Source organism: Pseudomonas sp. MH9.2 (assembly GCF_034353875.1).
Classification (GTDB): Bacteria; Pseudomonadota; Gammaproteobacteria; order Pseudomonadales; family Pseudomonadaceae; genus Aquipseudomonas.
The window spans coordinates 343,680-805,052 of sequence record NZ_CP133784.1; the positions used below are offsets into that span (position 1 = coordinate 343,680).

The 461,373-nt window shown below is 57.0% G+C and carries 397 protein-coding genes, 4 tRNA genes and 12 pseudogenes (2 of these 413 running past the window's edge); 187 read left to right on the forward strand and 226 right to left on the reverse strand.

Going from position 1 to position 461,373, the window contains the following annotated elements; translation table 11 throughout:
- The 3 genes in view from zwf to RHM55_RS01595 are tightly spaced (at most 17 nt apart) and all read left to right on the forward strand, a layout consistent with a single transcriptional unit that may run on beyond the window.
- Nucleotides 1-1,287: the 3' portion of a glucose-6-phosphate dehydrogenase gene (zwf, locus tag RHM55_RS01585; protein WP_322179203.1), read on the forward strand. Its footprint begins 243 nt before the window's first position; the window shows 1,287 of its 1,530 coding nt (coding positions 244-1,530); its start codon lies beyond the left edge, outside the window; its stop codon occupies nt 1,285-1,287.
- Nucleotides 1,284-2,102 carry an HAD family hydrolase gene (locus RHM55_RS01590; protein WP_322179204.1) on the forward strand — a complete coding sequence of 273 codons (819 nt, stop codon included), beginning with the start codon at nt 1,284-1,286 and terminating at the stop codon, nt 2,100-2,102. The genes zwf and RHM55_RS01590 overlap by 4 nt, the downstream gene beginning before the upstream one ends.
- A 17-nt stretch (nt 2,103-2,119) precedes the next feature.
- Nucleotides 2,120-3,943, forward strand: coding sequence for a glycoside hydrolase family 15 protein (locus RHM55_RS01595; RefSeq protein WP_322179205.1), 1,824 nt, complete (start codon nt 2,120-2,122; stop codon nt 3,941-3,943).
- Here RHM55_RS01595 and nhaB read toward each other — a convergent pair.
- From nhaB to RHM55_RS01615, 4 genes are all read right to left on the reverse strand, one after another.
- Nucleotides 3,927-5,429 carry a sodium/proton antiporter NhaB gene (gene nhaB / locus RHM55_RS01600; protein ID WP_322179206.1) on the reverse strand — a complete coding sequence of 501 codons (1,503 nt, stop codon included), beginning with the start codon at nt 5,427-5,429 and terminating at the stop codon, nt 3,927-3,929. The genes RHM55_RS01595 and nhaB overlap by 17 nt on opposite strands.
- Nucleotides 5,430-5,526: 97 nt before the next feature.
- Nucleotides 5,527-6,207 (reverse strand): DNA oxidative demethylase AlkB, encoded by a 681-nt coding sequence (gene alkB / locus RHM55_RS01605; RefSeq protein WP_322179207.1) that lies wholly within the window; start codon nt 6,205-6,207, stop codon nt 5,527-5,529.
- A 47-nt stretch (nt 6,208-6,254) separates the two neighbouring features.
- The gene (locus tag RHM55_RS01610) at nt 6,255-6,434 is read right to left on the reverse strand and encodes a hypothetical protein (protein WP_322179208.1); all 180 of its coding nucleotides are present in this window, start codon (nt 6,432-6,434) and stop codon (nt 6,255-6,257) included.
- Between the two features lie 34 nt (nt 6,435-6,468).
- On the reverse strand, nt 6,469-6,774 hold the full coding sequence (locus RHM55_RS01615) for a DUF1883 domain-containing protein (protein ID WP_322179209.1): 306 nt from the start codon (nt 6,772-6,774) through the stop codon (nt 6,469-6,471).
- Between the two features lie 166 nt (nt 6,775-6,940).
- On the opposite strand from RHM55_RS01615, the gene RHM55_RS01620 reads away from it, so the two are divergent.
- Together RHM55_RS01620 and RHM55_RS01625 are read left to right on the forward strand one after the other, a co-directional pair.
- The gene (locus RHM55_RS01620) at nt 6,941-7,291 is read left to right on the forward strand and encodes a hypothetical protein (RefSeq protein WP_322179210.1); all 351 of its coding nucleotides are present in this window, start codon (nt 6,941-6,943) and stop codon (nt 7,289-7,291) included.
- A 51-nt stretch (nt 7,292-7,342) separates the two neighbouring features.
- Nucleotides 7,343-7,573 (forward strand): hypothetical protein, encoded by a 231-nt coding sequence (locus RHM55_RS01625; RefSeq protein WP_322179211.1) that lies wholly within the window; start codon nt 7,343-7,345, stop codon nt 7,571-7,573.
- Between the two features lie 61 nt (nt 7,574-7,634).
- Here the strand turns inward: RHM55_RS01625 and RHM55_RS01630 are convergent, their stop codons facing one another.
- A complete protein-coding gene (locus tag RHM55_RS01630; protein WP_322179212.1) occupies nt 7,635-7,916 on the reverse strand; it encodes a hypothetical protein in 282 nt (93 codons plus the stop codon).
- 131 nt (nt 7,917-8,047) lie between these two features.
- Complete coding sequence (locus RHM55_RS01635; protein WP_322179213.1) at nt 8,048-8,236, reverse strand: hypothetical protein; 189 nt, start codon at nt 8,234-8,236, stop codon at nt 8,048-8,050.
- A gap of 371 nt (nt 8,237-8,607) precedes the next feature.
- On the opposite strand from RHM55_RS01635, the gene galU reads away from it, so the two are divergent.
- From galU to RHM55_RS01650, 3 genes and pseudogenes are all read left to right on the forward strand, one after another.
- A complete protein-coding gene (gene galU / locus RHM55_RS01640) occupies nt 8,608-9,441 on the forward strand; it encodes a UTP--glucose-1-phosphate uridylyltransferase GalU (protein ID WP_219059733.1) in 834 nt (277 codons plus the stop codon).
- Nucleotides 9,442-9,569: 128 nt separating this feature from the next.
- A complete protein-coding gene (gorA, locus tag RHM55_RS01645; RefSeq protein ID WP_322179214.1) occupies nt 9,570-10,928 on the forward strand; it encodes a glutathione-disulfide reductase in 1,359 nt (452 codons plus the stop codon).
- A gap of 600 nt (nt 10,929-11,528) precedes the next feature.
- Nucleotides 11,529-12,797 (forward strand): annotated as a pseudogene (locus tag RHM55_RS01650) (ATP-binding protein); the annotation flags it as partial.
- Nucleotides 12,798-12,818: 21 nt separating this feature from the next.
- On the opposite strand, the gene RHM55_RS01655 reads toward RHM55_RS01650, so the two are convergent.
- Nucleotides 12,819-13,832 carry a DNA-binding protein gene (locus tag RHM55_RS01655; RefSeq protein WP_322179216.1) on the reverse strand — a complete coding sequence of 338 codons (1,014 nt, stop codon included), beginning with the start codon at nt 13,830-13,832 and terminating at the stop codon, nt 12,819-12,821.
- A 177-nt stretch (nt 13,833-14,009) separates the two neighbouring features.
- Here RHM55_RS01655 and RHM55_RS01660 point away from each other — a divergent pair, with 177 nt between their 5' ends.
- The 3 genes from RHM55_RS01660 (at nt 14,010) to ahpF (ending at nt 17,323) form a co-directional block, all read left to right on the forward strand.
- Nucleotides 14,010-14,969 (forward strand): site-specific integrase, encoded by a 960-nt coding sequence (locus RHM55_RS01660; protein WP_322179217.1) that lies wholly within the window; start codon nt 14,010-14,012, stop codon nt 14,967-14,969.
- 101 nt (nt 14,970-15,070) lie between these two features.
- On the forward strand, nt 15,071-15,634 hold the full coding sequence (ahpC, locus tag RHM55_RS01665) for an alkyl hydroperoxide reductase subunit C (protein ID WP_219059729.1): 564 nt from the start codon (nt 15,071-15,073) through the stop codon (nt 15,632-15,634).
- Nucleotides 15,635-15,760: 126 nt separating this feature from the next.
- Nucleotides 15,761-17,323 carry an alkyl hydroperoxide reductase subunit F gene (gene ahpF, locus RHM55_RS01670; protein WP_322179218.1) on the forward strand — a complete coding sequence of 521 codons (1,563 nt, stop codon included), beginning with the start codon at nt 15,761-15,763 and terminating at the stop codon, nt 17,321-17,323.
- A gap of 68 nt (nt 17,324-17,391) precedes the next feature.
- Here the strand turns inward: ahpF and gloA are convergent, their stop codons facing one another.
- Nucleotides 17,392-17,913 carry a lactoylglutathione lyase gene (gene gloA, locus RHM55_RS01675; protein ID WP_322179219.1) on the reverse strand — a complete coding sequence of 174 codons (522 nt, stop codon included), beginning with the start codon at nt 17,911-17,913 and terminating at the stop codon, nt 17,392-17,394.
- Nucleotides 17,914-18,066: 153 nt separating this feature from the next.
- On the opposite strand from gloA, the gene RHM55_RS01680 reads away from it, so the two are divergent.
- Nucleotides 18,067-18,618, forward strand: a complete 552-nt coding sequence (locus RHM55_RS01680; protein ID WP_322179220.1) for a DUF4946 domain-containing protein — start codon at nt 18,067-18,069, stop codon at nt 18,616-18,618.
- Between the two features lie 539 nt (nt 18,619-19,157).
- Here RHM55_RS01680 and RHM55_RS01685 read toward each other — a convergent pair.
- The 6 genes from RHM55_RS01685 to RHM55_RS01710 form a co-directional block, all read right to left on the reverse strand.
- The gene (locus tag RHM55_RS01685; RefSeq protein ID WP_322179221.1) at nt 19,158-19,520 is read right to left on the reverse strand and encodes a histone-like nucleoid-structuring protein, MvaT/MvaU family; all 363 of its coding nucleotides are present in this window, start codon (nt 19,518-19,520) and stop codon (nt 19,158-19,160) included.
- Nucleotides 19,521-19,894: 374 nt separating this feature from the next.
- Complete coding sequence (locus tag RHM55_RS01690) at nt 19,895-20,995, reverse strand: tetratricopeptide repeat protein (RefSeq protein WP_322179222.1); 1,101 nt, start codon at nt 20,993-20,995, stop codon at nt 19,895-19,897.
- 178 nt (nt 20,996-21,173) lie between these two features.
- Nucleotides 21,174-22,568, reverse strand: coding sequence for a TolC family protein (locus RHM55_RS01695; protein WP_322179223.1), 1,395 nt, complete (start codon nt 22,566-22,568; stop codon nt 21,174-21,176).
- A complete protein-coding gene (locus RHM55_RS01700) occupies nt 22,565-25,744 on the reverse strand; it encodes an efflux RND transporter permease subunit (protein WP_322179224.1) in 3,180 nt (1,059 codons plus the stop codon). The genes RHM55_RS01695 and RHM55_RS01700 overlap by 4 nt, the downstream gene beginning before the upstream one ends.
- 12 nt (nt 25,745-25,756) lie before the next feature.
- Complete coding sequence (gene mexE, locus RHM55_RS01705; protein WP_322179225.1) at nt 25,757-26,998, reverse strand: multidrug efflux RND transporter periplasmic adaptor subunit MexE; 1,242 nt, start codon at nt 26,996-26,998, stop codon at nt 25,757-25,759.
- Nucleotides 26,999-27,116: 118 nt separating this feature from the next.
- Complete coding sequence (locus tag RHM55_RS01710) at nt 27,117-28,034, reverse strand: LysR family transcriptional regulator (protein ID WP_322179226.1); 918 nt, start codon at nt 28,032-28,034, stop codon at nt 27,117-27,119.
- Nucleotides 28,035-28,508: 474 nt separating this feature from the next.
- Here RHM55_RS01710 and RHM55_RS01715 point away from each other — a divergent pair, with 474 nt between their 5' ends.
- The 5 genes from RHM55_RS01715 (at nt 28,509) to pgm (ending at nt 37,321) form a co-directional block, all read left to right on the forward strand.
- Nucleotides 28,509-29,531 carry a zinc-dependent alcohol dehydrogenase family protein gene (locus tag RHM55_RS01715; RefSeq protein ID WP_322179227.1) on the forward strand — a complete coding sequence of 341 codons (1,023 nt, stop codon included), beginning with the start codon at nt 28,509-28,511 and terminating at the stop codon, nt 29,529-29,531.
- A gap of 591 nt (nt 29,532-30,122) precedes the next feature.
- Nucleotides 30,123-31,619, forward strand: a complete 1,497-nt coding sequence (locus RHM55_RS01720; protein ID WP_322179228.1) for a hypothetical protein — start codon at nt 30,123-30,125, stop codon at nt 31,617-31,619.
- A 108-nt stretch (nt 31,620-31,727) separates the two neighbouring features.
- A complete protein-coding gene (locus tag RHM55_RS01725; protein ID WP_322179229.1) occupies nt 31,728-33,125 on the forward strand; it encodes a PLP-dependent aminotransferase family protein in 1,398 nt (465 codons plus the stop codon).
- Nucleotides 33,126-33,238: 113 nt separating this feature from the next.
- On the forward strand, nt 33,239-35,530 hold the full coding sequence (locus RHM55_RS01730) for an ATP-dependent DNA helicase (protein ID WP_322179230.1): 2,292 nt from the start codon (nt 33,239-33,241) through the stop codon (nt 35,528-35,530).
- Between the two features lie 144 nt (nt 35,531-35,674).
- Nucleotides 35,675-37,321: a phosphoglucomutase (alpha-D-glucose-1,6-bisphosphate-dependent) gene (gene pgm / locus RHM55_RS01735; protein WP_322179231.1), complete on the forward strand. Its 1,647-nt coding sequence runs from the start codon at nt 35,675-35,677 to the stop codon at nt 37,319-37,321.
- Nucleotides 37,322-37,449: 128 nt separating this feature from the next.
- Here the strand turns inward: pgm and RHM55_RS01740 are convergent, their stop codons facing one another.
- From RHM55_RS01740 to RHM55_RS01755, 4 genes are all read right to left on the reverse strand, one after another.
- On the reverse strand, nt 37,450-38,127 hold the full coding sequence (locus RHM55_RS01740) for an RES family NAD+ phosphorylase (RefSeq protein ID WP_322179232.1): 678 nt from the start codon (nt 38,125-38,127) through the stop codon (nt 37,450-37,452).
- Nucleotides 38,127-38,534 carry an MbcA/ParS/Xre antitoxin family protein gene (locus tag RHM55_RS01745; protein WP_322179233.1) on the reverse strand — a complete coding sequence of 136 codons (408 nt, stop codon included), beginning with the start codon at nt 38,532-38,534 and terminating at the stop codon, nt 38,127-38,129. The genes RHM55_RS01740 and RHM55_RS01745 overlap by 1 nt, the downstream gene beginning before the upstream one ends.
- Before the next feature lie 470 nt (nt 38,535-39,004).
- A complete protein-coding gene (locus RHM55_RS01750) occupies nt 39,005-41,056 on the reverse strand; it encodes a bifunctional DedA family/phosphatase PAP2 family protein (protein WP_322179234.1) in 2,052 nt (683 codons plus the stop codon).
- A gap of 266 nt (nt 41,057-41,322) precedes the next feature.
- On the reverse strand, nt 41,323-43,104 hold the full coding sequence (locus tag RHM55_RS01755; protein ID WP_322179235.1) for a SulP family inorganic anion transporter: 1,782 nt from the start codon (nt 43,102-43,104) through the stop codon (nt 41,323-41,325).
- Between the two features lie 615 nt (nt 43,105-43,719).
- Here RHM55_RS01755 and RHM55_RS01760 point away from each other — a divergent pair.
- From RHM55_RS01760 to otnI, 7 genes are all read left to right on the forward strand, one after another.
- Nucleotides 43,720-45,699 (forward strand): C1 family peptidase, encoded by a 1,980-nt coding sequence (locus RHM55_RS01760; protein ID WP_322179236.1) that lies wholly within the window; start codon nt 43,720-43,722, stop codon nt 45,697-45,699.
- Between the two features lie 275 nt (nt 45,700-45,974).
- Nucleotides 45,975-46,097: a hypothetical protein gene (locus tag RHM55_RS01765; RefSeq protein ID WP_322179237.1), complete on the forward strand. Its 123-nt coding sequence runs from the start codon at nt 45,975-45,977 to the stop codon at nt 46,095-46,097.
- A gap of 26 nt (nt 46,098-46,123) precedes the next feature.
- The gene (gene ltnD, locus RHM55_RS01770) at nt 46,124-47,029 is read left to right on the forward strand and encodes an L-threonate dehydrogenase (protein ID WP_322179238.1); all 906 of its coding nucleotides are present in this window, start codon (nt 46,124-46,126) and stop codon (nt 47,027-47,029) included.
- 10 nt (nt 47,030-47,039) lie between these two features.
- A complete protein-coding gene (otnK, locus tag RHM55_RS01775; RefSeq protein WP_322179239.1) occupies nt 47,040-48,332 on the forward strand; it encodes a 3-oxo-tetronate kinase in 1,293 nt (430 codons plus the stop codon).
- A complete protein-coding gene (locus RHM55_RS01780; RefSeq protein WP_322179240.1) occupies nt 48,329-48,967 on the forward strand; it encodes an aldolase in 639 nt (212 codons plus the stop codon). Before otnK ends, RHM55_RS01780 begins: the two co-directional genes overlap by 4 nt.
- 189 nt (nt 48,968-49,156) lie before the next feature.
- On the forward strand, nt 49,157-50,617 hold the full coding sequence (locus tag RHM55_RS01785; RefSeq protein WP_322179241.1) for an SLC13 family permease: 1,461 nt from the start codon (nt 49,157-49,159) through the stop codon (nt 50,615-50,617).
- A 21-nt stretch (nt 50,618-50,638) separates the two neighbouring features.
- Nucleotides 50,639-51,421: a 2-oxo-tetronate isomerase gene (gene otnI, locus RHM55_RS01790; protein WP_322179242.1), complete on the forward strand. Its 783-nt coding sequence runs from the start codon at nt 50,639-50,641 to the stop codon at nt 51,419-51,421.
- Nucleotides 51,422-51,432: 11 nt separating this feature from the next.
- Here the strand turns inward: otnI and RHM55_RS01795 are convergent, their stop codons facing one another.
- Nucleotides 51,433-52,251: a DeoR/GlpR family DNA-binding transcription regulator gene (locus RHM55_RS01795; protein ID WP_322179243.1), complete on the reverse strand. Its 819-nt coding sequence runs from the start codon at nt 52,249-52,251 to the stop codon at nt 51,433-51,435.
- Between the two features lie 199 nt (nt 52,252-52,450).
- Between RHM55_RS01795 and RHM55_RS01800 the strand changes: the two genes are divergently transcribed.
- The 5 genes from RHM55_RS01800 to RHM55_RS01820 all read left to right on the forward strand — a co-directional run bounded on the left by RHM55_RS01800 (nt 52,451) and on the right by RHM55_RS01820 (nt 55,200).
- On the forward strand, nt 52,451-53,350 hold the full coding sequence (locus tag RHM55_RS01800) for a polysaccharide deacetylase family protein (protein WP_322179244.1): 900 nt from the start codon (nt 52,451-52,453) through the stop codon (nt 53,348-53,350).
- Nucleotides 53,351-53,639: 289 nt separating this feature from the next.
- Nucleotides 53,640-53,713, forward strand: a tRNA-Cys gene (locus tag RHM55_RS01805).
- A gap of 138 nt (nt 53,714-53,851) precedes the next feature.
- Nucleotides 53,852-53,938 (forward strand) — tRNA-Leu (locus RHM55_RS01810).
- A 170-nt stretch (nt 53,939-54,108) separates the two neighbouring features.
- The gene (locus RHM55_RS01815) at nt 54,109-54,588 is read left to right on the forward strand and encodes a cupin domain-containing protein (protein WP_322179245.1); all 480 of its coding nucleotides are present in this window, start codon (nt 54,109-54,111) and stop codon (nt 54,586-54,588) included.
- A gap of 219 nt (nt 54,589-54,807) precedes the next feature.
- Nucleotides 54,808-55,200, forward strand: coding sequence for a helix-turn-helix transcriptional regulator (locus RHM55_RS01820; protein ID WP_322179246.1), 393 nt, complete (start codon nt 54,808-54,810; stop codon nt 55,198-55,200).
- Here the strand turns inward: RHM55_RS01820 and modC are convergent.
- From modC to RHM55_RS01860, 8 genes are all read right to left on the reverse strand, one after another.
- The gene (gene modC / locus RHM55_RS01825) at nt 55,175-56,263 is read right to left on the reverse strand and encodes a molybdenum ABC transporter ATP-binding protein (protein WP_322179247.1); all 1,089 of its coding nucleotides are present in this window, start codon (nt 56,261-56,263) and stop codon (nt 55,175-55,177) included. The two genes, RHM55_RS01820 and modC, sit on opposite strands and share 26 nt — an antisense overlap.
- 4 nt (nt 56,264-56,267) lie before the next feature.
- Nucleotides 56,268-56,948, reverse strand: coding sequence for a molybdate ABC transporter permease subunit (gene modB, locus RHM55_RS01830; RefSeq protein WP_322179248.1), 681 nt, complete (start codon nt 56,946-56,948; stop codon nt 56,268-56,270).
- Nucleotides 56,948-57,652 (reverse strand): molybdate ABC transporter substrate-binding protein, encoded by a 705-nt coding sequence (modA, locus tag RHM55_RS01835; protein ID WP_407074622.1) that lies wholly within the window; start codon nt 57,650-57,652, stop codon nt 56,948-56,950. The genes modB and modA overlap by 1 nt, the downstream gene beginning before the upstream one ends.
- 148 nt (nt 57,653-57,800) lie before the next feature.
- A complete protein-coding gene (locus tag RHM55_RS01840) occupies nt 57,801-58,877 on the reverse strand; it encodes a nitronate monooxygenase (protein ID WP_322179250.1) in 1,077 nt (358 codons plus the stop codon).
- A gap of 280 nt (nt 58,878-59,157) precedes the next feature.
- On the reverse strand, nt 59,158-60,243 hold the full coding sequence (gene ada, locus RHM55_RS01845; RefSeq protein WP_322179251.1) for a bifunctional DNA-binding transcriptional regulator/O6-methylguanine-DNA methyltransferase Ada: 1,086 nt from the start codon (nt 60,241-60,243) through the stop codon (nt 59,158-59,160).
- A 99-nt stretch (nt 60,244-60,342) separates the two neighbouring features.
- Nucleotides 60,343-61,218, reverse strand: a complete 876-nt coding sequence (gene copD / locus RHM55_RS01850) for a copper homeostasis membrane protein CopD (protein WP_322179252.1) — start codon at nt 61,216-61,218, stop codon at nt 60,343-60,345.
- Between the two features lie 4 nt (nt 61,219-61,222).
- Entirely contained in the window at nt 61,223-61,600 is a 378-nt protein-coding gene (copC, locus tag RHM55_RS01855) for a copper homeostasis periplasmic binding protein CopC (RefSeq protein WP_322179253.1), read from the reverse strand.
- A gap of 170 nt (nt 61,601-61,770) precedes the next feature.
- On the reverse strand, nt 61,771-62,328 hold the full coding sequence (locus tag RHM55_RS01860) for a cytochrome b (RefSeq protein WP_322179254.1): 558 nt from the start codon (nt 62,326-62,328) through the stop codon (nt 61,771-61,773).
- A 185-nt stretch (nt 62,329-62,513) separates the two neighbouring features.
- Between RHM55_RS01860 and RHM55_RS01865 the strand changes: the two genes are divergently transcribed.
- The 5 genes from RHM55_RS01865 to RHM55_RS01885 all read left to right on the forward strand — a co-directional run bounded on the left by RHM55_RS01865 (nt 62,514) and on the right by RHM55_RS01885 (nt 67,453).
- Complete coding sequence (locus tag RHM55_RS01865) at nt 62,514-63,119, forward strand: NADPH-dependent F420 reductase (protein ID WP_322179255.1); 606 nt, start codon at nt 62,514-62,516, stop codon at nt 63,117-63,119.
- Nucleotides 63,120-63,247: 128 nt separating this feature from the next.
- Complete coding sequence (locus RHM55_RS01870) at nt 63,248-64,165, forward strand: site-specific integrase (RefSeq protein WP_219061829.1); 918 nt, start codon at nt 63,248-63,250, stop codon at nt 64,163-64,165.
- Nucleotides 64,166-64,417: 252 nt separating this feature from the next.
- Nucleotides 64,418-64,723 carry a panthothenate synthetase gene (locus tag RHM55_RS01875; RefSeq protein ID WP_322182681.1) on the forward strand — a complete coding sequence of 102 codons (306 nt, stop codon included), beginning with the start codon at nt 64,418-64,420 and terminating at the stop codon, nt 64,721-64,723.
- A gap of 476 nt (nt 64,724-65,199) precedes the next feature.
- Entirely contained in the window at nt 65,200-66,537 is a 1,338-nt protein-coding gene (locus tag RHM55_RS01880) for an OprD family porin (RefSeq protein WP_322179256.1), read from the forward strand.
- 256 nt (nt 66,538-66,793) lie between these two features.
- On the forward strand, nt 66,794-67,453 hold the full coding sequence (locus tag RHM55_RS01885) for a hypothetical protein (protein ID WP_322179257.1): 660 nt from the start codon (nt 66,794-66,796) through the stop codon (nt 67,451-67,453).
- A 93-nt stretch (nt 67,454-67,546) separates the two neighbouring features.
- Here the strand turns inward: RHM55_RS01885 and RHM55_RS01890 are convergent, their stop codons facing one another.
- Nucleotides 67,547-68,092: a cysteine hydrolase family protein gene (locus RHM55_RS01890; RefSeq protein ID WP_322179258.1), complete on the reverse strand. Its 546-nt coding sequence runs from the start codon at nt 68,090-68,092 to the stop codon at nt 67,547-67,549.
- Between the two features lie 106 nt (nt 68,093-68,198).
- On the opposite strand from RHM55_RS01890, the gene RHM55_RS01895 reads away from it, so the two are divergent.
- The 9 genes from RHM55_RS01895 (at nt 68,199) to RHM55_RS01935 (ending at nt 77,797) form a co-directional block, all read left to right on the forward strand.
- A complete protein-coding gene (locus tag RHM55_RS01895) occupies nt 68,199-69,191 on the forward strand; it encodes a GlxA family transcriptional regulator (RefSeq protein ID WP_322179259.1) in 993 nt (330 codons plus the stop codon).
- Nucleotides 69,192-69,346: 155 nt separating this feature from the next.
- Nucleotides 69,347-71,158: an ABC transporter ATP-binding protein gene (locus RHM55_RS01900; RefSeq protein WP_322179260.1), complete on the forward strand. Its 1,812-nt coding sequence runs from the start codon at nt 69,347-69,349 to the stop codon at nt 71,156-71,158.
- Between the two features lie 145 nt (nt 71,159-71,303).
- Nucleotides 71,304-71,834: a DUF3833 domain-containing protein gene (locus tag RHM55_RS01905; protein WP_322179261.1), complete on the forward strand. Its 531-nt coding sequence runs from the start codon at nt 71,304-71,306 to the stop codon at nt 71,832-71,834.
- Between the two features lie 193 nt (nt 71,835-72,027).
- The gene (benA, locus tag RHM55_RS01910) at nt 72,028-73,392 is read left to right on the forward strand and encodes a benzoate 1,2-dioxygenase large subunit (RefSeq protein ID WP_322179262.1); all 1,365 of its coding nucleotides are present in this window, start codon (nt 72,028-72,030) and stop codon (nt 73,390-73,392) included.
- A complete protein-coding gene (gene benB / locus RHM55_RS01915) occupies nt 73,389-73,877 on the forward strand; it encodes a benzoate 1,2-dioxygenase small subunit (RefSeq protein WP_322179263.1) in 489 nt (162 codons plus the stop codon). The genes benA and benB overlap by 4 nt, the downstream gene beginning before the upstream one ends.
- A gap of 65 nt (nt 73,878-73,942) precedes the next feature.
- A complete protein-coding gene (gene benC, locus RHM55_RS01920; protein ID WP_322179264.1) occupies nt 73,943-74,956 on the forward strand; it encodes a benzoate 1,2-dioxygenase electron transfer component BenC in 1,014 nt (337 codons plus the stop codon).
- A gap of 34 nt (nt 74,957-74,990) precedes the next feature.
- Nucleotides 74,991-75,752, forward strand: coding sequence for a 1,6-dihydroxycyclohexa-2,4-diene-1-carboxylate dehydrogenase (locus RHM55_RS01925; protein WP_322179265.1), 762 nt, complete (start codon nt 74,991-74,993; stop codon nt 75,750-75,752).
- 69 nt (nt 75,753-75,821) lie between these two features.
- Nucleotides 75,822-76,757 carry a catechol 1,2-dioxygenase gene (gene catA / locus RHM55_RS01930; protein ID WP_322179266.1) on the forward strand — a complete coding sequence of 312 codons (936 nt, stop codon included), beginning with the start codon at nt 75,822-75,824 and terminating at the stop codon, nt 76,755-76,757.
- 155 nt (nt 76,758-76,912) lie between these two features.
- Entirely contained in the window at nt 76,913-77,797 is an 885-nt protein-coding gene (locus RHM55_RS01935; RefSeq protein WP_322179267.1) for a Dyp-type peroxidase, read from the forward strand.
- A 124-nt stretch (nt 77,798-77,921) separates the two neighbouring features.
- Here the strand turns inward: RHM55_RS01935 and ppk2 are convergent, their stop codons facing one another.
- Nucleotides 77,922-78,740 carry a polyphosphate kinase 2 gene (gene ppk2 / locus RHM55_RS01940; protein WP_322179268.1) on the reverse strand — a complete coding sequence of 273 codons (819 nt, stop codon included), beginning with the start codon at nt 78,738-78,740 and terminating at the stop codon, nt 77,922-77,924.
- A gap of 91 nt (nt 78,741-78,831) precedes the next feature.
- Nucleotides 78,832-80,022, reverse strand: coding sequence for a cation:proton antiporter (locus RHM55_RS01945; RefSeq protein WP_322179269.1), 1,191 nt, complete (start codon nt 80,020-80,022; stop codon nt 78,832-78,834).
- 442 nt (nt 80,023-80,464) lie between these two features.
- Here RHM55_RS01945 and RHM55_RS01950 point away from each other — a divergent pair, with 442 nt between their 5' ends.
- Nucleotides 80,465-82,141, forward strand: a complete 1,677-nt coding sequence (locus tag RHM55_RS01950) for a SulP family inorganic anion transporter (RefSeq protein WP_322182683.1) — start codon at nt 80,465-80,467, stop codon at nt 82,139-82,141.
- A gap of 63 nt (nt 82,142-82,204) precedes the next feature.
- Nucleotides 82,205-82,867: a VIT1/CCC1 transporter family protein gene (locus RHM55_RS01955; RefSeq protein ID WP_322179270.1), complete on the forward strand. Its 663-nt coding sequence runs from the start codon at nt 82,205-82,207 to the stop codon at nt 82,865-82,867.
- Nucleotides 82,868-82,946: 79 nt separating this feature from the next.
- Here the strand turns inward: RHM55_RS01955 and RHM55_RS01960 are convergent, their stop codons facing one another.
- Nucleotides 82,947-83,315: a DUF5064 family protein gene (locus RHM55_RS01960; protein WP_322179271.1), complete on the reverse strand. Its 369-nt coding sequence runs from the start codon at nt 83,313-83,315 to the stop codon at nt 82,947-82,949.
- Between the two features lie 272 nt (nt 83,316-83,587).
- Nucleotides 83,588-84,676 (reverse strand): NADH:flavin oxidoreductase/NADH oxidase, encoded by a 1,089-nt coding sequence (locus RHM55_RS01965; protein WP_322179272.1) that lies wholly within the window; start codon nt 84,674-84,676, stop codon nt 83,588-83,590.
- Nucleotides 84,677-84,763: 87 nt separating this feature from the next.
- Between RHM55_RS01965 and RHM55_RS01970 the strand changes: the two genes are divergently transcribed.
- Entirely contained in the window at nt 84,764-85,066 is a 303-nt protein-coding gene (locus tag RHM55_RS01970) for a helix-turn-helix domain-containing protein (RefSeq protein ID WP_322179273.1), read from the forward strand.
- Nucleotides 85,067-85,106: 40 nt separating this feature from the next.
- On the opposite strand, the gene RHM55_RS01975 is transcribed toward RHM55_RS01970, so the two are convergent.
- Together RHM55_RS01975 and RHM55_RS01980 are read right to left on the reverse strand one after the other, a co-directional pair.
- On the reverse strand, nt 85,107-85,997 hold the full coding sequence (locus RHM55_RS01975) for an ADP-polyphosphate phosphotransferase (protein WP_322179274.1): 891 nt from the start codon (nt 85,995-85,997) through the stop codon (nt 85,107-85,109).
- A gap of 110 nt (nt 85,998-86,107) precedes the next feature.
- Nucleotides 86,108-87,670 (reverse strand): glycosyltransferase family 39 protein, encoded by a 1,563-nt coding sequence (locus RHM55_RS01980; protein WP_322179275.1) that lies wholly within the window; start codon nt 87,668-87,670, stop codon nt 86,108-86,110.
- A gap of 321 nt (nt 87,671-87,991) precedes the next feature.
- Between RHM55_RS01980 and RHM55_RS01985 the strand changes: the two genes are divergently transcribed.
- From RHM55_RS01985 to RHM55_RS01995, 3 genes are all read left to right on the forward strand, one after another.
- Nucleotides 87,992-89,113, forward strand: a complete 1,122-nt coding sequence (locus tag RHM55_RS01985) for a DUF2817 domain-containing protein (protein ID WP_322179276.1) — start codon at nt 87,992-87,994, stop codon at nt 89,111-89,113.
- Nucleotides 89,114-89,425: 312 nt separating this feature from the next.
- Nucleotides 89,426-90,844 (forward strand): cytochrome C, encoded by a 1,419-nt coding sequence (locus tag RHM55_RS01990; protein ID WP_322179277.1) that lies wholly within the window; start codon nt 89,426-89,428, stop codon nt 90,842-90,844.
- 40 nt (nt 90,845-90,884) lie between these two features.
- On the forward strand, nt 90,885-91,529 hold the full coding sequence (locus RHM55_RS01995; protein WP_322179278.1) for a c-type cytochrome: 645 nt from the start codon (nt 90,885-90,887) through the stop codon (nt 91,527-91,529).
- 248 nt (nt 91,530-91,777) lie between these two features.
- Here RHM55_RS01995 and RHM55_RS02000 read toward each other — a convergent pair whose 3' ends face one another.
- Nucleotides 91,778-92,734: a LysR family transcriptional regulator gene (locus RHM55_RS02000; RefSeq protein WP_322182685.1), complete on the reverse strand. Its 957-nt coding sequence runs from the start codon at nt 92,732-92,734 to the stop codon at nt 91,778-91,780.
- A 161-nt stretch (nt 92,735-92,895) separates the two neighbouring features.
- Here RHM55_RS02000 and RHM55_RS02005 point away from each other — a divergent pair, with 161 nt between their 5' ends.
- From RHM55_RS02005 to RHM55_RS02015, 3 genes are read left to right on the forward strand one after another with little or no spacing between them, the layout of a single operon-like run.
- Nucleotides 92,896-94,221, forward strand: coding sequence for an MFS transporter (locus RHM55_RS02005; RefSeq protein ID WP_322179279.1), 1,326 nt, complete (start codon nt 92,896-92,898; stop codon nt 94,219-94,221).
- An 18-nt stretch (nt 94,222-94,239) separates the two neighbouring features.
- The gene (locus RHM55_RS02010; RefSeq protein ID WP_322179280.1) at nt 94,240-95,469 is read left to right on the forward strand and encodes a Zn-dependent hydrolase; all 1,230 of its coding nucleotides are present in this window, start codon (nt 94,240-94,242) and stop codon (nt 95,467-95,469) included.
- Between the two features lie 12 nt (nt 95,470-95,481).
- The gene (locus RHM55_RS02015) at nt 95,482-96,507 is read left to right on the forward strand and encodes a histone deacetylase family protein (protein WP_322179281.1); all 1,026 of its coding nucleotides are present in this window, start codon (nt 95,482-95,484) and stop codon (nt 96,505-96,507) included.
- A gap of 202 nt (nt 96,508-96,709) precedes the next feature.
- Here RHM55_RS02015 and RHM55_RS02020 read toward each other — a convergent pair whose 3' ends face one another.
- From RHM55_RS02020 to glaH, 3 genes are all read right to left on the reverse strand, one after another.
- Complete coding sequence (locus RHM55_RS02020; protein ID WP_322179282.1) at nt 96,710-98,086, reverse strand: aspartate aminotransferase family protein; 1,377 nt, start codon at nt 98,084-98,086, stop codon at nt 96,710-96,712.
- Between the two features lie 79 nt (nt 98,087-98,165).
- Nucleotides 98,166-99,425, reverse strand: a complete 1,260-nt coding sequence (gene lhgO / locus RHM55_RS02025; protein WP_322179283.1) for an L-2-hydroxyglutarate oxidase — start codon at nt 99,423-99,425, stop codon at nt 98,166-98,168.
- A gap of 89 nt (nt 99,426-99,514) precedes the next feature.
- Nucleotides 99,515-100,492 carry a glutarate dioxygenase GlaH gene (gene glaH / locus RHM55_RS02030; RefSeq protein ID WP_322179284.1) on the reverse strand — a complete coding sequence of 326 codons (978 nt, stop codon included), beginning with the start codon at nt 100,490-100,492 and terminating at the stop codon, nt 99,515-99,517.
- Nucleotides 100,493-100,686: 194 nt separating this feature from the next.
- Between glaH and csiR the strand changes: the two genes are divergently transcribed.
- From csiR to RHM55_RS02045, 3 genes and pseudogenes are all read left to right on the forward strand, one after another.
- Nucleotides 100,687-101,394: a DNA-binding transcriptional regulator CsiR gene (csiR, locus tag RHM55_RS02035; RefSeq protein ID WP_322179285.1), complete on the forward strand. Its 708-nt coding sequence runs from the start codon at nt 100,687-100,689 to the stop codon at nt 101,392-101,394.
- 354 nt (nt 101,395-101,748) lie between these two features.
- Nucleotides 101,749-102,381 (forward strand): hypothetical protein, encoded by a 633-nt coding sequence (locus tag RHM55_RS02040; RefSeq protein WP_322179286.1) that lies wholly within the window; start codon nt 101,749-101,751, stop codon nt 102,379-102,381.
- Nucleotides 102,382-102,880: 499 nt separating this feature from the next.
- Nucleotides 102,881-103,558, forward strand: a pseudogene (locus tag RHM55_RS02045) (methyl-accepting chemotaxis protein); the annotation flags it as partial.
- Between the two features lie 232 nt (nt 103,559-103,790).
- Here the strand turns inward: RHM55_RS02045 and RHM55_RS02050 are convergent.
- The 4 genes and pseudogenes from RHM55_RS02050 to RHM55_RS02065 form a co-directional block, all read right to left on the reverse strand.
- Nucleotides 103,791-104,093: a DUF1883 domain-containing protein gene (locus tag RHM55_RS02050; RefSeq protein ID WP_322179287.1), complete on the reverse strand. Its 303-nt coding sequence runs from the start codon at nt 104,091-104,093 to the stop codon at nt 103,791-103,793.
- Between the two features lie 149 nt (nt 104,094-104,242).
- A pseudogene (locus RHM55_RS02055) lies at nt 104,243-104,527 on the reverse strand (DUF4113 domain-containing protein); the annotation flags it as partial.
- 34 nt (nt 104,528-104,561) lie between these two features.
- Nucleotides 104,562-105,649, reverse strand: a protein-coding gene (locus RHM55_RS02060; RefSeq protein WP_322179288.1) for an IS3 family transposase whose coding sequence is annotated in 2 segments (ribosomal slippage) — nt 104,562-105,397 and nt 105,397-105,649 — 1,089 coding nt in all. Because the reading frame shifts where the segments join, the coding sequence is not laid out codon by codon here.
- 168 nt (nt 105,650-105,817) lie between these two features.
- Nucleotides 105,818-106,495, reverse strand: coding sequence for a dTMP kinase (locus RHM55_RS02065; protein WP_322179289.1), 678 nt, complete (start codon nt 106,493-106,495; stop codon nt 105,818-105,820).
- Between the two features lie 193 nt (nt 106,496-106,688).
- Here RHM55_RS02065 and RHM55_RS02070 point away from each other — a divergent pair.
- A pseudogene (locus RHM55_RS02070) lies at nt 106,689-106,880 on the forward strand (tyrosine-type recombinase/integrase); the annotation flags it as partial.
- A gap of 258 nt (nt 106,881-107,138) precedes the next feature.
- Here RHM55_RS02070 and RHM55_RS02075 read toward each other — a convergent pair.
- The 10 genes and pseudogenes from RHM55_RS02075 to RHM55_RS02120 all read right to left on the reverse strand — a co-directional run bounded on the left by RHM55_RS02075 (nt 107,139) and on the right by RHM55_RS02120 (nt 117,381).
- Nucleotides 107,139-107,378, reverse strand: a complete 240-nt coding sequence (locus tag RHM55_RS02075; protein WP_322179290.1) for a hypothetical protein — start codon at nt 107,376-107,378, stop codon at nt 107,139-107,141.
- A gap of 36 nt (nt 107,379-107,414) precedes the next feature.
- Nucleotides 107,415-107,589: pseudogene (locus tag RHM55_RS02080) on the reverse strand (IS630 family transposase); the annotation flags it as partial.
- Between the two features lie 472 nt (nt 107,590-108,061).
- Entirely contained in the window at nt 108,062-109,447 is a 1,386-nt protein-coding gene (locus tag RHM55_RS02085; protein WP_322179291.1) for an aspartate aminotransferase family protein, read from the reverse strand.
- 11 nt (nt 109,448-109,458) lie between these two features.
- The gene (locus RHM55_RS02090; RefSeq protein WP_322179292.1) at nt 109,459-110,931 is read right to left on the reverse strand and encodes an NAD-dependent succinate-semialdehyde dehydrogenase; all 1,473 of its coding nucleotides are present in this window, start codon (nt 110,929-110,931) and stop codon (nt 109,459-109,461) included.
- Nucleotides 110,932-111,076: 145 nt separating this feature from the next.
- Nucleotides 111,077-111,556: an Lrp/AsnC family transcriptional regulator gene (locus RHM55_RS02095; protein ID WP_322179293.1), complete on the reverse strand. Its 480-nt coding sequence runs from the start codon at nt 111,554-111,556 to the stop codon at nt 111,077-111,079.
- Nucleotides 111,557-111,592: 36 nt separating this feature from the next.
- Entirely contained in the window at nt 111,593-112,609 is a 1,017-nt protein-coding gene (doeB, locus tag RHM55_RS02100; protein WP_322179294.1) for a N(2)-acetyl-L-2,4-diaminobutanoate deacetylase DoeB, read from the reverse strand.
- A gap of 3 nt (nt 112,610-112,612) precedes the next feature.
- Complete coding sequence (doeA, locus tag RHM55_RS02105) at nt 112,613-113,803, reverse strand: ectoine hydrolase DoeA (RefSeq protein ID WP_322179295.1); 1,191 nt, start codon at nt 113,801-113,803, stop codon at nt 112,613-112,615.
- A 59-nt stretch (nt 113,804-113,862) separates the two neighbouring features.
- Nucleotides 113,863-114,855, reverse strand: a complete 993-nt coding sequence (eutC, locus tag RHM55_RS02110; protein ID WP_322179296.1) for an ectoine utilization protein EutC — start codon at nt 114,853-114,855, stop codon at nt 113,863-113,865.
- 40 nt (nt 114,856-114,895) lie between these two features.
- Nucleotides 114,896-115,867 (reverse strand): hydroxyectoine utilization dehydratase EutB, encoded by a 972-nt coding sequence (gene eutB / locus RHM55_RS02115; RefSeq protein WP_322179297.1) that lies wholly within the window; start codon nt 115,865-115,867, stop codon nt 114,896-114,898.
- Nucleotides 115,868-115,986: 119 nt separating this feature from the next.
- The gene (locus RHM55_RS02120; RefSeq protein ID WP_322179298.1) at nt 115,987-117,381 is read right to left on the reverse strand and encodes a PLP-dependent aminotransferase family protein; all 1,395 of its coding nucleotides are present in this window, start codon (nt 117,379-117,381) and stop codon (nt 115,987-115,989) included.
- 288 nt (nt 117,382-117,669) lie between these two features.
- Here RHM55_RS02120 and ehuB point away from each other — a divergent pair, with 288 nt between their 5' ends.
- From ehuB to RHM55_RS02145, 5 genes and pseudogenes are all read left to right on the forward strand, one after another.
- Nucleotides 117,670-118,530 carry an ectoine/hydroxyectoine ABC transporter substrate-binding protein EhuB gene (ehuB, locus tag RHM55_RS02125; protein WP_322179299.1) on the forward strand — a complete coding sequence of 287 codons (861 nt, stop codon included), beginning with the start codon at nt 117,670-117,672 and terminating at the stop codon, nt 118,528-118,530.
- An 82-nt stretch (nt 118,531-118,612) separates the two neighbouring features.
- Nucleotides 118,613-119,272: an ectoine/hydroxyectoine ABC transporter permease subunit EhuC gene (gene ehuC, locus RHM55_RS02130; RefSeq protein WP_322179300.1), complete on the forward strand. Its 660-nt coding sequence runs from the start codon at nt 118,613-118,615 to the stop codon at nt 119,270-119,272.
- Entirely contained in the window at nt 119,269-119,925 is a 657-nt protein-coding gene (ehuD, locus tag RHM55_RS02135; protein WP_322179301.1) for an ectoine/hydroxyectoine ABC transporter permease subunit EhuD, read from the forward strand. The genes ehuC and ehuD overlap by 4 nt, the downstream gene beginning before the upstream one ends.
- Nucleotides 119,926-120,002: 77 nt before the next feature.
- A complete protein-coding gene (gene ehuA / locus RHM55_RS02140) occupies nt 120,003-120,797 on the forward strand; it encodes an ectoine/hydroxyectoine ABC transporter ATP-binding protein EhuA (protein ID WP_322182687.1) in 795 nt (264 codons plus the stop codon).
- 407 nt (nt 120,798-121,204) lie between these two features.
- Nucleotides 121,205-121,612: pseudogene (locus tag RHM55_RS02145) on the forward strand (transposase); the annotation flags it as partial.
- 32 nt (nt 121,613-121,644) lie between these two features.
- Here the strand turns inward: RHM55_RS02145 and RHM55_RS02150 are convergent.
- A pseudogene (locus RHM55_RS02150) lies at nt 121,645-121,872 on the reverse strand (transposase); the annotation flags it as partial.
- An 83-nt stretch (nt 121,873-121,955) separates the two neighbouring features.
- A pseudogene (locus RHM55_RS02155) lies at nt 121,956-122,558 on the reverse strand (OprD family outer membrane porin); the annotation flags it as partial.
- Between the two features lie 624 nt (nt 122,559-123,182).
- Here RHM55_RS02155 and RHM55_RS02160 point away from each other — a divergent pair.
- A complete protein-coding gene (locus RHM55_RS02160; protein WP_322179302.1) occupies nt 123,183-124,526 on the forward strand; it encodes an OprD family outer membrane porin in 1,344 nt (447 codons plus the stop codon).
- A 271-nt stretch (nt 124,527-124,797) separates the two neighbouring features.
- Here the strand turns inward: RHM55_RS02160 and RHM55_RS02165 are convergent, their stop codons facing one another.
- From RHM55_RS02165 to RHM55_RS02175, 3 genes are all read right to left on the reverse strand, one after another.
- Nucleotides 124,798-124,962, reverse strand: coding sequence for a hypothetical protein (locus RHM55_RS02165; protein WP_322183154.1), 165 nt, complete (start codon nt 124,960-124,962; stop codon nt 124,798-124,800).
- Nucleotides 124,963-125,144: 182 nt separating this feature from the next.
- Nucleotides 125,145-126,110 (reverse strand): methyl-accepting chemotaxis protein, encoded by a 966-nt coding sequence (locus RHM55_RS02170; protein WP_322179303.1) that lies wholly within the window; start codon nt 126,108-126,110, stop codon nt 125,145-125,147.
- A 231-nt stretch (nt 126,111-126,341) separates the two neighbouring features.
- Nucleotides 126,342-127,343, reverse strand: a complete 1,002-nt coding sequence (locus RHM55_RS02175) for an AraC family transcriptional regulator (protein WP_322179304.1) — start codon at nt 127,341-127,343, stop codon at nt 126,342-126,344.
- 184 nt (nt 127,344-127,527) lie between these two features.
- On the opposite strand from RHM55_RS02175, the gene RHM55_RS02180 reads away from it, so the two are divergent.
- The 3 genes from RHM55_RS02180 to RHM55_RS02190 are packed head-to-tail and all read left to right on the forward strand — an operon-like array spanning nt 127,528 to nt 130,187.
- Nucleotides 127,528-128,709 carry an acetyl-CoA C-acyltransferase family protein gene (locus tag RHM55_RS02180; RefSeq protein WP_322179305.1) on the forward strand — a complete coding sequence of 394 codons (1,182 nt, stop codon included), beginning with the start codon at nt 127,528-127,530 and terminating at the stop codon, nt 128,707-128,709.
- A 10-nt stretch (nt 128,710-128,719) separates the two neighbouring features.
- Entirely contained in the window at nt 128,720-129,571 is an 852-nt protein-coding gene (locus tag RHM55_RS02185) for a 3-hydroxybutyryl-CoA dehydrogenase (protein WP_322179306.1), read from the forward strand.
- Complete coding sequence (locus RHM55_RS02190; protein WP_322179307.1) at nt 129,558-130,187, forward strand: TetR/AcrR family transcriptional regulator; 630 nt, start codon at nt 129,558-129,560, stop codon at nt 130,185-130,187. The genes RHM55_RS02185 and RHM55_RS02190 overlap by 14 nt, the downstream gene beginning before the upstream one ends.
- Here the strand turns inward: RHM55_RS02190 and RHM55_RS25780 are convergent.
- Nucleotides 130,073-130,324: a helix-turn-helix domain-containing protein gene (locus RHM55_RS25780; protein WP_369124881.1), complete on the reverse strand. Its 252-nt coding sequence runs from the start codon at nt 130,322-130,324 to the stop codon at nt 130,073-130,075. The genes RHM55_RS02190 and RHM55_RS25780 overlap by 115 nt on opposite strands.
- 535 nt (nt 130,325-130,859) lie before the next feature.
- Between RHM55_RS25780 and RHM55_RS25785 the strand changes: the two genes are divergently transcribed.
- Nucleotides 130,860-131,012, forward strand: a complete 153-nt coding sequence (locus tag RHM55_RS25785; RefSeq protein ID WP_416151998.1) for a DUF2061 domain-containing protein — start codon at nt 130,860-130,862, stop codon at nt 131,010-131,012.
- A gap of 130 nt (nt 131,013-131,142) precedes the next feature.
- On the opposite strand, the gene RHM55_RS02195 is transcribed toward RHM55_RS25785, so the two are convergent.
- The 23 genes from RHM55_RS02195 to RHM55_RS02305 all read right to left on the reverse strand — a co-directional run bounded on the left by RHM55_RS02195 (nt 131,143) and on the right by RHM55_RS02305 (nt 154,559).
- Nucleotides 131,143-131,301, reverse strand: a complete 159-nt coding sequence (locus tag RHM55_RS02195) for a hypothetical protein (protein WP_322179308.1) — start codon at nt 131,299-131,301, stop codon at nt 131,143-131,145.
- Nucleotides 131,302-131,336: 35 nt separating this feature from the next.
- Nucleotides 131,337-131,633, reverse strand: coding sequence for a 2Fe-2S iron-sulfur cluster-binding protein (locus RHM55_RS02200; protein WP_322179309.1), 297 nt, complete (start codon nt 131,631-131,633; stop codon nt 131,337-131,339).
- Between the two features lie 92 nt (nt 131,634-131,725).
- A complete protein-coding gene (locus RHM55_RS02205) occupies nt 131,726-132,154 on the reverse strand; it encodes a tautomerase family protein (protein WP_322179310.1) in 429 nt (142 codons plus the stop codon).
- A gap of 58 nt (nt 132,155-132,212) precedes the next feature.
- Nucleotides 132,213-132,968, reverse strand: coding sequence for an SDR family oxidoreductase (locus RHM55_RS02210; RefSeq protein ID WP_322179311.1), 756 nt, complete (start codon nt 132,966-132,968; stop codon nt 132,213-132,215).
- A 58-nt stretch (nt 132,969-133,026) separates the two neighbouring features.
- Nucleotides 133,027-134,082 (reverse strand): 4-hydroxy-2-oxovalerate aldolase, encoded by a 1,056-nt coding sequence (dmpG, locus tag RHM55_RS02215; RefSeq protein WP_322179312.1) that lies wholly within the window; start codon nt 134,080-134,082, stop codon nt 133,027-133,029.
- The gene (locus tag RHM55_RS02220) at nt 134,082-134,996 is read right to left on the reverse strand and encodes an acetaldehyde dehydrogenase (acetylating) (RefSeq protein WP_322179313.1); all 915 of its coding nucleotides are present in this window, start codon (nt 134,994-134,996) and stop codon (nt 134,082-134,084) included. Before RHM55_RS02220 ends, dmpG begins: the two co-directional genes overlap by 1 nt.
- Nucleotides 134,993-135,205, reverse strand: a complete 213-nt coding sequence (locus RHM55_RS02225) for a tautomerase family protein (RefSeq protein ID WP_322179314.1) — start codon at nt 135,203-135,205, stop codon at nt 134,993-134,995. Before RHM55_RS02225 ends, RHM55_RS02220 begins: the two co-directional genes overlap by 4 nt.
- A 24-nt stretch (nt 135,206-135,229) precedes the next feature.
- A complete protein-coding gene (dmpH, locus tag RHM55_RS02230) occupies nt 135,230-136,033 on the reverse strand; it encodes a 2-oxo-3-hexenedioate decarboxylase (RefSeq protein WP_322179315.1) in 804 nt (267 codons plus the stop codon).
- Complete coding sequence (gene dmpE, locus RHM55_RS02235; protein ID WP_322179316.1) at nt 136,030-136,827, reverse strand: 2-oxopent-4-enoate hydratase; 798 nt, start codon at nt 136,825-136,827, stop codon at nt 136,030-136,032. The genes dmpH and dmpE overlap by 4 nt, the downstream gene beginning before the upstream one ends.
- Before the next feature lie 7 nt (nt 136,828-136,834).
- Nucleotides 136,835-138,295 (reverse strand): 2-hydroxymuconic semialdehyde dehydrogenase, encoded by a 1,461-nt coding sequence (locus tag RHM55_RS02240; RefSeq protein WP_322182689.1) that lies wholly within the window; start codon nt 138,293-138,295, stop codon nt 136,835-136,837.
- Between the two features lie 214 nt (nt 138,296-138,509).
- Entirely contained in the window at nt 138,510-139,571 is a 1,062-nt protein-coding gene (locus RHM55_RS02245) for a phenol 2-monooxygenase domain-containing protein (protein WP_322179317.1), read from the reverse strand.
- 15 nt (nt 139,572-139,586) lie between these two features.
- Nucleotides 139,587-139,943, reverse strand: coding sequence for a phenol hydroxylase subunit P4 (locus tag RHM55_RS02250; protein WP_322179318.1), 357 nt, complete (start codon nt 139,941-139,943; stop codon nt 139,587-139,589).
- Nucleotides 139,944-140,007: 64 nt separating this feature from the next.
- Entirely contained in the window at nt 140,008-141,528 is a 1,521-nt protein-coding gene (locus RHM55_RS02255) for a YHS domain-containing protein (protein WP_322179319.1), read from the reverse strand.
- 15 nt (nt 141,529-141,543) lie between these two features.
- The gene (locus RHM55_RS02260) at nt 141,544-141,813 is read right to left on the reverse strand and encodes an MmoB/DmpM family protein (protein WP_322179320.1); all 270 of its coding nucleotides are present in this window, start codon (nt 141,811-141,813) and stop codon (nt 141,544-141,546) included.
- Between the two features lie 9 nt (nt 141,814-141,822).
- A complete protein-coding gene (locus RHM55_RS02265; RefSeq protein ID WP_322179321.1) occupies nt 141,823-142,815 on the reverse strand; it encodes an aromatic/alkene monooxygenase hydroxylase subunit beta in 993 nt (330 codons plus the stop codon).
- Between the two features lie 47 nt (nt 142,816-142,862).
- A complete protein-coding gene (locus RHM55_RS02270) occupies nt 142,863-143,156 on the reverse strand; it encodes a phenol hydroxylase subunit (protein ID WP_322179322.1) in 294 nt (97 codons plus the stop codon).
- A 10-nt stretch (nt 143,157-143,166) separates the two neighbouring features.
- Nucleotides 143,167-144,096 (reverse strand): catechol 2,3-dioxygenase, encoded by a 930-nt coding sequence (locus RHM55_RS02275; RefSeq protein ID WP_219061755.1) that lies wholly within the window; start codon nt 144,094-144,096, stop codon nt 143,167-143,169.
- 454 nt (nt 144,097-144,550) lie between these two features.
- A complete protein-coding gene (locus RHM55_RS02280) occupies nt 144,551-146,230 on the reverse strand; it encodes a sigma 54-interacting transcriptional regulator (RefSeq protein ID WP_322179323.1) in 1,680 nt (559 codons plus the stop codon).
- 122 nt (nt 146,231-146,352) lie between these two features.
- On the reverse strand, nt 146,353-147,840 hold the full coding sequence (locus RHM55_RS02285) for a methyl-accepting chemotaxis protein (protein WP_322179324.1): 1,488 nt from the start codon (nt 147,838-147,840) through the stop codon (nt 146,353-146,355).
- Nucleotides 147,841-147,863: 23 nt separating this feature from the next.
- Nucleotides 147,864-150,263 carry an efflux RND transporter permease subunit gene (locus RHM55_RS02290; protein ID WP_322179325.1) on the reverse strand — a complete coding sequence of 800 codons (2,400 nt, stop codon included), beginning with the start codon at nt 150,261-150,263 and terminating at the stop codon, nt 147,864-147,866.
- Entirely contained in the window at nt 150,263-151,276 is a 1,014-nt protein-coding gene (locus RHM55_RS02295; protein WP_322179326.1) for a WD40/YVTN/BNR-like repeat-containing protein, read from the reverse strand. The genes RHM55_RS02290 and RHM55_RS02295 overlap by 1 nt, the downstream gene beginning before the upstream one ends.
- Nucleotides 151,277-151,511: 235 nt before the next feature.
- A complete protein-coding gene (locus RHM55_RS02300) occupies nt 151,512-152,867 on the reverse strand; it encodes a DUF1329 domain-containing protein (protein WP_322179327.1) in 1,356 nt (451 codons plus the stop codon).
- 33 nt (nt 152,868-152,900) lie between these two features.
- Nucleotides 152,901-154,559 (reverse strand): DUF1302 domain-containing protein, encoded by a 1,659-nt coding sequence (locus RHM55_RS02305; protein ID WP_322216153.1) that lies wholly within the window; start codon nt 154,557-154,559, stop codon nt 152,901-152,903.
- Nucleotides 154,560-154,964: 405 nt separating this feature from the next.
- Between RHM55_RS02305 and RHM55_RS02310 the strand changes: the two genes are divergently transcribed.
- The gene (locus RHM55_RS02310) at nt 154,965-155,864 is read left to right on the forward strand and encodes a LysR substrate-binding domain-containing protein (RefSeq protein ID WP_322179328.1); all 900 of its coding nucleotides are present in this window, start codon (nt 154,965-154,967) and stop codon (nt 155,862-155,864) included.
- 29 nt (nt 155,865-155,893) lie between these two features.
- On the opposite strand, the gene RHM55_RS02315 is transcribed toward RHM55_RS02310, so the two are convergent.
- The 11 genes from RHM55_RS02315 to RHM55_RS02365 form a co-directional block, all read right to left on the reverse strand.
- Nucleotides 155,894-155,989: transfer RNA gene (locus RHM55_RS02315), tRNA-Sec, on the reverse strand.
- 12 nt (nt 155,990-156,001) lie between these two features.
- Nucleotides 156,002-157,915 carry a selenocysteine-specific translation elongation factor gene (selB, locus tag RHM55_RS02320; protein WP_322179329.1) on the reverse strand — a complete coding sequence of 638 codons (1,914 nt, stop codon included), beginning with the start codon at nt 157,913-157,915 and terminating at the stop codon, nt 156,002-156,004.
- The gene (gene selA / locus RHM55_RS02325; RefSeq protein ID WP_322179330.1) at nt 157,912-159,342 is read right to left on the reverse strand and encodes an L-seryl-tRNA(Sec) selenium transferase; all 1,431 of its coding nucleotides are present in this window, start codon (nt 159,340-159,342) and stop codon (nt 157,912-157,914) included. Before selA ends, selB begins: the two co-directional genes overlap by 4 nt.
- A gap of 67 nt (nt 159,343-159,409) precedes the next feature.
- On the reverse strand, nt 159,410-160,336 hold the full coding sequence (fdhE, locus tag RHM55_RS02330) for a formate dehydrogenase accessory protein FdhE (protein WP_322179331.1): 927 nt from the start codon (nt 160,334-160,336) through the stop codon (nt 159,410-159,412).
- Between the two features lie 4 nt (nt 160,337-160,340).
- A complete protein-coding gene (locus tag RHM55_RS02335) occupies nt 160,341-161,006 on the reverse strand; it encodes a formate dehydrogenase subunit gamma (protein WP_322179332.1) in 666 nt (221 codons plus the stop codon).
- Nucleotides 161,003-161,953, reverse strand: a complete 951-nt coding sequence (gene fdxH / locus RHM55_RS02340) for a formate dehydrogenase subunit beta (RefSeq protein ID WP_322179333.1) — start codon at nt 161,951-161,953, stop codon at nt 161,003-161,005. The genes RHM55_RS02335 and fdxH overlap by 4 nt, the downstream gene beginning before the upstream one ends.
- On the reverse strand, nt 161,954-165,019 hold the full coding sequence (gene fdnG / locus RHM55_RS02345) for a formate dehydrogenase-N subunit alpha (protein WP_322179334.1): 3,066 nt from the start codon (nt 165,017-165,019) through the stop codon (nt 161,954-161,956). It lies immediately after the preceding gene.
- A gap of 182 nt (nt 165,020-165,201) precedes the next feature.
- Nucleotides 165,202-165,750 carry a cupin domain-containing protein gene (locus RHM55_RS02350; RefSeq protein ID WP_322179335.1) on the reverse strand — a complete coding sequence of 183 codons (549 nt, stop codon included), beginning with the start codon at nt 165,748-165,750 and terminating at the stop codon, nt 165,202-165,204.
- 141 nt (nt 165,751-165,891) lie between these two features.
- Entirely contained in the window at nt 165,892-167,175 is a 1,284-nt protein-coding gene (locus tag RHM55_RS02355; RefSeq protein WP_322182693.1) for an FAD-binding oxidoreductase, read from the reverse strand.
- Between the two features lie 54 nt (nt 167,176-167,229).
- Entirely contained in the window at nt 167,230-168,720 is a 1,491-nt protein-coding gene (locus RHM55_RS02360) for an aldehyde dehydrogenase (protein WP_322179336.1), read from the reverse strand.
- A 34-nt stretch (nt 168,721-168,754) separates the two neighbouring features.
- Nucleotides 168,755-170,131 carry a glutamine synthetase family protein gene (locus tag RHM55_RS02365; RefSeq protein WP_322179337.1) on the reverse strand — a complete coding sequence of 459 codons (1,377 nt, stop codon included), beginning with the start codon at nt 170,129-170,131 and terminating at the stop codon, nt 168,755-168,757.
- Nucleotides 170,132-170,345: 214 nt separating this feature from the next.
- On the opposite strand from RHM55_RS02365, the gene RHM55_RS02370 reads away from it, so the two are divergent.
- The 4 genes from RHM55_RS02370 to RHM55_RS02385 all read left to right on the forward strand — a co-directional run bounded on the left by RHM55_RS02370 (nt 170,346) and on the right by RHM55_RS02385 (nt 174,264).
- A complete protein-coding gene (locus RHM55_RS02370) occupies nt 170,346-171,107 on the forward strand; it encodes a gamma-glutamyl-gamma-aminobutyrate hydrolase family protein (protein ID WP_322179338.1) in 762 nt (253 codons plus the stop codon).
- Nucleotides 171,108-171,341: 234 nt separating this feature from the next.
- Nucleotides 171,342-172,484, forward strand: coding sequence for a polyamine ABC transporter ATP-binding protein (gene potA, locus RHM55_RS02375; RefSeq protein WP_322179339.1), 1,143 nt, complete (start codon nt 171,342-171,344; stop codon nt 172,482-172,484).
- Nucleotides 172,485-172,501: 17 nt separating this feature from the next.
- On the forward strand, nt 172,502-173,383 hold the full coding sequence (locus RHM55_RS02380) for an ABC transporter permease subunit (protein WP_322182696.1): 882 nt from the start codon (nt 172,502-172,504) through the stop codon (nt 173,381-173,383).
- Nucleotides 173,380-174,264 carry an ABC transporter permease subunit gene (locus tag RHM55_RS02385; RefSeq protein ID WP_322179340.1) on the forward strand — a complete coding sequence of 295 codons (885 nt, stop codon included), beginning with the start codon at nt 173,380-173,382 and terminating at the stop codon, nt 174,262-174,264. Before RHM55_RS02380 ends, RHM55_RS02385 begins: the two co-directional genes overlap by 4 nt.
- A 161-nt stretch (nt 174,265-174,425) precedes the next feature.
- On the opposite strand, the gene RHM55_RS02390 is transcribed toward RHM55_RS02385, so the two are convergent.
- Nucleotides 174,426-175,208 carry a sulfite exporter TauE/SafE family protein gene (locus RHM55_RS02390; protein ID WP_322179341.1) on the reverse strand — a complete coding sequence of 261 codons (783 nt, stop codon included), beginning with the start codon at nt 175,206-175,208 and terminating at the stop codon, nt 174,426-174,428.
- Between the two features lie 192 nt (nt 175,209-175,400).
- On the reverse strand, nt 175,401-176,759 hold the full coding sequence (gene chrA / locus RHM55_RS02395) for a chromate efflux transporter (RefSeq protein ID WP_322179342.1): 1,359 nt from the start codon (nt 176,757-176,759) through the stop codon (nt 175,401-175,403).
- Nucleotides 176,760-177,100: 341 nt separating this feature from the next.
- Here chrA and RHM55_RS02400 point away from each other — a divergent pair, with 341 nt between their 5' ends.
- From RHM55_RS02400 to RHM55_RS02435, 8 genes are all read left to right on the forward strand, one after another.
- Nucleotides 177,101-177,775, forward strand: coding sequence for a DUF3313 domain-containing protein (locus tag RHM55_RS02400; protein ID WP_322179343.1), 675 nt, complete (start codon nt 177,101-177,103; stop codon nt 177,773-177,775).
- 309 nt (nt 177,776-178,084) lie between these two features.
- Nucleotides 178,085-179,215 carry an efflux RND transporter periplasmic adaptor subunit gene (locus RHM55_RS02405; protein WP_322179344.1) on the forward strand — a complete coding sequence of 377 codons (1,131 nt, stop codon included), beginning with the start codon at nt 178,085-178,087 and terminating at the stop codon, nt 179,213-179,215.
- A complete protein-coding gene (locus RHM55_RS02410) occupies nt 179,212-182,421 on the forward strand; it encodes a multidrug efflux RND transporter permease subunit (RefSeq protein ID WP_322179345.1) in 3,210 nt (1,069 codons plus the stop codon). The genes RHM55_RS02405 and RHM55_RS02410 overlap by 4 nt, the downstream gene beginning before the upstream one ends.
- A gap of 1 nt (nt 182,422) precedes the next feature.
- Complete coding sequence (locus RHM55_RS02415; protein ID WP_322179346.1) at nt 182,423-183,877, forward strand: efflux transporter outer membrane subunit; 1,455 nt, start codon at nt 182,423-182,425, stop codon at nt 183,875-183,877.
- On the forward strand, nt 183,874-184,488 hold the full coding sequence (locus RHM55_RS02420; RefSeq protein WP_322179347.1) for a paraquat-inducible protein A: 615 nt from the start codon (nt 183,874-183,876) through the stop codon (nt 184,486-184,488). Before RHM55_RS02415 ends, RHM55_RS02420 begins: the two co-directional genes overlap by 4 nt.
- Nucleotides 184,485-185,111, forward strand: coding sequence for a paraquat-inducible protein A (locus RHM55_RS02425; RefSeq protein ID WP_322179348.1), 627 nt, complete (start codon nt 184,485-184,487; stop codon nt 185,109-185,111). Before RHM55_RS02420 ends, RHM55_RS02425 begins: the two co-directional genes overlap by 4 nt.
- The gene (locus RHM55_RS02430) at nt 185,104-186,723 is read left to right on the forward strand and encodes an intermembrane transport protein PqiB (protein WP_322179349.1); all 1,620 of its coding nucleotides are present in this window, start codon (nt 185,104-185,106) and stop codon (nt 186,721-186,723) included. The genes RHM55_RS02425 and RHM55_RS02430 overlap by 8 nt, the downstream gene beginning before the upstream one ends.
- A complete protein-coding gene (locus RHM55_RS02435) occupies nt 186,720-187,313 on the forward strand; it encodes a PqiC family protein (RefSeq protein WP_322179350.1) in 594 nt (197 codons plus the stop codon). The genes RHM55_RS02430 and RHM55_RS02435 overlap by 4 nt, the downstream gene beginning before the upstream one ends.
- 47 nt (nt 187,314-187,360) lie before the next feature.
- Here the strand turns inward: RHM55_RS02435 and RHM55_RS02440 are convergent, their stop codons facing one another.
- From RHM55_RS02440 to RHM55_RS02475, 8 genes are all read right to left on the reverse strand, one after another.
- On the reverse strand, nt 187,361-188,266 hold the full coding sequence (locus RHM55_RS02440; protein WP_322179351.1) for an amino acid ABC transporter substrate-binding protein: 906 nt from the start codon (nt 188,264-188,266) through the stop codon (nt 187,361-187,363).
- 55 nt (nt 188,267-188,321) lie between these two features.
- Entirely contained in the window at nt 188,322-189,662 is a 1,341-nt protein-coding gene (gene potE, locus RHM55_RS02445) for a putrescine-ornithine antiporter (RefSeq protein ID WP_322179352.1), read from the reverse strand.
- Between the two features lie 61 nt (nt 189,663-189,723).
- Nucleotides 189,724-192,024, reverse strand: a complete 2,301-nt coding sequence (locus tag RHM55_RS02450) for an Orn/Lys/Arg decarboxylase N-terminal domain-containing protein (protein WP_322179353.1) — start codon at nt 192,022-192,024, stop codon at nt 189,724-189,726.
- A gap of 199 nt (nt 192,025-192,223) precedes the next feature.
- A complete protein-coding gene (locus RHM55_RS02455; RefSeq protein WP_322179354.1) occupies nt 192,224-195,334 on the reverse strand; it encodes an error-prone DNA polymerase in 3,111 nt (1,036 codons plus the stop codon).
- Nucleotides 195,331-196,746 (reverse strand): DNA polymerase Y family protein, encoded by a 1,416-nt coding sequence (locus tag RHM55_RS02460; RefSeq protein WP_322179355.1) that lies wholly within the window; start codon nt 196,744-196,746, stop codon nt 195,331-195,333. Before RHM55_RS02460 ends, RHM55_RS02455 begins: the two co-directional genes overlap by 4 nt.
- 7 nt (nt 196,747-196,753) lie before the next feature.
- Entirely contained in the window at nt 196,754-197,371 is a 618-nt protein-coding gene (imuA, locus tag RHM55_RS02465) for a translesion DNA synthesis-associated protein ImuA (protein ID WP_322179356.1), read from the reverse strand.
- The gene (lexA, locus tag RHM55_RS02470; protein ID WP_322179357.1) at nt 197,371-197,988 is read right to left on the reverse strand and encodes a transcriptional repressor LexA; all 618 of its coding nucleotides are present in this window, start codon (nt 197,986-197,988) and stop codon (nt 197,371-197,373) included. Before lexA ends, imuA begins: the two co-directional genes overlap by 1 nt.
- A 70-nt stretch (nt 197,989-198,058) precedes the next feature.
- Nucleotides 198,059-198,745 (reverse strand): hypothetical protein, encoded by a 687-nt coding sequence (locus RHM55_RS02475; RefSeq protein ID WP_322179358.1) that lies wholly within the window; start codon nt 198,743-198,745, stop codon nt 198,059-198,061.
- Nucleotides 198,746-199,160: 415 nt separating this feature from the next.
- On the opposite strand from RHM55_RS02475, the pseudogene RHM55_RS02480 reads away from it, so the two are divergent.
- From RHM55_RS02480 to RHM55_RS02505, 6 genes and pseudogenes are all read left to right on the forward strand, one after another.
- Nucleotides 199,161-199,451 (forward strand): annotated as a pseudogene (locus RHM55_RS02480) (ABC transporter ATP-binding protein); the annotation flags it as partial.
- A gap of 181 nt (nt 199,452-199,632) precedes the next feature.
- Nucleotides 199,633-200,634, forward strand: a complete 1,002-nt coding sequence (locus tag RHM55_RS02485) for a LacI family DNA-binding transcriptional regulator (protein ID WP_416151999.1) — start codon at nt 199,633-199,635, stop codon at nt 200,632-200,634.
- Between the two features lie 91 nt (nt 200,635-200,725).
- Nucleotides 200,726-201,508: an AP endonuclease gene (locus tag RHM55_RS02490; RefSeq protein WP_322179360.1), complete on the forward strand. Its 783-nt coding sequence runs from the start codon at nt 200,726-200,728 to the stop codon at nt 201,506-201,508.
- Nucleotides 201,501-202,466 (forward strand): sugar kinase, encoded by a 966-nt coding sequence (locus tag RHM55_RS02495; RefSeq protein ID WP_322179361.1) that lies wholly within the window; start codon nt 201,501-201,503, stop codon nt 202,464-202,466. The genes RHM55_RS02490 and RHM55_RS02495 overlap by 8 nt, the downstream gene beginning before the upstream one ends.
- A gap of 83 nt (nt 202,467-202,549) precedes the next feature.
- On the forward strand, nt 202,550-203,845 hold the full coding sequence (locus RHM55_RS02500) for an MFS transporter (RefSeq protein ID WP_322179362.1): 1,296 nt from the start codon (nt 202,550-202,552) through the stop codon (nt 203,843-203,845).
- 18 nt (nt 203,846-203,863) lie between these two features.
- Entirely contained in the window at nt 203,864-204,853 is a 990-nt protein-coding gene (locus RHM55_RS02505) for an NAD(P)-dependent oxidoreductase (protein WP_322179363.1), read from the forward strand.
- Between the two features lie 56 nt (nt 204,854-204,909).
- Here RHM55_RS02505 and RHM55_RS02510 read toward each other — a convergent pair whose 3' ends face one another.
- Nucleotides 204,910-206,535: a methyl-accepting chemotaxis protein gene (locus tag RHM55_RS02510; RefSeq protein ID WP_322179364.1), complete on the reverse strand. Its 1,626-nt coding sequence runs from the start codon at nt 206,533-206,535 to the stop codon at nt 204,910-204,912.
- 583 nt (nt 206,536-207,118) lie between these two features.
- Between RHM55_RS02510 and RHM55_RS02515 the strand changes: the two genes are divergently transcribed.
- The gene (locus RHM55_RS02515; protein ID WP_322182698.1) at nt 207,119-207,394 is read left to right on the forward strand and encodes a DUF1652 domain-containing protein; all 276 of its coding nucleotides are present in this window, start codon (nt 207,119-207,121) and stop codon (nt 207,392-207,394) included.
- On the opposite strand, the gene RHM55_RS02520 is transcribed toward RHM55_RS02515, so the two are convergent.
- On the reverse strand, nt 207,363-209,684 hold the full coding sequence (locus RHM55_RS02520) for a UvrD-helicase domain-containing protein (protein WP_322182700.1): 2,322 nt from the start codon (nt 209,682-209,684) through the stop codon (nt 207,363-207,365). The genes RHM55_RS02515 and RHM55_RS02520 overlap by 32 nt on opposite strands.
- A gap of 461 nt (nt 209,685-210,145) precedes the next feature.
- On the opposite strand from RHM55_RS02520, the gene RHM55_RS02525 reads away from it, so the two are divergent.
- Nucleotides 210,146-210,841, forward strand: a complete 696-nt coding sequence (locus RHM55_RS02525; protein WP_322179365.1) for a pirin family protein — start codon at nt 210,146-210,148, stop codon at nt 210,839-210,841.
- A 70-nt stretch (nt 210,842-210,911) separates the two neighbouring features.
- Here RHM55_RS02525 and RHM55_RS02530 read toward each other — a convergent pair.
- The 6 genes and pseudogenes from RHM55_RS02530 to RHM55_RS02555 all read right to left on the reverse strand — a co-directional run.
- A pseudogene (locus RHM55_RS02530) lies at nt 210,912-211,580 on the reverse strand (aliphatic amidase); the annotation flags it as partial.
- Nucleotides 211,581-211,594: 14 nt separating this feature from the next.
- Nucleotides 211,595-211,942, reverse strand: coding sequence for a zinc ribbon domain-containing protein (locus RHM55_RS02535; protein WP_322179366.1), 348 nt, complete (start codon nt 211,940-211,942; stop codon nt 211,595-211,597).
- Between the two features lie 37 nt (nt 211,943-211,979).
- A complete protein-coding gene (gene fmdA / locus RHM55_RS02540; protein WP_322179367.1) occupies nt 211,980-213,209 on the reverse strand; it encodes a formamidase in 1,230 nt (409 codons plus the stop codon).
- Between the two features lie 185 nt (nt 213,210-213,394).
- Complete coding sequence (gene urtE, locus RHM55_RS02545; protein WP_322179368.1) at nt 213,395-214,084, reverse strand: urea ABC transporter ATP-binding subunit UrtE; 690 nt, start codon at nt 214,082-214,084, stop codon at nt 213,395-213,397.
- A 10-nt stretch (nt 214,085-214,094) separates the two neighbouring features.
- Complete coding sequence (urtD, locus tag RHM55_RS02550; RefSeq protein WP_322179369.1) at nt 214,095-214,853, reverse strand: urea ABC transporter ATP-binding protein UrtD; 759 nt, start codon at nt 214,851-214,853, stop codon at nt 214,095-214,097.
- Nucleotides 214,850-215,383: pseudogene (locus RHM55_RS02555) on the reverse strand (ABC transporter permease subunit); the annotation flags it as partial. The pseudogene RHM55_RS02555 and the gene urtD, both read right to left, overlap by 4 nt.
- On the opposite strand from RHM55_RS02555, the gene RHM55_RS02560 reads away from it, so the two are divergent.
- The 7 genes from RHM55_RS02560 to RHM55_RS02590 all read left to right on the forward strand — a co-directional run bounded on the left by RHM55_RS02560 (nt 215,355) and on the right by RHM55_RS02590 (nt 221,382).
- Nucleotides 215,355-215,984, forward strand: a complete 630-nt coding sequence (locus tag RHM55_RS02560; RefSeq protein WP_322179370.1) for an FAD-dependent oxidoreductase — start codon at nt 215,355-215,357, stop codon at nt 215,982-215,984. The pseudogene RHM55_RS02555 and the gene RHM55_RS02560 sit on opposite strands and share 29 nt — an antisense overlap.
- Nucleotides 215,985-215,988: 4 nt before the next feature.
- The gene (locus RHM55_RS02565; protein WP_322179371.1) at nt 215,989-216,348 is read left to right on the forward strand and encodes a RidA family protein; all 360 of its coding nucleotides are present in this window, start codon (nt 215,989-215,991) and stop codon (nt 216,346-216,348) included.
- Between the two features lie 464 nt (nt 216,349-216,812).
- Nucleotides 216,813-217,778 carry an amino acid ABC transporter permease gene (locus RHM55_RS02570; protein ID WP_322179372.1) on the forward strand — a complete coding sequence of 322 codons (966 nt, stop codon included), beginning with the start codon at nt 216,813-216,815 and terminating at the stop codon, nt 217,776-217,778.
- A 15-nt stretch (nt 217,779-217,793) separates the two neighbouring features.
- Complete coding sequence (locus RHM55_RS02575) at nt 217,794-218,564, forward strand: amino acid ABC transporter ATP-binding protein (protein ID WP_322179373.1); 771 nt, start codon at nt 217,794-217,796, stop codon at nt 218,562-218,564.
- Nucleotides 218,565-218,666: 102 nt separating this feature from the next.
- On the forward strand, nt 218,667-219,506 hold the full coding sequence (locus tag RHM55_RS02580) for a transporter substrate-binding domain-containing protein (RefSeq protein WP_322179374.1): 840 nt from the start codon (nt 218,667-218,669) through the stop codon (nt 219,504-219,506).
- A gap of 74 nt (nt 219,507-219,580) precedes the next feature.
- Nucleotides 219,581-220,885, forward strand: a complete 1,305-nt coding sequence (locus RHM55_RS02585; RefSeq protein WP_322179375.1) for an FAD-binding oxidoreductase — start codon at nt 219,581-219,583, stop codon at nt 220,883-220,885.
- A gap of 26 nt (nt 220,886-220,911) precedes the next feature.
- Nucleotides 220,912-221,382 (forward strand): Lrp/AsnC family transcriptional regulator, encoded by a 471-nt coding sequence (locus tag RHM55_RS02590; RefSeq protein ID WP_322179376.1) that lies wholly within the window; start codon nt 220,912-220,914, stop codon nt 221,380-221,382.
- Between the two features lie 1,044 nt (nt 221,383-222,426).
- On the opposite strand, the gene RHM55_RS02595 is transcribed toward RHM55_RS02590, so the two are convergent.
- From RHM55_RS02595 to RHM55_RS02615, 5 genes are all read right to left on the reverse strand, one after another.
- A tRNA-Gly gene (locus RHM55_RS02595) sits at nt 222,427-222,502 on the reverse strand.
- A 63-nt stretch (nt 222,503-222,565) separates the two neighbouring features.
- Nucleotides 222,566-223,126, reverse strand: coding sequence for a CDP-diacylglycerol--glycerol-3-phosphate 3-phosphatidyltransferase (pgsA, locus tag RHM55_RS02600; protein ID WP_322179377.1), 561 nt, complete (start codon nt 223,124-223,126; stop codon nt 222,566-222,568).
- A gap of 32 nt (nt 223,127-223,158) precedes the next feature.
- On the reverse strand, nt 223,159-224,982 hold the full coding sequence (uvrC, locus tag RHM55_RS02605) for an excinuclease ABC subunit UvrC (protein ID WP_322182702.1): 1,824 nt from the start codon (nt 224,980-224,982) through the stop codon (nt 223,159-223,161).
- A gap of 1 nt (nt 224,983) precedes the next feature.
- Nucleotides 224,984-225,628 (reverse strand): UvrY/SirA/GacA family response regulator transcription factor, encoded by a 645-nt coding sequence (gene uvrY, locus RHM55_RS02610; protein ID WP_322179378.1) that lies wholly within the window; start codon nt 225,626-225,628, stop codon nt 224,984-224,986.
- A gap of 180 nt (nt 225,629-225,808) precedes the next feature.
- Nucleotides 225,809-226,174 (reverse strand): helix-turn-helix domain-containing protein, encoded by a 366-nt coding sequence (locus RHM55_RS02615; RefSeq protein WP_322179379.1) that lies wholly within the window; start codon nt 226,172-226,174, stop codon nt 225,809-225,811.
- 81 nt (nt 226,175-226,255) lie between these two features.
- Between RHM55_RS02615 and RHM55_RS02620 the strand changes: the two genes are divergently transcribed.
- Nucleotides 226,256-226,489 (forward strand): DNA-binding protein, encoded by a 234-nt coding sequence (locus RHM55_RS02620; RefSeq protein WP_322179380.1) that lies wholly within the window; start codon nt 226,256-226,258, stop codon nt 226,487-226,489.
- Between the two features lie 78 nt (nt 226,490-226,567).
- Here RHM55_RS02620 and RHM55_RS02625 read toward each other — a convergent pair whose 3' ends face one another.
- Nucleotides 226,568-227,014, reverse strand: coding sequence for a GNAT family N-acetyltransferase (locus RHM55_RS02625; RefSeq protein ID WP_322179381.1), 447 nt, complete (start codon nt 227,012-227,014; stop codon nt 226,568-226,570).
- Between the two features lie 699 nt (nt 227,015-227,713).
- Here RHM55_RS02625 and RHM55_RS02630 point away from each other — a divergent pair.
- The 11 genes from RHM55_RS02630 (at nt 227,714) to RHM55_RS02680 (ending at nt 242,073) form a co-directional block, all read left to right on the forward strand.
- Nucleotides 227,714-228,814: a 3-deoxy-7-phosphoheptulonate synthase gene (locus tag RHM55_RS02630; RefSeq protein WP_322179382.1), complete on the forward strand. Its 1,101-nt coding sequence runs from the start codon at nt 227,714-227,716 to the stop codon at nt 228,812-228,814.
- A 297-nt stretch (nt 228,815-229,111) separates the two neighbouring features.
- Entirely contained in the window at nt 229,112-229,993 is an 882-nt protein-coding gene (locus RHM55_RS02635; RefSeq protein WP_322179383.1) for a triacylglycerol lipase, read from the forward strand.
- A gap of 107 nt (nt 229,994-230,100) precedes the next feature.
- Nucleotides 230,101-230,382, forward strand: coding sequence for a peptidylprolyl isomerase (locus tag RHM55_RS02640; RefSeq protein WP_322179384.1), 282 nt, complete (start codon nt 230,101-230,103; stop codon nt 230,380-230,382).
- Nucleotides 230,383-230,672: 290 nt separating this feature from the next.
- Nucleotides 230,673-232,541, forward strand: coding sequence for an extracellular solute-binding protein (locus tag RHM55_RS02645; RefSeq protein WP_322179385.1), 1,869 nt, complete (start codon nt 230,673-230,675; stop codon nt 232,539-232,541).
- On the forward strand, nt 232,542-233,615 hold the full coding sequence (locus RHM55_RS02650; protein WP_322179386.1) for a microcin C ABC transporter permease YejB: 1,074 nt from the start codon (nt 232,542-232,544) through the stop codon (nt 233,613-233,615).
- Complete coding sequence (locus RHM55_RS02655; protein ID WP_322179387.1) at nt 233,615-234,637, forward strand: ABC transporter permease; 1,023 nt, start codon at nt 233,615-233,617, stop codon at nt 234,635-234,637. Before RHM55_RS02650 ends, RHM55_RS02655 begins: the two co-directional genes overlap by 1 nt.
- Entirely contained in the window at nt 234,615-236,243 is a 1,629-nt protein-coding gene (locus tag RHM55_RS02660) for an ABC transporter ATP-binding protein (RefSeq protein ID WP_322179388.1), read from the forward strand. The genes RHM55_RS02655 and RHM55_RS02660 overlap by 23 nt, the downstream gene beginning before the upstream one ends.
- 2 nt (nt 236,244-236,245) lie before the next feature.
- The gene (locus RHM55_RS02665; protein ID WP_322179389.1) at nt 236,246-237,661 is read left to right on the forward strand and encodes a sigma-54 interaction domain-containing protein; all 1,416 of its coding nucleotides are present in this window, start codon (nt 236,246-236,248) and stop codon (nt 237,659-237,661) included.
- A gap of 271 nt (nt 237,662-237,932) precedes the next feature.
- Nucleotides 237,933-239,324, forward strand: coding sequence for a GntP family permease (locus RHM55_RS02670; protein WP_322179390.1), 1,392 nt, complete (start codon nt 237,933-237,935; stop codon nt 239,322-239,324).
- 10 nt (nt 239,325-239,334) lie between these two features.
- Nucleotides 239,335-240,105: a 3-hydroxybutyrate dehydrogenase gene (locus RHM55_RS02675; protein WP_322179391.1), complete on the forward strand. Its 771-nt coding sequence runs from the start codon at nt 239,335-239,337 to the stop codon at nt 240,103-240,105.
- Between the two features lie 12 nt (nt 240,106-240,117).
- On the forward strand, nt 240,118-242,073 hold the full coding sequence (locus RHM55_RS02680; protein ID WP_322179392.1) for an acetoacetate--CoA ligase: 1,956 nt from the start codon (nt 240,118-240,120) through the stop codon (nt 242,071-242,073).
- A 12-nt stretch (nt 242,074-242,085) separates the two neighbouring features.
- Here RHM55_RS02680 and RHM55_RS02685 read toward each other — a convergent pair whose 3' ends face one another.
- Nucleotides 242,086-243,264, reverse strand: coding sequence for a PilT/PilU family type 4a pilus ATPase (locus tag RHM55_RS02685; RefSeq protein WP_322179393.1), 1,179 nt, complete (start codon nt 243,262-243,264; stop codon nt 242,086-242,088).
- A gap of 207 nt (nt 243,265-243,471) precedes the next feature.
- Here RHM55_RS02685 and RHM55_RS02690 point away from each other — a divergent pair, with 207 nt between their 5' ends.
- Nucleotides 243,472-243,747, forward strand: a complete 276-nt coding sequence (locus RHM55_RS02690; protein ID WP_322179394.1) for a peptidylprolyl isomerase — start codon at nt 243,472-243,474, stop codon at nt 243,745-243,747.
- Nucleotides 243,748-244,113: 366 nt separating this feature from the next.
- On the opposite strand, the gene lpxO is transcribed toward RHM55_RS02690, so the two are convergent.
- Complete coding sequence (gene lpxO, locus RHM55_RS02695) at nt 244,114-245,013, reverse strand: lipid A hydroxylase LpxO (RefSeq protein ID WP_322179395.1); 900 nt, start codon at nt 245,011-245,013, stop codon at nt 244,114-244,116.
- A gap of 550 nt (nt 245,014-245,563) precedes the next feature.
- On the opposite strand from lpxO, the pseudogene RHM55_RS02700 reads away from it, so the two are divergent.
- The 3 genes and pseudogenes from RHM55_RS02700 to RHM55_RS02710 form a co-directional block, all read left to right on the forward strand.
- A pseudogene (locus RHM55_RS02700) lies at nt 245,564-245,923 on the forward strand (site-specific integrase); the annotation flags it as partial.
- Between the two features lie 20 nt (nt 245,924-245,943).
- On the forward strand, nt 245,944-247,533 hold the full coding sequence (locus tag RHM55_RS02705; RefSeq protein ID WP_322179396.1) for an ABC-F family ATPase: 1,590 nt from the start codon (nt 245,944-245,946) through the stop codon (nt 247,531-247,533).
- A gap of 154 nt (nt 247,534-247,687) precedes the next feature.
- Nucleotides 247,688-248,905, forward strand: a complete 1,218-nt coding sequence (locus RHM55_RS02710; protein ID WP_322179397.1) for an MFS transporter — start codon at nt 247,688-247,690, stop codon at nt 248,903-248,905.
- Between the two features lie 42 nt (nt 248,906-248,947).
- Here RHM55_RS02710 and glgB read toward each other — a convergent pair whose 3' ends face one another.
- The 3 genes from glgB to RHM55_RS02725 are packed head-to-tail and all read right to left on the reverse strand — an operon-like array spanning nt 248,948 to nt 256,542.
- Nucleotides 248,948-251,176, reverse strand: coding sequence for a 1,4-alpha-glucan branching protein GlgB (gene glgB / locus RHM55_RS02715; protein WP_322179398.1), 2,229 nt, complete (start codon nt 251,174-251,176; stop codon nt 248,948-248,950).
- Nucleotides 251,176-254,499, reverse strand: coding sequence for a maltose alpha-D-glucosyltransferase (treS, locus tag RHM55_RS02720; protein WP_322179399.1), 3,324 nt, complete (start codon nt 254,497-254,499; stop codon nt 251,176-251,178). Before treS ends, glgB begins: the two co-directional genes overlap by 1 nt.
- A gap of 12 nt (nt 254,500-254,511) precedes the next feature.
- Nucleotides 254,512-256,542: an alpha-1,4-glucan--maltose-1-phosphate maltosyltransferase gene (locus RHM55_RS02725; RefSeq protein WP_322179400.1), complete on the reverse strand. Its 2,031-nt coding sequence runs from the start codon at nt 256,540-256,542 to the stop codon at nt 254,512-254,514.
- Nucleotides 256,543-257,026: 484 nt separating this feature from the next.
- Between RHM55_RS02725 and ccoG the strand changes: the two genes are divergently transcribed.
- The gene (gene ccoG / locus RHM55_RS02730) at nt 257,027-258,439 is read left to right on the forward strand and encodes a cytochrome c oxidase accessory protein CcoG (RefSeq protein ID WP_322179401.1); all 1,413 of its coding nucleotides are present in this window, start codon (nt 257,027-257,029) and stop codon (nt 258,437-258,439) included.
- Nucleotides 258,440-258,497: 58 nt separating this feature from the next.
- On the forward strand, nt 258,498-259,907 hold the full coding sequence (gene mapR, locus RHM55_RS02735; protein WP_322179402.1) for a GntR family transcriptional regulator MpaR: 1,410 nt from the start codon (nt 258,498-258,500) through the stop codon (nt 259,905-259,907).
- A gap of 26 nt (nt 259,908-259,933) precedes the next feature.
- Here mapR and RHM55_RS02740 read toward each other — a convergent pair whose 3' ends face one another.
- From RHM55_RS02740 to RHM55_RS02775, 8 genes are all read right to left on the reverse strand, one after another.
- Complete coding sequence (locus RHM55_RS02740; RefSeq protein ID WP_219060158.1) at nt 259,934-260,680, reverse strand: SDR family oxidoreductase; 747 nt, start codon at nt 260,678-260,680, stop codon at nt 259,934-259,936.
- Between the two features lie 80 nt (nt 260,681-260,760).
- Nucleotides 260,761-262,863 carry a putative bifunctional diguanylate cyclase/phosphodiesterase gene (locus RHM55_RS02745; RefSeq protein WP_322179403.1) on the reverse strand — a complete coding sequence of 701 codons (2,103 nt, stop codon included), beginning with the start codon at nt 262,861-262,863 and terminating at the stop codon, nt 260,761-260,763.
- A 180-nt stretch (nt 262,864-263,043) separates the two neighbouring features.
- The gene (locus tag RHM55_RS02750; protein ID WP_322179404.1) at nt 263,044-264,513 is read right to left on the reverse strand and encodes an efflux transporter outer membrane subunit; all 1,470 of its coding nucleotides are present in this window, start codon (nt 264,511-264,513) and stop codon (nt 263,044-263,046) included.
- Nucleotides 264,510-267,617 (reverse strand): efflux RND transporter permease subunit, encoded by a 3,108-nt coding sequence (locus tag RHM55_RS02755; RefSeq protein ID WP_322179405.1) that lies wholly within the window; start codon nt 267,615-267,617, stop codon nt 264,510-264,512. Before RHM55_RS02755 ends, RHM55_RS02750 begins: the two co-directional genes overlap by 4 nt.
- The gene (locus RHM55_RS02760) at nt 267,614-270,724 is read right to left on the reverse strand and encodes an MdtB/MuxB family multidrug efflux RND transporter permease subunit (RefSeq protein WP_322179406.1); all 3,111 of its coding nucleotides are present in this window, start codon (nt 270,722-270,724) and stop codon (nt 267,614-267,616) included. The genes RHM55_RS02755 and RHM55_RS02760 overlap by 4 nt, the downstream gene beginning before the upstream one ends.
- Nucleotides 270,721-272,025, reverse strand: coding sequence for an MdtA/MuxA family multidrug efflux RND transporter periplasmic adaptor subunit (locus RHM55_RS02765; protein WP_322179407.1), 1,305 nt, complete (start codon nt 272,023-272,025; stop codon nt 270,721-270,723). The genes RHM55_RS02760 and RHM55_RS02765 overlap by 4 nt, the downstream gene beginning before the upstream one ends.
- Before the next feature lie 161 nt (nt 272,026-272,186).
- Nucleotides 272,187-272,687, reverse strand: a complete 501-nt coding sequence (gene tpx, locus RHM55_RS02770) for a thiol peroxidase (protein WP_322179408.1) — start codon at nt 272,685-272,687, stop codon at nt 272,187-272,189.
- Nucleotides 272,688-272,752: 65 nt separating this feature from the next.
- Nucleotides 272,753-273,676 (reverse strand): LysR family transcriptional regulator, encoded by a 924-nt coding sequence (locus RHM55_RS02775; RefSeq protein WP_322179409.1) that lies wholly within the window; start codon nt 273,674-273,676, stop codon nt 272,753-272,755.
- 155 nt (nt 273,677-273,831) lie between these two features.
- On the opposite strand from RHM55_RS02775, the gene RHM55_RS02780 reads away from it, so the two are divergent.
- Nucleotides 273,832-274,827, forward strand: coding sequence for an aldo/keto reductase (locus RHM55_RS02780; RefSeq protein ID WP_322179410.1), 996 nt, complete (start codon nt 273,832-273,834; stop codon nt 274,825-274,827).
- A 59-nt stretch (nt 274,828-274,886) separates the two neighbouring features.
- Here the strand turns inward: RHM55_RS02780 and RHM55_RS02785 are convergent, their stop codons facing one another.
- The 3 genes from RHM55_RS02785 to RHM55_RS02795 all read right to left on the reverse strand — a co-directional run bounded on the left by RHM55_RS02785 (nt 274,887) and on the right by RHM55_RS02795 (nt 281,029).
- Entirely contained in the window at nt 274,887-278,558 is a 3,672-nt protein-coding gene (locus RHM55_RS02785; RefSeq protein ID WP_322179411.1) for a translocation/assembly module TamB domain-containing protein, read from the reverse strand.
- 14 nt (nt 278,559-278,572) lie between these two features.
- Nucleotides 278,573-280,312, reverse strand: a complete 1,740-nt coding sequence (locus tag RHM55_RS02790; RefSeq protein ID WP_322179412.1) for an autotransporter assembly complex family protein — start codon at nt 280,310-280,312, stop codon at nt 278,573-278,575.
- A gap of 66 nt (nt 280,313-280,378) precedes the next feature.
- Complete coding sequence (locus RHM55_RS02795; protein ID WP_219060168.1) at nt 280,379-281,029, reverse strand: GNAT family N-acetyltransferase; 651 nt, start codon at nt 281,027-281,029, stop codon at nt 280,379-280,381.
- Nucleotides 281,030-281,228: 199 nt separating this feature from the next.
- Between RHM55_RS02795 and xthA the strand changes: the two genes are divergently transcribed.
- Together xthA and RHM55_RS02805 are read left to right on the forward strand one after the other, a co-directional pair.
- Nucleotides 281,229-282,041 (forward strand): exodeoxyribonuclease III, encoded by an 813-nt coding sequence (xthA, locus tag RHM55_RS02800; protein ID WP_322179413.1) that lies wholly within the window; start codon nt 281,229-281,231, stop codon nt 282,039-282,041.
- A 99-nt stretch (nt 282,042-282,140) separates the two neighbouring features.
- Nucleotides 282,141-283,511 carry a phosphate ABC transporter substrate-binding/OmpA family protein gene (locus RHM55_RS02805; RefSeq protein ID WP_322179414.1) on the forward strand — a complete coding sequence of 457 codons (1,371 nt, stop codon included), beginning with the start codon at nt 282,141-282,143 and terminating at the stop codon, nt 283,509-283,511.
- A gap of 48 nt (nt 283,512-283,559) precedes the next feature.
- Here the strand turns inward: RHM55_RS02805 and RHM55_RS02810 are convergent, their stop codons facing one another.
- Nucleotides 283,560-284,792: an acyl-CoA dehydrogenase gene (locus tag RHM55_RS02810; RefSeq protein ID WP_322179415.1), complete on the reverse strand. Its 1,233-nt coding sequence runs from the start codon at nt 284,790-284,792 to the stop codon at nt 283,560-283,562.
- 161 nt (nt 284,793-284,953) lie between these two features.
- Between RHM55_RS02810 and RHM55_RS02815 the strand changes: the two genes are divergently transcribed.
- The 3 genes from RHM55_RS02815 (at nt 284,954) to RHM55_RS02825 (ending at nt 287,395) form a co-directional block, all read left to right on the forward strand.
- On the forward strand, nt 284,954-285,901 hold the full coding sequence (locus tag RHM55_RS02815) for a LysR family transcriptional regulator (protein ID WP_322179416.1): 948 nt from the start codon (nt 284,954-284,956) through the stop codon (nt 285,899-285,901).
- A gap of 166 nt (nt 285,902-286,067) precedes the next feature.
- Nucleotides 286,068-286,469: a MerR family transcriptional regulator gene (locus tag RHM55_RS02820; RefSeq protein WP_219060173.1), complete on the forward strand. Its 402-nt coding sequence runs from the start codon at nt 286,068-286,070 to the stop codon at nt 286,467-286,469.
- Nucleotides 286,470-286,495: 26 nt separating this feature from the next.
- Nucleotides 286,496-287,395: a hydroxymethylglutaryl-CoA lyase gene (locus RHM55_RS02825; protein WP_322179417.1), complete on the forward strand. Its 900-nt coding sequence runs from the start codon at nt 286,496-286,498 to the stop codon at nt 287,393-287,395.
- A 552-nt stretch (nt 287,396-287,947) separates the two neighbouring features.
- On the opposite strand, the gene RHM55_RS02830 is transcribed toward RHM55_RS02825, so the two are convergent.
- Nucleotides 287,948-289,627 (reverse strand): AMP-binding protein, encoded by a 1,680-nt coding sequence (locus tag RHM55_RS02830; RefSeq protein WP_322179418.1) that lies wholly within the window; start codon nt 289,625-289,627, stop codon nt 287,948-287,950.
- 271 nt (nt 289,628-289,898) lie between these two features.
- Between RHM55_RS02830 and RHM55_RS02835 the strand changes: the two genes are divergently transcribed.
- The 5 genes from RHM55_RS02835 to RHM55_RS02855 all read left to right on the forward strand — a co-directional run bounded on the left by RHM55_RS02835 (nt 289,899) and on the right by RHM55_RS02855 (nt 296,883).
- Nucleotides 289,899-291,062, forward strand: coding sequence for an isovaleryl-CoA dehydrogenase (locus RHM55_RS02835; protein WP_322179419.1), 1,164 nt, complete (start codon nt 289,899-289,901; stop codon nt 291,060-291,062).
- Nucleotides 291,063-291,088: 26 nt separating this feature from the next.
- Nucleotides 291,089-292,696: a carboxyl transferase domain-containing protein gene (locus RHM55_RS02840; RefSeq protein ID WP_322179420.1), complete on the forward strand. Its 1,608-nt coding sequence runs from the start codon at nt 291,089-291,091 to the stop codon at nt 292,694-292,696.
- A 24-nt stretch (nt 292,697-292,720) separates the two neighbouring features.
- Complete coding sequence (locus tag RHM55_RS02845) at nt 292,721-293,557, forward strand: gamma-carboxygeranoyl-CoA hydratase (RefSeq protein WP_322179421.1); 837 nt, start codon at nt 292,721-292,723, stop codon at nt 293,555-293,557.
- Nucleotides 293,554-295,527: an acetyl/propionyl/methylcrotonyl-CoA carboxylase subunit alpha gene (locus tag RHM55_RS02850; RefSeq protein ID WP_322179422.1), complete on the forward strand. Its 1,974-nt coding sequence runs from the start codon at nt 293,554-293,556 to the stop codon at nt 295,525-295,527. The genes RHM55_RS02845 and RHM55_RS02850 overlap by 4 nt, the downstream gene beginning before the upstream one ends.
- A 210-nt stretch (nt 295,528-295,737) precedes the next feature.
- A complete protein-coding gene (locus RHM55_RS02855; protein ID WP_416152000.1) occupies nt 295,738-296,883 on the forward strand; it encodes a M14-type cytosolic carboxypeptidase in 1,146 nt (381 codons plus the stop codon).
- 36 nt (nt 296,884-296,919) lie between these two features.
- On the opposite strand, the gene RHM55_RS02860 is transcribed toward RHM55_RS02855, so the two are convergent.
- Together RHM55_RS02860 and RHM55_RS02865 are read right to left on the reverse strand one after the other, a co-directional pair.
- A complete protein-coding gene (locus tag RHM55_RS02860) occupies nt 296,920-298,812 on the reverse strand; it encodes a propionyl-CoA synthetase (protein ID WP_322179423.1) in 1,893 nt (630 codons plus the stop codon).
- Nucleotides 298,813-298,917: 105 nt separating this feature from the next.
- The gene (locus RHM55_RS02865; protein WP_322179424.1) at nt 298,918-300,132 is read right to left on the reverse strand and encodes an MFS transporter; all 1,215 of its coding nucleotides are present in this window, start codon (nt 300,130-300,132) and stop codon (nt 298,918-298,920) included.
- Between the two features lie 105 nt (nt 300,133-300,237).
- Between RHM55_RS02865 and RHM55_RS02870 the strand changes: the two genes are divergently transcribed.
- Nucleotides 300,238-300,795 (forward strand): TetR/AcrR family transcriptional regulator, encoded by a 558-nt coding sequence (locus RHM55_RS02870; protein WP_322179425.1) that lies wholly within the window; start codon nt 300,238-300,240, stop codon nt 300,793-300,795.
- 2 nt (nt 300,796-300,797) lie between these two features.
- Nucleotides 300,798-302,108, forward strand: a complete 1,311-nt coding sequence (locus RHM55_RS02875) for a leucine-rich repeat-containing protein kinase family protein (protein WP_322179426.1) — start codon at nt 300,798-300,800, stop codon at nt 302,106-302,108.
- Between the two features lie 27 nt (nt 302,109-302,135).
- Here the strand turns inward: RHM55_RS02875 and RHM55_RS02880 are convergent, their stop codons facing one another.
- The 4 genes from RHM55_RS02880 to RHM55_RS02895 form a co-directional block, all read right to left on the reverse strand.
- A complete protein-coding gene (locus RHM55_RS02880) occupies nt 302,136-303,056 on the reverse strand; it encodes a LysR family transcriptional regulator (RefSeq protein WP_322179427.1) in 921 nt (306 codons plus the stop codon).
- A 114-nt stretch (nt 303,057-303,170) separates the two neighbouring features.
- Nucleotides 303,171-304,490, reverse strand: coding sequence for an OprD family porin (locus RHM55_RS02885; RefSeq protein WP_322179428.1), 1,320 nt, complete (start codon nt 304,488-304,490; stop codon nt 303,171-303,173).
- Between the two features lie 635 nt (nt 304,491-305,125).
- On the reverse strand, nt 305,126-306,166 hold the full coding sequence (locus RHM55_RS02890; RefSeq protein ID WP_322179429.1) for an Ldh family oxidoreductase: 1,041 nt from the start codon (nt 306,164-306,166) through the stop codon (nt 305,126-305,128).
- A 104-nt stretch (nt 306,167-306,270) separates the two neighbouring features.
- A complete protein-coding gene (locus tag RHM55_RS02895; RefSeq protein ID WP_219060186.1) occupies nt 306,271-306,459 on the reverse strand; it encodes a hypothetical protein in 189 nt (62 codons plus the stop codon).
- Between the two features lie 288 nt (nt 306,460-306,747).
- Between RHM55_RS02895 and RHM55_RS02900 the strand changes: the two genes are divergently transcribed.
- Together RHM55_RS02900 and RHM55_RS02905 are read left to right on the forward strand one after the other, a co-directional pair.
- A complete protein-coding gene (locus RHM55_RS02900; protein WP_322179430.1) occupies nt 306,748-308,556 on the forward strand; it encodes a monovalent cation:proton antiporter-2 (CPA2) family protein in 1,809 nt (602 codons plus the stop codon).
- Nucleotides 308,557-308,867: 311 nt separating this feature from the next.
- Nucleotides 308,868-309,074 (forward strand): hypothetical protein, encoded by a 207-nt coding sequence (locus RHM55_RS02905; protein WP_322179431.1) that lies wholly within the window; start codon nt 308,868-308,870, stop codon nt 309,072-309,074.
- 143 nt (nt 309,075-309,217) lie between these two features.
- Here RHM55_RS02905 and glp read toward each other — a convergent pair whose 3' ends face one another.
- Both glp and moaB read right to left on the reverse strand, forming a co-directional pair.
- Nucleotides 309,218-310,432 carry a gephyrin-like molybdotransferase Glp gene (gene glp / locus RHM55_RS02910; protein WP_322179432.1) on the reverse strand — a complete coding sequence of 405 codons (1,215 nt, stop codon included), beginning with the start codon at nt 310,430-310,432 and terminating at the stop codon, nt 309,218-309,220.
- 6 nt (nt 310,433-310,438) lie between these two features.
- Complete coding sequence (gene moaB, locus RHM55_RS02915) at nt 310,439-310,978, reverse strand: molybdenum cofactor biosynthesis protein B (protein WP_322179433.1); 540 nt, start codon at nt 310,976-310,978, stop codon at nt 310,439-310,441.
- A 175-nt stretch (nt 310,979-311,153) separates the two neighbouring features.
- Between moaB and RHM55_RS02920 the strand changes: the two genes are divergently transcribed.
- Nucleotides 311,154-311,378 carry a YgdI/YgdR family lipoprotein gene (locus RHM55_RS02920; RefSeq protein WP_322179434.1) on the forward strand — a complete coding sequence of 75 codons (225 nt, stop codon included), beginning with the start codon at nt 311,154-311,156 and terminating at the stop codon, nt 311,376-311,378.
- A 92-nt stretch (nt 311,379-311,470) separates the two neighbouring features.
- Here RHM55_RS02920 and RHM55_RS02925 read toward each other — a convergent pair whose 3' ends face one another.
- Nucleotides 311,471-312,361 carry a pseudouridine synthase gene (locus RHM55_RS02925; protein ID WP_322179435.1) on the reverse strand — a complete coding sequence of 297 codons (891 nt, stop codon included), beginning with the start codon at nt 312,359-312,361 and terminating at the stop codon, nt 311,471-311,473.
- Nucleotides 312,362-312,778: 417 nt separating this feature from the next.
- Here RHM55_RS02925 and RHM55_RS02930 point away from each other — a divergent pair, with 417 nt between their 5' ends.
- The 3 genes from RHM55_RS02930 to RHM55_RS02940 all read left to right on the forward strand — a co-directional run bounded on the left by RHM55_RS02930 (nt 312,779) and on the right by RHM55_RS02940 (nt 314,827).
- Nucleotides 312,779-313,399: a c-type cytochrome gene (locus RHM55_RS02930; RefSeq protein WP_322179436.1), complete on the forward strand. Its 621-nt coding sequence runs from the start codon at nt 312,779-312,781 to the stop codon at nt 313,397-313,399.
- Between the two features lie 22 nt (nt 313,400-313,421).
- The gene (locus RHM55_RS02935; protein WP_322179437.1) at nt 313,422-314,339 is read left to right on the forward strand and encodes a c-type cytochrome; all 918 of its coding nucleotides are present in this window, start codon (nt 313,422-313,424) and stop codon (nt 314,337-314,339) included.
- 167 nt (nt 314,340-314,506) lie between these two features.
- Nucleotides 314,507-314,827 (forward strand): hypothetical protein, encoded by a 321-nt coding sequence (locus RHM55_RS02940; RefSeq protein WP_322179438.1) that lies wholly within the window; start codon nt 314,507-314,509, stop codon nt 314,825-314,827.
- 231 nt (nt 314,828-315,058) lie between these two features.
- Here the strand turns inward: RHM55_RS02940 and RHM55_RS02945 are convergent, their stop codons facing one another.
- From RHM55_RS02945 to RHM55_RS02975, 8 genes are all read right to left on the reverse strand, one after another.
- Nucleotides 315,059-315,439 (reverse strand): rhodanese-like domain-containing protein, encoded by a 381-nt coding sequence (locus RHM55_RS02945; protein ID WP_322182706.1) that lies wholly within the window; start codon nt 315,437-315,439, stop codon nt 315,059-315,061.
- Between the two features lie 211 nt (nt 315,440-315,650).
- The gene (locus RHM55_RS02950) at nt 315,651-316,091 is read right to left on the reverse strand and encodes a group II truncated hemoglobin (RefSeq protein WP_322179439.1); all 441 of its coding nucleotides are present in this window, start codon (nt 316,089-316,091) and stop codon (nt 315,651-315,653) included.
- Nucleotides 316,092-316,102: 11 nt separating this feature from the next.
- Entirely contained in the window at nt 316,103-316,390 is a 288-nt protein-coding gene (locus tag RHM55_RS02955; protein ID WP_322179440.1) for a cyd operon YbgE family protein, read from the reverse strand.
- Nucleotides 316,387-316,509, reverse strand: coding sequence for a cytochrome bd-I oxidase subunit CydX (cydX, locus tag RHM55_RS02960; RefSeq protein WP_322179441.1), 123 nt, complete (start codon nt 316,507-316,509; stop codon nt 316,387-316,389). The genes RHM55_RS02955 and cydX overlap by 4 nt, the downstream gene beginning before the upstream one ends.
- A 22-nt stretch (nt 316,510-316,531) precedes the next feature.
- Nucleotides 316,532-317,668, reverse strand: a complete 1,137-nt coding sequence (gene cydB, locus RHM55_RS02965) for a cytochrome d ubiquinol oxidase subunit II (protein ID WP_322179442.1) — start codon at nt 317,666-317,668, stop codon at nt 316,532-316,534.
- Nucleotides 317,661-319,232 carry a cytochrome ubiquinol oxidase subunit I gene (locus RHM55_RS02970; RefSeq protein WP_322179443.1) on the reverse strand — a complete coding sequence of 524 codons (1,572 nt, stop codon included), beginning with the start codon at nt 319,230-319,232 and terminating at the stop codon, nt 317,661-317,663. Before RHM55_RS02970 ends, cydB begins: the two co-directional genes overlap by 8 nt.
- Nucleotides 319,229-319,567, reverse strand: coding sequence for a cytochrome oxidase putative small subunit CydP (cydP, locus tag RHM55_RS25790; RefSeq protein WP_416152001.1), 339 nt, complete (start codon nt 319,565-319,567; stop codon nt 319,229-319,231). Before cydP ends, RHM55_RS02970 begins: the two co-directional genes overlap by 4 nt.
- A gap of 4 nt (nt 319,568-319,571) precedes the next feature.
- On the reverse strand, nt 319,572-320,891 hold the full coding sequence (locus tag RHM55_RS02975) for a sigma-54 interaction domain-containing protein (protein ID WP_322179444.1): 1,320 nt from the start codon (nt 320,889-320,891) through the stop codon (nt 319,572-319,574).
- A 238-nt stretch (nt 320,892-321,129) separates the two neighbouring features.
- Between RHM55_RS02975 and RHM55_RS02980 the strand changes: the two genes are divergently transcribed.
- The gene (locus tag RHM55_RS02980) at nt 321,130-322,008 is read left to right on the forward strand and encodes an MBL fold metallo-hydrolase (RefSeq protein WP_322179445.1); all 879 of its coding nucleotides are present in this window, start codon (nt 321,130-321,132) and stop codon (nt 322,006-322,008) included.
- Nucleotides 322,009-322,147: 139 nt separating this feature from the next.
- Entirely contained in the window at nt 322,148-322,948 is an 801-nt protein-coding gene (locus RHM55_RS02985) for a sulfite exporter TauE/SafE family protein (protein WP_322179446.1), read from the forward strand.
- A gap of 72 nt (nt 322,949-323,020) precedes the next feature.
- Here RHM55_RS02985 and RHM55_RS02990 read toward each other — a convergent pair whose 3' ends face one another.
- Entirely contained in the window at nt 323,021-323,518 is a 498-nt protein-coding gene (locus tag RHM55_RS02990; RefSeq protein WP_322179447.1) for a PaaI family thioesterase, read from the reverse strand.
- A gap of 285 nt (nt 323,519-323,803) precedes the next feature.
- Here RHM55_RS02990 and RHM55_RS02995 point away from each other — a divergent pair, with 285 nt between their 5' ends.
- From RHM55_RS02995 to RHM55_RS03010, 4 genes are all read left to right on the forward strand, one after another.
- Entirely contained in the window at nt 323,804-324,130 is a 327-nt protein-coding gene (locus RHM55_RS02995) for a metalloregulator ArsR/SmtB family transcription factor (RefSeq protein WP_322179448.1), read from the forward strand.
- A 526-nt stretch (nt 324,131-324,656) separates the two neighbouring features.
- Nucleotides 324,657-325,091: a YeeE/YedE family protein gene (locus tag RHM55_RS03000; protein WP_322179449.1), complete on the forward strand. Its 435-nt coding sequence runs from the start codon at nt 324,657-324,659 to the stop codon at nt 325,089-325,091.
- A 2-nt stretch (nt 325,092-325,093) separates the two neighbouring features.
- Nucleotides 325,094-325,513 carry a DUF6691 family protein gene (locus RHM55_RS03005; RefSeq protein ID WP_322179450.1) on the forward strand — a complete coding sequence of 140 codons (420 nt, stop codon included), beginning with the start codon at nt 325,094-325,096 and terminating at the stop codon, nt 325,511-325,513.
- Between the two features lie 19 nt (nt 325,514-325,532).
- Complete coding sequence (locus tag RHM55_RS03010) at nt 325,533-325,973, forward strand: OsmC family protein (protein ID WP_322179451.1); 441 nt, start codon at nt 325,533-325,535, stop codon at nt 325,971-325,973.
- Between the two features lie 37 nt (nt 325,974-326,010).
- Here the strand turns inward: RHM55_RS03010 and RHM55_RS03015 are convergent, their stop codons facing one another.
- Nucleotides 326,011-326,247: a glutaredoxin family protein gene (locus RHM55_RS03015; protein WP_322179452.1), complete on the reverse strand. Its 237-nt coding sequence runs from the start codon at nt 326,245-326,247 to the stop codon at nt 326,011-326,013.
- A gap of 90 nt (nt 326,248-326,337) precedes the next feature.
- A complete protein-coding gene (locus tag RHM55_RS03020) occupies nt 326,338-327,546 on the reverse strand; it encodes an ammonium transporter (RefSeq protein ID WP_219060200.1) in 1,209 nt (402 codons plus the stop codon).
- 356 nt (nt 327,547-327,902) lie between these two features.
- Between RHM55_RS03020 and RHM55_RS03025 the strand changes: the two genes are divergently transcribed.
- The 10 genes from RHM55_RS03025 (at nt 327,903) to RHM55_RS03070 (ending at nt 340,602) form a co-directional block, all read left to right on the forward strand.
- The gene (locus tag RHM55_RS03025) at nt 327,903-328,217 is read left to right on the forward strand and encodes a YqjD family protein (RefSeq protein ID WP_322179453.1); all 315 of its coding nucleotides are present in this window, start codon (nt 327,903-327,905) and stop codon (nt 328,215-328,217) included.
- A gap of 5 nt (nt 328,218-328,222) precedes the next feature.
- On the forward strand, nt 328,223-328,609 hold the full coding sequence (locus tag RHM55_RS03030; RefSeq protein ID WP_322179454.1) for a phage holin family protein: 387 nt from the start codon (nt 328,223-328,225) through the stop codon (nt 328,607-328,609).
- Nucleotides 328,606-328,947, forward strand: a complete 342-nt coding sequence (locus RHM55_RS03035; protein ID WP_322179455.1) for a hypothetical protein — start codon at nt 328,606-328,608, stop codon at nt 328,945-328,947. The genes RHM55_RS03030 and RHM55_RS03035 overlap by 4 nt, the downstream gene beginning before the upstream one ends.
- A gap of 121 nt (nt 328,948-329,068) precedes the next feature.
- The gene (locus tag RHM55_RS03040) at nt 329,069-330,232 is read left to right on the forward strand and encodes an EAL domain-containing protein (protein ID WP_322179456.1); all 1,164 of its coding nucleotides are present in this window, start codon (nt 329,069-329,071) and stop codon (nt 330,230-330,232) included.
- Between the two features lie 81 nt (nt 330,233-330,313).
- Nucleotides 330,314-331,645, forward strand: a complete 1,332-nt coding sequence (locus RHM55_RS03045; RefSeq protein WP_322179457.1) for a deoxyguanosinetriphosphate triphosphohydrolase — start codon at nt 330,314-330,316, stop codon at nt 331,643-331,645.
- A 325-nt stretch (nt 331,646-331,970) separates the two neighbouring features.
- Nucleotides 331,971-332,375 carry a response regulator gene (locus tag RHM55_RS03050; RefSeq protein WP_322179458.1) on the forward strand — a complete coding sequence of 135 codons (405 nt, stop codon included), beginning with the start codon at nt 331,971-331,973 and terminating at the stop codon, nt 332,373-332,375.
- A gap of 307 nt (nt 332,376-332,682) precedes the next feature.
- Nucleotides 332,683-333,309: a response regulator transcription factor gene (locus RHM55_RS03055; protein WP_322179459.1), complete on the forward strand. Its 627-nt coding sequence runs from the start codon at nt 332,683-332,685 to the stop codon at nt 333,307-333,309.
- Between the two features lie 8 nt (nt 333,310-333,317).
- Complete coding sequence (locus RHM55_RS03060) at nt 333,318-336,953, forward strand: transporter substrate-binding domain-containing protein (protein ID WP_322179460.1); 3,636 nt, start codon at nt 333,318-333,320, stop codon at nt 336,951-336,953.
- 57 nt (nt 336,954-337,010) lie between these two features.
- The gene (locus tag RHM55_RS03065; protein WP_322179461.1) at nt 337,011-337,463 is read left to right on the forward strand and encodes a GNAT family N-acetyltransferase; all 453 of its coding nucleotides are present in this window, start codon (nt 337,011-337,013) and stop codon (nt 337,461-337,463) included.
- A gap of 184 nt (nt 337,464-337,647) precedes the next feature.
- Nucleotides 337,648-340,602 (forward strand): HD domain-containing phosphohydrolase, encoded by a 2,955-nt coding sequence (locus RHM55_RS03070; protein WP_322182708.1) that lies wholly within the window; start codon nt 337,648-337,650, stop codon nt 340,600-340,602.
- Between the two features lie 70 nt (nt 340,603-340,672).
- Here the strand turns inward: RHM55_RS03070 and RHM55_RS03075 are convergent, their stop codons facing one another.
- On the reverse strand, nt 340,673-341,017 hold the full coding sequence (locus RHM55_RS03075) for a YggL family protein (protein WP_219060210.1): 345 nt from the start codon (nt 341,015-341,017) through the stop codon (nt 340,673-340,675).
- Between the two features lie 338 nt (nt 341,018-341,355).
- Between RHM55_RS03075 and dacB the strand changes: the two genes are divergently transcribed.
- The gene (gene dacB / locus RHM55_RS03080) at nt 341,356-342,822 is read left to right on the forward strand and encodes a D-alanyl-D-alanine carboxypeptidase/D-alanyl-D-alanine-endopeptidase (protein WP_322179462.1); all 1,467 of its coding nucleotides are present in this window, start codon (nt 341,356-341,358) and stop codon (nt 342,820-342,822) included.
- A gap of 91 nt (nt 342,823-342,913) precedes the next feature.
- Here the strand turns inward: dacB and RHM55_RS03085 are convergent, their stop codons facing one another.
- The gene (locus RHM55_RS03085; RefSeq protein WP_322179463.1) at nt 342,914-345,274 is read right to left on the reverse strand and encodes a diguanylate cyclase; all 2,361 of its coding nucleotides are present in this window, start codon (nt 345,272-345,274) and stop codon (nt 342,914-342,916) included.
- 134 nt (nt 345,275-345,408) lie between these two features.
- On the reverse strand, nt 345,409-347,679 hold the full coding sequence (gene rlmKL, locus RHM55_RS03090; RefSeq protein ID WP_322179464.1) for a bifunctional 23S rRNA (guanine(2069)-N(7))-methyltransferase RlmK/23S rRNA (guanine(2445)-N(2))-methyltransferase RlmL: 2,271 nt from the start codon (nt 347,677-347,679) through the stop codon (nt 345,409-345,411).
- A 579-nt stretch (nt 347,680-348,258) separates the two neighbouring features.
- Between rlmKL and rmf the strand changes: the two genes are divergently transcribed.
- The gene (rmf, locus tag RHM55_RS03095) at nt 348,259-348,474 is read left to right on the forward strand and encodes a ribosome modulation factor (protein ID WP_080290409.1); all 216 of its coding nucleotides are present in this window, start codon (nt 348,259-348,261) and stop codon (nt 348,472-348,474) included.
- Nucleotides 348,475-348,587: 113 nt separating this feature from the next.
- Here rmf and RHM55_RS03100 read toward each other — a convergent pair whose 3' ends face one another.
- On the reverse strand, nt 348,588-349,622 hold the full coding sequence (locus RHM55_RS03100; RefSeq protein ID WP_322179465.1) for a quinone-dependent dihydroorotate dehydrogenase: 1,035 nt from the start codon (nt 349,620-349,622) through the stop codon (nt 348,588-348,590).
- Between the two features lie 219 nt (nt 349,623-349,841).
- Here RHM55_RS03100 and RHM55_RS03105 point away from each other — a divergent pair, with 219 nt between their 5' ends.
- From RHM55_RS03105 to cobA, 11 genes are all read left to right on the forward strand, one after another.
- Complete coding sequence (locus RHM55_RS03105; protein WP_322179466.1) at nt 349,842-350,981, forward strand: S-type pyocin domain-containing protein; 1,140 nt, start codon at nt 349,842-349,844, stop codon at nt 350,979-350,981.
- Between the two features lie 15 nt (nt 350,982-350,996).
- Entirely contained in the window at nt 350,997-351,236 is a 240-nt protein-coding gene (locus tag RHM55_RS03110) for a pyocin S6 family toxin immunity protein (RefSeq protein ID WP_322179467.1), read from the forward strand.
- 74 nt (nt 351,237-351,310) lie between these two features.
- Nucleotides 351,311-351,418, forward strand: coding sequence for a pyocin S6 family toxin immunity protein (locus RHM55_RS03115; protein ID WP_322182710.1), 108 nt, complete (start codon nt 351,311-351,313; stop codon nt 351,416-351,418).
- A 261-nt stretch (nt 351,419-351,679) separates the two neighbouring features.
- Nucleotides 351,680-352,891: a CmpA/NrtA family ABC transporter substrate-binding protein gene (locus RHM55_RS03120; RefSeq protein WP_322179468.1), complete on the forward strand. Its 1,212-nt coding sequence runs from the start codon at nt 351,680-351,682 to the stop codon at nt 352,889-352,891.
- 14 nt (nt 352,892-352,905) lie between these two features.
- Nucleotides 352,906-353,481 (forward strand): ANTAR domain-containing response regulator, encoded by a 576-nt coding sequence (locus RHM55_RS03125; protein ID WP_322179469.1) that lies wholly within the window; start codon nt 352,906-352,908, stop codon nt 353,479-353,481.
- Nucleotides 353,482-353,687: 206 nt separating this feature from the next.
- Nucleotides 353,688-354,899: a nitrate/nitrite transporter gene (locus RHM55_RS03130; protein ID WP_322179470.1), complete on the forward strand. Its 1,212-nt coding sequence runs from the start codon at nt 353,688-353,690 to the stop codon at nt 354,897-354,899.
- 8 nt (nt 354,900-354,907) lie between these two features.
- Nucleotides 354,908-356,566 carry a bifunctional protein-serine/threonine kinase/phosphatase gene (locus tag RHM55_RS03135; protein WP_322182712.1) on the forward strand — a complete coding sequence of 553 codons (1,659 nt, stop codon included), beginning with the start codon at nt 354,908-354,910 and terminating at the stop codon, nt 356,564-356,566.
- A gap of 291 nt (nt 356,567-356,857) precedes the next feature.
- Nucleotides 356,858-359,302, forward strand: a complete 2,445-nt coding sequence (gene nirB / locus RHM55_RS03140; RefSeq protein WP_322179471.1) for a nitrite reductase large subunit NirB — start codon at nt 356,858-356,860, stop codon at nt 359,300-359,302.
- Nucleotides 359,299-359,616 carry a nitrite reductase small subunit NirD gene (gene nirD, locus RHM55_RS03145; protein ID WP_322179472.1) on the forward strand — a complete coding sequence of 106 codons (318 nt, stop codon included), beginning with the start codon at nt 359,299-359,301 and terminating at the stop codon, nt 359,614-359,616. Before nirB ends, nirD begins: the two co-directional genes overlap by 4 nt.
- Complete coding sequence (locus RHM55_RS03150; RefSeq protein ID WP_322179473.1) at nt 359,616-362,345, forward strand: molybdopterin-dependent oxidoreductase; 2,730 nt, start codon at nt 359,616-359,618, stop codon at nt 362,343-362,345. The genes nirD and RHM55_RS03150 overlap by 1 nt, the downstream gene beginning before the upstream one ends.
- A 13-nt stretch (nt 362,346-362,358) precedes the next feature.
- On the forward strand, nt 362,359-363,117 hold the full coding sequence (cobA, locus tag RHM55_RS03155; protein WP_322179474.1) for a uroporphyrinogen-III C-methyltransferase: 759 nt from the start codon (nt 362,359-362,361) through the stop codon (nt 363,115-363,117).
- Nucleotides 363,118-363,206: 89 nt separating this feature from the next.
- Here the strand turns inward: cobA and RHM55_RS03160 are convergent, their stop codons facing one another.
- From RHM55_RS03160 to ppsA, 9 genes are all read right to left on the reverse strand, one after another.
- A complete protein-coding gene (locus tag RHM55_RS03160) occupies nt 363,207-364,187 on the reverse strand; it encodes an OmpA family protein (protein WP_322179475.1) in 981 nt (326 codons plus the stop codon).
- A 107-nt stretch (nt 364,188-364,294) separates the two neighbouring features.
- A complete protein-coding gene (sigX, locus tag RHM55_RS03165) occupies nt 364,295-364,885 on the reverse strand; it encodes an RNA polymerase sigma factor SigX (RefSeq protein ID WP_322179476.1) in 591 nt (196 codons plus the stop codon).
- A gap of 90 nt (nt 364,886-364,975) precedes the next feature.
- Nucleotides 364,976-365,800: a mechanosensitive ion channel family protein gene (locus RHM55_RS03170; protein ID WP_219060226.1), complete on the reverse strand. Its 825-nt coding sequence runs from the start codon at nt 365,798-365,800 to the stop codon at nt 364,976-364,978.
- A gap of 2 nt (nt 365,801-365,802) precedes the next feature.
- Nucleotides 365,803-366,051 carry a CrfX protein gene (locus RHM55_RS03175; RefSeq protein ID WP_322179477.1) on the reverse strand — a complete coding sequence of 83 codons (249 nt, stop codon included), beginning with the start codon at nt 366,049-366,051 and terminating at the stop codon, nt 365,803-365,805.
- Nucleotides 366,052-366,138: 87 nt separating this feature from the next.
- The gene (locus tag RHM55_RS03180) at nt 366,139-367,134 is read right to left on the reverse strand and encodes a zinc transporter ZntB (protein WP_322179478.1); all 996 of its coding nucleotides are present in this window, start codon (nt 367,132-367,134) and stop codon (nt 366,139-366,141) included.
- 12 nt (nt 367,135-367,146) lie between these two features.
- The gene (rraA, locus tag RHM55_RS03185; protein ID WP_219060230.1) at nt 367,147-367,635 is read right to left on the reverse strand and encodes a ribonuclease E activity regulator RraA; all 489 of its coding nucleotides are present in this window, start codon (nt 367,633-367,635) and stop codon (nt 367,147-367,149) included.
- A gap of 128 nt (nt 367,636-367,763) precedes the next feature.
- Nucleotides 367,764-368,063, reverse strand: coding sequence for a Rieske (2Fe-2S) protein (locus RHM55_RS03190; RefSeq protein ID WP_322179479.1), 300 nt, complete (start codon nt 368,061-368,063; stop codon nt 367,764-367,766).
- A gap of 124 nt (nt 368,064-368,187) precedes the next feature.
- Nucleotides 368,188-369,153 carry an alpha/beta fold hydrolase gene (locus RHM55_RS03195; protein ID WP_322179480.1) on the reverse strand — a complete coding sequence of 322 codons (966 nt, stop codon included), beginning with the start codon at nt 369,151-369,153 and terminating at the stop codon, nt 368,188-368,190.
- A 101-nt stretch (nt 369,154-369,254) separates the two neighbouring features.
- Nucleotides 369,255-371,630, reverse strand: coding sequence for a phosphoenolpyruvate synthase (gene ppsA / locus RHM55_RS03200; protein WP_322179481.1), 2,376 nt, complete (start codon nt 371,628-371,630; stop codon nt 369,255-369,257).
- 177 nt (nt 371,631-371,807) lie between these two features.
- On the opposite strand from ppsA, the gene RHM55_RS03205 reads away from it, so the two are divergent.
- Nucleotides 371,808-372,626 (forward strand): pyruvate, water dikinase regulatory protein, encoded by an 819-nt coding sequence (locus RHM55_RS03205; protein WP_322179482.1) that lies wholly within the window; start codon nt 371,808-371,810, stop codon nt 372,624-372,626.
- Nucleotides 372,627-372,782: 156 nt separating this feature from the next.
- Here RHM55_RS03205 and prpD read toward each other — a convergent pair whose 3' ends face one another.
- Nucleotides 372,783-374,267 (reverse strand): 2-methylcitrate dehydratase, encoded by a 1,485-nt coding sequence (prpD, locus tag RHM55_RS03210; RefSeq protein ID WP_322179483.1) that lies wholly within the window; start codon nt 374,265-374,267, stop codon nt 372,783-372,785.
- A 472-nt stretch (nt 374,268-374,739) separates the two neighbouring features.
- Here prpD and RHM55_RS03215 point away from each other — a divergent pair, with 472 nt between their 5' ends.
- From RHM55_RS03215 to pabB, 4 genes are all read left to right on the forward strand, one after another.
- Entirely contained in the window at nt 374,740-375,276 is a 537-nt protein-coding gene (locus tag RHM55_RS03215) for an ATP-dependent zinc protease (RefSeq protein WP_322179484.1), read from the forward strand.
- A 5-nt stretch (nt 375,277-375,281) separates the two neighbouring features.
- The gene (locus RHM55_RS03220; protein WP_322179485.1) at nt 375,282-376,817 is read left to right on the forward strand and encodes an inactive transglutaminase family protein; all 1,536 of its coding nucleotides are present in this window, start codon (nt 375,282-375,284) and stop codon (nt 376,815-376,817) included.
- Nucleotides 376,817-377,797 (forward strand): alpha-L-glutamate ligase-like protein, encoded by a 981-nt coding sequence (locus RHM55_RS03225; protein ID WP_322182714.1) that lies wholly within the window; start codon nt 376,817-376,819, stop codon nt 377,795-377,797. The genes RHM55_RS03220 and RHM55_RS03225 overlap by 1 nt, the downstream gene beginning before the upstream one ends.
- A 70-nt stretch (nt 377,798-377,867) precedes the next feature.
- A complete protein-coding gene (gene pabB, locus RHM55_RS03230; protein ID WP_322182717.1) occupies nt 377,868-379,211 on the forward strand; it encodes an aminodeoxychorismate synthase component I in 1,344 nt (447 codons plus the stop codon).
- 45 nt (nt 379,212-379,256) lie between these two features.
- Here the strand turns inward: pabB and thrH are convergent, their stop codons facing one another.
- Complete coding sequence (gene thrH, locus RHM55_RS03235) at nt 379,257-379,874, reverse strand: bifunctional phosphoserine phosphatase/homoserine phosphotransferase ThrH (RefSeq protein ID WP_322179486.1); 618 nt, start codon at nt 379,872-379,874, stop codon at nt 379,257-379,259.
- A 166-nt stretch (nt 379,875-380,040) separates the two neighbouring features.
- Between thrH and RHM55_RS03240 the strand changes: the two genes are divergently transcribed.
- Nucleotides 380,041-380,775: a phosphoadenylyl-sulfate reductase gene (locus RHM55_RS03240; protein WP_322179487.1), complete on the forward strand. Its 735-nt coding sequence runs from the start codon at nt 380,041-380,043 to the stop codon at nt 380,773-380,775.
- A 74-nt stretch (nt 380,776-380,849) separates the two neighbouring features.
- Here the strand turns inward: RHM55_RS03240 and cysB are convergent, their stop codons facing one another.
- The 5 genes from cysB to RHM55_RS03265 form a co-directional block, all read right to left on the reverse strand.
- The gene (cysB, locus tag RHM55_RS03245; RefSeq protein WP_219060251.1) at nt 380,850-381,824 is read right to left on the reverse strand and encodes an HTH-type transcriptional regulator CysB; all 975 of its coding nucleotides are present in this window, start codon (nt 381,822-381,824) and stop codon (nt 380,850-380,852) included.
- Nucleotides 381,825-381,960: 136 nt separating this feature from the next.
- Nucleotides 381,961-382,449, reverse strand: a complete 489-nt coding sequence (locus RHM55_RS03250; RefSeq protein ID WP_322179488.1) for a universal stress protein — start codon at nt 382,447-382,449, stop codon at nt 381,961-381,963.
- A gap of 95 nt (nt 382,450-382,544) precedes the next feature.
- Entirely contained in the window at nt 382,545-383,450 is a 906-nt protein-coding gene (locus tag RHM55_RS03255) for a 5'-nucleotidase (protein WP_322179489.1), read from the reverse strand.
- Between the two features lie 21 nt (nt 383,451-383,471).
- Nucleotides 383,472-384,425: a putative 2-dehydropantoate 2-reductase gene (locus RHM55_RS03260; protein ID WP_322179490.1), complete on the reverse strand. Its 954-nt coding sequence runs from the start codon at nt 384,423-384,425 to the stop codon at nt 383,472-383,474.
- Between the two features lie 15 nt (nt 384,426-384,440).
- Nucleotides 384,441-384,776 (reverse strand): thioredoxin family protein, encoded by a 336-nt coding sequence (locus RHM55_RS03265; RefSeq protein ID WP_322179491.1) that lies wholly within the window; start codon nt 384,774-384,776, stop codon nt 384,441-384,443.
- A gap of 275 nt (nt 384,777-385,051) precedes the next feature.
- Between RHM55_RS03265 and RHM55_RS03270 the strand changes: the two genes are divergently transcribed.
- Nucleotides 385,052-386,128, forward strand: a complete 1,077-nt coding sequence (locus RHM55_RS03270; RefSeq protein WP_322182719.1) for a 3-deoxy-7-phosphoheptulonate synthase — start codon at nt 385,052-385,054, stop codon at nt 386,126-386,128.
- Between the two features lie 65 nt (nt 386,129-386,193).
- Here RHM55_RS03270 and RHM55_RS03275 read toward each other — a convergent pair whose 3' ends face one another.
- Complete coding sequence (locus RHM55_RS03275; protein WP_322179492.1) at nt 386,194-386,475, reverse strand: GNAT family N-acetyltransferase; 282 nt, start codon at nt 386,473-386,475, stop codon at nt 386,194-386,196.
- 622 nt (nt 386,476-387,097) lie between these two features.
- Here RHM55_RS03275 and RHM55_RS03280 point away from each other — a divergent pair.
- Nucleotides 387,098-387,349, forward strand: a complete 252-nt coding sequence (locus RHM55_RS03280) for an Lpp/OprI family alanine-zipper lipoprotein (RefSeq protein WP_219060265.1) — start codon at nt 387,098-387,100, stop codon at nt 387,347-387,349.
- Nucleotides 387,350-387,488: 139 nt separating this feature from the next.
- On the opposite strand, the gene RHM55_RS03285 is transcribed toward RHM55_RS03280, so the two are convergent.
- The 3 genes from RHM55_RS03285 to RHM55_RS03295 all read right to left on the reverse strand — a co-directional run bounded on the left by RHM55_RS03285 (nt 387,489) and on the right by RHM55_RS03295 (nt 389,491).
- A complete protein-coding gene (locus RHM55_RS03285; RefSeq protein ID WP_322179493.1) occupies nt 387,489-388,451 on the reverse strand; it encodes a L,D-transpeptidase family protein in 963 nt (320 codons plus the stop codon).
- Nucleotides 388,452-388,536: 85 nt separating this feature from the next.
- Complete coding sequence (locus tag RHM55_RS03290) at nt 388,537-388,830, reverse strand: hypothetical protein (protein WP_219060268.1); 294 nt, start codon at nt 388,828-388,830, stop codon at nt 388,537-388,539.
- A gap of 55 nt (nt 388,831-388,885) precedes the next feature.
- Nucleotides 388,886-389,491 carry an arylesterase gene (locus RHM55_RS03295; RefSeq protein WP_322179494.1) on the reverse strand — a complete coding sequence of 202 codons (606 nt, stop codon included), beginning with the start codon at nt 389,489-389,491 and terminating at the stop codon, nt 388,886-388,888.
- A 10-nt stretch (nt 389,492-389,501) separates the two neighbouring features.
- Here RHM55_RS03295 and RHM55_RS03300 point away from each other — a divergent pair, with 10 nt between their 5' ends.
- Genes RHM55_RS03300 through greB form a run of 3 tightly spaced genes read left to right on the forward strand, consistent with a single transcriptional unit; the run spans nt 389,502 to nt 393,241 of the window.
- Nucleotides 389,502-390,185, forward strand: coding sequence for an ABC transporter ATP-binding protein (locus RHM55_RS03300; RefSeq protein WP_322179495.1), 684 nt, complete (start codon nt 389,502-389,504; stop codon nt 390,183-390,185).
- Entirely contained in the window at nt 390,185-392,707 is a 2,523-nt protein-coding gene (locus tag RHM55_RS03305) for an ABC transporter permease (RefSeq protein ID WP_322179496.1), read from the forward strand. Before RHM55_RS03300 ends, RHM55_RS03305 begins: the two co-directional genes overlap by 1 nt.
- Nucleotides 392,708-392,743: 36 nt before the next feature.
- Complete coding sequence (gene greB, locus RHM55_RS03310) at nt 392,744-393,241, forward strand: transcription elongation factor GreB (protein ID WP_322179497.1); 498 nt, start codon at nt 392,744-392,746, stop codon at nt 393,239-393,241.
- 46 nt (nt 393,242-393,287) lie between these two features.
- Here the strand turns inward: greB and RHM55_RS03315 are convergent, their stop codons facing one another.
- The 3 genes from RHM55_RS03315 to RHM55_RS03325 all read right to left on the reverse strand — a co-directional run bounded on the left by RHM55_RS03315 (nt 393,288) and on the right by RHM55_RS03325 (nt 395,827).
- Complete coding sequence (locus tag RHM55_RS03315; RefSeq protein WP_322179498.1) at nt 393,288-393,596, reverse strand: class I SAM-dependent methyltransferase; 309 nt, start codon at nt 393,594-393,596, stop codon at nt 393,288-393,290.
- 257 nt (nt 393,597-393,853) lie between these two features.
- Nucleotides 393,854-394,288 (reverse strand): DoxX family protein, encoded by a 435-nt coding sequence (locus RHM55_RS03320; protein WP_322179499.1) that lies wholly within the window; start codon nt 394,286-394,288, stop codon nt 393,854-393,856.
- Nucleotides 394,289-394,390: 102 nt separating this feature from the next.
- Nucleotides 394,391-395,827, reverse strand: coding sequence for a transglycosylase SLT domain-containing protein (locus tag RHM55_RS03325; RefSeq protein ID WP_322179500.1), 1,437 nt, complete (start codon nt 395,825-395,827; stop codon nt 394,391-394,393).
- Nucleotides 395,828-396,018: 191 nt separating this feature from the next.
- Here RHM55_RS03325 and RHM55_RS03330 point away from each other — a divergent pair, with 191 nt between their 5' ends.
- The 3 genes from RHM55_RS03330 (at nt 396,019) to RHM55_RS03340 (ending at nt 398,930) form a co-directional block, all read left to right on the forward strand.
- Nucleotides 396,019-396,852: a TatD family hydrolase gene (locus RHM55_RS03330; protein ID WP_322179501.1), complete on the forward strand. Its 834-nt coding sequence runs from the start codon at nt 396,019-396,021 to the stop codon at nt 396,850-396,852.
- Nucleotides 396,853-396,973: 121 nt separating this feature from the next.
- Nucleotides 396,974-398,455 carry a methyl-accepting chemotaxis protein gene (locus RHM55_RS03335; RefSeq protein WP_322179502.1) on the forward strand — a complete coding sequence of 494 codons (1,482 nt, stop codon included), beginning with the start codon at nt 396,974-396,976 and terminating at the stop codon, nt 398,453-398,455.
- A gap of 106 nt (nt 398,456-398,561) precedes the next feature.
- On the forward strand, nt 398,562-398,930 hold the full coding sequence (locus RHM55_RS03340; RefSeq protein WP_322179503.1) for an Mpo1-like protein: 369 nt from the start codon (nt 398,562-398,564) through the stop codon (nt 398,928-398,930).
- A gap of 20 nt (nt 398,931-398,950) precedes the next feature.
- On the opposite strand, the gene RHM55_RS03345 is transcribed toward RHM55_RS03340, so the two are convergent.
- The 6 genes from RHM55_RS03345 to RHM55_RS03370 all read right to left on the reverse strand — a co-directional run bounded on the left by RHM55_RS03345 (nt 398,951) and on the right by RHM55_RS03370 (nt 404,929).
- Nucleotides 398,951-399,748, reverse strand: coding sequence for a thioesterase family protein (locus RHM55_RS03345; protein WP_322179504.1), 798 nt, complete (start codon nt 399,746-399,748; stop codon nt 398,951-398,953).
- 105 nt (nt 399,749-399,853) lie between these two features.
- A complete protein-coding gene (locus RHM55_RS03350; protein ID WP_322179505.1) occupies nt 399,854-400,621 on the reverse strand; it encodes a CHAD domain-containing protein in 768 nt (255 codons plus the stop codon).
- A 1-nt stretch (nt 400,622) separates the two neighbouring features.
- Nucleotides 400,623-402,617 (reverse strand): DUF3488 and transglutaminase-like domain-containing protein, encoded by a 1,995-nt coding sequence (locus tag RHM55_RS03355; protein WP_322179506.1) that lies wholly within the window; start codon nt 402,615-402,617, stop codon nt 400,623-400,625.
- A complete protein-coding gene (locus RHM55_RS03360; protein ID WP_322179507.1) occupies nt 402,614-403,597 on the reverse strand; it encodes a DUF58 domain-containing protein in 984 nt (327 codons plus the stop codon). Before RHM55_RS03360 ends, RHM55_RS03355 begins: the two co-directional genes overlap by 4 nt.
- Nucleotides 403,567-404,484 (reverse strand): AAA family ATPase, encoded by a 918-nt coding sequence (locus tag RHM55_RS03365; protein WP_322179508.1) that lies wholly within the window; start codon nt 404,482-404,484, stop codon nt 403,567-403,569. Before RHM55_RS03365 ends, RHM55_RS03360 begins: the two co-directional genes overlap by 31 nt.
- A 163-nt stretch (nt 404,485-404,647) precedes the next feature.
- Complete coding sequence (locus tag RHM55_RS03370) at nt 404,648-404,929, reverse strand: hypothetical protein (protein ID WP_322179509.1); 282 nt, start codon at nt 404,927-404,929, stop codon at nt 404,648-404,650.
- Nucleotides 404,930-405,080: 151 nt separating this feature from the next.
- On the opposite strand from RHM55_RS03370, the gene RHM55_RS03375 reads away from it, so the two are divergent.
- Entirely contained in the window at nt 405,081-406,148 is a 1,068-nt protein-coding gene (locus RHM55_RS03375; protein WP_322179510.1) for a patatin-like phospholipase family protein, read from the forward strand.
- A gap of 47 nt (nt 406,149-406,195) precedes the next feature.
- Here the strand turns inward: RHM55_RS03375 and RHM55_RS03380 are convergent, their stop codons facing one another.
- The 6 genes from RHM55_RS03380 to kdpF are packed head-to-tail and all read right to left on the reverse strand — an operon-like array spanning nt 406,196 to nt 414,111.
- A complete protein-coding gene (locus RHM55_RS03380; protein WP_322179511.1) occupies nt 406,196-406,885 on the reverse strand; it encodes a response regulator in 690 nt (229 codons plus the stop codon).
- Between the two features lie 49 nt (nt 406,886-406,934).
- Nucleotides 406,935-409,592, reverse strand: coding sequence for a sensor histidine kinase KdpD (locus tag RHM55_RS03385; protein WP_322179512.1), 2,658 nt, complete (start codon nt 409,590-409,592; stop codon nt 406,935-406,937).
- Between the two features lie 13 nt (nt 409,593-409,605).
- The gene (kdpC, locus tag RHM55_RS03390; protein ID WP_322179513.1) at nt 409,606-410,166 is read right to left on the reverse strand and encodes a potassium-transporting ATPase subunit KdpC; all 561 of its coding nucleotides are present in this window, start codon (nt 410,164-410,166) and stop codon (nt 409,606-409,608) included.
- Nucleotides 410,167-410,226: 60 nt separating this feature from the next.
- Entirely contained in the window at nt 410,227-412,308 is a 2,082-nt protein-coding gene (kdpB, locus tag RHM55_RS03395; RefSeq protein WP_322179514.1) for a potassium-transporting ATPase subunit KdpB, read from the reverse strand.
- Nucleotides 412,309-412,318: 10 nt separating this feature from the next.
- Nucleotides 412,319-414,013 carry a potassium-transporting ATPase subunit KdpA gene (gene kdpA, locus RHM55_RS03400; protein WP_322179515.1) on the reverse strand — a complete coding sequence of 565 codons (1,695 nt, stop codon included), beginning with the start codon at nt 414,011-414,013 and terminating at the stop codon, nt 412,319-412,321.
- A gap of 8 nt (nt 414,014-414,021) precedes the next feature.
- Nucleotides 414,022-414,111 carry a K(+)-transporting ATPase subunit F gene (kdpF, locus tag RHM55_RS03405; protein ID WP_322179516.1) on the reverse strand — a complete coding sequence of 30 codons (90 nt, stop codon included), beginning with the start codon at nt 414,109-414,111 and terminating at the stop codon, nt 414,022-414,024.
- 337 nt (nt 414,112-414,448) lie between these two features.
- On the opposite strand from kdpF, the gene RHM55_RS03410 reads away from it, so the two are divergent.
- The 3 genes from RHM55_RS03410 to RHM55_RS03420 all read left to right on the forward strand — a co-directional run bounded on the left by RHM55_RS03410 (nt 414,449) and on the right by RHM55_RS03420 (nt 416,823).
- On the forward strand, nt 414,449-415,201 hold the full coding sequence (locus RHM55_RS03410; RefSeq protein ID WP_322179517.1) for a response regulator: 753 nt from the start codon (nt 414,449-414,451) through the stop codon (nt 415,199-415,201).
- A complete protein-coding gene (locus tag RHM55_RS03415) occupies nt 415,198-416,253 on the forward strand; it encodes a HAMP domain-containing sensor histidine kinase (RefSeq protein WP_322179518.1) in 1,056 nt (351 codons plus the stop codon). Before RHM55_RS03410 ends, RHM55_RS03415 begins: the two co-directional genes overlap by 4 nt.
- Nucleotides 416,254-416,379: 126 nt before the next feature.
- Nucleotides 416,380-416,823 carry an EF-hand domain-containing protein gene (locus RHM55_RS03420; RefSeq protein ID WP_322179519.1) on the forward strand — a complete coding sequence of 148 codons (444 nt, stop codon included), beginning with the start codon at nt 416,380-416,382 and terminating at the stop codon, nt 416,821-416,823.
- A gap of 64 nt (nt 416,824-416,887) precedes the next feature.
- On the opposite strand, the gene RHM55_RS03425 is transcribed toward RHM55_RS03420, so the two are convergent.
- From RHM55_RS03425 to RHM55_RS03465, 9 genes are all read right to left on the reverse strand, one after another.
- Nucleotides 416,888-417,949, reverse strand: a complete 1,062-nt coding sequence (locus RHM55_RS03425; protein WP_322179520.1) for an AI-2E family transporter — start codon at nt 417,947-417,949, stop codon at nt 416,888-416,890.
- A gap of 83 nt (nt 417,950-418,032) precedes the next feature.
- Complete coding sequence (locus RHM55_RS03430; protein WP_322179521.1) at nt 418,033-418,851, reverse strand: DUF4892 domain-containing protein; 819 nt, start codon at nt 418,849-418,851, stop codon at nt 418,033-418,035.
- Between the two features lie 127 nt (nt 418,852-418,978).
- Nucleotides 418,979-419,833 (reverse strand): alpha/beta hydrolase, encoded by an 855-nt coding sequence (locus RHM55_RS03435; RefSeq protein WP_322179522.1) that lies wholly within the window; start codon nt 419,831-419,833, stop codon nt 418,979-418,981.
- Nucleotides 419,830-420,639 (reverse strand): alpha/beta hydrolase, encoded by an 810-nt coding sequence (locus tag RHM55_RS03440; RefSeq protein WP_322179523.1) that lies wholly within the window; start codon nt 420,637-420,639, stop codon nt 419,830-419,832. Before RHM55_RS03440 ends, RHM55_RS03435 begins: the two co-directional genes overlap by 4 nt.
- A 117-nt stretch (nt 420,640-420,756) precedes the next feature.
- Nucleotides 420,757-421,200, reverse strand: coding sequence for a hotdog fold thioesterase (locus tag RHM55_RS03445; RefSeq protein ID WP_322179524.1), 444 nt, complete (start codon nt 421,198-421,200; stop codon nt 420,757-420,759).
- Nucleotides 421,201-421,251: 51 nt separating this feature from the next.
- Nucleotides 421,252-422,919 (reverse strand): AMP-binding protein, encoded by a 1,668-nt coding sequence (locus RHM55_RS03450; protein WP_322179525.1) that lies wholly within the window; start codon nt 422,917-422,919, stop codon nt 421,252-421,254.
- 137 nt (nt 422,920-423,056) lie between these two features.
- Nucleotides 423,057-423,512, reverse strand: coding sequence for a phosphohistidine phosphatase SixA (sixA, locus tag RHM55_RS03455; protein ID WP_322179526.1), 456 nt, complete (start codon nt 423,510-423,512; stop codon nt 423,057-423,059).
- Nucleotides 423,509-423,799 (reverse strand): DUF4389 domain-containing protein, encoded by a 291-nt coding sequence (locus RHM55_RS03460; RefSeq protein WP_416152011.1) that lies wholly within the window; start codon nt 423,797-423,799, stop codon nt 423,509-423,511. Before RHM55_RS03460 ends, sixA begins: the two co-directional genes overlap by 4 nt.
- Nucleotides 423,800-423,897: 98 nt before the next feature.
- Nucleotides 423,898-424,920: an NAD(P)H-dependent glycerol-3-phosphate dehydrogenase gene (locus RHM55_RS03465; RefSeq protein ID WP_219060825.1), complete on the reverse strand. Its 1,023-nt coding sequence runs from the start codon at nt 424,918-424,920 to the stop codon at nt 423,898-423,900.
- A 290-nt stretch (nt 424,921-425,210) separates the two neighbouring features.
- Here RHM55_RS03465 and RHM55_RS03470 point away from each other — a divergent pair, with 290 nt between their 5' ends.
- The 7 genes from RHM55_RS03470 to RHM55_RS03500 all read left to right on the forward strand — a co-directional run bounded on the left by RHM55_RS03470 (nt 425,211) and on the right by RHM55_RS03500 (nt 434,762).
- Entirely contained in the window at nt 425,211-427,142 is a 1,932-nt protein-coding gene (locus RHM55_RS03470) for a response regulator (protein WP_322179528.1), read from the forward strand.
- Between the two features lie 205 nt (nt 427,143-427,347).
- Entirely contained in the window at nt 427,348-427,863 is a 516-nt protein-coding gene (gene fabA, locus RHM55_RS03475) for a 3-hydroxyacyl-[acyl-carrier-protein] dehydratase FabA (RefSeq protein WP_219060823.1), read from the forward strand.
- A gap of 10 nt (nt 427,864-427,873) precedes the next feature.
- The gene (gene fabB / locus RHM55_RS03480; protein ID WP_322179529.1) at nt 427,874-429,094 is read left to right on the forward strand and encodes a beta-ketoacyl-ACP synthase I; all 1,221 of its coding nucleotides are present in this window, start codon (nt 427,874-427,876) and stop codon (nt 429,092-429,094) included.
- A gap of 96 nt (nt 429,095-429,190) precedes the next feature.
- Nucleotides 429,191-430,402, forward strand: coding sequence for a substrate-binding domain-containing protein (locus RHM55_RS03485; RefSeq protein ID WP_322179530.1), 1,212 nt, complete (start codon nt 429,191-429,193; stop codon nt 430,400-430,402).
- The gene (locus RHM55_RS03490; protein ID WP_322179531.1) at nt 430,390-433,374 is read left to right on the forward strand and encodes an EAL domain-containing protein; all 2,985 of its coding nucleotides are present in this window, start codon (nt 430,390-430,392) and stop codon (nt 433,372-433,374) included. The genes RHM55_RS03485 and RHM55_RS03490 overlap by 13 nt, the downstream gene beginning before the upstream one ends.
- A gap of 50 nt (nt 433,375-433,424) precedes the next feature.
- On the forward strand, nt 433,425-433,844 hold the full coding sequence (locus tag RHM55_RS03495; protein WP_322179532.1) for an OsmC family protein: 420 nt from the start codon (nt 433,425-433,427) through the stop codon (nt 433,842-433,844).
- Nucleotides 433,845-433,901: 57 nt separating this feature from the next.
- Nucleotides 433,902-434,762: a pirin family protein gene (locus RHM55_RS03500; RefSeq protein ID WP_322182721.1), complete on the forward strand. Its 861-nt coding sequence runs from the start codon at nt 433,902-433,904 to the stop codon at nt 434,760-434,762.
- A gap of 104 nt (nt 434,763-434,866) precedes the next feature.
- Here RHM55_RS03500 and RHM55_RS03505 read toward each other — a convergent pair whose 3' ends face one another.
- From RHM55_RS03505 to RHM55_RS03520, 4 genes are all read right to left on the reverse strand, one after another.
- Nucleotides 434,867-435,595, reverse strand: a complete 729-nt coding sequence (locus tag RHM55_RS03505) for a dienelactone hydrolase family protein (protein WP_322179533.1) — start codon at nt 435,593-435,595, stop codon at nt 434,867-434,869.
- 64 nt (nt 435,596-435,659) lie between these two features.
- Entirely contained in the window at nt 435,660-437,564 is a 1,905-nt protein-coding gene (gene htpG / locus RHM55_RS03510) for a molecular chaperone HtpG (RefSeq protein ID WP_322179535.1), read from the reverse strand.
- A gap of 103 nt (nt 437,565-437,667) precedes the next feature.
- Entirely contained in the window at nt 437,668-438,111 is a 444-nt protein-coding gene (locus RHM55_RS03515) for a PaaI family thioesterase (RefSeq protein WP_322179536.1), read from the reverse strand.
- Entirely contained in the window at nt 438,108-438,587 is a 480-nt protein-coding gene (locus RHM55_RS03520; protein WP_322179537.1) for a PaaI family thioesterase, read from the reverse strand. The genes RHM55_RS03515 and RHM55_RS03520 overlap by 4 nt, the downstream gene beginning before the upstream one ends.
- A 158-nt stretch (nt 438,588-438,745) precedes the next feature.
- Between RHM55_RS03520 and RHM55_RS03525 the strand changes: the two genes are divergently transcribed.
- Complete coding sequence (locus RHM55_RS03525) at nt 438,746-439,003, forward strand: hypothetical protein (protein ID WP_322179538.1); 258 nt, start codon at nt 438,746-438,748, stop codon at nt 439,001-439,003.
- 51 nt (nt 439,004-439,054) lie between these two features.
- Here RHM55_RS03525 and RHM55_RS03530 read toward each other — a convergent pair whose 3' ends face one another.
- The 12 genes from RHM55_RS03530 to sdhC all read right to left on the reverse strand — a co-directional run bounded on the left by RHM55_RS03530 (nt 439,055) and on the right by sdhC (nt 453,440).
- Nucleotides 439,055-439,444, reverse strand: a complete 390-nt coding sequence (locus tag RHM55_RS03530) for an MAPEG family protein (RefSeq protein ID WP_322179539.1) — start codon at nt 439,442-439,444, stop codon at nt 439,055-439,057.
- Nucleotides 439,441-440,184: a DUF599 domain-containing protein gene (locus RHM55_RS03535; protein ID WP_322179540.1), complete on the reverse strand. Its 744-nt coding sequence runs from the start codon at nt 440,182-440,184 to the stop codon at nt 439,441-439,443. Before RHM55_RS03535 ends, RHM55_RS03530 begins: the two co-directional genes overlap by 4 nt.
- Nucleotides 440,185-440,377: 193 nt before the next feature.
- Complete coding sequence (brnQ, locus tag RHM55_RS03540; RefSeq protein WP_322179541.1) at nt 440,378-441,691, reverse strand: branched-chain amino acid transport system II carrier protein; 1,314 nt, start codon at nt 441,689-441,691, stop codon at nt 440,378-440,380.
- A 316-nt stretch (nt 441,692-442,007) separates the two neighbouring features.
- Nucleotides 442,008-442,889: a succinate--CoA ligase subunit alpha gene (sucD, locus tag RHM55_RS03545; RefSeq protein ID WP_322179542.1), complete on the reverse strand. Its 882-nt coding sequence runs from the start codon at nt 442,887-442,889 to the stop codon at nt 442,008-442,010.
- Nucleotides 442,889-444,055, reverse strand: coding sequence for an ADP-forming succinate--CoA ligase subunit beta (gene sucC, locus RHM55_RS03550; RefSeq protein WP_322179543.1), 1,167 nt, complete (start codon nt 444,053-444,055; stop codon nt 442,889-442,891). Before sucC ends, sucD begins: the two co-directional genes overlap by 1 nt.
- Before the next feature lie 217 nt (nt 444,056-444,272).
- The gene (gene lpdA / locus RHM55_RS03555) at nt 444,273-445,709 is read right to left on the reverse strand and encodes a dihydrolipoyl dehydrogenase (protein ID WP_322179544.1); all 1,437 of its coding nucleotides are present in this window, start codon (nt 445,707-445,709) and stop codon (nt 444,273-444,275) included.
- Between the two features lie 124 nt (nt 445,710-445,833).
- Nucleotides 445,834-447,060 carry a 2-oxoglutarate dehydrogenase complex dihydrolipoyllysine-residue succinyltransferase gene (gene odhB, locus RHM55_RS03560; protein WP_322179545.1) on the reverse strand — a complete coding sequence of 409 codons (1,227 nt, stop codon included), beginning with the start codon at nt 447,058-447,060 and terminating at the stop codon, nt 445,834-445,836.
- A 42-nt stretch (nt 447,061-447,102) separates the two neighbouring features.
- Nucleotides 447,103-449,934: a 2-oxoglutarate dehydrogenase E1 component gene (locus tag RHM55_RS03565; protein WP_322179546.1), complete on the reverse strand. Its 2,832-nt coding sequence runs from the start codon at nt 449,932-449,934 to the stop codon at nt 447,103-447,105.
- Between the two features lie 277 nt (nt 449,935-450,211).
- Entirely contained in the window at nt 450,212-450,916 is a 705-nt protein-coding gene (locus tag RHM55_RS03570; RefSeq protein WP_219060805.1) for a succinate dehydrogenase iron-sulfur subunit, read from the reverse strand.
- A gap of 11 nt (nt 450,917-450,927) precedes the next feature.
- Nucleotides 450,928-452,700, reverse strand: coding sequence for a succinate dehydrogenase flavoprotein subunit (gene sdhA, locus RHM55_RS03575; RefSeq protein WP_219060804.1), 1,773 nt, complete (start codon nt 452,698-452,700; stop codon nt 450,928-450,930).
- Between the two features lie 3 nt (nt 452,701-452,703).
- Entirely contained in the window at nt 452,704-453,072 is a 369-nt protein-coding gene (gene sdhD / locus RHM55_RS03580; protein ID WP_219060803.1) for a succinate dehydrogenase, hydrophobic membrane anchor protein, read from the reverse strand.
- Nucleotides 453,066-453,440 carry a succinate dehydrogenase, cytochrome b556 subunit gene (gene sdhC / locus RHM55_RS03585; protein ID WP_322179547.1) on the reverse strand — a complete coding sequence of 125 codons (375 nt, stop codon included), beginning with the start codon at nt 453,438-453,440 and terminating at the stop codon, nt 453,066-453,068. The genes sdhD and sdhC overlap by 7 nt, the downstream gene beginning before the upstream one ends.
- A gap of 364 nt (nt 453,441-453,804) precedes the next feature.
- Here sdhC and gltA point away from each other — a divergent pair, with 364 nt between their 5' ends.
- Nucleotides 453,805-455,094, forward strand: coding sequence for a citrate synthase (gltA, locus tag RHM55_RS03590; RefSeq protein WP_322179548.1), 1,290 nt, complete (start codon nt 453,805-453,807; stop codon nt 455,092-455,094).
- A 107-nt stretch (nt 455,095-455,201) separates the two neighbouring features.
- Here gltA and RHM55_RS03595 read toward each other — a convergent pair whose 3' ends face one another.
- The 8 genes from RHM55_RS03595 to RHM55_RS03630 all read right to left on the reverse strand — a co-directional run.
- Nucleotides 455,202-455,807, reverse strand: coding sequence for an START domain-containing protein (locus RHM55_RS03595; RefSeq protein WP_322179549.1), 606 nt, complete (start codon nt 455,805-455,807; stop codon nt 455,202-455,204).
- A gap of 72 nt (nt 455,808-455,879) precedes the next feature.
- On the reverse strand, nt 455,880-456,137 hold the full coding sequence (locus RHM55_RS03600; protein ID WP_322179550.1) for a YkgJ family cysteine cluster protein: 258 nt from the start codon (nt 456,135-456,137) through the stop codon (nt 455,880-455,882).
- A 98-nt stretch (nt 456,138-456,235) separates the two neighbouring features.
- The gene (locus tag RHM55_RS03605) at nt 456,236-456,856 is read right to left on the reverse strand and encodes a translation initiation factor 2 (protein ID WP_322179551.1); all 621 of its coding nucleotides are present in this window, start codon (nt 456,854-456,856) and stop codon (nt 456,236-456,238) included.
- Nucleotides 456,857-456,964: 108 nt separating this feature from the next.
- Complete coding sequence (locus tag RHM55_RS03610; protein WP_322179552.1) at nt 456,965-458,404, reverse strand: PLP-dependent aminotransferase family protein; 1,440 nt, start codon at nt 458,402-458,404, stop codon at nt 456,965-456,967.
- Nucleotides 458,405-458,621: 217 nt separating this feature from the next.
- Nucleotides 458,622-459,404: an OmpA family protein gene (locus RHM55_RS03615; protein WP_407074636.1), complete on the reverse strand. Its 783-nt coding sequence runs from the start codon at nt 459,402-459,404 to the stop codon at nt 458,622-458,624.
- A 41-nt stretch (nt 459,405-459,445) separates the two neighbouring features.
- Nucleotides 459,446-459,799 (reverse strand): DUF4398 domain-containing protein, encoded by a 354-nt coding sequence (locus tag RHM55_RS03620; protein WP_322179554.1) that lies wholly within the window; start codon nt 459,797-459,799, stop codon nt 459,446-459,448.
- Between the two features lie 10 nt (nt 459,800-459,809).
- Nucleotides 459,810-460,634, reverse strand: coding sequence for a substrate-binding periplasmic protein (locus RHM55_RS03625; protein WP_322179555.1), 825 nt, complete (start codon nt 460,632-460,634; stop codon nt 459,810-459,812).
- A 123-nt stretch (nt 460,635-460,757) separates the two neighbouring features.
- On the reverse strand, nt 460,758-461,373 hold the 3' portion of the coding sequence (locus tag RHM55_RS03630) for an electron transfer flavoprotein subunit alpha/FixB family protein (protein WP_322179556.1). Its footprint extends 314 nt past the window's final position; 616 of the gene's 930 nt are visible here — the last part of the coding sequence; the start codon falls outside the window, past its right edge; it ends in the stop codon at nt 460,758-460,760.

Here is a 461,373-nt window from a genome sequence, read left to right on the forward strand (position 1 = left end):
GTCGCCGAGGGTGGGGCTGAGCCACTGGACCCGGAACTGTGGCGTCAACTCGCCTCGCGGATCAGCTACGTGCAGGGAGACTTCCTCGACGACTCCACCTATAGCGATATGGCCGAGAAGATCAAAGACACTAACACAGGGAATGCGGTGTTCTACCTGGCCACGGCACCCCGTTTTTTCAGCGAAGTCGCCAAGCGCCTGGGCTCGTCCGGGTTGCTGGAGGAGCCCGATGGTTATTTCAGGCGTGTGGTGATTGAAAAGCCATTTGGCTCCGATCTGCGTAGCGCTGAAGCCCTGAACGCCTGCCTGCTCAAGGTCATGACGGAAAAACAGATTTATCGAATCGATCACTACCTTGGCAAGGAAACGGTGCAGAACATTCTGGTCAGCCGTTTCTCCAACGGCTTATTCGAAGCCTTCTGGAATAACCACTACATCGACCACGTACAGATCACCGCTGCGGAAACCGTAGGCGTGGAAACCCGGGGCAGTTTTTACGAACATACCGGGGCGCTGCGGGACATGGTGCCCAATCACTTGTTCCAACTGTTGGCGATGATCGCCATGGAGCCACCGGCCGCCTTTGGTGCTGACGCGGTGCGTGGGGAAAAGGCCAAGGTCATCGGTGCGATTCGCCCATGGTCCGAGGAGGAGGCATTGGCTAATTCGGTGCGCGGTCAGTACACCGAAAGCACGATCGGCGACAAAAGCATTGCTGGCTACCGGGAAGAGCCCAACGTGGCAGCTGACAGCACTACGGAAACCTTTGTTGCCTTAAAAGTCATGATCGACAATTGGCGCTGGGTTGGCGTGCCATTCTATCTGCGTACAGGCAAACGCATGAGCGTCCGCGACACCGAAATAGCCATCTGCTTCAAGCCGGCGCCTTACGCACAATTTCGCGACACCGACATCGAAAGGCTCAAACCCAATTACCTGAAAATCCAGATTCAGCCTAACGAAGGCATGGGTTTCGATTTACTGGCGAAACGCCCGGGTCCGACGCTAGAACTGGAAAGCATCCGGCTTGGCTTTGCCTACAAGGATTTCTTCGAAATGCTGCCCTCCACAGGTTATGAAACGCTGATCTTTGATTGCCTTGCGGGGGATCAAACCTTGTTCCAGCGCGCCGACAACATTGAAAATGGCTGGCGTGCGGTGCAGCCGTTTCTGGATGCATGGAGCAAAAACAGCAACGTCGAGCTGTACAAGGCCGGTGAGGATGGGCCCTCTGGTGCCGATGACTTGTTGACCCGCGACGGACGTGAATGGCACAGCATCGGATGAACAGTCAACGACGACCCCTCATCCAGTTTGTGTTGTGCGATATCGACGGCACCTTGTTGCGCCCCGATCACAGTTTGAGCCCGGCAAATATCGAGGCCATCGGGCAATTACGAGCGGCTGGTATCCAGTTCACCCTGGCCAGCAGCCGTCCGCCCAGGGCGATGCGTCAGCAGGTTGAAGCATTGGGTATCGATCTGCCGACCGTGGCGTTCAACGGAGGTTTGATTACCCACCCCGATGGCCGTGTGATGTCGGCCCACCGCATTCCGCAGGCGGCAGCTATCGCCAGCCTGGCAATGTTTGCCGATCACGCGTGTGCCGTTTGGGTATTCGCCGACGATGAGTGGTTATTGCTCGATCCGAATGGCGCTTACGTTGATCACGAACGTCGTACGCTGGGCTACGACCCAATCCTCGTGCCCAGTTTCGAACCCTACCTGGACCGGATAGACAAAATCGTCGCCGCCAGTGCCGATCACGCGTTACTCAAACGTCTCGAAGCACAAGTGAATCCACACATCGCCGGGCTCGCGCTGGCCTCGCGCTCACAAGTGTATTACCTGGATGTCAACGCCGTGGCGGCGAACAAAGGCGCGGCGCTGGTGACATTGGCTGAGTATGTGGGTGTATCGCTGGCACACACGGCCGCCATCGGAGACGGGGGCAACGATGTCGCGATGTTTCATAAGGCGGGACTGTCGATTGCCATGGGCCAGGGCGAGGAAAGCGTGCGCAGCCAAGCTGACTACGTCACCGGCAGCAACTTGGAGGACGGCGTGGCGACGGCAATCAAACGCTACATTCTGCCAGCCTGAATTTTTGGATACCTACTATGGCCGCACTGATTGAAGACTATGCATTGCTCGGCAATTGCAGGACTGCTGCGCTAGTCACAAAGGACGGTTCGCTGGACTGGCTGTGCTTCCCTCGATTCGATGCGCCAGCCTGTTTCGCCGCTTTGCTGGGTGATAGCGATAACGGCCGCTGGAAAATCAGCCCGAAAGATCCGATCAAGCACACCGAAAGGCACTACCGCGAGGGCACGTTGATTCTCGAAACCTTGTTCGAGACCGACACCGGGCGCGCCATGCTGATCGACTTCATGCCCACGGAAACCGCCAGCAACGTGGTACGCATCGTGGTGGGACTGGAAGGGTGCGTGGGGTTCGAGCTGGACCTGTCCATACGTTTTGATTACGGCAGCAGTGTGCCGTGGGTTGAAATGCGCGATCCGCATACCCTGACGGCTGTTGCCGGGCCTGAAATGTTGGTGCTGCGCACGCCGACAGCATTGCATGCGCTGGATCACCGCACTGGCAGCGACTTTCTGGTCGAGGCTGGACAGCGCAAGGTGTTCGTCCTCAGTCATCAAGCGTCGAATCATCCAGTCCATACCGTTATCGACGGCGAAAAAGCGCTGAAAACAACTGAGCAATTCTGGCGGAAGTTTTCTGATCGATGCCCGGAGGTCGGCCAGTGGTCAGCTCAGGTCAAGCGTTCGCTGATCACCCTCAAAGCACTCACGTATGAGCCTACCGGCGGCATCGTCGCGGCGGTGACAACGTCACTGCCAGAGCAGTTGGGCGGAGAACGGAATTGGGATTACCGTTATTGCTGGCTGCGAGACGCAACAATGACCCTCCTGGCATTCATGAACCTGGGTTATTACGAAGAGGCCAGCGCATGGCGGGAATGGCTGTTGCGCTCCGTGGCCGGCAATCCGGAACAGATACAGATTATGTACGGCCTGGGCGGCGAACGGCGTCTGCCGGAATACGAGCTGCCTTGGCTCGGAGGCTACGAAAACTCACGTCCGGTGCGAATCGGCAACGCTGCGGCGACGCAAATGCAACTGGATGTGTATGGCGAGGTCGCCGATGCCATGACTCAGGCCAGTAAAGGTGGTTTGCCAAGGCCGCCACGCAGCACGGCCATCATCAAGGTGATCATGCCGTTTCTGGAAAATGTCTGGCACCTGCCTGACAAGGGCATATGGGAAATTCGTTCTGAGCCAAGGCACTTCACCCATTCCAAGGTCATGGCTTGGGTTGCCTTCGACCGCAACGCGCACTTCGCTGCCCAAGTGGCTGAAACCGAAGAGGACCACGCATTGGCGCGCCATTGCCGTGCGGTTGCCGATGAAATTCATGCGGACGTGTGCCTCAATGGCTTCGATCCGCAACTGGGCAGTTTTGTACAGACCTATGGTTCGACAGCGCTGGATGCCAGCCTGTTGCAGATCGCCTTGACCGGATTTTTGCCGGCAAATGACCCTCGGGTAATCGGCACCGTTGCCGCGATAGAAAAGGCCCTGATGCAAGAGGGTCTGCTGCTGCGCTACGACAGTGATCGGACGCAGGATGGGGTCTCCGGTAGCGAGGGGACCTTCCTGGTGTGTTCGTTCTGGCTTGCCGATGTATATGTGCTGCTGGGCCGTCATGCTGAGGCCCGCGCGTTGTTTGATCGATTGTGCGGCTTGTGCAATGACGTTGGGTTGCTGGCTGAGCAATATGACGTCTTGGGGAAGCGCATGCTCGGCAACTTCCCTCAGGCGTTCAGTCACATCGGCATTATCAACACGGCGCTGAACCTGCACCGCACGGCGTGCCCGGCCAAGGCACGAGCCAGCGGTTGTGCTGCTACAACCAATAGCTGACCGCGTACCAACCCAAAAGGCCCATGACCACGGTGTAGGGCAGGGCCATCCAGACCATGCGCCCGTAGGACAGGCGTATCAGGGGGGCAATCGCCGAAGTCAGCAGAAACAAAAACGCTGCCTGACCATTCGGTGTGGCAACGCTGGGCAGGTTGGTCCCGGTGTTGATTGCAATAGCCAGTGCCTCGAAGTGTTCACGGCTCATGTGCCCGGAAATAAACGCCTGCTTCACTTCGGTGATGTAAATGGTGGCAACGAACACGTTATCGCTGATAGCCGACAGCAGGCCATTGGCAATGAATAGCATGCCTGGCTGTTGCTCGGGCGGCAGGCTCAGCACCCAGTGGATCAGCGGCGTGAACAGTTGCTGATCGTGAATCACCGCGACGACAGCAAAGAACGTGACGAGCAGGGCCGTGAAGGGCATTGCATCCTTGAATGCCTCGCCGATGCGGCTGTCTTCGGTGATCCCGGTAAACGCCGTGATCAGCACAATTACCAGCAGGCCGATCAGTCCCACTTCGGCGATATGGAACGCCAGCCCGCCAATCAGAATCAGCGCTGACAGCCCCTGCACGATCAAGGCTGCGCGTTGGTCGTTGGTTCGTTCGGCATTATCTTGAGCTGCGTAGTCAGCCAGCACCTTGCGCACGCTGACGGGCAACAAGGCGCCGTAGCCGAACCAGCCCAGTTTTTCCAGCAACACACAGGTCACGAGTCCGGCCACCAACACTGGCAGTGAAACAGGTGCGACATACAGGAAAAACTGGCTGAAATTCCAGCCCATTTCATGCCCGATCAATAGATTCTGTGGCTCGCCAACCAGGGTGCAGACACCGCCGAGTGCCGTACCGACTGCGCCGTGCATTAACAAACTGCGCAGGAACGAGCGGAATTGGTCCAAGTCGGCATGGTGATCGGTGTGCAGGCTCTGATCATCGTTGAATGCAATCGGTTCGCGTGGATTGTTGCCCGAGGCGACCCGGTGATAGACCGAATAGAAGCCAACCCCAGCGCTGATGATGACTGCCGTCACGGTCAGCGCATCCAGAAATGCCGAGAGAAACGCTGACAAGAAGCAAAACATCAACGCGAGGATGCTTTTCGAGCGCACACCGAGCAAGAGACGGGAAAATAGGAACAACAACAGGTCTTTCATGAAGTAGATGCCTGCGACCATGAACATCAACAGCAGGATCACCGGGAAATTGTGCAGCAGTTCGTCATACAGTGCCTGCGGGCTGGTCATCTTCATCAGCAAGGCTTCGATCATCAATAACCCGCCGGGCAGCAGCGGGTAACACTTGAGCGCCATCGCCAAGGTGAAAATAAACTCACCCACCAGCAGCCATCCTGCTGCAACCGGGCCAGCCACCCACAGTAACAGTGGGTTGACGACCAAAAACAGCAGCAGACAAAGCTTGTACCAGCGCGGTGAATGTCCGAGAAAATTGTGCGCGAAGGCGCTGGCCAAAGAGCGGAGCATGGAAAGTCCTTGAGGTAAGACGTGCCGGCAAAGTGCCGTATGCGATGGTCAAGATCAAGCGCGGGGTTTAGTTACAGTCTTTCGGGGGCGGCGCGCTTTACCCGGCCTTGCGAAAGGTAAAGTTGATACGCTGTTCACCCAGCAGCGGATGCTCAGCGTGTTTGAGTGGCAAGACGCCATGGTAGCGCAGTCGGTCTTCTCCGCCCCACACCACCACGTCGCCATGAAACAGCGGGACGCGTTGGGCTTTGTCGCTACGCGCCATGCCGCCAAACAAGAACATGGCCGGGATGCCCAAGGACACCGAGACGACCGGCCACTCATAGTCGAGTTCGTTTTTGTCCTGATGCAAGGACATTTTTGCCCCAGGTGCATAGCGGTTGATCAGGCAGACATCGGGCACGAAGCCTGCAAATCCGGTCTTGCTCGCCGCCGCCTGGGCCAGTTGCATGAACACATCAGGCAAGCCTGGCCATGGGTTGCCGGAGCCTGGATCGATTGGGGTATAGCGGTAGCCGCTGCGGTCAGTGACCCAGCCGAGACTGCCGCAATTGCTCAAGGCCGCCGACATAGTGAAACCACCAGGGGTGACCATATGCCTGAAAGGGGCCTCGCTGAGAACACGCTCCAGCGCAGGCAATAGGTGTTCGCCCCGCGACAGAGCGAATCCCCTGAGGACAAACGAGCGCGGGCCGATGTGTTCAATGCAGGGCGCCGGCAGAGTGTCATCGGCGAACAAGTCAAGGGTGGCAGGCACCGAACGCTCACGTCGAATCATGGGAAGTCTCTGCTGATTCGTCTGTGTGCCCGTCGCTCAAGCGCGACTCAGAGCGCCTTACTGACTTTGACGTCGGTCACTTTATCGTCGCTGCCGTTGTGCATTTTTTCGAGAGTCGCCTTAGCTTCCTCGGAGGAGGCTGATTGCAGCTGAGCAAACTCAAACCGGCGTTCGCCGTTGAGTTTGTAGCTGATAGCGTATTTGGTGGTAGCGGTGGGAGTGCTCACAAGGGATTCCTTTTCTGACACGATTCAAGCGTTATCAGCTCAGCCGGGTTGCCGAACGACGAACAATCTTGATGGTGTGAGTGAACGACGGCTTGCGGCCACCGCCCGTATCGACTTTTCGCCCCGCGGTATCAATGGTGATGTTCCAGAAACCGGTGCTGGGTGCCACAATCTTCGCCGGGAATCTGTCGAAAGCACCGCCGTGGTAAGTGTGGCGGCCGCCGTTCTTGAAACTGCGGAAATTCGCGTCATTCATCAAGCGGATATTGCAGAGCTGGGAACACTCAATGACGACGATGTCGTCTTCGTTGAGATGCTCGCGCTGGTGTACAAATTTCATGGTGTCTCCGAAAAAGGCTTTTTCTGCAAAATCAAAACGATAGCATGAGCGCGCAGGCATTTAATCGCCGATACCCATTTTATTACGTTAATACTCGATAAAAAGTGCCTAAACCCGGATCTAATCGTTCTCAGGCTTGTCGTAGGATTCTAACTGGAGGGATTGTATGAAATTGGCAGTAGTTTTTTTGGCTCTCGCGATGACCGGCTGCGCGACTCTTGAAGAGATTGAGCATACCCCACCTACCATGAGCGTAATTTCCGGCAAGAGCCCGAAAGCCTATGCCGATTGCTTGGTGGGTAAGCTAGCCAATAGCCGCAAGCCGCCGTTGATCGAGGCAAACAATGATGGCTTGCGCGTCATCATTGCGCAAAAATTCAGCTCGGACCCCGCAGCAGTGGTGATGATCGAAAACCGTTCCAGTGGCAGCTCAATCAAGGTCTACGAACGTATCGCGAACATGCCGCTGCGGCCCATGGATGTCCAGAAAGCCGCCACAGATTGCATCTCCGGCTGAAGCCGGAAGCAGGTCTGACGGGGTGGAGAGTTTCGATTGTTTGAGGGATGTATGAAGCGAGAGTTGGTGACGCTGCGGCATGCAGAAGGGAATATTTCGACCACTCACATCATTCAGAATCCGGCCACTGCGGGGGAGTGGATCGTATTTTTCAAGACAAGCGCGGGCACAAGCTTTTTTCTGGTAGATGATGACGACGAAGTCGAGTCTTTCTACCAGTTGGACGAGTTGGTGGTAACCATCCGCGGGCTGGGTATCAAGTTTGCGGAAATTCACCTGTAAAAGCCCTGTCAGTTCAAAAAAACAGTCGACGGGGCATTTTCTGGTGGACGTGAAGTCAGTGCTACTTACAGGTCACGATTACGTTGCGGCTTTTGTAGTTGCCTACGTCGACGCCTAGCGTTTTGTCGCTTTCTTTAGGTTGCGCCGTCCCATTAGTCGCAACAATGTTGTAGCCCGTGCCTGCGCAGGAGGCGTCCGCTTTCTCGTAGCAACTGCTCCAAGACATGGCTTCTCCTGAACAGTCGATGCTCAGGCCCTGCTGGCCGTTGTTCAAGTAGGTATTAGACGCGGTCGCACAGCCGGTGAGCCCCAGTACAGCGATAACTGATAAAAGTTTGTTCATGGTTTCATGCTTCGTGATGAGCGCTATCGAGGAGTGTCTGCCATTTTTTCGACCGACTGATGGCGTAATAGTTGCACGCGAATCATGCGAGATTTACGTCCCGCACACATCGGCATCGCGACCATCGACGATCAGGGTTTAGGGTTGGAGCGGCGGCGCGGGGCTTTGGGTTGGTCTTGCAGGACTGCGGCGACTTCGATGGCTGCGCTTTCCGAGGCGAACGGACCCGCAATAGCTTCGCCAAGGGCATCAGACACCCACCATTGGCCGTCCTGCAATTTGTTGATCAGGTATCCATTAACGCTTTTCACTTCCGACATCATCAATCTCTTTGGATGTTCCAGGCCGTGCATGATAAAGCGCATGTCCACACGCTGCACTTTATTCCCGCACAACCAAGCGGGGTCAACTACGCTTGAGCGAGTCACGGCGCACCGTGTTCAAGGTGTAGGGGCCTTGGCTCAAGTGATTGAATGTGCGCCGTCCGGCAGACAGATTTCGATCATATATGTGATTTGAAGCGTGGACCAACAGTCTTTGAAGCGTGCAATATCTACGATGTTGCGGAACTATATGTGCTGAAATTCCTCTACCAAAGCAGCGGACGGCCAGTGACGGGGCATTGTAAGGTTGCCGCCGCCTGATTAGACTGCGCCGCAAACAGCCACAGCCTTTTTTATTAGGGACTTATATGATCAAGAAATGCTTGTTCCCAGCAGCCGGTTACGGCACTCGCTTTCTGCCAGCGACAAAAGCCATGCCCAAGGAAATGCTGCCGGTGGTCAACAAGCCACTGATCCAATACGGCGTGGAAGAAGCACTTGATGCAGGTCTGAATGAAATCTCCATCGTCACGGGTCGTGGCAAACGAGCTCTGGAAGACCACTTTGACATCAGCTATGAGCTGGAAAACCAGATCAAGGGTACCGACAAGGAAAAATACCTGGTCGGTATTCGTCGCCTGATCGACGAATGCAGCTTCTCCTACACGCGCCAGACCGAAATGAAAGGCCTAGGCCACGCAATCCTCAGTGGTCGCCCTTTGATCGGCAACGAAGCGTTTGCTGTCGTACTGGCCGATGACCTGTGTGTGAACCTTGAAGGTGAGGGCGTTCTGGCTCAGATGGTCAAGCTGCATAAGCACTATGGCTGCTCGATCATTGCGATTCAGGAAGTCGATCCACAGGAAACCAACAAGTATGGTGTGATCGCTGGTGATGAAATCAAGGACGGTCTCTACCGCGTCACTAACATGGTAGAAAAGCCGGCTCCTGAGGACGCACCGTCCAATCTCGCGATTATCGGCCGCTATATCCTGACCCCTGACATCTTCAAATTGATCGAAGAGACTCCGCCGGGCAAAGGCGGTGAAATCCAGATCACCGACGCCCTGATGAAACAGGCCGAGCAAGGCAACGTGCTGGCCTACAAGTTCAAGGGCAAGCGTTTTGACTGCGGTGGCGCTGAAGGCTACATCGAAGCGACCAACTTCTGCTTCGAGCACTTCTACAAGAAGGGCAGCTAAGCATCTGAGTTTCTTTCAGGCTTGCTTATAGGACAAAGCCACCTTCGGGTGGCTTTGTCGTTTCTGGCCAACAGCGCTGACCGACAATGCCGAAGCGGTTATGCTGTTGGCCTGCTAAGGAGACAGCAATGGCCTACGACTTCGACCTTTTTGTGATTGGTGCCGGTTCCGGCGGTGTACGAGCGGCACGTTTTGCCGCCGGTTTTGGTGCGCGCGTAGCGGTTGCGGAAAGCCGATACCTGGGTGGTACCTGTGTCAACGTGGGTTGTGTGCCGAAAAAATTGCTGGTCTACGGCGCTCACTATTCTGAAGATTTTGAGCAAGCCAAAGGCTTTGGCTGGTCGGTCGGTGAGGCCAGGTTCGATTGGCCGACCTTGATTGCCAACAAAGACCGTGAAATCCACCGCCTTAATGACATCTATCGCAACCTGCTGGTTAACAGTGGCGTGACTCTGCTTGAGGGGCACGCCAAGCTGCGCGATCCGCATCAGGTTGAAATCGGCGGTCAGATTTACAGCGCCGAACACATTTTGATCGCGACCGGCGGCTGGCCACAGGTCCCGGAATTCCCTGGAAGCGAACTCGCGATTACCTCTCAGGAGGCTTTTTTCCTCAAACAGCTGCCAAAACGTATCGTAGTGGTTGGCGGTGGCTATATCGCCGTGGAGTTTGCGTCGATCTTCAACGGTCTTGGCGCTGAGGTCACTCAGCTGTATCGCGGCGAATTATTCCTGCGCGGTTTCGATGGTGCCGTTCGGACGCATCTGCAGCAAGAACTGACCAAGCGCGGCATTGATCTGCAATTCAATTCCGATATCGCGCGAATCGACAAACAAGACGACGGTAGTTTGCAGTTGTCGCTCAAGGACGGTCGTCAATTGACCGCCGACTGCGTGTTTTACGCCACCGGGCGGCGGCCGATGCTGGATAATCTGGGGCTGGAAAATACCCGGATCAAGCTCGACAAGGCTGGCTATATCGAAGTCGACGAGCGCTATCAAAGCAGCGAACCGTCGATTCTGGCGATTGGCGACGTCATCGGTGGGGTGCAGCTGACGCCAGTCGCGCTGGCCGAAGGCATGGCGGTTGCTCGGCGCCTGTTCAAGCCTGAGCAGTATCGTCCGGTTGACTACACTCATATTCCAACGGCGGTTTTCAGTCTGCCGAACATTGGTACCGTGGGCCTGAGCGAGGAAGATGCCAGGAAAGCAGGGCACGAGGTTCAGATTTTTGAAAGCCGTTTCCGCCCAATGAAGCTGTCGCTCACCGACAATCAGGAGCGCACGCTGATGAAGCTGGTGGTCGACGTCAAAACGGATAAGGTGCTCGGTTGCCACATGGTCGGGCCAGATGCCGGCGAAATCATCCAGGGCTTGGCCATCGCGTTGAAAGCCGGCGCCACCAAACAGATATTCGATGAAACCATTGGTGTACACCCGACGGCAGCCGAGGAATTTGTCACGTTGCGTACGCCCGTCGCCAGCTAAGCTGGTTAAATATCGCCAGTCATCACTCGAGCTGCAGGATGAGGATTGAGCCATGCAGAAGAAATTTTCAGGACGTGGGTCAGTTTCTTGAGTAGCCACAACCTTTGGGGCGCTGTGCCCTGGAGCGAGGAGGCGCGGTTAGCTGCGCTTGCTCACTTCAACATCCTCGACACGTTACCAGAGCAGGCATTCGACGATATTGCCTGTCTCGCGGCCCAACTGTGCGAGGTGCCGATGGCGCAGATCAATCTGATCGATGCCGGGCGCCAGTGGCCAAAGGCTCAGGCCGGGCTGGCGTTGCCGGAAGTGCTCTTCGCAGATTCCATTTGCGTTCAGACGATTCGTCAGCCCGGCGTGATGATGGTCGCCGATCTGCGAGTGGATCCACGTTTCGCCGATAACCCTCTGGTCGCCAATGCCCCAAACCTGCGTTTTTATGCCGGGACCGCGCTACTCACCGCTGAAGGGCTGCCGCTGGGTACGCTCTGTGTCTACGATGTAGAGCCTCGACATCTTTCCGAGTCGAAGCTTGCCGCTCTGGTCGCCTTGGCACGACAGGTGGTCAGCCAGTTGGAGTTGCGTCGGGCTTTGTACGATCAGCAAGAAGCGCTGCGTGATCTCAATGAGGGTCTGGAGCGGCGGGTGGCAGAGCGCACCCTGGAAATGCTTCGGATCAACGAATTGCTTCAAGTCGAAATGAGAGAGCGTGAAAACGCTGAAGAGGCGTTGCGCCATGCACAAAAAATGGACGCTATCGGGCAACTGACTGGCGGTATTGCCCACGACTTCAACAACATGCTGACGGGCGTACTTGGCGCGCTTGAGTTGATTCAGCGACGCGTCGCCGCCGGGCGCGTAGGGGAAATCGGTCGCTATATTGATGCGGCGATGACCTCGGCCAACCGTGCGGCCTCGTTGACGCACCGACTACTGGCGTTTGCCCGGCGTCAGTCGCTGAACCCGAAGGCGGTGGACGTGAATCGGATGGTGATCTCCATGGAGGAGTTGCTGCGGCGCACGCTTGGCGAAAGTATCGTATTGCGCACTGACCTTCAGGCTCGCTTGTGGCAAGCCAACACCGACGAACATCAGTTGGAAAACGCCTTGTTGAACCTGGTGATCAATGCCCGCGACGCGATGCCTGGCGGTGGACAGCTGACGATCAGAACAGCCGTCGCGCGCATCGATATCCAGCAGGACACGCTGGCGCCCGGTGAGTACGTGCTGCTGAGCGTTGAGGACAGCGGTAGCGGAATGTCGGCCGAGGTGCTCGGTCGTGCCTTCGATCCCTTTTTTACCACCAAGCCGATCGGGCAGGGCACCGGGCTAGGGTTGTCCATGGTTTACGGGTTCATCAAGCAAACCGGTGGTCATGTGCACATCGACAGCGCCGAGGGGCAGGGTGCGCGTATTCATTTGTATTTGCCTTGCCATCTGGAGCGGGGTGAGCGGCATATCGCCGAACACGAAAACCCGAGCCCGCCGCGGGCGCTAAAGGGCGAGCGAGTGCTGGTGGTCGAGGGCGAGGTGGCAGTGCGCACGCTGGTGGTCGATGAATTGCGTGAGCTAGGTTACGCGACGCTTGAGGCTGGCGACGGTGAAGCCGCACTCATTGTGTTGCAAGGCCAGGAGCGTATTGATCTGCTGGTCAGTGATGTCGTGCTGCCAGGGCTTGACGGGCAACAACTGGCAGACACTGCCCGACAGCATCGTCCTGATCTGAGTGTGTTGTTCATGACGGGTTATGCGAGTAGTGCTGAAATGTGCGCGGGGTTTCTTGATCAAGGCATGGATATGTTGATCAAACCATTCAGCATCGATGAGCTGGCACTCAAAGTGCGCAAAATGATCGAGCGCGCACGACCTTGAGCGCGAGGGCCTGAGTGTTGATTACAGTTGCGGTGTTGGTGTTTCGGACACTTCGTTGATAGCTGAATGAGATGTGCGCAGGTTTTCCAGGGCTAACTCAGCCTTGATCAACTCGAGCTGAAGTGTTTGGTTTGACTGTTGTTGCTCGGTCAGAACCTGTTTTAGCAGATCACTTTCGCTCTGTGCTGCACTCAGGCGTTCTTGCAGTAATGCGCATTGAGTGTGCGTGTGTTGGTACTGCTCGCTCAGACGTGCCGATTGGTTCGTCGCCTTATTCAATTGCTCTTGCCGCGCGCTCAGCTCGCGCAGGGTGCTGCGGGTTTCGGCCAGCAAGCGCTCATTGTCACGGTTCAGTTGGGTGATCTCATCCTGGCGCATCATCGCGCTTTGTTGTGCCTGACGCAGCTCCATCTGCACCTGTTGCAACTGCCCCTCGTGACGACGCTGTTCCTGCTCACGCTGTTCCTTGACTGAGTTGCGATAGTGCTCAAGAGCGTCACGCGCATGCAGGTGTTTTTCCTCCAGCGACCGTATTTGTCCCTCCTTGTCCTGCACGCGAAGCTCAAGATCCTGATGGGCTTGAAAGAGGCGGGCGGTAGTTGTTTGCTCGGTATGCAGCAACTGGCGAGTGGCGTCCAGCGCTGCGTTTTGTACGCGAAGATCATCGCTTTGGGCGGTGAACTGGATTTGTAGCTCGCTCAGCTGGTGCTGTGCTGCCATCAATTCCTGTCGCAGTTCATCCTGTTTAGCTGTAAAGGCGTTTTGCGCCTGGTCGACAAGCGCTTGCGCCTGTTCCTGTAATCGCTGCGCCAGTCGACTCACCAGCTCAGTCAACTCGTCCCCGATCTCGGCCTGTGGCGCATTGCTGCGGGCATCAGTTTCGTCCAATTCCTTCAAATAACGGTGAATGGTCGTCTTCGAGCCGGTGTTACCCATTTCGATACGTACTGCGTCGATGCTCGGGTGCTCGCCGCGGGCAAGCAGCGCGGTGCGTGCCATTTGAACGACTGCCTTGTTTACACCGCCGCGTGCCATGTCGAACTCCTACGATTTCGTACTGTGGTATGTACTCTGTAATTACATACTATATTAATGTGAATTATGCTGCTGTATTTATAAAAATACACATGGGATATTAAGGTATTATCCAATCCGATCCGCAAAAAACGCGTTTCAACCGCGCTTTTCAGTACACAAACGGAATCTCCAACCATGAATAATCTCGATCGCTACTTATCAGCTGCGATCCGTGACAACACGCGGCGCAGCTACCGGGCGGCCATCGAGCATTTCGAAGTGACGTGGGGCGGGTTTCTGCCCGCGACCAGCGACAGCGTGGCGCGCTACCTGGTGGCGTATGCCGGCGTGCTGTCGATCAACACGCTGAAGTTGCGTTTGTCTGCATTGGCGCAATGGCACAACAGCCAAGGATTTGTAGACCCGACCAAAGCGCCCGTCGTACGAAAGGTGTTCAAGGGTATTCGCGCCCTGCATCCCGCTCAGGAGAAACAGGCTGAGCCACTGCAACTGCAACAGCTGGAACACGTGGTGGCGTGGCTCGATCAAGAAGCCGTACAGGCGCTGGCCGATAACAATCAGCCTGAGCTTTTGCGTTGTCGTCGCGATGCGGCGCTGATCCTGCTGGGATTCTGGCGAGGTTTTCGCAGCGACGAACTGTGTCGCCTGGACATCGAACATGTTCAAGCCGTCGCGGGCTCGGGGATCAGTCTGTACCTGCCACGCAGCAAAAGTGATCGGGACAATCTGGGCAAAACCTACCAGACTCCGGCACTTCAGCGTTTATGCCCGGTACAGGCCTACATCGAGTGGATCAATTGCGCAGCTCTGGTGCGCGGCCCGGTATTCAGAGCCATTGATCGCTGGGGCAATCTGGGCGAAGAGGGCTTGCACGCCAACAGCATCATTCCGTTGCTGCGTCAGGCGTTGGAGCGTGCGGGCATTCCCGCCGAGCAGTACACCAGTCACTCATTACGCCGGGGTTTTGCCACGTGGGCGCACCGCAGCGGTTGGGACCTGAAGTCGCTGATGAGCTATGTCGGCTGGAAAGACATGAAGTCGGCTTTGCGCTACATCGAAGCCACGCCATTCATGTCAATGAGTGGCGGCGCAGAGGCTCCAGTGATTTCTTCTATTAATAAACATCTCTTATAGTGAAAACCAATCAGCGGCATGAGGTTTGCCAATGAGCCCATGCAGCCGGTTGTGCGTAAGATCCGTCTCATAGATTTTTCCAACCACCAGGAGATTCATCGATGCCTATCATCAACAGCCAAGTCAAGCCATTCAAAGCCACTGCGTTCGCCAACAACGCATTCGTCGACGTCTCTGAAGCCGACCTGAAAGGCAAATGGTCTGTCGTATTCTTCTACCCAGCTGACTTCACCTTCGTTTGCCCTACCGAACTGGGCGATCTGGCTGATAACTATGCTGAGTTCAAGAAACTGGGCGTTGAAATCTACGGCGTGTCGACTGACACCCATTTCGCTCACAAAGCTTGGCACGACACGTCCGAGGTGATCAGCAAAGTCCAGTTCCCATTGATCGGCGACCCGACTCACGTGATCTCGCGTAACTTTGATGTGCTGATCGAAGAAGCAGGTCTGGCTGACCGTGGCACCTTCGTGATCAACCCTGAAGGTCAGATCAAAATCGTTGAACTCAACGATGGTGGCGTAGGCCGTGATGCTTCCGAGCTGCTGCGCAAGGTCAAAGCTGCTCAGTACGTTGCTGCTCACCCAGGCGAAGTTTGCCCTGCCAAATGGAAAGAAGGCGAAGCCACTCTGGCCCCGTCTCTTGATCTGGTCGGCAAGATCTAAGTCGACATGCATCGGCTGGGGGCCATGAGCTCTTAAGCACGTAATCCGCATCGCCCCCAAAAACGCCCGGGCGACCATCGCCTGGGCGTTGTTTTTTCTAGCGTACAAAAAAAGGAAGTCGCCCTCATGTTGGACGCCACTCTTAAAGCCCAGCTGAAGTCATACCTGGAGCGGGTTACCCTGCCGTTCGAGATCGTTGCATCCCTTGATGACGGCGCGAAATCCGAAGAAATGCTCGCGCTGCTCAAAGACGTCGTCAGTCTGACGCCGCACATCACCTTGCTCGACAGCGGGACTGATGCGCGCACGCCGTCGTTCTCGTTGAACCGCCCGGGAGCCGATATCAGCCTGCGCTTTGCCGGCATCCCAATGGGCCACGAATTCACCTCGCTGGTGTTGGCGCTGTTGCAAGTTGGCGGCCATCCGTCCAAAGCCAGCGCAGACGTTATCGAACAGATTCGCTCGCTCAAGGGCGAATTCAATTTTGAAACCTATTTTTCCCAGTCTTGCCAGAACTGCCCGGACGTCGTTCAAGCCTTGAACTTGATGGCCGTACTCAACCCTGGCATCCGTCACGTCGCCATCGACGGTGCATTGTTCCAGGCTGAAGTCACTGACCGGCAGATCATGTCCGTGCCGAGCGTTTACCTGAACGGTGAATTGTTTGGTCAGGGTCGCATGGGGCTGGAGGAAATTCTGGCCAAGATCGACACAAGCGCAGGTGATAGGCAAGCTGAAAAGCTCAATGCCAAAGACGCCTTTGATGTGCTGATAGTCGGTGGTGGCCCTGCCGGTGCGGCGGCTGCGGTCTACGCGGCACGCAAAGGCATTCGTACCGGTGTTGCGGCTGAGCGTTTTGGCGGTCAGGTGCTTGATACCATGGCCATCGAGAACTTCATCTCTGTTCAGCACACCGAGGGCCCTAAACTGGCCGTTGCGCTGGAAGAGCACGTCAAGCAATACGACGTCGACATTATGAACCTGCAGCGCGCGGATCAGCTGATTCCGGGCAAGGCCGGAGCGTTGCACGAAGTGAAGTTCGCCAGCGGCGCCTCGCTCAAATCCAGGACCGTTATTCTCGCGACTGGCGCAAGGTGGCGCGAAATGAACGTCCCCGGCGAGCAGCAATACCGCAACCGTGGCGTGGCGTACTGCCCACACTGCGATGGCCCGCTGTTCAAGGGTAAACGTGTCGCCGTGATTGGTGGTGGCAACTCGGGTGTAGAAGCAGCTATCGACCTGGCGGGTGTCGTCAGTCATGTCACCTTGCTGGAGTTTGATGTCCAGCTGCGCGCCGACGCAGTGTTGCAGCGCAAGCTCAACAGCCTGCCGAACGTCACGGTGATCACCAGCGCGCAGACCACGGAAGTGACGGGCGACGGCCAAAAGGTCAACGGCTTGCTCTACAAAAATCGCCAATCCGGCGAAACATTGACCATCGAGCTAGAAGGGATCTTCGTCCAGATCGGCTTGCTGCCTAACACTGACTGGCTCAAAGGCACCCTCGAGTTGTCACCGCGCGGCGAGATCGTTGTTGATTCACGTGGCGAAACCTCTATTCCCGGGATTTTCGCCGCCGGTGACGTCACCACCGCGCCCTACAAGCAGATCATCATCGCGCTGGGCGAAGGTGCCAAAGCATCGTTGAGTGCGTTCGATCACTTGATCCGTACTTCTGCACCGGAGTGATTCAGGCGCTTGCGATTAAGGAGCCTCCTGCATGCAGGGGGCTTTTTGATAACAATCGTACTTAGAGGTCAGAGCGGCGTCGGCTGAATGATTTCGACCCAATAGCCATCCGGGTCTTTGATGAAGGCCAGGCTGTTCATGCGGCCATCGGCCAGGCGCTTCTGAAACGGGACGCCCAGGCTTTCGAAGCGTACGCACGCCACGTGAACATCCGGGACTGAGAGGCAGATATGGCCGAAACCGCGCGGGTCGGTGTTGCCGTTGTGGTAGGTGAAGGCCGTGTCGTTCTCGGTACCGTGGTTGTGAGTCAGCTCCAGAATCCCGGGAATGGATTTCATCCACTGGTTGCGAGCGGCTTCACCTGCAGGGATCTGGGCTTTATCCACCAGCGCAAGGAAATACAGGCTGAATTCGGCTTCAGGGAAATCACGTTTTTCAACCAGGCTGAAGCCTAATACGCGGGTGTAGAAATCCAGGGAAGCCGTAATGTCCTTGACCCGCAGCATGGTGTGGTTGAACACAAAGCCCAGTGTCGCGACATCCGGGGTGGCGGTGACGCCGGCAAAGGTGTTCAGTTCGTGCAAGCTCATGGGTATCTCCCGTTAAAAAATCTGTAATCGCCAAATGATACGGGGCAGGGCAGTCGGTGCCAAACCCGGGCGGTGATAAAAAGACGGCAAAGCCTTGTCCGTTGGCGGTGACAGGCTCAAACTTTCCGGCTCATTGTCCTGGTAGTACCGATCATGATTTACCTGCAACGCAGATCATCCTTGATAAGCCTGTGCCTGCTGCTCGGTCTGAGCGGTGTGCATGCGGCCGATGTGATGATCACCTGGCCGAGCGGTTGGGAAGTAGAGCCTTTGCCCCCAGTCGCTGATGCGGCAGCTCAGCCGTCAGTGCAGATGAGACAACGCGCAGTGAAGAATGATCAGAATGGCGACCCGATCATGGTCATGGAGTTGACTCAATCGCGGCTTCAGCCGGGGCATGATGTCAACGTGCAGAGCGTATTGCTGGAAATGCGCAAATCAGTCCAGATCGACTTTGCCCGTGGTGGATTTCAGAGCGTTTGCAGCAAGATCCATAAAAGCACCCTGAGTGATCTTCCGGCGCTGGAAACCACCTGCACCATCACTCAGAACGGCGGGCACGTCATGACTCAGACCCTGGTCGCGGCCGCAAGCCACGACATGGCCTGGTCACTTTCCTACGCGGGCTCTGCCGATGGCTACGTCGCGAGCAAGGAGGAGGTGCAACGCATTAGGGACAGCCTGCACTTGGTGGTTGCGCCGTAAACGTAAAGGCGCGAGCCATCGCTGGCGCCAAATAACAGACAAAAAGAAACCCGCCGAAGCGGGTATTGGGGCGCTAATCCTTTAGCAGTGCTCATCCTGTAAGAATCGATGTGAAAAATGTGTGAAGTGAAAAGTCAGCCCGACTAGTGAGCGCGATGGTGCCGGGCGGGTGCGACTCCCACAATCGGGGTTGAGCTTCTCGGTGCATCGCAGGGCTGACCATTATTAGATGCGCGCAGATGCAGTATCGAATGGCCACTACATGAACTCTCTTCAAGTAAACTGTCTGTTATTATTTTGTTACATTGCCGACTTCTGCGACGAAAGAGAACAGTCAAGTCGAGACCTGAAGGAAAAGTCTGAAATACCTGTATGAATAGGCATCTGTATGAATATGTACCTGATTGAACTACTAGCGACACTCTTCGTGACTATTTTCCTGTCGGAAAGCTGAACCAGTGACTCATTGCCATAGCGGTGAAGTTGACAGGCAATAAAAAGCCCTGCACGGCAGGGCTTTTTAAGTTCGATGATTTGGATCAAGTGCGAAGCCATGAATCTACGGTATCGACACCGTATTGCTCTTTCCAGGCTTTCAGACCACGGTGATTACCACCTTTTGTTTCAATCAACTCACCTGTGTGCGGGTTCTGATAAACCTTCACGACACGTGCCCTGCGGCGTTTTGGACCTGTAGGCGCGACCTGAGACGACGAGCTGTTGGGGTCGAGGATGGCGACGATGTCGCGCAGGCTCTTGCCGTAGCTGCTCATCAAGCCCTGAAGCTTCTGTTCGAATTCGATCTCCTTCTTTAGTCCAGCGTCATTCTTCAAGGACTCCAGCTGTGCCAGCTGTTCTTGAAGGGCTTTTTCTGCTGCGCGAAACTCGGCGAGTCTAGACAAATATGTTACTCCGACAGTGTAGTTGGCTGTTCCCAGCCCGACAAAGCTATAAGCAAGAGCTTCTGGCCGACGCTTTCGTTCAATTCTCTACCACAACCCCTGAGCGAGTTCCTTCTGTGAAGAAACTAACGGCTTGCGGTCAGTCGCGCCCAAGTGAAAAAGGGTAGTTGATAACCCGTTGCGGGTAAATAATGCACTTTTTTTTCGAGTTAGAAAATAGTCTTTATGCAAATGATTATAGTGAGCGCGGAATTTCACTTTGCCGACGCCCTAATTCTTTGTGGTATCAGATGAAGGACCGTGTAAGTAATTTCCGATATTAGCCGCGCGTCGGAAAACCAGGAACATTGGCTTCCGGCGCGTATATCAGAGCACTAGAGGCCCTGTTGAAGCGCAGGGTCATCCGGGTTCTGCTGCTCCAGTTCTGCAAGCAATACCTGAACCTTTTGTAGTTGCCCACTTTCTTGCCAGTAACGAATCAGCAGGACCCGTGCTGCACGATTGGCGGGGTGACGCTGGACGATTTCTTCGAGCTGCTTCTGTGCCGCCTCCAGTTGATCGAGGTCGTGCAAGGCAACGGCCAGGTCATAGCGGTAGCCATTATTTTCCGGCTCAAGCTCCAGCGCTTTTGCCAACGCAAGCAGGGCGTATTCGCTTTGCCCGTGGTGCAGCAGCCATATACCCAATACGTGTTGCAGCGTCGCGGATTTGGGGTTGCGCTCTAGCTGTTGACCCAGCAGCTGCCGAGCCTTGTCAACCTGGCCCTGCTTATCGAATGCGGCAATCTGGGCCAGTCCGGCTTGCAGGTTATTCGGGTCCAGCACGATCGACTGTTCCAGCGCCTTCATGGCCGGAATCTGATCACCGCTGTGCAGATAAAGGGTGGCCAGTTGCAGTTGGCTCTGACTGGTCGGCGGCTGGTCAGCGAGGATGTGCTCATACTCTTCAACGACCTGCTCCAACGGGCCAAAGTACAGTCCCAACTCGTCGGGTGTCAGTCCCAGCAGGGCTTTCGCCGCACTGAAGCGTGTGGCCTGGTCGGTTTCATCGAGCAGAGGCCCCAGCAACACACTGCGCTGACTGCCGGAAACCAGCTTGACGATGGCATCAATCGCCGCCTGTCGGACCGTTAGCGCGCTGTGGTGTAAATCACCATTTGCCAGTTTCAATGCCTGTGGGCTCGGGTAGTTAGGCAACTCTACCAGCAAGTTGACGCGGCGGATGTCAGACAGGTCGGTACGTGACAACTGTTGATAAAGTACCCGAGCGGCTCCTGGCTTACCGTTGTGCGCTTGTTCCAGGGCTTGGGAGTAACCGTGCGGGGTAGCAAAGGTCGGCGGAGTGGAAGGAGGGCTGCGAAACAACAGGAAACCCGCGCCAAAAACTATGATTGATAGCGTGATCGTGTAACCGAGGCGCCACTGACGGCCGGTTTTTGGCTCAGTGGAGGAACCTTTAAAAGGCGGTTTTGGCATACCTGTATCCAGACCATGACGGCTTGCAGCTTCACGGAGTGACTGTCAGCTGTCAAATGACAATCATCCCGACATCCCCGACAGCGTGTTCGGAGGGAGCACAAAAAGCCCCGCGACCGTAAGGAGGCGAGGCTGAAAGGTTAACCGATGAAGTCCATCACTAGAGGAGTTACGGGTATCAGGCCTGTGGCTGCCAGCCACCACCCAACGCCTTGTAAATGGCAACAATTCCCCGATACATCTCGACCTCGGCCTGAGCCTGAGAATCTTCGGCGGCCAATCGCTCACGCTCGGCGTCGAGTAGCACAAGGAAGTCCACTGTGCCTTCGCGGTACTGAATAGACGCCAAGTCAGCAGCGGAACGACTCGCTTCGCTTTGACGCAACAGCGAGATCAGCCGTTGTTGCCGCTTACCATAGTCACTGAAGGCATTTTCCGACTCTTCCAGGGCCAGCAGCACCTGCTGTTCATAGGTGGCCAACGCGCCGTCGGCTTGAGCATCGGCGCCACGAATCCGTGCACGCACGCTGCCGAGGTCAAACGCGGCCCAGGTAATGCTTGGGCCAAGCGCCCAGGCTTGCGCGGCTGATGAGCCGAGTTGCGAACCGCGTGCGGCGGTGAAGCCCAGGAACCCACTGAGGCTGACGCGTGGGAACAGGTCTGCAGTCGCGACACCGATGCGCGCCGTCGCAGCCGCCAGTTGGCGCTCGGCACTGCGCACGTCGGGACGATGGCGCAGCAGCTCAGTCGGATCGCCGATGGGCAAGGCTTTGGCGATGGCCGGCAATTTAGCCGGGCTCAGGTCGATGGTCAGGGCCTCTGGACGCTCGCCCAACAGCGTGGCGATGCGATTGCGCTGGCGCACTTGTTCTGCTTGCAGTTGCGGCACAGTGGCCTCGACGGCCGCCAGTCGTGCATCGGACCGCACTACGTCGAGCTCATTGCCCACACCGGCTTCACGCAGGTTCACGGTAATGGTGCGCGAGTCCTCTTGGTTCTTCAGGTTGGCCCGAGCAATGCCTTCGCGCAGTTGTGCGCCGCGCAGTTGCCCGTAAGCATCGACCAACTCGGCAGTCATGGTGACCTGAAGTTGGTAAAGATTGGCTTCGGCCACCTCCTGATCGGCGGTGCTGGCTTCCAGTTCACGCTGGATCCGTCCGAACAGGTCGAGCTCCCAGGCCATGTCCAGTCCCAGGTCATAGCGCTCGGTGTTGACTCGTTGGGTCGTGGTCCCCGGTTGCTGACCTTTGCCCAGATCGCTGCTGACGCGGCTGGTGATCACCGGCATGGCATCGTTGCTGATGTCGTCGCGAATCGCACGGGCTGCGCGCAAACGGGCAAAGGCGACGCGCAATTCACGGTTGCCGGTCAATGACTGAGCCACTAGCTGGTTGAGAATAGGGTCATCGAACTGCTGCCACCAGACGGTTTCAAGGTGACTGCGGTCGTAGTGACCTTGTGCCGCTGATTCGACCTTGGCCGGTGCGGTGTCCGGGGTTTTATAGTCCGGGCCGACGGCGCAGGCCGCGAGGGCAAGGACCAGAAGGCTCGGGAGAAAGAGTTTTACGCTCATTGTTGCGCCTCCAGCGTCAGGGCCTTGTCAGCGTTGCGAGCCTGCTTGCGTCCCACATAGTTACGGATCAATACGTAGAACACCGGTGTCAGCAGCAGGCCGAAGAAGGTCACCCCGAGCATCCCGGAGAACACCGCCACGCCCATGGCATGACGCATCTCTGCACCGGCACCGCTGGACAAGACCAGAGGCACAACACCCATGATGAACGCGAAGGAGGTCATCAGGATTGGACGCAGACGCAGACGGCACGCTTCGAGTACCGCAGCCAGCGGGGTCATACCTTCATCTTGTTTGTCTTTGGCAAACTCGACGATCAGGATCGCGTTCTTACACGCCAGGCCCACCAATACGATCAAGCCAATCTGGGTGAAAATGTTGTTGTCGCTACCGGCAATGATCACCCCGACGATGGCTGACAGCAGCGTCATCGGTACGATCAGAATCACCGCCAGAGGCAGGCTCCAGCTTTCATACAGCGCGGCCAACACCAGGAACGCCAGCAGCACACAGAGCGGAAACACCAGCAGTGCAGTGTTGCCGGACAAAATCTGCTGATACGTCAGGTCAGTCCACTCGTAGGTCATGCCGTTGGGCAGTTCTTCCTTGAGCAGTTTTTCAACGGCGCTCTGCGCTTGCCCGGAGCTGTAGCCGGGCGCGGCTGCACCGTTGATTTCAGCCGTGATGAAGCCGTTATAGTGCATGACGCGATCAGGCCCTGAGGTATCGCTGACCTTGATGAACGTCGCCAGGGGGATCATTTCGCCCACGTTGTTGCGCACTTTCAGTTGACCGATCTGCTCAGCCTCCAGACGGAATTGTTGTTCAGCCTGAACGTTGACTTGATAGGTACGGCCAAAACGGTTGAAGTCGTTGGCATACAACGAACCCAGATAGACTTGCAGGGTGTCGAAGATGTCCGAGATAGCTACACCGTGGGTTTTAGCCTTTTCACGGTCGATAGCGGCATCGACCTGTGGCACGTTGACCGTGTAGCTGGTGAATAACCCGGCCAGTTCAGGCACGCCATGGCTCTTGTTGATGACGTTCTGGGTTTCTTTGTACAGCTCTTCGTAACCCAGGTTGCCACGGTCTTCGATTTGCAAGCGGAAGCCGCCAATAGTGCCGAGTCCCTGCACCGGTGGTGGCGGGAAGATCGCCATGTAGGCTTCCTGGATCACACCGAACTTACCGTTCAAGGCACCGGCAATCGCGCCCGCCGATTCGCTCTTGTCCTTGCGCTCGTCGAATGGCTTCAAGGTCACGAAGACGATGCCCGCGTTAGGGCTGTTGGTGAAGCCGTTGATCGACAGGCCAGGGAAGGCGACCGCACTTTCTACACCAGGCTGTTTGAGCGCGATGTCAGACATGCGTTTGATCACATCTTCGGTACGGTCCAGGCTTGACGCATCCGGCAGTTGAGCAAAGGCCACCAGATACTGTTTGTCTTGTGCAGGCACGAAACCGGTCGGCGTGTTGGCGAAGCCGAACCAGGTCATCACGATCAAACCCGCGTAGACAAACAAGGCGATGCCGCTGCCACGGATAACCCGGCCTACGGTTCCTACATAGCCACGGCTGGCTTTGTCGAAGAATCTGTTGAACGGCCGGAACAACCAGACACCGAACAATTTATCGAGAAATCTGGAAAAGGCATCCTTCGGCGCATCGTGGCTTCTAAGTAACACGGCGGCCAGGGCTGGCGACAAGGTCAAGGAGTTGAACGCGGAGATCACTGTAGAGATCGCAATCGTCAGGGCGAACTGTTTATAGAACTGCCCGGTCAACCCGGAGATGAATCCCGCCGGGATGAACACTGCGCACAACACCAGCGCGGTGGCGATGATCGGTCCGGTGACTTCACGCATGGCGCGTTTGGTCGCTTCGACCGGCGTCAGTCCCAGCTCGATATTACGTTCGACGTTCTCCACCACGACGATGGCATCGTCTACCACGATACCAATGGCCAGTACCAATCCGAACAGCGACAGCGCATTGAGCGAGAAACCGAACATGTGCATCACGGCAAAGGTGCCGATCAGTGAGACCGGAACAGCCACCAATGGAATGATCGAGGCGCGCCAGGTCTGCAGGAACAGGATCACCACGAGCACGACCAGGATCAGTGCTTCGAACAGCGTGTGGACCACTGCTTCGATGGAGCCGCGGACGAAGATCGTCGGGTCATAGACAATCGAGAAGTCCATGCCTTCCGGGAAGTTCTTCTTCAGTTCGGCCATTTTGGCGCGAACTTCGTTGGAGATATCGATGGCATTGGAGCCGGGGCGCTGGAAGATCGGGATAGCCACCGCAGGCTGGTTATTCAGCAGAGAACGTAATGCATACTGGCTGGAGCCAAGCTCGATCCGCGCAATGTCCTTGAGGCGAGTGATTTCCCCTCCGGCGCCGGAGCGGATAATGATGTTTTCGAACTCTTCCTCACTGACCAGGCGACCCTGAGTATTCACCGACATCTGGAAGCTGGTGGCACCCGGCGCAGGTGGCGAACCAAGGGACCCGGCAGCGACCTGACGGTTCTGTTCACGTATCGCAGCCACGACGTCGGTCGCGGTCAGGTTGCGTGAAGCGACCTTGTTCGGATCAAGCCAGACACGTAGCGAATAGTCGCCCATACCAAACAGTTGGACATCACCGACACCGCCCAGACGCGCCAATTCATCCTTGATATTGAGCAAGGCATAGTTGGACAGGTAGAGCATGTCGTAGCGTTTGTCCGGCGAGGTCAAGTGCACGACCATGGTCAGGTCGGGGGATGCCTTGTCCACGGTGATACCAATGCGCGTCACTTCTTCGGGCAGTTTGGGGGTGGTCCGGGTCACACGGTTTTGCACCTGCACCTGAGCGTTGTCCAGGTCAGTACCCAGGGCGAAGGTGATGGTCAGGGTGATTTTGCCGTCAGCGGTGGACTGCGAGGACATGTAAAGCATGTTCTCGACGCCGGTGATCGCCTGTTCCAGCGGTGCAGCCACGGTTTCACCGATGACCTTAGGGTTGGCACCCGGGAAGTTTGCACGCACCACGACGGTGGGGGGCACGACTTCCGGGTATTCACTGATCGGCAGCTGGAACAGTGAAATCGCGCCTGCGATCAGGATCAGCAGTGATAACACCGCTGCAAAGATCGGCCGCGTAATAAAGAATTGAGAGAAGTTCATTATGGTTATCCCTTAACCGCGCGGCGAAGCAGTGCTGGCAAGTTTGGCCGCAAGCTTGGGCTCGACGGGCTTCAGGTTGCTGGCTTCGAGTGCTTGACGTTGCTTGTGCAGGGCGGCTAGGGTTTCGGCGCTGGCCATCATGGCTGTTTCAGGGTCTACCGCTTGCCCCGGGCGAACCCGTTGCAGGCCCTTGACCACGATGGTGTCGTCTTTGCTCAGGCCGCTGCGCACAATGCGTAAACCTTCGAGTTTCGGACCGAGTTCCACGCTGCGGTAGGCCGGTTTATTGTCGGCGCCCATGACCAGCACGAATTTCTTGCCAAGATCAGTGCCGACTGCTTCGTCATTGATTAGCACGGCAGAGTAAGTACCGCTGCCTACCAGCTTGAGACGGGCGTACAAGCCCGGAGTGAATTGGCCGTCGGTGTTATCGAAAACCGCACGGCCTCGGATGGTCCCGGTTTTCGGGTTGACCTGATTGTCGACGAAATTCATCTGGCCCTGATGCGGGTTGTCGCTTTCGTTCGACAGACCGAGGAATACCGGCGTGCTTTGGCCGCGCTGGCCTTTGCGAGCAAGCTCGGTGTATTTCAGATAAACCCGCTCATCGGCATCGAAATACGCGTAAACCTTATCGGTGGACACCACGCTTGTCAGCGGCGTGACATCCGCAGTCACAATGTTGCCAGCGGTGATTTCGGCGCGGCTGACGCGGCCACTGATCGGCGAAGTTACGCGGGTAAAGCTCAGGTTCAACCGAGCCAGATCGAGTTGCGCCTGGATGGCATCGGCGCCGGCTTTCGCTTCTTGGGCGGCGCTGTTGCGCGAGTCGGCGAGTTCGGCGGAAATAGCATTGCTGGTCAGCAGGCGTTGGCCACGCTGGGCTTCATTGCCACTGCGTGTCAAATTGGCGCGAGCTTGTTGCAGTTGGGCTTCGAGGCGACGAACTTCAGCCTGGAAAGGACGAGGATCGATCTGGAATAGCAGGTCGCCTTTCTTGACCAACGCACCTTCAGTGAAAGCAACTTGATCAATCTGGCCAGAAACCCGTGGGCGGATTTCAACGGTTTCCGGCGCCTCAAGGCGCCCGGTGAATTCATCCCATTCATTGACGGGCTGTTCCAGTACCTTGGCCACGGTGACTTTTGCAGCTGCCGGAGCCACAGTCGCAGCGGGATCGCGACCACAGGCGCTGATCACGACCAAGGCCAGGGCCGCAAGAGGGTAGCGCACGTATTTGAATGACTGTGCCATGGGAATAATCCGTCAAATTGTTAAGTTGGCGGATTTTGTTCTGGCGGGTTGTATTGCACGAATCGAATGGGTTGAAGGTCAGTATCATTCAGAATGATATAGATCCGTCGATGAGGCTCTAGTTCAGGCTATCAGGGTCACCAAAGAACATCTGAATACGCGAACGCAGCCATCGTTCCCCTGGGTCATTGTCCTGGGAGCCACGCCACGCCATGTGCAGCTCAAAGCTACGCGTTTCAATCGGTACCTCTTCAGCGCGTACGCCTCCGGCGGCGGCCAGTACATCAGCGGCATAGTCCGGAACGGTCGCCACGATATCGGTACCGGCCAGCAGCGAGGCCAAGCCATTGAACTGTGGCACGGCCAGCACAACATGACGCTTGCGCCCGATTTTTTCCAGGTACTCGTCGATAAATCCGCTTAAATCACCCGAGAACGAGACCAGGGCATGAGGCCGTGTGCAGAAGTCATCCAGGCTGAGTGGGCCTGGTACCGTGTCCGCGCGCAACAACTTGGCCCGGCTAAGGCGCAGCACTTTTCGTTTGGCATTGGCGGGCAGATCCATGGTGTAGCTGACGCCAATGGAGATTTCGCCAGAAGCGAGCATCGCGGGCATCAGGATGTAGTTGACCCGTCGTACCACCAGCACAATGCCTGGGGCCTCGGAGCGCAGACGCTTGAGCAACGAAGGCAAGAGTGCGAACTCCGCGTCGTCGGACAAGCCGATGCGGAATACGGCTGTGCTGGTTGCAGGGTCGAATTCTGCCGCACGACTGACGGCCGTGGAGATCGAGTCGAGCGCGGGGGAGAGCAGCGCGAAAATGTCCACCGCGCGGGCAGTTGGTTCCATGCTGCGTCCGGTGCGCACGAACAAAGGATCATCGAACAGCCCGCGCAGACGTGAGAGCGCCGCACTGATCGCGGGTTGGCCCAGAAACAGTTTTTCTGCCGCACGAGTAACGCTCCGCTCATGCATCAATGTCTCGAAGACAATAAGGAGATTGAGGTCAACGCGACGCAGGTCATTGCGATTCATGAAAGATGATCTCGGGCCATTTGTCGATGCGAGAGGCCATGCCAGCACTCAGGTGTGCGGCCTATCCGCTCAAACACAGTGGCTCGGATAGGCAAACGCGACGTGAATAGTACGAGGAATCAGTAGCGTTCTGCAGTGATAAATTCAACGCCGGTACATTAATCATCAAAATCATAGTGGATCGCGATATAAAGCGGCTGCAAGACGCAAGAAGGCGTTACACCGGGCATTATCGGGTGCCCCGCGAAAGCACTTGTTCGGTCGACGTGTACGGGTGGGTTGCAATGTCGCGATTAGGTGCGAACAATGCCCCCCATAAAAGCTGATTTTTTTGTTTTCTGCAGCCAGATTTGCGCCACACCGGCGCAGCAGAATCAATGACATGCATGTCGACTATTAATAGCCACTGATAGTGTTCCCGGTAAAGCCCGGATAAAGTTCATGGCATTAAAGGTTCATAAGGCGAGGTTCGAAATGTCCCGCACGATCCGTTTTCATCAGTTTGGTCCAGCCGAGGTCCTCAAGCTTGAGGAGCACCCTGCTGCGCTGCCAGCACCCGGTGAGGTGCAAGTGCGCGTAGAAGCGATTGGTATCAGCTGGTATGACGTGCTCTGGCGGCAAAATCTGGCGCCATCGCACGCTCGGCTGCCCGCCGGCATGGGTCATGAAATGGCCGGTGTGGTGTCGGCAGTAGGCGAAGGGGTTGATGATTTGGCCGTGGGTGACAAGGTCGCCAGTTTTCCTGCGGTCAGTCCCAATGAATACCCGGTGTATGGCGAATTGATTGTGCTGCCACGCCTGGCCTTGACCCGTTATCCGGATGTGCTGAGCCCGATTGAAGCATGCGTTCATTACACGCCACTGCTGATGGCTTACTTTGCGTACATCGACCTGGCACACATCAAGCCAGGGCAGACCGCGCTGGTAACCGACGCCAGTCACTGTGCCGGTCCGGCATTCGTGCAATTGGGTAAAGCCCTGGGTGCAAAGGTCATTGCTGCGACCAAATCTGCTGAACAGCGTGATTACCTGCTGTCGCTGGGCGCGGACAAAGTCATCGTCACGGAGGAACAGGACCTGTTGATGTCCGTCAACAAGTACACCGACAACCGGGGTGCCGATGTGGTGCTCGATGGTTTGGGGGGGCCGCAGATGTCGATCCTCGGCGATGTTCTGGCTCCGCGTGGCAGCTTGGTACTTTACGGTTTACAGGGCGGGAATCAGACGCCATTCCCGGCGTGTGCAGCGTTCCAGAAAAACATTCAGTTCTTTGTACATTGCCTGGGCAACTTCACCGGCAAGCCGGAGCTGGGCATCACTCAGGACGAAGCCGCCGTGCAGCGGGCGTTGCGTGACATCAACCAGCTCACGGCTGATCGGGTTTTGCTGCCGCAGCCTACGCGGGTATTTCCCTTTGCCGAGGTTGTTCAGGCTCATCGTTACATGGACGGTTGTCCCATCGGCGGTCGTGCCGTGCTGCACATCGAACAGGTTTAAATACGGACGTTTATCAACGCCACTGTGCGGGCGCCTCTCAGAGAGTGGTTGCCCTTAAGCGTTCGAACGCGTCACTGGGTAAAAATTGAAGTCTTCCCGTGACGCAAGAGGGTTTTTTTTGTTGTACCTGCTGCACACCCGGTAACGAAGTAACTTCTTGTATCACTGTGCCGTACGTTTAATGCGCTACAACCCATCGTTATAAAATATATACACGCCGTTTAGTGTCGTTTAAATAACGCGCGTCAATCCTGCAACTGTAGATTCGACCTACAATGCACGCGTACTCAGTGGGCTCGGTAATTGCCGGTACATCACTGAAGTATTAAACACGTGTGTTTGTTATTTAGTCGCGTTTGTCAGCCTCTGAACTGCGCTGCTTTTTACTGCGTATCTGTACCTTGCAAACACCTTGGAGACATTGATAATACGTCGGTAATTATTGCTCAGGGAATGAGTCATGGTCGAACAACAATATTTTTCCAGCCCTTCATCGAATCAACGGCCTCAGGCCGACAGCTGGGCGGGCGTGCTTATCAGTCCACTCCGAGGGGCTGCCGATGTGGTTATTCGTCTGTCAGGTGCCGCGCTATGAGTTCTATCCATGAGCAGGCAATGAATTATGTTTACCAACAAGTATTGCAGCGCGTACTCAGTTACTTCACCCGCGCCGAGCGAACAGCGCTTCAGTTACTGATCCAGCGTTTGATCGTGGCGGCCGGGGGAATTGAACGCATCGGAAGTTTCAAAGTAATGATCGCGTTCGGCGGCGGTAAAGACAGCGCCTACACCGTTGCTTTTATGCGGGCTGCGCAATTGAGTATCGCGGGCAGGTCGCCAGCTACCTTCAACTTGCGAGTCGCCACCCTGCGCCACGCAGGTATAACGTCGGCCGTGATGGGTAATATCCATCGCAGTTATTCGGCGTTGTTTCTCTATGACGACCCGCGCGTAGAAGTGTTGATGGTCGATCAACAACAGATTCGACCCTTTCGCGTGGACTTGCCGTTTTCCACGGCGGGGCGTGAGTGCAACCGCTCGGACATGTTATTGACGGGGCATATGACCGCGGGTGACGCTCGTGCGACGTTCTGCAATAGCTGTTACTTGGGGCTGGGCGATTTTTTTGCGCGCGCGGCGTGTTGGGGTACGGGTATCGATGCGTTAGTCAGCGGAGACTCACGCAAAGAGCAAAAGCAATACGCGGCATGGGTCATGCGCCTTGCCGAAGGCTTGGAGGTCCCTGCCTCGGACTGGAGAAATCAGAGTTTCAATGGTGTGCTCAAGACGCTGAACAGTGTCGGTCATGCTTACTATCGCGAGCTGTATGAAGAAGGCGCCGAGCCTGCGGGTCGCCTCGTGGCGTACCCTAATAAATCCGTTGTCCCTGCATTCATTACTATCTTCGATCTGGTCAGTTGCAAAGCGGATGATCATTGGCCTTTGCTGACCGATTTCCTGGGGTTCCAGTTCGATGACCTTGCGTTCAGCTTCAGCGAATCCGATTGCGCCAATCCAATGCTGATGGCGCATATGCGTGGCTTGCAGGCTCACTATGTACGCGGTCGTAGCTACCAAGAAGGGATTGCCGAATACCTGGAGGTTGCAAAGGGGTTGATGTGCAAGAAGCAAATGCCCGAGCGCTTGATTGAACAGGCCATGGCGGCCTATGACGGCAATCAAAACATCGAAGGACGCCGTGCACTTGCATCGGCGCACGCACAGGAGGCATTCGGCCTGAATGACGCGCAGTTGGTGTGCCTGTTGTTCGCCCCGTTCGTGGATTCAGGTCGCGCCCTGGAAGCATTCCTGCGCCGTTGTCATCCGGGAATGCTGGTCGCGTTGCCTGACTTGCACAAAGCGTTAATGGGCCTGCAAGTCCCAGAGCAAGTCCTGCAATGGCTGATCGATATCAGTGGGTTGAGCAAAGTCGGCTTGCAAAGCCTTTACCGTAAAAAAAGGGTGGATTTCGGCGATCAGACATCGCTGATCGCCAGGGTCCGCGCCAGTGACCCCGATAAGCGCAGCATTGTGACGGTCGACCCGAAAACGGGCGAGGCCACGGCCGAAATAGTATCTGGGCGCTAAGCGTGATCCTCATGCCGGCAGCGACTCCCGGAGATTGACAGGCGGAAGTTGCTGCGGGCCCGCGCATGTTCTCTGGGGCGGCGATTACGCATAGACGGGGTACAGCTTATGAAAAACAGCGCTTCCAACTTTGCTTATCAGGCCGTGTATTGCTACCTCAACCAGCTGATTGGTGAGGTTAACAGCGGTTCCACGACCAAATTACCGTCATTGCGCGACCTGGCCAAGCGTTTGAAGGTGTCCATATCGACCGTTCAGTACGCCTATTGCTTGCTGGAAAAAGAGGGCCGGATCCGCTCCGTACCCAAATCTGGCTATTTTGCGTTGCCCTGTCTGATGCCATGTCCCAATGGACAACATGGCGAAGACCTCCTGGAAAAGCTTTACGCCAATGCTCGTCGTCCGGGTATGTTCGTGCTCAGCGATGATGAGCCGACGATGCTGTCATCGCTCGAAAATCCATTGCTGATGCTCGAACGCGAACTGATTCGTCATTACCCGCGTCAGCTCAACCTGCAGTTCCAGCCCTTTGGGGTACTGGAGTTACGCACGGCGCTGGCCGCACGTTACACCTCCTGTGCGCAGCATTGCTGGCACCCTGACAATGTCTATGTCGGGGCGGATTTGCGTGGGGTGCTGAAAATAGTCCTTGATGCACTGGGGCTTCGGGGCGGTACGGTGCTGGTGGAGTCGCCTTGCTCCTGGACTATCTTGCGCTTGCTGCAATCGTTCGATATCCGCGTGATCGAGATGCCACTAGACAATAGCGGTTGCGTGGACCTGCCTTGGTTCGACCAAACAATGCTTCAGGAGGACATTGGTCTGGCGGTCCTGCCGTCAGTGCCTTGTTCGACACAAGGCAGCTTGATGCAATTGGAAAACCGTCAACAGCTCGCCCGTCGACTGAACCTGAATGGCATTTGGGTTCTGGAAAACGACAGCCTCGGCGAACTCTGCTTCGAGCCGCCGGTGGGCCGATTGCGTGACTGGATCAACCCCGAGCGCTTGTTAGTGTTTTCCGCCTTCGACAAGATCATCGGACCTGAAGCACCTTATGGGTATTTGCTGTGCAAGCATTTCAGTGCTGAGTTGCAACGGCACTTTCTGGTGCGCTCCTTCTGCCTGCCACCCATTCGCCAAAAAGCCATTGCGCGGCTTTACAGCTCTGGACGCATCGATCAACACATCACCGGACTGCGGCGCCTGTTGGAGGATCGCATGCTGACCCTGGCCAGCCTGCTGCATGAGCGTGCGGGGGCCAGCTTGCGTTTTAACCTGCCCGGAGGCGGTGCTGCCATTTGGGCCGAATGCGTTCGGCCGGTGAACATGCGCCGCGTGTTTGACCGCCTGCTCAAGCGGCGGATTTTTATCGCGCCCGGTGAAATATTCAGCCTGCAGGGCTTGCATCAGCAAAACCTGCGGATCAGCTTCGCCTTCGATTGGAATCAGGACATTGGCACGGCGCTCAACACGCTGGACGACCTGTTGCGTCAGGAGAGGCTGTAGTCCCATAGCCGTCCGTGCCCGGCCACTGATCCAATTGTATTTGCCAGCGCCGGGCCATAGCTGGTATCTGTATGCCCATCCAGTACCGGTGCTAAAACGGCTTTTCCTCTCCAGTGACACTCGATCCTATCCATAACGCCAACGTTGATGACTCCAGCTATGGGGTGGCCGTGCGTGCCTTGTGCGAATTCACGGCCAAGGCGGGCGACCTCGATTTGCGTTTCACCCCGACGCCTACGGCACTGGAAGGCATGGCCGGACACCGCACGGTGGTTGCCCGACGCGGCGAGGCCTATCAAGCCGAAGTCCCACTCAGCGGTGACTACCTGCAACTCAAGGTTCGGGGCAGGGCGGACGGTTACGATCCGGTACTTAACCAACTTGAAGAAGTAAAAACCTACCGAGGCGACTTGAGTGCGATGCCGGCGAACCACCGGCAATTGCACTGGGCGCAAGCAAAAATCTATGGCTGGCTGCTCTGTCAGCAGATGAAGCTGGGCGAAGTCACGCTGGCGTTGGTCTATTTCAATATCGTCAGCGAGCAGGAAACGTTGTTTCGCGAACGCTATACGGCAAACGCGCTTCACGTTTTTTTCAACGAGCAATGTGCGATTTTTCTGCGCTGGGCCCAGCAGGAACTGGCTCACACCCATGCCCGCAATCAGGCCTTGGGCGCGCTGGCGTTCCCTCATCCGAGTTTTCGCACAGGCCAGCGAACGCTGGCAGAGTCGGTTTATAAAGCGGTCAGCACCGGCTGTTGTCTGATGGCTCAAGCGCCGACGGGTATCGGCAAAACGGTGGGCACACTGTTTCCAATGCTCAAGGCCGTCCCTGGGCAAAAACTCGACAAAGTGTTCTTCCTCACGGCCAAGACCCCAGGGCGCAAGCTGGCACTGGACGCCTTGAGTGTCATTCGCCGCAGCGCACCGGATCTGGCCCTGCGCGTGCTGGAAATGGTGGCCCGGGAAAAAGCCTGCGAACACCCTGACAAAGCGTGCAACGGCGACTCCTGCCCTCTGGCCAAGGGCTTCTATGATCGTTTACCGGCAGCACGCAACGCCGCAATGGACAAACCATGGCTCGATCAAGCCGGCGTGCGTGAAGTCGCCCGTCAACATCAGGTTTGCCCGTATTACTTGAGCCAGGAACTGGCGCGCTGGGCCGACGTGGTGATCGCTGATTACAACTATTACTTCGATCTCAGCGCCTTGCTGTTCGGCCTCAGCCAGTTCAACCAGTGGCGCGTGGCGGTGTTGGTGGACGAGGCGCACAACATGGTCGAGCGCACGCGGCAGATGTACAGCGCCAGCCTAGACCAGCAGAACCTGAACACCCTTCGCGACGGTGCACCTGAGGCGCTGAAGAAGTCCCTGCAACGGCTCAACCGCGAATGGAATGCGTTGCACAAGGATCAGGTGCTCGATTATCAAGCCTATCCCGTGACACCTGCGCGGTTTTTGCAAAGCTTGAATGTGTGTGTGACCGCGATTGGCGACTATTTCAATGAGCATCCCCACGCCGTCGATGGCGCATTGCAGAGTTTCTACTTTGAAGCGATCCAGTTCGCGCGGATCGCCGAGTTGTTTGATGAACATTTTGTGTTCGATATCAACAAGCGCGAACGGGGTGGAAAGCGCAGCCTGTCGCGGTTGAGCCTGCGCAACGTGGTGCCAGCCGGCTTCGTCCGCCCACGTCTGACGGCAGCGTGCAGCACCGTACTGTTTTCCGCGACCTTGAATCCCCGCCGTTACTACGCTGATCTGCTCGGTCTGCCAGGTAATACCGCGTGGGTCGATATCGAGTCGCCGTTCTCCCGGGAACAGCTGGACGTGCGCATCATCAGTCAGATATCTACCCGATTCACCCATCGACAGGCATCACTGGCACCTATCGTCGAATTGATGGCCTCGCAATTTCAGGCGCAACCCGGCAATTACTTGGCCTTCTTCAGCAGTTTCGACTATCTACAACAGGTCGCTGAGCTGCTGCATCAGCTGCATCCACAGGTTCCGTTGTGGCAGCAATCACGCGGCATGACTGAAAGCGAGCGGCAGGCGTTTCTCGATCAGTTCACCTTGAGCAGCCAGGGCATCGGATTTGCCGTGTTGGGTGGGGCTTTTGGCGAAGGCATCGACTTGCCGGGCGCTCGATTGATCGGTGCGTTTATCGCCACCCTGGGCCTGGCTCAATTGAATCCAGTGAATGAGCAGCTCAAACAACGAATGGCTGCGCTGTTCGGCGCCGGATACGACTACACCTATCTATATCCCGGCGTACAAAAAGTCGTACAAGCTGCGGGCCGGGTCATTCGAGGTCAGGATGATCGTGGGGTAGTGATGCTGATCGACGACCGTTTCGCCGAGCGCAAGGTGCAAAATTTGCTACCTGCCTGGTGGCAGCTGTAAAACGTTCAAGGCCTGACGGATAGATAGCTTAGCGTAGCGGTCAAACTGCCAGTAAACTGCCGCCTCATAGCTCCCCTGCATCTGTCGGGGTGTTGCACACAGAACTTGTTCTTTTTTGTCTTCTTCCCTCCATGGAGGTTTCGTATGAGTCTCAGTCCATTTGCTGGCAAACCAGCGCCAGCAGAACTCTTGGTTGATCTTCCGCGACTGGTAACGGCCTATTACACCGGCCAACCTGACGCATCGGTTTCCACCCAGCGCGTTTCGTTTGGCACGTCGGGTCACCGTGGCAGTTCTTTTGAGCTGAGCTTCAACGAATGGCATGTTCTGGCCATCAGTCAGGCTATCTGCCTGTACCGTCAGGTCAATGGCATTGACGGTCCGTTGTTCCTCGGCGCAGATACCCATGCCTTGTCGACACCGGCCAGTGTCACCGCGCTGGAAGTACTGGCGGCTAACGGCGTGCAGGTCATGATCGCCGAAAATGACGAATACACACCCACGCCGGCGATTTCCCACGCCATTATTTGCTACAACCGAGGCCGCACTTCCGGCCTGGCCGACGGTATCGTTATCACCCCGTCGCACAACCCGCCGGAAAGTGGTGGCTTTAAATATAACCCGCCCAATGGTGGCCCGGCAGATACCCACATCACCAAATGGATCGAGGCAAAAGCTAACGAGCTGTTGGCTGAGAAGGTGCTGGGCGTCACTCGTATGACCTATGAAAGGGCCTTGCGTGCAGACACCACCCACCGCCATGACTACCTCAATACGTATGTCGCTGACTTGAAAAACGTCATCGACATGGATGCTATTCGCGACGCAAATCTACGTCTGGGCGTTGACCCGCTGGGCGGAGCCGGGGTGCATTACTGGTCGGCGATCGGCGAGCATTACGGTCTGAACCTGGAAGTGGTCAATCAGCACGTCGACCCGACGTTCCGCTTCATGTGCGTGGATTGGGACGGTCGCATTCGGATGGACCCGTCTTCAAACTTCGCCATGCAGGGGTTGATCGGCCTTAAGGATCGCTTTCAAGTCGCATTCGCTTGCGACCCGGATCACGACCGTCACGGCATCGTCACCCCAACGGGTGGGCTGCTGGCACCGAACAATTATCTGGCGGTGTCCATCGATTACCTGTTTCAGAACCGTCCCCATTGGCGTGCCGATGCCGCCATTGGTAAAACCGTGGTCAGCAGCGGCATGATTGATCGCGTGGCCAAACGCCTGGGCCGACGCCTGTATGAAGTGCCAGTGGGCTTCAAATGGTTCGCCGATGGCCTGTTCGATGGCTCCCTGGGTTTTGGGGGCGAAGAAAGTGCTGGCGCCTCATTCCTGCGTCGGGACGGCAGTGTCTGGACCACCGACAAGGACGGCCTGATCCCGGCATTGCTCGCCGCCGAGATCACCGCCCGTAAAGGCCGCGACCCTAGCGAAATCTATCAGGACCTGACCCGGGAACTGGGCGAACCGTTCTCCACTCGCGTGGAAGCCAAGGCTAACCCTGAGCAAAAAGCGCTGCTGAGCAAGTTGTCGCCCGATCAGGTTAAATCCACAGAGTTGGCCGGTGAAACGATCCAGAGCATTCTCAGCCATGCACCAGGCAACGATCAGGCCATTGGCGGCTTGAAGGTCATGACCGAGAACGGCTGGTTCGCAGCACGTCCTTCGGGCACGGAAGACATTTACAAGATCTACGCTGAGAGCTTTATCGGTGAAGACCACCTCAAGCGTCTGGTGGCAGAAGCGCAGGTGTTGGTAGATGCGGCCATCGCACCGAGATGATTGGCAATTTATAAAGGAGGAGAGGGCGAGAGGAGGGTAGATCATGGCTGCCGCGCGGCGTTCTCAACATACGAATCAAAGGTCGATGTTCGAAGCGCGGTATAGACACCCCGGTCTCAAAGCGGCTATCACAACTGAGTAATTTCGAAGAAGTACCCGATTTTTTGACTTCTGGCTTCCCAAACGTAGCGGATGTGTTTGCCCTGCACCGGTATGGATACCGCTGGAGGGCGGAAAGCGGCTATGCACTCATGCCCATTGGCGCGAACGCTGTTGTACAGGAGCCCCCATGATTTCTCCTCACGGAGCTTTTTGGCAAATGCTTGTGCGGGGCTATAGTTGGCAGGATCAGGGTCATGCAGGTGAGCAAAGCCTGCGCGAATATCGTGCATCGGCTTGACGACCTTGTTCACGTAGGTGCGCATGGTCAGCTCGACATCCGGTTCATTGGTCGCAGCGAGGAATCGTTCCTGGTGGAAGCTGGTCTCGGCGATGGCTGCTCTTTGGCTGCTGGCCGCGTAGTAGATACCGAACGTTCCATCGGTGAACCGACTGATCTTTCCAATATGCGTGAACGCGGCCATAACAGGCGTTGAACCGTGTCCGGATACTCGGTCTTCAGGGGCTACCCGGCTGATAAGGCCCACTTCCTCGGCCAGTCGGTCATTGGTCAGAGACTCCAGTGCATACGACATTTGCAGCTCAGCAGGATCCAGGATGTCTTCGAAGAGGGTGATCGGCGGGAACGAACTGCTGATCACACGGTAAGCACTGTCCCACACGGGTATCTCCAACTTCTCAGCCATTATCCGCGGACCCCATCCAGATAACGGCGAACATCTGCAATATCGACCACACGACCGGCCAGCATGTATTTCAGCGCCGTCTGACCGTTGAAGGGGGCAGCCGTGTTCGGACTGTTGACCCAGGCATACACGCGGTCGCGGTTATTGCTGAATATGATGCTGAGCGCCTTGTGAATGCCCATCAGGTAAGAGATGCGCTCCAGCGTATCGTGCGGCAGCCGCACGCTTGGAATGCGTCGGTATTTGTAAAAGGTCGTGGTGCTGATCGACCCCAGCAATGCACGCTGCTGATCGACTGAGCAGTTCCAGTGTTCCATGAGACCGAAAAAAAACTTCAGCGCGACCCGCCCGGCCTCTGGGCTGTCAATGTCATGTGTAGCGCTATGGGCGTGGCTTGCCGTGACCATGAGGACTCTCCTGAGAGATAAATTACTAATCCCAGTGTATTACGCATACGAAAATAAACAAGCCATGTGTACGCATGCGTAAGCTATTGGCGGGCGACTGGATTGAATCAGTTAGCCAGATCACCCTCAAGGAGCATCTCAACGACTTCATCGTCCGCTGGGCGCAGAGATGCCAGATGATCGGATTGGAGCTTTAAGACCTTTCCACGTGTCATTTTCCAACGTGGTACTGGTGCCATATCCCAAAAGAGCTATCTCCTTATGGATAGTTCCCTTGTCGTCCGCTTGTAATACCGTTGGCGTCACTGTCAGTGACTCCCCGCAGGCTGGAGAGTGGCTGACCATAGTGCATGACCAGCGCCCGAGCACGGACCATGCTCCAGTAGTACGATTTAACGCCCCTGCGAGTACAGCTACCGTGCATGTCGCTCGGGAGGCGGCCGGGTGCAGATATACCCTGACAGTCACGCTCAGTCGGACATCGTTTTCTGTTTCTCACCGTGGCGCGCTAACAGGACCTGCCCATCCCAATCTGAATCTGCGGCTCCTTCGCTCCGGGGGATAAGTCGCCCTCCGTCAAGAGCGGCGGCTAGCGTGTTGCGCGGTGCATTCACATCGGACTGTGTCGACGTCAACGTGATGAGGGATAGTGGATGATAGAAACGCTCCTCCACAACTGAACCCATCCAGAGCGGTACGGTACGTCCGTTCGTGAGTTCGAAATCGACGACCCACATTCGAAGCACGAGGCGTGAACGGGTAAGTGCTCCATCACTATTTGGTCGAACGAGCGTCAGGCTGGGGAGGCGGCCACTCGCGAAAAGTGGAATAACCGGAAGGCCTGTTGGGTCGGCTGGGGCGGTAAGCCAGTTCAGGGCATCCACCGGTGTCCAGTCCGCCGAATTAAACCATCCGTTGCGCTGCAGGGCATCTTGCAAATCCTTCAGGCCTCCGGCCCACTGGAACGTCAGCGGCTCATTCGTCTCGCCAGTGAGATCGATACGCCGTGCCGGCAGTTGCTGCCAACCCGACGCCCACCAATCGGTGGCAGCCATATACGGAGTTCCCACCTTGACGGCGTAGCGGTCGCTGTCGGTCGCATGACTGTTATAGATATTGAGTCCTCCGGTAAGAATCAGAGCTGAACATCCGGCCGCGAGTAGGCTTCTTGGCTCAAGGCGCCTGGCTTGGCGTCGCAGGTAGGACAGTCCGAGCAGCGCGAGCCACGCGGATCCGAATGCCAGTCCCCCGAGCACGTCGGAAAGCCAATGCGCACCAAGGTAGAGGCGTGAGAATGCAATCAGAAACACCAGGGTTGCCGCGCCGAGAGCAACCACGAGACCCCATGCCGGGCGGACCTCGCGCGCGATGAGAAATGCGAGGAAACCGTAGAGCACGACATTGACCGTGCTATGGCCACTGGGGAAGGAAAATGTGCTCCATCCAGAGTAGAGAAGCTCACCGGGTCGAGTTCGATGCAGCGCAACTTTTATGACAGTGTTAAGAACCGAAGCGCCGGCAATCGCAACCAGCCAATAGGCTGCTGTACGCCAGGCGCGTTGCCACATCAGCCACAGCAACACAACAATCGTGACCGCTATCACAACCTTGGTGTCTCCGAGCTCTGTAACAGCGATCATCACCGCATCGCCTGGCACTGTACGAAGATCCTGAAGAGCGTGGTATATCGCGCTGTCTGCGAGCAGCAAGGGGTCACCGGTGACGACATCCTCAAGGATGCCAAGGAAGAGCCAGGCTGCTCCGACGAGAAATACAGCCGACAACGCGAGAGTCCGTGCTTCGGGTCGTGAAGGATCAAGTAAATGGGTGAGACTGCGGCTCAGTCGGGTGTCGTGAGTGCCAGCCCAGCGCTGCAGCCGCCCTAGTGCGTCGATGAAGAAAGGGACGCCGCGACGCACCGTAAAACGTACGATATGCAGGAGCGCCCAGCCCATTGCGAGTAGAACGACCAGCAGGATCGAGAGCGGCTTTGCGGCTGCACCGAGAATACTGAACGTTGCACCGAGGAGCACACCGGACAGAATATGCGACGGAGCCCAAGCGAGCGCCGAGGCAACATTGACGGCATAGAACCGACTGACCGCCATTCCCATCATGCCTGCGAGGAGTGGAATGAAGGCGCGGACGCCCGGAACGAAGCGCGCTAGAAACACACTTTTGGCGCCGTGACGCGTAAAAAATGCCTCGCTGCGTTCAATCAGTTCAGGATGCCGGTTCAACGGCCAGAAACCAAGAATCTCGCGCTGGTATCGATGCCCGAGCCAGAAGGAAAGACCATCGCCTGCTATGGCGCCTAAACTGGCGGCGACCAGCAATGGCCAGAGCAATAACACGCCACTCGGCACCAAGGCACTGAGCGCAAGGATCACGGCTGTGCCTGGAACGACGGCACCGATAATAGGGACTGATTCGGAAAGCGCCAGAAGAAACACCGCCAAGTAGGCGACATGCGGATGCGCCGTCAGGAACTCGATGACCGATGAGACCAAGGACGTCATCATTCGTAGGCTGCCTGTAGAGTGCCGGTGATGAAGCAACCAAGGTGCATATCTTCCCGATTGGCTGCGCAACCATTATGAAGCCGGTACCACGGCAGCGAAACTCCACGGCGAGTTTTTAAAGCGTACAAAATGCAGGGGCAACGTTGGTAAAACCAATAAATTGAGTGCAGTTGAGGTCACTAAACCATCCGTGCACCGGTTCCGACGCAGATCACATTCGCCAGAGGTGATCACCGGAAGGCTACGTTTCAGGATTGCCTCGTCGCTCAGCGATTTTCATCGTCCCAGTCCACCGGATGAGTCAACAGATAGCTGCTCACGGCGGCACCTACAGTCGGAAAAAACGCGTGCTCGCCAAGCCGTGCGAACAGCCCAAAACGCTTGAGCTTGTCCTTGACCGGGTCTTTCATTTCAGCAACGCACAACTCGATTTCAGCAGCGTGCAGGGTTTCGATCAATTCAGCCAGCATGTCGGCAGACGTCACGTCCACACTGGTGACCGGCTCCGCCGCAACGACCAACCAATACACGGGAGTAGGGGAGGCAGCCACCGCATCCAGCACTCGATCCTGGAACAGCTCGGCATTGGCGAAAAATAAGGGGGCGTCCCAGCGAAACAGAACCAGCCCTGGGATCAGGCGTGCGCCTGGATAGCGCTTGAGGTCATGGTAGCCCTGAACGCCCTTGACGCGTCCAAGAACCGCTGAATACGGACGCCAGCCATCCCACAGGAATTCGATGACGGCAATCACGATCGCAAGGCCAATGCCCTGAATCGCGCCGAACACGGCCACGCCAACCGTACAGACAATTGACAGCCAGAACTCCCAGCGCTGGATGCGATAAATTCGCTGCAGGTCGCTGATCTCGATCAAGCCAATGGCCGATGCAATTACCACAGCAGCCAATGCGCTGGTGGGTAGATGCTGCAGCATGTCTGGCGCCATCACCAGCAGCAAGGCCACGGCAAGCGCGCCGACGACGCCGGTCAGCTGGGATCTCGCGCCTGCCGCCTCGGCCACAGGCGTACGTGACGAACTGCTGGAGATGGGAAGGCCCTGAAAGAGTCCTGCGGCCAGGTTCGCGATGCCAAGCCCCACCATTTCCTGGTTCGGGTCGACATAGGTGCGGGTCCGCGCCGCATAGACACGCGAGAGTACGCTGGTGTCGGCGAACGAAATGAGGGCGACGGCGCAACCGCCGATCAGGACGGGGACGATATCGGTGGTTTTGATCCAGGGGATGGCGAACGCAGGCAGGCCTTGCGGAAGGGAGCCAAGGGTCAGCACGCCAGCGCGCGCGTCAAGGCCCAGCACGCCAACGACAACGGTCGCCCCTGCCACGGCGATCAGAATGCCAGGCAGGCGCTGGTTGCCCTTGAGCAGCAGGATTACTGCCAGTGTGACCGCACCGACCATGAACGTGGTCCAGTTGGTCTTTCCCTCCACCACCTCTGTGGCGATGGCCCACAGGTTTCTCAGCGGGCCGTCGGTTTCGATCGAAAAGCCAAAGAGTTTGGGCAGTTGGCTGATCAATACGGTCAGGGCTATTCCGTTCATATACCCGTAGCGGATTGGTTTGGAAAGAAGCTCGGTGACGAAGCCAAGACGCGCTACCCCGGCCAGGATGCATACCGTTCCCGACACGATTGCCATCATCCCCGCAAGGACGACCGCACGCTGTGGGTCGCCGCCGGAGAGTGGCAGGATGACGGCGAGGATGACTGCAACCAATGAGGAGTCTGGGCCCAGCACGAGTATCCGACTAGGCCCGAACAACGCGTAAGCGAGTAGCGGGACGATGGTCGCGTACAGGCCATAGATGCCGGGGAGGCCTGAAGCTTGCGCGTAGGCGATGCCGACAGGCACCAGCATTGTGGTCAGCACCAGTCCGGCCATGATGTCGTGCCGCAACCAGGCTATTTGGTATCCGCGCAGCGTGTTGAGCCCCGGGATCCAGCGACCCCAACCGGCCTGATCGCCCGCCTTCACTCGCAGTGCAATCCGCCCCGATTCCGGGAGGGGGGGCGAAGAATTAGAATCGCTCATAAAGCCGTGGCCCCCCAGGTGAGCAGCACTGATGCGTTGAAGTAAGGGCAATCGCGCTTTGAATTGCTGAAAAAAGCATAGCTGCTCGCGCAGCGTACGCTTCAAAGGCTTCGGTGAACATCTTGCGCGGGCAATGGAGGTCAAGCGTTGAATCGAGTTGTTTTCGATCAGCGCGACGCTCGCGATGGACGCATAACATTAAGCGTTGAAATCAGAAAGGTGTGTTGCCCGAACGGTTAAGTAGAGCCTCTGACTTGTTGCTTTTTGAGTGGTTTAAAGGGGCAGGAATCAGACCATCAATTGAGTTCAAGCTGTCCGCTAAAGGCGGCCCGCCACCGCATTGGCTATGCTTCGTCGAGATATCACACCTCGACGATTTCCCACATGGCTGGGGGGCGCAAAAGCGTCAGTAGTGCCAGTCGCAAATGCGGCAAAGGAGCACTCGAAATGGCATCTAGAACAGGTCGATCCAAAGGCAAAGAGGTCAGCAGTGCCGCTGAAGCACCAGCCACTGACGCTGCACAAAAAAAGGCGACAAAGAAGGTACAGAAAAGCGACGTCGGTAAAGCCACTCCAAAGTAAACCTCATCTGCTCGCACTTCCGGAGCGGCTCAGGTGCGCGTGTTGAATGTCAGGCCTGACGGGCTGGACTTCCGAGACAGCATGTATGTCCCCACCTTGGTGGAGGTTCCGATACGAAGGGAACTCAGCGACTACCAGAAGGCAGGTGTACCGATTCTGGACCAAGGGCGTGAGGGCGCCTGTACCGGATACGGTCTTGCGACAGTTGCGCACTATCTCTTTCGTACCCGTAAGTACCAATCTGACCAGACTCAGGTGAGCCCACAGATGTTCTACGACCTGGCCCGTCGCTACGATGAGTGGGCCGGTGTGGACTACGAAGGTTCAAGTTGCCGTGGCGCAATGAAGGGTTGGTACAAGCACGGCGTTTGTACGGCAGCGCAATGGCAGTCCAAAAGCAAGGTGCCGGCGCTGACCGAAAAACTTGCGCAAGAGGCGGCATTACGTCCGCTGGGCGCATATTTCCGTGTCAATCATACGGATATCGTGGCCATGCACGCTGCAATCGCCGAGGTCGGCGTGTTGTATGCTAGCGCCACTGTACATGCCGGATGGAGCGAGGTCAGTGCTGACGGCTATATCCAGCCGTCATCGGATATCCTCGGTGGCCATGCCTTCGCGATCGTGGCGTATGACCAGGACGGCTTCTGGGTTCAGAACTCCTGGGGGGAGGCTTGGGGCCTCGGAGGGTTCGGTCGCGTGCGTTATGACGACTGGCTCACTAACGGGTTGGATGTCTGGGTAGCGCGGCTTGGCGCCCCCATCAACGTGACAGCGGTGGCGCGTATTGCCAGCCCGACAATCGGTACTGCGGCGGTGTCTTCCAGTGAGACGCTCAGGGAAATTCGGCCGCATGTCATCAGCATCGGCAATGATGGCGCGCTCGACCCTCGCGGCGACATTGGCACCACGCTCGGCAGTGTGCGCGAAATTCTCGACGTGGACTTTCCACGAATCACCGAGAAGTGGAACAAAAAGCGCATCGTCGTCTATGCCCACGGCGGGCTCGTCAGCCAGGCCAGCGCGATTGAAACGGTCGCGGGCTATCGACAGACCCTGCTTGATGCAGAGTGCTATCCACTGGCATTTATCTGGAAAACCGACTATTGGACCACCCTGAGCAACATGCTGGCTGACGCAGCCCGGCGCCGGCGCCCCGAAGGCGTCCTGGACGCAACAAAGGACTTCATGCTCGATCGTTTGGACGATGCTCTGGAACCCATTGCGCGCCTGCTGACTGGCAAATCCGAGTGGGATGAAATGAAGAAAAACGCGCTGCTTGCCACCGTTAGTGCCGAGGGTGGTGCACGGGTGGTAGCCGAGGGGCTCGCGGTGCTTGCGAAACAGGGCGTAGACATCCATCTGGTGGGACACAGTGCCGGGAGCATTTTCCTCGCGCCGCTGGTGCAATACCTAGTGTCAAAGGGTGCCATGAATAGTGGTCCGATGGCAGGTAGCAAGGTGGACGGACTTGGAGCAACGGTTGCCAGTTGTCACCTGTGGGCGCCAGCCTGCACTGTGAAGCTGTTCCAAGAGACGTACCTGGAACCCATCCGTGATAAGCGCATTGGGCAGTTCGGCCTGTTTACCCTGACGGACCAGGCCGAACGCGATGACAATTGCGCGCATGTCTACAACAAGTCTCTCCTCTACCTGGTGTCCGATGCCTTCGAGGATCAGGTCCGCATCCCACTCATTCGTCCCGATGGTGAGCCGATTTTGGGCATGGAGAGTTTCATTCGAAGCGATCCGGCACTCAGCGGGCTGTTCCAGTCGGGAGCAAACGCTGATTGGGTGCGTGCGCCCAATGACCTGCCAAAGGGTAATCAAAGTGCCTCCCAGGCGCGGCATCATGGCGACTTCGACAATGATGAGGCCACCGTCCGGGCCACACTGGCTCGCATACTGGGTCAGCGCCAAACGCCCCAGTCCATGGCTATTCCGCAATCAACTTCCGAGCTGGCGCAGCGCCGGCGGCAGGTGGACCGGGCCAGCACAATCGGACGCCGGTAGCTGTCCACAGGCCTCTTGTGCCAGCGCGATTTCAAGGTGTTGAGTCTGAGGATACGTCTGGGCGCGCTTCCACACATCAATCAACTCTTTGGCAGGGATGCCTCACTCCAGATGCGTTGAGTGCAGTGCGGAACCAATACTCACGCATCTGCATTTCAGGCCAGAGTGTTAAAAAATGTTATTTTAAAAAATAACTTCACATAATCAGATCATTGATAGATTATCTGACCAGCCTTTACGACAACCTGAAAACAAGACAAAACAGGATTGCCTCGATGTTCGACAAGGACCCTATTCACGCGTTGAGCGACAGCATCGCGGGCAACGCTTACGCCCTCAATGCCCTGAATAATCTCTACAACGTGGCCTGCCGTCTGCGCCTTACTGGCGCGGAATAAGCCGCTGTTTCCCTTTGGAGTACCCCATGAATAACAAAAATGTCGGTGTGGTTGGTTTGGGCGCGATGGGCCTGGGCATTGCTCGTTCGTTGTTGCGTAGCGGTTTCAATGTGCATGCCTGTGATGTGCGCGCTTCAGTGACGGAGCAGTTTGCCAGCGAGGGCGGCGTAGCCTGCTCTTCGCCATCTCACATGGCCGCTGAGTGTGACGTGATCATTACCGTTGTGGTGAACGCTGACCAGACCGAGGCAGTATTGTTTGGAGAAGGAGGGGCCGTGGCCGCGCTGCGTCCTGGCAGTCTGGTGATCGGCTGTGCCACCGTGGCGCCGACCTATGCCGTGGATTTGGGACAGCGCCTGACTGAGAAGGGCCTGCTGTATCTGGATGCACCGATCTCCGGTGGGGCGGCCAAGGCTGCTGCGGGTGAGATGACCATGATGACCTCGGGCCCGGCGGATGCCTATGCCAAGGCCGAAGCGATTCTTCAGGGCATGGCCGGCAAAGTCTATCGCCTGGGTGACGTTCATGGTTTGGGCTCGAAGGTCAAGATCATCAACCAGCTCCTTGCCGGGGTGCATATCGCGGCCTCTGCCGAAGCCATGGCGTTGGGCTTGCGTGAAGGGGTCGATGCCGACGCACTTTACGAAGTGATCACCCACAGCGCTGGCAACTCCTGGATGTTCGAAAACCGCGTGCCGCACATTCTCAAGGCCGACTACACGCCGTTGTCGGCGGTGGATATTTTCGTCAAGGACCTGGGCCTGGTGCTGGATACCGCGCGGGCCAGCAAATTCCCGCTGCCGCTGTCGGCCACTGCTCACCAGATGTTCATGCAGGCTTCCAGTGCGGGCTTTGGTCGTGAGGACGACTCGGCGGTGATCAAGATATTCCCGGGTATCGAGCTGCCGACAGCCAAGCCTGAGCCTGTTTGAGGAATGCACCATGAACACATTCACTGCACGGCCATTGCTGGGCTGTATCGCCGACGACTTCACGGGTGCCACGGACCTTGCCAACATGCTGGTACGCGGCGGTATGCGCACCGTACAAAGCATCGGTATTCCGAGTGCTGACGTCACTACCGGGCTAGACGCCGATGCGATCGTCATTGCCCTGAAATCACGCACCATTCCCGTCTCCGAAGCGGTCGAGCAATCCCTTGCGGCGCTGGCGTGGTTACGTGAGCAAGGCTGCGAGCAGATTTTCTTCAAGTACTGCTCGACGTTCGACTCCACCGCAGCCGGCAATATCGGCCAAGTCAGCGAAGCGCTGCTGGCCGCGCTGGACAGCGACTTTACCCTGGCCTGTCCGGCGTTCCCGGAAAATGGTCGGACCGTTTTTCGCGGTCATTTGTTTGTACAGGATCAGTTGCTCAGCGAGTCCGGCATGCAGCATCACCCGTTGACGCCGATGACCGATGCCAATCTGGTTCGGGTTCTGCAATCGCAGACCGGCCTGAATGTCGGCCTGTTGCGCTACGACACTGTCTCTCAAGGGGTCGACCAGGTGCGTGCGCGCATCGCCGAATTGCGGGCCCAAGGTATCGGCATGGCAATCGCCGATGCCTTGTCGGATAAGGATTTGTACACCCTGGGTGCCGCCTGCGCCGATCTGCCGTTGTTGACTGGCGGTTCGGGATTGGCGTTGGGCTTGCCCGAGAACTTCCGCCGCGCCGGCAAACTGCGTGACTTTGACGCCTCGAAGCTGCCGGCGGTGTTGGGCGGTGAAGTGGTATTGGCCGGTAGCGCCTCCGTGGCCACCAATGGTCAAGTGGCAGCCTGGCTCGAAGCCGGTCGGCCAGCCCTGCGGATTGACCCATTGGCTTTGGCAGCTGGCGAACCCGTAGTGTCCCAGGCATTGGCCTTCGCCCGGAACAACGAGCAGACGGTATTGATCTACGCCACCAGTTCGCCGGAAGAGGTCAAAGTGGTGCAGCACCAACTGGGTGTCGAGCAGTCTGGCAGTCTGGTTGAGAACAGTTTCGGTGAAATTGCGCAGGGTTTGCGCCAGAGTGGCGTGCGCCGCTTTGTGATCGCAGGGGGAGAAACCTCGGGTGCCGTGGTTCAGGCGCTGGGTGTGCAGTTGCTGCAGATAGGCGCGCAGATTGATCCGGGTGTGCCGGCGACTGTCAGCAACACGGATGAACCACTGGCCCTGGCACTCAAATCGGGCAACTTCGGCAGCCGGGATTTCTTCAGCAAAGCCTTGACGCAACTGGCGGGAGGCGCGCAATGAGCAAGGAAAACGCATTGCGCGAAGAAATCTGCGAGGTTGGCCGTAGCCTTTATCAGCGCGGTTACACCGTCGGCAGCGCAGGCAATATCAGCGCCCGCCTGGAGGATGGCTGGTTGATAACGCCGACGGATGCCTGTCTTGGGCGCCTCGATCCAGCGACCATCGCCAAGGTCAATCTGGCTGGCGAATGGGTGTCCGGAGACAAACCTTCAAAGACTCTCGCGCTGCATCGCCAGGTCTACGACCGCAACCCGGGCGTCGGTGGCGTGGTGCATACCCACTCCACCCATTTGGTGGCGTTGACGCTGGCGGGTGTCTGGCATCCAGACGACATTTTGCCGCCCTTGACGCCATATCAGGTCATGAAAGTCGGGCACATCCCCTTGATTGGCTACCAGCGACCGGGCTCGCCGAAAGTCGCAGAGCAGGTCGCGCAGTTGGCCAATAGCGTTCGTGGCGTAATGCTCGAAAGGCTGGGTCCTGTGCTCTGGGAGAGTTCGGTATCCCGCGCAAGCTATGCCCTGGAAGAGCTTGAGGAAACTGCCCGGCTCTGGTTGATGAGCAATCCCAAGCCTGATCCGCTGGACCGGGCTGCGCTGGATGAGCTGCGAGAGATTTTTGGTGTGCACTGGTAGAACGCAGATTTAACACGGTAGATCGATAAAGCAGGCCCTGTCCCGGGGACTCGCAACGAGCCTCGAGGGCTCCGGCTGGCCTGACAAAACAATAACAATAGGAAATCCAAGCATGACTAACCTTCACTGCGGCATTTTCAGATTCAGTGGCAGAACCGTTTCGTTCACCCGGCGTGGGGGGCTTCTGAAATGAGCCCGCTATTCCTGATGATGACCGCCGGACTAGGGATAGCGCTGTTGTTATTCCTTGTGCTCAAGTACAAGTTCCAACCCTTCGTGGCGTTGATGCTGGTGAGCATTCTGGTGGCGTTGGTGGCCGGAGTGAAGCCGGCCGATCTGGTCGCTACCATCGAAGGCGGTATGGGCAAGACCCTGGGCCATATCGCGATCATCATTGCCTTGGGCGCGATGATTGGGCGGATCATTGAGCTTTCCGGCGGTGCCGAGGCGTTGGCCAAGACCCTGATCACGCGCTTCGGTAATCGACGTACGCCCCTGGCGCTGACGGTTGCCGGGTTTATGGTCGGGGTGCCGGTGTTCTTTGAAGTCGGCGTAATCATCTTGATGCCACTGGCCTATGGCGTTGCCCGCACTGCGCGTAAACCGCTGCTGGTGTTTGCGCTGCCGATGTGTGCGGCCTTGCTGACCGTCCATGCCTTCCTGCCGCCACATCCAGGCGCAGTTGCCGCTGCCAGCCAGTTGGGCGCCGATTTGGGTCGGGTGCTGATGTTCGGCCTGCCAATGACTGCGCTGCTGTGCTACATCGGTTATCGCGTAGCGGGGCGCATGACCCGTCGGGTGTACCCAATGACCGATGATATTCGTGCCGAAGTGTATGGTCCGCATGTCACCAACGAGGATCTGGCTGCTTGGTCCAATGGCAACGGCAAGAGCATTGAACGCGCCGCTGTGGCCGCGTCCCACATGGGCCTTGAAGAATCCACCAACAGCATTGTTTCCAAACTGCCACCAGCTCCACCACCAGGTTTCGGTTTGATTGTCAGTCTGATCTTGCTGCCGATTATTTTGATTTTGCTGGGTACGCTATCGACTTCGTTGCTCCCGCCCGAGTCGACCCTGCGCGGGATCATGACTGTGCTTGGCGCGCCGCTGGTGGCGCTGCTGCTGGACACTTTGTTGTGTGCCTGGCTGCTGGGATCGCGTCGTGGCTGGAGCCGCACTCAGGTGTCCGACGTGATCGGCTCGGCGTTGCCCGGTGTAGCGATGGTGATCTTGATTGCCGGTGCTGGCGGTGTATTCGGCAAGGTGCTGGTGGATACCGGCATCGGCGCAGTGGTCTCCGATATGTTACGCACCACCGGTCTGCCGGTGCTCGCTCTGGGCTTTCTACTGACCATGCTGTTGCGCGCGGTCCAGGGGTCGACCACGGTGGCCCTGGTGACCACTGCTGGTATCATCAGCCCACTGATTGCGACCCTCAATCTGACCCCGAACCACATGGCTCTGCTGTGCCTGGCCATGGGCGGTGGCGGGTTGGCAATGTCCCATATCAATGATGCCGGCTACTGGATTTTCACCAAACTGGCTGGGTTGAGTGTGGCCGACGGCCTGCGTACCTGGACCGTATTGACCACATTGCTCGGTACGCTGGGTTTCTGCATTACCTTGCTGATCTGGCCTTTTGTCTAACCCTCTATCCAAGGAGCTACCATGCCTCGTTTTGCTGCCAACCTCAGTATGCTCTACCCGGAACATGAGTTTCTGGATCGCTTCGCCGCTGCAGCCGCCGATGGTTTCGAAGCGGTGGAGTATCTGTTTCCCTACGATTACAGCGCTCAGGAACTCAAGCAGCGCTTGAGCGACAACGGCCTGGTGCAGGCGCTGTTTAATGCGCCGCCCGGCGATTGGGGGGCCGGCGAGCGGGGCACGGTGTCGTTGCCGGGCCGTGAAAGCGAATTTCGCAGTGGTTTTGATCGGGCGCTGGAATACGCCGCGGTGCTGGGTAACTCACAAATTCATGTCATGGCTGGCCTGCTGCCCTCCGAGAATGACCGGGCTCGGCATCACGCCATTTACCTGGAAAACCTGGCCTACGCGACCGCCCAGGCGGTCAAAGTCGGGGTCACGGTGTTGCTGGAGCCCATTAACACCCGAGACATGCCACGCTTTTTCCTTAACCGACAGGATCAGGCGCAAGCCATCTGCAAGGAAGTGGGCGCCAGTAACCTGAAGGTTCAGTTCGACTGTTACCACTGCCAGATTGTCGAAGGCGATTTGGCCAGCAAATTGCGACGGGATTTTAACGGTATTGGCCATATCCAGATCGCGGGCGTGCCGGACCGGCACGAGCCGGATCTGGGAGAGGTTAACTATCCCTATCTGTTCGAGTTGATCGATAAGTTGGGCTATGACGGTTGGGTAGGGTGCGAATACAGGCCGCGCGGCAACACGTCAGTCGGTTTGCAGTGGCTGCGGGACTGGAACGCTCGCTAACGCGCAAAGCCTTACACGCTGTCATCAGAAGGCAGCAGCAGTTCAACCCCCTGTTTGCGGATGCTGTCGGCTGCGGCAGGGGTCAGCGCGTCGTCACTGATGACAATGTCGAACTGCTCGATCCCGGCAATTTTGTACATGCTGAACGTGCCGTACTTCGAGCTGCTGGCCACCAGCACCACTTGCGAGGCCGATTGCATCGCGACTTGCTTGACCTCGACCTTCAGCGCCGAAGGCGTTGTGAGGCCGCGACGAAGATCCCACGAACTGGTCGATATGAAGGCGATATCGGTGACGATCTGGCGCAACGTGGCCACCGCCAAACCGCCTACGCATGAATGGTTGGAATGATCCAGCTGTCCGCCGGTATGAATGACGGTGACATGGAGCGCATCCATCAACGCCAGGACAATCCCGAAGTCGTTGGTCACCACGGTCATGCCGGACAGCGCCTTGATAAAAGGTACGATTTCCAGAGTGCTGGTTCCGGCATCCAAGTAAATCGTCATGTCGGGGTGCAGTAACCGTGCGGCCAGTTTTGCCATCGCCTGCTTCTGCGGCAATTCGACGACCGCTTTGAGTTGATGGCTAGGCTCGCTGTGCAACTGGCTGGCGATCCGCACGCCACCCGTGACCGAGTAAGCACGTCCTTCCTGTTCGAGCAGCGCGATATCGCGGCGTATGGTCATGTGCGAACAGTCGAACATTTCCATCAATTGATGAACACTCAGCACCTGATGCTTGCGTAACTGCCGTAGCATGAGCTCACGGCGCTGCTCAGGGATCATCGGTGCGCCGCTTTCGGCGGCGATGTCCTTTTGACTAGACATTCGAGCTCCAGAATGAAGAAAACCGCAGAAAAGAAGCGCGGAGCAAATATAGTAGCGAATCTACAGGCAAGGAACGACACGTTTGACTTTCCGAGCGAATGCGCCGGGATGCCAGTCATTTAATGGGCTTTGAATAACTTACCGCCATCTGTCTTCGCCCGACAGTCTTCACTGGCGTGGGACGCTCTAAGGTAGAAGCATGAAGCACATCGTCACCGTTTTATCAGCGCTTGCTATCGCTGTCGGCCTCCTTGGTTGTATCAGCGCCCCGATCGCAATGACGCCACAGACTGAGCAGCGTTTGCACGCACAAGCCCCTGTCCGTTTTTTGCTGACCTTTGATGACGGGCCAAGTGCGTCCAGTTTTTTTAATCCGACGCTCTCCGTTCTCGACGATCTTGCCCACAATCCAGTGCAGCCGGGCATCAAGGCAGTATTTTTTGTGCAGACCCGTGCGGCACGGGCGGGCGGCAGTGAATTGGGCCGAAAAATCATGCACCGTGAATATGACGAAGGTCACGTGCTGGGCTTCCATACCGCTACGCCGGGGCATACCAATCATCGTTCTCTCAGCCCGGAAGAGCTGGAACAGTCGCTAACGGAAGGCAGTGCAGACATCGCTGCGATCACCGGTGCACCACCCGTGTTGGTGCGCCCGCCATTCTGGAACTACGATAAGCGCACCTTCGCCGCTTACCAGCAGCATGGCATGCATGTGTTGCTGACCGATCTGAGCGCGAATGACGGCAAGATATGGGGCTACAATTTCAGCCTGCGCAGACGGTCCAGCATGCTGAGGCAGTTGTCCGAAGTACGCGAGCGGATTGCAGCAGGTGAGTTGCCAGCGGTCGATGGCGCTATTCCGGTGGTAGTGACGTTTCACGACCTCAATCGCTACACCGCTCGGCACGCGCAGGAATACCTGCAGATACTGATCGACAGTGCGCGCGAGACGGGTCTGACAACCGCAGCCAAGCCTTTTTACGATGATCGATCAGCGTTGCAGCATGCCGTCATGGCGCGCACCGTCAGGGACAGTTCTGAGCCTGTTCAGTTGCCTGGGTTCTGGAGCTGGTTCTGGGACAGTAATTCGCATTAGTTTCAGGGGTTTATGACGGTTGAAAAACCTCGCACATGTGATCGGCGCCTAGCGCGCGAAATGGCTGCTTTATCAACTGATTGTCGAGAGCCCGAGAGAGCAGGGTATGGAATTATTTTCTGCCAGCGATTGACATGCTATTCGAACAAGTCCAGAATTGCGTCCATTCCTGATGTGGGAATGTAAAAAAACCTATAGATTTCAAAGGGTTGGAAGCTAGATTAGATTCAAGTTTTCAGCTCATGTGTGTATGCGTTCAATGTCAGCTGTATCGACGTTGTACGTTTGGGGCCGAGTAGCAAAATGGTTATGCTGCGGATTGCAAATCCGCCTACGCCGGTTCGATTCCGACCTCGGCCTCCATCATAAACAAGCTCCGTAGATCCATGATTTACGGAGCTTTTTTATTGGTTTCGCGCGCAATATTTTGTCGCATTGACGGGACCAGTAAACTTGCTTCACTGGGTAGGGATGTATATATTCCCTGCACATCGCGCTACCGCCCGAATGGCGAAATTGGTAGACGCAAGGGACTTAAAATCCCTCGTTCGTAAGGACGTGCCGGTTCGACCCCGGCTTCGGGCACCATTTAAAATCAAGGGCTTACACGCGATATCGCATGTAGGCCCTTGTTTGTTTCTGGTCCGCAATTCACCTAGATATCCGATCACGCTTCAAGTGAGGAGCTTCTTGAGCCATATTGAGCCGCTGGATTTATTGGCTCAGGCAATCAGAACGTGAAACCGGGGGAGAGGTTGATGTCATCCATAAAAAGTCCAACTGCCATTATGGCGGCTGACGCTTCGAAACGGGCCAAGCCGAGCAGCTACCCTGAACCGTTCGCCTCGCTTATGTCGGGCAGGATCAAACATCCGCTGGGCGATATTTTCGGCATCAAGAACTTTGGTGTAAACCTGACTCGACTGTCACCGGGCGCGGTATCCGCGCTGCATCATTGCCATTCCCGGCAGGACGAGTTCATCTACGTCCTTGAGGGCGAACCCACGCTATTCACCCATGAGGGTGAAACCAGGCTGCGACCCGGTATGGTGGCCGGGTTTGCGGCAGGCGTGACGCCGCACCATCTTGAGAATCGCACTGAGTCCGACTGTGTGATTCTGGAGGTGGGGGATCGCGCATCAGGCGACACAGTGAGTTATCCCGATGATGATCTTGAGGTGGCGCTGCAAGCGGACGGCCAGTGGCTGTTTAATCATAAGGATGGCAGCCCCTACTAAATCATCGCCCTGCCAATGTTTTCGCCAAAAATGGCGCTGTCTTGCTCGGTTTAACATGGGCAACGGTCTCTGGTGTGTCATGAGCCACCAGCATGCCGACTTGGTCGCCCCCGGGCCAGCGTGCTGACCAGTCGTCGTTTCTGGTTAATCTCAAGCATTCTAATCTCCGATTTTTTTTGAGAAACTTTATGGGTCAATAACACAATGGTGGCCAGGCCAATGAATGAGATAGGCTTCAGGATCAGGCAAGAACGCAAACGGTTAGGGTATTCGCAACGGGAAATGGGGCTTCTGGGCGGCGTTGCTGTAAACGCGCAAGGCAAGTATGAAAGCGGCGAGCGTGTGCCTAAGGCCGATTATCTGGTCGCCTTGGCGAACGTGGGTGTCGATGTCTTGTATGTTCTGACTAACAAGCGCAACACAGGTGTCATTGTCGATAACACCTTGAACACAGTAGCGTACGCCGCGCCGCCTGACGCATTGTTCGTCGAGGTTCAGCACGCGGTTCGTCATTTCCTATTAAAAATTGAAGAGTTGTCGACCACCTACCAGGTCAACGGCAACGCCACTCAACCCTACTTGTGCGCTACGCCAACACCGCTACCGACTTGATCTGTGCCCATAGATGTTGGCCCGGGTACAGGCGCATTTGATCGCGGGAGTAACGGGTAATCCGCGCGAGCAATGGTGTGCCGGCCGCGTCGAGCCGAACCAGCACGTGCGCCCTGTTGTCGGCAGCAATTTCGCTGATCACGGTCACAGGCAATCGGTTGAGAATGCTGCTTTGCTCATCGGGTTGCAGGTTCAGGCTCACGTCCCTGGCTTGCACCTTAAAACGCAGGGTCTTGCCGACCGACAGGGGTGAATGCGCGACACGAACTATCAGGTCGCTGCCAGGCAGGTGCAACGTCAGCAACTGATAGTTGGGGTCATAAGCGCTGACGATGCCTTCGACCACTACGCCGGCATCGTCGCCTGTCGCCATCGGCAGGTCGAGGCGCGCCAAGGTTTCACCGATGGGACCGCTGGCCAAGGCTTTGCCCTCGCTTAACACGACTATGTGATCGGACAGCCGTGCAACTTCGTCCTGAGAGTGGCTGACATAGAGCATGGGGATTTCCAGCTCATCGTGAAGGCGCTCCAGGTACGGCAGGATTTCGCTCTTGCGTTGGGTGTCCAGCGCCGCCAGAGGTTCGTCGAGTAATAACAAGCGTGGGCTGGTCAGCAGGGCGCGAGCGATACCGACACGTTGTCGCTCGCCGCCGGACAGGTTGTCGGTGTGGCGCTCGAGCAGATGATCGATACCCAGCAATGTGCTGGCTTGATCCAGTTGTACCTTGCGCTGACTGCTCGCAACACGCCGCAGTCCGAATTCCAGGTTGCCCCTCACCGACAGATGCGGGAAGAGACTGGCCTCCTGAAACACATACCCCAGCGCACGTTTATGTGGCGGGAGGAAAATGCCTCGGGCGTTGTCCTGCCAGACTTCACCATTAATCTGAATGAAGCCCTGTCGCGCTTTCTCCAGCCCGGCGATACAGCGCAAGCAGGTGGTTTTTCCTGAGCCGGAGTGGCCATACAGCGCCGTCACACCATGGCCCGGCAATGCGAGGTCGACATCCAGATCAAAACCGGGATAGGCCACTTGCAGGCGCACCTGTATCTGCGAGGTCATCGGCTCAACTCCAGCTTGCTTTGGTTTTGCCGCTTGAGTACAGCGCCAGTAGAACCAGGAAAGAAAATACCAACATCACCCCGGCCAGCCAATGCGCTTGCAGGTATTCCATTGACTCGACGTGGTCGTAGATCTGCACGGAAACCACGCGGGTTTTTTCCGGGATATTGCCACCGATCATCAGTACCACGCCAAACTCGCCCACGGTATGGGCAAAACCGAGAATGGCGCCCGTTATAAAGCCGGGGCGGGCCAGTGGCAACATCACACTGAAGAAGGTGTCCCATGGGCCGGCGCGCAGGGTGGCTGCGACCTCCAGCGGTCGCTTGCCAATGGCGGCGAAGGCATTTTGCAGTGGCTGTACGACAAAGGGCATCGAGTAGATGACGGAGCCGATCACCAGACCGGGGAAGCTGAAGGTCAGCGTTCCAAGGCCGATACTCTGGGTGAAGTGACCGACCATGCCGTTAGGCCCCATCGCCAGCAGCAGGTAAAAGCCAATGACCGTTGGCGGCAGCACCAGCGGCAGAGCGACCACTGCAGCCACCGGGCCCTTGAGCCACGAACGGGTGTGCGCCAGCCATAAAGCGATGGGCGTACCGATAAGGAGCAGGATGACCGTGGTCAATGACGCCAGTTTCAGCGTCAGCCAGATGGCCGCGATATCGTCGCTGTTCAGTGGCATTAAAACTGATAACCGAACGACTTGATCACTACGGCCGCTTTTGGCCCTTTCAGGTATTCAAACAGCGCCTTGGCTGCAGCGTTGTCCTTGCCTTTGTTAAGGATGACGGCGTCTTGTTTGATTGGGTCATGCAGATTGGCCGGTACGATCCACGCCGAACCACGGGTGATCTGACCGTCCTTGTAGATCTGCGACAAAGCAACGAAACCCAGTTCAGCATTGCCGGTAGAGACAAACTGATACGCCTGAGTAATGTTCTGGCCAGTTACGATTTTGTCTTTGGTTGCGTCGGTGAGGTTGAGCTTGCTGAGCACTTGGGTCGCGGCAAGGCCGTAAGGTGCTGTTTTAGCATCGGCAATGGATAAATGCTGATACTGGTTGGCCTTGAGAACGGCGCCTTTATCGTCGACATAGTCTTCTTTGGCAGACCATAAGGCCAAGGTGCCGACAGCGTAGGTGAAGCGAGAGCCTGGGACAGTATCGCCTTCTTTTTCCAGCTTGGCCGGGGTGGCATCATCGGCAGAGAGGAGCACTTCGAACGGCGCGCCATTTTTTATCTGGCTATAGAACTGGCCTGTCGCACCGTAGGCAGCAATCAGTTTATGCCCCGTGTCTTTCTCGAAATCCTTGGCGATGGCCTGGATCGGTGCGGTGAAGTTGGCAGCAACGGCCACGTGTACTTCGTCGGCGAACGCTGCGCTCATGGTCAGCAGGGTACTGACAGCCGTTAGGGATTTGAGGATGACGCCAAGGTGTCCAGTGCGCATAAAGGCTTCCATAGTCTTTGTGGGTGGGGCGGGTGACTGCCTGACACCTTCCGCTATATAGCAGAGTATATAGCGGCTGATCATCTTAGCGCCTGGTCAATTGTTCCAGCGCTTGAGTGGCCAGTAGACGGGTCAATACGTCTGCCGACAATTCATGTTTCAGCCCGACCGCCTGACCGGCCCAGAGATTCATGAAGTCGCCACTGCCTTGCGGTTCGGATTTGGCGCGCAGGGGCATCAGCGCGCCGCCGGCCAGGGGGAAAGCGGGTGCGACATCACTGATCGGGCCCAGTTCGCGCATGATCCGGTTGACGATGCCCCGTGCTGGCCTGCCGGTGAAAATGTTGGTCAGTGCCGTCTGGCTTCCTTTGGCGCTACGCAGGGCCTGGTAGTGCGGTTTCGTCACCTTGGCTTCCGGGCAGAAGAGATAGGCGGTGCCCAGTTGGACAGCCGATGCCCCCAGCGCGAATGCCGCGACAATGCCGCGCGCATCGCCAATACCTCCTGCAGCAATCACCGGCACGCCGACGGCGTCTACTACCTGCGGCACCAACGCCAGGGTGCCGACCTGGGTGTCGAGGTCCTTACTGAGAAACATCCCTCGATGACCTCCGGCTTCGTAGCCCATGGCGATGATAGCGTCACAGCCGTTTTGCTCCAGCCAGACAGCCTCCTCGACGGTGGTGGCAGAAGAAATGATCTTGGCTCCGGTCGCCTTGACCCGATCCAGCAACGCTTGCTCTGGCAGACCGAAATGAAAACTGATGATCTCGGGTTTCAACGCTTCAATCAGCGCGCAACTGGCGTCATCGAAGGGCGCACGTGCGGACACTGGTGTGGGCGCTTCGAAGTCAGCGCCCAGCTCGGTGTAATAGTCTTTGAGCGTGTTTTTCCAGCGAGCCTCTCGGGTTGGGTCGACAGCGGGTGGTTGGTGGCAAAAGAAATTGAGGTTCAATGGACCGTTGGTATTTTGGCGGATCAATGCCACTTCTTCGCGTATCTGATCCAGAGTCAGCGCGGCGCAGGGCAGGGATGCCAGCCCCCCGGCGTTGGCGACGGCAATCGCCATGGCTGAGCCACTTGCCCCGGCCATAGGCGCTTGAAGGATGGGGAGTGTCACCCCGAAGAGATCAAGAATACGGCTATCAGGCCAAGTGCTCATGGTGGTTTCCTCCGAAATAGAACGACAGGCAGGCCGCTATTGAACGGGCAGGGGGCACCCTTTGCAACTGAGGTGTTTGGAATGAGCTACTTTTGGCCGTGAGGTGCTGCACCCGGGCCCGACAGATCGGTGGCGAACCGCGCCTTGGCGATCCTCCACACCAGGATCAAACGACCTCGCCAGCTGGAAGGGAAACCGGCCTGTATGTGCTTGAGTCGCTCGCCTTCGGACTGTCCGCGTAGCTCGTTGGAGATCAGCCAAAAGGAAGGCTCTAATTGCTTTATGGCTTTGCCTCGCGTTCCAGCAGTTGTCGTTTACGTTCCACTCCCCAGCGATAACCTGAAAGATTGCCGTCGCTGCGCACCACCCTATGACAGGGGATAGCGACGGCCAGCCAGTTAGCCCCGCAGGCCTGTGCAACGGCGCGAAAAGAGGTGGGTGCGCCAATCCGTTGAGCAATCTCGGCGTAACTGGCTGTGCTACCCACCGGGATTTCCCTGAGTGCCTTCCACACCCGTTCTTGAAACGCCGTACCGCGCAGGTCCAGTGGCAAATCAAGGCCGATGGCAGGCATTTCAATAAATCCAACGACCTTTGCAATCAGTTGCTCGAAATCGGCATCGCCACCCATCAGGTTGGCGTTGCTAAATTTGTCCTGCAGATTACGCACCAAGGTGTTCGGGTCATCACCCAGCAGAATGGCGCATACCCCGCGTTCGCTTTGCGCTACCAGAATCGAGCCCAGCGAGCATTCCCCAACCGCGAAGCGAATGTCGTTATTCACGCCGCCTGCGCGATAGTCGCTGGGTTTCATGCCAAGCATCGTGTCCGAGGCCTCGTAAAAGCGGCTGTTTGAATTGAAACCTGCCTCGTAAAGAGCGTTGGTGATCGATCCCGGGCGGCTCAAGTGCTCGCGCATTTTTCGTGCGCGATGGGCCCGTGCATACCCGTTGGGCGTCAGGCCGGTGATGGCCTTGAAGACCCGATGGAAGTGATAGGGACTCAAACCGACGTTGTCTGCCAGTTGATTCAGGCTGGGCAGGCGATCGGCCTGTTCGATTTGTCGGCAGGCCTCTGCTACCAGGATTACATGCTGCGCGAAGACGCTGGTCTGATCCGCTGCGGCCCGTTTGCTCGGGCGATAACCTGCGGCTTCTGCGTCTGTGGCATTGGCGAAAAACTCGACGTTCTCTGGCCGTGGCAGGCGCGACGAACTGCTTGCCCGACAGTACACGCCGGTGGTTTTCACCGCGTAAACGAATTGGTTGTCCGCCGTCGCATCCCTTGCCAACACCGCAGCCCAGCGGGGATCGTTTTCCGTGATCTGCTTATCCTGCTGTGATGTGCGTGGATTGACCGTACTCATGCGTGTGTACTCATCGTGAAGGCGATTACTGACAAGGTTATCGCGCAGGCAGGCAGGCGGCACTCCGAAGCTTGCGCTTGAACTCCCTGCTGACAGCCGTCAAACATTCAGCATTGGCGGCAATGTGCCCAATAAGGAAACAGCTGCAACGGCTGCTATGCCGAACAGGCATTCGAGGGCCACACTGGTGCGCAACAGGTTGAGCCGATCACTGTTGCTATTGAGCAGTAATCTATTGGTCAGTGCTAATAGCAGCATGCACAGCACGAGACACACCTTGATCATCAGGATCAGCCCAAACCCGGAAAATGCTGGCTCGGGCCAAACGGCGCCGCTCATTACCCTGACATTGATTAGCCCAGTGGTAATGATTGCAGCCACGAGACCATAACCGATGCCGCTGAAGCGCCGAAGCAAGTGCTGAGCGTTTCCGGCAGACGGTTGCGCCAGCAGCAATGACAGCAACAATATCCCTCCTAGCCAGGCGCCGACGCAGCATAGGTGAATCATCTGATTGAGAATCATCAGTCCACCGCTCAGGCCGTCGAACATCGCACCGTGCCCGACCGGTGCCAGTGTCGCCAATAGCAACGTACTCAGTGCCAGCCGCAGGTTGGGTGAAGAAAACCGTCGCGAGGCAAGGCTTATCAATAGCAGCGCGCTGAAGAGCAGATGCCCGCTCCAGACCTGACCGAAAAATGTATTGCGGAGCACCAGCATCAGGGTTGGCGGATCAAGTCCGTCCTGCCAGCTACCTGCCATGCTGCCGGCAATGAGCACAAGCCACAGCAAGCTGCTGGCCAATGCCACTGACGTCAGCGAGCGAAGCACCCATGTGAGCTTCGCGTCCAGCGTGGCTGTTGCTGCTTCAATCAGCAACGGTTTGAATAGCCATGTCCGAAACAGGCAGATACCGAACAGCAACAACACCACGGCAAAGTGCGCGAATCGGCACAGGATCAGTGCACTCGACATTGGGTTACGGGCTTACTTTGAAGGAGTATTCGCCCTCGCTTTTATGAGTGTCGACCGACACAGCGTGCCATTCCACCTTGTATTCGCCGGCAGCGATGGGCGTGGCAGGGGTGATAATCAAAACTTTCTTATTGTCGGGGTCAGTCGCAACGGTATTAACGATTACCGTTTTACCGACGTTCGTGGTGAGGCTGACTTTGGTGAACTTGTCCTCGACACCCTCGGAGAAATTCAGGCGCAGGTCCTTGGGTGCTGTGGTGGTGCTGTCGGCAGCCGGCTCTTCACTTTTCAGGTTGGCGTGGGCAAAGACGAAGGTGGCGCTAGCGACGGAGATAAGCAGGGCGAACGATGTCAGGACTTTCTTGAAAAGCGGGGCAAACATTAAAAATACCTTTTTCAGAGGGCTGGATCGTTAAGCAATGCGTGCTAATAAAACAGAAACGGGCGAACGACTCCAGACAAGAAATCCATGCAGACCTCGTCGCGGCCATCAGGCGATGGCGCTAGACCGCTAGCCGAGCACACGCGTGCGGATGAATTTATTCATCAGTCTTACAGGTTTTTTCGCCCGGCCGGCAGCATGCGGCGCAACGTCGAATCTTTCAGCAGATAGTGATGCCCAAGGGCGATGCAGGCATGCAGGCCGGAAAGGATAATGATGGCCCAGGCCACCGTCCCATGCAGGTCACCCAGCGTGCTGCTCAGCGCATGATCGATGATGAATGGAGCGGGCACCGAGAACAGGCCGAAAAAGCTGAAGGGTTCGTCTTGCGCCCAACGGAACCCAAAGCCCAGTACGACTTGTGCCAGCAACAACGCATAAAGGCCAAGGTGCGCGAGCGTCGCCAGCAGGTGAGTTGTTCTGGACGTGATCACGGGTAGACGATTGCCGCCGAACAAGCGCCAGGCAATCCGCGCGACGATCAGCACCGCCAGCGCAATCCCTAGTGAGATATGCACCGATTGCAGGCCTTTGCGCAGGGGCGTGCCTTTCTCAAGGATGTCCCATACCTGTGCGCTGGCGAACAAAAAAATCACCAAGGCTACCGTTAGCCAGTGGAAAGAACGGGTCAGTCGGTCATAGCGTTCAGCATTTGGAGTGGTATGCATGGTCAGCTCTCTGTAGTGATACGTACTTAACGTCCGAGGGTGAAGATTTATTTGAAGACTATATAGGTAATTTGTGATCAACCCGAATCGCATCCGCAGGCCCACGAATGGTTATTCCAGGACTATAATTTTTGGCGTGGGCCGGCGTTGTCCATGAGCCCATTGCCCAGTCGTGAGGTAAACCTATGAACATCGGGATGATTGGCGCTGCGACCGTGGGGGAAACGCTCGCGGCAGCGTTCATTCAAGCAGGGCATGACGTGGTGCTCAGTAATCGCCGAGGTCCTGGGAGTCTGGCGTCATTGATTCATAAGCTGGGATCCAAGGCAAAGGCGGGCACTCTGGAGCAGGCCGCTGCTTGCCCAATCGTCGTGCTGGCGATTCCCTGGTTCAACGTGGCAAGTGCCTTGCCGGCGCTGCCGAAGTGGGAAGGGCGCGTGCTGATCGATGCGACCAATACCTTTCTCCACTACTTTCCGGATTTCAGGGTTGCGGACCTGGGCGAAGACAGTGGCAGCGAAATTGTCGCCCGTCTCGCGCCGGACGCTAAAGTGATCAAGGCGTTCAATACGTTACCCATAGCGGGCTTTTTCCTTGATGCGCCGGCTGGTTACAGGCGCGTGGCGTTTCTGGCAGGTGACGATGCCCAGGCCAAGGCGTTGGTCAACGGGCTGATCGAGTCCATAGGGTTGGCGCCCATGGACCTTGGTGCACTCGCCAGTGGCGGCCGATTGATGCAACTGGGTGGAATATTCAACGGAGTCGAGTTATTAAAAGCCCGCGACCGATAATGGAAGTGCGTGCCAGGCTCCGGTTTTCAGGCATTAAGTAACGAAAGAATTTCCTTTTTCTTCAATTGGTTAGCAACAGACGTTGTGGTGTAGAGTGGTATTTTCCAGTCACTCAAGACAGGTTGTCCATGTCGCTGCCCGAGGTTCAGAATCCGTTGGCGCTTTACTTGGCGCGTCTGGCACCATCGAGCCAATTGACGATGAAATATGTGCTGCAGGATGCAGCGGATCGTCTGGGTTTCGTCGAGATGGACATCCACGAGGTGCCGTGGCATCAATTGCAGCCAGGCCATGTCATCGCCCTGGTCGCTGCGCTTCGCGAAGACGGCTATGCGCCCAATACCTCGTCGTTATACGTCAATGCCATTCGCGGCGTGACCAACGAAGCCTGGCGACAAAGCCTGATCAGCCATGAGCACTTGCTCAAGATGCGCTCGGTCAAACCCATGGCGGGGACGCGTCTGAGCAAGGGCAAAAATATTCGACGAACGCTGATTCGGGAACTTATGGACGTGTGTGCCGCCGACCCTCGTCCGCAAGGACGACGCGATGCAGCGATCATTGCCATTCTGTACGGATCAGGGATGCGAAAGTCCGAGTCGGTGAACCTGGACCTGGCGCAGATCGACTTTGCCGAACGCAGCCTGCAGGTCACGGGCAAGGGCAACAAACAACTGATCAAATACGCGCCGACCTGGGCATTCACAGTTCTCAATGATTGGCTGGAACTGCGCCGCTCATGCTTACCCGAAGGTCAGAGCGACGATGCCTTCCTGTTCAACCGCATCCGCCGTGGCAGCCACATCACCCGTGACCGGATCACCAAACATGCGATCTACTTCATTGCCAAGCAGCGCGGTCGGCAGATTGGCATGGACATCATGCCCCATGACTTTCGCCGCTCATTCATCACGCGAGTGATCGAAGAGCACGATCTGTCGATTGCGCAAAAACTGGCGCATCACACCAACATCTCGACCACCGCCAGCTATGACATGCGCGGCGAAAATGAGCGACGTCGGGCGATTGATCGGTTTGATCTTTAACCTCGGCAGCGTATCAGGTGCTTTGCAGGCCTAGGGGTATTGGGACCACGTCGGATGAACGTGCCTTTGATGGCTGCGTGTATTGTGAATCACTCTGTTTCATGACCGTCCGTAACCCCGCATGAGCGTCTGCTCAGGCTTCGCTACTCTTAAAATATAGACCGCTGGAACTGCTGAATGCACGTCAGGCGGCATGAGCGCCAGAAGCAAAAGTCTGGCGACGAGGACGCACGTTGAAAAGAGGAATGAATGATGAAGATGCTACTGACGGTCGAATTTCCTCATGAACCCTTCAATTCCCTCGTCAGAGCGGGGAAGGTGGGCGAGATTATTGGACGTATCCTGGAAAGCATCCATCCGGAGGTCGCTTATTTTACTGAGCAAGATGGAATGCGTGGCGGGATTTTTCTGGTCAACGTAAAAGACCCGTCCGACGTCCCCGGGTTTGCGGAACCCTTTTTTCTCAACTTCCAGGCTGACTGCAAGTTCCGCATCGCGATGAGCCCGCAGGACTTGCAAAAGTCTGGTCTGGAGGCGCTCGGGAAAACGTGGGCGTGAGAAACGGTCGGTGGGGTCGGTAACGTACGACCCCGATCCGGCCAAGTGCCCCGCAATTACGCATCTGCGAAAGCTTTATGTCAGGCACTGAACATCGCTGTATGAGCGACTGTTCAGCTTCACTAATGTTGGCGTCTACGATGTCCACTCGCATTTAAAGGCAACCCACGGTGAGGGGGGATACGGCCGTATTGTTCAATTATTACGTCAACGGATAATGACTATCACATGATCGGGGTTAAATAGCGGCCCGCAAAAATGTTAAAAGTTTGAGGGAAGGGGCAACCCCCTGAACCGAGAAGATAAAAATAGGGCTAAAAAGCCTGTTATTACCGGACGTGCAACTCCGGTCTCACTGTGTTAGCTGACCTGCCATCGCTCAATCCACTGTTTCATCCTTCGCCTGAACCCAGGGGAAACTCTATTGCTCAGGTATTGGATGACGGCGGACTTTATTTTGAATCAGGGGAAAATGAATGATGTGTGTGAAGTGGAATCTCGTGACCCTTGCGGTCTCGCTCGGGGTCAGTCAGTTAGTATCGGCCGCGCCGGTGACGGATCAGGCCGATGCCAAGGGATTTATTGAAGACAGCAGTCTCAATGTCCACCTCAAAAACTACTACTTCGACCACGATGGTAAGGATGGCGGTGCAACCAATAAGGACTGGACCCAAGGTGTACTGGCTAACTACAGTTCGGGGTTCACTCAGGGGACGGTTGGGTTTGGGGTAGAGGTGTTTGGTAATTGGGCCATCAAACTTGATGGTTCGGCGGACACTAACGGCACGGGCAACTTACCGGTGCGCCATGATGGATCCCTGGAAGATGAATACGGCACGGTGGGGGGCGCACTGAAAGTCCGGATTTCCAAGACCGAACTTCTTTGGGGCACCCTGCAGCCGACAGCACCTGTTTTCGCCGCGGGTGGCTCACGCTTGTTTCCGCAGACGGGCACCGGCTTCAATGTGCTGAGCAGCGAAATTGCTGGCCTTGATCTGGATGCCGGGCACTTCACCGGCGGGAACGGTCCGGTCACCACCAATGGCAGCCACGAACTGTTTGCCGCCTACGCTAACGTCGCTGCCGACAGCATTGATTATGTCGGTGGCAAATACGCGGTTTCGGACAGCCTGACCTTTAGCCTGTACGGCTCGGAACTCAAGGATATCTGGCGTCAGTACTACGGGAACGCCAACTATACGTTGCCGATCTCGGAGCTACAGTCAGTGAACTTTGATTTCAACATCTACCGTACCAATGACGAAGGACAGGCCAACGCCGGTAGCATTGACAACACCACCTGGTCGCTGGGCGCGGCTTACTCGTTCCTGAGCGCGCATACCGTCTCACTTTCCTATCAAAAAGTACGTGGCGATACTCCGTTCGACTACGTCTCGTTCGGTCAAAACGGACCTGGCGACACGTCGGACTCGATTAGCCTGGCCAACTCGATTCAGTATTCAGACTTCAACGGTCCGGGGGAAAAATCCTGGCAGGCGCGCTATGACCTGAACATGCTGACCTATGGGGTTCCGGGCCTGAGTTTCATGGTTCGTTATGCTCACGGTGACAACATCGACGGCACACACATGGCGGCTGATAGCCCTTATCGTACTTACAATGGCACCGGTTATGGCGCAGACGGTAAACACCATGAAACCAACCTTGAAGCCAAATACGTTGTTCAGACCGGTCCGGCTAAAAACCTGTCCCTACGGATGCGTCAGGCGTGGCATCGTGGTAATGCCGATCAAGCCGAGGGTAACGTTAACGAGTTTCGTTTGATCGCCGATTACCCGATCTCGATCTTCTAAACCGTCAATCACGACAGCGAGGCTCGACGCTACAATAGGCGAGCCGAGTTTTGCTCGACGGGGCTCATAGAGAGAGGCAGCCGTTTGCCGGTGACGGCAACGCGCTGCCTTTTTTGCCTTTAGATGTTCAGTACTGCCAGGGTTCCGAGCGCTAAACAGCGGTATTCAGGAGGAATTTTCTATCTGGCACGTGCCTTGCTGTATCTGATCCAAAAATGCATTCCAAAAAATGCGCCACTTCACGGGAGTCGTTGAAATGAGCACTATCACTGGTTTGGGCAGGTACGACCTTTCGATCCCAATACCAAGCGCTGTATCGACCACGTCCAACTCAGACAGCTTTCTGAGTCTTTTAGATTCTACGGTTCAAACGGAAAAGGTCGGCAGCAGCGCCTCGTCCAGTGCCAGTGCCTCTAGCCAGCAGCAAGATGAAGACCGCCAAGAAGCCTTCGCGAAAATGATGGTCAGTCTGCAAAACGCTAACTCGCTGGTGGCAACGCACACGGCATCTGACAACAGTAGCTCCGGTGTTGGACAGGTGGGTGCCAGTTCGCTGAACGCTTCAGTCGACGCAACAGCAGGGTCGTCCGCGACTAAAAGCGCGCTGGATGAATTCAAGGATTACATGGCCCTGACGCCGGCACAGAAGATGCGTTACAGCACCTTGAAAGGCATGGGACTCACCGAGGCTGATCTTAAGGCCATGCCTCCTGCAGAGCAGGCCAAGGTTGAGGCCAAAATAGCGGAAGTGCTCAAGAAACAGACTGAAATGCAGGCCAGCGCAAGCACCGGCACAGACTTCAGTTCGGGTTCAAGCGCCAGCGCTGGAAATCAGGGACAGTCGCTGGTGAACGCCGCGCTATTGAATATGACCCAGTCCCTCGATCAGGAAAAATCCAGGCTCGGTTTATCCTGAATCAGGTTTAAGGCTACAAAGCTTTGCACCTGATCTTTCAGGGGCAAAGCCTGATCTTCTGTCCTTCATTCATCGGTGAGCTACTTAGCGGTTTTAAGCCAGAAACTGCTCGGTCGACACCACTCTCGCGTAACCAAAGCCCAATGCGGACATGAACGCTGCATGCACATGGGCCGCGGGCACCGTCAGGCCGTTGAACTCCACGTCGCAGGAAGCGCAGGCATCATGGATTACCGTGGCTTTATAGCCAAGGTCGGCGGCGGCGCGGGTGATAGCGTCGATACACAGGTGGCTCATGCTGCCGACAATGACCAGGTCCTCGATGGCATGGCGTTCAAGCACTGTCGCAAGATTGGTTTCGAGAAACGAATTGACGTGGTGCTTGAGTATCACCTGCTCATCAGGCAGATTTTGCACCTTGGGATGCAGGTGCGCGCCTTCAGAACCAGGGGCAAAGAACGGTGCATCGTCACTGGTGAATTCGTGACGGATATACACCACCAAATCGCCCGCAGAACGGGCAGCGGCAATAATCCTCGCTGCATTGTCGGCGGCGGCGTCAACGCCACTCAGTGGCCACTTTCCTCCAGGGAAGTAGTCATTTTGAATATCGACTACGATAAGCGCTTGTTTGGACATGGGATGTTCCTCAATAGTGTGGCCTGTGTTCCGTGGGGTGAAGTATTGGCTCTGCAGCGCTGGCTGAGGATTGGCCGGAACGACAATATCGAGGGGTAAACTGACAATGGCGGGGCAAATCAATGTGGCCGAGATCGGCTTGCTGGTCTATCCAGGTGCGCAGATGGCTGCGGTGCATGGCCTGACCGACCTGTTCTCCGTGGCCAATCGCATCGTCCGTGAGCAGCCCATGGCCAATGTGCCGCTGCTGCGAATTTCTCATTGGAGCGCTACAGTGCCCGGGGCTCCCCTCGAGAGGATCTTCGACAGCCAGCCGGAACTTACCAGCCGACCCGTTGCAGTGCTGATCCCGCCGTCTCTGGACACACTGCCTTCGGCTGAGTGGTTGCAGACGCTGGCGGCCTGGATCACCCGGCAGCACAGCGCCGGGGCGGTTATTGGTTCAGTGTGCCTGGGTGTATTTGTACTGGCCGAAACCGGTCTGCTTACAGGCCGTACAGTCACCACCCACTGGACTCAAGCCAAAACCCTGGGCGAACGGTTTCCTCTGCTCAAGGTGGATGTCGAGAAGCCGATGATCGATGATGGCGACCTCATTACCACGGCGGGTCTGATGGCGTGGGCCGAACTGGGGTTGAGGGTGGTAGAGCGATTGTTGGGGCCGAGCATTGCCTCAGCTACGGCGCGCTTTCTAATGGTCGAGCACAGCGACAGCGCGAAGTGCGGTGGCAATTTTGCACCTATTCTTGGTCACGGTGATGCAGCAGTACTCAAGGTCCAGCACTGGTTACAAGCCAGCGGCGCAGTGGAGGTTTCACTGAGCACGATGGCCGCCGAGGCAGGCCTGGAGGCGCGAACATTCTTACGGCGTTTTCGCGCGGCGACGGGGCTCAAGCCCACGCAATACTGCCAGCACCTGCGGGTTGGAAAAGCTCGCGAAATGCTCGAATTCACCAACCGCACCGTCGACCACATCGCCTGGACCGTGGGATATCAGGATCCAGGCGCCTTTCGCCAGACCTTCAAGAAAATTACCGGGTTTTCGCCGAGGGATTATCGGGGACGCTTTGGTGTTGGCACGGCTGTCGGTAATGGTTGACTAGCAACGGCAACTCCCGCATGGCGCCTGTGCGCTGTTTAGCAAAGCTCAGTGATGAACGCGCCATGAAAGTGATATGTGGAGCGTGACTTGTCTGGAGCGGTCTGTTTCCATGCCAGACACCTCTCTATCTCCCTCCTGGAACCCAGCTCCACATGCCTGTCGTCAGTCGGTTCACCTCTTTTTTCGACCAGGCCCGACGCGCCCTGGAGCTGGTATGGAGCACGTCGAGAGGCTTGTTCCTGGGCCTTGTAGTGGCAACGCTGGTGGCCGGTGTTCTTCCTGCTCTGGCCGCATGGCTGGGGCAGCGGATTGTCGATGCGGTGGTCGCTGCCATGCAGTTGCATGCGGACCTCGGCAGCGCTCCGTTGTGGCCGGTATTGCGTTACGTGCTACTCGAAGCCGGAGTGCTCGCGTTACTCGCTGGCGCTCAACGTGCACTCTCGGTTCAGCAGTCGCTGTTGAGAGTACAGCTGGGGCAGAAGGTCAACACGTTGATCCTGGAAAAAGCACAGACGCTGTCGCTTATCCAGTTCGAGAATTCGGAGTTTTACGACAAGCTCGTTCGCGTACGCCGCGAGGCCTCCACGCGCCCCCTGGCATTGGTAACCAAGTCCCTTGGGCTGATTCAGAACCTGATCTCGCTCATCAGTTTTGCGGTGTTGCTGGTGCATTTTTCGCCTTGGGCGCTGGTGATCCTGGTGCTCGGCGCGTTGCCGGTGTTCTTCGCCGAAGCACATTTCTCCGGTGACGCGTTTCGCTTGTTCACCCGCCGTGCCCCCGAGAGCCGACAACAAGGCTACATCGAAGCACTGCTGTCTCAGGAAGCGCATATAAAAGAGGTCAAGTTGTTCGGCTTTGCGCCTCTTCTGCTGCAACGTTACAGAGACACGTTTGACCGGCTCTACGCCGAAGACCGCCGGCTGACCCTGCGGCGCGATGGCTGGGGTTTCCTCCTCGGACTGCTTGGTACCAGTGCGTTTTACCTGGCTTACGCCTGGGTGGTGGTCGATACGGTCAATGGCCGCATCAGCCTCGGACAAATGACGATGTATCTGGTGTTGTTCAAACAGGGGCAGACGGCGGTCAGCAGCAGCCTCAGTGCCATCAGTGGTCTTTATGAAGATGGCCTGTACCTGACCAATCTGTATGAGTATCTGGCTCAGCCGGTTGTTGTCGAAACCGGTACCCTCACTCAAGGCATCCTCCCGGGGGATGGCTTGCGTTGCGAGGGCGTCAGCTTTCGTTATCCAGATTCCAGTCGTGTCACGCTTGAGAATATCAATCTCCACCTTGCACCGGGACGTAGCGTGGCGCTGGTGGGTGAAAACGGCTCGGGCAAGACCACGTTGATCAAGCTGCTGACCCGTCTGTACCGGCCTGATGAGGGACGCATTCTGCTGGATGGCAGTGATCTTCAGGACTGGAACGAGGATGCGCTGCGCAGGCGTATCGGTGTCATTTTTCAGGACTACATCCGCTACCAGTTTCCTGTGGGCGATAACCTTGGGGTGGGTGATATTGAGGCGTTCAGTGATGAAACCCGATGGCGCGAAGCGGCAGCCCAGGGCATGGCAGCAGAATTCATTGAGCGTCTCGATCATGGCTATGCCACCCAGCTAGGTCGGTGGTTCGCGGGAGGGCAGGAACTGTCGGGAGGGCAATGGCAAAAGATCGCGTTGTCCCGAGCCTACATGCGCCGCAACGCCGATATTCTTATCCTCGACGAGCCTACGTCAGCCCTGGACGCGGCTGCAGAAGCCGCCGTGTTTGAACACTTCCGTGAGTACGCCAAGGGCCGTATGACGCTGCTGATTTCTCACCGTTTTTCCAGCGTGCGCAATGCGGATCACATCGTTGTATTGGATCAGGGCAGGGTGCTTGAGCGTGGCGATCACGCCAGCCTGATCGCCGCTGGCGGGCGCTATGCACACTTGTTCGACCTGCAAGCGCGTGGTTACCGGTAACGTAGGCTATTGTTCAAATACGCGCTAACTCTTGTACAAAATCATATTAACGTATAGGTTTTGTATAGGATTTGACTGCCCATGTGTCGACACCGACCACTGTCAGGTCCTTATGACCCTGATGTTGTGTCTGTGGAGATAGACCATGTTGAACAAACTCGTACTGCTGCTGTTCTGCATCTGCCTGGGAAGCTGCAGCGATATCGATGTGAACCGCTATAGCCAGGAAACCCCAAAACTTGAACTGCGCGATTTTTTCTCGGGGCGGGTAGACGCGTGGGGCATGTTCCAGAAGCGTTCGGGAGAGGTGATAAAACGGTTTCACGCCGTTATCAACAGCCACTCCGAGGGCGACCGGTTCATCATGCATGAAGACTTCACCTACAGCGACGGGACCAAGCAGACCCGGGTGTGGACACTGCACCCGGACGGTCCTGGACGGTGGCGCGGTACCGCAGGCGATGTTGTCGGCGAGGCAATCGGAGAGGTGGCTGGCAATGCACTGCATTGGCGGTACGTGCTGAGCTTGCCCGTGGACGGTAAGGTCTATCAGGTCAACTTCGATGACTGGATGTACTTGCTTGATGACGACACGATGGCCAATCGTTCCTCAATGACCAAGTTCGGCTTTGAACTGGGTCAGGTGACGTTATTTTTCCGTAAGCAAGCCAGCTGATGCCGGGGTTGAGTCGCGTGCCTTTCAACTGATAACAATCGTTCACGCGCGTGACTTCCATCAGGACCGCGCTCTTTGCAATCGTTTAGCCGTTTGACAGGAAACGGATAGCGATCTGCATGAATCGGATATCTCCAGTTTTTTCCCGGCCATAGACTCACTCCGTCAAATAAAAACAACGGAGGCTCTGGCCATGTCCATAAGCGTCGAGTATCTCAATTCCTTGCTTGAAGAAAACCGAGAAAAGGGTGTTTACCGCTGCAAGCGGGAAATGTTCACCGATACTCGCTTGTTCGATCTCGAGATGAAGCACATTTTCGAGGGCAACTGGTTGTACCTCGCTCATGAGAGCCAGATTCCGAACAAAAACGACTACATCACCCTGGAAATGGGTCGCCAGCCTGTTTTCATTGCCCGCAACAAAGACGGCGCGCTCAATGCATTTCTCAATGCATGCAGCCATCGCGGCGCTATGCTCTGCCGACACAAACGTGGCAACAAGGCGTCCTATACCTGTCCGTTCCACGGCTGGACTTTCAACAACTCCGGCAAGTTGCTCAAAGTCAAAGATCCGACCGATGCCGGCTACCCGTCGAGCTTTAACTGCGAAGGCTCTCACGACCTGACCAAAGTGGCGCGTTTCGAGTCCTATCGCGGATTCCTGTTCGGTAGCCTGAACCCTGATGTGGTCCCGCTGGTGGAGCATCTGGGTGAGTCGGCGAAGATCATCGACATGATCGTCGATCAGTCTCCGGACGGCCTGGAAGTGCTGCGCGGCTCCTCAAGCTATATCTATGAAGGCAACTGGAAGCTCACCGCCGAGAACGGCGCCGACGGTTATCACGTCAGCTCCGTGCACTGGAACTACGCGGCCACTCAGAATCAGCGCAAGGAACGCCAGGCTGGCGACAGCAATCCGACCATGAGCGCCGGTGGCTGGGCTAAGCGTGGCGGTGGTTTCTATTCCTTCGACAAGGGCCACATGTTGCTATGGACCCGTTGGGCTAATCCCGAGGATCGGCCTCTGTACGAGCGCCGCGATGAGCTGGCCCAGGACTTCGGCCAGGCCCGCGCAGACTGGATGATCGGTAACTCGCGCAACCTGTGCCTGTACCCCAACGTGTACCTGATGGACCAGTTCAGCTCGCAGATTCGCATCGCCCGGCCGATCTCGGTGGATCGCACTGAAATCACCATTTATTGCATCGCGCCCAAAGGCGAGAGCGACGAAGCGCGTGCGCGCCGGATTCGTCAGTACGAGGACTTCTTCAACGTCAGTGGCATGGCCACCCCGGATGATCTGGAAGAGTTTCGCTCCTGCCAGATGGGCTATCAGGGCAGTACCACAGCCTGGAACGACATGTCCCGTGGTGCCGAACACTGGGTCGAAGGCGCGGATGAAGCGGCCAAAGAAATTGATCTGCACCCATTGCTTAGCGGCGTGCGCACCGAGGACGAGGGGCTGTTCGTGCTGCAACACAAGTACTGGCAGGAAACCATGCTCAAGGCATTGGCAGCCGAGCAGTCGCAATTGATCTGCGTGGAGGGCGGGCAATGAGCCTTTCTTACGACGCAGTACGCGACTTCCTCTACCGCGAAGCGCGCTATCTGGATGACAAGGATTGGGATAACTGGCTGGAACTGTATGCCGCGAATGCGACGTTCTGGATGCCATCCTGGGACGATGACGACGAACTGACCGAAGACCCGCAAAAGGAAATCTCGCTGATCTGGTACGGCAGCCGCGAAGGGTTGGAGGACCGTGTTTTCCGGATCAAGACCGAGCGCTCCAGCGCCAGCATCCCGGATACCCGCACCTCTCACAACCTGAGCAATCTCGAGATCCTCGAACAAGGCGATGGCCTGTGCAAGGTGCGCTTCAACTGGCACACCCTGAGCTTTCGCTACAAGACCGTGGACAGCTATTTCGGTACCAGCTTCTACACCCTCGATGTGCGCGGCGACCAGCCTCTGATCAAGGCTAAAAAAGTCGTCCTGAAAAACGACTACGTCCGTCAGGTCATCGACATCTATCACCTGTGAACGAGCGGTCTGTCGCCATTGGGCTTGCACCCGACGCTTCAGCCCCTGGTCCAGCGAGGAACACCATGAGCCACAAAATTGCACTCAATTTCGAAGACGGCGTTACCCGTTTCATTGACGCCAACCCCAGTGAAACCGTCGCCGACGCTGCGTACCGGCAGGGGATCAATATTCCTCTGGACTGCCGCGACGGTGCTTGCGGTACCTGCAAGTGCTTCGCTGAATCCGGCGAGTACGACCTCGGCCAGGAATACATCGAAGATGCGCTCAGCGAAGAGGAAGCGGATCAGGGGTATGTGCTGACCTGTCAGATGCGCGCTCAAAGCGACTGTGTGGTGCGTGTGCCGGCATCTTCAGATGTTTGCAAAACACAGCAGGCGACTTACCAGGCGGCAATCAGCGAAGTCCGTCAGCTCTCTGACAGCACGATTTCGCTGTCTATTCAGGGCGAAGCCCTGAACCACCTGACCTTTCTGCCGGGCCAGTACGTCAACCTGCAAGTGCCGGGCAGTGAGCAGACCCGAGCCTATTCATTCAGCTCGCTGCAGAAAGACGGTCGCGTCAGCTTTTTGATCCGAAACGTGCCAGGCGGCTTGATGAGCAGCTTCCTTACGGAGCTGGCCAAGGTCGGTGACAGCATGAACCTGGCCGGTCCTCTGGGCAGTTTCTATCTGCGCACCATCAAACGCCCACTGCTGTTGCTGGCGGGCGGCACCGGGCTGGCGCCATTCACTGCGATGCTGGATACGATTGCGCAGAAGGGGAGCGAGCATCCATTGCACCTGATCTACGGCGTTACCAACGATTTCGATCTGGTGGAAATGGATCGCCTGAACGACTTCGCTGCGCGGATCCCGAACTTCACCTTCAGCGCCTGCGTGGCCAACCCCGCCAGCAGTCATCCGCACAAAGGCTACGTGACCCAGCACATCGCGCCCACGCACCTCAACGGCGGCGACGTCGATATCTACCTGTGTGGTCCGCCACCGATGGTCGAGGCGGTCAGCCAATACATTCGCGAACAGGGTATCGAGCCAGCGAACTTCTACTACGAGAAGTTCGCCGCCAGCGCCGCTTAACTGCCACTGACTGACGTGTATTTTCGAGGTTGCCATGAGCATGAGATTTAAAAATAAAGTCGCCCTGGTCACCGGGGCAGCGCAGGGCATTGGACGCCGCGTCGCCGAGCGTTTGCTCGAGGAAGGCGCGCAGGTGGTGGCGGTTGACCGTTCCGAACTGGTCAGGGAACTGCAAGGCGAGGCGCTGCTGGCGCTGACCGCTGACCTTGAACAGTACGCCGACTGCCAGCGAGTGATGGCTGCTGCTGTGGAGCGTTTTGGACGGCTGGACGTGCTGGTCAATAACGTCGGAGGCACCATTTGGGCCAAGCCATTCGAACATTACAAAGAAAGCGAGATCGAGGCCGAAGTACGCCGCTCGCTGTTTCCCACGCTGTGGTGCTGTCACGCCGCGTTGCCATACATGGTGGAGCAGGGCTGCGGCGCCATCGTCAACGTCTCATCGATCGCCACTCGCGGGATCAATCGCGCGCCTTACGGTGCAGCCAAGGGTGGTGTCAATGCACTCACCGCCTGCCTGGCGTTTGAGAACGCCGAGCGCGGCATCCGGGTCAACGCCACGGCGCCTGGTGGTACCGAAGCACCTCCGCGGCGTATTCCGCGCAACACCGCCGAGCAGAGCGAGCAGGAGAAGGTCTGGTATCAGCAAATCGTCGACCAGACTGTCGATAGCAGCCTGATGAAGCGCTACGGCAGTCTCGAAGAACAGGTCGGTGCAATCCTGTTCCTGGCCTCCGATGAAGCCTCCTACATCACCGGCATGACCCTGCCCGTAGGCGGCGGTGACCTCGGCTGAACCCCTGTCTCACAGCGCTAATGCACCACCAACAAGTAACCTGACAACAACATTAAGAGGTACATCTCCATGACCGTGAAAATTTCCCAGACCCCTGAGGTCCAGGCATTCTTTAAGGACGTCAGCGGGCTCGGCAACGACCAGGGCAGCCCTCGCTTGAAGCAACTGATGTTCCGCGTCCTCAATGAGGTAGCGAAGATTGTCGAGGATATGGAGGTGGGCGAAGACGAGTTCTGGACCCTGGTGGATTACCTCAACCGCCTGGGCGGTCGCAACGAAGCCGGGCTGCTGGTGGCCGGTTTGGGCATTGAGCATTTTCTTGACCTGCTGCAAGACGCGAAAGACGCGCAGGAAGGCCTCGTGGGCGGTACGCCGCGCACCATTGAAGGCCCGCTCTATGTCGCCGGCGCACCGCTGTATGACAGCGAGACGCGGATGGACGACGGCAGTGAGGACGAGGTCGCCACGCCGATGTTCCTTCAGGGTGTGGTGCGCGACGCCAATGGTCAGCCAGTCGCCGGCGCCGTTGTCGACCTCTGGCACGCCAACACTCAGGGTAACTACTCGTACTTCGATCAGAGCCAGAGCGAGTACAACCTGCGTCGACGTATCGTCACCGATGCCGAAGGCCGCTACCGCGCGCGCAGCATTGTGCCGTCAGGCTATGGTTGCAACCCCCAGGGTCCGACCCAGGAATGCCTCGACCAGCTTGGCCGTCACGGTCAACGTCCGGCGCATATTCATTTTTTCATCTCGGCACCGGGCCATCGTCACTTGACCACGCAGATCAACCTGTCTGGCGATAAGTACCTGTGGGACGACTTCGCTTACGCCACCCGTGATGGTCTGGTGGGTGAAATCCGTTTCGTCGAGGATCGCGCTGCGGCGAACGACCGAGGGGTGACGGGGTCATTCGCCGAGCTGGACTTCGACTTCCAGCTGCAAAAGGCAGCCAGCACCGATGCTGAACAACGCAGCCACCGCCCGCGCGCATTACAGGACTGAGGTGAAGGGCGCCGAGCTTCTCTCTCGGGAAGGTCAGATCGAGCTTGGTAGGTGTTCAGATCAATCAGGCTGTCCTGATTGATCTGAGGTGCAAACGTTCCAGAACGCGGTTGAAGGTGCCATTATCACCCGAGTAATTTTCTGGAGAGGTTTACATGAGTAACTACCAGCCTGGCATTCTTGCCAAGCCCGTGCCATTACAGGCGCGCCATTTGTTTTTTGCCCTTGAGTCCGTAGACGCCCTGCCAGCTGCGCTCAAAGAACTGGCGCAGCTGGCAGACGGCAAAAAAATGGTTGTCGGCTTTGGTGAGTCGCTTGTGCATGCGATAGGGGGTCAAGTTGAGGGCTTGCGTGTGTTCCCGGCATTGAGTGGCGTCGGGGTGGACAACCCCTCGACCCAGCACGCACTTTGGTGCTGGCTGCACGGTGAGGACCGGGGTGAATTGCTGCATCGCAGCCGCGCATTAGAGGCCGCATTGGCACCGGCCCTGCGCCTGGTGCAGATGACCGAAGCGTTCCGCTACAAGACCGGTCATGACCTGACCGGCTATGAAGATGGCACCGAAAACCCGGTAGACGAAGCGGCCATAGGGGCGGCGGTAGTAAACAATGACATCCCGGGGCTGCAAGGGGGTAGCTTCGCCGCCATCCAGCAGTGGCAGCACGACCTGGATGGTTTCGCCGCCATGCCGCAGGGGGAGCAAGACCACATCATGGGCCGCCGAAAAAGCGATAACGAAGAGCTGGAAGAGGCTCCGAAATCAGCACATGTAAAGCGCACCGCCCAAGAAAGTTTCACCCCTGAAGCCTTCGTTGTGCGTCGCTCTATGCCTTGGTCAGACGGCCTGCAGGCCGGTTTGGTATTCCTTGCCTTTGGTCACTCCCTCGACGCTTTCGAAGCCCAATTGCGACGCATGAGCGGACTCGATGACGGCATTGTTGACGCCCTCTATCGCTTTAGCCGCCCCCTTACCGGCGGCTACTACTGGTGTCCGCCGCTGAAGGATGATTGCCTTGATCTGAGTGCGCTCAGGGCATGATAGCCGCAGGTCAAGAATGTGACGTTGCCGCTGCTGATAGCTGCTGCAACGTCACACTGGATAAACACCCGTGAGCTTGCCCGCCATCAACTCAACTATGTGCTGATGGCGGGGCAACTCACGTTCAGAACAGCTCAGCGACATATTTGAACGGGTAATCGATCGTCTGGTAGTCGCCAATTTTGCGCTTGGGTAGTTTGACCTTTGGCTGCTTGACCTCCTTATAGGGGATTTGTGTCAGCACGTGAGTGAGCACGTTTAGACGAACACTTTTCTTGTCTTCCGAGCGGGCGACGAACCAGGGCGCCCATGGGGTGTCGGTGGCGACGAACATCTCGTCGCGTGCTCGTGTGTAGTCGTCCCAGCGGTTATAAGAGAGGACGTCCATGGGGGACAGTTTCCATACCTTGCGGCCATCTGTAATACGGTCTTTGAGGCGACGCTCCTGCTCTTGCGGACTGACTTCCAGCCAGTACTTGAGCAGGATGATTCCCGAGTGGATCAGTTGATTCTCGAACATGGGTGCCAGCTCTAAAAAATTAAGCACCTGGCTTTCATCGCAGAAACCCATGACCCGTTCGACACCCGCGCGGTTGTACCAGCTGCGGTCGAAGATCACCACTTCTCCGGCTGCGGGAAAGTGCGGCATGTAGCGCTGCAAGTACATCTGGCTTTTTTCCCGCTCGGTCGGCGCCGGCAATGCTACCACGCGAAAAATTCGCGGGCTGACACGCTCGGTCAGCGCCTTGATGGTGCCGCCCTTACCAGCACCGTCGCGACCTTCGAACACCACCACTACCTTGGCGCCGTTCGCCACCACCCATTGTTGCAACTTGACCAGCTCGATGTGCAGGGTCCTCAGTTGTGTTTCGTAGCCCTTGCGACTGAGCTTTTTTACCGGGTGTGTGTCTGGATCAAACAATGTCTGGTCATGTTTTTTCATCGGAGTTACCTAGCCTCCAGTTAGCTTGAAGAGGGCCTTGCCCCTCTCAGATCAGAAGGTATTGCTCGGAAAATGCTTTCCCGCAGTCGAATCAATGCTCACGGTGGACCAGCCGCGCAACCCACGGGTTGGCGCTCAACCCGTGCAGAAGAACACTGAGTAACACCGTGCAAATGGCGGTAGCGATCAGCGTATTACTCGCCAATAGAGGGTAGTCCATTATCATGACGGCAAAGACGATGGTGGCCAGGCCACGTGGGCCGAACCAGGCCATGAATAGGCGGGTTTCGATGTCGAAGCAGGCCCCCAGGAGGCTGATGAGCACGGGTAGCATGCGCACCACGGTCAAACTGAGCAGCGCGTAAAGCCAGATATCCAGGGTTAGGCTGCTCCAGGCTTTGGGGATGACCAATGCGCCAAACACGGCCCAAGTGATGACCGATAGCAGGCTGGCAAATTCTTCGCTGGCTTGAAGCAGCTGATGCTTTTGCTCCTTAAACAGGTAACCCGCGAGCAGCCCCCCGACGAAGGCGGCAATAAAGCCACTGCCGCCCAATGTTTGCGCAGTGGCAAAGCACAGAACGGCGAGGCCGGGGAGGGTAAGTTGTGACCACACGGGCATCTGCCACTGGTGCTTCCAGGAGAGCCGCTGCAACTGCCAGGCGACCATGGTCAGGGCGATCCCGGACAGCGCGCCAATGCCCAGTTCCTCGACAAGCAGCTTCGCCGCCAGAGAGAGAGGGGCCTGAGTCTGTTCTTCGACCAATAACGCCAGGAACATCAATAGCACCGGCACGCAGATCCCGTCATTCAAGCCGCTCTCTACGTTCAACCCTTCACGCACGGGAGCGGCAACCTTTGGGTTGCTCACAACCGCCTTGCCCAGCGCTGCGTCGGTAGGCGCCAACAGGGTTGCCAGAATGGCCAACTCTATCAGCGGCACCTGAGGGAATAGCCAGATACCCACCAGCCACCCACACAAGATGGTCAGGGGAAGGCCTATCAGCAGCAACCGTAACGGAAGCCCTTCATGGGCCCGCAGGACTTTGAGGTTAGCGTTGGCTGCATCACTGAACAGAACAATCGCCAGGGTCAACTCGGCCAAGGCTTTGAGGCCTTCCCGACCAATCCGGAGTTGCAGAATGTCTAGCACAGCAGGCCCGAGAATGAGACCTGCGAGCATAAACATCAGTGGACCATTGAGCAGGCTCGACTCGAACCGCCCAGCGAAAATGCTGTAGATCAAGAGGAAGGCCGTGAGCAGAGCGAGGTTCTGGTACATGGGGCCTGCCTGTCTGAAGGACGGTAGTTCCATTATGGTCGGCACCTGACTATCCGCAAATCGGTTGCAGAACTTCCTGCCGGTGCCGGTGACAGGCTCTCAAACAGGCTACATTTATAATTGCAAATATGTGGTGGCTGCGCGAACACGTGAAAGGGTGCTCGACTATCTGGGCTGACAGATAGCCACGTCATCGCTGCTGACGAAGTTGCAGGGGGCGGGGGAGTGAGTGTTTCGCGCTCCTCTTGCGGGTCGTAAATGCTCATACCGGTACCGGCAGGCGGTATGAGCACTTGTTGTAGGGCAAACAGCGAAACCAGCTGCGTACCATTGTGACTCCATGGAGATCAAACCACCGAATGTGGTGAGTCTTGGCCTGGAGTGTCTGATGAATCGACAAGACCTTGAACCGAACGACCCGCAACAAGACTCCAAGACCCAAATGGTCTCTCGGCATTCGAGGGGCAGTTTTCGTCAGTGGGTACCGGAGTGGATTCGCAACTACCGGCAGGGCTGGTTCAAAGGCGATGCCATTGCCGGCATGACGACGGCGGCGGTGGTCATACCAAAAGCACTGGCTTACGCCACTATTGCCGGACTCCCGGTACAAGTCGGGCTCTATACGGTGTTGGTGCCGATGGCGATTTATGCCTTACTCGGCTCTTCGCGCCCGCTCAGCGTGAGTACAACCACGACAATCGCCATCCTCGCAGGTTCTGCACTGGGTCAGATCAGCCCGACGGGCGACCCTGTTGTATTGATAGTGGGATCCGCCACGTTGGCAGTGCTGGTAGGCGCTTTCCTTGTCCTTGCGGGGGTATTGCGCCTTGGATTTGTAGCCAACTTCATCTCCGAGCCCGTGCTGGTTGGATTCAAGGCCGGCATTGGCATCGTCATCGTGCTTGACCAAGCGCCCAAGTTGTTAGGCATCCACATTGAAAAGGGCAACTTCCTCCATAACCTGATCGCCACGTTTTGGGGTATACCGCACGCTTCGCTGCCCACCGTTGCGGTGGGTATCTTGATGGTGCTGATCCTGGTCGCGATGAAGCGTTTCACCCCAAGCGCGCCCGCGCCACTGGTCGCGGTGGCCATCGGGATTGCAGGGGTGAGCCTGCTTGGCCTGGACCGCTTTGGCATTTCGTTAGTCGGCAATGTTCCAACCGGATTACCTGCCTTGACGTTGCCAGGATGGGAGTGGGTGACTCCTCTCTGGCCAGCAGCCATAGGGATCGCGCTGATGAGCTTTACCGAGACCATCGCTGCCGGACGTGCCTTCGCCCGAAGTGACGAGCCCACGCCTCAGCCCAATCGGGAACTAATCGCGACGGGCATAGCGAACATAGGCGGAGCCTTCCTGGGGGGCATGACGGCGGGAGGAGGAACCACGCAGACCGCGGTAAACCGGCTGGCGGGGGCTCATACGCAACTGGCAGGGCTGATTACAGCGGCGCTGGCACTGGGAACGTGCCTGCTGCTGGCGCCTTTCATTAGCCTGATGCCGAATGCCACGCTGGCGGCCGTGGTGATTGTCTATTCGGTGGGCCTTATCGAAGCCTCAGAGTTTCGCGACATTCTGGCGGTGCGCCGAACAGAGTTTATCTGGGCGCTCGCCGCCATGTTGGGGGTCATGCTGCTAGGAACATTGAAGGGCATTGTCGTTGCGATCATCGTGTCGCTCGTCGCCTTGGCCTATCAGGTTTCAGACCCCCCAGTTTATGCCTTGGTCCGAAAACCAGGCACCAACGTTTTCCGCCCGAAATCCGATGAGCATCCCGAGGATGAAAGCTTCGCCGGATTGCTGCTGGTGCGCTCAGAAGGCCGGATTTTCTTCGTGAATGCCCAGCGGGTTGGCCATAAGTTGCTGGCGTTGATTGCTGAGTCCAAACCGCGGGTCATTGCTCTCGACCTTAGCGGCGTGTTCGATTTGGAATACACCGCCCTGAAAATGCTGACCGAGGCCGAAAACCAAATGCGTGAACAGGGTGTAATGCTGTGGCTAGTGGGCATGAATCCAGGCGTGTTTGCCATGGTAAGAAATTCGCCGCTGGGGCGCTCGCTGGGCCCCACGCGAATGTTCTTCAATCTGGAGCAGGCTGTTGCGCATTTTCAGGTATAGCCGGCGGTTATAGGGATTCGAAGGTTTCGAACATCGTTAACGCATGGCCCGGAGGTGAGCCTCATGCACGACATCAAAGAACAGAAGCGGGCGCGCGTGCTCGATCCGATCGATCGTGTCTCGGAGGTGATCTTCGGTCTGCTGATGGCGATGACTTTTATTGGCTCGCTTAGCGTGGCAACGGCTGGTCAGGAGACGGTGCGCACGATGATGGTCACGGCACTCGGTTGCAATCTTGCCTGGGGCCTCGCGGATGCCGTCATGTACCTCGTACGCACGGTCACCGATCGCACGCGCAATCGGACGCTTTTCTTACGCCTGTGCAAAGAAACGAATGCAGCATCAGGGCAGGCACTCATTGCTGGAGCACTGCCTCCTCGTATCGCGGCGGCGGCGGGCAACGAGGGCCTTGAAATGATTCGTCGTCGGATGCTCGAGTTTTCGGACGCACCCATACCTCCACGTCTTCGCCTGGACGACTTCAAGGGTGCATTCGGCATTTTCCTTCTGGTGACTCTTGCAACATTTCCTGTGGTAGTGCCATTCATGCTGCTTCATCAAGTGACGGTTGCGATACGCGTCTCCAACATGGTCGCACTCGGGATGCTGTTTCTAGCCGGCTGGGCTCTTGCGCGATACGCGGGCGGAAGCCGCTGGCGCGGAGGTACGGTAATGGCGATCACCGGTACATTACTGATGTTGGCGATCATGGCGCTGGGAGGGTGATTCCATCAGCGCCAGTACGGAGGGCGTATAGCCGGACTGATCTTGGACTCACACATAAACTGCTCGGCCAGGACGACTCTTAAAGCCCGTCTTTCGCCAGGTTATCCAAGTTAATCGGTTCGCCGGGTTTGATGCCCAGTTTGTCGCGAATATCTTCGAACATCGCATCGTATTCGGCGTGGCTGCGCATGATAGGACTTTCGTTAGGGGGCAGACCGTGCTTGACCGCGACCTTGGCCAGCAGACTGGCGAAGTTGGAGGCGGTATCGCGGTGCATGTCGAACTCATCAACGAACTCTCGGCCCGACACCTGTCCGACCATTTTGAAGTGCATCAACGTGCCTTCCTTTGGGTCATGACGAACCTCGTAGAAAACGTCGATGTTGAATTTTGGTATGCCTGGCATTCCAGGAATACTGGCGCGATTGAGATGGCCTGGCGTGAACATACGATGACCCTGTTTAGTCTGACACTGTGAGTCCTGCTCATGCCCGCTGAATCAGACGACATGTTTCATGTGGGCTACACGGGAGGAGCTTACCGTGGATATAGACCTGCTGCTCCAGCACGTACACATCTCTGGATGTTCTCAAGCAAGACTAGCGGGCGCAGGACAGACTGCAAGGCGAGTAACGGAATCCAGCGGTAGCCCGTGACCACATGGGCACGGGCTGTATCGAAGGTTTAGTGGGCGCGTCTGCCCGCTAGCCAACGAATCTGTCAGTAGCGTTCCAGCCAGTGGGCATAAGGTGCCGGGAGCGTCCAGGACGCACGGTCAATGCCCAGTTCACGGGCGGCAAAATAGGTCCAGTGTGGGTTGGCCAGATGTGCGCGACCGACCATCACCAGGTCCAGTTGACCGTCCTTGAGCACTTTCTCTGCAATCGCCGGGGTGCCGAAGCCCCAAGCCGAAGAGACCGGAATGTCGGCTTCGCGACGCACGCGCTCGGCAATCGGGCCCATGAACGACGGCGCCCAGGGAATGTTGGTTTCAGGAATGGTGAAACCAATGCTGACGCTAAGCATATCCAGGCCGGCGGCTTTGAAGCGTCGGGTCAGCTCGATGGACTCCACCAGGGTTTGCTCGTCCCGACCGTCGTATTCGAGCACGCCGAAACGCGCGGTCAACGGCAGGTTTTCCGGCCAGACTTCGCGCACGGCTGCCAGTGTTTCCAGAAGGAAACGGCTACGGTTGTCAAAACTGCCACCGTAGGCGTCTTGACGATGATTTGAATGCTCGGAAAAGAAAGTCTGCGCCAGATAACCGTGAGCGAAGTGAAGTTCCAGCCATTCGAAGCCGGCTTCACGAGCGCGACGGGCGGCAGCGACAAAATCGTCACGCACACGAGCAATATCGTCCAGGGTCATGGCCTTGGGCTTTTTCGGCAGGTTGGCGCCGAACGCGATGGCGGACGGCGCGATGGTCTGCCAGCCACGGGTATCATCGTCAGCAATATGATCATCGCCTTCCCATGGACGGTTGGCGCTGGCTTTGCGCCCGGCGTGGGCGATCTGGATGCCCGGCACCGAACCTGCGGCCTTGATGGCCTGAACCACCGGTACAAACGCCTGTGCCAGCTCGTCGCTCCAGATCCCCGTGCAGCCTGGAGTAATGCGTCCTTCGGGAGCAACAGCGGTTGCTTCTACAATCACCAAACCGGCGCCGCCGCGCGCGATAGAGGCCAAGTGAACTTGATGCCATTCGTTGATCAAACCATCAATTGCCGAGTACTGGCACATGGGCGGGACCGCAATCCGGTTGCGCAGCGTGACATCCTTGAGTTTGAACGGTTGGAACAGCGCAGACATGGTCATACCTCTTAGCGAAGGAATATTCCGTAGTTCGATAGTATTCGAACAATAGCTCATGGGTAAACCCCTGTGTATGATTCACCCATGCGCGCATTCAAACATCCACCTGCCAGCGACTTTGTCCTCGAACGAGTGCTCTATGCCTTGAGCGATCCGGTTCGCCTGGAAATCGTCCGTCATCTTGGCCGTGTCGCCGAAGCGAGTTGCGGCGAGCTGGATGGCGGCAGGCCAAAGTCGAGCATGTCTCATCATTTTCGGGTGCTGCGCGATGCCGGTCTTGTTCACACTCAGAACGTCGGTACCCTGCACATGAACTCATTGCGCAGTGCTGACTTGAACAGTCGGTTTCCCGGGCTGATGACGGCAATCCTGACTCAACAGGATTGAGTTCATCCAGCCCCAAGAGGCAGTGAACGCACCGAGGATCTCACTTCGCGAGCCGCTGACGGATTGCCTGCAATTCCTTCTGACGGTTAGCATCCGTATTGGGGTAAGTCATATTGAGCCCCACGAGGGTATCGAGAATAATTTGCGAGACAAATAGCCTGGCGTTTTTCTTGTCATCCGCAGGAACGACATACCAAGGGGCATTGGTTGTGCTCGTGGCACTGATGCATTTTTCATAGGCACTCATGTAATCCTTCCAGAATTCCCGCTCCTCAATATCAGCGAGGCTGAATTTCCAGTTTTTTTCCGGCTCATCGATGCGTTCAAGGAAGCGTTTACGCTGTTCTTCTTTCGATAGATGGAGAAAAAACTTGATGATGCGAGTTCCGTTACTGAAAAGGTGCCGCTCCAACTCTGTGATCGAGCGATACCGGTCGTGCCAAATCGTCGTTTCATCGAGATTGGTTTCCGAAAGGCCTTCGCTGCTGAGGATTTCTGGATGTACACGCGTTATCAGCACCTCTTCATAGTAGGATCGGTTGAAAATGCCGATCCGCCCGCGCTCTGGCAGATCGCGGGTGGTGCGCCAAAGGAAGTCATGTTGCAACTCAGCCGCGCTGGGATGTTTGAAACTGAATACCTGACAGCCTTGCGGGTTGACACCTGACATCACGTGTTTGATGGCACCATCTTTTCCTGCGGTATCCATCGCCTGAAAGATCAGTAGCACGGCATAGCGATTAGACGCATAGAGCAGCTGTTGCAACGCACTCAATTGCGCAACGTGCTGACCCAAAAGTTGGCGATATTGCTCCGTCGTTTTATACACAGGCTTCACGTTCGTAGGCCATTTGCGAAGGCTGACCAATTCACCTTCCCGTACGTGAAAGTCTTTTGAATGTATTTTCATCTTGATCTTCCAGGGGGACATCGCTCCTCATAGCGTGTAGTGCCCCCTCTGTGGCCATCTTGACCATTATCAAGTTATGGCAAGACAAAACCGTCGCCGTCGATGATCATCTGTTAGTCATGACAGCACTCTCAATGCGGAGGAATGGAGTACAGGCGTACTTCAGTGTCTCCGACTTTCAACTCTGTCACCTTCGTCCAGTCGCTAGGTATGGAAGAAAAATCATCCGGTGGCTCGCTGTTGCTGATCAACCACACACGTGTCGAGTCGCCGGGTAACGTTTCAAGACTGTCCAGGTAAATTTTATCGGAATCCTGATCGACCAGCGTACCGAACCCGTAGCTGTTTGGTCGCCCCGAAGTACCATTGGCTAGTTTCGGTGTGTAGAGCAGTGGCTCAGACCCCGTCTTGTTGTAGTAGACATAACTGAAATACCAGAATAAATCGCTGACAACGATGCGGTCATTGGCAGCATAGTGCTCATTTACATAGCTAACCAGCTTGTCGAACTGTTCATCATCCACTTGGTAGTCGTTACTCAACCCGACCAGTTCTACCCCCAAGATACCCATGAGCATAGCGATTGCTACGTAACGGAAATGACGCTCAATTTGATCGATGGCGATTGCCAGAATCATGGGTAAACCCAGGGCAGAGAACATCAGATAACGCTCGACCAACAGTGGTGTTATCCACGAGATCAGAAACACAACCACCAAAGGTAGAAAGGTATAGGTCACCAATAAAACATGAAATTTATAGGGGCCTCGATCACGCAGGGCAACAGCACCGGCGACCAACGCCACCGCGAGTGGAAGTGAAAAATAGAGGGGCCATTTCAGGCTTAAACCATCCGTAAGGATCAAATACTGCCAGATAGTTGAGGGCAGAGAATAACGTGTAACCGGCAGTATCCAGCCGACGTCGCCACCCACCTTGAGTTGTTCAAGGTGCTGCAACTGGTCAATCAGGCCAGGAATCCAGGGGGCATATAGCAAGGCAATGAGACCGTTGGCGATCCACCATGCAGGGCGAGTGATGAGGCGGGGCTTTTCACCGCGCATAAAAAACAGGTAGGCCCAGTGTGAAAGTACACAAAGGCCCGTGAAGTAATGGGTGTAAAAACTGGCTGCCATTAACAGAGAATAAATGACGAGGTATCGATGACGGTCTGGATTTTTCACCCAATAGACGAGTGCTATGGTTGCGCCCATCAGCCAGAACCCCATGAGGGAGTACATCCGGACTTCCTGGCTATAACGCACTGCAATGGGCAGTAAGGCTAATAAAACGCCGGCCAGGATCGCCGCTCGCCGTGTTGCGATCAATTGAACCAGCCAGACACCAAGGGCTACCGTCAGAATGCCCGGTACGACGCTCATGGACCTGACCGAGAAGATACCGTTCCCGAATACCTCTATCCATAGGTGCAGGAGGAAGTAATAAAGAGGTGGATGTACATCGTGAGCGCTGTGAAACCAGATCAGCGCTGGTGAGTACTGGCTCATGAGCAAACTGGAGCCTTCATCGCACCAGATGGCTGATGCGGTTGAACCATAGACGCGCACCAGCGCCGCCAGTATCAGAATAGGTAACAACCAAAGCTCGCGAGCCCAGAAGGCAGTGCGTTCAATTTTCTGTGCAGCGCCAGGGTCGAGAACCCTGTCTATAAAATGATTTTTTTGAAATTTCATACTTTCTCCCGCGCCATGCAACCCCTGGCACGAAGCAATTTTCGATTGTTGGCGATCGTACGTGGATGCCGACCATTTCAGGAAAGTTCCCGACTATCTGAGTGATGGGAGGAGGGTAAGCACTAACCTTGATCTCGAACTTTTTTTTGATTCAGGATATCGACGTGGCTGACAGCCATATCGCTCGTATAAGCTTTGCGCGTAATGTATCCAATCACGTCATGTTTTTACATCGGTGTCTCGTTAAAGAAGACGGCCACCACCACTACGCATCGGGCGACTCGTGAAAGTCCGGTACTTGTTGATTGACATGAGGCAACCATGAGCACAGGTTTTCCATCGGCCCCCAGTTTCGTCAGCCAACGTGAACAGTTTCTGGCTGCGGCCAAGGCGGCGGGTGCAAGCCTGACCGAATACCGCCATCCATTGACCGGGCCCTCCGGCGAACCGCTGAGTACCGACGTTGCCGTGCTTGGAGATCCATATGCGAAACGGCTGCTGATTGCGCTCTGCGGCACGCACGGTATTGAAGGTTTCTATGGCTCGGACTGCCAGATCAAATGGCTGCAAGCGCTCACCGATAGAACCTTGCCCGACGATGTGGCAGTAGTGATGATCCACTTGATCAATCCCTGGGGCACGGCCTGGATGCGCCGTGTCAACGAAGACAATATCGACCTCAACCGCAACTATCTGAATTTCACACAAGCGCTGCCGGATAATCAACGGTACGAGGCGCTGCACGAGATCTATACCTGCACCCAACTGCAGGGGCCGAAGCGGGAGAGGGCCGACGCCCTGCTCAACGAGCGAATTAGTGAAGAGGGCTGGTCAGCGGTAATGTCGATTGTCGAGGCCGGCCAGTACGTACATCACGACGGTCTTTTCTATGGCGGCAAGGCACCTGGCTGGTCGAACAAAACCCTGCACAAGATCATACAAGAGCACTTCACTCACGCCCAAGTTGCCATGTGCTTTGACCTGCATACCGGCGCTGGAGACTACGGCCATCCCATGCTGATGACGATTGCTCAGTCTTCCTACCCGGCGCTGCACGATGCCCAGGCGGTATACGGCCCATGGCTGTATACCCTGCTCACTGGAGCTGAAAGCAAAAGTGATACAGGGGTGGCAGCCACAGCAACCGGTTACACCTCGCAGGCCATGATTGATGCATTGCCGCAGGTGCACTTAATGCCGTTCGTTATCGAATGTGGCACTTATCCGGGAGAGCAGGTCCACACTGTTTTGCGTAACGATCAGTGGTTGCACCTGCACGGAGACCTCACTGATCAGGTCGCCAGGAAAATCAAGCTGGAGTTGCTCGAGCAGTTCTACCCCGCTGACAGTGACTGGCAAGAGGTTGTCTGGCTACGCACCCGACAAATCTGGGAACGGGCATTGGCGGTACTGCCACGGATACAAGCTCCAACTCATCAGTAACCGCTCGGCCTATCGCGGCCGCAACGGCCCATCCCTGGGGCTGCGAAATAAGATAAATGCCTTATGGGGAAACGACAGCGAGGACGTTTGGCCTCACTGCATTGAGTTTCGTCAATAAAAGGCGCAACGCCACAAGAGAAAGTGTCTGGATCAAGCGTCCGGAGGCTGCTGAATATGATTTCAGCGATGGGTGTGCTTCGCGTTGCAGACTTAAACGGCGCAATTTCCGACGGAGCTTGTAAATGGCCAGCATCTGGCTAGGCTTCAGCCAGGGTTATGTCACTTGACAGCCTCTTTCCAGAGGGAATTGAAATGTATCTGAAGGACGGCGAAGCAGGCGGGAAGAAGGCGGTGGTATGGTCGTTTTTTTTCGGGTCACCGTTTTTTTTCAGACACCTTAGACGACCGGGAACCCTGTTAGGGGCACTATTGTTGTTGGTGCTCTGTCAGTCGGCCCAGGCCCTGCCTTCCTTTGCACGCCAAACAGGGCAAAGCTGCGTTGCCTGCCATGCGGGAGGGCAATTTCCTGAACTGACACCTTATGGGCGCCTGTTCAAGCTGACGGGTTACACCAACGGCGTACAAACCAACCCCTTGGCCGCCATGATCGTCGGCGACTTCACTTCAACGCGCAACAACAGCGACGGTGCGGGCAGCTCGATTTCCGCCAAAGACAAACAATTCATCATTGATTACGGAAGTGTGTTCCTGGGCGGAAAGATCACTGACGTCATTGGCGGCTTTGCCCAATTCACTTACAGCTCATATGACCATCAGGATGCCTCGGGTAATTGGGTAAGTCACCTAGGCTCGGACAACTTTGACCTGCGTTATGCGGACCGCCAAGTGGACGCCTCACGTGATGTCATCTGGGGTGTCACATTGAATAACAACCCCACAGTTCAGGATGTCTGGAACAGCACGCCTGCCTGGGGCTATCCGTATGTCAGTTCAGCCTTGGGCGCCTTTGGCGGGGTCCCGGCCTCGACGCTGATTGAAGGGGGGTTGGCTCAACAGGTGGCGGGTATCGGTGCCTATGTTTATTTGAACAAGTCGTTGTATCTGGAGCTGACCTCCTACCAGACAGCCAAAAATACGTGGGCCTTTCTAAGTTTGGGTAACAAGAAGGGCGACACCTACCATCCGTTGACGTACATGGATGGCTCAAGCCCTTATGCGAGGCTGGCCTATACCTACGAGTGGGGGCCCCAAAACGTGATGGTGGGCGCCTTTGCAATGAATGCCAAAATTCTTCCCATGGATGACTCCAATAATCCGATCTACGGCCAGGGCAGCACCGAATACCGGGATGTAGGCTTTGATGCCCAGTACCAGTACCTCCTTGATCCCCACGCTTTTACTGCACAGATACGGTATGTAAAGGAAGAAATAAGAGATGACACCCAGACGCTCTACGATGGACCGGCTTCCCTTCGATCATTCAAGTTGAAGGGCAGTTATGTGTACCGTGCCAAATATGGTGCGAGCCTGTCTTATAGCAATGTCAATGGCAGTTCGGATGCGACGGCGTACCCGAACAGTGCCAATTTTTCACCCGATACACAGATGTGGACGCCCGAGGTTTTCTGGTTACCGATGCAGAACCTGAGGGTCGGACTTCAATATAACTATTTCACCCGTTATTTGGGCGCAACGAATAACTATGACGGCAATGGTCGTGATGCCAGCGAAAACAACACCACTTATCTTTATATGTGGTACGCACTTTGATCTGTTGGGCGCAGGGGCGTAGACCATGGAGGCAACGGGCATGAAGGGTACTTTCAAACGACCACTTTCTTTTCTTGCCCTCTGCGTGATTACGCTCACGGGCTGCACAGGTACGAACGGGGAGACAGCGCAACAAACGTCGCCCATGTCCGGCATCGCCATGGCGGACAAGGTGTGCTCCATGTGCCATGGGCTGACGGGGGAATCCATCTCGCCGATGTTTCCCAAGTTGGCCGGTCAGCAAAAGGAGTACCTGAAGTTGCAGCTGACTGACTTCAAGGGCCATGCACGCAGCGATGAAACCGGGACTCAGTACATGTGGGGATTTACCCATTTGACAGAGACTCAGATCAGCGAACTGGCAGACTATTTTTCAAGTCAGAGTCCTATGAAGGCTGATGCTGATACGGCTGATGCACGCGGCGAATTAATCTTTCGCAAGGGCTTGCCTGAGTCTGGCGTCGCTCAGTGCAGTTCCTGCCACGGTGCTGACGGGCAGGGCAATGGTCAGTTTCCGCGCCTGGCGGGTCAGCACGCCTACTATATGATTCGCCAGATCAAGGTTTTCCAACAGACCGACCAGCGCCCCCGTGGCGCCCTGATGAAGCAGGTCACGCACTCACTGTCTGATGCAGATGCTGAATCTGTCGCTCATTACATTGCAACACTCGGGGCAAAAAAATAACGGCCTTTGCGGCACCTGTGATGATGTGCCGGTGCTGGTTACTCTGGTCGGTATTGCACTCTGGTTGAGACGCCGCTGGTTCGATGATTCAAACAACGATGCAGTTGCTCAGGACAACGAACCACAAGCCACGCAGTGGGGCAAAGTTTCTCGACAAGCCATGACAGATATAAAGCCTGCCCACTCAACGGCTCAGCATGCTGAGTCGTTGAGTGGGCAGGCTTGTAAATCACCTCTAAGGTTTTTAATCAATCGACTGCCAGTCGTGCCGTCAGACTGTCGATAAAAATCATCTCGGCGCGACTCATTTTCTGGTCTCGATTCCATAACAGGTGGATATCTACATCTGCGATGCCGTCGTGAGGCGGCAAACGCCACAGCAGACCGTTCTTCTCATCGTCAGCGACAACATGGACCGGCAGGCAGCCAAGGCCGAAGCCGGCGATCACAAGACGTCGCACTTCTTCCAGGCTTGGCGATGATGCAACGATGCGTCCGCTGAAACCTTGCTGGTCGCGAAAGATGGTCAGCGGCGAAAGCATCCCGCCAATCTGGTCGCTCGTGAAACTGACAAAATTTTCCGATTGCAGGTCGCCTTCTGCCAAACCTGCACGGCCAAACAGGGCGTGGTGTCGACCACAAAAAAACGCATAGCGCTGGCGCAGGAACAAATGTTGTTCGAGGCGAGGCTGCGGCCGGCGATTGAGACTCAAGCCCAGAGTTGCGGTTTTCTCCAGCAGCGCGCTGACGATGTCGGAGCTGCGCATGACTTCTATGTCTAGATCTACCCTCGGGTGCTGTCGATGGAATGCGGCCAAGAAGTCATCGAAACGTTCCGAGAAAATCCGGCTGATCATCAGCAGCCGCACCTTGCCTATTACCTCGTCACCCGGCTTTTGCAGGGCATTGCTCATCTGCGAGACCTGGCCGTACATCTCACCTGCAATGGCGAAGATCTCTTCACCGGCTTCGGTGAGAACAAAGCGTGGACCGCGTCGGGCGATGAGCTGGCAATCAAGTTGTTCCTCCAGCCGTTTGAGCGCCTGGCTGATGGCAGGCTGGGTCAAATGCAGACGGGCTGCGGCGCGGCTGATGCTCAGCTCCTGACCAATGACTCGAAAGGTGCGCAGCAGGTTCCAGTCCAGACGATCGTTGAGCAGTGGATGCACATTCCGGCGGAGCTTGGGGTTATCGGTATCTGGCATGACGGCGCTCAATAATAAACAGAATTTATAATTGAAATAATAAATAGAAAATTGACTAATCATAGCCCCAAGACGATAAATCACTTCAATCAAGCGCCATAAGAGCGCATGTGCGACACGCTTTCTCCTGCCAAAAAAACAAACCAAAAGGAGCCTGACCCATGAAGCCTTCCGCTTCGCCACAGCCGCGCCGTGCTGCGGCAGCCGCATTCATCGGCACCATGATTGAGTGGTACGACTTTTACATTTACGCCACCGCGGCAGCTCTGGTATTCGGCCAACTGTTCTTTCCTTCCGAAGACAAGCTTTTCAGTACCATGGCCGCGTTCGGCACCTTCGCCGTGGGTTTCTTCGCCCGTCCACTGGGTGGGGTGGTCTTCGGTCATATCGGTGATCGCATCGGTCGCAAGAAGTCTCTGATCATCACCTTGGTCATGATGGGCGTGGTGACGGTGTGCATCGGTCTGCTGCCGACTTATACGCAGGTTGGCGTTGCAGCACCGGTCCTGCTTATCCTGCTGCGTGTGGTCCAGGGCATCGCAGTCGGAGGTGAGTGGGGCGGCGCAGTGTTGATGGCTGGCGAGCATGCGCCCAAAGGTCGTCGCAATTTTTTCGCGTCGTTCGCTCAGCTAGGCAGCCCAGCGGGCCTGATTCTGTCGCTGCTGGCGTTCGGCGCGGTCACCCGGTTGTCTGAGGAAGACTTGATGAGCTGGGGCTGGCGCTTGCCGTTCCTCGCCAGCGCACTGCTGCTCGTGGTGGGGTTGGTGATACGTCTCGGTGTCAGTGAGTCTCCTGAATTCCTCGAGGATAGAGCGCGCGCAGACAGGGCTCGTGCCGTCTCTAACCGCAAGGAGCAGGCGCCGGTTCTAGAGGTGCTTAAAACCTCTTGGAGACCACTGTTACTGTGCATTGGCGCTAACACGCTGGGCATTGCAGGCGTGTACTTCACCAATACCTTCATGATTGCCTACACCACCCAACAGCTCAACTTGCCGCGTTCGTTGATTCTCGAATGCCTGTTCGTGGTAGCGATCATCCAGTTCTGCATTCAGCCTTTAGCGGCGTGGGTGGCCGAGAAGGTGGGCGCGACCCGTTTCTTGTGTGCCATGTGCCTGTTAGCGATGGCTTCGCCGTATCCGATGTTCATGTTGGTGAGCAGCGGCCAGGCGCCGCTGATCATCTTCGGTATTGCCCTGGCGGTAGTGTGCATGGCTTCGTTCTACGCAGTGATCGCTGGTTACGTCAGTGGTCTGTTCGAAACTCGAGTGCGTTACACGGCTATCTCCCTGGCCTATCAAGTGTGTGGCGCTCTGGCTGGCGGGTTGACGCCATTGATAGGCACCTGGCTTGCCCATGAGTACCTCGGCCAGTGGTGGCCTATGGCAGTGTTCTACAGTTCGATCGCAGGCGTATCTCTGTTCTGCGTGCTGGCACTTTCCCGCCGTCATGCCCATGCACATCGCCTTGAAATGGCTCATAGCGCCTGACACCGTTGGAGAATCTGTATGTTGAAAATCAATGGCGAGCGCCTATGGGCCAGCCTTATGGCCATGGCCGAAATTGGCGCAACGGCGCGGGGCGGGAGTTGCCGTCTGGCCCTGAGTGGCGAAGACAAGGTCGGTCGTGAACTATTCAGCGGTTGGTGCCTGGATGCAGGGCTGACCCTGAGTATTGACGGTATTGGCAACCTGTTTGCCCGACGTGCCGGTACTGACCCGCAGGCGGCTCCGGTAATGATGGGTAGCCATCTGGATACTCAGCCCGAAGGTGGGCGCTTCGATGGTGTCTATGGCGTGTTGGCTGGGTTGGAAGTGGTGCGGCGCCTGGATGATTTAGGGATTAAGACCCGAAAACCGCTTGAAATCGCGGTCTGGACCAATGAAGAGGGCGCACGTTTTACTCCCGCCATGCTCGGTTCTGCGGTGTTCACCGGAACGCTGGCGCTGGAAAAAGCGCTGAGCATCGAGGACAACGACGGTGTGACGGTAGCGCAGGCACTCAAGCGTACTGGATATGACGGTGAGCGTGCGCTAGGCGGGGCGGTGGACGCGTATTTTGAAGCTCACATCGAGCAGGGGCCAATCCTTGAAGACAACGCAAAAAGTATTGGCGTTGTGAGCGGCGGCCAGGCCATACGCTGGCTAGACGTATGCGTTGAGGGCATGGCGGCTCATGCGGGCACCACGCCGATGCCATTGCGCAAGGATGCCTTGTACGGCGCGGCGCAGATGATTCAGGCGCTGGAAGCGTTGGCCGGTGATTTCGCGCCCGAGGGGCTGACCACGGTCGGCCAGTTGAACATTGCAAAGTCGTCGCGCAATACCATCCCCGGGATGGTGAACTTCACGGTCGACCTTCGTCATCATCGCGATGCCGCCATTGAGGTGATGGAGCAACAGGTCCGTTCGCGCCTGCAAGACATTGCCGCCAAGCGCGGCTTGTCTCTTAGTGTCAATCCGCACTGGATCAGCCCAGCCACGCCATTCGATGCCGATTGCGTGGCCGCCGTGCAACAAGCCGTGGACGCTTTGGGCTATGCCCAGCAGCCTATCGTCAGTGGTGCCGGCCATGATGCCATTCACCTTGCGCGGTTCTGCCCGACGGCAATGATCTTTATTCCTTGCGTCGGCGGTTTGAGTCACAACGAAGCAGAAGATGTGTTGCCTGAAGATGTGCGTCGGGGTACTGACGTATTGCTCAACGCAGTACTGACCCGTGCTGGTCAGGTTGAATAAGGAAAGAGTCCGATGCGTAGTTTTTTTCACCCCGAACAACTTCTCCATTATCCGCGCAGCTATTACTCCCGTGGTCAGATGCGTACGCCTCAGGAAGTACCTGAGCGTGCTTGCAATCTGCTAAAAGCGGCACAGGCGCTGGGTTTCGATATTCAACAGCCGCAAGATTACGGCCTTGATCCATTATTGGCCGTCCACGGAGGCCATTACCTGGCTTTCTTGCAAGAGGCTCATCAACGCTGGAAAGAAGTGCCGGAAGATTGGGGCGAAGAGGTGATGTCTAATATCTTCGTTCGCGAACCCAATGCGTTGCGGGGGATTCTCGCCCAGGCTGCGCGTTACCTGGCCGATGGGAGTTGCCCGATCGGTGAGTTAACCTGGCGTTCGGCGTACTGGTCAGCGCAAAGCGCGGTAGCTGCGGCGAAGACCTTGCTCGAAGGTGCACCTGCCGCCTATGCGCTATGCCGCCCGCCGGGACATCACGCCCGAGCTGAGGCCGCCGGCGGTTTTTGTTATCTGAACAACGCGGCGATTGCTGCCCAGGCGTTGCGTGACGGTTTCCAGCGTGTGGCTGTGATGGATACCGACATGCATCACGGTCAGGGCATACAGGAAATCTTCTATGATCGTGACGACGTTTTGTATGTGTCGATTCATGGCGACCCGACCAATTTCTATCCCGGCGTAGCAGGCTTTTCAGATGAGCGTGGGGTTGCGGCTGGTGAGGGTTACAACCTCAATCTTCCGATGGCCCATGGGGCCAGCGAAGCGGATTTCTTCGGTAAGTTGGAGCTGGCACTGGCCGCGGTAAAAGCGTTTTCCGCCGACGCACTGGTGTTGTCATTGGGTTTCGACATTTATGAGCTGGACCCACAAAGCAAAGTGGCGGTCACTCGTGAAGGCTTTGCCCGTTTAGGCGAGTGCGTGCGTGACCTCGGTGTGCCATGCGTGATTGTGCAGGAAGGCGGTTATCACTTAGAAACACTGGAGAGCAACGCTAGAGCGTTTTTCGATAGCCCTGAGGCATGGCTGGGCTAGTTCCGAGAACTGCAGATTTCACGTAGCAACGTAAAAAAAGCATTTCCAACTCGCAGTGAGTGGTGAGAGCCAAGCCCTGCGAAAGTCAGGAACGGCAACGACTGAGTAGTCGGTGCTATTGCCCGGTCCGCAAAGCCGCTTACTTACTATAAGCGAGCGGCTTTTTTACATGCGAAGAACTCCCTCAGGGATCGCTGGCGACCTAGCGGCTAGCGTTGAACCAGCGTTGGGTATCCTCAAGCGAGCGGGCAAAACGCTCGAGGATCAAACGGATCTCGGATTCGCTGGAAATCAGCGGAGGGCAGAAGGCAATAGCATCGCCCATATTGCGAGTTATCATGCCGTGTTCCTGAGCGCGACCGGCCAGGTAGCGACCGAGCTTGCCTGTTACCTCGAATGGGGCTTTGCTTGCACGGTCGGCGACCAGCTCCACAGCGGCGATCAGACCTTGCCCACGCACTTCGCCCACCAACGGGTGATCGGCTAATTGGTTCAGCCCGTCCTGGAGGATCTTGCCCATGGCGGCGGCATGCTGCACCAGATTGTCTTCTTCAATGATCTTGATGTTTTCCAGTGCTACGGCGGCAGCGACCGGATGGCCTCCGGCGGTAAAACCGTGGCCCAGGGTGCCCAGGGCATGGCTCTGGTCTGCGATGCCTTGATACAACTCGTCATTGATCAGAATCGCCGAGATCGGCTGATAGGACGAGGAAAGCTGCTTTGACAGCACCATAACGTCCGGGCGAATACCGAAGGTCTCGCTGCCGAACATGTTGCCGGTACGGCCGAAGCCACAAATCACTTCGTCCGCAACAACCAGTACGTCGTACTTGCGGCAGACCGCCTGAATTTTATCCCAGTAGGTGCGCGGCGGAACAATCACTCCCCCCGCGCCCATCAGCGGTTCGCCGTAAAAAGCGGCGATAGTTTCCGGCCCTTCGCGAAGAATCAGATTTTCCAGCTCTGCGGCGAGGCGATCGGCGAACTGCTCCTGGCTCTCGCCGGCCAGCGCATGGCGATAGTGATGCGGGTTGCCTACATGGTAGAACCCTGGCAGCGGCACATCGAAGCCGCGCTGGTTGGCTGGCAGACCAGTAAGGCTGGCGCTGACGATGGTGATGCCGTGGTAACCATTGATGCGACTGATGAATTTCTTTTTGGCCGGTTTGCCCAAGGCGTTATTGCGATACCAGATCATTTTGACCACGGTGTCGTTGGCTTCAGAGCCTGAGTTGGTAAAAAACACCTTGCTCATCGGCACCGGCGCCAGCTCGATCAGTTTGTCTGCCAGTTCGATGCTGGGGGCGTGCGCCTTGTGGCCGAACAGGTGGTAGAAGGGCAGCTTGCGTAGTTGACTCTCTGCGGCCTTGATCAAGCGTTCGTTACTGAAACCCAGGGCTGCGCTCCACAGGCCGGACATGGCCTCAATGTAGGGTTTTCCCTGGTCGTCATAGACATAGATGCCCTCGCCACGCTCGATGATGAGCGGGCCGACTTCCTCGTGCACACGAGCATCGGTGTAGGGGTGAAGTTGGTGTTGTACGTCTTTTTCGGCAAGTGACAATTTATTATTGTTCATTGATTAGCACTCATGGGTACAGGAAAAAGTTTCGATGACACGATGGTGTCTCGGCGGCGCCCATCTTTGGCACCCAGCCTCAGGTTGCAGTGGATGCAGCCCGAACGGAGTTGTACGGTTTGACGAAACTGACGCCGGTGCTTGCTAACTGCTCGCGGACCTTGTCGACAATGTACGCACCGATCGGGATGGCCGACGTCGCTGCGGGCGATGGGGCGTTGCAAACGCTAACGCTACGGGCGGTGTTGATGAACAGGAAGTCGTCGATCAGCTTTCCGTCCAGCGAGACAGCCTGGGCGCGCACACCGGCCGGGTAGGCGGTGAGGTCGCTCTTGGCTATGGTTGGGCAATACTTCTGAACCTCTTTCAGGTAACCACCCTTGAACAGCGAGTTTTTCATCTCGATCAGGCCGGGGCGCAGGTTCTTCATCAGCACTTTGAGAATGCCCGGAGTGGTCAGGGTTTCGAACATATCGGACAGCGAGATATCGGTTTTGCGATAGCCTTCACGCTTCATCGCCAACACGGCGTTGGGGCCGACAGTGACGGTGCCGTCGATCATGCGGGTCAGGTGCACGCCGAGGAATGGCATGGACGGATCCGGGATCGGGTAGATCAAGTGGTTGACGATCTGGTTGTGTTGCTTGGGCAGCAAGTAGTACTCGCCACGGAACGGGCAGATGATGAAGTTCGGCTTGATCCCCAGCATGCGCACGACGCGGTCGGCCATCAGGCCCGAGCAGGTGATCAGGAAACGCCCGTGGTGCTCCTGATCGCCGGTGCGCACCACCACTTCATCGGGACGCTCGTCGATGGCAACCACTTCGCTGTTGTAGCGGATTTCGCCACCGGCGGCTTCGAATTCACGGCCCATGGCCACGGTGACTTGTGCGTAGTTCACGATGCCGCTGGACGGCACGAAGATACCGCCCAGACCGACGATGTTCGGCTCGCGCTCACTCAGTTCGGAGGCCGATAACCACTCACGCTTGAGGCCATTGGCTTCGGTACGGTCCCACAACGCGCTCATACGCTGCATTTCTAGCTCGTTGGTGGCCACCAGCAGCTTGCCGCACTCGTCGTAACGGATACTGTGCTTGTCGCAGAAGGCCTTGGTCGCCTTGTTACCTTCCAGGCAGAAACGTGCCTTCAGGCTGCCGGGTGTGTAGTAAACACCGGCATGGATCACGCCACTGTTATGGCCAGTCTGGTGCTTGGCCGGGCCGGACTCTTTTTCCAGCAGGAGGATCTTTGCATCCGGGTAAACCTGGGTCAGTTGCATGGCCGTGGACATGCCCACAATGCCGCCACCGATGATAATGAAGTCGTACGCAGCCATTAGCTTGCACCCACCTGAATTACGTTTTGATTTGAGGCATGACGAGGACCGCACGTGGTGGCCCTCGTCATTTCAGCTGTTGGCAAACCTTACTGGCCGCGCTGGTACATGGTTTTTTGGTAGCTGATGTAGCCACGCTGGCGCATCAGCTCACGACGCAGGCCCGGGTGGGCGGTGAAGCGGTCACGGCCGTGCAGCCAGAACATGTTGTTGACCAAGACGAAGCTACCGACCGGCACCGGTACCGATACCTTCTTCTGGCTGCCTTCCAGGGACTCGCTCATGGCGGTCAGCCAGATGCCTTCCTCGAAGTCCTTGGGCTGCACGAACTGGTCGATGTAACGCATGGTCGGGCGGCCTTCAGCGTCGTTGTCGAACACCGCATGGAACACGTCTTCACGCACGTTCTTGCTCGGTGGCGCGGTGAAGCGCATTTCACGGCGGGCCAGCGGGTGCGTGCAGTAGTGGCTCAGGTCTTCCCAGTCGTCCAGGTGCAGCAGCAGGGTATTGCCGCCTTCCATGTTCTGCTCGTCGATCTTCATCATAAGCACGTAGTCGGTGCGCTCTTGGACAAATGTGCCGTCGTTATGCAACTCCATCACACGGTGTGGCTGGCGCAGATAGCTGTCGGAATTGTCGGTGTTGACCACTGCGAAGCGCGCGTAGAACTGGCCGCTCATGGCATCAAAGTTGGAGCGACCAATCAGATGCGCCACTGCCGAAGAGAACTTGACCATGTCATCGGCCTGGGTCACGTCGCACAGGCCTTCAGGGGTGATCAGCATGCCGCCGGTGGCGCGATCCAGGATGGTGTTGATCAGAACCGGGCGCAGAGTACCTTCGCACAGATCGTCAAGGATCTGACCGACACGAAAGCGCAGGAACGACTTGTACTCCAGTGCCTGTACCGGCCACTCGGCAACAGCACTAACGAACGCGTCGACGGTTTCCTTGGCGAAGGTCAGCTCAAGAAGGCGAGGTGACTGCTTGGAAGGGGCGAGGGTGAAGCCCTTGCTTTCCGACGGCAGCGGCATCACAAGGTCCTGAATCTGAGTAAAGGCGTTCATGGCGGCTCCTGGCAAAGTGGGGTGAAAATCGCTTTCCCGTGTTGATCTGGGTCAAGCAGGAATGAAAATATCGCCATTAACATAAAATGTCTACGTTTTTAAAAAGAAGAGACAAAATACTTCATTGTCTAATATTTTTCGGTCAGTAGATGTTTAGGTATGATGGAGACTTTGACGAGTTGAGGAGCAGTACCTTGGATAGCCTCACCCCCAGGCAGAACTCTGTATTCAGCGGGTATGAGCGGCTTAAGCGGGACATCATCCGTGGAGTCTTCAAGCCTGGAGAGAAGCTCCTTATGAGCGGGCTGAAGGAACGTTATGACCTTGGTGTAGGCCCACTGCGAGAAGCTTTGTCACAACTGGTGGCTGAACACCTAGTGGTGGTAATCAGCCAGAAAGGTTACCGCGTAGCGCCCATGTCGCTGCAGGAAATGCAGGACATCTATGATGCCCGCGCCAACCTGGAAGCCATGATTGTCGGCCTGGCCATCGAACGCGGCGACGACGCCTGGGAGGCTCAGATACTCGCGCAGTCCCATACGCTATCTAAGGTAATGGACGTGAAAACCCGCGAGCAGGTGCTCGACGTCTGGGATGAGCGGCACAAGACTTTCCACAGTGCCATTGCGGCTGGCTGCGGCTCCAAGCATTTACTCCAGGCGCGTACCTACCTGTTTGACCAAGCCGAGCGCTACCGCCACCTGTGGCTGACACAAACGGTTTTTTCTGACGAAGCCCTGAAGCTCAAGCGCGAGGAACATGCCGCGCTGGTCGAAGCCATCCTCGCCCGCGATACCGTTCGTGCAACAGCAATGATGCGCAACCACCTGATGACTCCAGTGCCAATCATCGTCGAGGTTATGCAGCGCGGCGGTCTGGGCAAGGCTGCCGCTGCTCTTTGAGCTTGGCGCTCAGCGAGTCGGGCAGCATTTGGCGGTGGCGGGTTCTAAACACGAGGACCCTTTGGCAGCACTTGATTTGGACTACCAAGGCTAGAGCACTACATTAAATGCGAAAGGAACGCTCAAACAATGTAGGAACCTTTTCAGCTCATGCGCATGCTGAGTGCAGCATATTTCATTAGAGGAGGGCGCTCACAATTGAGCGCGTGGACAACCGTGGGGTGATAGTTTTATGCCGTCTGAATAATAGCTCATCTAAATGGTAATTTAGTTTAGTTATTCTTTTTGGTTATAGCCCCCGTGAGACGAACGAGGCTACAGTGCTTTTCGAGATCGAACCATACTGAGGACGCTATGACCATTCCTGTAACCATTGATAGCTGCACATGGAACTACTTTTTCGACAATCAGTATGATCTTTGTGTTGGGTTACCTCCTGAAAAATTCTCCTTGTTCATTACAAGGGAGGTCGAGTTAGAGCTGCTTCAGATACCGGACGACTCCCATGGTATTGATAAGCGGCCCTTGAAGGAGTACATCCGCAACAGCATCGATTGCCGCAAGGTTACGACCACTTATGTGTTCGGTTTCTCTGATTTAGACAATCCTGAGGAGCCTTCTCGTTATGGCGGTTTTGGCCAAGGCACCTTTGAATCGGAAGACGAGCAAGACTGGCGGCAGCGTGAAAAAACACAGCAATTTGTACAAGCGGGCTGCGCCGCCAAACAGCGAAAAAAAACAGTCCTGAGAAAAGACGAGGCTGATGTTTCTCTGGCGGTTGCGTCCTTGAATTCGATTCTGATCACAGTTGATGAAAAGAAAGATGCACGTCTAGGTAAGAAAGGACCAATCCATGATGCGGCTACCAACGGCGGTTTTGTTGTGTATGTCCAAGAGGTTCAGAGCAGTGGCCTGGGATTGGCGGATTTCATCCAAAAGCATTTTGTCGTTTCTGAAGGAATGCTATGGCCTGTAGAGGCCGTGTGATCTTGGTGGCTCTGCCGAGCCCCCAGCCTGTATAGGAGGGTTCGCATAATGTATATTATGTTAAATCACGTATTACTCTAAAGTTGCGCATAGGTGTCCAATATCACTAACCTCCGGTCACGTTTGCACAAAACCCCGTTCCTTGAAAAATCAGCAATTTGAAAGCTCATCCTCATCCCCTGTCTCACCTTCGCCTCTTGTTGCCGTGTCACTAATCGCCGGTTCGCCTTGCATCCCACGATCAGACTGGCCGGACCCCGATCTCTCTGCTACACATATAGGTACCACCCAAAGATTCTAGCTTGCCGGTTCCCCCTATGACGCGGCCGTTCATCGCATTTCCGATCTTCCCTCCGTATGACCATTGGCAACCCAACCGAGTAAAACGATTCCCGGTCAATGCTCACGTCTCAGCCCGTCTGAGCGAGGTTGACGAGTCGTGCCTTCCATTCATGAGCGCCTGGTACGCCGATCGTTATCTGAACTGGATTGCTCATAGTACGCATCCCAAGCAGCGGATGCGACGCGTCTCGCAGATGCTGAAGTTGAAAGCGGTAACCGTCTGGTTGCAGACACCACGCTAGCTATCGAGCAGCTGGCTACCTCACTGGTTGAAACCACCAACACCGTGGAACAGGTGTCCAAGCATAGCGAACAGATTGAAACGGTTATCGACGTGATCAATTCAATCGCCTCGCAAACTAACCTGTTGGCTTTGAACGCAGCCATCGAAGCAGCCCGGGCCGGTGAGCACGGTCGAGGGTTTGCGGTTGTGGCCGACGAGGTGCGCTCACTGGCTAACCGCACGCAGCAGTCGACGGAGGAAATTCGCGCAATGATAAGCACTTTGCAGAGCGGTACCGAAACGGCAGCACAAACCATGCGCAACAGCTGCGAACTGGTAAATCGGACAGTGGCGCAAACCCGCAACGCTCAGAGAGCGCTGTCCAAAATTAGCCAAGAAGTGGGCGCCATAAACCATATGAATACCCAAATCGCCAGCGCCTCTCTCCAGCAAAATGCTGTGGCCGAGGACGTAGCACAGAATATCACCCGCATCCACAGCTCAACCGTGCAGTCAGCACCTGGATCACGGGAAGTGGCAACGGCCAGCCAGGAGCTGGCGCAGCTAGCTGATCGCCTTACCCAGAAGGTGGCATTTTTCAGGGTGGCTTAGGGGGCACGCAGCATAAATAATCAATCGCCCCCACCCTTGGCACTAAACAACTTCAACCAGCCACCGTCTTCATGAGCCTCGTTACAGACCATGCAGTGCTCGAATAAGGCAGCAACCGGCGAGCGCCGGTTGCACCATTCACAAGGCTGTCAAGCTGTGTTGTCGATACGCTTACCGTTGATCATCAGTAAGCAGAAGCACGTCCCTAGCGACAAACTTCTGTGCGTTGCGATCATTGCAGCCGAGGGCTAGATCGCCGGACGATCTTGATCAAGTGCTTGACGTTTGGCTTACGGGTCACGCTAATTGCCCTGCTGGTTACGGTGTCTATTGTGATGTTCCAAAATCCACTGCTGGGCACGACGATCTTCGCTGGGAACTTGTCGAATGCGCCACCATGGTAGGTGTGGCGCCCTCCACTCTTGAAGCTGCGAAAATTGGCGTCGTTCATTAAACGTATGTTGCATGTATTCGAGCATTCGATGATCACCACGTCATCTTCGTTGAGTTGCTCGCGCTGGTGTATAAATTTCATGGAGACCCGTGGCGGTTAGAGGTGAAGCTAGACAATACCACGGCGGGTGTCGGGCGTAGCGGCTTCCAAGGCTGTTCGGTTGTGTGGGTTGGTGACGTCAGCACCGGACATATTGATCAAGCTCAAACGCTGATAGCGCCTTACAGGACTTATTTAGAGAAAACAGTCCAAAGCTGATCAACCCGCGTAGTGAAACTCTGACTCATCATCTCCCGCCGCATACCCCAGTCCGGATCCACAGGCACGCTCGCCAAGCGCATCGTCCCCCTACCCCACCTGCCATTTATAGCGTCCAATACGCCCATCACTTTCTCGGTCGCTTCGGGCTGGGAGATCGAAAAAAGGTCATCCGTGTATTCGCCTTTTTGGCAAAGGTTAAGCAGGAGCACCTCGGCCTTGCTGTATTTGAAACCGGGCCTGAAAACTCGGGGTAATCCCCCCATTTCTAATACTCACCAGAAATAGAGGTCAGGCCACCAGGGCCAACTTCTGTTTTGGAGTAATGCCGCCGAGGGCCATATTCGGGCGCTCGTGATTGTATGTCCAGATCCAGTTCGGACCGTAGTCCTGAACTTCAGCTATCGACTCAAACAGGTAATGTCCCAGCCAGTCATAGCGCACAGTACGGTTATAGCGCTCAACATAGGCATTCTGCTGCGGATTGCCCGGCTGAATAAAGTCAAGTCGGATGCCCCGTTTCTCGGCCCACTCAGCGAGCTTGGTGCTGACGAATTCTGGACCGCTATCGCTGCGGATCGCCTGCGGCTTTCCACGCCATTCAATGACCTGATCCAGTGCACGCACCACACGTTCAGCCGGTAGCGACAAATCAATCTCCATACCCAGGGCTTCGCGGTTGAAGTCGTCAATCAGATTAAAAATCCGAAAACTACGCCCATCGGCTAACTGATCGTGCATAAAATCCATCGACCAGCACTGGTTGGTGGCCTCAGGAACAGCTAGCGGTTTGGGCTTCTCGCGCACGACGCGCTTACGCGGCTTGATCCGCAGATTCAGCTCCAGTTCGCGGTAAATCCGGTACACCCGCTTATGGTTCCACCGATAGCCCTTCACGTTGCGCAGGTACAGAAAGCACAAGCCAAACCCCCAGTTACGCTGGTTATGCGTGAGCCGGATTAGTTGATCGGCGATCTCGGCGTTTTCAGACGACAATCGTGGCTGATAGCGATAGCACGTGATGCTGACCGAGAAGGCCAGGCACGCCAGCTTGATACTGCACCGACCTGAACAAACCGCTTCCTGCGCCATCTCTCGTCGCCGCGATGGCTTCACCACTTTTTTGCCATGACCTCCTGGATAATTTCGGCTTTGAGACGCTCTTCGGCATACATTTTTTTGAGGCGCCGGTTCTCCTCCTCCAGTTCGCGCAACCGAGCCATCAGCGACGCATCCATACCACCGAACTTGGTGCGCCACTTGTAGAAGGTGGCCGAACTGATACCGTGCTCGCGACACAGCTCTGGCACCGGGCTTCCAGCCTCGGCTTGCTTGAGGATGGCCATGATTTGACTGTCCGAAAAACGCGATGTCTTCACGCAAAATTTCCTTGTTCCGATTAGGAGAAAATTCTACTTCCGACGAGTACTTTTTTCAGGGGGGATTACCCCACCCCGGGCTGCTTCGGCTCAGATTTCGTTGACAGCCATCCAGATCAAAGCGCCAGCCGGCTACTGCTGCGGCGACAAATCAGCCCTTCGATCCTGCTAACGATCTATATCTACGGCTATCTCAACCGAATCAAGGCCGGCGCAGCGAACTTCGCCTACGGGGCATCGAAGGACTCTATAGATCTCAGAAATCACCTGCATCGTTGCGTCTTCGATCGTTCCTTCATTACGGCATAAAACCCAGCCGTGATCTGCAATCGCTCGCTCGAACGCCTTGGTGCAAGCGACATGTTCTTCCAGCTTATGAATCACAGTACTGCTCAGCCCACGCCGTCGTGCCGCTGCCCTCGCCCATGAAATATCAGGGGCAGTGACAACCCCAACATGGAGGTCTGGCACTCGCACGTTCCGATCAACGTTCAACTGTAGAATCTCTACAAACGGGACTATCCGGCGAAACGCGGCATCAGACGGGTACCAGCGATCGATCAAGATGATGCTGCCTGGTGGCTGTTTAGGCAGTACGTGCTGGGAAATCCAAGCACGGCTATCAGCAAAGCGCTCACAAACCCCCAACTCCAAATCCCGGGTGGGATTTCTGACGAGTTTGTTAACGAGGGCCATTGTTTCAGCCCTATAGGGATCGCTTTTTTTCTCGCAAAGTCGGATCACCTTTTTGTTGTCGGCCCTCAGTACTTTCGTAACGGCCTCCAAAAGCGTGGTTTTGCCGGCTCCCTTGGGCCCATCTAGAGAAACAAACAGCGGACGATTCATTCTTCACATAACGATTGATATACGGTTATTTTTGCCCTGTTCGTTCGCTGGAACCGCTTGGCGCGACTGCGCGAATCGAACGGAGGGACCTTATGAACAGACATTGATGATCACTCTAACTTAGTTTCTGGCTAACGGATCTCAAAATCCTGGGATACAGCCGCTTATGAACATCGGTCATCGCCCAGTTGTTAAATTGGCCGGGTTGGAGGGCGATTGGGTCGCGCACAGCCTGCGTTCGGGTTTTGTCACCGAGGCCGGGCGTCAAGGGGTGCCGCTCGGCGAGGTCATGGCCATGACCGAACACCGCAGCGTGACCACGGTGATGGGCTACTTTCAGGCGGGCACATTGCTCACTAGCCGGGCGACCGACCTGCTGGCCTAACCTTCTTCGGTTACAAATGCCCCACCGACGGTGACGACACTGTCGTTAGCTGAGGAGTAAATCAATTACTGCTCGAAACACTGGGATCTTGCCCGTGCGGCTCGTTCCCACGACTAGACGCCCGTCCGTTGATTCGAACGCTCGACCTGCTATGCATTCAATTGATACTGTTTGGCAATGAGCAACTATGTCATCTCGTGCAGTGCACCGCCAAAGCCCAGCGCATTGGTTAATAAGTACGGAAAGGAAGCCCAAATGTTATGCGTAAAACGACCGATCGAAGCGCCCGGATTTCTTCATTAGCCACAGGTGGAAGAAGAGCTGCGCAAGATTCTGAATTATCTGCGGCACGACGCCGACACACGTAGTCAGCGACGAGATTACCTCAACGAAGATCTCTTCTTCGGTCGTAAGCTGCGTCAGGAGCTTTCCCATGTGTTCAGGAACAAGTGCGACGGCTGTGAAACGCCGCTTGAGAACCACGGAAACATTCTTCATCTAACCACTTAACTAGCAGTGCACCTCACGCCGGTTAGCCGAAAGGTCATTGTGGGCCTCAATGAATTCACGGATAGCCGCTTTCAGTTCGGGCACCCAGGTAAAAGCACCACAGTGCCCTCCTTTCCAACTGCGCGAACCAGCCTTCCACGACGTTCAACCACGAAGCACTGGTTGCTGTGAAGTGCAGCTTAAAACGCGGGTATCTCTCCCACGGGCAAAACTGAAAACTGACGAGCGCGATCGATAGTAGAAATAACAACCCTACGTTTACTGTGCCTGATCGGCAGATACATGAAAAAGGTCGCAGGGCACGTTTCGCATTGGTTTGATATGAACGAGGGCTATGTGAAGGCAGAAGTGACTGTCATTTCGACTGGCGGCGCGGTCACTGCAAGTTGATCGGAGCTTCCTTAAGCGTGAATAACCTCCAATAAACTAAACAGTTATAAGCAAGCAGCTCAGCGCCGGAAGTTGCTGTGCAATACAAAAATCAGAAGAACCTGACAATGAGACAGGCCGGGATTGAGGCGAAAGAGTGATTTGATCTAGGTTCTGCGAGCGGTGTACTTGCTACACCGCTCGCAGACACGTCAGCGCCTACACCGGACTCAGTTTGATGCGCGACAATGCATCTTCTAAGACAGACCAGGGTCGCGTCCGACTAACACAGTTGACCTACCTTAACCCAATACTTCCCCCGCCACCTGATCTACTGCCTCTTTGGTGATCTGGACGATAAGTTCAGCGTCTTCCTGGGTCAGAATCAGCGGGGGGGCGAAGCCGAGAATGTCGCCGTGAGGCATGGCTCGGGCGATCATGCCGCGTTCCAGGCAGGCGGCCGAGACTTTCGGGCCGACTTTCAGCGCCGGATCGAAGGCTGTGCGCTGCTCACGATCGGCCATGAATTCAACGGCGGCGAGCATGCCATCCCCCCGCACTTCACCCACCAATGGATGACCTTCCAGGGTTTCGCGCAGGCGACGATTCAGGTATCCACCCACTACTTCGGCATTGGCGGTGAGGTTTTCACGTTCCAGAATATCGAGGTTGGCCAACGCTGCAGCGGCGCAGATCGGATGACCTGAATACGTCCAGCCATGGCCCATCGCACCCTCTTTCTCCGAGGCTTTTTCGATCACGTTCCAGACTTTCTCACCGATAATCACCGCCGACAGTGGCGCGTACGCGCTGGTCAACCCCTTGGCTGTGGTGATTAAGTCAGGCTTCATGTCATAACGCTGGCTCCCCATCTTCGAGCCCAAGCGACCGAACGCGCAGACCACTTCATCAGCGATCAACAGCACGTCGTATTTATTCAGCACAGCTTGAATTGCTGCCCAATAACCCGCAGGCGGAACGATGATGCCGCCTGTTCCCATCAACGGTTCGCCAATGAACGCAGCTATGGTGTCCTTGCCTTCGGCAAGGATCATTTTCTCCAGCTCATCCGCGCAATAGCGGACAAATGCGGTTTCATCCATGCCAGCCGGGGCCTTGCGATACCAGTGCGGGCAGACGGTGTGTTTGACGCCTTGCTCGGGCAGGTCGAAATGCTGATGGAACGCAGGCAATCCAGTCAGGCTACCGGTCATGATGCCCGAGCCGTGATAACCACGATCGCGGGAGATGATTTTCTTCTTCAGTGGTCGACCCAGCACGTTGTTGTAGTAACGCACCAGTTTGACCTGGGTTTCGTTAGCGTCGGAACCGGACAGCCCGTAATAGACCTTTTTCATACCTTCAGGAGCCCAGTCCATGATGCGGCTGGACAGCTCGATAATCGCTTCGGTGGAGTGCCCGACATAGGTGTGATAGTAGGCCAATTCCTTGGCCTGCTTGTAGATTGCGTCGGCAACTTCGGTGCGGCCATAGCCAATGTTCACGCAGTACAAACCGGCGAAGGCGTCCATGAATTCACGGCCTTCATGGTCACGAATGCGAATGCCAGAGGCGCTCTTGATGATGCGGCCCTTGAGTGCACCGCTGGCGTGGTCATGGGCATGGGTCGACGGGTGCATGAAGTGCGCACGGTCTTGTTCAAACAGATTGCTGAATTCCTGACTCATACGGGTTCTCCTCAGAACTGACCTTGATGGTGCAAGCAAAAATATTTGGTTTCGACGAAGGCTTCGAAGCCCTCACTGCCGCCTTCGCGCCCGAGACCCGAGGCTTTCATGCCACCAAAAGGGATCGGATGGCCGGTGAACTTGACGCCATTAACCGCGACCATGGCGTGGTCGAGTCGGCGGATCAGCGGATAAATCACGTCTAGCCGGTTCGAACAAATGTAGGCAGCTAAACCGTATTCGGTGTCATTGGCCATCTCGACCGCCTGATCCAAAGTGTCAAACGCCATCACCCCGGCGATCGGTGCAAAGTTTTCTTCCTGATAGATGCGCATCTGCGGGGTCACGTCAGCCAGCACGGTCGGTTGATAGAACAAACCACCGAGGGCGTGCACCTCACCACCCACCAGTCGGTGCGCGCCGTGTTGCAGCGCATCGTCGACTCGCTCGCAGGTAGCATTGAACGCGGCCCGGTGCATCAGCGGGCCGACATCAACTTGCTGTTCAACATCACCCAGCATCGCTGGGCCAACGCGCAACTCACGCACGGCCGCAGCAAACCGGGTCAAAAATTCCTGATAAATCGGCCGCTGCACCATGATCCGGTTAGCGGCGCAGCAATCCTGGCCGGATGTCTGAAACTTGGCTTCAACGGCGACTTTCACCGCCAACGCGAGATCGGCATCCGCACAGACAATGAACGGCGCATTACCGCCCAACTCCAGCGCGACCTTTTTTACGTCGGTTGCGGCAGCCTGCAACACCAGCTTGCCGACCCGGGTCGAGCCAGTAAAACTTACCGAACGCACTCTTGGGTCCTTGACCAGGGTTTCCATGGTCGTCTGCGGCTCGCCTAGCACCACATTGAAGACACCAGCCGGGAACCCCGCTTCTTCGGCCAATTGCGCCAGGGCAAAGGCTGAAAAAGGTGTTTCATGAGCTGGCTTGATAATCACCGTGCAACCGGCGGCCAACGCGGCAGCGGCTTTGCGAGTGATCATTGCAGACGGGAAGTTCCATGGGGTCAGCAACGCGCAGACGCCCACCGGCTCCTTAATGGTGCCCAAGTACGCGCCGGGGATATGGCTGGGAATGTTCTGGCCATACAGGCGTCGCGCTTCTTCGGCAAACCACGGGATGAAGCTCGCGGCGTAGGCAATCTCGCCGCGAGATTCAGCCAACGGCTTGCCCTGCTCTTCGCTGAGAATCCGCGCTAGATCTTCTTTATGTTCGAGAATCAGCTCGCCCCAACGGCGCAGAATCGCCCCTCGCGCCTCCAGGCTTTGTTCACGCCAAGAGGCAAAAGCACGCTGCGCGGCATCAATCGCCTGCAGCAGTTGCGGCTGATCTAGCAATGGCACATGGCCGATGAGTTTTTGATTGGCCGGGTTGTGCACGGCAATGCTGTCGCCGCTGTCACTGTGCACCCAATGACCGTCGATGTAACACAGGGCTTTGAACAACAGCGGATGTTTAGGGGTCATGGCCTTCTCTCCAAACCGTGAACGTGAAGCCATGCTAAGCCAGTCTGGCTCACATAATTTGCGGTTTACCGGGGTCAAGACCTGTGCTTTTTTCTAATTGAACGGGGGGAAACAGCGGTTTTTGCGGTGGCGGTTTTCAGCCCGTTCAGGGCTCCAGATCCAGCTCGGCAGGCAGCGCGCCACTGGTCTTGATGGTCTTGGTCACGATGTAGGTGAAATAGCGCTCGATGCCCAGGTCTTCGAGCAACAGCTGATCGATGAAACGCTGGTAAGTGTCGATGTCGGGCGCCTGAATCATCGCCATGTAATCGACGCCGCCACCGGTGGCGTAACAGAATGCCACTTCTGCCGCATCGCACATGCGTTGCTCAAAACGGCGCATGTCCTGCGCGGTGTGTCGGACCAGGGTAATTTCGACCATCACCTGTTGGCTCTTGAACACTGCGCCCCAATCGATCTGCGCCCGATAGCCTTTGACAAGCCCCGCGGCTTCCAGCTTGCGCACCCGCTCCCAGGCTGGCGTGACCGACAGGTTGATGGCTTCGGCCAGGCTCGATTTGGTGATGCGCCCGTCTTCGGCGAGGATTCGCAGAATCTTCAGGTCATAACGATCGAGCTTGTGCATGGCGAAGTTGTCCTCAGGGCCGGCAGTGGATGACCATCAGGCCACCACTTCAGCGATCACGGCAACTGTGTCGCCACACTGCACCAGACCGGGAAAGTGTCGGGCCGCCAGCAAGCCACTGCGGGCAGCGCGGTATTCCACGGGAGCGACACCAGTGCGTTTGATGTCGTGAACTCGAGCGATGACGTCACCTTTGCGCACCTTGTCGCCCAAATCGCGGCACATCTCCAGCAGGCCGTCATGCTCACTTGCGATGAAGCAATCAGCGTCCGGCATGTCGAGCATGATCGATTCCGTCACCGCCACTTCGCCGTCGAGGATGCCGGCGTGAATCAGCAGATTGCGCACGCCCCGCTCGGCAATCGCCGCGCTGCGAGCGCTGGACGAACCACCGCCCCCCAGCTCGGTGGTGACGAACACCTTGCCCAGTTGCTCGGCAGCGGTGTCGTACATGGCGCCGGCGTCCAGTTCCAGCATACGCATGCTGTACGGCGCACCGAACGCAAGCATCCCGGCTTCGCATCGGGCTTGCTGGGTTTTGTCCGGCAGCACATGACAGGCAGCGAACGGCAGGAAATCCAGGGTGCGACCACCGGAATGGATATCCAGTACGATGTCTGCCAACGGCAGCAAGGTGCAGCGGAAATAATCCGCGATCTTCTCGGTCACCGTACCATCCGGCTTGCCGGGAAAACTACGGTTGAGGTTGCCCTTGTCGATTGGCGAGGTGCGCCGACCGGCATGAAACGCCGGCGTGTTCATGAACGGGATAATGATCACCCGCCCCCTCACCTCTTCCGCCGTCAGCCGCTGGGCCAGTTTGCTCAACGCCACCGGGCCTTCGTATTCGTCGCCGTGATTGCCGCCGGTGAGCAGCGCCGTCGGCCCGCGACCGCGCTGGATAACGCTGACCGGGATCATCACCGCGCCCCAGGCAGAATCATCACGGGAATACGGCAGCTTGAGAAAACCGTGCTGCACGCCGTCGAGGGTGAAATCGACGGTGGTGCTGATCGGGTTTTTCGCGGATTGCAGACCAGACACATCGCTCATGGATCAATCCTTCACGAACAGTTGACGCGGAACCTGGCAGAAGGTCTCGACGCCGGTTTCGGTGATCAAAATGCTTTCGGTGATTTCCAGCCCCCAATCGTCCATCCACAGGCCTGGCATGAAGTGAAAGGTCATGCCAGGTTGCAACACGCTGGTATCGCCGGGGCGCAGGCTCATGGTGCGTTCGCCCCAGTCTGGCGGGTAGCTGATACCGATCGGGTAGCCGCAACGGCTGTCTTTGTGGATGCCAAATTTCTGCAGTACCTTGAAGAACGCGGCAGCAATATCGCCGGTGGTGTTACCCGGCTTGGCAGCCTCCAGACCTGCAGCGATGCCTTCGACCACGGCCTTTTCACCGTCGAGGAAATGCTGCGGCGGTTTGCCCAGGTAGATGGTGCGCGACAGCGGGCAGTGATAACGCTTGTAGCATCCGGCGATTTCAAAAAAAGTCCCGGCGCCTTTCTCGAATGGCGCGTCGTCCCAGGTCAGGTGCGGTGCGCTGGCATCGGCACCCGTGGGCAACAACGGTACGATGGCCGGGTAGTCGCCGCCATGACCGTCAGCACCGAGAATCCCGCTGCTGTAGATTTCGGCCACAAGTTCGTTCTTGCGCATGCCCGGTTCGATACGTTCGAGAATCCGTCCATGCATCTTCTCGACGATCCGCGCCGCGATGCGCATGTATGCGATTTCTTGCGGGGATTTGATCGCCCGCTGCCAGTTCACCAGACCGACTGCGTCAATCAAGGTCGCTTCGGAAAGATGCTTTTTCAGCGAAAGGTACGCGGCGGCGCTGAAGTAATAGTTATCCATCTCCACGCCAATGTTCAGTGAGCCCCAGCCACGCGGGACGATGACTTCCTGTGATAGGTAATCCATCGGGTGGCGTTCGCGGGACTGCACGTAATCGTCCGGGTAGCCGACGATATTGTCGTGCTGCATGAACACTGTGCGCTTGGCACCGTTGGCATCCTGACCCCTACCGAACCACACCGGTTCGCCGTCCAGCGCCAGGAGCACGCATTGGTGCACATAGAACGACCAACCGTCGTAACCGGTCAACCAGGACATATTCGACGGGTCGGTGACCAGCAACAGCTCAATGCCCTGCGCTTGCATGGCCGAGCGAACCTTGGCCAGACGCTGGGCGTACTCTTCCCGCTCGAAGGGGAGATTGACGACTATCTGAGACATGCACATGCCCTCTGATAAATGACGCACGGATGAATGAATGAAAAGTGGGTGCAACCGGATCAACTGCCGAACTGAAAACCTTTGCCTGCCTGACTTGCCCGTTCAAATGCCAGATTGGCGATGGCAGTGTCTTGGGCGCCGGTCCCGGTGAGGTCGCACAAAGTGATTTGCGTATCGTCGCTGCGACCCGGCGTTTGGCCGGCGATTACCTGCCCCAGCTCGGCCAGCGCAGATTCGTCGGGGATCAGCCCTGCGCTCAGGGCGTGGTGTAGCTCGCCGAGGACCCGGGTCTGGCTGAGTCGGTCGGCGACATAACGGTCAACCCGAGCCAGGACCAGGGGGGAGATTTCGTTTTTGTGTTCGGCATCGGAGCCCATGGCGGTGATGTGCAGGCCTGGGTGCAAGTGCCGGGGCTCGATCAATGGCTCGCGACTGGGCGTGCAGGTGATGGCGATGTCCACGCCCTCCATAGCGCTATCGATGTTCAAGCAGGGCGTCACCGACAAACCCGTACTGCGTGCCAGTTCGGCACTGAATTCCGCGGCTTTGCTCGCATTGCGCGCCCAGACCCGAACGTCATCGATAGGCCGCACCAGGCGCAACGCCTGCAATTGCAGCGCCGCCTGCTCTCCCGCGCCGATCAACGCCACACTGCGGCAGTCCTCGCGTGACAACCAACGCGCAGCAACCGCGCCGGCGGCGGCAGTGCGCACCGCTGTCAGGTAACCATTGTCCAGCAACAAGGCGTCAAGCAAACCGGTACGGGCCGACAGCAACATCATCATGCCGTTGAGACTCGGCAGACCAAGTTTAGGGTTGTCGAAAAAACCTGGGCTGACCTTGATCGCAAAGCGCTCCAGTCCCGGTAGGTAGGCGGTTTTCACATCCACCTCGCCATTATGTTCCGGGATGTCCAGACGCAGGATCGGCGGCATCGCCACTGCAGCGGTCGCCAGCAACGAAAAAGCTTGCTCCACGGCGTCGATACTTTGCAGGTTCAGGGCGACACAGGAGCGCAAATCCGCTTCGTTCAGTAAGGTAATTGCAGCCATCGGTGGACTCCTATTCTTATGGTTCTATGGATCCGCTGACTCAAGCGTCGGCCCCGGCCAATACGCGCAAATGCTGTTCGATGTCGACATTGCGGCCGCTGACCACCACCACAATCGGTCCATGGGGTTCGATCAGACCGTCGAGCAACGCGGCGATGCCCACAGCCGCCGCGCCCTCCACCACCTGCCGTTCTTCGCGGTAGGCGTGGCGAATGCCGTTGGCAATCGATGCTTCGCTCAACAGATGCACCTGGTCGCAGAGTTGGCGTGTCATGGCGAAGGTATAGCGATTGTCCAGGCCGATGCCGCCGCCCAGGGAATCGGCAAGGGTCGGCAGTTCTTCGGTTTCCACGGGCTGACCGGCTTCGAGGCTGGCGTGCATCGCCGCGCCGCGTTGCATGCTGATGCCGTACAAACGGATATTCGGGTTGACGCTTTTCAAGGCCAGGGCCACGCCGGCGAACAGGCCTCCACCGGACAGCGGCACCAGCACTTGAGCGACATCCGGCTGTTGTTCGAGGATCTCCAGGCCCAAAGTGCCCTGCCCGGCGATGATTGCCGGATGGTCGAACGGCGGCAGCAAGGCGGCGCCCTGCTCGATTGAAATACGTTCGGCTTCGCGTTGGGCGTCATCCTGGGACTGGCCGACGACGCGGACTTCAGCACCCAGTTCACGAATCGCCTGCACCTTGTTCGCAGGCACCAGATGCGACAGGCAGATGGTGGCTTTCACCCCAAGTTGCGATGCCGCATACGCCAGCGCTCGACCATGATTGCCGGTCGACGCGGCGACCACGCCACGCGTCTTGTCTTTTGCGCTGAGTTGAGCAACGGCATTGCTGGCGCCGCGCAATTTGAAGCTGCCGGTGATCTGCTGCGACTCCAGCTTGAGGTACACCGCAACGCCTATCAACCGCGATAGGCTGGGCGAATAGTCCAGCGGCGTGCGACAGATCAGCGTCTGAATGCGCTGACGAGCGAGGTAAATATCGTTTAGCTGCAACTCTGGCATGACCGCGTCCCGACCGTAGGTGTTGGGGGCAGTCTAAGAGGACTGAATTGGGTGGATGAATGTACTAGGGCAATTTACCCGAGAATCTTTTTTTGCCCTGTGCACCGCCGCGCACGAGTTCAGAAATCATGAATCTGCGGATACTGACCGAATATTTCACGCATGCCGATTAAGGCGTCGCGCATCTCTTCATCGCTGCACTCGGCACCGACACACACCCGAACGGCCCGTGGTCGTGGGATCCCGCGTACGATGAACGGGTCGGGCGAGGTAACGGCGATATGCTTGTGGCGCAGCGCCCGGACGAGGCTGTCGAGCTCCCAGTGGTGCGGAATGCTGATCCAGGCATTGAGCGCGTTGGGGTGCTGACCGAGCACATACTCCCCCAGGTGTTCACTGACCATTGCCTGCCGCGTATTGAGCAATTTGCGCTGCAGCCGTACCAGGGTGTCGGCGCGCCCGTCGCAGATCCAGCGCGCAGCGATTTCCGCCACCATCGGCGTCGCCATCCAGCTGTTGACCCGCAAGATACTTTCGGTGCGCAACGCCAGGCGTTTGGGCACCACCAGATAACCGATGCGCAACCCGGTCAGCACCGACTTGGTCATGCTGGTGCAATAGAACGACAGCTCAGGCAAGTAGTGACTGATGGGCGGCGGCCGTTGTTCATCCAGCAGCGGGCCATAGACGTCATCTTCGATGATGTGCACGCCGAACTTTCGGGCAATGTCGGCAATCTCGCGGCGACGCGCATCCGGCATCAAGGTGGTGGTCGGGTTATTCAGATTCGGTGTGCAGACCAGTGCGGTGATGCGCTCATTGCTGCACATGTCCTCGAAATGCTCGGGATTGATACCATACCGATCCATTTCCAGGCCTTTGAGGGTAAAACCCAGGACCTGTGAGTTACCGATCACGCCATGGTCAGTCACGCCTTCACAGAGCACCACATCGTCAGGCCCAGCCAACGATGCCAGGGCCAGGAATATTCCATGGGCTGCACCGTTGGTGATCAACAGGGAGTCACGCTCGACTTTCAGGCCTTGACGGCCAATCCAGTACACAGCGGCCTCGCGATGGGATTCGAAACCGGCAATCGGCCGACAGGCATGAATCCAGGGCTGTTCTTCTTCGGTGCTGAGTTCGGCACAGGTATCACGCCAGAAACGGCCATGCTCGGGAGTGATGATGATCCGCGCAATGGACAGGTCTACCAGCGCCCGCTCTGGGCTGTCGAGGATATAGTTGGCCACCCGGTCGCTCATGCGCCGCGAAACGAAACTGCCGCGCCCGACCTCGCAGCGCACCAGTCCCTGGCGCTCCAACTCCTTATAGGTGTTAGTCACCGTCTGCACACTGATGCCCATCGCGACGGCCACTTGTCGTTGCGGCGGCAGGCGTTGTTCATTGGCCAACACGCCTTGTTCAATGTCGCCGGCAATTGCCTTAACCAGGATTTTGTATTTGGACTCGCCGCTGCGGGCGAGATCCAGCGCTGCTTTCCACTTGTTCATCATCGCCCGAACCCGTTTGCGCCCTTGGGTTTACAGCATCCCGCGAGAAACTGAACAAAGCAATTGTCCTAGTGCAATGCAATGATGCACTGAGCTTTTGTATCCTCGGTCCATGGTCAAATCCGACTGTTTCGGCAACCCTAACAAAAGTACATCGACCTGTACTGAGCGGCTTCACCGCGCAATTGATCCAAAAAAGACGACCTCAGTACGCTTTGCTCTTGCAACACTGCCTCCTAACACAGAGCCGTCCTGCGACGGGTCCACAAGAAACAGGAGATTTTATCGATGAGCAATTTCTCTCTAAACGCTTCACCCCCTCTGCGGCAGCTGTTTGTGGCTTGTGCGGTGTTCGGCCTGGTGGCAAGCGCCCAAGCGGCAACCACCCTCGAGACCGTCAAACAGAACAGCAGCGTCCGCATTGGCTATGCCAATGAAACCCCCTTCGCCTATACCGAAACCAATGGCAACGTCACCGGCGAGTCGCCGGAGATCGCAAAAATCATCTTTGAAAAGATGGGAATCAAAAAGGTTGATGGTGTGCTGACCGAATGGGGCTCATTGATTCCTGGCCTGCGCGCAGGTCGCTTCGATGTCATCGCCGCGGGCATGTACATCACCCCCGAACGTTGCAAACAAGTGATCTTCACCGATCCGCAGTACCAACTGCCGGATGCGCTGTTGGTGGTCAAGGGCAACCCGAAGAACCTGCACAGCTATGAAGACATCGCCAAGAACCCGGACGTGAAAGTCGCGATCATGTCCGGTACGGTAAACATCAAGTACGCCCGGGAATCCGGGGTAAAGGACTCGCAAGTTCTGCAGGTGCCCGATACCACCGCGCAGCTGCAAGCCGTGCGTAACGGGCGTGCCGATACTGCGGTTGGCACCCAACTGACCATGAAAGGTTTGGCCAGCAAGGGCGGAGACAAAGTCGAAGCGATGACTGAGTTCAAAGACGACCCTGCGCACATCGGTTATGGCGCCCTGGCCTTCCGCCCGGAAGACAAGGATTTGCGCGATGCGGTCAACGGCGAGTTGCATAAGTGGCTGGGGTCCGAAGAGCATTTGAAAGCCGTCGCTCCCTTCGGTTTTGACAAATCCAACGTGACGACTAAAACGGCTGCCGAGCTTTGCGCTCAGCCCTGATCGAACAGGTATGAGTCGAGACGGGCATGGCGCTTTGGTGTCGTGCCTATTCCCCACACAATCCGGACCTTCAGGTTGAATCATGGGTGAATTACTACCGCTTTTAATACAAGGCGCCTGGGTAACTCTTCAGGTGACGTTCTTCGGCTCGCTGCTGGCCATCGCCGCAGCGATCCCGGCAGCAGTAGGCCGTATGTCGAAATTTTTACCGGTGAAATGGTTTTCCATCGCCTACATCGAACTGTTTCGTGGCACCTCGCTGCTCGTGCAGTTGTTCTGGCTGTTCTTTGTGTTGCCGTTGCCGCCCTTCAACATCGAAATGAGTCCCTACACCGTGGCCATTGTCGGCTTGGGCCTGCACATCGGTGCCTATGGTGCGGAAGTGATGCGAGGTGCCATCAGTTCGGTGGCCAAGGGGCAATACGAAGCCTCTACCGCGTTGAACTTCAGCGGCTTCAAGCGCTTTCGCCGCATCATTCTGCCGCAGGCGTTGCTGGCGGCGATTCCACCAGGTACTAACTTGCTGATCGAGCTGCTGAAAAACACCTCGCTAGTGTCGTTGATTACCTTGTCCGACCTGAGCTTTCGCGCCCGCCAGCTTGATCAGGCGACGTTCGAGACCTTACAAATCTTCAGTCTGGCGCTAGTGATGTATTTCATCATGGCACAGGCCATCAACTTCGGCATGCGCCGTATAGAGCGCCACCTGAGTCGCGGTCGTATGCGTGGAGGCCTGTCATGAATTTCTTCGACTGGAACTACGCCTGGCAGATCCTTCCGGACTTGTTGCGTGCTTCGCTCAATACCCTGGGCATCACCCTGATCGGCTTTCTGATCGCCATCGTCCTGGGGTTATTTCTTGCCATCGGCCGCCGTAGCCGCAGAATGTGGTTATCCTGGCCCGCCACCGCTGTGATCGAGTTCATCCGCAGCACGCCGCTGCTGATTCAGGTGTACTTCCTGTATTACGTACTCCCCAATTATGGGGTGAGCATGACCGCGATGCAGGTCGGCATCTTCGGTATCGGACTGCACTATGCTTGCTACATCGCCGAGGTCTACCGCGGCGGGCTGGATGCCGTGCCGCGCGCACAGTGGGAGGCCGTAACCGCCTTGAACATGGCGCCGTACGCGGCCTATCGCAACATCATTCTTCCCCAGGCACTGCGGCCGATTCTGCCGCCGCTGGGCAACTACCTGATCGCGATGCTCAAAGACACACCTGTGCTGTCGGCAATCACCGTGGTCGAAATCATGCAGCAAGCGAAAAACATCGGGTCCGAGAGTTTTCGTTACCTGGAGCCGATTACCATGGTCGGTCTGTTCTTCCTGGCTTTGAGCATTGTTCTGGCCTACCTGGTACGGCGCCTCGAAGTGCGCCTGGAGCTACGCTAATGACTACTACATCTCATGCAGCCTTCGCCCAACCCGGCAGCCTGCCGCCGCTGGCGCAATCCCATGAGGCCACCGCCATGCCTCTGCAGAATCTGGATAAGCCGATTGTCAGCTTCAAGGATGTGATCAAGCGCTACGGCAGCTTCACGGTGCTGGACAAACTCAATCTCGACGTTAAATGCGGTGAAAAGGTCGCGATCATCGGCCCCAGCGGCTCGGGTAAATCCACCTTGCTACGGGTATTGATGACCCTGGAAGGCATCGACGAAGGGCTGATCCAGGTCGACGATGAGTCCTTGACTCACATGACCAATCGCAACGGCGTCTTGGTACCGGCCAACGATCGGCATGTCCGTCGCGTACGCGGCAAGATAGGCATGGTGTTCCAGAGCTTCAACCTGTTCCCACACATGACCGCGCTACAGAACGTGATTGAGGCACCGGTGCAAGTGCTGGGTATGAAGTCCGCCGAAGCCCGAGAACGCGCTGCCGAGCTGCTGGAGCTGGTGGGACTGAAGGATAAATTCGGTCACTACCCTTCCCAACTCTCGGGCGGCCAGCAACAACGCGTGGCCATCGCCCGCGCCCTGGCCATGCGCCCAAAAGTCATGCTGTTCGACGAAGTCACCTCTGCGCTAGACCCGGAGTTGTGCGGCGAAGTGCTCAACGTGATCCGCAAGCTCGGCACCGAACACAACCTGACCATGCTCATGGTCACCCACCAAATGGGCTTCGCCCGGGAGTTCGCCGACCGCGTGTGCTTCTTCTACAAAGGCCAGATCCACGAACAAGGCACCCCGGCGCAAATTTTCGAAAACCCACAGCAAGAACGCACGTGCGCGTTTCTGAGTGCGGTCAAAGAGGCAAATTAGAAAAAGTACGTCGGAGAATTCATGCACATAAAAAGCCCGGAACAGCGAAGAGTTCACGCTATTCCAGGCTTTTTTCGATTAAGTCAGTCATCAAAAAATACCTGTCATACCAGTATGATTACCCAAAAACCCACCGGTGTGTACAAACGGTCATCGAACTGAATAAAAATATTAAGCTGTGAACTTTCCGAGGCTCGGGCAAAATCTCGAGCAACGAGCTAATACTCAATTACCTGCTTCTTGATGGGCTACTTTCTTATCGTTCATGATTGGAGACTCGCAGCGCGTGTGACACACGTCAGTGAAGTATTTTAAATCGATTACGATGAAGACTTAGGGATGGTCTGAAGAAGACTTCCAAATCTGGTGAAATACGCCTGTCCCACGAACTGAACGGTTGAGCCTTGATGAAGCAAATGTCTTTCGCTGATGCCGAGTACGCTGGCAAACGTAAGCAGACCCGCTACGAGCGTTTCCTGATTGAGATGGATCAGGTCGTGCCCTGGAAAGGCCTGATTGCGTTGATCAAACCGCATTATCCGAAGGGTGAAGGCAGTTGTCCGGCGTATCCGTTGATGGCCATACTGCGGGTTCCTCTGATGCAAAACTGGTCCGGCTACAGCGACCCGGCGATGTAAGAGTCCCTCTGCGAAACCACAATTATGCGCCAGTTTGCCGGACTGCATTTGGATCGGATTCCGGATGGAACCACAATCCCAAACTTCCGCCGGCTGTTGGAAAAACATGAGCTGGCCGGTGGAATTTTGCAGGTCATCAACGGCTATTTGGACGACCGAGGGGCAGTCTTGCGTCGGCATGTGGGTAAAATTGGGTTTCAGCGTCAACACTCGGAGCGGATACCGTAGCAGTAGCCCACGATCAGCAGGCGAATCATCAGCTCATGATCAATCGAAGGACGCCCAATCGGGCTGTAAAAATCGGCGAGGTAATGGCGCAGGTCGCTCAGATCGGGCCATCGATCAATGCTACGCAGGAGGTGATTTGCTGGGATGTGATCTTCAATGTTGAACGAGTAAAACAGCCGTTCCTGTCCACTCGACAATTGGCCCATCATGCTGCGAATCCTCCCGCCGGCCGATGTCCATATTTTGCCGCAGGCCAGGCAGGAGATCTACTTTTCAACAGAATCGATCCGAAGAAGTTGTAGGTGTAGTTGAAGAACAGACGGGTCTGATCCAGGTCAGCAGTCCCAGTGTTCCCAGCGTGGTAGGTGCCGTGGCGCAGGGTAGTGCCGAAGCCTTTCAATGGGCCGGTTTGCACCACATAGTCGACGCGCGTGTCGATTTCCGACTCGTGCTGATCGGGCCCATGGCCGTCGGCCGCTTTGATACCGTCGCCCCGCAGGTAGCTGATTGACGCCTTCAGGCCGGAAACGCCAAGACTGGCAAAGTTATAGCTGTACTGGCCGAAGTTGGTGTTCTCACCCGCTCGGGCGAAACTTCCGACGGTAGCGTCGTTGAAAAGGTAAAAACTATAACCGCCTTCGCCTTCGTTTCTACCGTACTTGTTAACCACGCTGGCGTCGTTGTTCCAGACGAAACCACCGTTGTCAGAGACCTGAGTTCGGCCCAGCATCAGCGATTGGTTACCCAAGGAGTAGGTGAACATCGAGCTCCAGGTGTTGTTGTCCACCTTGCCGGTGTTCTTCGCGTAACCACCGTTGTTGTTGAACGCGTAGCCAACCTCACCGTTGCGTCCGTCCGAGGTGCTGTTGAAATAGCGCAGATCGGTCTTGAACGAAATTACTGACCGCAAAACCGAGCACATGCCCAAGAGTCACCGCGAACACGCCGAATGGACACCGCAACGGCTAATCGGCAGGCTATCGATACATCGGCGCCTTAACGAAATGAATTACCCCGCATTTAGGAAACAGTGTTTATCACAAACCGGCCTACTCACTGTTTCAACACTGCCTTAGAATCCGCCGGCTTCACAGAAGCTATTCCAAGACCTGCTTTCGACAGCACCCAGGGAAACGCTGAAAAATTCTCCTTTCTGGAAAGCCATCGAGTTGAAAGCCGCGTATTTCTGGGTCTAATTTTTTTGCCAAAGCTTTTTCAGGCCATTCCTAGCGGAAAACCAGTCCATACAAGACGGCTGCAATTAGTTATACCGGGGTTAGAAATTAGCGTAAAAGTCGCGTTGATCGCAATGGTACTTGCCAGTCTATGATGCTGCCATTGCCAAGAGCGATCAGACCACGCAGGTAGACATTATTTCTATTCGGGCACTTATCTACCTGGTCACACCGTTTAACCACCGGATGAAAAATAACACCGCGCCAGTCCATTACTTACTGACAGATAGCACTGGCGCGTCACGCTTGTTAATAATTCATAATAAATACACTTTGGGGCAACTATGCACAGCAAATCACTGTCGGCCACGTTGGCGCTGACGAGCCTAACCGTGGGTCTTGGATTAACCTCCACCGCGCGGGCAGACTTTATCGAAGACAGTAAGTTATCACTGGGCATGCGTAACTTCTTTTTCAACGCGGATAACCACTCCGGTGGTGCAGATCAAAAAGAATGGGCGCAGGGGTTTAAGCTCGATTATATCTCGGGGTTTACCGAAGGCACTGTCGGTTTTGGCGTAGACCTTGAAGGCATGCTCGGGCTGCACCTCGACGGCGGCAAAGGCATGCACCCGGCGATCAATACCTTTACTCCGAGCAAAAGCGACGGTTCGGCGGAATCCACTTGGGCCAGTGCTGGTGCTACGGTCAAGGCACGCTTCTCCAAGTCTGAAATTCGCTATGGCAACACACTGACCCCAAATCTGCCCATCCTGGTGGCCAACGATGGGCGCCTGCAGCTGCAGACCTTCGAGGGCGGCATGATCACCTCCAAGGAAATCGATAACCTGACGCTGACGGGTGGCCAGATCGAAAGCGTCAAAGGCCGCGCCTCGACCAACAGCACCGGCTTGTCGGTGTCCGGCGCCACGCACGGCAGCAATAAATTCCGCTTTGCCGGTGGCGACTGGAAGGTCAACAAAGACCTAACCTTGCAGTACTACTACGCCAACCTGGAGAACTTCTACTCGCAGAACTTCTTGGGACTGGTGCATGTGCTACCGATCACCAACGACTCTTCGTTCAAGACCGATCTGCGCTATTTCAACAGCACCTCGGACGGACGCAACGGTGAGGTTGGCTACGCGTTCAACAACAACGGTGGTTACGCGAAGAACACCGGCAAGGTGGACAACAACACCTGGAGCTCGATGTTCACCTACTCCTTGGGTAACCAATCGCTGATGCTGGGCCGAACTCAGGTCTCTGACAACGGTGGTTTCGTCTGGAACAACGACGCCAGCGTGGTTAACAAGTACGGTAGAAACGAAGGCGAAGGCGGTTATAGTTTTTACCTTTTCAACGACGCTACCGTCGGAAGTTTCGCCCGAGCGGGTGAGAACACCAACTTCGGCCAGTACAGCTATAACTTTGCCAGTCTTGGCGTTTCCGGCCTGAAGGCGTCAATCAGCTACCTGCGGGGCGACGGTATCAAAGCGGCCGACGGCCATGGGCCCGATCAGCACGAGTCGGAAATCGACACGCGCGTCGACTATGTGGTGCAAACCGGCCCATTGAAAGGCTTCGGCACTACCCTGCGCCACGGCACCTACCACGCTGGGAACACTGGGACTGCTGACCTGGATCAGACCCGTCTGTTCTTCAACTACACCTACAATTTCTTCTGATCGATCGCGGCAGAGGTGGCAGCTACCTGAGCTAATGGTTGCCACCCAAGGATTACTTAGCGTTGATCACTAGCAAAAAAAACAGGATTATCGACATCAAAGTCTTTCAACCTTAAGTATTCAACCAGGTAGATGTCAGCAGGAATCCTGCCAGAGACCAGCCGCCACCCTCCTCGCTCTTTCGATATAAATACTCAGTGAAGCTGAGTATTTATATCCGTCATTGGCAAGAACTAAATTTCGATTTTACGCCCAGTTTACCGGCAGCCAATTAAGCCGAGGTACTGACCATCGAACCCGTGGTGGTGCTGCCTTCATCCTGCAATGCCTGCAACAACGCCGCCGTGGCGGTCTGCAACGACCCTGAGGTGGTCGCGGTTTTACTCGAAGGCGTCGAAAGGGTCTGGTTGATCGAAACAGAGGTGATGCTAACCATGAGACTTATCTTGTTTGGGTTTAGGTTAAATCCATCATCGACATCGTTTAGATGGACTTGAGATCGACTGTGTACTTGTTTGGTAAACAAACGGGTACACAGTCCTTTGCCCTACGCGCTCAGACGCGTCGTCACTTCATTCAAGTGCCCCGAACCGTGTGTCTTCAGGGAGCAGCACGGTTTCATGCGACTATCCGTTTCGCCTCCAATGACAATTCATGCAGGCTGGCCAATCGCTGCATGATGCGCTCGACCACTACTACCCGCGCTATTGCACCATTTTGAAGTTCACCCATTGAGTGCAACGCGACCTCGGCCTTTTCCAGGCCCAACCGCGTCGACCCCGCCAAGTGCTCGATACCCTGGCGCGCATTCTCGGCAGACTGTTCCAGGCCCGTGGCGATGTGTCGGATCTGCGCACTGGAATCGGCGGCCTGGCGAGACAGATTGCGCACCTCGTCTGCTACCACGGCGAAACCTCGACCATGACTACCCGCCCGTGCGGCCTCGATGGCCGCATTTAATGCCAGCAAATTGGTCTGTCGGGCAATGTCCTGAATGCTCCCGACAATGGCGCCAATTCGTACCGACTGACTGCTCAGCTCGTTGAACACCTGATCGAGACCCTGCATATAGAGATTCAGATCGCCGAGCACACTCGCCGATGACTGCATGCTTTGCGCACTCGACTTCACCCGTTCGCCAGCAGTCCGCGCCAACTGATCGGCGAAGCGCATGTCCTCCTCGGTTTGCAGTACTGCTTGGGTCAACTGCTCCAGGGTGGCCTGAACGTGTGCCCCCGGCCACACAGGGTTGGGTATCTGGGCCTGCGTTTGCACAACGGCCACCGGAGCACTGAGTACCGGAACCTCCAACTCGCGCTTTGGCGGTTCCTGTCGCACAACCGCAAGTTGCCGATGATAGAGCGCGGATGCGAGCAGCAACGCGAGGTTGATTCCGCCGGCCAGCAGCAGGCGCTCATTATCACCCCAGGCCAACACCACTGCGCCCACGCCTGCAACCATCAACAGCAAACCGGCCCATATTTTACGTGCCCTATGAGCAGCCATGCTGATCACAGCGGCGTTCAGGTGTAACTGAAGATCAGCAGGTTTTTCGATAACCTCATGTACGTCGATATTGCGCATGGCATCCGTCTCTCGTTGTTGTTTTTAGAACGGCGGACGAGAAGTCCATCGCTTTTGTTGAGGCCATGCGAGGCTATGGAGGCGAAACAAAACGCAATATCCGACCTGTGCAGATATCTATCCGTTTTGTGCAGAGGTGGCGTCATGGCGCCCAAGGAGCGCGGAAACTGACCCGGCGCAAGGGTCAGGCAAACGTTTTCAGCAGAAGGTTGACGTAATGGCTTTTAGACCTCACCGGCGACGACGAAAGGCTCCAGGGCTCTCCCCGGTCCATTGCTTGAACGCTCGATGGAACGCGCTGGGTTCCCGGAACCCCGCCTCCTGAGCGATTTCGGCGATGCTCATGGACGTCGTACGCAATCGTTCGAAGGCAATGGATCGACGCATTTCATCCTTGATCTGTTGGTAGGTAAACCCTTCACGCTCTAACGCACGCCGCAGGCTGCTGAGGTTAATCGCAAACTCTGCGGCAAGCTGTTCGAGCGTCGGCCAGTGATCGTAGCCGCAGGATTTCAAGCGTTGATGAATTCGGGCGCTGTATCCCTCTCTGTTACGAAAACGGATAAACACCGACTGCGGAGCGTTACGTAAAAAGGTGTACAGCGATTGTCGATCCTGAATGACCGGAAGCTTCAAGCATTCAGGATCCAGTTCGATTTCCGTGATATTCGCGTCAAACTCCACGTAAGCACCCCACAGCAAGTGCTCATCACCGTGTCCAGGCAACGAATGTTCGAATTGCACGCGACTGATGGGCATGCGCCTGCCTGCCAGCCAGCACATCAACCCAACGATCAGAACCATGAAGGTCTCAATCACGATGGCCCGCAAATGTTCATCCTTGCTGGTACAACGCATGACCACCACCCTGCGTTTACCGCGGGCCTGTACTTCGCATTCAATGTCACGCAGGAACAGTTTGAAGTAGTCCAGCGACTGCTTTAGCGCCTTCTCTACTGTAGGAACCTGGATCAATCCTCGGCAGATCAGGGCGAAACTGCCCAAGGGCATGCCATGGGAGTCCAAACCAAAAAACTCGTCGTCAAGCTCCTTCACCACGGCCAGCCAAAGCGCGGCGAAGTTTGTCGCGGCTACCCGTTCAGGCAGTTCATCCAGCGAGCGCTCCGCGAACCCTGCCTGCTCTAAAAGACGAGCGGTTTCCACTGACCGGCCACTAAATTGATAGAGCAGCGCCTTGGCGAAGTAGGAAGAAACGGAGTGTTTTTCGTTCATGGATACTGGGTTGCCTATGGCAAAAAATAGCAGTTTTGCTGAGCGGTTTTGGCATAGGCCCGGCGCCTGCTCGCCCCTTAGACTGTCCACCTGATTAGCAGTATCCCAGATGTCGGCTGCGGCGCCATTACCTGATTTCGGTAAGACCGCTTGAAAACCCGTCATCCCTACAAGGAATAACTCCATGAACACTCCTGATATTTACGTTGTCGGTGCCGCACGCACTGCAATCGGCACCTTTGGCGGATCGCTCAAAGATGTGCCGATGGCCGATCTGGCAACCACGGCCGTCAAGGCTGCCTTGCAACGCAGTGGTGTCGATCCGGCGCACGTCGAACATGTCGTGATGGGCAATGTCATTCCGACCGAGCCCCAGGATGCCTACATCTCCAGAGTCGCGGCGATGAACGCCGGCATCCCGAAGGAAACGCCCGCCTACAACGTCAACCGCCTGTGCGGTTCCGGTTTGCAAGCGATCATCTCGGCTGCACAAACCTTGCTGCTGGGCGACGCTGAAATCGCCATTGGCGCAGGAGTCGAGGCCATGAGCCGTGGCCTGTACATTCTGCCCGCCGCTCGATGGGGCGCTCGCATGGGCAACACCCAGGCCATTGACTACATGCTCGGCATTCTGCACGACCCCTTCCAGGGTTTTCACATGGGCATCACCGCCGAGAATATTGCCGAACGCCATGGCATCAGCCGCGAGATGCAGGATGCCCTGGCCATGGAGGACCAGACTCGGGCGTTTCGTGCCATCGAGGAGGGTCGCTTTATCGAGCAAATCGCTGCCGTTGAAATTCGAAGCCGCAAAGGCACCCAACTGTTCAATATCGACGAGCACCCTCGTGCTACCTCTCTGGAGCAACTGGCGCAAATGAAGCCGGCCTTTAAGAAGGATGGCTCGGTCACTGCTGGCAATGCATCCGGTCTGAATGACGGTGCCGCCGCGTTGGTGATGGCCACCGGTGCCGCAGTCAAAGCCAATAACCTGCGTCCCCTCGCCCGCCTGGTCGCTTATGCCCATGCGGGTGTCGAGCCAGAATTGATGGGCCTCGGTCCGATCCCCGCCACGCGTCTTGCGCTCAAGCGTGCGGGTCTGACTGTGGCTGATCTGGACGTTATCGAAGCCAATATCGCGTTCGCCGCGCAGGCGTGCGCTGTGACTCAGGAATTGAATCTGGATCCGGCCAAGGTCAACCCGAACGGTTCGGGCATTGCCCTTGGCCATCCGGTCGGGGCTACCGGCGCGATCATTGCGACCAAAGCTATCCACGAACTGCACCGCATCGGCGGGCGCTATGCGCTGGTGACCATGTGCATTGGTGGCGGCCAAGGCATCGCCGCCATTTTCGAACGCGTTTGAGGGGTTGTAAGTGAGTATTCAAAAACTAGCAGTCATTGGCGCAGGCACCATGGGCAACGGGATTGCCCAAGTGTGTGCACTTGCCGGAATAGACGTGACATTGATTGATATTTCCGATGAGGCGCTCGCAAAAGGTCTGTCGGCGCTGACTACGAATCTCGATCGCCAGCTGCGCAAAGAAACGATTACAGCAGCGGAGATGCAAGGTGCTCTCAACCGGATCTCTCTCAGCACCGACTACGTGGCGTTGAATGGAGCCGAGTTGGTCATTGAAGCGGCAACCGAGAATCTGGAGCTCAAAAAACGCATTCTCAAACGAATCGATGACACCGTGAGTGATGACTGCGTCATCGCAACTAACACGTCATCGCTGTCGATTACCGAATTGGCGGCAGTGGTCAAACACCCGGCTCGCTTCATTGGTCTGCACTTCTTCAACCCTGTACCGATGATGGCATTGCTGGAGGTCATCCGCGGTTTGCAAACGTCGGACATCACCCACGCCTTGGCGCTGAAACTCGCCGAACAGATTGGCAAGAGTGCAGTCACGGCTCGCAACAGCCCGGGCTTCGTGGTCAATCGCATTCTGTGTCCGATGATCAACGAAGCGATCTTCGTTTTGCAGGAAGGCCTGGCCAACGCCAAGGACATCGATACCGGCATGCAATTGGGCTGCAATCACCCTATCGGCCCGCTTGCGCTGGCTGATCTGATCGGCCTGGATACCATGCTGGCGATCATGGAGAGTTTCCATGATGGCTTCAATGACCCGAAATATCGTCCAGCGCAACTGCTCAAGGAAATGGTCGCGGCAGGTTATCTGGGCCGCAAAAGCGGGCGCGGTTTCCATGTCTATACCTGAGCGCTGTTCACGCTTCGCTCAGAGCCGTGACAAGGCACTGGATCTGTTCGCCAGAAAGGGATTCGGCCAGGTTGGCATGCGCGAGCTGGCAACCTATCTCGGGCTCACACCTGGCTCGCTTTACCATCATTATCCAAGCAAACAGCATTTGCTCCTCGACTTGATCGAGGAGCTTTACGAAGAACTGCTGACCACTGTACGTCTGATAGAGCAAAGCCCTGATGACGGGGTGAACACCTTGCAAGTCATTATCCGGGCACACCTGAATCTGTACCGGGAAATGCCGTTGCACTTTCGCCTGGCTGAACGCGACAGTTGTTGTCTGAACGAAGAACAACAACTGCGTGTCAGCCATTTACGCGAACAATATGAGCGCCAACTGCTCGTGGCACTGGGGTATAGAACACTGTTGACCCCGCATCGGCTTCAGGCCGCCGGGCACGCCATTGCCTCATTGCTCAGCAGCGCACCCTCCTGGTTGGTACAGCGCACCCTTGACGATCAGGACCGCGACGAACTGATGGAAGACTTGATGATGGGGGCGATTTGCTCGGTGCTCAGGTCACCGGCCTCCAGCAACGCGCGCGCCGTGTCGATGCGCAAGTTCTGCAAATAGGTTAGCGGCGACTGCTCAAGCACCCTATTGACGCGGCGTATCAAGGTTCGCTCGCTAACTGCCAACCTCTGTGCCAGATCTGTCATACGTACCTGTTCCGCCAGGTGATCCTGAAGCCACTTCTGTGCGCATTGCATGGCGATGGCCTTTCCCGCAAATTTGTTGAGCACGTGAACAGCTTGCAATAGAAACGTGGCATGTGCGCTTATCGCATACCAGACACTCCGACTCAGTCACCATCGGACGCATTTGCAGATTGACCTGCGGAAATCTCTCGCGGAAATGCCCCTCCAGCCACCAAGTGGTTGTCGCCATTTTGTTATCGAGCAACCCCGTACCAGCGAGCAGTTGGACAAGTTGCTGAAAGCGGATCTTGTGACCTTCAACTTCCCACGGCACTAAAAATGGCGGCATAAAAATACGGCTGAAGCGACAACCACCTTGCAAAACGCCGGGGGTGGGAGGGACACTGAATTAAATTTATGTCTGCCTCTCGAGCAGCGAGGCAGACATACCCGCAACCGCTTGTAGCTGACGCATGTGTGCTAAGTTGAAACTGTTTCTACTCAAAATCTCAACATGGCAGGGCTCACCATGCCTCGAAGCGTCCTTCTACGTAGGTCAATGGTAAAAGCAGTCACCTATCGCGTAATAATTATGTGCCTGGACTTCATGACAATTTTTATATTTACGGGGACGCTGCGGGTGGCTATCGGTTTCATGGTCGTCAGTAATTTATACACCACGTTTGCTTATATTTTTCATGAGCGTCTGTGGGCAAAAATCACCTGGGGAATTGAAGAGCATCAAGATCATACCGGCTAAACAACTCGTGCCGATGCCTTCTGAGGCGCTGTTTAGATCAAAAGCTAGTGTCCTGCGTGGTTAATTCGTTTATCTATTTTAATTATTCGAATACCTGTTTCTGGCAGGCTTAAATTAACGAACTACCCACTCAGGACACTAGCTTCAAGGTGCGCAGCAACAGACGTGCGAAGAAAAATTCTGCAGTGGCCAGTTTCCCGCCATAGAAAGCTTCGTCTTCGCTCAGTTTGGCGAGATCAAATGGCTGACTGACGTAATACGAAAAGGCGCGACCACCTTTTCCACTCAAGGAATGGTGATCTTTCGCCAAGCCACCGCCATGCGTTAAAACTGTTTTTTCATCTTTCCGACAACGTGCACACACAAGTCGCTCTGAGGCATTACACGGCAAGCCAACACCGTGCCGGCCGCCAGTTCTTCTACGCTGACATGTGCGCGACTCATGGTCTTTACCTCAAAGGCACCCTTGAGGATCTGAACCTTACAGATACCGCATCCACCGCCACGGCATCCCAATGGAATGCCACGACGGCCAAGACGAGCCATACCATGCAGAACCGACTCACGCTCATCACAGGCGTAATGCTCTCCGGTGTCTTCGATCAATACTTGATATTCCATGGCCCGTTCTCACGCAGTGGAAGTGACTATCGGCAAAAGTCCAAGAGCCTCTAAAGCCGCAGTGGCACACACCTCGTCTTGTTCTTCAGTACTCATCCGAGAACTTCAAGCTTTGCAGCCCGTGCACAGATTTCCTGTTCGCGTAAGACATCTGCGCCAATGCCGCCAATCGACCAGTCCTGTGGTTCAACCCGGATGCACCTGCCCCGCACAACGTTCCGATCAACTGCTAATATTTCGACCAGCAAGGAAGTAAATCCGGTCATTAGCTTCTGACGTTCGTCCAATGGGCGTCCTTCGAGCACGATGAACTCGAAGTACGGCGCATGCAGTCGATGGGTACTGACACAGTGCCCGGCAACAGCAAACTCATCTGCTGCATGCAAGGTGATTATCGCCCGCACCCGGTCCATCGGTGACAGCAAAACCTTGCTGTAAAGATGTGAGGCATCCTGGAGCAAACGCACTTTTTGCTCAGCCGAACAAGACCCTTCAACGAGATGAAAATTTACTACCGGCATTTTTGAGGCCTCATGCATATTCTTATATTTATTGTTTAATCACACGACCCAACGCACATCAGGGCAAGCCGCGACGTCGTCCAGAATCCAGCATCAACGTGGATCCGGTCATCGCGTCAGCCTCGGGGGCTAGCAACAAACTAACGGCCCAGGCCACTTGCTCCGGCGTCGTGAAGGCACCGATGGAGGATTCAAGACGCATCTCCTGCAGAACGGTTTCAGTGCTGACACCACGCTGCCTTCCCCGGTCGGCTGCCACTTTGTGCAAACGCTCCGTATCCGCAGGTCCCGGCGCAATAAGATGCGCCGTCACACCTCGCGAGCCATAAGCCAGACTGAGCTGACGTATCGCGTTCGCCAAGGCTGCGTTTGCTACTCCCGCTGAGGCCGCGTATGCCGTGGGTTCAAAACCGTAGTGTCCACCGATAGCGACGAGACGAGATCCTTTGACGAGACTCGCATCCACAGCACGGGTCAGGCGCAACAGACCGCCGACTTTAATATTGACCGCATCTGTCAGCGCAGACGTAGGGGCGTCAAGAACGCCGCCTACGACCGCCACGCCGGGGCCATGGACAATCATCCGCACCGGCCGATCCAGTACGTTTCGGATATGCGCAATGGACTCGTCGGCAGAAATGTCGGCAACACAAGGGATGACCCCAGGATGAATCCGGCTTAGCTCATCAATAGCCGCCGAGCTGCGGGCCACTGCGACGACGTCCAATCCGTTGGCGCACAGTCGCGCAACGATCTGTTTACCAAAGGCACCAGTTGCCCCCACCACCACCGCTAATTCATTACGTGAGTTCATCGTCCACCCGCCGTTAAGTTTCGGGTTCGGAGCATGCACCACATGCCCCGAAGCTTATTCAGGTGGGAAGAACTACTCCACGGTCCCTGGCCATGGTCATTGCCGTGTCGAAGATCATGTCCTCTTGGCCACCGATCATTTTCTTGCGGCCCAACTCGACCAGAATGTCGCGGGCCGGGACGCCAAATTGCAGGCTTGCACGCTTGGCATGCAGGAGGAATGTCGAGTAGACGCCTGCATAGCCGAGAGTCAGTGACTCGCGGTCAACCCGCACGATGTGCTCCATCATGGGTACGATGATGTCTTCTGCTACGTCCATCAGCTTGAACAGGTCCGTGCCGGTTTCGATGCCCATGCGTTCGCACACTGCGGCAAACACTTCCAGCGGCGTGTTGCCGGCACCGGCGCCCAAGCCAGCCACGGAACCATCAATGCGGCTAGCGCCCGCTTCGATGGCGGCGATGGAGTTGGCCACGCCCATGCCCAGGTTGTGATGGCCGTGGAAACCGATCTCGGTCTCTGGATTGAGTACCTCACGCAGGGCACCAATACGTGCTTTTACATCGTCAGGCAGCATGTAGCCTGCAGAGTCGGTGACATACACCGTCTGCGCGCCGTAGGACTCCATCAGCTTGCCCTGTCTGGCGATACCTGCAGCATCATTGAGGTGCGCCATCATCAAAAAGCCGGAGGTGTCCATCCCCAACTTGCGGGCATAGGCGATGTGCTGGGGCGAGGTGTCTGCCTCGGTGCAGTGGGTGGCCACATGCACGCTCCGCGCACCGCAGTCGAACGCCGAGTGCAGCTCCTTCATGGTGCCGAGCCCTGGAATGAGCAGGACCGATACTTTGGCCTGTTTCATCTTGGGTGCCACTGCGCTGATGTACTCCTCATTCGTATGAGGGGCAAAACCATGCTGCAGCGAATTGCCGCCCAAACCACCGCCATGGGTGACCTGAATGTAAGGCACGCCAGCGTCATCCAGCGCGGTAGCGACCTTGACCATCTGCTCGACACTGATCTGTTCACGCTTGGCATGCATGCCGTCGCGCAGGCACATGTCGTGCAGGATTACCTTGCGGCCCTTGAGGCTGGAACGGGGGGACTGACTCATTACGCGACCTCCGAAGCTTTAAGCTGAATCTTGCCGGCGAGCATTTCCTCGGCAAACATCTCTGCAGTGCGGGTAGCGGCTGCCGTCATGATGTCCAGATTGCCGGCATAGGTCGGCAGGTAGTCGCCGAGGCCTGCCACTTCCAGGAACACGGAGACTTTCTTGCCTTCAAAAACAGGCCCGTTGACCAGGCGGTAGCCCGGCACGTACTTCTGCACCTCGACGATCATTTGCAGAATCGACTCAGTGATTCGGGCTCTATCCGGCTCGTCATCCGTCAGGCAGTAGATGGTGTTGCGCATCATCATCGGTGGGTCGGCCGGGTTGATAATGGCCAACGCCTTGCCCTTGCGAGCGCCACCGACTTTCACAATGGCGCTTGAGGTGGTGTTGGTAAATTCATCCAGGTTGGCACGGGTGCCCGGGCCAATCGACTTGGACGCCAGGCTGGCGACGATCTCGGCATACTCGACGCTCTGAATACGCGAGACGGCATTGACGATTGGGATAGTGGCCTGGCCAGCGCAGGAGATCATGTTGACGTTCATCTCCAGCTTCTCCGCGTGCTCTCGCAGGTTCACCGGTGGCACGCACAGCGGGCCGATAGCCGCTGGGGTAAGGTCAATCATCAGCACACCGAGAGCGTTTAGCTTGCGGCTGTTTTCGGCATGTACATAGGCGCTGGTAGCGTCAAAGGCGATCTGAATGCCATCTTCAAGCACGTGCGGCAGAAGACCGTCCACGCCTTCATGGGTGGTTTTCAAACCCATGGCACGAGCGCGCACCAAACCCTCGGATTCGGGATCGATACCGACCATCCAGACGGGCTCAAGCACTGGGCTGCGCAAGATTTTGTAGATCAGGTCAGTGCCGATGTTGCCTGAGCCTATGAGTGCACACTTGATCTTCTTCATTGAGATTGTTCCTTATTCTTCGCAGCGCGCTGTGCCATGTTCATACCGGCCACGTAAAACTCGTCGCTACCGTGCTCGGTAATGAGGATGCGCACTGTTTCCGGAGCACACTCCAGACTGTTGCAAACCGCCGTGGTGACTGCGGCTGCAACGCGGCTTTTCTGCTCTGCGGTGCGGCCTTCGACCATGTGCATTTCGATAATTGGCATGCTTGATTCTCTTCGTTTTTGTCGTTATTCAACGAAACGCATCGACACGGTACCCAGCTCCTGAAAGCGAGCCACAATGCTGTCGCCTGGTTTCACCGCAAGGGCCTCGGTGATGCCACCACTCATCACGAAGCTGCCGGCCGGCAGTATCTCGCCCATCTCCGCCAGGATATTCACCAGCATGGCGATTGCTTCGGCCGGATGGCCCATGACTGCCGCAGAAGCACCCATAGCGACGATCTCGCCATTTTTCTCCATCACTACGCCAAGGGTCTTGAGGTCCAGATCATCGACATAACGTGCCCGTCCACCCCCGACAAAGCGCGCGGAAGAACCGTTGTCGGCGATCACACTGGCCAGGTCGAACTTGAATCCGGAAAATCGCGAATCAATGATTTCGACCGCAGGGAGGACATAGTCGGTCGCCGCCAAAACGTCCTGGGCGGTGCAACCAGGCCCCTGCAAGTCACTCTTCATAACAAAAGCCACTTCGCATTCAACCCGTGGATGCACCAGGTCTGAAGTGGAGATGGCCGAACTCTCGGGGCGGGCCATGCGATCGGTCAAAAAGCCGATCGAGGGCACGTTGACACCCATCTGCTGCATCTTGGCTTTTGACGTCAGCCCGGCTTTCCAGCCGACCAGCTTGTGGCCTTTTTCGATGAAGCGACGACGAAGCTCGCTCTGCACGGCATAACCATCGGCGATGGTCATGTTCGGGTATTCGTCGGTCAGCTTGGGAATGGCGTAGGCGCGGGTCTGCGCACCTTCAACCCGCTCGCACAGGCGAACGATGTCCTCACGCAACAGTGTCAGATTGCTGCTCATACTGCGCTCCTCCCGGAAAACTTGACGCGACAGCTACCAAGGCCGCCGACGGTACACACCAACTCATCCCCATCTGTCACCGGTACCAACGAAGACTGGGAACCCGAGAGAATCACCTCGCCTGCCTTGAATGGAATGCCCAATGCACCCAGGGTATTGGCCAGCCAGGCCACAGCATTCGCTGGTGAACCTTGCACCGCAGCACCGACGCCGGTAGAGAACAACTCGCCGTTCTTCTCCAGCACCATGCCTGCCAGGGTGATATCGAGCTTGCGCGGATCGCCCTTGGTTTTACCCAGGACGAATACGCCGCAAGAGGCATTGTCCGCAACGGTGTCCTGGATCTTGATCTGCCAGTCGGTAATGCGTGAATCGACGATCTCGAAACAAGGCACCACGTAGTCAGTCGCACGGATCACGTCCATCGCGGTGATGCCTGGCCCCTTGAGGTCATGCTTCAACACAAAGGCCAACTCGGCTTCGGCTTTCGGCTGAATCAACTGGCCGAGGTCAATGGTGTCGCCCTCTTGAAAAACCATGGCCGAAGTGAGCATGCCGAAGTCCGGCTGATAGACGCCGAGAAAGTCCTGTACAGGCTTGCTGGTCGCACCGATTTTCTTGCCGACGATGGTTTCACCCGCTGCCAGCCGCCGAGCGACGAAACGCTCCTGGATACGGTAAGCATCCTCAATGGTGATCTCCGGCTCACGGGTGAGCAGTGGCGCAACGGCGCGACGGGAGACGAAAGCTTGGTAAAGCTCATCGCCGTAATGCTCGATCTTTTGCTTGTCCATAAGGGCCTCAGAGTTTCACGCAGATATTTCGGGTTTCGGTGTAGAACTCCAGCGAATGCACGCCGCCTTCACGACCGATGCCCGACTGTTTGGAGCCGCCAAACGGGGTGCGCAAATCGCGCAGGAACCAGCTGTTGATCCAGGTGATGCCAACGTCGATACGCGCCGCCATGCGGTGGGCACGAGATAAATTAGAGGTCCAGATGGTGGTCGACAGGCCGTAATCGGTCGCGTTGGCTTTCTGCACGACTTCGTCCTCGCTGTCGAACGGCGAAATGTGGCAGCACGGCCCGAAAATTTCTTCCTGCACAACGGAAGCTGTTTCAGGCAGGCCGGTCCAGATAGTGGGTTGCACCCAGGCACCTTCGGCCAGATCCGCCGGCATATCAGGCACACCGCCGCCGGTCACCAGAGTGGCGCCCTCCTCCACAGCCTTACGGTAGTAAGACAGCACTTTCTGCTTGTGCTCCTGGCTGATCAGCGGGCCGTAGTTGGCATGATGATCATCGGGACGACCATATTTGACCGCCTCCGCCTTGACCTTAAGGGCCTGGACAAAACGCTCGAAAATCGGCCGCTCGACATACACCCGCTCGGTGCCCAGGCAGACTTGGCCCGAGTTGAGGAATACCGAGCGTGAGAAGCTCTCAACCGCCGCATCAAAGTCGGCATCGGCAAACACGATGCCGGCATTCTTGCCACCCAGTTCGAACGACACATCGCGCATGCCTTCGGAAGCGGCTTTCATGATGGCCGTGCCAGTGCGGGTCTCGCCGGTAAAGGTGATGGCATCGACGTGCGGGTGTTGGGTGACGAACTCGCCAGCGGAGTTGGGCCCGAATCCGTTCACTACGTTGTAGACACCCTTGGGGATACCCACTGCGCTCATCACTTCACCCAGCAGTGCCGCCGTTTGTGGCGACTCTTCGGACGGCTTGACCACCACGGTATTACCGCAGGCCAGCGCCGGACCTACTTTCCAGGTCATCAGCATGAACGGGGCATTCCACGGACAGACCACCCCGATCACCCCCTTGGGGCGGCGAATCGAGTAATTGAAGGCGCCGCGACCATCAGGCGTATCCATCTGGAAGGATTCGCTGGCGACGTTCTTGATCACGTCGGCGAACACTTTGAAGTTGGCCGCCCCGCGCGGGATGAACACGTGCTTCATGACGTGCTCAGGCTGACCGGTGTCGGACATCTCGGCCTCAACGAAGTCGTCGAAGCGGCGGGTGATTTCGTTAGCGACACCGTAGAGCAACTCAATGCGTTGATCCGTGGTAAGACCACCCCACTCGCCCTGTAGCGCATTACGTGCAGCGCTGACGGCGGCATCTACCTCGCCGCGTCCGGCTTCACTGATCGAGCAAATAACACTGTTATCGACCGGTGAACGCTTGTCGAAACGTTTGCCACTGGCAGCGCCGACGAACTCACCGGCGATGAAATTTTCAATCTGGCGTATGGAAGCTCCGGGGTGTTGTTCTGTATGACTACCCGCTGCACCTTCCCCAGGTCAGCGGGTATTAGTCCCTGAAACGAGTCTAGAAAAGCCAGGCAATACCGGCTAATACTTTGTTTTACCAATTCTGATACCTACAGGGTATTGACACTGAGGTAACAAAATCAGCCCACACAAGCTCCCTTGACTAACCTGTTGGGGGCGCTAGTCGGCGCGATCAGATAGCCTTGAACAAGGGACTGCGGACCTGCTGAGCATCCGCCGCCGATATAAACTTCTCGGTATAGATGTCGCGCTCAAACAGGCGTCCCTGCATCAGCGTACTGATGCAGGAGTCAATCATTAAAGGCGGGCCACACAGGTAAGCCTTGTGCCCCCTGAAGTCGTTATTGAAGTGCGCCTTGGCCGCGTCATGGACGAAGCCACGGGAGCCTTCCCAGCCAGAGTCCTCCGGCTCATGGGAGAGCGCAGGCACGTAGTTGAAGTTCGCGTATTGCTGAGCCATGGCGAGGAAATCGTCGTGGTAATACAGCTCGCTACGATGGCGTTGGCCATAAATGAGGGTGATCGGCAGTTCAAAACCTTCCGCCAGCGGATCCAGAATCATTGAGCGCGGGCTGGAAAGCCCGGAACCGCCGCCCATGAAAATTACCGGCATATGCGCCGATTTCTTCACAAAGAAGCGACCGTAGGGGCCGGTAATGCTCATGCGCTCGCCGACCTTCACCTGCTCGTGAACATAACCCGTACCACGACCGCCTGGCACGATACGAATATTCAGCTCAATTTCACCGCCATCCGTAGGTGCACTGGCAATCGAAAATGCCCGGCTGCCGATACCGTCAGGCAACTGCAGATTGATGTATTGACCGGCCTGGAAGTGCATTCCAGCCGGATCGTCGAGCTTGATCCACACGCCCTTGATGGTAGGCGTGAGGGTTTCGATGCGGCTGACCGTACCGGCGAAGTCGCGGACCGGCAGATTCTCGGCATCCGGGTCTTCATCGATTTCCGCCTCAATCACCAGGTCGCTCTCAGCGGTAGCGCAGCAGGCCAGGCACTTCTTCTCTTCGCGCTCAAAATCCATCAGGGCAAAGCTGGAGGCCTCGCCGTGTTCAATCTCGCCATCCACCACCTGAATCTTGCAAGTCGCACACAAGCCGTGGCAGCAGGCGTGTGGCAGGTAGATGCCGGCCCGCAGAGCCGCATCGAGAATGGTCTGACCTTCTTCGATCTCGATGGTCTGACCCAGTGGTTCAATCGTCAGTTCGTAACTCATAGCCCGTCCCCCTTCTCAGCTAACTGCGCAAATAGTGTTTAGGCCCGGCGTACTGAAACGCAGCTGATCTTTGTGGCCGATAGCATTGTCGGCCAGGCTGAGATTGAAGTCGGGCACCCAAGGCCGGTTGCCCTTGAGCCACTCGACAGTGCGCCAGTTAATCGCTGCGGTATCCGGGTCCGCTTGCAGCAGCGGCTCGAGAGCGACCTGAATCAACTCGGCGAAAGTAGTCTGCGGCGGCAGACAAAGCAGGAACGGGGCAGCAAAAAGCAGATGGTGATCCCAGCTGACGTACACCAGCTGTTTGCCGTTGAAATTCTCAACGCGATCACGGGCAACGCCTACGTACTCTTTAAGGGCGACTACAGGCATTTTGTTCTCCTTATTATTGTGTTGGGCGTGGCCGCTTCAACTAACGACCACCCCCTTTAGAGGCTTACTGGTTCGACGTCGCCAGACCACGCCACAGTTCGAAGTTGTGGCGGTCCTGGGAATCGGCAAAATCACCATTGTCCTGACCGTCTTTCAGCGAAACCCACTCCATCCAGGCAGCCAGATCACCATTGAGCGGCGCTTGGAAGAGTGCAGGCATGGGCAGCCATGCCTGGATATATTTCTCCGGCTCATTATTGAAAATTTCCAGGCAATGATCAGAGCAGAAGTGATACTTATCGCCTTTGTATTCAACTTCACGGTGGCAAGTAAGCGTCGGATCATTTGGCTCGGTAAATACCGTCGGCAACTGGCAGCACTGGCACAGTTTAGCCAGGCCATAGTTCTTGAACGGCGTACCTGCCGCCGCCAGCTTTTTGATGTGTTCCCAGCGTGGCCGGTAATACTTGTCGAACGTGGTGGGGTACTTGGCAGATAACCATTGCAGGTCCTCATCCGAGGGGATCCATGCATGAAAGGCAGTACCAAAGCTCCACTGGTAAAGACCCAACATGAACTGGTGAGACATGTGGTCGATGCCTGCTTCGGCGTCATCCCAGCTCTTCGGTGGACGAATACCGTAGCGCGCCAGGTCCTTGAACAGCGCACCGCCGTTCTCTGCACCGTAAATATCCCACGCCTCGCGCCACGACATGACGCGCTTGGGCAGCATGTAATCCATCATGGTGCTGACCAGGCCGAGAACCCGGAAGCCACGCCAGAACCACTTGTCGATCCAGCCCTGAACGATGGGCAGGTTGTCCGGATCCTGCTCGAGCATGAACTTGATGCATTCAAGCCCCAAGGTCATGTGCCGCGCTTCATCCGACTGGGCCGAGAAGCCGAAGGTCACCGTGGCCATGTCACCGTTGTAAGCTGCGCCGGACATGAACGGTACGAACAGCAGGTTGGTCAGCACGTATTCGAACGAGAAGCCGATGGCAATCATGAACTCAAACGGACCGGCCGACATCGCATCGTCAAAGAACGAGCGCGCCACAGACGTGTACCAGATGCGGTCACGCTGATCAGCAAACGCATGGAAGCCGTTGTAGAACTTGTTGTAATTGGACAGTGCGTGGACTTGCGTCTGGGCGTGGCGAATTTCATCAATGGCCTGCATCTGGCAGGCCACTTGCGTCCCCACACCGCGAAACTCACGGCCCACACGGGCAAACCCTTTATGCGCGGCGTACTCACCCGGACTGATGGCCTGCAGAAATATTTTCAAGGCCGACAGGTAGCGTGCATCGGTAATATTCAGATGGCCGTTATTCTGCGCATGGGCGTCGATAATCGCGTAAAACTTACGCTCTTTTTCCGCCTGATACTTCCAGTACGCATCCATGGTCAAGCGGAACGGATCTTCCCACTTGTTCCAGTCATGGATCTTCAGCCCTTCATAGGCAATGTAGGGAAAGAGTTCTTCCTCGGTGCGATAAGACGGTTCCCACGCCAGGTCGCGCGTCAACAACCGGTACTTTTCTTTCGCATTCATTTTTTTATTATTTGCTTTCATGTCCATGCTAAATATTCTCGCTTAGTTGCCCCAGGTAAGGGTCAAGGAGTCTTCGTCTTCAACGACGTTGCCGGAGAGCGTGATCAGGTTGATATTCAGCTCTTGCATATCAAAGCTGCGACCCATCTGTTCTTCAATGGTTTCTCGGCGAATGACCAAGCGGCCAGGCGCATTGATTTTGACCATCGCCGGTTCGCGATTGACCACGGCCTCGGGGTTATCTATTTCAATCGCCTCGATAATGGGGCGAGTCTCTTCATTGGTTTGCAATGCAATAAACACAGTCGACATAGAAACCTCTCAGACCACGACGCCGGTTTTTTCAAGGCGAGCCTTGAAGACGATCAATTGCTCAGCCATGACCTCATCGGCCTGGCCCGCAAAAACCTGCCCGATCACCGGCAGCAAGGCGGCTGCAGCGCGATCACGCCAAACGGCTGTCCAGGCCTGTAATTGCTCGCGGTTTTGCTCGGACTCAGCGGCCGCTACCTTCATGACCGCATCGACCCATTTGCGGGTCTCCTCAAACCAGTCGCTCATGAATTGAGTCAGCATGGCCACCGCCGAGCCGCCATTGGCCGCAAACCGGTCATCCACGATGCGCCCGTACACCAGCGGATAGAGCAAGCCATCCAGGGCCACGTTTTGCGCAACAAACAGCTCGAACGGATCGCGTACCGCCATGCAGTCCTCGGTATAACGACGCAGTGCTTGCCAGGCGTCTCCTTCCATCCAGGCGGCCTTGCCCTCTTCCAGGGCTTCGGTGCCACCCAGCAGCAGACCAATCCGCGACAGGTATTGAGCCGAACCCAGGTTATCCATCGCGTGGTACATACACGGCTGGGTAAACACCGTGCTGTAGCCGTAACCGCAGATAAAGGTGTTGTTGAGATTGGCGCCCCAGGCAGCGTGACGCAGCGGCACCAACAGATTGAGCGCGGAGCTGCGCAGATCGTCTGAAAGCATGTCGGCCAGGCCGCGGGTTTCAACGAAGTTGAAGTTCGCTTCGGTGTTCTCTTGCTGACGCGCGCGCGCCAGCGTGTAGGTGCTGTAGTAAAACTGGCGCGGGTCTTTCAAGGCGTACCAGTCGCGCATCACGATCTTGGTGATGCTGGCGTCGTAAAGCGCCTGCTCCGGGTCCCAGGTCGGCAGGTAGTGCAGATTTTCCTCAGGCTGGATGTCGTAGCTGCCTTCCTGATAGCGCGAAGAGGGCTTGTCGCCAAAACGACGGGCCAAGTGATCAAACGTCTGTCGCAATGGCTGGATGCTGACCGTGCGAAGATCTATATGCATGTGTATCTCCCACAAGCGTTTCACCTGAGGTGAAACGCCCAATTCGATTAGTTTTTGAAACGAACCTGTGTGGCGTCAGCGAGTCGCCAATCCCAATCAGCCGAAGCATCTTCCTCGTCCATAGCCGCAGTCGGCGCGGGCATCAACGCAACCTTGTTCGTGGCGCAGAACTCGGCGAATGCTTCATGAGTCAGGATCATTTCAACGAATAACCCTGGCTCGCCAATGGCGAAGTCGAACTCGACAAAGCGGCTCCCGCGATTGCCGGTAACCCGTACAAAACGCTTTTGCGTATCCAGGTCGGCCGGCTGCATTTCCAGTGACTCATCGGGCAAAGCCATAGATGTGCCCTCAGGTCACTACAGTCAGAAAGGTCTCGTGCAGTTTGCGCTGCGGGTAGTCGAGGCCTTGGGCGAAGTTGTCGTAGGTCCAAGACAGCGGCTCGTAATCTGGATAAGGGTGGTAGCCGCCCATGAAGGTTTCAAAACGATTGCCTGAGGGATCCCACGCATAGATGGTGCAGCCGCGGGTTACGCCATGACGGGTAGGGCCAATATCAACGTTCACTTCGTTCATCGACATGATGTCGCCGGCACGCAACACTTGCTCCCACGACTCGAGGAGGAATGAGCAGTGGTGCAGCTTGCCCTTCTCCGGATACTCGACGAAGGCGATGTCATGGACTTTGTGCGAGCAGGACAACCAGATGCCCATGTCGCTGTCGCCATCCGGGCTGAGTACGCGCTCAACCAGAAAGAAGCCCAAGACGTCGGTGAAGATCTTCTTCACTTCGGCGATATTCGGGCCATACAGCAAGCAATGGTCCAGCTGGATAGGGGCGATGCCATGTTCGCGCTGAGCATTCCACGGAGCCGGGTTGACTTGGGGAATGCCGTTACCTATACGGGTTTTCTCCGCATACAACTCGATCAGATGGCCGGATGGCAACTCGAAGCGCACGCGCTCGCCGGTTTCCAGCATTTCACCGGCTGGGATGCGTGTAGTGACCAAACCGTATGCTTGCAGGTCGGCATCAAGTTTTTCCAGAGTGGCCTTGTCCAACACCTTGAAGCCAAAGAAATCGATGCCAGCGGTGTCCGCCTCACGAATCACATAGCAGTTGTGATCACGCTCGTCCCAGCATTTAAAGTACACGCGCCCCTGGTCATCACGCCCGGTTTCCACCAGGCCCAGCACGTTGCGGTAAAAGTGGATGCCTTCTTCAAGGTTCAACACGCGCACCTGGGCATGCCCTGGACGCAATACACCTGTCATCGCCATTTGTTGTCTCCATTATTGGCTAGATGAGGTTGGCTCTACGCGTGCCCTTTCGGGCTAGCGACAAGCCGGACTTACAGTCTCGATCTAACTTTGCATAGAGGATGCCAATAACTTCAACTAATTGATTTATATGGTTTTTAATAGATAAACAAAAGAATAAGCCCCCCTCACAGGATGACGTTTCTGTCCATTCGCCACCCACGCCTTACAAAAACGTAAGGCCGCACATCAGCAAAACGCGATATCCCGAGCAAAACGATGTCCACCCACTGGCAAATGAGCCTGGAGTGACCGTTAGATGGGCAAAAAAAACACGTCGGGCGACGTGTTTGGCATAAGGCTTCTTAAAAAACAGGCATTCCTTCCGCCTTCACGGTCATGTCACAGGAATGCCTGGATTAAAGAGCACCTATGGATTGATAGGTGTCCGCTTTTGTCAGGCGCTATCCGGGGCCTATTCGATATCACCCAATACCTGTTTTACCCGATACGCCAACTGACGACGGGTTATGCCGAGTAGACGTGCCGCGTGGGTGAGGTTGCCATTGGCCCGCAAAACAGTGAGCTGCAAAAGACGAGCTTCATGTACCTGAAGATCGAAGCCCTCATCCAGTAAACTATCGTAAAGTTTATCTTTCCTGGCTTCATCCGCATTCCCCACCTTCCCCTGCCTGTCAATTACAGCACCGAGCGCAGTCACGGGAGCCATACCAGGGAACAGATGTTCCACCTCAATTTGTCCCCCTGAAGGAGCAAGCAAAACAGAACGCTCAACCAGGTTTTCAAGCTCACGGACATTGCCCGGCCAGTCATAGGCCATCAGCTCTTGCATCGCCAGATCGCTGATACCGTGAATAGTCTTGTGATAGAGCGGTGAGTATTTTTCGATAAGCACCGAGACCAGCACCGGAATATCCGACTTGCGCTTGCGCAGGGGGGGGATTTCTAATGGATAGGTCGCCAGGCGGTAGTAGAGGTCGGCGCGAAAACGACCATCGGCAATGGCTTGTTGCAGATTGACGTTGGTGGCGGCAACCAGCCGCACACTGACCTTGCGGGGCTTATCGTCGCCCAGTCGCTCGACTTCTCCGGTTTGCAGTACCCGCAAGAGTTTCACCTGGGCCGGAGGGGAAAGCTCACCCAGTTCATCAAGGAATAACGTGCCACCATCGGCTCGCTCGAACTTGCCGGGTCGTGAATTCTGCGCGCCGGTATAGGCTCCTTTCTGCACACCAAAAAGCTCTGATTCGATCAGGTCATTGGGAATCGCTGCACAGTTGATGGCTACAAACGGTTTATCTGCACGATCACTGTTTTCGTGCAGCCACTGGGCAAATACCTCTTTGCCGACCCCGGTTTCACCCAAGAGTAAAACCGTTATAGGACTGCTGGCTGCCTTACTGAGCAAACTGAAAGCAGCACTAAACGCTGGGGAGCTGCCCACCAGCTTGCCAGGCGGACGCTGTTCGCGCTGACGACCACGCACTTGCCACAGCTCCTCTTGCAACTGTTCAAAAGAAGTCTCCTTATCCTTTGGCTCCAGACAGTGTTCGAGGAAAGCGTCATCTCCCCAGTCTTCCACCGGTTTGCCAACCAGCACGCAGTTAGGGTCACCACAACACACGCATTTGGTTTCACGAAAAACAATGAAGCGCTTGAAGAATCGAGAGGTATAACCCGATGCATAGCCCGACAGGTGCCAGCAAGCAGCCTCATCGCCAGCACCGAATAATTGCAGATGCGATTCAGCTTCCCATGAGTTTTCACATTTCACTTCGCCGAAAAATGTCCCTTTTTCCCAGTCTATTTTTGCTTCGGTGATGGTTGATCGAACCAGACCTTCAAACGCGTGCAGCTCAGGGCCGATCTTGAAAACGTCAAAGTCGTCACCCTCGCCATAGAGCTTTTGCGCAAGGTCGGCATCATGCTGGCCAGCTGCAAAACCCATGCGAAACAAAAGTCCTTTGGCGCGCTTGGACCCAAGCGACTCAAACAACTCTTGGCGCAAGGCCCCGAAGGCCTTGGCGTGAAGCAGCAGCATGCGGTTTTCGTCGAGCCAGATCTGCCCGCTCTCGATATTAAAGCGCAGCCGTGAACGCAAATTGAAGCGTTCGGCAAGGGGTTGCTCGATCATGAACATTCCTAAAACGTAACGAAGCACGAGCCTTTCGATCTTGAGGACGGTAAAACTCACCAAAATCGATTGCGTTTTTTATTGTGCGTGCGATCTGAAGCGTTCGCTGCATGGGTCTTAGTTTATGCGGATAACGCGACACACGCCTCTTTGACTTTTAGGTAAGCGTTTCTGATCAAAGGAGTCGTGCGCTCACGTATCTGTTTCAGCTTCCCGCCTTGGGCAGCATTGAGCAGTTCATCACGAAGCACGCGATAGCCGTCCAAAGCTTCCCGCAAACGGGAGAAATGAGCTTTACGTGCTTCACCCCCTGCCCCTCCATCCAATTGCGCACGCCCCAGCAGATGATCGATTTCTGTGTCCAGAGAGCGTATCCGCTCTATATGCGGCAGCATCTGCGAGGTAGCGCGGGCATTCAAAACCATTATGTTGTGAGCACGAACTTCTTCGATTGCGTCAATCATGGAGGCCAGCGCATTACGACTGACATCTATTTTGTTCGCCAATACTTTCAGATCCACCAGACCCAACATCAATTGGCGTAAGCCCGCATTGCAGTCGTTGACCCGGTTATCCAGCTCGCTCGCCAAGCGGGCCACACCACCAGAGTCTTCCAGCAATTGCCCGGTCTTCTGCACTTCGACACTGGCACGCTGGGCAATCTCCTCCACCGCGCTAACGGTATTTTGCGCAGTACCTGCAATACCCTTCAGCACACCGCAAGCATCGTCGGCTTGTTTCACACCCTCGGTGGCTTCCTGGCGAGCCTGAGCCAGGCGCTGTTCAAGACGGTCAATACCGTCGCCGATCAGAGCGATGATTTCTCCGACGCCCAGTGTGGCGTCGCCTGTGCTCTCAGCCAGCTTGCGGACTTCATCAGCGACCACACTGAAACCCCGGCCTTGTTCACCCGCTCGGGCAGCCTCAATAGCGGCATTGAGCGCCAACAAATTAGTTTGCCCGGCGATGCTCCTGATAATGGCAACGATCTCGCTGATGCGTGCAATTTGATGACGAACACCATCAAACTCCTCACCCACTCCTGCCACCACATTGGCCAGATCGACCATCGCGGCGGCCACCTGCTGCACCTGCTCGCCACCACCAGACACCTGATTGCGAGCATCGGTAGTGGACGAGGCCAGTGCAATGGCCTCGCCCGACGTGGTCCGCGCGCGCTCAGCCATACCTTGGACTTCGACCATTGAGTTCACCGCCAACTCTGACTGCCGATCCGCCGTGCCAATGGCCTCGGTGAAACCCGAGACCAAGGTGCCTGCGGAAATCGTCAACTCCGAGGCCAGTACATTCATGCGCTGAACCGACTCGACCTTGTCTTGTAATACCACCAGCAAGCGCGCCATCGAATCCTGCATGCTTGTCGGTGCGGGCTGAGGATCTGCCAGCATCACAAGGGTGTTGTTCAGCGCAGCCGCGATCGCTCGTTCACGTCGCGAACTGCCACTTAGCAGCCCCCATGCAAGCAGCGCCGTCAAAATGGCCCAAAGCCAATGCAGTCCGCCTACGTCAAACCCTCCAAGCATTGCGCCAGTTGCCAGAAAAATGGTGTTGATCAGATCACGGCCATGACCGCTCCATATAGTGCTCATAGTCAATGCACCCTTCTCGCCGGTCAGATCGCAACGCCCTGTTTGGGCTTCAACAAAAAGTGGGCCAGCGCGGGTAACAAGATCAGCGCTCCGAGCATGTTCCAGACAAACATGAACGCCAGCAAAATACCCATGTCAGCCTGGAACTTGATCGGCGACCAGACCCACGTCGCGACCGCAATCCCCAAGGTGATACCGGTTAACACCACCACCTTGCCGGTAAAGATCAACGCCTTGTAGTAAGCCTCCGAGAGCGACATGCCCTCCTTCATCCGCGCCAGCGTCACGGTCATCACGTACAGCGCGTAATCCACGCCTATACCCACACCGAGGGCGATCACTGGCAGAGTGGCAACCTTGACGCCGATATTCAGCCACACCATCAACGCCTCACACAGTACGGAAGTAATCATCAGCGGCACCACCGCACAGACAACCGCACGCCATGAGCGAAAGGTAATGAACGCCAGCACGATCACCGCCGCGTAGACCAGGAACAGCATTTGAACGTTGGCCTTTTTCACCACGATATTGGTGGCGGCCTCAATGCCGGCGTTGCCCGCGGCATTGAGAAAGCGGATGTCATCGCTGTTGTATTTAGCCGCGAAGCCTTCGACCACGCCGACCACGCTTGTCAACGTATCGGCTTTATGGTCCTTGAGGTAGGCATACACCGTGAGCAAGTCGCAATTCTGGTTGAACATCTCACGCGGGGCGCGAGTAATAATGGCATTGAGCATGTCTTGCGAACGTGGCACTTCGAACCATTTGAGACTGCCTTCGTTCATCCCTGCGTTAGCCACCTTGGCGATACCTGCCAGCGAACTGATGGCCTCGACCCCAGGCAGTTTCTGCAATTCATGCGACAGCGCATCGACAGCCATCAGCGTGCTGTAGTGAGCACACGCGTATTGCGGTGTCTTGACCATGATGATGAACACATCACTGCTCGCCGCGTAGTTGTCCACCATAAAGGCGTTATCACGGTTGTAACGCGAATCCGCACGCAGCTCCGGTGCGCCAGGATCGGTATCGCCAATTTTCAGATGGGTGCTCACCATCAGACCGATGATGCCCAAAACCAGGCCCACTGCCACGGCCACGGTCGCCCAGAAGCGTCGGGTAAACAGGTCGAGGAACGCCCAGAACGGATGCTTCCTGTGCTGCGTGTCGTTGTTTTCCGACAGTTCTGCCTTGAGGCTGCGCTTCGCTGCCGCAGGGCTGACTCCCGTGTAAGAAAGCAGGATTGGCAGCAGCACAAGGTTGGTGAAAATCAGCACAGCGACGCCGATACTCGCCGTGATAGCAAGATCCCGTATGACCTGGATGTCTATCACCATCAACACAGCGAAACCGACCGCATCGGCCAGCAACGCGGTCATGCCCGCCAGGAACAAGCGTCGAAAGGTATAGCGCGCAGCCACCCATCGGTGCGTCCCACGACCGACGTCCTGCATGATGCCGTTCATCTTCTGCGCACCGTGGCTCATGCCAATAGCGAACACCAGAAAAGGCACCAGGATCGAGTAAGGATCAAGCTCGTAACCAAGCGTAGGTAAAAGACCCAGTAGCCATACCACCGCGACCATTGAACAGAACACCACCAGCAAGGTGCTACGCAGGCAGCGGGTGTACCAAAAAAGTACCGCAGTGCAGATGACGATGGCTGCGGCAAAGAACACCAGGACCTGTCTCAGGCCATCAATCAGGTCACCCACTACCTTGGCGAAGCCGGTAATGTGGATTGCAATTTTGTCCGACTCGTATTTGGTGCGCAATTGCTCAACACGCAGGGAGAGTGCGTGATAGTCAATCCGCTCGCCGGTTTCAGAGACTTTTTCCTGAAGGGGAACCAGCACGATGCTCGACTTATAGTTCGCCGCCACCAACTGGCCAACTTCACCTGAGCGCTCGACGTTTATTCGGACCTGCTCAAGGCTTGGCACAGACCCATCATAGTTATCGGGAATAACCGGCCCGCCGTCCAAACCTTCTTCGGTCACGCCTGTCCAGCGTACGGCTGGTGCCCACAGCGACTTCATATAAGGGCGGTCGACACCCGGCAGCAGGAAGACTTCATCACTAAGCTTGCGTACCGTTTCCAGATACTCAGCACTGAAAATATTACCGTCTTTGGCCTCCACCGCAATGCGTAGCGTGTTGCCCATGCCAGACAGCTGCTTGCGGTTTTCCAGGAAGTTGACAATGTAAGGATGACCCGTAGGGATCATCTTCTCGAATGCCGCATTGAGCGAGAGCCCACGCGCCTGATAACCCAGCAACAGCGTGATGAACAAACACAGTGCAACGATCACTATGCGGTTGTTGAACAACAACCGTTCACAAAGTGTTCCTGATTGTTTATCGAACGCCTGCAGGTCGCTTATGACAGCTTCCGAGGGAATAAGCTGCGCATGATTCATTATTGAACTCCCGAAACTAATGTACCCGGCTCAATCCGGGACAGCCCGCGCGCGCCGAAAATGATCAGAGCACCCTCCGCCGACTCGACTACACCGCTGAGCCCGGCTTGCGCTTGGGTTTTGAGAGCCACAAAACTGCGGCCGTCGTCAGTACTGCGTAACAGGCGTCCACTTTCGTCAGCGAGCAGCAAAGAACCGTCGTGCAGTCGTCTTGCGGCGGTAAGTGTCACCGATTGTTCCGGCGCCACCCGTTGCCAGTTGGCCCCGTGATCCGGACTGCGCCAGGCATTGCCGCGTAGACCGTAGGCCAGCAGCGTATCGCCCTCAAGATTCAGCACACCGAAGAAGGTGCCCTTGTAGGGTGTGGAGATCTCACTGAAATGGCTGCCTCCATCTATTGAGCGAAATAACACGCCTTGTTCACCGGCTATCAGCAATTCTTGATGATTGATCTGTACCTGATAAAGGTGCTTGCCACGTGGGTTAGGGATTCGTCCAACCAGCGATTGCCAGCTCTGGCCGCCGTCTGCAGTGGTGAGTGCTATGCCGTAAGCACCCACCACATAGCCATGCTGCTCATCACTAAACCGCACGCTCAAAAAAGGCTTGTCCGGACCATCGCTTATCAGGAACCCGGCACTACGCACCTCTGCGGCAGCGCCCTCTTGGCCCGCATCGGCGCGCTGGCGGGCATCGTCGAGAATCACCTGCGCGACTTTCTGGCCGTCAAGCTGACGCTGCCAGGTTTCGCCTGCATCGGTGCTGTGCAAGACCACACCGCTGTGCCCCACCGCCCAACCCTGGGTTGGTGTCGGGAAGTCCACGTCGGTCAGCAGCACACTTACCGGCACGCTCTTGGCTTGACGCCATGAATGCCCTGCGTCGTCGGAAAGCAGAACGCTACCGCGCTCGCCGACAGCGACCAGGCGCTGGCCTACCTGGGCCACGGCCAGTAACAAACCCTGCCGTGCCCGTGTGTTCTGTTGTGCAGGAAGGTCGAGCACATCGGGCACGACCGATTGTCCTGCTGCAACGCAAAGGCTGGCCAGGCAGGAAAGACAAAGTGTGGCGACGGCAAAGGCCGTCGACCTTTTGAGCGCATTTAACATGTGCATCTGACGTACTCGAATACATCTCTCTGCCCAGATCTCAGCGTCAAGCACTGCATGGATGAGGCAAAAAAATGATGAGAAGAGACTGTCGCCACTGTGCCTGCGGGGCTCAGTGGCGACACTGCAAGCGCGTGATTTAACGTACGCCTTCGGCACCTACCGAGTCGCCGGTAAAGTAGGTCTCGGGCTTGCGTCCGACCACATGGAAAGTGGCCTCGTTAAGTGATTGCGATGAACTCATGGTATTGGCCTGCAAGTTGAATACATGCGCGGGCTTGAGTTCCAGCATTGGCACTGATGGCAACACGAACGGCGTAATCTGAGTGGTACGCCACAGCTTGCCTTCACTGTCGTAGCCATCCATCAGCAACACCATCCAGGAGTCTTCGTCGAGGTAGTAACGACGCTTGGGCACCGCATGACGCTTGCCAGCGGCAACGGTCGCCTCCACTTCCCACACGCGGTGCAACTCCCAACGCACCTTGTCAGGATTCAAATGGTGCTTGCCGTACGCCTGATCCAGCGAATCGGTGACCACTTCATTGGTGTTGTAAGGTACGTACATCTCCCGCTTGCCCACCAACTTCCAGTCATAGCGGTCGACATGCCCCATCAAGCCCATAACTTCATCGAAGTAGTTCGCACCTGATGCCACGAAGTCAGGCGTGTCATACGCCACTGTCGGTGCTCGGCGCACACGCCGCTGGCCGACCAGGTACTGCCATGCCTGACGTGCCTGACTGACGTTGATGCTGTCACGAAACACCAGAGATTCCCCGGCCTTGAAGGGCGGTGCAATGGTGCTGAAACGCTGCAGGAAGTATTCGCCGCTCCATTTGTCTGCCGAACCATCTTTGTAGTAGTACGGGTATTGATTGGACTGGTCATTCATTGTCGCCATGGCCCGCGAGCCATCGGAAGTCAAAATGATGTTTTTGAAGTTGGAGACTTCAGTGGCTTCACTTTCGACGCGCAACAAGTGGTTCCAAATAGCCTCAACCCCTGATTTTGGAATCGGGAACGGCACGCCGCCATAGCAACCCTGCAAAGACATGCCATTGTCTTGAACCTTGCACTGGGTGGCATTTTTCATCGTATTGTCATAGACATACTGCGGCGCTGCCGCCGTACGATGAGTGGGGTAAACATCCAGGCGAAAAGTATCAGGGTACTTCTTCAGCAACGCTTGAGTGCCTTCGGACAATTTATCCGCGTACGGCCCCATATTCTGTGCAGTGATCTTTGTCTGCGGCTTCTCATCCGCAAACAACTTGACGGGGATATCACCGACTTTTTCACTGGACGCCGACAATCCCTTGACCCCGCTCCAGGCCGGGATACTGCCGTCCTTATTTGCCGACATCTCTCCGCCGAGCGGTGTCAGGCTGCTTTTAAGCTTCGCAGCTTCGTCTGCGCTCACGGCAGCGTGTGCCATCTGCGTGGTTATAAAACTGGCAACCAACGCCGCCCATAAAACGGTTTTCTTATACATTGTGGTACCCCTCAGGCGGGAAAAAATTCAAACTTAAAAAGTGCGTTGAACCGACAACGAAATGAAATCACGGTCGCCGTGGAAGTTCTGGTAGGAAAGTTCGGGAACGTTGGTGTCGTACTTGATAACTGAACCGGCAGGCCCGTAGTAATGCGTGTAGTTGAGGCTGGTCTGCCAGGTTTTCATGTAATCACCTTTCAACCCAACGGTGACGTTGCCACCATGTTCTGAGGGCATTAGCACACCATTGACTGCAGAACGGCCAGAAATCCCATAGCTCACACCGATCGGAGCCTGCAGGTCCAGCCCAGGGGCAACCTGAAAGTACTCGGGCGTAAAGATGAATTGCAGCGCGCTCGCGTCACGCGTTGCCGATGGGTCCAACTGATCTCGATTTTCAGTGACGCTCAAGAGTCGGTTAAAGGCAAGTTCACCGATAACGGATGCGCCATCCCAAAACGGCGTAGCCGCCAAAACATCAATCGCTGACAAATTGGCATGCAGAGTGCGGCCCACAGGGAAGGCCGCTTTGCTGTCGCCATTTGCCCCCAGGCTAGAGGGCACGATCACCGTATTCCCGGAGGCTACCAACGGCATGTTGCTACGGAAAGAAACCTCTCCAGCGACGTTGGCTTCACCGACCAGGGTACTGAAGCTAGCGCCTATCGTACGGATATTCTCGCCGAAGACCTCCTCGTAAGAGCCGGTATCGGGGTGAACATAAAACTGAGGCATCTTGTCGTGGAACTGCGCCGCGTAAATACCGTATTCCACATCGCCTGTACTAAATTTTAGCTGGACGCCGCCCTGCCCCGAATTCTTGGCATCAATATCACGACCCCGGGAGAACGAGACCCCCGGCCCCATGATCAGCGACTCGCCGCCGTTATCAATGAAGTCGGCAAAACTGAAGTAACTGCCTGCGGCGGGCAAACGGCTTTTGCGCCATTCCAACTGGTAATAGGCGCCAATGGACACGTTTGAATTGATCTGCAATTGCCCAGAGAGCTGATCAATGGGCCGAAGAATCTCCTTGAACTGAGAGTTGGGAACTGAAAGCGCCTTGATCAAGTCGAGCGACGTTTGTGCTGCCGCAATACCGTTACTGCCGAAGAACAGGCTTTCACCGTAGAGCTGGGTAAAACGGCCCGCTTTAACGTTGAGCTGCATATCCGCTGGGGTAAAACTACCGTAAACGAACGAGTCCAACATCTCAGCGTCACGCCCCTGTAGTTTCTGGGTCGCGTGAGTGAAATGGTCATAACTGGCAGAGCGGGAATTCACCAGCGCGCCATTCAACGCGCCTGGGTTGTCGTTGGAATGGTTATAGACATCGTCATACCAGGCGGCACCGCTGAGGCGCAGACCGAAGTTACGCTTGAATCGCAGATCGAATTCAGACAACAGATCAAGGCGGTCGGAAATCAACCCACGGTCAAAGTTTAGATCACCATCGTTGGTGTTGGCCTGAACACCGGTTGAGTTATTCGCGACCTTGGAGTCTGCACCGCGAACCCGCCATGCAGCGCTGTATTTGATTGTGTTATCCAATGACATCTGAATGTCAGGATTACCGGAATCGATCTGAAATGCATAGGTTGCACTGCTCATCGACAATCCAGCGAGTACGCCAAGTGCCAGTGCTGATCGATAGCGAAAGGAAGCATTTGGTTGATAGGTATTGTTACCCATATCGTCTCCTCGATTTTTTTTGTTTTTGTAATTTCGTGCTGACGCCGCGAACATTTGCTTCGCGCTTACCGACAGCCGATGTACACGAAACTATGGGTCTTGAGGGTTACCGTCCAATACCAAAAACCTGCCAACCTGATACCTATCAGGTATCGCTATGCACGTTATGGCTAGCCGTCGTGGAGGGTCTCCCGTTCAGGTGCGGGCTGCGGTGACACACGGGCATCAGGAGGATCAATGAATCAAGCATTGACGGAGCATGCTTGATGGTTCTTCCAGCGCGTTCAACCGGCCAACGCGATGGTGGCAAAATGTATTGGTTGAATGCGTGGAACTCCAATACCATGATCGCCTCCCCTCAGTGCCTCTCGCGTACTGAGCAATCACCCGAAAGGTTTACCGCACATGGATCTACGCCATATTCGCTACTTCATCGCTGTTGCGGAGGAACTGAATATGCGCCGGGCATCCATCCGTTTACACATCTCCCAGCCTCCGTTGACTCGACAGATCCAGCAGCTTGAAGATGAGTTGGGCGTACAGTTATTCATTCGCACACCACGCGGTATGGAACTGACTCAGGCCGGTGAGTTGTTCCTCGCTGAAGCTCGCAATATTCACTCAGTGGTCGAGCAGGCAACCGAACGTACGCAAAGAGCCGGTCAGGGGAAGCTGGGCAAGCTCGATATCGGCATCTTTGGCTCGGGCATTCTTGATACCATCCCTAAGTTGCTATTGGCATTCCGCAACACCCATCCAGACGTAAAAATTGTTTTGCACAACATGAATAAGGACGAACAAATTGAAGCCTTGCGTCAACGTCGAATCGACGCGGGCTTCAACCGATTTATCACGCCGTCGTCCGACATTTCCAATGAGCTCGTTATCACGGAAAAGCTGTTACTGGCAGTCAACGAAAATCATCCTCTGGCACGCGAAACTATCGTCCCGTTTCACTGCCTGGCCAATCATCCATTGATCCTGTTTCCCACGGGCTCGCGTCCAAACTTTGTCGATAAAGTCATGAGCATGTGTGAAAAAGCGGGGTTCATCCCACAGGTTGCGCAGGAGGTGGGCGATACCGTGACCGGAGTGGCCTTGGTGGCAAGTAACTTTGGCGTCTGCTTGGTGCCGGAGTCGGCCTCAGTGCTTGCTCTGCCGGGCGTGGTTTACCGGGCCCTGAGCGAGGAGCCCGATAACGCTCAAGTCGACTTGAGTTGCATTTACCGGACCGATGACCGTTCTCCGATTCTCAGTTCATTTCTAGAAATAGTTCGGGATTTTCGCACACGAAGAACGCCTTGATCTGAGGACTCCGTCTGTGCGGGGTGAAATGGCGGAAGGCAGCGGGAGTCGAACCTGCCCGGGAACGGATGCCGTCCCCAACCGGGTTTGAAGCCCGGCCGCGCCACCGGGCGCGATTGCCTTCCTTGAAATCAGTCTCACGAACTCTGTGCGAGTGCATTATCCGGACGGATACGGCGCTGGTCGCCGAGCCGTCGGGTCAAGCCAATACGGTCGAAGAACTCGAGAATCTGGATACTGCGCTTGCGGCCGATGCCCACTGCATCGCGAAATGCGGCTGCCGGTATCACTGGATTATCCGCGGACAGTTGCAACAGCATAGCTGCCAACTGGCGTACCGTGGCGTCAGTGTAAAACAGGTCGCGTACCACTTGATGGACCTGCCCCAACCGCGCCAATTTGCGCAGCAGCAAGCGCACGGCCGCTTCATCATGATGAGTCGCATTGGCCAGATCGCGGACCCAGGGCGAGTCGAAACCCGCCTGTTCGAACAGCGGCTTCAGCTGCAGCCACAGCACCTCGTCTTCTTCGCTCAGACGCACCTGGTGTTCGGGTAAATGCAACCAAGGGCCACTGGCGGCAATGGCGCCGCCGGCCAGCAATTCGTCGAGCAGGCTGATGAAGGTCGGTCGGTCCAGCGACATGCCTGCGAATCGACGCAAACGATCACGGTCCGGTCCCAATTGGTCGGGTTCCAGTTGATGAAAGCGCGCGAGTTGCTCCAGCACCCGGGCTTTCAGGGCCTGCCAATGGGCATCGCTGAACAATCGCGGCCCTTGGCGCGTGGCAATCACGAGGATATCGGCCGGTAGCTGCCACGTGGCGCGCAGGCGATTGAACTGGCGCTCAAGGCGTTGTGGGTCGAGCCCTGCGTCGCTATTGCCGAACAGCGTCGGCAAGACCTGTTCCAGGGTGTTGGTGTCGGCCAAGGCCTGTAGCTGTGCCAGCCGGGCCGGACTGCGCCGCTGGCGTGCCGGTGCAAATGGGTCGAGCACCCGCCCCCCGCCAAGGGTGCGTTGGGCGCTCTGGTCACGCAGGACCAGGTGATCACCCTGCACCGCCTGCAGTGGCGCATTCACCAACAATTGCGCGAACATTCGGTGCCCCGGCGCCAGGCTTTCACCCTCCAGTAATGCGACCCGAGCGGTGACATCTTGAGTGCCCAGGTGTACGTGCACCGGGCTGAAATGTGTAAAGGTACGCGTCTCGCTGGCAAGCAGTTGCATGTCGATGTCCAGACGCTGGGTGGGCGCATACAGCCACTCGGCCAGCAACCAGTCGCCACGATGGATCTGCTCCAGGGCCAGGCGCTCAGCGCTCAGGTTTAACGCCAACCGTTGCCCGGCCGATCCTTCGACGGCGGCCTGGTTCTGCGCATGCAGACCGCGCACCCGCACGGGCTTGCCGGATGCGCCCAGCAGCAACGTGTCGCCCACTGTTACCTGTCCGGCCAAGGCCGTCCCGGTCACCACGATGCCGGTACCGGCAACGCTAAAGGCACGATCGATGGCCAAGCGGAAACCGCCACAGGCAATGCGTTGCTGAATTTCGCGCTGTGCATCCAGCAATGCCTGACGCAGGGTCTCGATACCCTCCCCGGTCACGCTCGACAACACGATCTGCTGCGCCCCAGCATAGGGCCCGGGCGCGAGCAACGTTTCGACCTCGACCTGAACCGCCCGCACCCGTGCCGCGTTCACCCGGTCGCACTTACTGATCGCCACCAGCGCCCGAGGGATCCCCAGCAGCTCGATGATCGCCAAATGCTCGCGGGTCTGAGACATCACCCCATCATCCGCAGCCACCACCAGCAATACCAAGTCAATGCCCTGAATACCGGCGAGCATGTTGTGGATGAAGCGCTCATGACCGGGCACGTCAATAAAACCGGTAAGCGCCGCTCCGGGCTCCAGCACCGCGTAAATGAAACCCAGGTCGATGGTGATGCCACGCTCGCGCTCTTCCCGGCGGCGGTCACCTGACTGACCGGTCAAGGCCTTGAGCAAGGCGGTCTTGCCGTGATCGATGTGCCCTGCAGTGCCAACGATCACCCTGCCCGGCCCTGCCCTTGCAGTTGATCAAGCTGAGCCAACCAGGCCGTCTCATCGTCCAGCTGGCGCAGATCTAACCATAGGGCGTCGTCGTCGATGCGCCCGAGCACTGGAATGGGCAAGCCCCGCAATGTCGCCTCCAGCCCCTGCAACCAACGCCCGCGCAGCCGTTTAGGCGCGTGCGGTGTCAGGCACAATGCGGCGCTGGGCAGTCGGGCCACGGGCTGGCTGCCGCTGCCGATCATGCTCAGCGCTGGCAACGCCGCGACGCCCCAGTCGTCGCCCAACACGTGCGCCAGTAAAGGGCGCAAGCGTTCAGCCTGAGCGAAAATATCGGTCTGGGGACGGGTGAGCAGGCGCAAGGTAGGCAGGCGTTCAGCCAGTCGGTCGGGGTCGCGGTACAAACCCAGTACCGCTTCGAGGGCCGCCAGGGTCAGTTTGTCTACCCGCAACGCACGCTTGAGCGGGTTCTTCTTGATTCGTGCGATCAGGTCCTTGCGGCCTACGATCAAGCCGGCCTGGGGGCCTCCCAGCAACTTGTCGCCGCTGAAGGTCACTATATCGGCACCGTCGATCAGCGCCTGACGCACCGTGGGTTCCGCGGGCAGTCCCCAGCGGGTCAAGTCCAACAGACTGCCGCTGCCCAGATCTTCGAGCAATGGCAGGCCGTGACGGTGGGCGAGTTGCGCCAGTTCGGCGGTGGGCACCTGAGCGGTGAACCCCTGAATGCTGTAATTGCTGGTGTGCACGCGCATCAACAGACCACTACGAGGTCCAATGGCGGCTTCGTAGTCACGGGCATGGGTGCGGTTGGTGGTGCCCACTTCATGTAGCTTGACCCCGGCCCGGGCCATGATGTCGGGAATGCGAAATGCGCCGCCGATTTCGATCAACTCGCCACGGGAGATAATGCCTTCTTTGCGCGCGCCCAGACTGTTGAGCGCAAGCAAGACGGCGGCAGCGTTGTTGTTGACCACCGTCACCGCTTCCGCGCCGGTCAGTTCGCGAATCAGGCCTTCAATCAAGTCGTCGCGGTCACCGCGTTTGCCGGTTTGCAAGTCGAATTCCAGATTGAGCGGATAGCGCGCAGCCTGTTGCATGGCCTCAATGGCTTCCTCCGGCAACAGCGCCCGCCCGAGGTTGGTGTGCAGCACCGTACCGGTGAGATTGAACACCCGTCGCACCCGGCTGGCGTGCTGGTTTGCCAGGCGTTCGCCTACCCTCCCTGCCAATACCTGCGCCGTGAGTTCAACCGCATCAAGCTGACCCCGCTGAACCGATTCGCGCAGGTCATCAAGCAATTGTCGCAGGGTGGCGAGCAATGCATCGCGGCCATACCGTTCTGCCAGTGGCCGGCAGGCGGGGCTGCGCAGCAGACTGTCTATCGAGGGCAGGCGCAAGACGCTGGAGGCAGGATTGGAGGGCATTCAGGGCTCCGGGAATGACGCGGAAGTGGGTCCGTGTATACAGAAAGCCTGAGTGTAGCCGCTGTGTTCAACCTCCTCCCGGTGTGAGCATCAGGTTCGGCGCTTGGCGTTGGTAGCCATCCAGGTCCAGACGCATGTCCAGCGTCAGGCTGGTCAGGTCCGCCGAAAGCGCCTCGGCTTCTGCATCATTTTCCAGGTAAAGCAGTTTCAGGTAGCTGTTGCAGCCGGGACAGATTTCAGCCCGCAGGGGCGCCTGATTGGCTGCATAGCGGTCATCTTCGAAGCTGACATATTTCAGCCCCTTGCTCTGTTCGCAGTAGATGCATTTGACCCGCACCACATGCCATTCGCAGGCACATAACGAACACACCAGGTAGCGCAATCCGTTGTACTTGCCACGGTGGCGAATCACCCCCGCCATGGCTGGCGAACCGCAGGCCGGGCATTGGCCGAGACTGTCGCAGGGCTTCAGGTCCACGGTTGGCATGTGCAGCAACCAGTGACTCCAGGCGGCCTGCAAGGCTGCACCGAGAAACGGCACCAGCGCTGCGGGCACCCCCTCAAACTGACCGCTGAGCAATGCGATGGCCCACGCCCTGCGCTGCCCGGCACTGGCGTTGCGCAAGGTCGCGAGGGCATTTTGCACTGGCGGCTGGGGCGGTGCCTGATAACGCAGTAGCAAGGCGTCCAGATACGGCTGCCAACCGTCCTCGCGCACCAGACTGTCGGCGGCCAGCGGCGGCAAGCCGTGTTGCTGACATAAAAGCACGTGCTCGGGGTCTGGGATTATGGCTGACGGCGGTTGATCCATCAGGCTCTGCTGGACGCGGCAAAGAGAGGCTATCAGCATCAGATAGTCGGCCAGCGGATGCCCATGGCCCACCTGTTCCAGACGTTGGGCACGTAACGTGAACAGAGTGTGCGGTGGCAGGTACAGAAACGGCGGCGCACTGGCTGACGCTTCGATCTGTCCGGGCTCTAGTATCGTGCTCAAGAACTCATCCCTTTTTGGTTATCGGACGGTCGGGACGCTCAACACGGTTGTCATCGCGAGTTACCTCGCGGTACCAGAGCTCATGGTGTTTCTTTGCCCAGGCACTGCTGACCCAGCCATGCAGCATGGCGTTCACAGAACCCTTGATCCAGATGCCCGCATAGATATGCACGATGATGCTCAGTATCAGCACAAAGGCCGCCACCGCATGCAACAGCATCGCCAGGCGAATGGCCGTGATACTGAAGTAGTTGCTGAAATAGACGCGCCAGATCACCAGACCGCTGAACAACAGCACCCACATGCAGATCAGTAAAGTCCAGAACAGCAGTTTCTGCCCAGGGTTGTACTTACCGATTGGCGGTACGCCCTCCTCTTCGTTACGCATTACACGGTTAATCCGCTTGAGCCACAGGCGGTCGTTGGCGATAAAGAAGTTAGCCCGCCAGAAACGGATAACCAGCCCCAGAAACAGCAGGAACATCAGGACGCCCATGAAGGGGTGCAGGATGCGTGTCCAGGGTCCGCCGCCAAACACGTGGCTGAGCCAGAACAGCGCCGGGTGAAACAATGCCAATCCTGACAGGGCCGCCATGAAAAACAGAATCGCTACCAGCCAATGGTGGGTGCGTTGATTGGCGGTGTAACGCAGGATCGGTTTGTGGTTCATGGTCTGTCCTCCCCGCGAGAGCCTGGGTTATGCGGATCATAGACATGCACGGCCGGGTCGACTTCGTGCACGCTGGGGTCCTTGCCTGCCTGATGTTCGTCTTCCTCGACCCGCTGCGGACCAATGCGCACGTAATGGAAAAAGCCCGCCAGCACCGCCGCCCCCATGGCCAGCAACGCCAGGGGTTTGCTCACGCCTTTCCAGAGGTCCACGAACGGGCTGATCACCGGGTCCTTCGGCAAGCCCGCGTAGAGCGAAGGATCGTCGGCGTGGTGCAGCACGTACATCACATGGGTACCACCGACCCCGGAAGGATCGTACAGACCCGCGTGCTCGAAGCCCCGGGACTTAAGGTCCACGATGCGTTCGGCGGCGTGCTCTTTCATGTCCTCTTTGCTGCCGAACACGATTGCTCCGGTCGGGCAGGTCTTGACGCAAGCGGGCTCCAGACCTACTGCCACCCGGTCCGAGCACAGCGTGCACTTGTAGGCCTTGTGATCCTTCCGCGAGATGCGCGGGACATCGAAGGGGCAGCCGGTGATGCAATAGCCGCAGCCGATGCAATGGTCCTGATTGAAGTCGACGATGCCGTTGGCGAGTTTGACGATTGCCCCCGGACTCGGGCATGCCTTCAGGCAGCCAGGGTCAGCGCAATGCATGCAACCATCCTTGCGGATCAGCCATTCCAGGTTGCCGGCCGTGTTTTCATGCTCAGTGAAGCGCATCAGCGTCCAGGTCTCGGCGCTGAGGTCCTGGGGGTTGTCGTAAGTCCCGTGGTTGTGGCCGACCTCGTCGCGCAGTTCATTCCATTCCGAACAGGCAACCTGACACGCCTTGCAACCGATGCACTTGGTGGTGTCGATCAGCTTGGCCACTTCCTCTTGTTGACGCACCGAGGGCGGTACGGTGGTGGTGGCCGAGCGGGCGATAATGTCTTGGCTGGCCATCTAGATTTTCTCCACGTTGACCAGGAATGACTTGGATTCCGGAGTCTGGGAATTGCCGTCACCGAGGAATGGCACCAGGGTATTGGTCAGGTAGCCATGGCGGGTGAGCCCGGTAAAGCCCCAGTGCAGCGGGATGCCGATATGGTGCACCGTCTGGTTGTTGACTTGCAGCGGTCGAATCCGTTTAGTCACCACCGCCACCGCCTCGATATCCCCGCGCTTGGAGCTGACCCGTACCCGGTCGCCCGCGACGATGCCCTTTTCCTTGGCCAGGACTTCGCCAATCTCGACAAATTGCTCGGGTTGGGCAATTGCGTTGAGCCGGCAATGCTTGGTCCAAAAGTGAAAGTGCTCTGTCAGCCGGTAACTGGTAGCGGCATAGGGGAAGTCCTTGGCCGTCCCGAGCGAGTCCCAGACTGAATCGAAAATACGGGCAGCCGGATTGCTCGTGACCTTTTTGTTGTTGGGGTGCAGCGGGTTGATGCCGATAGGCGTCTCGAACGGCTCGTAATGTTCCGGGAACGGCCCTTCGGCCATTTTGTCGACGGCAAAGAAACGCGCCACCCCTTCGGGGTTCATGATGAAGGGATTCATGCCCGCTTCTGGCGCCACATCGGCCTTGTAGTCGGGAACGTCAGTGCCGGTCCAGACCTTGCCGTTCCACCACAGTAGACGCTTGTTCTCGGCCCAGGGTTTGCCCTGCGGATCGGCCGAGGCGCGGTTGTAGAGAATGCGTCGGTTCATCGGCCAGGCCCACGCCCACCCTAGGTGCTGCTTCATGCCATAAGGGTCGCTGTTGTCGCGGCGGGCCATCTGGTTGCCCTGTTCGGTCCAGCTGCCGCAGAAAATCCAGCAGCCTGATGCGGTGCTGCCGTCGTCCTTGAGCTGGGCGAAACCGGGCAGCTGCTGGCCGCTCTTGACCACCGCGCCGCTGGCATCGGTAAAGTCGGCGGTAGCGCTGCCATTGATTTCCCGGGCCAACTCCTCGGGTGATGGCTCGTCCGGAATCTTGTAGGGCCAACTGAGCTTGAGGATCGGGTCGGGAAATGCACCGCCGTGGGCCTGATAGCGCTGGCGCAGACGCAGGAACAGCTCGGTCATGATCTGCACGTCGGTGCGGGCTTCTCCAGGGCCGTCGGCGCCTTTCCAGTGCCATTGCAACCAGCGACTGCTGTTCACCAGCGAGCCGTCTTCTTCGGCGAAACAGGTGGTGGGCAGACGTATGACTTCGGTCTGGATACTGGCGGTATTGACGTCATTGTAGGGCCCGACATTGCGCCAGAACTCTGAGGTTTCGGTTGCCAGCGGGTCCATTACCACCAGCCATTTGAGCTTGGCCAACGCTGCGGTTACCCGATTTTTGTCAGGCAACGCCGCGATGGGGTTGAAGCCCTGGCACATGTAGCCGTTGACCTTGCCCTGGCCCATCATGTCGAACATTTTCAGGATGTCGTAGCTGGGGATGTCGAGTTTGGGCAGCCAATCGTAGCCCCAGTGGTTTTCCACCGTGGCGTTGGCGCCGTACCAGGATTTCATCAGGCTGACGTGGAACTTGCCGTAGTTCTGCCAGTAGGACAACTGCCCTGGACGCAACGGCTTTAGCGCACGCTTGGCAACATAGGCGTCGTAGTCCTGTTCGCCATCGCTCGGCAGTGTCAGGTAGCCGGGCAGCGAGTTTGACAAGAGTCCGAGGTCCGTCAGGCCCTGGATGTTGGAGTGCCCGCGCAAGGCATTGACCCCGCCGCCTGGCATGCCGACGTTGCCCAGCAACAGTTGCACCATGGCCGCGCTGCGGATCATTTGTGAGCCGACCGAATGCTGCGTCCAGCCCAGGGCATAGAGAATCGTCATGGTTTTGCCCGGTTGCGCGCAGGTGGCAATCTCGGTCCATATCTTGACCATGGCGTCTTGCGGCATGCCGCAGATCTGACTGGCCAGCTCCGGGGTATAGCGGCTGTAGTGGTGCTTCATCAACTGATAGACACAGCGCGGGTCTTGCAGGGTCGGATCGACTTTAGCAAAGCCATCCTCACCGAGTTCGTAACCCCAGCTTGATTTATCGGTATAGGTCCGCTTGGCCGCGTCGTAGCCGGTGAACAAGCCGTCTTCGAAGCCGAAGCCCGCCTTCACAATGAACGACACGTCCGTATAGGCCCGCACGTATTCGTGCTGGATCTGGTCTTCAGTCAGCAAGTAGTTGATCAGCCCACCCATGAACGCTATGTCGCTGCCGGTACGGATTGGCGCGTAATAGTCGGCCACGGAGGCGGTACGGGTAAACCGTGGGTCGACCACGATCAGCCGCGCCTGATTGTGCGCTTTGGCTTCCGTTACCCACTTGAAGCCGCACGGGTGAGCTTCGGCAGCATTGCCGCCCATGACCAGGATCAGGTTCGCGTTGGCGATATCGGTCCAGGTATTGGTCATGGCTCCACGGCCGTACGTCGGGGCAAGACTTGCCACCGTCGGACCGTGTCAGACACGCGCCTGGTTATCGAACCCCAGCATGCCAAGACTTCGAATGACCTTATGGGTCAGGTACCCTGCCTCGTTGGACGCCGCAGAGGCGGCGAGAAACCCCACCGACAGCCAGCGGTTGACCGTCTGGCCCTGGGCGTTCTTCTCGATGAAGTTGGCATCACGGTCCGCCTTCATCAGGTCTGCGACACGGTCGAGCGCTTCATCCCAGGACACCCGCGTCCACTCATCGCTACCCGCCTTGCGCACCTGCGGGTATTGCAAACGGTCCGGGCTATGGATGAAGTCCAGCAAGCCAGCGCCTTTAGGACACAAAGTGCCGCGGTTGACCGGATGGTCAGCATCGCCTTCGATGTGGATGATGCTTTGGGCGACGTTCTTGGCCGTATCGCCCTGGCTGTACATGATCAAGCCGCAGCCCACCGAACAATAGGGGCAGGTGTTACGGGTTTCATGGGTGTGGGCCAGCTTGAAGTGACGCACGTGCTCGGCGAAGGCTGGCTCCGGGGCCATGCCTAGCGCGGCCAGGCTTGAGCCGCCAAGTCCAACAGCGGCGACCTTGAAGAACTGACGACGGTTGAGATCCATCGTGTACTCCTGATCAGGTGGAGGACACTCTGGACGTGGCCGGGGTGTCTTGGACGATCACGCTTGCGTCGACGGCGCGGCCGCCGACACTTGATACTTTAGTCAAGATTGCAAGCGCTGTAATGAAACCGGATCGCCGGTGATCGCCAACTGCCAGCCATCCCTGATCAAGGTGCTGGATATCAGAAGTTCGCGGGGGTGTTCGCGCTGATGATCTCAGCCTCGTCCTGCCCGATATTCTGGAACCGGTGAGGCAAGGTGGTGGAGAAATAGTAACCGTCACCGGCATTGAGCACGCTGACCTGGCCATCAACCGTCAACTCGACCGTGCCGCGTGTCACCAGTCCGCACTCCTCGCCTTCGGCATGCACGATGGGTTCCTCGCCAGAACTCGCGCCTGGTGCGTATTGCTCGCGCAAAAAGCGCATCTGCCGACTCGCCACGGTCGCACCTATGAGCAACAGACGCAGGCCATTACGGCCCAGATCGGGTTGTTCATTGGCGCGGAAGACGTAGCGGTCCTCCCGAGGGGGTTGATCAAAGGTAAAGAAATCCGCCAGCGACATGGGTATGCCGCCGAGCAATTTCTTCAGAGAGCTGACTGAAGGGCTTACACGATTCTGCTCAATCAGGGAGACCGTGGCATTCGTGACGCCGCTACGCCTGGCCAGCTCGCGCTGAGACAGTTTGTAGCTTTCACGTACTAATTTGAGTCGTGTCCCCGTGTCCATGGCAGCCTTATGTGAAAAATACTCAAAGGGTAGAGCGTCGAGTATTAAATCACGTTTGTTCATAGAGCTCAGCCGATTGCATAAGTGGCCGACAAAAAGAACGGCGGCCTGCGTTGAACGGGCCGCCGCAATCAATGTGTGCTAGATGCCGAACCGGTCACGCATGGCGTAATACGTGGCACCCAGGGCCGTAAGTGGAACCTGGAATGCCCTGCCACCCATCATCGGCATGTGCGGGAGCGATGCAAACGCGTCGAAGCGTTCCGCGTCACCACGGATCATCTCCGAGATCAGTTTCCCGGCCAGGTGCGAGCAGGTCACGCCATGCCCGCTGTAGCCTTGCATGTAGTAGGCATTTTTTTCAACACGACCGAACTGGGGCATGCGGGACATGGTCAGCAAGAAGTTGCCTGTCCAGCGGTAATCAATTTTGACCCCTTTCAACTGCGGAAACGTCTTGAGAATTTTGGGCAGGATCAGTTGCTCAATGTCTTTTGGCTCGCGGGCACCGTAAACCACCCCACCCCCGTAAAGCAGGCGGTTGTCCGCCGTGAGCCGGAAGTAATCGAGCAGGTAGTTACAGTCTTCGACACAGTAATTATGAGTGATCAGGCTCTTGGCAACTTTCTCCGACAACGGCTCGGTCACGACGATTTGTGAACCGCACGGCATGCTCTTGCGCGTCACGCGCGGGTCCAGGTCTTCGTTCAGGTAAGCGTTGCCCGCAATCAGCAGGTACTTTGCTCTGACCTGGCCTTTGGCCGTGCTCACAACGATAGGCTCGCCGTAAGCGATGTTGATCGCGGCCGACTGCTCGAAGATTTTACCGCCCAGCCAAATGATGGCCGCCGCTTCACCCAGCGCCAGGTTCAACGGATGAACGTGCCCACCCGACATGTCCAGAAGGCCACCGACATAATTATCAGTACCGACTTCTTTAGCAATGTCGGCGGCACTGAGCATCTGCAGTTGCTGGTTTCCGTAGCGCTCCCAATGACTTTTTTGCCCTGCAAGACCTTTGAGTTGCTTCTTGTTGAGCGCAGCGAAAATGCCGCCTTGGCGGTAATCGCATTGGATGTCGTATTGCTTGATTCGCTGGCGGATGATGTCTCCCCCCTCGAAAATCATGCTTCCCAGCACTTGCGCGGTTTTATCGCCGTAACGCTGTTCGATGACATCGACGTCACGGCTGTACGAGTTGACCAGTTGACCGCCGTTGCGACCGCTCGCCCCGAAGCCCACTTTGGCGCTTTCCAGGACGGTCACGCTGTAGCCTGCTTCGGTGAGAAACAGCGCCGATGACAAGCCGGTGTATCCCGCGCCGATCACACAGACATCGCATTCGATAACCTGGTCAAGAATCGGGAAATCGCCGACGTTGTTCCGGGTCGCGGCGTAGTAGCTATTTACGTAAGGTTGCATGATTGAATTCCTCGGCGGGACACACATCTGCGCATGTGTCCGCCTTTTTCAAGAGGTTTAAAGCTTGATCCAGGTTGCCTTGAGCTCGGTGTACTTATCGAACGCATGCAATGACTTGTCTCGACCGTTGCCCGATTGCTTGAATCCGCCAAAGGGCGCGGTCATATCGCCGCCGTCGTACTGGTTGACCCAGACACTGCCGGCCCGAAGGCCTCTGGCAACGCGGTGAGCCTTGCTCAAGTCCCGCGTCCAGACGCCCGCCGCCAAGCCAAAGATGCTGTCGTTGGCGATGCTCAACGCTTCTTCGACCGTGTCGAAGGTGATGACCGATAGCACCGGACCGAAGATCTCTTCCTGGGCAATGGTCATCGCATTGGTCACACCCTCGAAGATCGTCGGTTCGATATACAGGCCGCCGGTGTCCTCAAGAATTCTATTGCCGCCCGCGAGTAACCGGGCGCCTTCCTTCTTGCCGACTTCGATGTACCTGAGTACGGACTCAAGCTGACGCTCATCGACCACTGCGCCTACGGTCGTCGCTGGGTCCAGAGCATGCCCTGGCATCCAGGCTTTTAGTGCGTCGACCACCATGGGAACGAACTGATCCTTGATCGACCGCTCAACCAGCAACCGTGAACCCGCCGTACAGACTTCGCCCTGGTTGAAGGCAATAGCACTGGCCGCCGCCTGCGCTGCAGCGTGCAAATCGGGAGCATCGGCAAAGACGATGTTAGGGCTTTTGCCACCCGCCTCGAGCCACACCCGTTTCAGGTTGCTTTGCCCGGCATAGATCAGCAGCTGCTTGGCGACAGCGGTGGAGCCGGTAAACGCCAGTACATCAACATCCGCATGCAACGCCAGCGCCTTGCCAACCGTATGACCGAACCCCGGCAATACGTTGAAGACACCCTTGGGTATCCCCGCTTCCAGCGCCAACTGGGCAATCCTGATCGCCGACAGTGGCGACTTCTCAGACGGTTTGAGAATAAAGGAGTTACCTGCAGCCAGCGCCGGCGCAAACTTCCAGCTGGCCATGATCAACGGAAAGTTCCATGGCACGATGGCCGCGACGACTCCCGTCGGCTCACGGGTGATCAGCCCAAGTTGGTCCGCCGAGGTAGGTGCGACCTCGTCGTAAATCTTGTCGATTGCCTCTGCGTTCCATCGGATCGCGTTAGCAGTCGCGGGCACATCGATCGCCAGGGCGTCGCTGATGGGTTTACCCATATCAAGGGTTTCCAGCAGCGCCAGTTCCTCTCGATGGGCGAGGATCAGGTCGGCGAAACGGATAAGAATCCGCTTGCGCTCTACCGGCGCGAGCCGTGACCACACGCCCGATTCGAACGCCCGACGAGCGGCCTGTACCGCGATGTCGGCATCGGCCACGTCGGTGCTGGCGACGTTCGCCAGAAAGCGCCCGTCGACCGGGCTGTTACTGGCGAACGTTTGGCCGCTGGCGGCCCAGCAGTATTGGCCGTCAATGAATGCCCGACCTTCAAGGGTGAGTGACTGGAAGTACTGCTCCCAGTCGCTACGATTTTTGACCATATTTAAAACTCAACGCAGAGAATGTTGGCGAGCGTCAGACCGTGTGCAAGTACCAGTTGTACTCAAGGTCTGAAATGGAGTTCTCAAACTCGGCAAGCTCGCTCTCCTTGCACGCAACAAAAACGTCGATGTACTTGGGGTCGATGTAGCGCGCCAAAATCTCGCTGTCATCCAGCTCGCGCAACGCATCGCGCAGGTTGTTGGGCAGGCTTTGCTCGTTCTGTTCGTAGGAGTTGCCTGCAACAGGCTCCCCCGGCTCGATCTTGTTGGTCAGGCCGTGATGCACACCGGCGAGGACCGCCGCCATCAACAGATACGGGTTGGCGTCCGCGCCCGCCACCCGGTGTTCGATACGCACCGCATCCGGGGACCCGGTCGGTACTCGAATCGCCACCGTCCGGTTATCGATCCCCCAGCTAGGAGAGTTCGGTACATAGAACTGCGCGCCGAAGCGACGGTACGAGTTTACGTTCGGGCAGAGGAAAGCCATCGAGGCCGGTAAGGTTTCCAGCACACCACCAATGGCATGGCGCAGGATCTCGCTTTTTTCCGGGTCGTCGCAGGTAAAAATGTTTTTGCCGTCTTTGTCCAAAATAGAAATATGCACGTGCAGCCCGTTACCCGCTTGTCCGGGATACGGTTTGGCCATGAAGGTGGTGTCCATTTCATGGTCATAAGCGATGTTCTTGATCAGGCGCTTGAGCAAGACCGCGTAATCGCACGCCTTGATCGGATCAGCGACGTGATGCAGGTTCACCTCGAATTGCGCGGGCGCACTTTCCTTGACGATGGCATCCGCGGGGATACCTTGCTCCTTGGCACCTTCAAGAATGTCTTGCAGGCAATCGACGTATTCGTCCAGATCATCGATCAGGTACACCTGAGTCGAATGCGGACGTTTGCCGGAGATTGGCGAGCGTGGAGACTGCGGACGACCGTTCACGTTCTCCTGGTCAATCAGGTAGAACTCCAGCTCGAAGGCGGCGCAGATGGTCAGCCCCATCTCATCGAATTTGCTGACGACCTGACGCAATACTTCGCGAGGGTCGGCGAAAAACGGCTGCCCTTCGAGTTCGTGCATGGTCATGAGCAGTTGAGCAGTCGGACGTTTTTGCCAAGGTTCGTCGCAGAGGGTGTCAGGGATCGGATAACAGATTCGGTCGGAATCACCGATATCCAGACCCAAGCCTGTGCTTTCCACTGTAGAGCCGTTGATGTCCAGGGCAAACAGGGAGGCAGGCAGGTTGATACCTTTCTCGTAGACCTTGTGGAGACTGGTGCGCTCGATGCGTTTACCACGCACCACGCCGTTCATGTCCGCAATCAGCAGGTCAACGTACAAAACCTCAGGATGTTTCTTAAGGAATGCGTTCGCTTCATTGAGCTGAACGGCACGCAGGGGTACCGACATGTTGGAAGACCTTTATTGTTAATAATAATATTCACCGCCCTTTCACACCCCCAGTCAATCCGAAAGGATTTAGGAAGTCAACGGGTATTATTTGCGCAATATCGAACAGTAAGGATCTTTTGTGCGAAATCTTTTACAGAACGGTTGTTAATTAAAATCAACATGGCTAAGCTCCGGAAAAGCTCGTTCAAGTGCATTTTTCGAGGTGATAAAAATGGCAATCAAGCCATTGGTTGGTGTGACTGCGTGCGTCAAAGACATTGGGTTGCATACCTACCATGTGAGCGGGGACAAGTACTTGCGTGCTGTGTGCGTCGCCGCGCAAGGGATTCCCGTCGTTATTCCGTCCCTGGCGGAACTGACTGATATAGACGGGTTGCTGGAACATTTGGACGGCCTGTTGTTTACCGGTTCGCCCTCAAATGTTGAGCCGTTCCACTATCAGGGCGCGGCAAGCGAAGCGGGCACCGCCCACGACCCCCAGCGTGATAGCACCACCCTTCCCCTGTTACGCGCAGCGGTGGCTGCTGGCGTTCCAGTGCTCGGCATTTGTCGGGGTTTCCAGGAAATGAACGTGGCGTTCGGCGGCAGCCTTCACCAGAAAGTGCATGAGACCGGCACGTTCATGGATCATCGCGAAGCCGACGATTCAAGCCTGGAAATCCAATATGGTGCCGCCCATACCGTGCATGTGCAGCCTGGCGGCGTATTCGAAGCACTCGATCTGCCTCCTGTTATCCAGGTCAATTCAATTCATTCCCAAGGCATTGAACGGCTGGCACCCGGCTTACGGGTCGAAGCCACCGCCAGCGATGGACTGATCGAGGCGATCTCAATCGAGGGCAGCAAGACCTTTGCCGTCGGCGTGCAATGGCACCCTGAATGGCAGGTGCTATCGAACCCTCCTTACTTGAGTATTTTCCAGGCGTTTGGCGACGCGTGTCGGCAGCGCGCTGCGCGTCGAAGCGTGCGCTGACGGCTCGATTTCAAGCGCACACGACAATATCCAATGATCCAGACGTCACTGTGAAGTGGACTGTGCATCTGCACGTCCCTCACAGCGGCCACCCCGGTATTAACGACAAAACAAGATGCAGCATTGGGCGGCAGGGACAGCTGCGCCGGATAAACCCGCCTCAAGCGGGTTTGTCATCAACCCATTAAGTCCGGCCGTATTGGCCAGGCTACTAACACCTGTTGGGAGTTTCACATGGCTAACGCCTCCAGCATTTACAGGAAGGCTCTTGAAGGCAATCCGCGCCCTAAAAAGGTGCTGGTTAAAATTGATCGCGTAACCAAGAAGTTTGACGAAACGATTGCGGTGGACGATGTGTCCCTGGAAATCCATCAGGGTGAAATTTTCGCCTTGCTAGGCGGTTCAGGCTCAGGCAAATCAACGCTCTTGCGCATGCTGGCAGGCTTTGAGCGACCGACTGAAGGGCGAATCTACCTTGATGGTGTGGACATCACTGACATGCCGCCCTACGAGCGGCCAATCAACATGATGTTTCAGTCTTACGCGCTGTTCCCGCACATGACGGTGGCGCAGAACATTGCCTTTGGGCTTAAGCAGGACCGACTTCCCGCAGTTGAAATCGAAGCCCGCGTAGAAGAAATGCTCAAACTGGTTCATATGAGCCAATACGCCAAACGCAAGCCCCACCAGCTCTCGGGGGGACAACGTCAGCGTGTTGCCTTGGCTCGCTCACTGGCTAAAAGGCCCAAACTGCTGTTGCTCGACGAGCCAATGAGCGCGTTGGACAAGAAGCTGCGCTCGCACATGCAACTGGAGCTGGTTGAAATCATTGAGCGGGTCGGCGTGACCTGCATCATGGTGACCCACGATCAGGAAGAGGCCATGACCATGGCCCAACGTATCTCCATCATGCACCTGGGCTGGATCGCTCAGACCGGTAGCCCGATCGACATCTACGAAGCACCCGCCAGCCGCCTGGTGTGCGAATTCATTGGCAACGTGAATGCGTTCGACGGCGTCGTAATTGAAGACCAGGAAGGCTACGCGGTCATCCAGTGCCCGGATCTTGCGCAGAACATATACGTCGGCCATGGGATCAGTACATCGGTCGAAGACAAGACCATCACCTATGCCCTTCGCCCGGAGAAGCTGCTGGTGACGACGATAAAACCCGACGCCCGGTATAACTGGTCCGAAGGCAAGGTTCACGACATCGCCTATTTGGGCGGGCACTCGGTGTTTTACGTAGAACTGCCCAGTGGCAAGATCGTTCAGGCATTCATGGCCAATGCTGAACGCAGAGGCGCGCGTCCGACCTGGGATGATTCGGTCTATGTCTGGTGGGAGGATGACAGCGGCGTGGTATTGCGCTCATGAGCACTATCAAGCGGCTAATACCCAGCGGACGCCAAATGGTTATCGGCGTCCCCTTCATATGGCTATGCCTGTTTTTTGCGCTGCCGTTCTTCATCGTGATGAAGATCAGCTTTTCCGAAGCAGCGTTGGCCATTCCACCCTACACAGATATTTACACCTTCGCCGAGCAGAAGTTTCAACTGCTCCTGAACATGGGCAACTATGCCCTGTTGACCAATGATGAGTTGTACCTCTCGGCGTACCTGGGCTCATTGAAAGTGGCCTTTTTCAGTACGCTGATGTGCCTGTTGATCGGCTTCCCAATGGCCTATGCCATCTCCAAAGCCCGAAAGGAAGCACAGACCGTATTGTTGCTGCTGATCATGATGCCTACCTGGACGGCGATCCTGATCAGGGTTTACGCCTGGATGGGCATCCTGAGCAATAACGGTCTGTTGAATGCGTTTTTGCTTTGGACCGGTCTGATTCAAGAGCCGATAGAAATATTGAACACCAATATCGCTGTGTACATAGGCGTGGTGTACGCCTACCTGCCCTTCATGGTCCTGCCGCTGTTTGCCAACCTGGTCAAGCATGACCAGAGCCTGCTCGAAGCCGCCTCGGACCTGGGCTCAAGCACGCTCAACAGCTTCTGGAAAATCACCCTGCCCTTGGCCAGGAACGGCATCATCGCCGGCTGTATGTTGGTGTTCATTCCTGTGGTCGGTGAGTTCGTCATTCCCGAACTACTGGGCGGGCCGGAAACCCTGATGATCGGCCGTGTGTTGTGGCAGGAGTTTTTCAACAACCGTGACTGGCCTGTCGCCTCTGCACTCGCAGTGATCATGCTCGCCATCCTGATCGTGCCCATCGTGCTCTTCAACCGTAGCCAAGCCAAAGAGATGGAGGGACGGGCATGAACCGTTTCGGATTTTCAAGACTGATGCTGGTGCTTGGCCTGATGTTCATTTATCTGCCAATGCTGATTCTGGTGATCTTCTCGTTCAACGCCTCCAAGCTCGTCACTGTCTGGGGTGGATGGTCCATTCATTGGTACGCGGGCCTGCTCGACAACAAGCAATTGATGGGGTCCGTCGCCCGGTCCCTTGAAATTGCCTGCTACACCGCAGTCGCCGCCGTGATCCTCGGAACCCTGGCCGCCTTTGTCCTGACGCGAGTGACTCGCTTCAAGGGCCGCACGCTGTTTGGTGGTCTGGTAACGGCGCCACTGGTCATGCCGGAGGTGATCACCGGCCTGTCGTTGCTGCTGCTGTTCATCGCGATGGCCCAGATACTGGGGTGGCCGCAGGAGCGCGGCCTGATGACAATCTGGATCGCCCACACCACCTTCTGCTCCGCTTATGTAGCGGTGGTGGTTTCGTCACGTCTGCGTGAGTTGGACCTGTCGATCGAGGAAGCGGCCATGGACCTGGGCGCGCGTCCCTGGAAGGTGTTTGCGCTGATCACCATCCCCATGATCGCGCCGTCACTGGCAGCAGGCGGCATGATGTCCTTCGCCTTATCGCTGGACGACCTGGTACTCGCCAGTTTCGTTTCCGGCCCAGGCTCGACAACGTTGCCAATGGAGGTTTTCTCTGCGGTACGCCTTGGGGTCAAGCCCGAGATCAACGCCATTGCGAGTCTGATTCTGCTGACGGTCTCTTTCGCCACGTTCCTGGTCTGGTATTTCGGTCGCAGGGCCGAAGCCAACCGCAAAGTCGCGATTCAGGAAGCCATGGAGCAGACCGCGAGCGAATCGTGGAAACAACCGGAACAGAAAATGGCAGAAGCGGTTGCCTAGGCAGCCGCAGTTCTATGAACCGCCGCTGGACACGCGTAAAACCCGGTAAGTAAATAGAACGCCACCTTGAATACAACCATAGGCGCCTTCGGGTGCCTTTTTTTTGAGGTGGATGTCGACCTGAGGAGTAAAACAACAGAGGGGCGATGATTCAAGCCAGATTAAAACGCCAGCTTGTAACCAATGAAAACCAGCATTATTGCCAGGCAAGGACGCAGTGTCTCGTCAGACACTCGACCCGTTAAATGGCTCCCCATGTAAATCCCTGGAAGTGAACCTATCAACAGGAAACCTAATACGTGCCAATCCATATTACCCATACTCGCATGCCCCAAACCCGCAACCAGCGTCAGCGGGACCGCGTGTGCGATTTCGGTACCGACTAAGCGCTTGGTGGCCAGAAAAGGGTACAGGATAAAGAGTGCTACGGTGCCTAATGCGCCAGCGCCAATGGAGGTCAATGCCACCATGGTGCCCAGTATCAACCCCGTGAGTACCGTCAGCAGATTCAAGCGCGAGCCGCTGAGGTTATAGCTGCCGCCAGCACGTTTGTGGGCAAATTCAAGCAGCCTTTTCTTGAAGAAAACGGCGAGTGCTGTCACCAGCAAAACAAAGCCCAATGTTTGCTTAATCACCGCATTCATTGCTTCAGGGGCATGCAGACTGCTCAAAAACCACAGCGTCAGCGCCACCGCCGGCACACTACCAAGTGTCAGCCAGCCGGTGATGGCCCAGTCAATATTTTTGTTCTTTCGGTGAACCAGTACGCCGCCCGACTTCGTGATGGCCGCATACAGTAAGTCCGTGCCCACTGCGGTGGCCGGGTTAATTCCAAACCAAAGTAAAATCGGCGTCATTAAAGAGCCGCCACCCACGCCTGTCATCCCTACAACAAACCCGACAACCAAGCCTGCAACGACCAATCCAGCACTGCCAAAATCCATTACCACATCCCACAAATCAAGCGCGACTGCATGAAAAATATGGCCCGCAGCATAGCGACCTTTCTTAATAACCAGTTATATCGATATGGTCTATCTTTATGCTTTTCTCTACTGAATGGACTACACCTACACGTCCTTGCGCCAGGCCATGATTCGTTCAAGACTCATGGCCGCCAGATCGTCCCGCGCCCTCTAGCGCAGTAGATGCACGACCATACCAATAAGCGCACAGGCCATCAGTACCTGAATGACCCCACGTTTGAAGCGAAACAAGGCAATAGCCGCTGCAATCGCGATCAGCGCAGAGGGCCAATCGAGATTGCCATTGAACCCTTTGGGCCAAAGCACGTGGTAACCGAAGAAACATGCCAGATTGAGAATCACCCCAACCACCGCTGCTGTAATCCCGGTGAGCGGCGCGGTGAACTTGAGTTCGTTGTGAGTCGACTCCACTAGCGGGCCGCCAGCGAGGATGAACAGAAACGAAGGCAGGAAGGTAAACCACGTCACCAGTGTGGCCGCGACGGCGCCCGCAAGAAACACATGATCGGCACCGAAAACCTGCAGGACATAAGCACCGATGAAACCGACAAAGGCCACCACCATGATCAGCGGCCCAGGCGTGGTTTCCCCCAGCGCCAGACCATCGATCATCTGTGTCGGGGTCAGCCACCCAAAGTGACCGACCGCACCCTGGTAGACATAGGGAAGCACTGCATAGGCGCCGCCAAACGTCAGCAACGCGGCCTTGGTAAAGAACCAGCCCATCTGGGTCAAGGTGCCTTCCCAGCCAAAGAGCACAGTCAATACCCCCATCGGCAACGACCACAGTACAGCCCCTACGAGCATCAGCATTGCCAGTTTAGACCAGCGAAATCGGGCATGCTCAGGGGATGGGGTGTTGTCATCAATCAATGCCGGGCCGAAGGACTTTTGAGCTGCGCTATGGCCTCCGGTCCTGAAGGTCTCGGGAGCCAGGCGTCCACCGATATAGCCGAGCAACGCAGCACCCAGCACGATCAACGGGAACGGGACATTGAACGCAAATATGGCGATGAATGAAGCTGCCGCTATGGCCCACAGCCAATTGTTGTTTAGCGCTCGCGAGCCGATTCGATGAGCAGCCTGTACCACGATGGCCGTCACGGCGGGCTTGATGCCATAGAAAAGCCCAGCCACCACGGATACTTCGCCAAAGGCGATATACAGCCAGGATAATGCGATCAGGATGAACAGCGAGGGCAACACAAACAGCACACCTGCGATCACGCCTCCCCAGGTTCGATGCATCAGCCAACCAATGTAGATCGCCAACTGCTGCGCCTCGGGTCCTGGAAGCAACATGCAGTAGTTAAGGGCATGTAGAAATCGCCTTTCTGAAATCCAGCGCCGACGCTCTACCAGCTCCTGGTGCATGATCGATATCTGCCCCGCAGGCCCACCGAAGCTGATGAAACCTAATTTCAACCAGAACCAGAACGCCTCACGGAAACTGATGGCGTCAGGCCGTGGCAGCTCCTGTTCAACGGCTGAGGGGGGGACGTCACTCATGGGGATGTTCCTTTTTCACACGCTCGGCGAGCGTGAGCAATAGCCTTCAGGGGAAACGGATTCGCGTAAGGCCGCCAGTATACGTTCGATGCCAGCAGGTTCTACCGGTTGAATGGCCCTCTCATTGGCGAGCCTGCTTATTGACTGAACCCGACCAAACAATTTGACATTTATCAAGAAAATCCATGTCTCATGACCTATGTTTTAGCCATTCGAGCAAACGGGGACAGTCTCAACTAGCCTCTCTTTATTGCAAGAAAAAAGACCTCGGGACAAGCATAAAATCCCGGGTTCTATAGCTACAACTCGCGCTTAATAGCGCCCTTGAAGAGCGATGACTCATGAGCCTATTCCGCACATTGACCGTTGGTGTTGCCATGAGCTGCTGGTTAGTGGCTGGCTGCACCTCCAAGATTACAGAAAAGGAACAATATTCCGGTTTTATTTCGAATTACGACGGGTTGCAGGAAACAACCTTGCCCAGCGGTCAAACGGTGTTGCGTTGGGTAGCGCCCAGTTTTAAACCTTCGGCTTACTCTGTTGTTGTTTTTCGCCAACTCGAATTGTACCCAGCTCCCAAACCGAATGAACGCGTGAGCATGCAGACGTTGCAGTCATTGCAGTCGTTCGCCAGCTCTAGCGTAAAAACCGCTTTGGCTCAAAAGTACCGCGTCGTCACGACCCTGAAAGAAGCGCCTGCAGGTTCTCGCGCAATGATCTTGCGCTCGGCCATCACCGGAGTAACAGCGTCCAACGAAGGCATGCATTGGTACGAAGTGGTACCTGTGGCTGCTGTGGTAGGCGGTGTCACCGCAGCCTCTGGGAGTCGTGATCAAGATACGGAACTGTACGTCGAGTCCGAGCTTATCGATGCAACGACAGGTGCTCCCTTGGTGAAGGCGGTGCGAAAGGTGTTTGGTAAAACCCTCGAAAATAATCGCCAGGCTGTGAGTGCAGATGACTTCAAAGCCGCGATCAAGATTGTCACTGATGATATGAAGGCCTTTATCAAGTGATCGTCGTAATGGCTATCCTTTATGACCTGTAACTTCTGAAGTGAGTGGTCAGCACAACGGATACCGTGCCCGTTCTACAGACAACGGGCACGCATAAAGAATGACGGCGGTTGAGTATCGGCATTCAAGCTCAGGGACTGACAACGCAATCAACCCATGGGGTTGCTCATGAGTATTCGCTCAGCCAGACATTCGCGCCGGACACTAGCGGCTTTAACCATGGCCTTGGTGGCCGGTGTTCTCAGTCTGCTCTTCGGCTGTGGTAAAGAACCTGTTTCATCCTCTCGCCCCCCCACGGATGTAACCGTCATGACGGTTACTGCTCGCGACACGCCCGTGGTATTCGAATTCGTTGCTCAAACACAGAGTTCTCGCGAAGTCGAAATTCGTGCGCGAGTCGCCGGCTTTCTGGAAAAAAGGCTGTATACCGAAGGTCAGCTGGTAAAGGCCGGGCAAGTGTTGTTCCAGATGGACCGTCGGCCTTTCGAAGCAGCATTGCTGTCGGCCCAGGGACAATTGGCTCAGCAGCAAGCGCGTTGGGAAGTCGCCAAAGCCACGTTGGCGCGTGTCCGTCCACTGGCACAACAAAATGCAGTCAGCAAGATGGACCTGGACAATGCCGTCGGCAACGAGCGACAGACCCAGGCCGCCGTACTTGCCGCGCAAGGGCAGGTGCGCACCGAGCAACTGAATCTGGGTTACACCACAATTGCGTCGCCCCTTACCGGCCTGTCGAGCTTTGCCAAGAAACAGGAGGGCAGTTATGTGACGCCTGGGGAATCAGGGCTCTTGACCTCGGTATCACAGATGGACCCGATCTATGTCAATTTCAGCCTTTCGGAAAACGAAACGCTGAAACACCGTAGCGAAATTGCCGCGGGTCAGCTCAAGTTCCCACCCAACAGTAACTTTGAAGTCGAAGTGGTACTGGCGGACGGTTCGATCGTGCCCGATAGAGGTCGCCTTGACTTTGCTGCCCCCTCCTTCAGCCCGGAAACCGGTACATTTTTAGTCCGTGCGGTGGTGGCTAATCCAAAAGGCATGCTGCGCCCCGGCCAGTTCGTTCGCGCGCTGGCGATAGGCGCGTCTCGACCAAACGCCATTCTGGTCCCGCAGCGTGCAGTTCTGGAAGGCGCACGAAGTCACTACGTGTGGGTCCTCAATGGAGAAGGAAAGCCCGAGCAGCGCGTTGTCGAAGTCGGCGACTGGCATGATGCCGACTGGTTTATTACCCAAGGCTTGCGGGTGGGCGAACGAATCGTGGTCGACGGCGCGCTCCGGGTAGCCCCTGGCGCGCCGTTGAATATCGTCGACAACACTAATACGGCACCACCCAACACCGCCGTGGCGGCCGAGCGTCCCAAGGCTGCATCTTTACCGGTTCAAAAAGACCCGCAGAAAGCTGACCTGCCAGGCAATGAAAGTCGGCGGCAACCATGAGCATTTCTCATTACTGCATCGACCGGCCGATCTTCGCTTCGGTGATTTCCATCGTCATCACCCTGGCGGGGGCTGTCGCGATGTTGAACCTGCCGGTGGCCCAGTATCCGGAGATCACGCCACCACAGATCACCGTGTCGGCTACTTACCCGGGGGCTGATGCTCTGGTCGTTGCCAACAATGTGGCTGCGCCCATCGAGCAGCAGGTGAACGGCGCCGACAACATGATCTACATGAACTCGTCGAGTTCTGCGACGGGCAACATGACCCTGAACGTGTTCTTCGAAATCGGTACTGATCCTTCCCTGGCACAGGTCGACGTGCAAAACAGGGTCAACCTCGCCCTCCCCCAACTGCCCTCTGCGGTCCAGTCGCAGGGCATACAGGTTCAGAAAAAATCATCGGCCTTCATGATGGTCATCGCGGTGTATTCCCCCGATAACCGCTACGACGCCACCTACATAGCCAACTACGCCAACCTCTATGTGCTGGATGCGATCAAGCGCATTCCCGGCGCCAACCAGGCCAGTATTTTCGGGACACCCGACTATGCCATGCGGATCTGGCTGAAACCCGACCGGATGGCCCAGCTGGGGATCACGGCTGCCGATGTACAGAAAGCGGTGGCCAACCAGAACCAACAGTTCGCGGTTGGCCGCATAGGCCAATCCCCCACGGGCAAATCGGTGGAGCAGTCCTTTGCAGTCACGACCAAGGGCAGACTGACCGAACCCGCGGAGTTCGAGAACATCATCCTGCGGGCCAGTGGCGAAGGCGCCGCGATTGTTCACCTCAAGGACATCGGGCGGGCTGAGCTTGGACAAAAAGATTACTCATTGCGCAGCACGTACCAGGGAAGGCCCGCGACTTTGATGGCTGTTTATCAGCAGCCCGGCGCCAATGCGCTGGATGTCTCCAATGCGGTCACGGCGACCTTGGCGCAGATGAAGAAAACCTTTCCGGAGGGCATCGAATACAAGGTTGTGATGGACACAACCGCCTTCACCCGAGCCTCCATTACGGAGGTGGTGCGCACTTTCTTCGAGGCGCTGGTACTGGTCGTGATTGTGGTTTACGCCTTCCTGCAAAGTCTGCGCGCCACCCTGATCCCGGTGCTGGCTGTGCCTGTTTCCATCGTGGGTACATTCATCGGCATGACCGCGCTGGGCTTCTCGGTCAACATGCTGACCCTGTTCGGCATGGTCCTGGCTATCGGTATCGTGGTGGACGATGCGATCGTGGTGATCGAAAACGTCGAGCGCAACATGCACGTCCACAAAATGAACCCCAAAGATGCCGCCAAGCGAGCCATGGACGAGGTGGCCGGACCCGTGGTGGCAATTGTGTTGGTGCTGTGTGCGGTGTTCGTTCCCGTAGCGTTCATGGGCGGCATCACGGGCCAACTCTACAAACAGTTTGCAATCACGATTGCTATCTCCGTCGTGATCTCCGGTCTGGTGGCCCTCACCTTGTCACCCGCCCTGGCGGCCCTCCTGCTCAAACCCCACGTGGGAGAAAAGCGCGGATTCTTCCGTTGGTTCGATCGTAGCTTCGAGCGAGTGACCGAAGGTTACTCCCGCGCAGTCGCCTTCATGATCAAGCGCTTCATACTCGCGCTACTGCTCTTTGCCGGCATGATTGTACTGATCGTATTGATCATGCAAAGGGTACCAGGCGCCTTCCTGCCCCCGGAAGATCAAGGTTACTTGCTCGGCGCGGTGATCATGCCTGACGCTGCCAGCCTGGATCGCACGGGTGAGGTCGGTAAGGTTGCCAGTGACTACTTCATGAACAACGAGGCTGTCGAGGGCGTGGCCATCGTAAACGGCTACAGCTTGCTGGACAGTCAGAACAAGAACAATGCGGGCGTTTTCTTCGTCGGCTTCAAGGATTTTGAAGAACGTTACAAGAATTCAAAAACCATCGAAGCCCAGAGCGCCCCTGCCGTGATCAAGGCTGCGACCAAAGCATTCTCCCAAGTGCAGGAAGGCATCATCCTGCCAGTCAATCCGCCCTCCATTCCTGGTCTGGGGACTACCGGCGGTATGGAACTATGGATTCAAAGCAAGGGGGACGCCACCATCAGCCAATTGGCCGAGGTAGTGAGTAGCTTCAAAGCCAAGGCTGAACAGCGCCCGGAAATCGGCAGCATGACCAGCACGTTCAATGCGTTTTCTCGGCAGTTGCTCGCTGACGTTGACCGCGAAAAGGCCGAGACGTTGGGCGTGCCGGTGGAAGATGTGTACAGCACCATGCAAACCATGTTCGGCTCGCTGTACGTTTCCCAGTTCAACAAGTTCAGTCGTCTGTGGCAGGTGATTCTCCAGGCCGAGCCCACTTACCGCCTCAGGGTCGAGGACTTGCAGCAGATCTATGTGCGTAGCACCAACGGTCAGATGGTTCCCCTCAAGGCCCTGCTGACCACCCGCTACGTGACGGGCCCCGACCTGCTGACGCGCTTCAACAACTTTCCGGCGGTCAAGATGACGGCCAATGCCGCACCGGGATTCAGCTCCGGCCAGGCACTCAAAGCGCTTGAGGAAGTCGCCGCGCAAAGCATGACCGGGGACTATGGCGTGGCCTGGAGCGGCGAGGCTTTCGAGGAGAAAAAGAGCGGAGGTACGTCTTCCAAGGTTTTCGCCTTCGGTCTGATTATGGTGTTCCTGATTCTCGCGGCCCAGTATGAAAAATGGTCGCTGCCTGTGGGTGTACTGCTGGCGGTCCCGTTCGCATTGTTCGGTGCTTTGCTGGCGGTCCTGATGCGTGGTTTGGCGAACGACGTCTACTTCCAGATCGGCCTGACCATGCTTGTCGCGCTGGCGGCCAAGAATGCCATTTTGATCTTCGAGTTTGCCGTACTGAACCGTGAGTCCGGCATGTCCGTCTTCGACGCCGCGATGACCGCCGCCAAGGAGCGTCTGCGGCCCATCGTGATGACCTCTTTGGCGTTCATCCTCGGCTGCGTACCGCTGGCGATTGCCGTCGGCGCCTCCGAGAACAGTCGCCACTCCATTGGTACCGGTGTGATCGGCGGGATGCTCGCGGCGACGGTGATCGCAGTTTTTTTCATCCCGCTTTTCTATTACCTGGTGGAGCGTATTTCCGAGAAAAGCGGAAAATCCAAAGAGGCTGCGCAGCCTGATGACGGGGCACCTGTGGGCGGCGGCCCCGTTCATGCCCCGCAACAACGACATGAGGGGGATTAAGGTGCTCAGACCCCCGCTATTTCTGCTGCTCGGCCTCGCCCTCGGTAGCTGCACCGTGGGCCCCGACTATGAGCGCCCCAAGGTCGAGATACCCGCGACTTTCAGGTACGCGGACCAAGAGGCCAGACAGGTATCCAACACACTGTGGTGGGAACAGTTTCAGGATTCGGTGCTAAACGACTTGATTCGCACGGCGCTTAACGAAAACAAGGATGTCAAGATCGCCGCCGCACGGGTCGAGGAGTATCAGGGGCGCTACGGCGAAACGCATTCACGTCGGTTTCCTCAGATAGGGAGCGGGCTCCAGGGACAGCGGGCCAAGGCCCCGTTGAACAGTGGACCGGTACCTCTGACATCCGGTACCAACCCCATCTATGAGAACTATCAGGCCGTTCTTGGGGTGAGCTGGGAGCTTGATATATGGGGACGTCTACGTCGCCTCGACGAAGCTGCCCGCGCCGAGCTTCTGGCAACGGAAGAAGGCCGGCGCGCAGTCATCTTGAGCTTGGTATCGGCAGTGGCCACAAGCTACGTGAACTTGCGGGATCTGGACCGGGAGCTGGAGATTGCCCGGGCAACTGTCAAACTGCGCAGCGATTCCTACGAAATATTCAAGCTACGCTACACCGCCAGTGTCGTTTCCGAAATGGAGCTGGCACAGAGTCAATCCGAATACGAACGTGCTCTGTCTACCGTACCGAGACTCGAATCGCTGGCTGCTCAACAGGAAAATGCGCTGGCCGTACTCCTGGGACGTAATCCGGGGCCGCTGGTACGCGGGCGTGCGTTAGGGCAATTAACCCTGCCGTCGGTCCCCAGCGGATTACCCTCAGCCGTACTGGAACAGCGGCCGGACCTGCGCCAGGCCGAATTGAACCTGATTGCAGCGAATGCGCGTATCGGTGCAGCCAAAGCCCTCTACTTTCCGACGATTTCCCTCACGGGGCTGGTGGGTTCAGTCAGCAATCAACTCTCCGACCTGTTTACCGGGCCAGCTGAAACCTGGTCTTACGCTGCAGCGGCCTCCCTTCCGATCTTTACCGCTGGGGGCATCGCCGGGCAGGTGCAACAAGCAAGAGCCATCCAGCAACAATATCTGCTGACCTACCAGCAGGCGATTCAGTCGGCGTTCAAGGATGTTGAAAATGCCTTGATCGCCTCGCAAAAGTCTCGTGAGCAGTTGGCCACACAGGCACGCCAGATAGACGCGCTGCGTACCTATGCAAGGCTGGCGAATCTGCGCTACGACAATGGCTACACCAGTTATATCGAGGTACTGGATGCCGAGCGCACCTTGTTCGATGTCGAATTAAGCTACGCCAATACTCAGGGCGCGGTACTCACCGCAATGATCGATCTGTACAAGGCCACCGGAGGCGGCTGGGTGGATGAGGCGGATAAGCTGACCAGGCTTGAGCCCACCCCGTTAGCCGATAAAGACAAGGGCGCGCCATGAGCCAGGCACAAAGTGGCCTGATCGCGTGCCATGAGTGCGATCTTCTGCAACGAGAACCCCGCCTGCCCAATGGTGGGGTTGCTCGCTGTTGTCGCTGCGGTGCAACACTGTTCCGCCGTCATCCACAAGGCTCGGAGCGTGCCCTGGCCTTTTGCCTGGGCGCGCTGATCTTGTTTGTGATTGCCAATGTGTTCCCCATCGTCGGTCTCACGATCAATGGCGAGTTTATTCAGACCACCCTCGTGGGGTCTGCGCGAGTCATGTATCGCGACGACATGGCCATGGTTGCCGGGCTCGTGCTGGTGACCACCTTCATTGCCCCGCTGATCCAGATGCTGACCATGATCTATCTTCTGCTACCGGCGTACTTCAGGCGTTGTCCGCCCCACGCGCAGCTGGCATTTCGCAGCATGGTCATGGTCCAGCCCTGGGGCATGGTGGAGGTTTTTGTCCTCGGCGTGCTGGTGTCCCTGGTCAAGCTTGCCCACCTCGCTACCGTGATTCCAGGAGTAGCGTTGTGGTGCTTTGGCGGCGTGATGCTGCTGATGGCGGCAGCGGCTTCGTCATTCGACACTCATGACCTATGGGCACGGCTGGGGTCGCTGCGGTGAAGGGCCCGAAGACCGCAGTTCGCTTCGGTCTGGTGACCTGCCATGGCTGCGGGCTGTTGCTGAAGTCGGACCACGGTGGAGGGGCTCGCTGCTCGCGTTGCGGCTGTACGCTGCATGATCGAAAACCCAACAGCCTGGCGTCCTCCTGGGCCTTTGTGATCGCCGCGGTGATCCTTTATATACCCGCCAACCTGCTGCCTATCATGGAAACCAGCTCTCTGTTCGGCTCCCAGGCCGACACCATCATGAGTGGCGTGGTGTATTTGTGGCGGTCCGGTTCATGGTACCTGGCGTTGGTGGTGTTCATTGCCAGCATCCTCGTACCGATGGCCAAACTGATCGCATTGATCCTCCTTCTGGTGTCGGTGCAACTGCATTCCCGCTGGCAGCCCCTGCAACGCGCAAAACTCTACCGAATGGTTGAACTGGTGGGCCGCTGGTCGATGCTCGATGTGTATGTGGTGACCCTGTTGGTGGCCCTGGTGCAGCTCGATGCACTGGCGACTATCAGACCAGGCCCCGGGGCGCTGGCCTTTGGTGCGGTGGTCGTCTTGACCCTGTTTGCGGCAATGAGTTTCGATCCACGCCTGATCTGGGATTCCTTGGAGCAAGACCATGACTGAAACGTCCCTGCCCTCCGATCTATCCACCGTGCCTGAAGCCGAAACAGCCCGAAAATCGCGATGGTCGCTGCAGTTAGTGTGGCTCGTGCCCTTGATCGCGGCGCTGATCGGGGGCTGGCTGATGGTCTCGTCGATTCTCAATCAAGGCCCTGTCATCAGCATTGTCTTCAAGAACGCTGAGGGTCTTGAGGCCGGCAAAACCAAGCTCAGGTACAAGGATGTGGAGATTGGAAAGGTCACTGAGGTGACCTTGTCGCGTGATCTCAAGCAAGTGGTCGCCACTGCCGAACTGACCAAGGATTTCAAACCCTATCTGGTTAAGGACACTGCATTTTGGCTGGTGACGCCACGAATTTCCGGCGGCAACGTTTCAGGGCTGAGCACGGTTCTATCTGGCGCGTTCATCGGGGTCGGTGTGGGCAAGTCCGATCAGGCGCAGCGGTCTTTCAATGCATTGGATGTGCCGCCGGTCATTCAGGTCGATACCCCCGGTCGTGAGTTCGTTCTGCGCAGCAACGACTTGGGTTCACTGAGCGCAGGGTCACCTATTTTCTTTCGTCGGGTACAGGTAGGTCAGGTGGTAGCGTTTGATCTCGACAAGGATGGTCAGGGATTGAGTATGCGAATCTTCGTAAATGCCCCCTACGACCAGTTTGTCACCGACAACACGCGCTTCTGGAATGCCAGTGGCATAGATATCAAGCTCGGCGCCAGCGGCATTGAGGTGAACACGCAATCGCTCGCCTCAATCCTCCTGGGCGGCATTGCCTTCGAGACGCCTGCGGATTCAGTCGAACGCCCCGCTGCCGCTGCAGACAGCCTTTTTGAATTGTTCAACGGGCGCACGACGGCGATGCACAATCCTGAACGTGACGTCTTGAAGATGGTCATGCTGTTCAACGAGTCCCTTAGAGGCCTGACGCCAGGATCGCCGATCGACTTTCAAGGCGTTACGCTGGGTGAAGTCTCGGATATCCGGGTGGAGATGGACCCGAGCAGCCACAGTATTGTCATGCCCGTCGAAGTGAGCCTGTATCCGGAACGCCTGAGGTTGCGCTCCCGAGACAAGAACAGGGCCAAGCTTTCAGATGAGGCGCGCAAACAGTTCTTGGAGGGGATGGTGGCAAACGGTATGCGTGCTCAGATGCGCACCGGAAATCTGCTCACAGGGCAGCTCTATATCGCTCTGGATTTCTTCCCGGACGTGGACAAGGCCACCATCAACTGGGGTAGCGACCTGCCCGAGCTGCCCACCGTGCCCGGGCGAATGGAAGAAATACAAGCTTCCCTGAAAAGCATCGCCAGCAGGCTGGAGAAACTACCTATCGAACAGATTGGCACTGACCTGCGCCAGACATTGCAGGCGGCCAGCGGTTTGTTGAATCGACTGAATACGCAGGTAACGCCGCAAATCGTGGCGGCCCTGACCGAAGCGCGTCAAGCGGTGGGTTCAGCCCAAGGACTTATATCGGCCAATAAACCCTTGTTACAGGACACTCACGAAGCCATTCGGGAATTAGGGCGCACGGCAAAGTCGTTACGCAGCCTGGCCGATTATCTTGAGCGCCATCCCGAAGCGCTGATTCGGGGCAAGCAGGAGGATCAACGATGAAACTGAGCTCGATAGCGCTTCTGGCCAGCTTGATAGCTGCGGCCCTCAGCGGCTGTGGCAGCGCACCAAAAGAGCATTTCTATACGCTACGGGCGGTTGCCGAGCGCGACCCGGCGGCATCCAATACGGCGTATTCAGTCAACGTTGGCCCGGTGACCGTACCCGAGCTGGTAGAGCGGCAGCAGTTAGTGTTGACGCGTAACGACAATCAGGTTGAGATTCTGGAGCAGACGCGCTGGGCGGCCTCGCTGCAAAGCATCATCGGCCATGTTATCGCGAGCAATCTGACACAGTTGACTGGCAACCCACGGATGGCGGTCTATTCCCCAGACACAACGGTCGATGCCGATTATCACGTGGCCGTGGACGTTCTGCGTTTCGAGTCGGTCCTGGGTACAGCGGCGAGTCTGGATGCCCGGTGGACAATCCGTACCGCCGATGAACAGGTGCTGAAATCGGGTCGAACGATCATCAGCGAACCCACCCGTGGTCAGGACCTGACTGCCTTGCTTGCGGCCCATGATCGCCTCCTGGCAACACTGAGCCGCGACATTGCCCACGTGCTCATCAATCGTAAGCCATCTCGATGAGTCCCCATGGGGCAGCGAGCGCTCAGCGCGGGCTGCCCCGATATGTTTCATGGGAGTGCATAGAGTTTGAAGAGCATGGCATTGACTTCGTTCGTCCCTCCAAAGTACTTGGCGTAGATATTCAATATCTCCCCTGATCGATACACACTGCTCAAGGCACTGTCTACCATGAGGCGAAAGTCTTCATCTTGCCGATCTACAGCCATGGCGATTGGCGCGAAGTCGTACAGGGTATCGAGCACTTGCAACTCATTGGCGGCGCTACTTTTCGCCGCGTAGCTGAGCAACACCCTTCGGTCCGCAAAAAACGCACTGGCTTTTTTCCGCGCAATCAAATCAATACCTTCGGCAAAGTTCTTCACTGTAATCACGTCGGCAATCACGCCGAGGGTTTTGATCCGCTCATGTATCCACTGTTCGGTAACACCTCCTACCATGACCACGTAGGTGTGATGAGACAGTCCCTGATTGATCGTTCCGCGCCAAGTGGGACCCGAATGGGCGACTTCACCATTGAGTACGCGTATTAAATCATTCGGGGCGTCCTTGCGAACCACCGCCGTCAGGCCTGCAGTAAATACAGGCACCGAAAAACTGACGGACTTGCGTGCTGCCAGGGTTTCAACGCCAGGTGTACACAGCAGATCGATCTTGCCCTGGCGCACGTCGTCAAGCCCGTTGCCCTCAGCGACTTCGACATAGTGAACGGCCAGACTGCTCAGTTGGGTCTGGGCTTTGACACGCTCGGCAATCAGGTTGCACAACTCAATCGCATAGCCACTGGCTTTCCCGTCCACGTTGGACGTGAAGGGGGACGCGTTTGGCAGGTACCCCAAGTTGATGGCCGAGCTGCCGCGAATCCGCGACAGCGTGTCGGCACTGCTCTGTAGGGGTGTCATTCCTGCCAGACACAGGAGGGTGATGGTGACGCCATTCAACAGTCGCTGCTTCATATTCTGCTCCCCGCATTATTCCGAATTCCGAGACCCATGTTTCATCTGCAATGGCTCACGCCTGGCCGGAACCCGGTGAGCTGACCGGTTGCGCTTTGACGAAGCCCTTGGCAATGAAGCCGTAGACCAGATAGCCGATGGCCAAAACGATGAACGCGCCGAATACCGCGTCTTTACCGGAGGCGTAAATGGCGTAGAACGAATAAGCCATCGCAACCATCAACACCGCGATATTTCGGACATAGATGCTGTGGCTGACTTGAGCCTTGAACATGATCACCAGCAGGCCGGACAGGGCCGTCACGTAGGGCAATAAGTTGGTCACCGCCGCCAGGTTAACCAGCTTGCCAAACTGCTCGCTGGCATTGGGTGAGATCGTCGATAACGCTAATAACGTCTGCAATACCCCACAGGCGATCATGCCAACCACCGGCGCGTCTGCGGCCGTCACCCTGCAGAACAGCTTCGGAAACATGCCCTGATCAGCAGTGACCTTGGCGGTTTGTGCCAGTGTGAACTGCCACCCCAGCAGTGAACCTATACACGCCATCACCGCCAACGCCATGATGATCTTGCCGATTAACGGGTTGAACATATGTGCATAGACAAAGGCGAAGGGTGCACTTGAGCTAGCCAACTCCGCATTCGGAATGATCCCCTGGATAACCGTGGTCGACAGCACATACACAACGGCGGCACCCAGCGTGCCAAAAAGGCAGGCCAAAGGCACGTTGCGTTTAGGGTCATCCACGGCATCCGAGTTTTGCGCGGCAGACTCCATCCCCAGAAACGCCCACAGCGTCAGCGGAATACTCTGTGTGATTGCGTCTTTTACCGGGATAGCATTCGGATTCCAGGCGTCCGAGAACACCTTCGGCTCGAACCAGAACCAACCAATAACGCTCAGTCCCGCGACCGGAATAATCACGCCCCAAACCGTAATAGCCCCCAACCGTCCCGTGATGCTCGCGCCACCGAAGTTGGCCGCAGTGGTCAACCAGATCAAACCCACACAACCGATGAATAGCGGGATAGCGCCAGAACCGAGCCAGGGGAAAAATGGCGTCAGGTAACCTACCGCCGAGATGCCAATGGCAACGTTACCGATGGCCAAGGAGAGAAAATAAAGGAATGAACAGAGGAAGAACGCCGATTTGCCATGCGCCTCCTCGGTATAGGCTGACATGCCTCCCGAACGCGGACAGTAGACGCCGCACTGAGCAAAACAATACGCGATGGCCATGGACCCAATGGCCGTGATGATCCAGGACAGCAAGGAGACAGCACCCAGGCGCGCCATGCTGGAAGGAAGCATGATGATTCCCGAGCCCATCATGTTCACCGCTACTAGGGTGGTGAGGCCCATGAGACTCATTTTTTTGTTTGACTCAGCCATTGCAGACTCCTCGTGCCCGATCTGCGCACGGAGCATTCTCCGAACGCGGGAGAATGAAGCATCATTGTTTGACAACATAAACCTTGTAGGTCAGCCCGTGATGAGCGTCGCGCTCGATCTCGATGCCATGGTTGTCATGCTCGAAGCCCGGAAAGCAGACGTCGAACTGCTCCATCGCCAACAGGTAGTCGATGATCGCCCTCTTGTCGGCGCCGACGGCTTCACCCGGCATCATCAACGGAATGCCGGGTGGATAGGGCACGACCTGTACGGCCACGGTTCGGTCTTGCAAATCGCGCACGGCAATTTGCTCTACGTTGCCTTTGACCAGTTTGGCGTAGGTGGCGCGTGGCGTACTCACCGGGTCCGGCAACAAAGTGAAGGCCTTGTCCATGTTGCGCAGCAGGCCACTTCTAACGATTTCGTCGTGCATGCGCTGCGCAAGATCCTGCAGCCCCAACCCCTCATAACTGTCAGGATACGCTGCGACCAGATCGGGCATTACCTCTTCCAGTGCGGTGTTGGCGTCGTAGTGCTTCTTGAATTCCATCATTGCGGCGACTAATGAACCCCATTTGCCTTTGGTCACGCCGATGCTGAACAGCACCAGGATGGAATAGGGCTCGGTCTTTTCCACGACAGTGCCGCAGCTGGACAAGAAGGAAGACACCAACGGTGCAGGAATCCCCCAGGCCTGTAGCTGACCTTGCGAATCCAGACCGGGCGTCAAAAGGGTGACTTTGATCGGATCGAGCATGCAGTAGTCATTGCCCAAATCACCGAAACCGTGCCATTGAGCACCGGGTTTGAGCACCCAGGCATCACTTTGATGCAGGCGTTGCCGATCGACCTCGGCAAAGGGCGTGCCGTCTACGTCGTCCGGTTGCCAGACGCCAAACCACCAATCGGTCGCGTTGCGCTGCACCACTTGCTGAGTCAAGCGAACCATGGCTTGGCGAAAGGTGATCGCCTCGTCGATCGATTCATCGGTGAGGTATTCGCCAGCGTCATCCATCATTTTTGCTGACACATCCGTGGAGGCGATGATGCTGTATTGCGGCGACGTCGAGGTGTGCATCATGAATGCTTCATTGAACAGTGCCGGCTTGACCGGCACTTTTCCTGAACGAATATGAATCATCGATGCTTGTGACAGGGCCGCCAGCAACTTGTGGGTGGAATGGGTCACGGTCACGGTGGCATCGTCGGCGTGCCGCTCACCCCGGTGCATGCCGTAACGATTTTCGTAAAGCGAGTTGAAGCGGGCATAGGCATACCACGCCTCGTCGTAATGGATGCGATCCACGCTTTGGCTCAGTTCGCGCGTGGTGGTCTGTACGTGGTAGCAAAGACCGTCATAGGTGGAGTTGGTCAACACTGCAAGCACGGGCCGGATCTGTTTATCCGTAATCAGCGGGCTGGCGGATATCTTCCCCGCGATGGCTTCTGGCGTCAGCTCACTGAGCGGCACAGGGCCAATCAAACCCCGCGTATTACGGCGAGGCAGCAGGTACAACGGAATAGCGCCAGACATGTTCAGCGCGTAATTCAGTGATTTATGGCAATTGCGGTCAACTAACACGGCATCGCCATCGGTCACTGCTGAATGCAGAATGATTTCGTTACTCGCCGAGCTGCCTCCGACGGAGAAGAATGTGTAGTCCGCCCCAAACACCCGCGCCGCATTTTTTTCTGCCGCCGCTACAGGTCCGGAATGATCGTTTAGCGAACCTAGCTGACCGACTGAAACGCTCAGGTCGGACCGGAGCATTTGCTCACCGTAAAAATCGAGAAAGGTACGGCCCACGGCAGTTTTCATGAAGGCGGTGCCGCCGGTATGGCCTGGGGTGTGCCATGAATATTCATGGGTCTCGGCGAAGTTCACCATCGCACCGAAGAATGGCGGCAGGATCGTGTCGAGGTAACGACGTGCTGCGGCCTCAATCCTGCCGGCAATGAATGCCGGACTGTCTTCAGGTTGCCAGATGAAACCATCGATTTCCTCTACGAACGCCAGCGGAACATGACTGCTGTTCTCACTGGTCATTCCCAGCATGATCGGCAACTTGCTGGTTCGGCGACGGATCAGGCGAATCACTTTTTCAGCCTGCTCAATATTCGCGATACACAATCCCCAACCCAAGATCACGCAACAATAAGCAGGGTCTGCAGTAAACGCGATTTCGGCATCTTCAAGCGACATTACTGTTTCTATTTCAAGGTCCAGCGCCCTTAGTGCGTCAGAAACTTCCAAGGCGCTGCGAACAACGACGCTGTGGTCCGACAGCTGAGGGTTGACCACAATCATGACGGGATAGCGGTGGGCGAGATAGGCAGGTAGAGGGTTTCGAACCGTACTCATTGCACACTCCATTTCAAGTCGTGAAACGGGTTATAAGCGCTAGTTAACGCCCTTGATAAGGGGCGCGCAGCAAGGAGTGCAGCCGGTCGCCGACTTCAACTAATAACAATAAAAACGCGGTTTTTTTTGATTTAGGTCAGATAACTCAGGTTATTGAAATAACTCGTTCGCGGGTGACATCGGCGCCCTCTTCTTTTATTTAATGGAAGTCCCGACTGCGCACATCGAGTCCGGTCAGTAAGGGCGTCAAGTCTTGCAGGCGACCGGCGATCAAATGACGCACTCCGTCTTTGGATTCCAGACGTCCATAGACCTGCAGCAGTTGCGCTCCCACCAGCACCCGGCGTTGGCGCTCGGCCAGATCACGCCAAACCACCACGTTGATCATCCCGTGTTCGTCCTCCAGCGTAACGAAGGTCACGCCGCTGGCTGTCTGCGGACGTTGTCTGCCGGTGACCAGACCAGCAACGCTTACGTTGCGCCCGTGTTCGATACCGACCAGCTCCTTTGAACTTCGGCAGCGCCGGGCATTGAGCTGACGACGCAACAATGCCAGCGGATGCGGACCCAGGGTCGTGCCGACGGTTGCGTAATCGGCATACAGGTCTTCGCCTACGGTGGGCAGTGGCAATGCCACGTAAGGTTCCTCGGTTGCGGACTGATCCGCGAACAATGGCCGTTGTGCCTCGACGCCGGCCACTTCCCAACGTGCGCGGTGTCGATGCCCGAGCAGGCCGCGCAAAGCACCGGAATCGGCAAGTAACCCTCGGGCCCGTGCATCCAGTTGTCCGCGCAGGCTGAGGTCGCTGGCATCGACAAACGCGCTGAGCGCTCTGGCTTTTTCGATGTGCAGCGCGTCCTCCTCGCGAAACCCACGCACCATGCGCAAGCCCAAACGGATCGCAAAAGCATCGATGCCACACGGTTCTAGCGAGCAGTCCCACTCGCTGTAGCGCACATCCACCGGACGAATCTCGATGTGATGACGACGAGCGTCCTGCAAAAGTTGGTCGGGGCTGTAGAAACCCATCGGCCAGCTATTGATCAGGGCGCAGGCAAAAGCTGCGGGCTCATGGCATTTGAGCCAGCAACTGGCATAAGTCAACAGGGCGAAGCTGGCAGCGTGGGACTCAGGGAAACCATAGCTGCCAAACCCTTTGATCTGCTCAAAAATCTGCTGGGCGAATTCAGCGGTGTAGCCGTTTTTGAGCATGCCTTGGGTCAGGCGCACTTGGTGAGGTTCCAGGCCGCCGTGACGTTTCCAGGCGGCCATCGAACGGCGCAACTGATCAGCCTCCCCCGGCGTGTAATCGGCAGCCACCACCGCCAGGTGCATCACTTGCTCCTGAAACAACGGCACGCCCAATGTGCGCTCGAAGACCGCCTTTAGTGCTTCGGAGGGATACGTCACCGGTTCTTCTTTGTTACGCCGACGCAGGTAGGGATGCACCATATCTCCCTGAATGGGGCCGGGACGGACGATAGCGACCTCGATCACCAGGTCATAGAAGTTCGTGGGTTTCAGGCGTGGCAGCATCGCCATTTGCGCCCGTGATTCGATCTGGAAGACGCCTACGGTGTCGGCGCGGCTGATCATGTCATAGGTCTGTTTATCCTCGGAGGGCACCGTAGCCAGAGTCAGGTCGTAACCCCGATAGCGGCGCACCAGATCGAAAGTCCTGCGCAGTGCGCTGAGCATGCCCAGCGCAAGGATATCGACCTTGAGCAGCCCGACCATGTCCAGATCGTCCTTGTCCCACTGGATGATGGTGCGATCAGCCATGGCGGCGTTTTCTACCGGGACCAACGTGTCCAGCGGCTGTTCGGAGATGACGAAGCCCCCCGGATGCTGTGACAGGTGCCGAGGAAAGCCGATCAGTTCGCCAGTCAAGGTCAAGACCCTATGCAGTATCGGGCTGTCCGGCTCAAAACCGCACTCACGCAGGCGCTCTTGCGGTGGCAGTTTATCGCTCCAGCGGCCAAAACAATCGGCCAACGCGTTGATCTGATCCGTTGGCAAACCCAGTACTTTGGCCACATCCCGTACCGCGCCTGCACCGTGATAGGTGCTGGCCACCGCAGTAATCGCTGCCCTGCCCCGGCCATAACGCTGAAACACGTACTGCAACACCTCTTCCCTGCGTTCATGCTCGAAATCCACGTCGATATCCGGCGGTTCGTTGCGCTCCCTGGAAATAAAACGCTCGAACAACATGTTCATGCGTGCCGGATCGAGCTCAGTAATACCCAAGGCATAACACACCGCCGAGTTGGCCGCCGAACCGCGACCCTGGCAAAGAATATGGCGGCTACGGGCAAATTGGACGATGTCATGAACCGTCAGGAAATAGCTTTCGTAACCCAGTTCGGCAATCAACCCCAGTTCGCGTTCGATCAGCTCTCGTGCCTTGTCGGGGGCACCTTTGGGCCAGCGTCGGCCCAGGCCCTGTTCGGTCATGTGGCGTAACCAGGACGTAGCGGTTTGCCCCTTGGGCACCAGTTCGTGAGGGTACTCGTAGCGCAACTGGCCCAGATCGAAAGTACATCGCTGGGCTATGTGCACGGATTCCGCCAACAGCGCTGGCGGGTAAAGCTCAATCAGCGTCGCTACAGGCCGAAGATGGCGCTCACCGTTGGCGAACAATCGATGCCCTGCCTCCGCCACCGTGGTGTGATGACGGATCGCAGTCATGGTGTCTTGCAACGCGCGACGGCCACGGGCATGCATGTGCACATCGCCGCAGGCCACGGTCGGGATGCTCAATGAGTGGGCCAATGCCTGAAGACTTATCAGCCGTTGGCTATCATCGGGACCACGATGCAGCTCGACGGCAAGCCACAGACGCTCCGGGAACAGGCCGCGTAACCATAACCCCTGCTCATGATGGGTAACGGACTCGCTTGATGGCTCTGGCAGCCACAGCGCCAGCAACCCGGCCAGCGGCTCGCAAAAATCCTCACGCAGCAGGCGGTATTCGCCTTTCTTCGCTCGGCGTCGGCCCAGAGTTATCAGTCGACACAACGCCTGATAACCGCAGAGATTTTCTGCCAGCAGTACGATATTCGGGCCGTCTTCAATCCTCATTTCACTGCCGACGATCATGGGCAATCCCACCTCGCGGGACGCCTGCCAAGCACGTACGATACCGGCCAGGGTGCACTCGTCAGTGATCGCCAGCGCGTGATAACCCTGGCGTTTGGCGCGCTCGAACAGCTCCCGCGCGCTGGATGCCCCGCGTTGGAAGCTGAAGTTGGACAGGCAATGCAATTCTGCATAGCCAGCATCGTTGGCAGACGCGCAAGGGGTCATGCAAACCACCCCTGTAGCAGTAGACTGTCGCCCTCTCCAACCGTTTGATAAGCCCAGGCCCGCTGACCTGAGTGGGTTTCGATCAAGTAATAGTCACGTCGCACGTCGCCGCCGTCCCACCAGCCTGATTCAATGCGTTCAGGCCCGGCGAGGATGCGCATGCCTGATTCGTGCATAGGGACAGGCTCGCGCAACAACCAGCCGGGGCGCGGAGACAGAGACAACGGGCTACCAGACGTTTGTCCATTGCCCGTTTGCCAGGCGCATTCGGGACGGTGGTCCGCATGGGCGTATACGCCATTGACCGCCTCATCGCCAAGACGGGCACGCAGGCGTTCACGCAGTTGCTCCCAAGGCAGCGCCTGGTGCGGACGCTCCTCGAACAATTCGCGGTGGGTCGGGACGAACCGGGGCAGATCGCGGGCTAACAAGCGCACCGCTCGCACTGGAGAAGGAACCTGAATCTGCTCCAGCCGTCCACGCGCCAACTCAAACAACATGGCAGCATCGCGCTCGGCGCTGAGCAGTCCGACCGGCAGCAGCGTGTCCTTGCCTTCCATGTGTTCCAGATGAATAGTAAAGCGCTGGACACCACTGTCGCGCCCGGCCAGAAATGCTGCCAGGTCCGAGATCAAGCGCTTGAGTGGGAACAGCAATGCCTGATGAGATTCGACGTCGAAATTCAGCTCAATGCGCAGATCGAAATAATCAGGCGGCAGATAACAATCCAGCGCCAAGGCACGCTCGCCGAGCAGAGAGTCCAGATGCTGCAACACTTGTGCAGGGAACCGCCGGGCCAAGGTGTTGCGCGGCAACGCCAACACGGAGTGCAGGGTATGCAGGCCCATGCGCGAAAAAGCAGTGGCCACCTCGCGGCTCAGCCCCACACGATCAATGGGCATCTGTTGCAGTGCCTCGCGTAAAGTTTCGCGGCACGTCACCGCGAGACCGTCGTGCACGTTCGCCAACACTCGCGCCGCCGCAGGATTAGGCGCGACCACGATCCGATGACTAAATCCCAAGGCGGTCAATTCTTCGCGCAGGCGGGCTTCAAATACGGGCCAAGGCCCGAACAGGCTGAGGCTGGATCCGACTTCCATCATCAGTACCCGGGGGTATTTCAAGCTGACCTGGGAGCTGAATCGATAAGCCCAGGCCGCCAATAAACGATGCCAGCGTTCGACCTCGGCCGGATCGTATTCGACCGTTGCAAACTGGCGTACCAGGGCTTGTGCTGCCGTGAGCGATTGACCGGGACGCAGACCGAGGGCGCGTGCAGCCGGGTTGACCGTCTGCACTACACGGCGGTGTGCGGTGCCCGTCAGCAACGCCAAGGGTTCATCGGGATCAGGACGACGACGCATGACGCCATCAAGCGCCAATTGCGGCAGCACTACACAGGCCCAGAGCATACGAACCTCAAGACCCGAAGGGAAACGGGATCGGTGCCGGCGGTACCAGACCACCCCGGCATTTGAGCACGCGTAATTGCCGGGGACGCACATCAATGGCGATACGCAGCGCAGCTGGCGAAGGATTGATCGCCGCTAGCGCGGGGCGGCAGGCGAAAGCCAGGGTCTGGCCGGTTTCGGCAGCGACTTGCAGGCGACGCAACGCCCGGTCATCCACGTGCTTCGGCCAGCACAATACCGCGCCACAATTGCCAGAGCGCAAACATTGCTCGGTCGCCCACAAGGCATCCCGAGCGCTCGCATCGACCGTCACCAGCCAACTCAGATCGATGCCTGCGGCCTGCCAGGCTTGCGGGTAGGGAACATAAGGCGGCGCGACCAACACGATGCGTTCGCCGCTGTCAGCCAGTCGGACCAAGGCCGGCCAGAGCAACTGCAACTCGCCACTGCCGTCGGCAGCCACCAGAATTTCACTCAATGCCGCCGCTGGCCAACCGCCCGTAGGCAATGCTGCATCCAGCGCCGCGTGCCCGGTAGGGTGCGCACTGACGGGCTGCGCCGCTGGTCGGCCTTTCCAGACCCGGCGCTCATCAAGCAGCGCGTCCAGGCTGACGACCGCGCCCATCATCCGCGCCTGACCAAACCACAGAAGACACCTTCGATGGCAAAGTCCTGATCAGGATGAACGATGATCGGCGCATAAGCCGGATTTCGCGGCAGCAGACGGAATTCGCCCGGCCGGGTTTCCAGGCGCTTGATGGTGACCTCGCCGTCGAGACGCGCGACGACGATTTGCCCGTCCTGGGCCTCGGCACTGCGGTGCACGCCGACCAGATCGCCGTCGAGAATACCGTCTTCGATCATTGAATCGCCCTGCACACGCAGCAAGTAATCCGGCACCCGGGAGAACGTTGCGCGATCCAGCAGCAAAGTGTCATGCGTACCGACATCAGGACCAATCGGCGCACCGGCGGCGACACGCCCCAGCACGGGAATTTCTAGCAGTTCGGGTTTTCGTACGGCGTCCATCAGACGAATACCGCGAGCCTGATTAGGCGTGACCTCAATCAGCCCGGCCTCGGTCAAGGCCAAAATGTGTTTGCGCGCCACACTGCGCGAAGCAAAACCAAAGGCCTCGGCGATTTCAGCCAGGCTCGGCGGTTGGCCTTGCTGCGCGATACGGTCGCGGATGAAGGTCAGGATGGCAGCACGTCGGGGGCTTAATAGGCTCATGGAGTACATTTGTACTCCTTTCAGGCTTTTCTGACCAGCGCCTCTTGTCGGGCCTGGCTATCGCCGATGCGGTATTAGCTCAAGACGGGCACGTTGACGAGCCGCCATCCAGGCCCTGCCTGGATTTTTTGTAATGGAGGGTGGCCCTGCCGTCATGCCAGAGCACGGTCAGCACGTAGATAGAATCGAAGTCTTCCTTGTCCCAGTCATCCGCAATGGTCTGCTTTTGCCCGGTTGCCTCCTCGGCGACCTGATTGATCAGTTCTGGCAGATAGCCATTGGACCAGGCGGTGTAGACCGTTGCGCCGTGGTACTTGTCGCGCAACAACTCATCTGCCAGCTCATGAATATCATTAGCGCCAAAGTCGATATTGATCGGCAGCCCCAACTTGATTGCAGTAGGACCGACAGTCAGCAGCGGACGCAGGTAACCGTAGGACTCATCGTTATCACCTTCCTCGACATGACGGCTGGGGTCTGCAGCGAAGATGAAGTTGGCGTTGCCGAACTCCCGGGGCAACAACGTGGACAGGGCAATGGCCCGGTTCAACCCTTGGCAATTGAGTTGCCCGAGACCCATGGCAGGCTTTTCAGCGTGACGAAGGAATACCAGGGTTTGCATTCTGTCTTCTGCTTGCGCTTGCGCTTGCGCTTGCGCACCCATGGAAACCCAGAAAACAGCAGAAATGATCAATAACGCGGGCAATAAAAAAAGTACGAAGGGCCGGACGTATTTGAAGGCAGCGATACGGTTGTAGTTATTCATTATTCTCAATCAGAGCCTGATGGCCGTAGGTTTCGTGTCGGCATGACGGTGCCAATCTGATTCGGTTTCAGTGTGAAGGCTGCGCAGTTGACCTTGATTTATTCATTTAATCGATCACGAGTGTGTAAGAGGATTTGTCTGACAAGAAAATCAGACATTACTTTCACCATAAACAGAAAATTGCACACAGCGCGATGGCAAATACCGCAAGGCGTACACCCGACGCACGCCTGGAGCGGCAGTGCGCAACGCTGCGGCATGGTGTTTCTAGAGCGACACTGATTCAGCAGAGTGTTGCGTGACAGGCAGACCCAATCACCGATAGACGCTCTTATCGCAGCATTACTGGAGGCCCCAACCGGCGGCGCAGCGGCGAAGATGGGGCGAAATCTCGTACATGAGATGAGCTTTAACCATGTTGCTCGACGAACCGTTCAGCGCGGTGGATGCCTTCACCCGCATGAAGCTGCAAGACCTGCTGCTGCAGTTGGCAGAACATCATGCGATTGCCTTGCTCCTGGTCACTCACGATGTCGACGAGGCGCTTTATCTGAGTGATCGCGTGATGGTGATGGACAATCGGCCGAGCAGCATTCGTCTGGAGCTATGCGTCGATCTTGAGCGTCCTCGAGATCGACGCGACCCGGCCTTGGCGTTGCTGAAAGCCCAGGCATTGACCGAGCTGCATTTGGCTCACGTTATCTAGCTGATTAGCGTTCGCTACGACCTTCACCGACACAAATCCCCACCGCTCATGCCATCAAAGGTTGACGGATGCAACGCTTTGGTGTTTTCTGAAACCGTTTTCAGAGCCTTTGCCTCAGCACCTGCTGATAACCCCTATAACTATAATCAGGGTCCAGGTCGTGAATAGTTTTCCTACTCCTATGCGGTCCCGCGTAACGATGAATGACGTGGCCACACTGGCTGGCGTGTCCAAAGCCAGCGTGTCGCGCTTTATTGGCGAGGATCGACAACTGCTTTCCGACGCCATCGCACTGCGTATCGAACACGCCATCGACACCCTCGGTTATCGCCCCAATCAAATGGCGCGCGGGCTCAAGCGTGGTCGCACCCGACTGATCGGCATGCTGGTCGCCGATATTCGCAATCCCTATTCCGTGGCCGTCATGCATGGCGTCGAAACCGCTTGCCGCCTACACGGTTATAGCCTGGTGGTGTGCAATACCGATCGCAACGACGAGCAAGAACGTGTGCATCTGGCTGCGTTGCGCTCCTACAACATCGAAGGCCTGATCGTGAATACGCTAGGTCATCACCTTGATGAGCTGCGCCAATTGCATCAGGAACTGCCCATGGTGCTGGTCGATCGCAAGGTCGAGCAACTGCACAGCGATCTGGTCGGGCTGAACAATGCCGACGCGGTGCTGCAAGCCATCAATCACCTCGATGAGCGCGGTTATCGCGACATTGTGTTGGTCAGTGAGCAACAGGACGGCACCAGCTCTCGTCTCGAACGTGTGACCGCGTTCAATAGCCTGATCGCCGAGCGTACGCATCTGCGAGGACAGGTTCTGGAAACCAGCGATCAACTGGGTCTACAGTTACAGGCCTTCCTCGCCGCGCCCGGCCCGGGGCCCAAAGCGCTGTTCACCGGTAACGGTGTCGCGACCTTGACCTGCACGCGCCTGCTCCGAGAGTTGGGTTGCCCGCTGTTCGATGACATCGGCCTGATCGCCCTCGATGAGCTGGACTGGTACCCCTTGGTGGGCAGCGGTATTACCTCACTCGCCCAGCCAACCCATGAAATCGGCGTCACCGCGTTCGAGTGTTTGCTCAACCGCTTGCGTGGCGAGCAGGAGCCGGTACGGTCGTTCGATTTCACCGCGCAGCTGATCGTGCGTGGCTCGACCCGGCCCAGGCCCTGACTCTGCAACTTCCCCCTTGATGGCGAGTACAGCGGCCTTGATGGCCGCTTTTTTTGAATCAAAATGAAACCGGTTTCAGAGGACGATAACAATGAACCTTTACCCTGTCTCCATCAGCCTTTCCAGCTACGGTGCCGACGTGGTCCGTGAACGTGGTCAGGCCAGTTTTATTCCGTTGCTGGCCCGTGCTGGCGCCTCGCGCATTGAATTGCGTGAAGAATTGTTTACCGTAGAAAACCACGAGGCATTGTCGCTGGCCATCGAAGCACAGGGGCTTGAGTGCCTGTACTCGTCACCACTGGAGCTGTGGAATGAAGGCCAGACTCAACCGAACGCCAACCTTGAGGCTACGCTGCTGCGGGCCACGGCCTGCGGTGCGACGTGGCTTAAAGTGTCCCTTGGGCATTTCAACCAAAACTGTGACATGAACGCCTTGGCCAGTTGCCTGACGCGGCATGCGGTGCGCGTGTTGGTCGAGAACGACCAGACCGTTCAGGGTGGCCGGATTGAGCCGCTGAGTCGCTTCTTCGCCCGCGTCCAGGCGTTGGATCTTCCGGTGGGCATGACCTTCGATATCGGCAATTGGCAATGGCAGGACCAATCGGCGATCAGCGCAGCCAAGCAACTGGGTCGTTATGTCGAATACGTGCATTGCAAGGCAGTTGCGCGCAATGCCCTGGGCAAGCTGATCGCAACACCTCCCGAACCGAGTGACCTTCATCAGTGGGAACAGCTATTGCGCCAGATCGTGCCTGGGGTGCCGCGCGCCATTGAATACCCACTGCAAGCCGAGGATCTACTCGCGCTCAGCCAACAACACATCAGCACCCTCGCCCGCCTCGGCCAACCACAGGAGGCATTCAGCCATGCGTGAGATCGACATCCTCTCGTTCGGTGAAACCATGGCCATGTTTGTCGCCGAGCAATCTGGCGAACTGGCACAGGTCAGTCACTTCGAAAAACGCATTGCCGGCGCCGACAGTAACGTCGCTATTGGCTTGGCCCGGCTGGGCTTCAACGTCGCGTGGCTGAGTCGGGTCGGCGATGACTCGCTCGGGCGTTTCGTGATCGACAGCCTGCAACGCGAAGGCGTGGACTGCCGTCATGTAGCCGTCGATCCTGCGTATCCCACCGGTTTTCAGCTCAAGTCCCGCGAGCTCGACGGCCGTGACCCCTGTGTCGAGTATTTCCGCCGTGGTTCGGCGGCCAGTCACCTGTCGGTTGCTGACGTCAGCCCGATACTGCTGAGCGCTCGTCATCTGCACGCCACAGGTATTCCGGCGGCGTTGTCGCTCAGTGCCCGAGAGCTGTCCTGGCATCTGATGACGGCCATGCGCGAGGCTGGGCGCAGCGTATCGTTCGATCCCAACTTGCGCCCGTCGCTATGGCCAAACCAGGCGCAGATGATCAGCGAAATCAACCGACTTGCCGTTCTTGCGCACTGGGTCATGCCGGGGCTGACGGAAGGCGCACTGCTCACCGGCTACGAGGACCCGGAAGACATGGCGGCGTTCTATCTGGATCAAGGTGTTGAAGCGGTGGTGATCAAGCTCGGTGCCAAGGGCGCTTATTACCGCACACAGATGGATCAAGGATTTGTCGCGGGCGTGCCGGTAATCAACGTAGTCGACACCGTCGGCGCCGGAGATGGTTTTGCCGTCGGCGTGATCAGCGCCCTCCTGGAAAATCAGGGCTTTACCCAAGCAGTGGCGCGCGGCAACTGGATCGGCAGCCGCGCCGTACAAAACCGGGGGGACATGGAGGGCTTGCCATTGCGGGCGCAGCTGCTTGCAGCCGAGCCTGCCGATGAGCCACGACGACGACCCGCCTGACCCCTCATTCGAACCACACATCCGTTACCTGCTGCGACAAAAACAACAAGATCAGGAGCATCGATATGGAAAAGGCACTCGACATGACAAAGCGACTCATCAACCGTCGCTGGTTGTACATCATGCCCATCGTTTTCATCACCTACAGCCTGGCCTACCTGGACCGCGCCAATTACGGGTTCGCTGCCGCAGCGGGGATGGCGGAGGACTTGCACATCACGCCGGGCTTCTCCTCACTGCTGGGCGCGCTGTTTTTCCTCGGTTACTTCTTCTTTCAGGTGCCAGGCGCGATCTATGCGCAAAAGAACAGTGTCAAAAAACTGATTTTCGTCAGCCTGATCCTGTGGGGTGGGTTGGCGACGCTGACCGGAATAGTTTCCAACGCCTACATGCTGATTGGCATCCGCTTCATGCTGGGCGTGGTCGAAGCGGCGGTCATGCCGGCGATGCTGGTCTATCTGTGTCATTGGTTTACCCGTGCCGAACGTTCCCGGGCCAATACCGTCCTGATCCTCGGCAACCCGGTGACCATGCTCTGGATGTCGGTGGTGTCGGGCTATCTGGTGTCGCACTTCAGCTGGCGCTGGATGTTCATCATCGAAGGCCTGCCCGCGATCATCTGGGCGTTTATCTGGTGGAGGCTGGCCGATGAAAAACCGGCACAGGCCGCCTGGATGAGCGAAGAAGACAAAATCGATCTGCAAAGGACACTGGATGCCGAGCAGGTCGGGATCAAACCGGTGAAGAACTACGCCGAAGCCTTCCGTTCACCCAAGGTGATCATCCTGGCGCTGCAATTCTTCTGCTGGAGCATCGGTGTCTACGGTTTTGTCCTGTGGCTGCCATCGATCCTTAAACAGGGTGCCCATCTGGACATGGTCGAAGCCGGCTGGCTGTCTGCGCTGCCCTATCTGGCCGCCGTGATCGCCATGCTGGCAGTGTCCTGGGGGTCTGACCGAGTCCAGCGCCGCAAGCGTTTTGTCTGGCCGCCCCTGCTGATCGCCGCCCTGGCGTTCTACGGCTCCTATGCGCTGGGCAGCGAGCATTTCTGGTGGTCCTACTCCCTGCTGGTGCTGGCCGGCGCCTGCATGTATGCGCCTTATGGGCCGTTTTTCGCGATCGTTCCGGAAATCCTGCCATCCAACGTAGCCGGTGGCGCCATGGCGTTGATCAATAGCATGGGGGCGCTGGGTTCTTTTGCCGGGTCGTACCTGGTTGGCTACCTCAATAGCGCTACGGGCAATCCCGGCGCGTCTTATCTGCTGATGAGCGGTGCACTGTTGGTGTCGGTGGTGCTGACGCTCCTTCTCAACCCACGCACCGACTCAACGCCAGCGCACACTCAACGCCCCCAGCGCAGAGTCGCGGTGCACCATTGATCACCCGGGATGAATACGATGAAAAAACAAGTCGTTCTGTATAAAAAGCTATCGCCAACGTTGATGAGCCGCCTGCAACAGCATGCGGATGTCACGTTGATCGACGAACCAACCCGCGATGGCCTGGCCCGACTGCGTGCTGCCCTGCCCCACGCCCATGGTTTGCTCGGCGCCAGTCTCAAACTGGATGCGCCTTTGCTGGATCTGGCGCCGCACCTTGAGGCGGTGTCAAGCGTCTCGGTTGGCGTCGACAACTATGATCTGGACTACCTTGACCGGCGCGGCATTCTCTTGAGCAACACCCCCGACGTACTGACCGAAACCACGGCCGACACCGGTTTTGCGTTGATCCTTGCTACGGCGAGACGTGTGGTCGAGCTGGCCAATCTGGTTCGCGCCGGGCAGTGGAAGAGCAACATCGGCTCGCCGTATTTCGGCAACGATGTGCATGGTAAAACCCTGGGTATCATCGGCATGGGCCGGATTGGTGAAGCATTGGCACAACGCGGGCATTTTGGTTTCGGCATGCCCGTGCTGTATCACAGTCACTCACCCAAGCCCGCCGTGGAAGCGCGCTTCAATGCGGGTTACCGAAATCTGGAGGCGCTGCTGCAGGAAGCTGACTTCATCTGCCTGACGTTACCGTTGACGGCTGAAACCCAGGGTTTGATCGGTGCCAGGCAATTCGCACTGATGCGTCCGCAGAGCATCTTCATCAACATCTCGCGAGGCAAGGTGGTCGATGAGTCGGCCCTGATTGCCGCCTTGCAACAGGGCCAGATTCGAGCAGCGGGTCTTGACGTGTTTGAGCGCGAGCCGCTGCCCCATGACTCGCCATTGCTGCAAATGAACAACGTGGTCGCCACGCCCCACATAGGCTCGGCGACCCACGAAACCCGTGAAGCCATGGCGCAATGCGCGGTAGACAATCTACTCAGCGCCTTGGCGGGTGAGCGTCCTCTGAATCTGGTTAACCCCAAGGCGTGGGGAATGCGGGTGTCCGGTTGACCGAGTTGGCCCCGTCACACAAGCTGTGCGACGGGGCCTGACACACCACCGGGCTCTTAAATCACAAACCGCGCTACCATGCCGTTAAGGTCTATGGCCAGGCGTGACAGTTCATGGCTGGCAACGCTGGTCTGATTGGCGCCGGCAGCGGATTGGGTCGCCAGATCGCGAATATTGACCAGATTACGATCCACTTCGCGGGACACCTGGGCCTGCTCTTCAGAGGCACTGGCAATGACCAGGTTGCGCTCGTTGATTTGCGAAATGGCTGCGGTGATCTGCTCCAGCGCCACACCGGCTGAGCGGGCGAGTTCCAAGGTGGTTTGCGTGCGGTTGGTGCTCAGTTGCATCGACTGCACGGCTTCACCTGTGCCGTTTTGAATGCCCGCGACCATTTGTTCGATCTCCTGGGTCGACTGCGCGGTGCGATGAGCCAACGCGCGCACTTCATCGGCAACCACAGCAAAGCCCCTGCCCGCCTCGCCGGCACGTGCGGCCTCGATGGCCGCGTTCAAAGCCAGCAAGTTGGTCTGTTCGGCGATGGAGCGAATAACATCCAATACCTTACCGATATCACGTCCCTGCTCCGCCAGGCCTTCTACCAGATCCGATGTGGTCTGCACATCTTGAGTCATGGCCTGAATCGCTGAAACGGTCTCGACCACCCGATCACGCCCTTCGCGCGCGGCTTGGGTGGACTGTTGCGACGCTTGGGACGTGGACACCGCGTTACGCGCGACCTCTTCTACAGCAGCGGTCATTTCATTAACCGCAGTAGCCGCTTGTTCGATCTCATTATTCTGTTGTTGCACGCCACGAGACGCTTCCTCGGTGACCGCGCTCAGCTCTTCGGCAGCAGACGCGAGCTGTGTAGCCGACCCGGAAATCTGTTCGATTGTCTTGCGCAGGTTCTGCTGCATGCCCACCAGTGCTTCGAGCAGGCGCGCCGGTTCGTCTTTGCCGTCGACTTCAATGTGTTTAGTCAGATTGCCACCCGCAATATCTTCTGCGGCGCGGACGGCTCTCGTCAGAGGGTTAACAATGCTGCGTGTCAACAACAAGGCCAGCAACACAGTCAGTAAAACGGCAAATGCCGCAACACCCAGGATGGCGACTTTCGCCCCATCGTATTGTTGAGCGGCAATGCTGGATGATTCCTTTGCGCCATTTTTATTGATGTCAACCAACTTTCTGATTTGTTCACCCATCAAGTCAGAGGCGTCTTTCATTCGGGAGTTGATCACGTTACGCATGTCGTCGACCTTGTTTTGTCGCGACAGATCCAGCGCTTCGCCTTGCGCGTTCAAGTATTTATCAAGGGTGGCATCAAACTCTTTATATACCGCACGCTCTTCAGCTTCGGCGGGCAACGCAGCGTAGCTGGCCTTGGCTAACTGTAACTTGCTGACCAGGTCACGAATTCGGACTTCGGTTTCCTGCAACAATGCAGGTTCGCGATTGACCAGTATCCGGAAAGACGTGATACGCAGGCGCAGAACGCATTCAGCCGTCTCCCCCAGAAACCCTATGCTGGGGAGCATGTTGGTTTCCATATCGACCGTGGCCTGCCGAATCACGCTCATGCGATTCAGCGCGAAAAAGCCCAGTGCAATCACCAATAAGGCAATAAACGCGAAGCCAAGAAAAGCGCGCGGCGCGATATTCATGTTTCGTAGCGACATGGAGTGCCTCTCTTAAAAGTATGACTAAAAGCATCCATGCGATCGGGTATTTTGAATAGAAGTGTACAGGTTCGTTCAAAACTGAAGTGTGACCCACTGCCAGGTCAGCGCACTCAACATGTATATCGGCCAGACTTTAGTTTTTATTCGCCCTGAAGAAAAATATATTTTAGGGATGACAATATGCGTACATATTGGATCCAACAAGTAACACTTAGCTTGCTATTTAAAGTGCATAAATTTGAGCGCTCCGCACTTAATAAAGTATCCGTTTAATAGGCCCTTGAAGGAAGTGAGGTAGACAAGTCTCTCACGCGTCCACACCGTAACTTGCCAGCTATTCACTAGAGTCTGCGGCAAAAAAAATATAGCCGAATGCCACCCTATGGGTGCTTTCCAAAATACGGCTATCCGGTGGGCAAACCACACAACAAGAGACGTGACCTGCATCAAGAAAACGTAAACGTTTTGTCAGGTAAGTAGAAAATCGTTCCTGCTGATCGCTACGGGTGCTACTTTATTTCTCGAAGGGTCAATGCAACTGACCCGTCCCCTGCGCATTGGAGCCAATGGAAGTGCTCGATTGAATAAGGTGGGCCGCATGAATCAAGTCACGTTTCCCAATGCATGCCAGCTGATGCGCTGGCATTTTCATCCGGTCGGTTTCGAGGCTACTATGGACGCGCCCAGCAGCATGATCGCCCGTCTGTTTGATCGCGCCAGTGGCGAAACGGTCATCGCTATCGCCGGTATCCCTTGCTCGACAGTGATGAATGCGACAGACGTCGAGCGAATCATTGAGGCCATCGAGGCTGAGCTGGAGTCGTTCATTCCACCGCAAGTGTCGGGTTTTTTGTAACACCCTGCCCGCGTCTATCGTCGAAAAACGGCTTGTCTCCTGCGATCCTGTCGGAAGCTTTGGGGACAGCCGCGTTTTCGCTGCCACTGCTGTCGATGTACCAGTAGCAATGACGCACCGCCCGGGTAATGGCAACATACGCCAGGCGCAGGACTTCGTCTTTTTGTGCGGTGTCGAACGGGTCCGCATCACCGTCCTTGCCTAATCCAGCCATTCGATAGACCTGGTTTTTGTAGGGCGACAGGGTCAAATGTTGGCAATCCCCGAGCAGAAACACCGCGTCGGCCTGCAAGCCCTTTGAGCTGTGATAGGTCAGTTGCTTGAAGCGTCTCGATTCGGGTGGCAATCCAGAGTCTTCATTAACCAGTGCCTGTAATTGCTCGGAAAACCGGGCTTTTTCACTGCTCTTGCGGTACAGCAACAGGATCGAATCGCCATCGTTGTAGTGCTGAATCAAACGCTCGGTCAGTTCATCGTCGTCGCGATCCTGCACGGTCACCGGCAGCAGCTCTTGAACACCGCCGGCCGCTTTGGCCTTCTTGCCGGCAATCGACGGTGCGGCGCGGACGATATGCTCGGCCGCGTCAATAATGTGCTGGTGGCTGCGGAAGTTGTCGCTGAGCATCACCTTGGTGGTGGCAGGCGATGAGAACTCTTTGGCGAACTCCATGAAGTATTTTGGTGAACTGCCGCGCCACCCATAGATGGACTGCCAATCATCACCGACACACATCAAGGAAGAGCGCTGCGCAGCACGCCCAATGTGCATTGAGGGGCCGCGGCTGCGAATCTCCCGCAGGCTGGCGCGAATCCAGGAAACAATTTGCGGAGAAACGTCCTGAAATTCATCGATCATCAGGTGCGACAGTGGCCTTAGCAGCTCATCATTGATCCGTTTCAAGTTCTCGGGCGAAGTCTCCCCAAACAGCGCAAACATTCTGTTGTAAGTCATCACCGGCGGGGTCTGGGTGAGTAGATGCGCTTCGAACGCTTTCCAGAACAAACTCAGGGCTTCGAAGAAAAACCGATCAGGGTCATTTTCGGCGAAGCTCATCTGAGCGACAGCGGCAGGAACGTCCAGCCCCAGGTTCTCGATGAAGCTGGCAGCCGTGACAAAGGCATCCAGCACAGGCGCGGCGCTCAGCTCGCCCTTCACCTTGTAATCGAAGCCCGGCCCCGCGACGGCTGATCCTGCCAGCGACTGTAAAACTCGTTTGGCGGCATCATAGTTTTCTAGCCAAATCACAGGCTTGCGGCAGAAAGCTTGAAACAGGGTGCGCTTTATTACCCACTCGGCCCAGATCGGCAACTTGGCTGTTGATCGTTTCATCTGCTGGTTTTCAGAGGGATCGAAACCCAGCACCACCCAAGCATCCAACTCGGCAATGTAGCCATGAAAATGAAATGAAAACCCATTGATTTCAACGGTTTGCCGCATAGGCTCAATGCCTTTTATCGGCCACGCCTTGGCACGAAACCACAGGTCCTCAATAGTGTCGCACAGCTCCTCATCACGCTTGGCCGACAACTCGGTCACCGTGATACGTTTCTGTACGTCCGGATGATCGCGGTCCAGCTCCTTGAGCTGCAACGCATGGCGATACAAGGGGGCCATGACCTCGCGAAACCGCTCGTTGCTTGCGTACAGATCCCGATAGCAGAGATTCAGTTGCTGACGTTGCGCGTCGTTTATCCGCAAATCGAACGGGTTACTGTCGGCACCCTCTTCCCCGCAGAGTGCAGGCTGATTAGTCAGGTTCTCGAAGGCGCGTAACTGGCTGAAACCCGGCAGGCTGCGTACCCATGGCAGTATCCGCGAATGAAAGGTGCGCACCAGGTCGCGACCTTCTTTGAGGCTCAAGCTACGCCCCCACAGCGCCATAATCTGGATGAGCTTATTGATGAAGTCCTTACGCGACTCGCGCGTGAACGTCACCACGGTCATGGAACCGAGTTCAAAACCGAGGTAATGGCTCAACAGGAGAATACGCAGCACCAGCGATGTGGACTTACCGGCACCGGCACCGGCAATGACATAGGTAGACGGTGTGTCGCTGAAAATCATCTTCCATTGTGCGGCACTGGGCTGGGCATGACTGGGCAGCTTTAGCGCGACATCGGCTTTGATGCGTTTTTTAAGGTCTGCAGTGAGCGCCAGGCGCCAGTCATCGAACAGGTGATCGTCGATACGCGGGCCACGGTGTTCGGCGGGGCGGGTGTCGCGGATCAGCAACACGTGCTGGCTGTCCTCTACCGCGTCGAGCCGACCTTCTGCGTAACCTTCGTTCATGCCTTCAGCGTGGCCGTTGAGGTAGCCATCGGCATGCCCTTGCAACCAGGACGGCACATGCTGCGAGCGCAAGCCCGTCAGGCTATGGCCGACGAGTCGTGCCAGCAGGCGTTTGAAAAAGGGCAATTGTTCAGGCGGGGACAGATCGGCAGGCAATTGATGCGGCACGCAGGCTCCAGATGTCAGCTTGTGAGCGAAGAAGGGTCTATGGTGGCTGGAATTGTCGACCAGTTCTAGCGAAATGCTTTGCCATCAGCGCGTTAGCCGATCAACTGCAGGTGCAGTCGATCGAGAGACCAATAATACGCAGACCCGACAAATCGAATAAGTAGATTGTTTTGGCGCGATTTTTCCGCTTATTTTCGATGAATAATTGATAGATGATGCTCGCCATCACCCATTGATTTATCGTTCAGCAGTACTGGTGCGAACAGCCCGGCTCTGCTTTGGAGGCCACAATCATGCTCGAATTAAGACCCTTTAACACGTTGGGCGGCGCAAACCATGGCTGGCTGAACGCACATCATCACTTCTCTTTCGCGGAGTATTACGACCCTAAGCGCATGAATTGGGGCCAGCTGCGGGTATGGAACGATGATGTCATCGCCCCGCAGACCGGCTTCCCGAAACACCCGCACCGCGACATGGAAATCATCACATACGTCCGTGAAGGTGCGATCACCCACGAAGACAATCTGGGCAACAAGGGCCGCACGGAGGCGGGTGATGTTCAGGTCATGAGCGCCGGAACCGGTATAGCCCACAGCGAATACAACATGGAATCGACTGCGACCAAGATCTTCCAGATATGGATTGTGCCTGATGAGACCGGCTCAGCGCCTTCATGGGGTGCCAAACCATTCCCTAAAGGTCAGCGTGAAGGTTTCGTCACGCTGGCCAGCGGAAAGGACGGCGATGACCAAAACCTGCGCATTCGTGCTAACGCACGTTTGGTAGCCGCCAACTTGAAGGCCGGTGAAACCGTTGAGTACCGCCTGGACGCGGGTCGCCGAGCCTATCTGGTTCCGGCTACAGGGATCATCGAGGTCAACGGTTTGCGTGCAGCAGCACGTGATGGCGTTGCGGTAGAGGATGAGCACTTGCTGCGCGTTACGGCCATTGAGGACAGTGAAATTATTCTGGTGGATGTGGCCTGATTCCGCTTCACTCAGCAGAGCCATGACCTGAGCGGGATCGAAGACAAAGCGCGATGTCAGCAGGCCGGCCGAAGCCGGCAGCATTCGCGACCGCTACATAGCAGTTATTGGCCCAGGCCATACTCTTGGACATCATCACCTGCTGCTCTTTGGCCGGGTACATATAGCCCTGGCACCGAACAATCAACTCAGCCCCTTTCATTGCGCAGTCGCGCCAGATCTCCGGGTAGTTGCCGTCATCGCAGATGATCAGGCTGATCTTCATGCCCTTTGGACCATCGCAAACATAAGTACGGTCTCCTGGATACCAGCCCTCTATGGGGCACCAAGGAATACATTTGCGGTATTTCTGGACGATTTCGCCCTGGTTATCGATTAATACCAACGTGTTGTAGGGAGCCTTGCGTGGATGTTCCTCATGACGTTCACCCGTAAGTGAAAAGACCCCCCACGTGTTGGCCGCACGGCACGCGGCAGAGAAGATCGTAGTCTCCTCCCCCGGAATGCTGGCGGCAGTTGCCATCATCTCGTCGTGGTCATACATGATGCCCATGGTGCTGTATTCGGGGAATACCACCAGGTCCATGCCAGGAAGACCGCGCTTTATGCCCGTGATGATCTCGGCAATTTTGTGGGCGTTTTCGATGACTTCGGCCTTTGTGTGCAGACGCGGCATTTTGTAATTGACGACAGCGACACCAACGGTGTCCGGGCTGCTGGAAATATCACCATGGCGCATGAAATTGACCTCTGTTAATGGCTGATCATCCACGGTCTTGGACCGGTTTTACTCTTAAGGCCCAGTGGATTGGCCTTGCTCGACGTCACCGGTTTGCTCGGTGCGCAACAGCTACAACCACTGGGGTGACGCCGGTTCTGCTGGTATTCGCCGACGGTCTGCGGCGCGTTTGCACTGCGCTCATTGGTCGTGATCGCCATACGCTGATTGCTCGACAATGTCGGTAGCGACGGTGCCGAGAGGATCAACCGCCCTCCGTCACCCGCGCAGATCGGGCACTGACACGGTTGATGACGCTGGTCCATGGGCCGCAGCATCGTGAACGAGCCGCAGGTCTGACATTCGTACTCATAGGTCGGCATGCAGCTCTCCTGACAATGAATCGGGCGCCGAGGTGGCTTACAGGTCTGGGGCAATCGGCAGATCAATGCTGCCGTCGAGGTGTTTCGTCGGACCGTTGGCGTTGGGGTTGATGTCGAAATCGAAGATCTCGGTCGGCAACCACAACGTCGCGCACGCGTTGGGAATATCGACCACACCGCTGATATGCCCTTGCACCGGAGCCGAGCCCAGCAGCGCATACCCTTGAGCGGGCGAGTAACCGAACTTGGTCAGGTAATTGATGGCATTCAGGCAGGCCTGGCGGTACGCGATATTGACGTCCAGGTAGTGCTGCTTGCCCTCTTCATCCACAGAGATACCTTCGAAGATCAGGTAGTTCTGGTAGGTCGGAATGATCGGGCTCGGTTTGAATACCGGGTTTTTGATCCCGTATTTGGCCATGCCGCCCTTGATCAGCTCGACTTTCATATGGACCCAGCCGGCCATTTCGATGGCACCACAAAAGGTAATTTCGCCGTCGCCCTGACTGAAGTGCAGATCGCCAACCGACAAGCCAGCTCCCTTGACGTAGACCGGAAAGAAAATCTTCGAACCCCGTGAAAGGTCCTTGATGTCGCAGTTACCGCCATGCTCGCGGGGCGGAACGGTTCGCGCGCCCGTGGCAGCGGCTTCGTCGCGGGCCTGGCCCTTGAGTTTGCCCATGTGTGCAGTTGGGGCCATGGGTGCGTTGGCAAGCGGTGGCACCCGGGTCGGATTGGTATCGATCAGTTCCTGCTCACGCCGGTTCCAGTCCGCGAGCATCACGTGATCCGGCAGGCATCCGATCAGACCGGGATGGATCAAGCCCGCAAAATTCACACCAGGGATGTGCCGCGAGCTGGTGAACATGCCCTTGAAATCCCAAATGGCTTTCTGTGCGCTGGGGAAATGATCGGTCAGGAATCCACCACCGTTTTGCCGTGAAAAGAAACCGTTGAAACCCCACATCGATTCGGCTTTGGCACCGATATCCAGCAAATCGACCACCAGCAGATCACCCGGCTCCGCACCGTGCACCCCTACCGGCCCAGACAAGTAATGCACCGTCGAGAGATCGACATCACGAACATCGGAGGCATCGTCATTGTTCTTGATTGCACCGGCAGTCCAATCATAGGTTTCGAGGATGAAGTCCTCTCCGGGCTTGACCCAGCACGCCATCGGAATATCCGGGTGCCAACGGTTGTGGATCTGTTCGTTCTCGGTAGCGGCCTGATTGAGGTCAACCTTGATCAACGTGTCGGTCATGACGAAGCTCCTGGACTGAATAGGGCGTGAGGCGTTGGAGCCAGTTTCGAATGCTTGAGCCAATCAGAAAATACGTTGGATGACGTATGCCCATAGCCAGCAGGAACGGGGTCTTCAGTCCTTTTCCAGCGCACGCGAAAAAGCCCGCGCCGCGTATGAAAGCGGGCGGGCATAACGCATAAGGATCACACCGACAGGTAGCGGCTGATGGTAGCTTCGTCGACCTTGTCGCGGGTTTCTTCGACCACGAAACGACCTTTTTCAATCACCAGGAAACGGTCGGCGATTTCCAGAGTGAACGACAGCACTTGCTCCGAAACGACGATAGTCAGGTCGCGCAGGTTGCGGATTTCTTTGAGCGTGCGGGCGATGTCCTTGATGATTGACGGCTGAATGCCCTCGGTCGGCTCATCCAGCAACAACACTTTTGGATTAGTCGCCAAAGCGCGGGCGATCGCCAGTTGTTGCTGCTGGCCGCCCGACAAGTTGCCGCCCTTTCGCGAGCGCATTTCGTAAAGCACCGGAAACAATGCATAAAGGTCATCGGGCACCTTACCCTTGGCCGATGCCGGCAATCCGGTCTGGATGTTTTCCAGCACACTCATGCTGGGAAATATCATCCGCCCCTGAGGCACGTAGGCGATACCTCGCTCGACTCGTTCATGGGTTTCCAGCGGCGAGACATCATGGCCATCGACGCTGATGCGTCCGTGCCACTGCGGCAAGATGCCCATCAGACTCTTGAATAACGTTGTCTTGCCCATGCCATTGCGTCCCATCACGGCAACAATCTCACGCTTGGCGACGTTCAGGTCCAGGTCATGCAGGATTTGGCTCTGACCATAGCCGCAGGACAGTTTGTCGATGTTGAACATGTCCGACTCCTCAATGGCCCAGATAGACTTCAATGACTTTGGGATTTTTCTGTATGGATTCCATGCTGCCCTCGGCCAGCACCTTGCCTTGGTGGAGCACCGTGACCTTGTGCGCGATGCTCTTGACGAATTCCATGTCGTGCTCGATCACCAGCACGGAGCGGCCCTTGCTGATTCGCTTTAACAGCTCGGCGGTTTGTGCCCGCTCGTTGACGCTCATGCCGGCGACCGGTTCGTCGAGCATCAACAGGTCCGGGTTCTGCATCAGTAGCATGCCGATTTCTAACCACTGCTTCTGGCCGTGGGACAACAGGTCGGCTTGCTGTTGCAACAGGTCTCCGAGGAAAATCTCATTGGCTACCTCCTCTACCCGGGCAATCACTTCGGCACTGCGCTTGAAGAACAATGCACCGAACACCTTGCGGCCTGTGGGATAAGACATTTCCAGATTTTCAAACACCGTCAGGTTCTCGTAGATCGACGGGTTCTGGAATTTTCGCCCCACTCCAGCGCGGACGATGTTGTACTCATGCATCTTGGTCAGTTCCTTTCCATCGAACTGAATACTGCCGCTGGTAGCGCGGGTCTTACCGCAGATCAGATCAAGCACCGTGGTCTTGCCTGCGCCATTGGGACCAATCACCACGCGCACTTCGTTGCGGTCGATATACAGATTGAGGTTATCAACGGCCTTGAAGCCGTCAAAAGACACGGTCAGTCCCTCGATGGTCAGCACTGGCTTGTTCATTTCAAAACCACTGGCACTCATGGTCGGGTCTCCAGGGAGGTGCTGCTAGCAGGCTGAATCGACTGTGGAGCTACGCTGGCTAATTTGCTCACCACAGACATCGACGCGGGCTTGGCAAGGGGCCGTTGCGAGCGACGAAGCAGTTTTGCCAGGGCCTGCCGACCATGAGTATCCCAAAGACCAGCAAGGCCATTCGGGAAATACATGACCACCACGATGAACAGGCCGCCCATCAGGTACAACCATAATTCCGGGAAGGACTCGGAAAAGTAGGTCTTGCCGTAGTTGACCAGCAACGCGCCGTACACGGCGCCAAGCAGCGACATGCGCCCTCCTACCGCCGCGAATATCACCATCTCGATGGACGGCACGATCCCCACGAACGAGGGCGACATAAAGCCGACCTGCAAGGCGAACATCGCACCGCCAATGGCCGAGAATGCAGCCGCCACACAGAACACGAAAATTTTGAAACTGGCTACGTCATAACCGGAAAACCGCACGCGCTCTTCCTTGTCGCGCATGGCCATCAACAACCGACCAAGCTTGGACAATGGTTTTCAGCGCAAAGGAGATCGAATCTCAGCACTGCAATTTGCGAATGCCGAAGACTTCACTGCTGACGATTACGTGCTCGCTACCGGCAACGCCAGCGATCGACTCGCGGCCCAATTGGGTATCCGCCTGCCGCTCTACCCACTCAAGGGCTATAGCTTAACTTTACCGCTTACCAGCAACGTCGGCGTCCCGGAAACCAGCGTGACCGACTTCGACAACAAGGTGGTGTACGCTCGACTCGGCCAACAGTTTCGCGTCGCCGCCATGGTCGACATTGGCATCAAAAACACCCATCCCGACCCAGAGCGCATTGCGGCTCTGTGTCGCCTGTGCGAAGAAGCCTTCCCTGACGCAGGCGATTATCACCAGGCACGCGGCTGGGCTGGGCTACGCCCTTCTACACCGCAGGGGCCGCCCATTCTGGGACCCAGTCCCTTCAAGAATTTCTGGCTCAACACTGGCCACGGAAGCCTCGGTTTTACACTCGCGAGCGCCTGCGGTCAGATAGTGAGCGACCTTATCGCCGGTAGACCGGCACCGATCCATCTGGAAGGCCTGACGTTAAAAGGCCAGGATTGCCCCCCAAGGAGTTGACACCATGACTATTAAACGAATCGACCCAAACGGGCGCCTCAGTGGTGTTGTCGTCCATGGTTCTCTGGTTTACCTGTCTGGACAGGTCCCCAACGACCGACGCCTGGACTGCGAGGGCCAGACCCTTAATGTATTGGAAAAAATTGATCGACTTCTGGAACGTGCATCCAGCAGCCGCGAACATCTAGTGAGCGCGCATATCTGGTTGAAGGATATCGATCGCGACTTCGCAGTGATGAACCGTATCTGGAGCGAATGGCTGCCAACCAGATGTGCGCCGGCCAGAGCGACAACTCAAGCCACGCTGGCCTCGTCCGACATTTTAGTTGAAATCATGGTGGTTGCAGCGATACCGACGGTTTGAATCACTGCCGCGTTCGAACGCCGATATCGTGCGATGTTCAGGAAAGAGGAGACAGCGGGGGATCTCGTACCCATCAGCACGACTGCCCATTGAGCTTCGGCGAGCATACACAGAGGACACCACTGTCAGCTGGTTGTGCTTTCGCGCAACGCGGCATCCCTGGCGCACCATTGGATACTGGGTTTTATCTGGTCCAGTTTTTTAAATGCTCGATCAATACCTGAAAATCAAGCACTGATCGTCGCAATTGGGGCTTCAGGCAGGTGAACGCCGACCTGCCATGTCAGACTTATCACCCGCGTGTTGCCGTACTAATACCGCCATATCTAAAGCTACCTACCCTGTATATGCTCAAAAAAATAGCAAAATAAGTACAGATCGCAAGGTATTCCCCAGCAGTTCGCACACTCATAATGGAAATGAGACAAGTTGGCATTTCTACTCCATGGGGGGGACGAAAGACGATGTACAAAGACAACATCATTAGAAGTCGGGCGACCGACAACATCGCGTTCATGGGGGTGGTCGCTGTTGCTATATTTGCCATCACGCTCTTTGCTGGCGCTGGTGAGGGGGGCTTAGCAAAGCTGATGGGGCCCGTCGTTGCCGACCTCAAGTCACCCCTGCTACGTGATCTCGCGGTGGCGTTCACCTTGACCGTCACGCTGGTCGCCAACCTGTTCATCCTGGGACGATTCCCTTTGCGGGCGCAGATCATCACCGTATGGGTCGAGCTGCTTCTATTGTTCCTGCTATTTTTCGACAGCTTCAATTTGTCTTACAGCTTCATCCTCAGCAAAGTCGGATTCATGATCACCCAAGGGGTGTTCACCACTGTCTACGTGTCCGCTATTTCTATCAGCATCGCCTTCGTCCTGGCGCTGCTGGGAGCGACGGCAAAGTTATCGTCCAACGGCTTTGCTATTGCGATTGCCAACTTTTACACCTCATTCTTTCGCGGTGTGCCGCTGCTGATCCAGATCTATCTCATCTACCTGGGCATTCCCCAACTTGGCTATGTAGTAGGTGCGGTTCCGGCCGGAGTCCTGGCGCTGTCGCTCTGCTACGGCGCCTACATGACAGAGATCTTCCGTGCGGGCATCCGCAGCATCCCGCGCGGCCAGTGGGAGGCCTCCAGAGCTATTGGCTTGACCCCTTTCCAGGTCATGACCCGAGTGATCATGCCGCAGTCCATGCGGCTGATCATTCCGCCTACAGGCAACCAGTTCATTTCAATGCTCAAGGACAGCTCGTTGGTGTCAGTCATTGGAGTCTGGGAGTTGATGTTCCTGGCGCGTACACAAGGGCGTGCCGAGTTCCGGCATCTGGAGATGCTGATCACCGCCGCCGTGCTCTATTGGCTGCTGTCGATCGTTCTGGAGACCGTCCAGTCTCGCCTCGAGAAGCGCTTTGACCGCGCTCACCGCTGAACAAGGATCACCACGATGAATCGCGCCCTCGATCCCCTCAGCCCTACCCTTCAGCCGGCAGTGTCAGTTCGCAAACTGCAAAAATGGTATGGCGATTTTCACGTTCTCAAAGACATCGACCTGGACATTGCTTCCGGGGAAATCCTCGTGATTTGCGGGCCTTCCGGGTCCGGAAAATCGACGCTGATCCGCTGCCTCAATCTGCTGGAGGACTTTCAGAAAGGCGAAGTACTCATCAGCGGGACAGCACTGACCCGCAGCGCGGAGAGTGTGGCGGCGGTTCGGCGGCACGTCGGCATGGTCTTCCAGCAATTCAATTTATTCCCGCATTTGACCGTGCTGGAAAACCTGATGCTGGGGCCGCGCCTGGTGAGCAAGCTCAGCGAAGCGGAGGCCCGCCAACTAGCGCACGAATACCTCACGCGTGTGCGGATTGATAACCAGGCCGACAAGTACCCCGGCCAGCTCTCGGGCGGGCAGCAGCAACGGGTCGCCATCGCCCGCGCCCTCTGTATGCGACCACGGATCATGCTGTTCGACGAGCCGACTTCGGCGCTTGACCCTGAGATGGTCAAGGAGGTGCTCGACGTGATGGGCGAACTGGCACAGGACGGCATCACCATGCTGTGTGTGACCCACGAGATGGGCTTCGCTCGGCGGGTGGCTGACCGGATCATCTTCATGGACCAAGGGCGAATCATTGAGCAGGGCGAACCACAGGCTTTCTTCGATAACCCGCAACACGAACGGGCCAAAGAATTCCTTTCGCAAATCCTCAGCCATTGACGGCCGGAGGGGCGGCAGGACGCAGTCGGCACTATCGCCGTGCACTCATCAGCGGATAAGCCTGACCATCCGCGTCAACCTGCAACATCTGGAGACTTACCGATGACCTCAGTCACTCGCTTCTTCGCTGCCGCAGCTGTCGCCAGCGCCGTATTCGTCACTACAGGCGCTGCCTGGGCTGGCGCAACGCTCGACCGCATCCATGAAAGCAAGGTCATGAAAGTAGCGACTGCCGCTAACTGGCCACCTCAGTCGTTCCTGGGTGACGACAATGCGCTAAAAGGCTTTGATATTGATGTGGCCACCGAGATCGGCCATCGACTGGGCGCCAAGGTGACGTTCGTCACGCCGGAGTGGGGCATCATCACCGCAGGGCGCTGGTCAGGCCGTTGGGACATATCGGTCGGCTCCATGACCCCCACCACCGAGCGCGCACGCGTCCTCGATTTCCCCGCCATCTATTACTACACCCCTTATGTGTTTGCGGTGCACAAGGATGCCGCCGGGACCAAGGTCGCTGATCTTAACGGCAAGGTGATCGGCGTCGAGGCAGGCACCACTTCCGAGGACTATATCAATCGCCGACTAAAGATCGACGCGGTGGGTGTGCCACCTTTCAGCTATGAGGTCGAGCCAGGCGAAGTGCGGACCTACGGTGACAGCATGGGGCCTCTGGATGACTTGCGTCTGGGCAATGGCACTCGCCTCAACGCCACGCTGTCCGCACTGCCGACGATCAAGGGCGCAGTGGAACATGGCTACCCCATCGTTCAGGTGGAGGGCAAACCCGCGTATTACGAGCCTCTGGCGTTAGCTGTCGACAAGGGTGACGAGGCGTTTTCGGCCGAGCTGAAGAAGATCGTCGAAGACATGAAGTCCGACGGCACGCTGAAGAAATTTTCCGAGAAGTGGTACGGCAACGACCTCACCACCGTGCAATGACCGACACGACTGTACGCCCGTCATGACGGCGGGCGTGCGGCATGTCTTTGCTCCTGCCAAAGGATGACCGATTCATGTCCCATTACAGTAACAGTTATTACACCGCTACGATGCGGTACGCATCGCCGCGCCCGACACTCATTGGCAATGTTCAGGCCGATGTCTGTGTGATCGGTGGCGGTCTGGCAGGTTTGAGCACGGCGTTGGAGCTGGTTTCCCGGGGACGCTCGGTAGTATTGCTGGAGGCCGCGCGGGTTGCATGGGGGGCTTCCGGACGCAACGGTGGCTTCGTACTGCAGGGCTGGTCCGAAGGGCTGTCATCAATTGAGCGCCGGTGTGGCACCGAGACGGCAAGCGCGCTGTTCAAGCTTTCTCTAGAGGGCGTGGACATCGTTCGCGAGACGATCGATCAGCATCAGTTGGAGGGCTGCGCGCCCACCAGCGGCAAGTTGAGCGTGTTGCGCTACGACGATGGCGATAATCTCCAACGCCTACGTGATCGGATGGCCAAGGAGTTCAATTTCGAAATGGAGTACCTGGATACCCACGCGATCCGGGCACGGTTGAACACTGAGCGCTATTTTCACGGGTTGCGCGATAGCCATGGGTTTCACTTCCATCCACTGAACTATTGCCTGGGCGTGGCCGAGTTGATTGAGGCCAAGGGTGGCATTCTCTATGAAAACTCGCCCATGATTCGGGTAGAAAGCCAAGGCGACCGCCATCACGTGGTGACGCAGCAAGGGGTGATTGACTGTGGCAACGTGGTGCACTGCTGTGGCGGCTATGGCGGCCCTGAGTTCGGCCGATTGCGGCGCGCTTTTTTGCCGATCGCGACGTATGTGGTGCTCACCGAACACTTGGGCGACCGTCTGCGGGATACGATACGCACCACCGATGCCGTTGGTGACAATCGCCGCGCCTCGGACTACTACCGGGTGGTCGACGGTGATCGCCTGCTCTGGGGTGGGCACATCACCACTCGAAATGTACAGGATGAAAAGCGTTTGGCGCACATGCTGACCGACGATATTCTCAATGTCTTCCCACAATTGCGCGGCCTGCAAATCGAAAAAGCCTGGTCCGGCCTGATGGGCTACGCTCGCCACAAAATGCCGCACATCGGTACGCTGGGTCCGGGCCTTTGGGCTTGTACATCATTTGGTGGCCATGGTATGAACACCGCGCCTATCGGTGCACGGGTTGTTGCCGAGGCGATTTGTGGCGAGTCTGATCGTTACCGTCTATTCGATGCCTATGGCCTGGAATGGAATGGTGGGCCTTTCGGGCCTGCAGCAGCGCAGACGGTCTATGCCGGATTAAAGCTGATGGATATGTTCCAGGAAGCGCGCTCGACACGCCGGGCAGCTAGACACTGAACCCTATCAAGAGTACGAACCTATCCATGGATGAGCAGCGCCCCACTTCGTTGTTTCGTTTGACCGAGAAAGACAAGCAACTGCTTGCGCTTTTGCAGCTTAACGCCCGCGAGCCAACGGCCTCTCTGGCACGCAAGCTTGGGGTCTCGCGCTCCGCGGTACAGGAGCGGATCAATCGCCTGGAAAAGGCTGGGGTTATCACCGGCTACAGCGTGCGAATCGACCAAGACAAGCTGCAACAAACAGTCAACTGCTTCACCATGACGTCCTGCACCAACAAAAGTTATACCGATGTCATGACCGCACTGCGCAAGATGGATTCGGTCCAGGCAGTCTATGCCGTCTCCGGCGAATCGGATTTCATCATTCACGTCGCCACCCATACGTTGGGCGAACTCAACGGCGAGCTCACGCAGATCAACTTGATCAAGGGCGTGGCCCATACGTCGTCCTACATCGTCATGGAAACGAAATTCAACCGGCGCCTGATGTTGTAGCCCCAAACACGGATGCAAAAAAACCGATCCCGATCAGTAGTGATCGACTTTCCAGGGCGATGAAAAATCGGAGACTCAAGCGCATTGACAGATACACCGCGTTGGCGTCTTTGATCATTATTGTTTGACGCATAGGGATCTGGAAGACGTGTTGCCCGGGCTTACATGGACGCCCTGCTTGCCAAGCTTTCATCTAGTCAGTCCGGTTGGCAGCTTGGTCATCAGCCCTCACCAACTGACGACCTCCCGCAGCCGCGTCCCAGGCATGGCTAAGATTACAGGCCATGGCCACCAGTCTGGCAGTGGTCAACGGCTCGATCTCCACCCAAGTGCGGATCGCCAAACAGTGATTTGCTCGGGGTAAAGGCCTTTGCGGCGGCAATAATGGCCTTAGGTCGATCTCGGACAACCCGGCAGCTTCAAGGATGACAGCAAACTTGGTTTCGGCTGGCCAGTTCTGAGTCGATTACTTGTTTTCGGATCAGCGTTTTTCAAGGTAGTTGTCGCGTCAACCGTCTGACTATGCCGCTATTTTCTCGACCTGTTGCTCTCGATCCGGGTTCTCCAGCACGGTGCCGATCGGCTCCCAGTTACGTATTTAACCTGACCACTGTTCCGGCTTTTTCTCTTTGCGATGCGTCGTCGGCAGTACCTTCAAAACTGAGCTGCCGGACAACGTCACCTAGGGCATCGGCTTTATCCGCGACATCAAGTCATTCCAGCAGCCGGCGTTCAGTGAGGCTGAAGTCGGTGCCCTCATGCACACCCTGCGCCTGGACCGCCCGGCAAGCGATGTACGGAGACTCTATTGAAGATTCTCAAGATAGGCGAGAGGGTGTTCTGACGGCCTTCCTTTACACACAGCCTGCGGAACTCGACCCACTGATTGGATACCACTTCGACGTTATGCCTGCTGTTTACGGTGCGTCTCTGAATACTGGAGCGCACTGGACTGAAGTGTTTTTCGGCACAACGAAAAAAGCGACCCTAAGGTCGCTTTTTTCTACAACTCATGAACTTCAATGAAGTTCACAAGCCAAATTTTGGAGCGGGAAACGAGACTCGAACTCGCGACCCCGACCTTGGCAAGGTCGTGCTCTACCAACTGAGCTATTCCCGCATCTTGGTGAAGGCCGCTATTCTATAGATTCAAATTGTCCCGTCAACCCCTTGATTCAAAAACTTATTTTTTTTCTGCCGAGGTTTTGAGGTGCGGCCAGGCCGCACGCAAGTATTGCAACATCGACCACAACGTCAGCCCGGCAGCTATCAGTAGTAACGCGTAACCGACGACCACCCAAAAAGTGAAAGCCGGCGGGTTGGCCAACAGGATGACCAATGCAAGCATCTGTGCGGCAGTCTTCCATTTACCCAGGCTGGAAACGGCGACATGTGCCCGAGCACCTATCTCGGCCATCCACTCACGCAATGCGGAAATCACGATCTCGCGGCCAATGATGACCGCTGCTGGCAATGTCAGCCACAGGTTGGCGTGCGCTTGAACCAGCAACACCAACGCCACGGCCACCATCAGCTTGTCGGCCACCGGATCGAGAAAGGCACCAAAGGGCGTGCTTTGCTCAAGGCGACGCGCCAGATAGCCATCTAGCCAATCCGTAGCCGCCGCGATCGCGAAGACCGTACTGGCTGCCATGTAGCTCCATGAATAAGGCAGATAAAACAGCAGAATGAAGATCGGAATCAGCAGGACACGTAATACGGTGATCAGATTAGGGATATTCATCGGCACAACTGGCTACGAGGTGAGCGAGCATTCTACTCGCTGTGCAGGTTTGCATAAATCGACTCTGCGAGCTTTTTACTGATTCCGGGCGCTTTAGCAATTTCTTCGACACTGGCGCGGGACAATTCTTGCAATCCACCGAAGTGTTTGAGCAGATCACGGCGCCGTGTCGGGCCGACACCAGCCACGCCTTCAAGAGTCGAGGTGCGCCGTGTCTTCCCGCGTCGCGCGCGATGTCCGGTGATGGCGAAGCGGTGAGCTTCGTCGCGGATCTGCTGGATCAGGTGCAATGCCGGAGAATCGCCAGGCAAGGTGAACTCATGCGCAGCATCGTTGAGGTAAAGCGTCTCGAATCCGGCCTTGCGTGTGGCACCTTTGGCAACGCCCAACAGAATCAAGTCTGGCACCGCCAGTTCGTTCAGTACATCGCGGGCCATGGATAACTGCCCCTTGCCGCCATCCACCAACAGGATATCGGGCAACTTGCCCTCCCCCTCTTTGAGCTTGCTGAAGCGACGAGTCAGGGCCTGGTGCATGGCTGCATAATCGTCGCCAGCCGTCACACCTTCGATGTTGTAACGCCGGTAATCCGACTTTATTGGCCCTTCTGGACCGAAGACCACACAGGAGGCGACCGTCGCCTCACCGCTGGAGTGACTGATGTCGTAACACTCAAGGCGTTGTGGCGATTCCTCGAGATTCAATACCTTGGCCAGCGCATCAAAACGAGCCGTCACATGCTGACGGTTGGCCAGGCGTGCCGACAATGCCTGCTCGGCATTGGTCACCGCCAATTGCTGCCAGCGCGCCCGCGTACCCCGGACCCGATGACTGATGGTCATTTCATGCCCTCGCAACGCTTCAATCGCGTCGATCAAGGTCGGGAAGTCTTCATGGACCACATTGACAATAACTTCGCTCGGCAGCTCTCGGTCATGCCCCCCCAGGAAATACTGAGCGAGGAATGCCGCCATGACTTCACCCACCTCCTCCTCGATACCGACCTGAGGAAAAAAGCTCTTGCTGCCCAACACGCGTCCGCCGCGCACGCTGATCAAGTGAACACAGGCGCCACCCGGGTTGACGAACGCAGCGACCACATCCACATCGCCGGTTCCTCCGTCCATACTTTGTTGATCCTGGACACGGCGCAAAAGTGATATCTGATCACGCAGTTCGGCGGCACGTTCAAAATCCAGGGTCATGGCGGCTTTTTCCATGGCGGCATTAAGCTCGTCAGTCAGCGCGTTGCTGCGTCCCTCAAGGAACATGATCGAGTGCCGCACGTCCTGGGCATATACCTCAGGCTCGACCAGGCCGACACAGGGCCCCTTGCAACGCTTGATCTGGTACTGCAAACACGGACGGGTGCGATTCTTGAAATAGCTGTCTTCGCATTGGCGAACCAAAAAAGTTTTTTGCAGCAGACTCAGACTTTCCCGAATGGCACCGGCGCTTGGATACGGACCGAAGTATCGACCTTTGGGCTTCTTCGCGCCGCGATGGATACTCAGCCGAGGGTAATCACTGTCCGATAGATAGACGTAAGGATAAGACTTATCGTCGCGCAGCAGGATGTTGTAAGGCGGCCGCCACTCTTTAATGAGTGTCTGCTCCAACAGCAGGGCTTCGGTCTCATTGGCAGTGATGGTGGTTTCAATCTGTGCGATTCGGGCGACCAGCGCACCGGTTTTGGGCGCGTGCCCTGTCTTGCGGAAATAGCTGGCAAGCCGCTTTTTGAGATTTTTGGCTTTGCCGACATACAGCAGACGCGCCTCGGCATCGAACATGCGATACACGCCGGGACGGCCACTGCAGGTTGAAAGAAATGCGCTTGGATCGAACGGTTGGGTCATTTCAGAGACTGGCATCGACCATGCCGTGACGGACTGCCAACAAGGCCAGCTCGACATCGCTGCTGATCGAGAGCTTTTCAAAGATACGGTAACGGTAGGTGTTCACGGTTTTGGGTGACAGACACAGTTTATCGGAGATGGCCTGGACTTTCTGACAACCAACGATCATCAGGGCAATCTGAATTTCGCGCTCCGACAACAGATCGAACGGCGAATTACTACTTTGCGGCTGAAAAGACTTGAGTGCGAGTTGCTGAGCGATCTGCGGGCTGATGTAGCGCTGCCCGGCAAACACAAGCCGGATGGCCTGAACCATTTCAGCAAGGCCTGCACCCTTGGTCATGTAACCCGCAGCGCCCGCTTGCAACAGCCGGGTCGGGAACGGGTCATCTTCACACACAGTCACAGCCACAACTTTAATGTCGGGATGACTACGCAGTAACTTCCGGGTTGCTTCCAGACCGCCTATGCCAGGCATCTTGACGTCCATCAACACCACATCGGGCTTTAACTCGCGCGCTTGCTTCAGGGACTCTTCACCTGAATCGGCCTCCCCGACTACCTGTAAGCCCTCGATATCGGCCAACATCCGTGTAATGCCTGTTCGAACGAGATCATGGTCATCGACTACTAGCACCCTAATCAAGCAGACACCTCACAAAACGGTCATAACAAAGTCTAGTGACCTTAGCAAAAACGGCGAGCAAGACCTAGCTCAAAGCTCGATATTGGTGCAAGGTCGACACATGGCAGCGTGTTACACACGCTACCAATAACGTATTCATATATTTGATATATTTCTGAAGACCTAAAAAGACAACCCGGTCTATCCCTCCTCTGACGTTGACTTATTGTTGGTTGCGTATGACGTCGACAGCTCAGCCATGGTCGTGGTCAGTCGCCTGATGGCGTCCTGGTCTTCTTTATGCAAGGTTCTAAAACTTCCCAGTATTTTTTCTTCCGTCTGGCTCAGGTTGTCGACAGGCGTCGGGGTATAGGTGCCGGTGAGTACGAACAAAACGTCCACACCTCTGGCAGCAACAGCCGCCAGATAATCAGCCTTTGGGGCGCGGTCGCCACTTTCATACTTTCCCTGAGCATTTGCTTCTACACCACCTATTTCACCAAAAGCTCGTTGAGACAGCCCAAGGCGCTCTCTTTCTTTTCGTAGCCTGGAACCTATTCCACTCATTTGAATGCATAATCCTGTTGACCCCATCCTTACGAATGGTAGAATCGAGCTAAGTTAAACTAATTTGAACGGTTTTGAACTATGCCCGGAATACGCACCGCTGCACAAGCCAAGGCCTGGCTTGAACAACAAGGTAAATCTGTTCAGGAGTTCGCTCGGGAAAACAGCATTGACCCGGCCACTACCTATCAAGTACTTGCAGGCCGCAAAAAAGGTCGGCGCGGAGAAGCTCACAAAGTGGCGGTTTTGCTGGGCATGAAAATCGGCAGCATACCCACCGACAAAGTGCTGGGTACCGCGCTGGGGGTCGACTAACGCCCGCAAACGATGCATCGCCTCACAGTACCTTGGTTGATGTACCTGTTGAAAACAGTCTAGACCAAGCGCGGTCGATTACTCTCGACAAACGGCTGAGCTCTCCAATATACGCTCCATCCAGAACAAAGCCTTCTCTTGCCCGACAACCTCGTAGCCCTGTCGTCGATACAATTGCATCGCTGGATTACTTTTAAACACTTTCAGCCGGACGCTCCTGGCCCCTAGCTCGCACGCCATCGACGCTATCTGCCCCATCACCCACCCCCCTATGCCCTCGCCTCGGTAGGGTTCGCACAACTGCACATCGCGCAGATACAAATAGTGCGGCTCCATGCTGAAACTGAGAAAGCCGACAGGCTTGTCTGCCTTGTTGATGATGAAGCTCTGGCGTGCCTCCCACTCATCATCAAACGACTGCCCCTGCCAAACCCGAGCGTATTCGGCGTAATACTCACGCATATTCACCCTCGTCAGCTCACGAGCAAAACTCAGGTCGGCAGCGGTGGCCTTGCGAAGCTTCACAGTCAATCCATACCCCCTAGTGCTTCAAGCAACCACAGGCACAGCCCTGGCTGATCAGCCTTGCAAATCCCGATTGGCTATCCGGGGCAAGTCTCCACCAGCACTGGCAGCACGCAAAAGGCGTAGTGTTTTGAGATCCGATGGAAATGTCCCATTGAACCCAAAGCCTTATCTACAGTAAGCTCACTGTACCTACTGGAGAGCCGCCATGTCGCACATCCAATCGCCGAATTGCAATTTTACCAGCGTCCAACGCCAGGTAACGGCAGTGGCTGCGTGGAATGTACAAAGCGCAGTTTCCCAGCAGCTCAACTCTTATTTTGGGTATTGGTTTAGCCACTGGCGCGCCTGATACCCATACGGCGCCCACACTAAAAGGGCCGCCAACCAGAGAATCCTCTACCCCCGGCCGGCTACCCGACCGGGGGTTTTGTTTTTTCGGGCCACCAGAAACATCCGCTTGTACTGAATTGCAACCGAATTGAATTGAGGAACACGACATGAACTACACCACTTATTACCGCAACGACATCAGCTTCACCTGGCGATTTAGCAACCTCCGCTCGGGACAGCCTGCCGCCTCCGACCGGTCACTTTCAGGTGGCAAAACAGCACTAAAGGCCAGTACGGCCAATTGTCGAACACCCCAATAGGGCGTCGAGCGCGGAAATACCCCGCGCCCGCCCAGGAAGCCAGAGCATGAACTCATCCGTCGCCGTAAACCCCCTCTCTGACCTGCTGCCCCAAAGCGTGACCCTGATCGACAGCGTCCCTGCCCCGCAGCGTCTACCCAGCACCCTGCAACTCAAACACCAGTTGCCCCTCGACCTTGCCCTTAGCCATCAGGTTGCAACCCATCGCCAAGCGGCCCGTGCGATTCTCGACGGTGAAGACTCCCGGCTGCTAGTAATCGTCGGCCCGTGCTCGATCCACGATCCACACTCTGCCCTCGAATATGCCGAACGGCTGGCGAAGCTGTCCGCTGAGGTCAGTGATCAACTGATGCTGGTAATGCGTGCCTACGTCGAAAAACCACGCACCACGGTCGGCTGGAAAGGATTGGCCTACGATCCGCAGCTTGATGGCAGTGACGACATGGCCGGCGGCCTGGCACTGTCCCGAGAACTGATGCGCGACATGCTGCGTATGGGCCTGCCCATCGCCACCGAAATTCTGCAGCCCATGGCGGCCGGCTACTTCGACGATATGCTCAGTTGGGTGGCCATCGGCGCAAGGACCACCGAATCGCAGATCCATCGGGAAATGGCCAGTGGTTTGGCGATGCCTGTCGGCTTCAAGAACGGCACTGATGGCGGGGTCGCGATTGCCACGGACGCCATGCGCTCAGCGGCGCATGCACATCGGCATTTCGGCATTGATCGACACGGTCATCCAGCGGTCATTGACACTCAGGGCAACCCGGACACGCACATGGTCTTGCGCGGCGGTCATCGCGGGACTAACTACGACAGTCAAAGCATTGCGAGCGTACGCACCAGTCTGGAAAAGGTCGGCATCCCGACGCGAATCATGGTCGATTGCAGCCACGCCAACAGTGGCAAAGACCCGCTGCGTCAGCCTGAAGTATTCAACGATGTGCTTGAGCAGCGGTTGCATGGCGATCGGTCGTTGATCGGCATGATGCTGGAAAGCCATCTGTTTGAAGGGTGCCAACCATTGAGCAAAGCCTTGCGTTACGGTGTTTCGGTCACCGACGGGTGCCTGGGTTGGGAGAGTACCGAGCAGCTATTGCGCGGGGCGGCGACCGCGTTGCGGCGTCAAGCAGCGGGCACACGCTGACCTGCGCGGGAAATCGGCTGACAGCCTGTAGCCGACCCGCTTTTTTCAGTCATAAAAAGCATCTGGGTCGCGCGGCCATCCCGCACAGGTTGTGGGGAATCCTCCCGGACGTTCTCCGAAACAAGAGCCGGTGGAGCTGTATGGCGCTGCACGCCACGCAGCCTGCCGGCCCGGCCATCAACCACCGAATCAAGCGTCCATGTCTCCGCCGCTACCGGGGCAAAATCCAGGGCCATTGCAACGGCTCATCTGCAGCTAATGTGGTTTGCACATTCCAGGCAAACACACAGGTCAACGATGAACACTCACGCGGCAACAAAATTCCCCATATTGCTGGTCCACGGCCTGTTCGGCTTCGAACGGATCGGCAACATCACCATTTTTCATGGTATCAAGGAAGCGCTGGAAAATGCCGGCGCCCGGGTGTACGTACCCTCCCTGTCCGGTGCCCACAGCAACGAAGTCCGTGGTGAGCAACTGCTCGTACAGATCGCCCACATCCTGGAACAAACCGGCTCACAGAAAGTCAATCTGATCGCCCACAGCCAAGGCCCGCTGGCGGCGCGTTATGCCGCCGCGACCCATCCAGAACACATCGCATCCGTAACATCTGTCAGCGGCGCCAATCATGGCTCGGAGCTGGCGGACCAGCTGCGTAAGGCATTTACGCCCGGGGCACTACCGGAAAAAGTTGCTGATACCCTGATCGCTGGGTTTGCGCACTTTTTGGCCTTGCTCAGCGGCAATCCCCAACTGCCGCAAGACACCCTGCAAGCGCTTGATGCACTAACAACGGAAGGCGTTGCATCGTTCAACCGAAAATACCCGCAAGGCCTGCCCGCAGCCTGGGGCGGTGAAGGCGCGGAGCAGGTGGACGGTGTGTTTTATTACTCCTGGAGCGGCATCATCAAAGGAACGCTATTCGAAGAAGGGCATAACATAGTGGACCCGCTGCACTTGGCGTGTCGCAGCTATGCACAACTATTCCAGAACGAGAAAGAGCAAAATGACGGCTTTGTTGGCCGTTACAGCTCGCACCTGGGCAAGGTAATCCGCTCGGACTATGCGATGGATCACCTGGACACGGTGAATCAAACTGCAGGCGCGGTGCGAAAAGGTGCCGACCCGATCAAACTCTATGTGGAACACGCCGCGCTGCTTAAAAGCAAAGGTTTATAAAACATCCAAAGGCGAAGCTGACCGCTGGGACGCTGGAAGGAACTTTCGCGAGAAATGCCTTCCTTAATCCGGTAGGCTCTTCCTTTTTTTGACAGGAGTACGTTCCCATGGCTAAAGCCACTGCCCGCCACATCCTTGTTGCCAGCGAAGAAAAGTGCAACGAGCTGAAAACCCAAATCGAAGGCGGCGCTGATTTCGCCGAAGTCGCCAAAGCCAACTCGAGCTGCCCGTCCAGCCGTCAAGGCGGCGATCTGGGCTCGTTCGGTCCAGGCCAGATGGTCAAGGAATTCGACACTGTCGTGTTCAGCGCGCCAGTCAACGTCGTACAAGGCCCAGTGAAAACCCAGTTCGGTTATCACTTGCTGGAAGTGACCAGCCGCCAGGACTGATAGTCCGCCGCTGATCGCCTCAAACGGCCCGTCTACCTGACGGGCCGTTTTTATGTGTGCTCCCTTCCTCTCCAGCACTCCCCAATGGCATGGGTCATTCAAGCCATTCATGCCACCGGGCAAAAAAACAGATTGTGCAACTTCATATGTCAGTGACATCGTTACCGCGCGACTACTCACTCTCGGCATCCAGGCACAATGCAGCCTATGATCCAGCAGGTCTCTTCAAGGCCTTGTTTTTTTACCCTTAACCCTGACATTCCCTTGCGGACGTCAGTCAGGATCGAGCAATGCGTTTTGTTTTTTCATCACTGATTTTCGCAACGCTAGCCTTGATTTCAGGCTTTCAATACGTGTCCGCAACCCCCCAGCATGCCCTGACCGTCTATGGCGAGCAGCCCAAATACCCGGCCACATTCACCCACTTCGACTACGTCAACCCTGATGCCCCCAAAGGTGGCAGCATGCGTCGTTCGGCGCAGGAAATTGGCCAGTTCGACCACTTGCTGCCCTATATCGACAAGGGCACCGGCGTCTCGCAACTCAACGGCCTGCTCTACTCTCCCCTCGCGGTGCGCTCGCTGGATGAGCCCTACACGGTTTACGGTTTGGTCGCGCAGCAGATGGAGCGCAGTGAAGATGGCTTGTCCCTGCGTTTCTTCCTCAATCCCAATGCGCGCTTCGCTGATGACACGCCGATAACCGCTGAAGATGTGCGTTACACCTTCAATCTGCTGATGACCCAGGGCAGCCTGCAATACCGCACCCAATTCGAAGAAGTGAAGAATGTCGAGGTCGAGTCGCCGACACAGATCCGCTTCGACTTCAAAAACAATGAGAACCGCACCCTGCCTTTGGATCTGGCCTCACTGCCGGTTTTCCCCGAGCATTGGTGGAAAACCCGCGACTTCGCGAACGGTGGCGGTTTTGAAATTCCGTTGGGCAGCGGCCCCTATAAGGTCAGCAAAGTCGATGCCGGACGTAGCATCACTTTCGAACGCGACCCGAACTGGTGGGGCAAGGACCTGCCGGTCAACCGCGGCTTCTATAACTTCGATCAGTTCAGCGTCGAATACTTTGGCGACATCGACGTTGCCCGCCAAGTGCTGCGCGGCGGCGCCTACGACTACAACCGAGAGTACTCGGCAACCAGCTACTCCATCGGTTATGACAGCCCAGCCCTGAGCGATGGTCGCCTGCAAAAGGCGCAGTTGGCCAAAGGCGCCATACAGAGCTCGCAGGGGTTTGTTTTCAACCTGCAACGGCCCATGTTTCAAGACCGCCGGGTACGCGAAGCGTTGTCCATGCTCTGGGATTTCGAGTGGAGCAACCGGCAGATGATGCACAACGTGTATGTGCGTCAGAGCAGTTACTTCTCCAATGGACCGCTGGCTGCTGATCATGCCGCCAGTGCTGAAGAGTTGAAGATTCTCGAGCCATTGCGCGGCCAGGTTCCCGACGAGGTGTTCACCCAGGTATTCCAGGCGTCGAAAACCGATGGCACAGGGTTCATCCGCGACAAACAGTTAAAGGCTCTCGGTCTGCTGGAAGAAGCGGGCTGGATGCCCAAGGGCGACAAGTTGGTCAACGCTGCTGGCGAACCACTGAGTTTCACTTTCCTCAATGGCCAGGCCGGGTTCGAGCGACTGCTGCTGCCTTACAAGCGCAATCTGGCGCAAATTGGTGTCACGTTCGACATCCGCCGCATCGACGCTGCGCAGTACCTCAATCGAGTCATGGCCCGGGATTACGACATGATCGTCAGTGGCTATCCAGTGTCGTCCTCGCCCGGAGCGGAGTTATATAACTGCTTCGGCTCCAAGGGCGCCAAGGACCCAGGCTCTAGCAACTACATGGTGTTACAGGACCCTGCTGTCGACAGCCTGATCAATAATCTGGTCAAGGCCGATAAAAAATCGACCATGGTCAACTACGCCCACGCCCTGGATCGGGTGTTGCAATGGGGTTACTACTGGATCCCCAACTATTACCCGCCCGGCTCGGCCACCGTCTGGTGGAACCGCTTTGGCATTCCGGCCGTGCAAGCAAGCAACGGCGAAGCCATTGAGACCTGGTGGGAAATCAGTCCGACTTCGCTGACAAACGAGCAATTCGCGGCCAAACGCGGTGCTTCGGCCAACCCTGCGGAGGTGAATTGAATGCTCGGTTATCTGCTGCGACGGTTGCTACTGATCATCCCCACACTGTTGTGCATCCTGCTGGTCAATTTTTTCATCGTTCAGGCTGCGCCAGGCGGTCCGGTAGAACAGGCGATTGCCCGACTGCAAGGCATCGGCGGCGCCAGCACTGCAGTCGGTGGCGCGGCGGCAGAGTCGGTCGGCGGCAGCAATCCTTCACGCGCTAGTCGCGGCCTTGATCCCAAGCTGATCAAGGAAATCGAACGCCAGTATGGCTTTGACAAACCACTCCACGAACGTCTGTGGCTGATGCTCAAGAATTACGCTCAACTGGATTTTGGCAACAGCTTCTTTCGCGGCGCCAAAGTGACAGACCTGATCCTGCAGAAGATGCCCGTCTCGATATCGCTCGGGCTGTGGGCGACGCTGATCACCTACCTGATCTCGATTCCGCTGGGCATCCGCAAAGCCGTCAAACATGGCAGCCACTTCGATATCTGGAGCAGCACCGCCATCATCATCGGCTATGCCATGCCGGCCTTTCTGTTTGCCATGTTGCTGGTGGTCGTATTCGCCGGAGGAACCTCATTGAACTGGTTCCCGGTACGCGGTCTGGTGTCAGAAAACTTTCAGCAGTTGTCGACCGTGGGCAAGATCGCCGATTACTTCTGGCACCTGGTACTGCCGGTGGCCTCCCTGGTGATTGGCGGTTTTGCCACGCTGACCATCCTGACCAAAAACTCGTTTCTCAATGAAGTCACGCGCCAATACGTGGTCACGGCGCGAGCCAAGGGGTTAAGCGAGCGTCGCGTGCTGTACGGCCATGTGTTCCGCAACGCCATGTTGCTGGTGGTAGCGGGCATCCCTCAGGCATTCATCAGCGTGTTTTTCGCCGGTTCGCTGTTAATCGAAGTGATCTTCTCCCTCGATGGCCTGGGCCGCATGAGCTACGAAGCTGCTGTGTCGCGGGACTATCCGGTGGTATTCGGCTCGCTGTTCATCTTTACCCTGTTCGGCCTCGTGATAAAACTGATCGGCGATGTCTGCTACACGCTGGTCGACCCTCGAATCGATTTCAGTGCGAGGAACGCCTGATGTTCAGACTTTCCCCGCTAGGCCGTCGCCGCTTCGATCGCTTTCGCCATAACCGTCGAGGCTGGTGGGCGCTATGGCTATTCGTCGGGCTGTTCCTGCTGACCCTGGGCGGCGAATTGATCGCCAACGACAAACCGCTGGTACTCAGTTACCAGCATTCGTTGTATTTCCCGGCATTCAAACGCTACACCGAGCAGGAATTCGGCGGACAACTGCCCTTCCAGCCGGATTACCGAAGCGACTACGTGCGCAAGTTGATTGCCCAGGAGGGTGGCTGGATGCTGTTCCCGCCCATTCCTTTTAGCGACGACACACCTAACTATGAACTGACCCGGCCAGCACCCAGCCCACCGACCACCACCAACTGGCTGGGCACCGACGACCAGTCGCGCGACGTGCTGGCACGGGTGATTTTCGGGGCGCGAGTGTCGATCCTGTTTGCCTTGGCCCTGACCTTGATCAGCACGCTGATCGGCATTGCGGCTGGCGCCCTGCAAGGCTATTACGGGGGCTGGGTTGATTTGATCGGCCAGCGCTTGCTGGAAGTCTGGTCCGGCCTGCCGGTGCTTTATCTGCTGATCATTCTGTCGGGGTTTGTCGAACCGAATTTCTGGTGGCTCTTGGGGATCATGGCGCTCTTCTCCTGGCTGACTCTGGTGGACGTGGTGCGCGCCGAATTTCTGCGCGGGCGTAACCTGGAATACGTCAAGGCAGCCCGAGCGCTGGGCCTGGATGACAGCAAGGTGATCATGCGCCATATCCTGCCCAACGCCATGAACGCCACCTTGAGCTACCTGCCGTTTATTTTGACCGGGGCAATCTCGACCCTGACCGCGCTGGATTTTCTCGGGTTCGGCATGCCGGCGGGCAGTGCCTCTTTGGGCGAACTGATCGGCCAGGGCAAACAGAACCTGCAAGCACCCTGGCTCGGCCTGACGGCGTTCTTCACCCTGGCGCTCATCCTGTCCCTACTGGTTTTTATTGGCGAAGCGCTGCGCGATGCCTTCGACCCGAGGTCTTGAAATGTCAGACACTCTGTCTGCAACGTCCGACAACCTGATTGAAATTCGCGACCTGACTGTCGCCTTCAACGGGCAGACAGTGGTCAACAAACTGAGCCTGGATATCCCAGTCGGTGAGTGCCTGGCGCTGGTGGGTGAATCAGGCTCGGGCAAGTCGGTGACCGCCCACTCGATCCTGCAACTGCTGCCCAAAAGCGGCACGCAGACCACGGGGAGTATTTGTTATCGCGGCCAGCAGTTGATCGGTGCCGATGACAAAGCCCTGCGCGAACTCCGCGGTAACCGCATTGCCATGATTTTCCAAGAGCCGATGACCTCGCTCAACCCCTTGCACACGGTGTCCAAACAGATCGGCGAAACGTTGTTGCTGCACAAGGGCCTGAGCGGCAAGGCAGCCCAATGGCGAATTCTCGAACTGCTCGAACTGGTGGGCATCCAGCATCCGCAGAAACGCCTCAAGGCCTACCCGCATCAACTGTCCGGCGGCCAACGGCAGCGGGTGATGATCGCCATGGCGCTGGCCTGCGAGCCTGAACTGCTGATTGCCGACGAGCCAACCACGGCCCTTGATGTGACGGTGCAGCGCAAGATTCTGCTGCTGCTCAAGGAGCTGCAACAACGTCTGAACATGTCGCTGTTGCTGATCAGCCATGACCTCAATCTGGTGCACAGCATCGCCCAGCGCGTGTGCGTGATGCGCGCGGGTGAGATCGTCGAGCAGTCCAACTGCCATCTGCTGTTCAAACATCCACAGCACCCTTACAGCCGACTGCTGCTCGATGCTGAACCTGCCGGCGAACCTCTGCCACGGGATAGCCGTGAGAAAGTCCTGCAGGTCGACAACTTGAGCGTGTGGTTTTCCATGGCCGGCGGCATTTTTGGTCGCCATAAGGAATACCTCAAGGCCGTCGACGACATCAGCCTCAGCATCCAGCGCGGCAAGACCCTGGGTATCGTCGGGGAGTCGGGCTCGGGCAAGTCCACGTTGGGCCAGGCGATCCTGCGGCTGGTCGAGTCGCGCGGCAGCATTCGCTTTCAGGGGCACGCGCTGGACGGCTTGAACCACAAGCAGATGCGGCCATGGCGCAAGCAGATGCAAGTGGTATTCCAGGACCCCTACGGCAGCCTGAGCCCACGCATGTCAGTTGAGCAGATCATCAGCGAAGGCCTCGAGGTTCACAGCGAGCTCAGTCCAGCGCAGTGCGAAGCTGAAGTGATTCGGGTACTTGAGGAGGTCGGCCTTGACCCGCAAAGCCGTCATCGCTACCCGCATGAATTTTCCGGCGGGCAGCGCCAGCGCATCGCCATCGCCCGCGCGCTGGTGCTCAAGCCCGCTCTGATTCTGCTCGACGAGCCGACCTCGGCCCTTGATCGCACCGTGCAGAAACAGGTCGTCGCCCTGCTGCGCCAGCTCCAGGAAAAGCACGGCCTGACCTACCTGTTCATCAGCCACGACCTGGCGGTGGTCAAGGCCCTTGCCCACGACCTGATCGTGATCAAGGACGGCAAAGTGGTTGAGCGCGGTGCCAGCCATGATGTATTCGACTCACCCCAGCATCCTTACACCAAGGAATTACTGGCGGCGGCGCATCCGGAGTTCGCCTGATCATGAAAGACAGTGACAGCCTCAAGGATTACCAACGTGTGCGACGGTTGGCGATTCGTTCATTGTTCGAGATTATCGAGCAGTCCAGTGAAGGTACGGTGATCGTCGATAAAGACGCACGCATCGTCTGGATCAACGAGCGTTATGCCCGACGCTTTGGGCTGCAAGATGCAGGTCTGGCGGTCGGCCAACCCTGTGAAAGCGTCATCCCCGGTAGCCTGCTGCGCGAGGTAGTCAACACCGGCCGACCCGTTCTGTTGGATATGATGGACACGGCCAAGGACCCATTAGTGGTTATGCGCCTACCGATCCATGACGATGCCGGTGCGGTGATTGGCGCCATTGGTTTTGCCCTGTTTGACGAACTGCACGCCCTATCGCCCCTGCTCAAACGCTACCTGAGCATGCAAGAAGAGCTAGCCTCCACCCGCTCCTTGCTGCAGGCACGTCAAGCCAAATACAGCTTCGCGCACTTTATCGGCACCAGCACAGCCAGCCTGGAAGTCAAACGCCGGGCCCGACGTAGCGCGAGTGCCGAGTCACCGGTTTTGTTGCTGGGCGAAACCGGCACCGGCAAAGAGCTGCTCGCACACGCCATCCACAGTGCTTCACCCAGGGCACACAAAGCCTTCGTCAGCATCAACAGCGCAGCCATTCCGGAAACCCTGCTGGAAGCCGAGTTCTTCGGCACCGCTCCCGGCGCGTTTACGGGTGCTGACCGCAAAGGTCGGCCCGGCAAGCTGAAGATCGCCCAAGGTGGCACGCTGTTTCTCGATGAAATCGGTGACATGCCATTGCCCCTGCAAAGCAAACTGCTACGGGTACTGCAAGAAAAGGAATACGAACCGGTGGGTTCCAATGAGGTGATTCAGAGCGATATCCGACTGATCGCGGCGACCTCTACCGACCTTGAAGCGGCAATCAAGCGTGGCGAGTTTCGCGCCGACCTGTATTACCGCCTGAGCGTCCTGCCCATCAAGGTTCCACCGTTGCGAGATCGCCTGGACGATCTGCCTGCGCTCAGCGAAGCCATTCTGGAGGAACTGCGCAGCCAGCACGAGCTGGACCATGAGGCCCTCGCCCTGCTCAGCCAGCATGCCTGGCCAGGCAATATTCGCGAGCTGCAAAACGTCCTGGAGCGCGCCGCCTTACTAAGCGACGACCTGATCCTCGATGCCAACGAGATCCAGGCTGCTATTGGCACCCTTGTTCCAGTGAGCACACCTGCGATACCTCAACCAGGCCCTGCTGAATTAGAAACGTTCAGTGCTGCCCGTGCGCGATTTGATCGGCAATTGATTGAATCGACACTGTCGCGCTGTAAGGGAAATGTCATTGAAGCGGCCAAGCAGCTTGGACTGGGACGTTCTACGCTATACAAAAAAATGACAGCGTTGGGGATTGCAGAGTCTCACTAAAGAGACTTTAGTCTCTTTAGTGAGATGCACGTTGCATGAATGGTCTTCATCGCGCGCAAGTGCGCTCTTACATAAAAAAACGATCAATTGTAGGAGTGGGCTTGCCCGCGATGTCTCTGTTTTGAGATACAAAAGATCGCCTTCATTTTCATGCTAGATAAAAATCCAATAAATTCATGCACTTAGAAACATGGCACGAAACTCGCTACACCTATTGCCAGCGCGGGCTTGCCCGCAGCTCAAAAAAAACAATAACAACAGGAGACACTCAATGAGTGTAATCATCGCCTTAGCGGCCCTCGGGCTGTTGATGCTCGCTGCATACCGTGGCTATAGCGTTATCCTTTTCGCCCCCATTGCCGCCCTCGGCGCGGTGTTGTTGACCGATCCTTCGGCCGTAGCCCCTGCGTTTAGCGGGGTGTTCATGGAAAAAATGGTCGGCTTCGTCAAACTCTACTTCCCCGTCTTTCTGCTCGGTGCCGTGTTCGGCAAATTGATCGAGCTGTCGGGATTCTCCCGCTCTATTGTCGCCGCTGCCATTCGGTTGCTGGGCACACGACAGGCCATGTTGGTGATCGTACTGGTCTGCGCCCTGCTCACCTACGGCGGTGTTTCCCTGTTCGTGGTGGTGTTCGCGGTGTATCCGTTTGCTGCCGAGATGTTCCGCCAGAGCGATATTCCCAAACGCTTGATTCCAGCCACCATCGCCCTGGGTGCGTTTTCCTTCACCATGGACGCCCTGCCCGGCACCCCGCAGATCCAGAACATCATCCCCACGACCTTCTTCAACACCACCGCCTGGGCTGCACCGTGGCTGGGGTTGGTCGGCACGCTGTTCGTGTTCTGCACCGGCATGCTGTATTTGCAGCGCCAACGCAACAAGGCTCAGCGCGCTGGCGAAGGCTACGGCACCGAATTGCGCAACGAGCCGGAAACCGCCGAGAACATCAAGCTGCCCAACCCATGGATCGCGCTGTCGCCGCTATTGCTGGTGGGCATCATGAACCTGCTATTCACCCGTTGGATTCCACAGTGGTATGGCAAGACCCACACCCTCAGCCTGCCAGGCATGGCGACACCGGTGCAAACCGAAATCGCCAAACTGACCGCGATCTGGGCGGTTGAAGCGGCCCTGCTGATCGGCATTCTGGCGGTGTTGGCGTTCGGCTTTAACGCCATTCGCGGCAAGCTGGCCGAAGGCAGCAGAAGCGCAGTCGGCGGCGCACTGCTCGCCGCGATGAACACGGCGTCGGAATACGGCTTTGGTGCGGTGATTGCGTCCCTGCCGGGGTTCCTGGTACTCGCCGATTGGCTGAAAAGCATTCCCAACCCGCTGGTCAATGAAGCCATCACCGTGACGCTACTGGCAGGCATCACCGGTTCGGCCTCGGGCGGCATGAGCATCGCACTGGCGGCCATGTCCGACAGCTTTATCGCGGCGGCCCACGCGGCAAACATCCCTCTGGAAGTGCTGCACCGCGTGGCCTCCATGGCCAGCGGCGGCATGGACACCCTGCCACACAACGGCGCAGTGATTACCTTGCTGGCGGTTACCGGCTTGACTCACCGCGAGGCCTACCGGGACATATTCAGCATCACGATTATCAAAACATTGGCGGTCTTCGTTGTGATCGGCACTTTCTACGCCACCGGCATCGTTTGAGGAATTGCACATGAGTCTTCAAGGAAAAACCGCACTGGTCACCGGCTCCACCAGCGGCATCGGCCTGGGCATTGCTCTGAGCCTGGCCAAAGCGGGCGCCAACCTGATACTCAACGGCTTCGGCGATGCCTCTACCGTACTGGCCGAGGTCAGACAGTTTGGCGGCAAGGTCGGCCACCATCCGGCGGATGTCAGCGACCCCGCACAGATCGCCGACATGATCGCCTACGCCGAGCGCGAGTTCGGTGGCGTCGATATTCTGATCAACAACGCGGGTATCCAGTATGTGGCCCCGGTGGAAGAGTTCCCGGTGGAGCGCTGGGACTCGATCATCGCGATCAACCTGTCATCCGTATTCCACAGCACCCGCCTGTGCCTGCCGGGAATGCGCACCAAGGGATGGGGGCGCATCGTCAACATCGCGTCAGTGCATGGTCTGGTGGGCTCAACCGGCAAGGCCGCCTATGTCGCCGCCAAGCATGGGGTGATCGGCTTGACCAAAGTGGTCGGGCTGGAAACCGCTGCCAGCAATGTTACTTGCAACGCGATTTGCCCCGGCTGGGTGCTGACGCCGTTGGTGCAGCAACAAATCGACGCCCGCGGCGCCGTTGATGGCGACCTGGAAAAAGCCAAGCATGATTTGCTGGCGGAGAAGCAACCTTCGCTGGAGTTCGTCACGCCGCCGCAACTGGGCGAGCTGGTGCTGTTCCTCTGCAGTGAAGCCGGGAACCAGGTGCGTGGTGCTGCGTGGAACATCGATGGCGGCTGGTTGGCGCAGTAAACGGAGCGGACCATGACTGAAGCACTCTGGACCCCAAGCGCGCAGCGAATTGGTGCCACGCGCATGGACGCCTTTCGGCGTTTCATCAATCAGCGCCACGGCCTTGAGTTGCGTGATTACCCGGCACTCCATCAGTGGAGTATCGACCAGCGAGAACACTTTTGGCAGGCGATTGTCGATGTCTTCGGCATCGAATTCCACACGCGGCCCAGCGCCGTACTTATCGAAGGTGCGCAGATGCCTAGCGCCCAGTGGTTCCCAGGCGCAACGCTGAATTTCGCCGAACACCTGCTGCGCCGTCGCGATGATTACCCGGCGGTGATTTCCGTGAGTGAAGATGGCCAGCGGATGCAGTTGACCTACGCCGAACTCGCCGCGCATGTCGCTGGCTTGCAACAAAGCTTGCGGGCTGTGGGTGTTGGCGTGGGCGACCGCGTGGCGGCCTGTCTGCCCAACACCTGGCAGACATTGGTCGCCATGCTTGCCACCACCAGCCTGGGGGCGATCTGGTCCTGCTCATCCCCGGACTTCGGCACCCAGGGCGTAATCGATCGCTTTGGTCAGATTGAACCGAAAGTCCTGCTCACTTGTGCGGGCTATCACTATGCTGGCAAATCCATTGACCAGACTGCCAAGATCAATGAAATCCTCGAACGACTGCCCTCTCTGCAGCAGCTGATCATCGTGCCCTACGCTCGCCCGGAAGCCCGAGTGGAGGATTTCCAGACACCGGCCAACGTGGCGCTATGGGATGACTTCTACTCCGTCGGTGGCGAACCCTACTTCGTTGCGGTGCCTTTTGCCCACCCGCTGTATATCCTTTATTCGAGCGGCACCACCGGCGTGCCCAAATGCATCATCCACAGCGCGGGCGGCGTGCTGTTGCAGCACGTCAAAGAACAGGGCCTGCACGCCGATATGGGACGTGACGATTGCCTGTTCTACTACACCACTTGCGGCTGGATGATGTGGAACTGGCTGGTCTCGGGCCTGGCGTTGGGGGCGACGGTCGTCCTTTACGACGGCTCACCGTTTTACCCTGGCCCGCAACGGCTGATGGACTTGATCGACGATGAAAACATCAGCGTATTCGGCACCAGTGCCAAATACCTCGCGGAACTGGAAAGGCACGCGATCCAGCCGCGTTTAACCCATCGCCTGACGCGACTAAAGACCCTGCTGTCCACGGGCTCACCGTTGGCGGCGAGCAGTTACAATTACGTTTACCGAGAAATAAAGGAAGACCTGTGCCTGTCGTCGATTTCCGGCGGCACCGACATCGTGTCCTGCTTCGTCATCAGTAACCCGGTATTGCCCGTGTATCGTGGCGAAATGCAGTGCAAAAGCCTGGGCATGGCGGTAGAGGTCTGGAATGACGATGGGCAGCGAGTGATCGGCGAGAAAGGTGAACTGGTCTGCACCCGGCACTTTCCAGCGATCCCCATCGGCTTCTGGAACGACCCACAGCAAGAAAAACTCCTGGCGACCTATTTCACCCAGTTCCCCGGCGTCTGGGCGCATGGCGACTATGCCGAAGAAACCGAGCGCGGAAGCATGATCATTCACGGGCGCTCGGACGCCGTGCTCAACCCCGGCGGCGTGCGCATAGGCACCGCAGAAATTTACCGCCAGGTAGAAAAAGTCGAGCAGGTGCTGGAGAGCATCGCTATTGGCCAGCGCTGGAAAGACGATGTGCGTGTGGTGCTGTTCGTCCGCCTGCAGGACGGGCTGCACTTGACGCCAGAGCTGGAGCAGGTGATCCGTCAGGTGATCCGCGCCAACACTACCCCACGCCATGTACCCACCAAAATTGTCGCTGTCACTGACATCCCCCGTACCATCAGCGGCAAGATCGTCGAGTTGGCGGTACGTAATGTGGTACATGGCCAGCCGGTGAAGAATACCGATGCGCTGGCCAATCCACACGCGCTGGAGCAGTTTCGGAATCGAGACGAGCTGAACAGCTAACTCGCCAGTCGATCAGCCGCGACGCGGGCCACCGTCGTCCCTTTCATCCACCAGCCCCCAGTTTGCAACATCCACTTCGGCGGCCGGTTCGGGCGCCGCCGGGGCTGATGTTATTTGTGTCGCAGGGCCATTTTCGCGGTGCAGTTTGAGGCGCAGACGCACGTTATTCATGGAGTCGGCATTCGTCAGGGCTTCCTCTTCACTGATGACGCCCTCAATCACCAGATCGAACAACGCGCTGTCGAACGTTTGCATGCCGAGGTTGACCGACTTCTCCATGATGCCTTTGAGCTCGCCCAGCTCATTGCGTTGAATGAGGTCGCGAATGGTCGGCGTGCCCAGCATCACTTCGACAGCGGCCCGTCGTTTGCCATCCAGGGTCTTGACCAGCCGCTGAGAAACGAATGCTTTGAGGTTGTTACCCAAATCATGCAACAGCTGCTGGCGCCGCTCTTCCGGGAAGAAGTTGATGATCCGGTCCAGCGCCTGGTTGGCGTTGTTGGCGTGCAAAGTCGAAATCGCCAAGTGACCGGTATCGGCAAAGGCCAGGGCATGCTCCATGGTCTCCCGGTCACGAATTTCACCGATCAGAATCACATCCGGCGCTTGGCGCAAAGTGTTCTTCAAGGCGGCGTGAAAGCTCCGGGTGTCCACACCCACTTCGCGTTGATTGATGATCGATTTTTTGTGCCGATGGATATATTCCACCGGGTCTTCGATGGTGATGATATGGCCGCTGCTATTGCGATTACGGTAGTCGATCAAGGCCGCCAACGACGTGGACTTACCCGAACCCGTGGCACCGACGAACAGGACCAGGCCGTGTTTTTCCATCACGACATCGAGGAGGATCGGCGGCAGGTGCAAGTCTTCGAAGCGAGGAATGTCCAGCTTGATGTTGCGCGCCACGATCGAGACTTCGTTGCGTTGCTTGAAAATGTTGATCCGAAAACGACCGATGCCGGCCAGCGACACCGCCAGGTTCATTTCCAGCTCACGCTCGAACTCAAGCTTTTGCTCCGAGTCCATGATGCTGGCGGCGACTGTCGCTACCTCTCCGCCCTTCAGGGCTTCGGTGCTCAGGGGCCTGAGCACGCCATTGAATTTGGCGCAGGGAGGTGCGCCGGTCGACAGGTAGAGGTCCGATCCGTCCTGGCTGGCCAGAATTTTCAACAGCGCCGGGAAATCCATGAGCAGCATCCGCACGAAATAGGGTAAATGAACGCTTGCCAGGAGTTAAGGCAGCTTGGGTACCTGTCTGATGGCCCCTAGCTTGAATTGATAACGCTTCCGGCGCAAATCGATATGAGTGTTCTGACGGACAAGTCTGAGGAAATGATCAATTGGCGCCAAGGACAGGCATAATAGCCACTGATTTTTCCAGGACTGCCCCGCGACATGAAAGCTCTCGCCCGCCATATTCTGGTGAAAACCGCCGAAGATGCCGAACAACTCAAGCAGCGTATTGCCAAAGGCGAAGCGTTCGACGTGTTGGCCAAAAAATACTCAACCTGCCCTTCTGGCAAGCGCGGCGGAGACCTGGGTGAAGTTCGCCCAGGACAAATGGTCGGCATCATCGATCAGATCATCTTCAAAAAGCCGCTGCGCGTCGTGCATGGGCCGGTCAAGAGTAAGTTTGGTTATCACTTGGTCCAAGTATTTTATCGGGATTGAGAAGGGCTGCGCCAGAGCTGACGCCTTCGCTCTCTCAAGATGAACTGCGCCCCAAAAGTTGGACATCCATCCAATCTCTGGGGTGTTTTTTCATGGGCAAATATTCAAAGCAGTTCAAGCTATCGGTTCTTCAGCCCATGTGGCGTGAGAAGCTGTCGTTTCGGCAGACGGCTGTGGTTTTCAATCTGGGCAATTCAACCCAGGTGGGCAGATGGCAGCAGCGATATTACAGTGGCGGTCCAGCTCGGGCCGAAGAAAAACTTAACGTCGTGTCCGGGATTAGTTGACCACTACAAGCGCCCAAGGTATTGGGATTGAGCACGGCATCAATCACCGCGCTCAAGGTCCACGTCTACCGCCAAAGACTTAAATCAATAAAAACAAGGTCAGCAACCCACCAAAGATCGCCCATTTTTCCAAGTAGTAGCGCGTACGATTGCGCCTTTTAAGTGCTTTACCACGCTGACGAAGGCTGTAAATTTTGGTAAATGCACGGTTCAGCCCACCCACTCTATCGTCTGCGCCGTTGGGCGAACTGGCAGCAGCCAAAACCGTACGGCTGAACCACCGGTTAAAAGCTGCAGCCCAGCGATACTTCATGGGCCGTTCCACATCACAGAACAGAATGATACGGTTTTGCTGAGTGGCGTTTTCGGCGTAATGAATAAAGGTTTCATCAAACATTACGCCCTCGCCGTCACACCAATGATAGTTCTGGCCATCAACACTGATGTAGCACTTGGGGTCATTAGGTGTTTGCAGCCCCAAGTGGTAGCGCACCGAGCCTGCATAGGGATCACGATGGCGAACCAGCTTCGAGCCGGGCGGAAGCTCTGCAAACATCGCGGCCTTGACCGTGCCGATGCGGTTGAGCAACTCAATGGTGCGAGGGCACAATTCGATAGCCGACGGATGATTATCGCCGTACCACTTAAGGTAAAAACGCTTCCAGCCTGTTTTAAAAAATGAGTTGAAACCCACATCGTTGGGTTGTTCGGAGCGTTTGATTTCTCCAGCGCGCAACAGGTTAAGCGCTTCCTCTCTGATCTCTTCCCAATGGTCCTGCAATGGCTGCAACTCCGGGAAATCGCTCGTTTGCAGGTAGGGTTTGCTGGGCACCTTGGAAAACAAGTAAAGGAAGCAGTTCACCGGCGCCAGGAAGCTGGAATGGTCGCTCAGTTGACGGCCCAGCTTGTGCCGAACGTTGCCGCGCAAGTGTACATAGGCAATCGAAAAAACATAAACAGCAATAATGATAGGTTTCACAGGTGTGGTCACAGATCCAGGGAATACGCTGTCCTGCGTGCACTCAAGTTACCAGCCCGATTAACAAAAAAAGGTCGGGGCGTGTCACATCAGGCGCAGCGGATGCGCAAGATTAAAACACCCTGACGACGACTTTCCACTACTTCAGACTTAAGTCGCAGAGGCCATAGCCTGTTTGTCACAAAGCCATGCTATGCCTCATTCAATGTTTCAAATGGCAGACGTCATGGCCACCACTTGCAGCTATCACACCGCATACGCTAACGATCAGCCCCCCCGCATACGAAGACTATGGGGCATCATCAGGTACAACGAGAGGTTAAGAGCCCCCGTGCGAGTACGCTCATGCCTGATCGCTGATCGCTTGCAACCTTACAGTGGAAATATCTCGTCAGCCCCACTACGACAGGTGCAAAAATCCGCAATGCCTAGGCAGTAATCAATGAGAAATACATGCTCTCCAATAAATTCAATTCCCCAGAGAACAGAGGTGAGCCCCTTATCTGGATCGTTGCTTAGCGTAGCCTGAAGAACATTGATTTCGTCAGTGCAATACGCCGACCGTCGAAAAAACGGCAAGGGGGAAATCAAGGAGACGCCGTATTTCTTCCCGCCTTCGAAGAACAGCGAGTACGTAAAACAGACCTCTGACGTCCACAAACAATGGAGGCCAACGTTGGCTGAGCTGAAAATCCGCTACCGGCCTCCGTACAACTGCCGTCACACATATGCGACAATATGCTCAATGTCCGGCATGAATCCCGCATTCATCTCTCAGCAGCTTGGCCACAGCGTCCAAATGTTGCTGTCAACCCATGCGCGCTGGATCAACTCAAGCTCTGACTGGAGTGAGCTCGAAAAGCTCAACATTGGTATCAAACCGGTATCAGCGCAAACCAGTCAATCCTAAGCTATTGAAAGGTAAGGTAATTGATCTCCACAGCTAACATCACCATGCAATTCGGCGCAAAACCCTTGTTCGAGAATGTCTCGGTCAAGTTTAGCGGCGGTAACCGTTATGGCCTTATCGGTGCCAACGGTTGCGGCAAGTCTACCTTTATGAAGATCCTCGGCGATGATCTGGAGCCTTCGGGTGGGCAGGTGATGCTGGAGCCGAACGTGCGTCTGGGCAAGTTGCGCCAAGACCAGTTCGCCTACGAAGAATTCACCGTGATCGATACCGTGATCATGGGTCACGAAGAGCTGTGGAAGGTCAAGGCCGAGCGCGACCGCATCTACTCGCTGCCGGAAATGACCGAAGCTGACGGCATGGCCGTGGCTGAGCTGGAAACCGAGTTCGCTGAAATGGACGGCTACACCGCCGAATCCCGCGCTGGCGAGCTGCTGCTGGGCCTGGGTATCGGTATCGAACAACACAACGGTCCGATGAGCGAAGTGTCGCCGGGCTGGAAACTGCGCGTATTGCTGGCGCAGGCATTGTTCTCCAATCCAGAAGTGCTGTTGCTCGACGAACCGACCAACCACTTGGACATCAACACCATCCGCTGGCTGGAAAACATTCTGACCCAGCGCAATAGCCTCATGATCATCATTTCCCACGATAGGCACTTCCTGAACAGTGTCTGCACGCACATGGCCGACCTCGATTACGGCGAACTGCGTCTGTTCCCGGGTAACTATGACGAATACATGACCGTGGCGACCCAGTCCCGCGAGCAATTGCTGTCGGACAACGCCAAGAAGAAAGCGCAGATCAACGAACTGCAATCGTTCGTCAGCCGCTTCTCGGCCAACGCCTCGAAATCCAAGCAGGCCAGCTCCCGCGCCAAGCAGATCGACAAGATCCATCTGGCCGAGGTCAAACCTTCAAGCCGGGTCAGCCCGTTCATTCGTTTCGAACAGAACAAAAAGCTGCACCGTCAGGCGGTCATTGTTGAGCGCATGGCTAAAGGTTTCGATGGCAAGCCTCTGTTCAAGGACTTCAGCTTCACCGTTGAAGCCGGCGAGCGCGTAGCAATCATCGGCCCGAACGGTATCGGTAAAACCACCCTGCTGCGCACGCTGGTCAATGAGCTGTCGCCCGATGCCGGTACGGTCAAGTGGACCGACGCTGCCGAGCTGGGCTACTACGCTCAGGATCACGCGTCTGACTTCGAAGATGAGGCCAATCTGTTTGAATGGATGGGCCGCTGGACCCAAGGTGGCGAGCAAGTAGTTCGCGGCACACTGGGCCGCATGCTGTTCTCCGCCGACGATATCCTCAAGTCGGTGAAAGTGATTTCCGGTGGTGAACAAGGTCGTATGTTGTTCGGCAAGCTGATCCTGCAAAAGCCGAACGTACTGATCATGGACGAACCGACCAACCACTTGGACATGGAATCCATCGAGGCGCTGAACCTGGCCCTGGAAAACTACCCTGGCACGCTGATCTTCGTCAGCCATGACCGTGAATTCGTATCGTCGCTGGCCACTCGCATCATCGAGCTGAGCCCAAGCGGTGTTGTCGACTTCAGCGGCACCTACGATGACTACCTGCGTAGTCAAGGCGTCGTGTTCTGATTTAGCGTCAACGCTGTGAGAGAAGCCCTGTCCCTGTGACGGGGCTTTTTCGTTCTGGTGAGCATGAGCATCAGACAATCGTTAGCCTGCTTCCTTTTATCCCCTGCTCAGGCGATGATGGCGTTCTCCACCCGCCTGCCAGCGAACGAGCCCCATGTCTGCCGTACAACCTCCGCACCTCCAGACTCAATCATCCAGCTCCATGTCGATCACTCTGCAGATCGTCTCCATCGTGTTCTATACCTTCATTGCCTTCCTATGCATCGGCCTGCCAATCGCAGTGATACCAGGTTACGTCCACGATCAATTGGGTTTCAGCACGGTCATCGCCGGGGGGACCATCGGCTCACAGTACCTGGCAACGCTGCTCAGTCGGCCCTTGGCTGGGCGTGTTGCAGACAGCATCGGCACCAAACGCGCGATTGTGTATGGTCTGTCGGGCATTGCCGTCAGTGGTCTGCTGACCTTGCTAGCGACACTGCTCGACAGCATGCCCATAGTGAGCCTGACGATACTGATCATCGGCCGTGTGTTTCTTGGCGTGGCACAAGGACTGATCGGCGTGGGCACAATCAGTTGGTGCATCGGCCAAGTCGGTATGGGGCACACTGCGCGGGCGATTTCCTGGAACGGTATTGCGTCGTACGGCGCTATCGCCATCGGCGCGCCGGTCGGTGTGGTGTTGGTCGACAGCCTGGGCTTTGCCAGCCTGGGAGTTGCCTTGTCTATTGTCTCGTTGCTGGCCTTGGTGTTGATTCGCAACAAACCGTCAGTACCCGTGATCCATGGTGAACGCCTACCCTTCTGGTCGGTGTTTGGCCGGGTGGCTCCATTCGGCCTGAGCCTGACCCTGGCCTCCATTGGCTACGGCACCCTAACCACGTTTATCACGCTGTTCTACCTAAGCCGAGGCTGGCACGGCGCGGCGTATTGTCTGACGGTCTTCGGCGTTTGTTTTATCCTCTCGCGACTGGTTTTCATCAACGCGATCAACCGATTTGGCGGTTTCAATGCCGCCATGGCCTGTATGTCCATCGAAACCCTCGGCCTGACATTGCTGTGGATCTCACCCACGACCGCAGTCGCTCTGATCGGTGCAGGGCTGACTGGTTTCGGCCTGTCGCTGGTCTACCCGGCGCTGGGTGTCGAGGCAATCAAACAGGTACCGACCGCCAGTCGGGGCGCGGGTTTGAGTGCATATGCAGTGTTCTTCGACCTGGCGCTGGCCATTGCCGGGCCGGTCATGGGCGGCGTTGCCCTGGGACTGGGTTATGCGTGGATTTTCTTCGTTGCAGCAGTGCTGTCGTTGGCAGGCCTGTCACTGACCCTACTGCTGTCTCGCCGCAATGGCATGGTGGAGAACGGAGAGTGAGGATGAGCGCTGCGGCGCGTCAAGCCGCAGCACCCGGCAACATCAATCCAGCTTTGGCCGCAGGATCAACACACCCAAAGGCGGCAGGTTCAGCGCCAATGACACCGGCATTCCATGGCTTTTACTGTCGTCGGTCTGCACGCCGCCACCATTGCCGACGTTAGAACCCGCATAGGTGCTCGCATCGCTGTTTAGCAGCTCGGTCCACAACCCGGCGAACGGAACACCGATGCGATACCTCTCACGGGGCACAGGCGTCAGGTTAGCGACGACCAACACCGGATCGCCCTCCTTGCTCCAGCGCAACCAGGCAAAAACGCTATTGGCCGCGTCATCACCGATGACCCATTGAAACCCCTGAGGCACGCAATCCTGTTCGTGAAGTGCCGGTACTTCACGATAAATTCGGTTGAGATCGCTCACCAGTTTCTTCACGCCGATGTGTTCAGCGTACTGCAACAAATACCAATCCAGTTGCTCGTCGTGGTTCCACTCGCGCCATTGGCCAAACTCACAGCCCATGAACAACAGCTTTTTGCCTGGATGCGTCCACATGAACGCCAGATAAGCACGCAAATTGGCGAACTTCTGCCAACGGTCACCAGGCATTTTATCAATGAGCGAATGCTTGCCGTGCACCACTTCATCGTGGGAAATCGGCAGGATGAACTTCTCGGACCAGGCATAGATCAGGCCGAAACTCAGCTCCCCATGGTGATGGGCGCGGTGGATAGGGTCCTGCTGCATGTAATGCAGGGTGTCGTGCATCCAGCCCATGTTCCATTTATAGGAAAAGCCCAAACCGCCTTGCTGCGTGCTCTGGCTGACGCCAGGCCAGGCAGTGGATTCTTCGGCGATGACCATCGCGCCGGGCACCTCCAGTACTACCACGTCGTTGAGATGGCGCAAGAAATCAATGGCTTCGAGATTTTCTCGACCGCCATGGCGATTGGGCACCCATTCCCCCGCTTTGCGTGAATAGTCGCGGTAAAGCATTGAGGCCACCGCATCCACACGCAGGCCATCAACATGGAAATGCTTGAGCCAATGCAATGCCGACGCGAGCATAAAACCATGCACTTCTGTGCGGCCCAGGTTGTAAATCAGCGTGTCCCAATCTTGGTGGAAACCTTCCTGCGGATTGCCGTACTCATAAAGCGCAGTGCCATCGAATTGCGCCAAACCGTGAGCATCGGTGGGGAAATGCGCGGGCACCCAATCGAGAATCACGCCGATATCGGCCTGGTGGCAAGCGTTGACGAAAGCAGCAAAGTCATCTGGCGAGCCGAAACGAGCCGTCGGGGCAAACTGCGAAAGCGGTTGATAACCCCAAGAGCCGCCAAACGGATGCTCCATGATTGGCATCAGTTCGATATGGGTAAAGCCCAGCTCCTTGATATAGGGAATAAGGCGCTCGCCCAGTTCGTGCCAGTTGTATTGACGAACAACAAATTCATCGCTGTGATCGAGCTGCCAGGACCCCGCATGCAACTCATAGATCGACAATGGCGCGCTCGCCACGTGACGCTCGCCCCGCGATTGCATCCAGCCATTGTCTTGCCAGTCGAATTGCAACGGTGCTGCCACCACCGACGCCGTGTCTGGCGGCAATTGGGTGGCCAAAGCCATAGGGTCGGCCTTGAGTGGCAGAATTCCATTGGCGCCCAGAATTTCATATTTGTACGCTTCGCCGGGCTTGAGCCGGGGAATGAATATTTCCCAAACCCCTGCGGGGTGACGCAAGCGCATTGGATGACGACGACCGTCCCAATTATTGAAACCGCCGACCACCGACACGCGCCGCGCATTGGGTGCCCATACAGAAAAGCGCACACCGTCGATGCCGTCGACATTCTTGACCTGCGCCCCCAAGCAACTGCTCAGGTCCCGGTGATTGCCTTCGGCGAACAAATACAGGTCCATCTCGCCCAACAAAGGGCCGAAGCTGTAAGGGTCTTCGGTGATTTGCTCACCGCCAGCCCAGTTAATTTTCAATAAGTAAGGCTGCGCGCGAGGAAAGTGTCTAGCGAAAAAACCCGGTACCTCGCTCATTTCAAGGGTCCCCAGCTCCTGCTCACCCTCACGCGACAGCACTTTCACACTTAACGCGTCGGGCAGGTACGCACGGATAAACTGCCCGCCCGCACCATCGTCACGGGGGCCAAGCATGGAGAATGGGTCATGATGTTCGGCGCGGATCAACGCATCCATATCGGCGGCCCCGGGCAGCAATCCCGATATGCCCCTGCCGTTTTCCTTAGGTGCATTCATTATAATTCTCCATCAGACAAGGTCAGCAGCCCACGTAAGCCTTGCAAAGGTACGGCCAACCAGCTGGGGCGGTGCTCGGCTTCGTAGACAACTTCATAGGCAGTTTTTTCCAGGGTAAATAATTCCAGCGTGGCGCTTTCGCCCTTCGCATCTTTCCAGCCGTGGGCCAGGTCAGTGGTCGCCCGGCGATAACCGTCGAGAAAGGCCTGACGAGCCTGGGTCAAATAGGTTTGCGCCACGCGTTCTCGAGCGGTCGCGGCTTCAGCCGAGGTGTCCACGCTTCGCGCATTGCGCACCGCCATGGCCGCCGCGTAATCGAATGACCGCAACACACCACTGACATCCTTGAACGGACTGTATTTGGCTCGGCGCTCAGTCAATGAACGCGCGGGTTCGCCCTCAAAGTCAATCAAATAGGCATCACCTTTTACCACCAGTACCTGCCCCAAGTGTAAATCACCGTGCACGCGCAGACGCAGGCCGCCCACAGAACGTTTTGCCAGCGCCTGAATGTAAGCCATCACCTGCTTGCGCTTGCTCAGCAGCTCAGTGACCAGGGCTTGGTCGACCGGTTCAAGACTGACTGCGTGTTGTTCGAGCAACTGCAAGGCACGCTCCAGTTGAGCCACCACGCTGCTACCCAATTGCTGACTGTCTTTGACACCGGTGGGTTCGGCGGCGAAATCCGGATTATCGGTCGGCGCTGCCAGTATTTGGTGCATCTCGCCAAGACGTTGCCCCAACAAGGCAGCGAAATCCGAGAGTTCCAACAAGGCGTTGTAATGCTGTTCCTGCTCAGAACGGCCGTAGGACAACTCATCACGCACCGCCCGCTCAAGGTTGTTCTGGGTCCACTCCCAGGCATCACCCTGATTGCTCAGATAACCCTGAGCAATCATCAGTAAATTGCTTTGCCCTTGTTTATCGATACGCACGACCGAACCCAGCAGCGGTGATATATACCCAAAGCCGGCTGCAGTCAGGTACGCGCCCATTTCCAGTTCCGGGTGAGTGCCCGCACTGACACGACGGATCATTTTCAGGACAAGGCTGCCACCGACCACCACGGAGCTATTCGACTGCTCAGCCGAGAGGTAACGTACTTCGGATTCGTTGTGCAACCCCAAGCTGTCCATTGCTGTGGTGTGCTCAAAGCGCAACTCGCCTTCGCTGCACGGCAGAACCGTCCTGGCCTGCATGCCCTGGATGACCGCGCGAATGAACGTCTCCAGCGTAAAAGCGTCCGTAATCAGGCCGACTTGACGGCCGCGCCGTACGCGAGCCAGCGCTAACTGCTGAGGCAATGCGCTGCTGATGTCATCTTCGGCCAATAGACCGAAAGGCAGTTGGTAGCGACCTTGATGATCGCCCGCAGTGACTTCAATTTCACTCAATAACACCGGATGCTGTGCGTCGCCAAAGCGCACTGCGTAAATAATGCTCACCTGATCGATGGCTTTGTCCTTACCCGCAAACCAACGGCGCTTAGGCAGATAAAGCGTCAACGACGTCTTCTCCATGGTGCTGCGCAACGGCTCGTCCAGTAGTTCTTCGAGGCGTTTTTTCAACACCAGGGTCGGGAAGTCCGGCATGCTTTTCACTGGTTCAACATGCCAGCTCGGCATTTGGTTTTCCGCCGCCAGCAGGAACCAATAAAAGCCATAGGGTGGCAACGTCAGCAGGTACGGAAGCTGGCCGACAGGTGGGAATGCGCTGCCACCGAGCATCTCAACCGGAACCATGCCAGCAAACGGCGACAGCTCAAGTTCCGCCGCCTGAGCCGCGCTGGAGACGTTAGCCACACACAGAATGATTTCGGTCTTGCCGTCCGGCCCTGTGTACTCACGGGTGTAGGCCAGAATTCGCCGATTGGTGGGCGACAGCATTTTCAAGGTGCCCCGGCCGAATGCTTTCTGCTGCTTACGCACCGTCAACATCCGTCGATTCCAATTCAGCAGCGAATGCGGGTCGTTGTTCTGGGTCTCGACATTGACCGATTGATACCCGTACAGCGGGTCCATGATCGGCGGCAGCACCAGGCTTGCCGGGTCAGCACGGGAAAAGCCGCCGTTGCGGTCAATGGACCATTGCATCGGCGTGCGCACGCCATCGCGGTCGCCCAGATAAATGTTATCGCCCATGCCGATTTCGTCACCGTAATACAACGTCGGCGTGCCGGGCATCGACAGCAGCATGCTGTTGAGTAACTCGACGCGACGTCGATCACGCTGTACCAACGGCGCCAGACGCCGACGGATGCCCAGATTGATCCGGGCCCGGCGGTCGGCGGCGTAGTAATTCCACAAGTAATCACGCTCGCGATCAGTGACCATTTCCAGGGTCAGCTCATCGTGATTGCGCAGGAAAATTGCCCACTGACAGTTCGCAGGAATTTCGGGCGTCTGGCGCAGAATGTCGGTAATCGGAAAGCGGTCTTCCTGTGCCACGGCCATGTACATACGCGGCATCAGCGGGAAGTGGAATGCCATGTGGCACTCATCGCCGTCATTGCCTTTTGTATCACCGAAGTACAGCTGCGTGTCTTCCGGCCATTGATTGGCTTCGGCCAGCAGCATGCGGTCAGGGTAGTTGGCGTCGATTTCAGCACGGATCCGCTTGAGTAGCTTATGGGTCTCGGGCAGGTTTTCGTTATTAGTCCCGTCGCGCTCGATCAGATACGGGATCGCATCCAGGCGCAGGCCGTCGATGCCCATGTCCAGCCAGTAGCGCATCACTTGCAGTACCGCATCCATCACATGCGGATTGTCGAAGTTGAGGTCTGGCTGGTGGGCATAAAAACGGTGCCAGAAGTATTGGCCGGCAACCGGGTCCCAGGTCCAGTTGGACTTTTCGGTGTCGAGAAAAATGATTCGGGTGCCGTCGTACTTCTGATCACTGTCCGACCACACGTAAAAATCCCGTGCCTTGGAGCCACGCTTGGCCGCACGGGCTTTCTGGAACCATGGGTGCTGGTCCGAGGTGTGATTAATGACCAATTCAGTGATCACCCGCAGACCACGGTCATGGGCCTCAGCGATAAACTTCTTGGCATCGGCCATTGTGCCGTAATCGGCATGTACGCCTCGATAATCGGCAATGTCATAGCCATCATCACGCCGTGGCGAGGGGTAGAATGGCAGCAGCCAGACAGTATTGACCCCAAGCTCGGCGATGTAGTCGAGTTTGGCGATCAGGCCGGGGAAATCGCCGATCCCATCGTTATTTGAATCAAAAAATGACTTTACATGAACCTGATAAATGACCGCGTCCTTGTACCACAGCGGGTCATTGATGAAGGCTGCATGCCTGGGTTTCTTTGCCATCGTTGATTCCTTTTAATCCGTGGTCTGAATACGCCAGATGCCGAAAGGTTGATGCCAAGGCTCGATACGCATCCACTGCGTTTTGCCATACCAGGTCCAGCGATGGCCCGTCATCAGGTCTTCACCCGCAGTTGCCACGTCGTCAGGCAGACCCATTTCCCACAACGGCAATTCAAAATGCGCTTCCTGGGCGTTGACCGGGTCGAGGCTGACAGCCACCAGAACAAAGTTGCTGCCATCGGCGCTGCGTTTGCCGAAATACAAAATATTGTCATTCCAGGCGTTGTAGATTTTCAGGCCCAAGTGCGTTTGCAGCGCAGGGTTCTGTCGACGAATACGATTGAGTTGAGCAATTTCGGCAATGATGTTGCCCGGCGCGTTGTAATCCCGTGGCCGCAGCTGATATTTCTCCGAGTCCAAGTACTCTTCCTTGCCAGGCACCGGCGCTGCCTCGCATAACTCAAACCCGGAATACATGCCCCACAGGCCCGAGCCCATGGCTGCCAGCACCGCACGAATCAAGAAGCCTGCGCGGCCGGACTCATGCAGGAAGAACGGGTTGATATCGGGCGTGTTCACGAAGAAGTTCGGCCGGTAGCAATCTCGCCACGGCAACTGATTCAGCTGGGTGAAATACTCCGCCAACTCGGACTTGGTGTTGCGCCAGGTGAAATACGTATAGCTCTGGGAATACCCGACCTTGCCCAGCCGCGCCATCATCGCTGGCTTGGTGAACGCTTCTGCGAGGAACATCACCTCAGGGTACTGGCTGCGAATATCCGCAATCATCCACTGCCAGAAAGGCAGCGGTTTGGTGTGCGGATTATCGACGCGGAAGATTTTTACGCCCTCCTCGACCCAGCCCAGGACGATGTCACGCAACTCCAGCCACAAACTGGGGATCGCGTCGGGGGCATAGAAGTCGACGTTGACGATGTCCTGGTATTTCTTCGGCGGGTTTTCCGCGTAACGGATGCTGCCGTCCGGGCGCCAGGAGAACCAGCCCGGATGCTCCTTGAGCCACGGATGATCCTGCGAGCACTGGATGGCAAAATCCAGAGCAACCTCAAGCCCATACTCAGCAGCGGTCTTCACCAGATTGCGAAAGTCCTCGCGGCTACCCAGTTCCGAGTGAATCGCGTCATGCCCACCGTCGGCGCTGCCGATGGCGTAAGGGCTACCCGGGTCATCAGGCCCCGCTTGCAGCGAGTTATTCGGCCCCTTGCGATGGGCGCGGCCGATAGGATGGATCGGCGGAAAATACAGCACATCGAAACCCATGTCTCGAATCATCGGTAGACGAAACAGCACGTCATTGAAGGTGCCGTGGCGCGTCGGATCTTCAGTCACCGAACGCGGAAACAACTCATACCAACTGGCGAACTGCGCCCGTTCACGCTCCACATCCAGCGGGAATTCGACGCTACGGCTCAGGTAGGCATGATTCTCGGCCTGGGCCATCAGCGCCGCCGTTTCACTGTGCAGCAGCAACGCGACCTGGGCCGCGGGCTCGCTCTGCCCAAACCGCTCGATCACTGCACTGATTTGCTGTCGCAGTTCGACCTGGCTGCGTTCAGCGGCCTGGACTAAATGAACGCGACCCTCCTCCAACTCCAGATGGATCGGCACCCCAGCGCCATGCTTTTTTCGCAACTCATAGCGATAGCTGGCGAACTGATCGATCCAGGCCTCGAGCCTGAAGACGTAAAGGGCGACTGACGTCGGGGTGAATTCGCCTTCCCAGCTGTCATTGACCAGCTCTTGCATGTGAGTACTGTGCCAGTGCTCTTCATCGGCTGCACGCCAACGAATCAACACCGACAGCTTGTCGTGCCCATCGGCGAATACTTTGCTGGTCACACTCACCGGTTGCCCGATGATTGCCTTTACCGCAAATAACCCCCCCTCAATCACTGGCATCGTGTTTTCGATCACGATCCGCGGTAATTGCAGGGCCTGGGTCAAAGACAGAGGTCGGGTCGGGTGTGGAACGTCACTGGCCAAAGAATCCGGGCCGTAGGGCTGATCAGCGGTCACATTCATCGAGCATCACTCCTCACGCCCATTTAAAGACGCTCTTCAGCAGAATCCGTGCATTTAGGAACTGTATGTTTACACCCAGCATTGAACAAAACAGGTGTTCAGCAGCCGACTGCCAGCGACGGCACACCGGATCGGCCCGCCTAGTTTCCGAGCCCATCCAGGTGGGAAAAGTTCAAAACGGTTTAGCCGCGAGTGACAGCTTAGACCGGGCTTTGGCAATAGCCCGAGTGATTTGCACAGCCCCAAGGTACAACCTGTCAAACGCTGGAACAGTCCGGGAGTAATTGGCATTCGGGACGAGGATCAGTAGCCCCTTCCCTGCGGAAACACCTGACTCCACGAAATACGACACTGCATTGCCCGTGCCAAAGCCTGGGCAAGCCTCCAATCTGATCCGCTTTTTATTCAAATACCTGAGTCTGTTATGCAACCAGATGCTCGGCCATAGTTCAGCCGCCTGATACGGGCTGATGAGCATCCGACCATGAGCGAAAGAATTCCTGTCCAGATCATTGAACGCGTCGAACCTTCCAGAGCAAACGTGAAGGTCAAGTCCAGTGATCATTTGATTCATACCCGCAGTTTTACCGGGCTGTTCCGTAATTTACGTGTTAGTGGCGCGGGGTTTCTATTCCTGCTGTTCTTCGGCACCGTCTGGCTCGATTGGGGCGGACGCCAGGCTGTCCTTTGGGATTTGGCCGACAGTAAATTTCATATCTTCGGCGCGACGTTCTGGCCGCAAGACTTCATTCTGCTGTCGGCATTGCTGATCATTTGTGCCTTTGGCTTGTTCGCCATCACGGTGTTCGCAGGAAGAGTCTGGTGCGGATACACCTGCCCGCAGAGTTCCTGGACCTGGATTTTCATGTGGTGCGAGAAGCTCACCGAGGGTGAGCGTAATCAGCGGATCAAACTTCAGGCCGCGCCCTGGGGCATGAAAAAACTGCTGCGGCGCTCGGCCAAGCACAGTCTGTGGCTGGCGATCAGCGTATTGACCGGTCTGACCTTCGTCGGCTATTTCACCCCGATTCGACCGCTGGCCAATGAGCTGCTGACCTTGCAGTTGAGTGGCGTCAGTCTGTTCTGGGTCCTGTTTTTCGCGGGTGCGACCTATATCAATGCTGGCTGGCTGCGTGAAGCAGTCTGCATGCACATGTGCCCCTATGCGCGCTTTCAAAGCGTGATGTTCGACAAAGACACCCTCACCGTTTCCTACGACGCCGCTCGCGGTGAAAACCGTGGCCCGCGTAAACGTGAGGTCGATCCAGCGTCAGTGGGTCTGGGTGACTGTATCGATTGCCAGATGTGTGTGCAGGTGTGCCCGACCGGTATCGACATCCGTGACGGCTTGCAGATGGAATGCATTGGCTGCGCCGCGTGTATCGATGCGTGTGACTCGATCATGGACAAAATGGGCTATGCCCGTGGTCTGGTGAGTTACACCTCGGAAGCCGTATTGCAAGGCGGTCAAACCCGTCTGCTGCGGCCACGCTTGATCGGCTACTGCGCCGTATTGCTGGTGATGATCGGCGCGCTGGTGCTGGCGCTGGTCGAGCGGCCGATGGTGTCGCTGGATGTCAGCAAGGACCGGGGCCTGTTCCGGGAAAACAGCCAAGGCCAGATCGAAAACATCTACAGCCTGAAAATCATCAACAAAACCCAGCAGCGTCAGCAGTATCATCTGGCGCTTGTCGATGGGGACGACTTCCAGCTGCAGGGTAAAACCGAGGTCAGCCTCGCTGCGGGGGAAATCTTCGATTTTCCAGTGTCCGTGACAATGATCGCCGAACACCCAAGCAGCAGTTCGCAAAGCATCAGTTTTGAAGTGGTGGACAGCGATGATGCGAACGTACGCAGCCTGGCAAAAAGCCGGTTTGTCGCCCCGCTCAATCGCTGATCCCTTTAAAGTGGTGCCTGCCTCACTTCCCCGTCAGACCGCCAGTCAGCGAGAACCGATGAAACGTTATGAAAAGTTTGCAGACGATATCGCTGAACTGATTCGCTCCGGGGTGCTCGGCCCCGGCCAGCGCGTGCCCTCGGTGCGTTATGCCAGCCAGACGTATGGGGTCAGCCCCTCGACGGTGTTCCAGGCCTATTACCTGCTGGAGCGACGCGGACTGATCCGGGCGCGGCCGCGCTCCGGTTACTTCGTCAACAATAATGCGCTACGGCAGTTTTCCGAGCCGGTGATCAGCACACAGGCCAGTGAGTCCACTGAGGTGGATGTCAGCGAGTTGGTGTTCTCGGTACTCGACTCGATCAAAGATCCGCAGACCGTGCCGTTTGGCTCGGCATTCCCAAGCCCTACGCTGTTTCCACTGCAACGGCTGGCACGCTCGCTGGCCAGCGCGAGCCGGCAGATGGACCCGCGCATGGTGGTCACCGACATGTCACCGGGCAACCCGCAACTGCGCAGGCAGATAGCGTTACGGTACATGGTCGGCGGCCTGATGCTGCCCATAGAGGAACTGCTGATCACCAACGGCGCGCTGGAAGCCCTGAATCTGTGCCTGCAAGCGGTCACTGAGCCGGGGGATCTGGTCGCGATAGAAGCCCCGGCGTTCTATGCCTGCCTGCAAGTGCTGGAACGCCTGAAGCTCAAAGCCGTGGAAATTCCGGTGCACCCACGCGATGGCATCGATCTGGGCGTGCTCGCACAAACCCTCGAGCGCCACCCGATCAAAGCGTGCTGGTGCATGACCAACTTTCAGAACCCGATGGGCGCCTCCATGCCCGAAGCCAAGAAACGCGAGTTAGTGGAATTGCTGCGCCAGCACCAGGTTCCGTTGATTGAAGATGACGTCTACGCCGAACTGTATTACAGCCCGCAAGCGCCGAAGCCGGCGAAAGCCTTCGACACTGAAGGGCTGGTAATGCATTGCGGCTCGTTTGCTAAAAGCCTGGCGCCGGGTTACCGAATCGGGTGGGTTGCCGCGGGACGTTATGCGCAGAAAATCGAGCGACTGAAACTGATGACATCGCTGTGCGCGTCGATGCCCGCTCAGGCGGCTATCGCCGATTATCTGCAGCATGGTGGCTATGACCGGCATCTGCGCAAACTGCGCTACGCCCTGGAAGAACAACAAAGCGCCATGCTCAGTGCCATCGCCCGCCACTTCCCCGCGCAGACGCGGGTCAGCCAGCCCGCAGGCGGGTATTTCCTGTGGCTGGAGCTACCCGAACACATGGACTCCCTGAAGCTGTTCCAGATGGCCCTGGCCCAAGGCATCAGCATCGCGCCCGGGCCGATATTTTCCCCGACCCAGCGCTTTCGTAACTGCATCCGCCTCAACTACGGTAGCCCGTGGGATGATGCGTCGGAACAGGCCATGGAGACCTTGGGCCGGATTATTCGCTCGTTCTGACAACGCCCGCCAAGCACCACGCGACGCTATCGACCGCCCCCCAGATCAATAAACGTCCCGGTGGCGTAACTGGCTTTTGCCGATAGCAGCCAGATGATCGCCTCGGCCACTTCCTCCGCACAGCCACCGCGCCCCATGGGAATGCCGGGTTCGAGTTTGCTGACCCTATGTGGATCGCCGCTCAAGGCATGGAAATCGGTAAAGATATAGCCCGGTCGCACCGCGTTGACCCGAATCCCTTCACCCGCCACTTCCCGCGCCAGGCCTAGGGTAAACGTATCCAGCGCGCCTTTGGAGGCGGCATAGTCGACGTATTCCCCGGAAGCCCCAAGCCGGGCCGCGACCGAAGAAACGTTGACGATGCTGCCACCTTTGCCACCATGACGTGGCGACATACGCAGCAAGGCGTGCTTGGCGCACAGCATCGGTCCGACCACGTTGGTTTTCATCATTCGGAGCATGCGGAACTCGGACATCTCTTCGACCCGGGAGGCCTCCGCGACGGTGCCCGCATTGTTGACCAGCGCCGTCACAGGCCCCAACTCCGCGTCGATCCGGGCGAACAATCCGATAATTTCATCTTCATCGCTGACATCTGCCTGCACTGCCATCACCTGCGCCCCGAGTTTGCGAATGTGTGCGCACACCCGCTCGGCCGCTTGATGGTCGGACAGATAATTGATGCAAATACGATACCCCTGCTCTGCGGCAAGCAAAGCAGTTGCAGCCCCGATGCCACGAGAGCTGCCGGTGATGAGAAGAACTTTTTCCATGGGTGAGCTTCCGATCAATCGCTAATGGTGGTCAGCCTAGCGCAGGCTTGGGGCGAGAGAAAGCCATGATCCGACACAGATCACGCTTCATCAAGCACGCGCTTAACCTCCTCTTTCCGCTTCGCACGACTGATATCCGCCATAAAGCGTTCCGCCGGCAACGGATGACCTAAAAGAAAACCCTGCAGGGAGTTGCAGCCGAGTTCGGTCAGGAAGTTTTGCTGCTTATCGGTTTCAACGCCCTCGGCGACGATGCGTAATCCAAGCGCCTGGCCCAGGGCGACGATTGCCGAGACGATCGCCGCGTCGTCGCTGTCGTGCTCCAGGTCGCGAACAAAGCCCCGGTCGATCTTCAGCTCGTTAGCGGGCAGGCGTTTGAGGTACATCAGGCTGGAATAGCCGGTACCGAAGTCGTCGATGGACAGGTCCACGCCCATATCTGACAGTTGCTGCAACACGGTCATGCTGACGTCAGCGTCACTCATGGCGGTGGTTTCGGTAATTTCCAGGGTCAGGCTGTTCGCTGGCAGACGGTGCAGCGCCAAGGCCCTGGCGACGCTGGTGACCAAATCGTTGTGGCAGAACTGCAACGCCGAGAGGTTCACCGCAATCCGCCAGTGGCTGTAGCCCTGCTCATGCCAGACGCGCATTTGCCGGCAGGCTTCGTTGAGCACCCATTCACCAATCGGAATAATCAACCCGGTCTTTTCCGCAAGCCCAATGAACGTGTCCGGCAGCAGCAAACCCAGCTGTGGATGGTGCCAGCGCAGCAAGGCCTCCGCGCCTAATGGCAGGCCACTACCGGCATCGAATTTTGGTTGGTAATGCAAGCAAAACTGCTCTTGTTTGAGCGCCCGACGCAAGTCCTGCAACAGTTGCAACTGGTTGCGCGCATTGGTGTTCATCGACGCATCGAAAAAACAGTAGCCGTTTTTCCCCGCACCTTTGGCGTGGTACATCGCGGCGTCGGCGTTCATCAGCAGCTCATGCTGGGTCTGGCCATTGCCGGGGTACAGGGCTATGCCAATGCTGGCGGAGACTTGCAAACTATGATCGGTGACCATAAAGGGCTGGGCGATCAAAGCCACCTGACGAGCTGCGACGCTCGACGCGTCTTCTGTCTCGCTCAGTTCGACCAGCAGGACAAACTCATCACCACCGATACGTGCCAGGGTATTTTTGCCGTGCAGGTCTTCCCGCAGCCGCAGCGCGACCTGGCGCAACAACAAGTCGCCCATATGGTGACCAAACGCATCGTTGACGGGTTTGAATCCATCCAGGTCCATGAACATCAGTGCAAAACAGCCGCCATGCTCGTCGACCTTGCCCATGGCGTGTTCGATACGGTCCGCCAGCAACACCCGATTGGGCAGGCCGGTCAGCGTGTCGTGCAGAGCCAGTTGGGTCAATTCTCGATTGGCCACGCTCAGCGAGTTGGACAGCTCGGCAGTGCGATCCTCCATGCGAGCATCAAGGATCGACGTCAGCAAGGCAATCGTCAGAACCGCAAGGCTGGTGACCAGCACGAGCGTGTCCAGGCCATCAACCCGCAACCCACTGCCGACCGCACCACAGAAACTGCCATCGGCAAAACCTGCCGCCGCCATACCGGTGTAATGCATGCCGACAATGGCCATGCCCATGAATACTGCGGCCCCGCCTCTAGCCAAGCGCACATAGGGCGTTTGCCGACGCAGTCGAAAGGTAATCCATAATGCTGCCGCTGAAGCACTGACCGCGATCACCAGGGAACCCACAAACAACGAGGGGGCGTATTCAATGCCCGGCTGCATCCGCAACGCCGCCATGCCGCAATAGTGCATGGCGCTGATTCCGGCGCCCATGACCAGCGCGCCAAAGCTCAGTTGCAGGGCTGGCAGTTGCGGTTGGCTGACCAGCCACAGGGCAAAACCGCAGGACAAAATACCGAGTGCCAGCGACAGCAAGGTAATCGGCAAGTCGTAGCCGAGTTCGACTGGCAGATGGAACGCAAGCATCCCGATGAAATGCATGGACCAGACGCCAATGCCCATCGCCAACGCCCCGCCACCCATCCATAGATAAACCGCGCGGCCCTTGGCCGTGACAATACGCCCTGCAAGGTCCAGCGCCGTATAAGACGCCAGGATTGCGACGAAAATCGAGATCAGAACCAGCGAGGGTGTGTAACTGCCAATAAGCATGAGCGTTCTCGTGACCGTGGCAGATGATGAGCATTCATGCTGCTGAAAGGCCGAGAATTGTACTCAACTTGTACAAAAAATCGCAGTTTGTTTAATTGTTTTTTTCGTGCCCGTTACAGCCTGGATCCAGTGTAGGAGCGAGCTGCCTGCAATAGCGCCAGCTCTGGTGCATTATGTCGATCACTCTTGAATATTCAATCCGCTCTCGGCATTCCAGCCACCACCCAACGCCGCGATCAGTTGCACACTGGCGATCAGCCGACTTTGCAGCAGGGTCAGCACGCTTCGTTCGTTACTTAGGGCAGTGGTTTGCACGTTGACCACATCCAGATAAGCGATAAGGCCGGCTTTATATTGGTTGTTGGTCAAGCGCAAGGACTCACGCGCCGACATCAAGGCCTCGGTGCGCACGCCAGCCTCATCTTCGTAGACCTTGAGCTGCACCAGATGATTTTCCACTTCCTGAAAACCGTTCAACACGGTTTGACGGTATTGGGCTACGGTCTGGTCGTAAACCGCTTCAGTGCGATCGACTTCCGCCGAGCGTTGGCCGCCATCGAACAGGGTCATCGCCAGTTGCGGTCCGACAGACCAGAAACGGTTCGGCAAGCTGATCCAGTTAGTGAACGTGGAGCTGCTATAACCGCCCTTCATACTCAACGTGAGGTCGGGGTAGTACGCGGCTTTGGCGACACCGATATTGGCGTTGGCCGCCATTACTGAGCGTTCGGCCGCAGCGATGTCCGGGCGACGTTCGAGCAACTGCGAAGGCAACTCCAGCGGGATCTGCGGCAACGCAGGAATGACGGTCGTGGCCGCCAGATTGAAGTCCGCCGGGGCTTGGCCCATCAGCACGGCGATTGCGTTCTCGAACTGAGCACGCTGCCAGATCAAATCGATCAAATCAGCCTGGGTGGTTTTTAGCTGGGTCTGCGCCTGCGCCACCGCATCTTTGCCGGAGATACCGGCACGGTACTGGTTCTGCGTCATGGTCAGCGAGCGCTGGTAAGCGTCGACCGTCGATTCGAGAAGGCGTTTTTGTTCGTCGATCACCCGCAGTTGCAGGTAGTTCTGCACCAATTCCGACTGCAAACTCAGCTGCATCGACGCCAGATCGGCAAGGCTGGCCTGAGCGCTGGCCTTGTCGGCCTCCAGACCACGACGCAGCTTGCCCCAGACATCGGCCTCCCAACTGACACCCAGCTGAGTGCTGTAAGTGTCGCGGATACCACTGCTGGAACTGGTCAGGCTCGAACTGCTGCTTCCGGTCCCCTGACTGGAGCGATTCTTACTCGCACTGAGATCAAGCGTCGGAAAGAACGCACCGCGAGCACTGCGCACCAAGGCCTTGGCCTGCCGGTACTGCGCTTCAAACTGAGCGACGGTCTGGTTTGAGCTGTTGAGTTTTTCCACCAGTCCGTTGAGTTGTGCATCGCCATACAACTCCCACCAAGCGCCCCGGGCCAGCGCATCGCTGGGCGCAGCCTGACGCCAGCCTTCGGCTTGTTTGAACTGCGCGGGCGTGGTCATTTCCGGCTTTTTATAGTCAGGACCGACCGCGCAGGCACTCAGGAACACGGCACAAAGCCCCAGACCGAGCCAACGCACAGGCCGCTGTAAAACGGGTTTGATTTGCAGGCGGTCGGTCATAGCGGAGTTTCCAAAGCAGCATCGGTGCGCACGCCACGCCATTGGTTGACGCGACGGCGCAAACGGTCGAGATAGAGGTAAACAACGGGGGTGGTGTACAGGGTCAGGATCTGGCTAAAAATCAGGCCGCCGATAATCGTCAACCCCAGCGGGTGACGCATCTCCGCCCCTTCGGCACTGCTCAGCAGCAAGGGCAAGGCGCCAAGAATAGCGGCCAGCGTCGTCATCAATATCGGTCGTAGACGTTGCAGGCACGCGCTGCGGATTGACTCCAGTGGCGTCATCCCGGACTCACGTTCCAATTGCAGCGCGAGGTCGATCATCAGAATGGCGTTTTTCTTCACCACCCCGATCAACAGAAACAGCCCGAGCAACGAGATCAGGCTGAACTGGCCACCCAGCAGATAGATCGACAGCAACGCGCCGACCCCCGCCGATGGCAAGGTCGAGAGAATGGTCAGCGGGTGAATGTAGCTTTCATAGAGGATCCCAAGCACCAGATACACCACCACCAGCGCTCCCAGAATCATCCACGGCTGGCTTTTCTGGGCGGCGGCGAACGTGTCGGCTGTCCCCGCCATTTTGGCGATGACATCGGTGGGCAAACCCACTTTGGCCACGGCGTGCTCAATGGCAGTAGAGGCTTGTTCAAGCGTCACGCCCTCCGCCAGGTCGAAGGAAATATCTTCGGAAGCGAACTGACCGTCATGGGTCACCCGGTCATTTTCCAGGCTGCGTTCGTAATGGGTGAAACTCGACAACGGAATGCGCTCGCCTGCGGCCGTGATCACCTGAACCTGCTCAAGTGTGACCGGGTCCTGAGCGTATTTCGGGTTGACCTCCATCACCACCTGATACTGGTTGAGGCTGTCATAGATGGTGGAAACCTGCCGCTGACTGTAAGCGTTATTCAGCACTGCCGTGACCATGTTCATGTCAACGCCCAGTCGTTTGGCGGTATCACGGTCCACTTGCAGGGTAACTTGTTGCGCGCCACGACCTTCACGCCCATCGATAGCGGTCAGTTCCGGCAATGACTTGAGCGCCGCCAGCACTTTCGGGTACCAGAGACGCAGACTGGTCAAATCGCCGCTTTGCAGGATGTATTGGTATTGCGAGGTGGTCTGCTCGCGTCCACCGCCGAATTGCAGGTCTTGATCGGCCATCAGAAACAAACGGCCACCGGGAACTTGCGGCATATTTTTACGCAAACGCTCAATGACTTTATCGGCGGCAATATTGCGTTCCTTGATGGGCTTGAGCCGCACAATCATCGTGGCATTGTTGGAGCCACCGTTGCCGCCAATAAAGCCGGCTACGCTGTCGACGGCGGGATCAGCCAGCACAGCCTTGCGGTAAATTTCCATCTTGGGCTGCATCACTGAAAACGAAAGGCCGTTGTCGCCCCGGATAAAGCCGATCAGTTGACCGGTGTCCTGTTGCGGCATGAACGTCTTGGGCACTACCACATACAGCGCGATGTTGACGCCGATGGTCAGCAGCAGGCTCAACAGGGTCAATCTTCGATGACGCAACGCCCAGCCAAGGCTGCGGTCGTAGCCCGCGACCATCCGCTCGTTGAGTCGACGACTCCAGCGTTGCAACGAATTTTCCCGATCCGGATCATGGGGTTTGAGCCAGCGGGCGCACAACATCGGGGTCAGGGTCAGGGACACCACGAGCGAGACGACAATCGATACCGCCAACGTGATGGAAAACTCGCGGAACAGGCTGGCAATAATACCGCCCATAAACAGGATCGACAGGAAGACCGCCACCAGCGATACGTTCATCGACAGCAAGGTGAAGCCTACTTCCTTGGCGCCCAGGTACGCGGCCTGCATCGGCGGCACGCCTTTGTCGATGTGCCGGGATATGTTCTCCAGCACTACGATAGCATCGTCCACCACCAGGCCAGTGGCGAGGATCAACGCCATCAGCGACAAGTTGTTCAGGGAAAAACCGGACAAGTACATGACGGCAAACGTACCCACCAGCGACACCGGGACCGCCAGCGTCGGGATCAACGAAGCGCGGAAGTTGCCAAGGAAAAAGAACACCACCAGGATCACCAGAGTCACGGCGATTAACAGCGTCATTTCTGCTTCGTGCAAGGTCGCCTTGATCACTGGTGAGCGGTCCATGGCCAGGTCCAGATTGACGCTGGCTGGCAGCACTGCCTGCAAGGCCGGTAATTGCGCCTTGATCTGCGCCACGGTCTCGATGATGTTGGCACCGGCCTGACGGTTGATGACCAACAACACCGCCTGCTTGTCGTTGAAAAAACCGGCGTTATAGCGGTCCTCCACTGCGTCACTGACTTTCGCCACGTGACTCAGGCGCAGGGCCGCACCGTCCTGATAGCGGATGATCAGCGGTTCGTAATCCTTGGCTTTTTCCAGCTGGTCGTTCGCCTGCACCTGCCAGTTGTGGTCGGCGTCCTCCACCGACCCTTTAGGTTTGCGCACGTTGGCATTGGCAATCGTAGTGCGGACTTCATCCAGCGACACACCATACTGATTGAGTAGTTGCGGCTCGAGTTCGACCCGTACGGCAGGCAGCGAGCTGCCGCCGATCTGCACTTCGCCGACGCCGTTCACCTGAGACAGGCTTTGCGAGAGGATCGTCGACGCCAGGTCGTACAGCTGGCCCTTCTCCAGCACGTCGGACGTCAGCGACAGGACCATGATCGGTGCCTGGGACGGGTTGACCTTTTTGTAGGTGGGCATGCTGCGCATACCACTGGGCAGCAGATTGCGCGAGGCATTGATCGCCGCCTGCACTTCCCGCGCTGCACCGTTGATGTCTCGATCCAGGTCGAACTGCAGAATCACCCGGGTCGAACCCTGGCTCGAACGGCTGCTCATGGTGCTGATCCCGGCAATCGTGCCCAGGGAGCGCTCCAGTGGCGTCGCCACGGTGGAGGCCATGACCTCGGGGCTGGCGCCCGGCAAGCTGGCCGAGACCACAATCACCGGGAAGTCCATGTTCGGCAGGGGCGACACCGGCAGCAGACCGAAGCTGACACCGCCCAGCAAGATGATCGCCAGGCTCAGGAGCATGGTTGCAACCGGCCGACGGATGAAGGGCCCTGACAGGTTCATACGTCGGCCTGCTCCAGGCTCGCGGGCGCACTCGGTGTGTGCCCCCATCGCCGAGCCAGACGGTCGAAATACAGATAGATCACCGGCGTGGTAAACAGCGTCAGTACCTGACTGAGCATAAGACCGCCGACCATCACCAAGCCCAGCGGCTGACGCAATTCAGCGCCGGAACCACTGGCGAGCATTAACGGCACGGCACCGAACAGTGCGGCCATGGTGGTCATCAGGATCGGCCGAAAGCGCAGCAGCGCCGCTTCGTAAATCGCCGTTTCCGGATCGACGCCCCGATTGCGCTCCGCGTCCAGCGCGAAGTCGATCATCATGATCGCGTTCTTCTTGACGATACCGATCAACAAAATGATGCCGATGATCGCGATCATTCCCAGGTCATTGCCACTGATCAGCAGCGCCAGCAGCGCGCCGACTGCAGCAGACGGCAATGTCGAGAGAATGGTGATGGGATGAATGTAGCTCTCGTACAGCACGCCAAGCACGATATACATCGTCACCACTGCGGCCAGAATCAGCAGCAAGGTGCTCGACAATGACGCCTCGAACGCCTGGGCTGCACCCTGGAATTGAGTCTGCACGCCGATCGGCATGCCAATGTCTTTCTGCACCTGATTGATCACTTCCACCGCGCTGCCCAATGCCACGCCCGGGGCCAGGTTGAACGACATCATGACCGACGGGAATTGACCGATGTGGGCGATGGCCAACTGCGCCTGGCGCTGTTCGACCCGTGCCAGACTCGACAGTTTGACCTGAGTACCGGAAGTGGTCTTGACGTGAATCTGATCCAGAGCCTGCGGCCCGAGATCGCTGCCGGAAACCGCCTGCAACACCACACGGTATTGGCTGGCCTGGGTGTAAATGGTGGAAATCTGGCGCTGACCGAAGGCGTCGTAGAGCGCATCGGTGATGTTCGCCACGCTGACACCGAGGCGGCTGGCAGCGTCACGGTCGATCAACAAATAGACCTGCAAACCCTTGTCTTGCAAATCGCTGGCGACATCGGTCAATTCTGCTCGTTTACTCAAGGCCTGAGACAGCTTGCCGCTCCACTCGGCCAACAGATCGGAGTCCGGCGACGACAGACTGAATTGATACTGGGTACGGCTGACCCGATCTTCGACGGTCAGGTCCTGCACCGGCTGCATGAACAAACGGATGCCCGACAGCGTGTCGAGTTGCGGTTGCAAACGTTGAATGATTTGCGTGGCGCTCAGGTCGCGTTCGCTGTGAGGCTTGAGGTTGATCAACAAGCGTCCGCTGTTGAGTGTCGCGTTATCACCGTCCACGCCGATATAGGAAGACAGGCTCGCCACCGCCGGATCTTGCAGGATGATTTTCGCCAACGACTGTTGCCGCTCGCTCATGGCGGCGAAGGACACCGATTGCGGCGCTTCGGAAATGCCCTGAATCACCCCCGTGTCCTGCACCGGGAAAAAGCCTTTAGGCACGATCATGTACAGGAACACCGTCAGGCCCAGGGTGGCAATGGCCACCAGCAAGGTCAGCGGTTGATGCTTGAGCACCCAGCGCAACTTACGTCCGTAGGCCGCAATCATCCAATCGATCCAGGCCCCACTGGCGCGATAAAAACGGCCCTGTTCCTCTGCCTTGGGCTCACGCTTGAGCAACCTGGCGCACATCATCGGCGTGAGAGTCAGGGACACCACGAGGGAAATCAGGATCGCCACCGCCAGGGTGATCGCAAACTCACGGAACAGCCGACCGACTACATCAGCCATGAACAACAATGGAATCAACACGGCGATCAGCGAAATCGTCAGTGAGATCAGGGTAAAACCGATCTGCCGCGCGCCTTTGAGTGCGGCTTGCAGTGGCGTGTCGCCCTCCTCCAGGTGTCGCGAGATGTTCTCCAGCATCACGATGGCGTCATCCACCACAAAGCCAGCGGCGATGGTCATCGCCATCAACGTCAGGTTGTTGACCGAGAACCCGGCCAGGTACATCACACCAAACGTGCCGACCAGCGACAGCGGTACGGCAATCGACGGAATGATCGTGGCACTGACCCGACGCAAGAACAGAAACGTAACCAGGACCACCAGCGCGATGGCTATCAGCAACTCGTGCTGCACGTCAGTGACCGACGCACGAATGGTTTGCGTGCGGTCAGTCAGGACAGTGACATCAAGCCCTGCGGGCAGGTTATCAGTGATACTGGGCAGCAGCGCCTTGATCCGGTCGACCACCTCGATGACGTTGGCACCGGGCTGGCGCTGAATATTGAGCAGCACAGCCTGGTTCTCGTTGGCCCAGGCTGCCAGCCGTTCATTCTCCGCCCCGTCGATGACCTGAGCCACGTCCTTCAGACGCAAAGGCGCGCCATTTTTGTAGGCGAGAATGAGTTCCGCGTATTCCTCCGGCGACTTCAACTGGTCGTTGGCATCCAGCATCGATACCCGCGTCGGGCCATCGAAGTTACCCTTAGGCTGGTTGACGTTGGACGCACCGATCAGCGTGCGCACATCCGCGAGGTTCAGGCCATTGGCGGCCAGCGCTTCAGGGTTGACCTTGATCCGTACCGCCTGACGTTGTCCGCCAGCAATACTGACCATGCCCACACCGCTAATCTGGGCGATTTTCTGCGCCATACGCGTATCGACCAGGTCGTTAAGCTTGGGCAGCAGCATGGTTTTGGAGGTAATTGCCAGGGTCAGTACCGGGGTGTCGGCCGGGTTGACCTTGTTGTACACCGGCGGTGCTGGCAGATCCGTGGGTAAAAGATTGGTCGCACCGTTGATCGCGGCCTGCACTTCCTGCTCAGCGACGTCCATATTGAGGTCGAGGCTGAAACGCAGGGTGATCACCGAGGCACCACCGGAACTGGTCGAGGCCATTTGCGTGAGCCCTGGCATCTGCCCGAACTGCCTCTCCAAAGGCGCGGTCACTGCGCTGGTCATCACTTGCGGACTGGCGCCGGGGTAAAGCGTCAGCACGCGAATCGTCGGGTAATCCACCTGAGGCAAGGCCGAGACCGGCAGCAAGGTATAAGCAATCAGGCCGGCCAGAACGATGGCCAGCATGCTCAGGGTGGTCGCTACCGGACGCAGGATGAACAGCCGGGAGATGTTCATACGCGGCTTTTTTCCGCCTTATTGGCTACAGCCGATTCATCAGTACCCTTTGAAGGTTGACCCTGCAACTTTTGCACCGGCGCGGCGGGGACGTCCTTGCTATCGTTGACCACTTCCACCTCACTGCCATCGCGCAAGCGATCGGTACCCTCGAGCACGACGCGCTCGCCTTCGGCCAGGCCGCTGGTGATAACGGTGGCTTTTTCGTCGCTCGCTCCGGTCTGCAATTGGCGAATCTTGACCTTCTTGTCGCCATCCATCACGTAGGCGAATGTCCCGTTGGTACCGAACTGGATCGCTGCAGAAGGCACCAGCACTGCGTGTTTAAGGGTGTCGGCACGCAGGCGCAGGTTGACGAACTGATTGGGAAACAGCAGTTCGTCCTGGTTATCGAAACGGGCCTTGAACTTCAATGTGCCCGTGGTGATGTCGATCTGGTTGTCCAGGCTGTACAGCACGCCGGTGGCTTGCAGTTTTTCGTCACCCCGGTCCCAGGCTTCCGCCAGCAGCTTGTCGCCACTGCGAAAACGCGCAATGACCACTGATAAGTCTTTCTCGGGCAGGGTGAAATTGACGGTGATGGGTTTGGTCTGGGTGATGACCACCAGCGCTGTGGTGTCATTGGCCGCCACCAAGTTGCCTACATCCAGTTGGCGCAGCCCGGTACGCCCTGCGATAGGCGCACGAATTTTGGTGAACTCCAGATTGAGTTTAGCGTTTCCCACCGCAGCCTGATTGGTCTTGATCGTGCCCTGATACTGAACCACCAGTGACGCAGCGGTGTCCAGTGTTTGCTTGGCAATGCTATCTTCGGCATACAGGCCGCGATAGCGCTCCAGATCAATCTGCGCGTTTTTGAGCAACGCCTGATTCGTCAGCAATGTACCTTCGGCCTGCTCCAGCGCAATCTGGTAACTGCGCGGATCAATCTCGGCCAGCAGGTCACCCGCCTTGACCATCTGCCCTTCCTGGAAGTTAAGTTTGACCAACTGCCCCGCTACCTGGCTGCGAACGTTGATCGTGTTCATCGCCGTCACGGTACCCAACGCTTTGTAGTAAATCGGGAAGTCACCCACGGTGGCAGGTGCCACACGTACAGGAACCGGCCCGGTTGCGCCGCCAAAGCCCGGACGAGGCGTACCGCTCGTGGACTTTGGATGGGTGGCTACCGCGCTTTTGTGGGTGGCTGAAGACGGCCACCACCACCAGCACAGGCCGATGATAATCAACAGGACTGCCAGGCTGATCAGCCAGCGACGGGAACTACGGGGGCCAGAGGATTGCATGAATAAATCAACCATTGTGCGCGTGAGCTTCTACGGGAGGCTGAACAATAAGCACAGTTGGGGCCCAAGCAAAGCGCCTTTACCGGCAATTTACTTAGCGCTTACTTTCGATAAGACCCTGAAGCACAAATAAAAACGGCCCGGACGAGGCCAGGCCGTTAATGTTTTACAACGTGTTACTTTAGAGCAGCCAGAACAGCGTCGTAATTCGGTTCGTGGCCGATTTCAGAGACCAGCTCGCTGTGCAGTACTTTGTCGTGTTCGTCGAGCACAACCACGGCACGCGCGGCCAGACCTACCAGCGGGCCTTCAGCAATTGCCACGCCGTAGTTTTCCAGGAACTCGCGGCCACGCATCGTGGACAGGTTCTGGACGTTTTCCAGGCCTTCGGCACCGCAGAAGCGGGATTGGGCGAACGGCAAGTCGGCGGAAATACACAGCACCACGGTGTTGCTCAGGTCATTGGCCTGGGCGTTGAACTTGCGCACGGAGGTGGCGCAGGTCGGCGTGTCGATGCTTGGAAAAATGTTCAGCACTTTGCGTTTTCCGGCAAAGGTGGCCAGGGTAACGTCAGCCAAGTTACCCGCCACCAGCGTAAACGCAGGTGCGGAGCTACCAACCTTTGGCAGTTCGCCGTTGACTTGAATAGGGTTGCCTTTCTGGGTCACTTGAGCCATGAGCTGAGTCCTTTTTAAGGGGTTTCTGGAAGAGCCGGAAGTTAAACACGAAAGTGCGTAGGGACCTATGGGCCTGACTGGATTTTGTCTAACCGATTGTTCCGGGCGCACAACTCCACCAACCAGTCGACAAACACCCTCACCCGTCGCGACATCTGCCGATGCGGCGGGTACAAAGCCGTCAAGGCCATCGGCGGCGGGCGAAACGTATTTAGCACCTCTACCAGTGATCCACTGCGCAGCTGTTCGACGATATGGTAGTACGGCGTCTGCACCAATCCGTACCCGGCTTCGCATGCAGCCAGGTAGCCGTCTGCGCTGTTTATTGACATCGCCTTGGGCAGACTGAAATCACGCACCTGACCGTCAATCAAGAACTCCAGGCCATACCGTTTGTTGGAGCTGGCCGAGAAATACTCGATCACTTTGTGCTGCGACAAATCTTCCAGTGTCAACGGCGCGCCATGACGCTGTAGGTACTCGCGACTCGCGCAGGTCACTTGCGTCATATTCGCCAGCGGCCTTGCCACTAGCGACTCATCCAGCGACGGCCCTGCCCGCACCACGCAATCCACGCCCTCACGAATCAACTGCACAGGACGATCACTCATGCCGATTTCCAGTTCGATCATCGGGTAACGGTCGGTGAACTGCGGCAATGCGGGGATAACGATCAAGCGACCGAAACCCACCGGAATATCAATGCGCAATACGCCTTGTGGCGCCTTGCTCGCCGATGAAAACGCCGCTTCGGTGTCTTCCAGATCGGTCAGCAGACTGACACAACGCTGGTAATACGCCTGGCCGTCCAGGGTCGGACTGACGTGGCGGGTGGTGCGTTGCAGCAACTGCACCCCCAAATGCGCTTCAAGTTGCTTGATCAGAATTGTCGCCGAAGCCCGCGGCATATGCAGGCTGTCAGCGGCTTTGGCAAACCCGCCCAGTTCGACGATACGGGTGAACACGCGCATGGCGTTGAATCGATCCATGGGGCGACGACCTTGTAGGTGAAGTGAGGTCAGGGAGGCAATTTTAGGCGCCACTGTTTAGATTTTCTAAACAGTGAAAGCATTTTAAGCCGGTTTATCTCTGTTCTGTCGAGCGTAACAATGGAAGTCACCTTTAAATCGGCAGGAGTTTATCCATGCAAACCCGTCAACTTGGTAAAAACGGCCCGCAGGTTTCCGCCATCGGTCTCGGCTGCATGGGCATGACCGACTTCTATACCACTGGCACTGACACCAAAGAAGCCATAGCGACCCTCCATCGCGCCCTGGAGCTGGGTATCACGCTGTTGGACACTGCCGATATGTATGGCCCGCACACCAACGAAGAACTGATCGGCCAGGCCATTCGCGGCAAGCGTGATCAAGTCTTTATCGCCAGCAAGTTCGGCTTTGTCCGCGATGCTAGCGACCCCACTGCCCGGGGGGTAAACGGCAGCCCGGAATATATTCGCAGCGCCATCGACGGCACGCTCAAACGCTTGGGCATCGAAACCCTGGACCTGTATTACCAGCACAGGATCGACCCACAAATCCCGGTCGAAGAATCCGTGGGCGCCATGGCCGAGCTGGTCAAGGCCGGCAAGGTTCGTTACCTCGGTTTGAGCGAAGCTTCTGCCAGTACGCTGGAGCGGGCGCATAAAGTGCATCCGATCAGCGCGCTGCAAACCGAATACTCGCTGTGGAGCCGAGAGCCGGAAGAGAATGGCAGCCTCGAAACCTGTCGCCGTCTGGGTATTGCTTTTGTACCCTACAGCCCTCTGGGGCGCGGATTCCTGACCGGCACGCTGAAAAGCCCTGACGACTTTGCAGCTGACGATTACCGTCGATCGAGCCCGCGTTTTCAGGGCGAAAACTTCGCGAAAAACCTGCTGCTCGTGGAGAAGGTACAAAAACTTGCCGCTGAAAAAGGCGTCAGTGCCGGCCAGTTGGCCTTGGCTTGGGTGCTTGCCCAAGGCAATGACATCGTGCCGATTCCGGGGACCAAGCGACGCAAATACCTGGAAGAAAACGTCGCCGCATTAGCGATAAAACTAACCCCGAACGAACTGCAGACCCTCAAAGACCTGTTTCCCATTGAGGCCATCGCCGGAAAGCGTTACAGCGACAGCTCGTTAAAACTGGTTAACCAGTAACAGCGGCCCGATTGTGGGAGCACATGAATTCGCTCCCACAACATTCATGAGTGCACTGCTCAAAAGTCCCGTTTATAGAACAGATCCAGTGAGCTGGCGATTCCGCTGGCGGCTTCCAGATAGAGCTTTTTGCTCAACATATAACGCAAGGCGATGGTGTTGGCCGGTTCGAACACGCCGACGCCATAGCGCAGGCTCAACTTGTCAGTAATCTTGCCACTGGCGACGACACTGGTCGTATTGCCGCTGCCTGACGTGTCCAGCTCGAAATCCTTGATACCAAGATCCTTGGCGAGCGTACCCGTGACTGAAGAGCTCCCGGCCAGGCCCAATGCCAACGCTGCCTGGGCCATCATGTTGCTGTCTTCGCCGGTGGTGCTCAACGGGCGCCCCATGATCAGATAGGACAACGCCTGCTCCTGGCTCATGGCCGGCTCTGAGAACACGACAGTGGTCGGCTGTTCGGCGCTGCCGGTCAGGCGAATACCGGCAACCACGTCGTCGGTTTTGCGAATTGCTTCGATATCAAGGTACGGCTGGTCGATGGGGCCAGCGAATAAAAGCCGTGCTCGGCGAATGGTCAAACGCTGACCATAAGCCCGATAACGCCCATCGTTGAGGGTCAGCTCGCCCCGAGCGTCGAGGTTGTCACCGATATGCACATGCCCGGCCAGATTCGCGGTCAGCCCAAAACCGCTGAAGCTGAGTGTTTCCTGACCTACTTCAACGTCGATATCCATGGCCATGACCAACGGCGGCGCGCCCTGTTCGGTCTGATGGCCGACGATCACGGTGTCACCCGACAGTTTGACTGTCGAGGGCGGCAGTTCACGAATCGTAATCGCGCCTTTGGGGATCAGCACCTTGCCGGAAATCGCCAGCTTACCGCCCTTCATGGTGATGTTTAGATTCGGTGCCACTTCCAGCAGGGCATAAGGTTCCACCGTGAGCGGCAGGTGCGCGCCTTTCAGATTGAGGTCCACCGCAAGCGCTTCGCCCCAGGATATCTGCCCATTCAACGTACCTTTTCCAGACTCGCCACTGTTCCAGCCGCCGTCCAGGCGCAAGCTTTCGCCAGCGATCAGGGCCTGAACCGTCAGGTCATGCAGGCTGACGGGCAGTTCCGGCCCAGTCACTTCGCCGTCGCTGAGGGTGACGCTGCCATTAACCTGCGGTGCCAGCAGCCCCCCAGACAAACGCCCACTGCCATTGAGCCTGCCGGTGAGTTTTTCGACCATCGGCACGAAAGGCCGGGCAATGGATATATCCACCCCACTGAGGTTGAACGCTCCGGACAGCGGTTTGTTTTTCGCCAGCGGATCAATCTGCACTGTCACTGACAGCGTGCCCAGTTTTCCACCGCGAAAGTCCAGCTGGGAGTCGATACGTTTCGGGTTCAGGATGCTGCTGATCTTGAGGCTTTCATAAGGGAAATCCAGCCATTGGTCCTTCTCGCGAATGCTCAAAGTACCACCGCTGGTCTCCACCGAAACCTGGCCATTAGGGCCGGAAGTCGGGAGATCGAGTTGCACGTTGCCGTTGAGCAGGCCTTTCCAGGCAAAGTCCTTGGGCAACCACTGAGCCAGGCTGTCGAGGGGGAATTGCTTAAGGTGATAACGCAAGCGCGGCTCGGGCATCAGCCGCTGATCCTCACCGCACAAACTTGCCTGCCCCGAAATCCAGCAGTGAGCGGCAAAATTGACTTTGCCATCAGCCAGTCGTTCGAGCCTGGTCGGCTGCTGCAAGCGCCAATCCTGGCCCCCTGTTTGCACATCGCCACTGACCAGCCTGCCCCGCCAGTCACCTTTGCTCAGGTCGCCGTCGAGTGCCAACCCCAGCTTCAATAATGGGCCTTGCAGGTCGAGCGCCAATTGTTGATGTTTGATATCCCCCTGACCGTTGACCTTCAGCGTGCCCAGTTGCGTGTCGCCCAGTTGAATACCACCACCCTTGAGGTCAATGGATGCACGCTGAGCCGTGTCCAGTTTTGCTGCCAGGGCCAGGCTTCGCAGGCGGTTGTCTGCCATCGCCAGTTGCCCGCCTTGCAGTGCCAGTTGACCTTGCGGCGCTTGCAGTGTGCCCGCCAGGTCCAGGCGCCCTTTGACTTGACCCTGCAAACGCGGCCACAGCTGGCCCAGACGCGGCAAATTGATGTCCATTTGGCCAAGCAGACGTTGCTGCAAGCTGCCTTTGCCTTGAATGCGGTTATCGCCCAGGCGAACATCCAGCGAGCCGAGCGTCCACTTATCACCGGCGCCATCGACCTTGGCCTGCAGCACGGCCGGCTGCCCCCGCAACCGACCTTTGAGGTCGAGGTCGACGTTCAGGCTCAGTCGCTCGTTTTTGTATTCCCCGGTGCTGCGCAACGGTCCAGCCAAGGTACCCGGCAATTCTCCCAGCCAATACGCCGGGTTGATCGCACTCAGATCCAGCGCCGTATCCCAGCCTATGCCATCGGCGAATTGCAGTTTCAGGTGCCCATCAGCCTTGCCCTTGCCCGCAGCCAGCTCTAACTGAGGCAGAAAGATCTGCTTGAGATCACCGCTGAACGGACTGCTCAGGCTGAACGCCCCGGCGGGTCCATCGAAAGCACCGCTGAAATTGCCCAGGTATTTGCCATCGGTGTAGGAGACTTCGCCGCTGAAGGTGCGCAAAGCCACCTGCGGTTCATCAATCGCCGGATAAAGCCGATGCCACGGAAAGTTCAGCCAATCGATTTTTGCGTCGGCGCTGAAGCCCTGGCGCCAGTCCAGCCGACCGCTGAGCTTCAGTGATTGTTCTGCACTGGCCGTCAGATCAAGCGCCGCGATGTCCGCACCTTGAGCATCGACCCTGCCTTGCAGCGCCAGCGCGACCGGACCTTGCTCGGCAGGCAGACTGGCGTTGCCAGAGACCCGATAACCGTGCTTCAAATCGCCCTGAGCTGCCAGCTCAATCCGATTGAGTTGCAGGGTGTCCGGCAGATCGGCACTGGCCTTGAAGCCATCCGCCGTGACGTTCACCTGTGCGGGCAGATTCTCCACCAGCGGTTGCAGTTGCCCGCTCAATTGACCTTGCAGATAACCACTGCTATCCGCCTTGAGCTGCAAAGTCTTGAGCAGATTGCCCTGAATGTTCAAGGCCAGCGTCCAAGGCTGATCACCCGGTGCCGGCAGCTTCAGCTGACCTTGGGCTGTCAGCGGCCAGTCGCCGTTTGGCTGCAATAACCCGGACAGATCAAGCACCAGATCATCCCGTTGCAGATGCGCAGCATTGATCTGCAGGCCGTTGGCCGTCCACTCCGCTGCCAGTTGCAGAGCGCGTAATTGTTCGCTGCCATTAAGCATCAGGCTGCCGATGCGCACGTCACCCAAGCGGATCGCCAGCGGCAGCTTCAGATCCGGCAGACTCATGGGGCCACTGCTTTGGTCGGCACCGGAAGGGAACTGTAGACCGACGCGCTCGGCCTGCAATTGATCGACACATAGCGTCATCTTCGCCAGACACAAAGGCGACCAGACAAAGACTGGCGCATCGACCTCGACGCGGCTATCGCCCTGTACCCACAGCAGATGATCGGCCCGCCATTGACCGGCCAGATGACCGCTGAAGTTTTCGATTTTCAGCCCCGGCACCAGCCCCAGCGCCCAACGGCTGCCCGCTTGCGTGCCCAGGATCAGGCACAGACTCAGGATCAGCAACACGGGTAACGCGATCAGGCTCAGGCCGGTAATTTTTATTGCGCGACGCACCGTTCAGGCACTCCTCATAATTCAGGGCCCATGGAAAAGTGCACACGAAACCCACCATCGCCATCCAGCGCATGAGCCAGATCCAGGCGCAACGGCCCGACCGGCGAGACCCAGCGCACGCCGATACCGACACCGGTTTTCAAGCGTGGCAGTTGCAATGTATTGAAGGAGTTACCTTGATCGACAAACGTCGCCACACGCCACTTTTCAGCGATTGAATATTGATATTCGGCGCTGCCAGCGACCATGTACCGTCCGCCAATACGATCACCGTCGGAGTTCGTCGGTGATAGGGTCTGGTAGTCATAGCCGCGCACGCTTTGATCGCCGCCAGCAAAAAAACGCAAGGAGGGAGGGATCGATTGATAGCCGTTGGTCGCGCTGCCACCAAACTGCACGCGCCCAAGAAAACGGTGGTTTTGCCACACGGTCGTCAAGCCTTTAAGCAGTACAGTGCCGCGCAACACATTGGTGTCTGACGCCAGCCCCTCCTTGGCGACTTGCCCATCGAACTGCAGGCGATAACCGTTATGCGGGTCGATACGGTTGTCACTGCGCAAAAGTGAATAGCTGATACCCGGCATCAGCAACGTACTTAGCCCGGAATCATCGCCCAGACGATATTCCTCGCGCTGCCACTTCAATGAAATCACCCGATCCCAACCGCTGGACAGCCGACTGTGCCACTCAGGGCCGACGGTCAACAGCTTGCTCACGGTGTCGGTGCCCGCGATCTCTTCGTACTGGTAACCGCCAGCGAACCGCAGTTTGTCGGTCAGTGGCGGGGTCAGAGGTATGTCGTACCACAGGCCCACGTTTTGGCGCGGTGCGGACAGCTCCATCTCGGCACCATAGCTGTGCCCCTGAGGATTGACCCAATGGCGCGTCCAGTTAGCCTTGCCGCGCACACCGACGTCGGTGGAAAAGCCAAGGCCGAGCCCCATCGTGCGGGGCTTGCGGGTTTGTAGCTGGACCGCCACCGGAATCACCTGATCCACTGCTGCCGTGGGCGCCGCGTCCACCCGCACGCCCTCGAAATAGCCGCTCGACTGCAAGGCCTGATTGAGTTCAGCGATCAGTTCCGAGTCATAAGGGGTGTAGGCTTTGAATGGCACCATGCGTTGCATCAAGTCGTCATCAAATGGCGCATCGCCGCTGAAGCTGACTTTACCTAGCACGTAGCGCGGGCCACTCTCATAAATCAGCTTTATATCGGCAACACCAGCCTTTGGGTCGATACTCAGGCGCTGGCTGCTGAAGTGCCCACTAAAAAAGCCATAGCGCGACGCCTGATTCTGGATCAGGCGCTTGGCGTCTTCGTAGTAGCCATGATTGAGTACAGCGCCCGTTTTCAACCTGTCGCTTTTCGGCACTCGAAACGCCTTGAGCGAGGCGGCTGGGCCTTCAATCCGTACGGTGACACTGCGCAGATGCACCGGCTCGCCAGGCACCACGTTGATCACCAGTCGCAGGTCCTTGCCGGTTTTTACTGTGCTGTCGATCTGCGCCTGGTAATAGCCCAAGGCTTGCGCCGCTTTTTGCGCCTGCTCTTCAGCCCCCAGACTGAAACGTTGCAGGGCCTCTTCATCGCGCTCGCCAAGGCTGCCCACATACCCTTCGATATTGGCTTTAAGTGCGTCGTTGGAGGGTTCGATCCTGATATCCAGTTGCGCCGCCGCGAACACCGAAAAAGTGCTGAACTGGACAATAAACAGCAGAACCAAACCGCTGGTGAATCTACCGGAAAACTTCATAGCGGCGGATGCTATCACGCGCGGCGAGTCGTACTGGAGCGCGTCTGACAGCGAAAGCCTGGGACTTTATGCCTGGGCTTTGAGCAATACCTGAGGATTGGGGTGGAAAAACACATGTTCCCGGATTGGTCCTACAGCAATCTCACCGATTTCCTCATAGCCCTGTCGCTTATAAAACTCCAGATATCGCGGATTGCCCGTGTCGAGCACCACGCCCTGTGAAGTTTCATCGACGGCGCACCATTGATGCAGCGCCGTGAGCAACTGCTCACCAAAGTGACGACCCTGAAATTGTGGGTGGACCCCCAGCAATGGCAAAACGTGCACAGCGTCAGAAGGCAGGCAGGCCAGCACCGCCTGGTGATACTCCAGATAGCGCTGGGTACAGCGCAACCCTGCACTGAGGACCATGCGCAAACGCCATGCCCAGCTTTCGGTAATATCGAGACGGCGTTGCGGTGGGGCAATCAGAGCGATGCCCACCAGCCGATCCTCGACGAACAACCCCAGCGCTGGCAGGTCCTGCAAGAAGTGCTGTTTGACCAGTTCACGCACGGTGGCCCTGACCCGATGCTCATAGCCCGGCCTGTCCGACTCAAACAAGTAAGCGAAGCTCGGTTCGTGGCGATAGGCGTGGTACAGCAGCGAGCGCGCCTCGCGGGAGTAACCACTGTCCAGCTGGCGGACTTCAGCCACGGCTGTTGAAGTTTCAGGCATTCGGTTGACCTCATAGGTACAGCGCTGCTCGAACGACAGCGTTTGTGATGCGAAAGCTTCGAGTAACAGGTACGCATTACAGTTCCGACATTTTCGACTCTGCTACCCGACCCTAGCATTGGATCAGACAATCCGCCACGCTGGCCGTGAGTCGACAGGTCAGCTAGCATCGCTTTTTTGTTTGCCAGGATTGCCGCCCATGAAAATCGTCTCGTTCAACATTAACGGCCTGCGCGCCAGACCTCATCAGTTGGCGGCGCTGATTGAGAAACATCAGCCGGACGTGATCGGCCTGCAGGAAACCAAAGTCTCGGACGAGCAATTCCCCCAAGCTGAAATCGAAGCCTTGGGGTATCACGTGCACTTCCACGGGCAAAAAGGCCACTACGGTGTCGCTCTGCTCTCGCGCCAGGCGCCACTCACCCTGCACAAGGGTTTCGACACCGATGACGAAGAATCCCAAAAGCGCTTTATCTGGGGCACGTTCGCCGACACAAAGGGCGAGCCTGTGACCATCATGAACGGCTACTTCCCGCAGGGTGAAAGCCGCGACCATCCGACCAAATTCCCGGCCAAGGAGCGTTTCTACAACGACCTCCAGCTGTTGCTGGAAAGCCAGTTCAAAAACGATCAGCCATTGGTGGTGATGGGCGACGTGAATATTTCCCCGGAAGACTGCGACATCGGCATCGGCCCGGATAACGCCAAACGCTGGCTCAGGACTGGCAAATGCAGTTTCTTGCCTGAAGAGCGCGAGTGGATGGCGCGCCTGAAAAACTGGGGCCTGATAGACAGCTTCCGTCATCTTCATCCCGAGGTGATAGACCGCTTCAGCTGGTTCGACTACCGCAGCCGGGGCTTCGAAGATGAGCCCAAGCGCGGTTTGCGGATCGACGTGATTATGGCCTCCCATGGATTGCAGTCACGCATCAAGGCCGCTGGCGTGGACTACGACCTGCGCGCCATGGAGAAACCGTCTGACCATGCGCCGATCTGGCTGGAGTTGAGCTAGAACCGGCCCCGCAGACGCCCTTTTAGGCATGACTGTCATATTTCAGCAATCATTCTGACTTAATCTCCCGGCACTTTCTGTCTCTATAAGGTGCCGCACATGCTGCGCGCTCTGTTCACTGGTACTGCCCGACACCGCGCAGCCTGGCTATTCGGTTTTATCTGCAGCACCCTGCCCGGTGTGGTTTTCGCGGCACTGCCGATCCCTGCCGAAGGCATCCCGGCGTTACGCATCCAAGGCTCCAATACCATTGGCGCCGCGTTGGGCCCAGCGCTGGTCGAAGGCTTGCTGCACGCCCAAGGTCTGCAAAATGTGCGTATCGAAGCGGGCGCCCATGAGAACGAACAACGTGTGCTCGGCCAGACGCCTGCCGGACGCACGGTACTAATCGAGGTGGCGGCCCACGGTTCTGGGACGGGGTTCACTGCATTGAAGGCCGACAAGGCCGACCTGGCAGCCTCCTCACGGCCGATCAAGGACAGCGAACTGGCGAACCTGGCCTCGCTGGGCGACCTGAAAAGCCGCAAGGCCGAACAAGTCATTGCCATCGACGGCGTGGCGGTGATCCTCCATCCGGCCAATCCCTTGCATCAGTTGAACACTGAACAACTCGCGCAAATATTCTCGGGTGAAGTCCACGACTGGGAAGATCTCGGCGGTACCGGTGGCGCGATTCACCTGTATGCCCGCGATGATCACTCCGGCACCTTCGACACGTTCAATGAGCTGGTACTGCTCAAGTACGGCAAAACCCTGGCGCACAACACCAAGCGATTCGAATCCAGTGAGCAGCTGTCTGATGAAGTCAGCCAGGACCGTGGAGGCATTGGCTTTATCGGTTTGCCTTACGTGCGCAGGGCCCACGCTGTCGCGATTGCCGATGGCGATTCGAAACCGATGCTGCCGACCGTCAGCCTGATTGCCACCGAGGATTACCCTCTGTCGCGGCGCCTGTATTTCTACCTGCCACCTCAGGGCCTCCAACCATGGGCCGAAGCACTGGTGCAGTTCGCACAAAGCAGCAAAGGCCAGGCCATCGTTGCCAACAGCGGCTTCATCGCCCAGACGGTACAGGCGATCAAGGTCCAGGCCTCAGCAGGGCTGCCTGCGGACTATCAAGCCATCGTCAAGCAAGCACAGCGTCTGTCGGTGAATTTTCGCTTTGCCCAAGGCAGTGCGACCCTGGATAACAAGGCGCAACTCGACCTGCAGCGGGTCGTTGACTACCTCAAGACACACGACAAATTGAACGGCCACGTCACGCTGGTAGGGTTTGGCGATGCCAAGAGCGATCCAGCGCGGGCAGCGTTATTGTCCAAACTCCGGGCCATGGCGGTGCGGCGAGAGCTGGTCAAGGCGGGCGTGGTCTTGCGCGACATTCGCGGTTTGGGTGATGAGATGCCGGTGGCGGCCAACAACGCCGATGAAGGCCGGATCAAAAATCGGCGGGTAGAGGTTTGGGTGTATTGAGTACCTGGGTGGGGGGCGAATAAATCCGCCCCCCACCGCTACTCGCGGTCAGTGATGCTCGCTACGCAGCATTTCCTTCGGCATATACTTACCGATCTCGAACTTGCCTATCGCCGCGCGGTGCACTTCATCCGGGCCGTCGGCCAGGCGCAACGTGCGCTGCATTGCGTACATGTAGGCCAACGGGAAATCGTTGGAAACCCCTGCGCCGCCGTGCATCTGGATCGCCCGGTCAATCACGCGCAATGCCACGTTCGGCGCCACGACCTTGATCTGGGCGATTTCGCTTTTCGCGACTTTGTTGCCGACGGTGTCCATCATGTACGCAGCCTTTAGTGTCAGCAGGCGCGCCATGTCGATTTCCATCCGCGAATCAGCAATTTTGTCGATGTTACCGCCCAGTCGCGCCAACGGACGACCGAATGCAGTGCGGCTGATCGAACGCTTGCACATCAGTTCCAATGCCCGTTCAGCCATGCCGATAGAGCGCATGCAGTGGTGAATCCGTCCAGGCCCGAGTCGACCTTGAGCGATTTCAAAGCCGCGCCCCTCACCCAACAGGACGTTCTCGTAAGGCACGCGAACGTTCTCAAACAGCACTTCAGCATGACCGTGGGGGGCATCGTCGTAGCCAAATACTGGCAGCGAGCGGACGATTTTCACCCCAGGGGCATCGGTCGGCACCAGAATCATTGAGTGTTGCTGATGGCGCGGACCTTCGGGATTGCTCAGGCCCATGAAAATCATGATTTTGCAACGCGGGTCGCAGGCGCCAGAGGTCCACCACTTACGGCCGTTGATCACCCATTCGTCACCGTCACGTTCAGCGCGGGCGGCCATGTTGGTGGCATCGGAGGACGCGACGTCCGGCTCGGTCATGGCGAACGCTGAACGAATTTCGCCGCGCAGCATCGGTTCAAGCCACTGCTGCTTCTGGGCTTCGTTGGCATAGCGCACCAGCACTTCCATGTTGCCGGTGTCTGGCGCCGAACAGTTGAACGGCTCTGGCCCTAGCAACGAACGGCCCATGATTTCAGCCAACGGAGCGTACTCGAGGTTGGTCAGGCCCGCACCGAGCTTCGACTCTGGCAGGAACAGGTTCCACAACCCCTCAGCCTTGGCCTTGAGTTTGAGCTCTTCCATGATCGCAGTGGGCTGCCAGCGATCGCCCTCGGCGACCTGACGTTCGAACACAGGCTCTGCCGGGTAGACATAAGCATCCATGAACGCAGTGACGCGCTCACGCAGTTCTTGAACCTTTGGGGAGTACGCGAAATCCATGAGCAGCTACCTTCTGAAGGAGGTGGGTGAGTGCATGAATTGGATGCTAGATCAGCGATGAAAATTTATCTAACCTATTCTCAACGTGTATAAACATTCATAACCGATATATGATCGGCCTTCGTAACGTCTCAATAAAAACAACATGAGAGCGCAATGGAATGAATCTGAGCAAGGTCGACCTCAACCTCTTTATTGTCTTTGATGCCATCTATACCGAAGCCAATCTGACCCGTGCCGGACAGATTGTCGGCATCACCCAGCCTGCGGTCTCGAACGCTCTGGCCCGCCTGCGGGAGACCTTCAACGACCCACTTTTCGTACGGACCGCGCAAGGCATGGTGCCCACGCCCATGGCCCAGAACATCATCGGGCCGGTGCGCAACGCCCTGACATTGCTGCGCGTCTCGGTGCAGGAAAGCCGGATTTTCAATCCGTTGCAGGCAAACAAGACCTACCGCATCAGCATGACCGACTTGACCGAAGCGGTGATCCTCCCTGCGTTGTTTCAACGTCTGCGTCGACTGGCCCCGGCGGTGATTATCGAGAGCTTTTTGTCCAAGCGTCGCGAGACCACCAAGGAGCTGGCAGCCGGGCGGCTGGACTTCGCCGTCGATGCGCCCCTCAATACCGACCCGCAAGTGCGTCACGTCAAGCTCATGGAAGACAAATACGTGTGTGCCATGCGCAAGGGGCATCCCTTGGCGACCAAAGAAAAATTCAGCCTGGAAGACTACCTGTCCCTGACGCACATCCACATTTCCAGCCGCCGCAGCGGCCTGGGACATGTTGACCTGGCACTGGGCAAGATGGGCATTCAGCGCAAAATCGCCCTGCGCTCGCAGCACTACTTGATGGCTTCGCAAGTGCTACAACAGACCGATATGGTCATGACCGTGCCGGAGCGCTTCGCCAGACGCCATGATCTGCACTATGTCAATTTGCCGGTCAACGATGTGCCGCCGGTGGAAACCCACCTTTACTGGCACGAAAGCACTGATCAGGACCCGGCTAACCGCTGGATGCGGGAGCAGATAATCGAACTCTGCCAACTGGTGACAGCGCAAGAAAATAAGGTAGATAAAGCTTTAGATATCAATCCCAAGTAATTGATTATCAAGTGTTAATTTTAATAACTTAAAGTCATTTCTAGGTTAAATGGTCGTGATTTGCGCATGGATGAGGCAGCAAAAGTGAATGAAGGCGCGGCAGGCAGCTTGACGTATACGTCAAGCACGCCGTAGGTTAGCCACACGTTTAACCGTGAGTCCCTTCATGAGCAGTCAGACCTACAGCATTTCCGACCTCGCCCGCGAGCTCGACATTACCACCCGCGCTATTCGCTTCTACGAGGAACAAGGCCTGCTCGCTCCCGAGCGGCGGGGCCTTGAGCGTGTCTACTCAGGCCGCGACAAGGTGAGTCTGAAACTCATTCTGCGTGGCAAGCGCATCGGCTTCTCCCTGGCAGAATGCCGGGAACTGATCGAGCTGTACGACCCTCGCGGCGACAATCGAAAACAGTTGAATACCATGCTCGGTAAAATCAGTGACCGTCGTACTCAGCTTGAACAGCAACTGCTGGACATCCAGCAAATGCAGCTGGAGCTGGACACTGCTGAAGAGCGTTGCCTGGCTGCACTTGAAAGAACAGTTACAGATCATGATGTTACTGAGTAAACCTCAAATAAATATAAGGTGATGCCATGCCCCTGCCTCAACATGTTCGCCTGGTGGAAGTCGGCCCTCGCGACGGCCTGCAAAATGAAGCCCAGCCCATTAGCGTCGCGGACAAGGTGCGGTTGGTCGATGAACTGACCGCCGCAGGCCTGAGTTATATCGAAGTCGGCAGTTTTGTCTCGCCCAAATGGGTCCCACAAATGGCCGGGGCCGCTGAAGTCTTCGCTCAGATCCAGCGCAAGCCCGACGTGACCTATGCGGCGCTGGCGCCCAACTTCAGGGGGTTTGAAGACGCCCTCGCCGCTGGCGTGACAGAAGTCGCGGTATTCGCCGCCGCGTCCGAAGCGTTCTCCCAGCGCAACATCAATTGTTCGATCAGCGAAAGCCTGGAGCGTTTCGTCCCGATCATGGAGGCCGCCCGCCTGCACGGCATAAGTGTGCGCGGGTATGTCTCCTGTGTGCTCGGCTGTCCATACGAAGGCCAGGTCGCACCACAGCAGGTGGCCTCGGTCGCCAACGAACTGTTCGCCATGGGCTGTTATGAGGTGTCCTTGGGCGACACCATCGGCACCGGTACACCCGGCGCGACCCGCACCTTGTTCGACGTTGTCGCCGGGCAGATCCCGCGGGGCAAACTGGCGGGCCATTTCCATGACACCTATGGGCAAGCGCTGGCCAATATCTACGCCAGCCTGCTTGAGGGGATTCAGGTGTTCGACAGTTCTATCGCTGGGCTCGGCGGTTGCCCCTATGCCAAAGGCGCCAGCGGTAACGTCGCGACCGAAGATGTGCTGTACATGCTCAACGGTCTGGGGATTGATACCGGCATCGATATGGATCGCTTGATTGCAGCCGGTCAGCGTATCTGTGACGTGCTGGGGCGCCCTACCGGTTCACGGGTCGCGAAGGTGCGTTTGGCGAGCTGAGTGTTACCGCCTGGAAAAAAGACAGACCAAAACGGGTAACACGGAAACAATCACTGATAATTTTTAGGGGCGGTTCTGATGGTGATTTTTTCAAGCCATTGATTTTAAAGGGCTTGATAGAGTTGGCACGGCTTCTGCTATAAGTTCCGTACAACAAAAATAAAAAACAAAGCAGTACCCAATAAAAACAATACGTATCGGCTCTGACATAACAAGAACAACACGGACAGAGACGCAGCTAATAGATTTTTTTGGAGTGGATAGCTTTTCAGGGGTTTCGACCCCGCGACCGGGCAGAGAACAATAAAACTACCTCAGGTAGCTCCCGAACTGGTTGGATCACGCAGGTGATGAAAGCGAGTCAGCGCTCAAAAAAATACGTTTGCTCTTGATCCTGAATGGGATCGACTAAAACAGCGGTAAAAGGGAACGGTCGCCAAAAACAACAACAGGCCACCCTAAAACAATAAAAAAAGAGCATGCATAAAACCTTGAAGGGGAGCCCAGGCTCCCCTTCGTGCTATCTGGCGTTTGCCAAACCCCATCAAGCCCCTACTCAACCGCCTTCAGCAATTCCTCGACACTGATTTCCCGCATGCGAAATTTCTGAACCTTGCCCGTTACGGTCATGGGGAATTCGTCGACGAATTTGAAATGGCGCGGGGTTTTGTAATGGGCGATCCGGTCTTTGCACCAGCCTTGCAATTCGAGCGCACTGACGACGTGCCCCGGGTGCAGCTTTATCCAGGCGACGATCTCTTCGCCATACCTGGTATCCGGGATGCCGATCACCTGGACGTCCGCCACTGCGGGATGGGTGAAAAAGAACTCCTCCAGCTCGCGGGGATACACGTTCTCGCCGCCACGGATGATCATGTCCTTGTTGCGCCCGGCGATGCACACGTAACCATTGTCGTCCATCGACGCCAGGTCGCCGGTGTGCATCCAGCCCGCTTGATCCAGCGCCTCGGCGGTGCCTTGCGGGTTATTCCAATAGCCGAGCATCACACTGTAACCACGGGTGCATAACTCGCCTATCTGGCCGCGCGGGACGACACAACCGGTTTCGTCGATGATTTTGTTCTCGAGTTGCGGCTGAGTGCGGCCCACGGTCGTTACCCGCAGCTCAATGCCATCCTCAGGCCCGGTCTGCAGCGACACCGGACTGGTTTCAGTCATGCCATAGGCGATCTGCACCTCCTTCATGTGCATCTCGCTGATCACTTTGCGCATGACTTCTATCGGGCAGGTCGCGCCAGCCATAATCCCGGTGCGCAGGCTGGACAGGTCAAATGCCTTGAGTTGCGGATGATCGAGCATGGCGATGAACATGGTTGGCACGCCATACAGCGCAGTGGCTCGCTCCTCAGCCACGACGCGAAGGGTGAGCAAAGGGTCGAAACCGTCATTCGGGTAGATCATCGTTGCGCCGTGGGTCATGCAACCTAGGTTACCCATGACCATGCCGAAGCAATGATACAGCGGCACCGGGATCACGACGCGGTCAGCCGCGCTCAAGCTAAGGCTTTCACCAACCATGTAACCGTTATTGAGGATGTTGTAGTGGCTGAGGGTCGCACCTTTGGGGAAGCCGGTGGTGCCCGAGGTGTACTGGATATTGACGGGGTGATCAAATTGCAGACAGCGCTGTCGCTCGTTCAGTTGCTCGACACTGACCTCGACTGCCAAAGACGCCAACGCACTCCATGGAAGAAAGCCTGCTGGCGGCTGCTCGTCGAGGCTAATCACCCCACGCAACTCCGGCAGGGACTCACTGCGCAGCTGTCCTGCCGGGTAGTCACACAATTCAGGAACCAGCGTGGCACACATGGCGTGGTAGTTCGAGGTCTTGAACGCTCCGGCGCAAATCAACCACTGACAGCCAGACTGCTTGAGCACGTACTCCAGCTCACTGGTGCGATAGGCGGGATTGATATTGACCAGAATCACGCCCAGTTTCGCGCTGGCGAACTGGGTAATGCACCACTGCGCGCAGTTCGGGGCCCAAACCCCCAGGCGGTCGCCCGTCCGCAAGCCCAGCGCCATCAGCGCCCGCGCATGCAGGTCTACCGCTTCGCCCAACTGCGCCCAGCTATAGCGCAGTTGCTGATGGCGCACGACCAATGCCTCGCCAAGAGGGAATTTGGCGACAGTCTCGTCAAATGCCTGACCGATGGTCTGCGCCAACAGCGCTTTGTCCTGCCGACCGCGAGAATAGCTAGGTTGAATCATGGACCGTCCCTTTTTATGTTTGTTTTGGGATCACAGCCGTATCGTCGTTTCGCCAGACACAGCCATCATAGAGGCCTTACTCTTCGAACACGTCTACTTTGGCGCAAATTGACGTTAACGTAAAGGTCATGCCTATGAACGGATGTTGACAGGCAAAGCCCGACAGGTTTACGTTAACGTAAAGGTGAATACAGCATTCACCATAGCACTCATTATTTTCAAGACCCCAACCCAGGGTTTGCACCCAACAATAATAGGAAAGGTAAAAAGCATGAGCTACCCGAGCCTGAACTTCGCCCTCGGCGAAACCATCGACATGCTGCGCGACCAGGTTCAGGCCTTTGTCGCGGCAGAAATTTCGCCCCGTGCGGCGCAAATCGATAAAGACAATCTGTTCCCTGCTGACATGTGGCGCAAGTTCGGTGACATGGGTTTGCTCGGCATCACGGTCTCTGAGGAATACGGCGGCGCGGGCATGGGCTACCTGGCTCACGTTGTGGCGATGGAAGAAATCAGCCGTGGCTCGGCTTCAGTCGCCCTCTCCTACGGCGCTCACTCCAATCTGTGCGTGAACCAGATCAACCGCAACGGCAACCCCGAGCAGAAAGCCAAATACCTGCCCAAGCTGATCAGTGGCGAGCATGTGGGTGCCTTAGCCATGAGCGAACCCAATGCCGGTTCCGATGTGGTGTCGATGAAACTGCGCGCCGACAAGCGCGGCGATCATTACGTTCTCAATGGCAGTAAAACCTGGATCACCAACGGCCCGGATGCCAACACGTATGTGATCTACGCCAAGACTGACCTGGAAAAAGGCGCTCATGGCATCAGCGCTTTCATCGTCGAGCGCGACTGGAAAGGATTTTCCCGGAGCAACAAATTCGACAAGCTCGGCATGCGTGGCTCTAACACCTGCGAGCTGTTTTTCGATGACGTCGAAGTGCCGGAAGAGAACCTGCTCGGTGTGCTGAACAGCGGCGTCAAAGTCTTGATGAGCGGCCTCGACTACGAGCGCGTCGTGCTTTCGGGTGGCCCTACCGGGATCATGCAGGCCTGTATGGACGTGGTGGTGCCCTACATTCACGACCGTAAACAGTTCGGCCAGAGCATCGGCGAATTCCAGCTGATTCAAGGCAAGGTCGCCGACATGTACACCCAACTCAATGCCAGCCGCGCGTACCTGTATGCCGTGGCTCAAGCCTGTGAGCGCGGCGAAACCACGCGCAAGGATGCTGCCGGGGTGATCTTGTACAGCGCAGAACGCGCCACACAAATGGCTCTGGACACCATCCAGATCCTCGGCGGCAACGGCTATATCAATGAGTTTCCGGCCGGACGCCTGTTGCGTGACGCCAAGCTGTATGAGATCGGCGCGGGCACCAGTGAAATCCGCCGCATGCTGATCGGTCGCGAGCTGTTCAACGAAACGCGCTGAGCCTATTTGATCTTTTGGAGTGCCTCATGGCCATCCTGCACACCCAAATCAACACGCGCTCGCCCGAATTCGCACTCAACGGCGCAGCGATGCTGGAACACGTCAAAGGCTTGCGAAAGTTGCTCGCCCAGGTTCATCAGGGCGGCGGGCCTAAAGCCCAAGAGCGCCACACGTCGCGCGGCAAACTGCTGCCCCGCGAACGGATCAACCGTTTGCTCGATGCCGGTTCGCCTTTCCTTGAAATCGGCCAGTTGACGGCTTACGAGGTGTATGGCGAAGACGTACCCGCGGCAGGTTTGATCGTCGGCATTGGCCGGGTCGAGGGCGTCGAATGCATGATCGTCGCCAACGACGCCACAGTAAAAGGCGGCTCTTACTATCCGCTGACGGTGAAAAAACACCTGCGAGCGCAAACAATCGCTCAGCAAAATCGCTTGCCGTGCATATATCTGGTCGATTCCGGTGGCGCCAACCTGCCGCGTCAGGATGAAGTGTTCCCGGACCGCGAGCACTTCGGGCGGATTTTCTTCAACCAAGCGAACATGAGCGCCGTGGGCATCCCGCAGATCGCCGTGGTCATGGGCTCGTGCACCGCGGGCGGTGCTTACGTGCCGGCCATGGCCGATGAAGCAATCATGGTTCGCCAACAGGCGACGATTTTCCTCGCTGGCCCACCGTTGGTGAAAGCCGCGACCGGTGAAGTGGTGAGCGCCGAGGACCTGGGCGGTGCCGATGTGCACTGCAAGATCTCTGGGGTTGCCGACCATTACGCCGAAAGTGATGAACATGCCTTGGCCTTGGCCCGACGCAGCATCGCCAACCTCAACTGGCGTAAACAGGGTGAACTCAACGCCCTGACCCCCATTGCCCCGCTGTATGGCGCCGACGAGTTGTACGGGGTGATCCCGGCTGACGCGAAGCAACCCTTCGATGTGCGCGAAGTGGTTGCGCGCCTGGTGGACGGCTCCGTGTTCGATGAATTCAAGGCCTTGTTCGGGACCACGCTGGTCTGCGGCTTTGCCCATCTGCACGGCTATCCCATCGCGATCCTGGCCAATAACGGCATCCTGTTCGCTGAATCGGCGCAAAAAGGCGCGCACTTCATCGAGCTGGCCTGTCAGCGCGGCATCCCGTTGTTGTTTCTGCAGAACATCACCGGGTTCATGGTCGGCCAGAAGTACGAAGCTGGCGGCATCGCCAAGCACGGCGCCAAGCTGGTCACCGCCGTAGCCTGCGCCAAGGTGCCGAAGTTCACGGTCATCATTGGCGGCAGTTTCGGCGCCGGTAACTACGGCATGTGCGGCCGCGCCTACGACCCGCGTTTTCTCTGGATGTGGCCCAACGCCCGGATCGGCGTAATGGGTGGCGAACAAGCTGCTGGCGTGCTGGTGCAGGTCAAGCGCGAGCAAGCCGAACGCAGCGGTCACACGTTCAGCGCTGAGCAGGAAGCCGAGATCAAACAACCGATTCTCGATCAGTATGAGCACCAGGGTCATCCTTATTACTCCAGCGCCCGTTTGTGGGACGACGGTGTAATCGACCCCGCGCAAACCCGGGACATCCTAGCCCTGGCCTTGTCCGCATCGCTGAATGCGCCTATCGAGCCAAGCACATTCGGTGTGTTCCGGATGTAACCGGGCCGCGCCCACGGAGTGAACATGACCGATTTACACACAGTTGAATTGCACACAGATCCCCGGGGGTTCGCCACGCTCTGGCTGAACCGCGCGGACAAGAACAACGCTTTCAACGCCCAGATGATTCGCGAGCTGATCATCGCCCTGGATGATGTGCAAGCCGACACCCGTCTGCGCTTCATGGTGATCCGTGGCCGGGGCAAGCACTTTAGCGCTGGAGCCGACCTGGCCTGGATGCAGCAATCGGCGAACCTGGATTACAACACCAACCTCGACGATGCCCGCGAACTGGCCGAGTTGATGTACAACCTGGCCAAATTGAAGATCCCCACTTTGGCGGTCGTGCAAGGCGCGGCCTATGGCGGCGCATTGGGTCTGATCAGTTGCTGTGACATGGCCATCGGTACCGAAGATGCGCAGTTTTGCCTGTCGGAAGTGCGCATCGGCCTGGCCCCGGCGGTGATCAGCCCCTTCGTGGTGCAAGCCATCGGTGAGCGTGCGGCGCGTCGTTACGCCCTGACGGCCGAGCGCTTCAGTGGCCTGCGCGCACGGGAAATCGGTTTGCTTGCCGAGTGTTACCCAGCCGCCGAGTTCGAGCAGCAGATCGATCAGTGGATCGACACCTTGCTGCTCAACAGCCCACAAGCAATGCGTGCGAGTAAAGACCTGCTGCGTGAAGTAGGTAACGGTGCACTGACCCCTGCCCTGCGTCGTTATTGCGAAAACGCCATTGCCCGTATCCGCGTCAGTCCTGAAGGCCAGGAAGGCTTGCGCGCCTTTCTGGAAAAACGCGCACCGGCCTGGCAGTCCGAGCAGGCTGACGCCGCTCAATCCAATAAAAAGGAGCCGCGCCCATGAGCGCCTCGCAGACCCCTACACCACTGCTGACCCGAATTCTGGTCGCCAACCGGGGCGAAATTGCGTGCCGCATCATGCGCACCGCCAAGGCGCTTGGGCTGACCACCGTTGCCGTGCACAGCGCCACCGATCGCGATGCTCGACACAGCCGCGAGGCTGACATCCGAGTGGATCTGGGTGGGAGCAAGGCGGCCGACAGCTACTTGCTGATCGACAAATTGATCGCTGCGGCCAAGGCCAGCGGCGCCCAGGCGATTCATCCTGGTTATGGCTTTTTATCTGAAAACGCAGGGTTTGCCCGCGCCATCGAAAACGCTGGATTGGTTTTCCTCGGTCCACCCGCCTCTGCCATCGACGCCATGGGCAGCAAATCCGCCGCCAAGGCCCTGATGGAAGACGCGGGCGTACCTCTGGTACCGGGTTATCACGGCGAAGCACAAGACGTCGCAACCTTCAGCGCCGCCGCTGAACGCATCGGTTACCCGGTGTTGCTCAAAGCCACGGCAGGCGGTGGCGGCAAAGGCATGAAGGTGGTGGAACAGGTCAGTGAAATGGCCGAAGCGCTGGCCTCGGCTCAGCGTGAAGCACAGTCATCGTTCGGTGACTCGCGGATGCTGGTGGAGAAATACCTGCTCAAGCCGCGTCACGTCGAAATCCAAGTGTTTGCCGATCAGCACGGCAACTGCCTGTACCTTAATGAGCGCGACTGCTCGATTCAGCGCCGCCATCAAAAAGTCGTCGAAGAAGCCCCTGCCCCCGGTCTCAGCCCAGAGCTGCGCCGTGCCATGGGTGAATCGGCGGTGCGTGCTGCTCAAGCCATTGGTTATGTCGGCGCAGGCACGGTGGAGTTTCTGCTGGACTCTCGCGGCGAATTCTTCTTTATGGAGATGAATACTCGCCTGCAAGTCGAACACCCGGTCACCGAAGCGATCACCGGGCTGGACCTGGTGGCCTGGCAAATTCGCGTGGCCCAAGGCGAGGCGTTGCCAATTACTCAAGCGCAGGTACCGCTGATTGGCCATGCCATCGAAGTGCGGCTGTACGCCGAAGACCCCGCCAACGATTTTTTGCCGGCCACCGGCACGCTGGACATCTACCGCGAACCTGCTGCCGGCCCCGGTCGACGCGTGGACAGCGGCGTAGCCGAGGGTGACAGCGTGTCGCCGTTCTACGACCCGATGCTCGGCAAACTGATCGCCTGGGGCGAGAACCGTGAGCAGGCACGTCTGCGTTTGCTGGCCATGCTTGATGAGTTCGCCATCGGCGGGCTGAAAACCAACCTGGCGTTCCTGCGCCGCATCGTCGCTCATCCTGCGTTCGCAGCGGCGGAACTTGATACCGGATTTATTCCACGCTATCAGGAACAGTTGCTGCCACCCGCCGGAGAATTATCGGCAGAGTTCTGGCAAGCCGCTGGCGAGGCCTTCAGCCAAAGCCAGCCAGCCACGGTTCGTCAGGACGACCTTTATTCACCGTGGGCCAGCCACAACGGTCTGCGTGCCGGGCTGCCGACAGAAATCGACCTGCACTTGATCTGCAATGGCCAGAAGCAGGTGATCCAGCTGCGCAACAGCAACGCCTCGCTGGCCGAGCTGAGGGGCGAGCAACTGCTGATTGAACACGATGGCGTGCGCCGTCAGCATCTGGCGATCCGCCGGGGCGATACCTTATATCTGCATTGGCAAGGCGAGCTGCACACCATCAAACGCCTCGATCCGATTGCCGAGATTGAAGCCAGCCACAGCCATCAGGGCGGCCTGACCGCTCCAATGAACGGCAGCATCGTGCGGGTGCTGGTCGAGGTCGGTCAAAGCGTCGACGCGGGTGCGCAGTTGGTGGTGCTGGAGGCCATGAAGATGGAGCACAGCATCCGCGCACCCCATGCTGGAGTAGTCAAGGCGCTGTATTGCGTCGAAGGCGAGATGGTCAGCGAAGGCACGGCACTGGTGGAACTGGATGAAGCAAAATAAACTTTGACATGCGAATGATAATTGTTATTATTGGCGCCGTTGATCGCAAGATCAACCCGATAACCCAGAAGCCTCAGGTCGGCTTCCGGGTTATCTCCTCATCAGGCTAATCACGGTTTTGACCCGGCTTTTTGCCGGGTCTTTTTTTTGTTTCTTTCCGATGGGTGTACAGTACCGGCACGAATTGGTACCGCCGTACAGGAAATAACCGTGACTCAGACCCCTCTCAAAATCAGCGCTGATTTCGACAGCGGCAATATTGAAGTACTCGACGCCAGCAACCCTTCTAACGTAAGACTGGCGATCCGTCCCGACACGAACAGCCCCCATCTTCAGTGGTTTCACTTCAAGGCCGAACACTTGGACGTGGGCCAAAAACACGCCTTCAGCCTGACCAACGCCAGCCAGTCCAGCTACAACCGCGCCTGGAACGGTTACCAGGCCGTGGCCTCTTACGATCATGAACACTGGTTTCGTGTACCGACAACATTCGACGGCACGGCCCTGAATTTCAGCCTTGCGCCAACCGAGTCGCAGGTGTATTTCGCCTACTTTGAACCCTATAGCCGCGCACGTCATGACTGGCTGATCGAACAGGCTATCAACAAAGCCGGCACCGAGCTGATTGCCATCGGCAAAAGCGTCGAAGGTCGCGACATCCAACTGTTGCGCAAAGGCGACGGTGCTGTCGGCAAGCGCAAGGTCTGGATCATCGCCCAGCAACACCCGGGCGAACACATGGCCGAATGGTTCATGGAAGGCCTGATCGAACGCTTGCAGGAAAAACACGACCCGGTCATGGCGCAACTGCTGGCTGCCGCCGATCTGTACCTGGTGCCGCACATGAACCCTGACGGCTCATTCCACGGTCATCTGCGCACCAACGCCAAGGGTAAAGACCTGAATCGGGCCTGGCAGGATTCCAGCCGGGAGTTGAGCCCGGAAGTGTTTTTCGTCCAGCAGCAGATGGAGAAATACGGCGTAGATCTGTTCCTCGATATCCACGGCGATGAAGAAATCCCCTACGTGTTTGCCGCCGCGTGTGAAGGCAATCCCGGCTACACCCCGCACCAGCAGCAACTGGAAGAACACTTCCGCCGCCGCTTGAGCGAAATCACCCAGGATTTCCAGACCCGCTACGGTTACCCGCGCAGCAACCCCGGCCAAGCCAACATGAACCTGGCCTGCAACAGCGTCGGCGAGCGTTTCCAATGCCTGGCATTGACCCTGGAAATGCCGTTCAAGGACAACGATGACGCGCCTGACGTCGTCACCGGCTGGTCCGGCAAACGCTCGAAACAACTGGCCAAGGATGTCCTGACCACCGTGTCGGAAATGGTCTCGGTCCCGCGCTGAGTCAACTGACCCTTCAGGCAAATCTGCTCTTGGGGTTTATGTTGCTTTCAACGCAGCAGCAATCTCCCCGAGAATCGCTGGATCATCAATCGTCGACGGCGGAGTGAAGTCCTCGCCGTCGGCGATTTTTCGTAGAACACCGCGCAGTATTTTGCCGGAGCGGGTTTTGGGCAGGCGCTTGACCACGACCACACGCTGCAAACACGCCAGCGCACCAATTCTCTCGCGCACCAACGCTACCATTTCGCTACGCAACTGCTCGGCACTTTCGCTGACGCCGTCCTTGAGCACGATCATGCCCAGCGGCACCTGCCCCTTGATCTCGTCATGCACGCCGATCACTGCACACTCGGCCACGGCGGGATGTTGGCCGACCAGGTCTTCCATCTCCCCGGTGGACAGCCTATGACCCGCGACGTTAATCACATCATCCGTGCGGCCCATGATGTACACGAAACCATTTTCGTCCACATACCCCCCATCACCCGTGTGGTAATAGCCGGGAAACGTCTGCAGATAAGCTTCCAAGTAGCGTGTATGGTCATTCCATAGCGTCTGGCTGCACCCAGGCGGCAATGGCAAGGCGATGACGATAGAACCTTGCTGACCAGGCGCGAGCAACCGGCCCTCCTCATCCACCACCTTCACGTTGTAACCCGGCACCGCACGGTTGCTTGAACCAGGGGCCGGGCTGTGACCTTCAAGACCTACGCACGGTGCAGTCACCGGCCAACCGGTTTCGGTCTGCCACCAATGATCGAGTACTGGCTTGCCAGTCAGCTGTTCCAGCCAGTGATGCGTGCTGGAGTCAAGTTTTTCCCCCGCCAAAAACAACTGTCGCAACGAACTCAGGTCGCGGTTCTTGATCAACTCGCCGTCAGGATCTTCCTTGCGAATCGCGCGCATGGCAGTGGGAGCACAGAACAACGCGTTGACCTTATATTCTTCGATCACCCGCCAATACGCGCCGGCATCTGGCGTACGGATCGGCTTGCCCTCATACAGGATAGTGGTGCAACCGCACATCAGCGGTCCGTAGACAATCAGGGTGTGGCCTACCACCCAGCCAACATCGGAGATGCCCCACCAGACATCGCCCGGCTGCATCCCGTAGATATGGCTCATGGTGAAGGTCAGCGCGACTGCGTTGCCGCCGTTTTCGCGAACGATACCTTTGGGCCGGCCGGTGGTGCCCGAGGTGTACATGATGTATAGCGGGTCGGTGCTGGCGACGGGCACCGGATCGACCGGTTGCACACCGACCAAGGCTGCGTTCCAGTCCAGGTCGCGGCCCTTCTGCAACTGCGCCTGAACCTGTGGGCGTTGCAGCACCAGAACATGGCTCGGCTGATGGCGAGCCAGTTCCAGGGCTTTGTCCACCAAGGGTTTGTATTCAATAACCCGGTCGAACTCCAACCCGCACGAAGCCGTCAGCAGCAGCTTGGGTTTGGAATCGTCGATGCGCAGTGCCAGTTCATGGGCTGCAAAACCGCCGAACACCACGGAGTGGATTGCGCCGAGTCGGGCGCAGGCCAGCATCGCCATGGCCGCCTGCGGGACCATCGGCATATAGATGATTACGCCGTCGCCCTTCTCCACGCCCAATTGGCGGAGCAAACCCGCCAACCGCGCCACTTCGTCACGCAGTTCGTTGTAGCTGTAGCGCACCTTGCTGTGGCTGACGGGCGAGTCGTAGATCAGTGCCGTCTGCTCGCCACGGCCCTGCTCGATCTGATAATCGAGTGCCAGATAGCTGCTATTGAGCTGACCGTCGGCGAACCAGCGATGCGTGCCGTCAGCCAGGGTTTGCAGAGTCTGTCGAGGTGCCTGATACCACGCCACGTTGCGCGCCTGTAGCGCCCAGAAGGCCTCGGGATCGGCGATGGAATGGTCGTAATGCTGCTGATAATGCTTCTGTTGCTGGCTCATCGGTGTCCCTGTGCTTGTTCTTATTGAGGGCTTGGCGAGAAAGACTTACACCCATGAACGTAGCAGATGCACAGAGAAAAACAGCTACGACTTTTGTCGGCCGCTTTAGCCCTGAGCCATCGCACGGGCATTGGCAGAACGCTGGGTCAGCACACCCAGGAGAGCCAGCAATGCCAAGGCGATGACCACCAGGCCATAGACGTTGGTGGTCGCGATCAGCCCGAAGCTGTGTGCCGAGAGCCCGGCAACCAATGCAGGTACACAAAATGCCAGGTAACTGAGCACATAAAATGTCGACATCAGCCCGGCGCGTTCATGGGCGTGAGCCAGTGGCAATAATAAGCGCATGGCCCCAAGGAACCCGGCGCCGAACCCGCACCCGGCAACCACCGTCCCTACGAAAAACAGCCATAGCCAACCGCTGTTGACGGCCGCCAGAATCACCGCGACGCCTACGCCCATAAAGCTGGCACCCACGAACAAGGCCAGGCGGGGTGTACGTTTGCGCAGGTTCAGAATCGCCACCGCGCCACTTAGGGTTAATGCCGCCACGGCCAGCCCGCCATTGAGAACCGACGTCGAGCCGGTTGCTGCGGTTAATAATGATGGGCTCAGCGACAGATAGAATCCGCCCAACGCCCAAGCCGCTATATCCACTGGCAGCACCAGCCACAGCGTGCGTCTCGCCTGAGGTGGTACGTGCAACGAAAGCTTTAGCGACGCCCAGACACCCGGTTGTGGGCTGACCGTTTCCGGCAGACGCCACAGGTACAGAGCCTGCAACACAAAAGCGATCAATAGCACGACAAACGCCATCAACAGCGGCAAGGGCGCGAACGTCACCAGAACACTGGTGCCCAGCGCGCCCGCGGCCATGCCCAGCATCGGTGCGACACTGTTGATCAACGGCCCCTGTGTCTGATCACAATCAAGCAAGGCAGCGCCCAATGCGCTGGCAGCCATGCCCGTGGCGAAACCTTGCAGCACCCGTGCAATGATTAGCCAGGTCACATCGGTGGCGGCGATAAACAATACCATCGACAAAATCTCAAGCACCAGCGCGGCAAAAATGACCGGGCGTCTGCCCAAGTAGTCGGACAATGAGCCGACCAACAACAAGGCCCCCAGTAAACTCAGGGCATACACTGCAAAAATCAGGGTCAGTATCGCCGACGAGAAGCCCAAGCTTTGCTGATACAGGTGATAAAGAGGGGTGGGCGCGCTGGACGCAGCAAAAAAGCACAACACCGTGACGGCAAGAAACCCCAGTGCTCCACGACTACGAACGGTCGGGTCCGGGTTCTGCAAAGGATGAGACATGAGTACACTCTCCGATAAAGCAAACCGTTAAAGCAATAATTTAGCTTTTTCGAGTGTGCAACGCGATCCCGCTTAAAGCAAATTCTTTGTGTTAAGGTCTGCCGCATGGCTATTAAAGAAGGTATTCGCACGGGAGGCCGCAGCGCCCGTGTTCAAGAATCGATCCACGCGGCTATCCGTGACCTGTTGCTCGAGCACGATCGTGCAGCCCTCAGCGTCCCACTGATTGCTGCCCGTGCTGGTGTCACGCCCTCAACCATTTACCGACGCTGGGGTGACCTGACCACGCTGCTTGCAGACGCAGCGGTGGAACGTTTGCGTCCGGACATCCCGGTCAATTGCGGCAACCTGCGCGAAGACCTGCAAACGTGGACCGAGCAATACCTGGACGAAATGAGTTCAGCCCCGGGGCGGGAACTGATGCGTGACGTCGTGGCCAGTAGCGCGGCAACCTGCTCTGGAAAATGCTCTGCCATCGTTCGTGACCAATTACAAATCATCATCGGGCGCGCGCTCGCCCGAGGTGAGACTGCTCCACCGGCCGAAGAATTGATGGACGCCATCGTTGCGCCAATGGTGTATCGCATCCTCTACGCGGAAGCACCACCGAGCCTGGAACGCATGCATCGATTAATCGACATCTGCCTCGCGCGGCAGGATTAATGATGACGATCGACAATCAAACTCATACCCTTGAGCGTCTGCGCGCTGGCAAGCTTGCGGGCATCACACGGCTTGATCTGTCCTGCGGGCTGACCGAGTTTCCTGCGGAAATTTTCGACCTCGCGGACTCGCTGGAGGTGCTCAATCTGACCGGCAATGCGTTGAGCCGCCTGCCGGAAGATCTGCACCGTCTGAAACACCTGCGCGTGTTGTTCTGCTCGGAAAACAGGTTCACCGAGCTGCCAGCCAGTATAGGTCAGTGCCTGCAGTTGCAAATCGTCGGGTTCAAGGCCAATCAGATCCGCTACGTTCCTGCTCAGGCACTGCCGCCCTTGTTGCGCTGGCTAATCCTGACGGACAACTGCATTGAGGCCCTGCCCGACGCACTTGGCGCCTGCAGTGCCTTGCAAAAATTGATGCTGGCGGGTAATCGCTTGCAGAAGTTGCCTGAGAGTCTGGCGACCTGCACGCAACTTGAACTGGTGCGTATTGCGGCCAACCGCCTGACTGAATTGCCCGACTGGTTGTTGAAACTGCCCACGCTTGCCTGGCTGGCCTACGCCGGAAACCCGCTGACCGTAAGTCCCGCTGAAACGCCCATCCGCCAGATCCCGTGGGAGCATCTGCAGGTACAACAGCAACTGGGCGAAGGCGCTTCTGGGGTGATCCAACAAGCCCTGTGGCAACGTCAGGAGAACCAATCCACGCCTGTGGCGATCAAGCTCTACAAGGGCAGCATCACCAGTGACGGCTCCCCGCTCAACGAAATGTCTGCCTGCATTGCTGCGGGGGCTCACCCACAGCTGATCGAAGTCCAGGGGCAGATCGCTGAACACCCACAGGCACAGGTTGGTCTGGTGATGCAATTGATCGCCCCCAGCTTCAGCAACCTCGCTGGCCCGCCCAGCCTGGACTCCTGCACCCGAGACATCTATGCCTCAGGCACCCGGTTTTCGCTGGACGTCGCCCTCCGCCTGGCCTGCGGCATCGCCTCGGTTGCCGAGCATCTGCATGCAGGCGGTATCTGCCATGGCGACCTGTACGGGCACAATATCTTGTGGGACGAGGACGGCGATTGCCTGCTCGGCGATTTTGGCGCAGCGTCGTTTTATCCGACAGCCAACACCGCTCAAGCACAGGCACTGGAACGCGTTGAAGTCAGGGCTTTCGGGATCCTGCTGGGTGAATTGCTGACGCGTTGCGATCCAGCACCTGCCGAGTGGCTACTTAACCTGAAAAGCCGATGCACGCATCCCGACGTACTGGCAAGGCCGTCGTTTGCACAGGTTCATGGCGAGTTACGGCGCCTGTGACACGATGCAGTGCATTCACCCCTGGAGCTACTGGTCATACCCATGCCGGGCGAGCCCCCGCGCCGCCTCGGCAAAACACTCGCTCACCCAATCGACGAACACCCTAACTCGCGGGGACATGTGGCGGTTGTGCGGATACAGGACCGACACGGGCATCGGTGGCGGCGGGCATTGAGGCAACACTTCACGCAACACATCTTCGGACAGTTGCTGAGCAACCCGATAGCGCGGCACCTGAATGATGCCAATGCCGGCAACCGCCGACGCGGCGTAGATTTCAGCGCCAAACACCGCGACGCGACCCTCGAGCAGGACCTCCTGGCATTGCCCATCCACCATAAACTCGAAGGGGTAAGGTTTGCCGGTGGTTCTGGAGACATAGTTCACGCCCGTGTGAGTCGCAAGGTCCCTCACCTGTTTCGGCACCCCGTATTTGCGCAGGTACGCCGGGCTTGCACAGGTCACCTGCTCCAGCATCGCGATACGACGGCCGACCAACGATGAATCGCTGAGGTTGCCGGCCCGCACCACGCAATCCACGCCCTCCTGAACCAGGTCCACCAATCGATCAGCTTCGCTCAGGGTCAGTTGAATATCAGGATAACGCGCCATGAAGTCCGGCAAGGCTGGCACCACGAAGTACCTGGCCAACGTGCCGTGCAGGTTGATCCGCAGCATGCCTTTGGGCGCGACGCTGCGGAACGCATGTTCGGCATCTTCCAGTTCCGCCAGTAAATGGATGCATCGCGCGTAGTAGGCCTCACCGTCAAGGGTAGGTTTGACCCTGCGCGTGCTGCGCTCCAGCAAGCGCGTGCCGAGCCAGGCTTCCAGTTGGTTGAGGCTGTGAGTCAGCGTCGCACGCGGCAGGGTCAAGTCTTCAGCAGCCAACGTGAAGCTGCTGCGCTCATAGATACGCACGAAAATTTTCATCGCCTTGACCTGATCCATCACGGCCCTCGTCAATTGTTGGCGTTTTTTGAACAGTCCTGCGAATTTAGCATGAGCCCGCCTTGTCCTGTCGAAGTGGCTGGGCAAGGCGGCGTCGAAGCCGAAGACAATGCCTTATATAAGAGGAATGCTGTAGCTGACGATAAAGCGGTTTTCGTCTTTGTCGGCCACATCGTTGCCTCGAAGCACCGCACTGCGCCACGTAAAACCCAGCCCCTTGAGGCTACCTTGAGGGATCACATAGTCGATACGGAAGTCATGCTCCCATTCGCTATTCTGCTTGTTGAGCGCTTGAATATGCTGACCATTCCAGTAGGTATAACTTGTCTTTAAACCCGGTAAGCCGAGGGTTGAAAAGTCGTAGGCATACGCGGCCATTGTCGTGTCTTCGCCTGCATTGACGAAGCGCAGAACCTGCGAATTGGTGATCAAGTAAGGAGAGCGACCCTGGTCCTGGTTAATATGAGGGAAGTCACTACGCCCGCTCGTTTGCTGATAGCCAACACTGATGGAGTGGCCTTGCAGGCTATACGTGAACAGGCTGCTCCATAGACGGTTATCTACTTCGCCCTTGCCAATACCTTGACCATAATAGCCCGCACTGACATAACCTTGATCACGGCCCGAAGCGCTGGCATTTTCACCGCCTGAGGTGCTATAGAAATAACGCAAGTCTGTTTTCAGCTGACCGACGGGCAGTTGCCACTGGTGAACCAACCCAAGAAAGTGCTGCTGATAAAAATCTTTCAAGCCGCCATAGTAGTATTGCAGTTGCAATTGCGGAGTGGCTTGATAATCAACCCCACCGTAATAGAACTGATTACTGAATTTCCCGGTGTCCGGGTTGTTTGCGCCCGCAATCGACATCCCCTGGGTATTTGAGGAGTTACGATCAGCCACCTGTTTTATATCACCCACGATAAAGTTTAAATGCTCAAACTCTTTTGATTCTACTTGCCACCCCTCAAAGGTTTCCGGCAATAAGCGCCCGTCGTTGTACGTCAAAACAGGCAGTTTCGGGAGCAACGTGCCGACCTTTAGCTGAGTCTGGGAAACACGAAACTTAGCGGTGGCCCCCAGCCGGCCATAATCATTAACCGCTTCTCCGTTGCTGTCCAAAGGAAATACACTTCCCGGGGTGTGATCCTCTTCCTTCTTACCCACGCGCCCTGCGGCGTCTAACCGCAGGCCATACAAGCCCAGCACATCCAAACCAACCCCTATCGGTCCCTGAGTGAAACCTGACTGGTAATTAAGAATGAAGCCCTGGCCCCACTCACGGTCAGAAGGTGCCTTTGCATTACGCGTGTCTTGGTTGAAGTAAAAGTTACGCAGGTCAAGTGAGGCTTTGCTGTCCTCAATGAAACCAGCGGCATGCGCTTGCTGTGCGACACCAAGGGCCATGACCAGCGTGAGGTAAGTTTTATTGCGCATCGTTGTCTCCGATCGGCAGTGCTAATTCAGGGCTAACGGCCGTCCTAGAGCGGTTGCGGCGTTGAGTGGCGGCAATTTAAAGGATTTTATTTATTCTTTATAAGAATGAATTATTATTTTTTTATCTGCTTTTGGAATATATAAATCCCTAAATCGTTAACCTTTCCATGAGGATGTCTGCACGAACTCATTCCTCGCGGACGCTTGGCAGCGCCACACCATGGTTCCTGACAACAAGGGTAATCGTCACGCCCATTGGGGCTGCGCCCCTTTATAACCGGGGTTTCGAGGGGTCAGATCGGGGATTGAACAACGCTGATCGCTACGCGTTAACGGGGCGTATTTGTCGTGAAGTGGCCCGCTAGATACTGGCTCTAAATGAGGGCATTACAGACTTTAGAAAAAAAGAGTTGCTCTTCATATCTACGTGTCAAGACTACAAAAGTTACAGCCATTCAAGATGACACCAACGGTCGCTGATACCTCTTCCTCTGCGGTAACCATCATCCTGCAGGCCTGCAACTAGAGCCGGACTTTATTCGGTGCCCATTACAGACTCGCCTGATAATGGACTCGCGCGGTGTATCTGACGCGAGCCTCTACAAGCAAGCCTGCCGCAGGTTTAGGGTTTAACCCTACACGCCAGCCAACTCTCGCAATCGCGCCAGTTCAGCCACGGGAATATCGATGCCATGGGCCAGCGCCTTGGCGCGCTGCAGGTAGCGGCGGTCACCGGGCATGCGCTCCTGACCGACGTCATGCATCCGCCGGACCAGTTCCTCACTGCGCTCGGCAAAGTTCTGCCCGGAACCCTTGTTCGGATCAATGACGATAAACAACTGACCCGTCCAGGGGGTCTGTGCACCGGGATGCTTTGACCAGTCGAACTCGAACGAAAAATTACCGCCCGTGAGCCCCGCGGCGAGCAATTCGACCATCATCGACAAGGCTGAGCCCTTATAGCCACCAAAGGGCAGCAACGCACCACCATCAAGGATCGCCTTGGGATCCTCGGTCGGCAGCCCGGCGCGGTCCACACCCATGCCCGGCGGCAACATCGCGCCCTTGCGAGCAGCGATCTGCACGTCACCGTTGGCAATAGCACTGGTGGCCAGATCGAACACAATCGGGTCACCACCCGCCCTGGGTGCGGCAAATGCAATTGGATTGGTGCCGAACAGCGGTCGCTGTGCACCATGGGGCACCACGCACGTCATGCTGTTGACCACGCTCAACGCCACCAGCCCCTCACGAGCGAACGGCTCGACATCGGGCCACAGCGCCGCGAAATGGTGCGAGCTGCGAATCGCCAGAATGGCAATCCCCGCGCTCTTGGCTTTCTCTACCAGCAACGGTCTGGCAGCCGCCAATGCAGGTTGAGCGAAGCCGTTAGCCGCATCGACCCGAATAAATGCCGCGCCAACATCCTCGACTTTTGGCACCGCTTTGCCGTCGACCCAGCCGCTGGCCAGGGACGAAAGGTAACCGGGAATTCTGAAAATGCCGTGACTATGGGAACCGTCACGCTCAGCGCTGGCACAGTTTTCAGCCAACACACTTGCCACTTCCGGCGAGGTGCCGTTGCGCAGGAAGACCTGACGCAGCAACTCGACCAACTCAGGAAAAGAAATGTTTTGCGTCTCGACGTGGGCCGCGGTATCGCTGGATGCAGACATTTTAAGCTCCGGTATATTTTTTTTGAGGGAGGTAATGGCGTTCTTCATTGATCCCGCACGCTTGCTCAAGCAGGGATTGAGCAAGCCTGAGCGTCACCTTGTCATCAGGGCTTGACCTTGCGCCGCATGAACCCGTTGATGATCACCACCAACACCGCGACCGAGATGGCAATGTACTGAAAGGTCTTCTCGGTGATCACGCCGATGTTCTGCAAGTGTGACAAGCCCAACATGATCCCAAGCACCACCAGGGCGATCAGAATCGAATACGTCAAACGCTGTTTGTTAGTCATTACGGCTTCCTGAATACCTGTAGAAATCATTTGCTCTGCGCAACTCCGGGCCCATGGTACCGCTGATGACTCGCAGACGGCAGCCTGGCATACAAATCCCCGGTACTGGCCGCCGGGTTACCCGATAGAGGCTTCGACACTGATCCTGTGACCCTGATCAGAACAAAATGAACGCCAATGAGATAAACATCACATGTTTTAATGCCGCCCTATTCAAGACGGTTGCCGCCAAGCTTCCGCTCTCGCGCTTTAGCAGTGATCGAACAGCGATACATCAAGGAGTTCACTATGCCCAACGAAGGCAATCTACTGCAGGCCGCAGTCGTATTTCTGCTGGCCGCAGTATTGACCGTACCCTTGGCCAAGCGCCTGCAACTAGGCGCAGTGCTCGGGTATCTGTTTGCCGGGGTGATCATCGGCCCTTCAGTGCTGGGCCTGATCGGCAACCCGCAAAGTGTCAGCCATATTTCCGAATTGGGCGTGGTGCTGCTGTTGTTCATCATCGGCCTCGAGTTGTCGCCGCGACGTTTGTGGGTGATGCGCAAGGCCGTGTTTGGTGTTGGGCTTGCCCAAGTACTGCTCACCGGGGTGGCTATCGGCAGCGTCGCCCTGCTCGCCTTCGATCAGTCGTTTAACAGTGCGGTTGTGTTGGGGCTGGGTTTAGCACTGTCGTCCACCGCCTTCGGCCTGCAAAGTCTGGCCGAGCGCAAGGAGCTTAACAGTCCACACGGACGGCTGGCCTTCGCCGTATTGTTGTTCCAGGACATCGCCGCGATCCCATTGATTGCCATGGTGCCGTTTCTAGCGGGGGTGGATCATAACGCCAGCACCTCAGACCACCTGACTCATGGTCTACGGGTGGTGGGCAGCATCGCTATTGTGGTGATCGGCGGGCGCTATCTGCTGCGCCCGGTATTTCGGATCGTAGCCAAGACCGGTCTACAGGAAGTCTCGACCGCGACTGCATTGTTGGTGGTGATCGGCACAGCCTGGCTGATGGACCTGGCGGGGCTATCGATGGCCATGGGGGCGTTTCTGGCAGGCCTGCTATTGGCTGACTCCGAATATCGCCACGAACTGGAATCACAAATCGAGCCCTTCAAAGGATTGCTGCTTGGGCTGTTTTTTATCAGCGTCGGCATGGGTACCAATATTGGCCTGCTGGCCAGCGCACCGCTGACCGTGCTGGGGCTGACAGTGCTGCTGATTCTAATCAAACTGCCCTTGCTGTTTGGCATCGGCCGTCTGGTCGGCGGCCTGGACCAGCACAGCGCCTTGCGCTTGGGCGTCGTGCTGGCAGCGGGTGGTGAATTTGCCTTCGTGGTGTTCAAGATCGGCCGCGACCAAGGGCTGTTCGAAGCACGGCTGTACGACATTCTGGTGCTGACCATCACCCTGTCCATGGCCATGACGCCGCTGCTGTTACTCCTGATTTCGCGACTGCTCAAACCCAAAGTCACGCCGCAGATCGTGCCGGACGAGTACCGCGATATCGCCAGCGATTCGCCCAGGGTGGTCATCGCGGGTATGGGCCGTATGGGGCAAATCGTTGCGCGGATTCTGCGGGCACAAAAAATCTCCTTCGTGGCATTGGATAACGCCGTGGAGTCCATTGAGTTTTCCCGCAGCTCCGGCCATCTGCCGGTGTTCTACGGCAATCCACTACGCCCGGAAATTTTGCGTGCGGCCAAGGTTGATCAGGCAGAGTTTTTCATCATCGCCACTGATGACCCGGACACCAACATCAAGACTGCCGAGTTGGTGCGCAAGCTTTATCCGCACATAAAAATCATCGCACGGGCACGCAACCGTCAACATGTGCACCGGCTGATGGACGTAGGTGCTCAGGCGGTACGTGAAACGTTCTACTCCAGCCTGGAGATGAGCAGGCGTACGTTGGTGGGGCTGGGTCTGAGCCAGGCTCAGGCCGATGCCCGGGTCAGTCGTTTCAAGCGTCACGATGAACAAGTGCTGAATGCCCAACATTTGGTGTATGACGATGACGCCAAAGTCCTGCAAACCGCCCGAGAAGCGAGAACGGAACTGGAGCAATTGTTTGAAGCCGACCGTCTGGAGGAAGAGTCCGCCAAAGACTGACAATATTCAGGCGCTCAACTCAGCTAATCAAACCTGGAACACACCCCATCGAACAAGCCTGAAGGAGCCTTCTCTTCGGACTTGCTCGATTGTTAGACAAACCCATCTATATTCAGGATAGTTTCAGCGGCCATATATAAACTTCCCACATAAAATTTAAAACTGTAGAAATACCCTACACGATTTTCCGCAACATTCACCCCGCCAAGCTATTTACCCCGACACCCGAAACTGTAAAAATTCGTTTGCAGCATTGCGCCTGGCAACTAACAAATACCACCTCCACTGAATAACTATAAGAGCTGATCTATATGAACCCGAACACTGCGACTGCTATCGACCTGTCGCTACCTGTCGCTGCCCCCCACACAACCAAGGCTTTTGGCCTGGAAAACCTCATGGCCCTGCGGGACGCGCTGATTGTTCTGAAAGGACCATTGGGCAATATTCCAGCCTTGCGCACCCGCATTCAGGACAGCGTATTTAATCACGCGGCGCAAGACCGCCTATTACGATAACGAACGCCTGAATCAACGCCGTCCAAATAACGGCCCCGGCTCGATCACCGGGCGGCCATAAGCCACGGCGACCAAAACGATTGGATCGACGTTGAGATGTAAGCGCCAGGTTTATAACCGCACCCACCACATGAGTCCGGTCGTTAGCCCAGCACCTCACTTAAAGGAATGAAGTTCAGCCAGTCACCTTCGGCGACCGTGGTCCCTTCGCGCACTTCAATCAGGCCTTCGGCCCACGCTGCGCTGCGCAGGACGCCCGAGCTCTGGTTGCTGTAGAGCACGGCGCGGCCTTGTTCGAATCGCCCGCGCAGATATTCGCGGCGGTCTCCGGCCTTGTTCCAGGTGAAACCGGCAGGCACCGGAAACTGCAGCGGCGCGACATCGGCGACGCCCTGACGGCGCAACAGATAGGGCCGGGCGAGTAATGCGAAGGTCACCAGAGTCGAGGCTGGATTGCCCGGTAAACCAATCACCGGCACACCACGAAAATGGCCAAACGTCAGCGGCTTCCCAGGCTTGATCGCCAGCTTCCACAATGACAACTCGCCGTCCTCGCGCAGGGCATGTCCGAGAAAATCTGCCTCGCCCACCGATACACCACCGGTGGAAAGAATTAAATCGACGTGCCCCAGAGCGCCCAACGCGTTACGGGTTTTTTCCAGATCGTCTGGCAAAATCCCGGCGTCGTACACCTCGCAGCCCAACCGCTGTAACCAACTGCACAGCAACACCCGATTGCTGTTGTAAATCTGCCCAGGGCCCAGCGGTTGGCCCGGCTCGATCAACTCATCGCCGGTGGACAACACAGCAACACGCACGCGCCGCACGACATTAAGCCCGGCCAGGCCCAACGATGCTGTCAGGCCCAGTTCAATGGGCCCCATACGCGTACCGACGGCCAATACTTGCTCGCCAATCGTTGTTTCCTGGCCCTGGGGACGAATGTTTTGCCCGACTCTCATCGGCTCAATGAAGCGCACCCGCTGATCGACGAGTACCTCGGCGTTTTCCTGCATTTCTACGCAATCGGCGCCCGCCGGCACGGGCGCGCCGGTGAAGATCCGGGCACAGGTTCCAGGCGTCAATGGTTCGGGGGCTTGCCCGGCAAATATGCGCTGACTGACCTCCATTGGCTCACCCTTCCAGTCCGCCAGACACAAGGCGTAACCGTCCATGGCGCTATTGGGCCAAGGCGGCAGATCCAGGGTTGCAATCAACTCCTCGGCCAGAACCCGACCTTGCGCATCGGCCAGTACGACCCGCTCACGCTCAAGGATCGGCGTCGCCTCGGCCATCTCCAACAAGCGCGCCAGCGCCACTTCTACAGGCATCAACGATCGCGCTTTAGTGCGGCTCATATCAGTTTATCCGCGGGTTTCGCAGGGCTCGGCCTGCTTGAGGTGGGCGACGAAGTTACACGGACGGTGACGTGAATCCAGCTGTTCGGCAAGAATACCGTCCCAACCGGTACGACAGGCATTGGTCGAACCCGGCAGGCAGCAGACCAATGTGCCGTTGGCCATACCCGCCAGCGCGCGGGACTGCACGGTAGAGGTACCAATATCCGCCACGGAAATCTGCCGGAACAGCTCACCAAACCCATCGACCTGCTTGTCCAGCAAACAGATCACCGCTTCAGGTGTACTGTCGCGACCGGTAAAACCTGTGCCGCCAGTGATCAGTACAACCTGCACGTCATCGTCGGCAATCCAGGTGGCAACCTGAGCACGGATTTTGTACAGATCGTCCTTGAGCAGCACGCGCTCGATCAGGCTATGACCTGCGGCGGTCAAGCGGTCAACGAAGACTTGCCCAGACGTATCGGTTTCAAAGGTACGGGTGTCGCTGACGGTCAATACGGCAATATTCAATGGCACGAAAGGTGTTTCAGCCTTCGCTTTCATAGGCTCAATCCAAAGAGAGGGGGAACAGCCTGTTGTTATATCACAGCCCCCTTTTCACTCACCCTTCGTTGATCTGAGTCAGCGATTGCGACAAGCCACTACTGTCCATGGAACTTGCGGATGATGTATACGTCTCAACCTCAATAATCAAAGCATTCCCTGACGGAGACACACCATGACTCAACGGACCTTACCCGCCGCCTTCCTGCTGGCTCTGAGCCTCGCAAGTCTCGCCGGCTGTGCTTCGCCCACAGTCATCACTCTCAACGACGGGCGCGAAATCCAGGCTGTTGATACGCCCAAGTATGATGAAGAATCGGGTTTCTACGAATTCAAACAGCTTGATGGCAAAGAAACTCGCGTCAACAAAGACCAGGTGAGTACGGTTAAGGATCTCTGATCCTTCACAACATCGTTTGCGATTTTGTTCAAAAGCCCGCCCTGCGCGGGTTTTTTGTATGCGGAGCACATTCATCCATCGCGAGAAACAACCTACCAGTCGAGCGCCAGTTGCGTCTCGAATTGCCTGTCTTCCCCGGACAGCGGGTCAATGAAACGCAGACTCTGAGCTAACAGCTTCAGCGGCTGAGTATAGTCATCCACCGCATCTTTGAGCACGTCGGGATAAAACGGATCATTGCAGATCGCCGCGCCCAGAGCCGCCATGTGCACCCTTAACTGGTGTTTTTTGCCCGTCACGGGGTACAAGCCGTACCGCCAATATTCGCCATTGCGTTCACTGACTTCGATGCGCGTTTCTGTGTTGCTGATACCTGGCCCTTCCTGCATCCGAAAGAAGGGTTCGCCCGCGACCAGCCGGCTTTTATGCACACGAGGGAATTGCACTTCGGGCAACGCACGGGCAATGGCCTCATAGCGCTTGTCGATCTGACGCGTAGGAAACAGCGACTGATACGCCGAACGACTCTCCTTGTTTGCCGAGAACAACACCAAGCCTGCCGTGTGCCGGTCAATTCGGTGCAGTGGTACCAGGTCCGGATTATCCAGACGACGGATCAAGCGTCGGAGCAAGGTCTGCTCGACGTACTCACCGGCAGGAGTGACCGGTAAAAAATGCGGTTTGTCCGCCACCACCAGATGCTCGTCCGCATACAGGATCGTCTCTAGCACCGGTATCGGCGTTTCGTTCGGAACCTCGCGAAAGTAGTGGACACGCAACCCTTCCCGGTAAGGCAACTCGACAGCTATGGCCACACCCTCCGCATCCAGAACCCGTCCCCTGGCTATTCGGTCCAGCCATTGCTCCCGGCTAATGGCGGAAAAATGCGCGCACAGACAATCGAGAACCGTTGCCCATGGCCCTGCTGGCAGGTACAGGGTGCTTGCTTGGCTCTGCGCGGGAGAAAAAACGGGCTCGGACATGGGTAGGCTCAAATCTCGGAACGCCTTGACTGGCTGGCTGCGCATTATCGCGCAAGGGCTGGGCAGAACCTAATGGCACCCGCTCATCCCGGCGCGTGGTGTAACAGCGGCTGCGCACTTCGCTGCCCATGCCCCCATTTAGGCGTGACGGACACCCTGGCTAACCGTAGGTGATGCATGCCTGCCACCGCGGTGAGGGGCCATCGAGAACTCCTAAACCGCGATGCTTTCTAGGCTCTCTGACTGTCTACGAACTCAAAAATGCGCACCGGCCCTTGGAATATTGGGTGAATGCCGGGGCTGCGAACAATTCGCTGTTGATACAGGGACCAAGGGATTATTTCTGCTCTACTCGCTACGATGGATGGGCACGGAAAAGAGGCACCTGATGAAAAGCCAATAATAATGAGGCTACTGATGGAAATTTCTCGATGGGCATTAGTTGGTCTGGGCAGCATGCTCGTTAGCCCAGGGTTTGCTGCGGACGCGCAAGAAATATTTACCCGAGGTGGCTCTCACCCTGGAGTCATCGCCTGTTCAGCCTGCCATGGCGCAGACGGCCTTGGGATGCCTGCGCCAGGTTTCCCAAGGCTAGCGGGCCTACCTGCTGAATATTTGGCAAAGCAGATTTCGGATTTCAGCTCTGGATCCAGGGCAAATGCCATCATGTATCCAATTGCCAAAGCATTGAGCCATGACGAATCAAAAGTCATCGCCGCCATGCTAGCCAAAATGCCAAGCCCGGAGGTTACACACGTAAATCGCGCGCACACAGCACAAGGATCTGGCGAGGTCCTTGCCTTGAGAGGCGCTTGGGACAGAAATATCCCTGAGTGCGTGGCTTGTCATGGTCCCAGTGGCGTCGGGGTAGGAGGCCTCGTCCCTCCGCTATCAGGCCAGTCAACGCAGTACCTGACCTCACAACTCAATGCCTGGCGACAGGGTACCCGAAACAATGATCCGAATGACCTCATGGGCCATATCGCTCGCTCATTGACCGATGACGAGGTTGAAGCAGTGTCAAAATATTTTGCTTAACTCAGTAAATAGAGGCCGGATCATGAAGTTAACAATTACAGCATTTATCAGCCTCAGCATAATGTCGTCAACTTACGCAGCAGAAACGGTGGTCTCGACTTCTGAGGCCAACATCCTCGACGGCACTCAAAAATCAGCACCGTCCTTTGTGCCCCCAGCCGAGGATACTCTGCCCGATAATGCTTACGGTCGCTTGGTGCTGCAAGGCCATGCGATATTTGTCGACACTAAAGCGAATGCGCCTGAGTTCGTCGGTAACGGATTGAACTGTACAAATTGCCATCTTGAGCAGGGTCGAAAAGCCAACTCGGCGCCCCTTTGGGCGGCTTACACGATGTACCCGGCTTATCGAAAAAAGAACGACAAGGTCAATACGTATGCTGAGCGTCTACAAGGGTGCTTTCAGTTCAGCATGAATGGTAAACCGCCTCCAGCTGACAACGCGGTGATAGCAGCGTTGACGGCATACTCATACTGGCTGGCGACTGGAGCGCCCACCGGCAAAGAGCTACCGGGACGCTCCTATCCCGAGATTCCCCAGCCCGCTGGAGGTTTCGATTTAGCTAAGGGCAAAACAATTTATGTTGAGCAATGCGCCCTATGTCACGGCGATGAAGGCCAAGGACAGAAGGCTAGCTCGGACTACGTACTCCCGCCATTATGGGGCAAGGACTCGTTCAACTGGGGAGCTGGGATGCATCGAATCAATACTGCTGCCGGCTTCATCAAAGCGAATATGCCTCTGGGCAAGGGTGGAACACTTTCCACAGAGGAGGCTTGGCATGTTGCAGCCTATATGAATAGTCACGAGCGCCCCCAAGACCCAAGGTTCATCGACGGTTCGATCAAGCAAACGAGGGTGAAATTTCATGCCAATGATGGGGTTAATCTTTATGGCCAGAAAGTAGATGGCGTCTTGATAGGTCAGGGGACAAAGTAGTTTCCAACCCGATCGCCATTTAGATTTCGATGCTCACCCCTGCTTTGGGCGCATGGCCCCATACAGCTTTCTATTGAAAAATGTCATGCAGCACTCACTATATCCCGTTGACGCCTCTGAAAAGAGGCGTTATCCACCACATTAATCGACCTTGAAGGCCTTGAATAATGGATCTCAGCGAAATCGATAACCTTCATGTTGTGCTGCATGCTCCGACTCCCGATGCTTTGGCACGCGCCCGCAACAATGCAGTGAACCTATTGAAAGATGCTCCTCAGGCAAACGTCAGGATCATAGTCAATTCAAAGGCTGTTGCGGCGACCCTTGATGATCCAAATAGTGAAACGGACGCGATAACCTGGGTATGTCCAAACACGCTGAAAAATCTTGATCGTTGCGTGTCGGCGCCACTGAGAGTGTTGGCGCAAGGTGCCGTTTCTGAGCTTGTCAAAATGCAATCAGAAGGTTGGTTCTATATTCGGGCATAACGTTACTTACCGCTGCCGCTTTTTTAACGTCTACCAGTTAGTACTGGGCAGGTCCTGCTACCCAGCCAGTTCGATGGACCAATGTCTGGCAGCACCGCGATAAATACAGCGTTTTGTCGCCACGCCTACCCGCTGAGGGCATTGCGCCCTTCCCCATCAATGGACGATCCACCTTCGAGCCAGACGTGCTGCACACAGAATCTTACTGGATCGTCCATAGAACCCAAGGTGCTACTCGAAGATGGGTAAATGTGGACCCACGATCGGCTTTTCTGCACTAACCCAGGCGTCGAATCCACCTGTGATTGATTTGACATGCAGGTAGCCCATGTCATGCAGCGATGCGGCGGCGAGCGCTGCACGACCGCTCGTTTTGCAGTACAGCACAATCTTAAGGTCCCGCGAACTGAGCTTGGAATCGTTGGTCAGTTTGAACTCCAGCATGCCGCGCGACGCGTGTATCGCGCCAGCGAGATGGCCGGCAGCATACTCGTCAGCTTCACGCACATCGATAAGTACATCCGCATCCTGGATAGCCTGATCAACGTCTTCGATGGCCACTTCTTCGATACGTGCTTTAGCGTCGGCTACCAGATCATGGGCAGTTTTAATCATGATGTTTTGGAAGACTCCAGTTGGGAGAAGTCAATGTTTTCTTGCTTAGCATAACCATATTGGATAACCCTCTACGCACGGGACTGCACGGGAGGGTTATTCAATCTGTTACAAGCAAGACGCCTAAAGAATTACAACGACTTGGTCGAGTGGTACCCATCCATTGTATCGAAACCTTCGGAGGCGCGGATTTCGGCACGCCGGATGTTCAGCCCGACGCCGCAACACCTGTACTGCTCACATCGGTGTTAATCATGTGGTCGGCCATTTCTGAAAACATACGTTGCAGCTTCGCATTCAGGGCTGAGTCATCCACCTGCTCGTTGATCGCCTGGCGCATGCACAGCATCCATTCGTCGCGCTCGACAATACTGACCGCAAAGGGCGCGTGTCGCATACGCAAACGCGGGTGACCACGCTCCTGTTGAAATAGTGGCGGGCCGCCAAGCCAGCCACTCAGGAACTTAAATAGACTGTCCGCGCTGCCGGTGAGACTCGGCGGGTGCATCCCGCGCACTCTTCGTGCCTCGGATAGCACCTCCATCAGTTCGTAAAACCGGTCGACCAGTGCATGGATACCCGCCTCACCCCCTAACTGGAGATAAGCACTGGCATTGTTCTTGTGCTGGGCGCTCAATAGTTCAGTCATGTCATCAGCACTCAATGTAGGAACTTCATCCAACTGGCGAGCGCAAGCGCCGCAAGACAGGTCCAGCCTGAAAACAGCCAACGCCAGACGGGCATGCGCGGAACAAAACCCACACCTTTCACAAAGGCAACGCTCATGGCTGCGAACAGCGCGGTAGCGAGAGCATGGTCAGCTTTCCCATCGGGGGCTGCTATCAGTGGGGGATATAGCGTGCAAGCGAGCATGATCGCCACAGCGATAACCAAACTCAGCAAATGTATGCGTGAGGTCGGCGAGGCGTTAGCGACGCGGGCCATCATGACTCTGCCTCGTCACTGTCGATCATGGCTCGGCCAGCTTCGTTCTCGCCCCACATCGCATTCAATATAGCCAGCAACAATGCAAAGCCGACCCCCAGCATCCAGGCGAAATACCACATAATTTTTACTCCTTTGCTGGCACTAGTAGGCTGAATGGTCGTTGGCTTTGATATGCGCGATGGTCACCTTGCCCCGCATGACGCGGTACGCCCATGAGGTATAAAGAACAATCAGCGGCATGAAGATCAGCGCGGCCCAGAACATGATGGCAAGGCTAAGATGGCTTGAAACGCTGTCCCAAACTGTCAGGCTCGCAGCCGGCATTGACGACGACGGCATAATGAACGGAAACATCGATACACCCGCAGTGCCGATGACACTGACAACAGCAAGCGATGACGCCACAAATGCTGAGAGTGTACGGCGCGCCATCAGCAACATGGCCGCGCCCGCCGCGCCAGCCAATCCCATCGCAGGCAACAGCCACAGCAAAGGGTAACGGCTGTAATTTGCCATCCAGGCACCTGCTTCGCGCACTACAGACTTGCCGAGTATGTCGGGTAGTCCAGCAGTGTCAATCACCGACGTAATGCGGTAGCCATCAATCGATTGCAGCCAGATCCCGGCGATTACGAATGAGCACACCAACACGATTGCCGCCCCAACCGAGCCCTTGATGGCTCTGGACTGGATGACACCTTCAGTGCGGTGTGCCAGATAGCTTCCGCCCTGCAGAGTGATCATTGCGCTGCTGACGACGCCCGTCAGTAGTGCGAAGGGATTCAGCAACTGCCAGAAACTGCCTGTGTAGGTTGACACCAGATAATCATTGAACTGAAACGGTACGCCTTGCAGCAAGTTGCCGAACGCGATCCCGAACACCAGTGGAGGAACTGTCCCCCCCACAAAAAGTCCCCAATCCCAAGTGCTGCGCCAGGTTGGATTGTGGATCTTGCTGCGATAATCGAAGCCCACCGGGCGGAAGAACAACGCCCAGAGAACCAGGATCATCGCCCAGTAGAATCCGCTGAACGCCGTCGCATAGACCACAGGCCATGCTGCGAACAATGCGCCGCCAGCGGTGATGAACCAGACCTGATTCCCATCCCAATGAGGACCGACGGTGTTTATAACGACGCGCCGCTCCATATCATTGCGGCCAACGAAAGGCAGCAAGGTGCCGACCCCCATATCGTGGCCGTCCATGATTGCGAAACCGATTAGCAGTACGCCGACCAGCGCCCACCAGATAATTTTCAGGGTGAAATAATCAAGCATGGTGGCTTTCCTTCAAATTAGCGTCGTAGGCATAACGGCCAGTTCCGAGACTGCCTGGACCTTGACGTGCGAACTTGACCATCAAGAACATCTCAACCACCAACAGCGCGGTGTAGAAGACGATGAATCCTGCTAGCGAGCCGTACAGGTTGTTGACGCCGAGCGTGGATACGCTCATGTGAGTTGGCAGCACACCATAGATAGTCCAGGGCTGGCGGCCGTATTCGGCCACGAACCAGCCAAGTTCGCAGGAGATCCAAGGCGCAGGCAGCATGCAGAGAGCCAAACGCAATAACCAGCGGCGTCGTGTGCAAGTCGACTTCAATGTGCTCCAGAACGCCAGCCCAAAGAGCAGCAGCATCGCAAAGCCGAGACTTACCATGATCCGAAATGCCCAAAACATAGGTGTCACACGTGGCACGGTATCGTTGACGGCTTTATCTATGATGGCCGGTGTGGCCTGATTGACATCCTCGACATACTTTTTAAGCAGCAGGCCGAAACCGAGGTCTGCCTTATATTCTTCGAACACCTGTAGCGCAGCGGGATCACCGCGATGCTTGCGCAACGTTTCCAGCGCATTGACTGCGGTAATGCCGCGCAGGATACGGGCCCGGTTTTTCTCCTTGATCTCATGGATACCAGGAATTTGCTTGCTGACTGACCGGGTGCCGATCAGGCCCATCAGCCACGGCACTTCAACTTCCCAGTTATTCTTCGATTCGGCTTCGTTGATGCTGGCCACCAATGTCAGGCCGGCGGGTGCAGGTTTCGTTTCCCACATGGCCTCCATGGCTGCCATTTTGGTCTGCTGGGCCTCGCCCACCGTGTAGCCAGACTCGTCACCCAAGACGATGACACTCAGCACTGACGCCAAGCCAAAGGCTGCCGCAACCCGAAAGCTTCGCTTTGCAAACTCGACATCTCGATTCTTGAGCAAATACCAACTCGAAATCGACAGCACAAACATCGAACCGGTGACGTAACCGGCCGAGACGGTGTGCACAAACTTGGCCTGTGCTACTGGATTGAAAACCACAGCCCAGAAGTCGACCATTTCCATGCGCATGGTGAGATAGCTGAATTCGGAACCCACCGGATTTTGCATCCAGCCATTGGCAATCAGGATCCACAGCGCTGAAAGGTTGGTACCAATGGCCATCAGCAGCGTGACCAGAAAATGGTGCTCCTTTTTTAATCGGTCCCAACCGAAGAAGAACAGGCCAATCATTGTTGATTCGAGGAAGAACGCCATCATGCCCTCGATCGCCAGTGGGGCACCGAAGATGTCGCCGACGTAATGCGAGTAATACGCCCAGTTGGTACCGAACTGAAACTCGAGTGTGATACCCGTGGTCACGCCCAGGGCGAAGTTGATACCGAACAGCTTGCCCCAGAAACGCGTCATGTCTTTCCAGATGACATTACCCGTCATCACATAGACGCTTTCCATAATGACCAGCAGCCACACCATGCCAACGGTGAGAGGTACAAAGAGAAAGTGGTACAGCGCGGTGGCTGCAAACTGCAGCCGTGACAAATCCACCAGATGTTCTGAAATCACTTGCTTGCCCCTTGAGTCGAGGTGGGTACGCCGAACCTGTCGCCGACGGTGTTCGAGTCGACGCTAACGCGCGAATCTCGGATGAACAGCCACCAAAGCACTGTCAGCACCATCAACTTGATTAGCACTGCTATTAGCAGATGGCGCCGCAATCGTTTGTCGGAATTGGTCATGACTATGCAGTTAGCACACGCCATGCCAAGAGGGGAAATTTGATTTTTATTGTTTAATAACAAGCACTTAAATATTTTAGCACGAAGACGGCAGATGCCTTGACTGGTAAATATGCTGCCAATCTGCCATGGCGGCAGTGATTGGCAGTCATAGGCTGACATGTGGTCAGGCGAGTCCTTGTTCTTTCAGTCGTCTATACAAAGTACGTTCGCTAATGCCCATGTGCTTGGCCAGTTCGCTGCGGGTGCCTTTGAACGTGGCCAGTACGTGTACCAGCGCGCCGCCCTCGAAAGGAGACTGGATAGAGACCTGAGGAGATATCGACGCTGGCGCTGCAGGCAAATGTACGCAGCGGATTACACCGTCGTCGGCGAACAGACTGGCTCTCTCCAGAACATTGCGTAACTCGCGGACATTGCCCGGCCAGGCAAACCGCTGCAATTGCGTCAAGGCATCGACCTCTATAGTCAGCCTGCGCTTGCCGGGGACTACCCGTTGCAGAATTGAATTGGCAAGCAAGCCAATGTCTTCGATCCGGTGGCGCAATGGCGGCAACTGAATCGGAAAAGCACTGATGCGGTAGTACAGGTCCTGCCGGAACTCACCCTTTTCCATCATTTTTTCGAGTGGCTTGTGGGTCGCCGCAATCAACCTGAAATTCGCGTGCAAGGTCTCGACGCTGCCGACACGGCGATAAGTGCCTGACTCGATCAGGCGCAGCAGTTTCACCTGCATCGCCAGCGGAACGTCGCCTATCTCATCGAGAAACAACGAGCCGCCCTGCGCCGTCTCGACTAAGCCCGGCTTGCGCGTGGTGGCACCGGTGAACGCTCCCTTTTCATGCCCGAACAGCTCACTCTCGAATAGCGTTTCGGTCAGCCCCGAGCAATCGACTACCACAAATGGCCCAGCGGCCCGCTCGCTGGTTTCATGTACCGCGCGGGCGAACAGCTCCTTACCTGTGCCGGACTCTCCCAGCAACAGTACCGGCAACATTGAGGGGGCCACCCGCTGCAACTCCGACAGGGCAAGGTTGAAGGCAGGCGATGAGCCGACCAGCCCCTCGTTACTGGGCCGCGCTGATGCGCTGCGAACCAGCTTGAGGCGTTCCACATAAGCGGTGATGACACCCTTTGCGTCTAGAATCGGGCGTAATTCGACTTCGACATGCTCAGGACCGCGCGGTGTGTGGTGGATATGCAAAACCCGGTCTGGAGCGCGCAGCTCCTGGGCTTTTTTCATCGGGCAATGCTCGCCAGCCTGATCACAAGGGACATCGTAATGGTGTGAAATCTGATAGCACTTGTGGCCGATAAAAGGCTTGTCGACACTGCCGAACTGACGCTGGTACGCGGTGTTGGCAGCCAGGATGTTGTATTCGGGATCGAGCACGATCATAGGGTCTGCTTCGTGCTCAAGAAACGAGACAAGTGATTGCACTTGGTCCCGGTGTGGGCCGCTTGGAGGGGGCAGGCTGCTGGTCATCATGGCTCCTGAGAATTCGCCCATACTGTTGTGGCACTGCCACCTATGTCAACAAACACTGCCAATGGCAGTTCCTTCTTGCCTTTGAATACGAAACCAGCCCATCAAAAAAAATAAATAACCTAATAAAATCAATTAGATAAATTTATTTTAAGCAGTAATTTTAGTTGGCAGCTTTATTGCAGCTGTCAGCCCTTGGTGCGAGCGACTCGAATAAGAGCCCCTAAGGAGACAGATCATGACCGCAAAACTTCAGGTTGAAGGATTCTTCGATCCTGCTACCAGCACCGTCAGCTATCTTGTGCTGGATCTAACCACCCGCCACTGCGCCTTGGTAGACAGCGTGCTTGATTACGATCCTAAATCAGGCCACACCGCCACGATGTCTGCCGACAAGTTAATTGCGAGAGTGGCCGAACTCAATGCGAAGGTCGACTGGATCCTCGAGACCCATGTTCATGCGGACCACCTGACGGCAGCGCCGTACCTGAAGGAAAAACTCGGCGGCAAGATAGGTATCGGCAGCCAGATAGCGACTGTGCAGGAGGTCTTCGGCGCTTTGTTCAACACAGGTAGCGACATGGCCCGTGACGGTAGTCAGTTCGATCACCTGTTCACGAATGACGAGTCGTTCGCCATTGGCACGCTGCAATGCCGAACGCTGCATACGCCAGGCCACACGCCAGCTTGCATGACGTATGTGGTCAGCGATAGTGAGGAAACGGCAGCATTCGTCGGCGATACCCTGTTCATGCCCGACTACGGTACCGCACGCTGTGACTTCCCCGGCGGTGATGCGCGCACGCTATTTCAGTCAATTAACAAGGTGCTGAGTCTGCCGGCCAATACCTTGCTGTACATGTGTCACGACTATCAACCTGGTGGTCGTGAAGTGCAATTCATCAGCACCGTTGCTGACCAGCGCGCGCACAACGTTCATGTCCGTAACGGCATCAGTGAGGAGGCGTTTGTAGCGATGCGCACCAAGCGTGATGCATCAATGGAAATGCCGACGCTAATCCTGCCATCGGTTCAGGTAAACATGCGGGCTGGACATTTTCCTGAGCCCGAAGCAAACGGCACACGCTATCTGAAAATACCGCTCAATGTCGCCTGACGTCGCCCGCAAAAATACCCATAACAACAATATTTTTAACGGAGACACCTATGTACATTCGCCACCTCGTACAAGGACTGTCGGTATCGGAGCAGATTGTGCCCCATCAGTTGGCAGAACTGAAAGCAAGGAGACTGAAATGCTTATAGTCTTGCTGCTCGGATTTACTGTTGGTGTCATTCTTGCTCTCACTGGCGCAGGCGGTGGAATACTTGCCGTTCCATTACTCGTTTTTGGCGTTGGATTGAGCATGGCCGAAGCCGGGCCTATCGGTTTGCTCGCTGTTGGATTGGCGGCAACCTTGGGTGCTGTGATGGGGCTAAAAAACGGCACCGTACGTTATAAAGCGGCGCTCTTGATCGCTGGAGCGGGGATCGTGTGCTCCCCATTTGGCCTTTGGCTGGCACAACGCACACCTAACCGCCCGCTGACGATCGTCTTTGCTTTTGTGCTGATGTACGTTGCATTTCGAGTGTTTCAACGATCATTGCCTGCTTCCGTCGAGTCAAAGACAGACGTCAAGAACAAGCCACCGCCCTGCCTATTGGACGCGAGCCGAGGCAAGCTAAACTGGACGGCTCCTTGTGCCTGGGCGCTCACAGTTTCTGGCATTGTCGCGGGTGGACTTTCTGGCTTGCTGGGTGTCGGCGGCGGCTTTGTCATGGTGCCGGCGCTCCAGCGATATACCGATTTGACAGCACAGTCAGTCCTGGCAACGTCTCTAGCCGTTATTGCACTGGTTTCAATCTCCGGAGTTGCCGCAAGCGCGGCGGCTGGACACTTGCAATGGGCAATTGCTTTTCCGTTTTCCATTGGCGCATTAGTAGGCATGATCAGCGGACGTCTGGTCGCCGCCAAGCTGTCGGGGCCTCATTTACAAAGAGGGTTTGCCATTGTGTCCGGCGTGGTTGCAGTCGCCTTGTTTGTAAAAGCTATTTAGCTGACCGAGTAGGTGACGGATTGCAAATCCGCCACCTACTCACACCGCACCTACGGCTTCTCATACGGCGACTCAGATTACCGCTTGTGCTTCGGCCCTTAGTTTCTCAGTGCTGACCCTGACAAAGACAGAGTCGCCGATTACCGTCAAAACATCACCTGCCCAAACCTCGCAAATAATCCGTGACTTGCGCCCTACCTCTCCTTCAACCCATGCCTTCAAGGTGAGCTCGACACCCATCGGTGTAGGCTTACGGTAGGTGAGGTTCAACTGCCCAGTCACGCAATCAATGCGAGGTAATGTTCCAGGCTCCCGCCCTTCCGCACGATAGTGATAGGCCATCGCAGTCCAGTTCGAGTGGCAGTCTACTAACATTGCAATGAAACCACCGTAAACCAACTCTGGCCAGCCAGTAAATTCAGGGGCCGGAGTGTGTTTGCACACAACATGAACTCCGTCGGCATCCCAGTGGCTTTTTATGTGGAGACCGCTTGGGTGTGCGCTTCCGCACCCGAAACAGATGCCTTCCGGGGCCGCTTGATCTTGCAATGGAAGAACGTGGATAGTCATCGATTGTCCTTTTTTGATTTGCTATCGGATTGCCGAAGTTTAACTAACTGCTAGCGTATGAACATGAAGGATTGCAGCCTCTCAACCCATTTAAAAATATATAGACGAACCGCCATAGCCTAACTTATCCGCTCAGGCAACTATTGAGCATTTGCACCTTCGGCTCGGAGTATTGCTCTCTGATTCAGGTGCAGGAGCGGCCGTCCCCACAGTGCCTGATGATTAACAAATTGCACGACAATATACAACAATATATAGTGTATACGCATTAACTGAGAAGGCACAATGAACGCTCATATACCTGAACTAGACATCCAGCAACTGCGCGCCAATGCCGATGCTGCCAGCCAGCTTCTAAAGGCCTTGGCCAATCAGGATCGCTTGATGCTGCTATGCCAATTATCCCAAGGTGAGCGCAATGTCAGCGATCTGGAGTCACTGCTAGGGATACAGCAACCGACTCTTTCACAACAGCTGGCGGTGCTTCGCCGCGAAGGACTGGTGGAGACCCGTCGTGACGGAAAGCAGGTGTTCTATCGCATCAGTAGTCCCGCTGCACTGGCAGTCATCAATACTCTGTATCAACAATTTTGTGCCGAAAAAGCCTCCTGATGGCTCACCTTCACTCCGCGGTCATCCCGTGCGCCGCGCGGACACCCTGACAGTATCGAAAGGTGGTTAAGACGCTCAAACCTGTTGAGATCCCGAACGGTTACAGCGTCAACGCTGGTCCGGGGATCAATATCACCACCGCGATTCTGGGAGCGTTACTCATAGCCTATCTGGCCATTATGTGAGCAAAGCGCTGGTCTCCCTTCGTCGGACGGAACATTGCCCGTTGGTTGATTATGTCCCGGCGAGGCCTGCCAACTCTGCTTTATGCGCTTATCGCTCCTGCTTCGTCCGCTGATCCTCTCCAAAGCAATAACAGCACTTGCCAAGTACTATATAAAAAAATATATTGTTTTTGTCTTAATTGAGCGCTTTTATCATGATCGCCTTTGAAGCCCCCTAACACCCGTGGAACGACAGGTCTAGACGCTTTGCCATGGCAAGCAGACCGATTAAACATCAGCAGTCCGGCAGCGCCTGCCGCCACCCAGACTTTTTACCCACTATTCCGTGCAGGAAACGCGACATGAGCATTGACTGGTTTAACTTCACTCCCTGGTCGGCACTGGCAGGAGGAGCACTGATTGGGCTGGCGGCCAGCTTCTTTGTTCTCGCCAATGGCCGTATTGCCGGAATAAGCGGATTGCTCGGTAGCGTACTCCAGTGGGGCAGTGATGGCTGGGGCGAGAAGGCGATGTTTCTTCTGGGCTTGCTGCTGGCACCCCTGCTGTGGGGGCTGTTTGCCGCCTTGCCGGTAATCCAGTTTCAGACAGGCTGGTTCGGGCTGGTGTTAGCCGGCCTGCTAGTAGGCGTCGGCACACGTTACGGCTCCGGCTGCACCAGTGGTCACGGCGTGTGCGGCATCTCGCGCCTATCCCCTCGCTCCATCATGGCAACGTTGTGTTTTATGGCGGCAGGCTTTACCACGGTGTACGTAGCTCGTCATGTGTTGGGGGCTTGAATATGATCAAGTTGACTGCTTTTTTCTCTGGACTGATCTTCGGACTTGGCGTGCTGCTGGCAGGCATGGCAAACCCCGCCAAGGTGTTAGGTTTTCTCGACTTGGCCGGTGCCTGGGATCCCTCTCTAGGGCTTGTCATGACCGGCGCTATCGCAGTTGCGATCCTGCCACTGAACTGGGCCCGCAAACAGAAGCAGTCCCTGCTGGGTGCACCCATGCAGATACCGGTCAAACGTGAACTGGATTCCCGACTGATCGGAGGTAGCCTATTGTTCGGGGTCGGCTGGGGCATCGCTGGTATTTGCCCCGGGCCCGCAGTGGCGATTTTGCTCACTGGGCACTGGCAAATCATCGTATTCATGGGGGCCATGCTGGCCGGTATCTTATTGTTCTCAGCGCTAGAAAACCGCCGAACGAATTGAGCAAAGGAGCAACACGGACATGACCCTGAAAACTATTAGCGCCCACGGCACCCTCGGCTCAGGCTTTGCAATCGACGTGACGTGCGGTGAACACCGCGTCATCATGGATCAGCCCAAGCACGCGGCCGGACAAGATACCGGGCCTACGCCACTTGAATTGATTCTCGCCGCGGTTGCCGGATGCTTTGGCACGATTGGCCGCTTTCTCGCGCATCAGCGCAAAATTGAACTGCGCGGTATGCGCTTTGAAATTCAAGCTGATTATGACCCTGCGGGATTACTCGGACGGGATCTTTCTGTTCGACCGGGATTTCAGGCATTGCGAATACTGGTAGACATTGACGCGGATCTAAGCACTGAGGAAAAACTGGCGTTTTTGCACGAGGTTGAACGTCGCTGCCCGCTGGCTGACAACTTGACCCATGGAACTCAGTTACATAGCCAGTTGGTGATGTCTTGAGCAAAATATTTTTGATCGGGTATTTTTGTCGTGCGCATCACTGAAGGAACACCACCACTTGCTCTGCATCGAACGGCCAGTCCAGCTCGGCGCCAGTGTCCACGCGCCGCAGCACGGGAATGCGCAGACCGTAATCGTCCACCAGCGCAGCGCTCTCTCCAATATCGACCAGTTCGACCAGCAAACCATGCTCGACCAATGGCAGCAGTTCGGCTTCGGCGACTTCACACAGATGACACCCAAGGGTGCCTAGCAATTGGCATTCAGGAGGCATGAAGACACCTTCAGCATGGCGTGTAGAGAATTGAGAGTGGTAGCATTTTAGGCCGACGCGGATAACCGCGTCGAGCCCGAATCCGCAGCCTCAGTCCTGACTGACTGAACCGATTTTGTGGATCGACAGGTCGGCGCCGTAGTACTCCTGCTCCTGAGTCAATCGCAAGCCAATGATCATTTTGAGTGTGCCGTATACCAGGAACCCGCCAAGCAGGGCCACAACCACACCCAGCCCGGAGCCGATCAATTGGCTGATGAGGCTGACCCCGCCCAGCCCACCCAGCGCTGTTTGACCAAAGACACCACACGCGATCCCACCCCAGAGGCCGCACAACCCATGCAGAGGCCAGACGCCTAACACATCATCGATTTTCCAGCGCACCTGGGCCGCAGTAAAGCACCAGACAAACAGCGCTCCGGCGATAACGCCCGTGATCAAGGCCCCTACCGGATGCATCAGGTCCGACCCGGCACAGATCGCCACCAGGCCAGCCAACGGACCGTTGTGCAGAAAGCCGGGGTCGTTACGTCCCACAATCAACGCGGCAACCGTGCCACCGACCATTGCCATCAATGAGTTGACCGCCACCAACCCGCTAACACCTTGCAAGGTCTGGGCACTCATGACGTTAAAGCCGAACCAGCCAACGATCAGGATCCACGAACCCAGCGCCAGGAACGGAATGCTCGAGGGTGGATAGGCAACCAACCGCCCTTCCCGGTATCGTCCATTGCGCGCCCCTAGCAACAACACGGCCGCTAACGCCAGCCAGCCGCCCATGGCATGAACCACGACGGAGCCGGCGAAGTCATGAAAGCTGGCACCAAAACGCTCCAACAACCAGGACTGCAGGCCAAAGTTGCCATTCCAGACGATGCCCTCGAAGAACGGGTAGACAAAGGCGACAATTAATACGGTTGCACACAACTGAGGCGCGAACCGGGCACGCTCGGCAATACCGCCAGAAATAATCGCCGGAATCGCTGCGGCAAAGGTCAGCAGGAAGAAAAATTTCACCAGCTGATACCCATGATTTGCACTGATCACGGACGCGGGTTGTAAAAAGTTTACCCCGTAAGAAATCCAATAGCCTATAAAGAAGTACGCCAGTGTCGATACAGCAAAATCGCTGAGAATCTTCGACAACGCATTGACCTGATTCTTGTGCCGGACCGTGCCGACTTCAAGAAAGGCAAAACCGGCGTGCATGGCCAGCACCATCACCGCACCGGTCAAGATAAACAAGGTATTTGAGCTTTGGACCAAAGAGTCCACAGCGCTTTGTAAATTTTCCATGGAGGGCAGGCCTGCAATTCGTCAAAAAGCACCAAAGCGGGTCAAATGATCCTCGTCGTGCACCGAACTGGCGCCATACATTGGCAGATAGGCGCAATGCGTGACCCGATTTGGAGCAGCCTACTTTTGAGGAAAAATTGTCGCTTGAGCTTTTTCTCAAGTTTTATGATGTAAGCGTAAGATCTGGGCACATTTGCCATTGTCTTCGCTCTTATTCAGCGCATCGCCCTCCATGGCGCACCATCTGGAAGCAAAACCTGTACCAGCTGATCGATTTAATACGGGTGTGAATTGGAATGAACCTTCCGTAATCCCTTAGACTCGAAATACCATTAAGCCACTAGACGGAGATAACCATGGCTAGCAAAACCGCGCAGAGCGCTCAGGAAATATTAATGGCTGATTTTCAAACTTTGGTCAGCGACACGGAAAAGCTTCTCGCGCACACCGCCACGTTGGCTGGCGATCAGGCCGATGAATTACGGGGGCAGATTAACGACAGCCTGTTAAAGGCAAGGGAAACACTGCGCCTGACAGAAGAGTCCCTGCGCGTACGTGGTAAAGCGGCGGTAACGGCCACCGAAGATTATGTTCAGAGCAATCCATGGCAGTCAGTGGGTATCGCCGCTGGCGTCGGTTTCCTCCTGGGTCTTCTGGCTACAAGGCGCTGACGGCTATGGGCACGGAATCAGGTTCGTCATCGGCGGACCAACACTCGTCACCGCGGCGCTTGGGTGCCGCTTTTCTGGGCCTGCTACACAGTCACGTGGAATTGTTCGGCATCGAACTGCAGGAGCAAAAATCACGCACATTGAGCCTGCTGCTATTCGCCGGGCTGGCGCTGGTTTTTACACTGCTGCTGCTGATCGGGTTATCCGCTTTATTGCTGATCGTCGTATGGGATAGTTATCGCTTGGCCGGCATCATTGGTCTCTGTGTTTTCTATGCCCTGGCTGCGGTGTTCTGCGGTTTGCGTTTGAAAGCGGCGATCTTCGACGAATCGTCACCGTTCAATGCCACGCTCCAAGAGTTGGCCAATGATCGCGAGCGACTGATGCCATGAACCTGCCTGAACTGTCGCACACAGCCTCCCGGCGAGAACTGCGCAAGGCGTTGATTCGCTTGCGCATGGAAATGCATCGCCAGGAGATTCGTCACGAATCGAGTCAACTGCTGGAGCCGATACGCCGCGTACGCAATATGACGCAGGATTGGCAAGGCACGCTGGGCATTAAACACGCGCCTCTGTGGGGCATTGGCATCGTCACCCTGCTGGGCTTCCTCAGTGGCAAAGGAGCCAAAGGTGGCGGCATCGGTGGTGTTACGCGCCTCGTAAAGCTGGGCGCAAGCCTACTCCCGCTGATAAAGCTCGCGTTACAAGGTTCCCCGCCTAAACGCTGAGTTGCCCCATCTGGCTGCATTCTTGCAAAGCACTCCAGCGCCTGCCACCTCATGGTCCTCCGTGGGGTGACAGGCTCTGCCTGCACGGCAAAACAATTCCAAGATCTACTAAGGAGGCTCCGTGATCGACGGGCAACCGCTTGCCTGCTTTCAGCCGTTCATCGACACCGCTACTGGTCGCATTGCCGGCGTTGAAGCCTTAGGTCGCCTACGCCAGAGCGATGGTCGCCTTTTATCCGTTGGCCCCCTGTTTGCTGATCCCAAGATGTCTCCTGCCATCCTGCGCCGTCTAGACCGGGCGATCCGCGACAATGCCTTGAGCCGCCTGCATGAAGCGCCCAACGACTGGTTTCTAAGTCTGAATATTTCCCCACGCTGGATCAATCGCCTGCGACCGGGTCAACCATTGCCCAGCCTCAAGCAGCTGCAGAGCCATGGCGTGGCACCACAGCGCATCGTCTTCGAAATCACTGAGCTGGGTGGCAACAGCCAACGTTTGGCCGATGTTGTGGCGCGCTATCGGGAAGCGGGTGCGCGCATTGCTATCGATGACTTTGGGGCCGGCTATTCGCAACTGGACCGGGTACTGGCGCTGCAACCAGACATTTTGAAACTGGACATGCGCTTGTTTCAGGCCGCCGCCCGGGGCGGCCACAGCAGTGATGTGGTCAAGGCACTGGCGCAAATGGCCGAGAAGACCGGCTGCTCGATTATCGCCGAAGGGGTGGAGACCGAAGCCGAACTGCATTTCGCCCTGGAGTGTGGCTCACGCTATGTTCAGGGGTTTTTGTTCGCCAAAGGTGAACTGGAGTTCTTTGCCGGCGATGCTTTCGTTCAGCATTTTGCTCAATTGCGTGACCGCTACGTGCTGCAAAAAGTGGCCGAGCGCGCCCGCCTGATGACCCTGCGCCTACAACTCAGCACGTTAATGAACCTGCTACAGAGTTGGGCCGAAGGGCAAGCCCCCCTGAGCCAGATACCTCAACTGCACGACTATCCGTGGCTATTGCGCATCTATCAATGCGATCGCCATGGCACGCAGCTCACACCGAATTTTGAATGGCGCAATGGAGTCTGGCAGGCTGATACCAGTTATCTGGGCCACAACTGGTCCTGGCGCCCGTACTTCTACCACTTGCTGGCAGAGGGGTGGGGTGAACGGCGCCTGACCCTGTCCAATACTTACCGCGACGTGACCAGTAACCAATATTGCCTGACTGCCGGACAGTTCTTCGAGAACGGCCAGTGCCTGCTGTTGATCGATATCGACGCCGCCGGTTTGTAATCACGGCGTTGCGACCAAGGCCCTTGCAGCCTATCGACTGAACCGGGAAGCTAGACGCAATCAATAGACGGAGTGAACGCCTTGGATTGGCAAACCCTGCTTAACCGCGAACGACTTGGCAAACCCATATATAGCCCTGAAGAGCTGGGGCGCAGTCCTTTCCACAAAGATCATGACCGCATTATTTTTTCCGGCGCGTTCCGTCGACTGGGCCGCAAGACCCAGGTTCATCCGGTCACAAGCAACGATCACATCCACACTCGCCTGACCCATTCATTGGAAGTCAGCTGCGTTGGCCGCTCGCTCGGTATGCGGGTCGGCGAAATCATTCGCAGCGCCCTGCCTGACTGGTGCGAGCCAAGCGATCTTGGAATGGTCGTCCAATCAGCGTGCCTTGCTCATGACATCGGCAACCCACCATTCGGGCATTCAGGTGAAGATGCGATTCGCCACTGGTTTCTACAGGCCGCCGGACGTGGCTGGCTGGATGCAATGAGCGACGTCGAGCGCAACGACTTTCTCAATTTCGAAGGCAATGCCCAAGGGTTCCGGGTGCTCACGCAGCTTGAATACCACCAGTTTGAAGGCGGTACCCGGCTGACCTATGCAACCCTCGGCACCTACCTGAAATACCCCTGGACCGCGCGCCACGCCGACTCGCTAGGCTACAAGAAACACAAATTCGGCTGCTACCAGAGCGAACTGCCGATCCTTGAACAGATCGCACACAAGCTCGGCTTGCCGCAGCTTGAAGAGCAGCGCTGGGCGCGCCATCCGCTGGTGTACCTGATGGAGGCCGCCGATGACATCTGCTATGCCCTGATCGACCTTGAGGACGGTCTGGAAATGGACCTGCTCGAATACGCCGAGGTGGAATCCCTGCTCTTGGGCCTGGTGGGCGATGACCTCCCGGAAACCTATAGGCAGCTGGGGCCCAACGATTCTCGCCGCCGCAAACTGGCCATTTTGCGGGGGAAGGCCATCGAGCATCTGACCAACGCCGCCGCGCGTGCTTTTGTCGAACAGCAAGATGCGTTGCTGGCTGGTACCCTCAGTGGCGACCTGGTGGAGCACATGCATGGCCCCGCCAAGCGCTGTGTACTCGATGCCAAGGACATGGCTCGCAAGAAAATCTTTCAGGATAAACGCAAGACACTGCACGAGATCGGCGCTTACACCACCCTGGAAGTACTGCTCAATGCGTTCTGCGGTGCGGCACTGGAGCAATTCGGAGGGCGAACCCCTTCGTTCAAGCACCGGCGCATTCTCGACCTGCTCGGCAATAACGCGCCCGATCCCCACTGGCCTCTGCACACCTCGTTCCTGCGCATGATCGATTTCATCGCTGGCATGACCGACAGCTATGCCAGCGAGATGGCCCGAGAAATGACCGGTCTCTCCAGCCCGGTTTAACACCAGCAATCCAATGACCAGATGAGTGAACGCCCGGTCACTCATCTGGCTGCAGATCTGCGGTATGCCCGCCCACGTTGCAATTAAAGAGAGAGCCTACGCTCAGAACAGAAAAGCCCTATCGCTTGAGATACCGGGCTACCGAATAATTCGGCTCTGGTTCTTGGCCATTGCCGGCGAGAACACCTACCCACCTGAGGCCACTTGGCACCTTCGGCTCAAATCCAGGCTGTTCCCTGTCGGGCGCTCTCTTGAGTGAGCGTGAACCTGCCCCGCAGGTTTGATTTGCGCATGTGGCGCCGTCGCTTTTGCCCGGAAGATCCTGATGTCAAAAAATAATCTGCGCATTTTATTGGTGGAAGATCATCCTTTCCAATTGATTGCCACCCAGATACTGCTGAACAATCAAGGCTATTACCGTTTGACCCCGGTGCTGACCGCTGCTGAAGCGCTGGCGGCTATGGAAACAGCAACAGAGCCCTTCGACGTACTGCTATGCGATCAATGCCTGCCTGATCTCCTGGGCCTTGAGCTGATAGATCTGGCAAGCCAGCGAGGCCTGATTCGCCGGGCGGTCGTGCTCAGTGGCTTGAGCCAAGAGCAATTGGACGCGCTGGAACGCACTGCAGATAGGCGCCAACTGCCGCTCCTGGGATGTTTGAGCAAGCCATTGGATGTCCAGGCCCTGACTGTATTGCTCGCCGCGAACGGCTTTTGCGAAGAAGCTTAAACACCGAATAAACATCCATTTGAAGCCAGCAAAAAAACAAGTTCTACCGTGTAAGCAAACCCTGCATTCACTGTAGGGTAATTCCGAAACGCTATAAACAGCATGTACATTAATAGCAAATTTACACAGTTGAATTATTCATTATTTTAAACGTCATCTGATGATATTTGGATATTTACGTACGCCAATACGTTAATTCCTGTAGGAACTTTCCTATATCCACTTGGTAGCCCTATCGGTTCATGTGCCTGCCTGAACATCTGAGCTAAGGTGCGCGCTTTCTTCACTGCTTGTATGGAATTGAATTATGAACTCGGTTTTTATTGTCGACGACCACCCTGTTATTCGCCTCGCGGTACGCATGCTGTTGGAAAATGAAAATTACGATGTCGTTGGCGAAACGGACAACGGTGTGGATGCCATGCAAATGGTCCGCGAATGCATGCCCGACCTGATCATTCTCGACATCAGCATTCCCAAGCTGGACGGCCTGGAAGTGCTGGCCCGCTTCAACGCGATGAACTTACCGTCCAAAATCCTGGTACTCACTGCACAGACCCCCAATTTATTCGCCATCCGCTGCATGCAATCGGGGGCCGCAGGCTATGTGTGCAAACAAGAAGACCTGAGTGAACTACTAAGTTCGGTGAGGGCCGTATTATCCGGCTACAATTACTTTCCAAGCCAGGCCCTGAATCCTGCTTCTCGCGCAGACGGGCCTCCTTCTGAAATCGAGCTATTCAAGCTGGTCAATGACCGCGAACTGATGGTGCTGCAACTATTCGCTCAAGGCAGAACCAACAAAGAAATTGCCAAAGGCATGTTTCTCAGCAATAAGACTGTCAGCACCTACAAGACTCGGCTCATGCAGAAGCTTAGGGCAAAAACCTTGGTAGAACTTATCGAGATGGCAAAACGCAATGCGCTAGTGTGAGATATCGGATGTCGAAGCGTTTAATGGATTATTTAAGGCTAGGCGCAGGTGTTTGCTTGAGCATTAATGTGCAGGCGGCTGAGCTTGCGTCCCAAAACTACACGTTGCTCAGTCGTTCCAGCCCCAGCCATATGGAGACCCGGCTGGACCGGGCTCAATGGCAGTGGCTGCAGAACAAACGTGAATTGAGGCTGGGCACTTCAGCCCCGGATTACCCGCCTTTTGACATGACCGGCACGGGGCACGATTACGAGGGATTTACCGCCGACTACGCAGGCATTCTTGCTCACGCGCTGGACACTCCGATCAAGGTCCAGCGCTTCGAATCCCGGGACGCGGCCATTCAAGCCCTGACTGAGGGGCAGATCGACCTTCTCGGCAGCGCCAATGGTTTCGAGGCCGAGGGCAAGAACATCACCCTGTCGGTGCCCTATGCCGTGGATCAGCCCGTGCTTGTAACCCGCGTGGGAGAAAACCGTCCACTCACCGAGGGCTTGGCCGGCTTGCGCTTGAGCATGGTTTACCACTATCTGCCGCTGAAGGAGGTCAAAGCGCTCTACCCGAACGCGATCTTGCAGACGTACCCCTCCTTTCAAAGTGCAATAAACGCGGTGGCATTCAACCAGGCAGACGTATTCCTCGGTGATACCATTTCGACCCACTACCTGATCAACAAGCGTTATCTGAGCAACGTGCAGATGGCCAACTTCGGGAAACATGAGGCTGACGGTTTCAGCTTCGCCATGCGCAGCGATGACACCCAACTGCTCGACGTGGTCAATAAGACACTGAAAGCAATCCCGATTGATGAACGGGTCAGCATTTCCAAACGCTGGAGCGCTGGCAGCGACGTGCTGCTCACCGATCAAAAGCTGCAATTGACCCAGCGCGAAGAGCGCTGGATTACCAGGCATCCGGTGGTGCGCGTCGTCATCAACGAGGCGTATGCGCCGTTGACGTTTCTGGACGCTAACGGCAACTTCCGCGGGATTACAGCCGATCTGCTTGAGCTGGTCCGACTGCGCACAGGTCTGAATTTCGAGATCAAACGCGTTCAGGGCATGGCCGAAATGATGAAACAGGTCATTGAGGGACAGGCCGATTTGATTGGCGCAATGATTCCCAGTAACGAGCGAGAAAGCCAACTCAGCTTCAGCCGCCCTTACCTGGACACCTCTTTTGTTCTGGTGACCAGCACAGAACCTTCCAGTCCAGCCCACCTGGATCAGCTTGCGGGCAAGCGCCTGGCCGTTAGCCGTGGCAGTCCGACCATGCCCTACCTTCAGCGCGAGTACCCACACATAAGCCTGGTGGAGACGGACAACCCCTTCCGGGCGCTGGACATGCTGGCCCAGGGACAGGTTCAAAGCGCAATTACCTCCCTACCCAGCGCCAACTATTTCCTGTCCTCGCAGCTGTTCGATGACAAATTACAGATGAGTGACACTGTCGGCGACGATCAGGCGCGTATCTCCATGGCAACCGCTCGCAATGCCACAGAGCTGAGTTCGATCCTCGATAAAGCATTATTGAGCATCGCCCCGGAAGACATGGCCGTAATTAACAATCGTTGGCGAACCTATGCCCCGCCAGGGACGGGTTACTGGCGCAATTACCATCAGCTGATTTATCAGATTGTGTTCGGCACTGGACTGTTGTTGCTAGGCTCGCTGGCCTGGAACGCCTACATGCGCCGCCAGATAAAACAGCGTGAAACGGCAGAACGCGCCTTGAATGACCAGTTCGAGTTCATGCGTGTCCTGCTCAATGGCACGCCTCACCCCATTTATGTTCGCGACCGTAACGGCCTGCTGCAAACCTGCAATGACAGCTACCTGGAGGCCTTCTCGACCCGACGCGAAGACGTCATCGGCAAAAGTGTCATGGACGGCGTATTGAGCAGTACGCTCGAGGCCCAGGAGTATGCCGCCGACTACCAACGGGTAATGGCCGACGGCACACCACTGATTCTTGATCGCGCGCTGCAGATTGGCGATCGCTACCTGACCATTTACCACTGGACCCTGCCCTTCCGGGACTCGCTGGGGGAGGTGCAAGGCATCATTGGTGGCTGGATTGACATCAGCGAGCGACGCCAACTGATCGAAGATCTACATGCCGCCAAGGACCTGGCCGATGATGCCAACCGCGCCAAAAGTACGTTTCTGGCGACCATGAGTCACGAAATCCGTACACCGATGAACGCCGTGATCGGGATGCTCGAACTGGCTCTCAAGCGTGCAGACCAAGGACATCTTGATCGTCCAGCCATTGAGGTCGCTTACAACTCGGCCAGAGACCTGCTGGAGCTGATCGGGGATATTCTCGATATCGCCAGGATAGAATCCGGTCGCCTCAGCCTGAGCCCCGAACGGGCCAATCTGCGGGAGCTAGTGGAGTCGGTGGTGCGCGTTTTCGACGGTCTGGCCCGCCAAAAGAGCCTGACCTTGCTACTGGACTTCGACAGTCGCATCAACGCCGACGTGCTGCTCGACCCGCTGCGCTTCAAACAGATTATTTCCAACCTGATCAGCAATGCGATCAAGTTCACTGAGCAGGGCCAAATCAAGATCAGCCTGCGCATCGATGACACCTCTGACTCGCAACAACTGCATTTGACTATGGGGATCCAGGACAGCGGCATCGGCATCAGCGATGACGATCAGCTGCGGCTGTTCGAGCCTTTTGCCCAAGCCGATAACTCCGGCCAACTGGCACGAAGCGGTGCGGGCCTGGGTCTGGTCATATGCCGCAGTCTGTGTGAAATGATGGGGGGCCGCTTGACCCTGAGCAGCCAGCCAGGGAAAGGCACACACGTCCAGGTTGAGTTGACCCTGACAACGTTGGATCAGACCCAGATCATCGAGCAACCTATTGAACTCCGGCCCAATGTCAGTACCCCATTGAATATCCTGGTGGTCGACGATCACCCCGCCAACCGGCTCTTGCTGTGCCAACAACTCGGGTTTCTGGGTTATCGCTATGAAGCCGCCGAACAAGGCGCTGCTGGCTTGCAAATCTGGTTGGACGGCCATTTCGATCTAATCATTGCCGACTGCAACATGCCCGTCATGAATGGCTATGACTTGACCCGCGCGATCCGCGCCCATGAGCAGGAAAAATCACGCCCTCGCTGCACCATTCTCGGGTTCACGGCCAACGCGCAACCCGAAGAGTTCCTGCGCTGCCGAAATGCCGGGATGGACGCCTGCCTGTTCAAACCCATTAGCCTGACGGCACTCCATGAGGAGCTGGCAAAAATAAATCCCCTGCCCCGGCGTCCGCGACAAAATATTTTTGCAGCCTTCAGTGTCGACGGCTTGGACATGTTGACCGGTGGGCGTCCGGAAATGATTCAACGCTTGCTCGCTCAGTTGCTTCTCAGCAGCCAGGAAGACCGCAAGGAACTCGCGGCGACCATGGCAAATGGCAATCGGCAGCACCTTAGTGACATGGCCCACAAAATCAAAGGCGCAGCCCGAATCATCCAGGCCAGCGAAGTGATCGAACATTGCGAAGCACTGGAAGATGCCTGTAACGAAGCAACGTCGGCCGAGGTCATCACAGCCCGTCATCAGGCGATCGACGCCGCCATGATCGAGCTTGAACACGCGTTGCGCGCACAACAGGTTGACGGCAAATGAGTCATCAGCAGCCCACTCAATCACGCAGGCTTAAACCAAATGGTGCATTTGATCACAATGAGCGAGGCGCAACTCAAGACCTTCGCTGCTCACTCGATTGCGGGTTATGCACAAGATATTGAGCAGACTTACGGGCTAACGCCCAGCCTCGCGCTGGAGCACGCTACCGAGGGCTTTAACGAGTTGCTTCCAGACGGGCTAAACACCTCCGACCATCACCTGTTCAGCTTAAGAGCCTCATCAGGTGAAGACATTGGTGTGCTTTGGTTCGGAATTGATTCAGCCTACGGGATCAAGAAGCTCTTCATTTATGACCTCGAGATCCACCCTCAAGCACGGCGGTGTGGTCACGGAAAAAAAACACTGGAACAGGTCGAGCGCTGGGCACGCGCCCGTGGGATCAAACGTATCGAGTTGAATGTATTTGCGCACAACAAAGCAGGGCTCGCGCTCTACCGCATGTGCGGACTTGATCCGCACGAAATGACCTTGGGCAAACGTGTGGACTGAACGGCGGGAAAGGTGCCAAATAGCCACTAATCGAGCGAAGTCATCTGATTGCAGAGTCCACTGCCTTCGATATCTTTCCTTTATCACGTCGCAAAGAGAACACCTCCTCACTCAGCAACTCCAGTAAGCCTTGGCTATGCTGGAGTCACAAGCAATGCACCGCACGACTATGGAGAGATTTGCGATGCCCAGTCATCCGTGGCCCAATCAACGCAGCTACCCTCTGCATGTGCATATCAGCGTCATGTTCACCGTATTGCTCCTGCTCACAGGCGTCGTGCTGGGCATTTTCAACTACCTGCAAACGTCACAGATAATCCTGTCGAGCAGTGAGAAGCTTTTCAGCAACATTGCGCAGGATGTGCAAGTCGATTTACAGCGCACCTATCAGCCTATCCACAGCCTGCTCAGCCTGCTGGCGGTCTACGATGCAAATCAGTCCAGCACGCTGGAGCAGCGGCTGCCGCTACTCAAACCGTTTTCTAAATCGTTGCGGGACAACCCAAATTTGGCGTCGCTGTATATCGGGTATGCGAACGGCGATTTCTTCATGGTCCGGCCCTTGCGCAGCGACACCCTGAAACGCTATTTCGAAGCGCCTGCCAAGGCGGCTTATCAGGTTTGGAGCATTGAACACGTCAACGACAGCCTGCGCTCTCAATCACTTTTTTTCGACGATTCACTGCACCTGATCAGCCACCGCGACAACCTCAACGAACATTACGATCCGCGTCAACGCGTGTGGTTCAAGAGTGCGCTCAGCGACACCGATCAGATCACCACGGCGCCCTACGTATTTTTCTCCAGTCGCAACGTGGGCACCACACTTGCCCGGCGCAGCAGCGACGGCACAGTGATAGCTGCCGACCTGACACTCGCGTCCCTGTCCTCGACACTGGCCAAGCATCAGGTCACCGCCAGCACCGAAGTTGTGCTCTTCGATGCCAGCGGAAATGCCGTGGCCTATCCCGACAGCTCAAAACTGATAGTAGAAAGCGGCACTGCTCACCTGGCAAAAGCTCGTGACCTGAGCCCGGCCCTCGCTCGCCTGTTCGACAACGGTGTTGACGCCAACAACCACTTGAGCGTGGGAAAGCGCTCCTGGGTCGTGGCCCAAAGCACCCTGCAGGAAGGAGGCCCGCAGGGGCTGAAGTTGGCGCTGTTAGTGCCGGAAGACGAATTGCTGGCCGACGCCCTGCGCCTGCGCTGGGAAGGGGCTCTGGTGACATTGACCACGCTGTTGCTGTGCCTTCCACTGGGCTGGCTGATGTCACGAATCATGGTCAAACCCTTGCGGGCACTGGTCAGCGAAGCGGATGCGATTCGCAGCTTCGATTTCAAACATCCTACCAGCCACCGATCATGGGTGCTGGAGGTCGATCAACTTTCACTGTCCATGGCCCGCATGAAGGAAACACTGGCCAGCTTTCTCGAGATCACGGCCAGCCTGTCGGCCGAAACCCGCTTCGAGACGCTGCTGGAGCGTGTTCTGTTCGAAACCGTCAATATCAATCAGGCACAGGCCGGGCTGATTTATTTGCTCGACGGTGACAGCGGGCACCTTGAACCCAAGGGCCTGATCGTCAAGGGCGTCAAACACGACCCGCAGCAATACAGCATCGCCACTCACGACCCGCAAGCAAGTGAGACGCCCTTATGGCTGCAGGACCTCGCCATGAAAAAAGATCACTGCCTGGTCGCTCTTGGCTTTGATCAGGCACTCGATTTACAAAGCCTGATGAGCGCGCTGGAGGCGCCGCGGATACACCTGTTGGGCATTCGTTTGAGCAATCAGCGAGGGGAAACCATCGGCGTCCTCACCCTCATACACGCGGATACTGGCACCGAGACCGATCTTGAAAAGCTCAGCCCTGATCGTATTGCATTTATCCAGGCAGTCTCCGGCGCAGCGGCCCTATGCATCGAAAGCCAGCGCCTGCAAGCCAGACAAAAAATGCTGCTGGACGCTTTCATCCAGATTATCGCGGGTGCCATCGACGCCAAAAGCCCTTACACCGGCGGCCACTGCCAGCGCGTGCCAGTACTTACGTTCATGCTTGCTCGCGCGGCGGCGGCCAGCCAACAACCGGCTTTTCGCAATTACCAGCCGACCGAGGACGAATGGGAGACCTTGCATATTGCTGCCTGGTTACACGACTGCGGCAAGGTCACCACGCCCGAGTATGTCGTGGACAAGGCCACTAAGCTGGAAACCTTGTACGACCGCATCCATGAAGTCCGCACCCGCTTCGAAGTGCTGAAACGCGATGCCTGGGTCGACTACTGGAAAGCCAAGGCGCAGGACGGCGACGAAGTGTCATTGGCCGCTGCCCGCAATGTTCAACTCAACGAACTGGATGCTGACTTCAAGTTTGTCGCCCTCTGCAATCTGGGCAGCGAAGCCATGGCTGATTCAGATTTAGAACATTTGCAAACGATTGCTGCACGGACCTGGATGCGTACGCTGGACGACCGGATCGGCGTGTCCTGGGAAGAAAACAAACGTCAGGCTCGAAACCCGGCACCGGACTTGCCTGTCAGCGAATCTCTGCTGGCGGATCGGCCTGAGCATTTGTTCGAGCGGGCGGCAGCCGAAGATATCCCCGCCGACAACCGCTGGGGCTTCAAGCTTGAGGTTCCGCAGTACAAATTCAACCGAGGCGAACTGTACAACTTGAGCATCACCCGAGGCACCTTGACTCGTGAGGAGCGCTACGTCATCAACCATCATATGGTGCAGACCATTCTGATGCTGAGCCGCCTACCCTTCCCCAGCCATCTGCAGGGGGTCGCCGAAATCGCTGGCGGCCATCACGAAAAAATGGACGGCACGGGTTACCCGAAACGATTGAAACGCGACGAAATGAGTCTGGCAGCGCGAATGATGGCCATCGCCGACATTTTCGAAGCCCTGACAGCGGCTGATCGACCGTATAAAAAAGGCAAAAGCCTGAGCGAAGCACTCACGATCATGGCTCAAATGTGTCGCGATGCGCATATCGACCCGGAGCTGTTTCAGTTGTTTGTCCAAACGGATATCTATCAGCACTACGCCTCTGATTTTCTGCAGCCGCAACAAATCGATGCCGTCGACAAAAGCAGTATTTTGGAGAAAGCCGGATTGAGTACACGGGGATAAACAGGACATCAGCCAGAGCGTTGCACTCGGCGAAAAAAGCAGGCTCTGGAGCCTGCTTCTTCTTACACCATCACACTACCGGATTGATCGACTTTTCCGGGTACCACACGTCGATCAAAGGGCTGACGGTCAATTCTGTCAGTTCGCTGCGGCTTTTCAGCCAGGCTTCGACCTTGACACGCTGCTCTTCGTTGACCGAACCACGTTTGCTCAAGCAAACCAGACCGAAGTCATCGCCGCCAACATAGTTCAAACCGTTGGCTTCCATGGCATCTGTCAGGAAAGCGTCGAGGAAGGCATCAATAGCCTGATCGTCCAGGTCTTGTTTGAAGTCCAGGTTCAGCTCAAAACCCAGCTCCTGGAATTCATCCACGCAGAGTTTTTTGCGCAGACGGCGGGAACGGTTAGTGGCCATGGAACAATCCTCATAAGTAATAACGGGCGGCACTTTACCAGTTTGGGCCATTAAATGCCCGCCTCCGTGCCAATGTTTGCGTGCCGTCGGGGCCGACACAGCAAAATAACCCATCAATGGTAAAAAATAGCCGATTGGACGGCTACGCCACGGCGCAAGTCACCCGCGCTTGGGGCATAATGCCGCTCAATATCGAGCTTTTTAAGTACCGACCATTCATCTGTCGGTGAAACAGGGTATTGAATCGCCGTTTTCATTTCGGTTGACGTTGCGATGATTGAGGGAATCCATCCATGCCCTCCATTTACCCCCTCCTCAGTAGCAGGGTTTTATTTCACATGATCAAATCTTTACGTCACTTATTTTTCGCCGGCCTTTTTTTGCCCTTGGCGATGCCAGTCACTGCGGCCCCCGTCAATACCTCGCTACCGCCCAAGGTTCAACAGGCCCTCAAAGCCGCCAAGCTGCAGAATAATGCCTTGTCCCTGGTGATGCTGCCGCTCAACGGTCCCGGCACCCCGACCGTGTTCAATGCCGATGTCTCAGTCAACCCGGCGTCGACCATGAAGCTCGTCACCACCTATGCGGCGCTGGAAATGCTCGGCCCTACGCATCAATGGAAAACCGAATTTTTCACTGACGGCACCCTGAACAATGGCGTGTTGCGTGGCAACCTCTACCTCAAGGGTGGTGGTGATCCCAAGCTCAACATGGAAAAACTCTGGCTTCTGATGCGTGACTTGCGTGCCAACGGTGTGCAACAGGTGACTGGCGATCTGGTCCTGGATCGCAGCCATTTCATCCAGCCGCAATTGCCGGTGTTCAACGACGACGGCAATGATGAGAACAAGCCGTTTCTGGTCAAGCCCGACTCACTGATGATTAACCTCAAGGCCTTGCGCTTTGTCGCGCGCAACGACTCCGGCAAAGTGCTGGTGTCTGTAGAGCCACCGATTGCCAGCATTCATGTCGACAATCAGGTCAAGGCGCTGGCCTCGAACAAATGCACCGGAGACATGCGCTATAACCCGGTAACCCAGGCTGATGGCAGCATTACCGTCGTGGTCAACGGTCAGTTGGGCGAAGGCTGCAGTTCGCAGACCTATTTGTCGCTACTGGACCATCCGACTTACGCGGCGGGCGCAGTACGCGCAATCTGGCAGGAACTGGGCGGCACCATTCTGGGCAAGGATCGGGTCGATGTCGTGCCCGGCAACGCCAAGCTGCTGGCCAAAGCGTTTTCCCCGGATTTGGCAGAAATCATTCGTGACATCAATAAATTCAGCAACAACACAATGGCTCAGCAATTGTTCCTGAGCCTTGGCGCGAAGTTCCGCAATGAAGCAGACGGCGATGATGCCAAAGCCGCGCAACGCGTGGTTCGTCAATGGCTGGCGAAGAAGGGCATCACTGCGCCGCACCTGGTGATGGAGAATGGCTCGGGGCTGTCGCGCGCCGAGCGGGTCAGTGCGCGTGAAATGGCGACTTTGCTACAGGCTGCCTGGCGCAGCCCCTACGCAGCGGAATTCATGAGTTCTCTGCCGCTGGCGGGCATGGACGGCACCATGCGCAAGCGCCTCAAAACTACGCAGATGAGGGGCGAAGCGCACATCAAGACCGGCACCCTGAATACCGTCCGCGCAATTGCCGGTTTCAGCCGCGACATCAATGGCAATACCTGGGCGGTGGTCGCGATCCTCAATGACTCACGCGTAGGCGGCACATCTTCGGTGCTCGATGAAGTCCTGCTCGATCTGTATCGCCAACCGAAGCTGGTCAACACCGCCATTTCACTGCAACAGTAATCCTGATACCACGTCGCTCGGACGTCCCCCGCACCTTCACGCAGGCTTGCCTGCGTGAAGGTGGCGTATCACACGACAGAACTGTTTTACCTCATGACAACTCTGGCTCGACGCGATCACGCCCAGCCTGTTTGGCGGCATAAACGCCCGAGTCCGCCCGCAGCAATAGCGAATCACCGCCTTCAACAGGACGCCAGCTGGCAACACCGAAACTCGCCGTCACCACGCCCACACCCTCAATGGGTTCCCCCCGCAGTACCTGCCATAACTCGAGTGCGAGCGCATGTGCGTTTTCCCCAGTCGCGTTGGGACACAACACCATGAACTCCTCGCCACCTAGCCGACAGAACACATCATCTTGCCTTAAGCGCTGATTGATCCGCTGACAAAGCCCTTGCAGCACATGGTCGCCCATCGCATGACCGAATTGATCGTTGATGCGCTTGAAGTGATCGATGTCGAGCATGATCACCGACAACTCCCCGCCATGCCGATGAACCCGAGAGAGTTCGGCCTTGAGCCGCTCCTGAAAATAACGACGGTTGTACACGCCCGTCAGCACGTCCGTCACTGATAGCGCGCGCAGTTCATCCTCAACACGCTTCAAGTCAGAAATATCGGAGATAAAGCCATGCCACAGCACCCCGCCGTCGGGTAATCGCTCAGGCATCGCCTCGCCATGCAACCAGCGCTGGCCCTGGCGTGGCAGCTCGACGCGATACTCCTCACGCCACGGCGTCAGGTGCTCGGCGGAATAGCAAATCGACTTCTTGATTCGCTGCAAATCCATGGGATGGATCCGATCGAGTACGGCCTCTACACTTTGCTGCTTTACATCATGAGGCAGTTCGTAGATCCGCCACATACCGCTGTTGGTGTAGGTAAAGAAGGAACTGCCATCGCTGTTCAATTGGTATTGATAAATTCCTCCAGGCACCTGTGCGCTAAGCTTTTCCAGCAATTGATCGCGCGCAGCCAACGCTTGATGGGCGCGTTTGCCTTCAGTGATATCAACGCAGATTGCGAGATAACCCACCCATTGCTGACGCTCATCGCGCACCGCCGTGACCAGCATATTGACCACCAGCGAGCTGCCGTCACGACGCACCAGCGTCCATTCCCGTGCAGGATAGGCACCCTCCTCCATCGCCTCGACTAACATCGCCTCGGCAGTCGGCACCTCGCAACCATAACGCTGGCTCAATGCCTCGCCATGAGCTGAAAGCTCGGTGCCAAGGTGTAAATCCCCCAACGTGAACTGCCCCAGCACTTGATCGCCACTGTAGCCGAGCATCTGCTGTGCACCCACGTTGAAGGTACTGATGACGCCGCGCAGATCAGTCGCAATGATCGCCACCTGAGTCGCAGCGTTTAGCACGCTGCGCAATTCGGCCGTACGCCGCTCAACCAGCAGTAAGGCGCGTTGACGCTGATTGACCAGGCTATACAGCAAAACGCTGAGGATCAGACTCAGCAATCCCCCCAACACAATCACGCTGGTCGACGACGACCGGTTGGCAGCAATAAAAACAGCGGATGGACGAAGTTCCAGCAGATAACGTCGGTCTGCCATGCTCAACAGCGTACTGATGCGCAGATTGCTTTCCACCGCCTGGTTTGCCGACTGATACAGCAGCTCGGGCTGCTCTGGCGAAGAAAGGTCGAACAGCTGCAACGCCAGATTGTCGCGATCCTGGGCGGGCAACCCTTCGGACATCAATATGCGCAGACCGATCACCGCCATCACGTACCCAGACAATGCCTGTTTCTTCGCGCCGCCATCGACTACCGATAACAGCACGGGTGCCACCAGCAATAGACCACTGGTATTCGCGGGCTCAAGCCCCACCAGATCCATTCGTGGCGACACGGCCATGCTGCCTCGTTGCGCGGCACGCTCAAGCGTGGCTCGGCGAATACTTTCAGACATCACATCAAAGCCCAGCGGCAGCGGCTCTGTGCTTCTGGATTGGGTATACAGGACTGGGAAGTACTCAGGGCGATCAACAGCAGGCGTTAGCTGACCGCTCGGGGACAGATCGCGAACGGTGAAATCGGTCAGCCCCTGTGCGCGCGCGTGCGTCTCAAACTGCGAACGTTCTGCGCCAGGGACCCTTGGCGCCCAGGAATACGCCTGCGTAACCACCAGTAAAGGCGCCGCGTAACCATCGAACTCAGCTTGAGTGATCTGGTCGGAGAAAACGAAGAAACGGCGAAGGCCATCCAGGCGCTGGACTTGATCGTCGAAACGTTCCTGAATACGACTGAAGCGTTCGCTGGCCAACAGATTGAAACGCTGATCAAGTCGGCGTTGGTGCATGTCGGCGCTGGCCGACACGAGCATCGCGGTCAGCACAGCACCTGCCGCAAAAGCCAGGATCGCTGCGGACGGCGCAAGCGCGTCTTCGTGGATCAAGCCGAGAATTCTGGACCGAACGCTGTTTGGCGACATAAGCAGAACTCATACGCCAGCGTTGTGGTGCAACCGTGACCATGGCTCAGTTATAGCCATTTGCCACCAGCTTGCCTAGCCCCACTTGAGTTCCCCCCCTAACTAATTAAGCCAGGGGGGGGCGTATCGCGGGTTCAGCGGGCTGTAATACGCCATGCACGGTGAATCTTGCTGTTGCGAGCAAAGTCCGGGTCAACGGTTTGCGCCGTAATTTCTTCGACCGCATAGCGCTCGCTAAGATTCTCATCGAGCTGGAACTTGCGGAAATTGTTGGAGAAGTACAACACACCGCCCGGCGCCAGACGCGCCATCGCCAAGTCAAGCAACTGCACCTGATCGCGCTGCACGTCGAAGATCCCTTCCATACGTTTGGAATTGGAGAACGTCGGCGGGTCGATGAAAATCAAGTCGTACTCGTCACGACTTGCTTCCAGCCACGCCATGACGTCGCCCTGCTCCAGACGGTTCTTGTCAGAGAAACCATTGAGCGACAGATTACGTCGAGCCCAATCCAGGTAGGTCTTGGACAGATCCACACTGGTGGTTGTGCGTGCGCCACCCTTTGCCGCATGCACACTCGCGGTCCCCGTGTAGGCGTACAAGTTCAGGAAGCGCTTGCCCGCGGCCTCACGCTGAATGCGCATGCGCATCGGCCGGTGATCGAGGAAAAGCCCGGTATCCAGGTAGTCGGTCAGGTTCACCAGCAGCTTGACACCGCCTTCGCTCACCTCAAGGAACTGTCCTTGGGCACTCTGGCGTTCATACTGCTTAGTGCCGCTCTGGCGCTCACGGCGCTTGATCACCACCCGGCTCTTGTCGATATTCAATGCTTGGGGAATCGCTGCCAGCGCATCGAACAGACGGGCCGACGCCTTTTCCGGATCGATAGTCTTGGGCGCGGCGTATTCCTGAACGTGAACCCAATCGTGGTACAAATCGATGGCCAACGCGTACTCGGGCATGTCGGCATCGTAGACCCGATAGCAATCAATGCCTTCACGACGGACCCACTTGCCCAGCAATTTGAGGTTTTTCTGCAAGCGGTTGGCAAACATCTGCCCGCCTTCACTCAACCGCGCCTGTTCAATAACCGGCTCAGGTTTGCGAATGGGGTTGCCGTTCTTGTTGTACTTTTCGTACTTGCCGGGCGCTTCGACTTCAACCGATACATCCGCCTCGATCTGCTCACGCTCAATCTGACGCTGCTCAGGTGTGCGGCGCTCGCCGGTGACGAACTGATCCGGCTGAACCTTGATCAGCAATAATTTGCACGGCAAGGCGCCGTTCCAGAAGGCATATTGCTTGTGGCTGCGAATACCCATGCGCTTGCCCAGATCCGGCGCGCCGGTGAACACCGCCGCTTCCCAGTTCAGGCATGCCTGACGCAGACGTTCGCCGAGGTTCTGGTAGAGATAGAGCAAGCTCGCCTCATCACCCAGACGTTCGCCGTAAGGAGGGTTACAGATGACCAACCCTTTCTGGTTCTGATCGGGACGTGGCTCAAACGTCGCGACTTCGCCCTGATAGACCTTGACCCACTCACTCATGCCTGCGCGTTCAATGTTGTTGCGAGCGGGCTGAATCAGGCGTGGATCGGCTTCATAACCGCGAATCCACAGCGGTGGCTTGGCCAGACCGATATCGGCCCGCGCCTGCGCCTCTTCGTGCAGTTTCTTCCACAAGGCAGGGACGTGCCCGAGCCAGGCCGAAAAACCCCAGCGTTCGCGCTTGAGGTTTGGCGCGATATCCGCAGCCATCATCGCCCCTTCCACCAGGAAGGTGCCGACGCCACACATCGGGTCTGTCAGCGCGCCGCCTTGAGCAGCGATGCGCGGCCAGCCGGCCCGCACCAGAATCGCTGCCGCCAGGTTTTCTTTCAACGGCGCCGCACCCTGCTGCAAGCGGTAACCACGTTGGTGCAAACTGTGTCCAGACAGGTCCAATGACAGAATCGCCTCGCCGCGGTCCAGGCGCAGGTGAACGCGCAAGTCCGGGTTGAGCTTATCGACCGAAGGACGCAGGCCCGACGGGGTACGCAGCTTGTCGACGATCGCATCCTTGACCTTCAGCGCACCAAAGTGGGTGTTGTCGATCCCCGAACCGTTACCGCTGAACTCCACCGCGAGACTGCCTTCAGCGTCCAGGTGATCTTCCCATTCGACATCGAGTACACCGTGATACAGGTCCTCGGCATCTTTCATCGGGAACCGCTTGAGCACCAGCAACACCCGGTTGGCCAGGCGCGACCAGAGGCACAGTCGATAGGCCGTCTCCATGTCGCCCATGCCACGAATGGCCGAGGTGTGCTCGCGGGTCTCCTCGAGGCCAAGCCCGGTGGCTTCCTCAGCGAGCAAACCTTCGAGGCCCTTGGGGCAGGTAAGAAAGAGTTCGTAACGGTCCGACATGGGTAATCCAGGGCCTTAAGCGATAAGCGGCGGGGCAACGCATTGCCCGACCAGATTTTAAACAGACGCCTTTCTTGGAGACCGCCTGCGTGGCACACATATTGTGCCGGTCCACCGTCATCGGCGCGTTGCGTCGATGCAGCAGTCAGTCCATCAGCTTGGTGGCCAAAAGACAATTGATCGTTCGATCATCGACCATTTAGGTTGAAGGTCGCTGTAATAAAAAGTCACATCCTGACCCTTCGTCGTTTTACGGCTGAAAGCAATCCGCCATCATTCGCGTTTGAAAAACCGTATCGGCCTTCATTCAAAGCCTCGGCTCAGGGGGCCTGTGGCAAAAAAAACCTGCGAATGAGTGTCATGCTTATGGCATTACCACGCCAATAGTTACGTTCTTATGACAAAACGATCATTCACAGAGCTAAGCGCATTGGTTAGAACTCGTCACAGGTTGTCACCGCAACGGTGACAACACCAAGCCCGCGACGCCGGCAGCGGGCACCAACGGCAGAAGATTCTGCCCGACCTCAACATGAGGTCATCAGGGACATTACAGTCAACAAACGAGGGCAACACCCTATGAGAAGACTTAAGCGTGATCCGTTGGAAAGAGCATTTTTACGCGGATATCAATTTGGTGTTCATGGTAAATCCCGTGAGCTTTGCCCCTTTACTCTACCGTCGGTACGCCAAGCCTGGATCAATGGCTGGCGAGAAGGACGCGGCGACAACTGGGACGGTATGACCGGCACTGCGGGTATCCACAGACTCAACGAACTTCACGCGGTCGGCTAATCAGGTACATTCCGATCAAGTTTTTTTAAAATTTTGAAAGATGACCTAAACCATGCACGCCCCACCCGGGCGGCGGGCTAAAGCCCAAGGGGTTCCGTCAAGGAACCCCTTTTTTATGCGCTGTGCCGGGACGACATCCCCGCTATTGCATCAACCGACTGGCGAATCAACGCAGGTCCTTTATAAATAAAGCCCGAATATATCTGCACCAGACTCGCACCTGCAGCGATTTTCTCAGCCGCATGCTTGCCTTCTGTGATCCCACCCGCCGCAATGATCGGCAACCGCCCGGCCAATTCACCCGCCAGTACTCTGACCGTATGGGTACTCTTTTCACGAACCGGCGCGCCCGACAGGCCACCTGCTTCGTCCGCATGGGGCAACCCTTCAACACCTTTGCGACTGAGCGTGGTGTTGGTCGCAATCACCGCATCCATGCCTGATTCAACCAGCGCAGCAGCGACCTGCACGATTTCTTCATCCGTCATGTCAGGCGCAATCTTGATGGCCAGCGGCACGCGCCTGCCGTGTTTTTGCGCCAGGTCCTCCTGACGCAGGCGCAGGGCTTCGAGCAATTGCTTGAGCGAGTCACCGAACTGCAGACTGCGCAAGCCAGGCGTGTTCGGCGAACTGACATTCACGGTCACGTAGCTGGCATGGGCATAGACCTTATCCAGACAGATCAGGTAGTCGTCCACGGCGCGCTCTACCGGGGTATCGAAATTCTTGCCGATGTTGATCCCGAGGATGCCGCGGTACTTGGCAGCCTGTACCCGGCTGATCAGGTGATCGACACCCAGATTGTTGAAACCCATCCGGTTGATGATTGCCTCGGCATGCGGCAGACGGAAAATCCGTGGTTTCGGATTGCCCGGCTGTGGGCGCGGGGTCACGGTGCCGACTTCGACAAAACCAAAGCCCAACTGCGCAAACCCATCGATCACCGTGCCATTTTTGTCCAGCCCCGCGGCCAACCCGACCGGGTTAGGGAAGTTCAGGCCCATGACCGTTACCGGTAACTGCGCAGGCGCCTTGGTAAACAAACCATTGAGCCCCAAACGCCCGCCCGCGCCGATCAGATCCAGCGACAGGTCATGGGAGGTCTCGGGGGAGAGTTTGAACAATAACTGGCGGGCCAGGTTATACATGGGCGGGATTGGCTCGTGAGCGGCTGAATTCAGGGCAGCGATTATAGACGGGCTAGGGCTCATAGGCGAGTTCGAACTTGCAGCGCGCTTGCCCTGTGCCCTTTCTGAAACGGCAAGCGCATTGGCGAGTCTGAAACTTCAGGTTACCAAGTCACATTGACCGGAACCAGGCTGAGCGACAGCTCTCCGGCTCGACACAAAGTGATACAGGGACTTGTCATGAGCAAGGACAACTCAAAAAAAACTTTCGACAGTTTTTTCGCATCAAGCCGGAATCTTCCGAACGGTGGTGGCTCGTGGGCAGCCTGGAATAAACCCTCTGAGCCAGAGCGGATTTACATCGCCGAAGATCGATGGCCGCCCCCCAAAAAACGTACAGACCTAGTCTTTGCCAAGTCCTGCATTTCTGGCAAATGGTGCCGCACTGAAGCCGGTACCGCCCCAGAGCCCACCTCAAACTTCGGCAACGTGATGGTGGCGGGTGCCATGTTTATTCCATCTGCCAACACCGCTATAGCAACGGCCCTCGGTGCCGATCTGGCGCTGGGTCGAATGGCCGGTGGCGGCATCATGCAGCGGGGGCTTAATTGGGCAATACGCGGCGCGGGCGGCCCTGCCAGCATTTTCATACTGGGGATGCTCCCGGCCAAAATGGGCGACGGCACACTCTACACCGACAATCAGTTGCGCAACATGACTCACGCGCCCACGCGTGTGCGCTTCCAGTTCCGCCGCGATGCCGAGGGCGCGCTGCAGGTCTACGGCATCCATACCGGCGCCTCGGGCGACGACACAGTACGCACGGTGCAGGCCACGTGGAACGCCGACAAAACCGCGATGGAGACCAAGCTCAACGGCATCACCATTCTCTGGACCCCGCGGCGCAGCGGACTGGTACAAATGCCGCCGCTGGTTTATCCCGACAACAATGGCGGACGGTTGGGCACTATCCTGGTCCACCCGATCCCCGAAGGCACAGACTCGCAGATTGAAGGCCTTCCCGGAGAGGACATCACCACCGACGACTGTATTCTGGTGTTTCCAGCAGATACGGGGCTGAACTCGCTGTATTTGGTGCTTTCAAAGCCTGCTGGCGGGGGTGATATCAAGTACCACAAGCCGCCATTGGTGTTGCCTGCATTTCCAGATACCTTTCCTGTTAAATCCAAAAGCAGCGTTCAGGGTGGTGGAGGTATGCGTAGCCGCTGGAAAGACCGCAAGGGCCGAATGTACGAGTGGGATAGCCAGCACGGCGCTGTTGAAATGTACGATCCGCAGGGGAAACACCTTGGTGAATTCAACGCGGAAACGGGCGAACAAACCAAGCCAGCAAAACCCGGCAGAACCACACCAAAATAGGATATGAGGCCAATTATGTTTTTATGGATCAGTGGGTTTTTAAAAGGCGATGATGAGGACGACTCGTTAAAATACGACCTCACCATTCAGCCTGAGCATGAAGCCGCTGTAATGGGAATTCTTGGCTGGAAAAATATGAATGAGAGCCCAGATGGGGAATGGTTGCTAACCAGCAAACAAGCACAGCAGATAGCCGTAGCGATCAATGAGCAATTGCCAATGGGACTAGACCTGTTTATCGGAGTACGGGCATAGCCGTAGGTCCCATCTTGATCCATGACATTTATCGTAATCAGTGGATTTTATCCCGAACCCAATCCGGAAATTCATTGCAGTACGAAAGAGCTGTACCGCAAGAGTTAGAGTCAGCAGTACTCGCCGCAATGGGGTGGGCGTCCCTGACGGACGTGCCTATGGGCGAAAACGATCTAACGTAAGGTCAAGCCGTAGCGGTAATGGCGGCACTCAGTGAGCCCATCAAAGATGACTTGATGTATTGCATTGGACTTTACAGCTAGCGCACTACAGGTCATGTGTCGCGGCAAGGATGGCATATGCCTTGCACATCCCACCGTTATCTACACTCGTTCCAACGGCGGAGCGAGGCATCGGACAATGGCGTCGTGACTGTCTTTGCTTGTGCAAAAGACTGCACGATGCTTTTTTATGGATGGCGCTTTGACCATGAATAAATCGGCATGAACACACTACCGAACAACGCTCTAGCCTGGGTCGCAGGCAGCGACGCGCCGGAAAAAAATACCATCGACCTGGGCTTCATGGCCCTGACCGACTGCGCACCACTGGTGGTTGCAGCCACCCAAGGGTTTGCTCAGCCCTATGGCTTGACCCTGAACCTGAAACGCCAATCGTCCTGGGCCAATCTGCGCGACAAGCTGGTGAGTGGCGAACTGGACGCCGCTCATAGCCTTTACGGGCTGATCTATGCGGTGCAATTGGGAATCAGCGGCTCCGTGAGCACCGACATGGCGGTGCTGATGGGCCTGAACCAGAACGGGCAAAGCATCAACTTATCCAAAGCGTTGCAGGACGCGAACGTGACCAGTCCTGACGCACTCGATCGGTATGTGCACCAAAGCCGTACAAAACTGACGTTTGCCCAGACCTTCCCCACAGGCACACATGCCATGTGGTTGTATTACTGGCTCGCGAGCCAGGGCATTCACCCGCTGAACGACGTCAACAGCGTGGTCGTGCCGCCGCCACAAATGGTCGCGCACCTGCAAGCCGGGCGTATCGACGGCTGCTGTGTCGGCGAACCCTGGTGCGCCAGCGCGGTGAATCAGGGCCTTGGCTTTACCTTGGCGACGACGCAGGCGATCTGGCCCGACCACCCGGAAAAAGTGCTCGGCTGCACCCGTGAGTTTGTCGAGCAGTACCCCAATACCGCACGGGCGCTGGTCATGGCAGTGCTGGAAGCCAGCCGCTTTATCGAACAAAACGATGAAAATCGGCGCAGTACCGCGCAATTGCTCAGCGGCAGCGATTACTTAGATACGCCGGTGGATTGCATAGAACCACGCCTCATGGGGGATTATGCCGACGGTCTCGGTAATCGCTGGCATGACCTGCATGCCGTGCGCTTTCATGGCGCAGGCGAGGTCAACCTGCCTTACCTGTCCGACGGCATGTGGTTCATGACCCAGTTCCGGCGCTGGGGCCTGTTGCGCGAAGACCCTGACTATCTTGGGATCGCCACGCAAGTACAGCAACTGAAGCTGTATAGCCAGGCAGCGGCCGCTGTCGGCGTTGCAGTCCCTGAGTCTGCCATGCGCAGCAGCCAGCTGATTGATGGCAAAGTCTGGGACGGTAGCGACCCCACGGCCTATGCACACAGCTTCAAGCTGCACGCGCTGGCCGATGCCGTCCCCACCCGTGTCAGTCGCTGAAGGAAGTCGCGAACATGCTGCGTATCCTGCTGATAAATGACACGGCAAAAAAAGTCGGACGTCTCAAGGCCGCACTCAGCGAGGCCGGTTTCGAGGTGATCGACGAGTCCGGGCTGACCATCGACTTGCCTGCACGGGTAGAGGCCGTGCGCCCCGACGTCATTTTGATCGACACCGAATCCCCCGGCCGAGACGTGATGGAGCAAGTGGTACTGGTCAGCCGCGATCTGCCGCGCCCTATCGTGATGTTCACCGATGAGCACGACCCGCTCGTCATGCGCCAAGCCATCAAATCCGGGGTCAGTGCCTACATCGTTGAAGGTATCAATGCCCAACGACTGCAACCGATTCTGGACGTGGCCATGGCCCGCTTTGAGAGCGATCAAGCGCTGCGTGCCCAATTACAGGCACGCGACCAGCAATTGGTGGAGCGAAAACGCATTGAATTGGCCAAAGGCCTGCTGATGAAAATGAAAGACTGCAAAGAGGAAGAGGCCTACACCCTGATGCGCCGCCAAGCCATGAGCCGCCAGCAGAAGCTGATTCAGGTGGCTGAGCAGATCATTGCCATGAGTGAGTTACTGGGATGAATTGACTGCTATCACGCGCTGCGCGAGAGCAATCCCCTGATGATGGCCCGGCTTTTGCTTCAGAGATTACACAGGTAGCCAACGGCGGTTGCCCCACTTACGACAAAGACGTCGCATACCCCTCTCGCAAACGCGAATCGGGTTGCGGCGTTTTTTTTTGCATTCGGGCCTCAGGCCACCACTCTTTTTTGCAGATGAGGTGTTCAATGAATACAAGCTTCTGGAAAGCCGGCCATAAGCCGACTCTGTTCGCAGCCTTCCTGTATTTCGACCTGAGCTTCATGGTCTGGTACCTGCTCGGCCCAATGGCCGTACAGATCGCCGGCGATCTGCACCTGACCACCCAGCAGCGCGGATTGATGGTCGCGACGCCGATTCTGGCGGGTGCCTTTCTGCGCGTATTCATGGGTCTGCTTGCGGACAAATTGTCGCCCAAGACGGCCGGCATCATCGGTCAAGTGGTCGTCATTAGTGCGTTGTTGACGGCCTGGCAGCTGGGCATTCACAGCTATGAGCAAGCCTTGCTGCTCGGAGTGTTCCTCGGCATGGCAGGCGCCGCGTTCGCAGTCGCCCTGCCGCTGGCCTCGCAATGGTACCCGGCCGAGCATCAAGGCAAGGCCATGGGCATTGCCGGTGCAGGCAATTCCGGCACCGTGTTCGCCGCCCTGATCGCCCCCGCACTGGCCTTGGTCTTTGGTTGGACCAACGTGTTCGGCTTCGCCCTGATTCCGCTGATCCTGGTCCTGATCGTTTTTACCTTGATGGCCCGCAACTCCCCGCAACGGGCCAAAACAAAATCCATGGCTGACTATATGAAAGCCTTGGGCGACCGTGACACCTGGTGGTTCATGTTCTTCTACGCAGTGACCTTCGGTGGCTTCATTGGCCTGGCCAGCGCCCTGCCCGGCTATTTCAACGACCAATACGGCCTGAGCCCGGTGACTGCAGGCTACTACACCGCAGCCTGTGTGTTCGGTGGCAGCATGATGCGCCCACTGGGCGGTGCTCTGGCGGACCGGTTCGGCGGGATTCGTACCTTGTCGGGGATGTACGCAGTAGCGGCCATCGGTATTGCGGCTGTCGGGTTTAACCTGCCCAGCTCTTGGGCTGCCCTGGCCCTGTTCGTTTCGGCAATGCTTGGCCTGGGTGCCGGCAACGGTGCAGTGTTTCAGCTGGTGCCACAGCGCTTTCGTCAGGAAATCGGTGTCATGACGGGCTTGATCGGCATGGCCGGTGGCGTGGGCGGCTTCCTCCTGGCAGCCGGTCTGGGTGCAATCAAGCAGAACACCGGCGACTACCAAATGGGTCTGTGGCTGTTCGCCAGCCTCGGAGTGTTGGCCTGGTTCGGCCTGCATAACGTCAAACGCCGCTGGAGAACCACATGGGGCTCGGCAGCGGTGACGGCGGCACGGGTTTAACCTCTCCGATGAGCTTGCAACTGAGCTTCGCCCATTTCAGCGCCAGCGGTCCGCGCACGGAAAATCAGGATGCGGGTCGCTTGGTGACGCCGATGCCGGCACTGGCGGCGAGCAAGGGCTACCTCTTCGCCCTCGCCGACGGTGTCAGCCATTGTGCCGACGGCGGGCTGGCGGCCCGCTCGACCTTGCAGGCACTGGCGCTGGATTATTACGCCACTCCGGAAACCTGGGGTGTCGCGCAATCGCTGGACCGCCTGTTGCTGGCTCAAAATCGGTGGCTACTGGCCAACGGGCTGCTGACCACGTTGAGTGCCATCGTCTTACGGGGCCGGCGTTTCACCCTGGCCCATGTCGGCGATTGTCGGGTTTACCGCTGGCACGCAGGGCAACTGCTGCTCGTCAGTGAGGACCACGTCTGGGAACAACCAGATATGCAACACGTCCTCAAGCGCGCGCTAGGGCTCGATCAATACGTGGTCATGGACTACCTCGACGGCGAACTGCGCGAGGGCGAACGTTGGCTGCTGCTCAGTGATGGCGTATGGGCAACGCTCAGCGAAGCCAGCATCACTTCGATCCTGCGCGAGCAGGACAATCTCGATAACGCGGTGCAGACCCTGGTCAGCGCCGCGCACCTGGCGGGCAGTCAGGACAACGCCAGCGCCCTGCTGATTCAGGTCGATGGGCTGGGGCAGGATAACCTTGGCGACACCCTGATCCAGCTTCAGCAATGGTCAATACCTCCCGCGCTGAAGCCAGGCCAACGGTTCGAAGGCTGGCAGGTGGAAACGGTACTCGGGCAGTCGCGGCAATCCCTGCTATACCGGGTCCGCGATCAGCAGCAACAGCCCTGGCTACTGAAAACCCTGCCTGCAAGTCGTCATGCCGAAAGTAATGCCGGACAAAGCCTGCTACTGGAAGAGTGGTTCTTGCGGCGCGTGGCCGGACGGTTTTTCCCTGAAATACATCCCGCCCCCGAACGTCAGCATTTGTATTACGTGATGCGCGAATACCCCGGTCAGACCCTGGCCCAGGTGTTCGAGGAAAACGGTCCACTGCCGTTGCCGCAATGGCAGGATATGGCCATAAGCTTGCTGCGCGCCCTGGGTCTACTGCATCGGCGCAACATCGTGCATCGCGACATCAAGCCGGAGAACCTGCTGCTCGATGACGGTGGCGAGCTGCGCGTGCTGGATTTCGGCCTGGCGTATTGCCCCGGTTTGTCAGTCGATACCGCCAACGACTTACCCGGCACACCCAGCTATATCGCCCCCGAAGCTTTTGACGGCGTAGCACCCAGTGGACAACAGGACTTATACAGCGCCGGAGTGACCCTGTATTACTTACTCACCGGGCACTATCCCTATGGCGAAATCGAAGCGTTTCAACACCCGCACTTTGGCGTGGCGGTTCCAGCCAGTCGCTATCGACCGGACGTACCGGACTGGCTGGAGCGCAACCTGAGCCGGGCGCTGAGCGCAGACCCGACCCAGCGTTATGAGACCGCCGAAGAGTGGTTATTGGAACTGGAGCAGGCCGAACTGACCACGCTCAAGATCAAGCCCAGACCGCTGCTGGAACGGGAGCCGCTGAAGGTATGGCGAGCACTGGCGCTGACGTCGTTGCTGGTGAATCTGTTGCTGATTATCTGGATCTTGCGTGGATGAGGTGGCGACCCAAGATCGCACCACTTGCGCGCAATCCGCGTTAAAAGAGTGCAATCAACCCCGCACAACGCCTGGAAAACCCCAGTAATCATGGGCGCCCACCGACTTGGCACAACCACTGCATTAGGTTCATCAAGCAATTTATAAAGTGGCCGCTTTCAACGACGAAAGCTGCACTTCCCGAGAGAACGGGACTGGACAAAGGCGTCCTCGCTAGGTGACTAGCGGGACGCCTTTTTTTGTTTGCGCGGAACTTGTCGAGCACGCCCCTCGTGGTCTCTCGGAGGCACTATGAAAAAACTCAAACTGGTGATGATTGGCAACGGCATGGCCGGCGTTCGCACCCTCGAAGAGCTGCTCAAACTGAGCGCCGACCTGTACGACATCACCGTGTTCGGCGCAGAGCCACACCCCAATTACAACCGCATTCTGCTGTCGCCAGTATTGGCCGGCGAGCAAACGTTCGATGAAATCGTGCTCAACGATTTGAGCTGGTACCTGGAAAACAACATCCAGCTACTGCTCAACCGTAAAGTAGTGAAAATAGATCGCGCCAAGCGCCTGGTAATCGCCGACGACGGCACCGAAGCCCACTATGATCGTTTGCTGATCGCGACCGGCTCGACCCCCTTTATCCTGCCAATCCCTGGCAATGACCTGCAGGGTGTGATCGGCTACCGCGACATCGCCGACACCCAGACCATGATCAACACCGCCAAGACCCACACCCACGCAGTGGTGATTGGTGGCGGCCTGCTCGGCCTCGAGGCCGCCAACGGCCTCAAGCTGCGCGGCATGCACGTGACCGTGGTGCACATCGGCGAATGGCTGCTGGAACGCCAACTGGACCAGACTTCCGCGCATTTACTGCAAATGGAATTGGAAAAACGCGGCCTGACGTTCCGCCTGAAAGAACAGACCCAGGCACTGCTCGATGACGGCAAAGGCCGGGTGAAAGCTGTGCAATTCAAGAACGGCGATGTGATCCCTGCTGATCTGGTGGTCATGGCCGCCGGCATCCGCCCCGCCACCGAATTGGCCGAACAGGCTGGCATCCCCTGCAACAGGGGGATTCTGGTCAACGACACCCTGCAAACCTACGACCCGCGCGTGTATGCCATCGGCGAATGCGCCAGCCATCGAGGTATTGCCTACGGACTGGTGGCGCCGCTGTTCGAACAGGCCAAGGTCTGCGCGAACCACCTGGCACAACTGGGCTTTGCGCGCTATCAAGGCTCGGTGACCTCGACCAAGTTGAAAGTGACCGGCGTCGACCTGTTTTCCGCTGGCGACTTCATGGGCGGCGAAGGCACCGAAACCATCACCCTGTCCGACCCGATTGGCGGGGTCTATAAAAAGCTGGTGATCAAGGATGACATCCTGGTCGGTGCCTGCCTGTATGGCGACACCGCAGACGGCGGCTGGTACTTCCGGCAAATCCGCGAAAACCATCAGATCAATGAAATCCGCGACCACCTGATGTTCGGCGAAAACGCCTTGGGCGATGTCGGCCACCAGGGCCAGGACAAAGCCATGAGCATGGCCGACAGTGCCGAAGTCTGCGGCTGCAATGGGGTCTGCAAAGGGACCATCGTCAAGGCGATTCAGGAACATGGCCTGTTCAGCGTCGATGACGTGAAGAAGCACACCAAGGCAGCCAGCTCATGCGGTTCTTGCGCCGGTCTGGTGGAGCAGATTCTGATCAACACCGTGGGCGGCGCGGCGGACGTCAAACCGAAGAGCGAAAAAGCCATCTGCGGTTGCAGCGACCTGAACCATGGACAAATCCGCAAGGCCATCCGCGATCAGCATCTGCTGACCATCGCCGGCGCCATGAGTTACATGAACTGGCGCACCCCCAACGGCTGCGCCACCTGCCGTCCAGCGCTGAACTATTACCTGATTTCCACCTGGCCAGGCGAGGCAAAGGACGATCCGCAATCGCGCCTGATCAACGAACGCGCTCACGCCAATATTCAGAAAGACGGCACTTATTCGGTGGTACCGCGGATGTGGGGCGGCGTGACCAACCCGTCCGAGCTGCGCCGTATTGCCGATGTCGCCGACAAGTACAACGTGCCCATGGTCAAGGTCACCGGCGGGCAGCGTATCGACCTGTTGGGGATCAAGAAGCAGGATTTGCCGGGTGTCTGGAAAGACCTCGACATGCCTTCTGGGCATGCCTACGGCAAATCGATCCGCACGGTGAAGACCTGTGTCGGCAGTGAGTTCTGCCGCTTTGGCACGCAGAACTCGACCCAACTGGGTATCGAACTCGAGCACGATCTTTTCAATATGTGGTCACCGCACAAGGTCAAACTGGCCGTGTCCGGATGCCCGCGCAACTGTTCGGAAGCCGGGATCAAGGACGTCGGCATCATCGGCGTCGACTCCGGCTGGGAGATGTACATCGGTGGCAACGGCGGGATCAAGACCGAAGTCGCCGAATTCTTCGTCAAGCTGAAAACCGCTGAAGAAGTCCGCGAATACAACGGCGCCTTCCTGCAGCTGTATCGCGAAGAAGCATTCTACCTGGAGCGCACCGTGCACTACCTGCAGCGGGTCGGCATGGAGCACATCAAAAAAGCAGTGCTGGAAGATCACGATAACCGCCGGGCCCTGAACGCGAAATTGCAGTTCTCACTGTCATTCGAGCAGGACCCATGGAAAGAGCGCATCGAGCAACCGCTGCTGAAGAAAGAATTCGAACGCATCCCTGTGGAGGTGCTGGCATGAACTGGCTCGATATCTGCGCTCTGGAAGACATCAACCCACTGGGCTCGCGCATCATCGAAGGGCCCAAGGGGGACATCGCCATCTTTCGCACCAGCGACGATGAAGTCTTCGCCCTCGACGACCGTTGCCCACACAAAGGCGGCCCATTGTCTCAGGGGTTGATCTATGGGAAGCGCGTAGCGTGCCCGCTGCACAACTGGCAGATCGACCTGGAATCGGGTGCAGCGCAGGCGCCCGACGTGGGCTGCACGCACACACACTTGGCCCGGGTAGAGAACGGCCGCGTGCAACTGGCATTGAAGGAAGCAGCATAATGCGCCCACCCGCCGCTACAACGCAGATCACCGCGTCGACCTGCTGTTATTGCGGAGTCGGCTGTGGCGTGCTGATCGAACATGACAACGAGCGCATTCTCGGCGTCAGCGGCGATCCCCGGCACCCGGCCAACTTCGGCAAATTGTGCAGCAAAGGTTCAAGCCTGCACCTGACCGGCGACTTGACGGCTCGGGCGCTGTACCCGGAACTGCGCCTGGGTAAATCCTTGGCCCGCAGCGTCACCGATTGGGACACAGCGCTTGACCACGCGGCCAACGTGTTCGCCGACACCATTCGCGAACACGGCCCGGACAGCGTTGCGTTTTACGTCTCCGGGCAACTGCTGACCGAGGACTATTACGCGTTCAACAAACTGGCCCGGGCACTGGTCGGCACCAACAATATCGACAGCAACTCGCGGCTGTGCATGTCTTCCGCAGTGGTCGGCTACAAACGCAGCCTGGGTGCAGACGCACCACCGTGTAGCTACGAGGACATTGAGCTCAGCGATTGCGTGCTAATCGTTGGCAGCAACATGGCTTATGCCCACCCGGTGCTCTTCCGTCGGCTGGAAGAAGCGAAAAGCCAGCGGCCGGACATGAAAATAATCGTGGTCGACCCGCGCCGCACAGACACCTGCGAACTGGCGGACTTGCACCTGGCGATCCAGCCCGGCACCGATGTCGCGCTGTTTCACGGCATCCTGCACCTGCTGCTTTGGGAAGACTGGATCGATCGCAGCTTTATCGATCAGCATACCCAGGGCTATGCAGAGCTAAAAACCCTGGTGCGCGATTACACCCCGCAAATGGTCGCCGAAATCTGCGGCATTCCCGTGGAGCAACTGCACGCCTGCGCGCAATGGATTGGCACCGCCCCGAGCTTTCTGTCGCTGTGGTGCATGGGTTTGAATCAGTCCACCTCGGGTAGCGCCAAGAACAGCGCACTGATCAACCTGCATTTGGCAACCGGGCAAATCGGCCGTACCGGCGCAGGCCCCTTCTCTCTCACCGGTCAGCCCAACGCCATGGGCGGCCGCGAAACAGGCAGCTTGTCCAATTTGCTGCCGGGCCACCGCGAAGCGGCCAACGCCACGCATCGCGCAGAGGTTGCCGCGTATTGGGGGGTCGATGCGTTACCCGACTCTACCGGCCTGACCGCCATCGAGTTGTTCGAGCAATTGCAGGCGGGCAAGATCAAGGCCCTTTGGATTGCCTGCACCAACCCCGCGCAGTCGTTGCCCGATCAACAGAAAATTCAGCAAGCGCTGACCACGTGCCCCTTTGTGGTCCTGCAGGAAGCCTTTCGCACCACCGAAACCTGCCGCTTTGCCGACCTGCTGTTGCCTGCGGCGAGTTGGGGCGAAAAAGAAGGCACGGTCACCAACTCGGAACGACGCATCTCTCACGTGAGCCAGGCGATACCGGCCCCCGGCCAGGCGCGCGCGGATTGGGCGATTACCGTGGACTTCGCCCAACGCCTGGAACAACGGCTACGTCCAGGCACGCCCAGCCTGTTCGCGTTTGATCAACCTCAAGCGCTGTTCGATGAATACAAACAGCTGACGCGCGAGCGTGATCTGGATCTGTCGGGCATCAGCTATGCCGTGCTCGATCAACAAGGCCCACAACAATGGCCCTTCCCAGCCGGTGCCCGGACAGGAACACCGCGCTTGTATGGCGACGGCATCTTCCCCACCGAGTCGGGCCGCGCCAACTTCATTGCCGAACCCTACAGAGCCGCCAAGGAACTGCGTGACGCACGCTTCCCGCTGACCCTGAACACAGGGCGCCTGCGCGATCAATGGCACGGCATGAGCCGTACAGGCACCGCTGCCCGGTTGTTCGGCCATGTCAGCGAAGCCGTATTGAGCTTGCACCCTGACGAGATGCGCCGCCATCGCCTGCAAGCGGGCGATCTGGTAAGTCTGAAAAGTCGTCGCGGTAGTTTGATCGTGCCCGTCAGCAGCGATGACAGCGTACGACCAGGCCAGGCGTTTTTGCCGATGCACTGGGGTGATCGCTTTCTCAAGGGAGGCGTTAACGTCCTCACACAACCGGCGTTCGACCCACTGTCCAAGCAACCGGAGCTCAAGCACACCGGTGTGCGCATTGAGGCAGTGACGTTGCCGTGGCAACTGTTTGCGCTGGTCGAAAGCGACGTACAAGCTCATCTTGAAGCCCTGCGCCCGCTGTGCGAAAACTTTGCCTACGCCAGCCTCAGCCTGGCCGGTCGCGAGCGTCCTGCTCTGCTGATCCGCGCTGCCAGCACCCAAGCGCCGGACAATCAATTACTCACACAGATCGACCAGCTACTTGGCCTGAATGAAGGCCCGGTACTGTCCTATGACGACCCACGCCGCTCTATTGGCAAGCGGGTGCGCATCGAAAATGGCCGAATCACCGCCATCCGCCTGGCCGGGGAAACCATCGCCCAGCATTGGCTGCAGAACCTGTGGCTGGAAGGCCGCGCCGATGAACAACTGCGCCGCTGGCTTCTAGCGCCGATCAGCACCCCACCCGGTAACGCAGCGGCCACGCCTCACAGCAGCAAAACCTTGTGCAACTGCATGAATGTCAGCGAAAGCGCCGTGCTGGCCGGGATTGGTCGCGGACTTGATCTGATTGAGCTGAAAACACAACTGGGCTGCGGTAGCCAATGTGGCTCATGCGTACCGGAAATCAAACGACTGCTGGCGGCCAACCCGCTGCCAATAGCAATTAGCTAATGAGGGCTGCAGCATGAGCGCAAAAGTCTGGCTGGTGGGCGCAGGCCCTGGTGACCCTGAACTGCTTACGCTCAAGGCCGTGCGGGCCTTGCACGAAGCCCAGGTGGTGTTGATCGACGACCTGGTCAATATTGCGATACTGGAACACTGCCCTACAGCTCGAGTGATCGCCGTCGGCAAGCGCGGCGGCTGTCGCTCGACACCTCAGGCCTTCATCCATCGACTCATGCTGCGTTATGTCCGACAAGGCAAGTGCGTGGTGCGACTTAAAGGTGGCGACCCGTGCATCTTCGGACGCGGTGGCGAAGAAGCCGAGTGGCTGAGGGCGAAAGGGGTTGAGGTCGAACTGGTCAACGGCATCACTGCCGGACTGGCCGGAGCAACTCAGTGCGGTATATCTCTGACTTTGCGTGGCGTCAGTCGTGGCGTGACCCTGGTCACCGCTCACACGCAGGACGACAGCAGCCTGAATTGGCCAGCGCTGGCACAAAGTGGCACGACACTGGTGGTCTACATGGGCGTCGCCAAACTGTCAGAAATACGCGACAACCTGCTCGCGGGTGGTTTGGCTGCGAACACGCCTGTGGCCATGATCGAAAACGCCTCACTGCCCCATCAACGCGAATGCCGTAGCATGCTGGCTGACATGCAGCTGGACGCCGTCGCCTTCGAACTGAAAAGCCCGGCGATTCTGGTGATTGGAAAAGTGGCGGGGGGCTACAACTCTGCGGGAGCCGATGTGTTGGCGAATAGCCTTAAGCACTGTGGCTGACCTACCGCACACAACGAGGCATCAAAGCATCAAATCGCAGACAAAGAAAAGCCCGGCCAAAGCCGGGCTTCTCTTGAAGCGGGGGCTAATTACTTAGCTTGAGCTTCTACTTGAGCTTCTACGCGACGGTTGATAGCGCGGCCAGCGTCAGTTGCGTTATCAGCAACTGGGCGGGATTTGCCATAGCCAACCGAATTCACGCGGTTAGCACCAACACCGTACTGGTTAACCAGAACCTGTTTGACAGCGCTTGCACGCTTCTCAGACAGTTTTTGGTTGTAAGCGTCAGGACCGACGGAGTCAGTGTGACCTTCAACAGTAGTGCGGGTCTGTGGGTACTGCTTCATGAAGTCAGCGAGGTTCTTGATGTCGCTGTAGCTGTTAGGCTTGACAACGGCTTTGTTGAAGTCGAACTTCACGTCCAACTCAACACGTACAACCTCAGCAACAGCTGGTTCTGCAACGGGTGCTGGCTCTGCAGCAACTGCCTCTGGAACCGGTGCCGGAGCTGGCTTGGAGCCACCACCGAAGTTCACACCCAGACCGATGGTAGGAGCGTAGTCCCACTTACCGTTGTCCAGTTTGTACGAAGCGTCAACGCCAGCACGAGCGTACAAGTTGTCAGTGATGTACCACTTGGCACCGCCACCGACTGTAGCGAATGTGGATTGGTCACGACCCGAATGGCCATCAGCCTGCACGTTGGTCAAGCTCTGGTGAGCGAAACCACCGGAAACGTATGGACGAATAGCGTCACCAACAGTACCGAAGTGGTACATACCGGTCAGAGAAGCTTCGTCGCCGCGAATTTTCTGCCAGTTGGTGTTGTTGTTCGAGCGCGTGTAATTGGTTTTGTCGTAGCCCAAAATCACTTCGACGTCATCGGTCAGGAAGTAGCCGATGGAAGCACCAGGATTGTAGCCATCCTCAACGTCGTCGACGCTACGGTTGAAGTGTTTCTGGTAGAACAGCTCACCCTCGACCGCGCCTTGGCCTTGTGCCAGAACGCCGAACGAAGTCACGGCTACAATAGAACCAATGGCAATGCCCAAGGTGTTTTTCAGTTTCATCCGTTAAATCCCCATCTGGTGATTGTTAAGCGATCCTTCGTACTGAAGGACAGCTCGTCGGCAAGTCTATCAGAACTTACCAGCACGTTAGAGATATTTGCCACGACTTAAGTTTCAGTCATGCCTGCAAATTTCTCACGTAGTTTATCAAGAGCCCGTTTATAGCGCATTTTTGTGGCGCTCAAGCCCATGTACATAATATCCGCGATCTCCTGAAATTCCAGCTCTGCGACAAAGCGTAGCACCAAAATCTCCCGATCAATCGGGTTCACATACACAAGCCAACGATCAAGGCTGCCCCGTTCTTCAGGAGTAGGCGCCTTCTCTTCAGCCGCCTCCTCAAGTGGGTCCAGGCTCAACGCGTCCATCAAGCGACGCTTCCGCCGTTCCTTTCGGTACTGCGTAATGCATTCGTTGTAAGTGATGCTGTAGAGCCAGGTCTTGAACTTCGACTTACCTTCGAAATTTTTCAGCCCGTACAACACTTTCAGCATCACTTCCTGACAGACATCGTCAGCATCGCGATCGTTCCCTAAATAACGCGCGCACACGTTAAAAAGGGTCCTTTGGTAGCGCCGCATCAACTCTTCGTATGCGCGCGTCACATGAAACAGCTCGACGTGCGCCCGCGCCACCAACTCCTCATCGGAGAGTTCGCGGGGGTCGTAGCGCATGGACAGCGATTGGGGTTTATTCAAAACAAGTCGTGCCGACAGTCAGGTCAATGTCCGCCACTGCCGATGTTTCCGGCAATTTGGTGGCGGCATACATTAGCAGGATTCGCCGTGTTAGCGGCTGCTCACTCGCTGCTCGAGGAGGATTCGGTTGGACAATGACACCAACTCTCCCTCATCGGTCAGCAAGGTTGTTTTCACCGTGCCAATTTCTTCGATCTGCCCTTCGACCTCGCCCACACGCACTTGTTGCCCAACCTGATACAACTCCCGCACATAAATTCCCGCCAGAATCTGTCCGGCGATTTCACGACTTCCAAGCCCCATTGCCAACGCAACGGCCAGACCAACGGTAATCAAACCGATCACAATCACGTGGTTAAGCAGGTCTGTTTTGACCTCTAACTGGCTGATTGCGACTGAAATACTAATGATAATGACCAGCCCTTGAGCGATGCGCCCAAGGCCAGCAGAATAGTCGAGGCCTACGCCTTCAGCCGCGCCACGCACCAGGCCATTGGCTAATTGCGCCAGCAGTACGCCCACAAGCAGCACCAATGCCGCGCCAAATACCTTCGGCAGGTACAGGGCCAACATGTCCAGGGTCGCAGATACGCGTTCCAACCCAAGGGATTCAGCGGCTGACACAAGAAAAATCAGTAACACGAACCAATAGACGATTTTGCCGACCAGGGTCGAAATCGGTACCTGAACACCCGCCCGCGCAATCAACTTGGTCAACCCGGTGCCGCCCATTAGGCGATCCAGACCCAGCTTGGCGAGCAATTTAGACAGCAGCGTGTCGAGTAATTTGGCAACAACAAAGCCCAGCAGCACCACAATGAGGGCGCCGAACAGGTTCGGAATAAAGTTTGCAACTTTGGTCCACAACACAGTCATGGCGGTCACAAGGCTCTGCGTCCAGAGGTTCAATTCCATGTTCAATCAGCCTTATCAGCAGGGCGAGCAGAGGAAAGCGTGCTACGCGAAACAGGTGCTATATGCGCCGAACCGTTGTTGAGGCCGATCATCAGTGCTTGCGACCAGCGGCCGAGCAAACTGAACAAATCCCCTGCACCTACCTGACGGTTGGCAGTTTTCAAAACACGGCCCAAGCAAGCATCGTCATCCCGACTGGAGGATGAAGAGTTGAGCATGTCGCGCAGTGATTGTTCGAATGGATCGTGCATAGGTAACCTCACGCAATGTCACTGAAAGACGCGACAAGAATCGACCGAGTCACAAATGGGTCATTTAGTAGCAAAAAGCCTTCATCTCTATACCCAGCGCAAGCGACGGAACAACCACCACTGGCCAAGCCCCACTGCCGCCATTATCGAGCAAGCAATCAGAAACCCGTATGGATTGCTCGCACCAGGCATGCCTCCCACGTTGACGCCCAGCAAACCGGTCAGAAAGCTCATCGGCAGGAAAATACCGGTGATGATACCGAAGCGATACATCACCCGGTTCATGCCCTCGCGCATCCGTCGGTCCTCGGACTCAAGGACCAGGCCGACACGCTCACGAGTCAATTCCAGCTCTTCCAGGTAGCGGATCAAACTGTTGTTAAGTTCATTCCAGTAACTCGCATCATCATGGGCAAACCAAGGCAATTTGTTGCGAGTCAATTGCGCGTAAATCTCGCGTTGCGGCGCCAAAAAACGGCGCAGACCGGCAGCACGTCGACGGATATGCAACATGTCACCATGATCGGAAGCGTACCGTTCGTCGGCATCTATCTTTTCTTCCTCTTCGTCGACCAATTCCGACAGTTCACTGACCAGCGTCTGGACCTTATCCGTGAGGTATTGAGCGAGATAAAGGATCAATTCAGAGGTGTTTTTTGGACCGTTGCCTTGATTCAGGTGTTCGATCAGCTCATCGGTGGCTCGCAAGGGACGCAAACGCAGAGAGATAACCTGTTGCGCCGCAGCAAAGATGCGTACCGACACCATATCCTCGGGCTCGGCACCCGGATTGAGGTTGACCCCACGCAGAAACAGCAGCAACTCGGCGTTGGGCAATGGCACCAAACGCGGCCGTGTGTTCTCTTCAAGCAGCAGGTCACAGCTGAACTCGCTCAGCCCGCTGGAGGAGCGCAACCAGGTCTGGGTTTGCGGATGACCGCGATCCCAGTGCAGCCAGACACTTTCGTCTGGCTGCATTTGAAGGTCATCCAGTTCGGTTCGAGCGATGAAACGCGCCCCGCCTTTACCATCCAGCACCAAGGCATGTACCAGCCCCCATTGCGCGTTTGCTTCGTCGAACATTGGGTGTCCTGTTTATTCCGGCATCTTCAAAGGGCTTGGGGAGATGATCACGCCATTATTGTCAGCGTATACGTACTCGCCCGGACGGAAGGTCACACCCGCGAATGTCACCGCCACGTTAAGGTCGCCGATACCGCGCTTGTCGGTTTTCATTGGGTGGCTGGCCAGTGCCTGCACGCCCAGATCGGTTTGCGCGATGACGTCGACGTCGCGGATGCAACCGTAAATCACCAGGCCTTCCCAGCCATTCCTTGAAGCTTTTTCGGCGAGCATGTCACCCAGCAACGCCTTGCGCAGCGAGCCACCGCCGTCGACTACCAACACTTTACCCTTACCGTCGAGATCGACCTGCTCTTTGACCAACGAGTTGTCCTCGAAACACTTGATGGTGACGATTTCACCACCAAAGGAATCGCGGCCACCAAAATTGCTGAACATCGGCTCAACGACCTGCACCAGTTCCGGGTAGGCATCGCACAAATCGGGGGTGAGGTAATGCATGGGTGAACTCCTATCATTAAAAAAAGAGGATCTGAGGTGTTGCGAGACATTTGACCGTTTCAAATCAATGGCTCTTTAGAAAAACGTCATGCAGATGCCTGTGTTAAGCCGTGGGCACGCTGGCGCAGCTAGACATCGATACCAATTCGATCACCTTCATAGGTCAGGGTAAAAAACTTCAGGCCCGGGCATGACGCCTGCAAGGGACGCCCGCTCGGTAATTGGAACTCAATACCATGACGCTTGCATCGCAAGACCGTACCCACAAGGGTCCCGCTGTGCAAGGGCGCGCCTTGATGCGGACAGCTGTCCTCGAGCAGCAGGGGCAGGTTATCGACGACCATCAACAACATATCTCGCCCAGCGACTTTGAAGGTTCGCCGGTAGCCTTCATTCAAATTGATCAGGCGCTCAAGTGGCACGAACATAAATGCAGGCCCGGAAAGCGAAAATGGCTGAAACAGTTTAATGCGTCATAGCTTAGCCGCAACGCTACTTTAGCGAAACTGCCCGACCGCTCTGTATCAGCGCTTCATCGCCAAACCGTGGGTGTTACTGCTCGGTCAGAGGCACAGACGGATCCCGCAACCAGCCCGCTACTAACGGCCATACTTGCGTTTGCGCGCCTCTGCTGACGAGCATTTCGACATGGCCAAAGTCTTCGGCAAAGCCCTGATCACGACCGAGGCAGACAAACTGGCGTCGCTCTGAACCGAACTGCTCGTACAGCTTACGACAAGCCCATACGGGGTCTTGATCATCCCCAGTGGCGGCAACCGCGAGCACCGGCACTCGGACCTCGCTCAACCCCGCCCACCAATCTCGCTCGGCATCGCCAAAGCGACGGAAAAGCCCATACCAACGCATGCTTTCCAATGCCAGCCCAATAGGCTCATCTTCGGGCCCTCGCTTCAAGCGCGAGCCGGAGATATGCCTGAAGCGCTTGAGCAACAGGCGCCCGCCCCACTCAACTGGCGGGATCTTCAACGGCCAATACGTACGACTGATCTGACTGCCGAACAGCGCAACCGAGGCCACGCCCTCCGAGTCAAGGTAATGCCCACCAAGCGCCGCCGCGAGCGTGATACCGCCCAGCGAGTGGCCAATCCAGTGCGGGGGCTGCCCACTTTGCTCTCGCACAAAGGCGCCAATTGCCGGCAGGTCATAGCGCGCGTAATCGGCCACACGGTTGTGCCGGTAAGCTTGATTGCGCGAAGACAGACCATGCCCGCGCATTTCCGGAATCCACACATCGAAACCCGCGCGCGCCAGATACGCGCCCAGGCCAATGCCTTTGGGTGAATACCAGAAGCGTCGATTGGAGAAACTACCGTGTAGCAGGACCACTGGAATGCCCCGCGTATCGGGCTGTTCGGCCAGTCCGAGACGGGTCACGGCCAGTTCGACACTGATGTCCGGGCTGTTGGCGGGTTTCAAACGGTACACGTCCTCAATCAGATCGCCACGGCGTTCGGCGCTGATCAAGGCCACAGGAAAGAGATTGCTGCTGCTTTGCATATTGCTCTTGCACAAAAAAGGCGGTTTCTTTGAGAAAACCGCCCAAGAAAACGCGACGAAGCGCCGACCTGCCAAAGCAAGCCGACGCCTCACTCATCACATCAGACCGGCGCCTGAGCTTCCGCCAGGAAGAACCAGGTTTCCAGCACGGAGTCAGGGTTCAATGAAACACTTTCGATGCCTTGCTCCATCAGCCACTTGGCCAGATCAGGGTGATCCGAAGGACCCTGACCGCAAATACCGATGTACTTGCCAGCCTTGTTGCACGCCTGGATTGCGTTCGACAGGAGCTTTTTGACAGCAGGGTTACGCTCGTCGAACAGGTGAGCAATGATCCCTGAGTCGCGATCCAGGCCCAGGGTCAGCTGAGTCAGGTCGTTGGAACCAATCGAGAAGCCGTCGAAGAATTCAAGGAACTCCTCGGCCAGGATCGCGTTGGAAGGCAACTCGCACATCATGATGATGCGCAAACCGTTCTCGCCACGGACCAGACCGTTGGCCGCGAGCAGATCGATGACCTGACTGGCTTCGCCCAGGGTGCGCACGAACGGCACCATGATTTCGACGTTGGTCAGGCCCATCTCATTGCGCACACGCTTGAGGGCGCGGCATTCGAGCTCGAAACAGTCACGGAAGTTTTCGCTGATGTAACGCGAAGCACCGCGGAAACCCAGCATCGGGTTTTCTTCTTCCGGCTCGTACAGCTTGCCGCCGATCAGGTTGGCGTATTCGTTGGACTTGAAGTCCGACAGGCGCACGATGACTTTTTTCGGCGTGAACGCCGCTGCCAAAGTGCTGATACCTTCAACCAGTTTCTCTACGTAGAAGCCGACCGGGTCGTCGTAGCCAGCGATACGCTTGTCGACACTGGCCTTGATGTCTTGCGGCAGACCGGCGTAGTTCAGCAGCGCCTTGGGGTGCACGCCGATCATCCGGTTGATGATGAACTCCAGACGCGCCAGGCCGACACCGGCATTGGGCAACTGGGCAAAATCGAACGCGCGATCAGGGTTACCAACGTTCATCATGATCTTGAACGGCAGATCAGGCATGGCATCGACCGAGTTCTTCTTGATGTCGAAGCCCAGTTCGCCCTCGAAAATGTAGCCGGTATCGCCTTCGGCACAGGAAACGGTCACGCCCTGCCCTTCTTGCAACACTTCGGTGGCGTTGCCGCAACCGACCACGGCCGGGATACCCAGCTCGCGAGCGATGATTGCCGCGTGACAGGTACGTCCACCACGGTTAGTGACGATGGCGCTGGCGCGCTTCATCACCGGCTCCCAGTCCGGGTCGGTCATGTCGGAAACCAACACATCGCCCGGCTGCACTTTGTCCATCTCGGATACATCTTTGATGATCCGTACTTTGCCAGCGCCGATGCGCTGACCGATAGCGCGACCTTCCACCAGCACAGTGCCGGTTTCCTTGAGCAGGTAGCGCTCCATGACGTTGGACGACGTACGGCTTTTCACGGTTTCAGGGCGGGCCTGAACGATGTAAAGCTTGCCATCATCACCGTCTTTGGCCCATTCGATGTCCATCGGGCACTTGTAGTGCTGCTCGATAATCATTGCCTGCTTGGCCAGTTCGCTGACTTCGGCGTCGGTCAGGCAGAAGCGCGCACGATCAGCCGGCTCTACGTCGATAACCTTGACCGATCTACCAGCCTTGGCTTCGTCGCCGTAAATCATTTTGATGGCTTTGCTGCCCAGGTTGCGGCGCAGAATCGCTGGGCGACCGGCTGCAAGGGTATTTTTGTGAACGTAGAACTCGTCAGGGTTGACCGCGCCCTGAACCACTGTTTCACCCAGGCCATAGGCGCCTGTGATAAACACCACGTCACGGAAACCGGATTCGGTATCCAGCGTGAACATCACGCCGGCAGTGCCGGTTTCCGAGCGAACCATGCGCTGCACACCTGCAGACAGAGCGACCAGTTTGTGATCGAAGCCTTGGTGCACACGATAGGAAATAGCGCGGTCATTGAACAGCGAGGCGAACACTTCCTTTGCTGCGCGGATGACGTTTTCGACACCGCGAATATTAAGGAAGGTTTCTTGCTGGCCGGCGAACGATGCGTCGGGCAAGTCTTCAGCGGTGGCCGAAGAACGCACGGCAACAGCCAGGTTCGGGTTGCCGGCCGACAGCTCGGCGAACGCCGTACGAATTTCAGCGTTGAGTTTTTCGGGAAACTCGGCCTCCATGATCCAGGCGCGGATTTGCGCACCCGTCTTGGCCAGAGCGTTGACATCATCGACGTCAAGCGCATCAAGGGCGGCATGGATCTGATCGTTCAAACCGCTCAACTCAAGAAAATCACGATACGCTTGAGCCGTAGTGGCAAAGCCACCGGGGACCGAAACACCGGCGCCCGCGAGGTTACTGATCATCTCGCCGAGGGATGCGTTCTTGCCCCCCACGTGCTCCACATCATGGACGCCGAGCTTATCGAGGGAAACTACGTACTCTACCAAGGTGATCTCTCCACTAACTGTGTTGGGAAAAGCTCAGGGCGCTGAAACATCTATTAAGAGCGGTTCCGAGCGTTTGTGGCCTGGACCTGGAAAATAAGTGAGAATGCTGGCCATCAAGGTCCGCAAGCGGGCCTATCATATCCAAGATTCGTCACCAGCTTAAGGCCCACGGCGCAAATGAAACGATCTGCTTTCTTCATCTCCGACGGCACTGGCATCACAGCCGAGACACTCGGCCAAAGCCTGTTAGCGCAATTCGAAAACATCACGTTCAATAAGTTCACGCGACCGTACATCGATAACGTGGAAAAGGCGCGCGCTATGGTACAACAAATCAACAGCGCCGCCGATAAGGATGAACTACGACCGATCATTTTCGACACCATCGTCAACCAGGAAATTCGCGAAATCCTGGCGACCTCAAACGGCTTCATGATCGATATCTTCTCAACCTTTCTCGCCCCGCTGGAGCTGGAGCTTAGTTCACACTCCTCGTATTCAGTCGGTAAATCCCACTCTATCGGGCACAACTCCAACTACATGGAGCGGATCGAGGCGGTTAACTTCGCGCTCGACAATGACGACGGCGCCCGTACGCACTACTACGACAAAGCCGACCTTATCCTGGTGGGCGTCTCGCGCTGTGGCAAAACGCCAACTTGTCTATACATGGCCATGCAATTCGGCATTCGTGCGGCCAACTACCCGTTGACCGAAGACGACATGGAGCATTTGCAATTACCGGCTGCGCTCAAGCAGCATCGAAACAAACTGTTCGGCCTGACCATTGATCCGGATCGATTGACGGCGATTCGCAACGAACGCAAACCCAATAGCCGCTACTCCAGCTATGCCCAGTGCGAGTTCGAAGTCCGCGAAGTAGAAAGCCTCCTCCGCCGTGAAAACATTCCGCACATCAACTCCACGCACTTTTCGGTTGAAGAGATTTCAGCAAAAATCCTCGTAGAAAAAGGCGTCGAGCGACGGTTCAAGTAATGCGTGAACCCTGTAGGAGCTGCCTTGTCTGCGAATCGGTCCGGGTCGCGTCCGACCGAAGCGCTCGCAAATGGCTGGATTAACCACCGCACGAAGGACCTTCGGCCCTTATCGCAGACAAGTCAGCCCCTACAGTTTCAGATTTCAGCCGTCATTTCAAATCACGAACAAATCAACAAAACGGTTGACCGGCGTAGCTTCCAGCTTCGCCTGATCCTTGCACAGGGCGAAGATTTCGCTGGTGCGCTGGGCGGTGAATCTGGTTGCCAGGTTGGCCTTGAACTTGTCTTCGAGCAACGGAATACCTTCGACGCGACGACGACGGTGACCAATCGGGTACTCGACCACAACCTGTTCGGTGCTGGAACCATCCGTGAAGAACACTTGAATCGCATTGGCGATGGAGCGCTTGTCGGCCTCCAGGTATTCACGGGTATAGCGCGCGTCTTCCACAATCACCATCTTCTCGCGCAGCTCGTCAATGATCGGATGAGCGGCGTGGAAGTCGTCTTCGTACTGCTCGGCAACCAGGTTACCAAACGCCAGCGGCACCGCCGTCATGTATTGAATGCAGTGATCGCGATCTGCCGCGTTGGCCAGTTTGCCTTGCTTGGAAATGATCCGAATAGCCGACTCGTGGGTCGTGATGACGATTTTCTCGATCTCGTGCAGGCGATCCCTGACCTGCGGATGCAGGGTTACAGCGGCTTCACACGCAGTTTGCGCGTGGAATTCAGCAGGAAAGCTTATTTTGAACAGCACATTCTCCATCACATATGTGCCGTATGCCTGAGAGAGGGCGAACTCACGCTTGCCCTCTGGCTTGAGCGCCAGATCCTTGTTGGTGTGGCTAAACAATACGTCGTAGAAGCCCCACTGCGGCGCACTCAGCACGCCAGGAATACCCATCTCGCCGCGCATGGCGATATCGGCCAGACGCACGCCACGGCTTGAGGCGTCGCCCGCAGCCCAGGACTTACGAGAGCCGGCATTCGGCGCATGACGATAAGTACGCAACGCCTGACCATCAACGAACGCATGAGACAGCGCAGCCAGCAGCTGTTCGCGGTTAGCACCCATCAGCTTGGCGGTGACAGCCGTCGATGCCACTTTCACCAACAATACGTGGTCAAGACCGACGCGATTGAACGAGTTCTCCAGCGCAATAACACCCTGGATTTCATGAGCCATGATCATCGATTCAAGCACGGCACGCACGGTCAACGGAGCATCACCGTTGGCGACGCGCTTTTGCGACAGATGGTCCGCCACGGCGAGAATGCCGCCGAGGTTATCGGACGGGTGACCCCACTCAGCGGCCAGCCATGTGTCGTTGTAATCAAGCCAGCGCACAATGCAACCAATGTCCCAAGCCGCTTTTACCGGGTCAAGACTGAAACGGGTACCAGGAACACGTGCACCGAACGGCACAATAGTCCCTTCGACGATTGGGCCAAGATGCTTGGTGCACTCAGGGAATCGCAGTGCCAAAAGGCCACAGCCCAGGGTATCCATCAGGCAGTTGCGCGCAGTGTCCAGCACTTCCCTGGACTCGATCTCGAAGTTCAGGACGTAGTCAGCGATATCTTGCAAGACCTTGTCGTAGTCCGGACGATTGTTCAGATCAACGTTGGCACTCATGGTGTTTTCGACTCTCTCTATAAATAGGAGGATTGATTAACGCAGCTCAACGGGTACAAAACGGCGTTGCGCGATGGTCCATTGAATACGTCGTAACACGCTCTCGGGCAGGGCCTGAAAATCGTCTCATATGAGACTCGTGATTTCTATAAGACGCAGCACATTGTCAACATCTTACCGATAAAAGCTAGCCATAAAGGGTATATCAGTCAATTAAAAACACAACATTGTCGACAATTGCCTGATGAGCGCTGCTTTTGACGCGTCATCAACAAGGACGTTTCCCACAGCGTTTGAAGGCTGCTTACTATCCTCACGGCGCAAAACCTTCATGCTAGAATGCCGCGCGCCTCTGTCGACTGGAACCGGTACCAATGCCCGTCTACCTGTATGTCAGGCGCACGAGGAAGCTTGCGCGCTATGTGAAAACCGCCCTCGCCCCGAAGATAGTCCTTTCACCGCGCCAGGATTTATGAGACTCAAGCCCTTCCCCACATTATTCTGTTTATTCCTTTTACCCGGTGTAAGTGCTGCGGCTGACAAGACTGTGTATGGCCTTAACGAATACGCCACACTCTCCGACATCGATCTGCAAGTCGCGGCAAAACTCGACACCGGCGCCAAAACCGCCTCCCTCAGCGCCCGCGACATCAAGCGCTTCAAACGCAATGGCGAAACCTGGGTGCGCTTCTACCTGGCCATCGACGATGCCCACGCACATCCGATCGAGCGACCATTGGCACGGGTCAGCAAGATCAAGCGCCGCGCCGGCGATTACGACCCTGACGATGAAAAAAAGTACACCGCGCGCCCGGTCATCAGCCTGGATGTGTGCATGGGTACTGCTATTCGCAGCATCGAAGTGAACTTGACTGACCGAAGTGCATTCCAATACCCGCTTTTGATAGGTTCCGAAGCACTCAAACGCTTTGATGCGCTGGTCGATCCGAGTCTTAAATACGCAGCGGGCAAGCCTGCCTGTGCCACCGACGCTCATACCGCAGAGTAATACCCATGCGCTCGATTACCCTCCATCTGAAAATCCTGATTGCTGTCCTGGTGACACTGGGGATAGCGATCACGGCGTATCAGATTTTCGTTCTCGGCATTCCAGTGACCGAGGATGAAACGGACGACTTGTGGAACATCGACGCCAAAGTCGAGTTCGTCGCCAACACCAAAGACCCAGTCAAGATCCAGATGTTCGTACCGCCCCTGAGCCACGACTACGTCAGCCTCAACGAGAGTTTCATCTCCAACAATTACGGTGTAAGCGTCAACCGCGTCGACGGCAACCGCAAAGTCACCTGGTCGGCCCGACGCGCCACCGGCAACCAGACACTTTACTACCGCCTGGTACTGACCAAACGCTACAGCGGAGATAAACCCAAGATCAAAGGCTCGGTTTTCCGTGACAGCATCGCCATTGAAGGCGCGGAAAAAATTGCCGCCGAAGCCCTGCTCGAACCTATCCGCCAGCACTCGGCGGACATCGAAACCTTTGTTACCGAAGCCATCAAGCGGGTCAACAACCTCAGCGACGACAACGTAAAGCTGCTGTTGGCGGGTGACACGTCGACCTCGAACAAGGCAAGAATCATTGAGTTATTGCTGTCCATTGCCCACGTACCGGTCGAAAAACTGCACACCATACGCCTGACGACCGATCAACCTCAGACCCCCGAGTTGTGGCTGCGCAGTTTCAACGGCAAAGACTGGTTGTACTTCAACCCGGACAACGGCGAACAAGGCCTGCCGACAGATCGGCTGACGTGGTGGATCGGCGATGAGAACCTGGTGAGTGTCGAAGGCGGAAAAAAAGCCACGGTGAACTTCACCCTCAACAACAGTGAAATGAACGCGATCCGCCTGGCCAAGCTGACCGACGCAAACACCGACGACCACTTCCTTGGGTACTCGCTCTACGGGCTGCCGCTACAAACCCAGCAGACGTTCATGATCATGGTGATGATCCCGATTGGCGTGCTGGTGATCCTGATCCTGCGTAACCTGATTGGCCTGGAGACCCTCGGCACCTTTACCCCGGTGCTGATCGCCCTGGCGTTCCGAGAGACACAGCTGGGCTTTGGTATCGTGCTGTTCACGATCATCACCGCGCTCGGCCTGTCATTACGCTCCTATCTTGAGCATTTGAAGCTGCAAATGCTGCCGCGATTGTCGGTGGTGCTGACCTTCGTCGTGGTACTGATTGCGGCCATCAGCCTGTTCAGCCACAAGCTTGGCCTTGAACGTGGCTTGTCAGTGGCGCTGTTCCCGATGGTGATTCTGACCATGACCATCGAGCGGCTGTCGATCACCTGGGAAGAGCGTGGCAGCGGTCATGCGATGAAAGTCGCCATTGGCACCCTGTTCGCAGCGTCTCTGGCACACCTCATCATGAGCGTGCCGGAACTGACTTACTTCGTCTTTACCTTCCCCGCCGTGTTGCTGATTCTCGTGGGCTTCATGCTGGCGATGGGACGTTATCGCGGCTACCGCCTGACCGAACTGATGCGCTTCAAGGCGTTCCTCAAGGACGAGCCAAAATGATCGGCTTCTGGAAGACCTGGAAGGCCCTGGAAGCCAAGGGCATCATGGGTATCAACCGGCGCAACGCAGATTACGTACTCAAGTACAACAAGCGCAGCCTGTACCCGATCGTCGATGACAAAATCATCACCAAAGAGCGTGCGATCCTGGCCGGTATCCATGTGCCGGAGATGTACGGGGTCATTTCCACTGAAAAAGAAATCGAAAAGCTCGACGAGATCATCGGCGGGCGCAACGACTTCGTGATCAAGCCGGCGCAAGGTGCGGGTGGCGACGGAATTCTGGTGATCGCTGACCGCTTCGAAGACCGGTTTCGCACGGTCTCGGGCAGAATCATCAGCCACGAAGAAATCGAACATCAAGTCTCCAGCATCCTTACCGGTCTGTATTCACTGGGCGGGCACCGTGATCGTGCGCTGATCGAATACCGGGTCACGCCGGACCAGATCTTCAAGAGCATCAGCTATGAAGGCGTGCCCGACATCCGCGTCATCGTGCTGATGGGCTACCCGATCATGGCCATGCTGCGCTTGCCAACACGTCAATCCAGCGGCAAGGCCAACCTGCACCAGGGCGCTATCGGCGTCGGGGTCGACCTCGCCACTGGCCTGACCTTACGCGGCACCTGGCTGAACACCATCATCAGTAAACACCCGGACACCACCAACGCTGTGGACGGCGTGCAATTGCCGAACTGGGACGGCTTCATGAAACTCGCCGCTGGCTGTTATGAGCTGTGCGGGCTGGGCTACATCGGCGTCGACATGGTCCTGGACCAGGAGAAAGGCCCGCTGATTCTTGAACTCAATGCCCGCCCCGGCCTGAATATCCAGATCGCCAATGACTGCGGCTTGACCCATCGGGCTCATGCCGTCGAGGCTCGCCTTGAACAGTTGGCACTTAACGGCGAGCAGGAAACCCCGGAAGAGAGGGTGCGTTTCGTGCAAGAGCTGTTTGGGCATGTCCCCGTGGTTTCCTGACTTCCCGCTAGGAGTCGAACCCTCTGAGGATTACAATCCTCGCCCTCACGCCGACACTGATTTGTTTCGAATGCCGACCTGCTCTGTACACCCTCTGCCCTACCATCCCAACCCCGCCGAGTATTTCTCGAGGGTTCGCCATGCACCGGGGGCCGTGCTGCTCGATAGCGGCAGACCCAGCGCTGAACGCGGGCGATTCGATCTACTAAGCGCCTGGCCGACTGAACAGTTATGGGTCCAACATGACGAAACCGGCAGCGACTTCCTCCAACGCCTGCGCCAGAGTCTTGATCAACTAGGCACCGCGCAACTGCCTGAAGAATACCCGCTGCCATTTGCAGGAGGACTGATCGGCTACCTTAGTTACGATTTTGGTCGGCGTCTGGAGCCTCTGCCCGCCCACGCCATCGATGATCTGCAACTGCCTGATGCGCGCTTCGGTGTTTATGCCTGGGCGATGATCAGTGATCACCAGCAAGGCACCAGTCAATTGGTATTCCATCCCGCATTACCCGACAGCGAACGGCAGCGCCTGCTCACGCTGTTTTCACAAGCGTCTGCCGCCGATTCGGCGACCTTCAAACTGATCGGCGCCTTCAAAGCCGACCTGACTGAACGTGATTACCGCCGCGCGTTTATGCGCATTCAGGCCTACATCCAGTCCGGCGACTGTTATCAAGTCAATTTTTCCCAGCGCTTCCAGGCCGATTGCCAAGGTGACCCTTGGGCGGCTTACTGCGCCTTGCGCAGGGCGTGCCCGACGCCCTTTTCCGGCTACATGACCTTGCCTGATAACAACACCGTGCTGAGCCTGTCCCCGGAGCGTTTTGTGCGGGTCAGTAACCGCCAAGTGGAAACACGCCCGATCAAAGGCACCCGCCCTCGCAGCAAGGACACGACGCAAGATGCCGCCTATGCCGCCGAGTTACTGAGCAGCCCCAAGGACCGCGCAGAAAACCTGATGATCGTCGATTTGCTGCGAAATGATCTGGGCCGTAGCTGCAAGACTGGCTCGGTGACAGTCCCGGAACTGTTCAGCCTGGAAAGTTACCCGAACGTGCATCACCTGGTGAGCAGCGTGACGGGGGAACTGGCTGCGGATAAGGATTCGCTGGACCTGATCGCCGGCAGCTTTCCCGGAGGCTCGATCACTGGCGCGCCGAAAATTCGAGCGATGCAGATTATCGACGAGCTGGAACCCTCGCGTCGGGCGCTGTACTGCGGCTCATTGATATATCTGGATGTGCGCGGCGAGATGGACAGCTCCATCGCCATTCGCAGCCTGCTGATCAAGGATGGACGGGTTTCATGCTGGGGCGGTGGCGGCATTGTCGCCGACTCGGAGTGTGAAGCCGAATACCAAGAGTCAATCACCAAGGTGCGGGTGCTGCTCGATACGTTGCAGGCTCTTTAAGCGTAGCGCGCTGGCCTTTGCGGCCAACGCGCTGCGGGTTCAACCTTACAGACTCAATTCACGGCTCGACGCCTTGAGGAATTCCTTCTTCAGGTCCTCGAAGGTGTGTACCGCTGGAAACTGCGGGAATTCGCGGATCACGTTTTCCGGCGCATGGAAGAGGATACCCGCGTCAGCTTCACCGAGCATGGTGGTGTCGTTGTACGAATCACCGGCTGCAATGACGCGATAGTACAGACTCTTGAAAGCCAAAACCGACTGACGCTTCGGGTCTTTCTGACGCAGCTGATAGGTGGCGACACGGTCCGTCTCGTCGGTGATCAGACGATGGCAGAGCAAGGTCGGGAAGCCCAGCTGCCGCATCAGTGGCTGTGAAAACTCGTAGAAGGTGTCCGACAGAATCACCACCTGGAAACGCTCGCGCAGCCAGTTGACGAATTCGATGGCGCCGTCCAGTGGGCTGAGGGTCGCGATCACCTCCTGAATATCGGAAAGCTTCAAGCCGTGCTCATCGAGAATCCGCAGACGCTGCTTCATCAGTACGTCGTAATCGGGAATATCCCGGGTGGTCGCCCTCAGCGATTCGATACCGGTTTTTTCAGCAAAGGCGATCCAGATCTCCGGGACCAGCACGCCTTCCAGGTCGAGACAGGCAATTTCCACAGAACACTCCTAGAGGGGACTTCAAAAAAGAAGCGGCACTTTAGGTCGTCTGATCAATTATTTCCAGCAGTGCAGCACCGACGCCAACCGGCAATTACCCAAAAGATTTTGTTACTATCACACCTATTACGAGCGCGAAGCGCCATACCTGTTAGGAAGCCGCCTGATGAGCCAACCCTTCAACGTCGCCGAACTTGCAGCGACTTACGCAAACAAATCTGCACAGGACATTCTGAAGCTGGCCTTCGAGCATTTCGGCGATGAGTTATGGATCTCATTCAGCGGTGCCGAAGATGTAGTGCTGGTAGACATGGCCTGGAAGCTGAACAAAAACGTTAAAGTGTTCAGCCTCGACACCGGTCGTCTGCACCCGGAAACCTATCGGTTCATCGAACAGACGCGTGAGCATTACAAAATTGATATCGAGCTGATTTCGCCGGATCAGCGCGTGCTCGAACCTTTCGTCAAAGAAAAGGGACTGTTCAGTTTCTACAAGGATGGCCATGGCGAATGCTGCGGTATCCGCAAAATCCAGCCGTTGCGCCGTAAACTGGCAGAGGTCAAAGCCTGGGCTACCGGTCAACGCAGGGATCAGAGCCCTAGCACCCGCAGCGAAGTTGCCGCCCTGGAAATAGACAACGCCTTTTCCACCCCTGAGCGCACGCTGTACAAATTCAACCCGTTGGCGCAGATGACCAGCGAAGAGATCTGGGGTTATATCCGCATGCTGGAGTTGCCTTACAACACCTTGCATGAGCGTGGCTTCATCAGCATCGGCTGCGAGCCTTGCACGCGTCCTGTGCTGCCGAACCAGCACGAACGCGAAGGCCGTTGGTGGTGGGAAGAATCTACGCAGAAAGAGTGCGGACTGCACTCAGGAAATCTGATCGCCAAGGTGTAAGACTTGCGCCGCCTTCGCCAATTTATTCGCGAAGGGTTTGATGCGGTGTGCCAGGCACACCGTCTTGATCGCAATCAGTGAACTGGCAACTCGACACCCTCGAACAATTCTTCGAGCTCTTGCTTGTTGTGACACTGGATGGCTTTGGCCATCACTTCGCGGGTCAGATGCGGTGCGAACTTCTCGATGAAGTCGCACATGAAACCGCGCAGGAAGGTACCGCGACGGAAACCGATCTTGGTGATGCTCGCTTCGAACAGCTCGCTGGCATCAAGCACCACCAGATCGCTGTCGAGCTTGGCGTCTACTGCCATTTTTGCCACGATACCGACACCCAGGCCCAGACGGACGTAGGTTTTTATCACGTCCGCATCGGCGGCAGTAAACACCACTTTCGGGGTCAGGCCACGGTGGCTGAACGCTTCGTCCAGCTTTGACCGGCCAGTAAAACCAAAGACATAGGTCACGATGGGGTATTCGGCCAGTACTTCCAACGTCAGTTTTGGCACCTTGGTCAGCGGATGACCTTGCGGCACAACGACGCAACGGTTCCAGCGGTAGCACGGCATCATCACCAGATCACCGAACAACTCCAGCGCTTCAGTCGCGATAGCGAAGTCCACAGTACCATCCGCCGCCATTTCGGCGATCTGCATCGGCGAGCCCTGATGCATGTGCAGCGCGACGTCCGGGTATTGTTTGATGAAGCTGCTGATCACTGGCGGCAGGGCATAACGCGCCTGGGTGTGGGTGGTAGCAATCGACAACGTGCCTTTCTTCTCGTTGGAAAACTCCTGGGCGATCTGCTTGATGCTCTCGACTTTGCGCAGGATCTCGCCAGCGGTAGTAATGATTCTTTCACCGGCCGGCGTGACCCGGGTCAGGTGTTTGCCGCTACGGGCAAACACTTCGACGCCCAGCTCGTCTTCAAGCAAGCGGATCTGCTTGCTGATCCCTGGCTGCGAGGTATACAGGCTCTGAGCCGTAGCGGAAACGTTGAGGTCGTGGTGCGCCACTTCCCAGATGTAGCGCAATTGTTGAAGCTTCATATGTATCCCTCAAAGCAGTAGACGCCACGGTCATCAGCGACGGTATATAACTATATTAATGGTTAGACTGATAAATCTAGAACTTTTTATCACTTTTACAGAGCAATGGCACGCTCAATTTCAGCGACACATAGACTTATTCGCGCCCTCGATGCATGGGTACCATGTAGACCGGAACCTCCGACAATTGCAGAACCCTGGCGACGGTACGGCCCAGCGGCGTATCGCCTTCTGTGCCATGGCTGTGACTGCCGACGATCAACAAATCGACGGCCAGCTTTTGCGCTTGCTCGAGGATCACACTGGAAGGATCCCCCTGCATCACCCGCACCGTGCGAATCAACGCGAGATCCTGATGACTTTCGCCTAACTCATCTCGAAAGCCATTCAGAACGCGCTGTTCAATCGTTTCCATGACGGTGTTCAAGCCCTGGTTGTGCAACTCTTTCAACGTATCCTCATCAAGATAGCTCTGCAAAACAGACTCGGCGAACAACCCTATCGGCTCAACCGCATGAATCACATTCAGCTCGGCATTGAAGGTTCGCGCCAGCGCCAAGGCATGCTGCAGGACATAAGGCGCATAAAGACCGAGGTCAGTGGCATACAGCATTGAACGAATCATACGACCTCCTCGATTGCCAATAGTGGCGGAGATTGACTCAGCTTAGCAGCGCCTTGACGACTGCGGCGGCCGCTATCTCACGAGAAAACAAAGGCTCAAGGCTTTACTTCATTGCTGATGCCATGCGGCACATGCCCCGTTGCGACGACATCACGCGCCTTTTCACAATGCCCAGGCTGATCGTCAAAAAACACATCGGCGGCGAAGGCTTCAAGAAACGCCGATTTCTCCAGACCACCCAGAAACAATGACTCGTCCAGACGAATATTCCATTCTCGCAATGTGCGAATCACCCGCTCATGCGCGGGCGCAGAGCGCGCGGTAACCAGTGCGGTACGGATTGGGCAAGCGTCCTCGGGAAACTCGCGCTGCAACAGGTTCAGCGCGGCAAGAAAGGGCTTGAACGGCCCCCCACGTAACGGCTCGCGCGCTGACTCACGCTCACTGGCCTGAAACGCCTCCAGCCCGTCGGATTGATAGACCCGCTCGGACTCATCGGAAAACAGCACCGCGTCGCCATCAAACGCGATACGCAATTCGGCGCTGGCTGCACGGCGTGCACCGCCCGACAGAATCGTCGCCGCGGCAAAGCCGGCATCCAGCGCGCTGCGTACATCCTCGGCGTGGGTCGAGAGAAACAAATGACAGCCAAACGCCGCCAGATACGGATAAGGGCTGCGTCCGCCGACGAAGGCAGCACGCGTGATGTCCAGGCCATAATGCTGAATCGAATTGAATACCCGCAGCCCCGTGTCGGCGCTGTTGCGCGAAACCAGGATGACTTCGACCCGCGACGCCTCAAGCCTGGCATTGAGGCTAAGGAGTTTCTCCACCAACAGGTACGCATCGCCCTGCTCAAGGATCTCTTCCTCATGCTCGATCTGGTATTGGCGATACGCCGCCACGCCATCAGCCTCGTACACCGCATGGCTTTCACGCAGATCGAACAAAGCTCGCGAAGAAATCGCCAGGACCAATTTTTTACCTAGACCCGTAGCCATATATCACCCTGCCTGGCTGTATCAGCCGTTACGCGTATCGATGAAGGCCAATGCTTGGTACAACGCGCGAATTTTCGGCATGTCATGCCCGGATTTCAGCGCTGCCGCCAATGGCTTGGCATAGATAGCATCCAACTCCAAGGGTCGTTTTTCCAGAAAATCAAGGTACATGCTCGGCCTGTAATCCGGCATTTTTTCTGTCACGGCAAACAGATGTTCAGCGTACCCCTCGGGCAAGGCGTGCCCACATGCCCGAGCCCCCTGCACCACTTCGCTCATGACTGCCTGAATCAACTCGCGGCTATTCGCGTCGCCCATTAATGGTGTGGTGCTCGCCCTCAGCAGCACGGACAGACCGTTATACGGAACATTCCACACCAATTTCTGCCAGCGCGCCTGAGACAAGCTGGGCGTCGCCTGGGATTCCAGCCCGGCCTTGCGAAACAGCTCAGCCCCCTCCTCGGTGATGCTCAACCGAGACACCGCGTCAGTTGCCGGACCGCTGTGGTACCCGAGATTTACCGCACCCAACGCCTGATGCGTGATAACCCCCGGCGCAGTTCGGTGGACACAGACAAAGCACAAACCACCCAACAGGTGCAGCGACGCTGGCAACAATGGCTGCAGATCGTCCTCGACGCCCAGACCATTTTGCAGCAACAGCACTTTAGCGCCAGGCGCTGCAGCCTGGGTGATGATCGGTGCAAGGTCCACATTACTGGTGGTTTTAGTACCGACCAGCAACCAATCGCAAGGCGGCATATCCGCAGCCGAGGAATAAGCCTGCACCGGATTCAAGGTCAGAGCGCCATGAACGGCACTGTCCAGATGCAGGCCATTGTGTGCAACTGAGGCAAACTCGCTGCGCAACAGAAAATGCACATCAAAGCCGGCACGTGCCAGCATCAAACCGTAAAAACCGCCAATTGCACCGGTGCCTATAATTCCGATCCGTACCCGTTTTGCTTTACTCACCCTCGCAACTCCCCGTCATGGCAACTCTTCAGCATCAACACTCAACACCCGATTCAAGCCAGCGCTGAGCTCGGACAACGTCAGCCGAGCATGCAAGGCCCCATAGAATTCACCGTCACGCACCACAAACAACGCCGGCAGATGGAACACCTGATAACGCTGAACCACGCCCCCATTTTCAGCAGCGTCAATCCAGCACACACGCTCGACAGGCAGATCGAGGCTAGGCAACACTTGCCTGGCCCAACGACAGCTGGCACATCCGATGCTGGTAAAAATGACCAGCGAGGTGCCCGGCAACGTCAGCAAACGCTGATCCACATCGAAGTCGGTCAGTTCCAATTCATTCACAAAAGACTTCCTGAAGATGGCCGTACACTATCCGTCTCGACGGGCCTGCTTGTAAATTCCTCTTTAAATCGTGTACGGCCTGGCCTTTATAGACACCCCATCTGTCCGTCAAAGATAGCGATCAGGCCATGCCGCCGGGATTAAAGCCGCGTTTGCCCATTGTCGAACAGCCGGATAACGCGCTAAGGTTCCGGTCCCCGCTGTGCTCAATCGTGCTGGGCTCCGCCGCACGGGGATCGTTGGCGGCCAGCACCCGTGACCTGACGAGTAACACGATGGCTGATTTACCGATTGACGACCTCAACGTTGCTTCCAATGAAACCCTGATCACGCCGGATCAGCTCAAGCGCGAGCTCCCGCTCACAGAAGCTGCTCTGCGCACGGTGACCAAGGGCCGCGAAGTGATACGCAATATCCTCGATGGCAAGGATCACCGCCTGTTCATAGTGATCGGGCCGTGCTCGATCCATGACATCAAAGCTGCTCACGAATACGCCAATCGCCTCAAGGCCCTTGCCGCTGAAGTGTCGGACAGCATGTACCTGGTGATGCGCGTGTACTTCGAGAAACCGCGCACAACCGTGGGCTGGAAAGGCCTGATCAATGACCCGTATATGGATGACTCGTTCAAGATTCAGGACGGCCTGCACATTGGCCGCAAGCTGCTGCTTGATCTGGCTGAAATGGGCCTGCCAGCAGCCACTGAAGCTCTTGACCCGATCTCACCACAGTACTTGCAGGACTTGATCAGTTGGTCGGCCATCGGCGCGCGCACCACTGAATCACAAACACACCGCGAGATGGCTTCTGGCCTGTCTTCAGCCGTTGGCTTCAAGAATGGCACTGACGGCGGTCTGACCGTTGCCATCAACGCCTTGCAGTCGGTCTCCAGCCCCCATCGTTTCCTGGGCATCAACCAGGAAGGCGGGGTATCTATTGTCACCACCAAAGGCAACGCCTACGGTCATGTGGTATTGCGCGGCGGCAATGGCAAGCCTAACTACGATTCGGTCAGTGTCGCCGTATGCGAGCAGGCGCTGAAAAAGGCCGGTATTCGCCCTAACATCATGGTCGACTGCAGCCACGCCAACTCCAACAAGGACCCGGCCCTGCAACCGCTGGTGATGGAAAACGTTGCTAACCAAATCCTCGAAGGCAACCAGTCAATCATTGGCCTGATGGTTGAAAGTAACTTGAACTGGGGCAGCCAGTCGATCCCTAAAAACCTTGAAGAGCTGCAATACGGCGTGTCCGTTACCGATGCCTGCATCGACTGGGAAAACACTGAGAAAACCCTGCGCAGCATGCACGCAAAACTCAAGAATGTGCTGCCCAAGCGCCAACGCAACTGATTACTGCAGAGACAAAAACGCCGAGCAAATGCTCGGCGTTTTTTATTATCGTGGCGGCATCCTGATCAGATTTTTACCGCATGTCGCTGGTGACGCTCCATGTACCGCTCAACATAAGAGCAAGACGGAATCACCGTGTAGCCCATGCTATCGGCGTACGCGAGCGCCTGTTCGGTCAATGCAGCAGCGATACCTCTGCCTCGCAGGGCATTGGGCACAAACGTCCGATAGATATCCAGGGTCTGCTTGCCTAGGTCCATATAAGTCAGATAGGCACGATGGCCGTCCACATTGGTCTCGAATTGATGGCCAACATGGTCATGGTGGATGGACAACGCCTCGCTCATCACTGCTCCTCGCGGGTCTTGAAATTAGACCCCTACCTTACCGATGTTTTTCCGGCGAAGGAACCTCTACGCCACCCCTGTGCCTGTTTTGGACATCGAGAACAGCTTTGCCATTCTCCTACACACGAGCACCTGCAAATAGTAGGCGTCATTTCGGTATTTGCTCAAGCTGTTGCACAGGAGGCGCTGAAAAATCCGACGGTCGCTCTGACCGTTGACGTGAACATTGCCGTGGGCTGCCGACTGAGACGAATCTCCGATGAGAAAGTTCCCCCTGTACCCGCGCAAAAAAGCAAACTCACGACAAACACGGAACATGTGCCCGATGGGGAGGTGCCATATACTAGCCCGCGAATCGTCTATTCTCTTCGTTACCCGGTCAAGGGCGTCCTTGAGCCCTGCCCGATTTAGTGCGAGCGCCGCCAAGTTGATGCCGGCGATTGGATATTTTTTATACAAAACCCCCGAGAAGTTGTTCGGAACAGTTTAAAACACAAGAAATTTGCCCGCTTCTTGCGCTTCCTCAGTTTACTTACTACAAACAATGGGTAGTATGTATCGCGGTCATTTTCTCACTTTCGAGAGATGACTATTCATTAGAAAGTCCTGGAAGGTGAACACGATGAACAACGCTCTGAAATTCTCTGCTTTGGCTCTGGCCGCAATTCTGGCTACTGGTTGCAGCAGCGTCTCCAAAGAAACCGAAGCTCGTCTGACTGCTACCGAAGACGCAGCTGCTCGCTCCCAAGCACGCGCTGATGAAGCCTATCGCAAGGCTGATGAAGCTCTGGCTGCTGCTCAAAAAGCTCAGCAAACTGCTGACGAAGCCAACGAACGCGCTCTGCGTATGTTGGATAAAGCAAGCCGTAAGTAATAATCTTTCGGGATTATTGAGAAGCCGATCCAGTTCTGGATCGGCTTTTTTATTGCCTTCGTTTTACCCCAGACAATAAAAAACCCGCCTACCCAGCCTTGGAATTCAAGGCAAGGCAGACGGGTTCGCTTGCAGGCGATTACTGAATATTGAGCGGCTCGCTCGACACCACCGACCCGCTCGGCACTGCGATCTCAACCGGCATGCCATCCTCTGCAGCCACCACATCCCGCACCACGTCCCAGTTCATGCGCAGGTTGTTGGCCAGATCCTCACGCTTTAGCAAGGCATTGATCACTGCAGTGTGCTTGTCGACGACCGATGGATTGCCCTTGTCGTCCAAAGGCGTATGCGCTTCCAGATAGACCTTGCCGCCACTGATGCCGAATTTGTAGGGTTCGTTCAATATCCGCACTGGCGTACCGACCGGCACCATACCTGCCATCTCCAGCACGTTGTTGTTGTACATGCGGAAGCAGCCGTGACTGGTACGCATGCCAATGCCGAATTTCTTGTTCGAACCGTGGATCAGGTAACCCGGCAAACCGAGACTGAATTTGAACGGCCCCAACGGATTGTCGGGACCGGCCGGTACGACGCTAGGCAGCGGATCATTGTCAGCCGCATGCTCGGCCTTGATCGAAGCAGGCGGCGTCCAGGTCGGATTCGGTATCTTTGCTGTCACTTTGGTCAACGCGAGAGGTGAACCCCACCCTTCACGACCAATCCCCAACGGATAGGTGTGAACCACGTTCAAGCCTTTGGGGTAATAGTAAAGACGGTACTCAGCCAGATTGATCACGATGCCTTCACGCGGACCAGGCGGCAATACGAAACGCGTTGGTAATACCACTTGGGTACCCGCCCCCGGCAACCACGGATCGACACCGGGGTTAGCTGCGATCATCTCCAGATAACCCAAATCGTAGCGGGTCCCCAAGTCGGCGAAGGTATCTTCATATTTTGCGGTTACGGTCTGAACCTGACCGACAATATCTTCGCCCGGAGGGGGCAGAGGGAACTCTAATGCAGTGACGGGGCCCGCCGCACAGAGCGCAGCAAGTGACAGACAGCGAGCGACGGCAGGAATGCGCGACAACATCCGGAAAATCCTTGGGATAAGCGACGGGAAGTAAAGTGAAGGAATTGTACACCGCCGACCATAAAATCGGGAGGCAGCTAACGATTTACTGACTGAATCGAAGCTCTGGCCAAATAGGGCGCGTACCCCGCTTTTGCGCCTCGAGAATCGCCCGACACAGCGAACACAGACGCTCATCACGAAGCTTCGCCGAATTGACACCCGACCAGCGAGGCTGTGCTGGCAACAACGTGCCACACAATGTGCGGTCGATCGAGCCACCCAACTCAAGCTGGCGCGCGACCAGATGCACCCGCACTTCCTGGCACGCGAACAAGTCGAGTTGCTCATCAGGCTCGATCAGTTGATAGGCAAATAAAGACCAGGCGGGACGCGGCATCGGGGGCTCCAAATCGGGGCGCCACCTTAGCCCAAAGTTCGCCGCTAGAAAAGCGTCAAAGCAGCGGTTTTAGCGTCGGCCAGACGTTTTCCAGCAACTTGCCCTGTGCCGCGGCGGCCGGGTGTAGACCATCGGCCTGCATCAACTCGGGAATACCGCCCACACCCTCAAGGAAAAACGGCACCAACGGGACTTTTTCCTGCTCTGCCAGATTGCTGTAAACCGCCTCGAAAGCCTGGGTATAGCGGGCGCCATAATTGGGCGGAATACGCATCCCCAAAAGCAGCACCTTGGCCCCTGCCTTCTGCGACTGCTGAATCATCGACGCAAGATTTTGTTGCAATTGCGCAGGTTGCTGTCCGCGCAGCCCGTCATTACCGCCCAACTCCAGGATTACCAACTGCGGTCTATGCTCTGCAAGCAGCGCTGGCAGCCGCGCCTGGCCTCCAGCACTGGTGTCGCCACTGACCGAGGCATTGACCACCTTATCGGTGAAACCCTCCTTCTGCAGGCGCTGCTCCAGCAATGATACCCAGCCCAGCCGGGTATCCAGGCCGAAAGCAGCGCTGATACTATCGCCAACGATCAGCACTGTGCCCGCCGCAGCTCCTTGAGACAGCAACAGCAAAACCAGGCCAGCACTTAAAAACCACGCACGCATCGGATTCTCCATGAGCGAAAGTATTCTCAGTGCTCGGAACCTTAGCAAAGTGGTCCCCAGCACCGAAGGTGACCTGACTATCCTGCACGAACTCTCCCTGGAACTGAACAAAGGAGACAGTCTGGCCATCGTCGGCGCCTCTGGATCGGGCAAATCCACCCTCCTCGGCCTGCTGGCGGGACTCGACTTACCCAGCGCCGGAGCAGTCACACTGGCCGGACGCAACCTCAGCGATCTCGATGAAGATCAGCGTGCGCGTATCCGTGCGGAGCATGTCGGATTCGTCTTCCAGTCATTTCAACTGCTCGACAGTCTCAATGCACTGGAAAACGTCATGCTGCCCATGGAGCTCGAAGGCCGCAAGGACGCCCGCGAGCGCGCCCGGATTTTGCTCGAACGCGTGGGGCTGGGCCAACGCCTGACGCATTCGCCACGCCAGCTTTCCGGTGGCGAGCAACAACGGGTGGCCATTGCCCGGGCCTTTGCCGCCAATCCCGACGTGCTGTTTGCCGATGAACCCACAGGTAACCTCGACAGCAACACCGGTGAACGGATCAGCGATTTGCTGTTCGAGCTGAACAGAGAGCGTCACACGACACTCGTACTAGTCACCCATGACGAACGTCTGGCGCATCGCTGCCAGCGCATGATCCGTCTTGAAGGTGGCCGATTGGTCACCCCTCTGGAGCCTTGATGGCACGCTTGCCGCTTCTTCGTCTGCTGAGCCTTGCGACTCGCCAACTCCTGCGCGACGCACGCGCCGGAGAGTTGCGGGTGTTGTTTTTTGCCTTGCTGGTTGCCGTGGCAGCAAGCACCGCCATCGGCTACTTCGGCGCTCGCCTCAATGGGGCGATGCTGCTGCGCGCCACCGAGTTTCTCGGCGCGGACCTGATTCTCGAAGGCACCAGCCCCGCCCAACCAACGCAGATCGAAGCAGGCAAGCAGTTAAAGCTGGACCACGCACAGGTGGTCGAATTCTCCAGCGTGATTGCTACTGACAGCGGCATTCAACTCGCGAGCGTCAAAGCGGTGGACACTGCTTACCCCTTGCGCGGCGAGCTAAAGAGCGCCGAGGCGCCCTATCAAGCAGAGGCATCCGGTGGCCGACCGAATCCGGGTGAAGCCTGGGCCGAATCACGATTGTTTGCGGCACTGAATCTAAAGGTTGGCGACAGTATCGACGTCGGCTCGAAAACCCTTCGACTGAGTCGGGTACTGACCTACGAACCCGACCGCGCCGGCAACTTCTACAGCCTGACGCCCAGAGTGATGATCAATCTGACGGACCTTGCCGCGACAGGCGTCGTCCAGCCCGGCAGCCGGGTCAGCTATCGTGAGCTCTGGCGCGGCAACCATGAGTCTCTGGAAACCTACCGTCAGGCAATCACCCCGGGATTGGCCGCTAATCAACGCATACAGGACGCTCGCGACGGCAATCGGCAGATTGGTGGTGCGCTGGGCAAGGCCGAGCGTTACCTGAACATGGCCAGCCTGGTAGCAGTCTTGCTGTCCGGTGTGGCTGTGGCCCTGTCGGCCGCCCGTTTTGCAACACGACGATTCGATGCCAGCGCCTTGCTGCGCTGCCTGGGTCTGTCACGCAGAGAAGCACTGGTTTTATTCAGCCTGCAACTCGCAATGCTTGGGCTGCTGGCCAGCGTCACCGGCGCGCTGCTGGGCTGGCTCGCACAATTGGGTCTGTTCGCCCTGCTGCACGATTTGCTGCCTGCCGCCGTCCCGCCCGGAGGCCTGCTACCGGCCATCGCGGGCATCGGTACCGGCCTCGTCGCCCTCGCCGGCTTTGCGTTGCCACCCCTGGCCGCGCTGGGTCGCGTGCCACCCCTGCGTGTACTGCGCCGCGACATGCTACCCATTCCTCCCAGTTCGTGGCTGGTCTACGGTACCGCGCTGCTAGCGCTCGGCCTGATCATGTGGCGCTTGAGTCTCGACCTGGTGTTGACCTTTGCCCTGCTTGGCGGAGGGATCATTGCCGCTGTCGTTTTGGGTGGCTTGCTGCTGCTCGCGCTGCAAAGCCTGCGCCGTCTGCTGGCAGGTGCGTCGCTACCGTGGCGACTGGGTCTGGGCCAACTGCTGCGCCATCCTTTGGCCGCCGCCGGGCAATCGCTGGCATTCGGACTGATTCTGTTGTCCATGGGACTGATCGCCCTGCTGCGCGGAGAACTGCTCGACACCTGGCAGAATCAGCTACCCAAAGATGCACCGAATTATTTTGCGCTCAATATCCTCCCGGCTGACAAAGACACCTTCACCGAACGGATGGCTAGCCTCTCCACCCATGCTGCGCCGCTTTATCCCGTCGTGCCTGGACGTTTGATCAGCATTAATGGCGAGCCCGTCCGCAACATCGTGAGCAAGGACTCGCGTGGCGAAAACGCGACTGAACGAGACCTCAGTCTGACGTGGGCCGCCGAACTGCCGCAGGGCAATCGCCTGAGCGCAGGAAACTGGTGGCCGAATACGAACAGCAGCGCAACGACCACCGCCGAGCAAGTTCCCGGGGTGTCTGTAGAGTCGAAACTGGCAGCAAGCCTGAAGCTCAAACTCGGTGACCGCATGAGTTTCATCATCGGCGGGGCCGCCCGAGAAGCTGAGGTCACCAGTCTGCGCGAAGTGAATTGGGACAACTTCCAGCCCAACTTCTTCATGATCTTCCAGCCCGGTACGCTCAAGGATTTGCCGACCACGTACCTGACCAGCTTCTACCTGGCACCCGGGAACGATCAACAGATCGTCGAGCTGTCTCGCGCCTTCCCGGCGGTGACCATCCTTCAAGTCGAAGCGCTGCTGGAGCAACTTCGGAGCATTCTCGCTCAGGTGACGATCGCAGTGGAGTACGTGCTGCTGTTCGTGCTGGCGGCGGGGCTCGCGGTTTTGTTCTCCGGCCTGCAAGCAACCCTCGACGAACGCATCCGCCAAGGCGCCCTGCTGCGCGCACTGGGTGCCGAGCGATCACTGCTGGTCAAGGCGCGACGCATCGAGTTTGGCCTGTTAGGCGCAGCCAGTGGTGGGCTGGCTGCATTGGGTTGCGAACTGGTGAGCTTTGCGCTGTACCGCTATGCTTTCGACCTTCAATGGCACCCCCACGTCTGGCTGCTGTTATTACCCATCATCGGCGCCCTACTGGTCGGCGGCGCCGGAGTGTTCGGCACCCGCAGAGCCTTGAATGTCAGCCCACTGACGGTGCTACGTGATGGCTGATAAACTTGGCGCATCCTAATCGCCAGGCGACAGACCATGAGCCGTTACCGTCCTCCTCGCTCCGCTGGCACCGCGCTTATTACCCCCGAAGGTGAAGCGCGGATGCGCGCCGAACTGCACGAACTCTGGCACGTACGTCGCCCTCAGGTCACGCAGTCCGTGAGTGAAGCAGCCGCACAAGGTGATCGTTCAGAAAATGCCGAATACACCTACGGCAAAAAGATGCTGCGCGAGATCGATAGCCGGGTACGTTTTTTGACCAAGCGTCTCGAAAGCTTGAAGGTGGTCAGCGAACACCCCAGCGATCAGAGCAAAGTCTATTTTGGCGCATGGGTCACTGTCGAAGACGAAGAGGGCATAGAAGCCCGTTACCGAATTGTGGGACCCGACGAATTGGACCTGAAGCAAAACCTGATCAGTATCGACTCACCGCTGGCTCGCGCCCTGATTGGTAAAGCGCTGGATACAGAAGTTCGAGTTCAAACGCCCGTCGGTGAGCAGATCAGTTACATTGTTGCTATCGAATACTTCTGATCACTTGAATGCCTCAAGTCAAAAGACAAACAGCAGCGTCTAACATTCAACCGCGAGTAATCAGCCCCTGCCGGGCAACACGGATCAGATGTTTAATGAAGTCTTCAGCCTCGTCAGCACTCGGCGACTGGACCACCGCAAGGTCAAACCGGTCGTTGGCAAAGCGCGACAGGGATTCACAATGGTCGATGAACTCGATGAGAAAGGCCGCTGGCTTACCGTTGCGTTTTGGCCAGCCTTCGAGATAACGCAGCAGCGTCGGCTGATGCGAACCTCCCAGCAGAATCCTTGGATTGCGGCGAGTCAGGGGGGACGTAAAGGGGGACAGTCGTATCAGGGGACGCGGACAGCTCATCGTGTTTTATCTCAGCCTCAAAAATCCCGCTGGGCAGCGGTGAGAGGCAACACCGAACCAGCGCTTTAGCGGTATTTCGAAGCCTGTGAAGACTTCAGTCGGTAAGGGTTCAACCTCACCTGGCGCCCCGCAAGTAGCTGTTTAAATCGGCGCATGAGCAGCATCCTAGAGAAGCTGCCTGTGAACTGTCAAGACGGCATAGGTCGCAAAAAAAGCAAGGCTCGCACATTGCGAGCCTTGTTCGTCACGGTGATCGCTCAATCGGCGATGGCCTTGTCCACCGACAACTTGCCAGCACCTTCGATCAACACGGCGACCGCTCCTCCTAGCAGTGCCAGAGCGAACTCATAACCATTGTTGGCCATAAACAGACCATTACCGATGTGCACCGAGAAAATCGCGACCACGAGCAGCACCGTCAACAAGGCCGCAGCGGGTCGCGCTAACAGGCCAATGACCAGCGCCAGACCACCGAAAAATTCGGAACCTCCGGACAGCATCGCCATCAGATAACCTGGCGCCAGACCAATGCTTTCCATGTATTGCGCGGTACCCGCCAAGCCATAACCGCCAAACAGGCCGAAGAGTTTCTGTCCACCGTGGCCGATGAAAATGATGCCCACAAAAATACGCAGGACAGTCAAGCCGTAACCGGCACGGGTTGCGAAAATGGTTTTAATCAGTGTGCTCATCGCGTTCATTCCTTTGTAGGAGAAGTATGTTGGCCACCATGATAATCAAACTAGCCAATGTTAAAACCCTAAAAGTAGCGGCATAAACATCGATAATGTAGATCATTTATATGGCGTAAACGTTCTCGCCTCACCCTTCTGCGACTGCGTCTCCAAAGCCTCCCGCTCTCGATCGAACGCCAGGTAATACTTGTTGACGCTGTTAACATAGCTCACGACGCCCACTCCCGCCTGCTCCAGGGCGACTCGCTCGACCTGAAAAAACCACTGATTCGGATTCAGCCCACGTCGCCGCGCCTCGGTACGCATGCTCTGCACTCTCTCCGGCCCTAGGTTGTAAGCCGCCAGGACGAACGCCATACGCTCACGTTCGTTGACGCGGGAGCTGGAAAAAAATTTGCGCCGGATCATGGTCAGGTACTTGGCACCGGCCTGGACATTACTGTCCAGGCTTTGAATATTGTCGACGCCCACTCGCTGCGCGGCAGACGGGGTGATTTGCAGCAACCCCGTTGCGCCGCTACCCCCTTTCACTCTGGGGTCCAGCGCTGACTCCTTAAAAGCCAAGGCCGCCAGATTCAGCCAATCCATGCCCTGCTCATCTGCCGTGCGCTGCAGGATCGGCCGCAGTTTTTCCAACCGCTGACGGTCGTCGCGAGCCAAAGGATTGTGCACCTGATACAGACGTTGGTAGGCCCGTTTAAACGCCGCATCCTGATCCGCCGGAACACGGTAGGTCTTGAGAAAGCGATCAATACTTGCACGCAACATTGATGCGTCGCGGCGCACGTACCAGTTCATGTCACCACGGGTGCTCAAGACCAACGTCCGATCCACTCGCAGCTTGGGCAGGACCTTGGCCCAGCGCTCGGCAATCGGCTGTTCGACAACCGTCAGGTGAAAGATTCCGGCCTGGACCATTTCCAGGACATCTTCAACGGCGAGGCTGGGATCAACCCATTCGATCTTGACCGGCGGCAGTTTGCGCAATGCCAGCTTCTGGTTGAGCTGGTGGACCGCCTCGTCGGCCGCGCTGCCGGTGGGCAGTGTCAGCGTGTGTCCGGACAGCTGCTCGACGTGCTTGAAACCGCGCTCCCCCTTGATACCGACCACGATCAGCGGCACATGACTGACAATCGGGTCACTGGCATCGATATTCCGTGCAGCGCTGGTGTTGAGCAGCTCTCCCGGCGCGACCAGATCGCCTTCACCGCGTTGCAATGCCGCGAGCAATTGATCCTTGGATTTGGGGATGATTTGCAGCGTGAGTTGTTGCCCGTCACGCGAATGGCCATTGAGGTATTGCTCGAAGGCGTGCAACCGGTGATATTCGCCCCCGATCGCCTCGCCCTGGACTTCACCGGAGCTGTTACGACTCTGATTGACCAGCACCCGCAGCACCTTACTGCTACGGATAGCCGCCAGATCGCGTACCTGGCTTTTGTGCACCACCACAGGCGGCCCGGCAAGTCGCGCAGCCGCAGGAAATGGCAGCAACGCCAACAAACAAAGCACGATCAACAATGAGGGTCGCGTCATCCGTTCTCCAGGGGAATGCGTGCCAAAAAAGAAGCCGCAAAAAGTCCAAAGCCTGTGATATCTGCGGAGTGACGGCGAACCGCAGTGGTGAAAACACTTCAATATTTTTTTATAACCAGCTGTATTAACTGGATTTTTTTATATCGGCAAAGCTCTGATATTCTCATCAGCCTTAGGCCTGAGGTAGTACCATGCAACTCATCGACATCGGCGTCAATCTGACTAACTCAAGCTTCGCCAATAAACAGCAGGCCGTACTCGATCGCGCCTACCAATCCGGCGTATGCCAACTGGTGTTGACCGGGACCAGTGTCGAGAGCAGCGAGCAGGCTCTTGAGCTCTGTCAACAATTGGACGAAACGGCGCAACGGTTGTTCTCCACGGCGGGGATTCACCCGCATGCAGCGAGCGATTGGACCTCCGATACCGAGCGCCAGTTGCGTGCGTTGCTCAAAGAAGATCGAGTGCGGGCCGTCGGCGAGTGCGGACTGGATTTCAACCGCGATTTCTCGCCGCGTCCACAGCAGGAAAAAGTCCTCGAAGAACATCTGGCCTTGGCCGTAGAGCTGCAATTGCCGGTATTCCTGCATGAACGCGATGCCAACCAGCGCTTGCTGGAGATCCTCCGCGACTATCGCGACCGCCTGCCTGCTGCCGTGGTGCACTGCTTCACGGGTGAGCAACGTGCGCTGTTCAGCTATCTGGACCTGGACCTGCACATCGGCATCACTGGCTGGATTTGCGATGAACGACGCGGCACTCATCTGCACCCATTGGTCCGGGAAATCCCCCGTGGCCGGTTGATGCTGGAAAGCGATGCCCCTTACCTGCTCCCGCGCAGCCTGCGACCCAAACCGAAAAGTGGACGCAACGAACCCGCCTACTTGCCTGAAGTACTGCGTGAAGTTGCGTTGCATCGGGGCGAAAGCCTGGAAGACCTTTCCGCCCATACCACCGCGTGCGCCCGCACCTTTTTTGCCTTGCCGACATGGATAGAACCGGACAGCGTCGAAGCTGACCGATAGCCCCGGGCCTACTAAGCCCTAGTATTTGCTTGACCCATATCAAATGATCGTCTAAAGATTGGCGGCACAATGCTGGCACCTTGCCTACATTCATTTCCGCGAATCAAAAAGAAGACCTCTCATGGGCGCCTGGCTTAGCAACATTTCTTTGAAGTACAAGTTCTGGGCCGTGAACGCGGTCGCTTTTATCACCACGCTGATGTTGGTGCAGTACGCCTTGCAGCTTGAGCAACAAGCCCGGGTGGAGGATGCGCAAGGTTCAGCCCAGGCCCAGGCTCACCTGCTCAGTGCCTGGCCTGGCACTCAAGCACTGCCCTCCGGCGCCAATCTGCTGGTCTATACCCAGGGTCAAGCGCCCAGCGTGAAAGGGCAACCATTGCCTGAGTTGAGCAATGCCAACGGCTGGGTCGAGTTAAGCCATCAGCCGCTGATAGGCGACGATCCACTGATCGGTGCTCAGGTGGTCACGCGACCCGATGGTCAGAAGCTCGCGGTGCTGGCCTTCGCACCGAGTCTGATGCAAGTACTGGCAGATCGCTTCGCCCAGTACGCCATCGCTGTGTTCATCCTGACACTGGCCATGCTGGGGGCCTCACAGTTGCTGATCCGCTTTCTGCTCAGCCACCTCAACACCCTCAAGGACGTGATGCTGCACGTAGAAAAAAGCGGCGATCTGTCTGCTCGCGTGCCCCTGATCGGCGAAGATGAAGTGGGCCAGATGGCCAAGGCATTCAATGCCATGCAAGCCGGCTACCAACGCGTGGTCAATACCGTTGCCCAGACTGCGGCACGGCTTGACATAGGTGCGGGACGTCTGGCGGCAGGCATGAGCGAGGTACGCCACGGCATGCTCGGTCAGCAGAGCGAGACTGACCAGGTTGCAACAGCGATCAACGAAATGACCGCCACAGTGTTTCATATCTCTCAACACGCCAATGCTACCCGGGACCAGTCGCAGGCCGCCGATACACTGGCTGGCAGCGGTAGAGAAGTGGTCAATCGTGTACAGCTGTCAATCGCCGGGCTCTCCAGCGGGGTGCAGCAGACCGCAGAGATGATCCAGCAACTGGCTCAGGACAGTCAGAAAATCAACGGTGTGGTTAACGTCATCCACAGCATCGCCGAACAAACCAACCTGCTGGCCCTCAACGCAGCCATCGAAGCCGCGCGTGCCGGCGAGATGGGCCGTGGATTTGCGGTAGTCGCCGACGAAGTCCGTAACCTCGCCAAACGGGTGCAGACCTCGACGGATGAAATCACCAGCATGGTCTCCGCCTTACAGGCTGGCACCCGTGACGCGGTGGACTTTATGCAAGAAAGCTCGTTCAAGGCTGATGACTGCGTGCAACAGGCGAAGGAAGCCGGGGAAGCGCTAGAAGCTATCACCGGCGCGGTTGCACAAATGCGCGAAAGCAATACCCAGATCGCCGTGGCAGCCCAGCAGCAAAGCCAAGTGGCAGAAGAAATGAACCGGGCGGTGGTAAGCATTCGCGATGTGACCGAACAAACCGTGCAACAGACCGTCGACTCAGCCACAACTAGCGGCGAGTTGGCCACCCTGGCAGGCGAGCTGAACCGCGCCATCGGCCAGCTCAAGCTTTAGAGCCCACGCCCACGCTATGAGCCTCATAGTCAGGTTTGATTCGCTGACAACCGGGGCGCAGCCTATTCTTCGACCATCTGAACAGTGTTTCGAAGAGGACTGCCGCATGGGCAAGCGACTTCCCAATCTCCGCACGTGGCAATGGCGCGGTTATGCCGATAACCATCGGCACCCGACCAATCTGGCGTTGCATTTGATCGCCGTGCCGCTGTTCATTGTTGCGGCGCTACTGATCGTTGACGGGCTGCTCGGCCTAAGCTTCTCATCGATTGCCATCGGAGTGATCGGTCTGATCGCGGCGCTGGGTTTTCAGCGCCACGGCCATTCACTTGAAGCGCAATCGCCAGAGCCGTTCACTGATCGCAACGATGCGCTCCAGCGTTTGCTGGTCGAGCAGTTCGTGACTTTTCCACGCTTCGTACTCAGCGGCGGCTGGTGGCGAGCCTGGAAAGAACGTCATCGCCACCGTCATTGATGTCAGCGGTTAAAACAAACCTAGCCAAACACAGTGACCGTCTGCCGGCTGATCGCGATCAACTCACCCTGAGGCGACCACAATGCAGAAGCGGTATGCCCGTAGCCATCGCGGGCATGCTCGATCACTGCCCGGTACACACACCACTCCAGCGTGCTAACCACTGGCAGCGGCTGGACGAACTCGATGGTCCAGGTCAGTGAGCTTCCGGGCGCAGGCTTGCTTAAATGCGGCAGTAACGCAGGCGGCCATGTGTCGACCAACGCCAATAGATGCGCTTCAGTCAGGCGCTCCTCTTTGACCTCACCGCGCATACGCACATACCCGCCGATTTCCATCGACGGTGTATTGCTGAAAGGCAAACCACCCAGGCCCCAGCGCATGACCATGAAGCGCAGGTACTCAGGCGTTACCCCCTTAATAAAGGGCAACTCCTGACAGTCTTCCATCGGTTTCAGGGTGGGTGCGGGCAAAGACTGGACTGCAATCGTCGATTCACGGGGCGCGCCGAAGCTGCCTTGAACCAGGGTCATGACCTGACCATTTTGAGAGGCACGCCCCAGCACTTGGCTGACCGCCTTGCCTTCACGCAACACTTCCACGTCGAAGCTGATTGGCACACCCGACTCGGCAGGACCGACAAATGTAATCGCCAACGAGCGAATCGGCCGATCCGCCGGGACCTTTGCGCGCATTGCCTCAAACTGCAACGCGGCCATCAACCCGCCAAAACAGGCGCGACCTTGCGACCATTCAGAGGGAATGACCACGGACAAGGGATTATCACGTACGGCGTCAACCAAGCCAGAAAAACTCATGCAGACCTCATGCCTGTAAACGGAAGAAAAACGCTGCATGGATCTTAACCAGCGCGGTGCCAATGCGCAGGGTACATTTACGCCAAACTGCGGCCTGAATTCGACCTAACGACCAAAACATACCTTACCCAAACGCTCCAGCGCCGCATCGGCTTTGCGTTCGGCGCGCACGATCCCCAAGTGCCAACCCACCACACACTGTGCCAGATCGTGTTCTTGCTCGGCCCGTGTCAGCCATTGCAGATGGTCGTGCCAAGTGCCCAATTCACCTTGCGCAGCCTTCAGGCTGGCCTGGATTTTTTTGCTGGAATGGCTGAAGTCCGGGTATGCCTCGGCGCCGTAGCGTACGCGCTTGATCAGCAGGCGCAGACGATGGCGATCATGTTCAGGATCATTCATCGCAGCCTTGAGCGTCTTCCATTGCTTGTTCAGTCGCTTTTCGATAAGCGTGTGCAAGCCACGCAATAACTTCTGATGCTGTGACGCGCGAACAAAACGCGGGAATGCTTCCAGCACGCTAAACAGTCGAGCCAGTGCCGGAGAGGTTGCGACGGCGGCATAGGCTTCGCTCAATGAATCGCTACGCTGTTTCGCCGCCTGAATCATGCCCTGTTGATGCAGCCAGGCAGCCAGCACCTCCTTGTCACGCAGCGGCGTGGTCAGCTGCCCCACCTCTTTGGCCGCAGCTTCAAGCTGCTCGACGCCGGGCAGGTCACGCAATGGTCGCAGCAGACTGCGTAAGCGCCGTACGGTGATACGCAGGTCATGCAGCGCCTCACTGTCCGTCTCGGCGGTCAACCGCGCATGACAGGCCATGAGTTTTACCTCAAGGGCCAACACCTGAGCGACAAGACGATCCACCCGTTCAGACATGCTATTGCTCCTCTTCGACTTTTATTGTTGAAAATCGCCACGGCAGACTTCGCCGCAATTGCTTCAATTGTCGCCGCAATGGTGTCAACGACGGCGTCTTGCCAGCATAACGCTGGGCTTCGAATTCGATGACGAAGGCCAGGATAGCCGCAGCTTGCGCCGGAAGCTGCAGGGCCGCCCTCCGGGAAAAATCATGTGCACCCTCTGCTTGCCGACGATGCACACCGTGTCGCGCCAATAATCGCTCAAATGCCTTGAATAATCGGAGTTGCGGGTCGCTTTCGCGCTGCCAGGGTTTGAACAACCACAAGGCCAGTAGCCCTATGATCGCTGCAACACCGCCAAAAAACGCCGCACCGTCGAAGCCTGAAAACCAGCGACTGAGCACCAGTACTTGCTGCTGACCCTGATAACCCAGGACCCAACGCTGCCAGCCATAGTTGAGACTATCCCAACTTAATCGCAGCGAATTGAGCCATGGCAAGTTTCGGTAACGTAGGGTTGAAAAAGGCGAATTTTCGAGAAACGGCTCATCCGCTGCCAAGGCCTGCTCCAGCCCCTGCTCGATCCGTTGCGGGGCGACGGCGGCAGTGGGGTCCACGCTACGCCAACCTATTCCCGGTTGCCAGTATTCAACCCAGGCGTGGGCATCGAACTGGCGCACGCTCAGGTATTGGCCGTCCGGATTAAGTTCACCGCCTTGATAACCGGCCACTACCCGTGCCGGAATCCCTGCCGCGCGCAGGACAAAGGTCATTGCACCCGCGTAATGGCCGCAGAAACCACTGCGGCTGCTGAAGAGAAAGTCATCGATGCTGTCGGCACCCAGCACCGGCGGCTTCAGGGTGTAGTGATAGGGCTCATCGCTGAAATGCGCCATCATCGCGTCGACCAACGTGTCGGCATGCGGATGACGGCGGCTCAAATCTGCAGCCCATTGCCGGGCCTGCGGATTGCCGCGAGGCGGCAGTTGCAGATTTTGGCGTCGGGCGCCTTCGCTCAGCTGTGTTTCGCGAACCGCGTTAGGCCAGGAGCTGACGCCATACAGCAAGGTCTGCTCAATGGGGTGCCGGCGCTGCAAGCGAAAATCGTTCATCTGGCGTACGTCCGCCAGGCGGGTTTCGCCAATGTCCAACGCCAGTAACCAGGGGCGCCCGCTGGGCTCCATGACGATGCTGTAAGTGATCTCGTCCCCCCGCTTTTGCCAATCTGGCACCTGACTGACCATCGCCCTTCCAGACTGCGACCAGCGTCGACCATCGAACTGCTCCAGACTCAGGCCGCGCCAGTACAGCTGATTATGCGCCGGTATCGGCCCCTCGAAGCTGGCACGAAACACCAACGCCGCCGACCTGCTCAGCTGTGCGATATCACCCGGCGCCATGCTGTCGGACAGGCCTGTGATGCCTTTGTTGCTGGGCTGCGGCAGTGACCACAGCGGTTCCAGGCGGGGGAAGAACAGGAACAGCAACACCATCAACGGCACGGCCTGTAGCAACAGCTTAAGCGCCAGTTTCAGGGTGCGGACCGGTTTACTCGCCAACTCGGCCTGTTGCAGACCAATCAGTGCCGCCAGTAGCGTGCTGACCGTGAGCAATGTGAAGACGGCCCAGAGCAGGCTGTCCTCGAACAGATAGCCCACCACCACGCAAAAAAATCCAAGAAAAATCAGGACCAGCGCATCGCGACGAGTGCGCATTTCGAGCAGTTTTAGAATGAAGGCCGCCATCAGCAACGCAGCACCCGCATCCAGGCCGATCAGGCTGCCTCGTGAGAAAAACACTCCGGCAGCGGTCGCCAGCAACAGCGTGCATTTAACCAGCGTGCCTGGGTACTCGGCACGCATGCGCAAGATCTGCACCCGCCAAAGGCTGCAACCAGCCCACAAACCAATCATCCAGATCGGCAGGTGCGGCAAATACGGAACCATTACCAATGCCTGCGCCACCAACAGCCAGATCAGGCTGGAGCGCGGAATCGGCAGGTTCCGGCTCATGGACGGCTACCAAATAAAGCCAATGCTTGCAGACAGGCCTCGCGGTGCTCATCGCCACTGCCTGGCGCAAGCAGGAAGCCGGGCAGGCGCAATGCAAAAGGTTGACGGCGCTGGGATAACTCCAGCACCCAATAGCAAAGGCGCGACAAGCGCTCTTCGATATCGCCGCCCAAGGCCATGAAGTCCAGACACAAGTCATGACCGCTGACGTCAGTAAAATCCTTGATCAGCAGGCCTTGTCCTCGGGAATAGGCTTTCCAGTGCAGGCGCCGCCGTGAATCGCCCGGTTGATACGTTTTCAAGCCTTGATAATCATCGACGCCGGGGCCTTGCGTTATCTGGCCCAGATCGTCGGCATGGGGTTGCGCTCCTACCAGCAACGGCATGGCGCCGGGCAAGGGCCGTGGATAGATCAATACCGACTGTTGCAGATCCAGCCAGCTCCAGGCGCAAAAAATGCCCAACGGGAAGCCGCTTTCCACCCGCAGCCGGGGCGCGCGCAGCCAACCGCGCGCGACGGCAGGCAGGCCGACCTCAACATCGACCCGCCCGGCGCCAGGTACATCGAATGCCTGCAACTGACTGACATCCCAACCCACGGCAATCGACTGATGCGGGGGGCCGACACTTTCCAGGCGCAGTCGCAGCAGGAGAGGCTCGCCAACAAACACTGAGCGGGCGGCACCTGAACTGAGGACCAGGCCGCTGAGGTTACGATACGTGTGCAGAATGGCCAGCACCGCCACCGACAGCAGGAGGAAGGTCAAACCGTAGGCCAGGCTGTTTTGGTAGTTGATCGCGACCAACAGCATCAGGATCAGCACCAGCGCAAAAATCGCTCCGGCGCGGGTGGGCATGATGAAGATTCGGCGGTGGTTCAGTTCAATACGCGAGGCTGGGGGAATCCGCCGCACCAGCCAGCGCTGCCAAAACGGTTTGAGCTGTTCGATCAAAGCACCGGCACCTCGCGCAATAACCATTGAACCAACGCCCCGCCGCCATGCCCGGTGGGGTCGGAACGTTCGCGTAAACGGTGACTGATCACTGAAGACAGCACCGCCTGAACATCTTCAGGGATCACATAGTCACGACCTGTCAACAAGGCCCAGGCCCGCGCAGCCGCCAGAATCGCCAGACTCGCCCGGGGCGACAGGCCCCAAGCGAACTGTGGCTGGCTGCGGGTGGCGTCTACCAGACGCAGCACATAGTCGACCAGCGCGTCACTGGCGCGCACTTGCCGGGCTTCGGCTTGCAAGGCCGCCAACTCAGTATGGTTGAGAATTGCTTGCAGGCGCGGCAACAGATCACGCCGGGGCTCGCCCTGCAACAAGGCTTTCTCCGCGGCCTTGGCCGGATACCCCAAAGACAGACGCATGAGAAAACGATCCAGTTGCGACTCAGGCAAGGCGAAAGTGCCCCCTTGGCTGAAAGGATTTTGGGTGGCAATGACGATAAACGGGTCGGGCAGCGGCCGCGTCGCACCCTCGATAGTCACCTGCCCCTCCTCCATGGCTTCGAGCAATGCACTCTGGCTTTTGGGCGTGGCCCGATTGATTTCATCTGCCAACACCAGTTCGGCGAAAATCGGCCCTGGATGGAAGGTAAACTGCCCTGTTTCCCGATCAAAGACCGACGTTCCAAGGATGTCACCGGGCAACAGGTCGGACGTGAACTGAATCCGCTGGAAGCTCAGCCCCAGAACCTTGGCCAGGGTTTGGCTAAGGGTGGTCTTGCCCATGCCCGGCAAATCCTCAATGAGCAAATGCCCACCGCCCAACAGACAGGTCAGGGCCAAACGCACCTGAGCTTCCTTGCCCAACACCACTTCATTCACGGCGTTGAGGCACGCATCGAGTTTTCTGACCATCGAAAAGCTTCTCCAGACGACTGTCGTGGCGGTAACGCTGCAATCAATGCCAGATGTGTGGCCACTTTACGGTCAGCCCAGCCTGTTTAACCAGACCCTAAACACAAAAGCCACCGAGTGCGGATAGCGCTCGATGGCTTTGGTAGACAGGTTAGCAGGTCGTTTAGCGACCGGCGCGAGACTCACGAATGTAGAAACGGGCTTTCTCGGCCTTAGTGGCACAGCCTTCGAACGCTTCAAATTGCTGCTGAGTTTTAGCCCCGGTCAACAGCGAAAGCGCCTTGGAGTAGCTGACGGTACCGGCAAAGCCTTCAGCCTTGGCCAAGTCCAGCTCGTGCCAGGCGGCGTCGATCTGGGTCGCGCAGCTGTCGCGATAAGCGGTTTTATTACCGGCACAACCTGCGAGAACCAAAGCAATCAATGGTATGCAAATCCAGGCTTTCATCGGTGTTACCTCAAAAATTAAAATCGATTGTGCGGGCTTTGACGGTGCAGACAGTAAAAAGTGCCGCAGGCCAAGCGCTGACAAGGGTAACCCAGTTCCAGACTGATCGCTTCGGGCGTATGGTGGACTTACCGCTAGCAGGAAAAAACACATGAACAAACGAATAGCACTGGTGCTTGGGTCTGGTGGCGCACGCGGTTATGCGCACATCGGGGTGATTGAAGAGCTGGAACGGCGCGGTTACGACATCGCCTGCATAGCGGGTTGCTCCATGGGTGCGGTGGTCGGCGGTATCTACGCCGCCGGCAAACTCAAGGAATACCGTGAATGGATCGAAAGCCTGGATTACCTCGACGTACTGCGCCTGGTGGATGTCAGCTTCCGCCTAGGGGCGATTCGCGGGGAAAAAGTGTTCGGCCAGATTCGTGACATCGTTGGTGAAATCAATATCGAAGACCTGCGAATTCCTTATACCGCCGTCGCCACCGACCTGACCAATCAGCAGGAAATCTGGTTTCAGGAAGGCTGCCTGCACCAGGCCATGCGTGCTTCCGCAGCGATTCCTAGCCTGTTCACACCAGTCATGCAGGGCAATCGGATGCTGGTCGACGGCGGCCTGCTCAATCCGCTGCCCATCGTGCCCGTGGTCTCGAGCCACTGCGACCTGATCGTTGCGGTCAACCTCAACTCGACCAACCAGAAGCACTATCAGCTACCCGTGATCGAACGGGCACCGGCAGTAAAGAAGCGCTTCGACAACCTGATCAACTCGTTGGGGTCGCACCTGCCGTTCCGGCGCAAGCTCGAACCGGCGACGGACCTTGATGTATTGCGACTCGAACAGGACAGCCTCAAATCCAGTTCTGCGACGCTTCCAAACCCCTGGCTGGAAGCCGCCGACCCTCAAGCTCAGCAACCCGCCGCAGCCCCGGAGGCCGAGCCCGCTGCTGGACCGGCACCGAAGTCCGCCAGTGGCTCATTCATCATCGACAACGTTGGCCCTGCTTCTTTGCTGGATCTGATCAACCAGAGTTTCGAGGTCATGCAAACCTCACTGGCCCAGTACAAGATCGCCGGTTACCCGCCCGATATCCTGATCAACGTCCCCAAACGCGTGTGTCGGTTCTTCGAGTTCTACAAAGCACCGGAGTTGATCGCGTTAGGGCGCGAGATCGCTCGGGACACCCTGGATCGGTATGAGCAAGAACGCAATCGTTGAATCAAATGGACCGTGTTGGCGAAAGCGTCCTTGCAGACACCGCAGATTTAACGCTCCCGCAACCGATACCCCACCCCGGCTTCAGTCACGATGAAGCGCGGATCGGTCGGGTCGTCGACCAGTTTCTGGCGCAGATGGCCGACGACAATGCGCAGGTAGTGACTGTCTTCGGTATGGGTTGGACCCCAGATATCCTTGAGTAACTGCTGCTGGGTGATGACTCGCCCTGGATACCGGGCCAGTTGCGCCAGCACCGCGTATTCCTTGCGTGTCAGCCCCACTTCAACACCGTCGAGCAACACCCGCCGATAGGCCAGATCCACTGTCAGTGGCCCGAATATCAGCGCTGCTTCCTGTGCCTCACCGCTGGGCGCCTGACGCAATAACGCACGGACCCGCGCCAGAAACTCTTGAATACCGAACGGTTTAGTCACGTAATCGTTGGCGCCGTTGTCCAGCGCCTGGACTTTCTGTCCCTCACTGGCGCGTACCGACAGCACCAGTACCGGCACTGTCGACCATTCACGAAACGCCCGCAGCACGTCCTGGCCGTCCATGTCCGGCAGACCGAGGTCAAGCACCAGCAGGTCCGGCTTGTTCAATGCAGCCTGGCTCAAGCCTTCGGTACCGGTACTGGCTTCAAGCACTTTGTAGCCTTGCGAGGCCAGGCTGATGCGCAGAAACTTGCGGATCTGCGGCTCATCATCAATCACCAGGATGGTCGAGGTCTGGCTCATGGTTGCCTTGCCGTTTCACAATAAACAACAAGCGTAACCCAAGACGCCATCACCGCGTGTGCTCCATTTCTGCTTCAGGCTGAGTCTGCAGGGGTAGGTGCAAGGTGATACAGGTACCTCGCCCGTCGATGCCATCCGCGACGGTAATCCTTCCGCCATGGGCACCCACCATACCTTGGCAGATCGCCAAGCCCAGACCTGTACCCTGCCCGCCCCGGTCACCCCGCGCTGCGGTGTAGAACATGTCGAAAATCTTCGCCCGTTCGGCTTCGGGAATCCCCGGTCCTTCGTCGCTCACGGAGAAAAATAATTCGTTGTCACTGGCGCCAGCCTCCACCCGCAAACGCCCCTGCGACGGCGAAAAACGTGCGGCGTTTTCCAGCACGTTGACCAGCGCCTGCTCGATCAGCGCGGCGTGCACGAAAAGCAGCGGCAAATCCGCCGGCACGTGAGTGCTGACCTGCAAGGGCGCCAGCACCGTGCGCAAGCGATTGAGGGCGCTGCCGACGATGTCGCCGGGAGACACCCAGTCCCGCGCCAGCTTCAACGCGCCATGGCCCAGGCGCGTCATGTCCAGCAAGTTCTGGATATAACGATCCAGACGCTCGGCCTCGTCGCGGGTGCCTTCAAGCAACTCGCGGCGGTCTTCCAGGGGAATCGCCTCGCCCAATGCCAGCAAACTGTCGATACCGCCGCGCATGGCGGTCAAGGGGGTGCGCAGGTCGTGGGACACCGAGGCCAGCAAAGCACTGCGCAGCTGTTCGGTTTCACCGTGCAGACGTGCGGCCTCCAGCTCTTCAGCCAGTTGCGCCCGAGCCAGCGCCTGCGCCAGTGGTTGGCTGAGCGCGGTCAGCAGGCGCCGACGCTGGTCGGTAAATGGTTGCCCCTCACGCGGGCAAACACCGAGCAATGCCAAGGGCCCCTCTTCCATCGACAGCGGCCACCACCACCAACGACCCAGCGGTAAAGTGCCCGTACCCAACCCCGCGGGCTGATCGTGTTGCCACGCCCAGTCCGCTGCAGCACGTTCGGTTTCAGAAAGCTGTAAGGGGCTGCCGACTTCGACCTTCCAGCCGTTATGCCCGTCTCGATTGAGCAGGCACACCTGTAGCTCTTTCCAGCCATTCAGATGTTGCTCGGCAGCACTCAATACCGCCTGACGATCAGTGGCGGCCGTGAGTTTGCGCGACAAGTCGAGCAATTCGCTGGTTTCCTCCTGAGTGTCGCGCAAGGCCTCCAACTGCCGACGCTGCCGAGCAGCCAGGTTGCCGGTCAAGGCTGCCATCAACAGAAAAAACAACAGCGTCAGCACATCTTCTTCACGCTGGATGCTGAACGAGAATATAGGAGGGATGAAGAGGAAGTCGTAGGCCAGAAACGACAGCGCCGCACAGGCCAGCGCCGGACCGAGACTGCTACGCACCGCCACCAACAACACCGCCGCGAGGAATACCAGGGAGATGTTCGGCAGCGCCAGCACACTTGCCACTCCCCAAGCCAAGGCAGTGGCCAGAACCGTGGCAATCAATGCCAGACCATAATCGAACCAGACGACTGCGCGGGTCGAATGCGAGCGCGGCTGATCTGGCTGAGCTTCACTGTCGAGCACATTGATTTCAAGGCCATGGGCATCGCGCAGCAAGCGTGCCGCCAGACCACCGCCAAACAGCCGTCTGCGCAAACATAGACGCGATTGACCCACCAGCACCAGGCTTGCGCGCCGCTCGGCTGCATGTTGGATCAGGGTTTTTGCCACTTCACCCGCGCGCAGCAACACCACTTCGCCGCCAAGGCGCTCTGCAAGCTGTTGGGCGTTTTGCAGGCGCATCCGGGCCTGTTCATTGATGACCTTGCCGTTATCGACATGCACCAGACTCCAGGGCAGATGCCGACGTTGCGCCACCCGACTGGCATGTCGCACCAGACGCTCGGCCTGGGCATCACCGTCGATACCCACCAGCAATCGACCGCGTACTGCGGGCGCGGCCTGACCCAACTGACGGTAACCCAAGGCTAGATCATCATCGACCTGAGCCGCTGCGGTCTGCATCGCCAACTCGCGCAACGCCGTCAGGTTGGTCTGGGTGAAATACGCATCAATGGCTGCCCTGGCCTGCTCCGGCACATAAACCTTGCCGTCACGCAACCTCTCCAGCAGCTCACGCGGAGGCAGGTCGATCAGCACTAACTCATAGGCTTCCTGCAACACCCAGTCGGGCAAGGTTTCGCGGACCTGCACCCCGGTGATACCGCGCACCTGATCATTGAGGCTTTCCAGATGCTGGACGTTAACGGTGGTGTAGACATTGATCCCCGCCGCGAGCAATTCCTGAATGTCTTGCCAACGCTTGGTGTGGCGGCTGCCGGGTGCATTGCTATGGGCCAGTTCGTCGACCAGCACCAGTGTCGGTGCGGCCTTGAGCAGGCCATCCAGGTCCATTTCTTCCAGTGTGACGCCACGGTATTCCGAGCGCACCATTGGTTGTTGTGGCAAACCGCTGAGCAACGCTTCGGTTTCGGCCCGGCCATGGGTTTCCACCACGCCCGCCGCGACCTGCACGCCCTGGTGCAACTGCGCATGGGCCGCCTGGAGCATGGCGTAAGTTTTGCCCACCCCCGGCGCGGCGCCGAGAAATACCTTGAGCCGCCCGCGACCTTCTCGGGGCAGATCGGCTAATAGTGCATCGGCTCGACCAGCGTTACTCATAGTTGCTCTCGCATCACAATTGCGCAGAAGGTAACTCATTCAAGGTTTGATTCAAGGTCAACACGTTTACCACGGGTGGGCCAATCAGTGGCCGATAGGTGTTTTCATTCACCAGTCGTTGCACCGTTGTCGTCGACAGATTACGCGCAGCGGCAACGCGCGCTACCTGATAGGCCACGGCTTCGGGCGGCAAGTGTGGGTCCAGGCCGCTGCCCGAGGTCGTCAGCAAGGCCAAAGGTACCGCGCCTTGCCCGGGAACCACCTCATTGGCGACGTCCGCCGCGACCCGCGCGGCGAGCGCCGGGTTGCTCGGCGACAGGTTGCTGGCACTGCTCGATACCGTGGCAAAGGCCCCGGCAGAGGGACGTGAGTGGAACCAGCCATCACCGGTAAAATTCTGCGAGATCAGTTCAGAACCACGCACGGTACCATGGGTGTCGCGTAACAGGCTGCCATTGGCTTGAACAGGGAACGCCACTTGGGCAATCCCGGTGACCACCAGCGGGTACGCCACGCCGGTGATCAAGGTCATTAAAACAATCAGGCTCAGGGCCGGACGCAATACAGTCGACATCATCGAATCCTCAATCAGTGTGAACGCCGCCCCCTGTCGAGCACGGCGAAGGTAACTCGCTTAAACCAGATGCAACCCGGTGAGCAACATGTCGATCAGCTTGATCCCCACGAACGGCACAACAATCCCGCCCAGGCCATAGATCAACAAGTTGCGGCGCAACAGATGAGCCGCACTGGCTGCCTGCACACGCACGCCACGTAGCGCCAGCGGGATCAGCACCACGATGATCAACGCGTTGAATACAATGGCCGAGAGAATGGCGCTCTGCGGACTGGCCAGGTGCATGACATTGAGCACCCCCAACTGCGGGTAGATCGAAGCGAACAACGCAGGCAGGATCGCGAAGTACTTGGCCACGTCGTTGGCAATAGAGAAGGTGGTCAAGGCGCCGCGTGTCACCAGCAATTCTTTGCCGATCTGCACCACATCCAGCAGTTTGGTCGGGTCGCTGTCGAGGTCGACCATGTTCGCCGCCTCACGCGCCGCCTGAGTGCCATCGTTCATCGCCATGCCAACGTCAGCCTGTGCCAAGGCAGGGGCATCGTTGGCACCGTCGCCACACATTGCGACCAAACGACCGTCGTTCTGCTCCAGACGAATGCGCTCCAGCTTTTTCTCTGGGGTCGCTTCGGCCAGAACGTCATCGACCCCGGCTTCAGCGGCAATCGCGGCTGCGGTCAATGGGTTGTCGCCTGTCACCATGACCGTGCGAATCCCCAGCTTGCGCAATTCGGCGAACCGCTCACGGATGCCTGGTTTGACAACGTCCTTGAGGTGGATCACGCCCAGCAACTTGCCGTCCACGCACACCAGGAGCGGCGTGCCCCCGGTTTTGGCGATCTTTTCGACTTCCCGGACCAGCGCTGGCATCAGGTCCGTGCGTTTGACATCAATGAATGCCAACAGCGAATCCACCGCGCCTTTACGATAAACCCGGCCTTGATAGTCGACCCCGGACAAGCGGGTTTCAGCGCTGAACGCTACCGGTGTCAGCGTCGCGACATTGGGTTCGACCATCGGGTGCAGCTCACGCAGGTATTCGACAATCGACTTGCCTTCAGCCGTATCATCCGCCAGCGAGGCCAACAACGCGCCCTCACCCAACTCCTTGGCGCTGACACCCGGCGCGGGGTGTATCGCGGTGCAGCGGCGGTTGCCGAAAGTGATGGTGCCGGTCTTGTCCAGCAGCAACACGTGCACGTCTCCGGCGGCTTCCACTGCACGACCGGATTTGGCGATGACATTGAGCCTGACCAGACGGTCCATCCCGGCAATACCAATGGCCGACAACAAGCCACCGATGGTGGTCGGAATCAAGGTCACCAGCAGCGCCACCAAAAACACCAGCGGTAAACTACCGCCTGCGAAGTGGGCGAATGGCTGCAACGTCACCACCACCAGCAAGAAGATCAGGGTCAAGCCAATCAGCAGAATATCCAGCGCAATTTCGTTGGGGGTTTTCTGCCGTTTGGCACCTTCCACCAGCGCAATCATTCGATCCAGAGTGGACTCGCCTGGGTTGGCGGTGATACGCACCAACAACCAGTCGGACACCAGCCGGGTATTGCCGGTGACCGCTGAACGATCGCCGCCCGACTCGCGAATCACCGGTGCGGATTCGCCCGTAATCGCTGCCTCGTTGACGGCGGCTATACCTTCGATGACCTCCCCGTCACCGGGGATCATCTCGCCCACTTCGACGCGGACCACATCGCCTTTACGCAGGCGGCTGGCTTCGACCATGCGGAAGGTTCCGCCATCATCCTTGAGCCGTGCCTTGAGGCCTTCGCTACCGGCCTTAAGGCTATCGGCGCGGGCCTTGCCACGACCTTCGGCCAGCGCTTCCGCAAAGTTGGCGAACAGTACGGTGAACCACAACCAGATAGCGATTTGCACCGCTACCGAGGTCGGCACCTGAGGATCAGGCACCAGGCACAGAAAGGTCGTCAAGATGGCAGTCAGTTCGACCACCAGCATGACGGGCGCACGCTGCAACTGGCGTGGATCAAGCTTGACGAACGCTTGCACCAGTGCCGGGCGCCATAACGCCGATAGCGTGACACTTTTGCTGGCATGCGCTGTGTGTTCAGCCACGGGTTGTTTTTCAGCGATTTTGGTTACTTGCGTTGGCATATTCATGATCTGTTCCTCAGAAGCCCATGCTCAGGTGTTCGGCAATCGGCCCCAGCGCCAATGTCGGCAAGAAGTTCAAGCCACCAATCAACAAAATGGTCATCGTCAACAGGGTGACGAATAACGTGCCATGGGTCGGGAAGCTATTCAGGCCCAAGGGTGCGGTCTTTTTCGCCGCCAGGCTGCCAGCCAGCGCCAGCACCGGCAGAATGTAACCAAAGCGACCGAGGAACATCGACAGGCTGAGCATCAAGTTATGGAACAAGGTGTTCGCGCTGTACCCGGCGAACGCCGAACCGTTGTTGGCGGTGGCTGAGGTGTAGGCATACAACAACTGACTGAAACCATGTGGACCCGGATTACTGACCGCCGCCATCGGTCCCGGCAAGCTCGCGGCCAAAGCACCGAATACCAGCACACCAACGGGCATCACCAGCAAGGTCGCGACCAGTAGCTGAACTTCCCTGGCTTGTAGCTTTTTGCCCAGGTACTCAGGGGTGCGTCCGATCATCAGACCGGCAAGGAATACCGCGATCAATACATTGAGGAGCATGCCGTAGAGACCCGCGCCAACCCCGCCGAAGATCACTTCGCCGACCATCATGTTGACCAGCGCCACCATGCCGGTCAGCGGGTTGAGGCTATCGTGCATCGCGTTGACCGAACCATTGGACGCAGCGGTGGTGGTCGCGGTCCAGAGCACGCTGCCGGTGGTACCGAAACGGCTTTCCTTGCCTTCCATCGGTGCGGTTTGCTCGACCGACGCGATATTCAGGGTCGGGTTCGGTTGATACTCGGCCCACATCGCCGTCGCGCCACCGACCAGAAACAGGGTCAGCATGCACGCCATGATGGCCTTGCTTTGACGCATGTCTTTGACGTAGTTACCGAAGGTGAACACCAGCGCCACCGGAATCAGAATGATTGATACCAGCTCGAACAGGTTGCTCCAGGCTGTCGGGTTCTCGAACGGATGCGCCGAGTTGACCCCGAAGAAACCACCACCGTTGGTGCCCAGTTGCTTGATCGCGATCTGGCTGGCCGCCGGCCCCAACGGGATGCTCTGATTGGCGCCTTGCAGGGTCACCGCGTCCACGTAATGAGCGAAGGTTTGCGGAACGCCCTGCCAGACCAGAAACAAGGCCAGCACCAGACACAACGGCAGCAGCCCGTAGAGGGTGGCGCGGGTCATATCGGCCCAGAAGTTACCCAGATTTTGCGTCGAACGACGGCTGATGCCACGGCAAAATGCAATCAGCACCGCGATGCCGGTGGCGGCACTGACGAAGTTCTGCACAGTCAGGCCAGCCATCTGACTCAAGTAGCTGAGCGAGGCTTCACCGCTGTAGTTCTGCCAGTTGGTGTTGGTGACAAAACTCATTGCTGTGTTGAACGCCAGCGACCACTCCATTCCCGGTAGTTGCTGCGGGTTGAGCGGCAGAGCGCCCTGGAACAGCAGAATCGCGAACAACAGGACGAAACCCGCCAGGTTGAAGGCGAGCAAGGCCAAGGCGTAGTTTTTCCAACTCTGTTCGGTCTGCGGATCAACCCCGGACAGGCGATAACAGACGCGCTCGACCGGACCCAATACCGGGGTCAAGAAAGTTCGTTCCCCTTCCATGACCCGGTAGTAATAACGTCCTAGCCATGGCGCCGGCAGCAGCACCAGCGCAAAAAAAGCCAGGATCAGTAGATAGTCATAACTGTGCATGGCTGCTCCTAATTCCGGTTAGCGCGTAACAGCGCCACCAGTAAGTAAATGAACAGCCCTGCCGCCAACAGCAGTGACACCCCGTCCAGAACGCTCATGGAAATTCTCCGTCGTACGGCAACTGCCGCGTGTCAGCCATTGTCCGCAGGGAGGGTGTAAAGGAACGAGATCGACGAACCCGGATGGGCATAAAGAAAGCGTAAACAATGGGATTTACAGGGGGGGGCCTCAGGAGGACCGGGGGATATCCTTCGCGAAGATGCCATCACCGCTACAACAGTCAGGCTTTGTATCCAACCCGATACATTCCAGACAACCGCCGGACACTCGGACACAACAGCCTTCCGCCCCGCGCGCCAGAGAAGTAGCATGGCGGGCAGCGTTGTTCTTCAATCGCGGCCAGTGATGGCAGCCCCCTCAGGCGACAGTCGTACCATGCAAGCAGTCCCCCCTATCAGTATCGACAACGCTCCGACCGATGAACGCCGCTGGAATACCCGCGCCCTGATCGTTGACGACGATGTGCCCATACGCGAACTTCTTTGCGATTACCTGGCCCGTTTCAACATCCACTGCCGCGGCGTGACCGATGGCAGCGCCATGCGCCAGGCGCTCGGCGAAGAGACCTTCGACGTGGTTGTACTGGATCTGATGCTGCCCGGTGAAGACGGCCTATCGCTGTGCCGCTGGCTACGCGGCACATCAGACATTCCTATTTTGATGCTGACCGCCCGTTGCGAGCCCACCGACCGCATCATCGGTCTGGAACTGGGTGCCGACGACTATATGGCCAAGCCTTTCGAACCCCGCGAGCTGGTGGCACGCATCCAGACTGTGTTGCGCCGGGTGCGCGACGACCGAAGCGAGCCGCGCAACACCATCCGTTTCGACGCCTGGCGCCTGAACAGCGTAATGCGCCAATTGACCGCGCCCGATGGCTTGGTGGTGCCACTGTCCAACGCCGAGTTCCGCCTGCTACGCGTGTTTCTTGAACGCCCACGGCGCGTGCTCAATCGTGAGCAATTGCTGGATGCAGCACGCGGCCGGACCATAGAAGCCTTCGACCGCAGCATCGATTTACTGGTATCGCGCCTGCGACAGAAGCTCGGAGACGACCCTAGAGCACCGCAACTGATCAAAACTGTACGCGGCGAAGGTTATCTGTTCGACGCCAGGGACATCGGTTGATCCGCTCGGCCGACACACTGTTCGCCCGTCTATTCGGCGGGGCGTTGCTCGCGATCCTGTTGGCGCATGTGCTGGCATTCATGTGGTTCATGCATTACGGACCGCCCCCGCCGCCTCCCCCTATGCCGGACGCGTTCGGTCAGCCGCCTCCTGGCTTCGACGCATCACACCACCCAATGCAGCGCCCACCAGGAAGGCCGCCCTTGTTCGGGGGCCCCGTCGTGCCGCTGATATTTCAATTAATCACCTTGGTCGCCGCCGCCTGGTACGGAGCAAAAGCCCTCAGCCGACCGATCCAGCGCATGAGTGAGGCGGCCGAGCGCTTGAGCGAGAACCTCGACAGCCAACCGTTGGAAGTCAGCGGCCCACGTGAGGCGCGTCAGGCGGCGCAGACGTTCAACTTGATGCAGCAACGCATCCGCGAACAGGTCCAGCAACGCGGACGCATGCTCGCTGCCATGTCTCATGACCTGCGCACGCCACTGTCGCGCCTGAAACTGCGCGTCGAACAGATCGACGAACCGAGGCTGCATGGGCAAATGAGCCAGGACCTGGACGACATGATCGGCATGCTCGATGCCACCCTGACCTACTTGCACGAACAGCGTAATAGCGAGGCGTTGCAGCTTTTCGATGTGCAGGCACTGGTCGAATCCCTGACCGAAAACGCCCAGGATCAGGGCGATGACGTGCACAGCAGCGGTCAGTGCAAACCGTTCATGGCGCAGCCAATGGCGTTGCGTTCATGCCTGGGTAACCTGATCGATAATGCCCTGCGCTATGCGGGGCACGCGCATGTCGACATTCAGGATCACCCACAACGGGTGCAACTGCGGATCAGCGATCAAGGGCCCGGGATCGCTGCAGTCCTGCGTGAGGCGGTATTCGAACCATTCTATCGCGTCGAAGGCTCGCGTAATCGTAACTCCGGCGGCATTGGTATGGGCATGACCATTGCCCGCGAAGCCGCCCGGCGCATGGGCGGCGACCTGCACCTGGAAGAAACTCCGGGAGGCGGCCTGACCGTCATCCTTGACCTGCCTCGCCTGTAAAATCCGACGCTGCGACTGTGCGTGTCAGCCTCGATACCAAGCCCACATACCCCTGACACTTGACGCCCCGAGGCTTCATAAGCCGGTGCACTGCCACCGGCCCAAACAACCTGCGGAGTCAAGCCGATGATCAGTGGCGTCAGTAACAGTTATTCGAGCTATACACGCTCAAGCTCGAGCACAACGGCCAGCGCGAGCAGCAAGAAGTTTCAGGAGGAATTGCTGGCCAAACTGGACACTAACGGTGATGGCAGTATCAGTAAGGATGAACTGACCAGCGCGCTGGACACCGCCAGCACCAATAGCAGCACAAACAGCACAACGGGTTCTTCCGCCAGTACCAGTACGTCTGATGCCAGCACGCTGTTCAGTAACCTCGATACCGACAGCAGTGGCAGTGTCAGCCTCAACGAACTGTCCTCTGCGCTGGGCACTGACACCACAGGGCAAAGCGCCAACGCCAAAACGGCCGCTGCCGAAGCGTTGAGCAAGATGGTCGCTGCGCTGAGCCAGCGTTATGAAACAGACGGCAGCAAGCCCATTGGCAAACACCTGAACGTCGCAGCCTGATAACCAAACCCGTCGCGAAGGCTGTGTTTCGCGGCGGGTTTGGTTACGACTTGTGCAACACGGGTTATGGGGTACTTGGCGTATCAGGCCTTTTGTCTTTCGAGGCAGTCCAGTCGATCAACAGGCTGTACGCTACCGCTAGCAAAGTCGGGCCGATGAACAGGCCGATGAAACCAAATGCCAGCAGACCGCCAAACACCCCAAGCAGAACGATCACCAACGGCAGGTTGCCACCCCGACTGATCAGGTAGGGTTTGAGTACGTTATCAACACCACTGATGATGAACGTGCCCCAGATGCCGAGAAAAATCGCCATGCCGTATTCGCCCTTCCAGGCCAGCCAGGCAGTGGCGGGAATCCATACCAACGGCGGGCCCATGGGCACCAGACTGAGCAGAAACGTGACAACGCTTAATACCAGCGCACCCGGAATGCCGGCTATCAGAAAGCCGATTAGCGCCAAAACCGCCTGCGCCGCTGCGGTGCCGATCACGCCATTGACCACCCGTTGCACGGTACCCGCCACCAGGTCCAGATAGTAACTGGCACGCTCGCCGATCAAGCGTTCAAGCAGGCTCAAGACGAATGCCGCCAGTCTCGGACCATCGCGATAGAAGAAGAACACGAACACCAGACTCAAGGTCAGGTCGAGAATCCCGCCACCTATCTGCGCGCTACGAGCCAGCAGCCAGTTGCCGACTTGACCCAGGTAGGGCTTGATCGCGGCCATCGCCGCAGCGCCCTGCTCATCGATCGTGTTCCAGAACCTCACCAGCCGCTCGCCCACGAGCGGTACGCCTGACAGCCATGCCGGCGGCGCAGGCAGGCCGTCGACCTGCACGTCCTTGATGAAGAGCGTCACGTCACGGATGTGGTCCGCCAGGTTGAACCCTAGCCACACCAATGGCAATGCCACCAACAGCATCCAGATCAAGGTCAGCAGCCCCGCCGCCAACGCTTCACGACCATTGAGCCAGCGCGTTACCAGGCGCATCAACGGCCAACTGGCGAAGGCCAGCACCGCACCCCAGAACAGCGCCGACCAGAATGGCGCCATCACCCAGAGACTGGCACCGAACAGCGCCAGGAGCAGGAGCTGCACCAACAGGCGATCATTATTGGGCATGAGGGTTATCTCGAAAAAACGAATGATGAGAGCATAACGGCGAACACCTGCAGCGCCAGTACTCGGCCGGTGAGCGCGTGATTCTAGCGAATAAGTTCGACGAACAGCCCCGGCTTATCGCCGCTGCCAGCCTCAATCCGCGCGGCACGTACGCCCTTGGCAATCAATGCCTGACGCCAGGCCTCGGCATCTGCCCCGGACACGGTGACGCGCAGGTTGCCATCCAGGTTGAGCCCACGCGAGAGCAGGGTCGCCCAAACATCCTGCGGCTCACCGGTAAGCTTGGGAAGACTCAGCACACCGGTACTCTTGAGTTGACGTAACAGGGTTGCCGAGGTTGGCAACACGTCGCCCAAAGGTGCTGCTGCGCTAAACTGCTCTACATGCAGGTAAGCTCGACGGTTGCCGCGAGTGATGCTGTACAAGGCCACCAACGTATCGTTTTTCGGCGCAGCCAGACGCAACAGTAAATAAGCCTGCTGCTCATCGGCGCCATACAATTTTGAGTTACCAAACACTTCATTGGCCCATAGGCTGCTTTCACCACAATCACGGGCCTGGCACCAGAACAACAACTCGGCGCCCTGCTTCTGCAGGGCTTCACGGGCGGCTGTGAAGGCTTCGTCAGAGGTGTGTTCAGCAGGCAGTTGGTAGGTCACCGAGGTGACATTGCCCCGCGCGCCGATCTGGCCGTCGAAGCGTAACTGGCCGCTGATCTTGCGGATCGAACCCAACGGGTAGATTCGTTCCAGCTCCGTGACGGGCCGATAGTCGACGATTTCAGCATCTGCCAAACGCGGCACCCCCTCCAGATCGTGGCTGCCAGGCACGTCGGCGGCGCAGGCTATCGCGCTAAGCAGCGAGCCGCAGATCGAAACGCCAAGAACACGGGATAAGCGCATACGTGTTCTCATCGGATCGCCAAAGTTGGGGCGGTGTTAATCGTCTTGCATGTGCCAGCGATAGATAGGTCCATCAACGTTATCTCCCATTTCAATCCGCCCAGCCTCGGCAGTTGCCTGCTGCAAGTCAAGGAACGGCATAAAAGCGATTGAAACAGTCTGCAACAGCGCGCGCGCCCTCCTCGTCATTCAAATGCAAATGATGGCCGCCAGGCAAGGTCGTGGTCTCGAAAGTCAGCTGTGACAGCAGTTCGCTGTGCTGGGCCAACATGCCCTGCCCAGCCACCACCAGATGGGTTGGGCAACTGACACGTTTGACAAACGCCATCGCCTGCTCACGAGTCAAACGCATAGGAGAGGCCAGCGTCAGCCGGCTATCACTGCGCCAGGTGTACCCTCCCGGCACTGGCATCAACCCTCGTTGAGCCAGCAGTTCTGCCGCTTCACGGCTGACGGCAACCAGCCCTTTCATCCGCGCCTCGACGGCTCGTTCCAGATCGCTATAGACAGGTTTGCGCTTATTCGACAGGTTCAGTTGTGCTTGCAGGGCCATGCCCAACCGCTCGGCCGCATTACTGGCTTCGCCGGTTGGTGGGATAACGCCATCGATCAGTGCCAGACGGGTCACACGCTCAGGCAGCGCACCCGCCAACACCACCGAAATAATCGCACCCAATGAATGCCCAAGCAGGGAAAAGCGCTTCCAGCCCAGTTGCTCGGCGACATGCAGCACGTCATGCACATAGTCCCACAGGGTATAACCGGAACCCACCGGACGATGATCGGAGTGACCATGCCCGGCCAGATCCAGGGCCACGATACGCAAGCCTTTGAGCTGCGGTGCCAGGCGGGCAAAGCTGTTGGCGTTGTCCAGCCAACCATGCAAAGCGATCACCGGCTGACCGTCTTCAGGCCCGAACAGGTGCGCGGCCAATTCAATATGCGGCAGGCTCAGGCGGACTTCTTCGACGGGCATGCTCATGCGCATGCCTGCTCGGCGCAACGCGCATCCCAGCGAGCGAACAAGGTCTTGAGCAGAGCGGCAGTGTCTTGTGGACGCTCGAGCGGGAACATATGTCCACCGGGCATGGACAGGTACTCGCCTTGCGGCATACGTTTCACCGACTGGGCGTGGTGACGCATGACCACCCGACTGCGTAGCCCCCGCACCACCGCCAGTGGCACTTTCAACTGCTGCGCCCGACCGGGACTCGTGTGAGGCACGCTGCGGTAAATGCTGATTTCAGTCGCTGGATCGAAACGCAGGCGCAACTGATCGCCGTCCTGTTGCAAACCATGCTGCAGGTAGGCCTCTAAACATTCAGGATCGAAACCGCGAAACAAGGTCTTGCCGGCGAAATACGTGCGGGCAGCGTTCAGATCAGCGAAAGCCTCCCGGCGTCCAAGAGTGCGACCGGCCGGGGTGATACGATCAATGAAACCAAAGCGTTTGGCGGCGCGAATCATCCACTGATCAACCCACGTCAGCACCGGAGAATCGAGCATCACCACCCCGCGATACAGCTCAGGACAGCGCAACGCTGCGTGAAAGTGCAGCACACCTCCCAACGAGTGTCCTACACCCCACACAGGTTCAGGTTGCTGGCGCAGGTGATGAATCAGCTCGTCGACCAGATTCAGCCAGTTGTCATTCACCGGGAAGCGTGGATCGTGAGCGTGCTGCTCCAGATGTGCGACGGCGTAATCCGGCGCCAGTGCGTCGAACAATTTGCCATACGTAGCCGACGGAAATCCGTTGGCGTGAGCGAAAAACACCTGTTGCGACATGCCAATACGTCCAAAAACAAAAGCCAACGGCGATTGTGCGCATCCATCGCCGACACAGCAATGACTGTAACTGCCAGGAAGGGTGACACTTGAGCCAGAATGATGATCCGCTTGCTATCAGCGCGCTGGCGGCTGCTCACCTACTGGCACAACAGCCATGGTCAGACGGGAAACACAGCTGGCCTTGCCTTCATCGCTGGTCAGACGGATGTCCCAGACGTGAGTGGTGCGGCCGATATGCACAGGGCGCGCGACTGCGGTGACACGACCACTGCGCAAACCACGCAGGTGGTTAGCGTTGACTTCCAGCCCTACGCAAAAGAATTTTCCGGGATCAATACACAAGTAACTGGCCATGGAGCCCACGGTTTCAGCCAGTACCACCGACGCCCCGCCGTGTAACAGGCCGTAGGGTTGATGAGTACGGTGGTCGATGACCATGCTCGCGGTCAGAGAGCTCTCGTCGAATGCCTCGAAACGAATGTCCAGCACTTCACCAATGGTATTTTTCTGCAGCGCGTTGAGTTGGTCTATATCGGGAGTTTTAAGCCATACGCTCATGTTCAATCCTTTTAAGTGGCGCTCGCATGACGAACGCCAGACATAAATGGGTCACTCTTGCCACAGCACAACCTCGGACCGATCGCTCCATTCCTGGAAGCGGGCGCCATAGGTCGACTCGATGACCGCACGTTTTATTTTCAAGGTCGGCGTAAGAAAGCCATTCTCGACCGCCCAACTATCTTTCACGACGATCAGCCTGCGCAAGCGCTCATGTTTGTCGAGAGCAGCATTGACCTCTTCAAGCAGCACTTCCAGACTCTCATGCAATGCGCTACGGGCGCCGCTGGCTGCATCTTGCAGACCTGTTGCGGATAACACGCACAACACCAGCGGCGCACTCAAACCGTCGCCGACCACACACACTTGTTCGATGCGAGTGTGCACGGCCAGACGGTTTTCGATGGGTGCCGGCGCGACGTACTTGCCTTTACTGGTTTTGAAAATCTCTTTCAGGCGGCCTGTCAGGCGTAAATAACCGTCGGCGTCCTGCTCGCCTTTGTCCCCCGTGCGCAAAAAACCATCCTCGGTGATGGTTTCGGCAGTCTTGAACGGTTCCTTGAAATAACCCTGCATGGTCGCTCCGCTGCGCACCTGTACTTCGCCGCTCGGATCAATCCGGACCTCGACTTGAGGACAGGGCTGGCCGATCCAGCCAATTTTCTGCTTACCCGGCAGGCTGATGTGCGAATAACCGCAATTTTCAGTCATGCCGTAGACCTCCAGCACCTCCAGGCCCAAGCGCCGGTACCAGTTCATCAACGCCTCGGGGATAGGTGCGGCGCCGGACAATGCGATGCGCAGCGCATCCAGCCCCAACCCGGCCAGCACTCTGCGGCCCACGATTTTGCCGATGATCGGCAAGCGCAGGAGCGCGTCGAGGCGAGCGGCGGACATCTTGTCGTAGACCCCCATCTGGAACTTGGTCCAGATACGGGGCACACCGAACATTGCAGTGGGCCGGGCGCGCTTGAGATCGACCAGAAAGGTGTCCAGACTCTCAGCGAAAAACACCGTTTGCCCCGTATAGATTGACGCCATCTCGACGAACATCCGCTCTGCCACGTGGCATAACGGCAAGTAGGACAGCAGCCGATCCTGCTCCCCTAACTGGAATAGGCCGACCCCGTGGCTGGCGGCGAACGCCAAACCACCGAAGGTATGCATCACGCCCTTAGGCAGCCCGGTGGTGCCGGACGTGTAGATAATGGTCGCCAATTGCTCTGACGAGGGCGACGGGTTGTCCTGAATCGGCGCGCAGGCCTGCAGCTCGGACCAGTTGAAGTCGAAGTCGGCCGTCGGGCAAATAGGCAAGGCAACAGTAGGCAAGCCGGGCCTGACGCCGCCAGCCATGCTCGGCCAATCATCGAGCTTGCCGACAAACACCAGTGCCGCTTCGGAATGCTCCAGCACTTGAGCAACGGATTCAGATGTCAGATTGGGATACAACGGCACCGATACATGGCCAGCCATCCAGATCGCCAGGTCGGCAATGATCCAGTGGGCGCAGTTCTTGGAAATGATCGCAATATGGCTGCCTTGGGGCAATTCACGTCGGCGCAGCCAGTGTGCCGCGCGCCGGGCCTGATCTCCGACATCAGACCAGCTCAACGTCTGCACGTGGCCGCCTGCCAATGGCTGGACCATATAGCGTTTGTTCGGATGACGGGCTTCGCGTTCGTAGAATACGTCGAGAGGCAAACGAATAGCGCCAGACATGCGACTTGCTCCTGGTTTTTTATTTCCGGGAAGCGTAGCTGACCAAGCACTTGCTTGGTAGTAATTTCAAAATCAAGTGCAGTGCGGTCGAGTGCCGAGATCAGCTCGGTCAAACAATCGGTGTCTGTGCGGCCGGATCAAGGATGCCGAATGCTGCACAGTTCCATCAGACCCGCCAGCGGAAAATCCCCTTCGAGCTCAGCCAGGCTGGCGGTGCTCATGGGTTGGGCCTCCCGGTAATGACCGTCGACAAGCAATCCCACCAGCGCTCCCACCAGCGGTTGATGGCCGACCAGGAGCACATCGTCCGTCGAATACAGATCCAGTTCGCTCAGAACCTTTTGCGGGTCGCTGTCCGGAGTCAACCAGGGAACGGTCACGATCGGCTCGTTGAACCCGAGGACTTGATGGACCAGTTCAGCCGTCTGCTGTGCACGCACATAGGGGCTGGCGATGATCCGGTTCAGCGGCTTGCCCAGCAGGTGCGCTGCACTTTTTAGCACGTCTTCGCGACCGTGAGCGGTCAGTTCGCGCTCGGCATCGCTGCGCGCATGGGAGTGAGCTTCGCCGTGGCGCAAAATCCACAATTTCACAGTTTAGGTTCCTCGTCTCGGACGGGATGCGGCGCAGGGGCAACGCAATGCGGCGCCTCGCCTTCGGGCGCTCGCGGCGCAGGCCAATCGGCGAAAGGCCAGGGTTTCTGGTCGCTGTGGAACGCGCCGAAACGGCCGATCTGCGCCAGGTACTGACTCACGCTGTCGCCAAAGTTCATCAAGCTGCCACTCGGAGCGCCGTAGATCAGGCGGTAGCCCACCTGCACCAACACCACGCAGCCGAGCACGACTTGTGCCAATTGCCAGATCAATACGAACAGCAGCATCCACAGGATGCGCAGCAGGACCGACTCATTCTGTTCGAGTTTCGATTCGTTCAAGACCTTCACCTATTTCTAAGGGCTTCAGTTAAAGGGTGGCGCGGTTAAAAACCACTGGTGGAAATAAAGTCGACATCGGTTTTCGGCTCCGCACGCATCAACACTTCGATGACTTGATTGAGCGTACGGCCTTCGAAAAGAATCGCATGCAAGCCCGCGACCAGTGGCATATACACCTGCAACTCATCCGATTTGGCCTTGAGCACCTTCAGGGTATTCACCCCTTCCGCCACTTCGCCCAAACGGGTGACGGCCTCTTCAAGACTCAAACCCTGACCAAGGGCGAAACCCACCTGATAGTTACGGCTCTTGGGCGATGAGCAGGTCACGATCAAATCGCCGACCCCGGCCAAGCCGAGAAACGTCATCGGGTTAGCGCCCTGACTCACGGCAAACCGGGTCATCTCCGCCAAGGCACGGGTGATCAGCATGCTCTTGGTGTTTTCGCCCATGCCCAACGCAACCGCCATGCCCGCGATAATTGCGTACACATTCTTCAGCGCGCCGCCCAGCTCGACACCAAACCGATCGGCGCTGGCATACACGCGAAACGTCCGACCGTGCAGCGCGGCCTGCACCTGCTGGCAGAGGTCTTCATCTGCACTGGCCACCACCGTGGCGGTCAACGCGTGCTCGGCGATTTCTCGGGCCAGATTGGGTCCGGACAACACACCGATGCGCGCATTCGGGGCGATTTCTTCGAGGATTTCGCTCATCAGCTTGAAGGTGTGCGCCTCAATGCCTTTGGTCAGGCTCACCAACATCTTGCCGGTCAAAAGGTCAGCATGAGGCGCCAGCACCGAACGCAAGGCGCTGGAGGGCAAGGCGACGAAAATCAACTCGCTGCCGTTCAGTGTGGTCAACAAGTCCGTGACCGGCTCAACCGCAGGGTGAACCTTGATGCCTTTGAGGTACCGTGGGTTCTCGCGGTTGACACGGATCGCCTCGGCCTGAGCCGGGTCGCGCATCCACTGCCTGACCGGATAACCGTTCTCTGCCAGCAGATTCGCCACAGCAGTACCGAAGCTGCCGCCTCCAAGAACCGCAATAGGTTGCTGTTGAGTCATAACCAATCCATTTAGAGCCATCACATCTGGCGATGGCAGCATTATACGGGGCAGAGCCTGCGCGACCAGCCTTGAAGAGATTCAATTCAGGCCGATCAACACCCTACAAGTTCAATGGAAATTACCGCAGCGTCGGTTACCATGCCCGACTCCCCCTTTTGATGGCGTTTCGCGATGACCTGTCAGTCAAGGATAAGCAGCGTTTATGACCAATGGATCATAAAACTGTGTGCGCAGCTCACGTGCCTGCCGGGGAGCGATCCACCGCGGGCGGCAGGAGAAAGCGTCCGATGACTTTCCGCCTGAACTGGGGCATCAACACCCGCACCCAAATCATCAGTCTGGGACCGGCGCTGCTACTGACCTTACTGCTGATCAGCTTCTTCACCTTCGTGCGGATTCAGGACTTGCGTCAAGAATTGACTCATACCGGTCAATTGATCGCCAACCAGCTGGCTCCAGCGTCGGAATATGGCGTGATCGTGGGCAACGATGACGTTCTCGAAGGCCTGATGCGCGCTACACTGGCCACGCCCCACGTGCGCTTTCTGGAAGTGCAGGACAACGCCAACCACGTGCTGATGTACGTCGAGCAACCGAAGGAAAACGGCACACGACCCACTCAAGTGGAGATCTTCCAGGCACCTATCCGGTTACAGAGCCTCCCGTTGGGGAATGACGTCCTGCAAGCCCCGCCACCCTCGGCCAGCTCGTCGAATGAGGATTACCTGGGCCGGGTGATCGTCGGCATGTCCAACGATGCATTCAGTCAGCGCCAACAAGAAATCCTGCTCAAGGCCGGGATTCTGGCACTGTTTACTCTGCTTTTTACCTATATCCTCGCCCGTCGCCTGGCGCTGAGCCTGTCGCAACCGATCAGCGACATGGGTGAAGCGGTCAAGGCAATCCAGCAAGGTGACTACAACAGGCCATTACCGGTGACCGACGACAGCGAACTGGGTGACTTGGCGCGACACATCAATAACCTAGCCTACGGACTTGAACGCGCCAGCCGCGAACAGCAACAGACCATTGACCAACTGATTCAGACCCGGGAAGAAGCCGAACGCGCCAACAGCGCCAAATCCAACTTTTTGGCCATGATGAGTCACGAACTGCGCACGCCCATGAACGGTGTACTGGGGATGCTGCAGTTGATGGAAACCACCCAAATGACCGATGAGCAGACTGAATACGCTGCGTTGGCGACTGAATCAACCGAGCATTTACTGCGGGTGATCAACGACATCCTCGACTTCTCGCGTATTGAGCGCGAAGCGCTGGCGCTGGAGCATATACCGTTCAATCTGGCTGAACTAATCAGCACCTCGGCCCAGGCTTTCCACCATAACGCCCAGCAACGCGGCATCTCGCTGGAGCTGAATATCCCTCTGGGACTGGAGACCCTGGAGGTCGAAGGTGATCCGACCCGTATTCGGCAAATTCTGGTCAATCTGATCGGCAACGCATTGAAATTCACTGACCTGGGTAGCGTACAGATCGAGACCCGGTGGCAGCCTCTGGATCAGGAGTCGGTCTGGTTCACCTGCACGGTATGCGACAGCGGCATCGGCATCTCCGCCGAGCGCCTGGAACTGATGTTCAATGCCTTTGAACAGGCGGACAGCTCGATCTCCCGGCGGTATGGCGGTACTGGGCTAGGTTTGCCTATCGCCAGAAGCCTGGCCGAGCGGATGGGCGGAACGCTGCGGGCACGGAGCGAAGAAAGCATGGGATCAATCTTCACCCTTGAGATTCCGCTGGCGCTGCACAGGAAAAAAGCCCCTGAACAGGTACCGACCTTCCTCGCGGGTAACAGCAACGGCAAAAATCAGCATGTGCTGCTGGTTGAGGACAACCCGGTCAATCAGACCGTGGTCGAGGCGATGCTGCGCAGTCTGGGCTTCCAGGTCAGCGTGGTCAGCGATGGGGCGCAGGCTGTGAGCGTGGCTCAGACTGGAAATTTTGCGGCGATACTCATGGATTGTCGCCTGCCAGTGATCGACGGCTACGAAGCGACGCGGCAGATTCGTCAACTGACAAACTGCATTCAGGTGCCCATCATCGCCCTGACCGCCAACGCATTGCACGGTGATCGGGAGGCCTGCTTACAGGCGGGAATGAGCGATTACCTCGCAAAACCCTTCAAACGTACTGATTTACAGCAAGTTCTTCAGCGTTGGCTGCCCTTTCAAGCATCTGCGACTGGCGATAAATGCTAAATTACGGCAGTCTTAGTGACCAGATCAGCTCGCAAACGCTGCTTGGATAATAATTCCAGTGCACAAGTGTACTTTCATTTCCCTTGTGCTGTGACTTTCACTACAACGCAATAGTCTATGAGTAGGCTGACGGCAGAGACCTGGCGCGTCAGCCGGACAGGAAAATTTGCCTTACCCTGCCGCACAGGATTATTGAGGAGCTCGCATGACCCAACAAAACGCCTATACCCGGGAAGACCTGCTGCGCTGCAGTCGCGGTGAGCTGTTCGGCCCAGGTAACGCGCAACTGCCCGCCCCGAACATGCTGATGGTAGATCGCATTACCCATATCAGCGCAGAGGGTGGCAAGTACGGTAAAGGTGAATTGGTCGCCGAGCTGGATATCAATCCGGACCTGTGGTTCTTCGCCTGTCACTTCGAAGGTGACCCGGTGATGCCAGGCTGCCTGGGCCTTGATGCCATGTGGCAACTCGTCGGCTTCTATCTCGGTTGGCAGGGTAATCCTGGCCGCGGCCGAGCTTTGGGGTCGGGCGAAGTGAAGTTTTACGGTCAGGTTCTTCCGACCGCAAAAAAAATCACCTACAACATCCATATCAAACGCACCATGAAAGGCAAACTGGTCCTGGCAATTGCCGACGGCACCGTGAGCGTTGATGGTCGCGAAATCTACAGTGCCGAAGGCCTTCGGGTCGGCCTGTTCACTTCCACTGAAAATTTCTAAGGGTATCCGCATGCGCCGCGTCGTTATCACTGGTCTGGGCATTGTTTCCTGCTTGGGCAATGACAAAGACACCGTTTCCGCTAATCTGCGTGCAAGCCGCCCTGGCATCCGTTTCAATCCGGAATATGCCGAAATGGGTCTGCGTAGCCAGGTTTCCGGCTCCATTGACCTCAACCTCGAAGAGCTGATCGATCGCAAGATCTATCGCTTCGTCGGCCATGCAGCGGCTTACGCTTACCTGGCCATGAAGGACGCTATCGTCGACTCCGGGCTGTCCGAAGACCAGGTGTCCAACCCGCGCACAGGCCTGATTGCCGGCAGCGGCGGCGCGTCGACGCTTAACCAGATGGAAGCGCTGGACATCCTTCGCGAAAAAGGCGTCAAGCGCGTTGGCCCATACCGCGTCACGCGGACCATGAGCAGCACCGTCTCCGCCTGTTTGGCCACCCCGTTCAAGATCAAGGGCCTGAACTACTCCATCGCGTCTGCCTGCGCCACCAGTGCTCACTGCATCGGTAACGCAATGGAACAGATCCAGATGGGTAAACAGGACGTGGTCTTCGCCGGTGGCGGTGAAGAGGAGCACTGGAGCCAGTCGTTCCTGTTCGACGCGATGGGCGCTCTGTCCAGCCAGTACAACGAAACGCCGGAGAAAGCCTCCCGCGCTTACGATGCCAAACGTGACGGTTTCGTCATTGCCGGTGGCGGTGGCATGGTCGTGGTTGAAGAGCTGGAGCATGCTCTGGCTCGTGGCGCGAAAATCTACGCAGAAATCGTCGGCTACGGTGCAACGTCAGATGGCTACGACATGGTCGCCCCAAGCGGCGAAGGCGCTATTCGCTGCATGCAAATGGCGCTGTCCACTGTTGAAGGCCCGATCGACTACATCAACACTCACGGGACTTCGACTCCGGTCGGCGACGCGAAAGAGATGGAAGGTGTACGTGAAGTCTTCGGCACCAATGCGCCTGCTATCAGCTCGACCAAAAGCTTGTCGGGTCACTCTCTGGGCGCTGCCGGCGTTCACGAGGCGATCTATTGCATGCTGATGATGGAAGGCAACTTCATTGCTGGCTCTGCCAACATCGAAGAGCTGGACCCGGTTGTCGCCGACATGCCGATACTGCTCAAGACCCGTGAAAACGCAAAAGTCGATCAGGTCATGAGCAACAGCTTCGGCTTCGGTGGCACCAATGCCACCTTGGTGCTGAAACGCTGGCAGGGTAAGTAATACCTGCATATAAAACGGCACCCTCGGGTGCCGTTTTTCTTCGCTTTTTTTCGCACCCACAGCACCTTGTGACACCTCCCTACGTAGCCGAATGCCATGGACGAATATGATCGCAATGTCGGCGCAAGGCCTGGCATCTCACGTGGTAGCGACCCCAAGCGAATGAAGAGGCCCTACTTACTCGGTATCGTTTCAATTACAGCCTTCTTTTTTTTAGCTGCAGTTCCCGTGCATGCCCAAAATTCACCAAGTCCGCTGGCCAGAGACGATGTCAAAAACGCCACGGCCTTCGTCAGCCAGGCACAGCAGATCGTTGCCAAGGCAACCCTCAAAGCTCACTGGAGCGGCCCCGAGTCCGGCCCTCCCGCCCCTCGGGGAAAAAACATTGCCTTTGTGGCAGAAGATTTACGCAATGGCGGAATTATCGGTGTTGCGCAAGGCGCACGCGAGGCGGCAGCGGTGATGGGCTGGTCGCTCAAGATATTCGATGGCGGCGGATCTTCAGCCGGACGCGCGAAAGCCTTTGCCGATGCGCTGGCAGCAAACCCCGACGGCCTTATCCTGTGCGGCTCCGATGCACGCGAGAACCATGCAGCACTGGAAACCTTTGCCAACCAAGGCGTGCCTGTCGTTGCCTGGCACGCGGGCGCGCAACCGGGGCCGATTGCCGGCACGCCTGTCGCCATGAACGTCACCACCGACCCGGTGGAGGTCGCGCGCCTCACTGCATTGGCGGCAGTAGCGCAATCAATGGGTCATGCTGGCGTGGTCATCCTGACCGACTCCAGGTACAGCATCGCCACAGCCAAGGCCAAGGCCATGGAAGACGTCATCCAATCCTGCAAAGGGTGCACCCTGCTGGAAGTGCGCGACATCGCAATCTCCGAGAGTGGCGAGCGTATGCCCGCGATTACAAGGGATCTGCTCCTGCGATACGGCAAACGCTGGACGTATATGCTGGCCATCAACGATATCTATTTCGACTACTCAACTGCAACGTTGACCAGCGCCGGGATACCGAGCAATGGGCTCAATCTGCTGTCTGCCGGAGATGGCAGCGCTTCCGCATTTTTGCGAATTCAGGCAAAAACTTATCAGACCGTCACAGTGGCCGAGCCTCTGAATTTGCACGGATGGCAGGTGATGGATGAATTGAACCGACTCCTTGCAGGGCTCCCTGTCAGCGGATTCGTAGCGCCAGTTCATCTGGTCAATGTCGACAACGTCGCTTTCGATGGCGGGGAGAAGTTCCAGTACGACCCAGACAATGGCTACCGGACTATGTACCGCCGCCTATGGAACCGCTGACCGTGAACGTGACGTCCCGACTCACAGCCGTGTATCGCCAGCTACTCCCGCAATCGCTACGTGCTCAGTTCATCCTTGCATTTCTAGCGCTGACCCTGTTGATCCTGGCGGGCGGCGCGACGGCGGTCTACGCCCTGCGTACATCAAACAACGCCGCCCGAGAGCTGACCAAAGAGCAACTGGTCCGCATGCAAGCTGGACAGGATATGCTGCAGAGCACTCTGCTGATCGAACGCCAGACGGATCAACTACTGACCACCCCCTCTTTCGATACCCTGCGTTCAAGCTATGCAGAGACGGTTAAACAGCTTGAGGCACTTGATCGCCTGGTGGTTCAGCTGACAACCGCGAGCAATGCTGTCGCGATACTTGACGTGCATCAGTCAAGTCAACTATTTCGCAATACCGCCAATATCGTGGCTCAACTGCGCGAAGGCATGCTGCAAACCGAAGTCGACTTCGAGCGCACCCTGAAGGATCGTACCAATCGCTTGATCGGCACCCAAACTCAAGGCAGCCCGGAACTGGCGGTTCTGCTGTACAACTTGCCCGTCGTGAGTGACCGCAATGCGGTGGAGCTGCTGCGTACGCGGTTCATGCGCAAAGCCGCCGCGACACGCGAATTACCCGATGCAGTGCGAAACGATGTCGCCACCCTGCAATCGCAACAACCTGACCCCATTGATCCTGAGGCGCAAGATCCGTTCTCCCTACGCCTGAAACTGATCAGCCAGCACGACGTTCTAGAGCACTTTCATGACGCTCTGGAAAACCAGGCAGAATCCTTGGTGATGGTCGCACGCGAGCAATCCGACGCGTACACCCAAGACTACCGGGAAGCCGTGCAGGATCTGGTCGAGGCCTCCAATCGCAGCCAGCAATGGATCCTCATCATGCTGGGCGGCAGCCTGATACTTGCATGGTTTGTGACGCGCATATTCATGGGTCGTCATGTGCTCGTGCGCCTGAATGAGATCAGCCGCCAGCTACGGCAGGAGCGTATCGACGATACGTCGCTAGTGATGGAGGTGCGGGAGAAGGACGAGATCGGCGACATGGCACGCGCCGTGAATCAGTTTCTGAAAGATCGCCAGCAGCTTGAAAGAAAAACCGCCGAATTGAGCACCGTCAAAGAACGGCTCGCCTTGCAAAACTCACAATTGCAGCAGGAGGCCGTTGTACGCACCGGCCAGGGTCACGTCCTTGAGCTGATCGCGAAAAGTACTGAACTCCAGGAGGTCCTCGACAGTCTGGCCCATCTGGTTGAATCGCAGATGAACGACATGATGGTGTCCATCCTCCTGCTGGACGAAGAGGGAACGCATCTCCTGCATGGGGCCGCACCCAGCCTGCCGAAGACCTACACCCAGGCCATCGACGGGGTTGCAATCGGCCCGAAGGTCGGTTCATGTGGCACTGCCGTGTATCGACGGGAACCGGTGATTGTTGCTGACATCGAGGACGACCCGTTGTGGGAAGATTATCGATCAATCGCAGCGCCCTACGGCCTACGCGCCTGCTGGTCGACCCCCATCCTGTCCCATGATCGAAAGGTCCTGGGAACCTTTGCCTTGTATTCCCGTACGGTGCGCAGCCCCGTCAAGGTCGAGATGCAGCTGATTGGCATAGCGACACACCTCGCCGGAATCGCAATTGAGCGCAAACACACGGAAAACCGCATCCGCTACATGGGAGACCATGATGCATTGACCGGACTGCCGAATCGCACGCTGCTGGAAGACCGCCTCAAACAGGCCATCCTTTACGCTCAACGTTGTGCTCGCCGGGTAACGGTGGTGTTCATCGACTTGGATAAATTCAAACTGGTCAATGACAGTCTGGGCCACAGCGCCGGGGATGAGCTGCTGAAAACCGTCGCCAGCCGAATGGTCCAATGCGTGCGACGCACCGACACGGTCGTTCGACTGGGCGGCGACGAATTCGTGATCATCCTGTTCGATCAGCCCTCTGACGCCGACGGTATCACCCCGGTCCTGCAGAAAATCCAGGAAGCCATCCTGCAACCCATCCAGCTCAACAGGCACACACTCCATGTCACCTGCAGTATGGGACTGGCCACCTACCCTGCCGATGGAACCGACACCGAGACCCTGCTCAGAAACGCAGACGCCGCCATGTATCGGGCTAAGGAGCTGGGCCGCAATAGTTACCAGTTCTACACCAGTGAGATGAACAGCAAGCATAAGGGCAAGCTTGCCATGCAGGACGGGCTTCGAAATGCAATTGACCATGAGGAGTTCCTGTTGCTGTATCAGCCCCAGGTGGATTTACACTCAGGTCAGGTCATCGGCGTGGAAGCACTGATCCGCTGGCAGCACCCCACACTCGGCATGGTTTCCCCCATCAAGTTTATTCCGCCAGCCGAAGAAACCGGATTAATCGTGCCCATTGGCGATTGGGTGATCCACACAGCCTGCAAACAGAACAAAGCCTGGCAGGATGCAGGCATGCCCCCAATCACCGTGTCAGTCAATATTTCAGCACGCCAATTCATCGAAAGGGACTTGGTCAGCCGGGTGCAGCACGCGTTGCAGGACAGCGGGCTGGACCCCAGATACCTAGAGCTGGAACTGACCGAAAGCTTGATCATGCAAGACCTTAAGCAAGCCATTGTCAAAATGAAGGAACTGCAAGCGATGGGGATAAGCCTCTTGATCGACGACTTCGGCACCGGCTACTCAAGCCTCGCCGCACTGAAAAGCTTCCCCATTGCCCGACTGAAAATTGACCAGTCTTTCGTGCGTGACCTTCCCGATAACGAGAATGACAGGGCCATCGCCACGGCCGTGATTTCATTGGGGCATAAACTGAACCTCAAGGTGATCGCCGAGGGCGTAGAAACCGAACAACAGAAAGTTTTCCTGCGTGAAAACGGCTGCGATGAAATGCAAGGCTATCTGTTCAGCAAGCCTGTCTCGGCACAAGAGATAGAGCAGCTGCTTCTGCTGTAATACGCCAGTTCCATACCGCAAAGTGCCGCTTCATCTCTGAGAGGTTTTCCATGACCATCACTGTCAACACGCTGTCCGGCAACGGCTATCGCCACAGCATTGAAATCAATCACAAACATAAGCTGCTGACCGATCTTCCTGTAGGCCTCGGCGGCGAAGACTCCGCGCCCGATCCTCATGATTATTTCGATGCAGCCCTGGGCGCGTGCAAGGCATTGACGCTCAAGCTGTATGCCGAAAAACACGAAATCCCGCTGACCGGTGTCACTGTCGAGGTCACACGCGACAGCAGTCAGGAGCGGGAAGGCAAGTATCATCTGCATGTCGAACTGACCCTTGAGGGCATGCTGAGCGATGAGCAGCGTACCCTGCTGCATCGCATCGCAGATCGCTGTCCGGTACACAAGCTGATGACCACGACTGAAGTCAGCATCGAAACTCACCTGACAGAAGGCGCCTTCGACCAATAACGCCGGACACATCAACGCGGGTTATGCTTTGTGCATCGACCCGCACTGCTTGCCGAGATGACGCTCATGATCGTAATCAAGCCCCGCACAGAAGATGTCGAAGGCCAACCGATTCTACGCCCGCTGCCGTCAGCCAAATGCCGCAGTATCGGCCCTTTCGTTTTTTTTGATCACATGCTGGAAACGGATTACCCAGCTGGCAGCGGCATGAATATCCGTCAACATCCGCATATCGGCTTGTCTACCCTCACTTACCTGTTCGAAGGCCAGCTCTTGCACAAGGACAGCCTTGGCAGCGACCAGTTGGTCCTACCCGGTGATGTAAGCTGGATGACGGCCGGTAGCGCCGTTGCCCACATCGAACGCACACCGGAAAAGCTGCGCAGCAGCGGCTCACGCTTGCATGGACTGCAGGTCTGGCTGGCGTTACCTAAACCATACGAACAAGGCCCAGGGCATTACAGCCATCATCCCGCACAGACACTGCCGGTTAGCGATAACCTCGGCGTCTGTATTCGGATGATTGCTGGCAGCGGGTTTTGCCTGTCATCACCGGTACCGGTGCTGTCGACTACGTTATATGCCGAAGTAAGCCTGCAAACCGCCACTGCGCTGACGATCCCCGCTGACCACGAAGAGCGGGCGCTGTATGTGGTCAGCGGTGACGCGCAACTGGATGGCGAGCCGATAGAGGCGCGCAGTTTGATCGTGCTGCCGGTCGGAGAAAGCGTGACGTTATGCGCTGACAGCGCATGTCATGCCGTGCTGATTGGCGGCGCCGCGCTGGACGGACCACGACGGATCAACTGGAATTTTGTGGCCAGCGACCCGGCGCTGATCGATCAGGCACGAGCGCGCTGGGCGGCCGGTGATTGGCCGACGGTGCCGGGTGAAAGCGAGAGGATCGAGTTGCCTTAGTTTGAATCCGGGTGCCTGACACTCCGCCATCGCGGACAAGCCCGCTCCTACAAATTGAATGAGTGGGCTTGCAGGCCGCGATAGACCCGACAGGATCTCGGTTATCAGCCTTTGAACACCTCATCCAACAAATTGTGCATCGACGCAAACGCTCGCTTCGCGGTTTTGGCGTCGTACATCATCATGCCCGGCGTGTTCGCTTCCGGATCGGTGAACGAGTGCACCGCACCGCCGTAGCTCAGCAATTGCCAGTCCACGCCCGCCGCGTTCATTTCAGCTTCGAACGCAGGCAGTTGCTCTTTAGGCACCAATGGATCGGAAGCGCCATGCATGACCAACACCGCCCCCTGGATATTTTTTGCGTCCGCCGGGCTGGGTGTATCCAGCGTGCCGTGGAAGGATACCGTCGCTTTCAATGCAGCACCGGTACGGGCCAGTTCAAGCGAGCAGCAGCCGCCGAAACAAAACCCGAAAGTCGCCAACTTGAGGGTGTCTACAGGCGCGTCTACCTGAGACTTCAACGCGTCGAGCGCAGCCTGCATGCGCTTGCGCAGCAATGCCCGATCATTTTTAAGCGGCATCATCGCTGCGCCCGCCTCATCGCCATTTTTCGGGCGCGTACCCTGACCATACAGGTCGGCCACCAGCACGACATAACCTTGCTCTGCCACCGCCTGAGCGATTTTTTCCGCACCTTGGCTAACGCCCATCCAGTTGGGTGCCATCACCAGACCCGGACGCGAGGACGCGTCACCGGAATCAAACACCAAACGGCTCTCGTAGGGCTGGCCATCAATCTGATAAACCACTGAACGAACAGTCACGTTGCTCATTGCTGACCTCCAAAGAAAATGACTAAAAAAAATCCCGCCGAGGCGGGATTTTCATACCGGGTGTTTAAACCGACAACTCTACCAAGAGCTTGTTCAGACGGCGCACATAAGCGGCTGGGTCTTTCAAGCTATCACCTGCGGCCAGGGCCGCCTGATCGAAGAGAATGTGCGACAGGTCGCCGAATCGCTCTTCACTCTGCTCAGTATCAAGTTTGGCAATCAATGGGTGGGCCGGATTGAATTCGAAGATCGGCTTGGACTCCGGAACCTTCTGGCCACTGGCCTCGAGAATCTGACGCATCTGCAGACCGAGGTCCTGCTCGCCAATCGCCAGAATCGCAGGAGAGTCGGTCAGGCGGTGGGAAACCCGCACTTCACTGACTGCGTCGCCCAGAGCGACTTTCAGCCGTTCGATCAAGCCTTCTTTATCCTTGGCGACTTCTTCCTGGGCTTTCTTGTCCTCTTCGGAATCAAGCTTGCCCAGATCCAAGTCACCACGGGCCACGTCGACAAAACCTTTGCCGTCGAAGTCGCTGAGGTAGCTCATCAGCCACTCATCGATACGGTCGGTCAACAGCAGCACTTCGATGCCTTTCTTGCGGAAAACTTCCAGGTGCGGGCTGTTCTTGACCTGAGCGTAAGTTTCGCCAGTCAGGTAATAGATCTTGTCCTGACCTTCCTTGGCGCGCGCCAGATATTCAGCAAGCGCCACAACTTGCTCACCGCCGTCTTCATGGGTCGACGCAAAGCGCAGCAAGCCGGCAATTTTTTCTTTGTTGGCGAAATCTTCTGCCGGGCCTTCTTTCATGACCTGACCGAAGTTTTTCCAGAAGCCTTTGTATTGCTCAGGCTCGTTCTTCGCCAGTTTTTCCAGCATGTCCAGCACGCGCTTGGTCAGCGCCGACTTCATCGAATCGATGATCGGGTCTTTCTGCAGGATTTCACGGGATACGTTCAAAGACAGGTCATTGGAATCGACCACGCCCTTGATGAACCGCATGTACAACGGCAAGAACGACTCAGCCTGGTCCATGACGAATACGCGCTGGACATAGAGCTTCAGCCCACGCGGCGCTTCACGCTGATACAGGTCGAAAGGCGCACGACCCGGAACGTACAGCAACGAGCTGTATTCCAGCTTGCCTTCGACCTTGTTGTGGCTCCAGCTCAGTGGGTTTTCGAAATCGTGAGCGACGTGTTTGTAGAATTCCTGGTATTCCTCGTCCGTCACCTCAGTGCGCGGACGGGTCCAGAGTGCGCTGGCGCGGTTGACGGTTTCCCATTCCAGCTCAGGTGCAGCTTCACCTTCGACAGCGGCCTGTTCTTTCGGCAACTGGATCGGCAAAGCAATGTGATCGGAGTACTTCTTGATGATGTTGCGCAGACGATAACCGTCGGCGAATTCACCTTCAGCGCTTTTCAGGTGCAGAACGATACGGGTACCACGATCAGCTTTCTCAAGGGTCGCGATTTCGAACTCGCCTTCGCCCTTGGACGCCCAATGCACGCCTTCGCTGGCAGGTACGCCAGCACGGCGGCTGAACACTTCAACCTTGTCGGCAACGATGAACGCTGAATAAAAGCCCACACCGAATTGGCCGATCAGGTGCGAATCTTTCTTCTGATCGCCGGACAGGTTCTTCATGAAGTCAGCAGTGCCCGACTTGGCGATAGTGCCCAAGTGGGTAATCGCATCTTCACGGCTCATGCCGATGCCGTTGTCTTCGAGCGTGACGGTTTTCGCGTCCTTGTCGAAGCTCACACGGATTTTCAGCTCAGCGCCGCCTTCGAGCAAGTCCGGTTTGGACAACGCTTCGAAACGTAATTTGTCGACAGCGTCAGAGGCGTTCGAGATCAATTCGCGAAGGAAAATTTCCTTGTTGGAATACAGCGAATGGATCATGAGGTGCAGCAGTTGCTTTACCTCGGTCTGGAAGCCCAGGGTTTCCTTTTGAGTTTCCACACTCATGGTTATCAAACTCCAATCAGATGGCACAAGCCGCATACACAGCGGCGGGATGTCATCAAAATGGGGGCTGGGTCCGATTTTTCAAGGGCTTATACGTGTCGATCTATGATTCTTCGATTTTAAAATGCGCCCGCGCCGTGGCAACGGGCTCGGCCGAGGTGCTCTGCCAGGCGGTAACAGCGACATTGGCCACCCGTCGCCCCTGCCGCCAGACCTGGCACTGCGCATAGGTGTCCCGAAAATAACCGGCACGCAGGTAGTCGACCGAGAAGTCGATGATCTTGGGGACTGAGCCCGATCCGGTGGCAACCAGCAAATGCATGGCTGCCGCCAACTCCATGAAGCCTGCGATCACGCCGCCGTGAAGGGCCGGTAACAGGGGGTTACCGATATTGTCCTTGTTGGCAGGCAGGCGAAACAGCAACGCATCATCCTGACGCGAACATTCAATACCGATCAGTTTCGCGTAGGGAATCAGCTCGAACAATCTTTCATAGCTGCCCTGTTCACGAGCCTGGCGAACCTGGTCCTTGAAATCAATCGTCATAACGCACCGCCATTGATCGAGCCGCTCAACCCCTTACTGCCTGCAGCAGCCCCCTTGCCCATGCGCATGAACGTCCCGACCACATGGGCAATCGGCTGTTGCGGGTCAGCCTGATAAGCAAAACCCCGGATAAACATAACGTCGGTGGTCACCCGATAACACTGGGCAAAACCAAAGACGTCTTTGTGTGGTTCAGCGGGATGCATATAGTCGATGCGCAGATCGAGAGTCGGGCACACTTCAAACTCCGGCAGCACGCAAAGCGTGGCAATCCCGCAGGCGGTGTCCATCAACGACGTCAGCGCGCCGCCATGGATAACGCCGGTTTGCGGATCACCAACGATGTGCGGACTGTAGGGGAGGATCAGGGTCATGCCTTCGGTATCTGCGCGGTGCACGCGCATGCCCAGAACCTGGCAATGCCGGAGCACCGAAATAAAGCGCACCGCGCGCTCAAAAATGGGGTTATCGCTCATTGAACGCTGACTCTGATTATTTTTATAGGAGGCCAGCATAGCCTCAGCGTAAAGCGCCTAAAACATCAACCTTTATATATCTGTAGGACAGGTGGAACTAAATTTATGGGCCGGCGCTCGAAAGGCTAGTAGATATCTTTGATAAGGAGAAACACCCCATGCGTAAATCTTTAGCCTGTGTCCTGATGCTTTCTGCCACTCTGGGTCTCGCCGCGTGCAATAAAGCCAGCGAGAACAAACAGCAAGATGCCAACAAAGCAGCGCAAGAATCCCAAGAGTCGATGAACAAGGCCCAAGACAAAGTCAACGACGCCGCCAAAGAAAGTCAGGACGCTGCCCAGAAGAATGCTGAAGCCGCTCAAGAGCGCGCCAAAGAAGCCAACGGCCAGGCCCCAGCACCAACCACTACCAAGTAAGCTGAGACGTTTTCAGGCCATGAAGCCCGCTCGTAGCGGGCTTCATTAGTCTCAGCGCAGCAACGGGCTGAGCATTAATCCCAACGAACACAACAGCCCGACAAACCAGGCCAGGCTGCGCACGGTTGGAATATCCGCCAGATACGCTCCCAGAAAAATCAAACGCGCAATCACGAAAACCACGGCGATCCCATCGATTAAAAAGCCTTGGGTCTGCGTGGTATGGGCGACAAACACCCCCGCCGAAAACAACACGAACGCTTCGAAACTGTTCTGATGCGCCGCCAATGCGCGGGCGCCATAACCGGTCAATTGCGCCTGCTGGGCACGCGGCAAATGGTTGTTGTAACCACCCTGCTCTTTCATCGCTTTGCCGACCGGAATCCGCGCCACATAAATCAACACCGCGCTGATAAACAAACACCAGAAAGGGATACTCATAACGCCGTCGTCTCCTTGATGGGCTCCGCAGTCGGAGCCTCCGTTTGGGTGTAGACCATCACTTGCAACACATCGGAATGAAACTCCCGCCGGTACAACACCAGCACCACCCCTGTGCTCATCAACATGAATAACCAGGGGCTGACAAACCAGGCGAGCATCGTCATGCCGAAATAGTAAGCGCGCAACCCGAAGTTGAACTGGTTGGCAGCCATGGAGATAACCCGGGCAGCGCGTAAGGCAAACGACTTGCGCTCCAACTCGCTGACATGACGCTCACCGACCATGGGTGCAGAGCCGATCAGCACCGCCGCGAAGTTGTACTGACGCATGCACCAACTGAATGTAAAAAAGGCGTAGACGAAGACGGATGCCAGGCACAACAGTTTGATTTCTGACATGCCCTGCGAAACCTGCTGGACCATGGGAATGTCCGCCAACAGCGACACTGCCCGCTCGGAAGCGCCCAACACAGTGAGAATGCCGGCAAGGATGATCAAGGTGCTCGACGCGAAAAAAGAGGCGTTACGTTCCAGATTACCGATCACGCTGGCATCGGCGATACGGTTGTCACGCAGCAGCATTCGGCGCATCCAGTCCTCCCGATAAAGGTGCAAAACGCTGGCCAGGCAAGCAGTGTCGGCGGCCTTCAGGCTGGCATAGCGGGTATAACCACCCCAGCAGATGATGAACCAGAGTGCTGCCATGAGATGAATTAGATTGGCTTGAATGAACGACATGCAGTATTCCGAAGCGCGTGGGCAGGATTGAGAACAGTAAAGAGCATTCTCTGTGCTTCGACGACACCCCATGGAAAAAGACACTGATCACGCGTGCAAAAAAAGCCCCGCACTATTAAATGCAGGGCTGTTTGAGTGTTGCAGCATGCGACAGGAAGAGCGCGATCCACCCGTGCAATGTTAGCGAGTGACTTCAGGCCAGCGCTTCGCGGCGCTTGCCCAGCAGCCGGTCGCAGATGACTGCACCGGCCAGCGTGATCACCGCTGGCACCAGCCACGCCAGGCCTTGCTCACTCAACGGCAAATGCGCCAGTCGAGTCGGCAGCCAATCGGCGAGACCCGCACCCTTGCAGGCGTCGATGATGCCAAACAACAACGACACCAACATCACTGGTGCGACGATGCGACTTTGTGAGTGCCAGAAGTCCTTGCAGAAGCTCAGCGCCACCAAGACGATGCACGGCGGGTAGATCGCTGTCAGCACCGGGATGGAGAATAGAATCAGCTTGGTCAGCCCCAGATTGGACACCAGCAACGAAAAACCAGCCAGCAGGATCACCAGCGCTTTGTAAGACAGCGGCAAGATATTGCTGAAATATTCGGCGCAGGCGCAGGTCAGGCCGACAGCCGTCACCAGACAGGCCAACGAGATCAGCACCGCAAGAAATCCACTGCCCAGCGAACCGAAGGTATGTTGCACGTAGGCGTGCAGCACCACAGCACCGTTACTCGCCCCTGCCGCTATCGCATGGCTGCCTGCCCCCAAGCGAAACAGGCAGATATAGACCAGTGCCAGACCAAGGCCGGCGATCAGCCCGGCAATGATTGCGTAACGAGTGATCAGCTGTGGCGAATCAACGCCCCGCGAGCGGATAGCGTTGACGATCACAATGCCGAACACCAACGCCCCAAGGGTATCCATGGTCAGGTACCCATTGATAAAGCCTTGAGAGAACGGCGCAGCCACGTACGCTGGCTCGGCAACCCCGATGTCGCCAGCGGGCAAGGCAAATGCAGCAATCCCCAGTACGGCCAACGCGAAGATTTTTAGCGGGGCAAGGAAGCGACCCACGGTGTCGAGTAGACGACCCGGGTACAGCGACACCCAGAACACGACAAGGAAGTACACCAGGCTATACAGAAACAGCGCCAGCGGGCTGTCACCCGTCAATGGCGCCAGCCCCACTTCGAACGACACGGTGGCCGTGCGTGGGGTCGCGAACAGCGGCCCCACCGCGAGGTAGCAGACCGCCGCGAGAATGCCGCCAGCGACTTTACCAATCGGGCTGCTCAGCGCATCCATCGCGCCGCCGACCTTGGCCAGAGCGATGACCGTGACCACCGGAAGACCCACTGCGGTAACCAGGAAGCCCAGCGCCGCCATCCACACCTGCGGCCCGGCCTGCAAACCCACGATGGGAGGGAAGATGATATTGCCAGCCCCGACAAATAGGGCAAACGTCATAAAACCAAGTGCCAGAATGTCCTGGCCTTTCAACACTTTCATTACGGAAATACCACACTACTGAATCGGAATTTAGAGGGGATTTCCCGGAGGGTTAGGGAAATGATGCCGGTCCTTATAAGACAGGCACGTAAAGCGAAACGGCTCCTTATGGGACCCGGGTACGCAAAATGGCAAGTAGCCTAACGAATCAGGCCATGGAACGCACTATTGTAGGGCGTACTGTCTCATTAACGACTTACCATGTCGTATTTGTGACAGTGAGGACAGCGATCGCCTGTCAGTCGTTAAATGCCAGAAAGCACAAAGGCCACCCGAAGGTGGCCTTTGTTGATTGCGTTGTCAGGTCAGCAGAAGCTTACTTGATAGCCCAACCAGTCAGTTCAGCCAAGGCTTTACCGATGTCTGCCAGCGAACGCACGGTTTTTACACCCGCGTCTTGCAGCGCAGCGAATTTCTCGTCTGCAGTGCCTTTGCCGCCAGAGATGATTGCGCCAGCATGGCCCATGCGCTTGCCCGCAGGGGCAGTCACACCAGCGATGTAGGAAACAACCGGTTTGGTCACGTGTGCCTTGATGTAGGCAGCCGCTTCTTCTTCAGCCGAACCGCCGATTTCACCGATCATAACGATCGCTTCAGTCTTCGGGTCTGCCTGGAACAGCTTCAGGATGTCGATGAAGCTTGCGCCCGGGATCGGGTCACCGCCGATGCCCACGCAAGTGGACTGACCGAAACCGGCGTCAGTGGTCTGCTTCACAGCTTCGTAAGTCAGGGTGCCGGAACGCGACACGATACCGACTTTACCTGGCAAGTGAATGTGACCGGGCATGATGCCGATCTTGCATTCTCCTGGAGTGATCACGCCTGGGCAGTTAGGCCCGATCAGGACCACACCCAGTTCGTCGCACTTGACCTTGGCATCAAGCATGTCCAGGGTAGGGATGCCTTCAGTGATGCAGACGATCAGCTTGATACCGCTGAATGCTGCTTCAAGGATGGAATCCTTGCAGAACGGTGCTGGAACGTAGATCACGCTGGCGGTAGCGCCAGTGGCTTCTACGGCTTCACGCACAGTGTTGAACACTGGCAGGTCCAGGTGAACTGTACCGCCTTTGCCCGGTGTCACGCCGCCAACCATTTTGGTGCCGTAGGCAATGGCTTGCTCGGAGTGGAAAGTACCTTGTGCGCCAGTGAAACCCTGGCAGATGACTTTGGTGTCTTTATTGATCAGGACGCTCATTACTTGCCCTCCGCAGCTTTGACAACTTGTTGAGCAGCGTCGGTCAGGCTGGTAGCCGCGATGATGTTCAAACCGCTTTCTGCCAGTACTTTAGCGCCCAGTTCAGCGTTGTTACCTTCAAGGCGAACAACAACCGGGATTTTCACGCCAACTTCTTTCACTGCGCCGATGATGCCTTCGGCAATCATGTCGCAACGAACGATGCCGCCGAAGATGTTGACCAACACTGCAGCGACATTGCTGTCGGACAGAATGATCTTGAACGCTTCAGTTACGCGTTCTTTGGTAGCGCCACCGCCAACGTCGAGGAAGTTGGCTGGTTTGCCGCCATGCAGATTGACGATGTCCATGGTGCCCATGGCCAAGCCAGCACCGTTGACCATGCAACCGATGTTACCTTCCAGCGCCACGTAGTTCAGTTCGAACTTGGCAGCGTGAGCTTCGCGCGGATCATCTTGCGATGGATCGTGGAAAGCTTTCAGCTTTGGCTGGCGGTAAACAGCGTTAGGATCGATGTTGATCTTGGCATCGAGGCAATGCAGGTTGCCGTCAGCCTTGATAACCAGCGGGTTCACTTCCAGCAGAGCCAGGTCGTAGTCCTGGAACAGCTTGGCCAAGCCAACGAAGATGTTGGTGAACTGCTTGATCTGGTCGCCTTTAAGGCCCAGTTGGAAAGCCAGGTCACGGCCCTGGAAAGGCTGAGCGCCTACCAGCGGATCGATAGTGGCCTTAAGAATCTTCTCAGGGGTGTCGTTAGCGATTTTCTCGATGTCCACACCACCTTCGGTGGAAGCCATGAACACGATGCGACGGCTCGAACGATCCACTACAGCGCCCAGGTACAGCTCTTTGGCGATGTCGGTGCAGGTTTCAACCAGGATCTTGGTGACTGGCTGACCATTGGCATCAGTCTGATAAGTCACCAGACGCTTGCCCAACCACTGTTGAGCGAAAGCCTTGGCTTCTTCTTTGCTACGAACCAGCTTTACGCCACCCGCTTTACCGCGACCACCCGCGTGAACCTGGGCTTTGACGACCCATTCGGTCCCGCCAATTTTATCGCAAGCTTCTGCTGCTGCTTCCGGGGTGTCTACTGCGTAGCCTTTGGATACTGGCAGGCCGTATTCAGCGAAGAGCTGCTTACCCTGATATTCGTGAAGATTCATTCTTATTACCGTCTTCGTTAGTGCTGCGCATTCGGTGCTGCACTTCGAGAAGTGCCGCACCACCTGTGACCGCTACCTCGGATGACCTCAGGAATGTGCCGAAACAATGCTCTGTACGTTCCTGAAGGCGCCCATAAGCTTGAGTCCGGCGGACGTTCCGCGGTGAGACTTGCTAGCAAGGCTCACGACGGGCAGTCCGTCGTGGCTTCTTATTGTCTTAACGTTTCTTTTTATTCTGGATGTGGATGGCGCCACCATTCACTGCCAGTGCTGCTTCATGCAACGCTTCGGACAACGTCGGGTGAGAGAAAACCATCATCCCGATATCTTCAGCACTGCTGCCGAATTCCATAGCGATTGCGCCCTGCTGTACCAACTCTGCTGCGCCTGGACCAATAACGTGAACGCCCAATACGCGGTCAGTCCTGGCGTCGGCGATAACTTTTACAAAGCCGCCGGTATCGTTTGCAGCCATGGCACGGCCACTGGCAGCAAACGGAAAGGTGCCAACATTAACTTCAACGCCTTCAGCCTTCAAGGTTTGCTCGGTTTTACCGACCCATGCGATTTCCGGATGGGTGTAGATAACCGAAGGAATCAGGTCATAGTTGATCTGGGCTTTGTGGCCCTTGATACGCTCAACGACCATGATGCCCTCTTCCGAGGCCTTGTGCGCCAGCATCAGACCACGAACCACGTCACCAATGGCATACACGCCTGGAACGCTGGTAGCGCACTGATCATCAACGAAGATAAAGCCGCGTTCGTCGATGGTCACACCGCTGTCGGAAGCCAACAACTCAGTAGTCACCGGACGACGGCCAACAGCAACAATCAGCTTGTCGAAGGTAATGGTCTGTTCGCCAGTGGCGTCAGTGTAGGTCACCACAACTTCTTCGCCGCTGACCTTGGAACCGGTCACGCGTGCGCCAAGCTTGATGTCCAGACCTTGTTTGGTGAAGGTCTTCAAGGCTTCTTTGGAAACCTGCTCGTCAGCCGCTGGAATGAATTTTTCCAGAGCTTCGAGGACAGTGACTTGTGCACCCAGACGAGCCCAGACCGAACCCAGTTCAAGGCCGATCACGCCAGCGCCGATCACGCCCAGGCGTTTCGGAACTTGCTGGAATTCAAGGGCGCCGGTGGAGTCGACGATAATGTTGTTATCGACCGGTGCAGGAGGAATGTCGATTGGACGCGAGCCAGAAGCGAGGATCACGTTTTCAGCTTCGATCACTTCAACCGTGCCATCAGGGCGGGTCAGTTCGACTTTCTTGCCGGCCAGCAGCTTGCCGTGGCCCTGCAGGGAAATCACACCATTGGCTTTGAACAGGCTGGCTACGCCGCCAGTCAGACCTTTAACGATGGCCGATTTACGACCAACCATGGCGGGTACATCCATGGTCACTTCGGACGTCGAGATACCGTGGACTTTGAAGCCGTTTTTAGCTTCGTAGAATTTCCAGGAGCTATCCAACAGCGCCTTGGAAGGAATGCAGCCAACGTTCAGACAAGTACCGCCAAGGGCCAGTTTGCCCTCCTTGTCCTGATATTTCTCGATGCAGGCAGTCTTGAGACCAAGTTGCGCTGCCTTGATAGCGGCAACATAGCCGCCAGGGCCAGCACCAATCACTACCAAATCGAATTTCTGGGTCATGAGTCATTCCTTTTTCAAATCAAACCGGACGGTCCCTTGTGAGGACCGTCGTGGGACGAAGCTGGTTCATTCAACAATCAGGCAGGACATCGCGATCAACCGCGACCCTGCCCGACAGACGAAATCAGATATCCAGCAGCAGACGAGCCGGGTCTTCCAGCAAGTCCTTGATGGTAACCAGGAAGGTAACTGCTTCTTTACCGTCGATCAAACGGTGGTCATACGAGAGTGCCAGATACATCATCGGCAGGATCACGACCTCACCCTTGACCGCCATTGGACGCTCCTGGATTTTGTGCATACCCAGAATAGCGGCTTGTGGCGGGTTGACGATCGGGGTCGACAGCAACGAACCGAAGGTACCACCGTTGGAGATGGTGAAGGTACCGCCAGTCATGTCGTCCATGGTCAGCTTGCCGTCTTTGGCTTTCTTGCCGAAGTTGGCAATGCCGCCTTCGATTTCAGCCAGGCTCATCAGTTCGGCGTTACGCAGCACCGGCACAACCAGACCACGGTCGCTGGACACGGCAACACCGACGTCGGAGTAGCCGTGGTAAACGATGTCAGTGCCGTCGATCGAGGCATTGACCGCAGGGTAGCGCTTCAGCGCTTCTGTGGCCGCTTTCACGAAGAACGACATGAAGCCCAGACGTACGCCGTTGTGCGACTTCTCGAACAGGTCCTTGTACTTCGAACGCAGGTCCATGACCGGCTTCATGTTGACTTCGTTGAACGTAGTCAGCATCGCCATGTTCGACTGAGCGTCAACCAGACGCTCTGCAACCTTGGCACGCAGGCGGGTCATAGGAACGCGCTTCTCGACCCGATCACCGGCCGAGAACACTGGAGCAGCCGCAGCGACTTTGGCAGGCGCAGGGGCAGCGGCTGGAGCGGATTTCTTCGCTTCAATCGCAGCGACCACGTCTTCCTTGGTCACACGACCATCTTTACCAGTGCCTTTGACGTTGTTCAGGTTGATGCCGTTTTCTTCAGCCAGCTTGCGCGCAGCTGGAGCACCGATTGCATCTTCGTCGCCAGCAGCAGCGGCTGGAGCCGCCGCTGCTTGGGCTGTTGCAGCAGGAGCGGCAGCCACTGGAGCAGCAGAGGCAGTAGCGCCTGCATCCAGGGTTGCGATCAGTTCATTGGACAGGACAGTCTCGCCCTCGCCCTTCACGATCGATGCCAACACGCCGTCAGCTTCAGCCAACACTTCGAGAACAACTTTGTCAGTCTCGATGTCGACCAGCAGCTCGTCACGCTTTACCGCTTCGCCCGGCTGTTTATGCCATTTGGAAATGGTGCCATCGGCAACTGATTCCGGGAAAGAGGGGGCTTTGATCTCGATAGCCATTATCTGTAATTCCTTAAATTCGGTTTCTAATGCACGAAGGCGTTAAACAGTGAAGGCATCTTGCAGCAGTTTTGCCTGCTGCTCGGCGTGCATTGATGCATAACCACAAGCAGGAGCCGCAGAGGCGTCACGACCAGCGTACTCAAGGACCAATGCCTTGTTGTGACCGCTGATGATACGACGCATGTGATGCTGGCTGCAGTACCAGGCGCCCTGGTTCATTGGCTCTTCCTGACACCAGACGATGTGCTTGAGGTTTTTGTACGGGCCCAGGACTTCGATCAAGTCGTCTTCCGGGAACGGGTACAGCTGCTCAATACGTACGATGGCGATGTCATCACGACCTTCGGCACGGCGTTTTTCCAGGAGGTCGTAGTAGACCTTGCCGCTACACAGCACGAGGCGACCTACTTTTTCCGGATCCTGCACGTCGACTTCTGGAATAACAGTCTGGAACGAACCTTCAGCCAGATCTTCCAGGGTCGAAATTGCCAGTTTGTGGCGCAACAGGGACTTCGGCGTCAGCACAATCAGCGGTTTACGCAGCGGACGAATGACCTGACGACGCAACAAGTGGTAGATCTGAGCCGGGGTCGTCGGTACGCACACCTGAATATTGTGCTCGGCGCACAATTGCAGGTAACGCTCCAGACGCGCAGACGAGTGCTCTGGCCCCTGACCTTCATAACCGTGCGGCAGCAGCATGGTCAGACCGCACAGACGGCCCCACTTGTGCTCGCCACTGGTGATGAACTGGTCAATAACCACTTGGGCACCGTTGGCGAAGTCGCCGAACTGGGCTTCCCAGATAACCAGTGCATTAGGCTCGGTGGTCGAATAACCGTATTCGAACGCCAATACCGCTTCTTCCGACAGCAGGGAGTCGTACAGGTCGAAACGTGGCTGACCTTTGTACAGATTCTGCAGAGGAATGTAGGTAGCGCCATCTTTCTGGTTATGCAGCGTCGCATGGCGGTGCGAGAACGTACCGCGGCCGATGTCCTGACCGGTCATGCGAATCGGATGACCTTCGAATGCCAGGGTCGCGTACGCCATGGTTTCGGCGTAACCCCAGTTGATCGGCAGGCCGCCAACTTGCATTTTCTGACGATCTTCGTAGATCTTCGACACCTGGCGCTGAACCACGAAGCCTTCTGGCAGCTCCATCAGTTTGGCGGACAGTTCTTGCAAGGTCTTCAAGTCGAAACGGGTGTCGTGACGAGCAGTCCAGGCATGGCCCAGATATGGACGCCAATCGACGAACAGTTCTTTGTTCGGCTCTTTGACCAGGCTTTTTACTACATGCAGACCGTCGTCCAGCGCATTGCGATAGTCGTCGATTTTTGCCTGCACGCGCGCGTCGTCGAGAATACCAGCCAGGGTCAGGCGCTCGGCATACAGCTCGCGAGTGGTGCGCTGTTTGGCAATCTGCTGGTACATCAACGGCTGGGTACCGCTTGGTTCGTCAGCTTCGTTGTGGCCACGACGACGGTAGCAGACCAGATCGATCACCACGTCACGCTTGAACTGCATGCGGTAGTCGATGGCCAACTGGGTCACAAACACGACGGCTTCAGGGTCATCACCATTCACATGGAGAATCGGCGCCTGAATCATCTTGGCAACGTCGGTTGCGTACTCAGTGGAGCGCGCGTCTTCCGGGTTGCTGATGGTGAAGCCAACCTGGTTGTTGATGACGATATGGACCGTGCCGCCCGTCTTGAAGCCGCGAGTCTGCGACATCTGGAAGGTTTCCAGGACCACGCCTTGACCTGCGAACGCAGCGTCACCGTGGATGGAAATTGGCAGAACCTTGTCACCGGTCGGATCGTTACGACGATCCTGACGTGCACGCACCGACCCTTCTACCACAGGAGAAACGATCTCCAGGTGAGACGGGTTGAATGCCATCGCCAAGTGGACTTCGCCACCGGCTGTCATCACGTTGGACGAAAAGCCCTGGTGATATTTAACGTCACCGGAACCGAGCTCGACCTTTTTCTTGCCTTCGAACTCGTCGAACAAATCGCGCGGGTTCTTGCCGAAGGTGTTGACCAGGACGTTCAGACGTCCCCGGTGGGCCATGCCGATCACGATTTCTTTGGTGCCGTAAGAGCCCGAACGCTGGATCAACTCATCCAGCATCGGGATCAGGCTTTCGCCGCCTTCCAGACCGAAACGCTTGGTGCCGGGGTATTTGGTACCCAGGTATTTTTCCAGGCCTTCAGCGGCAGTCACGCGCTCGAGCAAGTGGCTTTGGATGTCAGCGGAGAACGCTGGACGCCCGCGCACGCTTTCGAGGCGCTGCATAAACCAGTTACGCTGCTCGGAATCGACAATATGGGTAAATTCAGAGCCAATGGTGCGGCAATATGTCTGCTGCAACGCTTCGAGAATTTCGCGTAGGCTAGTTTCCTCTTTGCCGATGAACAAATCCCCGGCGCGGAAGGTTGTATCAAGATCAGCGTTCGTCAGACCGTAATGATTGATCGACAAGTCGGCTGGCGCAGGACGTTGCCACAATCCCAGCGGATCGAGTTGGGCGCCCTGATGGCCCCGCATCCGATAAGCCTGGATCAGTCGCAAAACTTCAACCTGCTTCTTCTCGTGTTCGCTGCTCACGCTACCGGCGGAAACCGGTTGGGCGCGGCGCTGGTTTTTGGCCAGCAACACAAAGTGATCGCGGATTGTCGAGTGCGAAACATCGGTGGCAGTGCTGCCGTCAGCTGGCAACTTCTGAAAGTAGGTGCGCCATTCTTCTGGCACAGCGTTAGGGTCGTGCAGGTAGAGCTCGTAGAGCTCTTCCACATAGGCAGCGTTACCACCGGAAAGGTGGGCACTGTTCCACATGCGCTGCATCACGCTTTCTTGCATGCTTGGTCACCCTCGGTAAGGGGACACCACCGGCGAAGACACCGCAGTAAACCTGACAAAGTCCATGTGAAACGACTCAGACAAGCCACCAAGGTTCACGCAGATAGTCCGGGTACCAGCCCGGATGCCCCTGCTGGTCTCATTTCTTCAAAGTAAGAGCCGCAGCTTTATGAGCTACTGCTCAGGTTAAAACTACGGCGCCGGTTGAAGCCTGCGCCGCAGCTAGTACAGGTACATCAGTTACGGGTGTTGCGGTGCTACGAGTACAACAGTCAAATCAGACGCCGCTTTGCAGCAGCATGCTGCGAACGTGACCGATAGCCTTGGTTGGGTTCAGGCCCTTCGGACACACGTTCACGCAGTTCATGATCCCGCGGCAGCGGAAAACGCTGAACGGGTCATCCAGCGAAGCCAGACGTTCCTGGGTATGAGTGTCACGGCTGTCAGCCAGGAAACGGTAGGCTTGCAGCAGTGCAGCTGGACCGAGAAACTTGTCAGGGTTCCACCAGAAGGACGGGCAGGAAGTCGAGCAGCAAGCGCACAGAATGCACTCGTACAAACCGTCCAGCTTCTCGCGTTCTTCTGGCGACTGCAGACGCTCGATGGCCGGAGCCGGCGTGTCGTTCAGCAGGTAAGGCTTCACCTTCTCGTACTGCTTATAGAAGATGCTCATATCGACGACCAGGTCACGAATAACCGGCAAACCAGGCAGTGGACGGACCACCAGCTTGTTGCCCTTGACCACGGCAGACAGCGGCGTGATACATGCCAGGCCGTTTTTACCGTTGATGTTCATGCCGTCTGAGCCACACACGCCTTCACGGCAAGAGCGACGATAGGAGAAACCCTCGTCCTGCTCTTTGATCAGGGCCAGCACGTCCAGAACCATCAAGTCTTTACCGTTGGTATTGACCTTGAATTCCTGCATGAACGGTGCAGCGTCCTGATCCGGGTTGTAGCGATAAACACTGACTTGCAACATATCGGCCACCCTTAATAAGTGCGGATCATGGGCTGGAAAGTCGGAACAGTCTTCGGCGAGAAGTTCACGGCACGCTTGGCTACGCGTTTTTCACCCGGGAAATACAGGGTGTGGCACAGCCAGTTCACGTCATCGCGATCTTCAAAGTCTTCACGGGCATGAGCGCCACGGGACTCTTTACGATTTTCTGCGGCAATCGCGGTAGCTTCGGCAACTTCCAGCAGGTTTTGCAGTTCCAGAGCTTCGATCCGAGCCGTGTTGAACGCTTGGCTCTTGTCGTTGATCTTGACGTTGGCGATGCGCTCGCGCAGGCCTGCCAGCTGAGCAATACCCTTCTGCATGTATTCGCCAGTACGGAACACACCAAAGTAGTTCTGCATGCAGCTTTGCAGTTCTTTACGCAGCGAAGCGACGTCTTCACCGGTGGTCCGCGCGTTCAAGCCAGCAAGGCGCTCGAGTGCGAAGTCAACATCGGTTTCAGTTGCGCGGCGGTATTCAACACCTTCACGCAGGCTTTGTTCCAGATGGATACCGGCTGCGCGGCCGAAGACCACCAGGTCGAGCAACGAGTTACCGCCCAGACGGTTAGCCCCGTGCACCGATACACAAGCCACTTCGCCGACAGCGAACAGACCTGGAATGATGGTGTCAACGCCAGCAGCGTTCTGGGTGATTGCCTGACCATGAATGTTGGTGGCAACACCACCCATCATGTAGTGGCATGTCGGAACCACAGGAACCGGATCGGTCACTGGATCGACGTGAGCGAATGTCTTGGACAATTCGCAGATACCTGGCAGACGGCTGTGCAACACTTCTTCGCCCAGGTGATCGAGCTTGAGCATTACGTGATCGCCATCTGGACCACAACCGTTACCGGCGATGATCTCTTTAACCATGGAGCGTGCTACCACGTCACGACCAGCAAGGTCTTTGGCGTTCGGAGCATAACGCTCCATGAAACGCTCGCCGTGCTTGTTGATCAGGTAACCACCTTCACCGCGGCAACCTTCTGTAACCAGTACACCTGCGCCGGCGATGCCGGTTGGGTGGAACTGCCACATCTCGATATCCTGAACCGGCACGCCTGCACGCAGCGCCATGCCGATACCGTCACCGGTATTGATCAGTGCGTTGGTGGTCGACGAGTAGATGCGACCAGCGCCGCCAGTGGCCAGTACCGTCGCGTTTGCGCGGATGTACGAAGTTTCACCGGTTTCGATGCAGATCGCGATGATACCGACGAACACGCCGTCCTGGTTTTTCACCAGATCCACTGCATAGTATTCGTTGAGGAATACAGTGCCGGCTTTCAGGTTGGCTTGGTAAAGAGTGTGCAACAACGCGTGACCGGTACGGTCGGCAGCTGCGCAAGTACGTGCAGCCTGACCGCCCTTGCCAAAGTCTTTTGACTGACCGCCAAATGGACGCTGATAGATGCGGCCTTGCTCGGTACGGGAGAACGGCAGACCCATGTGCTCAAGTTCGAAGACCGCTTCAGGGCCTACGGAACACATGTATTCGATAGCGTCCTGGTCACCGATGTAATCGGAGCCCTTGACGGTATCGTACATGTGCCAGCGCCAGTCATCGTTTGGATCTGCGGAGGCGATGGCACAGGTAATGCCACCCTGAGCAGAAACGGTATGGGAACGAGTCGGGAATACCTTTGTAACTACAGCGGTCTTGTGACCGCCCTGGGCCAGCTGCAATGCTGCGCGCATGCCAGCGCCGCCGCCACCAATGATGATAGCGTCAAAAGAAAGCGTATTAATGTTAGCCATGAATCAGATACCCCAAAGAATCTGCACACCCCAGACGAAGTAAGCGAACATCGCGATGCCGCAGACAGCCTGGAAGAGGAAACGTACTGCAGTCGCGGACTTGCCCAGCGCCATCGGCGTCAGGTAATCGGTTGCGATGGTCCACATGCCAACCCAGGCGTGAGCGCCCAGAGCAACAAAGGCCAGCAGACTGAAGATACGCATCGCGTTGTTAGCGAACAGCGCGTGCCATTGGGCGTACCCCAGGCCAGGGTTCGCGATGAGGTACCCGATCAGGAATATGAAATAAGCCGCGAGCACGACCGCAGATACGCGCTGCGCCATCCAGTCATAGAGGCCCGAACGCGACAGGTTAGTGACGTTGGTTACCATATCCATACTCCCGCCAGAACGATCAGCACCGCGGAGACGGCGAGAACGATTTTCGAGCCCAGTTTGCCGCCTTCCAGCGTTTCACCGATGCCCATGTCCATGATCAAGTGGCGAATACCTGCCACCAAGTGATACAGCAAGGCGGACAGCAGGCCCCAAATTACTAGCTTGGCTAGCACACTGGTCAAACACGCCTTCACTTCCCCGAAACCTTCCTCAGAGCCCAGCGATTTGCCCAATGCATAAAGCATGATGGCAAGGCCGACAAAGAGGATGACACCGGAAATACGGTGAAGAATGGACGTGTAAGCAGTGACTGGGAGTTTGATGGTCCTTAGGTCGAGGTTTACAGGTCGTTGGCTATTCACGGCTTTTTTTCACACTTGAAGAGCCCCTAACAATCAGGGCAAAGTTGTTGGGAAGTGCACTGGTCAGGTACCCACCACCCAGGGAGTGACGACCCCTATGAAACAGGCCCTAAAGCCCCCGGCGGTCGGAGCCAGAGTATAGACAGTTAGGTCACTAATGACAACGCGCAGACTTCACGCTAATAGGCAATTGCGCCCGACTTATAAAAGGCGTAGACGGCTCGGATCTTCATGAAAAAACCTCGCCCAAAGCCCCCAGCAGCAAGACTTTAGGCAAATTGACTTTAAGATTTATCTCACTATAGTGGTGCGGGCCCTGCGTGGGGGGTCTGTCTGATGATTTGAAGCATATATAGGAGGCCACATGGCTGACAAAAAAGCGCAGTTGATCATCGAGGGCGCAGCCCCCGTCGAGCTGCCAATTCTGACCGGCACCGTGGGTCCCGATGTAATCGACGTTCGCGGTCTAACCGCCACCGGCCACTTCACATTCGACCCTGGTTTCATGTCGACCGCCTCTTGCGAGTCGAAGATTACCTATATCGACGGTGACAAAGGCATCCTGTTGCACCGCGGTTACCCGATCGAGCAGCTTGCTGCACAATCGGACTACCTGGAAACCTGCTACCTGTTGCTCAACGGCGAACTGCCAACGACTGAACAGAAAGCCCAATTCGTGATCACCGTGAAGAACCACACGATGGTGCACGAACAGTTGAAGACATTCTTCAACGGTTTCCGTCGCGACGCTCACCCAATGGCCGTTATGTGCGGCGTGGTGGGTGCCCTGTCGGCGTTCTATCACGACTCTCTGGACATCAATAACCCGCAGCATCGTGAAATCTCCGCGATCCGTCTGGTTGCCAAAATGCCTACTCTGGCAGCGATGGTGTACAAATATTCCATGGGGCAACCCATGATGTACCCGCGCAACGACCTGAACTACGCAGAAAACTTCCTGCACATGATGTTCAACACCCCCTGCGAGATCAAACCGATCAGCCCGGTGTTGGCCAAGGCAATGGATAAGATCTTTATCCTGCACGCCGATCACGAGCAGAACGCGTCGACCTCTACTGTGCGCATGGCTGGCTCCTCAGGGGCCAACCCGTTCGCCTGTATCGCTGCCGGCATCGCAGCCCTTTGGGGTCCGGCACACGGCGGCGCCAACGAAGCAGTATTGGCTATGCTCGATGAAATTGGCGATGTCTCGAACATCGACAAATTCATTGCCAAGGCCAAAGACAAGAACGATCCGTTCAAGTTGATGGGCTTCGGTCACCGGGTTTACAAAAACCGCGATCCGCGCGCCACCGTGATGAAGCAGACCTGCGACGAAGTACTCAGAGAGCTGGGCATCACCAACGATCCGCAGCTGGAACTGGCCATGCGTCTCGAAGAGATCGCCCTGACCGACCCGTACTTCATCGAACGCTCCCTGTACCCGAACGTAGACTTCTACTCGGGCATCATCCTGAAAGCTATCGGCATTCCCACCAGCATGTTCACCGTGATCTTCGCCTTGGCGCGGACTGTCGGCTGGATCTCGCACTGGAAAGAAATGCTCTCAAGCCCGTACAAGATTGGCCGTCCTCGCCAGCTGTACACCGGCTACGTGTCTCGCGACATCGTGCCGCTGGAAGATCGTAAGTAAGACTGCAAACCATTCTCGACCTCAACCATCGGGAATAAAAAAGGGCTGCCATTGGCAGCCCTTTTTTGTACCGCAGGGAAAGTTGCCCCCCCGACGATCAGAATCAATTACTTCTCTGCCTTCTCTTTCAACGCCTTCAAGGTATTGAAAGGAGCGTCCACCACAAACTTGTTGGCCAGCCAGGACGGCACGCTACCACCCGGCTCTGTATGAACCTGATACGTCACTTCAGTTTGATCGGCACCTTTGGGAACGAACTTCCAGAGACCTTCTACTTGCGCAACCCGCACAAAGCCTTTTTCCTCGGGGATATACGTTGGCACGCCCTTTAGCGTGCGCGTCAGGGTGCCATCAGCGCCCTGCTCGGAAGTCACCAGCAACACTGAGTCGCGCGGAGTCACAGGCCAAGGCGTATTGAACTGAGCGTAAGTCCACGTCCTGACGCCGTCAGACTTGAGCAACTTCTGCGACTTGCATTCATGAATCCAGGTACAAGCGCCCACAACATCTTCCTGCAGGCCGCGCAACTTGGCCACACTTGCCTTGATTATAGTGATACCGCGATAAGCCTTGTACTTGGAGCCCGCCACATCGCTCAAGGAGATATTGATACCCCCCTCATCCTTCGCAACTTTCCAGTCTTCAGCCTGAGCGGCAGCAGCCATCAATACAGTCAAACCACACACAACAGCTATCCGATGCAGCGAACCCATTGTTTTATTCCTTGTTGTCGAAGTTCTGGTAAACCGGTTTGCGGGAAATCAGTTCTGCTTAAGTAAAGGCCATCAAGCCACTGCGGTCGCTTGCTCCCACCAGCCAATCAGACGAATAGCCTCCGCCTGGTTCGACCCGCAGACCTCCTCATCCGCCGAAAACGCACTGCACACCGCAGGCCGATCAGGCCTGCCGAACAAAGCACACAGCGATTCGACAGAAAGATGCAGGCAACGTTCTCCTGCGGCCTTGCCATTGGGCATGCCAGGAATAGGCGAACTGATGGAGGGTGCAATGCAGCAGGCCCCGCAATCTGGACGACAGTCCATAACGAATATCCTCGCGACCGGCAATGGTTAAAATCGAAGGATATTACCCGTTTAAACGCCCGTTTGAAATCAGTCTGACGGCAGACTGCTCTTTAGCGCTACTGCTTGAACTCGAAATCGAGGGCAGCACCTTCGACTTCCCGCCGATTTTCGTCGCGCATTTGCAGCTTCATTGCGTTATTCAGTAAGCGGCCGTTGAGCTGGAAAGGACCTTCCGGAGCCGTTTTTTTCTCGCCAAACATGGGTGGCAATAAAGACTTGTTAACGATGGGCGCCACCGTACCAACGGGTGCCATCTCCTTGACCATATCTGTCGGCAGACTCAAGTCCAGATTCGGCTGGGAGAGACGAGTTTGCCGCACCACTTCACTCGCAGGCTTGGTCTTGCTGGACATTGGTGCGCGAGGCTTGGCAGGGGGCGATTCGGATGTGGCTTTGCTGGAGACAGTCTTTTGTACTGACGCCCTGGCCGAGGAGGTCACCACTACCGGAACCACCGGAATGTTAGGTTTCAACTCATGGATATGCACCTGCGGTGCGATTGGCGCAGGCGGCACGACGACCGACTCCCCCACGGCGCCCACTGGTATACCTGACGCCGCCCCAGACACGACCTTGGGCACCGGCGCAGCAGGTTTTTCAGGACCACAGGCACTCGCCAGTACAATTAACAGCAACCCGATACAACGAAGAAAATTCATAGACATAAATGGCAGCAAGGCAGAGGGCCATATGCTGGCCTGTTGAAGGGTTCATGACAAGCCAGCAGATTCAAACCGGACGAGTAAAGAGGCGCCGAGCACAGTACTCACCCGCGGGGTAATACCTCAGTAAGCTTGCGCCGTTTCTTGACACAGTTGCTTGGCGAGCATGCCCAAGGTCATCAGTGCGCGCTCCGCTTCGCGGTTCCACGGGATACCACAGTTGAGTCGAATACAGTGATTGAACTGTTCTGTATTGCTAAAAATAAGCCCCGGCGCGATGCTGATTCCCTGCTCCAGGGCGCGCACATGCAACTCTTGAGTGTTAACCCGCCCAGGCAAGCTTACCCACAGAATAAATCCTCCCGTCGGCCGACTCATTTGAGTCCCTTCAGGGAAGTACTGTTGCACCGCCAACTGGAACGCGCTCAAATTTTTGCGGTACTCCAGGCGAATGAACCTTAAATGTCGGTCATAACCGCCATTTTCCAGGTAAGCAGCAACGCCCATTTGGGTGACGCTGCATGCCGAATGAGTGCTGAATGTCTGTAATCGCTGGATTTCTGCTTGATACTTTCCGGCAATCGTCCAGCCGATACGCACACCAGGCGCCAAGGTCTTGGAAAAACTCGAGCAATAAATCACCCTACCCAACCGATCAAAGGCCTTCAACGCTTTGGTTCGCCCGAGTTCAAACATCAACTCGCCATAAATGTCGTCTTCCACAATCTGAATATCAAAATCCGAGGCGAGTCGCAACAGATGCCTCTGTCGCTCTTCAGGCACGGTCCCTCCCAATGGATTACTCAGACGCGACGTCATCACCAACGCCTTGATCGACCACTGGTTGGCCGCCAACTGCAACGCTTCAAGGCTGATGCCGGTGGCAGGATCACTCGGAATCTCGATGACCTTGAGCCCCAGAAGGTCGGCCATTTGCAACAAACCATAATAGGTGGGCGACTCAGTCGCGATCAGATCACCGGGCCTGGTCAGTACCCGCAAGGACATTTGCAACGCATCGACACAACCGTGGGTAATCACCACCTCGGACGGATCGACCACCACCCCGGCATCGCGCATGCGAATGGCAACCTGACGGCGCAACGGCTCGAAACCGGGACTGAACATATAGCTAAAAGCGCGCGGACTCTGAAAACGCGTCACTTTTGCCAGTTGCTGATGCAACGCCCGCACTGGCAGATAGTCTACGTGAGGCACTGCAGCCCCTAACGGAAATACACCTTCACGGCGTGACTCGACTAAAACCTGCTGGATGATGCTACTGCGGGTGACCAGACCAGGACGCTCTACGCGAGCAATGTCCGGGGTGGGCGCAGTCAACGCCGGTGTCTGGTGCACGTAATAACCCGACTGCGGCCGCGCCCGGATCAAACCTTGATCTTCAAGGTTTGCATAGGCCTGCAACACTGTTGCATGACTCACATTGAGCTGCGAACTCATTTTGCGTACAGAGGGCACGCGCTCACCAGGCTGATAGACACCCCGGCGAATATCCTCAGCCAGCTGCTGAGCAATGCGTTGATAAAGTAGAAGATTGGTCATGACGCGGCCCTCGATGCTGCTGACAACTTATTTTTATAGAGTGTTCAAGACGGGTGACTACCGTAACAGTAGGGAAGTGTACGGGGACAGTTTCTAGAAATGATAGCCCTCCTCAGCAGTGATAAAACAATTCCATCGAAAAACCCCCTGTTCGCCCCCATTTTTCTCAAAAAAAACCCGGCACCTTGCGGTCACCGGGTTTCTTTAACGAGAACGCCTAGCGCGCTGCACCCAAATGGCCTTTGTCGTCGGAGAAAACGATTTCAACCCGACGATTCTGCGCCCTTCCACGCTCCGAGGCGTTCGCTTCGACAGGGAATTCATCCCCATAGCCTTCGACCTGAAGACGCTTCTCGTCAATACCCAGATCCATCAGCAAATCAGCCACCGACTGCGCCCGATCCCTGGAAAGCTCAAGGTTTTCCTGCTTGCCGCCTGTGCTGTCGGTATAGCCTTCGATCCGCACGACGCGCTTGGGATTAAGCTGGAGAAATTGCACCAACTTGAGCACCGTGCGATTGGCCGAACTTTTTAGCTCAGCGTTCCCCGTATCAAATAGTACGTCGCCCAGGGTCATGACCAGACCGCGATCAGTCTGGATGGTGGCCAGAGCAACCATCTGCTCCTCCAGCCATTTGCCTTGCTGCTGCACACTGGACAATTTGGCTTCACGCAACGCGAGTTGCAGGCGCTGACGGTCTAGCTCCGACTTGGCCAACTGTTCCTGATTGAGCATCAGGTTAGTGTGCTCGCGAGCAATTTCGCTGTAGCGGCCGCTAAGGTAAGCGTAATGGCTGACGTCTGCGCCACTGCCCCAATAGCCGGACAAACGCTCGGCACGCCCTAACAATTCGCCGGCACGAATAACATCTTTGGGGGCGCCGCGCAGAACGTTGGTATCTTCTCTGACTTTCTGGAAGTCGGCACTGGCTTGCTGCACTGCCCGCTCGCTGTTCTGGTGCCCTGCACAACCATAAAGGCCAGCCGAACCCAGCAGCATGACTGCACTGATGATACGAGGGATACGATTCACTGAGCGACTCACTGAACGTCTCCCACTTGCTTACGCAGACGATTGAGGCGAGTGTTCAGCTGCATTATTTGCTCCTGACTCTTCTGGGTCAGGACGCGTGCTTCGGCGAGCCGCGCATCGAGTTCAGACTGCTCGGCCTGCATGCGAGCCTCTTTGAATGATTGGTTGGCCATGTCGGCGCGAGCCTGAATCAGTTTCGACTGGGCCAGTGTCAGCTCTGGGATTTCTTCGGTGGCACCCACCGCCTTGGCTTGATCCACTGCTTGCTCGGTCAGTCGTAACTGTTCGATTGGTGCCGGATCGTTGGCACAGCCGACCAGAGCAGCAAAGACTGTGGCGGCGAATAAAGCTCGAATACTCACGAAAACATTCCTACTTGTTTGGGGCGGTGGCTGGCAGCAGCAACTGCGCTTTCCAGAGTTCCAGATTGCGTTTCACCGCCTCGCCTGACAGGCCGGAGGCGGCCGATTCTGTCATCTTTTTGGCCAGCTGTCCGCGTAACCAAGGATCATTGCAGGCTGAATTGAATGACAACGCCAAGTACAGCCCCTGCTTATCCAGTGGCAAAGGCTGCGCAACCAGGTCCGCAGACACCCCCAATGCCTGGGCCATCGCCAGACCGGCGTAACGGCCCGCCAGTACATATTCAACCTGCCCCAGAATCAATTTTTGAAACGCCTGAGTCAGATTCTCGGTGCGTTCAAGTCTCAGATGCTCACTGACTAGCGCCTCAAAGGGTTGTGTGAAGCGAATTTTGTTCGATACCGCGCCTGGGTGATCGCGCAGATCGGCAAGCACATTGAAGGGCTGCGCATGATCATGTCGAGTCCAGACAACGATTTCGTTCTGGGTGATCGAAGGATGAATGTAATCAAGCGATTCAAGTTCCGACGTCTTCAACGGCGCGTCGGCCAACAGGTCCATACGCCCACTGCGCACTTCTTCCAACGCCTGACTGCGCTTACCTGCATACAGCAGCTCTACTTTCAGGCCCAACTCTTCAGCTGCTTGTTTGAGCAGGTCGGCATTGGCGCCCATCAGGTGCTTCGGGTCTTGGGGGTCACGCCATAAATAAGGCGGCGCATCAGGGCTGCCTGTCACGATCAGACGCTCACATTTGCCCGCGGCGAAACTCAGTGATGGCAACATGAACACGCCTAAAAGAAGCGATGGCAATAGCAGCCGAGGCCTGCTCATAGGTCAATCCTTAATCGAATCCAATAAAAAACCCGCTCATCGAAGGCCGTGGGAATCTGCGGCGTAGCGCAATTTCACACAGCCCGAAATGAACGGGTTCTCTTTATAAGTGAAGAGCCTGGATTAAACCAGCTTCTCAAACTCAGGAACGGCTTCGAACAAATCAGCCACCAGGCCGTAATCAGCCACCTGGAAGATCGGCGCTTCTTCATCCTTGTTGATCGCAACGATCACTTTGGAATCTTTCATACCGGCCAAATGCTGGATCGCGCCGGAAATACCGACCGCAATGTACAGTTGTGGCGCAACGATTTTGCCGGTCTGACCGACCTGCATGTCGTTGGGTACGAAACCTGCGTCGACTGCGGCGCGCGAAGCACCCACAGCAGCGCCCAGCTTGTCGGCCAAGGCGTACAGGTGTTTGAAGTTCTCGCCGTTCTGCATGCCACGACCGCCGGAAACGACGATTTTGGCAGCCGTCAGTTCTGGACGATCGGACTTGGCCAGTTCTTCGCTAACGAAGGTGGACTTGCCAGCATCGTGAGCAGCCGAGACCGCTTCAACAGAAGCCGAACCGCCTTCAGCCGCCACCGGATCAAAACCGGTGGCACGCACGGTGATCACTTTGACCGCAGCCGAAGACTGCACTGTCGCAATGGCGTTACCGGCATAGATCGGACGCTTGAAGGTGTCAGCGCTTTCAACGGCGATGATCTCGGAGATCTGGTCAACGTCCAGC

Bases quoted from the DNA above. Each gene is read 5' to 3' on its own strand.
- RHM55_RS01590 (WP_322179204.1), top strand. From the start codon at position 1,284: ATGAACAGTCAACGACGACCCCTCATCCAGTTTGTGTTGTGCGATATC.
- RHM55_RS01595 (WP_322179205.1), top strand. From the start codon at position 2,120: ATGGCCGCACTGATTGAAGACTATGCATTGCTCGGCAATTGCAGGACT.
- nhaB (WP_322179206.1), bottom strand. From the start codon at position 5,429: ATGCTCCGCTCTTTGGCCAGCGCCTTCGCGCACAATTTTCTCGGACAT.
- alkB (WP_322179207.1), bottom strand. From the start codon at position 6,207: ATGATTCGACGTGAGCGTTCGGTGCCTGCCACCCTTGACTTGTTCGCC.
- RHM55_RS01615 (WP_322179209.1), bottom strand. From the start codon at position 6,774: ATGAAATTTGTACACCAGCGCGAGCATCTCAACGAAGACGACATCGTC.
- RHM55_RS01620 (WP_322179210.1), top strand. From the start codon at position 6,941: ATGAAATTGGCAGTAGTTTTTTTGGCTCTCGCGATGACCGGCTGCGCG.
- RHM55_RS01625 (WP_322179211.1), top strand. From the start codon at position 7,343: ATGAAGCGAGAGTTGGTGACGCTGCGGCATGCAGAAGGGAATATTTCG.
- RHM55_RS01630 (WP_322179212.1), bottom strand. From the start codon at position 7,916: ATGAACAAACTTTTATCAGTTATCGCTGTACTGGGGCTCACCGGCTGT.
- RHM55_RS01635 (WP_322179213.1), bottom strand. From the start codon at position 8,236: ATGTCGGAAGTGAAAAGCGTTAATGGATACCTGATCAACAAATTGCAG.
- galU (WP_219059733.1), top strand. From the start codon at position 8,608: ATGATCAAGAAATGCTTGTTCCCAGCAGCCGGTTACGGCACTCGCTTT.
- gorA (WP_322179214.1), top strand. From the start codon at position 9,570: ATGGCCTACGACTTCGACCTTTTTGTGATTGGTGCCGGTTCCGGCGGT.
- RHM55_RS01655 (WP_322179216.1), bottom strand. From the start codon at position 13,832: ATGGCACGCGGCGGTGTAAACAAGGCAGTCGTTCAAATGGCACGCACC.
- RHM55_RS01660 (WP_322179217.1), top strand. From the start codon at position 14,010: ATGAATAATCTCGATCGCTACTTATCAGCTGCGATCCGTGACAACACG.
- ahpC (WP_219059729.1), top strand. From the start codon at position 15,071: ATGCCTATCATCAACAGCCAAGTCAAGCCATTCAAAGCCACTGCGTTC.
- ahpF (WP_322179218.1), top strand. From the start codon at position 15,761: ATGTTGGACGCCACTCTTAAAGCCCAGCTGAAGTCATACCTGGAGCGG.
- gloA (WP_322179219.1), bottom strand. From the start codon at position 17,913: ATGAGCTTGCACGAACTGAACACCTTTGCCGGCGTCACCGCCACCCCG.
- RHM55_RS01680 (WP_322179220.1), top strand. From the start codon at position 18,067: ATGATTTACCTGCAACGCAGATCATCCTTGATAAGCCTGTGCCTGCTG.
- RHM55_RS01690 (WP_322179222.1), bottom strand. From the start codon at position 20,995: ATGCCAAAACCGCCTTTTAAAGGTTCCTCCACTGAGCCAAAAACCGGC.
- RHM55_RS01695 (WP_322179223.1), bottom strand. From the start codon at position 22,568: ATGAGCGTAAAACTCTTTCTCCCGAGCCTTCTGGTCCTTGCCCTCGCG.
- RHM55_RS01700 (WP_322179224.1), bottom strand. From the start codon at position 25,744: ATGAACTTCTCTCAATTCTTTATTACGCGGCCGATCTTTGCAGCGGTG.
- mexE (WP_322179225.1), bottom strand. From the start codon at position 26,998: ATGGCACAGTCATTCAAATACGTGCGCTACCCTCTTGCGGCCCTGGCC.
- RHM55_RS01710 (WP_322179226.1), bottom strand. From the start codon at position 28,034: ATGAATCGCAATGACCTGCGTCGCGTTGACCTCAATCTCCTTATTGTC.
- RHM55_RS01715 (WP_322179227.1), top strand. From the start codon at position 28,509: ATGTCCCGCACGATCCGTTTTCATCAGTTTGGTCCAGCCGAGGTCCTC.
- RHM55_RS01720 (WP_322179228.1), top strand. From the start codon at position 30,123: ATGAGTTCTATCCATGAGCAGGCAATGAATTATGTTTACCAACAAGTA.
- RHM55_RS01725 (WP_322179229.1), top strand. From the start codon at position 31,728: ATGAAAAACAGCGCTTCCAACTTTGCTTATCAGGCCGTGTATTGCTAC.
- pgm (WP_322179231.1), top strand. From the start codon at position 35,675: ATGAGTCTCAGTCCATTTGCTGGCAAACCAGCGCCAGCAGAACTCTTG.
- RHM55_RS01740 (WP_322179232.1), bottom strand. From the start codon at position 38,127: ATGGCTGAGAAGTTGGAGATACCCGTGTGGGACAGTGCTTACCGTGTG.
- RHM55_RS01745 (WP_322179233.1), bottom strand. From the start codon at position 38,534: ATGGTCACGGCAAGCCACGCCCATAGCGCTACACATGACATTGACAGC.
- RHM55_RS01750 (WP_322179234.1), bottom strand. From the start codon at position 41,056: ATGATGACGTCCTTGGTCTCATCGGTCATCGAGTTCCTGACGGCGCAT.
- RHM55_RS01755 (WP_322179235.1), bottom strand. From the start codon at position 43,104: ATGAGCGATTCTAATTCTTCGCCCCCCCTCCCGGAATCGGGGCGGATT.
- RHM55_RS01765 (WP_322179237.1), top strand. From the start codon at position 45,975: ATGTTCGACAAGGACCCTATTCACGCGTTGAGCGACAGCATCGCGGGC.
- ltnD (WP_322179238.1), top strand. From the start codon at position 46,124: ATGAATAACAAAAATGTCGGTGTGGTTGGTTTGGGCGCGATGGGCCTG.
- otnK (WP_322179239.1), top strand. From the start codon at position 47,040: ATGAACACATTCACTGCACGGCCATTGCTGGGCTGTATCGCCGACGAC.
- RHM55_RS01780 (WP_322179240.1), top strand. From the start codon at position 48,329: ATGAGCAAGGAAAACGCATTGCGCGAAGAAATCTGCGAGGTTGGCCGT.
- RHM55_RS01785 (WP_322179241.1), top strand. From the start codon at position 49,157: ATGAGCCCGCTATTCCTGATGATGACCGCCGGACTAGGGATAGCGCTG.
- otnI (WP_322179242.1), top strand. From the start codon at position 50,639: ATGCCTCGTTTTGCTGCCAACCTCAGTATGCTCTACCCGGAACATGAG.
- RHM55_RS01795 (WP_322179243.1), bottom strand. From the start codon at position 52,251: ATGTCTAGTCAAAAGGACATCGCCGCCGAAAGCGGCGCACCGATGATC.
- RHM55_RS01800 (WP_322179244.1), top strand. From the start codon at position 52,451: ATGAAGCACATCGTCACCGTTTTATCAGCGCTTGCTATCGCTGTCGGC.
- RHM55_RS01815 (WP_322179245.1), top strand. From the start codon at position 54,109: ATGTCATCCATAAAAAGTCCAACTGCCATTATGGCGGCTGACGCTTCG.
- RHM55_RS01820 (WP_322179246.1), top strand. From the start codon at position 54,808: ATGAATGAGATAGGCTTCAGGATCAGGCAAGAACGCAAACGGTTAGGG.
- modC (WP_322179247.1), bottom strand. From the start codon at position 56,263: ATGACCTCGCAGATACAGGTGCGCCTGCAAGTGGCCTATCCCGGTTTT.
- modB (WP_322179248.1), bottom strand. From the start codon at position 56,948: ATGCCACTGAACAGCGACGATATCGCGGCCATCTGGCTGACGCTGAAA.
- modA (WP_407074622.1), bottom strand. From the start codon at position 57,652: ATGAGCGCAGCGTTCGCCGACGAAGTACACGTGGCCGTTGCTGCCAAC.
- RHM55_RS01840 (WP_322179250.1), bottom strand. From the start codon at position 58,877: ATGAGCACTTGGCCTGATAGCCGTATTCTTGATCTCTTCGGGGTGACA.
- ada (WP_322179251.1), bottom strand. From the start codon at position 60,243: ATGAGTACGGTCAATCCACGCACATCACAGCAGGATAAGCAGATCACG.
- copD (WP_322179252.1), bottom strand. From the start codon at position 61,218: ATGTCGAGTGCACTGATCCTGTGCCGATTCGCGCACTTTGCCGTGGTG.
- copC (WP_322179253.1), bottom strand. From the start codon at position 61,600: ATGTTTGCCCCGCTTTTCAAGAAAGTCCTGACATCGTTCGCCCTGCTT.
- RHM55_RS01860 (WP_322179254.1), bottom strand. From the start codon at position 62,328: ATGCATACCACTCCAAATGCTGAACGCTATGACCGACTGACCCGTTCT.
- RHM55_RS01865 (WP_322179255.1), top strand. From the start codon at position 62,514: ATGAACATCGGGATGATTGGCGCTGCGACCGTGGGGGAAACGCTCGCG.
- RHM55_RS01870 (WP_219061829.1), top strand. From the start codon at position 63,248: ATGTCGCTGCCCGAGGTTCAGAATCCGTTGGCGCTTTACTTGGCGCGT.
- RHM55_RS01875 (WP_322182681.1), top strand. From the start codon at position 64,418: ATGAAGATGCTACTGACGGTCGAATTTCCTCATGAACCCTTCAATTCC.
- RHM55_RS01880 (WP_322179256.1), top strand. From the start codon at position 65,200: ATGATGTGTGTGAAGTGGAATCTCGTGACCCTTGCGGTCTCGCTCGGG.
- RHM55_RS01885 (WP_322179257.1), top strand. From the start codon at position 66,794: ATGAGCACTATCACTGGTTTGGGCAGGTACGACCTTTCGATCCCAATA.
- RHM55_RS01890 (WP_322179258.1), bottom strand. From the start codon at position 68,092: ATGTCCAAACAAGCGCTTATCGTAGTCGATATTCAAAATGACTACTTC.
- RHM55_RS01895 (WP_322179259.1), top strand. From the start codon at position 68,199: ATGGCGGGGCAAATCAATGTGGCCGAGATCGGCTTGCTGGTCTATCCA.
- RHM55_RS01900 (WP_322179260.1), top strand. From the start codon at position 69,347: ATGCCTGTCGTCAGTCGGTTCACCTCTTTTTTCGACCAGGCCCGACGC.
- RHM55_RS01905 (WP_322179261.1), top strand. From the start codon at position 71,304: ATGTTGAACAAACTCGTACTGCTGCTGTTCTGCATCTGCCTGGGAAGC.
- benA (WP_322179262.1), top strand. From the start codon at position 72,028: ATGTCCATAAGCGTCGAGTATCTCAATTCCTTGCTTGAAGAAAACCGA.
- benB (WP_322179263.1), top strand. From the start codon at position 73,389: ATGAGCCTTTCTTACGACGCAGTACGCGACTTCCTCTACCGCGAAGCG.
- benC (WP_322179264.1), top strand. From the start codon at position 73,943: ATGAGCCACAAAATTGCACTCAATTTCGAAGACGGCGTTACCCGTTTC.
- RHM55_RS01925 (WP_322179265.1), top strand. From the start codon at position 74,991: ATGAGCATGAGATTTAAAAATAAAGTCGCCCTGGTCACCGGGGCAGCG.
- catA (WP_322179266.1), top strand. From the start codon at position 75,822: ATGACCGTGAAAATTTCCCAGACCCCTGAGGTCCAGGCATTCTTTAAG.
- RHM55_RS01935 (WP_322179267.1), top strand. From the start codon at position 76,913: ATGAGTAACTACCAGCCTGGCATTCTTGCCAAGCCCGTGCCATTACAG.
- ppk2 (WP_322179268.1), bottom strand. From the start codon at position 78,740: ATGAAAAAACATGACCAGACATTGTTTGATCCAGACACACACCCGGTA.
- RHM55_RS01945 (WP_322179269.1), bottom strand. From the start codon at position 80,022: ATGTACCAGAACCTCGCTCTGCTCACGGCCTTCCTCTTGATCTACAGC.
- RHM55_RS01950 (WP_322182683.1), top strand. From the start codon at position 80,465: ATGGTCTCTCGGCATTCGAGGGGCAGTTTTCGTCAGTGGGTACCGGAG.
- RHM55_RS01955 (WP_322179270.1), top strand. From the start codon at position 82,205: ATGCACGACATCAAAGAACAGAAGCGGGCGCGCGTGCTCGATCCGATC.
- RHM55_RS01960 (WP_322179271.1), bottom strand. From the start codon at position 83,315: ATGTTCACGCCAGGCCATCTCAATCGCGCCAGTATTCCTGGAATGCCA.
- RHM55_RS01965 (WP_322179272.1), bottom strand. From the start codon at position 84,676: ATGTCTGCGCTGTTCCAACCGTTCAAACTCAAGGATGTCACGCTGCGC.
- RHM55_RS01970 (WP_322179273.1), top strand. From the start codon at position 84,764: ATGCGCGCATTCAAACATCCACCTGCCAGCGACTTTGTCCTCGAACGA.
- RHM55_RS01975 (WP_322179274.1), bottom strand. From the start codon at position 85,997: ATGTCCCCCTGGAAGATCAAGATGAAAATACATTCAAAAGACTTTCAC.
- RHM55_RS01980 (WP_322179275.1), bottom strand. From the start codon at position 87,670: ATGAAATTTCAAAAAAATCATTTTATAGACAGGGTTCTCGACCCTGGC.
- RHM55_RS01985 (WP_322179276.1), top strand. From the start codon at position 87,992: ATGAGCACAGGTTTTCCATCGGCCCCCAGTTTCGTCAGCCAACGTGAA.
- RHM55_RS01990 (WP_322179277.1), top strand. From the start codon at position 89,426: ATGTATCTGAAGGACGGCGAAGCAGGCGGGAAGAAGGCGGTGGTATGG.
- RHM55_RS01995 (WP_322179278.1), top strand. From the start codon at position 90,885: ATGAAGGGTACTTTCAAACGACCACTTTCTTTTCTTGCCCTCTGCGTG.
- RHM55_RS02000 (WP_322182685.1), bottom strand. From the start codon at position 92,734: ATGCCAGATACCGATAACCCCAAGCTCCGCCGGAATGTGCATCCACTG.
- RHM55_RS02005 (WP_322179279.1), top strand. From the start codon at position 92,896: ATGAAGCCTTCCGCTTCGCCACAGCCGCGCCGTGCTGCGGCAGCCGCA.
- RHM55_RS02010 (WP_322179280.1), top strand. From the start codon at position 94,240: ATGTTGAAAATCAATGGCGAGCGCCTATGGGCCAGCCTTATGGCCATG.
- RHM55_RS02015 (WP_322179281.1), top strand. From the start codon at position 95,482: ATGCGTAGTTTTTTTCACCCCGAACAACTTCTCCATTATCCGCGCAGC.
- RHM55_RS02020 (WP_322179282.1), bottom strand. From the start codon at position 98,086: ATGAACAATAATAAATTGTCACTTGCCGAAAAAGACGTACAACACCAA.
- lhgO (WP_322179283.1), bottom strand. From the start codon at position 99,425: ATGGCTGCGTACGACTTCATTATCATCGGTGGCGGCATTGTGGGCATG.
- glaH (WP_322179284.1), bottom strand. From the start codon at position 100,492: ATGAACGCCTTTACTCAGATTCAGGACCTTGTGATGCCGCTGCCGTCG.
- RHM55_RS02040 (WP_322179286.1), top strand. From the start codon at position 101,749: ATGACCATTCCTGTAACCATTGATAGCTGCACATGGAACTACTTTTTC.
- RHM55_RS02050 (WP_322179287.1), bottom strand. From the start codon at position 104,093: ATGAAATTTATACACCAGCGCGAGCAACTCAACGAAGATGACGTGGTG.
- RHM55_RS02065 (WP_322179289.1), bottom strand. From the start codon at position 106,495: ATGAATCGTCCGCTGTTTGTTTCTCTAGATGGGCCCAAGGGAGCCGGC.
- RHM55_RS02075 (WP_322179290.1), bottom strand. From the start codon at position 107,378: ATGAAGAATGTTTCCGTGGTTCTCAAGCGGCGTTTCACAGCCGTCGCA.
- RHM55_RS02085 (WP_322179291.1), bottom strand. From the start codon at position 109,447: ATGAGTCAGGAATTCAGCAATCTGTTTGAACAAGACCGTGCGCACTTC.
- RHM55_RS02090 (WP_322179292.1), bottom strand. From the start codon at position 110,931: ATGACCCCTAAACATCCGCTGTTGTTCAAAGCCCTGTGTTACATCGAC.
- RHM55_RS02095 (WP_322179293.1), bottom strand. From the start codon at position 111,556: ATGCACAAGCTCGATCGTTATGACCTGAAGATTCTGCGAATCCTCGCC.
- doeB (WP_322179294.1), bottom strand. From the start codon at position 112,609: ATGAGCGATGTGTCTGGTCTGCAATCCGCGAAAAACCCGATCAGCACC.
- doeA (WP_322179295.1), bottom strand. From the start codon at position 113,803: ATGTCTCAGATAGTCGTCAATCTCCCCTTCGAGCGGGAAGAGTACGCC.
- eutC (WP_322179296.1), bottom strand. From the start codon at position 114,855: ATGGCTGCAATTACCTTACTGAACGAAGCGGATTTGCGCTCCTGTGTC.
- eutB (WP_322179297.1), bottom strand. From the start codon at position 115,867: ATGCCAGAGTTGCAGCTAAACGATATTTACCTCGCTCGTCAGCGCATT.
- RHM55_RS02120 (WP_322179298.1), bottom strand. From the start codon at position 117,381: ATGAACAAGTGGAAAGCAGCGCTGGATCTCGCCCGCAGCGGCGAGTCC.
- ehuB (WP_322179299.1), top strand. From the start codon at position 117,670: ATGAGCAATTTCTCTCTAAACGCTTCACCCCCTCTGCGGCAGCTGTTT.
- ehuC (WP_322179300.1), top strand. From the start codon at position 118,613: ATGGGTGAATTACTACCGCTTTTAATACAAGGCGCCTGGGTAACTCTT.
- ehuD (WP_322179301.1), top strand. From the start codon at position 119,269: ATGAATTTCTTCGACTGGAACTACGCCTGGCAGATCCTTCCGGACTTG.
- ehuA (WP_322182687.1), top strand. From the start codon at position 120,003: ATGCCTCTGCAGAATCTGGATAAGCCGATTGTCAGCTTCAAGGATGTG.
- RHM55_RS02160 (WP_322179302.1), top strand. From the start codon at position 123,183: ATGCACAGCAAATCACTGTCGGCCACGTTGGCGCTGACGAGCCTAACC.
- RHM55_RS02165 (WP_322183154.1), bottom strand. From the start codon at position 124,962: ATGGTTAGCATCACCTCTGTTTCGATCAACCAGACCCTTTCGACGCCT.
- RHM55_RS02170 (WP_322179303.1), bottom strand. From the start codon at position 126,110: ATGCGCAATATCGACGTACATGAGGTTATCGAAAAACCTGCTGATCTT.
- RHM55_RS02175 (WP_322179304.1), bottom strand. From the start codon at position 127,343: ATGAACGAAAAACACTCCGTTTCTTCCTACTTCGCCAAGGCGCTGCTC.
- RHM55_RS02180 (WP_322179305.1), top strand. From the start codon at position 127,528: ATGAACACTCCTGATATTTACGTTGTCGGTGCCGCACGCACTGCAATC.
- RHM55_RS02190 (WP_322179307.1), top strand. From the start codon at position 129,558: ATGTCTATACCTGAGCGCTGTTCACGCTTCGCTCAGAGCCGTGACAAG.
- RHM55_RS25780 (WP_369124881.1), bottom strand. From the start codon at position 130,324: ATGCAATGCGCACAGAAGTGGCTTCAGGATCACCTGGCGGAACAGGTA.
- RHM55_RS25785 (WP_416151998.1), top strand. From the start codon at position 130,860: ATGACAATTTTTATATTTACGGGGACGCTGCGGGTGGCTATCGGTTTC.
- RHM55_RS02200 (WP_322179309.1), bottom strand. From the start codon at position 131,633: ATGGAATATCAAGTATTGATCGAAGACACCGGAGAGCATTACGCCTGT.
- RHM55_RS02205 (WP_322179310.1), bottom strand. From the start codon at position 132,154: ATGCCGGTAGTAAATTTTCATCTCGTTGAAGGGTCTTGTTCGGCTGAG.
- RHM55_RS02210 (WP_322179311.1), bottom strand. From the start codon at position 132,968: ATGAACTCACGTAATGAATTAGCGGTGGTGGTGGGGGCAACTGGTGCC.
- dmpG (WP_322179312.1), bottom strand. From the start codon at position 134,082: ATGAGTCAGTCCCCCCGTTCCAGCCTCAAGGGCCGCAAGGTAATCCTG.
- RHM55_RS02220 (WP_322179313.1), bottom strand. From the start codon at position 134,996: ATGAAGAAGATCAAGTGTGCACTCATAGGCTCAGGCAACATCGGCACT.
- RHM55_RS02225 (WP_322179314.1), bottom strand. From the start codon at position 135,205: ATGCCAATTATCGAAATGCACATGGTCGAAGGCCGCACCGCAGAGCAG.
- dmpH (WP_322179315.1), bottom strand. From the start codon at position 136,033: ATGAGCAGCAATCTGACACTGTTGCGTGAGGACATCGTTCGCCTGTGC.
- dmpE (WP_322179316.1), bottom strand. From the start codon at position 136,827: ATGGACAAGCAAAAGATCGAGCATTACGGCGATGAGCTTTACCAAGCT.
- RHM55_RS02245 (WP_322179317.1), bottom strand. From the start codon at position 139,571: ATGAGTTACGAACTGACGATTGAACCACTGGGTCAGACCATCGAGATC.
- RHM55_RS02250 (WP_322179318.1), bottom strand. From the start codon at position 139,943: ATGCCTGTAGTCGCCCTTAAAGAGTACGTAGGCGTTGCCCGTGATCGC.
- RHM55_RS02255 (WP_322179319.1), bottom strand. From the start codon at position 141,528: ATGGACATGAAAGCAAATAATAAAAAAATGAATGCGAAAGAAAAGTAC.
- RHM55_RS02260 (WP_322179320.1), bottom strand. From the start codon at position 141,813: ATGTCGACTGTGTTTATTGCATTGCAAACCAATGAAGAGACTCGCCCC.
- RHM55_RS02265 (WP_322179321.1), bottom strand. From the start codon at position 142,815: ATGCATATAGATCTTCGCACGGTCAGCATCCAGCCATTGCGACAGACG.
- RHM55_RS02270 (WP_322179322.1), bottom strand. From the start codon at position 143,156: ATGGCTTTGCCCGATGAGTCACTGGAAATGCAGCCGGCCGACCTGGAT.
- RHM55_RS02275 (WP_219061755.1), bottom strand. From the start codon at position 144,096: ATGGCGATGACAGGTGTATTGCGTCCAGGGCATGCCCAGGTGCGCGTG.
- RHM55_RS02280 (WP_322179323.1), bottom strand. From the start codon at position 146,230: ATGATCGAGCAACCCCTTGCCGAACGCTTCAATTTGCGTTCACGGCTG.
- RHM55_RS02285 (WP_322179324.1), bottom strand. From the start codon at position 147,840: ATGAGCACTATATGGAGCGGTCATGGCCGTGATCTGATCAACACCATT.
- RHM55_RS02290 (WP_322179325.1), bottom strand. From the start codon at position 150,263: ATGAATCATGCGCAGCTTATTCCCTCGGAAGCTGTCATAAGCGACCTG.
- RHM55_RS02300 (WP_322179327.1), bottom strand. From the start codon at position 152,867: ATGTATAAGAAAACCGTTTTATGGGCGGCGTTGGTTGCCAGTTTTATA.
- RHM55_RS02305 (WP_322216153.1), bottom strand. From the start codon at position 154,559: ATGGGTAACAATACCTATCAACCAAATGCTTCCTTTCGCTATCGATCA.
- RHM55_RS02310 (WP_322179328.1), top strand. From the start codon at position 154,965: ATGGATCTACGCCATATTCGCTACTTCATCGCTGTTGCGGAGGAACTG.
- selA (WP_322179330.1), bottom strand. From the start codon at position 159,342: ATGCCCTCCAATCCTGCCTCCAGCGTCTTGCGCCTGCCCTCGATAGAC.
- RHM55_RS02335 (WP_322179332.1), bottom strand. From the start codon at position 161,006: ATGAACCACAAACCGATCCTGCGTTACACCGCCAATCAACGCACCCAC.
- fdxH (WP_322179333.1), bottom strand. From the start codon at position 161,953: ATGGCCAGCCAAGACATTATCGCCCGCTCGGCCACCACCACCGTACCG.
- RHM55_RS02350 (WP_322179335.1), bottom strand. From the start codon at position 165,750: ATGGACACGGGGACACGACTCAAATTAGTACGTGAAAGCTACAAACTG.
- RHM55_RS02360 (WP_322179336.1), bottom strand. From the start codon at position 168,720: ATGGTCAAAAATCGTAGCGACTGGGAGCAGTACTTCCAGTCACTCACC.
- RHM55_RS02365 (WP_322179337.1), bottom strand. From the start codon at position 170,131: ATGTCGGTACCCCTGCGTGCCGTTCAGCTCAATGAAGCGAACGCATTC.
- RHM55_RS02370 (WP_322179338.1), top strand. From the start codon at position 170,346: ATGGCAATCAAGCCATTGGTTGGTGTGACTGCGTGCGTCAAAGACATT.
- potA (WP_322179339.1), top strand. From the start codon at position 171,342: ATGGCTAACGCCTCCAGCATTTACAGGAAGGCTCTTGAAGGCAATCCG.
- RHM55_RS02385 (WP_322179340.1), top strand. From the start codon at position 173,380: ATGAACCGTTTCGGATTTTCAAGACTGATGCTGGTGCTTGGCCTGATG.
- RHM55_RS02390 (WP_322179341.1), bottom strand. From the start codon at position 175,208: ATGGATTTTGGCAGTGCTGGATTGGTCGTTGCAGGCTTGGTTGTCGGG.
- chrA (WP_322179342.1), bottom strand. From the start codon at position 176,759: ATGAGTGACGTCCCCCCCTCAGCCGTTGAACAGGAGCTGCCACGGCCT.
- RHM55_RS02400 (WP_322179343.1), top strand. From the start codon at position 177,101: ATGAGCCTATTCCGCACATTGACCGTTGGTGTTGCCATGAGCTGCTGG.
- RHM55_RS02405 (WP_322179344.1), top strand. From the start codon at position 178,085: ATGACGGTTACTGCTCGCGACACGCCCGTGGTATTCGAATTCGTTGCT.
- RHM55_RS02410 (WP_322179345.1), top strand. From the start codon at position 179,212: ATGAGCATTTCTCATTACTGCATCGACCGGCCGATCTTCGCTTCGGTG.
- RHM55_RS02420 (WP_322179347.1), top strand. From the start codon at position 183,874: ATGAGCCAGGCACAAAGTGGCCTGATCGCGTGCCATGAGTGCGATCTT.
- RHM55_RS02430 (WP_322179349.1), top strand. From the start codon at position 185,104: ATGACTGAAACGTCCCTGCCCTCCGATCTATCCACCGTGCCTGAAGCC.
- RHM55_RS02435 (WP_322179350.1), top strand. From the start codon at position 186,720: ATGAAACTGAGCTCGATAGCGCTTCTGGCCAGCTTGATAGCTGCGGCC.
- RHM55_RS02440 (WP_322179351.1), bottom strand. From the start codon at position 188,266: ATGAAGCAGCGACTGTTGAATGGCGTCACCATCACCCTCCTGTGTCTG.
- potE (WP_322179352.1), bottom strand. From the start codon at position 189,662: ATGGCTGAGTCAAACAAAAAAATGAGTCTCATGGGCCTCACCACCCTA.
- RHM55_RS02450 (WP_322179353.1), bottom strand. From the start codon at position 192,024: ATGAGTACGGTTCGAAACCCTCTACCTGCCTATCTCGCCCACCGCTAT.
- RHM55_RS02455 (WP_322179354.1), bottom strand. From the start codon at position 195,334: ATGACCCCTTGCGCGTCTGCCAACGATGCTGGCTATGCAGAATTGCAT.
- RHM55_RS02460 (WP_322179355.1), bottom strand. From the start codon at position 196,746: ATGCTCTGGGCCTGTGTAGTGCTGCCGCAATTGGCGCTTGATGGCGTC.
- imuA (WP_322179356.1), bottom strand. From the start codon at position 197,371: ATGGGCGCGGTCGTCAGCCTGGACGCGCTGCTTGATGAGCGCCGGGTC.
- lexA (WP_322179357.1), bottom strand. From the start codon at position 197,988: ATGTACTCCATGAGCCTATTAAGCCCCCGACGTGCTGCCATCCTGACC.
- RHM55_RS02475 (WP_322179358.1), bottom strand. From the start codon at position 198,745: ATGAATAACTACAACCGTATCGCTGCCTTCAAATACGTCCGGCCCTTC.
- RHM55_RS02485 (WP_416151999.1), top strand. From the start codon at position 199,633: ATGCGGTCCCGCGTAACGATGAATGACGTGGCCACACTGGCTGGCGTG.
- RHM55_RS02490 (WP_322179360.1), top strand. From the start codon at position 200,726: ATGAACCTTTACCCTGTCTCCATCAGCCTTTCCAGCTACGGTGCCGAC.
- RHM55_RS02495 (WP_322179361.1), top strand. From the start codon at position 201,501: ATGCGTGAGATCGACATCCTCTCGTTCGGTGAAACCATGGCCATGTTT.
- RHM55_RS02500 (WP_322179362.1), top strand. From the start codon at position 202,550: ATGACAAAGCGACTCATCAACCGTCGCTGGTTGTACATCATGCCCATC.
- RHM55_RS02505 (WP_322179363.1), top strand. From the start codon at position 203,864: ATGAAAAAACAAGTCGTTCTGTATAAAAAGCTATCGCCAACGTTGATG.
- RHM55_RS02510 (WP_322179364.1), bottom strand. From the start codon at position 206,535: ATGTCGCTACGAAACATGAATATCGCGCCGCGCGCTTTTCTTGGCTTC.
- RHM55_RS02520 (WP_322182700.1), bottom strand. From the start codon at position 209,684: ATGAACGAAGGTTACGCAGAAGGTCGGCTCGACGCGGTAGAGGACAGC.
- RHM55_RS02525 (WP_322179365.1), top strand. From the start codon at position 210,146: ATGCTCGAATTAAGACCCTTTAACACGTTGGGCGGCGCAAACCATGGC.
- RHM55_RS02535 (WP_322179366.1), bottom strand. From the start codon at position 211,942: ATGCCGACCTATGAGTACGAATGTCAGACCTGCGGCTCGTTCACGATG.
- fmdA (WP_322179367.1), bottom strand. From the start codon at position 213,209: ATGACCGACACGTTGATCAAGGTTGACCTCAATCAGGCCGCTACCGAG.
- urtE (WP_322179368.1), bottom strand. From the start codon at position 214,084: ATGTTCAACATCGACAAACTGTCCTGCGGCTATGGTCAGAGCCAAATC.
- urtD (WP_322179369.1), bottom strand. From the start codon at position 214,853: ATGAGTGCCAGTGGTTTTGAAATGAACAAGCCAGTGCTGACCATCGAG.
- RHM55_RS02560 (WP_322179370.1), top strand. From the start codon at position 215,355: ATGGCCATCAACAACCGACCAAGCTTGGACAATGGTTTTCAGCGCAAA.
- RHM55_RS02565 (WP_322179371.1), top strand. From the start codon at position 215,989: ATGACTATTAAACGAATCGACCCAAACGGGCGCCTCAGTGGTGTTGTC.
- RHM55_RS02570 (WP_322179372.1), top strand. From the start codon at position 216,813: ATGTACAAAGACAACATCATTAGAAGTCGGGCGACCGACAACATCGCG.
- RHM55_RS02575 (WP_322179373.1), top strand. From the start codon at position 217,794: ATGAATCGCGCCCTCGATCCCCTCAGCCCTACCCTTCAGCCGGCAGTG.
- RHM55_RS02580 (WP_322179374.1), top strand. From the start codon at position 218,667: ATGACCTCAGTCACTCGCTTCTTCGCTGCCGCAGCTGTCGCCAGCGCC.
- RHM55_RS02585 (WP_322179375.1), top strand. From the start codon at position 219,581: ATGTCCCATTACAGTAACAGTTATTACACCGCTACGATGCGGTACGCA.
- RHM55_RS02590 (WP_322179376.1), top strand. From the start codon at position 220,912: ATGGATGAGCAGCGCCCCACTTCGTTGTTTCGTTTGACCGAGAAAGAC.
- pgsA (WP_322179377.1), bottom strand. From the start codon at position 223,126: ATGAATATCCCTAATCTGATCACCGTATTACGTGTCCTGCTGATTCCG.
- uvrC (WP_322182702.1), bottom strand. From the start codon at position 224,982: ATGACCCAACCGTTCGATCCAAGCGCATTTCTTTCAACCTGCAGTGGC.
- RHM55_RS02615 (WP_322179379.1), bottom strand. From the start codon at position 226,174: ATGAGTGGAATAGGTTCCAGGCTACGAAAAGAAAGAGAGCGCCTTGGG.
- RHM55_RS02620 (WP_322179380.1), top strand. From the start codon at position 226,256: ATGCCCGGAATACGCACCGCTGCACAAGCCAAGGCCTGGCTTGAACAA.
- RHM55_RS02630 (WP_322179382.1), top strand. From the start codon at position 227,714: ATGAACTCATCCGTCGCCGTAAACCCCCTCTCTGACCTGCTGCCCCAA.
- RHM55_RS02635 (WP_322179383.1), top strand. From the start codon at position 229,112: ATGAACACTCACGCGGCAACAAAATTCCCCATATTGCTGGTCCACGGC.
- RHM55_RS02640 (WP_322179384.1), top strand. From the start codon at position 230,101: ATGGCTAAAGCCACTGCCCGCCACATCCTTGTTGCCAGCGAAGAAAAG.
- RHM55_RS02645 (WP_322179385.1), top strand. From the start codon at position 230,673: ATGCGTTTTGTTTTTTCATCACTGATTTTCGCAACGCTAGCCTTGATT.
- RHM55_RS02650 (WP_322179386.1), top strand. From the start codon at position 232,542: ATGCTCGGTTATCTGCTGCGACGGTTGCTACTGATCATCCCCACACTG.
- RHM55_RS02655 (WP_322179387.1), top strand. From the start codon at position 233,615: ATGTTCAGACTTTCCCCGCTAGGCCGTCGCCGCTTCGATCGCTTTCGC.
- RHM55_RS02660 (WP_322179388.1), top strand. From the start codon at position 234,615: ATGCCTTCGACCCGAGGTCTTGAAATGTCAGACACTCTGTCTGCAACG.
- RHM55_RS02665 (WP_322179389.1), top strand. From the start codon at position 236,246: ATGAAAGACAGTGACAGCCTCAAGGATTACCAACGTGTGCGACGGTTG.
- RHM55_RS02670 (WP_322179390.1), top strand. From the start codon at position 237,933: ATGAGTGTAATCATCGCCTTAGCGGCCCTCGGGCTGTTGATGCTCGCT.
- RHM55_RS02675 (WP_322179391.1), top strand. From the start codon at position 239,335: ATGAGTCTTCAAGGAAAAACCGCACTGGTCACCGGCTCCACCAGCGGC.
- RHM55_RS02680 (WP_322179392.1), top strand. From the start codon at position 240,118: ATGACTGAAGCACTCTGGACCCCAAGCGCGCAGCGAATTGGTGCCACG.
- RHM55_RS02685 (WP_322179393.1), bottom strand. From the start codon at position 243,264: ATGGATTTCCCGGCGCTGTTGAAAATTCTGGCCAGCCAGGACGGATCG.
- RHM55_RS02690 (WP_322179394.1), top strand. From the start codon at position 243,472: ATGAAAGCTCTCGCCCGCCATATTCTGGTGAAAACCGCCGAAGATGCC.
- RHM55_RS02710 (WP_322179397.1), top strand. From the start codon at position 247,688: ATGTCTGCCGTACAACCTCCGCACCTCCAGACTCAATCATCCAGCTCC.
- glgB (WP_322179398.1), bottom strand. From the start codon at position 251,176: ATGAATGCACCTAAGGAAAACGGCAGGGGCATATCGGGATTGCTGCCC.
- treS (WP_322179399.1), bottom strand. From the start codon at position 254,499: ATGGCAAAGAAACCCAGGCATGCAGCCTTCATCAATGACCCGCTGTGG.
- RHM55_RS02725 (WP_322179400.1), bottom strand. From the start codon at position 256,542: ATGAATGTGACCGCTGATCAGCCCTACGGCCCGGATTCTTTGGCCAGT.
- ccoG (WP_322179401.1), top strand. From the start codon at position 257,027: ATGAGCGAAAGAATTCCTGTCCAGATCATTGAACGCGTCGAACCTTCC.
- mapR (WP_322179402.1), top strand. From the start codon at position 258,498: ATGAAACGTTATGAAAAGTTTGCAGACGATATCGCTGAACTGATTCGC.
- RHM55_RS02740 (WP_219060158.1), bottom strand. From the start codon at position 260,680: ATGGAAAAAGTTCTTCTCATCACCGGCAGCTCTCGTGGCATCGGGGCT.
- RHM55_RS02745 (WP_322179403.1), bottom strand. From the start codon at position 262,863: ATGCTTATTGGCAGTTACACACCCTCGCTGGTTCTGATCTCGATTTTC.
- RHM55_RS02750 (WP_322179404.1), bottom strand. From the start codon at position 264,513: ATGACCGACCGCCTGCAAATCAAACCCGTTTTACAGCGGCCTGTGCGT.
- RHM55_RS02755 (WP_322179405.1), bottom strand. From the start codon at position 267,617: ATGAACCTGTCAGGGCCCTTCATCCGTCGGCCGGTTGCAACCATGCTC.
- RHM55_RS02760 (WP_322179406.1), bottom strand. From the start codon at position 270,724: ATGAACATCTCCCGGCTGTTCATCCTGCGTCCGGTAGCGACCACCCTG.
- RHM55_RS02765 (WP_322179407.1), bottom strand. From the start codon at position 272,025: ATGGTTGATTTATTCATGCAATCCTCTGGCCCCCGTAGTTCCCGTCGC.
- tpx (WP_322179408.1), bottom strand. From the start codon at position 272,687: ATGGCTCAAGTGACCCAGAAAGGCAACCCTATTCAAGTCAACGGCGAA.
- RHM55_RS02775 (WP_322179409.1), bottom strand. From the start codon at position 273,676: ATGGATCGATTCAACGCCATGCGCGTGTTCACCCGTATCGTCGAACTG.
- RHM55_RS02780 (WP_322179410.1), top strand. From the start codon at position 273,832: ATGCAAACCCGTCAACTTGGTAAAAACGGCCCGCAGGTTTCCGCCATC.
- RHM55_RS02790 (WP_322179412.1), bottom strand. From the start codon at position 280,312: ATGAAGTTTTCCGGTAGATTCACCAGCGGTTTGGTTCTGCTGTTTATT.
- RHM55_RS02795 (WP_219060168.1), bottom strand. From the start codon at position 281,029: ATGCCTGAAACTTCAACAGCCGTGGCTGAAGTCCGCCAGCTGGACAGT.
- xthA (WP_322179413.1), top strand. From the start codon at position 281,229: ATGAAAATCGTCTCGTTCAACATTAACGGCCTGCGCGCCAGACCTCAT.
- RHM55_RS02805 (WP_322179414.1), top strand. From the start codon at position 282,141: ATGCTGCGCGCTCTGTTCACTGGTACTGCCCGACACCGCGCAGCCTGG.
- RHM55_RS02810 (WP_322179415.1), bottom strand. From the start codon at position 284,792: ATGGATTTCGCGTACTCCCCAAAGGTTCAAGAACTGCGTGAGCGCGTC.
- RHM55_RS02815 (WP_322179416.1), top strand. From the start codon at position 284,954: ATGAATCTGAGCAAGGTCGACCTCAACCTCTTTATTGTCTTTGATGCC.
- RHM55_RS02820 (WP_219060173.1), top strand. From the start codon at position 286,068: ATGAGCAGTCAGACCTACAGCATTTCCGACCTCGCCCGCGAGCTCGAC.
- RHM55_RS02825 (WP_322179417.1), top strand. From the start codon at position 286,496: ATGCCCCTGCCTCAACATGTTCGCCTGGTGGAAGTCGGCCCTCGCGAC.
- RHM55_RS02830 (WP_322179418.1), bottom strand. From the start codon at position 289,627: ATGATTCAACCTAGCTATTCTCGCGGTCGGCAGGACAAAGCGCTGTTG.
- RHM55_RS02835 (WP_322179419.1), top strand. From the start codon at position 289,899: ATGAGCTACCCGAGCCTGAACTTCGCCCTCGGCGAAACCATCGACATG.
- RHM55_RS02840 (WP_322179420.1), top strand. From the start codon at position 291,089: ATGGCCATCCTGCACACCCAAATCAACACGCGCTCGCCCGAATTCGCA.
- RHM55_RS02845 (WP_322179421.1), top strand. From the start codon at position 292,721: ATGACCGATTTACACACAGTTGAATTGCACACAGATCCCCGGGGGTTC.
- RHM55_RS02850 (WP_322179422.1), top strand. From the start codon at position 293,554: ATGAGCGCCTCGCAGACCCCTACACCACTGCTGACCCGAATTCTGGTC.
- RHM55_RS02860 (WP_322179423.1), bottom strand. From the start codon at position 298,812: ATGAGCCAGCAACAGAAGCATTATCAGCAGCATTACGACCATTCCATC.
- RHM55_RS02865 (WP_322179424.1), bottom strand. From the start codon at position 300,132: ATGTCTCATCCTTTGCAGAACCCGGACCCGACCGTTCGTAGTCGTGGA.
- RHM55_RS02870 (WP_322179425.1), top strand. From the start codon at position 300,238: ATGGCTATTAAAGAAGGTATTCGCACGGGAGGCCGCAGCGCCCGTGTT.
- RHM55_RS02875 (WP_322179426.1), top strand. From the start codon at position 300,798: ATGACGATCGACAATCAAACTCATACCCTTGAGCGTCTGCGCGCTGGC.
- RHM55_RS02880 (WP_322179427.1), bottom strand. From the start codon at position 303,056: ATGGATCAGGTCAAGGCGATGAAAATTTTCGTGCGTATCTATGAGCGC.
- RHM55_RS02885 (WP_322179428.1), bottom strand. From the start codon at position 304,490: ATGCGCAATAAAACTTACCTCACGCTGGTCATGGCCCTTGGTGTCGCA.
- RHM55_RS02890 (WP_322179429.1), bottom strand. From the start codon at position 306,166: ATGTCTGCATCCAGCGATACCGCGGCCCACGTCGAGACGCAAAACATT.
- RHM55_RS02895 (WP_219060186.1), bottom strand. From the start codon at position 306,459: ATGACTAACAAACAGCGTTTGACGTATTCGATTCTGATCGCCCTGGTG.
- RHM55_RS02900 (WP_322179430.1), top strand. From the start codon at position 306,748: ATGCCCAACGAAGGCAATCTACTGCAGGCCGCAGTCGTATTTCTGCTG.
- RHM55_RS02905 (WP_322179431.1), top strand. From the start codon at position 308,868: ATGAACCCGAACACTGCGACTGCTATCGACCTGTCGCTACCTGTCGCT.
- glp (WP_322179432.1), bottom strand. From the start codon at position 310,432: ATGAGCCGCACTAAAGCGCGATCGTTGATGCCTGTAGAAGTGGCGCTG.
- moaB (WP_322179433.1), bottom strand. From the start codon at position 310,978: ATGAAAGCGAAGGCTGAAACACCTTTCGTGCCATTGAATATTGCCGTA.
- RHM55_RS02920 (WP_322179434.1), top strand. From the start codon at position 311,154: ATGACTCAACGGACCTTACCCGCCGCCTTCCTGCTGGCTCTGAGCCTC.
- RHM55_RS02925 (WP_322179435.1), bottom strand. From the start codon at position 312,361: ATGTCCGAGCCCGTTTTTTCTCCCGCGCAGAGCCAAGCAAGCACCCTG.
- RHM55_RS02930 (WP_322179436.1), top strand. From the start codon at position 312,779: ATGGAAATTTCTCGATGGGCATTAGTTGGTCTGGGCAGCATGCTCGTT.
- RHM55_RS02935 (WP_322179437.1), top strand. From the start codon at position 313,422: ATGAAGTTAACAATTACAGCATTTATCAGCCTCAGCATAATGTCGTCA.
- RHM55_RS02940 (WP_322179438.1), top strand. From the start codon at position 314,507: ATGGATCTCAGCGAAATCGATAACCTTCATGTTGTGCTGCATGCTCCG.
- RHM55_RS02950 (WP_322179439.1), bottom strand. From the start codon at position 316,091: ATGACTGAACTATTGAGCGCCCAGCACAAGAACAATGCCAGTGCTTAT.
- RHM55_RS02955 (WP_322179440.1), bottom strand. From the start codon at position 316,390: ATGATGGCCCGCGTCGCTAACGCCTCGCCGACCTCACGCATACATTTG.
- cydX (WP_322179441.1), bottom strand. From the start codon at position 316,509: ATGTGGTATTTCGCCTGGATGCTGGGGGTCGGCTTTGCATTGTTGCTG.
- cydB (WP_322179442.1), bottom strand. From the start codon at position 317,668: ATGCTTGATTATTTCACCCTGAAAATTATCTGGTGGGCGCTGGTCGGC.
- cydP (WP_416152001.1), bottom strand. From the start codon at position 319,567: ATGTCAGCCTATGACTGCCAATCACTGCCGCCATGGCAGATTGGCAGC.
- RHM55_RS02975 (WP_322179444.1), bottom strand. From the start codon at position 320,891: ATGACCAGCAGCCTGCCCCCTCCAAGCGGCCCACACCGGGACCAAGTG.
- RHM55_RS02980 (WP_322179445.1), top strand. From the start codon at position 321,130: ATGACCGCAAAACTTCAGGTTGAAGGATTCTTCGATCCTGCTACCAGC.
- RHM55_RS02985 (WP_322179446.1), top strand. From the start codon at position 322,148: ATGCTTATAGTCTTGCTGCTCGGATTTACTGTTGGTGTCATTCTTGCT.
- RHM55_RS02990 (WP_322179447.1), bottom strand. From the start codon at position 323,518: ATGACTATCCACGTTCTTCCATTGCAAGATCAAGCGGCCCCGGAAGGC.
- RHM55_RS02995 (WP_322179448.1), top strand. From the start codon at position 323,804: ATGAACGCTCATATACCTGAACTAGACATCCAGCAACTGCGCGCCAAT.
- RHM55_RS03000 (WP_322179449.1), top strand. From the start codon at position 324,657: ATGAGCATTGACTGGTTTAACTTCACTCCCTGGTCGGCACTGGCAGGA.
- RHM55_RS03005 (WP_322179450.1), top strand. From the start codon at position 325,094: ATGATCAAGTTGACTGCTTTTTTCTCTGGACTGATCTTCGGACTTGGC.
- RHM55_RS03010 (WP_322179451.1), top strand. From the start codon at position 325,533: ATGACCCTGAAAACTATTAGCGCCCACGGCACCCTCGGCTCAGGCTTT.
- RHM55_RS03015 (WP_322179452.1), bottom strand. From the start codon at position 326,247: ATGCCTCCTGAATGCCAATTGCTAGGCACCCTTGGGTGTCATCTGTGT.
- RHM55_RS03020 (WP_219060200.1), bottom strand. From the start codon at position 327,546: ATGGAAAATTTACAAAGCGCTGTGGACTCTTTGGTCCAAAGCTCAAAT.
- RHM55_RS03025 (WP_322179453.1), top strand. From the start codon at position 327,903: ATGGCTAGCAAAACCGCGCAGAGCGCTCAGGAAATATTAATGGCTGAT.
- RHM55_RS03030 (WP_322179454.1), top strand. From the start codon at position 328,223: ATGGGCACGGAATCAGGTTCGTCATCGGCGGACCAACACTCGTCACCG.
- RHM55_RS03035 (WP_322179455.1), top strand. From the start codon at position 328,606: ATGAACCTGCCTGAACTGTCGCACACAGCCTCCCGGCGAGAACTGCGC.
- RHM55_RS03050 (WP_322179458.1), top strand. From the start codon at position 331,971: ATGTCAAAAAATAATCTGCGCATTTTATTGGTGGAAGATCATCCTTTC.
- RHM55_RS03055 (WP_322179459.1), top strand. From the start codon at position 332,683: ATGAACTCGGTTTTTATTGTCGACGACCACCCTGTTATTCGCCTCGCG.
- RHM55_RS03060 (WP_322179460.1), top strand. From the start codon at position 333,318: ATGTCGAAGCGTTTAATGGATTATTTAAGGCTAGGCGCAGGTGTTTGC.
- RHM55_RS03065 (WP_322179461.1), top strand. From the start codon at position 337,011: ATGAGCGAGGCGCAACTCAAGACCTTCGCTGCTCACTCGATTGCGGGT.
- RHM55_RS03070 (WP_322182708.1), top strand. From the start codon at position 337,648: ATGCCCAGTCATCCGTGGCCCAATCAACGCAGCTACCCTCTGCATGTG.
- RHM55_RS03075 (WP_219060210.1), bottom strand. From the start codon at position 341,017: ATGGCCACTAACCGTTCCCGCCGTCTGCGCAAAAAACTCTGCGTGGAT.
- dacB (WP_322179462.1), top strand. From the start codon at position 341,356: ATGATCAAATCTTTACGTCACTTATTTTTCGCCGGCCTTTTTTTGCCC.
- RHM55_RS03085 (WP_322179463.1), bottom strand. From the start codon at position 345,274: ATGTCGCCAAACAGCGTTCGGTCCAGAATTCTCGGCTTGATCCACGAA.
- rlmKL (WP_322179464.1), bottom strand. From the start codon at position 347,679: ATGTCGGACCGTTACGAACTCTTTCTTACCTGCCCCAAGGGCCTCGAA.
- rmf (WP_080290409.1), top strand. From the start codon at position 348,259: ATGAGAAGACTTAAGCGTGATCCGTTGGAAAGAGCATTTTTACGCGGA.
- RHM55_RS03100 (WP_322179465.1), bottom strand. From the start codon at position 349,622: ATGTATAACCTGGCCCGCCAGTTATTGTTCAAACTCTCCCCCGAGACC.
- RHM55_RS03105 (WP_322179466.1), top strand. From the start codon at position 349,842: ATGAGCAAGGACAACTCAAAAAAAACTTTCGACAGTTTTTTCGCATCA.
- RHM55_RS03110 (WP_322179467.1), top strand. From the start codon at position 350,997: ATGTTTTTATGGATCAGTGGGTTTTTAAAAGGCGATGATGAGGACGAC.
- RHM55_RS03120 (WP_322179468.1), top strand. From the start codon at position 351,680: ATGAACACACTACCGAACAACGCTCTAGCCTGGGTCGCAGGCAGCGAC.
- RHM55_RS03125 (WP_322179469.1), top strand. From the start codon at position 352,906: ATGCTGCGTATCCTGCTGATAAATGACACGGCAAAAAAAGTCGGACGT.
- RHM55_RS03130 (WP_322179470.1), top strand. From the start codon at position 353,688: ATGAATACAAGCTTCTGGAAAGCCGGCCATAAGCCGACTCTGTTCGCA.
- RHM55_RS03135 (WP_322182712.1), top strand. From the start codon at position 354,908: ATGAGCTTGCAACTGAGCTTCGCCCATTTCAGCGCCAGCGGTCCGCGC.
- nirB (WP_322179471.1), top strand. From the start codon at position 356,858: ATGAAAAAACTCAAACTGGTGATGATTGGCAACGGCATGGCCGGCGTT.
- nirD (WP_322179472.1), top strand. From the start codon at position 359,299: ATGAACTGGCTCGATATCTGCGCTCTGGAAGACATCAACCCACTGGGC.
- RHM55_RS03150 (WP_322179473.1), top strand. From the start codon at position 359,616: ATGCGCCCACCCGCCGCTACAACGCAGATCACCGCGTCGACCTGCTGT.
- cobA (WP_322179474.1), top strand. From the start codon at position 362,359: ATGAGCGCAAAAGTCTGGCTGGTGGGCGCAGGCCCTGGTGACCCTGAA.
- RHM55_RS03160 (WP_322179475.1), bottom strand. From the start codon at position 364,187: ATGAAACTGAAAAACACCTTGGGCATTGCCATTGGTTCTATTGTAGCC.
- RHM55_RS03170 (WP_219060226.1), bottom strand. From the start codon at position 365,800: ATGGAATTGAACCTCTGGACGCAGAGCCTTGTGACCGCCATGACTGTG.
- RHM55_RS03175 (WP_322179477.1), bottom strand. From the start codon at position 366,051: ATGCACGATCCATTCGAACAATCACTGCGCGACATGCTCAACTCTTCA.
- RHM55_RS03180 (WP_322179478.1), bottom strand. From the start codon at position 367,134: ATGTTCGACGAAGCAAACGCGCAATGGGGGCTGGTACATGCCTTGGTG.
- rraA (WP_219060230.1), bottom strand. From the start codon at position 367,635: ATGCATTACCTCACCCCCGATTTGTGCGATGCCTACCCGGAACTGGTG.
- RHM55_RS03190 (WP_322179479.1), bottom strand. From the start codon at position 368,063: ATGTTCGTGCCACTTGAGCGCCTGATCAATTTGAATGAAGGCTACCGG.
- RHM55_RS03195 (WP_322179480.1), bottom strand. From the start codon at position 369,153: ATGCAAAGCAGCAGCAATCTCTTTCCTGTGGCCTTGATCAGCGCCGAA.
- RHM55_RS03205 (WP_322179482.1), top strand. From the start codon at position 371,808: ATGAAACGATCTGCTTTCTTCATCTCCGACGGCACTGGCATCACAGCC.
- prpD (WP_322179483.1), bottom strand. From the start codon at position 374,267: ATGAGTGCCAACGTTGATCTGAACAATCGTCCGGACTACGACAAGGTC.
- RHM55_RS03215 (WP_322179484.1), top strand. From the start codon at position 374,740: ATGAGACTCAAGCCCTTCCCCACATTATTCTGTTTATTCCTTTTACCC.
- RHM55_RS03220 (WP_322179485.1), top strand. From the start codon at position 375,282: ATGCGCTCGATTACCCTCCATCTGAAAATCCTGATTGCTGTCCTGGTG.
- pabB (WP_322182717.1), top strand. From the start codon at position 377,868: ATGCCGACCTGCTCTGTACACCCTCTGCCCTACCATCCCAACCCCGCC.
- RHM55_RS03240 (WP_322179487.1), top strand. From the start codon at position 380,041: ATGAGCCAACCCTTCAACGTCGCCGAACTTGCAGCGACTTACGCAAAC.
- cysB (WP_219060251.1), bottom strand. From the start codon at position 381,824: ATGAAGCTTCAACAATTGCGCTACATCTGGGAAGTGGCGCACCACGAC.
- RHM55_RS03250 (WP_322179488.1), bottom strand. From the start codon at position 382,449: ATGATTCGTTCAATGCTGTATGCCACTGACCTCGGTCTTTATGCGCCT.
- RHM55_RS03255 (WP_322179489.1), bottom strand. From the start codon at position 383,450: ATGGCTACGGGTCTAGGTAAAAAATTGGTCCTGGCGATTTCTTCGCGA.
- RHM55_RS03270 (WP_322182719.1), top strand. From the start codon at position 385,052: ATGGCTGATTTACCGATTGACGACCTCAACGTTGCTTCCAATGAAACC.
- RHM55_RS03275 (WP_322179492.1), bottom strand. From the start codon at position 386,475: ATGAGCGAGGCGTTGTCCATCCACCATGACCATGTTGGCCATCAATTC.
- RHM55_RS03280 (WP_219060265.1), top strand. From the start codon at position 387,098: ATGAACAACGCTCTGAAATTCTCTGCTTTGGCTCTGGCCGCAATTCTG.
- RHM55_RS03285 (WP_322179493.1), bottom strand. From the start codon at position 388,451: ATGTTGTCGCGCATTCCTGCCGTCGCTCGCTGTCTGTCACTTGCTGCG.
- RHM55_RS03290 (WP_219060268.1), bottom strand. From the start codon at position 388,830: ATGCCGCGTCCCGCCTGGTCTTTATTTGCCTATCAACTGATCGAGCCT.
- RHM55_RS03295 (WP_322179494.1), bottom strand. From the start codon at position 389,491: ATGCGTGCGTGGTTTTTAAGTGCTGGCCTGGTTTTGCTGTTGCTGTCT.
- RHM55_RS03300 (WP_322179495.1), top strand. From the start codon at position 389,502: ATGAGCGAAAGTATTCTCAGTGCTCGGAACCTTAGCAAAGTGGTCCCC.
- RHM55_RS03305 (WP_322179496.1), top strand. From the start codon at position 390,185: ATGGCACGCTTGCCGCTTCTTCGTCTGCTGAGCCTTGCGACTCGCCAA.
- greB (WP_322179497.1), top strand. From the start codon at position 392,744: ATGAGCCGTTACCGTCCTCCTCGCTCCGCTGGCACCGCGCTTATTACC.
- RHM55_RS03315 (WP_322179498.1), bottom strand. From the start codon at position 393,596: ATGAGCTGTCCGCGTCCCCTGATACGACTGTCCCCCTTTACGTCCCCC.
- RHM55_RS03320 (WP_322179499.1), bottom strand. From the start codon at position 394,288: ATGAGCACACTGATTAAAACCATTTTCGCAACCCGTGCCGGTTACGGC.
- RHM55_RS03325 (WP_322179500.1), bottom strand. From the start codon at position 395,827: ATGACGCGACCCTCATTGTTGATCGTGCTTTGTTTGTTGGCGTTGCTG.
- RHM55_RS03330 (WP_322179501.1), top strand. From the start codon at position 396,019: ATGCAACTCATCGACATCGGCGTCAATCTGACTAACTCAAGCTTCGCC.
- RHM55_RS03335 (WP_322179502.1), top strand. From the start codon at position 396,974: ATGGGCGCCTGGCTTAGCAACATTTCTTTGAAGTACAAGTTCTGGGCC.
- RHM55_RS03340 (WP_322179503.1), top strand. From the start codon at position 398,562: ATGGGCAAGCGACTTCCCAATCTCCGCACGTGGCAATGGCGCGGTTAT.
- RHM55_RS03345 (WP_322179504.1), bottom strand. From the start codon at position 399,748: ATGAGTTTTTCTGGCTTGGTTGACGCCGTACGTGATAATCCCTTGTCC.
- RHM55_RS03350 (WP_322179505.1), bottom strand. From the start codon at position 400,621: ATGTCTGAACGGGTGGATCGTCTTGTCGCTCAGGTGTTGGCCCTTGAG.
- RHM55_RS03355 (WP_322179506.1), bottom strand. From the start codon at position 402,617: ATGAGCCGGAACCTGCCGATTCCGCGCTCCAGCCTGATCTGGCTGTTG.
- RHM55_RS03360 (WP_322179507.1), bottom strand. From the start codon at position 403,597: ATGGTTATTGCGCGAGGTGCCGGTGCTTTGATCGAACAGCTCAAACCG.
- RHM55_RS03365 (WP_322179508.1), bottom strand. From the start codon at position 404,484: ATGGTCAGAAAACTCGATGCGTGCCTCAACGCCGTGAATGAAGTGGTG.
- RHM55_RS03370 (WP_322179509.1), bottom strand. From the start codon at position 404,929: ATGAAAGCCTGGATTTGCATACCATTGATTGCTTTGGTTCTCGCAGGT.
- RHM55_RS03375 (WP_322179510.1), top strand. From the start codon at position 405,081: ATGAACAAACGAATAGCACTGGTGCTTGGGTCTGGTGGCGCACGCGGT.
- RHM55_RS03380 (WP_322179511.1), bottom strand. From the start codon at position 406,885: ATGAGCCAGACCTCGACCATCCTGGTGATTGATGATGAGCCGCAGATC.
- RHM55_RS03385 (WP_322179512.1), bottom strand. From the start codon at position 409,592: ATGAGTAACGCTGGTCGAGCCGATGCACTATTAGCCGATCTGCCCCGA.
- kdpC (WP_322179513.1), bottom strand. From the start codon at position 410,166: ATGTCGACTGTATTGCGTCCGGCCCTGAGCCTGATTGTTTTAATGACC.
- kdpB (WP_322179514.1), bottom strand. From the start codon at position 412,308: ATGAATATGCCAACGCAAGTAACCAAAATCGCTGAAAAACAACCCGTG.
- kdpA (WP_322179515.1), bottom strand. From the start codon at position 414,013: ATGCACAGTTATGACTATCTACTGATCCTGGCTTTTTTTGCGCTGGTG.
- kdpF (WP_322179516.1), bottom strand. From the start codon at position 414,111: ATGAGCGTTCTGGACGGGGTGTCACTGCTGTTGGCGGCAGGGCTGTTC.
- RHM55_RS03410 (WP_322179517.1), top strand. From the start codon at position 414,449: ATGCAAGCAGTCCCCCCTATCAGTATCGACAACGCTCCGACCGATGAA.
- RHM55_RS03420 (WP_322179519.1), top strand. From the start codon at position 416,380: ATGATCAGTGGCGTCAGTAACAGTTATTCGAGCTATACACGCTCAAGC.
- RHM55_RS03425 (WP_322179520.1), bottom strand. From the start codon at position 417,949: ATGCCCAATAATGATCGCCTGTTGGTGCAGCTCCTGCTCCTGGCGCTG.
- RHM55_RS03430 (WP_322179521.1), bottom strand. From the start codon at position 418,851: ATGCGCTTATCCCGTGTTCTTGGCGTTTCGATCTGCGGCTCGCTGCTT.
- RHM55_RS03435 (WP_322179522.1), bottom strand. From the start codon at position 419,833: ATGAGCATGCCCGTCGAAGAAGTCCGCCTGAGCCTGCCGCATATTGAA.
- RHM55_RS03440 (WP_322179523.1), bottom strand. From the start codon at position 420,639: ATGTCGCAACAGGTGTTTTTCGCTCACGCCAACGGATTTCCGTCGGCT.
- RHM55_RS03445 (WP_322179524.1), bottom strand. From the start codon at position 421,200: ATGAGCGTATGGCTTAAAACTCCCGATATAGACCAACTCAACGCGCTG.
- RHM55_RS03450 (WP_322179525.1), bottom strand. From the start codon at position 422,919: ATGTCTGGCGCTATTCGTTTGCCTCTCGACGTATTCTACGAACGCGAA.
- RHM55_RS03460 (WP_416152011.1), bottom strand. From the start codon at position 423,799: ATGCTGCTGTTCGTATTGATCTGGCAATTGGCACAAGTCGTGCTCGGC.
- RHM55_RS03465 (WP_219060825.1), bottom strand. From the start codon at position 424,920: ATGACTCAACAGCAACCTATTGCGGTTCTTGGAGGCGGCAGCTTCGGT.
- RHM55_RS03470 (WP_322179528.1), top strand. From the start codon at position 425,211: ATGACTTTCCGCCTGAACTGGGGCATCAACACCCGCACCCAAATCATC.
- fabA (WP_219060823.1), top strand. From the start codon at position 427,348: ATGACCCAACAAAACGCCTATACCCGGGAAGACCTGCTGCGCTGCAGT.
- fabB (WP_322179529.1), top strand. From the start codon at position 427,874: ATGCGCCGCGTCGTTATCACTGGTCTGGGCATTGTTTCCTGCTTGGGC.
- RHM55_RS03485 (WP_322179530.1), top strand. From the start codon at position 429,191: ATGGACGAATATGATCGCAATGTCGGCGCAAGGCCTGGCATCTCACGT.
- RHM55_RS03490 (WP_322179531.1), top strand. From the start codon at position 430,390: ATGGAACCGCTGACCGTGAACGTGACGTCCCGACTCACAGCCGTGTAT.
- RHM55_RS03495 (WP_322179532.1), top strand. From the start codon at position 433,425: ATGACCATCACTGTCAACACGCTGTCCGGCAACGGCTATCGCCACAGC.
- RHM55_RS03500 (WP_322182721.1), top strand. From the start codon at position 433,902: ATGACGCTCATGATCGTAATCAAGCCCCGCACAGAAGATGTCGAAGGC.
- RHM55_RS03505 (WP_322179533.1), bottom strand. From the start codon at position 435,595: ATGAGCAACGTGACTGTTCGTTCAGTGGTTTATCAGATTGATGGCCAG.
- htpG (WP_322179535.1), bottom strand. From the start codon at position 437,564: ATGAGTGTGGAAACTCAAAAGGAAACCCTGGGCTTCCAGACCGAGGTA.
- RHM55_RS03515 (WP_322179536.1), bottom strand. From the start codon at position 438,111: ATGACGATTGATTTCAAGGACCAGGTTCGCCAGGCTCGTGAACAGGGC.
- RHM55_RS03520 (WP_322179537.1), bottom strand. From the start codon at position 438,587: ATGAGCGATAACCCCATTTTTGAGCGCGCGGTGCGCTTTATTTCGGTG.
- RHM55_RS03525 (WP_322179538.1), top strand. From the start codon at position 438,746: ATGCGTAAATCTTTAGCCTGTGTCCTGATGCTTTCTGCCACTCTGGGT.
- RHM55_RS03530 (WP_322179539.1), bottom strand. From the start codon at position 439,444: ATGAGTATCCCTTTCTGGTGTTTGTTTATCAGCGCGGTGTTGATTTAT.
- RHM55_RS03535 (WP_322179540.1), bottom strand. From the start codon at position 440,184: ATGTCGTTCATTCAAGCCAATCTAATTCATCTCATGGCAGCACTCTGG.
- brnQ (WP_322179541.1), bottom strand. From the start codon at position 441,691: ATGAAAGTGTTGAAAGGCCAGGACATTCTGGCACTTGGTTTTATGACG.
- sucD (WP_322179542.1), bottom strand. From the start codon at position 442,889: ATGAGCGTCCTGATCAATAAAGACACCAAAGTCATCTGCCAGGGTTTC.
- sucC (WP_322179543.1), bottom strand. From the start codon at position 444,055: ATGAATCTTCACGAATATCAGGGTAAGCAGCTCTTCGCTGAATACGGC.
- lpdA (WP_322179544.1), bottom strand. From the start codon at position 445,709: ATGACCCAGAAATTCGATTTGGTAGTGATTGGTGCTGGCCCTGGCGGC.
- odhB (WP_322179545.1), bottom strand. From the start codon at position 447,060: ATGGCTATCGAGATCAAAGCCCCCTCTTTCCCGGAATCAGTTGCCGAT.
- RHM55_RS03565 (WP_322179546.1), bottom strand. From the start codon at position 449,934: ATGCAAGAAAGCGTGATGCAGCGCATGTGGAACAGTGCCCACCTTTCC.
- RHM55_RS03570 (WP_219060805.1), bottom strand. From the start codon at position 450,916: ATGTTGCAAGTCAGTGTTTATCGCTACAACCCGGATCAGGACGCTGCA.
- sdhA (WP_219060804.1), bottom strand. From the start codon at position 452,700: ATGGCTAACATTAATACGCTTTCTTTTGACGCTATCATCATTGGTGGC.
- sdhD (WP_219060803.1), bottom strand. From the start codon at position 453,072: ATGGTAACCAACGTCACTAACCTGTCGCGTTCGGGCCTCTATGACTGG.
- gltA (WP_322179548.1), top strand. From the start codon at position 453,805: ATGGCTGACAAAAAAGCGCAGTTGATCATCGAGGGCGCAGCCCCCGTC.
- RHM55_RS03595 (WP_322179549.1), bottom strand. From the start codon at position 455,807: ATGGGTTCGCTGCATCGGATAGCTGTTGTGTGTGGTTTGACTGTATTG.
- RHM55_RS03600 (WP_322179550.1), bottom strand. From the start codon at position 456,137: ATGGACTGTCGTCCAGATTGCGGGGCCTGCTGCATTGCACCCTCCATC.
- RHM55_RS03610 (WP_322179552.1), bottom strand. From the start codon at position 458,404: ATGACCAATCTTCTACTTTATCAACGCATTGCTCAGCAGCTGGCTGAG.
- RHM55_RS03615 (WP_407074636.1), bottom strand. From the start codon at position 459,404: ATGCTGCTGGGTTCGGCTGGCCTTTATGGTTGTGCAGGGCACCAGAAC.
- RHM55_RS03625 (WP_322179555.1), bottom strand. From the start codon at position 460,634: ATGAGCAGGCCTCGGCTGCTATTGCCATCGCTTCTTTTAGGCGTGTTC.